The sequence below is a fragment of the Coprococcus sp. OM04-5BH genome (assembly GCF_003482105.1).
Taxonomy (GTDB): domain Bacteria; phylum Bacillota; class Clostridia; order Lachnospirales; family Lachnospiraceae; genus Coprococcus.
Genome location: NZ_QULM01000001.1, coordinates 403,700 through 865,072, shown reverse-complemented (window position 1 = coordinate 865,072; position 461,373 = coordinate 403,700). Strand labels below are relative to the sequence as shown.

The 461,373-nt window shown below is 41.7% G+C and carries 368 protein-coding genes, 1 tRNA gene, 9 pseudogenes, 1 riboswitch and 1 other annotated feature (1 of these 380 running past the window's edge); of the genes and pseudogenes, 64 read left to right on the top strand and 314 right to left on the bottom strand.

Translation table 11 applies throughout. The annotated features are described in order from the left end of the window. Nucleotides 1-106: 106 nt before the first annotated feature. The 3 genes from DXB54_RS03660 to DXB54_RS03650 form a co-directional block, all read right to left on the bottom strand. Nucleotides 107-1,840: an ABC transporter ATP-binding protein gene (locus tag DXB54_RS03660; protein WP_118694282.1), complete on the bottom strand. Its 1,734-nt coding sequence runs from the start codon at nucleotides 1,838-1,840 to the stop codon at nucleotides 107-109. Then, nucleotides 1,841-3,592, bottom strand: coding sequence for an ABC transporter ATP-binding protein (locus DXB54_RS03655; protein ID WP_118694502.1), 1,752 nt, complete (start codon nucleotides 3,590-3,592; stop codon nucleotides 1,841-1,843). It lies immediately after the preceding gene. A 269-nt stretch (nucleotides 3,593-3,861) separates the two neighbouring features. After that, a complete protein-coding gene (locus DXB54_RS03650; RefSeq protein WP_118694281.1) occupies nucleotides 3,862-4,467 on the bottom strand; it encodes a TetR/AcrR family transcriptional regulator in 606 nt (201 codons plus the stop codon). A gap of 492 nt (nucleotides 4,468-4,959) precedes the next feature. Here DXB54_RS03650 and DXB54_RS03645 point away from each other — a divergent pair, with 492 nt between their 5' ends. Next, a complete protein-coding gene (locus tag DXB54_RS03645; RefSeq protein ID WP_442872130.1) occupies nucleotides 4,960-6,309 on the top strand; it encodes an MATE family efflux transporter in 1,350 nt (449 codons plus the stop codon). A gap of 123 nt (nucleotides 6,310-6,432) precedes the next feature. Here DXB54_RS03645 and DXB54_RS03640 read toward each other — a convergent pair whose 3' ends face one another. The 40 genes and pseudogenes from DXB54_RS03640 to DXB54_RS03435 all read right to left on the bottom strand — a co-directional run bounded on the left by DXB54_RS03640 (nucleotide 6,433) and on the right by DXB54_RS03435 (nucleotide 58,233). Then, complete coding sequence (locus DXB54_RS03640; protein ID WP_118694280.1) at nucleotides 6,433-7,056, bottom strand: sugar O-acetyltransferase; 624 nt, start codon at nucleotides 7,054-7,056, stop codon at nucleotides 6,433-6,435. Between the two features lie 36 nt (nucleotides 7,057-7,092). After that, nucleotides 7,093-7,671, bottom strand: coding sequence for a zinc dependent phospholipase C family protein (locus DXB54_RS03635; protein WP_021938842.1), 579 nt, complete (start codon nucleotides 7,669-7,671; stop codon nucleotides 7,093-7,095). A gap of 176 nt (nucleotides 7,672-7,847) precedes the next feature. Then, nucleotides 7,848-8,507 carry a TatD family nuclease-associated radical SAM protein gene (locus DXB54_RS03630; protein WP_118694279.1) on the bottom strand — a complete coding sequence of 220 codons (660 nt, stop codon included), beginning with the start codon at nucleotides 8,505-8,507 and terminating at the stop codon, nucleotides 7,848-7,850. A 141-nt stretch (nucleotides 8,508-8,648) separates the two neighbouring features. Next, nucleotides 8,649-9,479, bottom strand: a complete 831-nt coding sequence (locus DXB54_RS03625) for a pyridoxamine kinase (RefSeq protein WP_118694278.1) — start codon at nucleotides 9,477-9,479, stop codon at nucleotides 8,649-8,651. Nucleotides 9,480-9,695: 216 nt separating this feature from the next. After that, nucleotides 9,696-11,453: a leucine-rich repeat domain-containing protein gene (locus DXB54_RS03620; RefSeq protein ID WP_118694277.1), complete on the bottom strand. Its 1,758-nt coding sequence runs from the start codon at nucleotides 11,451-11,453 to the stop codon at nucleotides 9,696-9,698. 134 nt (nucleotides 11,454-11,587) lie between these two features. After that, nucleotides 11,588-13,435, bottom strand: coding sequence for a hypothetical protein (locus DXB54_RS03615; RefSeq protein WP_118694276.1), 1,848 nt, complete (start codon nucleotides 13,433-13,435; stop codon nucleotides 11,588-11,590). A 28-nt stretch (nucleotides 13,436-13,463) separates the two neighbouring features. Beyond that, the gene (locus DXB54_RS03610) at nucleotides 13,464-15,809 is read right to left on the bottom strand and encodes a leucine-rich repeat domain-containing protein (RefSeq protein WP_118694275.1); all 2,346 of its coding nucleotides are present in this window, start codon (nucleotides 15,807-15,809) and stop codon (nucleotides 13,464-13,466) included. 449 nt (nucleotides 15,810-16,258) lie between these two features. Continuing rightward, complete coding sequence (locus DXB54_RS03605) at nucleotides 16,259-18,010, bottom strand: hypothetical protein (protein WP_118694274.1); 1,752 nt, start codon at nucleotides 18,008-18,010, stop codon at nucleotides 16,259-16,261. Nucleotides 18,011-18,130: 120 nt separating this feature from the next. Further along, nucleotides 18,131-20,323: a hypothetical protein gene (locus tag DXB54_RS03600; RefSeq protein ID WP_118694273.1), complete on the bottom strand. Its 2,193-nt coding sequence runs from the start codon at nucleotides 20,321-20,323 to the stop codon at nucleotides 18,131-18,133. Between the two features lie 28 nt (nucleotides 20,324-20,351). After that, nucleotides 20,352-20,804 (bottom strand): hypothetical protein, encoded by a 453-nt coding sequence (locus DXB54_RS03595; RefSeq protein ID WP_118694272.1) that lies wholly within the window; start codon nucleotides 20,802-20,804, stop codon nucleotides 20,352-20,354. Between the two features lie 2 nt (nucleotides 20,805-20,806). Beyond that, a complete protein-coding gene (locus DXB54_RS03590) occupies nucleotides 20,807-21,643 on the bottom strand; it encodes a zinc ribbon domain-containing protein (protein WP_118694271.1) in 837 nt (278 codons plus the stop codon). Nucleotides 21,644-21,744: 101 nt separating this feature from the next. Then, nucleotides 21,745-24,171 (bottom strand): hypothetical protein, encoded by a 2,427-nt coding sequence (locus DXB54_RS03585; RefSeq protein ID WP_118694270.1) that lies wholly within the window; start codon nucleotides 24,169-24,171, stop codon nucleotides 21,745-21,747. Nucleotides 24,172-24,292: 121 nt separating this feature from the next. Continuing rightward, on the bottom strand, nucleotides 24,293-27,094 hold the full coding sequence (locus tag DXB54_RS03580; RefSeq protein WP_118694269.1) for a leucine-rich repeat domain-containing protein: 2,802 nt from the start codon (nucleotides 27,092-27,094) through the stop codon (nucleotides 24,293-24,295). Between the two features lie 317 nt (nucleotides 27,095-27,411). Beyond that, nucleotides 27,412-27,885 carry a DUF1294 domain-containing protein gene (locus DXB54_RS03575; RefSeq protein ID WP_118694268.1) on the bottom strand — a complete coding sequence of 158 codons (474 nt, stop codon included), beginning with the start codon at nucleotides 27,883-27,885 and terminating at the stop codon, nucleotides 27,412-27,414. Between the two features lie 116 nt (nucleotides 27,886-28,001). Next, nucleotides 28,002-28,868, bottom strand: coding sequence for an L-serine ammonia-lyase, iron-sulfur-dependent, subunit alpha (gene sdaAA / locus DXB54_RS03570; RefSeq protein ID WP_118694267.1), 867 nt, complete (start codon nucleotides 28,866-28,868; stop codon nucleotides 28,002-28,004). 58 nt (nucleotides 28,869-28,926) lie between these two features. Beyond that, the gene (sdaAB, locus tag DXB54_RS03565; protein WP_118694266.1) at nucleotides 28,927-29,586 is read right to left on the bottom strand and encodes an L-serine ammonia-lyase, iron-sulfur-dependent subunit beta; all 660 of its coding nucleotides are present in this window, start codon (nucleotides 29,584-29,586) and stop codon (nucleotides 28,927-28,929) included. Between the two features lie 351 nt (nucleotides 29,587-29,937). Next, nucleotides 29,938-32,946 carry a diguanylate cyclase domain-containing protein gene (locus DXB54_RS03560; protein WP_118694265.1) on the bottom strand — a complete coding sequence of 1,003 codons (3,009 nt, stop codon included), beginning with the start codon at nucleotides 32,944-32,946 and terminating at the stop codon, nucleotides 29,938-29,940. Between the two features lie 328 nt (nucleotides 32,947-33,274). Further along, entirely contained in the window at nucleotides 33,275-36,085 is a 2,811-nt protein-coding gene (locus tag DXB54_RS03550; RefSeq protein WP_118694264.1) for a glycoside hydrolase family 3 protein, read from the bottom strand. 225 nt (nucleotides 36,086-36,310) lie between these two features. Continuing rightward, nucleotides 36,311-37,126, bottom strand: coding sequence for a hypothetical protein (locus tag DXB54_RS03545; RefSeq protein ID WP_118694263.1), 816 nt, complete (start codon nucleotides 37,124-37,126; stop codon nucleotides 36,311-36,313). Nucleotides 37,127-37,353: 227 nt separating this feature from the next. Beyond that, nucleotides 37,354-38,580, bottom strand: a complete 1,227-nt coding sequence (locus DXB54_RS03540) for a hypothetical protein (RefSeq protein ID WP_118694262.1) — start codon at nucleotides 38,578-38,580, stop codon at nucleotides 37,354-37,356. Beyond that, nucleotides 38,567-39,295: a helix-turn-helix domain-containing protein gene (locus DXB54_RS03535; protein WP_118694261.1), complete on the bottom strand. Its 729-nt coding sequence runs from the start codon at nucleotides 39,293-39,295 to the stop codon at nucleotides 38,567-38,569. The genes DXB54_RS03540 and DXB54_RS03535 overlap by 14 nt, the downstream gene beginning before the upstream one ends. Before the next feature lie 174 nt (nucleotides 39,296-39,469). Next, nucleotides 39,470-40,075 (bottom strand): hypothetical protein, encoded by a 606-nt coding sequence (locus DXB54_RS03530; RefSeq protein WP_118694260.1) that lies wholly within the window; start codon nucleotides 40,073-40,075, stop codon nucleotides 39,470-39,472. A 185-nt stretch (nucleotides 40,076-40,260) separates the two neighbouring features. Next, nucleotides 40,261-40,518, bottom strand: coding sequence for a hypothetical protein (locus tag DXB54_RS03525; RefSeq protein ID WP_118694259.1), 258 nt, complete (start codon nucleotides 40,516-40,518; stop codon nucleotides 40,261-40,263). A 47-nt stretch (nucleotides 40,519-40,565) separates the two neighbouring features. Further along, on the bottom strand, nucleotides 40,566-41,402 hold the full coding sequence (locus tag DXB54_RS03520) for a nucleotidyl transferase AbiEii/AbiGii toxin family protein (RefSeq protein WP_199708722.1): 837 nt from the start codon (nucleotides 41,400-41,402) through the stop codon (nucleotides 40,566-40,568). Next, on the bottom strand, nucleotides 41,399-41,992 hold the full coding sequence (locus DXB54_RS03515; RefSeq protein WP_118694258.1) for a type IV toxin-antitoxin system AbiEi family antitoxin domain-containing protein: 594 nt from the start codon (nucleotides 41,990-41,992) through the stop codon (nucleotides 41,399-41,401). The genes DXB54_RS03520 and DXB54_RS03515 overlap by 4 nt, the downstream gene beginning before the upstream one ends. A 296-nt stretch (nucleotides 41,993-42,288) precedes the next feature. Further along, nucleotides 42,289-42,735 carry a hypothetical protein gene (locus tag DXB54_RS03510; RefSeq protein WP_118694257.1) on the bottom strand — a complete coding sequence of 149 codons (447 nt, stop codon included), beginning with the start codon at nucleotides 42,733-42,735 and terminating at the stop codon, nucleotides 42,289-42,291. A 247-nt stretch (nucleotides 42,736-42,982) separates the two neighbouring features. Beyond that, on the bottom strand, nucleotides 42,983-43,561 hold the full coding sequence (locus DXB54_RS03505; protein ID WP_118694256.1) for a DUF6037 family protein: 579 nt from the start codon (nucleotides 43,559-43,561) through the stop codon (nucleotides 42,983-42,985). 215 nt (nucleotides 43,562-43,776) lie between these two features. After that, entirely contained in the window at nucleotides 43,777-44,061 is a 285-nt protein-coding gene (gene rhuM, locus DXB54_RS03500) for a RhuM family protein (protein ID WP_330426340.1), read from the bottom strand. Beyond that, nucleotides 44,045-46,111 carry a DUF262 and DUF1524 domain-containing protein gene (locus DXB54_RS03495; RefSeq protein WP_118694255.1) on the bottom strand — a complete coding sequence of 689 codons (2,067 nt, stop codon included), beginning with the start codon at nucleotides 46,109-46,111 and terminating at the stop codon, nucleotides 44,045-44,047. The genes rhuM and DXB54_RS03495 overlap by 17 nt, the downstream gene beginning before the upstream one ends. A gap of 215 nt (nucleotides 46,112-46,326) precedes the next feature. After that, nucleotides 46,327-47,262 (bottom strand): hypothetical protein, encoded by a 936-nt coding sequence (locus tag DXB54_RS03490; protein WP_118694254.1) that lies wholly within the window; start codon nucleotides 47,260-47,262, stop codon nucleotides 46,327-46,329. Between the two features lie 333 nt (nucleotides 47,263-47,595). After that, on the bottom strand, nucleotides 47,596-47,955 hold the full coding sequence (locus DXB54_RS03480) for a transglutaminase-like domain-containing protein (protein ID WP_330426339.1): 360 nt from the start codon (nucleotides 47,953-47,955) through the stop codon (nucleotides 47,596-47,598). Between the two features lie 108 nt (nucleotides 47,956-48,063). Further along, nucleotides 48,064-48,913: pseudogene (locus tag DXB54_RS03475) on the bottom strand (PDDEXK nuclease domain-containing protein). A 325-nt stretch (nucleotides 48,914-49,238) separates the two neighbouring features. Next, entirely contained in the window at nucleotides 49,239-49,919 is a 681-nt protein-coding gene (locus DXB54_RS03470) for a hypothetical protein (RefSeq protein WP_118694253.1), read from the bottom strand. Continuing rightward, a complete protein-coding gene (locus tag DXB54_RS03465) occupies nucleotides 49,900-50,358 on the bottom strand; it encodes a MarR family winged helix-turn-helix transcriptional regulator (protein WP_118694252.1) in 459 nt (152 codons plus the stop codon). Before DXB54_RS03465 ends, DXB54_RS03470 begins: the two co-directional genes overlap by 20 nt. 821 nt (nucleotides 50,359-51,179) lie before the next feature. Next, nucleotides 51,180-52,316, bottom strand: a complete 1,137-nt coding sequence (locus DXB54_RS03460) for a hypothetical protein (protein ID WP_118694251.1) — start codon at nucleotides 52,314-52,316, stop codon at nucleotides 51,180-51,182. 433 nt (nucleotides 52,317-52,749) lie between these two features. Continuing rightward, nucleotides 52,750-55,269, bottom strand: a complete 2,520-nt coding sequence (locus tag DXB54_RS03455) for an ABC transporter permease (RefSeq protein WP_158578169.1) — start codon at nucleotides 55,267-55,269, stop codon at nucleotides 52,750-52,752. Next, the gene (locus DXB54_RS03450; RefSeq protein ID WP_118694249.1) at nucleotides 55,262-55,948 is read right to left on the bottom strand and encodes an ABC transporter ATP-binding protein; all 687 of its coding nucleotides are present in this window, start codon (nucleotides 55,946-55,948) and stop codon (nucleotides 55,262-55,264) included. Before DXB54_RS03450 ends, DXB54_RS03455 begins: the two co-directional genes overlap by 8 nt. Before the next feature lie 126 nt (nucleotides 55,949-56,074). Continuing rightward, nucleotides 56,075-56,932, bottom strand: a complete 858-nt coding sequence (locus DXB54_RS03445) for a sensor histidine kinase (RefSeq protein WP_118694248.1) — start codon at nucleotides 56,930-56,932, stop codon at nucleotides 56,075-56,077. Further along, nucleotides 56,920-57,606, bottom strand: coding sequence for a response regulator transcription factor (locus DXB54_RS03440; RefSeq protein WP_118694500.1), 687 nt, complete (start codon nucleotides 57,604-57,606; stop codon nucleotides 56,920-56,922). Before DXB54_RS03440 ends, DXB54_RS03445 begins: the two co-directional genes overlap by 13 nt. 378 nt (nucleotides 57,607-57,984) lie before the next feature. Then, nucleotides 57,985-58,233: a hypothetical protein gene (locus DXB54_RS03435; protein WP_243104731.1), complete on the bottom strand. Its 249-nt coding sequence runs from the start codon at nucleotides 58,231-58,233 to the stop codon at nucleotides 57,985-57,987. A gap of 188 nt (nucleotides 58,234-58,421) precedes the next feature. Here DXB54_RS03435 and DXB54_RS03430 point away from each other — a divergent pair, with 188 nt between their 5' ends. Continuing rightward, entirely contained in the window at nucleotides 58,422-59,135 is a 714-nt protein-coding gene (locus DXB54_RS03430; RefSeq protein ID WP_021938875.1) for a TraX family protein, read from the top strand. A gap of 261 nt (nucleotides 59,136-59,396) precedes the next feature. Here the strand turns inward: DXB54_RS03430 and DXB54_RS03425 are convergent, their stop codons facing one another. The 12 genes from DXB54_RS03425 to DXB54_RS03370 all read right to left on the bottom strand — a co-directional run bounded on the left by DXB54_RS03425 (nucleotide 59,397) and on the right by DXB54_RS03370 (nucleotide 76,345). Further along, the gene (locus tag DXB54_RS03425) at nucleotides 59,397-59,558 is read right to left on the bottom strand and encodes a cysteine-rich KTR domain-containing protein (RefSeq protein ID WP_118694247.1); all 162 of its coding nucleotides are present in this window, start codon (nucleotides 59,556-59,558) and stop codon (nucleotides 59,397-59,399) included. 121 nt (nucleotides 59,559-59,679) lie between these two features. Beyond that, on the bottom strand, nucleotides 59,680-60,690 hold the full coding sequence (locus DXB54_RS03420) for a hypothetical protein (protein WP_147361008.1): 1,011 nt from the start codon (nucleotides 60,688-60,690) through the stop codon (nucleotides 59,680-59,682). Nucleotides 60,691-61,202: 512 nt separating this feature from the next. After that, the gene (locus tag DXB54_RS03415) at nucleotides 61,203-62,468 is read right to left on the bottom strand and encodes an RES domain-containing protein (RefSeq protein WP_118694245.1); all 1,266 of its coding nucleotides are present in this window, start codon (nucleotides 62,466-62,468) and stop codon (nucleotides 61,203-61,205) included. Between the two features lie 473 nt (nucleotides 62,469-62,941). Further along, nucleotides 62,942-64,333 (bottom strand): 23S rRNA (uracil(1939)-C(5))-methyltransferase RlmD, encoded by a 1,392-nt coding sequence (gene rlmD / locus DXB54_RS03410; RefSeq protein ID WP_118694499.1) that lies wholly within the window; start codon nucleotides 64,331-64,333, stop codon nucleotides 62,942-62,944. A gap of 220 nt (nucleotides 64,334-64,553) precedes the next feature. Then, nucleotides 64,554-65,066, bottom strand: a complete 513-nt coding sequence (locus DXB54_RS03405; RefSeq protein WP_118694244.1) for a metallophosphoesterase family protein — start codon at nucleotides 65,064-65,066, stop codon at nucleotides 64,554-64,556. Further along, nucleotides 65,047-65,646, bottom strand: coding sequence for an XTP/dITP diphosphatase (locus DXB54_RS03400; protein WP_021938880.1), 600 nt, complete (start codon nucleotides 65,644-65,646; stop codon nucleotides 65,047-65,049). Before DXB54_RS03400 ends, DXB54_RS03405 begins: the two co-directional genes overlap by 20 nt. Before the next feature lie 218 nt (nucleotides 65,647-65,864). After that, nucleotides 65,865-67,022, bottom strand: coding sequence for a THUMP domain-containing class I SAM-dependent RNA methyltransferase (locus DXB54_RS03395; RefSeq protein ID WP_021938881.1), 1,158 nt, complete (start codon nucleotides 67,020-67,022; stop codon nucleotides 65,865-65,867). 309 nt (nucleotides 67,023-67,331) lie between these two features. Further along, entirely contained in the window at nucleotides 67,332-67,637 is a 306-nt protein-coding gene (locus DXB54_RS03390; protein WP_021938882.1) for a rhodanese-like domain-containing protein, read from the bottom strand. Nucleotides 67,638-67,816: 179 nt separating this feature from the next. Continuing rightward, on the bottom strand, nucleotides 67,817-70,456 hold the full coding sequence (locus tag DXB54_RS03385) for a valine--tRNA ligase (protein ID WP_118694243.1): 2,640 nt from the start codon (nucleotides 70,454-70,456) through the stop codon (nucleotides 67,817-67,819). 130 nt (nucleotides 70,457-70,586) lie between these two features. Further along, on the bottom strand, nucleotides 70,587-71,423 hold the full coding sequence (locus tag DXB54_RS03380; RefSeq protein WP_021938884.1) for a hypothetical protein: 837 nt from the start codon (nucleotides 71,421-71,423) through the stop codon (nucleotides 70,587-70,589). Continuing rightward, a complete protein-coding gene (locus DXB54_RS03375; RefSeq protein ID WP_021938885.1) occupies nucleotides 71,395-72,705 on the bottom strand; it encodes a DUF5716 family protein in 1,311 nt (436 codons plus the stop codon). The genes DXB54_RS03380 and DXB54_RS03375 overlap by 29 nt, the downstream gene beginning before the upstream one ends. A gap of 73 nt (nucleotides 72,706-72,778) precedes the next feature. Then, on the bottom strand, nucleotides 72,779-76,345 hold the full coding sequence (locus DXB54_RS03370) for a DUF5717 family protein (RefSeq protein ID WP_118694242.1): 3,567 nt from the start codon (nucleotides 76,343-76,345) through the stop codon (nucleotides 72,779-72,781). A 266-nt stretch (nucleotides 76,346-76,611) separates the two neighbouring features. Here DXB54_RS03370 and DXB54_RS03365 point away from each other — a divergent pair, with 266 nt between their 5' ends. Next, nucleotides 76,612-77,682, top strand: coding sequence for a pyridoxal phosphate-dependent aminotransferase (locus DXB54_RS03365; protein ID WP_118694241.1), 1,071 nt, complete (start codon nucleotides 76,612-76,614; stop codon nucleotides 77,680-77,682). A gap of 143 nt (nucleotides 77,683-77,825) precedes the next feature. Continuing rightward, nucleotides 77,826-78,467, top strand: coding sequence for a hypothetical protein (locus DXB54_RS03360; RefSeq protein ID WP_021938888.1), 642 nt, complete (start codon nucleotides 77,826-77,828; stop codon nucleotides 78,465-78,467). A gap of 136 nt (nucleotides 78,468-78,603) precedes the next feature. Here the strand turns inward: DXB54_RS03360 and DXB54_RS03355 are convergent, their stop codons facing one another. The 21 genes from DXB54_RS03355 to DXB54_RS03260 all read right to left on the bottom strand — a co-directional run bounded on the left by DXB54_RS03355 (nucleotide 78,604) and on the right by DXB54_RS03260 (nucleotide 101,679). Further along, on the bottom strand, nucleotides 78,604-79,356 hold the full coding sequence (locus DXB54_RS03355) for a hypothetical protein (RefSeq protein ID WP_118694240.1): 753 nt from the start codon (nucleotides 79,354-79,356) through the stop codon (nucleotides 78,604-78,606). Between the two features lie 328 nt (nucleotides 79,357-79,684). Beyond that, the gene (locus tag DXB54_RS03350) at nucleotides 79,685-81,427 is read right to left on the bottom strand and encodes an extracellular solute-binding protein (protein ID WP_243104730.1); all 1,743 of its coding nucleotides are present in this window, start codon (nucleotides 81,425-81,427) and stop codon (nucleotides 79,685-79,687) included. After that, a complete protein-coding gene (locus DXB54_RS03345) occupies nucleotides 81,427-82,275 on the bottom strand; it encodes an ABC transporter permease (RefSeq protein ID WP_118694239.1) in 849 nt (282 codons plus the stop codon). The genes DXB54_RS03350 and DXB54_RS03345 overlap by 1 nt, the downstream gene beginning before the upstream one ends. Then, the gene (locus DXB54_RS03340) at nucleotides 82,275-83,075 is read right to left on the bottom strand and encodes an ABC transporter permease (RefSeq protein ID WP_118694238.1); all 801 of its coding nucleotides are present in this window, start codon (nucleotides 83,073-83,075) and stop codon (nucleotides 82,275-82,277) included. The genes DXB54_RS03345 and DXB54_RS03340 overlap by 1 nt, the downstream gene beginning before the upstream one ends. Before the next feature lie 13 nt (nucleotides 83,076-83,088). Next, on the bottom strand, nucleotides 83,089-84,531 hold the full coding sequence (gene potA, locus DXB54_RS03335; RefSeq protein ID WP_118694237.1) for a polyamine ABC transporter ATP-binding protein: 1,443 nt from the start codon (nucleotides 84,529-84,531) through the stop codon (nucleotides 83,089-83,091). A gap of 316 nt (nucleotides 84,532-84,847) precedes the next feature. Next, a complete protein-coding gene (locus DXB54_RS12165; RefSeq protein WP_279220699.1) occupies nucleotides 84,848-84,976 on the bottom strand; it encodes a hypothetical protein in 129 nt (42 codons plus the stop codon). A gap of 90 nt (nucleotides 84,977-85,066) precedes the next feature. Beyond that, on the bottom strand, nucleotides 85,067-85,945 hold the full coding sequence (locus DXB54_RS03330) for a hypothetical protein (RefSeq protein WP_021938894.1): 879 nt from the start codon (nucleotides 85,943-85,945) through the stop codon (nucleotides 85,067-85,069). Between the two features lie 293 nt (nucleotides 85,946-86,238). Next, the gene (locus DXB54_RS03325; RefSeq protein ID WP_021938895.1) at nucleotides 86,239-86,916 is read right to left on the bottom strand and encodes a V-type ATP synthase subunit D; all 678 of its coding nucleotides are present in this window, start codon (nucleotides 86,914-86,916) and stop codon (nucleotides 86,239-86,241) included. A 79-nt stretch (nucleotides 86,917-86,995) separates the two neighbouring features. Continuing rightward, a complete protein-coding gene (locus tag DXB54_RS03320) occupies nucleotides 86,996-88,369 on the bottom strand; it encodes a V-type ATP synthase subunit B (RefSeq protein WP_021938896.1) in 1,374 nt (457 codons plus the stop codon). Nucleotides 88,370-88,372: 3 nt separating this feature from the next. Then, nucleotides 88,373-90,136 (bottom strand): V-type ATP synthase subunit A, encoded by a 1,764-nt coding sequence (locus tag DXB54_RS03315; protein WP_021938897.1) that lies wholly within the window; start codon nucleotides 90,134-90,136, stop codon nucleotides 88,373-88,375. Between the two features lie 23 nt (nucleotides 90,137-90,159). Beyond that, entirely contained in the window at nucleotides 90,160-90,480 is a 321-nt protein-coding gene (locus tag DXB54_RS03310; RefSeq protein ID WP_021938898.1) for a V-type ATP synthase subunit F, read from the bottom strand. After that, nucleotides 90,473-91,444: a V0D/AC39 family V-type ATPase subunit gene (locus tag DXB54_RS03305; protein ID WP_118694236.1), complete on the bottom strand. Its 972-nt coding sequence runs from the start codon at nucleotides 91,442-91,444 to the stop codon at nucleotides 90,473-90,475. Before DXB54_RS03305 ends, DXB54_RS03310 begins: the two co-directional genes overlap by 8 nt. 193 nt (nucleotides 91,445-91,637) lie before the next feature. Continuing rightward, entirely contained in the window at nucleotides 91,638-92,231 is a 594-nt protein-coding gene (locus DXB54_RS03300) for a V-type ATP synthase subunit E (protein ID WP_021938900.1), read from the bottom strand. A gap of 32 nt (nucleotides 92,232-92,263) precedes the next feature. Beyond that, on the bottom strand, nucleotides 92,264-92,740 hold the full coding sequence (locus DXB54_RS03295) for a V-type ATP synthase subunit K (protein ID WP_118694235.1): 477 nt from the start codon (nucleotides 92,738-92,740) through the stop codon (nucleotides 92,264-92,266). A 50-nt stretch (nucleotides 92,741-92,790) separates the two neighbouring features. Continuing rightward, the gene (locus DXB54_RS03290) at nucleotides 92,791-94,806 is read right to left on the bottom strand and encodes a V-type ATP synthase subunit I (protein ID WP_021938902.1); all 2,016 of its coding nucleotides are present in this window, start codon (nucleotides 94,804-94,806) and stop codon (nucleotides 92,791-92,793) included. Between the two features lie 39 nt (nucleotides 94,807-94,845). Next, nucleotides 94,846-95,154: a hypothetical protein gene (locus tag DXB54_RS03285; protein ID WP_021938903.1), complete on the bottom strand. Its 309-nt coding sequence runs from the start codon at nucleotides 95,152-95,154 to the stop codon at nucleotides 94,846-94,848. Between the two features lie 262 nt (nucleotides 95,155-95,416). Beyond that, nucleotides 95,417-96,886, bottom strand: coding sequence for a glycosyltransferase family 2 protein (locus tag DXB54_RS03280; RefSeq protein ID WP_118694234.1), 1,470 nt, complete (start codon nucleotides 96,884-96,886; stop codon nucleotides 95,417-95,419). 125 nt (nucleotides 96,887-97,011) lie between these two features. After that, entirely contained in the window at nucleotides 97,012-98,874 is a 1,863-nt protein-coding gene (locus tag DXB54_RS03275; RefSeq protein WP_118694233.1) for an LTA synthase family protein, read from the bottom strand. 1 nt (nucleotide 98,875) lies between these two features. Next, nucleotides 98,876-99,301: a ribose 5-phosphate isomerase B gene (rpiB, locus tag DXB54_RS03270; protein ID WP_021938906.1), complete on the bottom strand. Its 426-nt coding sequence runs from the start codon at nucleotides 99,299-99,301 to the stop codon at nucleotides 98,876-98,878. A gap of 42 nt (nucleotides 99,302-99,343) precedes the next feature. After that, nucleotides 99,344-100,390, bottom strand: a complete 1,047-nt coding sequence (locus DXB54_RS03265) for an L-threonylcarbamoyladenylate synthase (protein WP_118694232.1) — start codon at nucleotides 100,388-100,390, stop codon at nucleotides 99,344-99,346. Between the two features lie 26 nt (nucleotides 100,391-100,416). Beyond that, a complete protein-coding gene (locus tag DXB54_RS03260) occupies nucleotides 100,417-101,679 on the bottom strand; it encodes a hypothetical protein (protein ID WP_118694231.1) in 1,263 nt (420 codons plus the stop codon). A 200-nt stretch (nucleotides 101,680-101,879) separates the two neighbouring features. Here DXB54_RS03260 and DXB54_RS03255 point away from each other — a divergent pair, with 200 nt between their 5' ends. Together DXB54_RS03255 and DXB54_RS03250 are read left to right on the top strand one after the other, a co-directional pair. After that, nucleotides 101,880-102,737 (top strand): N-acetylmuramoyl-L-alanine amidase, encoded by an 858-nt coding sequence (locus DXB54_RS03255; protein ID WP_118694230.1) that lies wholly within the window; start codon nucleotides 101,880-101,882, stop codon nucleotides 102,735-102,737. A 714-nt stretch (nucleotides 102,738-103,451) separates the two neighbouring features. Next, on the top strand, nucleotides 103,452-104,333 hold the full coding sequence (locus tag DXB54_RS03250; protein WP_118694229.1) for an adaptor protein MecA: 882 nt from the start codon (nucleotides 103,452-103,454) through the stop codon (nucleotides 104,331-104,333). A 149-nt stretch (nucleotides 104,334-104,482) separates the two neighbouring features. Here DXB54_RS03250 and DXB54_RS03245 read toward each other — a convergent pair whose 3' ends face one another. The 5 genes from DXB54_RS03245 to DXB54_RS03225 all read right to left on the bottom strand — a co-directional run bounded on the left by DXB54_RS03245 (nucleotide 104,483) and on the right by DXB54_RS03225 (nucleotide 110,987). Beyond that, complete coding sequence (locus DXB54_RS03245) at nucleotides 104,483-105,250, bottom strand: CpsB/CapC family capsule biosynthesis tyrosine phosphatase (protein WP_021938911.1); 768 nt, start codon at nucleotides 105,248-105,250, stop codon at nucleotides 104,483-104,485. A gap of 50 nt (nucleotides 105,251-105,300) precedes the next feature. Next, complete coding sequence (locus DXB54_RS03240; protein WP_021938912.1) at nucleotides 105,301-105,513, bottom strand: DUF1858 domain-containing protein; 213 nt, start codon at nucleotides 105,511-105,513, stop codon at nucleotides 105,301-105,303. Between the two features lie 204 nt (nucleotides 105,514-105,717). Beyond that, a complete protein-coding gene (locus DXB54_RS03235; protein WP_118694227.1) occupies nucleotides 105,718-107,682 on the bottom strand; it encodes an oleate hydratase in 1,965 nt (654 codons plus the stop codon). Nucleotides 107,683-107,892: 210 nt separating this feature from the next. Next, entirely contained in the window at nucleotides 107,893-108,450 is a 558-nt protein-coding gene (locus tag DXB54_RS03230) for a TetR/AcrR family transcriptional regulator (protein WP_021938914.1), read from the bottom strand. 101 nt (nucleotides 108,451-108,551) lie between these two features. Then, nucleotides 108,552-110,987 (bottom strand): cation-translocating P-type ATPase, encoded by a 2,436-nt coding sequence (locus tag DXB54_RS03225; RefSeq protein WP_021938915.1) that lies wholly within the window; start codon nucleotides 110,985-110,987, stop codon nucleotides 108,552-108,554. A gap of 374 nt (nucleotides 110,988-111,361) precedes the next feature. On the opposite strand from DXB54_RS03225, the gene DXB54_RS03220 reads away from it, so the two are divergent. After that, the gene (locus DXB54_RS03220) at nucleotides 111,362-111,532 is read left to right on the top strand and encodes a DUF362 domain-containing protein (protein ID WP_021938916.1); all 171 of its coding nucleotides are present in this window, start codon (nucleotides 111,362-111,364) and stop codon (nucleotides 111,530-111,532) included. Nucleotides 111,533-111,610: 78 nt separating this feature from the next. Here the strand turns inward: DXB54_RS03220 and DXB54_RS03215 are convergent, their stop codons facing one another. The 6 genes from DXB54_RS03215 to dnaX form a co-directional block, all read right to left on the bottom strand. Next, nucleotides 111,611-114,199 (bottom strand): hypothetical protein, encoded by a 2,589-nt coding sequence (locus DXB54_RS03215; RefSeq protein ID WP_243104728.1) that lies wholly within the window; start codon nucleotides 114,197-114,199, stop codon nucleotides 111,611-111,613. Next, nucleotides 114,200-114,841, bottom strand: a complete 642-nt coding sequence (locus DXB54_RS03210; protein WP_021938918.1) for a hypothetical protein — start codon at nucleotides 114,839-114,841, stop codon at nucleotides 114,200-114,202. A 71-nt stretch (nucleotides 114,842-114,912) separates the two neighbouring features. Then, entirely contained in the window at nucleotides 114,913-115,989 is a 1,077-nt protein-coding gene (locus DXB54_RS03205) for a 6-phosphofructokinase (RefSeq protein WP_021938919.1), read from the bottom strand. Nucleotides 115,990-116,017: 28 nt separating this feature from the next. After that, nucleotides 116,018-116,614: a recombination mediator RecR gene (recR, locus tag DXB54_RS03200; protein ID WP_021938920.1), complete on the bottom strand. Its 597-nt coding sequence runs from the start codon at nucleotides 116,612-116,614 to the stop codon at nucleotides 116,018-116,020. Further along, nucleotides 116,614-116,964, bottom strand: a complete 351-nt coding sequence (locus DXB54_RS03195; protein WP_021938921.1) for a YbaB/EbfC family nucleoid-associated protein — start codon at nucleotides 116,962-116,964, stop codon at nucleotides 116,614-116,616. The genes recR and DXB54_RS03195 overlap by 1 nt, the downstream gene beginning before the upstream one ends. 145 nt (nucleotides 116,965-117,109) lie before the next feature. Then, a complete protein-coding gene (gene dnaX, locus DXB54_RS03190; RefSeq protein WP_021938922.1) occupies nucleotides 117,110-118,771 on the bottom strand; it encodes a DNA polymerase III subunit gamma/tau in 1,662 nt (553 codons plus the stop codon). Nucleotides 118,772-119,031: 260 nt separating this feature from the next. Here dnaX and DXB54_RS03185 point away from each other — a divergent pair, with 260 nt between their 5' ends. Then, a complete protein-coding gene (locus tag DXB54_RS03185) occupies nucleotides 119,032-120,459 on the top strand; it encodes an alanine/glycine:cation symporter family protein (RefSeq protein WP_021938923.1) in 1,428 nt (475 codons plus the stop codon). A gap of 463 nt (nucleotides 120,460-120,922) precedes the next feature. On the opposite strand, the gene DXB54_RS03180 is transcribed toward DXB54_RS03185, so the two are convergent. The 9 genes and pseudogenes from DXB54_RS03180 to DXB54_RS03140 form a co-directional block, all read right to left on the bottom strand. Continuing rightward, nucleotides 120,923-121,609 (bottom strand): HAD family hydrolase, encoded by a 687-nt coding sequence (locus tag DXB54_RS03180; protein ID WP_021938924.1) that lies wholly within the window; start codon nucleotides 121,607-121,609, stop codon nucleotides 120,923-120,925. A gap of 31 nt (nucleotides 121,610-121,640) precedes the next feature. Further along, nucleotides 121,641-122,351, bottom strand: coding sequence for a DUF3592 domain-containing protein (locus DXB54_RS03175; protein ID WP_021938925.1), 711 nt, complete (start codon nucleotides 122,349-122,351; stop codon nucleotides 121,641-121,643). A gap of 16 nt (nucleotides 122,352-122,367) precedes the next feature. After that, complete coding sequence (locus DXB54_RS03170; RefSeq protein ID WP_021938926.1) at nucleotides 122,368-122,967, bottom strand: cob(I)yrinic acid a,c-diamide adenosyltransferase; 600 nt, start codon at nucleotides 122,965-122,967, stop codon at nucleotides 122,368-122,370. Nucleotides 122,968-123,059: 92 nt separating this feature from the next. Beyond that, on the bottom strand, nucleotides 123,060-123,299 hold the full coding sequence (locus DXB54_RS03165; protein WP_021938927.1) for a hypothetical protein: 240 nt from the start codon (nucleotides 123,297-123,299) through the stop codon (nucleotides 123,060-123,062). A 29-nt stretch (nucleotides 123,300-123,328) separates the two neighbouring features. Continuing rightward, nucleotides 123,329-124,042 carry a hypothetical protein gene (locus DXB54_RS03160; RefSeq protein ID WP_021938928.1) on the bottom strand — a complete coding sequence of 238 codons (714 nt, stop codon included), beginning with the start codon at nucleotides 124,040-124,042 and terminating at the stop codon, nucleotides 123,329-123,331. 52 nt (nucleotides 124,043-124,094) lie between these two features. Further along, nucleotides 124,095-124,763, bottom strand: coding sequence for an alpha/beta hydrolase-fold protein (locus tag DXB54_RS03155; protein ID WP_158578167.1), 669 nt, complete (start codon nucleotides 124,761-124,763; stop codon nucleotides 124,095-124,097). A gap of 74 nt (nucleotides 124,764-124,837) precedes the next feature. Further along, a pseudogene (locus DXB54_RS03150) lies at nucleotides 124,838-124,978 on the bottom strand (PPC domain-containing DNA-binding protein); the annotation flags it as partial. A 312-nt stretch (nucleotides 124,979-125,290) separates the two neighbouring features. Beyond that, nucleotides 125,291-128,959 (bottom strand): carbohydrate binding domain-containing protein, encoded by a 3,669-nt coding sequence (locus DXB54_RS03145; RefSeq protein WP_118694224.1) that lies wholly within the window; start codon nucleotides 128,957-128,959, stop codon nucleotides 125,291-125,293. A gap of 214 nt (nucleotides 128,960-129,173) precedes the next feature. Then, nucleotides 129,174-129,929 (bottom strand): helix-turn-helix domain-containing protein, encoded by a 756-nt coding sequence (locus DXB54_RS03140; protein WP_021938931.1) that lies wholly within the window; start codon nucleotides 129,927-129,929, stop codon nucleotides 129,174-129,176. 282 nt (nucleotides 129,930-130,211) lie between these two features. Between DXB54_RS03140 and DXB54_RS03135 the strand changes: the two genes are divergently transcribed. Next, nucleotides 130,212-130,931 (top strand): tRNA lysidine(34) synthetase, encoded by a 720-nt coding sequence (locus DXB54_RS03135; protein WP_118694496.1) that lies wholly within the window; start codon nucleotides 130,212-130,214, stop codon nucleotides 130,929-130,931. 218 nt (nucleotides 130,932-131,149) lie between these two features. On the opposite strand, the gene DXB54_RS03130 is transcribed toward DXB54_RS03135, so the two are convergent. The 35 genes from DXB54_RS03130 to DXB54_RS02965 form a co-directional block, all read right to left on the bottom strand. Beyond that, complete coding sequence (locus tag DXB54_RS03130; RefSeq protein WP_118694223.1) at nucleotides 131,150-132,631, bottom strand: sodium-dependent transporter; 1,482 nt, start codon at nucleotides 132,629-132,631, stop codon at nucleotides 131,150-131,152. 26 nt (nucleotides 132,632-132,657) lie between these two features. Then, nucleotides 132,658-133,233, bottom strand: coding sequence for a TIGR01440 family protein (locus DXB54_RS03125; protein WP_118694222.1), 576 nt, complete (start codon nucleotides 133,231-133,233; stop codon nucleotides 132,658-132,660). 64 nt (nucleotides 133,234-133,297) lie between these two features. Next, nucleotides 133,298-133,834, bottom strand: coding sequence for a transcription repressor NadR (locus DXB54_RS03120; protein ID WP_118694221.1), 537 nt, complete (start codon nucleotides 133,832-133,834; stop codon nucleotides 133,298-133,300). Nucleotides 133,835-133,905: 71 nt separating this feature from the next. Further along, complete coding sequence (gene nadC, locus DXB54_RS03115) at nucleotides 133,906-134,778, bottom strand: carboxylating nicotinate-nucleotide diphosphorylase (protein ID WP_118694220.1); 873 nt, start codon at nucleotides 134,776-134,778, stop codon at nucleotides 133,906-133,908. A 159-nt stretch (nucleotides 134,779-134,937) separates the two neighbouring features. Beyond that, nucleotides 134,938-136,143, bottom strand: coding sequence for an L-aspartate oxidase (locus tag DXB54_RS03110; RefSeq protein WP_243104751.1), 1,206 nt, complete (start codon nucleotides 136,141-136,143; stop codon nucleotides 134,938-134,940). Nucleotides 136,144-136,315: 172 nt separating this feature from the next. Next, nucleotides 136,316-137,221, bottom strand: coding sequence for a quinolinate synthase NadA (nadA, locus tag DXB54_RS03105; protein WP_118694218.1), 906 nt, complete (start codon nucleotides 137,219-137,221; stop codon nucleotides 136,316-136,318). A 297-nt stretch (nucleotides 137,222-137,518) separates the two neighbouring features. Next, nucleotides 137,519-138,760, bottom strand: coding sequence for a phenylacetate--CoA ligase family protein (locus DXB54_RS03100; protein WP_021938939.1), 1,242 nt, complete (start codon nucleotides 138,758-138,760; stop codon nucleotides 137,519-137,521). 53 nt (nucleotides 138,761-138,813) lie between these two features. Next, nucleotides 138,814-139,410 carry an indolepyruvate oxidoreductase subunit beta gene (locus DXB54_RS03095; protein ID WP_118694217.1) on the bottom strand — a complete coding sequence of 199 codons (597 nt, stop codon included), beginning with the start codon at nucleotides 139,408-139,410 and terminating at the stop codon, nucleotides 138,814-138,816. Continuing rightward, nucleotides 139,403-141,235 carry an indolepyruvate ferredoxin oxidoreductase subunit alpha gene (iorA, locus tag DXB54_RS03090; protein ID WP_199708720.1) on the bottom strand — a complete coding sequence of 611 codons (1,833 nt, stop codon included), beginning with the start codon at nucleotides 141,233-141,235 and terminating at the stop codon, nucleotides 139,403-139,405. The genes DXB54_RS03095 and iorA overlap by 8 nt, the downstream gene beginning before the upstream one ends. A 26-nt stretch (nucleotides 141,236-141,261) precedes the next feature. Continuing rightward, entirely contained in the window at nucleotides 141,262-141,978 is a 717-nt protein-coding gene (locus tag DXB54_RS03085; protein ID WP_118694216.1) for a YczE/YyaS/YitT family protein, read from the bottom strand. A gap of 39 nt (nucleotides 141,979-142,017) precedes the next feature. Next, the gene (locus tag DXB54_RS03080) at nucleotides 142,018-142,320 is read right to left on the bottom strand and encodes a Dabb family protein (RefSeq protein WP_118694215.1); all 303 of its coding nucleotides are present in this window, start codon (nucleotides 142,318-142,320) and stop codon (nucleotides 142,018-142,020) included. Nucleotides 142,321-142,510: 190 nt separating this feature from the next. After that, nucleotides 142,511-142,666, bottom strand: coding sequence for a hypothetical protein (locus DXB54_RS11770; protein ID WP_199708719.1), 156 nt, complete (start codon nucleotides 142,664-142,666; stop codon nucleotides 142,511-142,513). A 100-nt stretch (nucleotides 142,667-142,766) separates the two neighbouring features. Beyond that, complete coding sequence (locus DXB54_RS03075; protein ID WP_330426335.1) at nucleotides 142,767-143,165, bottom strand: Rrf2 family transcriptional regulator; 399 nt, start codon at nucleotides 143,163-143,165, stop codon at nucleotides 142,767-142,769. Between the two features lie 182 nt (nucleotides 143,166-143,347). Next, complete coding sequence (locus tag DXB54_RS03070) at nucleotides 143,348-144,628, bottom strand: O-acetylhomoserine aminocarboxypropyltransferase/cysteine synthase family protein (RefSeq protein ID WP_118694213.1); 1,281 nt, start codon at nucleotides 144,626-144,628, stop codon at nucleotides 143,348-143,350. A gap of 377 nt (nucleotides 144,629-145,005) precedes the next feature. Beyond that, complete coding sequence (locus DXB54_RS03065) at nucleotides 145,006-145,629, bottom strand: type II secretion system protein (protein WP_118694212.1); 624 nt, start codon at nucleotides 145,627-145,629, stop codon at nucleotides 145,006-145,008. A 187-nt stretch (nucleotides 145,630-145,816) separates the two neighbouring features. Next, nucleotides 145,817-146,728, bottom strand: a complete 912-nt coding sequence (locus DXB54_RS03060) for a LysR family transcriptional regulator (RefSeq protein WP_021938945.1) — start codon at nucleotides 146,726-146,728, stop codon at nucleotides 145,817-145,819. 151 nt (nucleotides 146,729-146,879) lie between these two features. Further along, nucleotides 146,880-147,680 carry an SDR family NAD(P)-dependent oxidoreductase gene (locus tag DXB54_RS03055; RefSeq protein WP_118694211.1) on the bottom strand — a complete coding sequence of 267 codons (801 nt, stop codon included), beginning with the start codon at nucleotides 147,678-147,680 and terminating at the stop codon, nucleotides 146,880-146,882. 114 nt (nucleotides 147,681-147,794) lie between these two features. Continuing rightward, nucleotides 147,795-148,685 carry a YitT family protein gene (locus DXB54_RS03050; protein WP_243104727.1) on the bottom strand — a complete coding sequence of 297 codons (891 nt, stop codon included), beginning with the start codon at nucleotides 148,683-148,685 and terminating at the stop codon, nucleotides 147,795-147,797. A 30-nt stretch (nucleotides 148,686-148,715) separates the two neighbouring features. Then, nucleotides 148,716-149,318: a hydrolase gene (locus tag DXB54_RS03045; RefSeq protein WP_118694210.1), complete on the bottom strand. Its 603-nt coding sequence runs from the start codon at nucleotides 149,316-149,318 to the stop codon at nucleotides 148,716-148,718. Nucleotides 149,319-149,342: 24 nt separating this feature from the next. Then, nucleotides 149,343-150,524, bottom strand: a complete 1,182-nt coding sequence (locus DXB54_RS03040) for a MalY/PatB family protein (RefSeq protein ID WP_118694209.1) — start codon at nucleotides 150,522-150,524, stop codon at nucleotides 149,343-149,345. An 89-nt stretch (nucleotides 150,525-150,613) separates the two neighbouring features. After that, nucleotides 150,614-151,762 carry a trans-sulfuration enzyme family protein gene (locus DXB54_RS03035; RefSeq protein ID WP_118694208.1) on the bottom strand — a complete coding sequence of 383 codons (1,149 nt, stop codon included), beginning with the start codon at nucleotides 151,760-151,762 and terminating at the stop codon, nucleotides 150,614-150,616. A gap of 109 nt (nucleotides 151,763-151,871) precedes the next feature. Next, nucleotides 151,872-152,111 carry a hypothetical protein gene (locus tag DXB54_RS03030; protein WP_118694207.1) on the bottom strand — a complete coding sequence of 80 codons (240 nt, stop codon included), beginning with the start codon at nucleotides 152,109-152,111 and terminating at the stop codon, nucleotides 151,872-151,874. A 116-nt stretch (nucleotides 152,112-152,227) separates the two neighbouring features. After that, on the bottom strand, nucleotides 152,228-152,653 hold the full coding sequence (locus DXB54_RS03025) for a hypothetical protein (protein ID WP_118694206.1): 426 nt from the start codon (nucleotides 152,651-152,653) through the stop codon (nucleotides 152,228-152,230). 178 nt (nucleotides 152,654-152,831) lie between these two features. Then, complete coding sequence (locus DXB54_RS03020; RefSeq protein WP_021938952.1) at nucleotides 152,832-155,441, bottom strand: cation-translocating P-type ATPase; 2,610 nt, start codon at nucleotides 155,439-155,441, stop codon at nucleotides 152,832-152,834. Between the two features lie 443 nt (nucleotides 155,442-155,884). Continuing rightward, nucleotides 155,885-157,066 (bottom strand): DNA/RNA non-specific endonuclease, encoded by a 1,182-nt coding sequence (locus tag DXB54_RS03015; protein WP_118694205.1) that lies wholly within the window; start codon nucleotides 157,064-157,066, stop codon nucleotides 155,885-155,887. A 277-nt stretch (nucleotides 157,067-157,343) separates the two neighbouring features. Further along, on the bottom strand, nucleotides 157,344-158,465 hold the full coding sequence (locus DXB54_RS03010; RefSeq protein WP_118694204.1) for an iron-containing alcohol dehydrogenase: 1,122 nt from the start codon (nucleotides 158,463-158,465) through the stop codon (nucleotides 157,344-157,346). 6 nt (nucleotides 158,466-158,471) lie between these two features. Continuing rightward, on the bottom strand, nucleotides 158,472-160,571 hold the full coding sequence (locus DXB54_RS03005) for an amino acid permease (RefSeq protein ID WP_158578165.1): 2,100 nt from the start codon (nucleotides 160,569-160,571) through the stop codon (nucleotides 158,472-158,474). Nucleotides 160,572-160,588: 17 nt separating this feature from the next. After that, nucleotides 160,589-161,965 carry an aspartate aminotransferase family protein gene (locus tag DXB54_RS03000; RefSeq protein ID WP_118694203.1) on the bottom strand — a complete coding sequence of 459 codons (1,377 nt, stop codon included), beginning with the start codon at nucleotides 161,963-161,965 and terminating at the stop codon, nucleotides 160,589-160,591. 257 nt (nucleotides 161,966-162,222) lie between these two features. Then, a complete protein-coding gene (locus tag DXB54_RS02995; protein ID WP_118694202.1) occupies nucleotides 162,223-163,425 on the bottom strand; it encodes a PucR family transcriptional regulator in 1,203 nt (400 codons plus the stop codon). Nucleotides 163,426-163,611: 186 nt separating this feature from the next. Further along, the gene (locus tag DXB54_RS02990; protein ID WP_118694201.1) at nucleotides 163,612-164,961 is read right to left on the bottom strand and encodes an MATE family efflux transporter; all 1,350 of its coding nucleotides are present in this window, start codon (nucleotides 164,959-164,961) and stop codon (nucleotides 163,612-163,614) included. 265 nt (nucleotides 164,962-165,226) lie between these two features. Next, nucleotides 165,227-166,123 carry a DUF2971 domain-containing protein gene (locus tag DXB54_RS02985; protein WP_118694200.1) on the bottom strand — a complete coding sequence of 299 codons (897 nt, stop codon included), beginning with the start codon at nucleotides 166,121-166,123 and terminating at the stop codon, nucleotides 165,227-165,229. Nucleotides 166,124-166,246: 123 nt separating this feature from the next. Then, nucleotides 166,247-166,705, bottom strand: coding sequence for a hypothetical protein (locus DXB54_RS02980; protein ID WP_118694199.1), 459 nt, complete (start codon nucleotides 166,703-166,705; stop codon nucleotides 166,247-166,249). Nucleotides 166,706-166,925: 220 nt separating this feature from the next. After that, nucleotides 166,926-167,195: a hypothetical protein gene (locus DXB54_RS11820; protein WP_118694198.1), complete on the bottom strand. Its 270-nt coding sequence runs from the start codon at nucleotides 167,193-167,195 to the stop codon at nucleotides 166,926-166,928. 491 nt (nucleotides 167,196-167,686) lie between these two features. Next, nucleotides 167,687-168,097: a peptide deformylase gene (locus DXB54_RS02970; RefSeq protein ID WP_021938961.1), complete on the bottom strand. Its 411-nt coding sequence runs from the start codon at nucleotides 168,095-168,097 to the stop codon at nucleotides 167,687-167,689. Between the two features lie 188 nt (nucleotides 168,098-168,285). After that, nucleotides 168,286-169,392, bottom strand: coding sequence for a hypothetical protein (locus tag DXB54_RS02965; protein ID WP_118694197.1), 1,107 nt, complete (start codon nucleotides 169,390-169,392; stop codon nucleotides 168,286-168,288). A gap of 313 nt (nucleotides 169,393-169,705) precedes the next feature. Between DXB54_RS02965 and DXB54_RS12385 the strand changes: the two are divergent. Further along, nucleotides 169,706-170,964, top strand: a pseudogene (locus tag DXB54_RS12385) (IS110 family transposase). A gap of 181 nt (nucleotides 170,965-171,145) precedes the next feature. On the opposite strand, the gene DXB54_RS12280 reads toward DXB54_RS12385, so the two are convergent. Beyond that, nucleotides 171,146-171,397 (bottom strand): restriction endonuclease, encoded by a 252-nt coding sequence (locus DXB54_RS12280; RefSeq protein ID WP_243104750.1) that lies wholly within the window; start codon nucleotides 171,395-171,397, stop codon nucleotides 171,146-171,148. A gap of 244 nt (nucleotides 171,398-171,641) precedes the next feature. Next, nucleotides 171,642-172,052, bottom strand: coding sequence for a hypothetical protein (locus DXB54_RS02950; protein WP_118694196.1), 411 nt, complete (start codon nucleotides 172,050-172,052; stop codon nucleotides 171,642-171,644). An 867-nt stretch (nucleotides 172,053-172,919) separates the two neighbouring features. On the opposite strand from DXB54_RS02950, the gene DXB54_RS02945 reads away from it, so the two are divergent. Continuing rightward, the gene (locus DXB54_RS02945; RefSeq protein ID WP_118694195.1) at nucleotides 172,920-173,303 is read left to right on the top strand and encodes a plasmid mobilization protein; all 384 of its coding nucleotides are present in this window, start codon (nucleotides 172,920-172,922) and stop codon (nucleotides 173,301-173,303) included. Then, nucleotides 173,290-173,556 carry a hypothetical protein gene (locus tag DXB54_RS02940; RefSeq protein ID WP_118694194.1) on the top strand — a complete coding sequence of 89 codons (267 nt, stop codon included), beginning with the start codon at nucleotides 173,290-173,292 and terminating at the stop codon, nucleotides 173,554-173,556. The genes DXB54_RS02945 and DXB54_RS02940 overlap by 14 nt, the downstream gene beginning before the upstream one ends. Before the next feature lie 77 nt (nucleotides 173,557-173,633). Here DXB54_RS02940 and DXB54_RS02935 read toward each other — a convergent pair whose 3' ends face one another. The 22 genes and pseudogenes from DXB54_RS02935 to DXB54_RS02825 form a co-directional block, all read right to left on the bottom strand. Further along, nucleotides 173,634-176,525, bottom strand: a complete 2,892-nt coding sequence (locus DXB54_RS02935; protein ID WP_118694193.1) for a DEAD/DEAH box helicase — start codon at nucleotides 176,523-176,525, stop codon at nucleotides 173,634-173,636. A 255-nt stretch (nucleotides 176,526-176,780) separates the two neighbouring features. After that, entirely contained in the window at nucleotides 176,781-177,788 is a 1,008-nt protein-coding gene (locus DXB54_RS02930; RefSeq protein ID WP_118694192.1) for a hypothetical protein, read from the bottom strand. Nucleotides 177,789-177,818: 30 nt separating this feature from the next. Then, a complete protein-coding gene (locus DXB54_RS02925; RefSeq protein WP_118694191.1) occupies nucleotides 177,819-179,162 on the bottom strand; it encodes a UvrD-helicase domain-containing protein in 1,344 nt (447 codons plus the stop codon). A gap of 1 nt (nucleotide 179,163) precedes the next feature. Further along, a complete protein-coding gene (locus DXB54_RS02920) occupies nucleotides 179,164-181,002 on the bottom strand; it encodes an ATP-dependent nuclease (RefSeq protein WP_243104726.1) in 1,839 nt (612 codons plus the stop codon). After that, nucleotides 180,983-181,660 carry a hypothetical protein gene (locus DXB54_RS02915; RefSeq protein ID WP_118694190.1) on the bottom strand — a complete coding sequence of 226 codons (678 nt, stop codon included), beginning with the start codon at nucleotides 181,658-181,660 and terminating at the stop codon, nucleotides 180,983-180,985. Before DXB54_RS02915 ends, DXB54_RS02920 begins: the two co-directional genes overlap by 20 nt. A 1-nt stretch (nucleotide 181,661) precedes the next feature. Continuing rightward, nucleotides 181,662-182,063: an ATPase gene (locus tag DXB54_RS02910; RefSeq protein WP_118694189.1), complete on the bottom strand. Its 402-nt coding sequence runs from the start codon at nucleotides 182,061-182,063 to the stop codon at nucleotides 181,662-181,664. Then, the gene (locus tag DXB54_RS02905; protein ID WP_118694188.1) at nucleotides 182,053-182,505 is read right to left on the bottom strand and encodes a DUF4869 domain-containing protein; all 453 of its coding nucleotides are present in this window, start codon (nucleotides 182,503-182,505) and stop codon (nucleotides 182,053-182,055) included. The genes DXB54_RS02910 and DXB54_RS02905 overlap by 11 nt, the downstream gene beginning before the upstream one ends. An 18-nt stretch (nucleotides 182,506-182,523) precedes the next feature. After that, entirely contained in the window at nucleotides 182,524-183,165 is a 642-nt protein-coding gene (locus DXB54_RS02900; RefSeq protein ID WP_118694187.1) for a hypothetical protein, read from the bottom strand. A 53-nt stretch (nucleotides 183,166-183,218) separates the two neighbouring features. Continuing rightward, on the bottom strand, nucleotides 183,219-184,715 hold the full coding sequence (locus DXB54_RS02895; RefSeq protein WP_118694186.1) for a DUF3800 domain-containing protein: 1,497 nt from the start codon (nucleotides 184,713-184,715) through the stop codon (nucleotides 183,219-183,221). A 14-nt stretch (nucleotides 184,716-184,729) separates the two neighbouring features. Then, nucleotides 184,730-188,176, bottom strand: coding sequence for a type I restriction endonuclease subunit R (locus DXB54_RS02890; protein ID WP_118694185.1), 3,447 nt, complete (start codon nucleotides 188,174-188,176; stop codon nucleotides 184,730-184,732). 3 nt (nucleotides 188,177-188,179) lie between these two features. After that, a complete protein-coding gene (locus DXB54_RS02885; protein WP_118694184.1) occupies nucleotides 188,180-189,319 on the bottom strand; it encodes a restriction endonuclease subunit S in 1,140 nt (379 codons plus the stop codon). Next, complete coding sequence (locus DXB54_RS02880) at nucleotides 189,306-190,913, bottom strand: N-6 DNA methylase (protein WP_118694183.1); 1,608 nt, start codon at nucleotides 190,911-190,913, stop codon at nucleotides 189,306-189,308. Before DXB54_RS02880 ends, DXB54_RS02885 begins: the two co-directional genes overlap by 14 nt. A 1-nt stretch (nucleotide 190,914) precedes the next feature. Then, on the bottom strand, nucleotides 190,915-191,136 hold the full coding sequence (locus tag DXB54_RS02875) for a helix-turn-helix domain-containing protein (protein WP_118694182.1): 222 nt from the start codon (nucleotides 191,134-191,136) through the stop codon (nucleotides 190,915-190,917). A gap of 167 nt (nucleotides 191,137-191,303) precedes the next feature. Then, a complete protein-coding gene (locus DXB54_RS12160) occupies nucleotides 191,304-191,432 on the bottom strand; it encodes a hypothetical protein (RefSeq protein WP_279220694.1) in 129 nt (42 codons plus the stop codon). An 890-nt stretch (nucleotides 191,433-192,322) separates the two neighbouring features. Beyond that, nucleotides 192,323-192,865 (bottom strand): Pycsar system effector family protein, encoded by a 543-nt coding sequence (locus DXB54_RS02860; protein WP_118694180.1) that lies wholly within the window; start codon nucleotides 192,863-192,865, stop codon nucleotides 192,323-192,325. Further along, nucleotides 192,825-193,361, bottom strand: coding sequence for a hypothetical protein (locus DXB54_RS02855; RefSeq protein WP_118694179.1), 537 nt, complete (start codon nucleotides 193,359-193,361; stop codon nucleotides 192,825-192,827). Before DXB54_RS02855 ends, DXB54_RS02860 begins: the two co-directional genes overlap by 41 nt. Nucleotide 193,362: 1 nt before the next feature. Continuing rightward, nucleotides 193,363-194,682, bottom strand: a complete 1,320-nt coding sequence (locus DXB54_RS02850) for an adenylate/guanylate cyclase domain-containing protein (protein WP_118694178.1) — start codon at nucleotides 194,680-194,682, stop codon at nucleotides 193,363-193,365. Nucleotides 194,683-194,700: 18 nt separating this feature from the next. Continuing rightward, nucleotides 194,701-195,330 (bottom strand): hypothetical protein, encoded by a 630-nt coding sequence (locus tag DXB54_RS02845; protein WP_118694177.1) that lies wholly within the window; start codon nucleotides 195,328-195,330, stop codon nucleotides 194,701-194,703. Further along, nucleotides 195,320-196,597, bottom strand: coding sequence for an AAA family ATPase (locus DXB54_RS02840; protein ID WP_118694176.1), 1,278 nt, complete (start codon nucleotides 196,595-196,597; stop codon nucleotides 195,320-195,322). Before DXB54_RS02840 ends, DXB54_RS02845 begins: the two co-directional genes overlap by 11 nt. Nucleotides 196,598-196,747: 150 nt before the next feature. Beyond that, the gene (locus DXB54_RS02835; RefSeq protein ID WP_118694175.1) at nucleotides 196,748-196,963 is read right to left on the bottom strand and encodes a TnpV protein; all 216 of its coding nucleotides are present in this window, start codon (nucleotides 196,961-196,963) and stop codon (nucleotides 196,748-196,750) included. Beyond that, nucleotides 196,960-197,925, bottom strand: a pseudogene (locus DXB54_RS12275) (Arm DNA-binding domain-containing protein). Before DXB54_RS12275 ends, DXB54_RS02835 begins: the two are co-directional and overlap by 4 nt. Then, the gene (locus tag DXB54_RS02825) at nucleotides 197,926-198,123 is read right to left on the bottom strand and encodes a DNA-binding protein (protein WP_118694174.1); all 198 of its coding nucleotides are present in this window, start codon (nucleotides 198,121-198,123) and stop codon (nucleotides 197,926-197,928) included. A gap of 219 nt (nucleotides 198,124-198,342) precedes the next feature. Here DXB54_RS02825 and DXB54_RS02820 point away from each other — a divergent pair, with 219 nt between their 5' ends. The 5 genes from DXB54_RS02820 (at nucleotide 198,343) to DXB54_RS02800 (ending at nucleotide 201,938) form a co-directional block, all read left to right on the top strand. Further along, a complete protein-coding gene (locus tag DXB54_RS02820; RefSeq protein WP_118694173.1) occupies nucleotides 198,343-198,984 on the top strand; it encodes a helix-turn-helix domain-containing protein in 642 nt (213 codons plus the stop codon). A 15-nt stretch (nucleotides 198,985-198,999) separates the two neighbouring features. Continuing rightward, nucleotides 199,000-199,455, top strand: a complete 456-nt coding sequence (locus DXB54_RS02815) for a WapI family immunity protein (protein ID WP_147361005.1) — start codon at nucleotides 199,000-199,002, stop codon at nucleotides 199,453-199,455. 12 nt (nucleotides 199,456-199,467) lie between these two features. Beyond that, nucleotides 199,468-200,499, top strand: coding sequence for a phosphoribosyltransferase-like protein (locus tag DXB54_RS02810; RefSeq protein WP_118694171.1), 1,032 nt, complete (start codon nucleotides 199,468-199,470; stop codon nucleotides 200,497-200,499). Beyond that, nucleotides 200,486-200,788 (top strand): hypothetical protein, encoded by a 303-nt coding sequence (locus DXB54_RS02805; protein ID WP_118694170.1) that lies wholly within the window; start codon nucleotides 200,486-200,488, stop codon nucleotides 200,786-200,788. Before DXB54_RS02810 ends, DXB54_RS02805 begins: the two co-directional genes overlap by 14 nt. Before the next feature lie 163 nt (nucleotides 200,789-200,951). Continuing rightward, entirely contained in the window at nucleotides 200,952-201,938 is a 987-nt protein-coding gene (locus DXB54_RS02800) for a reverse transcriptase family protein (protein WP_118694169.1), read from the top strand. Nucleotides 201,939-202,029: 91 nt separating this feature from the next. Here DXB54_RS02800 and guaA read toward each other — a convergent pair whose 3' ends face one another. The 8 genes from guaA to DXB54_RS02760 all read right to left on the bottom strand — a co-directional run bounded on the left by guaA (nucleotide 202,030) and on the right by DXB54_RS02760 (nucleotide 212,062). Then, on the bottom strand, nucleotides 202,030-203,571 hold the full coding sequence (guaA, locus tag DXB54_RS02795) for a glutamine-hydrolyzing GMP synthase (RefSeq protein WP_021938547.1): 1,542 nt from the start codon (nucleotides 203,569-203,571) through the stop codon (nucleotides 202,030-202,032). A gap of 193 nt (nucleotides 203,572-203,764) precedes the next feature. Then, the gene (locus tag DXB54_RS02790) at nucleotides 203,765-204,991 is read right to left on the bottom strand and encodes a S41 family peptidase (RefSeq protein WP_118694168.1); all 1,227 of its coding nucleotides are present in this window, start codon (nucleotides 204,989-204,991) and stop codon (nucleotides 203,765-203,767) included. Between the two features lie 239 nt (nucleotides 204,992-205,230). After that, on the bottom strand, nucleotides 205,231-206,466 hold the full coding sequence (locus tag DXB54_RS02785; RefSeq protein ID WP_158578164.1) for a murein hydrolase activator EnvC family protein: 1,236 nt from the start codon (nucleotides 206,464-206,466) through the stop codon (nucleotides 205,231-205,233). Between the two features lie 43 nt (nucleotides 206,467-206,509). After that, nucleotides 206,510-207,418, bottom strand: coding sequence for a permease-like cell division protein FtsX (gene ftsX / locus DXB54_RS02780; RefSeq protein WP_021938544.1), 909 nt, complete (start codon nucleotides 207,416-207,418; stop codon nucleotides 206,510-206,512). Then, nucleotides 207,408-208,094, bottom strand: a complete 687-nt coding sequence (gene ftsE, locus DXB54_RS02775) for a cell division ATP-binding protein FtsE (RefSeq protein WP_021938543.1) — start codon at nucleotides 208,092-208,094, stop codon at nucleotides 207,408-207,410. Before ftsE ends, ftsX begins: the two co-directional genes overlap by 11 nt. A gap of 428 nt (nucleotides 208,095-208,522) precedes the next feature. Next, complete coding sequence (locus tag DXB54_RS02770; RefSeq protein ID WP_118694166.1) at nucleotides 208,523-209,611, bottom strand: PucR family transcriptional regulator; 1,089 nt, start codon at nucleotides 209,609-209,611, stop codon at nucleotides 208,523-208,525. 277 nt (nucleotides 209,612-209,888) lie between these two features. After that, the gene (locus DXB54_RS02765; protein ID WP_021938542.1) at nucleotides 209,889-211,001 is read right to left on the bottom strand and encodes an ABC transporter ATP-binding protein; all 1,113 of its coding nucleotides are present in this window, start codon (nucleotides 210,999-211,001) and stop codon (nucleotides 209,889-209,891) included. 506 nt (nucleotides 211,002-211,507) lie between these two features. Then, nucleotides 211,508-212,062 carry a LytR C-terminal domain-containing protein gene (locus tag DXB54_RS02760; RefSeq protein WP_021938541.1) on the bottom strand — a complete coding sequence of 185 codons (555 nt, stop codon included), beginning with the start codon at nucleotides 212,060-212,062 and terminating at the stop codon, nucleotides 211,508-211,510. A gap of 195 nt (nucleotides 212,063-212,257) precedes the next feature. On the opposite strand from DXB54_RS02760, the gene DXB54_RS02755 reads away from it, so the two are divergent. Beyond that, nucleotides 212,258-212,986, top strand: coding sequence for an SDR family NAD(P)-dependent oxidoreductase (locus DXB54_RS02755; protein ID WP_118694164.1), 729 nt, complete (start codon nucleotides 212,258-212,260; stop codon nucleotides 212,984-212,986). A 125-nt stretch (nucleotides 212,987-213,111) separates the two neighbouring features. After that, complete coding sequence (locus tag DXB54_RS02750) at nucleotides 213,112-213,354, top strand: hypothetical protein (RefSeq protein ID WP_021938539.1); 243 nt, start codon at nucleotides 213,112-213,114, stop codon at nucleotides 213,352-213,354. A 221-nt stretch (nucleotides 213,355-213,575) separates the two neighbouring features. Here the strand turns inward: DXB54_RS02750 and DXB54_RS02745 are convergent, their stop codons facing one another. From DXB54_RS02745 to gltX, 16 genes are all read right to left on the bottom strand, one after another. Then, complete coding sequence (locus DXB54_RS02745; RefSeq protein WP_118694163.1) at nucleotides 213,576-214,343, bottom strand: TIGR03915 family putative DNA repair protein; 768 nt, start codon at nucleotides 214,341-214,343, stop codon at nucleotides 213,576-213,578. Nucleotides 214,344-214,380: 37 nt separating this feature from the next. Continuing rightward, nucleotides 214,381-215,997, bottom strand: a complete 1,617-nt coding sequence (locus DXB54_RS02740; protein ID WP_118694162.1) for a putative DNA modification/repair radical SAM protein — start codon at nucleotides 215,995-215,997, stop codon at nucleotides 214,381-214,383. 61 nt (nucleotides 215,998-216,058) lie between these two features. After that, on the bottom strand, nucleotides 216,059-216,838 hold the full coding sequence (gene proC, locus DXB54_RS02735) for a pyrroline-5-carboxylate reductase (RefSeq protein WP_118694161.1): 780 nt from the start codon (nucleotides 216,836-216,838) through the stop codon (nucleotides 216,059-216,061). Between the two features lie 298 nt (nucleotides 216,839-217,136). Continuing rightward, nucleotides 217,137-218,498 carry an NADP-specific glutamate dehydrogenase gene (gene gdhA, locus DXB54_RS02730; RefSeq protein WP_118694160.1) on the bottom strand — a complete coding sequence of 454 codons (1,362 nt, stop codon included), beginning with the start codon at nucleotides 218,496-218,498 and terminating at the stop codon, nucleotides 217,137-217,139. A gap of 199 nt (nucleotides 218,499-218,697) precedes the next feature. Then, nucleotides 218,698-219,204 (bottom strand): Lrp/AsnC family transcriptional regulator, encoded by a 507-nt coding sequence (locus tag DXB54_RS02725; protein ID WP_021938534.1) that lies wholly within the window; start codon nucleotides 219,202-219,204, stop codon nucleotides 218,698-218,700. Between the two features lie 163 nt (nucleotides 219,205-219,367). Then, a complete protein-coding gene (gltA, locus tag DXB54_RS02720) occupies nucleotides 219,368-220,768 on the bottom strand; it encodes an NADPH-dependent glutamate synthase (protein WP_118694159.1) in 1,401 nt (466 codons plus the stop codon). Continuing rightward, entirely contained in the window at nucleotides 220,768-221,655 is an 888-nt protein-coding gene (locus DXB54_RS02715; protein ID WP_118694492.1) for a sulfide/dihydroorotate dehydrogenase-like FAD/NAD-binding protein, read from the bottom strand. The genes gltA and DXB54_RS02715 overlap by 1 nt, the downstream gene beginning before the upstream one ends. Nucleotides 221,656-221,891: 236 nt before the next feature. Next, nucleotides 221,892-222,197: a hypothetical protein gene (locus tag DXB54_RS02710; protein WP_021938531.1), complete on the bottom strand. Its 306-nt coding sequence runs from the start codon at nucleotides 222,195-222,197 to the stop codon at nucleotides 221,892-221,894. A gap of 294 nt (nucleotides 222,198-222,491) precedes the next feature. Next, on the bottom strand, nucleotides 222,492-224,195 hold the full coding sequence (ptsP, locus tag DXB54_RS02705) for a phosphoenolpyruvate--protein phosphotransferase (RefSeq protein ID WP_118694158.1): 1,704 nt from the start codon (nucleotides 224,193-224,195) through the stop codon (nucleotides 222,492-222,494). Nucleotides 224,196-224,342: 147 nt separating this feature from the next. After that, nucleotides 224,343-224,606 (bottom strand): HPr family phosphocarrier protein, encoded by a 264-nt coding sequence (locus DXB54_RS02700; protein ID WP_021938529.1) that lies wholly within the window; start codon nucleotides 224,604-224,606, stop codon nucleotides 224,343-224,345. A gap of 118 nt (nucleotides 224,607-224,724) precedes the next feature. Then, nucleotides 224,725-226,794, bottom strand: coding sequence for a PTS fructose transporter subunit IIABC (locus DXB54_RS02695; protein WP_118694157.1), 2,070 nt, complete (start codon nucleotides 226,792-226,794; stop codon nucleotides 224,725-224,727). Nucleotides 226,795-226,922: 128 nt separating this feature from the next. Beyond that, nucleotides 226,923-227,825 carry a 1-phosphofructokinase gene (gene pfkB / locus DXB54_RS02690; protein WP_118694156.1) on the bottom strand — a complete coding sequence of 301 codons (903 nt, stop codon included), beginning with the start codon at nucleotides 227,823-227,825 and terminating at the stop codon, nucleotides 226,923-226,925. Beyond that, nucleotides 227,822-228,571 carry a DeoR/GlpR family DNA-binding transcription regulator gene (locus DXB54_RS02685; protein WP_021938526.1) on the bottom strand — a complete coding sequence of 250 codons (750 nt, stop codon included), beginning with the start codon at nucleotides 228,569-228,571 and terminating at the stop codon, nucleotides 227,822-227,824. Before DXB54_RS02685 ends, pfkB begins: the two co-directional genes overlap by 4 nt. A 541-nt stretch (nucleotides 228,572-229,112) precedes the next feature. Then, nucleotides 229,113-229,625: a hypothetical protein gene (locus tag DXB54_RS02680; protein ID WP_118694155.1), complete on the bottom strand. Its 513-nt coding sequence runs from the start codon at nucleotides 229,623-229,625 to the stop codon at nucleotides 229,113-229,115. Between the two features lie 57 nt (nucleotides 229,626-229,682). Further along, nucleotides 229,683-230,927, bottom strand: coding sequence for a bifunctional glutamate N-acetyltransferase/amino-acid acetyltransferase ArgJ (argJ, locus tag DXB54_RS02675; RefSeq protein WP_118694154.1), 1,245 nt, complete (start codon nucleotides 230,925-230,927; stop codon nucleotides 229,683-229,685). 73 nt (nucleotides 230,928-231,000) lie between these two features. Further along, nucleotides 231,001-232,650, bottom strand: a complete 1,650-nt coding sequence (gene gltX / locus DXB54_RS02670; RefSeq protein WP_118694153.1) for a glutamate--tRNA ligase — start codon at nucleotides 232,648-232,650, stop codon at nucleotides 231,001-231,003. Nucleotides 232,651-232,928: 278 nt separating this feature from the next. Between gltX and DXB54_RS02665 the strand changes: the two genes are divergently transcribed. Beyond that, nucleotides 232,929-233,903 (top strand): aldolase catalytic domain-containing protein, encoded by a 975-nt coding sequence (locus tag DXB54_RS02665; protein WP_021938521.1) that lies wholly within the window; start codon nucleotides 232,929-232,931, stop codon nucleotides 233,901-233,903. Nucleotides 233,904-234,072: 169 nt separating this feature from the next. Here the strand turns inward: DXB54_RS02665 and DXB54_RS02660 are convergent, their stop codons facing one another. The 13 genes from DXB54_RS02660 to DXB54_RS02600 all read right to left on the bottom strand — a co-directional run bounded on the left by DXB54_RS02660 (nucleotide 234,073) and on the right by DXB54_RS02600 (nucleotide 252,326). After that, nucleotides 234,073-236,616 carry a glycoside hydrolase family 3 N-terminal domain-containing protein gene (locus tag DXB54_RS02660; protein ID WP_118694152.1) on the bottom strand — a complete coding sequence of 848 codons (2,544 nt, stop codon included), beginning with the start codon at nucleotides 236,614-236,616 and terminating at the stop codon, nucleotides 234,073-234,075. A gap of 130 nt (nucleotides 236,617-236,746) precedes the next feature. Beyond that, nucleotides 236,747-238,234, bottom strand: a complete 1,488-nt coding sequence (glpK, locus tag DXB54_RS02655) for a glycerol kinase GlpK (RefSeq protein ID WP_021938519.1) — start codon at nucleotides 238,232-238,234, stop codon at nucleotides 236,747-236,749. Between the two features lie 30 nt (nucleotides 238,235-238,264). After that, nucleotides 238,265-241,003 (bottom strand): translation factor GTPase family protein, encoded by a 2,739-nt coding sequence (locus DXB54_RS02650; protein WP_118694151.1) that lies wholly within the window; start codon nucleotides 241,001-241,003, stop codon nucleotides 238,265-238,267. A gap of 26 nt (nucleotides 241,004-241,029) precedes the next feature. Beyond that, a complete protein-coding gene (locus DXB54_RS02645; protein WP_021938517.1) occupies nucleotides 241,030-242,118 on the bottom strand; it encodes a lysylphosphatidylglycerol synthase transmembrane domain-containing protein in 1,089 nt (362 codons plus the stop codon). A 222-nt stretch (nucleotides 242,119-242,340) separates the two neighbouring features. Continuing rightward, nucleotides 242,341-243,270: a cysteine synthase A gene (cysK, locus tag DXB54_RS02640; protein WP_021938516.1), complete on the bottom strand. Its 930-nt coding sequence runs from the start codon at nucleotides 243,268-243,270 to the stop codon at nucleotides 242,341-242,343. A 169-nt stretch (nucleotides 243,271-243,439) separates the two neighbouring features. Then, on the bottom strand, nucleotides 243,440-243,952 hold the full coding sequence (locus DXB54_RS02635; RefSeq protein ID WP_021938515.1) for an NUDIX hydrolase: 513 nt from the start codon (nucleotides 243,950-243,952) through the stop codon (nucleotides 243,440-243,442). A gap of 192 nt (nucleotides 243,953-244,144) precedes the next feature. After that, nucleotides 244,145-245,083, bottom strand: a complete 939-nt coding sequence (locus DXB54_RS02630) for a transketolase family protein (protein WP_021938514.1) — start codon at nucleotides 245,081-245,083, stop codon at nucleotides 244,145-244,147. Next, the gene (locus tag DXB54_RS02625) at nucleotides 245,080-245,907 is read right to left on the bottom strand and encodes a transketolase (protein WP_021938513.1); all 828 of its coding nucleotides are present in this window, start codon (nucleotides 245,905-245,907) and stop codon (nucleotides 245,080-245,082) included. The genes DXB54_RS02630 and DXB54_RS02625 overlap by 4 nt, the downstream gene beginning before the upstream one ends. 199 nt (nucleotides 245,908-246,106) lie before the next feature. After that, nucleotides 246,107-247,066, bottom strand: coding sequence for a D-2-hydroxyacid dehydrogenase (locus DXB54_RS02620; protein WP_118694150.1), 960 nt, complete (start codon nucleotides 247,064-247,066; stop codon nucleotides 246,107-246,109). A 97-nt stretch (nucleotides 247,067-247,163) separates the two neighbouring features. Beyond that, a complete protein-coding gene (locus DXB54_RS02615) occupies nucleotides 247,164-249,134 on the bottom strand; it encodes an NAD(+) synthase (protein ID WP_118694149.1) in 1,971 nt (656 codons plus the stop codon). Continuing rightward, the gene (locus DXB54_RS02610) at nucleotides 249,131-249,406 is read right to left on the bottom strand and encodes a hypothetical protein (RefSeq protein WP_118694148.1); all 276 of its coding nucleotides are present in this window, start codon (nucleotides 249,404-249,406) and stop codon (nucleotides 249,131-249,133) included. Before DXB54_RS02610 ends, DXB54_RS02615 begins: the two co-directional genes overlap by 4 nt. 2 nt (nucleotides 249,407-249,408) lie before the next feature. Continuing rightward, nucleotides 249,409-250,488 carry an acyltransferase gene (locus DXB54_RS02605; protein WP_118694147.1) on the bottom strand — a complete coding sequence of 360 codons (1,080 nt, stop codon included), beginning with the start codon at nucleotides 250,486-250,488 and terminating at the stop codon, nucleotides 249,409-249,411. Nucleotides 250,489-250,508: 20 nt separating this feature from the next. After that, entirely contained in the window at nucleotides 250,509-252,326 is a 1,818-nt protein-coding gene (locus DXB54_RS02600; RefSeq protein ID WP_118694146.1) for a hypothetical protein, read from the bottom strand. 156 nt (nucleotides 252,327-252,482) lie between these two features. Between DXB54_RS02600 and DXB54_RS02595 the strand changes: the two genes are divergently transcribed. After that, nucleotides 252,483-253,790, top strand: a complete 1,308-nt coding sequence (locus tag DXB54_RS02595; protein ID WP_118694145.1) for a metallophosphoesterase — start codon at nucleotides 252,483-252,485, stop codon at nucleotides 253,788-253,790. A gap of 92 nt (nucleotides 253,791-253,882) precedes the next feature. On the opposite strand, the gene rsmH is transcribed toward DXB54_RS02595, so the two are convergent. From rsmH to hisA, 6 genes are all read right to left on the bottom strand, one after another. Beyond that, nucleotides 253,883-254,926 (bottom strand): 16S rRNA (cytosine(1402)-N(4))-methyltransferase RsmH, encoded by a 1,044-nt coding sequence (rsmH, locus tag DXB54_RS02590; protein WP_118694144.1) that lies wholly within the window; start codon nucleotides 254,924-254,926, stop codon nucleotides 253,883-253,885. Between the two features lie 29 nt (nucleotides 254,927-254,955). Beyond that, nucleotides 254,956-255,597, bottom strand: a complete 642-nt coding sequence (locus tag DXB54_RS02585) for a hypothetical protein (RefSeq protein WP_118694143.1) — start codon at nucleotides 255,595-255,597, stop codon at nucleotides 254,956-254,958. 109 nt (nucleotides 255,598-255,706) lie between these two features. Further along, a complete protein-coding gene (locus DXB54_RS02580) occupies nucleotides 255,707-257,455 on the bottom strand; it encodes an ATP-binding protein (protein ID WP_118694142.1) in 1,749 nt (582 codons plus the stop codon). Nucleotides 257,456-257,559: 104 nt separating this feature from the next. Next, the gene (locus DXB54_RS02575) at nucleotides 257,560-260,544 is read right to left on the bottom strand and encodes a GtrA family protein (protein ID WP_118694141.1); all 2,985 of its coding nucleotides are present in this window, start codon (nucleotides 260,542-260,544) and stop codon (nucleotides 257,560-257,562) included. A 12-nt stretch (nucleotides 260,545-260,556) separates the two neighbouring features. Then, on the bottom strand, nucleotides 260,557-262,818 hold the full coding sequence (locus DXB54_RS02570) for a glycoside hydrolase family 9 protein (RefSeq protein ID WP_021938502.1): 2,262 nt from the start codon (nucleotides 262,816-262,818) through the stop codon (nucleotides 260,557-260,559). A gap of 67 nt (nucleotides 262,819-262,885) precedes the next feature. Then, entirely contained in the window at nucleotides 262,886-263,665 is a 780-nt protein-coding gene (hisA, locus tag DXB54_RS02565; RefSeq protein ID WP_021938501.1) for a phosphoribosylformimino-5-aminoimidazole carboxamide ribotide isomerase, read from the bottom strand. 216 nt (nucleotides 263,666-263,881) lie between these two features. Between hisA and DXB54_RS02560 the strand changes: the two genes are divergently transcribed. Together DXB54_RS02560 and DXB54_RS02555 are read left to right on the top strand one after the other, a co-directional pair. After that, the gene (locus DXB54_RS02560; RefSeq protein ID WP_021938500.1) at nucleotides 263,882-264,733 is read left to right on the top strand and encodes a YesL family protein; all 852 of its coding nucleotides are present in this window, start codon (nucleotides 263,882-263,884) and stop codon (nucleotides 264,731-264,733) included. Between the two features lie 73 nt (nucleotides 264,734-264,806). Beyond that, nucleotides 264,807-266,213 (top strand): AAA family ATPase, encoded by a 1,407-nt coding sequence (locus DXB54_RS02555; RefSeq protein ID WP_118694140.1) that lies wholly within the window; start codon nucleotides 264,807-264,809, stop codon nucleotides 266,211-266,213. A 148-nt stretch (nucleotides 266,214-266,361) separates the two neighbouring features. Here DXB54_RS02555 and DXB54_RS02550 read toward each other — a convergent pair whose 3' ends face one another. The 5 genes from DXB54_RS02550 to DXB54_RS02530 form a co-directional block, all read right to left on the bottom strand. Continuing rightward, nucleotides 266,362-267,084, bottom strand: a complete 723-nt coding sequence (locus tag DXB54_RS02550; protein ID WP_021938498.1) for a ComF family protein — start codon at nucleotides 267,082-267,084, stop codon at nucleotides 266,362-266,364. 124 nt (nucleotides 267,085-267,208) lie between these two features. Then, on the bottom strand, nucleotides 267,209-269,488 hold the full coding sequence (recD2, locus tag DXB54_RS02545; RefSeq protein WP_118694139.1) for an SF1B family DNA helicase RecD2: 2,280 nt from the start codon (nucleotides 269,486-269,488) through the stop codon (nucleotides 267,209-267,211). 13 nt (nucleotides 269,489-269,501) lie between these two features. Next, complete coding sequence (locus DXB54_RS02540; RefSeq protein ID WP_021938496.1) at nucleotides 269,502-270,494, bottom strand: rod shape-determining protein; 993 nt, start codon at nucleotides 270,492-270,494, stop codon at nucleotides 269,502-269,504. A gap of 41 nt (nucleotides 270,495-270,535) precedes the next feature. After that, complete coding sequence (locus tag DXB54_RS02535) at nucleotides 270,536-273,037, bottom strand: PAS domain-containing protein (protein ID WP_118694138.1); 2,502 nt, start codon at nucleotides 273,035-273,037, stop codon at nucleotides 270,536-270,538. Nucleotides 273,038-273,212: 175 nt separating this feature from the next. Further along, nucleotides 273,213-274,112: a hypothetical protein gene (locus DXB54_RS02530; RefSeq protein ID WP_021938494.1), complete on the bottom strand. Its 900-nt coding sequence runs from the start codon at nucleotides 274,110-274,112 to the stop codon at nucleotides 273,213-273,215. A 215-nt stretch (nucleotides 274,113-274,327) separates the two neighbouring features. Between DXB54_RS02530 and DXB54_RS02525 the strand changes: the two genes are divergently transcribed. Continuing rightward, the gene (locus DXB54_RS02525) at nucleotides 274,328-275,074 is read left to right on the top strand and encodes a hypothetical protein (protein ID WP_118694137.1); all 747 of its coding nucleotides are present in this window, start codon (nucleotides 274,328-274,330) and stop codon (nucleotides 275,072-275,074) included. Nucleotides 275,075-275,160: 86 nt separating this feature from the next. Here DXB54_RS02525 and DXB54_RS02520 read toward each other — a convergent pair whose 3' ends face one another. The 3 genes from DXB54_RS02520 to metG all read right to left on the bottom strand — a co-directional run bounded on the left by DXB54_RS02520 (nucleotide 275,161) and on the right by metG (nucleotide 280,272). Continuing rightward, nucleotides 275,161-276,240, bottom strand: a complete 1,080-nt coding sequence (locus tag DXB54_RS02520; RefSeq protein WP_021938492.1) for a DUF6382 domain-containing protein — start codon at nucleotides 276,238-276,240, stop codon at nucleotides 275,161-275,163. 36 nt (nucleotides 276,241-276,276) lie between these two features. Beyond that, nucleotides 276,277-278,094, bottom strand: a complete 1,818-nt coding sequence (glmS, locus tag DXB54_RS02515) for a glutamine--fructose-6-phosphate transaminase (isomerizing) (RefSeq protein WP_021938491.1) — start codon at nucleotides 278,092-278,094, stop codon at nucleotides 276,277-276,279. A 141-nt stretch (nucleotides 278,095-278,235) separates the two neighbouring features. Next, complete coding sequence (gene metG / locus DXB54_RS02510; protein WP_021938490.1) at nucleotides 278,236-280,272, bottom strand: methionine--tRNA ligase; 2,037 nt, start codon at nucleotides 280,270-280,272, stop codon at nucleotides 278,236-278,238. A 267-nt stretch (nucleotides 280,273-280,539) separates the two neighbouring features. Here metG and murC point away from each other — a divergent pair, with 267 nt between their 5' ends. The 4 genes from murC to DXB54_RS02490 all read left to right on the top strand — a co-directional run bounded on the left by murC (nucleotide 280,540) and on the right by DXB54_RS02490 (nucleotide 285,798). Then, nucleotides 280,540-281,922 carry a UDP-N-acetylmuramate--L-alanine ligase gene (gene murC / locus DXB54_RS02505; RefSeq protein WP_021938489.1) on the top strand — a complete coding sequence of 461 codons (1,383 nt, stop codon included), beginning with the start codon at nucleotides 280,540-280,542 and terminating at the stop codon, nucleotides 281,920-281,922. A 311-nt stretch (nucleotides 281,923-282,233) separates the two neighbouring features. Further along, on the top strand, nucleotides 282,234-283,460 hold the full coding sequence (locus DXB54_RS02500; protein WP_118694136.1) for a DnaD domain protein: 1,227 nt from the start codon (nucleotides 282,234-282,236) through the stop codon (nucleotides 283,458-283,460). A 102-nt stretch (nucleotides 283,461-283,562) separates the two neighbouring features. After that, a complete protein-coding gene (locus DXB54_RS02495) occupies nucleotides 283,563-284,558 on the top strand; it encodes an ATP-binding protein (RefSeq protein WP_118694135.1) in 996 nt (331 codons plus the stop codon). 43 nt (nucleotides 284,559-284,601) lie between these two features. Then, nucleotides 284,602-285,798 (top strand): ribose-phosphate pyrophosphokinase, encoded by a 1,197-nt coding sequence (locus tag DXB54_RS02490; RefSeq protein WP_021938486.1) that lies wholly within the window; start codon nucleotides 284,602-284,604, stop codon nucleotides 285,796-285,798. 62 nt (nucleotides 285,799-285,860) lie between these two features. Here the strand turns inward: DXB54_RS02490 and DXB54_RS02485 are convergent, their stop codons facing one another. From DXB54_RS02485 to DXB54_RS02475, 3 genes are read right to left on the bottom strand one after another with little or no spacing between them, the layout of a single operon-like run. Then, entirely contained in the window at nucleotides 285,861-286,496 is a 636-nt protein-coding gene (locus tag DXB54_RS02485) for an endonuclease III domain-containing protein (protein WP_118694134.1), read from the bottom strand. Nucleotides 286,497-286,555: 59 nt separating this feature from the next. Further along, nucleotides 286,556-288,217, bottom strand: coding sequence for a hypothetical protein (locus DXB54_RS02480; RefSeq protein WP_118694133.1), 1,662 nt, complete (start codon nucleotides 288,215-288,217; stop codon nucleotides 286,556-286,558). Beyond that, nucleotides 288,218-289,270 carry a metallophosphoesterase family protein gene (locus DXB54_RS02475; protein WP_021938483.1) on the bottom strand — a complete coding sequence of 351 codons (1,053 nt, stop codon included), beginning with the start codon at nucleotides 289,268-289,270 and terminating at the stop codon, nucleotides 288,218-288,220. Between the two features lie 196 nt (nucleotides 289,271-289,466). On the opposite strand from DXB54_RS02475, the gene DXB54_RS02470 reads away from it, so the two are divergent. Beyond that, nucleotides 289,467-290,729, top strand: coding sequence for a WYL domain-containing protein (locus DXB54_RS02470; protein WP_118694132.1), 1,263 nt, complete (start codon nucleotides 289,467-289,469; stop codon nucleotides 290,727-290,729). Nucleotides 290,730-290,792: 63 nt separating this feature from the next. Next, complete coding sequence (locus DXB54_RS02465) at nucleotides 290,793-291,800, top strand: WYL domain-containing protein (protein ID WP_118694131.1); 1,008 nt, start codon at nucleotides 290,793-290,795, stop codon at nucleotides 291,798-291,800. A gap of 147 nt (nucleotides 291,801-291,947) precedes the next feature. Here the strand turns inward: DXB54_RS02465 and DXB54_RS02460 are convergent, their stop codons facing one another. The 6 genes from DXB54_RS02460 to DXB54_RS02435 form a co-directional block, all read right to left on the bottom strand. Next, nucleotides 291,948-292,784 (bottom strand): PP2C family protein-serine/threonine phosphatase, encoded by an 837-nt coding sequence (locus tag DXB54_RS02460; protein ID WP_118694130.1) that lies wholly within the window; start codon nucleotides 292,782-292,784, stop codon nucleotides 291,948-291,950. A gap of 27 nt (nucleotides 292,785-292,811) precedes the next feature. Next, nucleotides 292,812-293,081: a sporulation transcriptional regulator SpoIIID gene (gene spoIIID / locus DXB54_RS02455; protein WP_021938479.1), complete on the bottom strand. Its 270-nt coding sequence runs from the start codon at nucleotides 293,079-293,081 to the stop codon at nucleotides 292,812-292,814. A gap of 149 nt (nucleotides 293,082-293,230) precedes the next feature. Next, complete coding sequence (locus DXB54_RS02450) at nucleotides 293,231-293,452, bottom strand: hypothetical protein (RefSeq protein ID WP_021938478.1); 222 nt, start codon at nucleotides 293,450-293,452, stop codon at nucleotides 293,231-293,233. Continuing rightward, nucleotides 293,425-295,266 carry a hypothetical protein gene (locus tag DXB54_RS02445; protein WP_118694129.1) on the bottom strand — a complete coding sequence of 614 codons (1,842 nt, stop codon included), beginning with the start codon at nucleotides 295,264-295,266 and terminating at the stop codon, nucleotides 293,425-293,427. The genes DXB54_RS02450 and DXB54_RS02445 overlap by 28 nt, the downstream gene beginning before the upstream one ends. Before the next feature lie 316 nt (nucleotides 295,267-295,582). Beyond that, nucleotides 295,583-296,599, bottom strand: coding sequence for a LacI family DNA-binding transcriptional regulator (locus DXB54_RS02440; RefSeq protein WP_118694128.1), 1,017 nt, complete (start codon nucleotides 296,597-296,599; stop codon nucleotides 295,583-295,585). Nucleotides 296,600-296,739: 140 nt separating this feature from the next. Beyond that, nucleotides 296,740-297,276 carry a transcriptional regulator gene (locus DXB54_RS02435; RefSeq protein WP_021938475.1) on the bottom strand — a complete coding sequence of 179 codons (537 nt, stop codon included), beginning with the start codon at nucleotides 297,274-297,276 and terminating at the stop codon, nucleotides 296,740-296,742. Nucleotides 297,277-297,515: 239 nt separating this feature from the next. Here DXB54_RS02435 and DXB54_RS02430 point away from each other — a divergent pair, with 239 nt between their 5' ends. Further along, a complete protein-coding gene (locus DXB54_RS02430) occupies nucleotides 297,516-298,379 on the top strand; it encodes a hypothetical protein (RefSeq protein ID WP_118694127.1) in 864 nt (287 codons plus the stop codon). 866 nt (nucleotides 298,380-299,245) lie between these two features. Further along, nucleotides 299,246-300,010 (top strand): YlmH family RNA-binding protein, encoded by a 765-nt coding sequence (locus tag DXB54_RS02425; protein WP_021938473.1) that lies wholly within the window; start codon nucleotides 299,246-299,248, stop codon nucleotides 300,008-300,010. A 132-nt stretch (nucleotides 300,011-300,142) separates the two neighbouring features. Here DXB54_RS02425 and DXB54_RS02420 read toward each other — a convergent pair whose 3' ends face one another. Further along, the gene (locus tag DXB54_RS02420; RefSeq protein WP_118694126.1) at nucleotides 300,143-300,721 is read right to left on the bottom strand and encodes a phosphatase PAP2 family protein; all 579 of its coding nucleotides are present in this window, start codon (nucleotides 300,719-300,721) and stop codon (nucleotides 300,143-300,145) included. Between the two features lie 7 nt (nucleotides 300,722-300,728). Then, nucleotides 300,729-301,898, bottom strand: coding sequence for an NAD(P)-dependent malic enzyme (locus DXB54_RS02415; protein ID WP_118694125.1), 1,170 nt, complete (start codon nucleotides 301,896-301,898; stop codon nucleotides 300,729-300,731). A gap of 1,281 nt (nucleotides 301,899-303,179) precedes the next feature. Beyond that, nucleotides 303,180-303,429, top strand: a binding site (T-box leader). 159 nt (nucleotides 303,430-303,588) lie between these two features. On the opposite strand from DXB54_RS02415, the gene DXB54_RS02410 reads away from it, so the two are divergent. Continuing rightward, nucleotides 303,589-304,803: an aminotransferase class I/II-fold pyridoxal phosphate-dependent enzyme gene (locus tag DXB54_RS02410; protein ID WP_118694124.1), complete on the top strand. Its 1,215-nt coding sequence runs from the start codon at nucleotides 303,589-303,591 to the stop codon at nucleotides 304,801-304,803. Nucleotides 304,804-305,019: 216 nt separating this feature from the next. Here the strand turns inward: DXB54_RS02410 and DXB54_RS02405 are convergent, their stop codons facing one another. From DXB54_RS02405 to DXB54_RS02375, 6 genes are all read right to left on the bottom strand, one after another. Then, nucleotides 305,020-306,102, bottom strand: a complete 1,083-nt coding sequence (locus DXB54_RS02405; RefSeq protein ID WP_118694123.1) for an alpha/beta hydrolase — start codon at nucleotides 306,100-306,102, stop codon at nucleotides 305,020-305,022. 20 nt (nucleotides 306,103-306,122) lie between these two features. Beyond that, complete coding sequence (locus tag DXB54_RS02400) at nucleotides 306,123-310,544, bottom strand: hypothetical protein (protein ID WP_021938468.1); 4,422 nt, start codon at nucleotides 310,542-310,544, stop codon at nucleotides 306,123-306,125. After that, entirely contained in the window at nucleotides 310,537-311,253 is a 717-nt protein-coding gene (locus DXB54_RS02395) for a DUF6063 family protein (RefSeq protein ID WP_021938467.1), read from the bottom strand. The genes DXB54_RS02400 and DXB54_RS02395 overlap by 8 nt, the downstream gene beginning before the upstream one ends. Then, on the bottom strand, nucleotides 311,243-312,838 hold the full coding sequence (locus DXB54_RS02390) for a hypothetical protein (RefSeq protein ID WP_021938466.1): 1,596 nt from the start codon (nucleotides 312,836-312,838) through the stop codon (nucleotides 311,243-311,245). Before DXB54_RS02390 ends, DXB54_RS02395 begins: the two co-directional genes overlap by 11 nt. A gap of 128 nt (nucleotides 312,839-312,966) precedes the next feature. Continuing rightward, nucleotides 312,967-313,743: a sulfite exporter TauE/SafE family protein gene (locus tag DXB54_RS02385; RefSeq protein ID WP_021938465.1), complete on the bottom strand. Its 777-nt coding sequence runs from the start codon at nucleotides 313,741-313,743 to the stop codon at nucleotides 312,967-312,969. Nucleotides 313,744-314,383: 640 nt separating this feature from the next. Beyond that, nucleotides 314,384-314,650, bottom strand: a complete 267-nt coding sequence (locus DXB54_RS02375) for a hypothetical protein (protein ID WP_118694121.1) — start codon at nucleotides 314,648-314,650, stop codon at nucleotides 314,384-314,386. Nucleotides 314,651-315,114: 464 nt separating this feature from the next. Between DXB54_RS02375 and DXB54_RS02370 the strand changes: the two genes are divergently transcribed. Beyond that, nucleotides 315,115-316,104 carry a hypothetical protein gene (locus tag DXB54_RS02370; RefSeq protein ID WP_118694120.1) on the top strand — a complete coding sequence of 330 codons (990 nt, stop codon included), beginning with the start codon at nucleotides 315,115-315,117 and terminating at the stop codon, nucleotides 316,102-316,104. A 93-nt stretch (nucleotides 316,105-316,197) separates the two neighbouring features. Here the strand turns inward: DXB54_RS02370 and DXB54_RS02365 are convergent, their stop codons facing one another. The 5 genes from DXB54_RS02365 to DXB54_RS02345 all read right to left on the bottom strand — a co-directional run bounded on the left by DXB54_RS02365 (nucleotide 316,198) and on the right by DXB54_RS02345 (nucleotide 323,579). Further along, nucleotides 316,198-318,615: a hypothetical protein gene (locus DXB54_RS02365; RefSeq protein WP_118694119.1), complete on the bottom strand. Its 2,418-nt coding sequence runs from the start codon at nucleotides 318,613-318,615 to the stop codon at nucleotides 316,198-316,200. A gap of 32 nt (nucleotides 318,616-318,647) precedes the next feature. Further along, on the bottom strand, nucleotides 318,648-321,485 hold the full coding sequence (locus DXB54_RS02360) for a hypothetical protein (RefSeq protein WP_118694118.1): 2,838 nt from the start codon (nucleotides 321,483-321,485) through the stop codon (nucleotides 318,648-318,650). 44 nt (nucleotides 321,486-321,529) lie between these two features. Next, nucleotides 321,530-321,781 (bottom strand): hypothetical protein, encoded by a 252-nt coding sequence (locus DXB54_RS02355; protein WP_118694117.1) that lies wholly within the window; start codon nucleotides 321,779-321,781, stop codon nucleotides 321,530-321,532. Continuing rightward, a complete protein-coding gene (locus tag DXB54_RS02350) occupies nucleotides 321,774-322,361 on the bottom strand; it encodes a zinc ribbon domain-containing protein (protein WP_158578162.1) in 588 nt (195 codons plus the stop codon). The genes DXB54_RS02355 and DXB54_RS02350 overlap by 8 nt, the downstream gene beginning before the upstream one ends. Before the next feature lie 285 nt (nucleotides 322,362-322,646). After that, nucleotides 322,647-323,579 carry an ornithine carbamoyltransferase gene (locus tag DXB54_RS02345; protein ID WP_021938461.1) on the bottom strand — a complete coding sequence of 311 codons (933 nt, stop codon included), beginning with the start codon at nucleotides 323,577-323,579 and terminating at the stop codon, nucleotides 322,647-322,649. Between the two features lie 222 nt (nucleotides 323,580-323,801). On the opposite strand from DXB54_RS02345, the gene pyrB reads away from it, so the two are divergent. The 4 genes from pyrB (at nucleotide 323,802) to DXB54_RS02325 (ending at nucleotide 329,133) form a co-directional block, all read left to right on the top strand. Continuing rightward, nucleotides 323,802-324,734 carry an aspartate carbamoyltransferase gene (pyrB, locus tag DXB54_RS02340; protein ID WP_118694115.1) on the top strand — a complete coding sequence of 311 codons (933 nt, stop codon included), beginning with the start codon at nucleotides 323,802-323,804 and terminating at the stop codon, nucleotides 324,732-324,734. A 94-nt stretch (nucleotides 324,735-324,828) separates the two neighbouring features. Continuing rightward, nucleotides 324,829-325,242, top strand: a complete 414-nt coding sequence (locus tag DXB54_RS02335) for an aspartate carbamoyltransferase regulatory subunit (protein WP_118694114.1) — start codon at nucleotides 324,829-324,831, stop codon at nucleotides 325,240-325,242. 171 nt (nucleotides 325,243-325,413) lie between these two features. After that, nucleotides 325,414-326,715: a UDP-N-acetylglucosamine 1-carboxyvinyltransferase gene (locus tag DXB54_RS02330; protein WP_021938458.1), complete on the top strand. Its 1,302-nt coding sequence runs from the start codon at nucleotides 325,414-325,416 to the stop codon at nucleotides 326,713-326,715. Nucleotides 326,716-326,955: 240 nt separating this feature from the next. Beyond that, complete coding sequence (locus DXB54_RS02325) at nucleotides 326,956-329,133, top strand: cadherin-like beta sandwich domain-containing protein (RefSeq protein WP_158578161.1); 2,178 nt, start codon at nucleotides 326,956-326,958, stop codon at nucleotides 329,131-329,133. A gap of 135 nt (nucleotides 329,134-329,268) precedes the next feature. Here DXB54_RS02325 and metK read toward each other — a convergent pair whose 3' ends face one another. From metK to mltG, 25 genes are all read right to left on the bottom strand, one after another. Continuing rightward, nucleotides 329,269-330,459: a methionine adenosyltransferase gene (gene metK / locus DXB54_RS02320; RefSeq protein ID WP_118694112.1), complete on the bottom strand. Its 1,191-nt coding sequence runs from the start codon at nucleotides 330,457-330,459 to the stop codon at nucleotides 329,269-329,271. A 228-nt stretch (nucleotides 330,460-330,687) separates the two neighbouring features. Further along, nucleotides 330,688-330,807: riboswitch (SAM riboswitch) on the bottom strand. A gap of 257 nt (nucleotides 330,808-331,064) precedes the next feature. Continuing rightward, nucleotides 331,065-331,481 carry an HIT family protein gene (locus tag DXB54_RS02315; RefSeq protein WP_021938455.1) on the bottom strand — a complete coding sequence of 139 codons (417 nt, stop codon included), beginning with the start codon at nucleotides 331,479-331,481 and terminating at the stop codon, nucleotides 331,065-331,067. A gap of 177 nt (nucleotides 331,482-331,658) precedes the next feature. Further along, entirely contained in the window at nucleotides 331,659-332,450 is a 792-nt protein-coding gene (locus DXB54_RS02310; RefSeq protein ID WP_021938454.1) for a nitrilase-related carbon-nitrogen hydrolase, read from the bottom strand. 137 nt (nucleotides 332,451-332,587) lie between these two features. Beyond that, entirely contained in the window at nucleotides 332,588-333,118 is a 531-nt protein-coding gene (locus tag DXB54_RS02305; RefSeq protein ID WP_118694111.1) for a biotin transporter BioY, read from the bottom strand. A gap of 184 nt (nucleotides 333,119-333,302) precedes the next feature. Beyond that, nucleotides 333,303-338,531 (bottom strand): InlB B-repeat-containing protein, encoded by a 5,229-nt coding sequence (locus tag DXB54_RS02300; RefSeq protein WP_118694110.1) that lies wholly within the window; start codon nucleotides 338,529-338,531, stop codon nucleotides 333,303-333,305. A gap of 214 nt (nucleotides 338,532-338,745) precedes the next feature. Further along, nucleotides 338,746-340,497, bottom strand: a complete 1,752-nt coding sequence (locus DXB54_RS02295) for a DUF3794 and LysM peptidoglycan-binding domain-containing protein (RefSeq protein WP_243104725.1) — start codon at nucleotides 340,495-340,497, stop codon at nucleotides 338,746-338,748. Between the two features lie 11 nt (nucleotides 340,498-340,508). Further along, nucleotides 340,509-340,940: a protease complex subunit PrcB family protein gene (locus DXB54_RS02290; RefSeq protein ID WP_118694109.1), complete on the bottom strand. Its 432-nt coding sequence runs from the start codon at nucleotides 340,938-340,940 to the stop codon at nucleotides 340,509-340,511. A 79-nt stretch (nucleotides 340,941-341,019) separates the two neighbouring features. Beyond that, nucleotides 341,020-342,822: an aspartate--tRNA ligase gene (gene aspS / locus DXB54_RS02285; RefSeq protein WP_021938447.1), complete on the bottom strand. Its 1,803-nt coding sequence runs from the start codon at nucleotides 342,820-342,822 to the stop codon at nucleotides 341,020-341,022. Nucleotides 342,823-342,920: 98 nt separating this feature from the next. Beyond that, nucleotides 342,921-345,119: a coproporphyrinogen dehydrogenase HemZ gene (gene hemZ / locus DXB54_RS02280; protein ID WP_158578160.1), complete on the bottom strand. Its 2,199-nt coding sequence runs from the start codon at nucleotides 345,117-345,119 to the stop codon at nucleotides 342,921-342,923. A gap of 80 nt (nucleotides 345,120-345,199) precedes the next feature. Next, the gene (locus tag DXB54_RS02275; protein WP_118694108.1) at nucleotides 345,200-345,829 is read right to left on the bottom strand and encodes an MBL fold metallo-hydrolase; all 630 of its coding nucleotides are present in this window, start codon (nucleotides 345,827-345,829) and stop codon (nucleotides 345,200-345,202) included. A 5-nt stretch (nucleotides 345,830-345,834) separates the two neighbouring features. Continuing rightward, on the bottom strand, nucleotides 345,835-348,126 hold the full coding sequence (locus tag DXB54_RS02270) for a RelA/SpoT family protein (protein ID WP_118694107.1): 2,292 nt from the start codon (nucleotides 348,124-348,126) through the stop codon (nucleotides 345,835-345,837). Nucleotides 348,127-348,233: 107 nt separating this feature from the next. Further along, entirely contained in the window at nucleotides 348,234-348,758 is a 525-nt protein-coding gene (locus DXB54_RS02265) for an adenine phosphoribosyltransferase (protein ID WP_021938443.1), read from the bottom strand. Nucleotides 348,759-348,784: 26 nt separating this feature from the next. Then, nucleotides 348,785-351,211, bottom strand: coding sequence for a single-stranded-DNA-specific exonuclease RecJ (locus DXB54_RS11920; protein ID WP_118694106.1), 2,427 nt, complete (start codon nucleotides 351,209-351,211; stop codon nucleotides 348,785-348,787). Between the two features lie 826 nt (nucleotides 351,212-352,037). Then, nucleotides 352,038-354,230: a protein translocase subunit SecD gene (gene secD, locus DXB54_RS02255; protein ID WP_118694105.1), complete on the bottom strand. Its 2,193-nt coding sequence runs from the start codon at nucleotides 354,228-354,230 to the stop codon at nucleotides 352,038-352,040. 18 nt (nucleotides 354,231-354,248) lie between these two features. Then, nucleotides 354,249-355,622 carry a thioether cross-link-forming SCIFF peptide maturase gene (scfB, locus tag DXB54_RS02250; protein WP_021938042.1) on the bottom strand — a complete coding sequence of 458 codons (1,374 nt, stop codon included), beginning with the start codon at nucleotides 355,620-355,622 and terminating at the stop codon, nucleotides 354,249-354,251. A 97-nt stretch (nucleotides 355,623-355,719) separates the two neighbouring features. Then, entirely contained in the window at nucleotides 355,720-355,869 is a 150-nt protein-coding gene (scfA, locus tag DXB54_RS02245; protein ID WP_021938041.1) for a six-cysteine ranthipeptide SCIFF, read from the bottom strand. Nucleotides 355,870-356,019: 150 nt separating this feature from the next. After that, entirely contained in the window at nucleotides 356,020-356,373 is a 354-nt protein-coding gene (locus DXB54_RS02240; protein ID WP_147361001.1) for a TIGR04086 family membrane protein, read from the bottom strand. Nucleotides 356,374-356,547: 174 nt separating this feature from the next. Then, entirely contained in the window at nucleotides 356,548-357,204 is a 657-nt protein-coding gene (locus tag DXB54_RS02235; RefSeq protein WP_118694489.1) for an HAD family hydrolase, read from the bottom strand. Between the two features lie 244 nt (nucleotides 357,205-357,448). Next, the gene (locus DXB54_RS02230; RefSeq protein WP_158578158.1) at nucleotides 357,449-362,629 is read right to left on the bottom strand and encodes an OmpL47-type beta-barrel domain-containing protein; all 5,181 of its coding nucleotides are present in this window, start codon (nucleotides 362,627-362,629) and stop codon (nucleotides 357,449-357,451) included. 13 nt (nucleotides 362,630-362,642) lie between these two features. Continuing rightward, on the bottom strand, nucleotides 362,643-363,413 hold the full coding sequence (locus DXB54_RS02225) for a DUF4190 domain-containing protein (protein ID WP_118694103.1): 771 nt from the start codon (nucleotides 363,411-363,413) through the stop codon (nucleotides 362,643-362,645). Nucleotides 363,414-363,428: 15 nt separating this feature from the next. Further along, the gene (locus tag DXB54_RS02220; protein ID WP_118694102.1) at nucleotides 363,429-365,483 is read right to left on the bottom strand and encodes a serine/threonine protein kinase; all 2,055 of its coding nucleotides are present in this window, start codon (nucleotides 365,481-365,483) and stop codon (nucleotides 363,429-363,431) included. Nucleotides 365,484-365,511: 28 nt separating this feature from the next. Then, nucleotides 365,512-366,288, bottom strand: coding sequence for a PP2C family protein-serine/threonine phosphatase (locus tag DXB54_RS02215; protein ID WP_021938035.1), 777 nt, complete (start codon nucleotides 366,286-366,288; stop codon nucleotides 365,512-365,514). Nucleotides 366,289-366,435: 147 nt separating this feature from the next. Further along, nucleotides 366,436-368,565 (bottom strand): FHA domain-containing protein, encoded by a 2,130-nt coding sequence (locus DXB54_RS12155; RefSeq protein WP_118694101.1) that lies wholly within the window; start codon nucleotides 368,563-368,565, stop codon nucleotides 366,436-366,438. Nucleotides 368,566-368,797: 232 nt separating this feature from the next. Beyond that, complete coding sequence (locus DXB54_RS02205) at nucleotides 368,798-370,492, bottom strand: FHA domain-containing protein (protein ID WP_118694100.1); 1,695 nt, start codon at nucleotides 370,490-370,492, stop codon at nucleotides 368,798-368,800. 173 nt (nucleotides 370,493-370,665) lie between these two features. Then, nucleotides 370,666-371,730: an endolytic transglycosylase MltG gene (gene mltG / locus DXB54_RS02200; protein WP_021938324.1), complete on the bottom strand. Its 1,065-nt coding sequence runs from the start codon at nucleotides 371,728-371,730 to the stop codon at nucleotides 370,666-370,668. A gap of 108 nt (nucleotides 371,731-371,838) precedes the next feature. Here mltG and DXB54_RS02195 point away from each other — a divergent pair, with 108 nt between their 5' ends. Further along, nucleotides 371,839-372,357: a peptidylprolyl isomerase gene (locus DXB54_RS02195; protein WP_021938325.1), complete on the top strand. Its 519-nt coding sequence runs from the start codon at nucleotides 371,839-371,841 to the stop codon at nucleotides 372,355-372,357. 125 nt (nucleotides 372,358-372,482) lie between these two features. On the opposite strand, the gene DXB54_RS02190 is transcribed toward DXB54_RS02195, so the two are convergent. From DXB54_RS02190 to DXB54_RS02100, 19 genes are all read right to left on the bottom strand, one after another. Continuing rightward, nucleotides 372,483-373,739: a diaminopimelate decarboxylase gene (locus DXB54_RS02190; RefSeq protein WP_021938326.1), complete on the bottom strand. Its 1,257-nt coding sequence runs from the start codon at nucleotides 373,737-373,739 to the stop codon at nucleotides 372,483-372,485. 123 nt (nucleotides 373,740-373,862) lie between these two features. Next, complete coding sequence (locus DXB54_RS02185; RefSeq protein WP_021938327.1) at nucleotides 373,863-375,497, bottom strand: class I adenylate-forming enzyme family protein; 1,635 nt, start codon at nucleotides 375,495-375,497, stop codon at nucleotides 373,863-373,865. Between the two features lie 367 nt (nucleotides 375,498-375,864). Beyond that, nucleotides 375,865-377,340: a DUF1846 domain-containing protein gene (locus DXB54_RS02180; protein ID WP_021938328.1), complete on the bottom strand. Its 1,476-nt coding sequence runs from the start codon at nucleotides 377,338-377,340 to the stop codon at nucleotides 375,865-375,867. Between the two features lie 376 nt (nucleotides 377,341-377,716). Further along, complete coding sequence (locus DXB54_RS02175) at nucleotides 377,717-378,163, bottom strand: prepilin-type N-terminal cleavage/methylation domain-containing protein (RefSeq protein WP_021938329.1); 447 nt, start codon at nucleotides 378,161-378,163, stop codon at nucleotides 377,717-377,719. A gap of 492 nt (nucleotides 378,164-378,655) precedes the next feature. Further along, nucleotides 378,656-379,702: a type IV pilus twitching motility protein PilT gene (locus DXB54_RS02170; RefSeq protein WP_021938330.1), complete on the bottom strand. Its 1,047-nt coding sequence runs from the start codon at nucleotides 379,700-379,702 to the stop codon at nucleotides 378,656-378,658. Between the two features lie 112 nt (nucleotides 379,703-379,814). Next, the gene (locus DXB54_RS02165; protein WP_021938331.1) at nucleotides 379,815-380,279 is read right to left on the bottom strand and encodes a DUF523 domain-containing protein; all 465 of its coding nucleotides are present in this window, start codon (nucleotides 380,277-380,279) and stop codon (nucleotides 379,815-379,817) included. Between the two features lie 85 nt (nucleotides 380,280-380,364). After that, a complete protein-coding gene (locus DXB54_RS02160) occupies nucleotides 380,365-382,101 on the bottom strand; it encodes a GspE/PulE family protein (RefSeq protein ID WP_330426333.1) in 1,737 nt (578 codons plus the stop codon). 60 nt (nucleotides 382,102-382,161) lie between these two features. Next, nucleotides 382,162-382,971, bottom strand: a complete 810-nt coding sequence (locus DXB54_RS02155) for a hypothetical protein (protein WP_021938333.1) — start codon at nucleotides 382,969-382,971, stop codon at nucleotides 382,162-382,164. Further along, nucleotides 382,961-384,457: a type IV pilus biogenesis protein PilM gene (gene pilM / locus DXB54_RS02150; RefSeq protein ID WP_118694099.1), complete on the bottom strand. Its 1,497-nt coding sequence runs from the start codon at nucleotides 384,455-384,457 to the stop codon at nucleotides 382,961-382,963. The genes DXB54_RS02155 and pilM overlap by 11 nt, the downstream gene beginning before the upstream one ends. Nucleotides 384,458-384,472: 15 nt before the next feature. Beyond that, the gene (locus DXB54_RS02145) at nucleotides 384,473-385,675 is read right to left on the bottom strand and encodes a type II secretion system F family protein (protein WP_118694098.1); all 1,203 of its coding nucleotides are present in this window, start codon (nucleotides 385,673-385,675) and stop codon (nucleotides 384,473-384,475) included. A gap of 97 nt (nucleotides 385,676-385,772) precedes the next feature. Then, the gene (locus DXB54_RS02140; RefSeq protein WP_118694097.1) at nucleotides 385,773-386,573 is read right to left on the bottom strand and encodes a prepilin peptidase; all 801 of its coding nucleotides are present in this window, start codon (nucleotides 386,571-386,573) and stop codon (nucleotides 385,773-385,775) included. Between the two features lie 235 nt (nucleotides 386,574-386,808). Continuing rightward, nucleotides 386,809-387,054 (bottom strand): hypothetical protein, encoded by a 246-nt coding sequence (locus tag DXB54_RS02135; RefSeq protein ID WP_118694096.1) that lies wholly within the window; start codon nucleotides 387,052-387,054, stop codon nucleotides 386,809-386,811. Nucleotides 387,055-387,167: 113 nt separating this feature from the next. Continuing rightward, the gene (locus DXB54_RS02130) at nucleotides 387,168-387,821 is read right to left on the bottom strand and encodes a type II secretion system protein (protein ID WP_118694095.1); all 654 of its coding nucleotides are present in this window, start codon (nucleotides 387,819-387,821) and stop codon (nucleotides 387,168-387,170) included. A 41-nt stretch (nucleotides 387,822-387,862) separates the two neighbouring features. Beyond that, nucleotides 387,863-388,180 (bottom strand): hypothetical protein, encoded by a 318-nt coding sequence (locus tag DXB54_RS02125; protein WP_147361000.1) that lies wholly within the window; start codon nucleotides 388,178-388,180, stop codon nucleotides 387,863-387,865. A gap of 157 nt (nucleotides 388,181-388,337) precedes the next feature. After that, nucleotides 388,338-389,045, bottom strand: a complete 708-nt coding sequence (locus tag DXB54_RS02120) for a hypothetical protein (protein ID WP_118694093.1) — start codon at nucleotides 389,043-389,045, stop codon at nucleotides 388,338-388,340. Further along, nucleotides 389,042-394,798, bottom strand: a complete 5,757-nt coding sequence (locus DXB54_RS02115) for a prepilin-type N-terminal cleavage/methylation domain-containing protein (protein WP_118694092.1) — start codon at nucleotides 394,796-394,798, stop codon at nucleotides 389,042-389,044. Before DXB54_RS02115 ends, DXB54_RS02120 begins: the two co-directional genes overlap by 4 nt. 140 nt (nucleotides 394,799-394,938) lie before the next feature. Then, complete coding sequence (locus DXB54_RS02110) at nucleotides 394,939-396,219, bottom strand: ABC transporter permease (RefSeq protein ID WP_118694487.1); 1,281 nt, start codon at nucleotides 396,217-396,219, stop codon at nucleotides 394,939-394,941. Nucleotides 396,220-396,549: 330 nt separating this feature from the next. Further along, nucleotides 396,550-397,539, bottom strand: coding sequence for a COG1361 S-layer family protein (locus DXB54_RS02105; protein WP_118694091.1), 990 nt, complete (start codon nucleotides 397,537-397,539; stop codon nucleotides 396,550-396,552). 50 nt (nucleotides 397,540-397,589) lie between these two features. After that, nucleotides 397,590-398,255, bottom strand: a complete 666-nt coding sequence (locus tag DXB54_RS02100) for an ABC transporter ATP-binding protein (protein ID WP_118694090.1) — start codon at nucleotides 398,253-398,255, stop codon at nucleotides 397,590-397,592. 363 nt (nucleotides 398,256-398,618) lie between these two features. On the opposite strand from DXB54_RS02100, the gene DXB54_RS02095 reads away from it, so the two are divergent. The 13 genes and pseudogenes from DXB54_RS02095 to DXB54_RS02030 all read left to right on the top strand — a co-directional run bounded on the left by DXB54_RS02095 (nucleotide 398,619) and on the right by DXB54_RS02030 (nucleotide 408,457). Further along, a tRNA-Arg gene (locus DXB54_RS02095) sits at nucleotides 398,619-398,692 on the top strand. A gap of 326 nt (nucleotides 398,693-399,018) precedes the next feature. After that, on the top strand, nucleotides 399,019-399,984 hold the full coding sequence (locus DXB54_RS02085) for a ParB/RepB/Spo0J family partition protein (RefSeq protein ID WP_055163277.1): 966 nt from the start codon (nucleotides 399,019-399,021) through the stop codon (nucleotides 399,982-399,984). A 14-nt stretch (nucleotides 399,985-399,998) separates the two neighbouring features. After that, entirely contained in the window at nucleotides 399,999-400,784 is a 786-nt protein-coding gene (locus tag DXB54_RS02080; protein WP_055163322.1) for a ParA family protein, read from the top strand. Further along, nucleotides 400,774-401,676, top strand: coding sequence for a ParB/RepB/Spo0J family partition protein (locus DXB54_RS02075; protein ID WP_055163278.1), 903 nt, complete (start codon nucleotides 400,774-400,776; stop codon nucleotides 401,674-401,676). Before DXB54_RS02080 ends, DXB54_RS02075 begins: the two co-directional genes overlap by 11 nt. Nucleotides 401,677-401,754: 78 nt before the next feature. Next, nucleotides 401,755-402,750 carry a DUF6017 domain-containing protein gene (locus DXB54_RS02070; RefSeq protein ID WP_118694089.1) on the top strand — a complete coding sequence of 332 codons (996 nt, stop codon included), beginning with the start codon at nucleotides 401,755-401,757 and terminating at the stop codon, nucleotides 402,748-402,750. A 9-nt stretch (nucleotides 402,751-402,759) separates the two neighbouring features. After that, a complete protein-coding gene (locus DXB54_RS02065; protein ID WP_005349852.1) occupies nucleotides 402,760-403,056 on the top strand; it encodes a hypothetical protein in 297 nt (98 codons plus the stop codon). 7 nt (nucleotides 403,057-403,063) lie between these two features. Then, nucleotides 403,064-403,318 (top strand): annotated as a pseudogene (locus DXB54_RS02060) (hypothetical protein); the annotation flags it as partial. A gap of 323 nt (nucleotides 403,319-403,641) precedes the next feature. Continuing rightward, a pseudogene (locus tag DXB54_RS02055) lies at nucleotides 403,642-403,749 on the top strand (TnpV protein); the annotation flags it as partial. Between the two features lie 176 nt (nucleotides 403,750-403,925). Beyond that, nucleotides 403,926-404,600 (top strand): response regulator transcription factor, encoded by a 675-nt coding sequence (locus DXB54_RS02050; RefSeq protein WP_025580965.1) that lies wholly within the window; start codon nucleotides 403,926-403,928, stop codon nucleotides 404,598-404,600. Further along, nucleotides 404,588-405,769, top strand: coding sequence for a HAMP domain-containing sensor histidine kinase (locus tag DXB54_RS02045; RefSeq protein WP_025580964.1), 1,182 nt, complete (start codon nucleotides 404,588-404,590; stop codon nucleotides 405,767-405,769). The genes DXB54_RS02050 and DXB54_RS02045 overlap by 13 nt, the downstream gene beginning before the upstream one ends. An 83-nt stretch (nucleotides 405,770-405,852) precedes the next feature. After that, nucleotides 405,853-406,917: an ABC transporter permease gene (locus DXB54_RS02040; protein ID WP_022037030.1), complete on the top strand. Its 1,065-nt coding sequence runs from the start codon at nucleotides 405,853-405,855 to the stop codon at nucleotides 406,915-406,917. After that, nucleotides 406,918-407,577 carry a hypothetical protein gene (locus DXB54_RS02035; RefSeq protein WP_015521696.1) on the top strand — a complete coding sequence of 220 codons (660 nt, stop codon included), beginning with the start codon at nucleotides 406,918-406,920 and terminating at the stop codon, nucleotides 407,575-407,577. It abuts the gene before it with no gap. Nucleotides 407,578-407,581: 4 nt separating this feature from the next. Next, the gene (locus DXB54_RS02030; protein ID WP_118177929.1) at nucleotides 407,582-408,457 is read left to right on the top strand and encodes an ABC transporter ATP-binding protein; all 876 of its coding nucleotides are present in this window, start codon (nucleotides 407,582-407,584) and stop codon (nucleotides 408,455-408,457) included. Nucleotides 408,458-408,530: 73 nt separating this feature from the next. On the opposite strand, the pseudogene DXB54_RS12380 reads toward DXB54_RS02030, so the two are convergent. Both DXB54_RS12380 and DXB54_RS12375 read right to left on the bottom strand, forming a co-directional pair. After that, nucleotides 408,531-408,587 (bottom strand): annotated as a pseudogene (locus DXB54_RS12380) (hypothetical protein); the annotation flags it as partial. Further along, nucleotides 408,584-408,823 carry a penicillin-binding transpeptidase domain-containing protein gene (locus DXB54_RS12375; RefSeq protein WP_333491578.1) on the bottom strand — a complete coding sequence of 80 codons (240 nt, stop codon included), beginning with the start codon at nucleotides 408,821-408,823 and terminating at the stop codon, nucleotides 408,584-408,586. The pseudogene DXB54_RS12380 and the gene DXB54_RS12375, both read right to left, overlap by 4 nt. Nucleotides 408,824-408,922: 99 nt before the next feature. Between DXB54_RS12375 and DXB54_RS02020 the strand changes: the two genes are divergently transcribed. After that, nucleotides 408,923-409,132, top strand: a complete 210-nt coding sequence (locus DXB54_RS02020; RefSeq protein ID WP_008392833.1) for a DUF6219 family protein — start codon at nucleotides 408,923-408,925, stop codon at nucleotides 409,130-409,132. A 100-nt stretch (nucleotides 409,133-409,232) separates the two neighbouring features. Here the strand turns inward: DXB54_RS02020 and DXB54_RS02015 are convergent, their stop codons facing one another. The 3 genes from DXB54_RS02015 to DXB54_RS02005 form a co-directional block, all read right to left on the bottom strand. Beyond that, a complete protein-coding gene (locus DXB54_RS02015) occupies nucleotides 409,233-409,886 on the bottom strand; it encodes a CpXC domain-containing protein (RefSeq protein WP_029471597.1) in 654 nt (217 codons plus the stop codon). Between the two features lie 65 nt (nucleotides 409,887-409,951). Then, the gene (locus tag DXB54_RS02010) at nucleotides 409,952-410,383 is read right to left on the bottom strand and encodes an ImmA/IrrE family metallo-endopeptidase (RefSeq protein ID WP_227061086.1); all 432 of its coding nucleotides are present in this window, start codon (nucleotides 410,381-410,383) and stop codon (nucleotides 409,952-409,954) included. A gap of 175 nt (nucleotides 410,384-410,558) precedes the next feature. Next, nucleotides 410,559-411,017, bottom strand: coding sequence for a helix-turn-helix domain-containing protein (locus DXB54_RS02005; RefSeq protein WP_005423558.1), 459 nt, complete (start codon nucleotides 411,015-411,017; stop codon nucleotides 410,559-410,561). Nucleotides 411,018-411,264: 247 nt separating this feature from the next. Here DXB54_RS02005 and DXB54_RS02000 point away from each other — a divergent pair. Further along, nucleotides 411,265-411,771 (top strand): annotated as a pseudogene (locus DXB54_RS02000) (Y-family DNA polymerase); the annotation flags it as partial. A 472-nt stretch (nucleotides 411,772-412,243) separates the two neighbouring features. Further along, on the top strand, nucleotides 412,244-412,402 hold the full coding sequence (locus tag DXB54_RS11800; protein ID WP_158578156.1) for a hypothetical protein: 159 nt from the start codon (nucleotides 412,244-412,246) through the stop codon (nucleotides 412,400-412,402). A 52-nt stretch (nucleotides 412,403-412,454) separates the two neighbouring features. On the opposite strand, the gene DXB54_RS01995 is transcribed toward DXB54_RS11800, so the two are convergent. The 18 genes from DXB54_RS01995 to hflX form a co-directional block, all read right to left on the bottom strand. Continuing rightward, on the bottom strand, nucleotides 412,455-413,390 hold the full coding sequence (locus DXB54_RS01995) for a DMT family transporter (protein WP_021938346.1): 936 nt from the start codon (nucleotides 413,388-413,390) through the stop codon (nucleotides 412,455-412,457). Between the two features lie 133 nt (nucleotides 413,391-413,523). Beyond that, a complete protein-coding gene (locus DXB54_RS01990) occupies nucleotides 413,524-414,555 on the bottom strand; it encodes a sensor histidine kinase (RefSeq protein WP_118694087.1) in 1,032 nt (343 codons plus the stop codon). A 4-nt stretch (nucleotides 414,556-414,559) separates the two neighbouring features. Beyond that, entirely contained in the window at nucleotides 414,560-414,970 is a 411-nt protein-coding gene (locus DXB54_RS01985; protein ID WP_118694086.1) for an HI0074 family nucleotidyltransferase substrate-binding subunit, read from the bottom strand. Beyond that, entirely contained in the window at nucleotides 414,957-415,247 is a 291-nt protein-coding gene (locus DXB54_RS01980; RefSeq protein ID WP_118694085.1) for a nucleotidyltransferase domain-containing protein, read from the bottom strand. Before DXB54_RS01980 ends, DXB54_RS01985 begins: the two co-directional genes overlap by 14 nt. 6 nt (nucleotides 415,248-415,253) lie before the next feature. Next, nucleotides 415,254-415,937 (bottom strand): response regulator transcription factor, encoded by a 684-nt coding sequence (locus DXB54_RS01975; protein ID WP_118694084.1) that lies wholly within the window; start codon nucleotides 415,935-415,937, stop codon nucleotides 415,254-415,256. Nucleotides 415,938-416,242: 305 nt separating this feature from the next. Next, nucleotides 416,243-417,085 carry a 16S rRNA (cytidine(1402)-2'-O)-methyltransferase gene (gene rsmI / locus DXB54_RS01970; RefSeq protein WP_021938350.1) on the bottom strand — a complete coding sequence of 281 codons (843 nt, stop codon included), beginning with the start codon at nucleotides 417,083-417,085 and terminating at the stop codon, nucleotides 416,243-416,245. 76 nt (nucleotides 417,086-417,161) lie between these two features. Next, on the bottom strand, nucleotides 417,162-417,941 hold the full coding sequence (locus DXB54_RS01965) for a tRNA1(Val) (adenine(37)-N6)-methyltransferase (protein WP_021938351.1): 780 nt from the start codon (nucleotides 417,939-417,941) through the stop codon (nucleotides 417,162-417,164). Next, nucleotides 417,934-418,842, bottom strand: coding sequence for a PSP1 domain-containing protein (locus tag DXB54_RS01960; protein ID WP_118694083.1), 909 nt, complete (start codon nucleotides 418,840-418,842; stop codon nucleotides 417,934-417,936). Before DXB54_RS01960 ends, DXB54_RS01965 begins: the two co-directional genes overlap by 8 nt. Then, on the bottom strand, nucleotides 418,842-419,834 hold the full coding sequence (locus DXB54_RS01955; RefSeq protein WP_021938353.1) for a DNA polymerase III subunit: 993 nt from the start codon (nucleotides 419,832-419,834) through the stop codon (nucleotides 418,842-418,844). The genes DXB54_RS01960 and DXB54_RS01955 overlap by 1 nt, the downstream gene beginning before the upstream one ends. Nucleotides 419,835-419,869: 35 nt before the next feature. After that, on the bottom strand, nucleotides 419,870-420,505 hold the full coding sequence (tmk, locus tag DXB54_RS01950) for a dTMP kinase (protein WP_021938354.1): 636 nt from the start codon (nucleotides 420,503-420,505) through the stop codon (nucleotides 419,870-419,872). A 117-nt stretch (nucleotides 420,506-420,622) separates the two neighbouring features. Beyond that, nucleotides 420,623-421,882, bottom strand: a complete 1,260-nt coding sequence (locus DXB54_RS01945; protein ID WP_118694082.1) for a type II toxin-antitoxin system HipA family toxin — start codon at nucleotides 421,880-421,882, stop codon at nucleotides 420,623-420,625. Next, on the bottom strand, nucleotides 421,882-422,202 hold the full coding sequence (locus DXB54_RS01940) for a helix-turn-helix domain-containing protein (protein WP_021938356.1): 321 nt from the start codon (nucleotides 422,200-422,202) through the stop codon (nucleotides 421,882-421,884). The genes DXB54_RS01945 and DXB54_RS01940 overlap by 1 nt, the downstream gene beginning before the upstream one ends. Before the next feature lie 152 nt (nucleotides 422,203-422,354). Then, complete coding sequence (locus DXB54_RS01935) at nucleotides 422,355-423,911, bottom strand: aminotransferase class I/II-fold pyridoxal phosphate-dependent enzyme (RefSeq protein ID WP_158578154.1); 1,557 nt, start codon at nucleotides 423,909-423,911, stop codon at nucleotides 422,355-422,357. A gap of 123 nt (nucleotides 423,912-424,034) precedes the next feature. Next, on the bottom strand, nucleotides 424,035-425,009 hold the full coding sequence (locus DXB54_RS01930; protein WP_021938358.1) for a Gfo/Idh/MocA family protein: 975 nt from the start codon (nucleotides 425,007-425,009) through the stop codon (nucleotides 424,035-424,037). A gap of 152 nt (nucleotides 425,010-425,161) precedes the next feature. Next, nucleotides 425,162-426,073 (bottom strand): DMT family transporter, encoded by a 912-nt coding sequence (locus tag DXB54_RS01925; RefSeq protein ID WP_021938359.1) that lies wholly within the window; start codon nucleotides 426,071-426,073, stop codon nucleotides 425,162-425,164. A gap of 409 nt (nucleotides 426,074-426,482) precedes the next feature. Next, the gene (gene aroD, locus DXB54_RS01920) at nucleotides 426,483-427,253 is read right to left on the bottom strand and encodes a type I 3-dehydroquinate dehydratase (RefSeq protein ID WP_021938360.1); all 771 of its coding nucleotides are present in this window, start codon (nucleotides 427,251-427,253) and stop codon (nucleotides 426,483-426,485) included. Nucleotides 427,254-427,377: 124 nt separating this feature from the next. Next, nucleotides 427,378-429,687 (bottom strand): hypothetical protein, encoded by a 2,310-nt coding sequence (locus tag DXB54_RS01915; RefSeq protein ID WP_021938361.1) that lies wholly within the window; start codon nucleotides 429,685-429,687, stop codon nucleotides 427,378-427,380. 29 nt (nucleotides 429,688-429,716) lie between these two features. Then, nucleotides 429,717-430,991: a GTPase HflX gene (hflX, locus tag DXB54_RS01910; RefSeq protein ID WP_021938362.1), complete on the bottom strand. Its 1,275-nt coding sequence runs from the start codon at nucleotides 430,989-430,991 to the stop codon at nucleotides 429,717-429,719. A 434-nt stretch (nucleotides 430,992-431,425) separates the two neighbouring features. On the opposite strand from hflX, the gene DXB54_RS01905 reads away from it, so the two are divergent. Next, on the top strand, nucleotides 431,426-432,778 hold the full coding sequence (locus DXB54_RS01905) for an MATE family efflux transporter (protein ID WP_021938363.1): 1,353 nt from the start codon (nucleotides 431,426-431,428) through the stop codon (nucleotides 432,776-432,778). Between the two features lie 82 nt (nucleotides 432,779-432,860). Here the strand turns inward: DXB54_RS01905 and DXB54_RS01900 are convergent, their stop codons facing one another. The 3 genes from DXB54_RS01900 to glgB form a co-directional block, all read right to left on the bottom strand. After that, nucleotides 432,861-434,648, bottom strand: a complete 1,788-nt coding sequence (locus DXB54_RS01900; RefSeq protein WP_118694079.1) for a bifunctional homocysteine S-methyltransferase/methylenetetrahydrofolate reductase — start codon at nucleotides 434,646-434,648, stop codon at nucleotides 432,861-432,863. A gap of 112 nt (nucleotides 434,649-434,760) precedes the next feature. Further along, nucleotides 434,761-436,317 (bottom strand): ABC-F family ATP-binding cassette domain-containing protein, encoded by a 1,557-nt coding sequence (locus DXB54_RS01895; RefSeq protein WP_118694078.1) that lies wholly within the window; start codon nucleotides 436,315-436,317, stop codon nucleotides 434,761-434,763. 2 nt (nucleotides 436,318-436,319) lie between these two features. Beyond that, complete coding sequence (gene glgB / locus DXB54_RS01890) at nucleotides 436,320-438,233, bottom strand: 1,4-alpha-glucan branching protein GlgB (RefSeq protein ID WP_118694077.1); 1,914 nt, start codon at nucleotides 438,231-438,233, stop codon at nucleotides 436,320-436,322. A gap of 240 nt (nucleotides 438,234-438,473) precedes the next feature. On the opposite strand from glgB, the gene DXB54_RS01885 reads away from it, so the two are divergent. Further along, entirely contained in the window at nucleotides 438,474-439,004 is a 531-nt protein-coding gene (locus DXB54_RS01885) for a TetR/AcrR family transcriptional regulator (RefSeq protein ID WP_021938367.1), read from the top strand. Nucleotides 439,005-439,102: 98 nt separating this feature from the next. Here the strand turns inward: DXB54_RS01885 and DXB54_RS12150 are convergent, their stop codons facing one another. The 3 genes from DXB54_RS12150 to DXB54_RS01875 all read right to left on the bottom strand — a co-directional run bounded on the left by DXB54_RS12150 (nucleotide 439,103) and on the right by DXB54_RS01875 (nucleotide 440,829). Further along, nucleotides 439,103-439,237 carry a hypothetical protein gene (locus DXB54_RS12150; RefSeq protein ID WP_021938368.1) on the bottom strand — a complete coding sequence of 45 codons (135 nt, stop codon included), beginning with the start codon at nucleotides 439,235-439,237 and terminating at the stop codon, nucleotides 439,103-439,105. Between the two features lie 169 nt (nucleotides 439,238-439,406). Further along, entirely contained in the window at nucleotides 439,407-440,132 is a 726-nt protein-coding gene (locus DXB54_RS01880) for a DNA alkylation repair protein (RefSeq protein ID WP_243104724.1), read from the bottom strand. Between the two features lie 130 nt (nucleotides 440,133-440,262). Continuing rightward, nucleotides 440,263-440,829 (bottom strand): TIGR00730 family Rossman fold protein, encoded by a 567-nt coding sequence (locus DXB54_RS01875; RefSeq protein WP_118694076.1) that lies wholly within the window; start codon nucleotides 440,827-440,829, stop codon nucleotides 440,263-440,265. A 375-nt stretch (nucleotides 440,830-441,204) separates the two neighbouring features. Between DXB54_RS01875 and DXB54_RS01870 the strand changes: the two genes are divergently transcribed. Continuing rightward, entirely contained in the window at nucleotides 441,205-442,578 is a 1,374-nt protein-coding gene (locus DXB54_RS01870; RefSeq protein ID WP_118694075.1) for an SLC13 family permease, read from the top strand. A 116-nt stretch (nucleotides 442,579-442,694) separates the two neighbouring features. Next, nucleotides 442,695-443,297: a cytidylate kinase-like family protein gene (locus DXB54_RS01865; RefSeq protein WP_021938372.1), complete on the top strand. Its 603-nt coding sequence runs from the start codon at nucleotides 442,695-442,697 to the stop codon at nucleotides 443,295-443,297. Nucleotides 443,298-443,420: 123 nt separating this feature from the next. Here DXB54_RS01865 and DXB54_RS01860 read toward each other — a convergent pair whose 3' ends face one another. The 9 genes and pseudogenes from DXB54_RS01860 to DXB54_RS01820 all read right to left on the bottom strand — a co-directional run. Then, nucleotides 443,421-444,467 carry a hypothetical protein gene (locus DXB54_RS01860; protein ID WP_021938373.1) on the bottom strand — a complete coding sequence of 349 codons (1,047 nt, stop codon included), beginning with the start codon at nucleotides 444,465-444,467 and terminating at the stop codon, nucleotides 443,421-443,423. A gap of 15 nt (nucleotides 444,468-444,482) precedes the next feature. Continuing rightward, complete coding sequence (locus DXB54_RS01855) at nucleotides 444,483-444,734, bottom strand: acyl carrier protein (protein ID WP_021938374.1); 252 nt, start codon at nucleotides 444,732-444,734, stop codon at nucleotides 444,483-444,485. 140 nt (nucleotides 444,735-444,874) lie between these two features. Next, the gene (udp, locus tag DXB54_RS01850; RefSeq protein WP_118694073.1) at nucleotides 444,875-445,651 is read right to left on the bottom strand and encodes a uridine phosphorylase; all 777 of its coding nucleotides are present in this window, start codon (nucleotides 445,649-445,651) and stop codon (nucleotides 444,875-444,877) included. Between the two features lie 157 nt (nucleotides 445,652-445,808). Next, nucleotides 445,809-446,042 (bottom strand): HPr family phosphocarrier protein, encoded by a 234-nt coding sequence (locus DXB54_RS01845; protein WP_118694072.1) that lies wholly within the window; start codon nucleotides 446,040-446,042, stop codon nucleotides 445,809-445,811. Nucleotides 446,043-446,259: 217 nt separating this feature from the next. Beyond that, nucleotides 446,260-447,186, bottom strand: coding sequence for an NAD(P)/FAD-dependent oxidoreductase (locus DXB54_RS01840; RefSeq protein ID WP_118694071.1), 927 nt, complete (start codon nucleotides 447,184-447,186; stop codon nucleotides 446,260-446,262). A gap of 186 nt (nucleotides 447,187-447,372) precedes the next feature. Then, nucleotides 447,373-448,023, bottom strand: coding sequence for a potassium channel family protein (locus DXB54_RS01835; protein ID WP_158578152.1), 651 nt, complete (start codon nucleotides 448,021-448,023; stop codon nucleotides 447,373-447,375). A 23-nt stretch (nucleotides 448,024-448,046) separates the two neighbouring features. Next, complete coding sequence (locus DXB54_RS01830; RefSeq protein ID WP_243104723.1) at nucleotides 448,047-449,408, bottom strand: TrkH family potassium uptake protein; 1,362 nt, start codon at nucleotides 449,406-449,408, stop codon at nucleotides 448,047-448,049. Between the two features lie 247 nt (nucleotides 449,409-449,655). Beyond that, the gene (locus DXB54_RS01825; RefSeq protein ID WP_118694069.1) at nucleotides 449,656-449,901 is read right to left on the bottom strand and encodes a DUF3784 domain-containing protein; all 246 of its coding nucleotides are present in this window, start codon (nucleotides 449,899-449,901) and stop codon (nucleotides 449,656-449,658) included. A 258-nt stretch (nucleotides 449,902-450,159) separates the two neighbouring features. After that, nucleotides 450,160-450,321: pseudogene (locus DXB54_RS01820) on the bottom strand (pyridoxal-phosphate dependent enzyme); the annotation flags it as partial. A 326-nt stretch (nucleotides 450,322-450,647) separates the two neighbouring features. On the opposite strand from DXB54_RS01820, the gene DXB54_RS01815 reads away from it, so the two are divergent. From DXB54_RS01815 to DXB54_RS01805, 4 genes are all read left to right on the top strand, one after another. After that, nucleotides 450,648-450,896 carry an HPr family phosphocarrier protein gene (locus DXB54_RS01815; protein WP_021938381.1) on the top strand — a complete coding sequence of 83 codons (249 nt, stop codon included), beginning with the start codon at nucleotides 450,648-450,650 and terminating at the stop codon, nucleotides 450,894-450,896. A gap of 292 nt (nucleotides 450,897-451,188) precedes the next feature. Further along, nucleotides 451,189-453,000, top strand: coding sequence for an ABC-F family ATP-binding cassette domain-containing protein (locus DXB54_RS01810; protein ID WP_118694068.1), 1,812 nt, complete (start codon nucleotides 451,189-451,191; stop codon nucleotides 452,998-453,000). 59 nt (nucleotides 453,001-453,059) lie between these two features. Next, complete coding sequence (locus DXB54_RS11915) at nucleotides 453,060-453,236, top strand: DUF6472 family protein (protein WP_021938383.1); 177 nt, start codon at nucleotides 453,060-453,062, stop codon at nucleotides 453,234-453,236. A gap of 191 nt (nucleotides 453,237-453,427) precedes the next feature. Continuing rightward, on the top strand, nucleotides 453,428-454,696 hold the full coding sequence (locus DXB54_RS01805) for a transglutaminase domain-containing protein (RefSeq protein WP_021938384.1): 1,269 nt from the start codon (nucleotides 453,428-453,430) through the stop codon (nucleotides 454,694-454,696). Nucleotides 454,697-454,867: 171 nt separating this feature from the next. Here DXB54_RS01805 and DXB54_RS01800 read toward each other — a convergent pair whose 3' ends face one another. The 3 genes from DXB54_RS01800 to DXB54_RS01790 all read right to left on the bottom strand — a co-directional run bounded on the left by DXB54_RS01800 (nucleotide 454,868) and on the right by DXB54_RS01790 (nucleotide 459,351). Next, complete coding sequence (locus DXB54_RS01800; RefSeq protein ID WP_021938385.1) at nucleotides 454,868-455,563, bottom strand: hypothetical protein; 696 nt, start codon at nucleotides 455,561-455,563, stop codon at nucleotides 454,868-454,870. 86 nt (nucleotides 455,564-455,649) lie between these two features. Beyond that, nucleotides 455,650-458,316, bottom strand: a complete 2,667-nt coding sequence (locus DXB54_RS01795) for a clostripain-related cysteine peptidase (RefSeq protein WP_118694067.1) — start codon at nucleotides 458,314-458,316, stop codon at nucleotides 455,650-455,652. 45 nt (nucleotides 458,317-458,361) lie between these two features. Next, nucleotides 458,362-459,351, bottom strand: a complete 990-nt coding sequence (locus DXB54_RS01790; protein WP_021938387.1) for a hypothetical protein — start codon at nucleotides 459,349-459,351, stop codon at nucleotides 458,362-458,364. A 218-nt stretch (nucleotides 459,352-459,569) separates the two neighbouring features. Between DXB54_RS01790 and DXB54_RS01785 the strand changes: the two genes are divergently transcribed. Next, on the top strand, nucleotides 459,570-460,934 hold the full coding sequence (locus DXB54_RS01785) for a citrate synthase (RefSeq protein ID WP_021938388.1): 1,365 nt from the start codon (nucleotides 459,570-459,572) through the stop codon (nucleotides 460,932-460,934). A gap of 148 nt (nucleotides 460,935-461,082) precedes the next feature. Here the strand turns inward: DXB54_RS01785 and DXB54_RS01780 are convergent, their stop codons facing one another. After that, nucleotides 461,083-461,373: the 3' portion of a glycogen/starch/alpha-glucan phosphorylase gene (locus tag DXB54_RS01780; RefSeq protein WP_118694066.1), read on the bottom strand. Its footprint extends 2,154 nt past the window's final position; the window shows 291 of its 2,445 coding nt (coding positions 2,155-2,445); the start codon falls outside the window, past its right edge; its stop codon occupies nucleotides 461,083-461,085.

The window sequence follows — 461,373 nt, the reverse complement described above, 5'->3', positions numbered from 1 at the left end:
TCACGGAAGTTAGACTAGACTAACTTACATCTTTTGTCAATATTATGTATTGATAAGTATTATCACATATGAGTTATTGAGAATCTTATCTCATTCGTCTGATACTTTATGCATATTTCCACTGCTCGGACTGTAACTGTGTATCCACCATATGACGATAGATACCATTTGCAGTCTTAAGTTCTGCAGGAGTTCCTGACTCTGCCACTGTTCCGTCCTTTAATACCACTATCTTATCTACGCCGTCTACCGTTCTCATTCTGTGGGCAATGATAAGAACTGTCTTATCCTTGATCAGCTTGGACAATGACTCCTGTATAAGGGACTCATTGTCAACATCAAGAGAAGCTGTAGCCTCATCCATGAGAATTATCGGAGCGTCCTTTAAGAAGGCTCTTGCTATTGATATCCTCTGTCTCTCACCACCTGACAACTCCGAGCCGTTCTCACCTATCATACTGTTCCATTTGTCCGGCATACGCTCAATGAAATCCTCGCAGTTGGCAAGCCTTGCAGCTGCCATAACCTCTTCGTCAGTTGCGTCCTTTCTACCGATTCTTATGTTCTCCATGATGGTGTTATTAAACAGCGTAACGTCCTGGAACACAATGGAGAATAATGTAAGCAATTTCTCAGGATCAATATCTGAAACGTTCATCCCACCTACTGTAATTGCTCCCTTGTCATTGTCCCAGAACCTTGCAGCAAGTCTTGAAACTGTAGTCTTACCGCCACCCGAAGGACCTATAAGAGCTGTAACCTCCCCCTGCTTTGCTGTGAAGCTTACATCTGAAAGCACCTGCTCTCCATTGTCATAGGCAAATGCAACATGGTCAAATGTAATGTCATATCCATTATTTGTAAGTTCATCTTTACCTGTCTGCTCAGGATGTGAAATGATCTCATCCATTCTCTTACAATTAACATCAAGGCTGATAACCGCCGCCAGATTCTGGAGTGATATCTGGAGTGGCTCATACATTCTTGTTACCACAAGAAGAAACATGAAGAATGTAAGCAATGTTATATCTCCCTTTATGAGAAGAGCACTTCCAACAACTGCTGTTGTGGCTATACCAAGCTTAAGTATCATCTGTGCTGTACATACAAAAGCAGCATTTGCAAATTCCGACACAATGGCATGCTTCTCCACAGCCTTGATCTTCTTTGTCAGACCTTCCATATAGTTTTCTGTCATGTTGTATGACTTAAGGTCTCTCATGGTCTCAAGGCCTTCCTGTATACCATCAAGGCATGCCACCTTGTATTCTGACGCCTTTCCCTGGAGCCTGCCCATGACACTTCTTGAGCTTAATACTATTATGAAAGCAATTGGCATTACCCATACTGCTGCCAGTGCCATCCTCCAGTCAAAGAAGAACAGACTTATTACAATGATAGTAGTTGAGATAATGGCACCAACCAGCTCAGGTATCCAATGAGATGAGCCTGTCTCTATCATGGCACAGTCCCCCATGATAGTATTTGTCAGGTCTGCCAGATCCTTCTTGCTGAAGAAGGAAATCGGGATCTTTCTGAGCTTCTCAGCCAGTGCCCTACGCCTTACACCACTTTCAATATAAGTTGAAAGGAAGGTGGATCTGTACTGGAACACCGTTGCTGCCGCAATCAGGGCAAGGACTGCCACTATTCCGATTATGAAGAAGGAAAGCTTCTCCCTTGGCACCTCTCCCTCCAGGAGATATGAAGCAAGCTCATACAAAAGCCCTACAGGAAGCATAAGTACAAGGTTTGAAACAGTAACGGCAATAAAAGCTCTTACCATTCCATTTGCACCCTTTTCAGATAATGCGTATTTGTGTTTTAACTTCTCTATCATTTATACTGCACCTGCCTTTCCCACCTTCCATTTAACGGATTTATTATATTCACTCCACATGTGGGTATATATTCCATTTGCACTGTTAAGCTCATCATGAGTTCCGTTCTCGGCAATCCTGCCATCAGCAAGAACATATATCCTGTCAGCATTTGTAACTGTAGATAACCTATGGGCGATCATGATAACTGTCTTATCCTTGGACAACGCCTCAAATGCCTTCTGAACCTGTCTCTCATTATCAGGATCTGCAAATGCAGTTGCCTCATCAAGGATAAGTATCGGTGCATTCTTTAAAAACGCTCTGGCGATGGATAATCTCTGTGCCTCACCGCCTGATACATATACACCCTTTGATCCGATCACTGTGTTCACTCCGTCAGGGAACTTCTCTATTATGTCCATACACTGGGCATTCTTAAGGGCTTCCATAACCTCCGCATCGGTGGCGTCAGGTCTGCCCATCCTGATGTTCTCAAGTATGCTCATCTTAAGAAGACGGCTGTCCTGGAATACATAGGAAACCTCATTCATCAGGGTCTCACTGTTTATGTCCTTTACATTTACCCCGCCGATCTTAACGGCTCCGCTGTTCACATCCCAGAATCTTGCGATCAGCGACGCAAGAGTGGTCTTACCACCACCGGATGGTCCAACGAACGCCACATGCTCGCCGGAAGCTATCTTAAGGCTGATACCATCAACCGCATTTTTGTCAGCGCCCGCATATGAGAATACAACCTTGTCAAGCTCAACGGATGTATCCTTTGGTGTCTGACCATCTGCCGGTTCAGGCAGTAGCTCCATATTAAGTATCCCGTCCATTCTGTTGATGGCGTCCCTTACCATAAGCTGTGATTCTCCTGCAAATGCTATCTTCATCAGGGTTACTGTAAGCACTGATGTTATGAGTATGTAGAATATAAGGTTAAGAATGAACTTGTCTGTCACTCCATGACCTGTGAATACATAGGCAGCTATAATGAGTGCTGCAAATATACCATTTGCAGAAGTGGTAAATGCCACCATGGGAACCATCATGTTCTTGGTGTATCCCAGAGTCCACTTCTCGTACTCGTCAATGGCATTCTTAAATCTCTTGAAGCTGAACACTGTCTGTCCGAAGGTCTTAACCACCGGAACACCTCTCACATACTCAACCGCTTCGGCTGACATGGTTTCAAGAGCGTTCTGGTACTGCTTCATATCCTCTGCCATCTTGGGGCCCATCATAAGGGTTCCCATAAGAGCAAATGCTATAACCGCAGGTATGAGGCTTATAAGTCCCAGCCTGTAGTCGAATACCATCATCATGGCAAGAAGTCCTACAGGTGTTGCAAATGACACCACCTTATCCGGAAGGTTATGAGCAAGGTATGTCTCTGTTGCTGCTGATGAATCTGCAACGATCTTTCGGATCTTACCTGTTCCCTCTGACTCCACATAGCCAAGGGGAAGCTTCATTATATGGTTCATCATGGCTGTACGCATGTTGACCTGAACCCTGAAGGCTGCCTTGTGGGAGCACATGAGTGCCGCAATATATATGACCATGGCGATCAATGCAAATGCCACCGCCATCCAGCCATATTCTTTTATATGGACAGCCTCACTGTAATTTGGTCTTACCTCAAGAACCTCTTTCATGATCTTCCATATGTAATAAAATGGAACCAGTGCGATCAACGCACTTAATGCTGCCAGCACCAGGGATGCATAGGTAAAATACTTATGGTCTCCAGCATAGTACATGAGCCTGCTAAGGTCTCCCTGTTTTTTCTCTTTCACTTTTATTCCTCCTTACTTCATAGCACGGCTCACAAGGTGATGGCGTGCTTTATTTTTTCATGTAACATCTGACACATTTGTTTTACACTTTTTTTGTCTATCCTTCATGGTTACATTATTCTTACTATAATTAGTTTCATCTAACTGTATTGTGATTTTTTAGGCAGTATTGCTACTGCCCTGTATTAATTGTTTATTCATGTTACGCATACATTATATGCATGTATGCTACGTTATCTGACTCCTTCGATCACTGATCGCCAGCCTGCCTGATTGAAGGTCTGAATGTATGCCATAAGCTCAACTGCGTCCTTATACTCCAGTTTATGAGTTACTATCTCATAAATATAACGCCAGCCTGTACTGCACATTACATGGATAAAGAAATCATTCACCCTGTTATCCACAGTTGAATACTGATCTACAAACAACCTGTAGTACTTCTCTTCGATTGCCACCAGACTGTCAAAATAATTCTCGTATTCTGTACCTGCAGAACAACAGAATATCAGCCGGAACACATCAAAGTTGGCATATATATATTTCAATACCAGATCTGTCCCCTGTTCGCCGAAAGACTCTGCCTTATCTGCGTCACCGCTGTCAGCTGCCGCACTTATACTTCCAAGATACATATCCATAAGTCCGTCTGCTGCCGGCTTGACCACCGCAGAAAACAGACCTGCCTTGTCCTTAAATCTTGTGTATATGGAATTGGTGCTGACACCACTATCTGCAGAAATCCTTCTAAGACTGGCATCATGAAAACCATATTTCAGAAATTCTTTTTTAGCACTGTCTAAAAGGGATTCCGTAACCCCTGCTGTCTCCTGTCTCATTCCCACCTCCGTATTTTATTTAATAACATTGTTACTGTAACGCTGTTATTCTAACAATCACCCTAGGTATTGTCAAGGATATTTTTTTATTATTAAATACAAACCACGGTCAACTCAATTTTCCCAATCATTCTATATTGAATTCTCAACCTGTATCTAAAATTTTTCTTACATAAAAATGTTTTTTGTGTTATCATAGCGGAGAAAAATTTAGTGTAATCACAAGATGTAAATCCAGCATTTTTGAATTTTGTTTTTTGATGTTACAGGGTATGTCATATGATACCTGCTATTAATGCGTGTAATCTGGTGCAGTATATCTGCAGGATTACACGCATTTTTTGTTATAGCAGGAAGGTAAATGCAATATCATGATGGCATCTTACCACCGCCTATACATTTTCAGGAGGATATCACAACATGAAAGAACAAAACCAAAACGAAATCTTACTAGCTGACCCCAAAAACAAAACAGTCCCGGCAAAAAACAAAATGGAAACCATGCCGGTGAACAGGCTTATGTTAAACATGGGTATACCTATGATAATATCCATGATGCTGCAGGCCGTCTACAATATAGTGGACAGTGCTTTTGTGGCAAATATAAAGGGAACCGGTGAACAGGCACTAAACGCCCTTACTCTGGCATTCCCTGTACAGATGCTTATGGTAGCTGTAGGAATAGGTACCGGCGTCGGTGTAAATGTACTTCTGGCAAGAAGTCTTGGTGAAAAAAATCATGACCGAGCCAACAGGACAGTAGGCAACGGAATATTTCTTATGGCTGTAATATACATTATATTCCTGGTCTTTGGATTATGTGGCACAGATATCTACATATCCTCCCAGACCACCAATCCTGTGATCAAGGACATGGCAAATGACTATCTGCGTATATGCTGCTGCTATTCATTTGGCGTTCTGGGATTTTCTCTGTACGAAAAGGTTCTCCAGGCAACAGGCAGAAGCATGTACTCAACCATAGCCCAGATAGCCGGTGCAGTGTCAAACATCATACTGGATCCTATACTTATATATGGACTTCTTGGATTTCCCAAGCTCGGAGTTGCCGGTGCCGCCTACGCAACAGTTATCGGTCAGGTAATATCCCTGTTATGTGGAATAGTATTTCATGTGACAAAGGATAAGGAGATAAAGAATAGTTCAAGATTCATTCTGCCATCGGGAAACATAATAAAAAATATCTATGCAACAGGTCTTCCTGCCATCATCGCACAGGCACTGATGTCCGTGATGACCTACCTGCTCAATGTTATATTTGTAAAGATAAACGAAAATGTAGTCACTGCCTATGGTCTGTATTACAAGATCCAGCAGTTTATATTATTTGCCGCATTCGGAATGAGAGATGCTATAACCCCTATAGTATCCTATAGCTACGGCATGAAAAATAACGAACGTGTGAAGGACGGCATAAGATATGGTCTGCTCTATACCACCATAATAATGGCATCCGGGCTGTTGCTTGTAGAAGCACTGGCAGCTCCATTCTCCAGCTTCTTCGGGCTCTCGGGAGATACAAGAAATCTGTGCATGTCTGCCATGCGTATCATCTCATTAAGTTATATCTTTGCCGGTGCAAATATCGCTTGTCAGGGTATATTCCAGTCCCTTAACCGAGGAATGGAATCTCTTGTGATCTCAGTATGCAGACAGTTCCTGTTTGTCATTCCTGTAGCTTATCTCCTGACTATCGCTGTCACAGCTGATCACGCGGCACCATGGATCGTATGGCTTACATTTCCATTTGCAGAGATAGTTTCTGCAATTATTTCTGCCGTACTAATGAAGTGTGTAAAGAAAAAAATACTTGCTTACTAACAGCGATAAAATATACACATAAAAAAAGCTGCCTTTGGCAGCTTTTTTTACAAGCCTATAGGTCTTCCAATTTATAACATCAATAATAACCTATAACTCCAACAATTATCTATGCTCTATAACTTATAATGTCCACAAATCCTTGCGTTGTCTTATGGAATCCTGCTCTGTGATCTTTCTGATCACGCGGCAGGGATTACCTACTGCAAGACTATTTGGAGGGATATCTCTCGTAACTACACTTCCGGCTCCGATCACACAACCATCACCAATAGTAACTCCACCTGTTATGACCACGTTACTGGCGAACCAGCAATTATCGCCTATTGTTACAGGCTTGCCATATTCCTCATCATAATCATGTCCGTCCCGGGCAGTCTTAATATTCCTCTCCTGCCACATAAACGAATGCATTGGTGTTGCTATAGTGCAGTTTGGTCCAAAGAATACATTATCTCCTATCTTAACAGGGCATATATCCAATACCGTGAAATTAAAATTAGCATAAAAATTCTCTCCAACCGAAGTGAATCCCCCATAGTCAAAATATACCGGTCCCTGGAGAAATGCGCCCCTGCCTCTGTGGGGAATCAGCTCATCAAGTATCTGCTTTCGCTTTTCTTCTTCATCTTCAAATGTATTATTGTATCTCTGGGACAGCTTATGTGCTTTTAATCTCAAACCAGCCAGTTCTTCATCTGTAGGATCATATACCTTACCAGCCAGCATCTTCTCCTTCTCTGTCATATATGTTTTCTTCCTTCCACATTAAAAGTATTTACATTAAATATTTCCCATTGATACATTTACCAGCTTATTGCAGGACTCAGAGTATACATGGTCAAATACTGCACTTACTGCATACAGGATATAATTCATGTCGCATTCCACTGTGCCATTTTCCTGCATGTACTGTTCATGCAGCTCCTCAATGTCACAAAAGCTCTTTATGTCAGTACATATCTCTGCGGTTTTTCCAAACAGCATCTGGGAGAATCTTCTGTGAAGGGTGACCTCGTAAGCGCAGTGGTCAGCTAAGCTTCCTGCGAAATTTCCATTGTGGGGATAGGTAAATGAATCTGCCACATAATGTGTGAGCTTCCCCAGGCGATAGTAATCCCACAGTCCCATTGTGGCTTTATCCTGCAGTGATTCATACAATCTCCTCATGGCAGGCAGGACATTCTCATAATTGTGTCCCCGCAGCTTCGCCCCCGGCTTCCAGCCATGAAAATATGTGATCAGATTCCAGTCAGGCTCAACAGCCCCTAATATAAAAGCCCGTCTTAATATATCAGGAACATTATCTTCAAATCTGTTCTCAAGAAATTCCCCGAGAATCCTATGATCTATTGTCTGCATATTGGTCTCCTTTCAAAAAAATACAATATAGCCTGTGTTGCTTACCAAGCCACTTATCAGGATCATCTACATCCTGATCTCATATCTGATTGTTAAAGATTATAACCAATAAAAATAAAGTTCCTAATAAATATGTATAAATATTTGCTAAATAATTCTTAAAATTCTAATTTCCCCTAATTCTCAAATGGCCGTACCCTCAAGGTTACTCCCAGCCCTTCACATATGCTGCGGCACTTCTCGATCTTGTCCTCCGGCATAACCTGTTCAACTACGGTCATAACTACGTTGGGCACATACTTCTTCGCCAGAACTGCGAATTCCTTCATGGCTTCATAGGACTTTATGCCAAACCGTGATCTGGTAAGTTCAAGAAACTCCTTCTCCTCAGGTGCATTTAATGATATGGATACTGTATCTATCCTTCCTGCAAGCTCCGGGGTCACATCCCTGCCATATATGAGATTTGCAAGGCCTATGGTATTAAGTCTTACCTTAAGCTCCGGATATTTTTTCTTCAAGGCGTCTATGACCGCACATACATCATCAAGTCTTTCAAGAGGCTCGCCAAAGCCGCAGAACACCAGCTCATTTATGACACTGAGATCGAATTTATCACAGAGAGCCAGCACCTCTTCCACAGAAGGCTCCCCCTCCTTAAGCCACAGGGTATTGTTTTCCTGCTGCTTCTTAGTCTGTCTCAGGCAGAACACACAACTGCAAGGACATTTATTTGTCATGTTCACATAGACATTTTTTCCTGTAAGGTCACCGCTCTTTTCTATATCAAGGTAGCCTTCCTGGCCAACCTTTCCGGTCACTGTATAAAGAAACATTCTCACGCCTCCGATTTTCACATTTTATTTCTATAATAATTAATATTCTATTCTATACACAATTTATCATAAACAAAAATTTCAAATCTAATTTTCTCATGTTCTGAAATTATGCTGTCCAATCAATTTATCACGACTTCTTCAGCACTCGTCCACAAGGTCTTTCAGATACATCTCAAAACACAGCCCCCAGTATTCGGGCACTTTATTCTCCTCGCAATAGCTTATGCACTTTGACACATATGCGGCGGCCTTTTTTACCGACTCGTAAAAGCTGTGTCCGTTCATATACATGCCTGCTATTACAGACGCGATCACGTCACCTGTGCCGCTTCTGTCTCCGCCGATCCTGTCAGCCATGACCATCTGGAAGTCCTCATCCTTGTTGTAGATGAAATTTGCAATCTGGGTTTTATTAAAACGTATCCCTGTCACCACTATATGCTTCGGTCCCTGGGCAGCCAGGGCAATGCACATCTTCTTAAGCTCTTCTATTGTAACAGTGTGATCAGGATATGGCAGATCCAGCAGGGTGGTAAGCTCTGTAAGATTAGGAGTGATTATGTCTGCATACTTCACCAGCTCCTTCATCCTGTTGCACATGGCTTTATTATAGGTCTGATACAGCCTGCCATAGTCTCCCATTACCGGGTCCACTATTACAAAGTTCCTGTCATTCTTAAAGTACTTTATAAAATCCGTAACTATCTCAACCTGACGTTCCGAACCTAAGAAGCCTGTGGATATTGCGTCAAATTCCAGATTAAGTTCCTTGTAGGTCTGTATATAGTCTTCCATCTTATCTGTATAATCATCAAAGTAAAATGTAGGGAACTGGGTATGGGCTGAAAGTATGGCTGTAGGCACCGTAACAGCCTGTATCTTCATGGCTGAAACTATGGGAGCCATAACTGCTATGGAGCACCTTCCAAAACCGGTAACATCATTTATTAAAGCTATCTTCTTCTGCATTGTTTTTAACCTCTGTCAAAAATTTTAAGTGTACTGTTTTTACCATTTGCTAAAGCTTTTATGTCCATGAAATTTTACCATCAAATGAGAGCTTATTCAACCGGATATAGAAAAAGCAGGCATAACATCTGCTAAACTTTAACACTGCAAATGCTATGCCCGCACCATTATGAAACTATATTATTTAATAAATGTCTGCCAACAACCAACATCCTCTTACTTTACCTTTTTCTGCATAATTCCGTTCTTTACATAGTAAACGGAACCATTGTAGGTAACATTACCGGTATACTTGAAATCAACCTTACCGTTGTTCACGTAGTACCATTTGCCGTTGTACTTGCAGAGGGTCCTTGACTTATCAATCTTACCATTCTTTATGTAATACCAGCTGCTACCGTACTTGCAGAGAGTCACTGACTTGGTGTCCATCTTACCGTTCTGCACGAAGTAGTAGGTATTATTGTACTTACAGAGGGTTCTTGACTTGTCGATCTTGCCGTTCTTGATACAATACCAGCTATTGCCATATTTGCATAAGGTTCTTGCTTTGAAATCAATCTTACCGTTCTTAACGTAGTACCAGGTGCTGCCATGCTTCACGAGAGTTGTGGCTGTATAATCGACCTCACCATTTCTTATATAGTACCATTCTCCCTTATACTTGAACAACAATGTGGCATTTCTGTCAACTTCTCCATATTTTGTATAGTATGTCGGCTTTCCGTATATTTCCAGGATATCCTCTATTTCAAACTGAGTGCCAATATTCAGCCCTCTCATATTATCCTTATCAAGATATGAGAACTCTTCATTAACAAGATAATTCTGATAGCATATAAGATATTCAAGCTTCGTGCTTTTTCTCAGATCAAGCTTGTCAAGCTTGTTACGGCTACAGTTCACATATGTAAGTTCTGCATTATTACTTAAATTCAATATCCTAAGCTTGTTGTCAGAGCAATCAATTGATTGGAGCTTAGGATTGCAGCTCATATCCAATGCTTCCAGTTTGTTCTCAGAACAATACAGCTTTGTCAGCTCCGGATTATTGCTCAGGTCAAGTGTTTCAATGTTATTCTTATCACATGAAAGAGTTTTAATCAGGGCATTATTTTCAACGTCTAATTCCGTCAATTGGTTATTAATGCATGAAAGAGATGCCAGTTTTTTGTTACTGCTCACATCAAGTTCCTGCAGTTTATTATCGTAACAAAACAACGTGGTAAGCTCTGGGTTGTTATCAGTCTTAAGCTCTGCAATATTGTTTTTTTCACAATATAAGATAGAAAGCTTTGGATTATTTCTTATGTCTAATTCTGTCAGCTTATTACTGCTGCATTGTAATTCCTCCAATGCTGTGTTGGCGGAGACAACCAGTTCTGAAATACTATTGCCCCCCAGTCTCAGTTCTATCAGCTTGGTATTGTTCCTTACATCTAATTCTGTCAGCTGGTTATTATCGCAGCTGAAATGCTTCAGTCCCGGGCAGCCACTCACATCCAATTCCGTCAGCTGATTCTTGACACAATACAACGTCAGAAGACTTGGATTATCACCTACATTCAATGAAGTAAGCTTGTTACTGCTACATATCAGGCAGTCCAGCTTAGTATTCTTACTGACATCAAGAGATGTCAGCCTGTTTCTGTAACAATTTAGGTACTCCAGATTTTTGAACAGCTCTATTCCCTTCAAGGAATATATCTGCATCTCCTCTACATTAATCTGCTCAACTAAATCCGGATTAATATATCCGTCACCATCACCATCAAACTGCCAACTTAAATACTCTCTGAATTTATTATCCGGGAAATTCTCTTCGTTTAATTCAACACGGGTTGTGGTACTGTCTGATGCCGTTGCTGTTATCACCACGTCCTCACTTGCCTCTACATACATGCTATTACCTATGCAGATGCTATTCAGTATCAGCATCAGACTAAGAAGCATGCTCATAAGCCTTTTTCTCATCCTAATCTCGTCCTCCTCATTGGTTTTTTGAGACCCTACTCTTGCTTCTATTATCCACCATCATTTGCTGAACATCAACCATATTTTCTTTAATTCATACGTCTTCCGATCTGCAAATGATCAGCCGTCAGTATTTATTTTACCTTCTTCTGCATAATTCCGTTCTTTACATAGTAAACGGAACCATTGTAGGTAACATTACCGGTATACTTGAAATCAACCTTACCGTTGTTCACGTAGTACCATTTGCCGTTGTACTTGCAGAGGGTCCTCGACTTGTCAATCTTACCATTCTTTATGTAATACCAGCTGCTGCCGTACTTGCAGATAGTCACTGACTTGGTGTCCATCTTACCGTTCTGCACGAAGTAGTAGGTATTATTGTACTTACAGAGGGTTCTTGTTTTGTCAATCTTACCATTCTTGATATAATACCAGCTACTGCCGTACTTGCAGAGAGTCACTGACTTGGTGTCCATCTTGCCGTTCTGCACGAAATAGTAGGTATTGCCGTATTTGCATAAGGTTCTTGCTTTGAAATCAATCTTACCGTTCTTAACGTAGTACCATGTGCCGCCGTTCTTAACAAGAGTTGTTGCGCTGAAATCAACTACACCATTCTTTACGTAATACCATTCTCCATTGTACTTAAAGAGCTTGGTCACCGTTAAATCCTTGTCACCATATTTTGTGTAATACCACTTGCCATCTACCTGCTCAAGGGTCTCAGCGTCCTTCTGAGGGGAAATATTAAATATATCCATATTGTCCTCGTCCAGATATGAGAAGTCTTCATCCTTAAGGTAGTTGTCGGAGCAATCAAGCTGAACCAGTTGGGTATTATTCTTGAGATCCAACTTGGTAAGTTTATTTTTTGAGCATGACAATGTTAAAAGTCCCGGACACATACTTACATCCAATGACTTAATATTTGTATCGTCACACATAAGGGTCTCCATCTCAGGGCAGTTGCTTATATCAAGCTCTCCAAGGTCATTGTTCTGGCACAGGAAATATGCCAAATGTGTATTCTTGCTGACGTCAAGCTCTGTGATATTATTATCATAGCAGGAGAAATCCCATATTTCGGGACAGTTGCTTATGTCTATCTTGCTTATGTTGTTTCTGTCCACCTCAAGTATCTCCATACCGGTATGCTTTGTCACGTCAATTGAAGATATATTGTTATCCCCTGCCCATATATACTGAAGGTCAGGATTTTTGGATATGTCCAGTTTATCCAGCCCGCAGCCTGTACAATCCAGTATATTAAGCTGTGGATTTTTGCTGATATCCAGCTCCTTGATAGAGTTGTCACCGCAATATAAAGAAAGCAGATCCGGATTGTTAGTTACATCAACTTCACTTATGTTATTACCACTTACACCTAAGTCCTGCAACGCTTTGTTTTCGCTTACGTCTATCTCTGTAAGCTGATTGTCAGCACACTGAAGCCACAAAAGCTTAGCATTCTTGCTGACATCTATGCTGCTGATCTTATTTGAATTAAAGCCTAAAAGTTCAAGCTTCGGATTATTGCTGACATCAAGGGTTGTAAGCTGGTTATCTTCTAAATTGAGGGATTTAAGATTTTTATTTTTGCTTACATCCACACTGGTAAGGTTGTTGCGCTTACATTCAAGCAAAGTCAGGTTAGGGAACAGTTCTATTCCTTCAAGGGAACTGATGTCCATCTCGTCCATAAAGAGTGAGATCACATTGTCGGGATTTACCCATCCTTCACCTTCCATATCCCAGCTATCAAGAATCCCCTTCCTTAATCCTGCATCAGGGAAATTCTCCTCCGTGATATATAGCTTGTTTGACTCCTGAACGGCACTGCTGCCCGTCCTCTCTGCACTGGTAGCAGTGGCTACTCCCACCTCATTTGATCCTTCTTCTGCATTTACTGTCACAACAGGTGCAAGGCTGCTGAGTCCCAGTGACAACGCTAATGCAATGGCCATACATGATTTTTTCATATACATCTTCCTTCCTATGTTGTTTATTTTAAGCTCTGCCTATCTTCCTCTGCATAACTCCGTTCTTAACGTAATAAACAGAACCGTTGTATGTGACATTTCCTGTATAGTGGAAATCAGCCTTACCCTTGTTCACGTAATACCATTTGTCATTGTACTTCGCCAAGGTTGTCGCATTATTCAGTTTTCCGTTTCTTACGTAATACCAAATGTTGTTATACTTAACGATAGTGGCAGCTTTAAAATCTATCTTTCCATGATTAACGTAGTACCAGATGTTATTGTGCTTCACCAATGTTACGGCTGTGGAAGCCACCTTGCCGTTCTGCACATAGTACCAGGTTCTTCCATAGGCAAATAATCCAGTCTTGGTGAAGTCTACCTTTCCTTTGTTCACGTAATACCAGCTATTTCCCCTCTTAGCCAAGGTAGTTGCTGTGAAATCCACAACTCCGTTATGAACGTAATACCATGCACTTCCGTACTTCACTACTGTAGTCGAGCTTGTATCGTATCTGCCGTTCTTTATGTAGTACCAGCTTCCGCCTATCTTCTCTAAGGTTTCGCCTTCTGCCTCAACGGTCTCAAGCTTCTGCTCACCACAGACTGAGCAGGTATACAGCTTGCTTCCGGCCTCCTTAGCTGTAGGCTTCTTCACGTAGACGCCCTCATCCCATGCATGACCATTTGCAGGGATCTCTTCCTGGGCTACAAGAACCTCACCGCACACGTCACAGTGCTTTCCTTCTGTAAGTCCACTCTCGGTACAGGTTGGCTCTACCGCTTCATCTATTACTTCTTCGTGTCCTTTTGCAGGAATCTCTTCCTGTGCCACAAGAACCTCACCGCACACGTCACAGTGCTTTCCCTCTGTAAGTCCACTCTCGGTACAGGTTGGCTCTACCGCCTCATCTATTACTTCTTCGTGTCCTTTTGCAGGAATCTCTTCCTGTGCCACAAGAACCTCACCGCACACGTCACAGTGCTTTCCCTCTGTAAGTCCACTCTCGGTACAGGTTGGCTCTACCGCCTCATCTATTACTTCTTCGTGTCCTTTTGCAGGAATCTCTTCCTGTGCCACAAGAACCTCACCGCACACGTCACAGTGCTTTCCCTCTGTAAGTCCACTCTCGGTACAGGTTGGCTCTACCGCCTCATCTATTACTTCTTCGTGTCCTTTTGCAGGAATCTCTTTCTGTGTCACAAGAACCTCACCGCACACATCGCAATGCTTTCCCTCTGTAAGACCATTCTCGGTACAGGTTGGCTCTACTGCCTCATCTACTACCTCCTCGTGTCCCTTCGCCGGAATAACCTTACGCGGTATAACGGTCACGCCACATTCGGTACAATATTCCCCCTCAGTGAGACCTGAGGTCGTGCAGCTTGCTGCCTTGCCTTTATACACCCCCTTTGCGTAACCATGCTTCTGTCCGCTGACATCATATGTCTCAAATGAAGTCTGATCCAGGTATGAAAAATCCTCATTCTCCAGGCAATTATTTGAACAGTTTAATTTGTTTAATTTGGTATTATTGCTAAGATCAAGCCTATGTATGTTATTGTCCTCACACTTCAGCATTTCCAATAACGGGCTTGCACTGACATCCAGATAAGTGAGTTTATTCTGGCTGCACCATATACGTGTCAGCTTTGTATTGTTACTGACATCTAAAACATCAAGATTATTGTCCAGACAATACAGCATTTTCAACTCTTTATTATTACTTATATCAAGATTACTAAGATTACATTGATGGCACATTAAAATGTCCAACTTGATATTCTTACTTACATCCAATGAAACCAGATTGTTTCTATATATGCATAGCTGTTCCAATTTGGTATTTTCACTTAAGTCTATATTGGTGATCTCATTGTCTCCGCAAAGCAGCACCTGTAACCTTGTGTTATTACTCACATCAAGACTTTTGATACTATTCCACTGACATGACAGGCTCCACAATGCTTTGTTCTTGCTTACGTCTAAGCTGGTTAGATTATTTTCGTCGCAGTGAAGACGCATTAATTTTGGAAATAATTCTATTCCCTTAAGGGAACTTATCTGCTTTTTAGAGCACTCTATGCTAATTACATCATCAACATTTACCCAGCCGTCCCCATCTTTATCAAATTCATCCGTCAGAAACTGTCTGAAATTATCATCAGGGAAATTCTCGGAACTTAACTGAACCCTGTTATCCTCTTCCCCCGCAGTCCCAACGGAATCTGATCCTGTAGCAGTCAAAGTCTCTGCCTGAACCACCTCACCTGCTCCCGGCTGTTCCATTGCTGCATTTACAGACACTACAGGTGCAAAACTGCTGAGCCCCAACGCCAATGATAACGCCGTTGCAATAAAAGTCCTTTTCATCTCTCATCCTCCCATTTTTGAACTTAAGTCCATTAAATCAAGTTTTCACACAAAACTTGACACAGTAATTTTTACTGTCAAAAGGTTTACCTTTTGACAGTGGTGTTTTGAGAACTGATTTTTTATAAAATGAATATGGCTTTTATACACATTTTTGCATTGTGTCTATTAATTTTTCCTGTTTGTGGGTTTATGTGGTTGAAATCTGCCAGAATATGGCATATAATTTAGGCATGAAAAAACTGTCAAAAGGTAAACCTTTTGACAGTTTTTTTCGTTTAAAAGGACCCGGCATTTTAGGCTTCTAAAATGCCGGGTTTCATTTCTTTACCCATCATACCCTTATGATATTCCATTCAATTTCCTAACACTTGTTATTTGCTTTTTGGAGTATCATGTATGATATTGTGACTCAAGACACTATGGTAGAATTTATATTTTGTTTATTTCTACGCCCTTCCGAGCTTCTTCTGCATAACGCCCTTTTCTACATAGTACAATGAACCTCTGTACTTTACATTTCCGGTGTAAGTGAAATCAGACTTGCCCTTATTGACATAGTACCACTTGCCGTTATATTTGCATAAAGTCTCAGAATTATTGATAACTCCGTCCTTTATATAATACCAGGTCCTATTGTACTTAACCAAGGTAACAGCTCTGAAATCAACTCTTCCGCCATGGACATAATAATACTTACCGTTGTATTTCACCAGCGTAACTACATTGAAGTCCACCACACCGGCATTTATATAGTACCAGCTATTTCCCCAGTTGAAGAGACCGGTCTTCTTGAAATTAACCTTACCATGCTCAACGTAGTACCATTTATTTCCTCTTTTCGCCAGCGTATTCGCATTGAAATCAGCCACGCCATTTTTCACGTAATACCAGGAACTGCCGTACTTCACCACTGTGGTTGCCGATGTATCATGAACACCATCCTTTATATAACACCATTTGCCATCTCTCTTCACAAGAGTCTCACCCTTTGGTGCAATAGTCTCGGTTCTCTGTTCGTTACAATTTTCACAGGTGTATACAATACTTCCTGCCTCAAGAGCAGTAGGTGCCTTAATGACAACACCCTGATTCCATTTGTGTCCCAGTGCCGGTATCTCCTCCTGCCTTGCAAATATCTCTCCGCAGTCCTTACAATGGCTTCCTTCTGTAAATCCCGGTGCAGTACAGGTTGCAGCCACGGCTTCGTCAACCACCACTGTGTGTCCCTTGGCAGGAACCGGCTTACTGTCCTCAACCTTTATACCACAGACTTCGCAATATACATCACCGGTAACACCGGGCTCCGTACATGTGGCAGGAACAGCATTCTTGAACAGCTTCGTGTATTCGTGTTTCTGTTCATCCAGACCATCAATAAGTTTCTTGTCCGGATATGTAATATCACTCTCCGAAAGACAGTTACCCTGGCAAGCTAAATATTCATATTTAACATTATCGTTCAGGATCAATTTATGGATATTATTTTTATAGCACGCAATACCGGTAAGCTTCGGACAGTTGCTCACGTCCAATGTGACAATATTATTGAACGTACACTGTAACCGTGTTAATTCTGTATTATTGCTTACATCAAGAACCTCAAGCTTATTATTAAAACAATCAAGCTCTTCAAGCTTTGTATTTCTGCTGAGATCAATGGATGTAAGCTTATTCCAACTGCAATTAAGTTTCTTTAAATTCACGTTATTGCTCAGATCAAGCTCTGTCAGTCCATTCTGACAGATTTCAAGTTCTGTCAGCATTACATTTTTGCTGAGATCTACCTCCTTGATCCCCTCAAGTGTTGGCTCATCCTTATCCAACTCTTTGACAATTCCTACACAGCTAAGCTTCTCCAAACTTGTTAATAACTCTATGCCCTTCAAGGATTTAACTTTATCCCCCAAAACATAAATATAAGTAACCTTTGCCACATCTATCCAGCCATCTCCGTCCTTATCATAGGTATTAGAAAGATATTGCCTGAAGTTGTCATCAGGGAAATTATCTGAATTGATCTCTACCTGTCCGGTCTCGTCATCCTTTCCTGCGTCTGTATCTGTAGCTGCAAATACTGTGCTTTCACTCACAATGCCTGTATCTTCTATATTTCCTGACGCGTTTACAGTTATAGCCGGTACCAGCCCGGTGAACTCCAACGTCACCGCCATGGCCATTGCAATTAACTTCTTTCTCATTACGTATCCCATCCTTTCCATCAAAATGTGTTTTCATTCAATATTATCTGTAACTAATAAAACTCATCTGCTTCTGCAAATATCAGGCTTGGCAGACTTTATATTGTGTCAAAGCCCATATTACTGTAATTCAGGTGGCTGAAGCATTAGCCAGTTGTACATCTGATTTTCAGTTACTATTCCGTCCAATAAATTGTCATCTATATCAGTTGCCATGTCTGCATTATATGCCTGTGACATTTTTTCATTATACTCAGCTTCTGATATCTCATTGTCTTCCCATTCATAGGCAACATAATCAGGGCCAAAACCATATCCTTCACCCTTAAATCCTTTTTCATAAATCTTTTCATCATTAATGTAGTAAAGCACTTGTGCCACTCCTAAATCTGACGGATCTCCTTCATAGTCAATAAATTTTCCGCCTTTTTCTATGTATGAATTTACTCTACCATATAACAATTCCCCTACTACTTTTCCATTATAATTTGTCAAAATTAATGAGTCACCCATTCCACGCCAATCTAAATTTTGGAATACTATCTCTGGAATATCATCATTGGTAATATAAGCGACTTGAAATTTATTTTGTCCTTCGGACTTTAAGTCAAAGCTAATTCCATAATCTTCCTCAGCCGTCATTAATGCCTCCGCATATGCCACAGCCCAGTCCGCATGAAGGCTCTTGCACTCATATATTGACCAGAATTTTTTTCCATCCATTTCCTTTAATTCCAGTTTCCACTGGGTTCTGCTTATTACCGGAGTGCCTTCGTCATCTGTCTTCTCGATTTTGTTATAGTCCTCAGGACGATATCCATCAACTGTAAGATAATAGTAGGTTCCATCATATTTAGCCTCTAATATTTTGTTGGCATAATTATTAGGGTTCATCCCTCCATTTATAGGATCATATAACATACAATATTCATTTTCGTCATAATAAATACTTCCACAAACCAGTTTTCCATCTTCTGTTTCCGGTTCGCTTGGTAATGCTTTCTTAAGCTTGTCTATGGAACTATCTGACATATTTAAAATATTCTTTTCAATCCATTCAATGCCCTCAGACGAATACCTCCCACATTCCAAATCTTTACTTGTTGTGCCCTCTGACCTATAGTTATACTTAGGTGATAATGTAAAATCCACGATATCATATTGAGTAAATGCATCACTGTCTCCACCATTAAGCAACTCATATAACATATTATCCGGTGGATTTTCACAGGAATAATCCTTATCTGTAGCTGTTCCATAATTTTCAAATTTATTCAGGAACACATACAGACTATCCTTTTCCGGGATTTCAGACACTGCTATCTCATAAGGTTCCGGTGGGGGTGCCTCTGTGGTCACTTCCGTTGTAGCTTCTGTAGTGATCTCAGTAGTCCCCTCAGTTGTGGTCTCTTCTGACACTGCCACCTCACTTGTAGCCTCGGTTGTTGGTTCTGCGATCACCTCTTTATCCTTATCATGCAAGTGCAATATAACGCCTGTGGCAGTTCCTCCAAGTACAGCTACACACGCCACAGCACATGCGATCTTCGCCCCAACAGAGGCAAATACTCCTGTCTTGGCTACCCCTGCCACTGCACCTTTTGCCACTGCTCCGGCGGTTTCTCTGGCAACTGCTCCCACAGTCTCCTTGGCTACGGCACCTACCGTTTCCTTAGCTATAGTTCCGGAAGCCTTAACTGACGCAGTTACAACGCCTTTTCCTGCTTCCACGGCTGACGCTGCCTTACCTGCCAAAGCTTTATTTCCAACAGACACTGCCCTGCCTGCAGAAGCTGATCTTCCAACTGCTGCCGCCTTGCCTCCTATTGAAGAAGCTCCAACCATGGAGCCTGCTGACTCAACATTTGCAGCCCCATAAGCCCCATTAAACATTGCAGCCCCTATACCTGTTGCTGCTCCAACTGCTGCCCCTGTAGCCATGCCGGCACCGGGGCCTTTCTCTTCGCCGTCTTCATATGTTTCAGCTCCCAAAACTCCATACGTCTGTCCTGCTCCGGAGCCTAAAAATTCATATATTTTTCTCTTTGCAATATCATCTATCACCTTTGGCAGCCAGTCCATAAACTGCTCCTCGGATTGCACCGCATTGATATTTGCAAATACAAAATTGTAGCTCTCCGCAAGAATATCCTGTGTGAACCTTGTCTTCTCCTCATCAGACAGAGCAAGGTTCGCCACCATGGGATATATTCTCCTGTACTGATCCTGATATGTATTGTAGTAAAGGAAATCCACGCCCTCCTGCTTTCCTTCCTTTGCACTTATCAGGCCCGCTCTAATGTTATTTACCATTTCTTCTCTCCACTTTACTCAGTCATCATTAGTACTGATTGTTTCCGTATCTCATGTAATTCCAGCAGGATATCATGTATTCCAACTGGTTTATTGGATAATATTTCGTTTCTAATGCCACCGTACATCCGGCAGACGAAACTCTAATAAATTTGTATTGTTTTAATATGTACCACAGGAAAATCCCGAGACAGCCTACCACCAACACTGCAAATGCTGCCTCCGACTGTTTGTAGATCTTCTTCCCGAAGCTGATCATAACAAATGCATATGCAATAAAAATCATCAACAGCATTTTCGAACGCATTTTGATGAAATCAATGCTAAGTATGTCCTGGGAACGTATGGACACATCCCCTGCCTCACGACGGATATACCAGTCACGGAGATTGTAGTGATTTCCCTGTATCATCAGATATCCGTTTGCAAATGTAATATTTCCTGATCTTGGCGATAATGATCCGATATATATACCTCCCAATATTACTGCACCGTCCTTTTCAGATTGTTATGCTTTCCGCCATTTATGGCTGCGGATATTTTTTTCGCCATATCATATTCATAATTCTCTACAGCCTTATCCTTTGCAAGGCGAAGCTGCTGATGAAAATTATTGATCTCCTGTCCTGAAAACCATCGTATGTCAAATGCTATTTCGCCACCTGCATATTGGATAGATATCAGAGAAAGTTTATTATCATAATATTGGTATATTAAGAACAATAGAGCAGACAACGCAGCGAGTCCCCCAATAACAGCTAACCCCTCTTCTATATCATACAACAGCATAATCAAAAATATTGAAATAATCACTAGAGCCCAGGCGAGAATGGCATAACCTATATTGACCATTCTTATAAATCCACTTCCTGTAACATCCTTCAGATCCACTACCTGACTACGTGACATCTTATTTGCATTGGGATTTCCTCTGCCGTTGTAGGAAATAGTATATGACGTACCATAAAAGTATGCACGTTTGTCACTAACCACAGCAAAGCCATTCCTCACTGAGCCGTTGTGCAAATAGTTCTGAATGTAATTATTTCCCAATGTTGCCACAAGCTTTTCATTAGGGCTCATGAACAACCGGGTAAATCTTGCGTCATTTCTATTTTGTGCCGCCATCATCTGTGCATTTGTACATCTTGGACAGACCCCATTTATCAGTTGCGTTCCACATGCAGGACATACACCGCCCTGACTGTACTGCTGCCCACCATTATTTTGTTGTTGATACGCAGCCTGCCCATAACCTGCCTGCTGATAGTTACCATTCTGCTGGTAATTCATATTCTGTTGATACTGCTGTTCTCCCATCGTCTTTCCTCCTAAATTTGAACATCAGCCCATTTAAAATTTGCGTTAGGCAAAGGGCTGACGCTGCATGTCAAGTTTTAATATAAAACTTGACACAATAATTAATTACCCATCAAAGCCTTTTTAGCCTCTTCAACTGTGTCGTAGAAAATCACCTTTTCTCCTGTCAAATTGTCCTCCGCAAGAAAGCTTATCCCATGCTGGTAATCATTCGGGTCTTTGCCTTCAGTCATAGTCCGCCCATTATAAGCTTCCAATTTTTCACCATTGAGTTCATGGCCCTCCAAATCACTGCCTTGGGTAATCACAAACTTATTGCTCCGTGGTGCATATACAAGTGTGTTGGGTTGGATACAACATACAGACCTATCTCCATTGCTTTTTACATTCTCATATATGTGAACACTGCCATCTTCATATGTACCTACATACCCGGTGTCATAAAAATATATTTCCGGTATATCATCGTCATTAAGATAGAACAATGCACACTTACTATCCTCAATGTACTCCATGTAATTACGATAGGCCGTCTCCCAAGGCTCCTCACCTTCAGGAACCCTTTCATATCCGTATCCATTTTCATCAATACGGACTGTGTTGTCTGTCCTATCATCATAGTAACCTTCAACCTCATAAGATAACTCACTATCATTCAAGGTCAATGTAGTAGTTGCATATTGTGGAAAACTACCATACTCAGAGTCATAAGCCTGGGTAACATCCGATGCGAGACACACCAGAACTCCATCGCTACTATACAAATATGTATTCTCTGCTTTTTCAGGCGAGTCATTAGTCTTTTCGCCATTTATATTAATATCTCCATGTTCAGCGTCAAATGAAATATCAATACAACCCTTTTCGCCAAAAACGTCAATCCATTTTCCTGCATACTCGTCAAGAATTGTCTGTGACACTTCTCCCTTTGTAAGGCTTTCACTGTATTCCACTGCTTCGTTCCAGTCACCGTTCCTTAGTTTATATGACAGTGTGATATGTGTATCATCTTCCAGCTTTAAGTCCATGTGATTATTCAGCCTGATCTTTTCTGCATTTCCTTCATATATTTTGGTGTAACCCATCCTGCCATCTTCCAGTGTATTCAGAATATAAAAATATAATCCGCCATATTTAATATCGGTATAATTTATAACCGCCATGCCAATATGTTCTCCCTGCCAGTATCCTATCAGCGGTGAAGACGCACCAGTCAGATCATTCCATGCAGCCAGCTTGGAATGTCTTTCCTCTGAATAGAACCACTGGACAAATGAACTGAGCATTTCTTTCTTCTCATCAACTGTAAGAACGATCTCGTCATCGTTTGTTTCCGTATCTGTGTCATCCTGGTCAGCTTCACCTGTTTTATCGCCCATTCCCAGTTTATTTCCTATCCAGGCATTATCCTCCATATCCGAGAATATTTTATATGTATCATCGTTTATATACTCATTATCAAGATAATCACTTGCCCAATCAGATAACCATTCGCAAAAAAAACCGCCATCCGCTTCTTCCACAAATTTGGTATCCTTTATCCAGTTCAAGTCTCTTCTGAGAAGCCCCTTACAGTCAAATTCATAGAATCTATCAGGCTTTACCATGCGATATCTGTCATCCACCAGATAACTGTAAAGTCCATCCTGGGTATGTATCCACTGCTCTTTCATATCAGATATAATTGTCTGAAATTGCATTTTGCTATATACTATCGCCGCTTCATTATAGTCATCAAATGCGTCTTTTTTTTCTGCATAAAGAACAGGTGATACGGCAACCGTATCATCCGCCAGAAGCTCGTACAGCGTCATGTTCTGTATCACTTCGGTATAATATTCGTTTTTACCATATATGGTCCGGAATAGCTTCTTTATTTCCTTCTCATAGTCATTTGCAGTTGTGAGATTACCATCTTCATCCTGGAATTTGACAGTCTGCTTGCCATCCTTACTGTTGATATATGCCAGGGCAACTCCCTGACTTCCGTCTATGGCATAAGAATAAAGCTCCTGCCATTTGCCCTTCTTTAAAAGGTAAATCTGCCCCTCTGAGCTGTCCTTGCGTTTGGCAACTATTCCATCGCAATTAATTATTACCCTTTCATCCTCTGAGGCTGTCAGTTCTTCAATCCTTTCAACTTCACCATTCTTGTACCCCAGGAAATCCCAGTACATATACGGAGAGCCTGCCTCCGACCGTTCATCAGAATAATCACTGTCATATTCATCATAGTAATCATCATCAGAAGAGTTCTGATCCGCTTTCAGATATATCATCACAAGAACCGGATAATCGGCTGCGTCAAGCGTCATGGCATAGCCACAATCATATCCTGCATGGTCATTTTCATGAGCATTGGCATAATCCAGATACGCATCCATATATTTGCCATAATCGGATTTTGATAAAGAATTTGCACCTTCCTTTTTTTCTGTGGTGGTACCTGCCTTGTCGCCGCAGCCCCACAGACAGATGGTCAGGATCAGAAGTCCCAGAACTGCCCATATCCTACTGTGTTTTCTCATTTTTCCCTCCTAATTCAGCCTAAAAATCTATCATTTTAACATCAGCTCATCTGCAATCACTAATGCAACTACAAATGAGCCGATATTCTCCACTGATCTGCAAATGATCAGCCGTCAGTATTTATTTTACCTTTTTCTGCATAATTCCCTTCTTAACATAGTAAACAGAGCCATTGTAGGTAACATTTCCTGTGTAATTGAAATCAACCTTGCCGTTATTCACGTAGTACCATTTGCCGTTGTATTTGCACAGGGTCTTTGACTTGTCGATCTTACCATTCTTTATGTAGTACCAGCTGCTGCCGTACTTGCAGAGAGTCACTGACTTGGTGTCCATCTTGCCGTTCTGCACGAAGTAGTAGGTATTATTGTACTTACAGAGGGTTCTTGTTTTGTCAATCCTACCATTCTTGATATAATACCAGCTGCTGCCGTACTTGCAGAGAGTCACTGACTTGGTATCCATCTTGCCATTCTGTACAAAGTAGTAGACACCATTGTATTTGCACAGGGTTCTTGCATTGAAATCAACCTTGCCCTTGTTCACGTAATACCAGCTATTGCCGTGCTTTACGAGGGTTGTGGCGTTGAAATCAACAATACCCTTATTCACGTAATACCATGTGCCCTCATACTTGAACAACTTAGTCGCATTCTTATCATTCTCACCGTATTTCATGTAATACCAGGTTCCGTTATCGTCAATGTAGATATCTTCAACCTTGTGCTGATTGCCTGTATTGCATTTCTCCATGTTATCTTTATCAAGATATGAAAAATCCTCGTCAGGCATATAGTTTTCCTCGCAATCAAACCAGTTAAGCTTTGTATTCTTTCTGAGATCAAGCTTCTCAAGCCTGTTATAACTGCAATCCAGACAGGTAAGTTCAGTATTTGTGCTCAGATCAAGGTTGGTTATTTTATTTTCATAGCAATCCAGGGTCTCAAGCTTTGTATTGCCGGACACATCAAGGCTCGTGAGCTTATTGCCACCACAGTAAAGCTTCTGAAGATTGCTGCACCAGCTCACATCCAGCTTAGTAAGCTCTGCAGAATAAATATTAAGCTCTGTAAGCATTTCACAACTACTCAGATCGATGTCACTGATCTCGTTGTCACCACACCAGAGTCGCTTCAGAAAACTGTTATAAGTCAGATCAAGACTGGTTATTTTATTTTTCTCGCAATACAGTGTCTCAAGGTTCGTGTTATTTGTAACATCAAGCTCTTTAATCTTATTCTCTGCACAATCCAGGGTCTCAAGGTTAAAGTTATTTGTAACATCAAGCTCTTTAATCTTATTCTTTACACACTCCAGGTAGACAAGCTTATCATTATTTGACAGGTCTATGTTCTCAATATTGTTCTGACATATGCTGAGGTTCTCAAGGTTCGTGTTTTTTGAAACATCAAGGCTTGTCAGCTTATTTGTATCACAGTCCAGAGTTGCAAGCTTTTCATTCTTGCTGACGTCAAGCTCTGTCAGTTCATTTCCATTACACTCGATAACATACACATTAGTAAGCAGCTCGATGCCCTTAAGAGACTTTATTCCCATGTCATTTGCATGGAGGTATTTAACGTTGTCCCTCACTATGCTGCCGGTACCATCCGGATCAAACTCTTCCGCAAGATAATTTCTAAAGGCCTCATCAGGGAAATTCTCCTCAGTCAGGGCTACTTTTACTTTCTGAGGTGTCAATCGTAAATTATCTTCGGAAATGTTCAAATATGAGAAATCTTCATCTGCCAGATAGTTATCTCTGCAATCAAAATACGTAAGTGCCGTATTATTCCTCAGGTCAAGGTGTTCAAGATTGTTTTCATAACACCAGAGACTTTTCAACGCTTTGTTATTGCTGAGATCAAGTTCTCTTAGCTGATTTTCGCCACACTGGAGCACTGTAATAGCAGGAAAAAGTTCTATTCCCTTAAGTGAACTGATTTCCTTGTTCGATACACGCAACTCCTTTACATCGTGGTTTAAGATAACTCCATCCTTATCCAGATCAAATGTTTCTGACAAATATGTTCTGAAGTTGTCATCCGGGAAATTTGTTTCATTTAACAGCACCTGTTCCTTAAAAGGTGTAATCTCACAGGTTCTAAGTTTGTCTGTATCAAGATATGAGAAGTCCACCCCTTCAAAATAATTGTATGCACAGGAAAGTGTTTTCAGTGCAGTATTATTCCTAAGGTTTAAAGTGTGAAGTTCATTATTGCCGCAATAAAGATACGCCAACTTTTCACATTTGCTCAGATCCAACTCACTAATCTTATTATCCCTGCAATCCAGAAATTCAAGTTCTCCCTGATTTGTAAGATTTAAGGATGTCAATTTATTACCTCTACATGTAATGCTTGTCAGATCAGCATTGTTGTCTATATCAAGTGATGTGAGATTATTATTGGCAAAATCAAATATCTTCAGTTTTGTATTATGGCTCAGATCAATGGAAGTAAGAGCATTGTCAAACATGCTTATCTGCAGCAGTTCGGTATTCTTACTTACATCTATGCTTGAAATCTTGTTTCCGCCTAACATCAGATATTGCAGATTTGGGAATAATTCTATTCCCTTAACTGAGGCAACTCCCGATCTGGTCGCCTTCACTATTGTAATTGCATTGGCGTCTATGTAGCCATCGCCATCTGTATCATAGGTTTCTTTGAGGGATTTTCTGAATGCCTCATCAGGGAAATTAGTCTCATTTACAGCCACAAGATTCTCCGCCTGGACAGCATTGTCTGCCTGGACTGCCTCCTGTTCCTGATAATCTGCGTCTGTATCTGTTGCAACACTCACCTCATTAACAACGCCTGTGTCCCCCGGCAGCTCTGCTGCATTTGAAGGTATGGCAGGTGCCACACCGCTTAAGCCCAGTGACAATGATAACGCCACCGCTATGGTTTTCTTTGTCATTTGTTTCTCCTCCTCTTACTGACACGGCTCCCAAAGTGATGGCGTGCCATTTTTTGTATAGAACTATTTGAATCCAATTTACTATCAAAAGGTGTACCTTTTGACAGTCCCAAAATCAAAGGGGGCTTTTGGGCATTTTGAACAAAAAACGAGCCTATTACTGTTGAACATTTCCAACATTTGTAGTAGACTTGTACATGAAAAAAGACTGTCAAAAGGTACACCTTTTGACAGTCTTTTTCGTTTTATTGGTTCGCTATGTTTTCCAACCTGTTGTGACTATTTTATCAGCAAGGTGGATAAATAATTTGCACTTTTTATCCCCAATTAAGTCCACACACCATAAGCAGTATCTGCATTACAATTATCATTGGGACCCCCACAACAAAGTAGTTCTTTCTTATTTTATGTCTGAACAGCACCATTCCCACCGCAGTTCCTGCAGAACCACCTGCAAATGCAAGGTAAATGAGCACAGCCACCGGGATACGATATCGTCCCTTCACCGCCTTATATTTGTCCACTCCAAAGACTACGAAAGAAACAGCGTTTATGATAAGGGTATACCATATCAATATACTGTTATCTGCGTATGCCCGCCAGAACCTTAAATCCCATCCGGCGATCTCACCTGTGCTACCAAACTTTAATGTCACCGTAACGGCAAGGATGGCAGTAAATACACTTACCAACGTTACCCTTGCCATCATATTATCTTTATCTGCCCTGCCTTTTATGAAGAAAAGGCAGCCTATGAGGTTTATCATTATAAGTCCTGTTATTGTTTCCATGTTGCTCCTGAAAATATAATTGATAAATTTAGTTTTCCTAATATTTTTAGTTAATATTTTATTAAAATCAGTTTTGTTAAAATCAATTTTAACAAAATCATTTTTTACAAAGTTAATCACATCCGCTTCCCGATCTCCACCGCAGTAGGTGTCGTTGCCAATCCCCCAAGCCCGGTTTCCTTGATGGTCGGAGACATGTCATTTCCAATCCGCCTCATTGCGTCGATCACTTCATCAACAGGTATGGCACTCCTTATGCCTGCCAGTGCCATCTGGGCTGAGGTCACTGCATTTACTGCACCTGCCACATTTCTCTTCACACAGGGAACTTCAACCAAGCCGCACACCGGATCACAGGCAAGTCCCAGCATGTTCTTCAGGGCAAATGCTGCCGCGTCCCCGATTGCCTCATGATCGCCGCCCATAACACTTACAAGTCCTGCTGCCGCCATGGCACTGGCAGAACCGATTTCTGCCTGACATCCGCCGGAAGCCCCGGCTATGGATGCATTCTTCGCTATAACTGCACCTACTCCCGCAGCCACATACATGGCCTTAGTCATCTGCTCATAGTCTATTCCAAGCTCTTCACCTGCCGTAAGAAACACGGCCGGAATAACACCACATGAGCCAGCAGTCGGGGCCGCAACTATTCTTCTCATGCAGGCATTTGACTCGCCCATCTTTATCGCCTTCTCCATAACCTTGGAGATAAACGGGCCGCATATATTCTTCCCTTCTTCATTGTATCTATGGAGCTTCTCACCGTCTCCGCCTGCAAGTCCTGACGCTGACCGGAGACTGCCGTCATAGGAGGTGTCCGCTAGTTCCATTGCCTTGTACATCTCACTCATCATGTCAAATGACTCTTCTTCGGGCACGCCCCTTTCTTCTGCGTCCGCCAGTTCTACGACCTTCCAAAATTCAAGCTTTTCTTCCCTGCACAGCTTCTGTATATCCTTAATATTCTGATATGTTATCATACACCCAATCTCCTTAATCTAAAACCTGACATGATCATTATTTGCCCGGCTCACAAACCTATAATTTTGACAGATATGTGACCTTTTTCACGCCCTCTACCTTCTCAAGCCATTCAATTCCCTCTCTCGGTATTTCCTGGTCACATTCAACAACCATTACTGCTTCGCCGCCACGGTTTGAACGGTAAAGCTGCATATAAGCTATATTTACCCCCTTGTGGGCAAGCATGGATGTGACCTCCGAGACATGTCCCGGCTGATCCAGATTGTGAACAACCAGCGTAGGATACTCCCCGGAGAAATTGGTCTCTATTCCATCTATCTCAGCAATATTTATCCTGGAACCGCCAAGTGACTGTCCTATTATCTCAAGGGTTCTTCCCGATACACCGGTAAGGAACAGCTGGGCAGTATTGGGATGTGCCTCCTTCAGATGTGCCTCGCCGAATTCTATCTTCATGCCTGCTTTCTCTGCCAGCTCTATGGCGTCCGGTATCCTTATATCATCGGTCTTCATGCCTAACAGTCCTGCAACCAGTGCCTTTCTGGTTCCGTGACCTGTACCTGTTGTGAGAAATGAGCCATAAAGCAGTATCCGTGCTTCTTTTACTTCCTCCCCCAACAGCTTTCTGCTCACATATCCTATCTTTACCGCACCTGCGGTGTGGGAGCTTGAAGGTCCTACCATTACAGGTCCCACTATATCAAAAATATTCATAATATCCTCCTGATTGACATGCCATGCTTTCATAGGAAATCCAACTCGTCAGCCTGGTTATCTCATCAGATTCCCAAAGAAAGATCTACATGCTTATATTTGCATATCACCATTAATTATAACCACTGCCGGGGTAATTACTATCCCTTTGAGCTTTCTTTTATTTGATTTTATGCGGGGATTTTTTAAGAAAATAAAAGGTGCATCTTCTTATGTTTGTTTCGTATAACACTGAAAATGCACCTTTACATTGTGAATTCCATATTCACTTATTTGATGTTTATGGATTATATATTTTTTCTTCTCCTGACCAATTTTCTGAATTTTATAACCTTTCTGCCATTTTATGATTTATGCTTTCTGTCCATGCCCCACAACCACAATTCTGCCTCTTCCCTTTTCCTTTGCACTGTAGAGTGCATTATCTGACTCTTCATACAACTGATTAAAGGTCACCTCTGTTTTAGCTATTACTGCGCCCATGGATATACCGGAACTTCCCTCTGCAGATTTCACAGTGAGATTAACTTTGTCGAATATCTGCTGTGCTCTCTCCCTTATTGCTTTGTCAGGAATATTTTTTCCGAAGAACAACATCGCTGCGAATTCATCGCCGCCCATCCTGCATGCATAATCTTCATCTCTTAATGACATAAGCAGTGCCTGTGCCACAAGAACCAGATACTTATCTCCGTTGTGATGACCGTAAGTGTCATTGTACTGTTTGAACCTGTCCACATCCATCATTATCATCATAACTATTGAATCCCCTGCAAGCAGCTTCATCTCCATGTCATTTCTGAAGGCTGCATGATTCAACAGGCCTGTAAGTGAATCTGAACGATATGTGCTCTCCCAGTTTCTGAGTCTCGCTTCAGCCTTATTCTGCTCCACATCTGTAAGAACCTTCATTGAATACGTCTTTGAAATATCTGTAATAATAATCTCCATCCTGTCTTCTTTTATAGCTGAATCATAAAACTTCCTTCCGTAACACAACACACATATGTTGCTTCCATTTTTCCGGCGTATTCTGTGCTCCTGGAATACAAATGTACTTTTTGCAAGATTTGCAGCGGTCTGACACAGATACTCCGTACGTTCTTCCTCCGGAATAAGATCCTGCTGGTTCATTCCTTTTTCTACATCTTCTCTGGTGTAACCGGTAAGCGCCTCAAAATTATCGTCCACAGAAATTATATTGTTGAACATATCAAGAAGATATCTGCTGTACTGCACATTATGGACATTTGAGGTATTGGGAATATTTTCACCATCGGTACTATCCCCCATAAGCTGCCTCCGCTCAGTATTTTCAACTTTTTCTGTAGCTTCCTCTGTGTCCTCTGCTGTATAATTCTCGGAAACCAGCTTGATAAATTCTGCCACTATATATGGATCAAACTGGGTGCCGGCATTTTTCTTTAATTCTTCCAGAGCCTTTGGAATTGACATGGCTTTTCTGTAAGACCGATCATTTGTCATGGCATCAAAGGCATCAACAACTGCAATAACTCTTGAAAGTATCGGAATACTTTCTCGGCTGAGTCCATCAGGATAACCATTTCCGTCCCATCTTTCATGATGGTGACGCACTTCCTCTGCAATCTGCTTAAGCTCAGTATTGCTATTTGCAATTTCATATCCCTTCTCAACATGGGAACGCATTATCTTCCACTCTTCATCCGTAAGCTTACCAGGCTTGTTAAGGATCTCCATGGGAACACCTATCTTACCAATGTCATGTAACAGACAAAGCAGTGCCAGCTTACTCTGCTGAATATCCGTAAGCTCGATCCTCTTGCCAAGTTCTGCTCCCAACCTCTGTGTTCTGCGAACGTGATGTTCCGTATCACTGTCACACTCCTCAAGAGCCCTGATCAGTGATGCGAGCATATCTGAATGTATGGACTTGTAATCCACCAGCTTCTTGGCACGCATAGCACGAGCTGCGTCCTGAATGACATCGGTTATGTTTTGGCTTGCAGTCCCTGCCACACTTACCGCATACTGGATACTTCCAGCATAAAGCTTCCTTACCTTGGAGAGGCAATTAAACATTTCCTCTTCACTGCTCTTACTGCACAGTGCAATGAGATTGGCATCAGTTCCACGAACATAATATGTCCTCTCGGGGAAGCATCTGCGTATAATATCCGAAAGTGTCCTGATCTCCTTGTCTCCCGCCTGATTACCAAGGGTACTGTTAATTGTTGAAAGACTATTTATATCACATATGGCAACTCCTACAGGGAAGGTAAAGTGATCTTTCTCTTCTATGGCAAGACGTTTAAAGCTCTCCCATTTCTGGAATCCGGTAAGCATATCTGTCTCCAGAGCAATATCGGAGAATACAAACATTTGCCCAAGTTTTCTTCCCTTTTCATTGTCAAGCCTCCTAACATCACATCTGAGGGGACGCTCCTCATTGTCTGCTCTTATATAACATTGGAGTGAAAAACTGTCATCCTCAGTGGCGAGATTTGCCGACAGGTTGTATGCTGCAAGGAAATCCCCGAGATTTTCGCATTTGCCTAAGAGCTTTTCTCCCAGGAAATAATCGGCTCTCTCGTTGTGAAGGATAAGATGTTCCTCGTAATCAAACAGAACTATGCCCTGACCAACGTTTTCAAATACATAGGTTTTAAGCTTATTTAACATTCCATGAGTGGAGTAATTGAAACAGCTCCAATAAATCAGAAATGAGATCAGACTGTATCCGCAGATGGAGTAATCAAGCAGGTTATACACATTGTTTCCCGGAAGGAACAGGAACACGCCATTCACCAGTACGATCATGGCGATTCCGATGATAACACAGCTATACTGGGAACGGTATTCTCTTGGTATCCTGCACATCTTCCTTACAAGAAGGAACAGCACTATCACAACAAGTGAATAGGAAAATACCAAATGCATGTAATAAAGAGGCTTCATCCGATATATATATCCGGCTATGAATGTATCACGCTCCACATAGCCTATGGCAATCTCTTTGAATGGATTTATTGCAAATATCACCAGCTCATAAAATGAATATAAATAACAGAATCCTACAGCCAGTCTGCCGTACTTTGAAAATCTTCCTTTTGTGAAATATACTGTGAACATCAAGAGGCACACCAACATAAAGTCTATGCCCACAAAATATACACTTGACATTATAGACATGTTCAGATAAGACTTGCTTATGATACTGATGAGATAGCTGATATCTACTAAGGCTGCAGCGGCACAAGCCAATCCCAGAAACCTTCCTGTGGTCTTATTCTTCTTCACAGACTGGATCGCCAGCAAAATATCTGTGATAGCGATCATGACTGAAATCACTATATATCCTTCCAACACAATCCTATTCATAAAATTTCCTCCCAAAATTGAACATCAAGCCATTTAAAATTCGACACTCGCATTATTTTATCACGATATCTCCATTGAAACAACGTCGGGATTGTGGAATCCGATCATTTTCTCCATCCATATCATATAAAACCACTGGTGGAACTTGTAGCCGCTGTAATGGAAACAGCCCCGGCTCATAAAGTGAATCGTGCTATCCTTTTTATGCGTAATTTGGCTCTTTAGTATTTTGTATAACAAAAGGCAGACAATTCTTGATGACATATCCCTTAACCCCTGGCACATGTCATGAGCAACTGCCTGCCTATTACTGATGAACATTTTTCTATTAAATGTCACTATTTGCCCTTATATTATCTATTCCCACTTCATCCAGACTCTTAGTAAACTTAATTTCTATATCTTTCAAAACAAGTCCATTAGATTTTACATAAAGACGGAATACATTAAATCTACTATAGAAAGGAACTTCTTTCTCAATTACTACATCCTTTCCGTCAGTTCCGTTAAATGTAAAATTACAAATCGGAAAACCATTATAAAATAGTGTACATGGCAACTGCGCAAGCTTAGACAAATTTGAACTTCCCCGAAGACTTACTTTGTAGAAACCAGATTTGGAAGCGTCAAGTGCAATAACATAATTTGTATCCTGTACACTTTCTTTTTCCGTCAAATCAATAATAAGATCCTCATCTATTTTTGAATACTCAACATCGCTCATGTCAAAATCATCAGCCTGTTTTGGGCGATTAATAATTTTAATATTTACCGGTTCACCAACCAAACGTAAAAATGCGTTTGTATTCATGGCAAAATCACAAACATTTTTTGCAATTCTCTGCAATTCAGCTCTCTTAATACGTCCATCATTCAAAGCTTCTATTATGTTGTCATTTCCAGCATTTCTTGATCCATCAGGGCAACACATATACATATCATTCTGTGCCTGAATCATACTTGCAAGATCAGTCTCGCTAGGTTTTTCCCCACGACGATTCATACTTGCCCACCAATCAGTCATAACTACTCCAGTATAACCCCATTCATTCCTTAATATGGTGGTGTTAAGATCATAATTTCCGGCTGTAAATAATCCGTTCACGGAACCGTATGTTGTCATTACTGAATCCGCATATCCAGACTTAACTGCAATTTCAAACCCTTTCAGATAAATTTCACGTAAGGCTCTCTGTGAAATCACGGAATCTGTAAGTCTACGATTATATTCCTGGTTATTTCCACAGAAATGTTTTATTGTTCCCGAAACACCGCTGAACTTTAATCCTTTAAGCTGCGCAGAAGCAATCATTCCTGTCACATACGGATCTTCTGAAAAATATTCAAAATTACGTCCATTTAAAGGATGTCTATGAATGTTCATGCCTGGTCCAAGCAGCACCTCAACCTTATTTGCCGTCATCTCAAGTCCTAAAAGTGCATACAATTCCGTATTCAATTTCCTGTTAAATGAACATCCACACAGAGTTCCATTTGGCAAGGAGAAGGCCTTCATACCGGAGTCAAATCTCATGCCAGACGGACCATCATCACAACATACCGATGGTATCTTATGATCAATAAGTTTTTTTGAAACTCCTGCAAATGCAGACGCGGTTCCAGCGGTCACAAGGGAACTACCCATTCCCTCTCCACGAGCAAAACAGGCCAAATCTTCATCATCAAACTGTGCAATAAATTCACTCATTGTTGCCTTCTGATTTTTTACATCCAAAAGACTTATTCCAAGATCCTGAGTCTGAGGAATTTCTTCAGGAATTTCCTGCTCCCTTCTTTTATACATATCAACTGTAAAAAGTGGCACCGGCTCATAAGAAACACTTAAATTTTCATTTTCATCCACAACTGGGTGCATACGTTCAAATGCTTCATACGGTGCCATAACCTCACGTAAATGCTGCACCTCTAACGTATCATTTAATTCGAAGTTCAAACATTCCTGAGTGTTACGAATGCTATTTCCAATATAAACAGCATACTTACCTGCTTCCAACACATAACTATTCAGATATCCTGTCGCTCCGGAATCATCATACGAAGCAATTCGCGATACAGGAATTGAGAATTCAATCATATCCTTTTCTGTTGGAAGCAACGCCTTGGTCTTGTCAAACTCTACCAAAACTTTGGTTGCTTTTCCCAAGCTTCCCTGAGGTGCCTCCACATATACCTGCACTACCTCTTTACCGGTACAATTTCCAACATTGGTTACAGTTGCACTAATATTTATGTTCCCATTTTCAGAGTCATAGACTGCATTTTCTACAGCAATTTCAAATTCTGTGTAAGAAAGTCCATAACCAAACGGATATCTTACCCTATCCTTCGCAAAAGTTTCAAAATACCTATACCCTACATAAATATCTTCTTTATAAAAATTCCTTTCCCCATTGCCAAAATTATCATATGCTGGATAATCTTTAATATCATATGCTATAGTGTCCGTCATCTTGCCAGATGGGCTGACATCCCCAGTAAGAACATCTACAACACCATAACCTCCAATCATCCCCCCCTGCCATACATACATACAAGCATTAGGTGATATAATATCCATAAACGACATATCAATAATTCCACCAACATTAAGAAGGACTATCATTTTTTTAAAATGCTTTCTTACTAATTTCATCATCTCATATTCTGTTTTTGTCAAAGAATATGCGCCCTCTTCAAGTGTAATATCCTTCTCCTCACCAGCAGTACGTCCAATAATTACTATTGCTGCCTCTGATTTATCAGCCGCTTCATGTACTAACTCCTCTGTCACCGGCATTTCCGCCTGTGACCATGGTTCCTGGCCCCATCCAAGTCCAAGATCAACCGGATGTTCCTTACCCCATTGTACATACACATCAGCCAAATCTTTATTAATCTTAATATCTTCTCTCTCCAAAAGGGCGTCCATAATTCCAACCACCCTTGAAACATTTACCATGCCACCAGAACCAGTTCCACTTTTGTAATAGTAATTCTGCATACGTCCAAATACTGAAACTGTTTCATCTTTCTTCAACGGAAGAGTATTATTATCATTTTTCAACAATACCATTCCTTCAGTAACCATTTTTCTTGCTGTATCTTCGTAAACCTGCCAATCTAGTACTCTGTCTTCCATTTGTTAATCCTCCTTATCATATGCACCAGTATATACAATTCCGTTCATTCCAAACGTATGTCGAAGTAATTTTTATATTATTGCCTTATTTCACTTATCAACTCAGCACACTTATTCTACCATAGCAAACATCTTTTTTGTATCTGCAAATAAATAAAACCGACCAGGATTGCTAACTCCTGACCGGTTTTGTTATACATAAACAATGTAAAATTTTAATGCACTTTATGGAAGCCATGTAATACTGAACTCTACTAACTGTCCTGTCACATCATTGAACTCAAATGAATATCCGCTGCTTCCCATATAAACCTCAGAATCCTTCTGATAGCTGACTCTCTCGCCTTTCTCTTCAGCATTTTCACTGCTATTGGCAAGAAGCTCATCCCTGGTGATGGTTGTTGGGAATGAGAAGCTCACCTGTCCTGCTGCGTCAAGCATTGCCTCTGAAATCTCTTTATTCATGTCAGCGTCATAATCCGGCTGTGGTACAAAATGGTGTATAAATCTTACATAAGAAAGAACACAATCCTCAGCCTTCTGCTCGCTGTCAGTGAAATTGGCGAACTTAAACTGCATCGTCACATAATCGTTGATATCTGCTGTGTAGGTGTCAGTCTCATAATTCTTATTTACATTGTTTCCACTGTTATTGATGTCATTCTGTCCAAATGGTATTCCTGCGTCTATGAGTTCCTTCAAGGTTGACTCACCCAGTGTGAACTTTGTTCCATTATATACAAATGCCCTGTTGTCAAAATCTACATAGCTCTCACTAAGCCCCGGTGCCAGTGTGAAATCCTCATCTACAGGAATTGAAAATTCTGTTGAAGCCTCGGTTGAGTCCTCCTCGGTATCATCTGCAAATGAATCGTCATCATCGTCCTCTATATCTTCTGTCTCAGTTTCTGTCTGAGTTTCAGTCACCTGCTCTGTTGTGGCAGCCTCCTTTGTAGAATTATTGTCACTTCCACATCCTACAAGAGAAATTGCCATTCCAACGGTGATAAGTCCTGCAAGTAACATTTTCCTGTTTCTCATAAAATCTGATCCTCCTTAAAATATAAACATAGTGGTTTAATTATTAATGATTAACCCGGATCATATCAAGTCATAATCGGTTGCAACCGGGCAACTGTTGGTGTCAGAAGCTGCGAAATGGTATTTATCAGGAGTTTTGTCGTTGTTTTATCACCTTTTCAAAGTCAAAATATTGTATTTTGATGTTATAGCATATTTAAGGTTCCAAGCCAACCAGTCAACCCAACTCATTCCATATGGATCTTCATAAAATCTGCGTAAGTACCCGGTTCTATTGCCGCCGGATTATCATCTGCGAATCCATATACAGAATATATATCCCCATTTTTCAAATCAGCATACCCATTAAAATGATATGTAATGCTTCTTTTTCCGCCCCTGATATACAGAATCGAATAGGTATAATAGTAAAAGGTCACTCCATTTACTTCATATTGTCCTGATCTTATAACCTTTGAAATTCCGGCTCCGCGCTCTCTTTCTGCCATGTCAGCCGCTGTCATCCATGTGTATGGCACTACAGATATCGTCACATTAACCCTATCAATATCCGAATAATATTTCTTGCCCGACAGGTCATCATCTGTGAGGATATAGCCTTCCGGGAGTTCGTATGATACTATGGTATCTTCATTTGTAATGGAGTCTTTTATTAAGATGTCATTTTCACTTGAATTATCATCACTGTTCTTATTTACTTTGCTATCCGCACCTGTAATATTGTCCGCACCTATATTGTTATCATTATCAGTTGCAAAATTTTCTATAGGCTGTGTTTCCTGCCAATATGAGCCTGCCATGTCATTTGTCTCGTCAGTAGGCACTGCACCGGCAACAATAGATGTGACTTCATCAACAGCCTTTTCGTAGATTTCGTCCTTTTCCTTCACATTTAAAGAAGCAATATTAATCTCATCAAACTTTATAACCGTGAAGAAACGCTGATCATCACCGGCGTCAGAGACAAGCACATAGAAATATGTATTATCAACATCCGCACCTCGCTCATTTGCAAGGCTGATTATATATCTAATGTACTCCCTTCCCTGGAGTTCAACCTTCTCCGGAGCAAGTTCTATCACATAACCAGAATCCTCCATGTTCTTCACACGATCATCTCTGCCATTCCATAACTCTTCAGCAGTGCCATCCTCCACATCAATCTGTATGAGATATTCATCACAGCTTCTTATGTTAATGCAGCCGCTTTCATGTATGATTGCCAGTCCAACAGGCTCCACAGAAAAAGCATAGCCCTTGAACACTATATGCCAGGGTTCGGGATTGTTGGTATTAGCACCATTTTCATTCTCCGTTGCTGACACATCTTCACCGAATTTTTTATTTCTGAAGTTCAGATCAACGACCCCCATGAAATCAAGTGCGGCAAATACAGAGCCCGCCAGTATGCAGATCATCAAAATCACATAAATTATTTTCTTATATCTTTTCATCGGCAGTTTTATCCTCAAGTACGATATGAAGCGTATCTTCCTTTTTCATTCTCCTAATTTCAAGCATTGTGAGAACCAGCAAAATTATAAATACTACCATGACTATTGACGTAGCAATAATAGTCGATGGTCTGTAATTAAGGAACATGCTATCATTGTCAGCTCCGGTATAAAGTTCAAGATAATCTCCATCCCTTATCCCCGGAACATCAAGCCAAACTGTATCCACAACCCGACGTCCATTGTCATCAATATATCCCAGATCAGCCTTTGTATACTGGCGATACACCTTTTCCACTCGAACGTTTCCATTTTTATCATGATGAGTGCCCCACTCATTTCTCACAATAAGCACCGTCAACACCACCATACAGAAAACACAGCAGGCAACTAAAATGGCAAACACCGTCCTCAATCTTGCCAGTCTGCCTTTCCCCCGGAAGTTTCTCATATGTACTGTGTTATTTGCAATTTCTCTTTCCCGTGACACCTGCCCGGGTCCGTCTGCCTGCCCGCTCTTCCCATATACGAGCTCGCCAACCTGGACATCCAGAATCTCACATATGCACACAAGCCTGTCCAGATCAGGATAGGCCTTATCCCTCTCCCACTTGGACACCGCCTGTCTGCTGACGCCGATCTTCTCTGCAAATTCCTCCTGGCTCAATCCCGCTTTCTTCCTATATTCCTGAATCCTCGCTCCTATAAGCAGCATTTGTCTTCCTCCTGCTATCACTGTACTGACCTTTCATACAGTATAACATAAATATCTATGTATTGTTGGGATTTTCTGACTAAAACAAGCATGTCACACTTGACTCGTTGCCATAACAAAATCAAGCCGCCAATTTCTTAAAATCTGGCGGCTTAATAAGTTTATCAAACTAATTTATAATTTTTCTACTTGTACTCCCAGTATTTCTAGCGTAGGTCTCCCATTTTCCCTTATCTTTTCTTCAAGTTCATACTCATGATCTTGAATATATCTTACCTGTCGGGCATTAACTTTCTTTACTGCTTTAATTCTATATCTCCACACTGGAGGCACCCTATCTTTAATGGTTATAGGTCTATACACATCCACAGGCTCCCAATATTTCCTCCCCATTATGGTACGCACATTATATGTATTCTTGTTCTCGTCATATAGATCACACAGTACAAGATATTTATCACCATGATAACCCTTCTGCCGTTGTTCTTCAATATCCCTACTTGCAGTAACCCAAGTCAAGTATCTATTGTTTGCCGGATCAAGCTTATCATATTTAGGATTTATTTTTCTTGGAAACAATTCAACAATTATCCAATTAAATGCTTTTCTGTCTCCTGCTCCTCTTTTCTCATATGTATTCAAAGATATCACATCTATCCATTTTCCCTTTGTATCAATTGAGCTTACTATATCTCTAACTACAAATACCGCTGCCGACTCCCCGCTTGCAATGTAACTTATATATTCATCGTCATATTTCCAGGCTTTTAGTTTTGACATATAAATCCCCCTTCCGACATTAATCTTAAAACGACACCAATCACCATAAAAGCTTCTTCCCATTCAGCTCCTATAAACGCTGCCTTTCTAACTCCCCAAAATACCTTTCGGCAATTTGTTCTATTATTGCCGAAACATACACCCAGCAGCAAGAGGCTTTTGCAAGTTTTACTAACTCCTCATCCTTACCGCTTTCCTCTATCTTCCCAATGTCTTCGGCAGATTTCACACATCCCCATATCATCCAACCTTAACGGAGGGAAATAGCTCCTTATATTCCTTGAAAACACAGTACGATATTCTCCATTTCCGTCCCTGGAAGTAATTACCTCCGGCATATCTGGATCATACCCCATTGAACCGCAGCAAATGCAGGTATTTACCCATTTGCTCATCTTGGGATATTGCTTCAAATAATTCAATCCTTCATTTTTCCTGTCCATTATGTTGTGCCTCTCCATTTTTAAATTGTCACCATTTAGGTCACATATCAAATACACAAATCCATCATCCGCACTACCGCATCACAGACCTCATCGAAACTAATATCAGTGACATATTCAAAATCTCTTTGGTAAGTCCTCCACTGCTTAATCATTACATCACTATTTCTGACAATATCAATGATATTTTTATACTCCTTCAATATCTCCGAAGAACCTCGTTTTTTCGATGTTGCATCCAGTGCTGCTCTCAAATACTCTGTTTCAATATTCTTATACTGCATTTTAGCAAGAATATAAATATCATAGTAATCTCTTGGTCTTGTATTCTGATCACCTCTTGAAACTACAGTTTCCAACTTTTCTGCCATAACTGTTTCCAAATTATATGCAAGTACGGGGATTTCTCTATCTTCCAATAACAATTTAAAACGATATTCTATCTCTCTTGGCGTAATTTTGTCGCCTGTAGTAATATCCAGTTTTAAAGGCACAGCCATCGGAGGATAATTTGCCGACAACGAAACACGGTACCCTGTGTAATCATCCCCTTCTCGAATCTCACCAATTTTCTTAAATTCGAAAGTCACATCATCTTGCAGATCAATTTTGCAAATATCAAGAAACATATTTTTGATACTCTCTTCATTAACCGGCCAGCCCTTGATCGTTGCATCCATATCCATAGTGGCACGAGTATCTAATCCCACCATTGCCGCTATCAGAAAACCACCTTTTAATATAAAATTCTGACGATACTTTGAAACAGAAATCCGTTCCAGCAGACGTTCCAACATAAAGTTCTGCATCACGAGCTGTGCCGAGATATGTTTGTCTTTTGATATATTTTTAATGACAGCTTTTAACTGCATTGCATTTCTCATATAAGTACCTCCAGATAACTCCTCACCTTTTCCTCAACACGAAATCTCTTTGCATACTCTGACAAAAGTGGAATATTCTTGTCATTTCTAGCTGTATATCGCTTGAACGCCTCTGTAATAATACCCGTATTTGTTCCCCCTCGTTTACGAAGAATATCACACAGGGTTCGTTCCATATTGTATACCGTTATTTTATTTCCCCCCGGAGATTCTAATTGAGTTTTTCCTTCAGTATACCACTCCTGCTTTACCCTTGAGCAATTTACTCCTTCACTCTTTACATTTGTCAAATTATAATTATGCGGGAAGGTCATATCATATTTATTCGGTGTTCGATCTGTTAAGTCCCATAAAAATAAGGCCGTCTCATTAGAAAAGATACCTTTTTTGAATCTCGCCTGCAGATTAACAAATTCATCTTCCCATATTTCAGGAAGGATATATACTCCTCTCGCAGTCTTTTCAAGTTTTCCTTCATCGACTAGCTTTTTTAAGTTTCCTCGCAATATCCCTTTACCAGAAAGAACCGCAGTCGTAACAACACCATTATTTTCTTTCGCAAGCTGTATTATTTTATCTGAAATATTCATTCAATCACCTACTCCAATCAAAAATTGACTTTTATGCCCTTAATCATAAGGTTTGAGGGCGTAAAAGTCAATCACATTTATATAAACAAATGAGTTTTTTCTATATAATCTACGCACAATAATTTAGTGAATATCAAAAAGAAATTTATTGTCCAGTGCAAAACTGCACACACAAAACAAATCTATATCTACCAGGGGAACGCAGTTTTATATTTAAGAATTTCAGTATTACCTAGGTGAACGTAATTATAATTTAAAATAACAGTTATTCATCACTAAACGAACAACTGCTATCACTAATTATTCTTGCCATCCCCTAATAATTGCTCCCCCAGCCACTGGGATAGCAATATTACAAACATAATAATCTGACAGGCATTATAATTCGACAAAACATCGCATTTTATAGAAAAGCCACTAAAAAACAACGTCCCTACCAACACTACTGCAAATATGCAGCTTCCTACTATCAAATATATCAGCAAAAGTGTTTTTTTCATTATATTGCTTTGGGATATTACATTCCTGTACAAAATCACATACCGTATCACAATGCATATTGCACTTCCCCAAAAGCCACAAATAAAAGCCAGCAGCTTTTCTCCACTAAGATTTACATCATTGTTTTGAGCAGAAGAAAGAATGAAACTTACGACAATGGTCATGATAAAAACATACAAAGTAGTAATATTGTCAATAATTCTGTATACCTTTTTCATAACCGTTTCCCCATCTCTGTCCATATTTATGCTCCCCATAACATTGCTCTATCTATACAATTCACGCCGCTTTGTAGCTCCATACTCGTGTACAATAATATTTTTTACGAATTTGTCCGCTAATGTTTTACAATACTTTCACAATGCGGTAAAGGTCACTTCTTATACCCAATGGCAAAAGTATCATATTTTGCAAAAAATGTCATATCTATAATAACTCTGTAGTCATTTTATTTGCTCGAAAAAAAGCAAATAGAATATCTTTTCTAAATTACATGTTAATTATATCATTCAATTTTTTCAATTGTTCTTCAAGGGCACAATCTGTCCAACACGAACTAATATTTTTTCTTTTACACAATTCTTCCTTTGCATCTCCAAATGCACTTCTCGTTTTTTCAAGATTTTCCTTTCGTACATTCTGTCCCACTGCGTTCCTTCTCCAACCACAAAAATAGACCTTAGTGCTTTCTTCAATTACCCTTTTTTTAGAAGCAATTTTTAATGTTTCTTTATAATCTGGCCGCATCGTAAATTTTTTAGGGATTTTCTTATTTAACGCTTCAAAAAAATCCAATGGCACAAATTTATGTGTTGGATCATATTTCACTTCGAGATAACTCACCAATTTTTTATAATCATCAATAAAACATTTGGCCTTATACCCTTTCTCTATTTCTAACTCAAACACCTCAGGATATAAGCCTAAAGTCGTCAAATACAAACGATATGGAATTACATCCGTCAAAAAAATACAACTAAAAGGCTTCCCATTAAACTCAAATGAAAATGTTGCTCTCTCTTCCATCATATCCTTATGCAGAGTTCTTAATCCTGTAAACTCAAACATTCTCATCCAATCACCTTCGTTCTTATATCAATATTAATCCAATTATATTACTTTTACAAAAATACCCCCAAAATGCATGCCTTCTATCCCCTCAAAAAACTATCCCCCCTGTTAAAATACTGGTTATATCCTCACTCTATGGAAACAGAAATGCACATACATTTGCAGAAATCTATGATTTATTGGTCTTTCCTTAACAGAAGACACACAGTCTCCTAACACCCTAAGGCCACGCTATTGATATCATATGCTAATGAAAACCAAATATTTTTATTAGCAAAATTACGAAATTGTACAGTTCGCTCATTATTCACCTTGAAGTCGACTGCAATGATCATTTGAAGATTATAATGCTTTGTATCACGAGTCACCTGACGTGAACCTTCGGTTTGAACTATTCGAAAATTCCGAATAGTTGTATCATCCTCAAGTTCTGAGTCGAAATAAATCTTCTTAATATTTTTATTTAACGTCCCAAAATCATTATTCTGCCTGTGCATCAAAGGATTGTTTCACAATTTCCATGATTTGATCTAGTTCATCCTGATGCTCCATAAACAATTCTACATCGCCATTTCCCCAACGTCCTAATCCGGTAATATCTTTGCAAATACCTTTAGGATCATTAATCTCTGAGAACTTCATATTAATCGAGATACGCAATCTTTGTTTCTGAAAAACAATATCAACAAAATTAGTATCCAATTTATAGGCAACATACAACTTTTTATATTCCTTCTTCACCGCTGGAGATAGGTTCATGATGCGCTTATCTAAAGCTTCAAACAGTATTCTTGTAAAAGCATTTACATCATATGTTTCCAAGGAATATTTCTGCACTGTTTTTTCTTCTACTTGATATGGTGCAAGTTCCTCGGCTGTTAAAGTTGGATATGGCCAAATAGCTTCTGCTTTCTTTGCTAATTCGTTTGCTCTCTCTCGGATGTGTTTTTCATTCCACTTATTTTGCAAAACCACATATCTATTAAGCCTAAGTGCACTTTCTTTGAATCCCCCCGGCATATCCATCTTTTTCAAGAAAGACCTGTCACTCATCTCGGAATTATATGCAGTCAAAGTAAGATTGCCAATTGTATGTAAATACTTTTTCTGAACCTCCTGCCACTCGGCACCAAGATCAGCTTGCCACTCTAAAGAAATATTTTTGTTCTGCGGCATAATATGCTCAATGGTGTAATTCTCTATTATAATTGGAGCTTTGTTTTCATAGTTTTCCAAACGACTAAGAATATAATTCCTTGCACGCATATTATAAATATCACGGCTTACAAATGCGCCTTCAAACTTATCGTTATCTGGGAATTCTTTATAAGCATCCTGCATCACGAAAAATGCCTTAACAGAATTTAGATAATCATCTGCTCTAATATAATTCTTCAATGTTGCAAATGTTTTGTTCATTGAATTGGTCGGAATTTCACAAATTGCACGTCTCAGAACATAGCTGATACAAAGCTTCAGAATTTCCTTGAGTTCATCTGATGTAAGTAGTCCTTCCACGCAGTCATGATGAATTTTCAGCAAGAATGGGTAAGATACTTCCATTCTTAAATCAATAATATCCTCATATAACTTCTTTAAATCAGTGTCAGAATTCCGCTTAAATACAATGTTTGTATAATATTTTGCATATTTAAGCAAATCTTGGCATAATTCTCTGATAGTTCCAAATTCACAATTCAAATGATACAATTTGAATTCTTCATATACACGTCCCTGCTTTGGGATACGAGAAAGTTTCATGGTCAAGTAATGGCGAAAGAAAGCATCCATTACTGTTCCTTGAGTTTCATAAATAAACAGCTGTTCCATAGGCCGCCAAAGATGTTCATATACATAAGTTTGTTCCGATGGCTCTAATCCCATCAAAACATAGTTACGAATCAAATCAGATTCAGAAAGTTCCTTACCGGTAGAATTCAAGCTTTCAAAAATTGCCTGTGCATCGTCAACAGCGCGATCTAATGTGATATTAACAATTTGTAATTTTCCAATTGACTCATATACCTCTGCAGGTTGAATTTCTCTATCAGCCAGCTTGTTAGTAAAAAAATTGTAATTTTCAATCAGTCTCGATCTAGTGCCTTGTGCAATTGGCTTTTTCTCGACAAGGCTTATGAGAATATCTCTATCTGTTTCAGTCAGTAATAGCTTATATCGTTCATCGCCACTTTCGTACTCGTTTTTTAGAAGCATATTATCTATACGACGAGCATTGATTGTTGTGTCATCAGAATTCATTATTGCATAATCGCGCAAAGCCAGAAGAAGCAGTGTTAAGGTAGTCATTCGCTGTTGACCATCAATAATCATATACTTCTGAACACCTGTCGGCATTGCCTGCTCAGCAATATTAACAATAGATCCTACAAAATGACCAGCTTTGCCTTTTCTCTGCATCTCTACAATATCATTCCAAAGTCGTTTACACTGATCTATATCCCAACTGTAATATCTCTGATATACCGGAATCAGAAACTGCTTATTTCCGTTTAATATCTCATAGATATTGCCTTTACGTGCATCCATATCACACCTCCATTACTTCTTTTCCCCATAAGAAACCATATGGTTAATAATAACCTTCTTTACATTGTCATCTACATATGTATAATCATACTATCATGACTTTTATTTTACCAAACAAATTATCCTATTTACACCCGTTAAATTTTCAAGTGTGGCAGTTTCCCTTCCACTTGTTCGAATATCGCATGGTCTCTTTCTTATGTATTTTTTCCGTTTCAAACCTCTTCGTCTTCATCGTTTTCTTCTTCCGGTTGAATCTCACAAACAAATTCAATATTCCTTTCGACAAATACATCTGTCAGATAAGTAATCTCTTCTTCATTCATTGTAAAAAATGACCATTCATTTTCGCTGACAGTTATTTTCTCCTGTTCTGTTGTCGTCACCTCCAAAGTGATAACCTGCGAACTTCCCTTCACTGTTTCAAACAGTCTTGTCTTTTGTACCTTTGCCAGATCCAGTGCAGTCAACTTTCCACCATATACAGAGACAAGAAAGCTCTTTGTCAAATAAATTCTAAAATCATTAAACCAGAGAGCTTCCGGCTGATTACATTCTTCGTCAATCTGCTCTGCCAATGGATGCCTGTATTTTTTAATCGCACGCACCTGTGTTAATATCATCGAAATTCCAATCAATATTAAGATGCCTCCGATATCTAGATTCGCAAAATATCCTTCCTTGAGTATTTTTCCATAGGTAAGCTTCGTCATACGTATAGCAATGAATTTGTGATTGATATACTCACTTACTAGCTTTTTTACGTTCTCGTCAGTCACAACCTTCGTCATGCCTTCCACTCTTGCCGTACCGTTCTCTTCCACTCTCTGCTTCAAATCTGCAAACTGTTCCGGTTGCATCGCTACAATATAACTTCCCTCTGCGGTTGTTACAAGGTAATAGCCTTCATGTTTATTTTCCACCAGCTTCTCCGGCCCCCCGATAATCTCAATATAAGTTGTCTGATTCGCAGGATTGGATTCTTCCTGTAATACCTGTTCAAATGGTCGTACATGATCCATCTTTCTCTTTGTCTGGATCAATCCAAATCCCACCAAAAATAATCCCACCAATAAGAGAATCATTCCGATCGTTCGCCATATTTTATTGAATTTGTATTGTTCTTTTATATGCTTATTCGTATATTTCATGTCATGTATCCTCCTGCACTTTTTTCTCTGCCCAACTATGTGCCCCCAAAATTTGTCTATCCAAAATGGAACGGAACAATAATATTAAGCAATACTGCAAAAACTATGCTAATTATTCCCATTATAGCAGAACTCCTCAATGTGTCTCAATAGTAACTTGCAACCATACCAACAAAGAATACAAAAGCATTAATGCCTGCTCTTATTGCAGAATTGCTATAAATAGAAATACACAATGCAATCACTGTTTTTTCTTTGCACTTTTCTCAAATATCGCACATCAAGAATATATGCCTCCAGCTCGTACCATGTATCTTCAAAATACACTTCAACTCAACTATGCAGCACATTTCCAGGTGCATTTTTATACACAATTCCTGTCATTGCTCCCTTTTGCAATTCTTTATCAATGGTAAATCCATGTACCCTGCAAGGAATATTACAAGTTCTTAGCAGTGCCATGAACAATGTTCCCTTTGTATTGCACTGCCCATAACCATCCACTAAAGCCTTTGATGCACAAACAGTATCATCATTATTATATACGAACAAAATCTCATCTCTTACAAACGTGTAAATTGATTTTAATCGTTCAAATTCTTCTATATCATTCCAGCTTCTTTCCCGTATTAATTGCTGTATGTTTTCACTTGAATAATCCAGCATTTTTGTTTCTCTTAAATATTTTTCCATGCTATTTCTCCAAAATATTTTAAGGGGCAGATTTATATTACGCCATTTGTTCACAGTCAGTCGGCTTTTATTTTCTAAGGTTCACCTTTTATCCGCATGCACTGGAAGTTATTCATTTAATTCAGCCTCAATCTCTTCAATGGTAGGCATACTACCTCTGAACTCTTCTGGTATAAGTTTTGATAATTCATAACTAGAAATACCAAGTGGCTGGCAAGTAGATTCTAATGCGTACTGAGCTTCTACCTTATCCATATCTTTACAAATCAAAAGTCCCAAAGTAGGATTATCAGCTTCTGTTTTCATCTGATGATTAACAGCCACAACATAAGTTCCCAATTGACCCGCATACGAAGAATCAAATTTTCCCGTCTTTATTTCTACAACAACATAGCAATGCCTTTGAGTATTGTAAAATAACATGTCTATAAATTTTTCAGTATCTCCTACCTCAATTCTCACTTTCCTGCCCATATAAGCAAATCCAGTCCCCAACTCAATAAGGAAATTATTAACTTTCTCTACAAGTGCATCTTTTAGTTCCTTTTCATCATACCTTTCACGCAAAGTTAAAAAATCAAAATTATATGGATCCTTCGTAATTGCCTGCGCTAAATCGCTCTGTTCCAGCGGAAGTGTATTAGAAAAGTTAGTTATTGCTTTGCCCTGGCGTTCATACAAATCCGTCCTCAACCTGAGGACAAATCACTGCGTCAGGATACATCTCATAAAAGTATCTCATATATTTCAAATTAGTCGGAGAAAATAATTTCACATCTGGCAAAATAGATTTCAAATCATCACTCACCGTTTTATAGAATCCCGTTCCATATCCGAACTGTTCACTCATTGATGAAATGCCCTTACCAAGTTTCCAGTAAAATCTTAGCATCTCATCATTTATCTTCATAGAAGCCCTGATTTGGCTTTTTCTAAAATCAGTGGATATTCCGGCAATCCACTATTTATATTCATTATCCGCTTTAATCAATTCGCTCATATATGATCCTTCCTGTAGTTTCAAGCTCTAAATCATTGATTTTGAGACTTTTCCTTTAAACAATTACTACATTCTTCCTATTGTTACATCTGCTTCCTTAGGATAAACAATTCCATGTAACCACTCATGAATTATTAACAATAGAAAACCGAAAGCAAATCCAACCATTACAGTCAGCAGGGCAAATAAATAATTTAAAAACAGGGGCAGTTCGAAAAACAATTATTTTCCGTTCTGTCCCTGTTTTACTTTATATCTCTTATCTATTTGGTCTATTTCCGCTTTAAAATAAAAGCTGGAGTCCCATCGCTATAACCCACATATAAGCGCACGTCTTTGGAATCATCAAAAGTCCAACCTTCGGCTTTGTTTTGCTGAATAACGTTACCGGAAGATAACAGCCAAACGAAATAATAATCGCTGCAACCATCCTTGTCATATGATATCCATTTGCATTTCCGGAAATCGCATACAGAATAATGACTCCGATACCTGTCACTGCAAAGACTGCATTTCTGATGATGGACAATTTCATGTTTCCTTCATCTGTACACCAGTTATTCTGCGGGAATAGACATATCGCAATTCTGACAACCGCCGATATCCAGACGATGGCTTCGATTGCTGCCGGCATCGTAATTTCCGGGAACGTAAGCTTCCAGATATACATCAGAATAATATAAAATACGGTCATCGTAATCGAAGATACCTGTAATCCTATGCCAAGTTGTCTTTTTATCTTATCGCTGGTTCCACCTACTGCTCTGATAATTCTTGGCACCAGATGGAACGCATCCCCTCCGCAAAGCGTCAATGTCAATATTCCATAAAGTACAAATAATGTGTTTCCATTTGCATATACAAAAAATAAAATTGCGGCTACCAGATCAAACGTCAGATACGCTGCATCAAATATTGCTTCCATCACATCCTGAATCTGTGGTTTATACGTATTCTCTTTCATTTGCGTTCTCCTTATGCTCTTTCAAACATTTTTCTGCATTACCGCAGATTTTATTAAATACATGGATGCACATATGTTTTTCTTCTTCTGTCAACCCGCTCAAGACATTTTTGGCAAATTGCTTCTGCATATTTAATCCTGCCTCCACAATTATCTCCGCCTTGTCCAACAAAACAATCTCAATATGCTTTTTATTATCTTCACTTTGTATTCTTCTGATTAGTCCATTGTTTTCCAGACTTTTCAGAGAAGTAGAGACATGTGATTTGGTCGATTTCCTAACTTTTACGATTTCCGCGGCGGTATTGAACTGCGGATTGTTGTGCAGGAACATAAGTATATCGTATTCCATCTGTGTTAATCCGTACTGGTCACATATCCCGCTCGAAAGCAATTCATAATAGTTTGTAATTGTCTTATGCTGATCCCAGAAATACATTGCCGCCCTCCTTAATCGTTCTTTTTAGAACGATTATAAGACTATTGTTCTGCTATGTCAATCTTTATCTCAATCTTTCTATATTCTGGAACCGACCCAGCTGGCAACGTGAAAGCAGGCAAAGAAAAATCCACAGATAAAATCCATGGTGCTGTCGCTACCATCATGGGACTCGACCATGCTATCCGCTTTGGTAGTACGCCTTAAAAAAAGCATCGCTTCCTTCAGATTCCACCTCACGATGGACACCCTTGTCTTTGGCTGTATCCTTCCCACTACTAGGGCGGATTATGGACTTTCACCCATTAAAAACGTGCGCCGCAAGGCGCACAATAAAAGCAGAGATATTCAATAATCTGTAATTAAATATCCCTGCCAAATTGGCTATTTTATTCACTTTTATTCATCAAAGAATATTGTATCCCTCGTGTCGACTCTATAGCCAACAACGACATGATTTTTGTTCACTATCTGCTTTTTGTTCCTTTTCACATCAGTTCTACCGAAATTGAAAAAGCTGCAAAAGTGCGTAAATTCAAGGATTTTCACGAATCTGTCCGATGTAGTGCAACTATTGTCTCAACATGGCTCGATATCTATAATAGAATAGGGCAGTCTCCATACAGAGCACTGCATCGGGAAACAATCGATTGATAATGACAACTTCTCTTTCTCTGCTGTCGGATGCTTCCTCGGCTATTTCAATTATTCTACCGCATTAGGAGCATAGTACATTGGCAAGCCTAAATCTCTCTTTACCTACTTTCATCATGACAATCTTATCTTACCACAGCAAAAAAGGACACCCCTCATCTGTTGTTCTACTCATTTTCTTCAAATAAAGCATTCCAGGCACTCACTGTATCATAACGATAGATGTCGTTCACATCATGTTCCCGCCAAAAATCTTCATCGCTATAATGTTCTTCATTATAATACGGATTCGGCACCATCACATAATTATCATTCTGATTATCATCTTCCAGGCAAATAGCTATCCAAAAACATTGATACCAGTCTAAGTCATTTCCCATCAGGCTGTCACTATATCCTGCATAACGGTTATACATATCAAATTCCACTTGAATACTGTCATCATCCTTCGTAATACTTTTCTGTTGCACAGTATATCCAAGGGGTTCTCCAACGCCCTTCATAAATGTCAAAGCCTCTCCTAACGCTTCATAACAATTATGTGAGTTAAAGGGGCTTGCCATATCGTAATCACAGCCAACCCATAAATTCTCCGTTTCCACCGGATTATCCGAATCATTCCGGATGGTTACACTCACTGTATAATGCTGGGGATTTCCCGATTCTTCTCCAATATATGTTTTTTCCACTTTTACGCTGTCTTCATCAACATGCACATTTCCATCTATTTGCTGTGGTATTATATCCCTTACTTCATCAACGGCCCTCTGTTCACCATGAAAGTATAAATATTTTTCTTTGTCAAAGAATGGATTATAAATTCCTGCATAATTATCTGAGATAAAGCCATCATCATATCGAAATGCCACCCATGCCTGTTCGTATGATGTACTGTCAGAATCCATCAAGGCATCGTCTGTTTCCCCCTCGTAATATACCACACCTGTAGTACCCCTCTCAATTTTCAATTTTCCCTTAAATACCTCTTTAAACTGTCCTTCCGTTGCCCAGGCAGATGCCTCTTTATCAAGTTCTGATACATTTTTCTCCATATCAAAATAGTAATACACAGGTATGGTACAGTCGTGCTGAAAAGTCCCTGTAATCTCAATCGGAATCGTAAATTTATAAATCTGCTTACCGTCAATTCCTAAATCCTCGTCAAAGCGGACTTCTTCTATTTTTACTCCGGACTTCACAATTTTTAAGCTGACGTTTTCCTCATATTCCTGCTCTGAAGGGAAGCTGCAACCCGACATCACCCCTATCAAAAGCAAGAACAAGGCAAATACTTTACCTATCATTTTTACAATACCTCCACCAATTCTGTAGCCCCTTCAAATACTCTGTTCACCAAACGTCTTGCATCCTTTTCCATTCCGACATAAGCTTCGGAAAATTCCTCTGCCAGACTTTTTGATATTTCTTCATATAAGTCATCCGTAAACGAATCGAAAGTCTTACTATTTATCAAAGCAATTAACACAATTTTCTTACCGGTTTATGGTGTATCCGTTCCGGTAAACCCATCACTTTATCGTAACTTAATTCCTTTATTTTTATCTTCATGTAAACCCCCGGCATTCATACTTTTCCCAATACATGTTCCGGTATCAATACGCCTTTATCATTATTTTGTCCCCATTCCAATAAAAAAATTATACCATAAGTTTCTACTGCAATAAAGTGAGGGTTCCGTTTTGATTACTGTCAAGTAATCGTTGGCACAATTTACAATTAAACTATTTTACCTGTCATCAATCTTGGAACACTTGCCGCAATCAACAGGAATACCGGTATGCAGGCAAACATCGGCCATACAACATAATGATAGGTGAACATTATGGTACCTCCTGCAATGGCATATACAATCAAATAATTTAAAAGCTGTCCCACGGAAAGCACAAATACAAATGCCAGACACATTCTCAATATTCCTTCAAAGGAAAGCATGGATGCTATCTGATTTTTTGTCATTCCAACAGACCATAACACCTTAAGCTCCTGATTTCGTTCATGAATGGATGTATAAGTAAGATTTATAAAATTCATAATACCAATCAAAGCAAGAATTGCACTAAGAGCACTTCCTACAATTAAAAACATCCGCACGGTATCCTTAAATTCCTTCAAATACATATCTCTGGATTGATAATCCAAATCTTCATTTACTGTCTCACAATATTGTTCCACATAGCTTTCTGCCTCCTGCAGATGTTCCTTATCCAGATTCATCAACAGCTGCATTGCCCCTTTTGAGTCCGGAACAACCTTCCGGTATTCCTCTGAAGGAATCGTTACATAGACATCCATTCCGTGACTGTGCTTTGGCCCCATAGCGTATGGTACATCCCCAATAGCAATTACTTCATACTCTTTTACCTTACCACTTGGCAATTCTACCGGTATTTTTTCTCCCACCTGATAAAGTGCAAACTCAGAATCATTACTCCTTCCCTCTGACATGGAAGAAACAATTGCATAATCACCGGAACAAAATGTATCCCAGTCCACTACCTCTGTATCCAATTCCATAGCATCAAAAATCATCTTATCCACACCATACAGATGAGCATCAATTTGTTTTTGGTCATAGACGAGGGAATCAAACCAGTTTTTTTGATCCTGCTCACTCACAAACCAGTCATTATGTTCCTCATAAACCTTTTTCAACCGCTCCCATGAAGTACCATCCACATTCTGCTGTATCTCAGACATATAAATGGCTCCACATTCCGTAATACCATCCATTTTCTCCAGTGCTTCCATATCCTGAAAAGTCACGCCATCCAATACCGTTTCCAAAGAATGGGAATTATACAAGGTTGCATCAGCCACTGAAATATCACTGCCTGCAAAAGTAGAAATATATTTATCCTCATCAAAACAGGACACAATGGATACCGTTACATTTATCATTAAAATACTAAGAACCATGGAAAGAATTACCGCCGTAGATCTCTTCTTATTTCTTTTCAGGTTCTCCCATGCCATAGAAAACGGAGTTACCTTCTTTGCCTTTTTCCTTTGAGACAATTTTTCTACCTGACAGTCATTAAACTCCACCGCTTCTACCGGAGATATTTTTTTGATAATCCTGCATGGTTTTGCACAACTGATTCGGACTGTAACCCATGCAAAAACAGCACATGCCAGGAATACAAAAGAATTGGAATAAACCTTACATGCCTCAGATGTTATGTTCTCGGCAATCAACGGCAGGACAATATGAGAAAGCACATATCCCAAAATCATACCAACGGGAATCGCAATCACACTTAAAAGCATTGCCTGCTTCAGCACCATTTTTTTTAACTGTGTATTCGTCATACCGATTGTCTTAAGCAAACCATAGTAATGAATATCCGCCGTTACTGCAATCAGAAAAATATTATAAATGATCAAATATCCCGATAATATGATCAAGGCAAGCAAAATCAAAACAATCAGCACGGAAGTCGCATCAATGGAGCTTGTTGTATATGCCCAGTTAATACCATCATTTATCTCATCACCGAACCCATGTCTTTCCTTTAAGGCATCCATCTGTGCGGATATATTAAAAGTCGAAGGAAAATCAAAGTCCGGATTCATGGCACCGGCATAAGAATTTTGTTTCAAAAACTTGTTATAATCCTCTCTGTCTTTCCAGACCGGAGCAAAGCTTTCCTGAAATTTCTTTGACACAAAAATCTGATTTGTTATGGTTTCTGCCGGTTTTTCCCAGATACCGCACACCGTAAAATCTCCTTCATAGGTGTCAAAACCATTGGAAATCTTAAGATGAAGAATCTGTCCTAATTCATGAGGAATACCAAAATCATCCAAAACATTTGTACAGACTGCCACCTCATTGTACTTCTCAGGAAGGCTTCCCATTTCCGGATAAGCAAAGCTTTGTTTGGCATTCAATTCCTGGGTATATCGAATCTCTGTATAATCTTTTTTTAATTCTTCATTTAACAGATTACCAATAATAACATTATAAGATAAGTTGTGTATTTTTTTATCTGTTGCCAGTTCATCATATTCTTCCTGTGTCATAAATTTAAATCCTGCATGGGAACTGGTTCCGACCTGATAACAAGTAGAAGTCTCATATGACTTTATCAGACTGTTTACAACCGTAAACAATGTTGTAAGCATTACCGTTGTTAATATAATGGCAGCCAGCAGGATTCCATTTCTCTTTTTATTTGCCAGCATACTTTTTTTACTGATATTGCTGATACAGCGGTGATTATCAACCTTACGCATTGGTATCTCCCCTTCCCGATATAATCCGTCCATCTTCAATCCGGATAATCCGATCAGCCATCTGGGCAATTTCCTCATTATGGGTAATCATAACGATGGTCTGGTTGAATTTCTGACCTGTCACCTTCAAAAGCCCCAGCACATCCTGACTTGTTTTTGAATCCAGATTTCCCGTAGGTTCATCTGCCAAAATGATGGATGGTTTTGTTGCCAGTGCTCTTGCGATGGCAACTCTTTGCTGCTGCCCGCCGGAAAGCTGGTTTGGAAGGCTGTTGATTTTTTCGGAAAGACCTAATATATCAATTATCTGTTCCACAAAATCCGTATCCACAACTCCTCCGTCAAGCTGTATGGGAAGTACAATATTTTCATATACATTCAATACCGGCACAAGATTATATGCCTGAAAAACAAAGCCGATTTTTCTTCTTCTGAAAATCGTAAGCTCCCCATCTTCCAGGTCGAATATCCTTTTTCCGTCCACCAGCACGGTTCCGGAGGTAGGACGATCTAAGCCTCCAAGCATATGCAAAAGGGTCGACTTTCCACTTCCGGAGGTTCCCACAATTGCCACAAATTCCCCTTGCTCCACAGAAAGACTCACCCCATCCAGTGCCTTTACACAGACCATGTTCTGGTCGTAATATTTTTTTAAATTCTCTGTTCTTAAAATTTCCATTTTCCCTTTTCCTTTCTGATTCCCACAAATTATGAGAAATACGCTTCTCATAAAATAAACAATGCCGGGTATCTGTTTTTCATACCCAGCATAGCTTATCCTTCTTTCCAGATTCTTTCTCAAATCTTACAATGTTGAAATATTTGGAAAACAGACATCAAATCTCGAACCCGTTCCCACTTGTGAAGTGACCTTGATATAGCCTCCGTTGTTTTCTACAATCTCCCGTGCCAGAAACAATCCAACACCAATTCCTTCTTTGTCATGTGCGGATCTTCCTCTGTAAAATCTTCCAAACAACAAAGGAATTTCTTCCTCTGATATACCGATACCTTGATCTGTAATCCGGATACCCGAAAAAAACTCATAAGAGAATTCTTCAATATAAACGGTAGTACCCTCTCCGGAATATTTAATCCCATTATCCAGAATATTATAGACTGCTTCAATTACCCATTTTTCATCTACATAGGAGCGGTACCTTCCCACGTCCCTTACAAGAATGGAAATATTCTTCTCCGATGCTTTTGGAAGTGCCTGTTCCACTGCCTTATGGATAATTTCCCGATATGCAGTTTCCTTTTTCTGATATTGAAAAATACCGGTTTCTAGGCGGGACATTTTTACCAATGCTTCAATCAGGCTTTCTAACTTCTTTCCCTGAGCAAAAACCTCACCGGCATATTCCTTCTCCTGCTCGGTAGCTGCCACCTCTGTTAAAAGCTCCGAATACATCAGTATATTGGTAAGAGGTGTTTTGGTCTGATGGGAAATATTCGTAATCAGTTCCTTTAAATTGTCTTTTTCTTCCTGAATCTTCTTCTCGGACATGGATGCAGTAGACAGATACCGCATAAGCTTTGTCTGCAATTTTGAAAGCTCGCTTTCATCAAAGCAATTTTCCTCAAAGGTACCTGCAATTGCATCATCCAACATTTGATTCAAAATCTCGTATTCATTTCTTCTAATTTTCATTCTTCCCATTTAAAGACATAACCAATACCATATACCGTATGGATTATCTTTTCTCCAGAACCTTCTATTTTATCTCTTAATCTTTTCACGCTGACAGATAGGGCATTTTCATCCACATACTGTTGATTCTGCCATACATAATCAATCAGCTTTTCCCGGGAAAGGGTAATTCCCTCATTCTCCGTAAAATACTTTAACAGTCGTATTTCCGTCTTGCTTAATTCAATCTCCATATCATTTTTCTTGAATATCAGATTGTCAAAATCAAACAATAACCCATGCTTTTCATATCGGTTCGGAACATCACAAGGCTTCCCGGCTAACGCCCTTGATAAAAGATTATTCACCCGAAGCCTGAGTGCCATCAGGGAAAATGGCTTTGTCACATAATCATCCGCTCCAAGGGTAAGACCTGTCACCTCATCCAATTCCGTATCGTTTGCGGTCACAACCAAAACCGGTACGTCAGAAGTCTTCCTTAACTGTTTTAGAAAGTCAAATCCATTCCCATCCGGTAAATTAATATCCAAAATGATAAGATCTGCCTGCTCTGTGTCTTCAACCTCACCTAAGGAATAAAACTGCCGATATTCATATTTTTCATTTCCCAGAGTAAGCTCTATACCATGATTGATGGTTGCATCATCTTCAATAATATAGATGCACTTTTTTTCATTCGTCATAGGTGGCTCTCCTAAATTCTGTCTTTCCATTACATCTTCCTATAAATATCGTTAAACCCTCAACAACTGTAATTTATTGATTATATCTTCTTTTAGTACCAACTGTTTTTTCATCTGTAATCCCTTTTTAATCCGTACCTATATTTTTTTATGTTTTTTTCTACATCCAAAATGGTTCATCCTCATTGCTACTCCATCCCCAATTTTAACAGTTGAAAACATATATTTCAATGGATATTCACACCACTAAAAAAACCCCACAGCCACCAAATCAGCCATGAGGTGTAAATCATTCTATCAATCCCATCCGATCAGCTACATCATCAGAAGCATACTGAGATACTGATACTCTGCAGGAGCGTTTTCATCTTTGGTCGTTCAAATGGTATCTGAAACTCCGCTTTTCTGCTTCTTGCCATGAACAATACGTTCTCCCCGGTCAGGATCATACTCTTCCACATTATCTATAGTTTCTTCAAATGGATTGACTTCATCAAATGGAATATTTTCTTTTTTCAATTTTTCTTTTAGCAATCTGTTCTCATATTCTAAAAGTCTGACAAGCTTCCTCAAAGACTCCGCATGCTCCACCAATAGCAGTTGCTTTTTTTGTCTTAATTCTTCCATCTCATCAGCACATTTCGAATAAACTCTTCTTTTATATGGTTTTTTCAAAACAACTATAGTAATATAGAGTTATCACAATCTTAGCTTCCTACTATTCAACGGTTCCTTTTCGCCATATCCAGTGGGGTGGGTAAAGATGACCCAATAAGTGAATGTAATTGAAGAAATTAAAAAAAGGACTATTTTTTATGAACAATATAAAAGAAAGAATAAAAATATTTTCAGGGGCGCAGCTTAAATACATTGCTTTTCTATCTATGCTTATCGATCACACAAACAAAGCGTTAATCTATCCGAATTTGGATGGAGGAGCATTGAATCGGTTGAGTGACTTTTTTGATATTTTAGGAAGAATCGCATTTCCAATATTCATCTTCCTTCTCGTGGAAGGCTATTTCCACACAAAAAATAAATGGAAGTATTTAATTACACTTCTTGTATTTGGAGTAATATCAGAAATTCCTTTTGATATGTGTACAACAGCTACATTTTTTGAAGCCAACTGGAACAATATTATGTTTACGTTAGCCTTGGTGCTTGCCATGATCTGGCTGATTGATGTACTCAAGGAAAAGATGGCAGCATTGCCGAAAGCTTTATGGTATTTCGTATCATTTCTCATTGTGGCAGTATTGTGCTTTGCTGCAATGAATCTGGGATTAGATTATGAACACCATGCGGTGCTGATTGGATATTTCTGTTATATTTTTCATGACCGACAGGCACTTGCGATTCCATTTTCCTATCTTTCCATGTTCAAAGAACCATGGGCTTTGCTTGGATTTGGCCTGACACTTACTTATAATGGAGAACGTGGAAAACAGAATAAGTGGTTTAATTATCTTTTTTATCCAGTACATTTGCTGATTTTAGGAATTATAAGAATGTGTCTTAAGATTTGAATATGAAATTTTAAAAAGGACTTTTCTTTTAAAATGAACGAAAAGTCCTCTTTTTGCGTAGATGACTGTTATTTCACAGCCCCTTCTACTTTAATAAGTTTATTCATTTTCGATTCTTTTTCTTATTTCATTAGCAATAACATTGTAATCATGCTCACTTAATTTTCTAAAACTGCCTTGTACTTGTGATCCCCACTTTGTTTTATTTTTGATGAATTCCAAGTCATCCCATACCGGTTCTTCTGAATAAAAATAAACACCTTACACTTCTACACTAGCCATAAATTTTGAGTGCTTTGTAACATAGTAAATTATCTTATCACTTGTTTCCATAGCTTTAGACTTAATACTTCTATCTTCTCTGATTTGATTACGAGTTTTATTGCCACAAACAGGACAGAGTATCCATTCTATTTTTTCCATTTCAACACCTCGCTATTGTCCAAAAGCTGCTTTCTTGTTCTTTGTCCTTGAAGAGACAAAAAAAGAGCATTTATGCTTTTACACATAAATGCTCTAACGCTGTTCTATTATAAATTTTTTCCTACACTACAGTAAAATAATCGTTCATACTAATACTGTCCTCACTTGATTTGATATTAGGCTTTCCATTCTCTCCAACAAGTGTCGGAAGCAAACTAATCTGTGGATGAATTTGGTTATATACTTCTTCAAACAAATCAACAAGTGCATCAAAATACTCGCAACACTCTTTATAAACATCATGAATCTTAAAGCGATATTTTTCATCAGTACAATCCTCGTATCTGAAAATTTCCCCTTGCGCATATTCATAATCTATAGAGAAATCATCTGTATAATCATATTTAATTTCCCCTACCTCAATATCAGTATTATCTTTTTCATAAATTTTCTGTTTGAATCCTACCTCTATATGTTCATCCCGTAAATTGATTTTTTTTCCATTTATATTTAACCAAAAATCATATGGTTCATATAATTCTTCAAAACTTAAGGCGTGATTATGTTTTAACGCATTACACAGTGAACGTACTGTAAACAACTTACTAGTGCCTTCAATATAGACAGAAAAGAATGAATTTATTTTTGCTTCAAGTGGATTAGATGTGGTCTGTAAGTACGCCATAACTTTCCTATACTCACAATCTCGTTCAGCCAACAGCACCCAATCCTGCGTATTTCTTATTATCTCATTTTTATTTTTTAACTGTCTCGTTTGAAGCGATGCCCCTCGATTAAACTCTACCCATATCCTATAATAAAACCATGGAATTTGTAGCAACAAGTCAAAAGAATTATTTAAGTCTTCAATCGCATGACGAATATGTAATGTCTTTGCAAAGTTTTTCCCTGATTCATCACTTGGTATATCTTCGATATAAGACAATGAAAAATGAGCCATTGCCATCGTATCTCTTGCATCGTTAAACTTCTTTATTGCGATTCTCCCATCGTTTCCAGGAACATCCATATAGTATTCTGGAGAATATAAATCATCAAATCTCAAATCCTTCATTTTTGTATCCTTTCTGTAAAAATCTATTACCAAACGCAACATCTCATATTCTGTCATATCCCCACAAGTCCAGATGTGTTATTATGTATCATTAATTATAATATCAAACCTAAATTTATACAACAACACTTCAATCATCATGAGACTGAAAAATCCGCCATTTCTGCCCAAATGCACACTATCGTTTTTTGAGTAGGGGTAATCGTTAAATTTGAACCCTCAACGCTCAAAGGGTGCATTGTATCAATTTATGGTACGCAAGCCAGTGAGATGGTACGCCAATAACTATCTATATATTCTTGCCTCCTCTAACTCGCAAGCCATATTGGGTGTCCAGATTGGTACAATTTTTGAATGGATGCTATCGTTTTTACGTTTACCGCAAACGCCATGAACGACTTTCTGAGATTTCCGCTTTGATATCCACCAAGAACTAAGACAACTTTGAGTGCTAGAGTTATCGCTCCATCCACAAGGCTATATTTTGACCGTTATTTCAATTCATAATATTTAGATTGGAACATCTTTTTTGTTACATTTCAATTTCATAAGCAAACCATAAATTATTCTTATAACATTCTCTTTTCTATCACGTTGCCAGCTTTTCCATCATTTAAAACATCAATCACCTCAATATAGTTTAAATCAAAGCATTTTGTAAACGACTGTAAAATAGGAAGCATATCAGATAAATATGGATCACCAAATGGATACGGGTACGCATCGTGAATATGTTCTGTATCTGGTCCGCAAAAGAATACATAACTTTTTCCTTCACTAACACTACTTTTAAAACATATTCCATCATAATGTTTGCTTCTCAAATATTCTGCGATTACTTGTGTCGCAACATAATCGTAAGAGTGATCTTCCACTTTATCATCAACTGGCATTGTGATTTCATTCACAAAACTTTTCAAAAATGAAGATATCCACCGCCCATCATGATTATAATCATCTTCAAAAATACTTCCTGCCCAATAAAAAGAACTTCTTGAAAAGTCAATAATCTGTAACGAATCCTTTAATTTAAACTCAGCTACAACTGCCCTTTTCCCATTAAGACGACACTCAGCAAACGCAGTGTCCTTGTCTCCTGCAACATATAAATATGATATTCCTGCAGGGCTCATTCTATTTGTCTTTGCTTTATTATATGGTGCGGGACCCATCTCTTTATATGGATCTATTCCAGTGATATCCTTAATAGAATCATCCTGCTCTCTCGCACGATAGAATATCGTACCTATATCGATATCCGTAATAAAATCATAAAGATATGTGTTTATTTTTTCCAAGCATTTGTTGCGAATTTCAAGACCATCTACATCGAAAAATCTATTGTAATGTTTAATTGTATGCTTAAATAACTCCCAGTTATAATATATTTGTGTTGCCTCTAAACCATATAAATCATCTTTAACTACAAAACATTCTATATCAATATCATAAAAAGGATTATAAGCCCCATCCTTTTGCTCTTCATATGATAATAACCCTAAAAATAATTCATCAAGCAGCGCATCACTGTCTGTAATATCTGCAAATACCTCCTCTTCCATCAATATTTCTCTAACTGAATATACTGTTGCCTCTTTTCCATCTGGTCCTAAATACATTTCGTCTTCACTATCGTACATAGCCCCGGTGCCTTCATCTATATATTCATATGCTTTTTCTAAACATGAACAAATATACTCCCCTAATGTTCTTGGTGATATTAGTGATACATTATGCGAACCACAATATTCGCACTCTCCCACAATACTACTATTTTCCTGAATAAATTTTTTAATCGCTTCGTTTGAAAAACATTCCTCACAACAATATGACATATCTAAATCTCCCCTCTTTTACAGTCAACAATAGCAACCTTCTTGATGGCCTTTATTCCATTCTTCCTAACTTATCACACTCTTTCTATCCTTTTTATTTTACCTCTAAAAGCGTATCATCTCAACTCTCTCACCATCACCGATATCTTTTGCGAATAATACATCTGCAAAATTTCTTCATATTCCCGTTCTTGCTCCCACATAACTATCAAAAACGGCACCTCATATCGCTACAAGGTGCCAAATCTCCCATTTTTTGCTTCAAATTATCATTCCTGTCAACTCGACCTGCAAATATCCAACCTATCCACTCAACCTACCCATTTTACAAGCTGTCAACTCAACCCTCCGCCATTTTTTCATGTAGATATGTTCCCTCTAACAGCAAACTTCTCATTTTCCGGTCGTGTTGCCCAATGTCCAAAATCTGCTTCACCTCGGAAATCCCTTGTTTTCAAGCCTTTTTCTTACATTTACTTCTCGTCTTTTGACATCAACACGACACTCTCCACATGCACCGTATTCACAAACTGATCCACAGCACAAGCTTTTACTACCCTATAACCTCTCTCCTGCAGAGTCACAAGGTCTCTTGCAAGGGAGGTTGGCTTACAGCTTATATACACAAGCTCGTCAACGCCGTAGGCAATGATCTTCTCCAGTGCCTTGGGATTTATTCCGTCACGAGGCGGATCAAGTACTATTATGTCCGGCTTGTCTGTTATGGAATCAATAACCTTGAGCACATCGCCTGCTATGAACTGGCAATTGTCCAGTCCATTCAGTTCGGCATTTGCCCTGGCAGCATCCACAGCCTCAGAGACTATTTCAACTCCTACTACCTTCCTGGCAACGGCAGACAGCATCTGGGCAATAGTACCGGTTCCACTGTACAGATCAAAGATGACCTTATCCTTTGTGTCTCCCACATACTCTCTGGCTTTGCTGTAGAGTCTGGCAGCACTGGCAGTATTTGTCTGGAAGAATGAGAATGGGGAAATCTTAAACTTAAGTCCCAGCAATTCTTCGTAAATAAACTCTGTTCCATACAGCACGTCTAACTTTTCACATATTACTGCATCTGCCATTGAGTCATTTGTGGTATGGAGTATGCCGGCAATCTTTCCTGAAAGGCTGCCGGATTTCTCAAGTCGAAGAAGTCCTGCCACATATTCGTCAAGATCCATTGCTTCTATATTCTGTGAACTTGTCACAAGATTAATGAGCAGTTCCTTTGAAGTGTATGACTGCCTTATGACAAGATGCCTGAGCAGCCCTGTGTGCTGTATCTTCCTGTAATATGGGAGTTCATTATCCTTACAGAACTTCACAGTGTAATCTACGATTGCATTGTAATCCGGACTGACGATATCACAGTCTTCCATCTGGACGATATCGTACATGCTATTCTTCTTATGAAGTCCAAGGGCAAGGGGTCCATCCTTATATTCATCTCCAAATGAATATTCCATCTTATTTCTATATCCGGATGTAACAGGAGAACCAATTATCCCTTCCCATTTGTATGGATTTTCTTCTGTATTTATCACCCCATCTAAAAGCTTCTTCACCATATCGGCTTTCAACTTCAACTGGTTCTCATAGCTCATGGTCTGATAGCTGCAGCCTCCACACTGACCGAAATGTGAGCACACCGGTTTACTATCTTCAAGAGGTGACGGCTTGAGGACTTCCAAGGTTCTTGCTTCTGCCCGGCCGCTCTTTAATTTTATTACCTGTGCACTTACCTCCTGTCCGGGAAGTGCCCCTTTTATTGTAACCTTTCTATCGCCACACATGAAGCTTCCCTTGTTTGGGAAATCATATTCCGCAATAGTTCCTGTTATTATGTCACGCTTCTTCAATCCTGTATCCTCCATATACTGTAATCCTGACTTGTTTTCCCATTACATTAATTTAAGTCATAATCCAAGTCACAACCTGTATCTATCTCCAACAAAGGGGCAGCTTACTGGGCTGCCCCTTACTTTCCACTAAATAGTCTCTCCTTAAGAGAATCCATCGGTGTAGGATCTGTACTCTCTCTTTAAAAGAACCAACCAGTGTAGGATCTGTACTCTCTCTTTAAAAGAACCAATCAGTGTAGGATCTGTACTCTCTCTTTAATGAGTTTTCTGCGAAGAATGGTGTTCCGTTCTGGTCGAATTCCAGAAGGATGAATTTACCCTCTGCACCGTCCCGCGGAAGTGCCAGCGAGCCGGGATTTGCAATGTATATTCCATTGCGGTTCTCCACCTTCTGGACATGGGTATGTCCGTACAGTACGATGTCATAGCCGTTCCTCACCGCAAGCTCATAGAGATCGTCAGTTCCAAAGCCCACCTTATGCAAATGTCCGTGGGTTATGAATACCTTCTTTCCCTCGATCTCAAGCTCTTCCTCCCGTGGAAGTCCACACATAAAATCATTATTTCCTGCGATCATGTGGATCTCGCAATCGAACATTTCCTCCACATAATCAAGATCTCCGGCAATGTCTCCAAGATGGATCACCATGTCCACCTCACCCACCTTCTCAGCAACCTTTACAATGCTGCTTCGTCTTCCATGAGTATCACTAATTATCAGAATTTTCATCGATTACTTCCTTTATCAATCTAAGTGCATTTCCTCTGTGGCTTATCTCGTTCTTCTCCTCAGGTGACAGCTCTGCTGTTGACACACCTCTGTCCGGCAGGAAGAAGATAGGATCATATCCAAATCCATTCTCGCCACGCTCTTCATATCCTATTATTCCCTCTATGGTTCCGCGTCTTGTTATTGTCCTGCCATCCGGAAATGCTGCCGCAATGGCACATACGAACCTGGCTGTCCTCTCGCTGTCAGGAACTCCCTCAAGCTTGTCTATGATAGCCTTGTTCTTAATTCTATAGGATGTATCCTCCCCCATAAATCTTGCTGAATATATTCCCGGTGCCTTGTCCAGATAGTCAACCTCAAGGCCGGAATCGTCTGCCAGTACAAGGCAATTTGCCACATTTCTGATAGCCTCAGCCTTGATTATGGCATTCTCTTCAAATGTCTTTCCATCCTCAACTATATCTATGTCTATTCCCGCTTCCTTCATAGACTGTATCTCATAGCCACAGTCCGCAAGGATCATGCGGATCTCTTTCATCTTATTTTCATTCCCTGTTGCAAATATTAGCTTCTTCATACGCTTCTCCTTCTTACGCCAACACAAATCTCATCCATTATGTGATTCATCACACGATATCATAAATTCCGACTGCAACGCCTTTTTTACACCTATCACACATTCTCATAAATGTCACCTGCAACGCCATTTTTCACACCCATCACAGGTGCTGTCTACAATGTCAATTTATGACATGTCGTCTTCACCTATATAGCCATTGCCAAAGTCTCTTCATGTCATGATCTTCTCGGTGGCTTCGGTCCCATAAACTGATAGAAATAGGACTTTATCATTCCGTTGTATATCTTCCTGTTCTTGTCGGCTTTTCTGCCTATATATTTCTCAGCATCCTTGTAAGAGGTGATCAGGAACATTGACCAGCTATCCAGATTTCTGTAGGCTTCACCAATGGTTCTGTACAACTCCGGAAGGGCTTCCTTCTCCTCAAGTCTCTCACCGTAAGGTGGATTGGTCATTACAAAGCCATACTTCTTAGGATTGCTGAGATCCTTAACATCCCTCTGCTGAAAATGAATATGCTTGTCCACGCCTGCACATCTGGCATTCTCCATGGCACACTTCACTATGTCGCCGTCCAGATCGTAGCCCTGGATATTCATCTTCACGTCATTATCTATCATGTCATGAGCCTCGTCTATGGTCTCATACCACATCTTTTTATTTCCGATCTTCACCCACTCCGCTGCGGTGAAGTCCCTGTCCATTCCCGGTGCGATATTTGCCCCGATCATGGCAGCCTCTATTGGAAATGTTCCGCTTCCGCAGAAAGGATCCACCAGCACTCTGTCCTTGTGCCACGGTGTCAGCATAATAAGAGCAGCCGCCAGAGTCTCTGAGATCGGTGCCTTACCTACCAGCCTTCTGTAGCCTCTCTTGTGCAGAGATATTCCCGAGGTGTCGATTGCCAGGGTAACTATGTCCTTGAAGATAAATACGCGGACAGGATATGACGCCCCCTCCTCTGTGAACCAGTTCACATGGTAGGTCTGCTTCATCCTCTCAACCATTGCTTTCTTCACAATGGACTGGATATCTGATGGTGAAAATAATGCACTCTTGTTGGAGGTTGCCTTTGAAACCCAGAACTTCGCATCCCTGGTAAGTATATTCTCCCAAGGTATCGCCTTCGTCCCCTCAAAGAGCTCGTCAAATGTGGTTGCCTTGAAGCTTCCGCACTTAAGCATGATCCTCTCTGCGGTCCTTATGAATACATTTGCCCGGGCTATTGCTTCCACATCTCCTGCAAATGTAATACGCCCGTCCTCCACAGACACGATCTCGTATCCAAGCTCCAATATTTCCTTCTTCAGTACTGACTCCAGACCAAAATGGCAGGGAGCAATAAGCTCCACTCTGTCTAAATTATCTATCATCCCGTATTTACTCCTGATCAAGTTCTAAAATAAAACCTTAAATCCAGGCTCCACACCTTCCCTACACCGGAGAATATATTACAGAGCCCGGATTCTTAATTTATCTGTTTATCAATGTCATATCACATGATCTTATACATACCGAACATCTCATATATGACATTTCTATATTTTATACTTCACTCTTTAAACCATTGTCATTACAATTCCGCAATTTATACTTCCCTATTTAAACCATTGTCATTACAGCTCTGCAATTTATACTTTGCATTTTAAGATCATTGCAGCAATAATTTTGGCATAATTACTTTACGATCTGCTGAGTGCTCCCTTGTACTGCTTCAATCCGCCCACGGCATTAACAACATCATAGCCGTCATCAAATAACCGCTTGGCAGCCACAGCACTGCTTCCTCCATGCATACAATACACCAGCAGGGTCTTGCTTTTCGGCAGCCTGTAATTCTTTGACTTTATTGTATCTAAAGGAACATTCAGGGCAAGAGGTATATGCCCCGAATCAAATTCCGCTTTGGTCCGAACATCAATTATGATACCACCTGTATTCATGGCCTCTGATATGATGTTCCTTATGGGAATATTTCTGAATCTCATAACATCAAGAACCTCTCAGTCAACGTGATTTCCTATTATACGGGGTGCATGATATTATAATATTCCCGGAAAAATGTAATGTGCCTGCATCTTAAACCCAAACACTCTGTGTTTCCTGCGATTTTAATGTGTTCACATGGCAAGTCAAAGTGTCCGTGTTTCCTGTGATTTTAATAAACTTAAATAAGCTGTGAGAGTCTCTCCTCTACCTGGCTCTTCATCTCTGTATACTTTGCAAGCTTAGCTCTCTCTTCCTCAACCTTTGCTGCAGGTGCCTTGTCAACAAACTTAGGATTTGCAAGCATGCCTGAAGCTCTCTTTATCTCGCCATCAAGCTTCTTAACCTCGCCCTTGAGTCTCTCGATCTCCTTGTCGATATCAACAAGCTCTGCAAGAGGAATGTAAAGCACTGCATCATGGATAACTGTTGATACAGCATTTGCATCTATTCCTGTCTTATCCTCCTGAACATATACAGCATTAGCATATCCAAGGGTTGCGAAGAAGTTCTTTGAAGCCTCGAACCTGTCTCTTATCTCCGACTTTTCTGACACTACATAAACCGAAGCCTTCTTGCTTGGTGGTACATTCATTCCTGTACGGAGATTTCTGATGGCACGGACTGCTGCCTTGATGGTATCAACAGCTTCCTCGTCTGCCTTGAAGCTCCACTCTTCCTTGTACTCAGGCCACTTGGAGATCATGATAGACTCCTCCTCATCCTGAATGTTACAGAAGATCTCCTCTGTGATAAATGGCATGTATGGGTGCAGAAGCTTCAACGCATTTATAAGGACTGTCTTGAGCGTCCAGAGAGCTGCTGCCTTTGTGGTGTCATCATCATTGTAGAGTCTTGGCTTAACCATCTCTATATACCAGTCACAGAATTCCTCCCAGATGAAGTCGTATACCTTCTGAACAGCAATACCGAGCTCGTACTTGTCAAGGTTTTCTGTTACAGCTACCGCAAGGTCATTTACCTTTGAAAGGATCCATCTGTCTGCAATGGTAAGGTCGCTTAACTTAACCTGTGAGAAGTCTGCCTTCTCCATATTCATCATTATGAAACGAGTTGCGTTCCATATCTTATTTGCAAAGTTTCTTGAGTTCTCAACACGCTCCCAGTAGAAACGCATATCATTTCCGGGTGCATTACCTGTGATAAGTGTGAGACGGAGTGCGTCTGCACCGTACTTGTCGATAACCTCAAGAGGGTCGATACCATTTCCAAGGGATTTACTCATCTTACGTCCCTGATCATCACGGACAAGGCCGTGGATAAGCACATGCTTGAATGGGCTCTTTCCTGTCTGCTCCAGGGCTGAGAATACCATACGGATTACCCAGAAGAAGATGATGTCATATCCTGTTACAAGCACACTTGTAGGATAGAAGTAATCATACTCAGGAGTCTTGTCAGGCCAGCCGAGAGTTGAAAATGGCCATAATGCTGATGAGAACCATGTATCAAGGGTATCCTCATCCTGTGTTATATTTGCACTTCCGCACTTGCTGCACTTGCAAGGTGTCTGTCTGCTTACTGTTGTTGCACCACAGTCTGCACAGTACCATGCAGGTATTCTGTGTCCCCACCAGAGCTGTCTTGATATACACCAGTCTCTGATGTTCTCCAGCCAGTGGATATATGTCTTGTCAAACTGCTCAGGTACAAATGAAAGCTCATCTGTCTTAACTACCTTGAGGGCAGCCTCACCCATTTCCTTCATACGTACGAACCACTGAGGCTTGATCATTGGCTCAACAGTTGTCTTACATCTGTCATGGGTACCTACGTTATGGCTGTGCGGAACAACCTTAACCAGAAGTCCCAGAGCGTCAAGGTCTGCAACCATCTGCTTTCTTGCCTCATAACGATCCATTCCGGCATATCTGCCACCTAGCTCGTTAATGGTGGCATCATCATTCAAGATATTTATCTCTTCAAGATTATGACGCTTTCCTACCTCGAAGTCGTTAGGGTCGTGGGCAGGTGTAATCTTAACACAGCCTGTTCCGAACTCCTTGTCAACATACGGATCCGCAATAACAGGAATCTGTCTGTCGGTAAGAGGAAGCTCCAACATCTTTCCTACTATATCCTTATATCTCTCATCATCAGGATTTACAGCTACGGCTGTATCACCGAGAAGTGTCTCTGGACGGGTTGTAGCAATCTCTACGAATCTTCCCGGCTCTCCAACTACAGGATAGTTGATATGCCAGAAATGTCCTTCCTGCTCCTCATGTATAACCTCAGCGTCTGAGATAGATGTCTTACATACAGGACACCAGTTTATGATCCTTGAACCCTTGTAGATATAGCCCTTCTCATAGAGATTACAGAACACCTCTGTAACGGCCTTTGAGCAGCCCTCATCCATGGTAAATCTCTCACGATCCCAGTCGGCGGATGAACCCATCTTCTTAAGCTGGCTGACGATACGGTTGCCGTACTCTTCCTTCCATGCCCAGGCATGCTTCAAGAATGCCTCACGTCCGATCTCCTTCTTATCTATTCCCTCGGCCTTAAGCTTCTCTGTAACCTTAACCTCTGTTGCTATTGCGGCATGATCGGTTCCCGGCTGCCACAATGCTGAGTATCCCTGCATTCTCTTAAATCTGATGAGGATATCCTGCATTGTATTGTCAAGAGCGTGTCCCATGTGAAGCTGTCCTGTTACATTTGGAGGTGGCATTACTATTGTAAATGGCTTCTTACTCCTGTCTACCTCTGCATGGAAATACTTCTTCTCTTCCCATTTCCTGTACAGTCTGTCTTCAATCTCCGCCGGATTGTAGGTTTTTTCTAGTTCTTTCATAATCTGCATCCTTTCTATCTAATGGCACGGCTCACGAAGTTATGGCGTGCTTTTCTTTATAATAATGTCTGTGACACCTTCTTTAATATTTATGCATATTGCATTATAAATCTATATCTGCAAATTGTCACTATGCCAGCTGTTTTCTGAAATCGTCCTTAAGCTCCGTAAGAACGCTGTCCACTCGTCTGTCATAGTCGGAAATATTTCCATGAAGCTTATTATACACCGCCTTCTGGACTTTATTATATATGGTCATCTCTGCCACATCATCCTTGCAGTCAGCGATCTCCATCATAACATCATCGAAGAAGCTCTCCGGCATACCATGTCTCTTGATCTCCCTCTTTAATGTGGCAGAATCCACAGTAACGGCTGTCACATAAAGATACTCTATCAGTGACTCCTCATTGTGGTTAAGCTTATATGCCTTAAGGAAGCACTGTCTCGCCTCCTCCCTCTGGAGATTTCCGGACAACACCACAGCCTTGTTGTGATATACATTTCCGAGGAACACCTCCGTGCCCTGGGACTCAGGAAAATTCTTTATTATCTCATCATACATAGCTCCAGCCTTTATATAATGCTTATAACGGCAGTAGCCGTCAGCCTTTACCTTTAAAAGCTCGTACTTTGAATATCCCCTTATCTTCTGGCACTCCTTCATGAAGGCACGTATCTCGTCTGTTCCATAATAATTGCCGGCGGTGATTATTTCAATAAGAATATCCTGGGTAAATGCTTCTTTCTCCATGAGACTTTCAAGCCTTCCCGCAAGCTCCGGCATATCCAGTTCCTTCCTTATCCACATGGCAAGCCGTTCCGTTACATCATCCCTGCCGATCAGCACCATGTTGTTGTATATATAGTAACACAGCTCTTCATAGGAATAGACCGACACCTTAGTGTTTAGGAACATATAAGGATCATCTGCAGTTTTAGTCTTGCATACTATTATCTTCCCCATGCAAATCGAATTCCTTCCTGTATATCTTGTTCGTGGTAGGATAGAGCATACCAAAGCCCTCATCCCTTATTATCATGGCTCCGCTTTCGCTGTCATAAAACTCCACCTCAAGTGATATCTTTGTAGTCTTCGGCGGTCTCTTAGGCAGGCCTGCAATCTGCATACTCTGGACCGTCTTATCTCCTGTCAGCATATTTCTGAATACTATATCAAGTCTGTCTGTATCGTCTAAGAAAATGCTGATCTTATTTCTTGTATTGAACCATTCCCTGCCTGCTTCCGAGATGATATACAGGGAATTGGCATTGTCCATAAGGTTGATACCCACGTCATACATCACTACCGTATCTGAACAGATGATGTAATTGTCCAGCACATCTCTCTTCTCATGTACTGCAAATGCTCTGTAGCAGGCGCCCTTCACGTACATGTTCTGTCCGGCAAATACTCTTCTGCCCTGGCACAGGAAATTGGTGGATCTCTCCATCCAGTCACCATCAAAGCCCACACCTGTAAGGTATACAGAAGAAATGTTCTCCAGTGTGACAGTCTCCTTAACCACCTCTAAAAAGAGATCGTCAAGATCCTCCTTGTCAGCAGCCTGACCATCCCCGGACATCTTGTCTGAGAAATCAGCCTCGCTTATCTCTATCCTGTACGGAGATCTGTTTCTCTGCTGGCTTAAGCTATAGTAGAACAGTCCTTTTTTACTGTAGTCAAATAATGCCACGCTGTTGTTTCTAAGTACCTCAGGCTGATGGAATATATAATACACAGCACTTCTCTCGTGTCCCTGTATCTCAAACTGTTCCTCATCAAGCTTAAGTTCTATCCTCAGTTTCCTTAAAGCATCTATTATATAAGGATCTGTGTCTGCAACTGTGACCACCAGCTTCTCAATGGTATATTCATCAAAGCTCTTTAGGAACTCCTCCAGATGGAGCCTTGCCATCTTGACAAATAAATCCCTGGCTCTGTATTTCTTGTCATTTATCCATACATCGTCATTCAACATGACGCGGTTGTATATATCATCCACCAGCATACCTGAGCCGTCTATACCCCGTCTCACCGCCTGGCTTCCCACATACCATTTCCTGTCGGCCTCCCCCTCTGTCTGTTCGGTCTTTGTTGCCACATACAGGGTATTAGGCAGGAGGTAGGAAGCTTCATCTGCAGTATCACTTACAGATTCAGGTTCTCTCTTCTGTATATTGTAATAACTAAGCTGTGTATGATCCGGCTCTATATCCATGCCGAGATACAATGAAAATTCCGCCATTTATCTATCTCCTGCAAATTTCTGTTTGCTAAAATATCTGTACCATGCTACCCTTATGGTCTCGTGACATTGCCTACAATATGATCAGGTTCTCCTCGAAGAAATGTATATTGTTAAGATATGTCTCCATGGCCTCCATAAGGGCCTGGTCATCTCTTGTTTCCTGACTTATGAGCATGTGGTTTATAAGCTCAAATCTGTTGCTGCTTCCCTTGTCGAGTGGCTTATTCTTCAATGCTTCACTCTCCACTATGGAGCTTCTGCCGCTCTCATCACAATCTATTGAATATACGAGATTTTCCCCATGGAATACAACCACTTCCTTAACATACACTCCCGGTATTATCTCGTTCATCCTTTCGGATTTGTACTTCGCCATATTAACGCTTTCATTTCCGAAGCTGTAGCTGATCCATACCGACATGTCCTTCTCACCCTTGAATATTATATAGGTCTTGAAGTCTGTGTCTCCCGGCAGCGTTACGAAGCTTACAAAGGCACGGAAAAACGGGAGTATCTTTCCCGCACTCACAAATGCCTTCACATTCTTTCTGATCCATTCCTTCTGCTCCCTGTTGTAATGTCCTCCGCAATTGCTGAAGAAATACAGCAGTGCCATTCTGGATATCTCGTCTGTAATGTTCATTTTCTCTATCTCACAGTACAGGCACTCCATGACATTCGCAGGAATCTTCTGTTCCTTTATAAGGTACTGGTGGGCACAATATCTGAGGAAGGCCTTTATGACCATGCCTCTGCTCCTGCCCTTGTAGTACACATCAAATATATCATATATGGATTCCGTATATCCATTTGCGAACATACTCTGGGCAAGGATATTCTCTGCCAGCATATCTATATCTCTGTAGGTATTGCTTACGCTCTTGAAGAGATCTGCCATGTCCGTGGTGGAACCGTTGAAGTTGTTTCCAAGGAAAGAAAGAATGTTCTTCGTTGCGTAGCCTCTCTTGTAGAGATATACGCACATGGATATCAGCTCCCTGGTATCCTCGTACTTCTTGCTGCCTATGCCATACTCCGCAAGCTTCACCAACGGCTCCACTGCCACATCCATATAGCCGAACCTCATCACCATGTCAAATGCCATGTCCATAAGGTCAAGCTCTACCATATACTCTGTAAGCTCTGTGGCGTCATAAGGCTTAACATAGTCAAGATCCAGCTTAAGCATGTATTTCGCCAGTATCTCACCATCATAATTCTCATGATAGTAGCTGATCATCTGTCTTACAGCCTGCTGCTTGATCTTGTCTGAAAGCTCAGGACAGGCAATTATGTCTCTGGCAATATTTATATGTTCTGAATCCTTATTATCAAAGCTGTCAATGTTGTTGTATGCACATAACAGATATCTGTAATCCTTGAAATTATATTCCTTGCAGATATCCATATAGCTCTTCTCATCCACGATCCTCTCAAGCCTGTATCCCACAGATCCGGCATACCTGCCTCCCCTGCCGTCAAGGAGTGTGAGCACCACATCCTTTGATACAATCTCCACATAGGCTTCACCGTTTTTAACATTTACCACCTGGGCATCCTTAAGTTCCCCATGGCTTACGATCACTGTCTTTATGTTTTTATTCCTGCATACAAACTTTCTTCTGAATATTATATTTATCAGGGTCGGGGCAAATTCTTCGCTGACGGTCTCAGGCTCTAAGAACTCATCATAGATCACTGTGAGATCATCGCTCACCTCTCCCTTAACTATCATCTTCTCCATGAAGGCAGTCATGGATGGTGTATATTCATTATATACACTGCCATTTGCTTCCTTGTTCATGATTATGTTGGCGTAAAGGTATGCCAGTTCCTTCTCATCAAGGGTGTTCTTGTATAAGAAGTATCTGAGTATCGCCTCAGGTATAAGGTCATATCTGGACTTGTCCATGCTCTTAAGGAAGCACTCGTTAAGCCCGATATACTTAAGATTATCCTCTAAGGCCTTACTGTAATACTCATGATATGCCATGTCATACCTGTGATTTCTTATGAGGATACCACAGATTACATTAAGAGCCTCAGTGAACCTATGAACCTCATAAATCTCCTCAAGGAGCTTAAATGCATGTTCATCAAAAATCTTAAGTCTTCCACATGCCTTGATATACTCCATCAACACATCTTCGGAAATAAAGTCATGCCTCATGCCCCATCTTATGGCCGATATCTCAAGAAGCCCTGCCTGCTTGCACATAAGAGGCTGCTTGTTGAACATGTCACATATCTCAAAATATATAATGGGACTGTTGATTCCCATATCGTACAGAGTCTGTATGTCCTCATATAAAGTCCATTTGTCCTCTGTGTATCTTATATCTATAAAAAGAAGTATCCAGAAGTAAAACAATTTATCCCTGTTGCTTCTGAAACACTCTCTGGTCATAGCTGCAGTCTCTTTAATGACAGTTTCATCCCTGGTAACCAGTGCCTTAAGGTAGCTGTAATAGCACCTCTCCATATCTCCATCTTTTCTCTCGGGATTTTCACTGTCTATCCTCTCAAACTCATGCTTTGCATACTCGATCCTTCCCTCAAGGATGTTCATATGGAGCAGCCCCAGCCTGTATAACTTCATCTCGGGTCTGAACTTGAGAAGTTCAACAAGACATATCTTGGTGGTATCTATGTACTTAGACAAATCTATCCTGTCAGTCCTGAAATCTATATATGCCCTGACTATTGCCTCTTCATCCCTCTTCACAATCAGGTTCATCTCTCTGACCTTCGGAGCAATCTTCTCTGTATCCGGAAGCTTTATTCCTATCTTGATACAGATGGTCTGATACGGATTCTCAACGTAGATATTGCCGGTATTTACTCCGTCCTTGATCCTGTCAGGGTTAATAAGGAATGTGAGCTTACAGTTATTGCCTGTGAAGCTGTCACGATCGATCTCCTTCATCTCCGGCATAAGGAAATCACAGTCGCTCCTTACGGCAGCCTTCACATATCCCCAGGTATTCTTGCTTATATTGATACTGGCTCTCACAAGCTCAGTTGGCATTTCGATAAGGATCTCCTTCTCTGCCGCCTGCAGTGTAAGTGCCCTCTTCTTATGGGTGTACACAAGGAAATCTTCCATAGCCTGTTCCATGTTCACACATTTTCTCAGGCTGTGGTATGCCCTTGCCTCCATGTCCTTGTCCTTTAAGAACACTCTCTTGAAGTCATCATCAAGGAACACCGTAAGGGCTTCGCCCGGTGCCTCCTCTGCAAATGCAGCAAATTGGAACAGATCCTTTATCTTCTTATCTCCCACGGTGATCATCGGTTCAACCACCTCAATGTTATAAGGTATCCTGAACTCACCGCCGTCTGAGACCACATTTATATTACCCACAAATGTCTTTCCCGGTTCAATATTTTCCGCATTAAAAGAAAAGGCAATCTCATTCTTCCTGCCCACAAAGGTATGACTCTTGAAATCTATAAGGTATCTGCTGTCAAATACCATAAGCTTTATATTCATGTCATTTGCAGATTTAATTGTGAATGAACCCCTGTACAGGGTTCCCGTCTCTACCTCAAGAGCCAGTCTTGCCACGGATATCTCTACCTCAGGTCTCTTGACCTCGAACTCGCCCCTGGCATATTCTTCTACAATCGCCTTCATATCAAAATCTCCTGAACCAACATGTCACCCCGTTTTTTAATATCGGCAGTCGCCCAATGCAGACATGCAGACATGTTGCACTTTTTCCGTTGCCATTACATTAAAACAGGTCTTAGACTTGTTTTTAGACCTTATAATCTGTATAATTACATACAGACGTATAAAGTGATTATAACAAAAGAAGGTAATTTTTTAAACATTATAATTAGAAATGTATCAACTTTTCTCACATGAAGATGCGATACATTGCAGAAAGAGGGTTTTTTATGGTTAAGGGTACGCCAAATCTGTCTACAGAAAATCTCATTGCGAGCTATGAGACCGTGAGATACGATCTGAACATGAATCCTTTGGGGATTCCGGATTCTGTGAAGAATGTTGTAAGTGCTCATATTGACGCACTGTCTGAATACCCCGACAACAATTACACGGAGCTTAAGGACAGCATTTCTTCTTATGTGGGTGCTCCTGCCGGAAATATTATCATCGGCAGCAGTTCCTATGAATTTATCAAGCTGCTTATTGAATTCAATTCGCCTAGGAAAGCATTGCTCATCACTCCCGGTTCTCACAATTATGAGAAGCTGCTTAAGCTAAACGGCTGTGAGATAATTTACTACGAAACCAAGGCAGAGGACGACTTCGTCCTTGATATCGCCGACCTTATATCTAACTTAAGCGAAGAGCTTGATATGGTCTTCATCTCCAATCCAAACGGAACCACATCAAAGCTTATTGACAGGGAATCAATGAACTTCATTTGCAAGATCTGCACCGGAAATGATATCTTCCTGGTGGTTGACGAGGAATACATGGACTTCTGTGCCAACTGGCAGAATGAGACAGCCGTCCCACTGACAAATGAATACGACAACATGATCATCCTGAGAAATACTACCAAGTTCTTTGCTGTGCCGGGGCTCCGCCTTGCATATGCCATAACTTCAAATGCGGTATTCAAGAAAACTCTGGAGATCGCAGGATTTCCTTATTCCATCAACAGATTTGCCGAGTTAGCCGGAATTGATATGTTCAAGGACGCTTCCTACATATCCCGTTCTGCAGAAGTAATAACCACTGAGCGTAACCTTGTGTGCTCTGCTCTCTCTGCAAGAAAATCCATCAGGCTCATAAGGCCTGCGGCGAACTTTATGCTTGTGGAGCTGTTGAAGCCGGACATCACTGCCGCAGATGTGGTAAGCCACTGTGCGAACCGGGGATTATACATACGAAGCTGCGCCGACATGGCCGGCCTTGGCAACAAGTACATCCGCTTCTGCTTCATGAATCCTAAGCAGAATGACCTTCTGGTAAATACAATCCTTGAGATTGTGTAAAGTAGAGCAGCAACCATTAGAAATTGCCTACGGCAAGGGTTGCTGCAGCGTAACGATGTCACGGACATCATTACAATAAATAAAAAAAAAAAAAAAAACGAAATCGTTTTACGAGTCGTGCAAATAAGAAAGGGGTAAATAACATGCAATTCGAACCAATCAAAGTTACATCATCTTATAACAATTCATTAGACATCAAGGTTGTAAATGGCCATTTCGCCACCAACCACTCACACATCAATCAGTACATTGATATGACAACCATCAAGGTCAGAAGAAAGATGGCTCTGGCTGCTGCCCGTGCAATGGCAACAGAATATATTTCATCTACAATAGTTGATACTATTGTATGTATGGATGGCACAGAGGTCATCGGTGCTTATCTTGCAGACGCACTTACTGCAAATGGTATCGTGTCAATGAACCAGCACCAGACCATATACATTGTAACTCCTGAGGTTCACAGCTCAGGTCAGCTCATCTTCCGTGACAACCTCCAGCCTATGATCAAGGGCAAGAATGTTCTTCTTCTCCTTGCTTCAGCCACAACAGGTAAAACTATCAAGAAGAGCCTTGAGTGTATTGAGTATTACGGCGGTACTATTTCAGGCATTTCAGCGATATTCTCAGCTACAGCAGAAGTAGACGGTTATCCTGTTCATTCACTGTTCAACTCAAAGGATCTTCCTGATTACAAGACATACCCTCATGAGGAGTGTCCTATGTGTAAGGCAGGCCAGAAGATCGAGGCTATTGTTAACAGTTATGGATATTCTGTGCTGTAAGACTGTCAGGTAATCCAGGTAGTAAACAATCATGACGACAAACAGGGAGATATAGCCCTGGTGACACGTATTCACTATGGTCACTGCGGGTTATATCTCCCTGCTTGTCTGTATACGTTTTACGCATATCTTCTATTTACTTGTGAGCATTCTTAGCCTTGGTCTTGTATATTGCTTTCTGGAATGCAATTACATTATCCACGCCGTAGAGCTTTACCTTTAAAGCTATTTGACCACCTGCATATTCAACAAAGAGGTACTTATTCTTTGTGATGAAAAATCCAATGATATATGCCAGTGGTATCATTATTGCCAATGCCAATACCACACCACTCATACTCTTAGGGACTGCTGATCTGATGATGAGTCCGATTATGAATATCACCACCGCGCTGATCAAAAAACCAACACGGCTTGTATTCGCAATCTTGGTTCCTGTAATATCATCTACATTCACACATTCTCTTGAAGCAGAAGTATCAATAATCCCCTTTTTGTGATTGTAATACAATCTCTTATCCGACAGCACTACCTGATCTTTCTTAACACCCTGACCTGTCACCATATTCTTGACATAGCTGTTATCAAGTGTAGCAACTACGCTCTCTGTCTCCTCAACAAATACATCCTTGAAGACATCCTTTGATGGCTGTGTGCCTGAATATCCGCCATCCTGTGTTGTGCTGTTGTTATACGCCGCTCCGGTATATGATGTGTTCTGATATCCGTAGCCCTGATAATCGCCGGCGGCGTATCCAGTATTTGCATATCCAGTATTCTGATACTGGCTGTTCTGATACATTGTATTCGGTGTCGGTATAGAACCATATGTACCGGATACTCCCTGTCCGTTTGTATTGTTTGAATTGTTAATGTCGTTAGTACTCATTTCTTTCATCCTCCCATAACTTGTTTATCAACTTTTTCTTGATTATACGGTTATGGGGTGGTGGGAAATTTGCACTTTTTAGAGTACTCAAAAAAGGTTCATGCAAAACAATTTATTTCAGTCGCACATAATAAGTATTTTTTCCTGACCCCCCTCAACAATTTTCCCTTAAAAATTATACATAATTAAGGCATAAATTATGCAAGCATATTGCACCTGCCTCGCTGCCATAGCAAAAAATACAGGCAAACCATCAGTCTCACTCACCGATGTTTACCTGTACTTTTTATTCCCTATATTATTGATTATCAGCTACTAATGCTTATTCTTAGTATTTCCTCATCTGCATTTTCCTTCTCACAATGGCAGCGACTATCAACACTACCACTGCCCCTGCAAATATCCATATGCCTACAGGCACATCCTTGATATTGTAGCAACGCACATCGATCCACATCTGGTTGATGTTGGCGGCGGCGTCATCATCGAAGCACAGCATGATGGCACTGTGGGAGATATCCTCCGCCGAAGGATACTGGGCTGTGAGCTGCCTGTTCATCTGCTCCATAGGTGCAGTCACGATGTAATCCTCGGAATTTTCATCACCTGCGAAGAAGTAGCCGAGATTATAGTCAAATGTATCCTCCTCGTCTTCCTCTGCACCGAAATTGTAATCCACATAATCAATTATTGTATCGTCATCCCCACCGGATATTACTGAGGTGTAACCGATGTAGTACATGTTCCTCACTGCATTGTCAGGTCTTGACACATAATTGACAAATGCCTCAGCCGCCTGCTGCTTTCTTGGATCCTCAGAAATTCCTGATTTAAGCATTACCCAGCCATCAAACCAGAGATTTGTACACTCCTCAGGTATTGCGAAGTCAAGGCTTACACCGTCCTCCTCTGCCTGATCCATGGCATATACTGCATCTCCTGACCACTGGTAATTGGCAACGATCTTTCCTGACACAATATCAGCCTTACCGCTGTCCGTCTCAAATGCATACACATTATCCCTTACATCCTGAAGAAGATTTCCCACATCATCAATAGTATCCTCGCTTACATCGTTCATTTCCTCGAGAAGTCTGTTACTATAATCAGATGCATTTACAAATTCATCACTTGTAAGAAGATCATGCTTATAAACACCAAGGGCTGCGAAATATGTGTCTCTTACATTATCCTTAACCGTAACCTGACGGCTGAACTTTGGATTATTTATGATTGCCCATGTGGACGCCTCATCATATGAAACGTATTCAGGATTATAAAGTATTCCTGTAAGTCCCCACATGTAACCGGCAGCATATTTGCTCCAGCTTTCGCCATTTATCTCGTTCTCGTCAAATACATTTCTGATATAAGGAGACACTCCCTTAACATAGTAATTGTCTTCCTTGCTTTCATCAAAGAACTCATCTGAGAAAGGCACTACCGCCTCCTCCTTCATGAGCTTCATTATAAGATAATCAGAAGGACATACAAGATCATACTTGTCACCAAGGGTAAGCATACTGTATAGTTCCTCATTTGTACCGAAGCAGGAGTACTCCACCTTAACCTTCACGCCGTAGTTCTCATAATACCAGTCCTCAAATTCCTGATATATGGGTCTGTCGCCATATATGGTCTGACCATTCTCAAGCTCCATTGCCTCGTCTTCGTCCCAGCCGCCAAGGTCGATATACTCTTCCCAGTTGCAGACCCTGAGGGTTACAACATCATCACCTTTTCCGGCAGCATTACCATCGGAAGCTGTATTTCCAGCCTTATCACCATCTTTATTATCTGCCGAAACAGAACCTTCTGCCGGGTCAGCCTCATCATTTATATTCCGACCTTTCCCATCGGAAACCACATTTGTTACATTACCGGTTTCCGGTGCTTTGGCATATACCGGAAGGCTTGCTCCAAGCATGACTGCGGCAAGAGTAACTGCCGTGGCTCTTCTCACATATGATCCGATACTGCCTCTGTTTTTTTCGGAAATCTGTGAAAGGATCCTGCCACATTTATTTCCGGTTATCAATGTATGTCTGTTATTGATCTCACTTTTTCTCATTATTTTGCCGCCCCCTTTTCCAGTCTCTGCCTACGTACCTTCTGTGGGTGGGCATTTTCTTTATTTTTGTCGCCGTTCCTGCCTGCTATGTTCATGATAACTACCACAATTATAACTATCAGGAAGATCACTGTGGACAGTGCCCAGAGGGCTGTCTTAGTCTCTGTCTGGGATCCCTTGGTGGCATTTACAACATAAGTGCTTATGGTGTCAAATGTGGCAGGCTTAGTGTAGGTTGCTATGAAATAATCATCCAATGACAAAGTTATTGCAAGGGCAAATCCCGACACGATACCAGGCACGATCTGTGGAAGCACAACCTTAAACAATGCGTATGCCGGTGAAGCTCCAAGATCCAGGGCTGCCTCATAGAGGCTGCTGTCCATCTGCTTAAGCTTCGGTACTACTGAGAGATACACAAATGGTGCAGACAGCACTACATGTCCGATAACAAGAGGAACAAAGCTCTCCTTATTCATTCCGCACACAACGATAAGAAGTATGCAGATCGAGAAGCCTGTTACAACGTCCGCATTTACAACAGGAATCTGGTTCATGGCACCGATAGCTCCTGCTGAGATTTTCTTTGAATAATACGCTCCTACGGCACCTATGGTTCCAAGTATTGTGGCAATTACCGCTGATCCCACTGCCAGAAGTACCGTTCCGATTATCATGGATCTAAGCTCTGCCTTTGTGAACAAGGTCACATAGTTATCCATGGAAAATCCATGGATGGTACCAATATTTGCTGAAGTAGTAAAGCTGTACACAGCCAGCACCAGTATAGGTGTGTAGAGTAACAGCAGCATTATGATTATAAATATTGTTCCGCCAAATCTCTTCATTATAACAACGCACCTCCTCTGTTCTTGGCGTCATCATCCTCAAATCTGTTGGTACACAATGTGAAGATAAGTATGATCACCAGAAGTATAAGGGCTATCATTGATCCGCCATGCCAGTTATAAGCTGAGAAATAGCTTCCGATAAGACTACCCATGATGTATGTGCTGTTATAAAGCATGTCAAGAACAACATAGTTGGTCATTGACGGAAGGAATACCATTACAACTCCGCTTATTATGCCCGGTATGGTAAGGGGAAGCGTAACCTTGAAGAAGGTCTGGACTGCATTTGCCCCAAGATCATTGGCCGCCTCCAGGAGGCTGTTATCAAGCTTAAGCATTGTTGTGTACAATGGCAGTATCATGAAGGGAAGGAAATCGTAGGTCATACCGATCACGGAATTTAAAAAAGGATGGTATGCCAGATTGCCCTCTATCATTGTTAATATTTCCTTTAAGGCTGTTATCCTCAAGGTGAAATTTATCCACATAGGAAGGACAAATATCATGACGATAACACCCTTTTTCTTGAGATTACTCTTCGCAAGTATGTATCCGATGGGATACGCCAGAAGCAGACACACGCAGGTGGTGACAACCGCCAGAGCGAAGCTGTAGCAAAGAGTTCCAAGGGTATTGGGATTTGTGAAAAATCCTGTAAAATTGGCAAGAGTAAACTGTCCCTCACCATTTGTAAATGCATAATATATAATTACAAACAGTGGTGCTACCACAAAGCAGATAAGAAATAATGCATAGGGTATTCCAAGCTGTTTTCTTGAAAAACGTAATCCTTTCATGGCTTCCTCCGCTTTATTTCTTTATTGAATATTTAATCTTGTCCTGTGGTATCATAAGGCTGACTCTGTCGTCCATGTTCCAGAGGTCCTCATCATCAACAATGAAGTCCTCCTCGTCATCTGTCCTTACAACATAGCTGTAGTGATCTCCCTTGTAGATAAGGTTGATGATATGTCCGTTTACAATACCGGCATCCTCTTCGTCGCTCATCTCGATATCCTCAGGAAGAACCGAAAGGATTATCTTAAGCTTGTCCGGATCTATTTCGTTTCCGCTGGCATCCACAAGCACATTATCCACAAGCTTTGAGCCTGCTAACACATCTGTTATATTGAAATCCAGCTCGCCGTCAAATATATCAAGCTCATATGACTTGTTAAGCCCTGCCTCAATGTGGTTCATGGCTGTCTCTGATACCATGATATGGATTCCGTCGGGCTCTATATTAAGGCCTACTTCCTCTCCTGTTTTGGCTGACTTGGTTGACTGGATAACTATCTCATTCTTTCCTGACTGGACAGTGATTTCGTAATGTATTCCCTTGAATATCACTGATGTGACAACACCCTTTATGGCACCCTTATCAGGTGTTGTTATCACAACGTCCTCAGGTCTTACAACTGCGTCTATCTTAGTTCCTTCTGCAACATCATCAAGACACTCAAATTCCGCACCGCAGAAACGCACCCTGAGCTTGCCTGTCATTATTCCGTTGAAGATATTGCTATCGCCGATAAAGTCTGCTACAAATGCATTCTTCGGCTCATTATATATATCCTCGGGAGTTCCGATCTGCTGTATCTTACCCTCTGACATAACTACGATCTTGTCGGACATGGTAAGGGCTTCCTCCTGGTCATGGGTTACATAGATAAATGTAATACCTAGCTTCTCGTGCATATTCTTAAGCTCAAGCTGCATCTCTTTTCTCATCTTAAGATCAAGGGCACCAAGAGGCTCGTCAAGAAGAAGTATCTCCGGCTCATTTACCAGGGCACGGGCTATGGCTATACGCTGCTGCTGTCCACCTGACAGAGTTGAAACCTTACGTTTCTCAAATCCCTCAAGGTCAACCATTTCCAGTACTCGCTTAACCTTTTTTACGATTTCCTGGTTAGGAAGCTTCTTAAGCTTCAAACCGAATGCAATGTTGTCGAAAATATTCAGGTGTGGGAAAAGGGCATACCTCTGAAAGACCGTATTTATAGGTCTCTTGTTTGGTGGCAGCTTGCTTATCTCTCTGCCGTCTAATAAAATTTCACCTGATGTTGGGATTTCAAACCCTGCGATCATTCTGAGTGTTGTGGTCTTACCACATCCCGAAGGGCCTAAGAAGGTTACGAATTCACCTTTTTTTACTTCCAGGTTGAATCCGTCAACCGCTGCGAATCCATCTTCAAATACTCGTGAGATGTTCCTCAGCTCAATGATGTTGTTGGAATTGTTTTTTTCCATTTTTTTATTTCCTCCTCTTTAGAACATCAGCCTTTATGGTCTGCAATTAGCCGACTCTGCTGACGCCATATGTCAGGATCTTTTGTAATTCTGACATATATGATATGACTCTTCATCAGCCCGGGGAGCAAATAACGGAGAATTTTATCTGTGCTTCTCCTTGCACCTGTTGCTTTATAATACTCGGCAGACAGGGAAACATGCAATAACCCTGCTCCATCATCCAACAGATACTATGGGGGGGAAATCAAATACTTTACTGATATATTTGAAGAAAAACCCCAGTTTATAGCCAAACTGATGACATGACAGTCGGTTAGTACCTTGCCAGTCCATATCTGGGCAGATCCGCAGTTTTCTCTGCAGATGTGTCGCCATCCCTGTCAAGTAGAGTACGGAAACAGACTTCCGTCTCATCCCTCCTGTCACAAGTTGATCTGCCCATTGGACAAATCTCCTTATTCTAACATAAAATTCCCATTTATTGAAGAATTATTTCAATAAATGGGAATTAAATATGTCTGACTATATGGTTTTAAATATTGGGGTATGTGGTACTCTTACTGAACTCACTGAAATAGTCATCGTACTTGCCCTTAAGCCTGTCCATCTCATCCTGATATTTAAAGGCTTCCACACTGTCAAGCTTATGTTTGAAGCCCTGATATTCAAGAAATCTATAAGCGATCATATAAGTAACCCGATTAAATGAAGCAAAGTACTTCTCATTTATCGTCTTAATCTTCTCATCCAATGACATATCACCGAGTGAATCGCTGTAATTAAAAATCTCCTGGAATGTGGAGGTTACTATCCTGTGCTGTTCCTCAAAATCAGGAGACACATCCTGGATACTCAAGACATACAGATATGCACGAAGCCATCTGGTATCCGACTCCAACCACTCATATACATTCTCGTATTTCTGGTTCATGGCAGTAAGCTCTGTCTTCCAGCCGGCGGACATATAAGAGGCATCAACTATACACAGAACCTGATTGTCTGTAAGATTAAGACCATACTCTTCATTGAACTTATTCACAACCCGCCTTCTCTTACCGGCATTTCTTGACACAGGCTTTAAAGGCTTGCCATCACGACCATACTCTACCCTTTTCTCATATCCACCCATTGTGCCTTCCGGCACTGTATTTCTCCTGGGATCCCACCTGTTGTCATTAGTCTGCCATCCGTAGTCCTTTGCTCTTTTATTATGTGTTCCACCCTTAAGTGCTTTTATGATTATGTATGACATTATTCCAAGTGTAACAAGTACCGAAAATCCATCATTTACAGTAAACGATAATATCATCAATGCAATTATAGGAAATGCCGACACCTTTGCCACATCACTCTTTCTTGTATCCTTCTTCCTGAGCAAATAAATTATTATCGCTATCGCCACAATATTCATATTATCTAATCTCCCTCACCCTGTACTTATTCTCTTGCCATCATATTTTCGTGCTGTCACACAGCCTTCGAATCGCCACTCCGAATATCATCCATTATAACACATTACCAATACCGGACATATATACATTATTCACCTGTTAATCCCTTTAATATGTACCAATCGACGCATTACCATTATACCTGGAACATATACTGGTTTCAATTAAAATCACATTAAAAAAGCAGGCGTGCCGTCTACCTCCACTCTGGTATATGGCACGCCTGCATAAAACTGATCATCTGGATTCATGATCAGCTGTTGGCATGTTCAAACCGATGTTCCTTGTAATGATGAGCATCTTCAAGCATCATATCCTTGACCTTCATAAGTCGTACCTGGGTACTTCTCTCATTTTCATCAAGCTTCATGCTTATATATTTTATACCTTCTTTTGTCTCCGGAATTATAACATGCTCCAGAGCGTTAACTCTACGTCTTGTCTTCTCTATTTCTGCGGCAAGAAGCTGACATGATTTCTCTATCTCAGCAAGCTTAAGCATATCCGGAAGGATATCCGACAAAGACTTCACCGCGTCATCCAGATCACCGGATGTAAATGCAAAACCGTAGGAATAAATATCGCTTTCGTCTGCACTCTTGGTCCTGTAATTAAATACCGGGATGTCAACGCTCATGACATTTCTGTCACTCACCTCAAGCTTAACCTCCTGCTTTGGAGCCATTAACGCAGTATGAAGAGTCTGCTCACTCATGCCTGCCTTGGCAATTACGAAGTTGGTATTCGCTGCTTTTATCCCTGCTTCAACCTTAAGTCTAAGCTCCATATTTTCTCTTGCCAGATCAAGGAACTGACGCATGAGCTCATCTCTTTTATCCTTTAATAGCTTATGTCCCCTTGAAGCTGTCACAAGTTTTTTCTTAAGTCTTGTAAGCTCCATTCGTGTAGGGTTCACAACTACATTTGCCATGCTTCTCCTCCTTTCCTATAATACCATGACCTTATGGTCTGATGATAAGCCTTTGTTAATATATCTACAGCTGTCCGCTTTAGAATTTTCCGTAATACATATCAAGCCACTTATCATCAATACGCTTAAGCTCTGCTCTAGGAAGGATTGAAAGAAGCTTCCATCCTATGTTAAGAGTTTCCTCAATGTCTCTGTCCGTGTCATATCCCTGGGATACATATTCCTTCTCAAAGGCCTCTGCGAACTTGGCATAAAGGATATCAATATCTGAAAGAGCTGATTCACCAAGGATAGTCATAAGCTCCTTGGCGTCCTTTCCTCGTGAGTACGCTGCAAATAACTGGTTCATTGTACTTGCATGATCTCCTCTTGTCTTTCCCTCACCTGTACCCTTGTCCTTAAGACGTGACAGTGACGGAAGAACATCTATAGGTGGTGTAACACCCTTTCTGTATAACTCTCTTGAAAGGATTATCTGTCCCTCTGTAATGTATCCTGTAAGGTCAGGGATTGGATGTGTCTTATCATCCTCAGGCATTGTAAGGATAGGTATCATAGTGATAGATCCGTTCTTGCCCTTCTGTCTTCCTGCTCTTTCGTATAATGTTGCAAGGTCAGTGTACATATATCCAGGATATCCACGACGTCCCGGAACTTCCTTTCTTGCAGCAGATACCTCTCGGAGTGCATCTGCGTAGTTTGTTATATCTGTAAGTATAACCAGCACGTGCATATCCTTCTCAAAGGCAAGATATTCTGCTGCGGTAAGTGCCATACGTGGGGTAGCGATACGCTCAACAGCAGGATCATTTGCAAGGTTGATGAACAGGACTGTTCTGTCTATGGCACCTGTCTCCTTGAAGCTCTCTGTGAAGAAGTTAGCCTCTTCGAAAGTTATACCCATAGCGGCAAATACTACGGCGAACTGCTCGTCTGTTCCACGAACCTTTGCCTGTCTTGCTATCTGGGCTGCCAGATTACTGTGTGGAAGACCTGAAGCTGAGAAAATAGGAAGCTTCTGTCCTCTTACCAGTGTGTTAAGTCCGTCAATGGCAGATATACCTGTCTGAATGAACTCTGAAGGGTAATTTCTTGCTGCCGGATTCATAGGAAGTCCGTTGATATCCCTTCTCTCATCCGGAAGTATCTCCGGTCCGTTATCTATAGGACGTCCGAGGCCGTCGAATACTCGGCCAAGCATATCTTCCGATACGCCAAGCTCCATGCTTCTGCCTAAAAATCTTACCTTACTGTTTGAAAGGTTGATACCTGTTGAGTTCTCGAACAACTGTACCAGGGCGTCCTCGCCGTTGATCTCAAGAACCTTACATCTTCTTACCTCTCCACTTGCAAGCTCGATCTCACCAAGCTCATCATAAGTTACATTCTCTACACCGTGAACAAGCATAAGAGGACCTGCAACTTCCTGTATTGTTTTATATTCCTTTGGCATTTCTTAGTCCTCCTTTCCCTTGATACTCTCAAGTTCCTGTGCCAGTGATTTCTGGATATTTTCAAATTCGGTATCTACATTCTCCGGAAGCACATATTTGAAACGTCCGATCTTCTCACGGACATCCATGCTAAGAATGTGCTTTATTGTAGCCCCCTGCCTGAGAGCCTCTGCTGACTGCTCATAGAAGGCGATAACAAGCTCCATCATAAGGAACTGCTTATGAAGCGGAGTATAGGTATCTACCTCATGGAAGGAGTTCTGATGAAGGAAGTCCTCACGGATAGATCTTGCAGCTTCCATCTTGAGACGGTCACCTGCTGAGAGGGCATCCATACCAACCATCTTTACAATCTCGTCAAGCTCTGCCTCTTCCTGAAGCAGTGTCATCATCTTCTGACGGTCTGTCATGAACTTCTCATCTACATTTTCCTCAAACCATTTGCCCATATTGTCAACATACAATGAGTATGATGTAAGCCAGTTAATAGCTGGGAAATGTCTCTTGTATGCAAGAGCTGAATCAAGTCCCCAGAATACCTTCACGATACGAAGTGTTGCCTGGGATACCGGCTCTGAAATATCACCACCTGGAGGTGATACGGCACCGATAACTGAAAGTGCACCGGTCCTTCCCTCTGATCCAAGGGCCTTTACCATACCTGCACGCTCGTAGAACTGTGCAAGTCTTGAACCAAGATATGCAGGATAACCTTCCTCACCCGGCATTTCCTGAAGACGTCCTGACATCTCTCTTAATGCCTCTGCCCATCTTGATGTGGAGTCAGCCATAAGGGCTACTGAATATCCCATATCTCTGAAGTACTCTGCTATTGTTATACCTGTATATATAGAAGCCTCTCTGGCAGCAACCGGCATATCTGATGTATTGGCAATAAGAACTGTTCTCTGCATGAGGGAATGTCCTGTCTTAGGATCCTTAAGCTCCGGGAACTCGTTCAGAACGTCTGTCATCTCGTTTCCACGCTCTCCACATCCGATATATACAACTATGTCTGCCTCTGCCCACTTGGCAAGCTGGTGCTGGATAACTGTCTTACCGCTTCCGAAAGGTCCCGGAACTGCGGCAACACCACCCTTTGCAATAGGGAAGAAGGTATCTACTACTCTCTGTCCTGTAATAAGAGGCATTACAGGTGGGATCTTCTCTACATATGGACGTCCTCTACGAACCGGCCATTTCTGCATAAGGGTAAGCTCTCTGTCACCCTTATCTGTGGCAACTATACATACAACCTCGTCAACGGTGAAGTCTCCTGCCTTGATCTCCTTGACAGTTCCTTCTACACCGTAAGGAACCATGATCTTCTGGGTAACAACCACAGTCTCCTGAACCGTACCTATTACGTCTCCGGCTGTAACCTTATCGCCGACCTTGGCAACAGGGACAAACGTCCACTTGATGTCTCTCTTTAATGATGGAACCTCAACACCTCTCGCGAGGTTATTTCCACAGATCTTCATAATGTCATCCAGAGGTCTCTGGATACCATCATAGATACTGCTTATAAGTCCGGGTCCAAGTTCTACCGAAAGAGGCATTCCTGTTGATTCAACAGGTTCACCGGGACCCAGTCCTGATGTCTCCTCATATACCTGAACAGAAGCCTCATCACCATGCATTTCTATAATCTCACCGATCAATCGGCTGTCACTAACTCTTACAACGTCGAACATGTTTGCATCTCTCATGCCCTCTGCTATAACAAGAGGTCCTGCGACCTTCTTTATCTTTCCTATAGCCACGGAAAACTCACTCTCCTTTACTATTAATTTCCACTGAACAGTATGTCTGAACCTACTGCCTGCTCTACTGATTTCTTCACTCCGCTTACGCCTGCTCCTGTGTTTCCCGAAACACCCGGAATAACAATTATAGCCGGAGTTATACCGGTTTTATACCTGGAAATCTCCTTCTCAAGTCCTGCCGCCAGTGCCTCTGTTATATATATAACTCCGTAAGCACCCTCTGCCAGTCTCCTGAGCATTGCTGCACCATCCTCGGGATCTGATACCGGGAATGTCTCAAGGCCTAATGTTGCAAATCCATATATGCTGTCATAATCGCCTAAAACTGCTATTCTATACATACATTTCCCTTACCCTTTCCCGGATGGCACTATCAGGAAGTCCGTTAAGTTTTCCTGAAAGTATTATCCTTACTGTCTTTATTTCATTTAACCTGCCCAGAACATATGCCACCAGTGGTCCCACTGTAAATGCATTGAACTTCTGTGGTCTTATGGTTTCTATTATCCTGTTGTCACACCAGCACTCAAATACTGATGAGCTGTCATTAAGTGCCTCGGCTCCACCTGAATACGGGGTTTCCGAAAGATACCTAACTATATCCTCCATCCCCGAAAGGGCTGCCTTAGCCAGTCTGTCCGTATTGATGGTCTCACAGGGAACCATTGCTCTCTTCATGAAATCCATATTCTTAGCGGTTTTACATGATCTTACTGCAATCTTAATGTCCGCCACTGCCACCTGGGTCTCAGCGTATTCCCTCAGGATATCGCATTTGCTGTCTCCTGCTGCCATAAGTATTGCCTTAAGGGTTCCGTTATCTATTATAACGTCACACATCTGTCCGTCTCCTGTATGAGCCATACACTCATATGCCTCCTCGGCACACTGCTGCATATACTCAGGAAGAGCATTGAAGTTGCGGTCCTTTATTATCTTCACCATTTCATCGCCCTTTATAGGCACGTTGTCGTAGAAGATATCCGCCTCTACCTCACCGGCAATAACCGTCTTGATAGCCGCCTTGAGATTATGGAAGAAATCCGGAAGGATAAGCACATCAAATACCGACATGTCATCCACCATTTCCCTTATAACCTCCCAGGTCTTCTCGGTTTCTCTGTTTAAGATCACATCACTGTCATTTAAGCCTGTATCTCCGTCTCCCCAGCCATGCTCCACAAGGAATGAAACTGCTTCCTTATAGGTCTTTGCAGCCAGAAGCTGTTCTATTGTAGCCTGAGAGAAAAGAGACATTTCCAATGCACGGATACGGGCAACCGCATATATATATTTGTCTGCCATTTTTTACCTCCTGTCATCGAACTCCAGCCATGCAAAATTTGCCTTTTTAAGTATTGCCCCCTCATTTCATTGGGCGGCATATCGTCGGTACCATTTTATATGCATCTACGATGCATGGGTACCTCCTCTGGCAAATGGCCGGAGCTACATATCAAGTTTTCATAGAAAACTTGACACATCCGGTAAGAACATACTATACAAACAAAAATGAATTTACCTTGTCTGCAAGCTGCTCCTTTTCCGCATTAAACATTGCTTTAAATGAACAATTTTCTTCTATTCCGCCATATATAAGTACAAATCCGCCCTCTATACCGCAAGTGTCATCTGAAACCTTAAGGCTTCCGCCATGGGCTTCTGCGATCTTGGCCACAGTATCTGCATATCCCTGTGGCAGTCTTGCCTTATCCTTATCTGAAAATACTATGCTTCCAGCCTTAGGCAGTGCGTACTTCTCAAGCATTTTTGTGACCATTGCGAAATACTCATCATCCGGCAGTGCAAGAATATCTGCATAAGCCTTGTCCATCATCTCTCCTATGATCTCCTGCTTTGCCTTAAGTATTGCCTGTCTCTTCTTAAGCTCTGAAGAAGACTTTGCACGGGACTTTCCGCCGGTCTTCTCATGCTGGATCCGGCTGTCTGAAGAAGCCTTGACCTTTTCTGCTTCCTTTTGGGCTTGGGCTATTATGTCCTCAGACTGTCTCTTTGCTTTATTTAAGATTTCAGCAGACTGGTCACGAGCTTCGTTAAGAATCTGTTCTACGATTGTATCTAATCCTGTCATACTTAAAATCTCTCCTTGATATATTCTCTATATTAGTTCACAGGTACACCGTTTACTGCAAGGATTGATACAAGAAGAGCAAGAATAGCGTAAGTCTCAACCATTGCAGGGAAAAGCATTGCCTTACCGAACTGATCAGGCTTCTTTACGATGATACCGATAGCTGAAACTGCCGTCTTACCCTGGTGCATACCTGAAACAAGACCTACAATACCGATAGGAAGACATGCAGCAAGGATCATAAGACCTGTGTTCAGGCTTAACTCTGCAGGTGAACCTGAAAGAAGTCCGATCTTTGAAAGTGCAATGAATCCTACCAGAAGTCCATAGATACCCTGTGTACCGGGAAGAAGCTGCATAATAAGAACCTTCGCGAATTTGCTTGGATCCTCACTTACTACTCCTGAGGCTGCCTGACCTGCAACACCTACACCGTAAGCAGAACCCATACCTGCTAATATTACTGCTAAAGCAGCACCTGTTAATGCTAATACTGTACCCATTGTCATGATAATTTTCCTCCTTAATATTAAACTTATCATCTTTTTTGTTTTATTCTTTATTTCTGATCTACAATGTCAACGTATTTTGTCTTCTCTCTGAAAGGATTAAAGGCAATGCCTCCTCCTTCATAGAATTTGCCGAAGAACTCTACATACTGGAGACGGCAGGTATGCACATAGGCACCCAGCATATTGATAGCCAGGTTAAATGTATGTCCTATGATGAATACCAGTATAAACACGATAACACCGAACACTGAATCTCCTACCATGCTTCCCATCTGGTTTACAACCTGGGCGATAACTCCCGTTGCAAGTCCAAGAGCAAGAAGTCTTGAGTAGGACAGTAAATCTGACAGCCATCCTGTCAGGTTATATATGTCATAGAGACCAAGGGCAAGCCTTAATGCAGGATTCTTGTGTGACCTTCCGGACATGACAACTATCACTGCGGCTCCCACTATAGCCATGGCATAGCTTGTAGTCTTAAGCCATCCCGGGAAGTTAAAGCTTGTCTGTGCTATAGAGGCAAATAACTCTGTAGGCATGAGCATGAGCACCAGGCCGCCTATAAGCAGGAACCATGGTATAACGTCCGCGAAAAAACCTACAAAATCTTTCTTCTTAAGGCACATATATCCCTTAAGGGCAAGACCACCGAACAAATGAATAAGACCAAACAACAATGAGAACACTAACAGTCTCATCGGGTCATCAAGTGGTGCAAACCACAATGGCTTTATTGTTACTTCGTGATGGAAGAACACTCTGGACACTACCGTTATAAGATCTCCGAAATAGCCTCCAAACAATACTCCCCATACAAGTGTGGATATACCACAATACATGAACAGCCTGATGGACTTCGCCAGTGCCTCATCCATCTTAGGGAATTTCTTAAGTATAATGGCACATGCCAGGAATATTATAAGTCCGTATGCTGCGTCTGACAGCATGAGACCGAACAGGAAGATGTAGAACAGACTCATCGGAGCTGTAGGATCCATCTCTCCCTTTCCCGGCAGACCAAAGGAATTAAGTACGCCCTCTGCCGATGCAAATACCTTCTTGTTGTGGAGCTTCACCGGAGCCGTCTCCTCCTGGGGCACGTCTGTGATCTCCACCATGAGAGAAAATCTCTCGTTTAAAATCTTTTCAACCTTAGCAGAATCCTGCTCAAGTATATATCCGGTTATGACAAATGTACTCTTTGACTGGAGCAATTCGCCTAATACCTGATATTTATCTGCTCTGATCCTATAATAATCTGACAGCAGCTTTATATCCTCTCTGTTGTCAGCATATGAAGAGATCTCGTCGCTTAATGACTGGATATTCTGCTTATATTCGCTTATTTCCCTACGATATTTTTCTATCTTATCCTTTGGGGTACGTTTTGAAAAAAACGACATCCTGGTAAAGCCCTCTGAACGTAATGCTTCTTCAACCTTACCGGATATGTTTTTAAGTGCAATGACAAATATACATGTCTGATCCTTATCTGTTGATATGACCTTCACGTCGTAGCCCTGTATATCAGGCTGCCTTGAACTTATCATTTCACGTATCATATCTTCTGTAAGTCCCGGTGCCATGGAACCAAGTATCACGTCGGTATGCTTTGTCCCCGATGTGTTTATAGGTATATCCATATCAACCCATGGTCTGAGACTCTCTATAGAAAGTTCACTCTTGGAGATAGCTGAATTGAGATTAGATATTTCTTTGTCCTTATCTATGATATTTTTTACTATTCCGTTATATCTGCGTCTGTCTTCCACAAGCTGGACATAGTTGATGTTCTTTACTTCTCTTCTGCCCTTTAGGGAATCAAGCATTGAAGTACTCTCCGGTGCATACTGCTGAAGTATCTCTAAGGCTCTGTCAGCATTTGCCACACGCTTCTCATACTTTCCACGCTGGGTTGCCGTATTCATCTTCTTAAACACATCATCCTCAACGCCGTCAGTCTGTATCTCCACTGCTCCCAGTGACTGAAGCTCTTCAAGAACTGCTTTCCTGTCCTTCTTCATGGCACAGATATTTATCTTTTTCATAGATAAAACTGCCATACTATTACCTCCTTTCCACTCATTTATTCTTAATGTTATTTAGACTAATTCCCTGATGATAAGATCGGCAGCCTCCTGCTGTTTCTTCCGGGCATTCTCCCTTAACCCGGCTATCTCATCGTCGGCAGACTTAAGTGCTTCCTCAGTCATTGTATCTTCTTCCGCCTTTATGCTTTCCCTGGCAGTCTTCATGTCCGCCCTGGTCTTAGCACCTGCGTCTGCAATGATCTTCTCTGCGTCCTGCTTAGCCTTCGCAACAATAGCGTCTGCTTCTACTCTGGCTTTTTTGAGCATATCTTCTGCCTGAGTCTCCGCAGCCTCTACAGTTTTCATTGTTTCCTGTAGCATTAACACTTCCTCCTCCATTATTTGTAATTTTTTAACAAATTACCACTAACATTTTATCTAAATTTATAACATTTTTCAAGCAACTAAAAAGCCTTATTTGTGTATTTTATGTTTTTTTTATATCTTTATGCTGACATGTTTGTGATATTTGTTTATTAACATTCAAAAAAAGCGGGTATGTACATTATACGATACCCGCTTTTTCTGATTTTACAGGGATTTTGACGTGTTTTCCCTTAAGCTTATAGCAGACTGGATATTTCTAGTTTTCAATATCCTCGATGGTGATCTTACTGTTGTGAGGGATCGGCTTCCACTCTACCTTGACGAATAGTGCTATGTACTTCACCCAGCGTTCTATGACGTCGTAAAGTGGCCAGGTTATACAGTAAAGTATCTTCTTGCCAAGGCTTATCTTCTGGATACGCTTCCGCTCAATAATGAACACATATACGGCGTAAAGTATGGTCTTGAGATAGACCCCCAGGTGATAGAAGAACCTGACGCAGATCACTATGCCCACGCATTTGAAGTAGGATTCCCAGCCCGGCTCAAGGTGTATGAGCCAGTCCCAGTGCATGAAATGCATGAACTTTCCTATTATGCTGCTGCCGAAGAACTGCATGTCACCGCCGCACTCGTATATGGTGAACGGGAACAGGAACAGGTTCCAGAACAGCCACTTAAAGCCTGTTACGATCTGTCTCGGAAGGAGCTGTGAGAAGGTATCCAGGGACATAAATCTGTGTCTTATGGTCCGCAGCGTATAGCTGTACCATTTGTCTCCCGGCTCATGCTTCGTATTCCTGTCTACGAATATATTCTTGAACAATCCCCATCCGGACTCGGCAAATGCCTGCAGATGACCCTTTGCCCATCTTAATCTCTGCCTCAGGGCAACCTTAAGGTTTGTTGGCTGTTCATCGTAGAATATGGCGTCATTGTTGTAGGATATCTCATATCCGTTTACCACACAGTCGGCAGTAAGTGCTCTGTCCTCGGTAAGGCTTGTGTACTTCCAGCCGTCCTTCACTATCTCATTTGCGAATAAAAATCCGGTTCCCTGAATATTGGTTGCAAGATGAAGAAAGGATCTCGGTCTGTGCTTGAACCTGATGGATCCCAGCCAGTGCACGGCATAAAGGGACGCCACCCAGCCTTCAGTAAGGTTCTTGGTGCTTCGGTAGGATGTGATTATCTTCTCTCCCGCGTCAAAGGAATCGTTCATCCTTGATATGTAATCCTTCTTTAACAGATTATCTGCGTCGAAGATAAAATATCCCTCAAAGCTTTCTATTCCATAGTCCTTTTCTATCTGCTCAAACAGGTACTTAAGGGCAAAGCCCTTTGTCCTCTCGTCAGGATTAAAGTGCTCATAGCAGATGGCACCATTATCCCTGGCAACCTTTGCGGTATTGTCTGTACAGTTATCCGCACACACGAATATGGTAAGGTATTCCTGAGGATAATCCTGCTTTTTTATACTATTTATGAGATTTGCAATAACCGGTTCCTCATTACGTCCCGGTATCAATATGGCATACTTATGATAATTCTTCGCCGGCTTGTATTTTCTGGTAAAGAACAGACCAAGTATCATATATGGGGTATTGTAGAATGAAAGGCAGCTCAAAAGCACACCTATAACCACAAATACCAGCATACTTGGCATGTAAATATGACTTAAAAACAAGCCTATCCTGTCAAATAATGACGTGGCTAACACTGTCATTTTTATTCTCCTTTTTATTGGCACAGCCCACAAAATAATGGCGTGTTTTCATCTCTTATGTGTCATTTGACACTCTCTGCATATTCAGAACATGAGAACTGCATATCAACGTACACTGTCCGGTCTTAATGTCTGAAATAATCGTATTTTAATATAAGGTCATTCTTTCTTATGAGGTCATTCACCTTCTGCTGTGTAGCCTCTACCTCTGCGTCGGAGATATTTCCGCTTCCTGAAGTGACCTTTCCGTTCTCCACATACACCTGTCCGTTGTACCATGAATAATCCGAGAAATATGCCAGTCCTTCATAGTCCGGAGCAAGGATATCCCTACCCAGATACTCTGTAGGGTTGTAGGTTATGCCAAACAGATTAAGCACTGTGGGCAGAATATTCATCTGCATATTTACCGCATTTACCTCTTCATAAGAGCCATCGCTGCTCCATATGAAGAATGGTGTATGATTTATGAGATTATTATCGGTTTCCTTGTATTTGTCAAGTATGGATTTGTCTCTTATGGTGTAGAGATAATGATCCGCATAGGCAACGATCACCGTATTGTCATAGAGATCATTGTCCTTTAATGCCTGTATGAGGAGCCCCACCATATAGTCGGTCTCCGCAGCCTCAAGCTTCACAACATCCTCTTCTGTAAGACCGGACGGAATGTTACCCTTGCCATACTTCATCTCTGCCACCAGTCTGCCTACCCCATCCTCAGTCTCAAATGGGGTGTGTGGTGTGTAGGTGATTATATAATCCACAAACGGTCCATCCTGCTTAAACATGAGATCATAGAAATCCTTATTAAGTATAAGCTCCCTATCAAGCTCCTCTTCGTCATTCTTATAATCTGCAATATCCACAAGACCGTAGTAATTGTCAAAGCCCCAGCTTCTGTAATTTATGCCTCTGCTGTAGAAATCCGAACTGTTCATGTGGAAGGCATTTACCGAGTAACCCTGTTCCTTAAAGAGCTTCGCCATTGTGTGATCAAAGGTGTGGTCATTTAAGGTGTATACATTCTGGGTATAGCTTACAGGGGTGGTAAATCCTGTATTCACGGCAAATTCCGAGTTAAATGTTGAACCACCGCCGGTGTACAGGGAATAATGCTCGGTGAAATCCATGGACTCGTTTTTCAACTTATAAAGATTAGGAGTTGTCTCCTCACTTAACAGCCAGCTGTCCATTCCCTCAAGCTGGAGGAATATAACATTCTTTCCTGTGAATTTTCCGGTGTACTGATTTTCTTCATTTGCAGCTTCAGGATCATACTGGGTCTTAAGGAACGCCTCGTCCTCTCCACTGAGCTTCTCCTCAGGTTTTAAAAAGGTCATGTACAGATTTCTCACGGTGTACTCATAAAGTCCCGAAAGCTTCATGCTCTTATTCACATCGCTATAGTTCTCATATATGTTCCTTGCCTTCTTGAAGCTGTTCCACTTAAGATCTGAGTTGCCACCCATGAAAAGCGGCATGGCAGTATGCACCACAACAAATGCCACTACAGCCACTATCAGCCTCTTTCCTCTGAACTTCTCGCCCTTGGGGAATTTCACTATGGCATATATACCCATGGCAAGGATCACCACCATAAGTATATAATACCATACCGGTGTTCCTGTAATTGTCTCCCATATATACGAACTTCCCTCGTCCATCATCTGGGTAAGGTGAAAATCAAAATAAAATCCCGTCAGATTGTAATATATAATATTGGTAGCAAACATAACAAAATACGGTATAAAGAATATACCGTATATTATCTTCCCTGCATTTCCCTTAACTGAGGACGCAATGCCCATAAAAAGCATTACATATATCAGGGTAAAAAGGTTAGGGATAGGCATGTATGCCTGATAGTAATCTATCTTATATCCCAGTATCCTTATTACAAGATCCATCGTCCAGAAGGGAATGGTAAGAAGCATTAGTTTTCTGTTTGCATATAAAAAATCCTTTACATGTTTAAATACTGACATCTTACTCAATCATTCCTATTCTTCTTATATGTCTCTCATCATTTGAAAATGGTGTATCCAGGAAAATGTCGACTATCTTTAATGCAAGTCCCGGACCTATAACTCTGGCACCCATGGCGAGCATATTGGCGTCGTTGTGCTGTCTGGTTGCCTCTGCCGAGAAACAGTCGTGGCATAATGCAGCTCTTATTCCCGGAACCTTGTTTGCAGCTATTGAGATACCGATACCTGTTCCGCAGATCAGTATTCCCTTCTCACACTCTCCTGATGCAACTGCATTTGCAGCAGCCTTGGCATATACAGGATAGTCCACTGACTCCTCGCTGTAGCAGCCGTAATTCTTGTACTCAAGCCCTCTGTCCTCAAGGTGCCTGATAACCTCCTGCATTAAACCATATCCGCCGTGATCACAACCTAAAGCTATCATAATCAATTCTCCTTTTTAATCATATTCTTTATTACTTATATTTTACACTTCTATTATCCTGTGTCCTGCTGCCTTGATAAGCCTGTTCATTATGGCATATCCCATATCTCCCTCTGCAAATGATTCTGTGTAGATATAATCTGCACCTATATCATCGCAGGTTCTGAGCAGGCTGTAGAGTGCCGCCGACACTGTTATCTCATTCTTCCTGCTGCCAGCGTCAAGAACATGCTGACAGTTATATCTGGCCACATTTTCCGTGTCACAGATTACTGCTGTCTTAAAGCCCTGTTCCTTCTTCTCCTGTACCAGTTCATTTATCTTATTGATGACCTTTTCTATATCATCACTCTCAACTATGGACAGCTCACCCTTAGGTGCATAATGGGTGTATTTCATACCCGGAGCCTTTGGTCTTATGCCTGCTCCCACGCTCTCAAGAGCCGGATCCATGATACAATCACCCACCACGTCCTTTATCATTTTCCCTGATATATAACCGGGTCTTAAGATGGTAGGTCTCTCCCCTGTCATATCAACAATAGTAGACTCTATGCCTATACCTACCGGACCGCCGTCAAGAACCATATCTATCCTGCCGTTCATATCCTCCATAACATGTGCCGCTGTAGTAGGTGAAGGTCTTCCTGACAGGTTGGCACTCGGAGCTGCGATAAATACCCCCGAATCCTTTATAAGCTTCAATGCTCCCGGATGGGATGGCATACGGATTGCCACCGTGTTAAGTCCGCCGGTGGTGGTATCCGGCACAACTGATTTCTTCTTAAATATTATGGTAAGAGGTCCCGGCCAGAAGGCCTCCATCAACAGCTTCGCTCCCTCAGGCACATACTCCGCCAGCTCATATACACTGTTTGTATCTGCTATATGCACGATCAATGGATTGTCCGAGGGTCTGCCCTTGGCACTATATATCTTGCCCGCTGCCTCGCTGTTTAATGCGTCTCCTCCAAGACCATATACTGTCTCTGTAGGAAATGCCACGAGTCCGCCTGCCTTAAGGATATCTCCCGCCATGGCAAATGTTTCCTCGTCATTTATATCTGCTTTTCTAAGAATGGTTTCCATTCTATGTCACCTCTTTTGGTATTTATTTACTGCAATACTGTTCCTATCATGTACCAGGCTCCATTTATGTAGGCTACATATATAGACTCGTCAAACGAGTGGGTTGTAAGAGAGCCTGAACATGTCTCATGGAGATTTGCTATGATGGCTCTGTCTATGGTAACCTTCTCGCCATAGGTAGTCTGTATGTGACTCTCAAGTCCCAGAACTGTAGATGCATCACATTCCTCTGTGGATGCAATATCCGCAGTTATCTGGAAGTCACTGCCATAGCCGTTTTCCATTACCTGCCAGTAATCGTCCATGGAATTTGCCCCGGAAACCGAGCTGTACATGTCCTTCTCCATAGAGTCTCTGATACAATCCAGGTAACAGAGCTTCATTCCCTCTGCGTCCTCATTTGAATAATAATAGAAGTAATCTTCTATAACTATCTCATAGCCTGTATCGCTGGCAATATTATTATCTGATGTTTCTGTATCATTGTATGAAGTATCCTCTGTATCATCCTGATATGAGTAATCTTCTGTGCTGTTTCCTGTATTATCATCAATACCCGACACTACCTTTTTTGAAGAATTGTCCTTGAAAAAAACATTATACAATACAATTCCGATTATGATGATTGCAGGTATTCCTGCACCGATCAAGGCGTATTTAATAAAATTCTTCTTATTTTTGTTGGTCTTTGGAGCAGTATTTGAAGGTGTCTGTGGTCTGGCAGCGTTGTTTATATTGTTCTGCTGTCCATAGCCTGAACCATTGTTTATATTGCTCCGCTGTCCGTATCCTGCACCATTGTTTATATTGCTCTGCTGTCCGTATCCTGCATTGTTGTTGCCACTGAAATTATTTGCTTGATTATAATTGTTAGTCCTGTCGTTGTAGATGTTCTGCTGACCATAACCATTGTTCCGGTATCCTGCGGGACCTGCATAGCCACCCTGAGGGTTATTATTCATGCTGTATGTACCGCTTCTGGAAAATGTAACTGTGTCGTCACCATAATTATTTCCCTGATTATAGTCTCTTCTTACCTGGGAAGCCCTTGTAAGGTTCCACTCAAGGTTTCTTCTTACGGACTCGCCTATTCCGTCAGGATTTGAAGTCGGAGTAATATTCGCCATGGCACTTGCTATGGCACTTCTTAATAGTCCTTCTGCCTGAGCCAGGTCATTGACATTTGCGACCATGTACTGGTAATCCTGCTTAAGCTGATTCTCCAGCATATTTCTTGCTTCCTGGTTTCCCCTCTGTATTTCTTTTACAATCTCTGTATATTTATCCATTTATTCCTCCCACGTGCCAAACACCAGCCCATTAAAGGCAAAGGGCTGACTTGACACATACATCGGCCATCATATTTATACGCATACTTGTCTGTATTTTATATCTAATATAGTTGCTGTGTCAAATATAAAAGGTGTGCATATTTTCAATTTCTACCTAATATAATTTCTACAAATATTTCCTGCCATGGTGATCCTCTATGAAGAAAAAGCTTTCTATCATTGCCGCATGTGCCGCCATGCTGATAACTCTTGGTATATCGGTTTTCACATGGACTGAAAACAAGTCAACTTTCTTAACCGATAATTCAGATGGTATAGATTCGCAGAATTTTACAGGTTCCGATGGCAAATGTGAAAAAAATTCAAATACCGGCAACAATAATTGCAAGTCAGGCAGCAATGGTGCAAAAAGTAAAACCCCCGGTACCGCCGCCAAAAAAGATTTCGTAATAACAATAGATCCGGGTCATGGCGGATACGATCCCGGCAAGGTGGGTGTGAACAACGTACAGGAAAAGGATGTCAATCTAGCCATATCCCTTATACTCCGGGATATCCTTACGGACTCCGGCTTCACAGTTTATCTTACCCGTGACAGTGATGTATCCCTGGACACTCCCGGGGCTACATCAAAGAAAAACTCAGACCTTCACAACCGTATCGAAATGATACGCACCAATCAGTCTGACATATCCGTCAGCATACACCAAAACAGCTTCTCCGACAGCAGTGTCCACGGTGCCCAGGTGTTCTACTATTTTTCTTCTGACAAAAGCAGTTCCCTGGCAGATTGCATTGAAGAAGGTATCAGCACCACCATTTCACCTGATACTGCCAGAAAATCCAAGGCAAATGATAACTATATCCTCCTTAAAAACAATCCCTGTCCCGCGGTTATTGTTGAGTGCGGCTTCCTGACAAATGAAAATGAAGGAACAAGCCTTTCAGGAACCGAATACCAGACAACCATTGCAACGGCTATCGCTCATGGAATTAATTCTTACTACGAAAATTATTTCTTAAATTCCGGCACTCAACCAATACCGGCAAACTAGGTAATATTGAAGAACCGCCACTTATATGGTGGCGGTTCCCCGGCGTGCATTTGATCGTCCTGCTGCAATAAGCTTACAGGCTCATTAATTTTCATTATTTACAGTATTTTTCACTTGTCCCATATCACCTCCCTATAACTTTGTACAACCCCGACGGACAAAATATATGATGTGTTAATTCATTTTCCTGAAAGACCTTAAAATATCTTTATGTTTACGCTTATTTTTTATTATTAAATTTACCGCAACCTTTAAATAATTATCTGTATCTTACATTCAGGATATTTTCATCCGGCAGAATTGCCCTTAAGAACCTCCGCATTTGACATGGTGTCTTTTATGTCCACAGCTTTAATCCTTGTTAATGCCTAATATATACTATTCTGTTTCATTTACAATAGGTTTTACCCTAACTTAAGAGAGTTTAGAAAAAGCTTATAAAATGACTATGATACTGTACAAAACAAGGCATAACTATACATCTAAGGTAACCGTCACTCCCACCACATAAAACATGCCAAATCAATCACAAAGTTGGTTATCGTCACCGAAAATTACGCATACTGTATATTATAGGATTTTGAAAACAGGAGTATTTACAGGATAATAGATTTCACAAAAAAGTTATATTTTGCCGGTCAATAAAGTATTTACATGTAAAATAATTGTGGTAAACTATAGTAACAAAAAGTTAAGCAAAAGGGGATGATTTTATTGAAGATTGAACGCTTAAGTGAAAACCAAATACGATGCATACTTTCAAAGGCTGACCTTGCCGAGAAACAGTTGAAGCTATCCGAGCTGGCTTATGGTTCCCCGAAAGCAAAGGCCCTGTTCAGAGAAATGATGCTCCAGGCATCTGACGAACTTGGGTTTGAGATTGACAATGTCCCTTTAATGATCGAAGCGGTGCCAATGACCCCCGACTCATTAGTCCTGATCGTTACCAAGGTGGAGGATCCTGAAGAGCTTGATACCAGGTTCTCAAGATTTTCAAAGAATGACGACATAGAGGATGACGATGATACGGAGGAAGATATAGATTTCTCTGACGAGGATGACGATGATGATTACTACAATGATGGATTTACAGCGTCTGTCGAGACCAACATCCCATTGTCCGGCAAAGCTCCCGAGGTTCTTGAGACCCTTGGCAACATCATCAGCAGTCTGGCGAACCTTCCAAACACAATGGACGGCATAAGCTTTGACACTCCTGAGGCAGGAAGTACCCAGAAATCAGACGTAGCTACAGATGATACCGGGGCAAACGACGGTGAAACACCTGCTCCTTCAAAGAGCAAAGCATACACTATCTTCGTCTTCGACTCATTAAATACAGTAATAAAGGTATCCAAGCAGCTTAAGGGCTTCTACAACAGTACCAATACACTTTATAAAAATCCTTCTGACAACAGATTTTATCTTATAGCTCAGAGTGATGAGAACAGTGACGGAGAATTTAAGAGAGCCTGTGGTATATTTGCAGAGTTTGGTTCATATTATAAGTCAAATTACGCTTTCAGATATCATATGGCAGAACACTTCAAGGTCATAGTAAAGGAAAATGCAGTGCAGACACTTGCTACACTGTGATAATAAACGTCATATTTATAGCCTTTCAAATCAAAACAATTAAGCTAAAAAAGCTGGTATCATTTGATACCAGCTTTTTTATATAAAGTTGCAATGCACTGATCACAGATCCGTGTTCAGAAAGATCTGCATCTGAAAATATATTATCTCTATATTATCTCTACATCGTCATTCTCAATTATGGCCATAGGATTAATATACAGAACCTCATTCATATAGTCGAAGCCGCATTTGCGTTCAATGTATTCCGCACACTCCTTCATAAGAGGTGCCTTGTCGTCACAATCGTGGGCATCTGTGGCAATGAAATGAACCATCTCGTTCTTTACCAGCTTTCTGGCAAAGTTTCGGATGTCATGTCCATTTTCCCCCATTACCGAACCGGAATCCACCTGAATATAAGCGCCAAGCTTTATAAGATCCTCAACCATGTCCTCATCCTCGTCAAGGCAACTGTAGGTCTCAACATGGGACACTATAGGAATGTAACCATCCATAGAAATGTCTCTTATAGCTTCTGCTATTGTTTCGTAATCTATATCAACCGGAAATTCAAGCATTACATATCTGCTCTTGGCAAGTGAGGATATCTCGCCTGACACGATCTTCTCGTGGGCGTCGTTATCATAAAAGATCTCCCTGCCGAAATAAAGCCTGAGATCAGGACTTATCTTGGCAGCCTCGTTCTTCACCCTCTCAAACACAGCCTTAAGCTTATCCATATCGGTTTCCTTATACTGGCGTCTGTAATCAGGTGTTGCGATTATTGTTCTTATGCCTTCCTCATATGCAATCTTTAACATTCCTATTGAAGTTCTTAAATCTGTAGCTCCATCATCCAAACCAGGAAGAATGTGGCAATTAATATCTACATAACCACTACTTCGCCCGGGAGGATTAGCTCCTTCGTTAATCATATGTTCCTCCATATTTATTTTAATTGTATTTATGATAATCCTGTTACAGATTACTCACCCTTCTTCTCAAGGTAATCATTTATCTCGTCCTCAAGCTCCTTAGGGTCAAGTCCGTGAACTGCTGCTGCCTCCTCAAGAGTCTCTCCTGCTGCTGCCATGCAGTTGACACAGTGCATACCTGCTGCCATAAGGATCGCTGCATTGCCCGGATCGATGGAAATAATATCATTTATAAGCATATCGCTGCTTATCTTCTTAGCCATTTTTATTCCTCCTATAATGTGTATTGTCATTTAATACATATCTATTATGTGTACCATCTGCAGGTCTATGCGTAAGACCTCACACAAACCGGGAAATCTCACCATAAACACCCCAATATTATATTATAGAAATGCCCCAATGTCCAGCCATTAATGTGACATTGGGGCTTATTATGCCTTTTGATCATATTGTCTCAGTTTGCCTTAGAGCATACCCTCTTTTATAATGTCATGATCCCTCAGCACTTTCTCTATAACCGTTCCCTGAATTTTCTTCAGTATCGGCTTCTTAAGCTTATTTAATGGTCCAAGGTTTATCTCAAGAGGTGACTTGCCGTCCATAAGCTTCACGCTGCTGTCAAGCAGCTCCCTTATATCATAAACGCTGCCCCATACCTCAGGCACACCTCTGTCTACTCCTAAGAGTCCATATACGGCCTCCATGGCAGTTCTTACGGAATATTCTGTGGTAAATACTGTATCACGAGGTGTATCTGCAAATTGTCCGAGGAATGCGAAGTTAGTACATCCATCAGGTATTACATCCGGCCTGTCCCCCTTGGCTCTTGGCATGAAGAATGCTGTGATATAAGGCATCATTGTAGGGACACATACTGCACTGTTCGTTGCAAGCTCCTCGATCTGCTCCTCCGGTACTCCAAGATGGTACAACCACTCCTCTGTGATCTCCTTACCTGTACAATCCTTCATAGGCTTCTTGATATAATCTCCCGGAACATCTGTGAAGAGACCATAAACCCATACACAGACCTTATCCTTGTCCTGCTTCTTGAACTGTCCCTGTCTGTTTATCGTCCAGCTAAGAAGCCAGCTTGAATCCTGACAGCTTACTATACCACCGGTAACAACCTTGCCTGTTCTCGGATCACGCTTACAGATGTCTATTATATATGGAATGATCTTGTCATCCAGTGTTGTAACTGTTGCCGACTCCCAGTTGGTCTTTGAAACGTCTGAACAGAACTTCTCAGGGTGTCCAAATGAAGGATCCTGGGCGGCAATATTCTTCCACAGACTCCAACATCCACTGGTTCTTACCTCTGCGTCACCATTTGGTGCATGGTTCTGATCTCCGTAGATAGTACCCTCTGTACAGCTTCCGTTGGTAACAAATACCAGATCATTCTCTGTAAGGGATATACCCTTCTCAACGCCATTCACCTTACACTCTATGGTCTTGGCGATCTTCTTGCCATCTTTAATATCAAAGATAACATTTGTCACCTCTGTATTATACTGGAAGGTCACCCCGGCAGCCTCAAGATACTTCACCATAGGAAGGATCAGTGACTCGTATTGATTATACTTGGTGAACTTAAGAGCCGAGAAATCAGGAAGTCCTGCAATATGATGTATGAACCTTTGGAAATAAAGCTTCATCTCAAGGGCACTGTGCCAGTTCTCAAATGCGAACATTGTCCTCCAGTACAGCCAGAAGGTAGAATTGAACACCTCTTCGTCAAATACATCCTCTATGGTCTTGTCGTAAAGATCCTCATCCTTTGTCATGAACAGCTTCATGATCTCCATACAGCCCTTCTGGCTCAGGTTAAACTTTCCGTCTGTGTGGGCGTCCTCACCACGATTGACCGTTGCCCTGCACAGTGAGTAGTTAGGATCTTCCTTGTTCAGCCAGTAGTATTCATCAAGCACTGAAACTCCCGGAGTCTCTATTGATGGTATGCTTCTGAAGAGATCCCACAGACATTCGAAATGGTTCTCCATCTCACGTCCGCCTCTCATGATATATCCTCTTGTAGGATCAAATATTCCATCACATGCACCACCGGCTATATCCATTGCCTCAAGGATATGGATATGTGATCCCGGCATTTGACCATCACGGACAAGGAAACAAGCTGCTGCAAGGGAAGCAAGTCCGCTTCCTACGATATATGCATGTTTGTCATCCACGCCCTCAGGCTTTCTCGGTCTTGCAAACGCCTCGTAGTTACCGTTGGTGTAATATATTCCTTTGCTGTTCTTCTCATGCTTTCCAAATTCTGTATTTCTGTATTCCTTCTTTTGGGCTGCCTGCTTTTCCTTCTGTTCCTTAACCTTCTTCTGGTTCTTTGCCGCAAGTGCTGTTACACCTACTCCTGCTGCAGCAACTGCTGCTATCTTTAATCCTAAATTTTTCTTTGCCATAATGATCTGCCCCTTTCGTTTATTTTTATCATACTCATATATTATCTTGCCCAATTTTATTTGTATATTTACAGAAAAAGCGGAATGATAAAATTTTTATCATTCCGCCTGTTTTGTAAAGTTTCTATATGCAATCTTTTCTTGTAAAGATATTATATTATGATCTTTCTGCAGATCCTGACCCGTTAAATATTTCTGTAAGATCTTCTTTTACTGTTCCTCAAAGTTCCTTATGGAATTTGCTATATTTCCACGGAGAGTCTTGCTAAGCTGTTCAACAATACGCTGATAATCCTCCTTCATACCCCTGTCTATCCAGTTTAGCATGATCCCAACAAAGCCGTATTTATAGAAGTCCGCAATAAACTGTTTGCCCTCCTCAGGAATATTATCGCCCACACACTTCTCCTCAACTACATCGGCAATAAGCTGATATGACAGCTTATACAGATAATTCTCAATCTTCTCCTTGCTGACAGAATGGTAGATGTTCATGATAAATGGCTTATTCTCAATAACTGCCTCAAATACCTGGCTCATGCCCTCCTGCCATGTATCATAGGTCTTCTTGTCCTTTAATGCCTGCTTGCCATCCTCTATGCACACCCACTCAGCCAGATCATATATATCCTGAAAATGGTAATAAAATGCCATTCTGCTTATACCGCAATCCTCTGTGATATCCGCTATGGTTATCTTGTCAAAGGGCTTTTCCTTAAGGAGCTTTTTAAGAGAATTCTCAAGAGCCTTCTTGGTCATATTGGCCATTTTATCACCTCCATTTATTGGCACAGCTCACAAAGTAATGACCTGCGTTCTCTTTTTTATGTGTCGTTTGACACGATCAATGTCTCTGCCTACACTTTATTTTATCTTAAAAAGCTGTATTTACGCAACCTTCTTCTAAGTCTCTTTCTCTTTTTGCCATCCCCGAAATAGCCGCTAAGCTTCTCAACCATAAGCGTAAGATATCTGAACAATGACTCCGCTGCGAATGCAAATACCACCATAAGCAGGAAACAGATATTGGACAATGACTCTATGGCAAATAACTTTCCCAGGAATATTCCGCAGAACAGAAGTCCCACCACATTTATCGCCAATATGCCGTACCTGAACTTGTTAAACGGATGGCTCAGCTTGATTATGATCATAAATCCCACAACCGCAAGAAGCATGGTACAGGCTGTGGCAATATCTTCGCCCGGCAGTGAGAATACCTTACCGCATATAACCAGTGCCCCCACCGAAAGAACATCCGTAAGTCCCGCCGGAAGTGCCCGGAGCATGACATTCACCATGAAATTGCCCTCGATACGGTTTTTGTTAGGCTCAAGAGCCAGCAGAAAACCAGGGAAACCTATGGTAAACATGCTTATCAGAGATATCTGTGCCGGTTCAAGTGGATATGTAATTGCAAATATTGCTGAGAATATAGCCATACACAATGAGAAGATGTTCTTCACAAGGAAAAGGCTGGCAGACCTCTGGATATTATTTACCACCTGTCTTCCCTCAAATACCACATAAGGCATACGTCCAAAATCCGAATCAAGAAGCACCGTCTGGGCTGCCTGAGTTGCCGCCTCACTGCCCGACGCCATGGCGATACTGCAATCTGCATCCTTCATGGCAAGGATATCATTTACACCGTCTCCTGTCATGGCAACCGTATGCTTCTTTCTCTGAAGTGCCCTGACTATAAGCTGCTTCTGTTTCGGAGTAACTCGTCCGAACACTGTGTACTTGTCCACAGCCTCACTTATGTCGTCCTGAGACTCCAGGGTGGAAGCGTCCACATAGGTCTCCGCTCCGTCTATGCCGGCTCTTCTTGCCACCTCAGAAACAGTGGCAGGATTATCTCCCGATATAACCTTAATGGCAACACCCTGCTCCTTGAAATACCTGAAGGTGCTCACTGCATTTTCCCTGATAGGGTTTGAAAGCACAATATAACCCACAGGCGTAACAGCTTTATCGAAATTTTTATTGACAACTTTATCAGTGTTTTTCTTTTCTTGTTTTGCAGAATTTCTCTCTGCCAGAAGGAGGACTCTGTAGCCCTTTTTCTGGTATGTCTCGATCTCCTCCGATATGCTGTCATATTCATCCTTCATGACAAATTCCGGTGCACCCAGCATGTAGTCTCCCTCAAGGAAGGAAACCTTGCTGTATTTATTTGCCGAGGTGAATGGCTCTGTGGCAACCACAGTCCTGCCGCTCTTATCTATCTTATTTTCCTTTATATAATCCCTGATGGCCTCCATGGTGGCGTTATTGTCTGCAATAACCGCAGAATAATCCGCAAGCAGCCTTCCAAAGGTATCCACGTTCATCTTGTCATCTGAGCATCTTCCGCTGATCACCAGCTCCGTCACCTGCATACCTGACTCTGTTATGGTTCCGGTCTTATCAACGCACAGTACATCAACTCTCGCAAGAGTCTCAATACTCTTCATGTCGTGGAGGAGCACCTGCTTCTTGGCAAGCCTTATGGTACTCAGTGCTAATGCAACAGTAGTGAGAAGGTATAATCCCTCCGGTATCATTCCAAGTACTGCCGCAACCATTGACACCACGCTCTTGGCAAATGTCTCGTGGTTCACCCAATACGCCTGCCAGAACAATATGACACCCACTGGGATTATGATTATTCCTACCCATTTTACCAGCTTGTTGATGTACCTTATCATCTCCGACTGCTCACCGTCTCCCATTGCCTTCGCCTGGGCAGTAAGCTTTGATATGTAGGATTCATTTCCAACCTTGTCAAGTCTGGCATAGCACTGTCCCGAAACCACAAAGCTTCCTGACATGAGCTTGTCTCCCTGCTCCTTTTTTATCTCATCAGACTCACCGGTAAGAAGTGATTCATTTACAGATATGCTGCCGCCTATAACTGTAGCGTCGGCACAGATCTGGTTTCCGGCACTTAGTATCACCACATCATCTTTAACCAGTGCTTCGGAATCTATACGGCTCTGCTTACCCGCTCTCACCACAACCGAATGCGGGGCGTTAAGCATGTTCATCTTATCAAGAGTCTTCTTCGCCCGAAGCTCCTGATATATTCCGATAACCGTATTTCCTATGATTATTGGCAGAAACGTCAGATTTCTGTAAGAGCTCACTATACAAAGAAGCACCGCCAGTATGAGGAATATCAGGTTGAAATATGTAAATACATTTGACTTGATGATCTGCCCCACTGTTTTCTCTGTTGTTATATCTGTATGATTGGTAAGCCCTGCCTCCGTCCGTTCACGAACCTCCGCTATGGTAAGCCCCGCGGGGGCAGACTGCATATCTATATTATCCAAATTAAACACCTCTTCTTTCGTAATCCACATGCAGACTTTATATGGAATATTACCACACACCCTGCAAATTTTTTATGCGAATAACATTAATTTTTTTATCCGAACATCATACCTGCCTTTCATTATAGATGCATTTGGCTGACATATTCAAGGCAATAAAAAGACATTTCACAATTCTTTTATAAAGCTTTAGGTTTTCTTAAGGTATTTGCCGCAATATGTTTACATTTTTCGTTTATGGCAAATATTGGCACAAATATAATATTTTAATGAAAAATATTATTATTACTTGAATAGTGTCCGGTTTTGTTTTAAAATACACATATGATTAATAATTACTTTACAAGGAGGACACTAGTATGGCATTCGTTATTGGCGATTCATGTATCGGCTGCGGTTCATGCGCAGGTTCATGTCCGGTAGGCGCTATCTCAGAGAATGGTGGAGTATTCGTTATAGATGGTTCACAGTGCATCTCATGTGGTGCTTGTGCAGGTTCATGCCCAGTAGGCACAATCTCAGAGGAGTAATATTGGCATATCAAGTTAATATACTTACAGACAAAAAAAGAAGTGCATTCGCACTTCTTTTTTGTTCCTCTATCTTCATCAATACTGCACATATGTGTACAATATATTATTTCCAAGGCTCATCTTAGACTCATAAGCCTTTCTGCTTACCTTAACCTCATCATTTATGACAGGATCATAATATCTTATGGATTCTTCATTGTAGCTTACCACAAGAACATATCTTCCGTCATCGATCCTACTGATTACCGGTATGCCGTCACTGACGTATCCTACAAGAAGCTTAAGGCTGAGTCCTGTAATATCTACGCCTGAGGATTTGCCCAGGCTTGTAAGAGCCTCCACCGGATCGGTATAATCAGCCAGTTCATCATAGGTAATGTCAACTCCCTGATAATTAAGTACCATGTACAGGCAATCCTGAAGGGACGCTGCAACGGAACCTGAGCTATAATGGAATATTGCCGACGCAATGGTATTGTATTCCTTGGCATCAGACTGTCTGTATATGATGGACCCGTCATTTTCGACTACTATTCCACTGTTATCTATAGCATAATTGATGGCGTCTCCAGCCACATCAAATTCTCCTGATACACCTGAACCTGTGAATACCGTGTACAAGGATTTATTCTCAAACTGGGTATTCATATAGATTCCATCGTCATTCTTCTTGTTCTTGGTAATAAGAAGCTTCGGTACATACGACAGGTAAATATTTGCCGGTGGTGTGAAATACATCTTGTCAATGCCCTCTGTGGAAGTCTTTAGTACCGTTGAAACAAACTGCTTAAGTTCATCATTCTTATAGGTAATGAAATCGTCATCATACTGCACGAACTCGCTGCCGATCTTCTGGGCACGGATAAGGTATATAAGATCTGTCTCGATCAGGACATTTGCAATGTAATAGCCCTTGTTGTAATCCTTAAGTTGCCTGCCGTCCCTGTCCACAATGGTTATGGACTTTGATGGTATGCTCTTTCTTGCGGCATAGTCAAGAGCGGCACTGTCAAATGAGGAGACCTTGACGGTATATGAGCTGTCAGATGCATCGCAGGTTCCGTAGATGAAATCCGTGTCCTTAAAACCATAGCCTATGAGACACTCACCGCTTCCCGCATTCTCGGTAACAGTTGTCTCCGTGTCCAGTCTTGCAACATTTATCATGTCGTTGTCCACCTGGTTATCGGAACCGCAGTATGCAATAACGCTCATATCATCCGACACATACACCTTGTCCATGGAAATCCCCGACACATATGTTGACGCCTTCTTGTCATTTACATCTATACAGTTCACCTGGTCACCCAGCATATAGTAAAATCTCTGTCCATTAAAATAAGTGAGCCTTGAGGTCTGAAGCTTCATGGAGCTATATGGAACATTTGTCTCTACAAATATCAGCTCACTGAGTTCCTGCTCTGCTGCCATATATTTGTAAAGAGCAACTCCCAGCTTACCCTCATGCTTTCCACGGTTCATATATCCGTACACTGAGAAATACATATTGCCGTCATCATCAAGGGATATGATATTTATATCATGGTTATCATAGGTATTTCTGTTGTTCTCCACATCATCAAGCCAGAAGCCGAATACATGGGTGATCTGGTTCTCCCTGTAATTGTAGTACCACAGCTGCTGATTTCTGACAAATGCTACCTTCCTGCTCTTGTCACTGGACTTGTATTTCACCTTACCTGAAGACACAACTCCGATCTCATAGAGATTGTTCTTGGCATCCACGTCCGCCCTGTCGAATATCTCATCCACATATCTGTCGAAATTAAGCATGGTGATCTCGCCGTCAGCATAGCTTAAGGTGTAATCCTCCTCAACAGAATAATAGTTGTGGCTGTCACCTACTACATCCGCTATGGTGTACTTAAACTGCACCACTGCGTAATTATTTGAAATTTCCTTGATAGTCGGATAAATGGTGGATACCTTTGTAGGATCCAGGCCATACCAGGTGAGCTGTGAGTATGATGAAGCAAGGGTGGAATGGGCAAACGATCCCTCATCCAGCTTCTTGTTCTTGTTCCTTGACTTGTAATATGCCGAGTAGGTATTTATCACCGAGTCATCCTCGTAAGCTGTGAAGTCAAAGCTTGCGTCGTTGAAATCTCTGGCTGCATGGAGCATGGCATCCACATGGTAATCTGTGCCAAGGACTATTCTCGTATAGTATCTGGCGTAATTCTCATCATCAGCCATTGCCTTGACAATGAGCATATACTCCACATCTGCCTTAAGGTCCATCCTGATATCTATCTGAATATCATTGAAGCCTCTCTCGTCAGTCTGATACTCCAGATCTCCATTCTCCACAAGGGAGCTTCCGTCAAGGGTTCTTACCTCATAGGAGTACTTCTTCGCATATCCTGTATCATCCTGGACTACAAGTTTTATCTGCTTATTCTCATCTATAGGAGTGATGGAATCCCTGAGAAGTGTTGTATCCACATCACAGGTATATCCATGCATGACATTTATGTTCTGATCTCCGTAATTTATATATATTAATGGCAGTGTTGAATCTTCCATCTCAATGGCAAGATTGCTGTATGCCCTGTTTTCGTATTTATTTACAAAGAACATAGTTATAACCACCACCACGATCATAACTATTGCCTTAATAATTATATTCTTAATCGTATTCAATTAGTAAAACCTTCTTCTCCTGTTTCTATATCTTTCACGTCTGCAATAAAATTCGTTACACAAAAGTGCCTCTATTATCTGTCTTAAAGGACAGTCAACACAGCCTCTGCGTCTTCTTACATACGGGGGATCATTGTGCTCCGGATATCTTGGATAACCACCCGGATACCCCGGATTTCTGCCATGGTGCCATGAGGCAGATGCCTCCATATCGTAATCGGGACCGGACGCCATATCGACAGAAACATCTGTACCGGAATCCGCCATGCTCTCAGACTGTGACATTTCTCCATCTGAGTATGCCCAATCGTCATCATCTACATCAAGCTTATTGTAGATGTCCCTGGCTATGCCCCGCACCACTTCCCTGTCAGGATACTCAGCGAACATCGGACTTCCCTCATACTCCAGCTTGTCACATTCGTCCTCGATATATCCGTTTATCTCACTTATCCTCTGGGGATACAGCTCCTTAAGGTACTTTCTGTCCCTTTCATTTTCAAGGAGTCCGTCATCAATCCCCGCCGGAAGCAGAAGTCCCGACAGCCCCTGTCTCATCTTATATATATTTCCACTATTTATCAAGTCCTTAATCTCACTGTTTTGGGATTCAAAGGACAAATACTTAAATTCTTCGCTCATACAAATCTCCCTATCTGCACCTTTATTATCTATATATGCAAATAGGGAGATCCATGTGAAATATTCTTATACTACTTATCTCCAAATGAAATGCCTAAGGTTCTTGCCTCTGCAATTATATCATCATCCGGTGAAACGTACTTTAACTTGCCTGCTGATTCTGAAAGAGGAATGGCTGTAACCTGATTGCCCTTGTATACAACAAGCTTGCCATAATCCTTCTCCTTGATGAGCTGTGCAGCCTTTGCACCAAATCTTGAAGAGATGACTCTGTCGTAAGCGTCCGGGCTTCCACCTCTCTGGGTATGTCCCGGGATTGCTATTCTGATATCCTGATCTGTAAATGCCTTGAGCTTGTCCGCCAACTCGTAAGCAACAGATGGATAAGGTGAATTAGCTACAGCTTCCTTACGCTTCTTCTTAGGCAGTTCTGCAACCTCCTTGGATATTGCTCCCTCTGCCACTGCAAGGATAGTGAAGCCCTTCTTATTCTTTGTTCTCTTGTCTATGGCCTCATATACCTTCTCGATATCGTAAGGTATCTCAGGAATAAGGATAACATCAGCACCACCTGCAATACCTGCGTGAAGAGTGATCCAGCCTACCTTATGTCCCATAACCTCTACTATGAATATTCTGTTATGAGATGCTGCGGTTGTGTGGATACAGTCAATGGTCTGGGTTGCCACATCTACTGCACTCTGGAAACCAAATGTCATATCTGTTCCCCACAGATCATTGTCTATGGTCTTCGGAAGACCGATGACATTAAGACCTTCCTCGCTTAAAAGATTAGCTGTCTTCTGGGAACCATTTCCACCAAGGACACAGAGACAGTCAAGCTTAAGCTTCTTGTAGGTAGCCTTCATTGCCTTTACCTTATCAATACCGTCCTCTGTAGGCTCCCCCATTAATTTGAATGGCTGTCTTGAGCTTCCAAGGATAGTGCCACCCTTTGTGATGATACCTGAGAAATCCACCGGCTTCATCTTGATGTAGTTCTCTCTCATGAGACCCTTGTAGCCCTCAAGGAAACCATAGATCTCTACCTCGTCAAATAACTCATAAAGTCCTTTGGCAACACCCCTCATAGTTGCATTAAGTGCCTGACAATCTCCGCCACTTGTTAAAAATCCAACTCTTAACATTCAAAACACCTCTTTCTCTCTTTTTATTCTATAGATATACTCTTCCTTCAAGTGCCCGGAGTAAAGTAACCTCATCTATACATTCCAGATCTCCACCTACAGGAACACCGCTGGCTATACGACTTACCTTAATGCCTGCCGGCTTCACCAATTTGGATATGTACATGGCGGTTGCCTCCCCTTCCGGACCTGAACCCGTAGCTATGATCAGCTCATCAACATCCCCCTGCAGTCTCTTCATGAGTTCTGCAATCTTTATGTCTCCTGGGCCGATACCAAGGGCAGGGTTGATAACTCCGTGAAGCACATGATATATACCATCATACTGTCCTGTCCTTTCATATGCCGCCATATCCCTCGGCGTCTCCACCACCATTATTATCCTGTGGTTTCTTCCCGGTGCTCTGCATATAGGACACAGGTCGCTGTCTGTTATGGTATAACAGCAGGAACAGTATTTTATCTTCTTCTTGGCATTGACTATGGCTGACGCCAGAGCCTCCGCCCTCTCCTCCGGCATACTTATAATATGAAATGCCAGTCTCTGGGCAGTCTTGGATCCAACTCCCGGCAGATGTGAAAGCTCTGATATAAGCTTATTTACTTCTCCACCATATATATTCATTAGAAAGGTAATCCTCCCAGTCCTACGCCGCCTGAAATCTTAGCCATGCTGTCATTGTAATCCTTATCCTGCTGTCTCAGTGCTTCATTTACCGCTGAGATAACCAGATCCTCAAGAGTCTCAACATCATCAGGATCAACAGCCTCAGGATCGATCTTGATCTCAAGAAGCTCCTTTCTTCCTGAAACCTTAGCTGTTACAACTCCGCCACCTACCGATGACTCATAAACCTTATCCTCAAGCTCCTTTGTGGTCTCCTCCATCTGCTTCTGCATTCTCTGGGCCTGCTTCATAAGATTGTTCATATTTCCAGGCATCATACCTGCGCCAAATCCGCCTCTCTTAGCCATTTGTTCTAATTCCTCCTTGAAAATTCCTTAATATTTATTTTATTGGTATCAGGCATAGATCACCATAAATGTATCTGTGCATGAGCTGACACCATATCAAGCCATGTCAGACCATATCCATACTCCGGATATGTCTATATCTGTATTAAATTATGTCTATATCAAAATTGATCTTGCCAAGATCGTTCTCCTCGGTCTCTCTTCTTGTCTCCGGATTATCATCCACCACCACAAACTCCACCGGAAATGTACGACCTGTGATCTCCGCTATCCTCTCCTTAAACGCCTTCACCTTATCCTTGTCTGTGAAGTATCTGATAGCCGATCTGTATTCATCCTTCTTGAAAAATGTGATCCTTAAGCCCTTATTGTCCGAGGTAAGTCCCACAGTTCCCTGTCTCAGGAAATCCGCAGTGAGTCTTCCCTGCTTATCAAGGACCATATCCCACAGATCTATTATCTGCTTAAGATCATATCTGTCAGCCTCTGGCAGGTTGTTTATCCTGTCCACAAGCTTTTCCTTTCCCGAAGTCCCGGTTCCGGTACCTGATGTTCCGGCTGTGCCATGGGCATCCACTCCATTTCCTCCTGCCGGAGCAACTGCTACGCTACCGCTCTTCAATGCCTCTGCCAGATCTGCCGGAAGCACCGCTCCTGATTCCACCTTCTTCTCAAGGATCCTCAGTCTGTCTATAAGAGCGTCGTAATTTGTCTCCATCTCAGGCTTACACAGCTTTATGACAGCAAGCTCTAAAACAACCCTTTTCTGGGTGGCATTCTTAATATTTGCCGATGCCCCCGCAAATATATTGATATACCTTATAAGTGTCTGCTCATCTATCTGCTCTGCCAGCTCTTCTACTCTTGCAATGTTCTCTGCGGTCATGTCTAACTTCTTATCGCCATCCACAGAAACCTTTATGAGCAGTACATTTCTCAAAAACCATGTAAAATCACTGACAAATCTTGACAGCTCCCTGCCCTGCCATACAGTCTCATCAACTATATCAAGGGCTGCCGATACGTCAAGATCGATTATGGATCGGAGCAGCTTGGCAAATATATCTATATCCACTGCACCTACAGTCTCAAGCACCTTGTCATAAGTAAGTTTCTGTCCCAGATTAAAGGATATACACTGATCCAGGATACTGAGACCATCTCGCATGGAGCCGTCCGCTGCCTTAGCAATGTAATCCACGGCTTTTCTGTCAGCCTCTATGTTCTCCCTTGACAGCAGATCCATGAGTCTGTCTGAAATGGTATCAACGGAAATCCTTCTGAAATCATATTTCTGACAACGGGATGAAATAGTTATAGGTATCTTGTGGGCTTCTGTTGTAGCAAGAATGAATATTACATATGATGGCGGCTCCTCAAGAGTCTTAAGCAATGCATTGAAGGCTCCTATAGAAAGCATATGCACCTCATCGATAATATAAACCTTGTACTTTCCCTCTGTCGGAGGATACTGCACCTCTTCCTTTATCTGTCTGATATTATCAACGCCGTTGTTGGACGCTGCATCTATCTCTATGACATTCATAGCTGTTCCTGCGGCTATTGCCTTACAGCTTGCACACTCATTACAAGGACTTCCGTCCACAGGGTGCTCACAGTTCACTGCCTTGGCATACAGCTTGGCTATGGTAGTCTTACCTGTACCTCTGGTTCCGCAAAACAAATATGCATGGCCTATCCTGTCATTGACTATCTGGTTCTTGAGAGTCCTTACAATATGATCCTGACCCTTTACCTCGTCAAATTCTCCAGGTCTCCATTTTCTGTACAATGCCATGTACGACATATCTATCTTCCTCCAAACATTACATAAATGTCATTGCCCCTCACTGTATAATCTGCAACGGCACTACTCCAATTATACTTTAAATGTCGGTTCTAATCAATGAAATCCCATTAATTTCCTTGTATTATTGTGCTTTTTACTTTATAATCCAACATGGGAATTTATTTATCACAAAAATGTTAGGTTCGTTGACATTAGAGACTAATATTTTTCCTGTTTTAAGACATTTTCCAACAAAAAAATACAGGAGGAGAGAAAAAATGTTAGAAAATATCAACACAGTTCTCGGAAAGATCAATGATTTTGTCTGGGGTGTACCGCTTATAGTATTGATCCTTGCAGCCGGTATCTTCCTTACAATCCGTCTTAAGGGAATTCAGGTTACAAAGCTTGGCAAGGGCTTCAAGCTCATGTTCGCCAAGGTGGAGCAGGATGGTCACGGAGAGATCAGCAGCTTTGGTGCTTTATGTACAGCCCTTTCTGCAACCATCGGAACAGGTAATATCGTAGGTGTTGCCACCGCTATTGTTACAGGTGGGCCGGGAGCCCTTTTCTGGATGTGGATCGCAGCACTCTTCGGAACAGCAACAAAGTTCTCAGAGTGTATGCTGGCTGTAAAGTACAGAACTATTGCTGAAGACGGTCATGTTGTAGGTGGTCCTTTCTACTATATTGAAAATGGTATGGGTAAGAACTGGAAATGGCTTGCGAAGATATTTGCCTTCTTCGGAGTATGTGTAGGTCTCTTCAGTATCGGTACATTCACCCAGGTAAATGGTATCTCAAGTGCCGTTAAGAACTTCTTTGATCCGGACACAAAACATGTGGCTTTCAAATTATTTGGCATTGAGTATTCATGGACTATCGTTATCTCAGGTATCATCCTTACCATATGTGTAGGTCTTGTTATCATCGGTGGACTTAAGAGAATTACAAATGTTGCCCAGGTTGTAGTTCCTTTCATGGCTATCCTCTATGTTATAACTGCATTACTTGTAATAATATTCAATATCGATAAGGTACCGGGAGCTTTCAAAGAAATCATCGAAGGTGCATTCGGTCTTAAGGCTGCTGCCGGCGGTACTCTTGGTGCCATCATAGTTGCCATGCAGAAGGGTATTGCCCGTGGTATCTTCTCAAATGAGGCTGGTCTCGGTAGTGCTCCTATAGCTGCTGCCGCAGCAAAGTCAAATGAACCTGTTGAGCAGGGTCTTGTATCAATGCTCGGTACATTCATCGACACTATCGTTATATGTACTCTTACGGGTCTTACTATTGTTATCGCCGGATCATGGAATATAGGTCTTGAGGGTGTTGCCGTTACTACACATGCATTCCAGACATGTCTTCCATTCCCATCAGTTGTTGCTTCATTATTACTTATGGTATGTCTTGTATTCTTCGCATTCACAACTATGCTTGGTTGGGATTATTACAGTGAGAAGTGTCTTGAGTACCTTACAAATGGTAAGATGAAGGTTGTTAAGTTTTATCGTTGGTTATACATTGCATGTATCTTCATCGGACCTTACATGACTGTTAAGGCTGTATGGACTATCGCTGATATCTTCAATGGTCTTATGGCTCTGCCAAATATCATTGCACTGTTTGCGTTAAATGGTGTTGTTGTGGCTGAGGTTAAGAGCTATGTTGACAGGAAGAAGCAGGGACAGTTTTTGAAGAATTAAGCAATCCGGATATTGGAACTTTATTGGTTTCCCGGAAGTTCATTGGATAAATTTACGGATGATTAAGTAGGCACATGATATACATATAAAACCTGTTTGCGCCTTCTACTCGGTTTACTCGTCTATTAGTCAGCAGTCGCCCAAACTCGCGTATTTACATACGCTCAGACATGGGCTTTGTGCTGACAACCAGAGTAAACCTCGTAACGAAGTGCTCACAATGGTTTTAATGTATATCATTGTGTCTTATTTTTTCCAAGAAATTTTTGATCATAGTAATTTAGATAACTATAGTTTGAAAATCAATTTAATTGTCAGATATATAATACTATTCAGAATTAACAGCCATATTTTGTCTGCCTTTAAAATTCTTTCAAAAAAGATTAAACCGTCTTCAGTCCTTTATTTATAATGGGTGAAGGCGGTTTTTATCAACTCGTTCTGTCCTATAGCTCAGTTAGATTTATTTTTTTGAAAATATGGTTCTTAGCTTTGGTTGATCTACGTAGTCGTGGATAAGCAGGTCGCAGAGGCAGGTATTTTTTAAGAGGTTCTCGTCAGAGTCTCCGTATATGCCTACTATGAAGGCTGCTCCTGCGGCGGCAGCGGCTTTTACTCCGGATGGTCCGTCTTCTATTACCATTGTTTCTTCCGGTGCTGCACCAATTCTTTCCATGGCTCTTATATACATATCCGGTGCCGGTTTTGCTGCCATGGTTCCATCGTCATAGGCTGCCTTTAACTTATCAAACCAGCGGTCAAGCTTAAACTGTTCAAAGTAAAAGTCAAGATTTGTAAGGTTGGAGCCTGTAGCGATATTTATGTTTATGCCTTTTTCTTTTATATAGTCCAGATATTCTTCAAGTCCGTCCACCAGCTTGAAATTCTCGGTATCCTTTACATACAGGTCACGATATGCTGCTTCCTTTTCCTCTGTCAGCTCAAGTATACGCTCATCGGAAAGCGTACCCTTACCCATGAGATATTCCAGGATATCCCTGTTGGTATGCCCCAGTACATGGTGCTGAAACTCTTCTGTTGTAAGTATCCTGCCTGCCAGCTTATCTGAGTATTCCTTCCATGCTATTTCGTGATATTTTCCGTCAAATATCATAGTTCCATTCAAGTCAAATATAATGTTCTTTATCATCTGTGCATTTCCTTTTTGTGTTATTTTCCTGTTACATGTATACGATGATCGGTATTAACACCGCAACAAATATAATCCCAAGAACCAGAGTAACTATGTTGCCCTTTCTGTTATTTGCATCAAGAAATTCCTCCGGATTTAATGGATTGATCATTATGGGATAATAATTTCCCACCTGATAATCGTTCATGTTTGTATACACATTATTCCGGACAGTGTATTCCCTTCCATTATAGTAGACGCTGTAGACAGGCATATGCACCCGCTTTGTCCTCCGTCCTTTTCCGCCCTGAGTCCAACGGGTCTCCACGCTGATACATTTAGCCTGGACTTCCACTGTGCACACACGCTTAAGATGTCTTATTTCTGAGGTAGCACTGATTATCATTAAAACTCCTGTCACCGGGAATATTCCTGCCAACAGGTAAGGAGCCGCCTCGTAGATCATTTGTGCAGCATTTTGCATATCTATGTACATGATCACGCCACATATGATAAGTGCAATGCCCACCAATGGAAACAGCAGGATGATCGCCGGAAATGGGCGTTTCTTTATACTGCCCACAACTCCCATAATTCCAAACACAAGGAAATATTGTCCTATCAGTGCCAGCATAAGTCCTGTTCCGCCATCAAGCTTTGAACATACCATCATGCCAAAGAGCGAACCCATAAACCATACAATGAACACAATGCTTATTATTATTTTCGCTACAGTTGTCCCATTTTCATTCTTCCCCATAATGTCACCCCTATTTCTAATACTCTATCCCTTTTCTTGCCTGTATCCCCCGGTCAAATGGATGTCGCAGCTTCTTCATTTCTGTTATGTAGTCTGCATTTTCAAGAATAAACCTGTCAGGTTCCCTGCCTGTAAGTACAAGCTCTATCCGGGACAGGCTTTCTTCTCCGCTATCACCGCTTCTTCCGTTATATAACGCCTTCATTTTCCCAACCAGATCCTTAAACAGACTTACATCAATAAGCCCCCAGTTTAATGGATAGGTTATCTCATCAAGAACCACCATCAGCCCGGCAGCCCCACTGCCGTTCGTTGATATGTTTCCTGTATTATTTAAGCCGTCAAGTCTACGGATTATATTCCTGATAATTTCATTATGTATCTCCGTGATCTCTTCCTTGTCCCGGTCGGTCATGGCGTTGAAAAAAGGAAATTCTCTTTCACATCTGTAGATCTCCACCTGAGGAAGTTCTTTCAATATCGCAAGCTCCCCTGACTCCCCACCTTTCATAAACTGGCAGAATATAACCCTGTAGCCGGAACCGGCAGCCCGAACCGCCTGTCCCACAGCCGCTGTGGTCTTTCCCTTACCGTCACCTGTGTATAACTGTATCATCGTCACTAACTCTCCTTACAAAATGCAATTCACACCAATCTTCTCCACCAAAATTTTGCTACATATTACTTAAAGGCTCACACACCACAAAATTATTTGCGTTTCAGAAATGCTCCTATACCTGCTGCAAATGACAGCACAGCAATTATTATACATGCGATCTTAGTAAACATATGACTTTCTGACCATCCGTCTATTACGATCAGTATCCACAATATTCCCTGAACTATCTGCACTGTTCCTGCGATGACCTTATTGTCTTTGTTCCTTCTCCTCAGGATCAGCAGGATCACATAGGCAACTAAAGCAGCCGCCAATAAAATCATTATCATTGCAATCTTCCTCCGTATTATTTATAGATTTATTTGACACTTTCATTTTTAAATATCTGCCTGATACCATAGGAGCCACCCGGCATACCATTATTTTTTGGCAAACTGCTTATCCTCGATATACCGCTGAGCTTTGATATATCATGCTGCCTGTTCGAACCGGAAGCCTCCCGGAACATACAGTTGACATTCCCACAATTTGTACATATACGGCACGCGTCTGCCTTCTGTTCCTGATCTGACACCGGAAGCAGGAACAGCACGCTCTTAAGTGGCTTTAACATCATTTCATCATTTATCAAAACGCCTGTACCGGTGAAGTTCTCCATAAGCCTTGCCATCATATCTACAGGATAGGTGTCTCCAAGGAAGTCAAGCTTTGTGCCCCATTTGCAGTATTTTGTCTGGATATGTTTAACCAGTTGTTCATAGCTCCGGGTCATAAATTCAAGCCCTATGCAGTCCAGCATGTATGCCTCCAGGAGGCAGTTGTTCTCTGCATAGAGGTCAACCAGTTTGTCAAAGGCTGTCCCCAATGTCACAAGACATACAGCGTATTCATCATATGTGATTTCGGTGTCTGCCTTTTTCCATACATAATAACAGGCCGAGGAAACCAGGGGCAGGGATATATCACATAAGCTTGCAACCTTACCTGTATTTTCCCCTCCAAAATGATATTTCCTGATTATTTTATTTGTAAATTCCTTGTCTGTCTTTAACTGAGGTATGAACTTCTCCATAGTAAGCTCCTTTCACCTGTATGTGATACGGGCATTTTCCTTCGTGATCCGGTCAGGAAATGATCCATCGTATTCCCATCGCCATACGCTCCACCACATTTGCAAAATGTCCTCCGTCATTCCATTCAAATATAACATTGCCCACATTTATATCACTCCGCAGCTTCTCGTACTCTGCCTCCGTGATCTCCCCAACTCTCTTCATAAGGTGATTGGCAGTTTTCGGCTCCTTCTTCCCAAGGCTTAAATACACATCTACCTTCTGGTTCAATTCTGTCTGCTGCAGATATTCCTCAACCCCCGGATACCACAGGGAACCGGAACAGCTCACTGCTCCGTCAAACAATCCGCTTTCATATAGTGCCCAAAGGGAAAATAATCCTGCCAGGGAATACCCGGCAATATATAGCTGCCTGTGATTTGGAAAGTGATGCTTTATCTCCGGAAGTATCTTCTCCCGGATATCGTCCAGTAATTCTCTCCCTTTTCCTGCAAATTTCCTGTCCTTCATACCCGCGTCAGCACTCCATGGAGTGAGCCAGCTATCCCAATCCTTCACAAGAAGCTCGCAGAAATCAAACTTCACATCTGACATGCGGCACACCTGCCTGTAAACATTCTGTGCTTCATCCGACAGACAGGTGTTTGAAATATACAACACAACCTGGGCTGCGTCTTCATTTGTCAATATATTCAATCTATAGTCTGCTTCACAAAACATATGCTCCCCCTGCATTATATCAACGACTTGTCTTTTCAAATTCTACTTTCAGATTATATTTTTAGTATACAATCCTATGAAAAACTGAATACATTCAAGCCGATTTCCTCGTCATAAATCCTGTCGACGGTTCCTTCTATCACGTCTATTACCATCTCACAAACTGCACTTACAATGGCTTTGTTCAGGTGACCGCCAAACACCTCCCCCTTGTCAATCCTCGCCACTATTTTATTTGCAAATCTTCTGTATTCCATTCCATGTTCCTCCTGATCATCTTTTTATAGCCATTGTCAGCTTTGGTATTACTTGCTTTGCTCTTGGTTATATCATCCTGTGTCGTCCTCAATTATGTTTATTTTCCCCTAAAATCCCACCTGCGTCAACAGGTCTTGATCTTATTTTTTATAATTGTCATCTAGACTGCCAGCTCGATGAACAAAAAAGAGAAGCGACCTCTTCAAGAGACCGCTTCCCTTTCATTTATATTATTGCTTTAATGTAACTTCATCAGCTTATTTAAGGTATTACTTCACAACACCATTAACTATCTTATAGTTCTTTTTGCCAATCTTAATTGTACCTGTGAATTTATTTGCCCATGAACCGGTCTTCACATAATACTGAGTTTTACTTGAACCATCTGCCTTCTTGGCAATACATGTATCCTTGGTATACGCTCCGTTCTTCACATAATACCAGGTTGCACCTGAACCATCTGCCTTCTTGGCAATACCTGTAGCCTTTGTGAACACTCCATTCTTTACATAGAACCAGGTTGCACTTGAACCGTCTGCCTTCTTAGTAATACCGTTAGTTCTGGTGAGCACGCCATTCTTCACATAGTACCAGTTTCCTGTGCCATCTACCTTCTTGGCAATACCACTTGCCTTGGTGTATACTCCATTCTTCACATAGTACCAGTTTCCTTTACCATCCACCCTCTTGGTAATACCACTTGCCTTGGTGTATACTCCATTCTTTACATAGTACCAGTTTGACTTACCATCAATAACTCCCTTAACTACACCTGTGTAATTTGAAACTATCTTCTGATCCTTATAGAAGCCCCACTTGCCATTTACCTTGGCAAATCCATCAGCAATGTCTCCACATACACATACGCCATCCTTGTAATCATGTTCTACTGTAATTGTTATTTCTATTCCTGTAACAATTTCATACTTATCTGTATCTGCCGGTGTGTACTTAAGTGTCACCTTGCTTATACCAGGTGCAAGCTCAAGTCCTGGCTCCTCAAAGCTAAAGCCCTCCGGAAGAGTAATATCAGCAAGGGTCTGTCCGCAATGTATAGTCTGGTTTTCCGGAACCTCATACTCCGGAATTTCCTTTTCAGCCTTTACTTCCTCAAGAGAAATATCATCAATGCATACTACATGCTGATCTGTGATCTCTCTGTCAACCTTACCTAAACAGATACTTAAAAATGCGGCAGGATCTGTATCTTCATTCATTGTAAATACATCTTCAATCTCTGTATACTCACTTGTAAGTGATATTACATTGTCATTTGAGTATACTGGCCATCCAAGCTTTTCTCCGCCCTGCATTACTACACGGATATCACGGTCAACAGATGACTTGGCCTTTAACTTAAGTCTGTATGTCTTACCTGCTTCAAGTTTAACATCTTCCTGCTTAACCTGAATCTTCCAATCTGCATCACCGGTCTTATCGATTGTAAGACTCAGTGCATTATCTTCCTTTATGCTATCTACAACATGGCTTGCCTTGGCTGATGAATCAATATAGATTGTATATCCTGTTTCGCCATCGTTAAATGAGCCATTCTTGATCATGGCATTCTCTACCATCTTTACATTGTCAAGATAATATGTACCTGCAGCATCGAATGTGAATGACACAGACTTGTCACTGAATTCTGTTGTTGGTGGTATCTCAAATCTATAAGTCTTCTTATCACCCTTAACAACCTCTGCTTCACACTCTACACCGGCAATAACGGCCTTTACTGTAGTATCTGTATCCGCCTCAAGGTCAAAGCTGAAGAGATATGGAGTTCCTTCATTAAATGTCATGTCGTCCTGTGAAAGGAACACATACTCAGAAGCCGCCTCAGGAATTACCGCCTTAAATCTTCTGCCATCCTTATAATCTGTTACACTTACACTTGAACCTTCTGACTTGGCTATATCCCAATATCCTAAATGTCCTGTTCCTTCCTGGAAACCACCATTATAGACATAGTTACCATTTGCAAGGACTGTCTTCTCTTCCTTCTCATTAGGATCAGGATCAGCAATCTTCTCAATACGCACGTTCTTAAGCTTGATCTGTGCATTTGAACCTGCCGCTCCAATATTATACTCAAGACGTCCATTTGCATCTGAATCAGACTTCATCTTAAATTCATACTCATAATGATTATACTCTGTATCAAGAGCAACCTCTGCACCGGTTCCGTTCATGTAATTAATATATCCGTGATCAGGTGCCTTTATATCAACATGCATTGTTCTGGCTTCTGCTGCGCATGCATCAAATGAAACTTTGTATGTTGCGCCCTTAAGTAATGGCACACCAGCCTGCACAAGCTGTACACTGTAATCAACAGTTCCCTCATTTGTTGTATCAATGTTAATCTCATTGCCAGAAATTGTTGCTGCTGCCTCACCACCAAGCGCAGTAAGGAACTTCCAGTCTGTATCATCTGTAAGATCTTCTTCCACTGAAAAATCCCCATTATTAACATAGTTTCCTGTCACATCCGGATCACGAAGTTCCACATTATTCTCCGGCTTCTGCACATTCTCATCATAGCTGTCCTTCTGATAAACCTTCACATAATCAATCACATATGGATTATTATCAAAGTTTGTTGTGTCATCAGGATTTCCAACCCAGCTTCCACCTACTGCAAGATTTAAGATAATATAAAAAGGCTGATCAAATGGTGCAGGATATGTAAGTGTTCCCTGGCCAACTGTTGTTGAATGCCAGTTGCTTTCTGTATGGTATAATTTGCCATCCACATACCAGTTTATCTTTCCCGGAAGCCATTCACATGCAAATGTATGGAACTCGTCTGCAAATGAAGCACCATCTGTTATCTCATACGTTCCCTGGCTTTCAGCATGAGGATTACCATAGTGGATAGTTCCGTATAATTTATCAGGATCCTGTCCCATGACCTCCATACAGTCAATCTCGCCACATCTTGGCCACTGACCATACACATTCTCATCATTTGCCATAAGCCAGAATGCAGGAAGATATCCCTTACCTGCAGGAACCTTTGCCCTGCACTCAAAGAGACCATAAGTAAATGTCTGCTTATTCTGGGTGCTTATACGACCTGATGTATAATTCACCACATCTTCGCCTTCACCATCATCTGACAGATCTGTAAATGTAATATCTGTAATTGTAATATCAGAAGCAGGTGTTTCAACATCAGCAATCTTTCCTAATGAAAAGTAAACAGTTGCTGTATCATCGTCTGCCTCCATTGTAAATTCATACTCAACCGGAGTTACTACATTTGCCTCAAGTACAGGATCCGCTCCGCCATACCATGTATAGGCTGCGCTCTGTACTCCTGACTTTATCTGCCTTGCTGCTGTGGATGTCACATTATATGCAACCTTGTATGTATGTCCTTCTTTAAGATTTAAATTATCCTGCTTTAACTGCACATGCCAATCTTCATCACCCGGATCTGTGATTGTATACTTTATTCCATTGTCAACAACTGTGCTCGATGCAACCGTATGATAAGGATCACCCCAGTCTGCTATTGTCTCCACCCAGTCATCTTTTCCTGACGAGAAATCAGCATTCTTAACGATTGCAGCCGCCTCGCTGCTATGTTCTACCGTCTTAACCGGATTAATGTTAAGGTAGCCATCCTTTACCTGTAATACCTCATCATTATCCACATATGCCTGAAGTTCTGAATTAACCCATCCCTTCTCATGTGTTTCAACATTCCACACATCTCTGTTTAATTCTGTTCCATCAAATTCGTCACCCCAGACTTCCTTATAGCCCTCATAACTAAGGTCTGTTGACGGATCTACCACGTCTTCGCTGTTAACTGTTGTTACAGGATCATTGTCGATGATTCCTGTTGCATGGGTAGTTCCTAATGGCATTGCAGTTATAACCAGACCCGCAGCCAGGAATAATGCAAGATACTTTTTTCCTTTTACCATACTTTTTCTCCTCTCTTATAATACATAATTCCGCCCATTAATAAATTGTTATTTATGAGCATGTTCTTAACCCTATGTATCATTTATATCAGATAAAAAATTAATATTATGGCAAAAGATTGATTTTTTTATGGCATTTTTTACCTATTTGTGCTAATTTACTTTATATCGTCTTTTCTTCTTTATGTTTTGTGCACTTTGCACACAAAAGAAGTCACTTTTTCCCTTCTTTGCCCATCTCAATTTCTCTCAAGTGCATCGACTGATACTTTTTGGGCGTAACTCCCATGTACTTATGGAACATCTCTGTGAAATAACTCTGATCAGAAAACGCCAGTATTGAAGCTATCTCTGTCGAAGTGTATTCCGAATATATCAGCATGTTCCCAGCCGTTTCAATCTTTGTCCTCATTATATACTCACTGATAGTACTGCCTGTTTCCTTTTTAAACAATCGTGAAAGGTATGATGGATTTAAATCTACATAATCTGCTAATTCACCAAGGGATATCTTACAATGAAGGTGATCTGCAATATAATCTACGCATCTGGCAACCGGTCGGGATGTTATCTTCTTATTTCTGAGCTTCTTCATTCTCTGGGCATAATCAATACAGGCACTGGTATGAAGAGTGTCTATTTCAGCTATATTTTTCGCTTTGTCTGCCTTCATGATATAAAAATCACTCACGGAAAATGCCGTTGATATATCAAGTCCCCCATCTATGCAATATCTTGCCAGCATAGCAACGGTTATAACAAAATGATATTTGAGATTTTGGAGGGGATTTTCAGATAGCTTTCCAAGTCCTTTCTTGTCTGCAAATGAGACACCACATAGTTCTTTTGTTTTTTCTATGTTGCCGGACTTTATCACCGAATAAAATTCCAATTCCGGATTATATGGTGCCCTTAAGATATTTTCTTCTCTTCTCGTGTATTCCTGATATACGAACTCTTTTTTCAGCATATTTCTCCTCCCATACAATCACTGAATAAAATTCCGGTTTCCCAAATAATGACATGCTTTCCTTTTTAATGTTTCATTTTTAATCCTATATCTATTTTTGCTTAAAATCCCACCCACGTCAACAGGTCTTGGTCTTATTTCTGCAAATAATTGACACCTGTCACATTGTGAAATATTATTTATACATGATGGATACTGCAGCACAGGCAAGGTGCCATGGAATACGCTGTAACCCATGCGTATAAAGATCATATGGAACTTATAAAAAGGAATGGACAGCACATGAAATCACAGAAATTATTATCATATACAAGAAGAGCTATTGATGATTACAACATGATAGAAGAAGGAGACACCATCGCCGTGGGAATCTCCGGCGGAAAGGACAGCCTTACCCTGCTGTACGCGTTGGCGAAGCTTCAGAAATTCTATCCGAAGAGTTTCTCTCTTTATGCTATAACCGTAGACCTTGGTTTCAAGGATTTTGATACTTCAGGGCTTGAAAGATACTGCAACAGGCTTGAGGTTCCGTATTTTGTGGAGCATACTCAGATCGGTGAGATCGTATTCGACCACCGGAAGGAACCTAATCCATGCTCACTGTGTTCAAGAATGAGAAAGGGTGCCTTTAACCAGGCTGCTATTAGACTCGGTTGCAATAAAATAGCCTACGCACACCATAAGGATGATGTGGTAGACAGCTTCTTAATGTCACTGTTATATGAAGGGCGAGTACATACATTTTCCCCCGTGACCTTCCTTGAGAAATCACAGATCACGCTGATACGTCCTCTCATCTACGCTTACGAAGGGGAAGTCAGATCATTTGCACTGAAAAATGAATTACCTGTATGTAAAAATCCATGTCCTGCCGACGGAGTGACCAAGCGTCAGGAAAGCAAGGACATAATAGACCAGCTCCGGGCAACAGTGCCGGAGATCAAGGAACGTATCTTCTCCGCCATAGAAGGTGCGGATATTGATGGATGGACCAGACATTAGTCCACAGCAGCAGAAAAACCAGCCCGGAAACACCGCAGGCTGCCACAGTTTTGAGCTTCCCATGTAACCATATATACCGGTTTTAAGCAAAAAAATAGCGGAAAACTCATAAATTTTCCACTATTTTCTTTTTTATTTTATTTTTTGTTATATATAAGCCGTTTCAAATAAATCTACGCCTATATCAGACCAGTCTTTATTGGGGAAGCTTCACATGTTTACATTTCTTTCACACCATTATTCTTCTTATTCCCCACAAATATTACGGCGAACACTCCCATCAGGAACAGAGCAGCCACACCCATCCAGAATGCCAGCACTTTTGTACCCTTAGGGGCAAACAAATCATAGTAACCCTTAATATATACAACCACAATAAGGAGCGGCACTATATACGTCATATACCACTTAAGTCCCCGCGGAAATCTAACACCTTCCCCGGTATTGACCTCGTTCATGAAGTTATCATATCCCCATCCATTCTTCCTTACACAGAACAGAATGGCAATAAGCGATCCCAGCGGAAGCAGATTATATGAAACAAGGAAATCCTCAAGATCCATTATGGTACTTCCGTCACCCAAAGGCTTTATTCCTGAAAGCACATTGTATCCAAGGATCGCCGGCATTGAAAGGACTGCCACGCCTATCATGTTCACGGCAACAGCTTTCTTTCTCTCCCAGTCCCTTGCATCAATAGTCATCTTAACTATATTCTCAAATACCGCAATAACCGTTGATATAGCGGCAAATGTCATGAATACGAAGAAACATGTACCCCAGATTCTCCCTCCTGCCATATGGTTGAATACACTTGGCAGAGTTATGAAAAGAAGTGGTGGGCCTGCGTCCGGCTCGACATTATAAGCAAAACATGACGGAACAATAATAAGTCCCGCTGTTATGGCTACAAATGTATCTAACAGCGTTACACTTATGGCCTCTCCGGTAAGCCTTCTCTCCTTCAAAAGGTAGCTTCCGAATATCTCCATGGAACCGATGCCGACACTCAACGTGAAGAATGCATGGGTAAGTGCTGCAAATATAACATTTCCCATTCCTCTCTCGTGAAGCTTATTAAAGTCAGGAACCAGATAAAATTCAAGTCCCTTTGAGGCTCCGGGAAGTGTTACCGAACGGACTGCCATTACTATCATAAGAACTATCAGCAGAAGCATTATAACTTTGGTGATCTTCTCCACACCATTTTCAAGACCCAGTGCACATACACCAAATGCCAACACTATAACTAACAAGGTCCAGAATATCATAGTTCCCGGATTCCCCAGCATATGGTTAAATATTCCCTTAACTGTGTCCGTATCCGCACCTACAAACTCGCCCACGGCAGTCTTGTAGGCATAATACATCATCCAGCCTGCCACCATTGTGTAGAACATCATGAGAACATAATTGCCCACGAAGCTGGCTACACCGGATCTGTGCCAGTGAGTTCCCTCCGGTTCAAGATTTTTGTAAGCCTTCATAAGACTGTATCCGCTTCCACGTCCTACAGAATACTCACATATCAGTATGGGAAGTCCTATCAAAAAAAGACATATGAGGTATATAATGATAAATACCGCGCCACCGTTTTCACCACATATGTATGGGAACTTCCATACATTTCCAAGCCCTATGGCACATCCTGCAGAAACCAGGATAAAACCAAGTCTTGAACTAAACTGTTCATTTTTCATAAAATAAATACTCCCTTAAGGTATTTTCAGCTTTTATTGTATATGGTCCTTTCGCCGCCGATATATTTTGCCCTGGTCCTTGCACATATTACATTTGCATTCCCGATGTGCTTCTGCTTCAGGCGCACAGGAACTGCCACCCTCTTAAGATGCATGCCTATAAGTGTCTCTCCTATATCCATGCCTGCGTCCGCCTTGATCTCCTCAAGCACCACAGGATCCTTTAAAGACTTGTAGCACGCAGTTGCAAATGATCCACCTGCCTTAGGCTGTGGAACTGCATTTACATATTCTGCAAATGGTACTGCTTCACGGGCAACAACTATAGCTCTGTTCAGATGTTCACAGCACTGGGCTGCAAGGTATATGCCGAGAGGCTCAAGGACACTGTTGATACCATCGTAGATAGCCTGTCCCACCTCAGGAACCGACCAGCTTCCGATCTGTTCCCCCAGAGTCTCACTGGTACTGCAGCCAACAACCAATATCTGACCCTTTTTAAGACCCGCTGCCTCCACAAGCTCCTTAGTTGCGGCTACAGCGTCACTTTTAATCGCCATAACAATATTCTTGTCATCAATCTCATGTGTTATTCCTGCCATAATAAAATCATCCTTCTTTCATTAACTATCAGCCAACACATTCCTCAATACAATCCTGTGTATTCTACCACATTCCTTCCTCATATGGAAGTATTTCAGTGAGAAATCCCTCTTCCTTTAGAGCCTCCTCTATCTCATCAAGGGTCTTCTCATCATCTGCACTTATCTGGTGAAAATGATATCCTGATGTGATATTCATAAGGGGACTGGATTTTCCTGTCTCAATATCCTTAATAAAATTCTTTATGTCTTTTCTGTTCTTTATATTAAGGGGAGCTGTCATCTTACCGTAAACCCTGTGATTTACCCTGACATCCACAATCGCACCACCATTGTCAACTATTATTTCCAGCTCTTTAGCAGTATCCTCAAGGCTATGGTAGGTCTTTATAATCCTGGTAACGCCGCTGTGATCTGACAGCATATATCCCCTAGGCGTGGAGATTATATTGTAGCCTGCAGTTCTAAGCAGTGCTATATCCTGTACCACCACCTGTCTTGAAACCCCTGCAAGCTTTCCCATGGCGGTTCCCGATATTGGCACATCACTGTTTCTGAACTGTTCTATTTCAAATTGTCTTCTTGAGACACCGTCTGTCATTCATTTACCTCTTTCCATCGAATGCCAGATTTTCATATAAAACCTGACACCATCCATTAACCTGTTAAAAACTACTGGATAACCTTAAGATGTTTCAAACTGAGATCCATAATAGGTGCTGAATGTGTAAGAGCACCGCTTGACACATAATCAATACCTATATTCTTTATCTTCTCGATATTTTCCTTTGTGATATTTCCGGAGCATTCTGTCTCAGCTCTGCCATCTATGTACTTTACCGCCTCTTCCATCTCCTCAGGGCTCATATTGTCTAACATGATTATGTCGGCACCGGCCTCCACAGCTTCCTTCACCATGTCAAGGTTCTCAGTCTCCACCTCGATCTTTCTGACAAACGGTGCATATTCTTTGGCAGCCATTATCGCTTCCTTTACACCGCCCGCTGCGTCAATGTGGTTATCCTTAAGAAGTACTCCGTCTGAAAGGTTGTATCTGTGGTTATTTCCACCGCCTACCTTTACTGCATACTTCTCAAATATCCTCATGCAAGGTCCTGTCTTTCTTGTATCAAGAAGCTTGATGCCTGTTCCCTCAAGAAGTGCGGCAACCTTATTTGTATATGTGGCAATTCCACTCATTCTCTGAAGGTAGTTAAGGGCTGTTCTCTCACCGGAGAGGAGAACCCTGATGTCTCCTGTAACAACTGCAAGAAGTTCGCCCTTTGTCACCTTATCACCATCCTTAACAGGTCTGCCGTTGTACTCTGCGTACTTCACTTCCGTGGCAGGATCAAGCATTGTAAATACTCTCTCAAATACTGAAAGTCCGGCAATTATTCCGTCTTCCTTACATATAAGCTGCACTTCGCCCTTCTTGTAATCAGGCATTACAGAATTTGTTGTAACATCCTCAGAACTGATATCCTCCTCAAGGGCAAGTTTTATGAATTTATCCGCATTTAAAAGCATTGTTATTCTGTCCATTTTTTTCTCCTTTTCCGCAAATTGTTTGTATTTCAGATCATCTCCGCCTTTATTTTGTATTAGGCTTTTTATAAAATCTATGTGTTCATGCCAATGGCTTGACTATTTTTTACATTCTCATATTTACATGCTTGCTTCACCGTTTTTTAATTCTCGTATTTACACGACCTCTTCGCTGTTTATCTTCTTTGCTGCCCTTGCTGCAAATACAAGACTTTCAAGCAGACTGTTGCTGGCAAGTCTGTTCTTTCCGTGAACTCCGTTGCAGCTCGTCTCTCCCACTGCGTAAAGATGTGGAAGTGTTGTCTCTGAGTTGCTGTCCACATGTATTCCTCCCATGAAATAATGCTGGGCAGGAACTATAGGAACAGGCTCCCGGAATATATCATAGCCGTCCTCAAGGCAGGTCTCACATATGTGAGGGAAATGATTTCTTATTACCTCATCAGGCACATTTTCAAATGAAAGGAACTCGTACTCAACTCCCTCTTTCTCCATTTCCTTCCTGATAGCTTCTGTGACAACATCTCTTGGAAGCAGCTCATCAACAAACCTTTCGCCCTTATGATTTAATATTATAGCTCCTTCTCCCCTTGCTGACTCAGAAATAAGGAAATTACGTCCTTTCTTCTTCCTGTACAGACAGGTAGGATGTATCTGGACATAATCCATATGCTCAAGCTCTGCCCCATGGTCACTGGCGATCCGGCAGCCATCTCCGGTTAATATCCTGTAGTTTGTGGAATATGCATACTGACCGCCTATTCCTCCTGTAGCAAATATCACGTCACCTGCATATATCTCTATACTGCTGTTATCTTTTTCTGCCAGCACTCCACATATTCTTCCAGTCTCATCCTCCAGAAGGTCTGTCATGCAGGTGTATTCCATAATAGATACATTATCAAGTTTTCTGACATTTGCAAGTAGTTTTGTAGTGATCTCCTTGCCGGTTATATCTTCGTGGAAGCATATTCTTGGGATTGAGTGGGCGCCTTCTTTGGTATAGGTAAGCTCGCCTTTCTCATCACGCTCAAATTCTACTCCCTTTGAGATAAGGTCGTTAATAACGTCACGGCTTGAGCGGATCATTATATCAACACTCTCCTTGCGGTTCTCATAGTGACCGGCTCTTAAGGTATCCTCAAAGAAAGCGTCATAATCCCCCTCATCATGAAGGACGCATATACCACCCTGGGCAAGCATTGAATCACATATATCCACTGCATCCTTTGAAAGCATGAGGATTTTTTTACTATGGTCAAGATTGAGTGCAGAATACAGACCGCCAACGCCGCAGCCCACTATGACCACATCACAGTCAAGCCTGCTATCAGGTTTATTTGCATTTTTTTTATTGTTCATGTTTTTCTCTTTATCCATAAAATGTCTCTTTTCCCAAAACGTGCATTGAAACCTGAAACAATATCTTATCCATATAAGTTTGCATTCAATGTCATCATTTTGTTTTTTTGTAATCTCTGCCGGATCTAAATTTATTATATCTATAGCTTCTTCCTGAGATTTTCTTCATTATTTACTTCGCATATTCAAGCATGCGTTCCAATGTAAGCTTTGCTTTTTCATTTATGTCCTCAGGCGGAAGCATGACTTCTTTGTCTTCACTTAGCAGCACATCCCTTAATTTCTCAAGGGTGATCTTCGCCATATTCACACATATAGGCTCTGTCTTAGGGAAGTAAAATTCGGCGTCCGGCCGTCTGTCAAGAAGCTCATATATAACGCCTTTAACTGTGCCTATGATGAATTTCTTATTCTTGCTTTCGGCAGCATAATTTATTATGCCGCTGGTGGAACCCACATAATCTGCCTGCTTGATTATATCTGCGTTACACTCAGGATGAACCAGCACCTCAGCGTCCGGATGTTCCGCCTTAAGCTCTGCAATCTCCTTAGCATCCATAAATTCATGTCTTGGGCAATAGCCATCATTGTATATGAAGTTTTTCTCCGGAGCATTTGCCGCTACGAAATGGGCAAGGTTCTTGTCCGGGATAAATAATATATTTTTCTGAGGAAGCTTTTTCACGATCTTAACTGCATTTGCAGAGGTTACGCACACATCTGACCAGGACTTTATCTCGGCGGTGGAATTTACATAGCACACAACTGCCAGGTCATCGTATTTCGCTCTTGCCTCATCAACTGTCTCCTTTGTGACCATATGTGCCATAGGGCAGTCCGCAGTCAGATCCGGCATAAGGACTTTCTTGTCAGGATTCAACATCTTGGCACTCTCTCCCATGAACTCTACGCCACAGAACACAATGATCTTCTCCTTAAGCTCTACGGCTTTCTTACTTAAAAAAAAGGAATCACCGATGTAATCTGCCATTTCCTGCACCTCCGGTGCAACATAATAGTGGGCGAGGATCACTGCGTCCTTCTCCTTCTTTAACCTGAGTATTTCTTCCTGAATCATTTTATCCTCCGTTTTCACTCCATGTATTTTTTTTGCATAAATAAGTTCTTTTACGCTGTACACTCTTTAATTGTTTTAATGTCCCTGCACTACCTCTGTCTGAGCATTACAGGCATTATAGCACCTGAGTTTACAGGTGACAAGACACATTTTGGGAAAACTTTTACAGAAAATACAATCATACAGGAATGCTGCACCTGGTTCGTTACCTTAAATAGAGCAGCACCGGCAGATACCAGACAGGATCCTGTCTGACATCTGCCGGTGCATGATATCCATTCAAACCGATAATATATTTTACTGCTGGCGATGGTCAAAGACTCTTTTAGCCTTCTTCTCGCTTCTTGGAAGAGTTCCCACCGGAACAACAGTGATCTTAGGGGTAACTCCGATTCTTGACTTGAATGCCTCCTTTATGGTTACCGCAGTCTTGTCAAAGTTCACTCTTCCCTCTGCCTCTGCTGTAACAAGGATGACATCCTTGTTCTTCTCATCATCATGGGCAAGATTGATATTGTACTCGCTAGACACACCATCTATGCTTCCAAGGATCTCCTCAACCTGGCTTGGGAACATATTTACCCCATGGATCTTGAACATATCATCACTTCTGCCCTGGATGATATCAAGTCTTGGGTACTTTCTTCCGCATGGACACTCACCCGGGATTATTCTTGACATATCATGGGTACGGAAACGGATAAGGGGTGCTCCTTCCTTTACAAGAGTTGTTATGACGATCTCGCCCTCTTCTCCGTCAGGAACAGGCTCGCCTGTAACAGGATTTATTATCTCTATATATATATAATCATCCCAGTAATGCATACCATGCTGACTTTCACAATTTATTCCGATACCCGGGCCATAGATTTCGGTAAGTCCGTAGATATCATAAAGCTCGATACCAAGATTTTCCTTTATGGTTTTACGCATTTTATCGCTCCAACGCTCTGAACCTATAACACCCTTCTTAAGCTTTATCTTGTCCTTTATTCCACGCTTATTGATCTCCTCTGAAAGAAGCAACGCATATGAAGATGTAGCACAGATTACTGTTGACTCAAGATCCATCATCATCTGAAGCTGCTTATCTGTGTTGCCGGGACCCATTGGTATTGCCATAGCCCCAAGCTTCTCACACCCTGCCTGGAAACCAATACCCGCAGTCCAGAGACCATAGCCCGGAGTTATATGGATACGATCCTTCTTTGTTATACCTGCTGTCTCGTAACACCTTGCAAACATAGTTGCCCAGTCATCCACATCCTTTGCTGTATAAGGTATGATAACCGGCTTTCCTGTGGTTCCTGAGGATGAATGTATCCTTACAACCTCCTCGTCAGGAACTGCCTGTATTCCAAGCGGATAAGCATTTCTTAAATCTGCCTTACTTGAAAATGGTATCTTCTGAAAATCCTCATTACTTGAGACTCCTGTAATTCCCATCTCCCTATACATTTTTCCATAGTAACTGTCTGTCTTTATGAGTCGTTTGATCTGAGCGTCAACCTGCCCAAGCTGTGTACTATTTAATTGCATTTCCCCTGTCCTTTCAAATAATATAATATTTTCTTGATACAATTATATATCTCTTAATCTATATACTTCCTTCCGGTCTGAACTCCTATCAGGAAGGCTTTTTCATTTGTCTCTACGAACTTCTGCGGCACTCTCTTCTTTATCTCTGCAAGTACCGTATCTTCCGGAAGTCCCAGACCTTCGCAGCCAACTGCCACACCCAGGATTGCCACATTAAAATACCTTGATGAGCCAAGAGAACTGCACAGTTCTTCAGCATCTACAACTACGCATTTCTTACATCTGCTCTTAAGATATGCTATCATTTCTGTTCCGTCATAGCCTGTATCATTTAATGATTCTGTAGTAGGTTTGACCGGCACACTGTTTACTATCACAACTCCGTCCTGCTTCAGGTATGAGAGATTTCTCACTGCCTCAGATGGTTCAAATGCCATTATCATGTCGGCACCCCCTGAAGGTATAAGGGGAGAATATGCCCGGTCTCCTATCCTTACATGACTTGTTACCGAACCGCCACGCTGAGCCATTCCTATGGTCTCTGCCGAATGGACTTTATTTCCTTCCTCCATAGCCGCTGCCGCAAGAAGCTTTGACGCCAGGACAGTTCCCTGTCCGCCTACGCCGCATATTAAGACATCCTTATTCATTTGCCGCACCTCCTGACACCTTATCTTTTCCGTCTCCGCAGGAAATAGCCGATACCGGACAGATATGACTGCAGAGTCCACATCCTGTACACAGTGACTTGTCTATAGCCACCTTGCCATCATTTATAATAAGTGCCGGACACCCTATCTCCCTGATACACTTCTTACACTGGATACATTTGTCACTTATAACTGCTCTGCCCTGTGGCTTGGTTATGGCAACACACGGTGACTTGAATATAATTGCCTTGACGCCCTTCATGTCCGCACACTCCTTAACGGCTGCCACAGCCTTAGGAAGATCAAGAGGATCAACTGTAACGATCTTCTTAACACCTACGCCCTCAAGAACCTTCTGTATGCTTACCTTGTCCACGAAGCTGCCCATAAGATTTATTCCTGTACCCGGATGAGGCTGGTGTCCTGTCATAGCTGTTGTAGAATTATCAAGAACACACAATATCATATCCGCATCGTTGTAGACTGCATTTACAACACCGGTTATACCTGAGGCGAAGAATGTCGAGTCACCGATAAATGCAAAGCAGGTTCCCTCTCCGTCTACCCAGTGGAATCCCTGTGCCATTGTAACTCCGGCTCCCATACACAGACAGGTGTCAACCATATCAAGAGGCATTGCATTGCCCAGGGTATAGCAGCCTATATCTCCACAGAAATAACTCTTTCTACCCTTCATGGCAGCCTTAACTGCATAGAATGAAGCCCTATGTGGACATCCGGCACAGAGCACAGGTGGTCTCACAGGAAGAGCAGGAGCACCCGTTTTGTCCATTCCTGCTTTCATTCCATCAAGTCCAAGGAAGCCCGCAAGAACTGCTGCCACACTGTTTGAATTGTTCTCTCCGCTGGCAGCCACATGACCTGTAAGCTTTCCGTATACATTCACGTTAAGCTTGTGCTTTCCTATAAGCTTAAGAAGTGCTTCCTCCACATATGGGCTAAGCTCTTCTATACACATTACCTCTTCAACTCCCTCAAGAGCCTTTAATGCGAAGCTTTCAGGGAATGGATGCGGAGTTCCTATCTTAACCAGTCTCACCTCAGGGTGATCCTTCAGGTATTCCATAGCATATGCATAGCTTACTCCCGACGCAAATACCGCCTTTTTACCGGCATCTCCTCCCTGCAGTATGTTAAATCTGTATGTGGAGAAGTCCTCTCCCATCTCAGGGTTACGCTTTTCTATCATTGCATGATTTGCAAATGACAGCCTTGGGAATATTACCCACTTCTTTGAATCCTTCACGAAGCCATCGTATTTCTTAGGCTGCATTTTCTCCGGCACCTGAATGGATGCATACGCATGGCAGACTCTGGTAGTTGGTCTGAACAGCACCGGTGTGTGGTATTTCTCTGAATAGTCAAATGCGTCCTGTATCATCTCATATGCTTCCTCCGGTGATGAAGGGTCAAATACAGGTATCCTGCAGAACTCAGCAAATTTTCTTGTATCCTGCTCAGTCTGCGATGAGATAGGACCCGGATCGTCTGCGGATACAACCACCATTCCTCCTTTAACACCTACATATGCCAAGGACATGATAGGATCCGCTGCTACATTAAGTCCCACCTGCTTCATGGTAACAAGTGTTCTCGCTCCTGAATATGATGCACTGGCAGCCACCTCCATGGCAGCCTTCTCATTTACCGACCACTCCACATGAATATCTTCATGCGGGTACTTTGTTATTGTCTCAATAATCTCCGATGACGGAGTTCCCGGATAACCGGCAACCACATTTACCCCTGCCGCAAGGGCTCCCAGGGCTATGGCGCCATTTCCCATTATGTATTCCTGCTTCATCTATAAATTACTCCTTACTAATCCTTTTATATATCGCTCCGTATTATGCTATCTTCTATGAGCTGTATCTGTCTCTTCAGAGTGAAGTGGTTAAATACTGCTATAACTCTTCCCACTCCTATCATTGCTATTATGGTTCCTATTCCTATGCCTACAAGCTTTCCCTTAAGCACAAGACCTATGATCACCGAGAATACAACACACGTTATATCCACGCAGTTCTTGACGAATCCGGTTCCCTTGCCGGCACAATCTGATATGGTCTGCACTATGCCATCTCCCGGATTCGGTATCAGCCTCATATTTAATGAAAGTGCAGCCCCTATTCCTGTAAGCACTACTGCCAGGATAAGAAACAGTATCCTTACCACCATCAAATTAAGAGGGCTTCCCTCTGGCTGTTCACCCATTACAGGTATCACAGCATTAAACAGATTTAAAAACCTTGTAAATATCAGACTTAAGATAACCTGGGCAAGGTCCTTGGGAATCCTTCCCGTCTCGCGCCTCACAAAATGTATTATAACCTCGATCAGAACAAAGAAACCATACAGGGCAAATGTAACATTTCCAAAATTCAGACTGAATATATCTGCCACACTATATGCCACTGATATTATGGGAGACACTCCCAGGCAGGTTCTGGTATTAAGACTTATTCCAAGTGCCAGAATCACGAGGCCGCCTATGTACAACAGCCATCTTATAAGCATGCTCTGTGTATTCTTTTTTGTCTTTGACATCTTTCAAGCCTTTCTGCAGCACCAGCCATCAGTGTTTCTCTAAATGGTATAGTCAAGACAACTCCTTATGGCTGTGTAAGGTCTCACCTTGCCATCTGCTACCGCAACATGCTCCGGGTGAACTGCATATCCCTTAAGACTTGCCTCATCTTCAAATGTAGAATCAAGCATAAGATCAGCATTTGAACTGGCAAGGCCATCTATATTCACCTGAATGTCCACAAGCCCCGGTATCCTGCCCTTAAGACCTTCAAGCCCTGCCTTGATATCTTTCTTTATCTCTTTCTTCTGCTCATCGCTATATTCTTCTTTTAACGTCCATAAAATCACATGCTTTACCATGATCTGCCTCCTGAATTGTTTATTTTATGGGAAATTGTGATAACCTTTCTCAGCTTATGATTTTATCACATTAAAGCGTCACTAACAACCACATGAGACAAAAGTGGGACAAAAAAAGAATCGAGTAGGCTGACGCCTACTCGACATGTATCTGTATTATTTATTTATGACTCAAGCTTTGCTATATTATCTAATCATTATGTCCAAGGGCACTCTTTAAATCCCCGAAGCTTTTATCTTCTGCAAATTTAAGTGAGAACTTAAGAATCAGTCCCTCGTTCATCATCCTGTCCTTGGCTTCGTTGTAGTTACCTTCTATCGCCTTATAAAATTCCTTAACTGTCATTTTCTTCTCCCTTTTATCCTGCTGGATAAAATTATAGTTTAGGGAGTTGTTTTTAACAGTTCTGTTATTCTTCATATATATTGTATAATATTTACAATAATCATTTAACAAAATCTGCAAGAGTATGCTCATCAAGATACTGATTCACCACATTATCAAGCCCTTTCCAGAAATCCAGGGTAATGCATGTATCCGCCCTGTCACATGAAGATGCCCCATCTGCAAGACACGCAACGGAAGTAAGACTGTTCTCGGTAAGTCTAAGTATCTCACCCACGGTATACTCCTCAGGTTTTCTAACCAGTCTATAACCACCACCTTTTCCATGCACTGCCTCAATCAGTTTGTTCTTAGTAAGAACCGGCAGTATCTGTTCAAGATACTTGGTGGATATCCCCTGTCTTGCCGCAACATCTTTCATAGGAATATATCCCCTGCCCTGGTTCTGTGCCAGATCTATCATAAATCTCAGACCATACCTGCCTCTTGTCGATATCATTTTCATGCCTCCACACAATCCTTTTTGTTGATATATCCGTGAAGATATACTATTTACATGCTATCATTAATTGGCAGGGAATTCAACCTTCCGGCTGCAACTTAGTCCTTATAAGGAAACCGCCGGCCTTATGACAGGCTGGCGGCAGCCTAAATCCCCTTATGTTCTTTTGTTTTCTGTTTTTATACTGCCTTGAACGCCTGATCAAGATCTTCGATTATATCATCAATATGCTCTGTACCGATTGAAAGTCTTATTGTACTCTGTGATATACCCTGATCTGCAAGCTCCTCATCATTAAGCTGTGAATGAGTTGTTGAAGCCGGATGTATAACAAGGCTCTTAACATCTGCAACATTTGCAAGGATTGAGAAGATCTTGAGGCTGTCGATGAACTTGTATGCTGCTTCCTTGCCACCCTTAATCTCGAATGTGAAGATACTTCCACCGCCATTATGGAAATACTTCTTGTAAAGCTCATGATCAGGATGATCCTCAAGTGATGGATGATTAACCTTCTCTACAAGTGGGTTGCTCTTAAGGTACTCGATAACCTTCTTTGTGTTCTCTGCGTGTCTGTCAAGTCTCAGCGGCAGAGTCTCAATTCCCTGAAGTAATAAGAATGCGTTAAATGGTGAAATTGTTGCACCTGTATCTCTTAAGAGGATTGCTCTGATGAATGTTACGAACGCTGCAGGAGCAGTTGCATCTGCAAATGAAATTCCGTGGTAGCTTGGGTTTGGATCAGCTATTGCAGGATATTTGCCGCTTGCCTTCCAGTCATATGTACCTGCCTCAACGATAATACCACCAAGTGTTGTACCATGTCCTCCGAAGAACTTTGTTGCTGAATGTACTACGATATCTGCGCCATGCTCGATAGGTCTTACCCAGTAAGCTGCACCGAATGTGTTATCTACTACAAGTGGAAGTCCATGCTTGTGAGCGATCTCTGCGATTGCGTCAATGTTTGGAATATCACTGTTTGGATTACCAAGAGTCTCAAGGTAGATAGCTCTTGTATTGTCCTTGATAGCACCTTCAACCTCCGCAAGGTTATGAGCGTCAACGAATGTTGTCTCTACTCCATACTGTGGAAGTGTGTGCTCAAGAAGATTGTAGCTTCCACCATAAATTGTCTTCTGTGCTACAATATGTCCACCATTTGCAGCTAATGCCTGTATTGTATATGTAATTGCTGCCGCACCTGACGCTACTGCAAGGGCTGCTGAACCTCCTTCAAGGGCTGCAACTCTCTTCTCAAGAACATCCTGGGTTGAGTTTGTAAGTCTTCCATAGATGTTACCTGCGTCAGCAAGTCCAAATCTGTCTGCTGCATGCTGTGAATTTCTGAATACGTAACTTGTTGTCTGATAAATTGGTACCGCTCTTGAATCTGTTGCCGGATCCGGCTGTTCCTGTCCTACGTGAAGTGCTAATGTCTCAAATCTATAATTGCTCATAATCTTAATCTCCTTTTATTCCTTAATATTTTAATTAAAAATTTTTTTCTTATTTCATTTTTAAATCATCATTTTTGAATATTCCCTCTAATAAGCTGAATGCTTGTCAGAAACATCACATTCGACCCAATTTAATGTTATGTCTTACGAAAAATACTAATTTCTTTGCCATATTTATTACCTACCCTTTTAGTATGTTAGTATGCTACCATTAAAAGCATACTGAGTCAATAGGTTTAGCCATTCAGATTTTCTATTGGCTGTTATAGGCAGAGGCTATAACGCATAAAAATACCCTCTTTACTGGTTTATCCAGTAAAGAGGGTACATATCACATTACGATCTGTGTTTTCAATGTTTTCTCTACAACTATGTTACTACCTGGATGGCAGGCATTTTCCATCATACACTATTTCCGGGGTTTTTCCGGCAATCATAGTTACCATATATCCGTTTTTTGCAAAATTCAATGCAACCATTCTGCCCTTACTGTCATGAAATATCTGAATTATTACATCAGTGTCTTTCGGATTATCTCCCAAATAACTACTTGGTGTACTGTTTCCATCCGGAATCTTTCCACTTCCAAATGTATATCTGGGATTCCCGTTTTTATCTGCACTGTCCAGATATTTCAGAACCTGTCCGGAAATTATCCTGCTGGACGTTCTGGCTTCCGTAGTATCCTTTGGATTTTTCTGCAATGCTCCCAAAGCTCCGTTTGATATTCTGCCCAACTTTTTTATTGTTTTACCATCTACTGTGGATGTGAATTTACAAGATGCCTCAAAGCTGTCCGGATACAGTCCATAGCACTCTGCCAATGCCGCCTGGGAAGCAGTCCATACATCCTTTGCCTCTAATAATATTTTTTCCTTCTTTGCCTTATCAATATATCCTAATAAAGCCGGCACAAGTATTGCGGCGAGAATTGCCAGAATAACCAGTACTACTATAAGTTCCACTAGAGTAAATCCACGATTTTTTCTTGATGCACTCATTTTTTCTTTCCTTTTCCTAAACGTCATCTCGTTTAAATCGCTTTCATACCGTCATCACTATATTGCCATCTAATACATATAGGCAAAGTCAGCCATCCGCATCTGCCATACATACGATAACATCATATCACACGCCGCCATTTTTGTCACCATTTTAATAGCTTTCTCGTTTTTTCGGCTATTTTTATTAATCTAACACCTTTTCCTTATACCTGGATAATTCTTCTATATACTTCTGTCCCAGCTCACTGATTATGGAGTTCTTTCTTGAGATGTAACCTATGGTCATCTTCTCATCCGTCTTTAACCTTATGGCACAGTAATCGGTTCCGTTTAAGTCCTCGCAGATGATTCCGGAACACAGGGTGTATCCGTTTATTCCCACCATAAGATTTAAGAGGGTAGCTCTGTCATTTGCCCGGATACGTCTCTTGTACTCATAGGTGCTTAAAACCTCCTCGGCGAAATACATGGAATTGTGATCTCCCTGGGCAAATGCAAGACATGGATACTCGTCAAGCTCCTCTATGGCAATCTCCTTCTTCCCAGCCAGGGGATTGCTCTTGCTCATGTAAACATATATTCCACATTCGAATAACGGAGTGAACACCAGCCCCGCCTCTGTAAGGATCCTGGTAAGGACATCCTGATTGTAATCATTCATGTAGAGAACGCCGATCTCACTCTTCTGGTTCTTTACATTCTCTATGACCTCATAGGTCTTAGTCTCATGAACCTCAAATTCGTACTCGTCCATTCCGTACTGCTTGATCAGCTCCACAAATGCATTTACCGCAAATGTATAATGCTGCATGGAAACCTGGAAGCTTCTCTTGACATTTGTCTTTGAAATATATCTGGCGTCTAATATGTCGTATTGCTCCACCACGGACCTGGCATAACCCAGAAATTCAATTCCTTTTGTGGTAAGGGAAATTCCGCTCTTGGATCTGATAAAGATATCAAACCCCAGCTCCTCTTCAAGGGAATGAACTGCTGCAGAAAGACTTGGCTGTGAGATAAACAGCTTCTTCGCCGCGTCATTTAATGAATTTTCCTTTGATATTGCAATAATATATTTCAACTGATTTAAAGTCATCCCCTATGTCCTCCAGATCCCTTTTATGTTTTATTTCTTGTATGGATCATCAATAAAGCTTGTCACTCCGCCCTTTCCTGTCTCATGCCTTGAGCTATCTCCTGCCAATGTATTCTATCCCCCGGAAGATTTATTGTATAATCAATGTTTCCTATGGTCTCTGGCCAAGAGCTCCCTCAAGAGTAATGGTCTCACCGGACATGTACTTGAAATCCGGAGAAGCAAGCTGTACGCATACTCTTCCGATCTCTTTCTCTGCGTCACCAAAATGTCCCATTGGCGGTGTATGTACATTTGCCTTGAAGGCATCCGGATATGCCTGCTCAAACTGTTCCAACTGTGAGGTCCATGCAAGGGGACATACAACATTTACATTAATACCATCCTTTGCCCACTCAGTTGCGGCAACTCGGCTTAAGCCTCTGATACCTTCCTTGGCTGCCGCATAAGCACATTGACCATAATTTCCAAATAATCCTGCGCCGGAAGCGAAGTTTATTACCGATCCCTTAGCCTCCTTAAGATATGGATAGCACTCCTTCATATAATAGAAGGCTGCATATAATCCTGAATACATGGCAAGGTTGAACTGGTCTGTTGTATGATCTGCCAGAGTAACGCCTGAAGCTGACGCCTGAGCGTTGTTTATGAGCACATCAATACTTCCGAATGTATCAATGGCCTGCTTTACAACATTTGCAACTACTGCCTCATTGTCTGAGCCTGCCGATACATCTGCCTGAACTGCCAGAACCTTGATCCCGTATAATCTTTCAAGCTCCTCTTTGGCGTCCTCGAGCTTCTTAACATTTCTTCCTGTAATAACAAGATTTGCCCCCTCTTTGGCATACGCAGTTGCAATTCCGTACCCAATGGAGCCACATCTGCCATCCTTAAGAACCGCTCTTCCGCCACCTGTTATGATTGCTGTTTTTCCTGTTAAAAATCCCATTCCAAATACCTCCTTTTAAAGCAAAACATTATATCAGATATTATAACACCTACGCCTTTTCTACGGTACTGTTAAATTGAAAAAACTCCCAGATCAAGGGAGTCTGCCTGACCTCTACCTGAGCTTTTCCTGATTTGCCCTGTAGATATCAGCCACCTCATTTACAGTAATATATGCCATAGGGTCAATCTCATGAACTATGGTCTTCATCTTGCCCACCTGAAATCTGTTGATAACAAAATATACCACATATGAAGGTGTGTGGGAATATCCCCCCACAGCGTCTATAATTGTGGAACCGCTCTCGAAGGTCTCCGAGAGTGCCTTGCTTATCTCCTTAGGCTTATGAGTAACTATCATCGCTGCCTTGGCTCTGTCAAGACCATCAACGATAAAGTCCACCGTCTTAAGTGCCGCCATGTATGTAACTATAGAGTACAAAGGAAGCACCCAGCTATTGATGATAAAGCCGCACACTACATAGAGCAGCACGTTGTATGCCATGACAAATGTTCCAACGGTAAGTCCCAGCTTTTTGGCAAATATCACCGCCATAACTTCTATGCCATCCATGGCTCCCCCAAACCTTATGGCAAGACCGCTTCCTATACCGGAGATGATTCCTCCAAACAGTGCACATAAAAACAGATCATTTCCCGCAAGGGGTGACGCAATACTCACGTCAATAGGGATTACATCCGTAATAAGCCACGCGGATATGGAGTAAACAGCAACCGCATATATAGCGTAGAAGGTGAACAGCCATCCCTGTTTCTTCGTTCCGTAGAGGAACAGAGGAATGTTAAGTACAATAAGCGCAATAGAAAGGGAAATGCTCTTTGGCGTACATTGAGATATCAGCATTGAGGTTCCCGATATACCACTGTCAAATAACTTCACCGGACTTAAGAACAACACAACACCAATGGCATTTATTACCCCCGCCAGTGTAAGCATTAACAAGTTAAAAAACCTTATCTGTCTGATCCTCATACCAAAACTCATACGCACTTCCTCCTGAACTCAATAATATTTTTATTCTACGTGTTCCATTTCTGCAACAATTTCGTCCTCGGACTCAGCCATAGCCTTAAGTGTAAGAGTTAATAATTTCTCCAGCTCCCAGCCAAGCTGTTCGGCTCCACGCTCGATAACCTCCCGGGAACATCCTGCGGCGAATCCCTTACTCTTGTATTTTTTCTTAAGTGACTTTAGCTCCATGTCCTTCGTACTCTTTGAAGGCCTCATAAGTGCCGCTGCCCAGATAAGTCCTGTAAGCTCATCCGCGGCGAATAACACCTTCTCCATCTCATGCTCCGATGCCACATCAAGTGTCACTCCGCAACCGATGGTTATACCATATCCGTGGGCCACAACTCCGTGTATAATGTCCTCGCCCACACCGGCTTCCCTTAACAGCTCCGGTGCCTTAAGGCAGTGCTCCTCAGGATACAGTTCAAAATCAATATCATGCAGAAGACCGACTATTCCCCAGTATTCTGCCTCATCACCATAACCCAGTTCATTTGCATACCACTTCATAACAGCCTCAACTGTAAGAGCATGCTGTATATGAAAATGATCCTTATTATACTTCTTTAAAAGCTCAAAGGCTTCTTCTCTTGAAATGTGACTCATTACTTCTTCCTCCTGCTTAAAGCCTTAACCTTCAAGGCTTATTTTAATACGATCAAGGGCTTCTTTCAATGTGGTTCTTGGGCATGCCACATTTATTCTCTGGAATCCCTCGCCCACCTTGCCGAATATCCTGCCGCTGTCTAACCATAATTTCGCCTTATTTATGATGAGGTCATCCAGCTCCTTAGCCGTAAGCCCGGTCTCTCTGAAATCCAGCCAGATAAGGTATGTTCCCTCAATATCCATAAGCTTGACATTCTTAAGGTTATCCCTGATATATTCCCGGGCAAATTCTACATTTGCCTTCACATAGGAAAGCATTGCCTGATACCACTCCTCGCCGTGCTCATAGGCAGCCCTGGTTGCCTCAAGTCCCAGGATACCAAGCTGGCTTACGCCTGCCGCATCAAGCTGTCTTCTGAACTTTCTTCTTAGAGCTTCGCTTGGTATGAATATATTGGATATCATCATGCTGGCAATATTGAAGGTCTTGCTGGCTGATGTACATGTTACGGATATATCAGCAAATCTCTCATCAATCCCTGCAAACACATGATGTTCACCCTTCAATATGAAATCGTTATGGATTTCATCACTGACAACAGTTACGCCATGCTCCAGACATATATTGCCTATACGCTTAAGCTCCTCAAGAGTCCACACTCTTCCCACAGGATTGTGGGGATTACACAGAAAGAAAAGCTTTATATTATTTTCAACTATCTTCTTCTCAAAATCATCAAAATCAATATGATATCTGCCATCCTCCGAAAGTACCAGGTCATTGCTGACTACCTTTCTTCCGTTGTCCCTGATAACCTCTGAAAATGGATAATAAACCGGAAGCTGGATAAGCACGCTGTCCCCCGGTTCTGTATATGCCTTAACCGACATTGCCAGGGCAAACACCACACCCGGCGTCTTCACCAGCCATTTCTCATCCACATCCCAGTTGTGATGTTTCTTCATCCAGTTCTTAACTGCATTGAAATAATCCTCGCCTACCTCGCTGTAGCCGAATATTCCATGTTTTGTTCTCTCTATCACCGCGTCCTCTATATAGGATGAGGTCTTAAAATCCATGTCAGCAACCCACAACGGAAGTACATCCGCAGGCATGCCGCGTTTCACTGCAAAGTCATACTTAAGGCAGTCTGTATTTTTTCTGTTTATAACTTTATCAAAATCAAGATTTCTCTCAGCCATTATTTTCTCCTCCTCGGTGCCGGACATTTGATATCAGTGGCAAATGACAACCAATCACCTGCACAATCCTTAGACCTTTTATGCCTAGCTTAAATGCACTTAAACACTACTTCAAGCTCTGCTATAAGATCCTTGCTGTCTTCGATTCCCACTGAAAGTCTGAGGGTGCTGTCTGTAATACCGTTTTTTTCTCTGATCTCCACAGGCACATCTGCGTGGGTCTGGGTGGTAGGATATGTGATAAGGGTCTCCACTCCTCCAAGACTCTCGGCGAATTTTATCATACGCACCTTCTCAAGTAAAGCAATGGCATGCTCCTTTGTATCAAGATCAAAGGTTATCATTGCACCGAAGCCTCTCGCCTGCTTCTTCATGATCTCATGCCCCGGATGCTCCGGAAGTCCCGGATATATGACCTTGGTTACAACATCCTGCTTCTTCAGCCATTCTGCCAGGGCAAATGCATTCTCCTGGGCTCTTTCCATTCTTATTCCTAAGGTCTTTATGCCCCTTTCAAGTAAGAAGCTGTCAAATGGTGACAGCCCCGCTCCCGTGGTCTTAATGAGAAATCTCAGCTTCTCGCTTATTTCCTCATTATTTGTCACTATAAAGCCCGCAAGGGTATCATTGTGCCCTCCCAGATATTTCGTACCGCTATGGATAACGATATCTGCTCCCAGCTTAAGAGGATTTTGAAAATAAGGAGAGAGGAATGTGTTATCTACTATAAGTAACAATCCATGCTTCTTAGCTATACCGGCAAGTGCTCCTATATCCGTAACATTCATCATAGGATTTGTAGGAGTTTCAATGTATATAGCCTTTGTATTGTCCTTGACATGGGACTCCACATCTTCATTAGAACAGGCTACCCTTGAAAATTCTATACCATTTTTCTCTGAAACATTGTTAAATAATCTTATACTGCCGCCATACAGATCCGACTCAACAATAAGATGGTCTCCCGGCTTGAAAAGCTCCATCATAAGAGTGATGGCAGCTATTCCGGTGGAAAGTGCCAGTGCGTCTATACCGCCTTCAAGGCTTGCAACCACCTTCTCCAGATGTTCCCTGGTAGGGTTCTGAAGTCTGCTGTAATCATATCCTGTGCTCTGTCCCACTGCAGGATGAGCATATGTAGCTGTCTGATATATAGGGAAAGTCAGTGCTCCGTAATTATCTGTCTTTCCTTCAGTTTCTTCTAAGTGTAAACATCGGGTGTTAATTCCTCTCTCCATAGTAATCTACCTCCAAAGCTGTCTTTTTACCCAGTATATCAGTAGGTTACTGTTTTGAATAATTCAGTTTTTCTTTAACATGTTATAGGTTTTCCCTATATAATTTATTTTATAACGAATGACTTTTTTCTTCTGAAATCATGACGGTTGCCGCCTTTTTTGCCGAGTCCATTATTGTGGGATTTTTCCTATCATCAGCTGCTGTTGCTGCTTTTTTGTCCGTATCTTCGGTGTCCGGCTTCGCTTCATCGTCATCCTTTAAAGATCTGCCACTTTCAAACCACCAACCAAGGAAACCTGCCACTAAAGCTGCCACTGCCATTAAACCCACAAAAATATTCTGTCCCATATAAACCTCCATATTAAGCATACAGAATTTTTCGTATACGAAACACACATACAGGTTCTGTATGCCTCCATAATCAATTACTATTCAATTTACTGCTCTTGTTATAATCGGAAATTTTATGAGATTCGTTTCTTCCCGTCCGAATTGTGAATATAATCAGAAATCTTTTCACTATGACAATCATATGTGGTCTGATCCACATAATCATAGTCTGATATAGATACAGGCTCCATAGAAATGCCGACAAAGCACAGTATATCTGCAAGCTCATCGTTCCTGCCGGTTCTGGCATACTTTACCGTAAGCTCAGACAGATCAAGTCTGATTCCAAGCATTTCGGAGGTACATGCCTCAGTGTCTGTAAGCACGCTCTCTACTCCATGTATAGACGGAACTGAAGCTACAGGGGACTCTTTTAAAGACATGTTGTCTACTCTTGCATTACCGAAATATATGCCTGAAATGATTATAAGCATTGAAAGCATTGCGCACAAAAATCGCTTACTCTTTATCACTGCATTTCTTTTTAACCTTTCTGCCATAGAGTCCACCTCCTTTGAACATCAATTCTCCTTCGGCAAAGGGCTGACGCTGCAGGTCAGGTTTTCATATAAAACCTGACACAATCCTTTATCAATGTCAGCTCATCACGGCCTGCTTCTAGATTTTATCATAAACTTTATACTTTGTAACTTTTTTATTTCCATTTTCAGGAATATTTTACCGGGCTTCCCTGATAACCCGTATCATCTGAATAACCAATGTAGGGGCAAATGCAAGTCCAACGATCCACATTAACTGAGTCCCCGTAAGTCCCGTCACCATAAAAAGCCCACGCATTGCAGGTATTAATATAACCGCCGCCAGCAGTACCACTCCTGCGGCAAATGCCCTGTTGCTCCACTTGTTGCTCCTTAATCCGAGCTTGAATATTGACTTCTCCCCTCTGCATGTAAAGCCATGGAACAGCCTTGCAAGAGTCAGAGTTGCAAAAGCCATTGTACTTGCTGCTTCCCCACGTCCTATATAAAACGCAGTCTGTGTAGCAATAGCAATAAGAATGCCATACAAAGCCAGCCTTCCGCAAAATCTTCCGTTTAAAATTCCCTTTTTAGGATCCCTTGGCTTGTTCTTAAGCAGATTTCTGTCTGATGGTTCCATGCCTATGGCAAGTGCCGGAAGTGAGTCCGTAAGCAGATTTATAAACAGCAGATGCACCGGTTCAAAAGGTGTCGGTAACGCCATAACTGAACAGAACAGCACCACAAATATAGCTGCAAGATTACCCGATAACAGGAAAAGTATTGCATTCATAATATTCCTGTAGACATTACGCCCATTTAACACTGCCTTTATAATAGTTGCGAAATTATCATCCGAAAGTATCATGGCAGAAGCGTCCTTGGATACCTCGGTTCCTGTAATTCCCATGGCAACCCCAATATCAGCTTTCTTTAGAGCCGGAGCGTCATTAACACCGTCACCGGTCATGGCCACAACCTTGCCCTTCCGCTGCCATGCATCAACTATCCTGATCTTATCTGACGGAGACACCCTGGCATATACAGATATGTGGGCAAGCTTACTATCCAGCTCATCATCCGACATATTGCTAAGCTCCTGTCCGGTAACTGCCACATCTCCATCTCTATATATACCTATCTGCCTGGCTATGGCAGTAGCTGTAACCTTGTGGTCTCCGGTTATCATCACCGGCTTTATTCCTGCACCGATAGCAGTTGCCACAGCCTCTACCGCTTCATCCCTTGGAGGATCTATCATTGCCACAAGCCCTGTAAATGTGTATCCATATTCGCTGTCCATGCACAGCTTCTCATCTTCGTTACATTCCTTATATGCAAATGCAAGAACCCTCATGCCATTTTCAGAAAAAGCTCTGTTCTGTTTCTTTATTGCTTCTCTGTCATCATCTGTCATCGGTCTCACTTCCTGACCGTCCATGATATTCTCCACTCTGCCAATGAGCACATCAACCGCTCCCTTGGTAAATACCGTAGGTGTTCCCTCTATGACATACTTGCTGCTCATAAGCTTCCTGTCAGAATCAAAGGGCAGCTCCTCAAGTCTGGGGATCATTTTTCTGATGTCTTCCTCCGGATTTTCTCCAGGATTTCCACAAGAAATATCTGTTTTTCTTGCCATATGGAGCAGGCAGGTCTCCGTTGGATCTCCCACATCCTCACCACTGCATATACCGGAATCATTGTTAAGTATGGCATTATACAACAGATATCTGTGTGCCCTTGTTCCCTCATTTATCTCCTCCGGCTTAATACACTGTCCGGCAATATACACATCCTTCACAGTCATCCTGTTCTGGGTCAGGGTTCCTGTCTTATCCGAGCAGATAACGGACACGCAGCCAAGACTTTCCACCGCCTTAAGTTCCTTGATTATGGCATTGTCCTCAGCCATCTTCCTTGTGCCCATAGCCTGAACAATGGTCACTATTGAACCCAGTGCCTCAGGGATTGCCGCCACAGCCAGTGCTACAGCAAACATAAGGGAAGAAAGAATGGTCTCTCCCTGCCATATCCTCAGTGCAAATACTACTCCACTGATCACCATTATAAGTATGGCAAGCTTCTTGCTGAAATTATCAAGGCTCACCTGAAGGGGAGTCTTTCTGTCCTCTGTATCATTCATTAGAGATGCTATGCGTCCCATCTCCGTTGCCATTCCCGTAGCAGTCACCAGCACCTCAGCTCTTCCGTAGGTGACAAGGCTTCCTGAAAACACCATATTTACCCGGTCTCCAAGGGGAACTTCTTCTGATATAATCCCTTCAAGCTTATCAACATTTGTGGATTCTCCCGTCAGTGAGCTCTCATTTACCTGGAGAGAATGATTGCTTATTATCCTGCCGTCTGCCGCCACCATGTCTCCTGCTTCCAGAAGCAATATGTCCCCCGGCACCACCTCAGAAGCCGGGATCTCCTGCTTCATTCCGTCTCGTATGACTCTGGCGTGGGGTGCCGACAGGTTCTTAAGTGCCGCTAACGACTTCTCCGCCTTAACATACTGGATGGTTCCAAGCACTGCATTCATTATAAGAACTGCAAATATTACTATAGTACTCTCCACATTTCCCGAAAACATGGACACCACTGCTGCCGCCACAAGAATAACCACCAAAAGGTCGGCAAATTGTCCCAGAAATATGCTGAATATACTTTTCTTTTTCTTCTCCCTTAACAGGTTCTCACCATATTTCTCAAGCAGCTCCTGTGCCCTACTTGTGGTCAATCCTCCCGGATCCCCATATTCCTTAAATAATTCCCCTTTTGTCTGCTGATAAATTTCTTTCATAGACTTCTCCTTTCCGTCTTGTTTTTATGTTAAGAAAGCAGTTGCTATAAATCGAGTAGGCTCCTCCTACTCGATCTGTGCAATATATGTCATCTCGCCTGACGGCTTATTGCCCAGCGATAAAACACGCTTTGCGAGTTTTATCCGCTGATTAGCAGTCGTCAAATGCAATCATGCAAGCATGTTGCACTTGACGACTGCTATAACAAAAAAACAAGACCTTTTGTGCACAATAAATGTACACAAAAAGTCTTGTTTAACAGATCTATTGCTATCTGATCCCCGGTCTGAATAACAGCTATAGGCACTGTCCAATCAGACGTCCTGACGAAAACCAGAACACACACCATAGGTGTATGCAACTACTCCCTTTTTTGATAATCTACTAATATCATACTGCATATTATATGTCAACGCTTTTTTAATTATTACTGCAAAAGAAATTACATGCATTTCTTGCACGGCTCATAGCCCTGATTTAACAGGTCATCAAGAGAACCTGTGTAACTCCTTTTATTTGACTCCTTCATCTGCTTCACGCTGGAACATGATGGTCTGTGTATCTTCTTAGTGTTGGTATTCAAGATATACTCCTGCTCGTTACCACTATTATTCTCCGTGATTGCCTCAGTGTTTTCTGAAGTCCTTCCATCTGCATTTTCCCGGGATGAACCACTGGCATCCCCACTGTCTGAACCGGAATTATCCCCGCTGTTGTCCACTTCTCCTGTGTAATCAGGTGATATCTCGCTGTCGCCGGTGGCATAATCAATGTATATCCCCGGCTGCACATTATAACAGAACACATTGAAGCATATACCTGAGCCTTCATCCTCAACCGACCATGCCTCGATCTGAACGCCATTTGCCACAAGATTATCCCCCTCAAAATAAGGTGTAACCCTGTAAAGCACATGGTTTCCGGTGTCCTTCACATACTGGACAACCTGATCCTCAAATGGCACCATGCCCTGCACATTAAGATATCTGGTTCCGGTTATGAGGTTTTTCTCATTTGCATTCTCACCTGCCAACTGGTATGCGATCAAATGACATCTGTTGTAGAGGTAATTCCCATCCACAATGCCATTGTATTTAACCGTATGCCATCCGCTGGGCTTGATCTGTCCTATCTCTCCACGCTCTTTTGCAGGCATCAGCTCCTTGCAGATATCTGCATATGCCACACCACATCTTCCAAGTTCATCAAGCTCACTGTACTCTTCAAATGGTTCCGTGGACTTCTTGTCCTCATCGGAAAATCCCGGCATATTGTCATTGATAATGGCATAGGCCTCACTGTCATCAGCCGGAACAGCAACAAAGGCCGGTCTGTCACTTTCGGTGGTTGGGGCCACAACATCACTGCCCGATCCATCACCGGAAATATCCGAACTATCATCCTTGCCACTTAATGTATCCGCCGGCCGCCCTGCCACATCCCGGTCATTCCCTGCAAATGCCTCTGTGGTGATCTCGCTTGTAGCTACAGCCTCTGTGGTTCCTGTGGTATTATCCTTATTCTTATCTGAGGAAACTCCACCTGCCGCTGCTAATATCAGCAACAGAAAAATACTCACAAAAGCAAGTCCACGTTTATTCTTTCTCTTTGTGTTACCTGCCATACTCTTATCCTCCTCCGACGGTGCATGTCAAGTTTTCATATAAAACATGACACCCTCTTATTATCCTAACAGATATTATAACACATCGATAAAACACGCTTTGCGAGTTTTATCCGCTGATTAGCAGTCGTCAAATGCAATCATGCAAGCATGTTGCACTTGACTCGTTGCCATAACAAAAGATAACGCAGTGACATATGATCAGTCACTGCGTCATGCTACAAAATCCGGCTATTAACACCGAAGTTTTATTCATTTTGTCACATATCAGAATATACTAGAAAGCCGCTTTATATATATCAAGCACCTGCTCTTCTGTAAGCGGCAGATAATTGTTCTTAAGAAGTCTCTGCTGAGTTCCGATCACATCATGTGCGAATACCGGAAGGTCACTTTCCTTAACTCCGAAATTCTTTAAAGGCTCACACTTTAACACCTTATCCATAAGAGAGTATAAAGCCTCCAATGCCTCCTCCGGCTTTACCTGAAGAGTATCTCCTATGACCTTCTCCAGGTCATTTATCCTTCCTACCGGTTTCAGCTCCTTGTACTTCTTCATAACAGAAGCGAACATCAGCTGATTGCTCTGTCCATGTGGAATATGATATACAGAGCCAAGAGGATATGCACAGGCATGTACCGCAGCACAGCCCGCATAACCAAATCCAAGTCCTGCCCAGTTTGAAGCCTTTAAGAAATCAGCAGCATAGGTCTTCCATGCGTCCCCGCCGCCGGCAGCTACTGCCTTGCTCCAGCAGGTGATTATGGTCTTTAATGCCTCTGTGGAGAATATCCTTGATATGCTGCAGCCATTTGGACTTAAGAAGGACTCAACACTGTGCACCATTGCGTCTATTGAAGATGTGGCAAATACCTTGTATGGCATGGATTCCAGCATATTTGTGATCATTATTGCCTTGTCCGCATACATTGCGTCCGCCGCAAGTCCCATCTTCACGCCCTTGCTCACACGGTTTATAACTGAAATATTTGTAACTTCACTTCCTGTACCACAAGTGGTAGGAACAATGATAAGTGGATGATACTTCTTAAGGGAAGCTACATTGTCATACAGATCATCAACCTTATCCTCAGGTCCTGCCACAGCCACAGCCTTGGCTATATCTATAACAGTTCCACCGCCTACAGCGATTATCCTGTTGAATTTCTTAGCCCTTAAGGCGTCTATTATGGCGTCAACCGCAGCGTCTGTAGGCTCGCCGGTACCGTATTTCTCCCTGAATAAGGTCTGTACACCGGTACCAAGCGGTGCTATATATCTGTCGTAGGTATGCTCTCCGCATAACACCAGATCCTCTGCCGAAAGACCGGCTACATTTGCAAATTCTGCAAATGTATCATACTCTTCTATCTCTGTCTTTATTGAAAATCCCTTCATTACAGGTTATGCCTCCTTCTTAAGAGCCTCTTCATCTATATCGTATCTGCGTTCTACAAGGTCGATTATCACATCGGCTGTCTTGTCCCAGCCAAGGAGACTGCTGTTAAGCAGGATATCTCTTGTATGTCTGTCGCCACGCTTCTTTCCTGTAATGTATGCATGTCTTGCATGCTGTGACTTCTCTACATACTCCCACTCTTCTCTTGCCTTGTGCTCGCTCATGCCCTTTTCCTTCATTACCGCTGCAATCTCATCCTCCTCAGGTGCATAGATGAATACGTTTAACACATCATCTCTGTCCTTCAGGATATAATCACTGCTTCGTCCTACGATAACACACGAGGACTTGTCTGCGAAATCATGTATCGCCTGGAACTGGGCGTCTATAACTCGGTTTGAAAGATTTGCATATCTTACACCATATGAAGTGTCAAATGCATATCTTACACCGATCTTGGTATCGGCCTCCTCTACAAGACCCTTATCTACACCGATCTGTTCAACAACCTTATCTACCAGATCTCTATTATAATACGCAACTCCGAAATGGTCAGCAACCATTTTCGCGATCTCCGGACCGCCGCTTCCGTACTCACAGCCAACTGTAACCACGAAGTGTCTTCCTATATGCTTCTCGTCGTATACTGAGCTGTCGCCTGTGTATGCGTCCTCAGCCTTTGTCTCATCCACAATAAATATGTCACGTCCAAATTCATCACCATATTTGCGCTTTGAGTACAAGAAGAAGAATACACCAAGCACAAGCCATATACCTACAACTACCCACTCCTGCCATATAAGAGCTGCTGAAAATGACGCCGGCACGATATAGAGAAGTGTCATGAAACCAGCCATGATAACCGCCATTACACCTACGAACTTACCTGCCTTTACCTTGTAAGGTCTGTCCATATCAGGTCTCTTCTTACGAAGGATACAGAATGAAATTGACACGAACATGTAAGCGATAACACAGCCAAATGACGCTGCGTCAACCAGCCATACCAGTACTCCTCTTCCAAAGAATGGAGCCGCACAGCAGGCTATACCACATAATATGATAGCTGCAACAGGTGTCTTATTCTTTCCAAGCTTACCGAAGAACTTAGGTATCATAAGGGACTCACCCATTGAGTAAAGTGCACGGCTGCCACCCATAAGGAATGAATTCCAGGATGTGATTATTCCGCACAGACCGCCGATTATAAGCACCTTGCCCATAAGCGGAGAGTTAAATGCTATCTCGATCGCCTTAACTGATACAAGTCCGTTCTGGGACGCCATCTCTTCTGCTATGGCACTCTGTGGCATTATATAACAAACTGCAAATATTATAAGGAGATACCATGCAACTGCCAGAATAATTGACAGTAACATGATTCTACCGACCTTCTTATATGGCACATTTATCTCTTCTGCTGCCTGTGGAATTACATCAAATCCTATGAACAGGAACGGTGTCATACATGCAACCTTGAATACACTTCCTAAAGTATTTCCTGTGCCTGCCTCCCAGATCTGTCCGCTGATATTGCTGCCATCGCCATTTACAGCCGAGCCTACAACAAGTAATATACCTGCAAGGGCGATTATTGCCGTAAGTATTGTCTGGAGCATGGCTGCCGTCTTGGCACCCTTGATATTTACCCATGTGATAAGTACCGCAACACCTACACCTAAGATGATAGTTGTAAGGTAGATATCCTTTCCTGCAATGGTATAAAGATATACCTGATTGAAATCAGGAAACAGATATGTGATAACTGTCGGAAGGGCTGTTGCTTCAAATGCTGAAGTAGCCACATATCCAAGCACGATCATCCATGTACATATAAATGAACCTGTAGGACCCATTGCCCTGTAGCTGAATACATGCTCACCACCGCACTGTGGCATCGCTGATGTAAGCTCTGCGTATGTAAGGCCTACAAAGAATACCATTAAACCACCTATCAACATTGCAATTATGGATCCCATGAATCCCGCTGTGGTGATCCAGTCGCCGGAGTTTATTACCCAGCCCCATCCGATCATGGCACCGAAGGCGATGACCAGGATGTCCCAGGCTCCCATTACCTTGTCAAATTTTGATTTCTGCTCCATAGTCGTTCCTCCTGTCCTTACGCTTCAAGTGCTTCCCTGATAGACTCCTCGAATATCTCAAGACCTCTCTCCATCTGCTCATCTGTCATGGTAAGCGGTGCAAGGAATCTTATGGTGTTGCTTGCTGTACCGCAGCTCTCAAGAAGAAGTCCCTTCTGCATAGCATTATGAATGATATCTGCCACAAGCTTTGTAGCAGGCTCCTTTGTCTCTCTGTCTGTAACGAACTCTATTCCGATCATTGCTCCAAGACCTCTTACATCACCGATAACAGGATATTTCTCCTGAAGCTCTTTGTAACGCTTTGTAACAACCTCACCGATATGTCTTGCTTTGCCTGCATAGTCATCTCTCTTCATAACCTTCATAACTGCAAGGGCTGACGCACATGCAAGTGGGTTTCCACAGAATGTACCACCGATAGTACCTGCGGGAGCAGCGTCCATGACTTCTGCTCTTGCTGTTATAGCTGAGATCGGAAGACCACCGCCAACTGACTTGGCTGTTGTGATGATATCAGGAGCACATCCCGCATCCTTCCAGTATTCTGAAGCGTAGTACTTTCCCGTTCTGCAGTTACCGCACTGAACCTCATCAGCGATCATCAATATTCCGTTGTCATCACAGATCTTACGGACTGCCTTTACCCATTCGATAGGTGCAGGGATAAATCCTCCCTCGCCCTGTAATGGTTCAAGGATCATACATGCTATCTCGCTTGCAGGAGCACCCTCGTCGAATACTCTGTTTAATTCATCAAGATAATACTTGATCGCCTCTTCCTCTGTATATCCCTTCGGTGCTCTGTAGAGATATGGATATGGTGCTCTGTATATTCCTGCAGGGAATGGACCCATGCCCACTGCATATACCTTCTTGGCTGTAAGTGCCATTGTAAGATTTGTTCTGCCGTGGAATGCACCGGTGAAGCAGATGACACCGCTTCTCTTGGTGTATGCCTTGGCGATCTTGATGGCATTCTCATCACACTCTGCACCGGAATTTGCAAAGTATGTTTTCTTCACATCTCCCTTACAAGGGATCAATTCATTGAGCTTTTCTGCCAGCTCAACATAGCCCTCATGAACATATACATTAAATATTGTATGGAAATATTTCTCTGCCTGCTCCTTTACCGCTTCTACTACCTCTGGATGTGAATAACCGATATTTAAAACACCTACACCTCCAACCCAGTCAAGGATCTTATTTCCATCAAGATCCTCAAACATTGCACCTGCGCCCTGCTTGATACATATTGGATAGGTCTTGCCGCACAATGCCTGTGGGATTGCTGCGTCTCTTCTGTCAAGAAGTTCCTTTGACTTTGGTCCCGGAACCTGCTCTGTGATTATCTCTGGTAATGCTGTTGCTAATTCTGCTGCTGTACTCATATCTTTCGTCCTCCTTACTAAACAATCAACTCGAGCAGCAACCATTTGAAATTGCCTGTTTGGCAAGGGTTGCTGCGGCGTAACGATGTCAAAGACATCATTACAGTAAAAAAAGACGCCGGATAGTATTAACTATATCCAACGCCTTTGTCGTTTGCTTTTCTTTAATTTGTGTCTATTATACCAACTGTGATGGCAAAATCAATGTTTTTCGGGTACTATATTTTTTGTGCACGGTGCACAATATTATTTTTCTATCAGGTTTCCGTAAGCTTTCTGTAATTTCTTATCATGAATGCCATCTTAAGCTTCATGCAGGTATCCAGATCATCAAGGTCTGTCTCCAGTATCTCCCTGATCTTATTAAGCCTATAATTAAGGGTATTCCTGTGAAGGTACATGTACTCTGCGGTGCTCTTGGCATTACAGTTGCAATTAAGGTATTTCTCCAGTGTCTCGCAGAGATTTCCGCTATTTACCCGGTCTGCATTTATGAGACTTCCCAAGTTATCCTCCACGAATTTATCCAGAAATCTGCTGTCAGGAATATGTGAGATAAGTGTATAAAGTCCCAATTCATCATAAAATACCACATGCTCCGGTGAATCTGACGCCCGGGCGATCTTAATGGCTGCCGCCGCCTCGTTTCTGCTTAACTTCACGTCCTCAAGATATCCTGTGGCATTGCCAACGCCGGCTATCAGCTCGGTTCCGCACTCCCGCTCAGCCCTGTCAACAATACGGTTAAGTATCTCCTTCATCCGGCTGTCATCCACATGCTCAACAGGTATAAGAGCGATCATGGAACCGGTCTGTAACATTACCATTACATTTGTCCCGGTATGGCTTGCAAATTCCCCGGTGGTTATACTTCTAAGTCTCTGTCCCGCTGCCAGGTAGTCACGATCTGCTTCATCTGCCTGGAGAAATGCAAATTCTACCACAGTGAAGCTTCCGGCAAGGTCAATATTAAGCACTCTTGCCTGGGCAAATACCTTGTCCCTATCCAGATATTCCGCATCCAATATAGAGGACAAAAGCTGCTCGGCTGAGTTCCTGTCATTTTCCTCAAGAACCAGTCTCTGGCACATTATCTGGCTCAGATCAATAAGAGGAAAAAGCTCCGGAAGCTCAAATAAAGGAAGATCATGCTCCGTGCAATAGCTCATGAGCTTGTCCGATATCTGTCCTTCATTTATCCCCAATGCCGCTATGTCATGTTCCCTCATACGGTCGATAAGGTTCATGAGACTCTTGCTGTCGTCTGTAAGACTTCTGTTGGTCAGTACAACAAATTCTCCACCATGTATATAATTCTCGATCCGATATTCGTTCTTCACGCACTGAAGACAGTCGGCAAAATATATCCATCTTATAGAATGCTCAAGTCCGGCTTCCCCTGCTTTAAGATTGAGCACATTATTCAGTTCAGGTATCTCCATCATGTCTTCACAGGTCATATGTTATTTGTTCTCCCTTTGGTTGCTTGAAATTTGTTAGCTTCTGACATATTATACCATAACTTCTACATACAGCGTATCTTTATCGGGTACTTATCGTAATTACATTTGTTTTCCGGGCATTTGATCATTTACAGTAATACTTTTATCGGTCACCTATAATGATCACATTCGCTTTCCATATATTTAGTCAGTTACTGTGATAGCCTTGGCTTTGGCAACATGCTTCATAATGAAAGCTGATATGGCAGCCGTCAAGGCCTCTGCAACCGGAAATGCATAGAAAACTCCTTCTGCTCCCCATATACGGGACAATATCCACGCTGCCGGAATGATGATCACCACATATCTGGACAAGGATATCATGAGCGAAGCCATGCCCTGTTCCAGTGCTTCAAGAGCTCCCGAACAGGTAACTGACACGGCAGATACCACGAAACCGAAGCTTATTATATGAAGTGCCTTTATTCCTATATTGATGGTGCTTATGTTCTCGGTGAACAAACCGATCATTTGTCCCGGTATCAGCAGTGACAGTATCCATCCCACAGCCATAACCCCCGCAGCCAGGCAAAGTGATACCTTGAAAGTCTGTCGAACTCTCTTCTTCTCACCGGCTCCGTAGTTGAAGCTGATGATAGGACGTATGCCCTGAATGATACCATTTGCAGATAGATAGATAAATGTCTGAAGCTTGTAGTAGGCTCCAAGCACCAGCACATAGCTCTCGGAAAATGCTGCCAATATGCCGTTCAATGCTGATATGAGCAATGACGGAAGTGCCATGTTAAGGGAAGCAGGTATTCCCACCGCATAAAGTCTCTTGAGCAGATTGCCTCCGAAATATATGTTCTTCCTGTTGAACTTAACCGGCAACGGTCTGAATATGCAGAAGGCAATATATACAAGCAAGGTTATGGTCTGCCCTATACCAGTCGCGTAGGCTGCACCTGCCATGCCCATCTTCGGAAATGGACCTATTCCGAAGATCATAAGGGGATCCAGGACGATATTTGCAATGAAACCGCACATCATACTTATCATGGATACCTTCATACGGCCTACCGACTGGAATATCTTCTCCAATGATATTCCAAGCATTATGATGATGGAGAATGCAAATGCCCTGTTGGCATATGTAAGTCCCATGCTTAGGATCTCCTGATTGTCGGTGTACAGTGACAGGAACCAGGGCATACCAAGGGTACATACCGCCATAAGTATCACGCCGTGAATGAAGCTTAAGAGCATGCCCGTTGTGGCTGCCTGATCTGCCTGCTTCTCATCCCCGGCGCCAAGACAGAATGCGATCCTGGCATTCATTCCTATGCCAAATCCTACCGCAATGGAGGTTATAAGGTTCTGCACCGGATACACCAGCGACAATGCCGTCATTGCCTCCTCACTTATCTTCGCGACAAAATAACTATCTACTATGTTATACAGGGAATTTACCGCCATGGAGATCACCATGGGCAGCGACATGGAAATAACCAGTTGCAGTATATTTTTCTCCTTCATGAAATTCTGATTCATAAATCTTCTCGCTCCTTATCTTATTGTACTTAAAACTGTATTTCTATAACTATGTGCCTAAAACTATATGTCTATGGCAAATGTCATTTTCTGCCCTGACACAACTTCCGGTCAGTATTTTTTTGCATTAAAAATGCCACACAGTAAAAACACTGTGTGGCGAAAAAAGATCTCTCTTGAAAAATCCACTCCCATATGGGTTTTATGCAGTTAATTTAACACAACTTTAATGGACTGTCAAACGGCAGTTGGGGGAAGTTTACATCTACCGACCCTTATTATCAATCTTCCTAAAATCCAGTCTGTAAAACGGTGTTGCAGGATCCACATATACCTCATACACATGAAGCTTCTTTTTCTTTGCAATACGGCACAGCTCAAGTTTCACGTCATGGTCAATATCTTCCCCTACAAATACCGCCTCAGGCTTCACGGACATATATGCAGCCTCATCAGGAGTATTGATATCTTCCGGAAAACTGCACAGCCTCCACTCCTTCTCCGAAGCCCGGCTCTTATTTCTGATTGTAAGCATCTGCAGTAATACCGGCTTAAGTCCGTTCTTTATATCATTGTGGCTTTTCTGGGACAAAAGCTTAAAAAGCTCAGCACCCAAATCATGCCGTGCCTCCCTGTAGTTCACCTTACCAAAGCTTGCTTTCTTAAGCAGCTCCCGATCTTCCAGATCATAAAGTACGCCCTTTTCAAGTTTTGCCTTATCATACATAAGTGCAAATCCTCTATAATGATCACCATGCTCCATCCATACATTGTCCGACAGGTAATCCTCGTAGAAGTCTGCCATCCTGCCATTTGCCCCGAGCTTTCCTGTAATATCTCCGATGGCAAGACAAATCTTGTCCTCAAAGGCTTTCCTACTTTCGGGAGTCTCGGAAGTCTTCGTGAAAAATTCCCTGTTAAAAGGCGTTATTATCCGAAAGCTGTCCTTATTCTTACCACCCAGATAATCTCTCTCATAATGCTCCAGCTCATAGGACACCAACTCCCATGCCCTGTAAAAGTCCACATACATACTCTTCTCAAATGGCCCATTAAATACATCAGGGGCAGCAAAATAAAGTCTGTCATCTGCAAATGCCTGAATATTTTCTTCATTGGCACTTTCATATCTAAAAACTTTACTTCCTACCCCTTGTAACATTATTCTATATTCACCTTTCGTTGTTCCATCGTACATATGTTGTGTTATATGTTGTGTTATATGTTGTCATGATAACACAGCTTGAAATATCCCGCAATGTACCGGAGCAAATTTGCAGCCTTTTCAATCGTCGTAATCATCACCGAATTCATCCAATGCATCGTCTACACCATCTGCATAATCACTATCGTGATCATACCTGTCATAATCATAATCCCCATCCATATAAATATCATCATAGCCATCATCATAACCATCATCATATGAGTCACTTGAAGTATTATATTTATGACCGGTCGTTGTAGTATTTTTCTCCGTAGGCTGGGAGGTACTTCCTGTTGTGGTCTCTCTTAGTTCTGTGGTTATATATTCCGTAGTTGACCTTACCTTTTCCTGAGTCGTAACCTCACTGGTTCTTTCTACCCATGTATGTACCTTAGTTGCATACCCGGGGTCTTTATCGGCATTTGCCGCACCTATAATTGTCAAAATAATAACAGCAATGATTACCAGTGCTATTCCCCATCCGGAACCATCTGATCCGGAACCATTTTCATCATGTAATGCCGTAAGCCTTCCCACACCCTTCTGTAAAACAATGTTTTATGTTGTTTCTGCTGCAAATATCTTTCTGCAACAATATACACTTCTATTTTCCTGCATTTCTTAATATAAATCAATATAATTTTATTATATTTGAGGATTTATTTTTCGTGCAGCCAGCAAATAAACAAGGGGCAGCCAGATAAAGGCCACCCCTATGACACTATTATGTATTCACTTTAAATCCGTCAAGATATGTTTAACTCAACAGCGTTATATATATACACGTCAATATGGCGGTGGTTATTACACCACAGATATTGGCCCCTAAGGAATAATCCAGGATCCTTGCCCCGTCCAGTTGTCTGTCCGCGCCATCAACTGCTGACGCTGTGGAATGTACGCCCGCCTGGTCTTCATTTACCAGCCAGTCAGCATAGTAACTGTGGGAGCAGATACAGATAAATGCCAGTGCCATTATCAGGATAACAGCTATGAACTTGTGATCACTTGTCTTTATCCTCTGCACCGTCTGTTTATCCTGAGATCTTCCCTTGTTATCCTAAACACCTTATTTCTATTAAGCAGAATGACCAGGGCATACACTACACTTACCGCCTGGGCAAATACTGTTGCAATGGCAGCTCCGGCAGCATAAACTGTATTAATTTTCCCAGTATATTTCCCTGGGTAAAATCTGTCTTTTTCTTATCCAATGTGTATCATCCTTTCATGTTTTGTGTTTATTGTGTGAGCGAAGATTTATTTGCCTTTCCGCTCATCTGAAATTGTGGGTACAAGCTATAGCAACTATATTTTTGTAGTAGTCTCGTATTCCTGATAATCATACTTGCAATTATTTATGATAAATATTCTTTCAAATTGATTATTGGTACAAATCATTGTCTTTGACAATTATCTGTCAAATTAATAATATATTGCAATTATCATTTGCAATGATTGCCCGTGGTAATTATCTGTGGTAACTATTATGCTGTAATAAACCTTAATTGTCACCCATCAAATAATTATTCCATTACAATGATCTATCTCATGTTGTATTATCTGCGCCACATATCCACTGTAAGCACTGTGCTGGGGTTTAAAATTGCTATCAAGGTAGTCTACCTCTATTTCCTTATATCGTGTGCACTGTCTGACTCCATTAAGGGAAAGGCAGCCTTCTTCAGTCCGATATTCACCGCTCTTCTTCGTGATCACCGGATTGATCATTGCAAATTGAAATGGTCCCGCAGCCACAACAATCACCGCCTTGTTCACTCCGATCATGTTCGCCGCCATGCCAACGCACCGCTCCCTATTCGCCCGCAAGGTGTCAAGCATATCCGTAACAACCTGCTTGTCAGCCTCCGTCGCTTGCTTTGCTTTTCTTGAAAAAATTTGTTGTCCTGTTTTTATTTGTTTGATCATGGTTTGGGTCTCCTTTTCCTGCAACTACTGGTATCAGTTGTTTTTATTCCACATCACATTATCTGCCGTCCAAGTTTTATATAATATTTTTAAATGCATATGACACTATTCCCTTACATAGTAGTCCATTTTAATAGGTTTTTGCAGTTTATTAATTTAGTCGCAAAAGTTTTCACCAGTAGCATCTTTTAATAGTCTTTTTCCATACTTTCTTTCGCAAAATTATACTCTTCATTGTCTACTGAAAATTCGTTAAGTAAAAGTACACTTTTGCCACCTTGTTTTACTTTTATTAATGCTTTATATTTACCCGATTTCCTTACTATTATTTTTAAATCTAATATATATTTCCAATGCAAATGCCCGCTGTTTAATAATACTCCTTCCGCAACATTTTCATTATCAACCCAATTTTTAACATGTACATCATCTTGCGCAAACAAGATATTTTCTTTACCAACAGCCTCTCTGTAAATCATTTCCCCATTTGTATCAAATATTTCTATATATAATCCATCATAATTTTTTGTTGATGTATTACATATTTCAACAGAACCATCAGAATTATATCTTACACTAATTGTGGCTTCGTCCTTTAATATGAATATAGGAATTATACTCAGACAAAATATCAATGCAACTGTCAATTTCCCAATTTCTTTCCCCACATTCAAAAGCTTGTCATTAAACCCTGCTGTAGCTTTATGTTCTAGTCTTTTTAGAAAAATAACAATTGCTGCAATTGCAACCAAACAAGCCATCAAAATTCCACGCCATTTTTGACCATCCCTTCCATAAATTTCACTTAATATGGTGAACAAAAATACAACCACTAAGAGCACTGATATATATAATTTAAAATCATTGATCAAACATTTGTATCTTTTGTCTGATTCCCAATCCAACTGTTTATAATTCTGATCCAGCACATTATACCTTTTCAAGTCATATATCACATAAGTCACTATATCTAAGAATATAATAAGTGCCATTGATAAAGCTAATGATAAAAGTATTTTTAAGCACCAAAAGATTATACCCTGCTCTGACCACACATTCAGTAAACTAGTCGTCATTTTGAGTAAAAAAGTACATACCGTTCCCATTACAGCAACAATAGCAATAATTGCTCCCAATCTGGTTGATCTTCTTTGCTCTTTCTCCTCTACCTCTTCAAGTATCACTTGCTGATTTTTCGTCTGTCCTTTATCGGCATTACCCCTTAAATTCTCCTGATGATTTTCTATCCGTTTTTCTCTTTTTTTTTGATTTTTCTTATGTTTCTTTTTTGTCATACATATTACCCGTCTTTCTGTGAAAGACACCAATGCGTCATGAAACATGTGCATTGGCTTTCACTATCTAATTTATATTCCTTCTGATATTATTATGTTATAAGACTGGCATACTACAGAACACGTGGAGGTGAGTGGCGGGGCTGTATAGCGGCGACCTCGTATATGTATATGTTGTGGGTCATCCGTTAAGGCATCAATGAGTGGCGCATAACAGTAACCCGTAAACTTATCTCTTACGAAGTCGACCCAATCTCGTCGGATGACCAGTCACTGTCAGTTTTATAGCTATAGATTTCAGGAGGTTATTTCATTGTTATTTAAAATCTTAAAATTTAACTGCTGTGGGCTCGACGTCCACAAAACATGGATTTATGCATGTATCGGTATCACTGACTCCAACAATCGTACTGAATATAAGCAGGCTCGCTTTTCTTCCTTTACTAAAGGATTGAATGAGCTGTGTGATTGGCTTGCCAAATATAACTGTAAAGATGTTTGTATGGAATCAACCGGAAAGTACTGGATCCCTGTTTTCAATATCTTAGAGCAACACAATTTATGGGTTACTCTTTCTCATCCCAAATACACAAAGCCAATGAAAGGAAACAAGACCGACCGCAAAGATGCGAAATGAATCTGTGACCCCTACATGTGCGGAATGATAAAGCCTTCTTTTATCCCACCCGCTGACATCAGAGAGCTTAGAGATCTTATAAGATACCGATATAAACTCACCTGTATGATCTCTGGCGAAAAGAATCGTGCCCAAAATTGTCTTACCGTATCTAATCTTAAGCTTGATGATGTATTTTCTGATGTATTTGGTAAATAATCTCGTTCTATTACAGAACAGATTTTACAACACCCAAGAGAAAAATTTGATGTAACACCTTTTGTTCACGGACGCTGTAAAACTCCTATTGAAGAAATACAAGTTGCTGTTGATGGTGCCATTTCAAAAGAACAAGTGGTTAAACTCAGACAGTGCCTTGATCACATCGATGAACTGAACAGACACATTTCAGAAGTAAAACAGGAAATCCTTCATCTCAGTGATAAATATGAGGCTACTTTAAACTTAATAAGGACTGTTCCCGGATTCGATAAAAATCCGATGACCGTTGTTCAAGTGCTTTCAGAGATTGGTGGTGATATGTCTGTCTTCCCCACAGCGAAACACCTCATCTCCCGGACCGGATGCTGTCCCCGTAATGATCAAAGCAATCAAAAAATCAAATCTACTAGATTTTCCCATGCTGTTTCTTATTTTAAACCAGTTCTGGTACAAGTTGCAAATGCTTTAATCAAATCGAAGAAGTATTCTGAATTTACCAACCGCTACAAGCGTATCAAAGCACGCCGTGGTTCAAGAAAGCCATCATTGCCATCTGCTGTATGATCCTGACCGCTATCTGGCACATACTTACAGATTTAAAACCATATACACCAGAAGGTTTTCTTGAATCTCGTCCGGTGAAGAAAGAAAAAGTTCTTTCCACTTCACAAGCACTTAATCTTTTGAAACAGCGAAGCTACGTCATAAAGGATGAACCTTTAGCAATTTCCTGATTAGGTGTTGCGTTAATATTTAATTTTTTATGCCACCCCTAGGATGGTTTATTTGTTATGCTCTATTTTTTCGAATAAACTCTACTTCTTTGTTTCAAACTTTACTTTTACTAATTATTTTCATTCCTATACCCAATAGCTTTTTCATGTCGCTAATAAATAATATAAATAGTTCTCCAAATTAATTTAAGTTCTTCTTATCAATCGACGACATGATATTGAGTAAGACCTTATAGCCATCAACGTCTAGATAAACCACCTTACTATTAACCATTTCATTAAACACTTTTTTAGCACAAGAAATCTTTGCCTGCTCTATTGGGCTGAGATTAAGCGTTTCCGCTGTTCCTTGGGTTTCAGCAACAAAGAATATATGCTTGACCATCACCTCATAAAATGCTATTGCCCAGTCAAGAGAACAATTTCCTACCAGCGTAGGAATTTGGAAAGTTTTTGGAAGTTTTGCATATACGCATACTTCTTCTGTCGTCTACAAATCTTCTCTCAATACTCATTTCTGCCAAGGGGCTAAGTTCACCTATTCCCTTGCAAAAGGTTCCACTCTTAATTTCCTACCGGTATTTATCTGTCGCTTTATGCTTCATATCTACATAGCCTTTCTGATAATATAAAATTTAACAGCACACCTTCAAGCCCAATTAATCAAAATATGTCTATTAAATTTCTTCTACAAGTTTTTCAATCATTACAAGGCAATCATTAATTTTTTGCATTTTTTTCAAATCACTCTGTCCCATGTTCATGACATAGAAAGGATCCGATGTAATATTTCCACACTTTTTTAAAGCATCCTGCAATATTTCTATATAGGCACCAATTAAAGAACTCTTTTTTTTCATATTTTCTTCTGTGTCCACTTTTTTATACCAGCCACGTCGGATACAAGAGTACTCCTTTGTATCTATAACTAAAGTTCGTAATGCCCCTGTTAACATGCCATCTGTATAACAATATCCCGAATTCTTCTGGGCATAGTCAAACAATTCAATCCTTGAGTGCTCCTTATGGTCATTTAGAAGTTCTTTATAATAGACTTTTATCTTTTGAGCGTTTGATATATTTTCCATACTGTTCACCTCATTTTTTCTTTATCATACACCCCTGCACTATAGTTAGTCAATTATAATTTTTTCTTTTTAATTAATTGTTTTTATTTGAATGCAAATCATTATAATGTTTTATAACTTTATCCTTTTGAATATTCCGGTCATGATGTCCATGCTGTCCGGTGGTTAGAAAACCAATTGGCAATTATCCAGAGTACAAGAAATTCCCCCCAATATAAAGCCGGCTAACGCCCCGCAAAGCGGCTCTGGGCTTGACATCGGCTCCAATTTCTTATGAATGATAGTTAAGCCGATTAAAGGCGGTTTCCGTATCCGGAATGCAGGTTTCCAATGAACCGGAATCATGGTTTCTTGATGCAAGAATATTCACCTTTTTCACTCCTAAAAAAGTTTGTGAGGGTACGAACAAACATCCTGGACCAAAAGGAGGCGTCCCACTATGTATACTCTTGAACAAAAAACAATCGATGTATACTTACAAGTGAATAGTTGTGCAGAAACTATTCCTGCACAGCTCACTTTAGTACCATTTTAGTACCACAAGGCAAAAAACAAGCTCGCAAATGCCCATTTTACTAGGCTTTGCGAGCTTTTAAAAATTATTCAAACTCTTCCCAAAGGAAGTATCATCAAATCGAAAATGCTGATTTTATGCGGCATTCCACCGCATCCATTTCATCTAATGTTACTCTTTTCATGTCGTTTTCAAAAACTTTAGTAGCAAATTAGTTACAATGACTCAATATTGCTTCCACGAAATCCATGGCAGATACAATCTACTTTTACTACTAAAAACGAATAATCAAATGTGGCTTGCGGGTGCTTAACTGTGCCTGCTACCACACCCACTATGAAAGGAGCTTTTCTATGAGCAATCAACACAAACATCCAACTATAAGTTTTAGAATAAGCGATGCCGAACGCAAGCAAATCGAAGCCCGTATCCTTGCCAGCGGCATGATGAAGAAAGATTACTTTGTTCGTTCCTGTATCTATAACCGCATCTGCGTTGTCGGCAAGAAAGAAAACACATATCCTCTTGTACAGACTGTTAATGCTCTGTATCTGCAATTACTTAAAATGCAGAAAACATTTACCGAATGCTGTGAACATCAAGCTTTAAACAATCTCCCTACAAGCGATGAAATCAAGGAACTGCAAACCGACTATAACAATATGCTTACAGCCATCATTGATCTGCTTGATGGTGCCAGGTATCTGTGGGAAGGAGAACACCATGAAACAAAATAACCCTTGTTACTTGTTTGGTATGTATGAACCTGATACAGATTCTGTTATTGTTAATGCCATCAATGATACATATACCGGCACGCCTCTTACTATCAGTTGTGAAAAATGCAATTCAGCCGTCTTGCTCGATACACCTGATGATATCGCGTATCTATATCGGCTAGCACAGGAAAGTCCTCTGCTATATGCTGAATTGGCTTGTAAATCTAATGGATTACAGGAATATGTGGATGCTATGAATGAATTCAATTAACAACATAATTCTTATCTCACCAGTTGCAGACTTCTTTTACGACTGGCGAGATATATCCTATCCCCGTTATCATTATTTTAAATGCTCCCCATTATTCTAAGCCGATTAACTTTGCCAGCTTTTTTAACATATGAATCTGTTGCTGCCAGCACTTCTTGAATTCTATCTGGTATAGCTTTACTCTTCTTTATCCCCGGTTGCACTATACAAATACATCCTCGTAATACTTTTCCAGATGTTTTTATCTCTTTTATCATGGTCTTAAAATTTCCACCTTTTTTCACTATACAATGCCCAGAATTATGACGACTCGTAAACTTTTCAAGTAACTTTCCCTTTGTCGTAAACCATGTTACAGACTTTATTGCTTGACCAGATACTTCATATACATCACCAACACTATTGTTATAAGAAGATGAACCCATTTTTTTAACATGATACAATTCGACAACCAACTCATTATCTGTCTCATAAATTGTAATATAATCCGCCATTTCACCTGAACCATGGTCGTATATAATATATTTAAATTTTTCATCTGCTTCTAGAATTTTATATAATGCATCCTGAATTGACACCCTCGTATCGCTGTCATTTTTTCTAAATTCCAATTTTAAATTTGTATCATAATGCTTCCAATCAACACCTTCTATTATATTACTGTCAAATAACTCGCTCTCAAAATCACCTTCAATTACATCAATACCTGTTATCGTCATGTCCTTTACAGTTTTATATATTAGTGGTTGTTCCGTGAGAAATTTGTCCATTGGCATTTCTTCTTTTCCTGAACATACAATAAATCTATTTTCCAAACTTCTATATCTGGCTTTTATATCACATTCCAAGTTTTCTGAAATTTCTCCGACCGAGACCTCAACTGACACTTTTGTCTTCTCACAATTTTTCACCACAACCATCGCATCCGTTAATCTGCAACACTCGTAATCCGACTCTTTTCTACGATACTTAATAACAGGATCACAACTATATGTTTCCGCAGTAAAATCTGCATAAAAGATATCTTCCGGATATTCTACAAGAGCTTGGGGCTGAGGTAAAAAATCAAAATTTGTATTTGTTTTTACTTTTATATCTTTATTTGCTATTTTCTTTCCCAACCCATCACACCACTGTATATAATCTTTTAAGTCTTTGTAAGCACTGCTCCAAACTTTCGAAGCACTACTATATCCAATTGTAACATCTCCTTCTGCATCATCTACTGCTTTACAAAATGCATGCCCCGCAGAATACATTCTTCCCGAATCTTTGTCAATTGCATCACTCACATCTGAACCTGCCATTATTCTATATGATTCTCCTGATTGCGATTGCTTACTTAGCATTCCTGAATTAAAAATCTCGAAGTTTTTGAGTTTGCCCAATACTTTATATATTTCTGATTTTGGTATCGGATCATAAGAATCACAAAATGATGATACCAATTCATCATACATTGCTTCAGAATGTTTCTGTGAATATATATGTACCATATGAGTTTGTGTTTGATAATGTATTATATATAAAATATATTCAAGATTGACCTTATCACCACTTCCCATCCAAAGTGGTGAAACATATTCCAAGCCAATTCCTACTACCGTATTTTCTTGTTTATTTCTTAATATTCTTCCTGCCACGTTACACACCTCTGGAAATTCGGCATTTATATCAAAACTCATAGAACGATAGATTTTTACATGACAATTAGGTCTGATTGCATGAACAGGGACATTTTCAAGAATACGCTCATCTTCCACAACATATTCTTTATAATAATTTCTATTTTGCTGTTCACTTTTATTCTTTCCGTCACTCATTCCAATGATCATATCCTGCCATACAGCATCTTTAGAATAAAGTAAATTGTTTTCAATTTCTAATTCTTCATTATTTACCGCAATAAATTTTGCCTTTCCTATATTCTTTGCATTTGTCCGAGCAAATCTACCAATAAACTGTAATGTACTCGCAAGCGATTTATGAGGAACATGTATTGCTGCAATTTTAAGATTAGGAAAATCATAGCCTTCTCCTAGCATATCTACACACACAATTCCATCCAGTTCTCCAGAATGCAACAATTTCAAAATATGCTTAACCTTTGAATTACTCATTGAACTATCCACTTTTGAAAGTTTCAATGAAGTATTATCCTTATATAACTCCTCCAGTTTTTCAGCACTTACTTTAGTATCCGTACGTACCATCAGATAATGTTCATACCCAGCTTTTCTATCATTCAGCAATACCTCCTCAGCTCTTTTAGCAATGCACAAATCATTATCCATTCCACTTTCCACAGGAACATATTGTATTTCGCCAAAAATACCATCTTCGTATGCCTTTGAAAGTGGATAATCATATATTATTTCACCAGACAGCTCTTTTCGATCTAACCTAAACGGAGTTGCTGTAAACAGCACATGCGTTGCCACAGACAAATTTACTAAGATCTGTTGCCATGTTTTAGCTGGGGTATGATGAGCCTCATCAACTTCCACCAAATCAATATTCTCTTTCGCCCAATCAGATTCACTTAGACTGAGTGCACAACTAGGTGTAGCAACAATAACATCTGCTTGCTCCAAGTCTTTTTGATACTCCTTGGTATACAAATGCTCCAATTCAAAAACTTTAGGTTTTTTTATTGAAGTATTAAATACGTTAGCTACACACAATGTCCTAAGTTCAGAAAAATCCTCTGCAATTTGTCCACGAACCATTTTACTCGGCGTAACAACTAATACTCGTTGTTTTCGTATTAAATATGGTGTCAACATAAGCACAGCTGTTTTTCCTGATCCTGTCGGCATAATAACAATAGCCGCCTCTTTTTTATTAAGCGTAAAAAAGGATGATATTGCGTGAATTGCACCTAATTGAGCATTTCGTAATCCTCTGCTCTTTTCCGAATCTATGGGATATTTTACTGCATTGTAATGAATCTCAAAATAATTCCCCATATAATTTCCTTCCTGAACTAATATTATTTTCTCATATTAGTTCATTGTACCTCCCGAAACACTATCATTCTCTCTCTTTATGACCCAAGCATCAGTTAACTTATTTTATTTAAGTTTCGGTCGAGTATGGGGCATATTTATATATCAATTACACTATTTATTTTGACATACTGAATGGTTGTTGCCAAACTGTTGCCATGGGAATATTATAACTTGATGATACCTGAATGACAAGTTAATTTTCATTTTTTGCAACTACAAATTCTCTCCTCCCTCAATATCGTCGCTTTCAAACATATTCTTGTGGTATGATTCATTTTCATCATCTTCAAAATCATCAAAGTCAAACAAAACCGATCTATTTCCAATCAATGCCAATAATTCCTTACGCTCTTTTCTTTTCTTTATGTCTTCCATTTCTTCATACAACTCGTCTACATAATCTATCAACCAATTATTGACTTTTCCCTCACATAAATCAGCTAAATAATCATTTACTAGTGCATCATCCATTTCCAAAGATTCCATATCATTCAGTAATCTAAAAACACCAGACTCTCGCTTATTCTTATACATATAGAGCAGTAGCTCTTTTATTGAATTTTGTTCAATAACCATCTGCTCATAAAGAGATCTTCTTTGAGTTGATAAAAAGACTCTTGCAGCATTTGAATACGAGTCAATCTCATATGTATACGTATTAATATCTCTTGCCTTATGTTCTATTAATTCAAAATAATATCTAGCCAATTTTCCCAATTCATTTATGTAAAAACGTTTGAATGCATCAAACTGGATCAAAGCACATGGCTCATCAAAATTAAATTTTCCATTTTGTTTTTTCAAAAAACTAATAAATAACTTTCTCAACTCACTGCTATTTTTTCCCGGTATATAATTTGCATATCGGTAATTATTATAATAATTAGAAAAAACTCCCAAAAGACTTCTTCCATTTTTTGAAAGTTGTTCTGTAGTATATTTCTCAATTTCTTTTTCTAATTCATGATGGTTATGTTCTATAAGGCACTTTGGAACAGATTCCTTATCAGTTGGATTTTGTAGAACAAGACACAAATAAATTTTTTGTAACCGTTCTATGCCAACTGCTCCAGTATACAATATGATATTAATCTCATATTGATTATTTAATCCAGTTATCGACATTGTTTTCTTTGCTGATTCATATATAAATTCTCCAGAAATCTCTAACTCGCGTCCCATGTTAATACTTTTGAAATCCCATATTTCATCTACCAACATCTCATCACCACCTTTATTATCATCTTATATTCAAAGATATCTTTCAAAAAAATCCTGTATTCTCTTCTTTGTGTATTTATTCTCAACCTCTTTTAATATGTATATCGACAATTCATTTAACGAACGAGTAAGGGCTACATAAAGCTTATTCTTCGTCTTATTCGCCTCGGTATTGTTATCGTTAAATAAATATGCTGCCAAGTCATTTGTGAGAATGAATAAACACTTCTCCCCCTCCATTCCCTTTATGTAGTCTATTGATTTTACAAAAATCTTATCTTCTTGTTTTATTGGACTTTCGTCTTCAAAAATATTTATGATAATGCCATATCTTCTTGAATCTATTTTTTCGCACTTGCTCAGTAATGCCATTGCATCTTTTTTCTTTCCCGTATTCCTGTACTTTTCAATCATCTTCCCAGCATAATAATACGCTACTTTTTTAACTGTCTGAGCATCTTTGGTTGGATGATTCTCAAACAGCAATGGTTCAAGCTCTTCCGCTAAATTCTCTCTTATGTTATTCTTCTTGTAGTCGTGTGTTTCATACACCCCTTGCTTCTGGGATATATACATCAAATCATATTTTTGTCTTTCAATTAATGTGTGGCAATCAATTTCACTTTCATAATATACTGATAATTGACCGGAGTCCTTTTCAGATTTCTGCTTTTCATTTTTATCTACCAAACGATTTGACAGTTCTAAATGTAATTGCGGACATCTATGACATTCTGATATATATCTAACATTTTGTTCGTATATAGACATAAGGTTTCTTAAGCATTTAAATCCTTTTAAATCCTGCTTCGGATCTCCCATCAGTATCATTGGGATTTCCATTCCACTTAATTCTTCTATAATTTCTTGCATATGCTTATCTATGTCCTGTACTTCATCTATACAGATTGCACCACAATATTTTACAATTGCATTTTTAATTATTTGTCTCCCATCTTTTATATTTTTTGTATCCTTTGATTTTTTACACAATACCCATTTAGCATGTTCAGGAATTACTGTTTGATGAAGTACATTCATATCATCAAGTCTTTTAATCTTTGCATTTTTATACTTTGCGTCTTGTGGTAATTCTGCAATAGAAATTTTTTCATATTTCTTTCCATAAAGTAAATGATAATATGGCTTTATTATTTCCCTATACAAAAACGAATGAATCGTACTCACTATTATGTTTTCCGGAATTTGTACATAATGTTCGCACAGCTTTCTACGAATACAATCTACGGCACTATTAGTAAATGCAACGCAAAATATTTTCTTTTCCGCATCAATTTGATTACGAAGAAGTATTATTTTATCAGACATCTTTGTAGTCTTTCCTGCTCCTGCACCTGCTATATTTATTTCCACTTTATAACACCTCTTCTGACTCTTGTGAAAGAAAATCTATAACATCTTGGATATGTTTTGGCATTTGAAAACCTTCTAATTCTCCACTAGCTAAATCTTTACAAATCGTAAACATATCAGTTGCTTTTGCATTTTTCCACGCTTCTGTAAGCTGATCATCTGTCATATCATTCCAACCAAAAACATCTCCATATTTGTTCTTCAATATCTTATAGTTGTCACCCGTATTTACAATTTCCGGTTCTAAAGTATAATACTCGGTCGTTCTAACACATATTTCCTTATCATCATTATATTTATCATGTTGCTTCTTAGCGTTAGATTGATTATCATAATCACGAATAATGCCCAATTTATTGCCAGAACCTTCATTGACTTTTTTCCAAATATTCATTATTTTTTTAAACCCTTTATGAAATGACAGCACTTCAATGTCACTTAATGTTTCTTTTGAGTCAATATAAGAACGAATTAATAATTCTTCCGATATTCCCTCAAACAAAATACATTTCTTAGAGAAAAATAGTTTAAAGAGATCCAAATTAGGGTTCTTTGCTAAATATGCAAAATCTTCATCCTCTAATTCATCTGCAAATGAGTAAGCTTTTCCATTATGTAAAACCACCACATTTTTTAAATTCATCTTGTTAATGAATTCAGTACTATGTGTGGAATAAAACAACTGCACAGTTTTATTCTTATCCGTAAATGCTTTTAAAAAACTTACCATCAATCTTGTATTATTAATACACAAATGGGCTTCTGGTTCTTCTATCGTTAAAACATTCAGAGCAATATCTGTTTCCTTTCCAAGCAGTGAATTAATCAGCACAAACAGCAATACTAAGTTACGATGTCCCAATCCTTGCATTGACAATTCTTCTTCTGAATATCCCAACCTTACACTACTTAAAATAGATTGCATTGGTGGCATATTAGGCAGAATGTTAATGTGCGAAAAAAACTTCTTTGCACCCTTTAGCTCAGATGTTTCTTGCCAGTTAATTATATCATTAATATCACTAATTTCTTTTAGTGCCTCAAAGAAATGACTATATTCTTTTTCTATTTTCAATTTATCCTGATCAGAAAGTCTATCTTTCAATAAATCAACCAAAAATTTTGAGCCCAACTGATTCTTAGTTTTTGAAAAATCATCTCTTTCTGCCTCAAGAGCCTCGTACTTGAACATTCTCAATGTATCATATGACACATTGCTACCATCCGAAACTTTTATTGAATAATTATAATATTCTACTGGTAAGAGATTCATTTTAACCTCTTTTAAATTTGCATCGTTAATTTCAGTCTGAGATACAACTTCTTTTACCACTCTGAATATGTCTGCGAAATTCTTAGGAGTGAACTCATATTTTATTCCATATTGAATTTCTCCGTCTTCAATTGCATACGACATATCCTTAACATAATATTCCTCTGCACCACTTGCCTGAATATTCACTTCAACACTTACTGTCGGTAAAAATTCTGCAAATTGCTCAACAGTAATCTCATCATTCCTAATTTTATTTTGATTCAGAATAATTTTCTTATAATAGCATTTCTTAGTTTCATTGTTTATATCAATCCATGATAATTTCTTACTGATATGTGTATTATCATCAGTCAAAAAAGGAAGCGTGATTGCTTTTAAAAAGTTGCTTTTACCACTATTATTTTCCCCTATAATTGCTACTGTTTCTGCTAAACCTATATCTATATCCCTTAAATTTCTATAATTGCGTATTTTAACATGTGTAATCTTCAAATCTTCACTTCCTTTTTTTACAATACAGCTGTCAATTGTTAGTAAATATAATTTAAATAATGACTTCTCCAATTATTTTCTGCACTTTTTCCGACTGTATCAACATCCTCATCTTCTCATTCCCATCCTCAATCTCCGGCTTACCACACCTCAGATTATCCGGATGTTCCGACACACAGCAATCCTTATACCAACACTCGCCCATAAGTCCCCCCTTAACGGACCACTTCTCGTTTTGTGTAAATTCACCCACCAATGATTTCATCACACGCTCTGTAGAGTATCTCTTAAAACCTGTCAAGTACTGTAATGTCTTCTCATCATCAATTTTTGACAAGTTGATTCTATGATCCTCAATTGCTGATAACGCCTCTTCACGAATCTTGATTTTATCTGTCTTTCCAGTGCCTGTCCATGTCACTAGCTTATCAAAAGCAAGAATCAGGTATTCAAAACAAATCATATCCAAAATTATAATCTTCCCTTCTGCCTTATCTGCTATTGATTTCAACATACGATACTTGTTACGAATATCCTGATTATCAACCACATAATCAAATGCAATATAATACTTATCGTCCTCTTTCATGTCAATATCTGACAACGTATCCAATAAGCCCTGATTGCTTTCTTTACTTTCGACAACAAGTGCATCATTAAAGAAAAGTTGGTTAACCAATTTCCAGAAGTGAAGTCCTGCGCCGGTATCTTCTGTCCATAAATACTTCATATCACAACTCCTCTTCCAGTGTTATCCTATTATTGTCAAACTTCAACACCTTAAAGCTCTTATCAGATACATTTAGTCCGTCGCAATTTCGTAGGAAAAGCATATATTGATTCGACGGCTCAAAATTAATAAAACGTCTGACCTCATCATTAATCAAATTATCTGCATTATCGACTACAATAAAACTATCTCTGCACTGTTCAATCGCTTCTGAGAAATTATCTGATTTGTAATTAAACAATTTTATAGCTTTGTATTCATTAGTTAATCGTAAATCTTCTAACATTTCATAAAGCACTGTTTTACCGGTACCGCTATTTCCGCCAACAAGAGTTATTCTATCGTCAAATTCCAGATTGTATGAAAATGGATCTGCTTTAAATGTAATATTCTTATAAATCATCTGCTTCTCTCCTTTCATACTCCTTGCCCCACCAGGCATTATATCCTCTCCCTCCGGTCACTATATCAGAATCATTGAATCTGATTTGCACATCATCCGGGATATCAAAAAGCGATGGTCTGGACATATAAATCTTTATATTATCCATAGTAAAAATTATTTTAAGCACATTCGGACCACATTCTTCTACATTCACCACCTTATCAGGATGCTTTACAATATTAAGTAATGTCTTGCAGCCAGATGACAAATTACGGATTGTACCTAAACCATATTTTGTTTCAATATGCTTATCTGGTGTCAACTTCGCCTCATCTACTTGCTGAATGAGATTTATTTCATTTGAGGACATTTCTTCATTACTTGTATTTAAATTGAAATACAAGTCGTTTTGAAGAATCCAGTCTTTAGAATCTTTTTTTTCTGTATATATATCTATCATTCGGTGTCACTCCTTCTCTCAATCATAATCAGGAACAAACGTTGCCATTTCTTCATAATATCCAGCAATACAATTTAAGTTATCACCTATTTTTTTGAATACCTTCACAAACATTTCCAAATCTACAACCTCATTTCCATAGTTCTCAATATAAAAATGATATTCGTCATCTGTATTAAACGGATACCGTGAAAAATCCATATTTTTCATCTTTGCATTAGCATTATGGTCTTTATCTATTTTGTCATATAATTCTAAAATATAGTCGTCGAGTTCTTTTGTCATTTCCTTAAATTGTTTTCTCTGGTCTTTATCGGATTCAAAACTTATCATACGTTTTTTTACTGTATTCCATATCTGCCTGATATCGTGCCCTCCGCAAAAGGACTCTTTCTCATTAAGCAACATATTCAAAGACCAGTTTATAGATTTTAGATACAACTCTATTGCATGGTTTGCCGAAAACAATATTGGGAAAACCACAATATCAGCCTTCTTATCCATATTGCCCTGCAAACAGTCATGTGCGAGCATTATCGCTGCCTTCATATATCCGTCAGCAATAATCATCATATCATGAATCGGTTGATGCGGTCTGGTTCTCCAATTCATATATGCTGTTTTATCTATATCTACATTATACGAAAAAATTTTTTCCATCTATTCACCCACTTTTTAATACTATAAATATAAATTACTGAACTCCCTAAATGTTATAAAATATCAACCAAATACCTTCCATCAATTAACGAAAACACTACTTTAGATGGAAATAATCTTTCACCCATATTAGCCATTCCAACTACATTCATTGCCCATTCTCCATAATCCTCCGGCAACCTATAACATATCGGCTTATCATTTTCAGAGATTGTTACTAATGGGGTCCTATTCTGTGAAAATCCAACTGAAAGAACATAAAACTCATTCTGTCCACTATGTAATGGCAACATAGGTTGCTTGTTAATATCCTTATAAACTATTGCACCTCTTTGGTTGTAAAAATAATCTTTGCCATCTTCTACTATAGGATCAATCGGTAATTTGTTTCTCATTATTTTATAACGTTCGTTCAAGTTCCCGCAGACAAAAGCATTGTAATATTCCGGTTGCATTTCTATATTACTGTTACGAATTTCATCTGCATCTGAAAAATGATTCATAAATTGAAGAAGTGCTACAAAAGACACTAAATCATCCGAATATATTCCAGAAAAAATTTTATACCAATATTTATTGTTCTCACAAATTAACCGATATAATTTCTTATACAAATCAAGTTGCCTTTGATTCAATGCAAACCAGCCAGGATCCAAAAGAGTCTTCTTAATTTTCCCTTCTTTATAATTTCCAGTTAATGATATCTTCAATGATTGCATCAATCGAGATATTAATCCAACAAGCATATCAGCCATTCTGATTCCAACATAATCCTTAGAATCTTCTTCGATGACATTTTTAAGTCCTATATTCTTTGCAGAATTCAATGTATGCGATTCTTTTCCTTCTCGGTCAATCATCAACTGATATTCATTAACGTTCATCTCTGTCAACAATTTCTTAAATCCATCAAAAGGTGCAAAATAGACCCAATCTAATGTTTCGGGTACCTCTGTGTCCTCAAGCAGTAAAAGTATTTCCTGAAATGCTTGATTCTCATGCTCTTTCAAAGTAGTATTCGCTTGATTTTTAATAATCCTATCTTCTAAAAAAGACCGTAGTTCTTTAACAAATATTTGTGGTTCTTTATAAATTGCTTCTATCACATTTTGTGGTCGATATACATTGATAGCCTTAATTATTGAGTATTTCATGTAATCAACATCAACAAACATAGAACTATGATAATTTACAAACAACTGGCTAATAACATACTCTATTTTGCTAAACACAGAGAAATAAATAATTATTTTCTCATCAAATAATGATACAAGGTCTTCATAAAACTCAATCGTATGATTATTAAGAGAAGCAAACCCAAGCCTAAAATCTTTTGCTTTCATGGTCTGGCTCTTTAATTCTCCGTCTTTTTTTCTATAAGCATACTTCGATTCAAAAGCAAGGTATCTGTCAGAAATACATTCATCTTCTTCTGCTTTCCACCCTACAATTCCAGTTATGAAATTATCATAGTAATTATTCGCAGTAACAGTTTCATAATTAATCTTTCTACTATGCTCTGTTTCATCATAAAAAAAAATGTACTTCATCTTCAGTGCCTCCCCTACTGATTATTTTTTGAATCACCATAATGTGCCGAATCTTCCGCCACCTTCATCACATTATACTCTGGCTCATATTGATAAATCTTTGCAGACTTAGCTGCTTCATTTCCTATATCTTCTGTTACGGAATACTCTTCAAAATTCTCCACCTGTTCCATAACTTTGTTGAATACTTCCGGACTATACTGAGGCGGATAACCATTCTTAACCAGACATATCTTTATTTCAAATTTTAAATCATTCCGAACATTCTGATTATTGAGCCAATCTGCAAATGAGGATTTTGTATCAATAATATCTTTTATCTTCTTAGCTAATGCTTTACATTTATCATTTACTACAACACCATCAACTTCTTTATCTGTTCCATATTCAAAGTTATATTGTTCTCGAAGTGAAATCAAAATATCATAGAATGCTTTTTCTTCGAAGGTTAAACCGATTTTACGAAAACTTTCTCTGTTTTCGTTCATTTGACGAAGAATTGCTAAAGCCTGTTCCGTGGCAATCCTAATAATATCCTCTGATGCCTTTTCCTGTGTTTCTCCAGCTTCTTCCGCTGTAAGATGTTTACGCCTTTCATGATACTCCGCAATAGTCTTTTCCAACATTTCTTGGAACGATTTTGCAGCTAACTGATTGACTTTTCCGTATTCCTTAATCTGCTTACGAAGCATTTTTATAAGAAGTTCTAACTTGGTTGCTGGCATTTTGACATCAGATAATTTTTCAAAGTATTCTGGTGAAAAGATATCTTCTTCCTCGCCACTTTCAAGAACACTTTCCACCTGATTGTATTTCAATGCTTCTTCAACCATTTTGGAAACTGCACGATTCATGGTATCTGTATCCACTTCACTTGTTCCACTCATTTTACGAACAAAACCAGCTATAGCCATAAAGCATTGTGCAAGTGCAGATTCTTCTTCTCCAAGATAACCGGAAGGCTGACAAATATCAAAAGCTGCCCTCATTCGTTTTACTGTCTTTAAAAAATAGGTTTTGAAGGAAACTTTCTGAACACCATTATTTCCTTCCGACTGTAATTCTTCTGTTGATACAAATACATATTCTGCTGCTTTTGCAAGAAGTCTATATCGTTCTATAGGATCACATTCCGGATTTAAAAATGGTGATAAATCATAACCTGTGAACATGTTTTTCAACACTTCTAGTTCTTCTCTAAACACTGATGTAGCCTGCTCAACATCATCGGATGTCGGTGCAACAGATGTATCTCTTCCATATACCTTCATGGCTTCACGCATATTGTCGCGAATACCAATATAGTCGATAACCATACCATATTCTTTCCTCGGATATTTTCTGTTTACACGGCTTATTGTCTGTATCAGCAAATGCTTTTTGAGAGGTTTATCATTATATAAATATGTAAGGCAAGGAACATCAAAGCCCGTAATCCACATATCTACAACAATGACAATACTGAAATTTGATTTTTCCTGTTTAAAAGCAGCATCCAATTCTTCTGAACGCTTATCATTTTTAACTCCGCCAAGATAATCATACATATCTTTTTCATCATTACTGCCGACACTAGATACCATTGCCATAAATGGCATCGGTTTCAATTCTTTCAGTTCCTCTTCTGTTACAGAAACCCCATCCGGTGATTTCTTTTCCTCAAACCATTCCGGGTATTTATCCTTAAACTTCTGTAATAATGCATAAGCAATCTTTCTATTAGAACATACAACCATTGCTTTTTGTATTCTATCCGGATCACCTGCACAAGACGCAACATAATGGTTGTGGATATCTGTAGCAAGACGCTCAAGTCTGGAAGGCTCACCAAGAATTATTTCCATAGAGCTCATTGCTTTCTTACTTGCTTCGATATCCTCATATGTTGCACCATCATCAGCACATTTTTTATAATAATTCTCAATTTCTTTTACTTTTTTATTATCAAGCAATACCTTTGCAATACGCGGATGATACTTAATGGAAACAGTAAGTCCATCTGCAACTGCCTGATCCATTGTATATCGGTCAATTTCATCACCAAAGGTCTGATAAGTTTCCGCAATAGGCGTTCCGGTAAAACCAACGAAAGTAGCATGTGGAAATGCTTCCTTCAATACTTTTGCATATGGTTTTGAAACCATAGCTTTCATATTTTCATCGGCATCCTTACTAAACTGAATTTTCTTAGAATGTTCAAGCTGAGTTCTGTGAGCCTCGTCTGAAAAACATATAATATTCTGCCTATCATTGATAAGTCCGATTTTGTCATCTTTCCTATCGCAGAATTTCTGAATGGTGCAAATATAAAAACCACCACTTTGTCTTGCACCAAGTTCCTGCCTTAATTGTGTTCTGTTTTTTACAACAGATACTTCTCCCAGATTAAGAAACTCTTTACTCTTTGTAAAAAGCTTTGAACCTTGTTTTTGCAGTTCATCTCTGTCAACAATTAATATAATTGTTGGTGAACCGATTTCCGGAATATCAGTACAACGAAGTGCAAGCTGACGTGCAAGAAAAGCCATCGTATATGTTTTTCCACATCCGGTTGCTCCAAAATATGTACCCCCTTTACCACTCCTAGTAACAACAGAATTTACAATGCTTTGTTTTAAAAGTTTTGCTGCAAAGAACTGAGGATATCGGCATACGATTTCTACTTCATCACTGTCGTAAATACTATCTTGGAAATAGATATAGTCCCTAAAAATCTCCACGAACCGCTCTGGTGTATATACACCCTTTATCATAGTTTCTGTTTCTGCAAAAGGAAGAGTGGATACAACATCTCCTTCGTTTACTCTACGCCAAGCATAAAAATGCTCGTAAGGTGTACGTACTGTACCTAATCTTGTTTTCACACCATCTGAAATGCAAGCCAAAGGGCAATAATGTAAAAGGTGTGGAATATCTCTCCAGTATCGAATATTAATTTGTTCCCAAGCATCATAAATAGTCGCATTGGCATCAGCGGGATTTTTCAACTCGATGACACACAGAGGTATACCATTTACAAACAAAAGCACATCCGGTCTACGATTTTCTTTTTGACCATTGTTTGTATATTCCACTGTAAACTGATTCACTACACGGAAGATATTCTTATCCCAATTATCAAAATCAATAAGTGGTATCATTCTTGGCAATCCATCTTGCGGCGTAAACTGAACACCATTTACCATCCAGCCATATACTTTGTGCAAAGTAGCAAAATCACTTTCCGCACCTACAAGACGGACATTATCATATATCTGTATCACCTCGTCTTCTGTCAAATCCAGGTTGGTGTCTGCTATAAACTTCTTGAAATCATCAGCAATCAGTACATCTCTTTTTGTGACACGATGGATATTATTGCCAGAAGAATACTTCCAACCTTCCGCCTCTAAAAAGCCAATAAAGGCATATTCATATTCTGATTCACAATAATGGCCATTGTATTCTTTTAATCTTGCCATAGGCTATGCCTCCTTTGCTTTTCTTGCCTCTTCTATAGACCCTTTGATAAGAATAGGACAGATGTCTTTTATCTGTGCTTTGAGTTTTTCGTTAATCTCTTTTCGTATTTTGTATGCTTCATAAATACCAACTATGGCTTTCTGAACGTCAATAGATGGAAGTGGCATTCGTACTTCTTTCATATCATCAAGGCTAAATGTTTCTCTTGCACTCCCCCACGAATGAAAACGGGCATATCGATCAAATTCTGTTCTGCAAAAAAATAAATATAAATATTTAGGAAGTAGTTTAGTATTATCAGTTTGTATTACAGTTGATATTGACGATACTAAATAGTTCTCACACGACTGATTCAAAGCTAACGACATTTTATCTGCTCTTCGTGAAGTGTCAGAAATAAAAGCAATCATTCCAGGCTCTACTACCTTGTAATTTTCTAAAGAAACCCCCTCCATATTAGCTTTAGTATTGATGAATTCTTTACTTGTTGCTATACCTCGTACAGAATCCAACTTGAGATTACCAATATTTTTTTTATTGACCTCTTCTATATAGGTAGCAATTGCCTCACAAGGCATTTGTCTCCTCAAATCTTCAATATACGCATCACAAACAAGTTTTAAATCCTCTAAACCACACTCATAACTTTTTTGATTTTCAAGCATAGCATTATAGACATCTACATACTTTTGTTGTATTGAAAAAACAGGTAAGTCAACACTCATATCACACAGAGTATCCCACGAAAAGACTTCTGTTGAACTTCCCCAAGATTGATAACAAGCTTCTCTGTCCCATTCATCACGTTTAAAGTGCAAAAATAAGTAATCTGCCAAAACAATCTTTTTCATAGATGGTTTTACCTTAAAAGCAATATTATTCCAACTAATGATAAAGTTATCATTAGTATTATTATATCCAAAACCAATTCTTTTTCCATGTGTCCGCGGATTATAAATAAATTCTCCTGGGTGAACCACAAGAAATTTTGATAAATCAGTTTCTGAGACATTTGCTTTTGTAGGTATAACCTCCTTTGTAATTGTCATTCCTTTAACATCATCGGGACCATATTGCAATTCAGAATTTGTGTCTTGTACTAATTCAATCAATTCACCAAGTTTATATTTAGTCAATTCCATATCCAATCCCCCTAAATGCTTCCTCCAGCATCTGCTGGGATTTCTTTTCTTGTTTCATAACCTCTTTCATTTCAGATTGAATACGAGCCATTTCTTTTTCATAATCAATTTCCAAATCATGGTCAATAAACCCAATGTATTTGCTTGGTGTAAGAGCCCAGCCTTTATTTTCAATTTCATCAATACCCACACTGCGATAAAGTTCTGGCATCTCATAATCTGCTCCATCAGCGCCCTCACATTGCCATGTGTGATAAATATCTGCTGCCTTCTCAATTTGTTCTGTATTCAAACGAACTTTCTTTTTGCTCTCGCCCTTAACAGCATTTTCTGTCCATTGGCGTAAATCCATAAAGAGTATCTCCTGCTCGCGATTTCGGAGATTTCTTCCATGGTATTTTCCACCTTTTTTATTTTGATTCAGTATCCAAAGAGTAACACTGATATCTGTAGTAATAAACAATTCTCTTGGCAGAACAACGATAGCCTCAATTTTATCATTCTGAATCAGTTCCTTACGTATTTCCAATGTATCGCTATCATTCAATGCACCATTCGCAAGAAGGAATCCTGCTACTCCATCAGTTTTCTTCAAATGTGAAAGTATATGCAAAATCCATGCATAATTTGCGTTGCTTTCAGGTGGCGTTTGATAGTCAGACCAACGAGGGTCATTTTTCAAATTGTCATTATACCAGCCTTTCAGATTAAAAGGTGGATTTGCCATAATATAGTTAAAGTGCAACCCCTTGTGTAAATCATGTGTAAATGATGAATCTGCTTCTTCTCCTAGATTATGGCTAATTCCACGCAAAGCCAAATTCATTTTCGCAAGGCGATATGTAGCCGGTTCTTTTTCCTGACCATATACATTGATACCATTTAAGTTTCCCTGCTTTGACTTTACAAGTTCAGCACTCTGAATAAACATTCCTCCCGAACCACAGCAAGGATCATATAAGGTGCCATCATAAGGCTCAATCATCGTTGCAATAAGTTGAACTACGTCATGAGGTGTATAAAATTCTCCTTCCTCCTTTGTAGCATTTACCGCAAACTCCTTAAGAAAGTATTCGTATACACGACCAATAAGGTCTTTTTCCTCTCCAAATGTCTTATGACTGATTTTATTCACTTCATCAACAATTTTCTTTATATCATTAGCTGCTAAATTGCGTGCTGTAAATGTTCCTTTAACAAAACAGCCTTTCAACTGTGGATCTTCTTCCTCAAGCCTTTGCAAAGCTGTATCAAGTGCAACATTAAGCTGTGGTGCCGGTGTACTGATAATAGTCGACCATCTTGCTTCTGGTGGTAAATTATATGTACCATCTGCAAAAGTAGCATCATCAAAGAATGCCGCTCTAATATTCTCATCTTCTGGATCTAATCCCTGCTCTTTAAGTGTCTGTTTTAGATTTACAATTCCATCCTCATACTTTTCGCCGATAAACCTCAAGAACACTAGCGTAAGCATCATATCTCTTTTTTCAAAGAATGAGCCGGAATTACGTGCTGCACGCAAATAATCTCTACAATTAAATAAAATATTATCTATGTTCAATGCCTTTTCAGTTGTTTTCTTCTTAGCCATATTACTGTTCTTCCCTTTCCTCATCTGAAACAAATTCCATGATGTCCTGTATCTCACAATGCAATACTTTACATACTTTTTCCAAAACTTGCGTACTTACATGTTCATTCTTTCCTAGTTTTGCCAATGCATTTGTTGTAATTCCAGCCTGATCTCTAAGGTCAACTTTCATCATATTTTCATCTATTAATTTCTTCCATAATTTGTTGTATCTGATTGCCATTATTAATCCCTTTCGTATCATTACAACTATTTATCATTTCTTTTTCATTATATCATCAAGCCTGGTTTATTTCAATCTGAAATTGATTTTTTCAATCTCTCAAATATATGTAAAGGACAGATATTATTAGTCAATAAAATACCTGTCCATCTTGTCAATAATTCTGCTTACCTACTCCTATTCCAACGCTTTTCATTGTTGTAATAATTCACATTCTGCTCCTCAACCGGCTTCTTATCTATCGCATTCACAACGCTCATATAGTCATCATACAGTTCCGAACTATACATTTTCACATTAATCTCTTTTAACACCAATGAATGCAGTTTCATATCTGCTTCAAAATCATCAATGAGATACCGATACATCATGCATCTCAGCGACCTCTTTTGCTGTGTAATATAACTTCTCCATGGTGCATTCACCTCCTCTCCCCGGCAATTGCCAGTATGTATGTCAAATTTGCTTTTACAAATATGATATCTCTGCTTCTGTCTCATAAAAACCGAGTATACTTATGAATTGCACATAATTATTCGTAAAATTTTACGCTTGCTTCATCCTGTATCCTGATTACACCAATAATTCTAAATCAAAGGCTAAATTTGCAGAATATTCCCTCATGGACTTTTTTCGTCAAAACATATTCTCTGGCGGACTTTTTATCTTTAAGTACACATTAAGTCTAATTTTAGCCAATAAAGGGACTACACTCTTGAATTTGCTAGATAACATTGTGGCAGTATTGGCACATTGTATGGTAAAAACCTCCTGTAAGATAAATTCTATAGCCAATACATAAATCGCGGAAGTGACACCACTGGTGTATTTTCACTAATTTGCACCAGTTTTTGGTGTTTCATATAATTGGGATAATTTTTGAAAATAAAAAGAAATGTGATAATAGAGAATACCTATGATACTTCTGTTTAGTACTCATTAATATCTGTGGTACTATCAAAACAGGTATCATATAGGTATCACGACAAAAGAAAAAGCCCCATAAATGGCTTATTTACGCCATTTATGAAGCTCTGTTTACTACTCAAACTCGATATTAGAAACTATATATTGTATCTAGCCGAATTATAGATTGACATATTTTGTATAATTATTCTTAAAATTCTAAATATTCTTTGTCATTCAAAGAGTTTTTGCAAGCATTTTGCAATCAATCCGCCTAACACTACGCTACACATAAAAATATAATTGTCAAAACCAGTGCCATAAAATCAACCTTTACTGCATTTTTAAACCAATTATATTTTTTTATAGTAATCCGGCTATTTATAAGTACTTCACTTGCAAGATCATATACTAACTTATTTACAAGTGTCATCCCCTTACCAAAAAAATACCTATTTATACTTAATTCAATATATCTTTCAGTTGTTTCTATGGATGCAACATCACCATAGAATAATAGGTTTAATTCTTCACCACTTGCCATTGTATTAACATCAGGTCTACTTTTTGTGTTTGGAATAAATGAAATCAAACCCAGTGTACATGATGCTAAAAAACAACTTATTGCAATCACACAAAATATAGGTGCTTTATCAAAAATTGTAATTAATACCGCTATAAGTGCAACATTAATTGCAATAATCGCTCCATTCTTTGCTTCCGCAAAAGACAGCCAAAAATTAGTTCTCTCAAGTTGATTCTCAAAGTATGTCTCTATTTTATCATATAGTTCTGTATCTTTTTCTGTTTCTGCTGTATTCATTTTTTCCCTCCTCACCATGAGAATACGCAATCAAATCAACTTTATTTGTCATTCCACGCTGATAACTTTCATATGCAATCATCATACTTTCTGCTGTTCGAACATTTTCAAGTATAACATTTTTTAGATGTATAAACGATTGCGGTACCCCTACACAAAATAAATATTTGCCATTCTCCTTACCATTAAAATGATGATCCTTTTGTGGTATTTTCTCCAAATCAATCCACGACGCCCCATATATTTTACAACCATTTCTCGTATAATCATATGGAATAATTATTTTTAACTCTTTAGAATACTCTCCCTTAAAGTCATTCTCTTGAGCATTACATTCATGAATTAATCCATTGTTCACAGCCACAACATTTAATATAATTGGTTCCGGAATAACAGATGGAATTATCACCCTTTTTGTAAACGGATACTCTTGTATTAACTCCATAATATCTTCTTGGGCATTTTTATAATACTCATTATAATCAAATTCAGTCAACTTATTCTCTCCATGCACCATTATAGTTATTATTTCTATTGTTAATATTCAACTGTTCTTGTGATATTATGTTCATCAACTTATTATATCCTGTCATTGTATAATAATACCCATTTTGCTTTATAAATATATCTGCCCATTTAGGCTTATCTTTCTTAAGCATTAAATAGACATCATTTGAAATAACCAATTGATTAGCCTTCGCATTTTCATCTTCATTCCTATCCGCTTCAATAACAGTAGTCCCAATTAAAAGATAATCCTTTTCACCACGTGCACCAATCCTTGTGGCAAACATTTTACCAAATGATTCTCCTACTCCTATGCTCACACCATAAGTTTGCACTGCGTCAATCATTTTTAATCCCGCTTTTACTGCATCTGAAAGGCACTCATATCCTGCATAATTATGAAATAATGCAAACTCTCTATCACCCTGAAATTGAACATGTATACCGTGATTTACTGTCACTAGGTCATACATTGTTGTTAAAATATTCTGCGTCTTAATAGCCATCTCTTCTAGATTTGTATCATCATTATCAAATTGTGAAGTAAATCCTCTTACATCTGCAAATAAAGGAATTCCTTCTATTTCTTTGCATTCCTTCTTAGACAGTTCTTCAAAAGCAACCGACTTTATTGGCTTTCTAAACGTCATATCTGTCAAATTCACTTTATTTGCATATTCTTTACTTGCTCTTAAACTTTCTGAATAATCAATGCTTCCAGTAAGTTTAGATATGGGCATCTCATAATAACAATCTTCGCCATATTTTTGTACTTTTACACTACTATGCTTTACATATTTATTCTTTTTTTCTTCATTAAGTGTATCAAATATATTTGATGAAATAGCAATATTTCCAATATTACACAATCCTTGAAGCTTTGCGGCATAATTTGCAGCATAACCAATTGTAGTTTCTTCATCCGCATTTTGTCTTTTAAACTCATAGTTATAAAAATTTCCGAAACATGCACCCACTTGAATTTTAAAGTCTAGTAACGTCTTATATTTTGCGATATCACTATTTAAATATCTAGAAAGATCCCCTGCGAATTTAACAACTTCTTCTACAATCTCATATGCCTCATTAACATCATCCACAACATACATATGCAATCTTGCCCCAGTAATTTTTTCAATCACATATTTTTCTGGGAAATTTTTCTTTCCAAACGATTCAATGCCTGAAAAGAAAGTATCGAGTGCATGAATGGAATGATTTACTTTTCCATTCTTAGATTCTTCATCAATAACCACTTCATTAAAATTTACAACATTTACATAAAAATGAATACCTTCAAACTTCTGCATATACTATCCTCCTCCTAATTATTCTATACTATCATTAATCTTCTCAATCCAACTACTGTTATCACTCTCAAACAGCTTTATGAACTTTCCAAAATTACTGCTACCAGTAACAGAATCATCCAAATCCAAATCTTTCACTCGGCGACTCATATCTTTGTAATTCTCCGCAGTAACATGTTCCATAACCTCATGAACCTGGTCTACTCTTCCTTTGTAATTCTCCACCCCGGTATATTCCTTTATCAAGGGAGCGTTCACCGGTTTTGCTGGAGATTTCAAATTTTTACCAGTCCAGTGCTTAGATATAATCTGCATCGTACAAGGATTCCCAAACATAATCACTTCATCTGCAGCATTATCCACACCATGAAACTCATTAATCTTACGTTTAATGTCTTCATACTGCTCATGCGGTTTCTTTTCTGTATCGCAGAATACAAGTACAAGTTCGTCTGCTCCATTTTGATAGCGGTCCTGATATCTCGCTGGAATATTCCCATTTCCACCGGCATTAACCAATGAGATATCATATTGCTCATTCCACACTTTTAAATTTTTTAACCGATTTAGATATTCATATTCCTCATTGCCTTCGCAGATAATACAAATTTTGTGATTGTCAAAAAACTTAGGGAGCTTATTTGGCATTAGCATCATCCCCCTTTACACCACCTTTAATACTGAGCAAAGAATTAATCAATTCTGGATCAGGTAAAGCTCCAAGTGCACCTTTCCTATATTTTTCCATAACATCTGTTGTATCTCGTACGCCCTGCTGTGCTGTAAAATCTGCAAGTGAATACACATATACGCCGTCTTCATCCTTATGAACAAACCAAATCTGCTCCTTCCGGAACATTCTTTTGCAATCCATAAGATTTATATCATGTACTGTAAATATCATCTGTGCACTTGTATTCAATTCATTATTGAACATAGCAACAATCGCCCTAGTAAGCTTAAAATGAATACTGCTATCCAACTCATCCACGACTAAAATCCTGCCTTGTTCAAGTGCTTCAATTACATAGCTGGCAATAGCCGCAATCTTCTTTGTTCCTGTGGAGTCAAACATCATGCTTGGCACATGGACTCCCTTATAAGTGGATACCAATCTGATTTGATCCATAATGTTCTCTGGAATATCAAGCACTTTCTCATCTGGCTTTTCGTCACCTTCACCAGTTTTCAGCTGTATCTTATCCATATCCACATATTCAAAATTATCCATATATAAGTCAGCATTTTTTATGAACTCAACAACCTTTTGCTGTAACTGATTCTTATTCTTCATAAGTTCAATCGTGTGCTGCATAGGTATGTTATTCATATTGATGATATCAATTTTTTCTGCAATTCCGACAAGAATCTGCTTCATCTCATTGATATGTTCGAATTTACTTGTATCTACCACATAGCATAGCAAATTATTCTTCGATACAACTGAAATCATATTCTGAACGGATTCATCAATACACTCATATATTTCACTAACAGTATCTTTTTTTAACCAACAAACTTCCTTTTCGTTGTTGTACTGATCTTTAAATATCTCCGAAAATGACTCATATATATATTCTTCTTTTTCTGCATCATACTTAAAATCATAAGAAAACTTTCTTCCAGATGCCATAAATGTAACACCTAACTCGCATACATCACTATCAGTAAATATATTTGGCATCAGTCCATTCTTCTTATTTAAAAGTACATTTCTTATTGCTCTAATGCACTTGATTAGACATGTTTTACCAGCATTGTTTGGTCCATATATTCCTACCGTTTTAAGGACATTAAAATTATTCTCTTTGTGAACATTTGCTCCAAATTTTTTATTTCGCATATCTGCTTTCATCGAAAATGTAATGTCATCCTTAAATGCATAACAGTTTTTTGCTCTTATCTCTATAATCATGGCTCATTCCTCCAAGTCACTTTTCTTCTTTACTTATCATTATTATATCATTAACCATTTTTTATGCAACTTTTTTTCACAAAAAATGCAGTTCAGGGATTAATTAAATTTAAAATAGCAAAAAGGACAGCCTCCTAGCCGCCCTCTACATCACACATACGCCACCTCCCTCGCCACAATCTCCTCCGCACAAGCAATAATGTTATTCATCCTCACCACCCACAGCATCTGATTCTCAGCTTTTAACTGCTCTGTCACGCCTTGTTTCTCCTTCATCTTTTCCACAATCCTATCCAGCATCTCATGGCATTCCTCATCAATATCATGCAGGTATTCACTTAGCCTTCCATCAAGCAACGGCTTCATATTGCCAATGCAGAAAATCCTAAATTGATTAACAGAGAAATGTGTGAATGTCGTAATCCATGAATCCGGATTCTTTTCACTCTTGCAAGCTTTGCTCCCCTATCCATTTCGTGATGAAGATAACTTTTTGAAATGGTAAAAATTCTGTCGTTCATCTTTATTCCGTATATGCTTTTTATAAAATCCTCCATTTCTATAGCAAGGAAATCCGGCATAACGATTGTCCTGTTACTCTTTTGTGTCTTCGGATCCGTTATCACATCTTCGCCCTCCAGCCTCTGATATGACTTGTTTATCCGAAGCGTTTTCTTTTCAAAATTGAAATCTGCCGGTGTCAGGGCAAGTAATTCTCCCTCTCGTATTCCCGTCCAGTAAAGCATTTCAAATGCATAATACGAAATCGGCTTATCAGCTACACACTCCAAAAATCTCTGAAATTCCTCCTGTGTCCAGAACTCCATTTCCTTATTTTCTTCCTTCCCCATGGTTCCGGCTTTTCGTGCCACATTATCCTTTAGACCATACATATTGACTGCATGGTTTAATATGGCACTGAGCTGATTGTGAATCGTTTTCAGATAAGTTGGGGAGAACAACTCCCCATTATCTTTTTTCAGTTTCATAATCTCATTTTGCCACTGGATGACATCCGAAGTACGAATATCATCCAGTTTCCTTTTCCCGAAATATGGCAGAATCTTGGTCTCAATAATGTGCTTCTTTGTCAGGAACGTATTGCGTTTTATTCTCGACTCCAAATCCGTCAAATAAATATCCACAAAGCTTTGAAAGCTCATACTGATACTCTAATTCTCTTTCAGCTTGAAGTTCCGCTCCCATTCAAGGGCTTCGCTTTTCTTCGCAAAGCCCCTCTTGGTCTTCTGCTTCCTTTCTCCGGTCAAATCCTTATAATAAGTCCTCACCTCCCACATTCCGGTCTTTTTGTTCTTGATAACCGCCATCTATCCCACCTCCTTGTCTGTGGACAGTCCGTAGATTCGTTCCATAAAATACTGCGTGCTGACACGCCCTTTTATTGTCACAAATCCTTCAGCCTCAAGTTCTGCATTCAGCCGCCGTATCAGCTTATAAGCATAGGATAGTGATACGTCCAGTATTTCCATGACATCCTGTGCTGTTAAAAATCGTTTGTTCTCCATAAGCAAATGCCTCCTCTCTTTCGTTTTATTATGCAGTTCATTTTTGAACTGTTTTGATGTGTTTTATATTAACAGTTCGTTTTTGTACTGTCAATACTTTTTAACAAAAAACATTTCATTTTTGTACTGTTGATGTTATAATCTCTGTATATGTATGATTTGTGCCTCGTGTTTTCATACAAGCTACAACACTCATTACACTTATAAGGAGCAGTTAAAATGGGCGAAAAATTCACCAGCCGGGTAGGCTTTTTAATTAGAAATTTCAGAATTGCAGTGGAAATGACACAAAAGGAATTAGCCGATAAGTGTGGACTAAACGAATCTACAATCCGAAATTACGAGCTTGGGAACCGATATCCGGACGAAGTGACTTTACTCAATATCGCCAACAATCTAGGTGTCAGTTTCTATGCATTATCAGACCCTGATGTTGCCAATATCTTCCGTGCGCTCCATGTGCTGTTTGATATCGAATGGGCATACGGACTACGCCCCACAATCAAAGATGGCGAAGTATGCTTCAAATTTGAAGAACGACTTCCAAGTGCCGGTCCCCGCCCACAGAAGGATCTTGATAACTTCAAGAAGATGGTTGAGTATTGGGCACGCCTACGAGACAAGCTGGAAGATGACGAAATAACCGAAACGGAATATTATCTCAAAGAGATAAAGTACCCAATGAACCCAACAGACCCGAATAAAGAGTACACTGTCTCATTGAATCTTGATGATGACGACCAACTACTGATTCAGAATATGAATGAGGATAACGATGCAGAAGAAACTGCTGAATTGTTAAAAGACCTGTTTCCGGATTTCTCTTATGTGAAGAGGAAAAGGAAACTGAAGAAGAAGTAAATGGAGTGTTGCATTATGATCCTGTTTTGTTTAAATGGATATAATGGAGAAAAAATTCGTCTAGATCTTAATGAAGTTATTGGTTTTCCCAATAACACAAGCATTGAAGGTGGCTATGACATCATATGCACATTAGTTATTGACTCTGGATGCTATCACATTGAACATGACCGATTATACTCTGCCACTGGTACTCTTTATCGCTTTTCAAAAGGACTTGACGCTTGTTATACAGATCTTTTTGGCTCCGCAGAATATCATTGTTTGTATGAAAATGATTTAACTTTCAAAGTTGAAATGACAAATGGTGGACACGCCATTGTAACCGGAGTCTTCAAAGAACGCCCTGATAAACAAAATGTACTGCAATTCGAATTTGATACTGATCAATCTCGCTTATTAAGTGTTATTCAAGATATTGAAAGTTTAAAAGTAAAATATGGTGGTATGGAAGGATTACGCAACAAATAGAAGGAGAGAGAGATGAAACATTACAAAAGCATAGACGAAGCCATTGAAGATTTTTATCATAACAATTGTATAAATCCAGACAAATACTTATCTGTAGAAAAAGACGCATATTCTAACGATAAAGAACATGATTCCTACATTGGCACAGATATTTTTTCTTCACAAGTAAATGAATGGTTACAAATTTTCCCTTATGAGGACATAAACATATTTTTAAATTTATTGGGCCACTACACATATCTAACACGTCGTGAATACTCACATAGAATATCGATCTTATCAGAAGAAATTTCCAAAAAACTTCAAGATATGAACGTTGCCTTTAATGATGCTGTTTTTATAACCATCCCATCCCCTCAAGGAATAAAAAGTGGCGGAGATGAAATTCGTTCTTACTTAAATACCATAAATATATGCAGAGGAATTAACAACAATCAAATCATATGTTCTGAAGAACTTATATCTCCTAAGATTTTTGAAAACAAACGCGCACTAATATTTGTAGATGATTTGATAGGTAGTGGAAAGACTATTCTTGCTTCCATTAATAGTTTTCTTACCTATTTTAAAAAAAATAGTATTGACCCTTCTCAGTTCCAGTTATTTTTTGCAGGAATTTATGTAAACCAAAGGGCTAGTTCCAATATCATTAAATACTTTAAAAAAATGAATATTCAGGTTGAGCCTATCTATATGGAATTACCCAAAAAACTACTAAAGGGAGATGTTATTTTTGATTCTAAAGAATATAAACATGTAATTGAAGTCATCAAAAAATATGAAAAAATAATTGATTCCTATCAAGCAAAAACCTCTTCAAAAACATATGATATGGGCTTTGACAAATGCAAATTAACAATAAGTTTTTATTACAATACTCCTAATAATACACTATGTAACTTTTGGGAATATTCCGATATTCATACTCCTTTGTTCGAGCGGCGTTCACAAACCAGACCCTCCGTTAACAATCTTAAAACAAGAAAAAGTAATAACGAAATAAATGCATATTTGCAGAAAGCGATTAAAAATGAAACCATATGAAGAAATAATATTAAGCTATATACATAAATATCACGAAATCAATTTGGAACAGTTGCAATATGAAATCGGATTAAATATTTCGCTAATTTCAGACATATTACGAAATCTATATGAGAGAGAATATTATAAAATAGACAATGATAAATTGTATTTAACCGAAAAGGCAATCACTAGTGTAACTGAACTGTGGAATGATTGGAGTTTTTCATGCAAGGATTTCTCTGCTCCAAAAACAAAGACATTTGATTGGGATTTCTTGTATATTCCAAAAAAATTTGATAATATGTAAAAAGGGATAACTAGATTGGGGTGCATTCGCCTCCTTGCAAAACGTAACTAACTCTTTAATTTACAAAGCCACTTTGCGTGAAAAGCATACGCAAAGTGGCTTGCAAATCAAAGATTTGCAAGTTCCAATTTCAAGTAGTTGTCCCTTTTATTGTGAGGTTAACATGGAAAATAATTATATCTATAGATTAAAAATTAATATGTTTGAACAAGGGTTCAGTACTTCATACATTGATAAATGCTGTTCTTATGCTACTTTACTAATCTCCCAAAGTTTGCCTGTGATTTTTGACAAGAACCACCTTGACCAAATATTAATGCTTGATACACTAAAACTTGATTGCTACCATGAATTCGAAATCTATACCAAGGGGAAATCGAGAATAATTTTGGCTCCTAGCAAACCATTAAAATCACGTCAACGTTGGATTTTAGATGAAATACTAAATAAACTCCCCACTAATCAATGTTGTCACGGTTTTGTTCAACAACATTCTATAAAAACAAATGCTGAAATGCACGTTAACAAAGCTCAAGTACTATGTATGGATATCCATAATTTTTTTCCTTCAATTAATATTGACCAAGTATTTGAAGTCTTTCATCGAGTAGGATACACATCTGACGTTGCCCAGGCATTAGCACAATTATGCACACATAATGGTATTCTTCCGCAAGGAGCTCCTAGCAGTCCCGATCTTGCAAATATCATTTTCAACCCAATTGATCAGCAAATTTTAAACTCAATATCAACCAAAGATATTACATACACTCGATATGCTGATGACTTGATTTTTTCTTCTTCACATGAAATTGACTTCCTTATTCCATTGATATCCGAAATTATTAGTACCAATGGATTTAAAATAAACAATGATAAAACGCATTTGATGAAAAATCCGTACCGCAAAATGATTACTGGACTGATTGTAACTGATACTGTTAAAGTCCCCAAATATTACAAGCGAAAATTTAATCAAGAATTGTTTTACTGTGAAAAATATGGTGTTGCATCTCACCTTAAAAATTGCAGAACTCATAAAAAAGTGAACTTCAAGGAATATATGTATGGTAAAGCATACTACATAAAAATGATTGAACCCGATTTGGGTGAAGAATACCTCCGACGCTTAGATGCAATCCGTTGGTAACTAATAGATTAAATTATTGTCATTTGATTGTCACTCAACCAAAAATGAGCCAAGAAACGCCTTAAATTCAGCATTTCTTGGCTCTTGTACCTTACTCAAACTCAATCGTTCCAGGTGGTTTACTGGTCAGGTCATACATTACCCTGTTGACACCCTTCACTTCGTTTATAATTCTTGTCATTACCTTCTGGAGAACTTCAAAAGGTATGTCGGAGCAGTCGGCGGTCATGAAGTCGCTGGTGTTTACTGCTCTTAAGGCTACTGCGTAATCGTAGGTTCTGAAATCACCCATAACACCTACGGAACGCATGTTGGTAAGAGCTGCGAAGTACTGGCCGAGCTTTCTGTCAAGGCCTGCCTTTGCGATCTCCTCACGGTAGATGAAGTCAGCGTCCTGGACGATCTTGACCTTCTCCTCTGTAACCTCACCGATTATTCTTATTCCAAGTCCCGGACCAGGGAATGGCTGACGGAATACAAGGTAATCAGGAATACCAAGTTCAAGACCTGCACGTCTTACTTCGTCCTTGAAGAGCAGACGGAGAGGCTCAACGATCTCCTTGAAATCAACATGATCAGGAAGTCCGCCTACGTTGTGGTGGCTCTTGATGACCGCTGATTTGCCAAGGCCTGATTCGATAACATCCGGATAAATGGTTCCCTGTACCAGGAAGTCTACGGCTCCTATCTTCTTCGCCTCTTCCTCGAATACACGGATGAACTCCTCGCCGATGATCTTTCTCTTTGCCTCAGGCTCTGTAACGCCCTTTAACTTGTCATAATATCTCTGCTGTGCATTTACTCGGATGAAGTTGAGCTCGTAAGGGCCGTCCGGACCGAATACCGCCTCAACTTCGTCTCCCTCGTTCTTACGGAGAAGTCCGTGGTCTACGAATACACAGGTAAGCTGCTTTCCTACTGCCTTTGAAAGAAGTACCGCGGCTACTGATGAATCAACACCGCCTGACAGGGCGCATAATACCTTTCCATCGCCGATCTTCTCTCTGAGGCTATTTATTGTATCCTGAACAAATGTGTCCATCTTCCAGTCTGCCTTGCAGCCGCACACATCAATGACAAATGCATGTAACATCTTCATTCCTTCTTCTGTGTGCATAACCTCAGGATGGAACTGGGTTGCGTACAGCTTCTTCTCAACATTTTCCATTGCTGCAACAGGACATACCGGTGTATGGGCTGTAACCTTGAAGCCCTCAGGCGCCTCTGCGATGTAGTCCGTATGGCTCATCCAGCATATGGAAGTCTCCTTCACATCTGCAAATAATACAGAGTTCTTGTCTACACTGACCTCTGTTCTGCCGTACTCGCTGACAGGAGCGGTCTCAACCTTTCCGCCCATCATGTGTGCAATAAGCTGTGAACCATAGCAGATACCCAGTATAGGGATACCAAGCTGGAATATCTCAGGATCGCACAGAATAGCTTCGTCACCATACACGCTGTTAGGTCCGCCTGTGAAAATAATTCCCTTAGGATTCATTTCCTTTATCTTCTCAACAGGAAGGGTATAAGGATGTACCTCCGCATACACGTTGCACTCTCTTACGCGCCTTGCAATGAGCTGATTATACTGACCACCAAAATCAAGCACTATAACCAATTCTTTGTTCATTGTTGTCTCCTTAACACATAGTTTTCTTTAATGTAAATATAAAAATAATATAAACCATTATCAATCCGTAGTCCACACAATTATTTCATTTGTATTAATTTGCAGATAATCATCCTGCCACATAATCACTTTTCTTATATCAATCTACAAATAATTATTTTGCTGGTCACAGATCTATCAATGCCTATACTAATTATTTTATTTCTTCCTTTATTACTTCCACAGCCTTGTTAAACTGTGTATCCTTCTCACCCATGTAATCGTCTGCGGTGTAGTCATCCGGAAGGCTTACCTCCACATCAGGAGCAATGCCCTTCTTGTGGATGTCATTTCCATTTGGAGTGAAATACTTGGCTGTTGTGATCTTCACTGCAGAACCGTCCTGAAGAGGGATCACACTCTGTACAATGCCCTTGCCAAATGTATTCTCGCCTACGATAGTAGCCACGCCATGATCCTTCATTGCACCTGTGAATACCTCTGAAGCACTGGCACTCTCGCCATTTACAATGACAACCATAGGCTTATCAAGGAATTTGTCATCAGTTGCCTCATATGATGAGATAACCTTTCCGTTCTTGTCCTCTTCGTATACGATCTTGCCGCTGGCAAGTATGTCGTCACACATGCTTACAACCACATTGAGCAGTCCCCCCGGATTAGACCTTAGATCAACGATAAGTCCCTTCATGCCCTGGGAATCAAGATCATTAAGAGCCTCCTCGAACATATCTCCTGTATTTCCCACAAACTGTGTAACACGTATGTAGCCGATGTTGTCATCAAGCATTTGATATTCTACTGTTCTGTTCTCCACCTGACGTCTTGTGATGGTAACATCATGAGTCTTCATGTCTGAAGATCTGTACACTGTAAGTGTTACATCTGTTCCAACCTCGCCGCGGATCATCGTCACAAGATAATCAAGATCGTCCTCTGTAGTGATCTCGTAATCGCCGATCTTGGTAATGTAGTCACCGGGCTTTATATCAACATCCTCTGCAGGAGCCCCCGGAAGGATATTTACAACTACAACCGCACCGGAATCCGTATCCTGACGCACTGTAACGCCTATTCCTGCATACTCACCTGAGGTGTCCTCCTGGAGCTTTGCATACTCTTCCTTGGTATAGTACTTTGAATAAGGATCATCAAGGGCTTCAACCATACCCTTATATATTCCCTCTTCAAGGGCTTCATCCTCGGCTCCGAAGTAGAATGATGAGTCGATAACCGCCTCGATCTTGGCAGCCTTTCCCAAAGTATTGTTGTCAATGACTGAACCGCTGTACTCAAGATTAGTGCTTCCGCCATCAGCTACAGTACCGCGTTTCACATTGCCGGATTCACAGGCTGTGAGTCCTGTCAGCCCTATTATGCACACTCCTGCTAACAGTATGCCTTTCTTTAATTTATGCATGTCATATCTCCTTTTTATTTCATATGAAAATATCTTAAAACAGCCAACTACTATTATACCGCTGCCTCTTACGCATTTCAACCAATTTAATATATGCCCGGCACTACTCAATCATATATCATACCTCATTAACAATAAAAGAACAGTCCCACAGCCATGCCACAGGCATGTAACCGCAAACTGTTCTTTTATTTATCATCCTGCCGGATCTGTTTCAATTCATCCGGATGTATTCTGATTTATAAGAAGTTGACAGGATTTACATATTCGCCGTTAAGCTTAACACCGAAGTGGCAGTGTGGACCTGTTGAGTATCCTGTACTACCTGCCTTGGCAATTACCTGTCCCTTTGATACCTGCTGCCCTACGCTCACACAAAGCTGTGAGTTGTGCATGTATACTGTCATGATACCATTTCCATGGTTGATCATTACGTAGTTACCTGCTGATGAGCTGTATGTAGCAATAAGTACTGTTCCAGACTCAGCAGCAACAATATCTGAACCTGATGGGCAAGGGATGTCTATTCCCTTGTGGAATGTACTTGCTCCTGCTACAGGTGCGCTTCTCCGTCCAAATGGAGATGAAATACGTGTTCCCTGTGTTGCAGGCCACATAAGACGTCCTGCGTAACCTGATGGATCATACTGGCCGCCTGAACCGCCGCCGCTATATCCGCCGTCTGAACCGCCGCCGTTATTTGCATCAGCTCGTCTTGCAGCCTCCTCATACTTGGCGATGAGGGCCTCTGCGTCTTCCATTTCCTTGGCATACTTGGCAACTATAGCCTCCTGGGTGCCGGCGTCGTCCTTGTATTTGTTCATCTCTGTCTGCTTCTGGTCTATAAGATCGTTAAGTGTTGTCTCCTGAACCTCAAGCTCAGTCTGGGCAACCTCAACCTCCTTAAGATCCTTCTCGAGAGTAGCCTCGTAAGTCTCTATATTCTTTCTTGTATTGATCAGATCATCAAGCTGTATCTGGTCGTAATTTGAAAGCTGCTCAACATATTCTGACTTGTTAAGCATATCTGAGAATGATGATGATGACATAAGAGTATCCAGATACTCTACATCGCCATTTTCATAGAGGAACTGTATTCTGACCTTCATGGCCTCGTACTGCTTCTCCTCATTCGCCTTTGCCTCATCGAGCTTGACATTTGTCTCGTCAATCTCTGTATTTAAGGCGTCACATTCCTTCTGCTTCTCTGTTATCTTTGTCTGTACATCAGTAACCTGTGCGTCTAATTCCTCAATGGCTGAATTAACTTCATTTATCTTGTCGTTGATGGAATCCAGCACATCCTGTGCGTTGTCCTTATTGTTCTCTGCCTCTTCCTTCTGCTTCTTGGCATCATCGATGTTATCGGCTCTGCTGACAAATGAAGATGTATAAACCGTCGAACATGATAATACTGCAACCAATGCCATGCCTAAAGCAACCCTTGGCATTTTTTTGATAAATCTGAGTTTCATTGTATCCCTCCTAATAATGTTGAACATTAACCGTGTAACCCTGTTATACCTTTAAATGCTTTCTTGTGGTAAGCAAACTACCTATGAGACCTACTCCCACACCGAGAACAAGTCCTACAGGAAGGAGATACTTGAATAATTCCTGTCTGCTTACAAAAGCAAATATACTGGTTATAACACCAAATCTTCCTGCCACATACTCAAGGACTCTTCCATATATTTCATAGAAAAGTACCAGAGGTACCGCAGAACCTACAAGTCCTACGATAATACCTTCTATAACGAATGGTGCCCTTACGAAAAAGTTTGTCGCACCAATAAGTTTCATTATTGAAATCTCTTCTTTTCTTACGGTTATACCGATAGTGATGGTATTGCTGATAAGGAATATGGATACCAACATCAGGATGACGATTATTCCCACAGAAGCGTATCCCAACAGTGATGAAAGAGTTGTAATGCTATCCGCTGTAACATCTGAGCTCTTAACCTTTCTTACACCGTCTAACCCCTTTGCAAATGCTACAAATTCTGCCTGCTTTGATACATCCTTAAGTGTAACCTCATAGGAAGCTGCATTCTTAAGAGGGTTGTCATCACCGTAGGCTGCCTTGGCAGCTTCAGGATTGTCGTAATTCTGCTTACAGAATGTATCCCATGCCTCATCTGCAGATATGTAATCCATAGTCTCCACATAATCAACTACTCGTATCTGTTCACCTATCAGATCTATTGTCTCCTGAGACGCATCTTCATTAAAGAAAACCGAAATAGTAACCTTGCTTTCAATCTCCTTCATACCTGACTGGAAGTTCATAACTACAGCAAATACTATAGAAAACAGGAACAGACATGAAACGATAGTACCGATAGATGCAAGTGAAAACAAAATATTTCTCTTAATATTTGAAAATCCCTGTTTCAGGATGTAAAAGAACGTACTAATCTTCATCTATGTAGCCACCTACTTTTTCGTCGCTTATTACAACGCCCTTCTTAAGTGTTATTACTCGTTTCTTCATCTCATTAACAATCTCTTTATTATGTGTAACAACCACAACGGTTGTTCCTCTCTTGTTGATATCATTCAAAAGGTTCATGATATCCATAGAGTTCTTAGGATCAAGATTTCCTGTAGGCTCATCTGCCAGAATTATGTCAGGATTATTCACCAGGGCTCTTGCCATGGCAACTCTCTGCTGCTCACCACCTGAAAGCTCTCTAGGGTATGACTTGAACTTATCTGCAAGACCTACAAGTGTAAGCATTGCAGGAACTCTTCTTCTGATGTATCGTCCCGGAGTCTGGATTACTCTCTGGGCAAATGCAACATTCTCATATATTGTCCTGTCCTTAAGCAGTCTGAAGTTCTGGAATACAACTCCGATTCTTCTGCGGACCTTAGGGATATCTCTCCTCTTTATCTTATTATAATTATATCCCGCCACGCTGATACTTCCCTTTGTAGCATCAAGTTCCTTTAAGAGCAGCTTGATAAGCGTAGTCTTACCTGAGCCACTGCTTCCAACTATGAAGACGAACTCGCCCTTCTCGATGTTGATATTAACATCCTTGAGAGCCGTCATGCCACCGGGATATGTCATAGTGACGTTTTCTAACTCTATCATAATCTGATGGTTCCTTTCAAATGTGTATCGTACACTCTCTCGTGGTAGTATACCTCATACTACAGATACAATATAATTCAAATTTGTGTAATATTTGTGAAAAACTGAACAAATTACCACAGTCAAGTGCATTGTAACATTTATGTAACATCTCGTCAACCTATTCTTGTTTACAACTATTTTACATCTCTGCCGATAAAACAATAACACAACCGCTGCAAATTTTATCTGCCTATCGGCAATCAGCAAATATTCGCATGCAGGCATGCGGCTTTTTCTTCGTTGCCATAAAAAAATCCCGGATCTGCACTACAGTCCTCCAATGAACAACATCACAAGAGAAAAGCTACGGCAAAATCCGGAATTTATCCTTCGTGTGATCTTTTGCGTGATCTTTTCTATATCTTCATCTTCTATATTTTCTATCTTTAGTAATCTAATGACTCCATATACTTCATATACTTAACTACCATGAGGGCGATCTTAAATGTAATGGCATCCTCGAACACTCTCAGATCAAGACCTGTGCTCTTCTGGAGCTTATCAAGACGATACACAAGAGTATTTCTGTGAATGTAAAGTTGTCTTGAAGTTTCTGATACATTAAGGCTGTTCTCGAAGAACTTATTGATGGTCGTAAGCGTCTCCTCATCAAACTCGTCCGGCGACTTACCATCAAATATTTCCTTAATAAACATCTTGCACAGCGGCAGTGGAAGCTGGTAAATAAGTCTTCCTATACCAAGATTGCTGTAAGCAATAATGTCTGTGTTCTCATAGAAAATCTTTCCTACATCCAGAGCCATCTTTGCTTCCTTGTATGAACGGGATACTTCCTTTATCTCATTTACTATTGTACCAAATGAAACTCTAACAGATGACATAGCTTCTGTGTTAAGCATATCAACGATAACTCTTGATATCTTGATCATGTCATCATAGGTCTCACCCTGCTTTACTTCCTTAACCAGGATTATATTCTTCTCATCTACTGCTGTAATGAAATCCTTTGTCTTTGTTGAGAAGATATTTCTCACTGTCTCAAGGGCATTTGTATCCTTCTCTGTCTTTGTCTCAATAATAAATACTATACGTCTTACATCTGTATCAATATGGAGCTTCTTTGCCCTGTTATAGATATCCACCAAAAGAAGGTTGTCCAGAAGGAGATTTTTAATAAAGTTATCCTTATCAAATCTTTCCTTATAAGCCACAAGAAGATTTTGTATCTGGAAAGCCGCAATCTTTCCTACCATATAATTATCGTCTGTCTCGCCCTTGACCATAAGAATATGCTCCAACTGATTATCATCGAATACTTTAAAGAACTGATAGCCCCTTACAACCTGGCTGTCGGCAGGCGAATCCACAAATGCAAATACTGCGTCCTCACAATCCTCTATATCATTAAATGTTGACGCCAACAGCTTGCCCTCTGTATCCATAACGCAGAGATCTGTTCGTGTTATATTTTTTAATCCGTCTATTGTATCCTGAAGAATCTGGTTAGATATCATACTTTTCTCTCCTTTTTTAACATTGGCACAACCACCAAAGTTATGGCATGTTTCTTTCCCGATGTTGTACCGTCACAATATACATCTTCCATGTATAGGCCAATCTCTTGAATATAAATTCACCTACCTGTTTATTTTATAGCAAATTGTGCAAAAAAAAAAGAGAAAATGTATAAATTTATACATTTTCTCTCATTTTTACCTATAGAAATTTTTCTACGTTGTATATCTTGCCCTTTTCCCTTGAAAAAAGAACAATCTTTACGTTACGAAGATATTAGCTGACTAAGATCTCCTCTGTCTCCTTATCGAAGATATGAATCTTGCTTAAGTCAAATGCGAACTGTACTGTATCGCCAGGTCTGGCTGTTGTACGAGCATTAACTCTAGCTGTGATATCAAACTGATCGATTGTGAAGTATAAGTAAACCTCAGCACCAAGCATTTCATAAATATTGATTCTAGCGTCGATAACGCTTTCTGGTGATGACTCGATGAAGAGCTGCTCATCATGGATATCCTCTGGACGGATACCAAGAACAACTTCCTTATCAATAGCGTCAAGAGCGATAAGTCTCTCAGCCTTGCTATCCGGAACCTTAATTGAGTGTGAACCGAACATTAATAATACATCAGCGCCTGACTTAACAACCTTACAATCAATGAAGTTCATAGGTGGCATACCCATGAATCCTGCAACGAATAAGTTACATGGCTTGTCATATAAGTTCTGTGGTGTATCTACCTGCTGTATGATACCATCCTTCATAACTACGATTCTTGTACCAAGTGTCATAGCCTCTGTCTGGTCATGTGTAACGTAGATAATAGTTGTCTGAAGTCTCTGATGAAGCTTTGAAATCTCAACTCGCATCTGCACACGAAGCTTAGCATCAAGGTTTGAAAGAGGCTCATCCATAAGGAATACCTTAGGCTCACGGACAATAGCACGTCCCATAGCAACTCTCTGTCTCTGACCACCTGATAAAGCCTTTGGCTTACGATCAAGAAGGTGCTCAATGTCAAGAATCTTAGCTGCTTCATGAACAGCCTTATCAATCTTCTCTGCTGATACCTTTCTTAACTTAAGACCGAATGCCATATTGTCATATACTGACATATGTGGATAAAGAGCATAGTTCTGGAATACCATCGCGATATCTCTGTCCTTAGGCTCTACATCGTTTACAAGTCTGTCTCCGATCCATAACTCGCCTGAGCTGATATCCTCAAGTCCAGCGATCATTCTAAGTGTTGTTGACTTACCACATCCTGAAGGTCCAACGAAAATGATGAACTCCTTGTCCTCAATCTCAAGGTTGAAGTCCTTAACAGCATTAAATCCGTTAGGATATACCTTATAAATGTTCTTAAGTGATAAACTTGCCATTAGTAATTACCTCCGTAATTTATATACTTTGTTTTGTTTCTGTCTTTTAAACATAATGTCATTTTACATCAATAAATATTTTCTAGCCATATTACTTATGCTCAAAAAATTTTTGAAACTTTTGGTGAATTTGTATATAGATGCAAAAAAATGAACAATATGACGATTTTGCCCCCTGTTTATCCCTGTGTCATGTTGCTTTTTTGTGAAACCTTCACCAAAATAATAAAATTAATCGACCCTTATACCTCGAAAAGCCGCACTATTTGTCATTTTGCACATAGTCATTTTTCTCCTTTTGACCACTTGACAAACGCAATTTTCTTATTTTAAAACGCTTTTATTGTTTATGGTTTGTGACTATGAGCAATATTGCATAAGTTCAATATACAATATGTACAAAGAGCCAGATTTTAAAGATAAGAAACAAAAAAAGAAGCCGCAATGGCATTATGCAGCTTCTTTTCTTTGTGATAACATATCACTTTTCTGTATATTATGCATTTTTACTTTACATTATCTGTTCCTATAAGGATGATAATGTCGTAGCTGCTGATATCTGACGCATCTGTCATTGTATCAGATACCTGATCTGTCGTTGACATATCCGCCTCAGAAAACATACCTGCCAGATCTGCTCCGTCATAGCTTCCCGAAACACATATGGTTGTCTTTGTAAGATTTCTTGCATTGTATGTAGCTGTATCAACCGATGAATAGCCCTCTGACTCAAGGCTGGTCTTCCAGTTTCCTGCCACTCCGTTTACACCTGTGGCATTTACAACTAATATCTTAGCGTCTTTAGAGCTTACTGTCTGCTCTGTATCCTCTGAGCTTGCTTCCTCTGTATTCTCATAGAATGTAGGGTCAGTGGTGTCTGTCTCTTCTGTTGACACATCTGTCTTGATCTCTGTATTGGCTTCCTTCTTAGCCTTATTGTCATTATTCTTCTTTATTGTAATTCCCAGCAATATGCTCATGGCAACAATGCCGATACCAAGTATGATAACTGCTGCTCTGAGGAGCGTCTCCCAAAATAATTTTGCAACTGAATTCTTCATCTTTTTCTCCAATTCCTGTACCCCCGGACGGGCATACCCAGGCATACACAATTCGTATCATTTAAAACAAATATGAGTATAGCAAAGGAATTTATTATTTTCAACATATTTTTATATGATATAATCAGTAATATGCTGGTTGTGGCTGTATTTTCAGTCCATACCGTATAATAATGCAAAAAGGAGTCTGCAAATATGTCTATTGCCATAGTAACAGGTGCATCAAGAGGTATCGGAAAAGAATGTGCTGTAAAGCTGGCTTCACATTACGATAAGCTTGCCATTACCTGCCTTAAAAATAAAGAACTGCTTGAAGAGACCAGAAATATCATCCTGTCAAAAGGATGTGACTGCTATGCGGAAGCCGGTGATATCAGTGATCATGATTTTGCGGGAAGCTTCATTAATAATGTAATATCACGGTTCGGAAATGATATTTCCCTGTTAGTGAACAACAGTGGGATCTCTTATATAGGTCTCCTTACTGATATGGATATAGATGACTGGAACACCATCATGAACACCAATGTGACCTCCGTGTTCAATACCTGCAGTGCAGTAGTACCGCATATGGTACACAATAAATCCGGACGGATAATCAACATTTCATCAGTATGGGGTATTACCGGAGCTTCCATGGAAGTGGCCTATTCCGCCTCAAAAGGCGCAGTAAACGCATTTTCCAAAGCACTGGCAAAGGAACTGGCGCCAAGTAATATATCTGTAAATGCCATTGCTTTCGGTGCTATAGACACCACCATGAACGATCACCTAAGCCCTGAGGAGAAGCAGCTTCTCTGTGACGAGATCCCCTATGGACGCATGGCAACCCCTGCCGAGGCCGGAGATTTTATATGTAAGATTGCTGCCGCTCCGGAATATCTCACAGGTCAGATTATAACTTTTGACGGTGGCTGGATATAATATTTACAGCATATTTAATAAATTTAAAGTTATTTTTTATAAACATTACCTACTTAATTATTGAAAATTATCAAAATATGAATTAAAATAGAGGGGTAGTTTTATCGGAGGGCAGGTAATTATCAATGGGGAAGTTTTTTGGGAATAAAAAGAAAAATACCGGCAATTCTGTAGGCAATGTAAAGACTGAAACCATTATAGACCAAAATGGTGATATATCTATTGTCTCCAAGAATTTCACAATTACAACTAATCAGGCTAAAAAGGAGACATCTTCCACTGTAAGCCCATCATGGACTTGTTGGGGTTGCGGACGGGTAACAACCGAAGATCCTTGTCCTGTATGTGGAAAGAAAAGGATAAGATAGCCCAGGCTATCTTATCCTTTTTTCTTTCCATGTAATATATATCCTGTCCCTATTAATATTCAATTTCTTTTCACGTAACGGATATCCCCTCTCATCCCAACAGCATATGTACTTATTAACGCATATACATTTTAATGCATATACGTTTTAATCTTTAACGATCATATAGCTCCCTTTCGGCACCATCATATACTTGTATTGTCTCCCTGTCTGCATTTCTGTTATACATCCATAAATTCTGTAGCATGTTTTCTCATCCATATAGGGAAATGGCTTCTCTGGCACTCGGGATTTTTCCTTTGTTCTATTGCTACAGCCTTAAAGAAGGTACGCCACATATCCGTGTATTCATCCTCCTTCGCCTCAGTATTCTTAAGAGTTTCAAATTCTTCATCGGTAAGCCTCCGAAGGTATGTGTCCTCATCCATGGGATGCACCACTGCCAGGTGCCTCTTATCATCTATTATCATCCAGTATTCCGAAGGCATTCTGTCCGCGAAATGCTGCCCCACCATGTACGCCACATTATTCTTTGGCTCTATATGGCACACATAAAGCTTACTGTCCATGGATGTGAACCTGGCAAATTCCCTGAAATAATGGATCTCATTTCCAACATTCCTTCTAAGCTCCATCATATTCATTACATCCGGATCGTTAAGTCTTTTAATTATTGACGCTCCCACCTTAAAGCCCTTCCGTAAGAACCGGAACACCTTATTAAGAGCGTCCGGATCTGCGGACAGACACGCGTAATACACATACATATATGCAATGTCCGATATGCTGTTCCTTATGGATCTTACTACTTTTATATAGTGATCCTCATCATATTCCACATGTATATATTCATCAAACAGAGTAGGCTCTGTGACCGGCTCAACCATCATGCCCACCTTGTCATAGCCCACCTTAAGAGCACATTCCCATGCCGTATATATGCAGCACAGTTTTGTCTCCACCCGGTCATTACACATAAATATCTTCACTATGGCTCTCCTATTCTTACATGTCATCTGATACTTTTCAGGTAAGATTAAAGTCATCAAACAGCGACATCTGATGATACTTCTCATTCTGATGCTCTATCTTCCAGTTATCCTTGTAATTGTCCTCTACCAGATGTCTTGTTATATATTCCTCTTCTATAGGTGTATTAAACATCATCCTGCCGTTACATGTAATGAAGTAATGGGCGCGCTTCAGGACTACTCCCATCTTTTTAAGACTCTCATAGGTAAGTGAGCCGTATCTCCTGGCGGACATAATCCTTCTGGCGGATTTCGGTCCTATACCAGGAACCCTTAATAGCTTGTCATAGGTTGACGTCTGAACCTCCACTGGAAAATCCCCCAGATTGCGGAGTGCCCAGTCACACTTAGGATCCACCTTTTCATTAAAGTTAGGACGAGCCTCTGAAAGAAGCTCATTCGCCTGGAAACCGTAATACCTGAGAAGCCAGTCCGCCTGATACAGTCTGTGCTCTCTTAACAGAGGGGGTGCCGTATCCAGTGCAGGCAATACTGCATCTTCATTTAAAGGAACATATGCTGAATAGAACACCCTCTTCAGATCATAGTTCTGATACAGGGTCTGACTGGTCCTTATAAGGATATAATCTGTCTCCTCCGTTGCCCCAACGATCATCTGGGTGCTCTGACCTGCCGGAGCAAAGGCTCTCTTTAAGCTGTTATCTCCGTATCTCATAGGAAGGAAGTCTTTATCGTATCTCAGAACTTTTCCAGTCTGTTTATCAAGTCCTGCAAAGATTTTATCCGTCTCATTTCCTCCACCGGCAGCACCGTAATTTCCTGATACGTTCATTGTCTTGTCTGATACATTTCCTGTCTTTCCTGATACATTATCATTTTCCGGCACAATCTTTGCTCTGTCTGACACATCATACGGCTTCCGATGGTCTTCCACATAATTACTGCTGTTGAATATGCTGCCGGCCAGATATCTGTTGATGGTGCTCCTTTCCATCCTTGAGTCCTTGCCTATGGCTATCCTATGGGCTGCAATGGTATCTGTAACCTTCCCCATAGGGTCAAGTATGGTCTTAAAACTTTTATTCGGTGCCAGCTTCTCAAGGCTCTCTGCTGTAGGAAGCTCCAGATTAACGCTTATCCTGTCTGCAAGATACCCTGCAGCAGCCAGCAGTTCATCCGGTGCTCCGGGAATGGTCTTCACATGTATATACCCGTTAAAATGATATTTGTTTCTGAGGAGTGACAGTATAATGCACATACGCTCCATGGTATATGCAGGAGTTTTAAAAACTCCTGAGCTCAAGAACAATCCCTCAATGTAATTTCTCTTGTAAAATTCCATAACCAGCCTGCACAGCTCTTCCGGTTCAAACTCTGCCCTCGGAACGTCATTTGACACTCTGTTGGCACAATACTTACAGTCGTATATGCAGTGATTGGTCATAAGCACCTTAAGGAGGGAGATACATCTTCCGTCAGCACCAAAGCTATGACATATTCCACATGCTGCGCTGTTGCCAAGGAATCCTTTCTTTCCCCTTCTGTCTACACCGCTTGACGTACATGCCACGTCATACTTGGCTGCGTCAGCCAATATCTTAAGCTTTTCATTTGTAGTTATACCTGCTTCGGTGTTGCTTATTTCGAACATACGTTCATTATACTATTTACTGTGTCATTTGCCAAGTTTTTTTATTTCCAATTTATTCCTATCAATTCATTATAGAATCAATGGACTCTATACATGCATTTCTGAAGCCTGCCTTTTCAAGGGCCGTGACGCCCTTTATGGTGGAGCCTCCCGGTGAGCATACATTGTCCTTAAGTACTGCCGGATGCTCTCCTGTCTCAAGCATGAGCTTCGCTGAGCCAAGCACCAACTGCCCTACCAGCTTATATGCCACGTCTCTTTTAACACCGTATTTTACCGCAGCGTCAGCATATGCTTCCATCATAAGATCTACAAATGCAGGTCCGCAGCCGGTCACTGCTCCGCCTATACCCATAAGCTCAGAGGCCATTTCCTCCACCAGTCCCACAGAACCAAACAGCTTCATTATTTCTTCTCTTTCCTCCGGAAGAAGTGAGTTTTTATCTTCAAATAAAAGTACTCCCTCTCCCACCATGGCAGGTGTATTTGGCATTACGAACTGCAATCTCACATCTGCATCTATAAGGTTGTCAAGCTTGTCATAATTCCAGCCCAGTGCAATGGATATTATTGCTTTATTCTCAATAGCATCACCCAGCTCCTTTAAGACTTCTTCAATCTGATATGGTTTGCAGGCAAGTATTATTGTGTCACATTCCTTTACCATATCCACAAGGCTTTCCTTTGGAACAAAACCATATTTCTCTGCATTTTTCTTTAATTTATCAAAATGAGGTGCATAGCCATACACATCTTCTCCGGATATCAATCCGCTTTTTATAAAACCGGAACAAAGTGCCGTTGCCATGTTGCCCATTCCCACAAAACCTAATTTATTCATGCTTCTCCTCCTTTTTATTGAACTCCAGCCATGCAAAATTTGCCTTCGGCAAATGGCTGGAGCTGCATATCAAGTTTTCATAGAAAACTTGACACAATCATTGAACATCAGCCCATTAAAATTCACTTTATAATAGAGGGCTGACGCCACATATCAAGCTTCCATGTAAAGCTTACGTAATTTATAATATTATAAAAAATCGGCGGCTATAATTCAACAACATATATTACGCAAAAAACCCGACCGTGAAATCCACGACCGGGTCTTTTTTATGTTAAAAGGATATGTCTGTTGTTAATTAGCAAACACCCTGTGCAAGCATAGCGTCAACAACCTTCTCAAAGCCGGCGATGTTAGCACCTGCAACGTAGTCTGGGTTTCCGCCAACTGTCATGTTGTATCTTGCTGCTGCGTCTGAAATGTTAGCGTAGATTGTCTCCATGATTCCCTTGAGCTTGCCATCAACCTCTTCGAATGTCCATGAAAGTCTCTCGCTGTTCTGGCTCATCTCAAGAGCTGATGTAGCAACACCACCTGCATTTGCAGCCTTACCACCAACGAAGAGTACGCCCTGCTCCTGAAGATACTTAGTAGCCTCAAGTGTTGTAGGCATGTTAGCACCTTCTGTTACTGAAATAACGCCATTTGCAACAAGCATCTTAGCATCCTCAAGGTTAAGCTCGTTCTGTGTAGCACATGGAAGAGCAAGATCACACTTGATTGACCATACACCGTGATCGTTAGCGTCCTTCTTTACATGATACTCAGCTGATGGTCTTGCAGCAGCATAAGCGTCAAGACGCGCTCTCTTAACTTCCTTAACATCCTTAAGAAGCTCAACATCGATTCCTTCTGGATCGTAGATCCAACCTGTTGAATCTGAACATGTTACACACTTAGCACCTAACTGCTGTGCCTTCTCGATAGCATAGATTGCAACATTACCGGCACCTGATACTGCACATACCTTGCCTGCAATATCCATATTGTGATCCTTAAGAAGAGCACTTGTAAGGTAAAGTAATCCATAACCTGTAGCCTGTGTACGAGCAAGTGATCCACCATATGTAAGTCCCTTACCTGTAAGAACTCCCTCGAATAATCCACGGATTCTCTTGTACTGACCGAACATGAAGCCGATCTCTCTTGCGCCTGTTCCGATATCACCTGCCGGAACATCAACGTCTGCACCGATATATTTTGAAAGCTCTGTCATGAAGCTCTGGCAGAATGCCATGATCTCTCTGTCTGACTTACCCTTAGGGTCGAAGTCTGAACCACCCTTACCACCACCGATAGGAAGTGTTGTAAGTGAGTTCTTAAAGATCTGCTCGAAACCAAGGAACTTGATGATACCAAGGTTTACTGAAGGATGAAGTCTAAGACCTCCCTTGTATGGTCCAATGGCATTGTTGAACTGTACACGGAAACCTCTGTTTACCTGTACCTGTCCGTTGTCATCAACCCATGGTACCCTGAACATTATCTGTCTATCCGGCTCTGTGATTCTCTCAAGGATTGCGTTCTTTCTGTAAACTTCCTCGTTTGCATCGATGCAAGGTCTGAGTGATTCAAGAACCTCTGTAACTGCCTGTAAGAACTCAGGCTGATCTGCATTCTTTTTCTTTACTACTTCAAGTACTTCATCAACATATGACATTTTTATATCCTCCTAAAGCTTTATTTTATTGATTGTTTTCCAACCACTAGGCACATTATATTACAGTGCATTAATAATGTAAAGTAAAAACTTAAAAAATCCAAGTAAAAAGTTGTTTTTACTTGGATTTTATCATATCGCATATGTGATTTTGTGGATTTTTTAGGTTTTTCCACAGTAAAACCTTATTTTTTAAATTTTACTGCTTGTCATTTGCAGTGGTACTCCTTATCTCATTATCTGCTCTCCAGTATCTGCACCTGTGCTTTACGCAGGTTGAGAACACAATCTGCGTCTTGGTCTTCCCAAACCTCTGGAGTTCTCCTACGAAATGATCCAGATCAGCAGTAGTCTTAAATCTCACCTCAATAAGCATTGAGTAATCCCCGGTAACACAATTACACTCAACTACATTCAACACGCTGTCTATATACGGATAGAATTCTTCCTTCTGGTCAGGTGACACCTCAAGGTTGATAAATGCCTTTATATAGTGGCCCATTGACTCCGGATTAAGCTTGGTGGTAAAACCCTCAAGGACTCCCTCCTCCAACATTCTGTCTATACGGGTTCCCACTGCTGTAGGTGACATTGATACTGCCGCAGCCATATCCTTAAGAGAAGCTCTCGCATTCTCCTGGAGCATTGCCAATATCTTGCAATCCACCTCATCAAGTTTATAATATACCAGCTCACGCTTTTCCATTTTCCTTCTCCTTATTATCCCAAATATCAGCCCATTAAAAATTTGGCATGATCTCAGATTTCTTATAGTCGATTATACACCCTGTACTTAATAAACTAAAGAAAAGAAACTCTGAAAATAATCCACTCTCAGAGTTTCTCTCACTTAATAATTTATCTTTCTATTAGTTCTTGCTCTTAATGTACTCGTCAATACCCTTGGCTGCTGCCTTTCCTGCACCCATGGCAAGGATAACTGTGGCTGCACCTGTAACTGCGTCACCACCGGCATATACACCTTCCTTGGTTGTCTTTCCATCAGCCTCGTCAGCTACAAGGCACTTCCACTTATTTGTATCAAGTCCCTTTGTTGTTGATGAGATAAGTGGGTTTGGTGAAGTACCAAGTGACATGATAACTGCATCCACATCCATAACGAACTCTGAACCAGGGATCACAACAGGTCTTCTTCTTCCTGAAGCATCAGGCTCGCCAAGCTCCATCTTTACACACCTGATTCCGCATACCCAGCCTTTCTCGTCTGCAAGGATCTCTGTAGGATTTGTAAGAAGATCAAATATAATCCCCTCTTCCTTAGCGTGATGTACTTCCTCGACTCTTGCAGGAAGCTCCTCCTCTGAACGTCTGTATACGATATGTGTCTCTGCACCGAGACGTAATGCTGTTCTTGCCGCGTCCATAGCAACATTACCACCACCTACAACTGCTACCTTCTTGGCATGCATGATAGGTGTATTTGAATTCTCGTCAAACGCCTTCATAAGGTTACTTCTTGTAAGATACTCATTCGCTGAGAATACTCCGTTTGAGTTCTCACCAGGAATACCCATGAACTTAGGAAGGCCGGCACCTGAACCTACGAATACTGCGTCAAAGCCCTCGTCCTCAAGAAGTGAGTCGATGGTAACCGACTTGCCTACCACTACATTTGTCTCAATCTTAACGCCAAGACTCTTTATGTTCTCTATCTCTTTCTTAACTACCTTTTCCTTAGGGAGACGGAATTCAGGAATACCATATACAAGAACTCCTCCCGGCTCATGAAGTGCCTCAAATATTGTAACATCATAGCCCATCTTCGCAAGGTCTCCGGCACATGTAACACCTGAAGGACCCGAACCGATAACAGCGACCCTCTTGCCGTTCTTTTCCTTAGCAGGCTCAGGCTTGATGCCATTCTCTCTTGCCCAGTCTGCAACAAATCTCTCAAGCTTACCGATTGATACGGCTTCGCCCTTTATTCCTCTGATACATCTGTGCTCACACTGTGTCTCCTGTGGACATACACGACCGCATACAGCAGGGAGTGCAGATGACTCACTGATGATCTGGAACGCTTCAGCGAAGTTTCCTTCCTTAACCTTAGCAATGAATCCTGGAATATTTATTGATACAGGACATCCACCCATACATGGTGCGTTCTTGCATCCTATACATCTTGACGCCTCAGCCATTGCCTCCTCAGCATTGTATCCGTAACAAACCTCTTCAAAATTATGAGCACGCTCACTGGCGTCCTGCTCGCGAACAGGAACTCTCTTAAATACATCTACATCTATAGCCATTATTTGTCACCTCCGCAATTTCCACAGCCACCATGGTGTGTATCTCCTTCTTTAGCTGCAAGATACGCTCTTCCTTCTGCTGTCTTATATATCTGCTGACGCTTCATAGCCTCATCGAAGTCTACAAGATGTCCATCAAACTCAGGTCCGTCTACGCAGGCAAACTTAACTTCACCGCCGACTGTAACTCTGCACGCACCGCACATACCTGTTCCATCTACCATGATAGGGTTCAGGCTGACAACAGTATGGATACCAAGCTCCTTTGTGAGCTTACATACGAACTTCATCATTATCATTGGTCCAATCGCGATACATACGTCATATTTATTTCCTGCATCAACAAGCTTCTGGATCTCATTTGTAACAACACCCTTGCTTCCGTAAGAGCCATCATCCGTTGTTATATACAGGTTGCCTGCAACAGTTCTCATCTGATCCTCAAGGATGATAAGTGACTTGTTTCTTCCACCGATGATAACATCTGCGTCAACACCATTCTCGTGGAGCCACTTAACCTGTGGGTATACAGGAGCAGTACCGACACCTCCTGCAACAAACAATATCTTCTTATTCTTAAGATCATCTATGTTCTCATCGCATAACTCTGAATGGCAGCCAAGTGGTCCAACAAAATCTGCAAATGCATCTCCAGCCTTATAATTTCTCATCATCTCCGTAGCAGCGCCTACTACCTGGAATACTATGGTAACTGTGCCTTCTTCTCTATTGTAATCACAGATGGTAAGAGGTATCCTCTCCCCGTCATCTGATCCTCTGACTATAATAAACTGTCCCGGGAGACAATTCTTTGCTACTCTCGGAGCTTTTACTTCCATGAGATAAATTGTGTCTGTTAACTGTTCTGTTTTAACAATACTATACACGCGATCTTCTTCCTTTCTCTGTCCGGCAGATATTATTTTCTCAACCAAAATACTCTTCTACCTGTTTTTCTTAACTGACAAGCATAATAGACTAAATAATTTTTATCAATAAAGCAATCCGATTGTACCACACTGATATGCAAATAACAAGTAATATACATAAAAAACCGGTCATCACACCGGGAATTCCGATCCGCAGTGCAACAACCGGTATATCAGCTTAGTAATAATAAATCTCAGGCTTTTTTCTTCTTTGCCTTCGCCAGCAGCTCTTCTTTGTGTCTCTTCTCATTCTCCAGATACATGAGCCGCTTCATGTTATCGAACTTCTTCTGTTCCGTACGGATATCCGCCAGCTTCCTGTCTGTCTCCTCCTGCAATCCATTGCTCTCAAAAACAAGAAACTTGTCAAATACTCCCGGATAGGCAAATGTCTTCTCAAGATTCTGAAGCTCAAATATAACCTTAATGTGAACTCCGTCACACTCTATGACATTCCCCTGACCAAATTTTACGTGTCTCACCTTTTCATTTTCAAACATTCAAATCTTCCTTCCAAATACTAAAACACCTTCATGAGATATTACCGTGAAACTATTTCATAACTCAATCCAACTCATTTTCTGCCTATACCTATAATATCAAATTTTCACGTTCAAAATCCATAGTAAATCGACACGAAAAACCAAATTCGTTACTTTATCCACTTAGGCTGGCAATATTTGTAGATTATCACAACTTGACTTTTTTTTAATTGTGCAAATACTTTCCGAATACCGGAGCTCCATTGTGTTTTTTTCTGAAACGTTTCAGTTTTCACCAACCGGATCATGGGATCATCTCACGCTCGACTTAAGAAGTTCCATAACCTCTTTCTCTGTAGCAAGGGATAATGCCTTCTCTGCCAGAAGATCTGCTTCTTCCTTTGTCCACTTATTTATGACCGCCCTGGTTGCCAGTACGGAAGTGGCACTTACAGAAAACTCGTTAAGTCCAAAGGAGATAAGCAGTGGTATCAGCAGCGGATCTGCTGCTGCTTCGCCGCACATTCCAACCATTATGCCTGCTTTATTTGCAGATTCGATAATATACTTCATTGAACGGAGCACTGCCGGGTTATATGCAGAGTACAGATATGCAACCTTGGCATTTCCTCTGTCTACAGCCATTGTGTACTGTGTAAGGTCATTTGTACCTATACTGAAGAAGTCTGCTTCCTTGGCAAGAAGGTCTGCAATAAGTGCAGCTGCAGGGGTCTCTATCATAACACCAACCTGGATATCCTTGTCATAAGGGATACCGGCAGCGTCAAATTCCTTCTTTATAACCTCGACCATCGCCTTAACGGCTCTGATCTCATCCACACAGGTTACAAGCGGTACCATTATCTTAATGTGTCCGTAGGCACTGGCACGGAGCAGCGCACGGAGCTGTACTCTGTATGAAGCCTCATTTGCCAGGCAGTATCTTACAGCCCTGAAACCTAAGAAAGGATTATCCTCCTTAGCAAGTCCAAGATATGGGATATCCTTATCACCGCCAACGTCCAGTGTTCTGATTATAACCTCCTTGCCCTCCATGATCTCGGCAGCCTTCCTGTATGCCTCAAACTGCTGATCCTCACTTGGAAGCTGCGATGCTCCCATGAACAGAAACTCTGTACGGAACAGACCTATGCCTTCTCCGTCACAGCTCTTAACCTGCTCTGCGTCCTCAGGCTTGCCGATATTGCCATAGAGACTTACAGCCTTACCATCTGCGGTAACTGTCTCCTTGCCCATGAACACCTTAAGGGTCTCCTTCTGGACAAGCCATTCCCTCTTCTTTCCTACATACTCGGCTATCTCCTCAACTGTAGGATCAATTATACATATTCCATTATTGCCGTCAACGGCTATGTTCATTCCGTCTGTCACCTTATCAACTATTCCGTCTATGCTCAGTACTGCAGGGATCTCCAGTGCCCTGGCAAGGATTGCTGAGTGGGAGGTCTTTCCGCCGACCTCTGTTATGATGCCCTCAACATTTTCCTTTATAATGCCGGCAGTCATGGATGGTGTAAGGTCTCTCGCCACAAGTATTGTACCTGCCGGTACATCAGCAACATTTGTATCGGGAACTCCTGTAAGTATCTTAAGCATGCGGAGCTTGATATCTGCCACGTCTGTTGCTCTCTGCTTTGTAAGCTCATCATCCGCCATCATGAACATTGATGAGAACATATCACAGGCTGACTCAAGAGCCGACTCTGCACATGTGCCTCCTGATATTGTTCCCTTGATTATTTCTTCCATTCCCGGATCGTTTAACAATAATATATGCCCCTCAAGGATCTCTGCATTATGCTCTCCGACCCTTTCCTTCATTGCATCTGCCATCCTCCGGGTCTTCTCAGTGAATACCGCAACCGCATCTTCATATCTCTTTATCTCTGCATCTGTATCTGTTATTGTCCTTACCACATATTCAGGCTTGACATCAGATATAACAACAGCCTTGCCCACACCATATCCGGCAGAACCGCCTATTCCTCTATACATATTGGCCTCCTTATACTTCCCCTTCGTTTACCGGGTACCTTAATACTTCATCATTTGCATTAGATAAAATCTTTCTGTCAGATAATACACAGCCGGTGTCTGACGCCTGTCATGACATCAGACACCGGCTGTTAAAAACGCTTGATATTACTCGCCAAATCCTGACTCGATAAGTTCTACTGCCTTTGCAAGAGCTTCCTTCTCGTCTTCGCCCTCACACTCTACTGTTACCTCCGCACCGCACTTGATACATGCTGCGATAATGAGCATTACGCTCTTGGCATTTATCTTTTTACCTGCGGTCTCAAGAGTTATTGCTGACTTGAACTTTGTCATTTCCTTTGCCAGCACTCCTGCCGGTCTCATATGAAGTCCCTGTGCATTAATTACTTTTACTGTCTGTGATACCATAATCTTAATCTCCCTTTTCCGTTATACTCTGTTGATTTTATTTCCGAGCCCATGGCCATCAGCCTGAGCATTTAATCCTTAGTTTTGTCTGTTATTTATTTTTTACTTGTTTCTTATCCTACTCTTCAACAGGCTTCTTGATAATTCCAAGCATCACTGCTGTTATCACTGAACCTACAAGCCATGAAACAATGTAGAGTAATGGATTTCCAACTGTTGCGAATACGAACACTCCTCCGTGAGGTGCCATCAGCGTACACTTGAATGCTGCTGCCATGGCTCCCGCTACTGCTGCGCCAACGAAGGTACATGGGATTACACGAAGTGGATCTGCTGCTGCAAATGGGATAGCTCCCTCTGTAATGAAACCACAGCCCATTACAATGTTTGAAACTGTTGAGCCTCTCTCTGCCTTTGTAAACTTCTTAGGGAAGAAGATACATGCAAGAGCGATTCCAAGTGGCGGAACCATACCACCTACCATAACTGCTGCCATTGCTATATAGCATGCCTGAACTCCCGGATCTGTTATGGCCATTCCGTTTGATGTCATCTCTGCGGCTGTTGCCAACATCATTGAACCATATACATAAGCCGCCTTGTTAATAGGACCTCCCATATCTATTGCCATCATTCCGCCAAGGATAAGTCCAAGGACTACAAGAAGGTTCTTATTTGCAAGGGATGTGAGCATGTTGCTGAGGCCTGTATTTACAACACCGATAAGTGGGTTGAAGATGAATATCATCAGCACTGCCACAAGGAACATTCCCACTACAGGGTAGATAAGTGTAGGCTTGATACCCTCAAGTGACTGTGGGAACTTGGAGCAAAGCTTTCTGAGGAGCAATACCAGATATCCTGCCAGGAAACCTGCCACTATACCGCCAAGGAATCCCGATACCGTGTTACCTGATGAAGGACCTGCAAATCCGAACTTTGCAACGAAGTTCTGGAAGCCTGAGAGACCTTCCATATTGGAGAACAGGTAATTTGCATTTTCACCTGCAAACAATGCTGCATTTCCCGATGATGCAAGTAAACCGCCAAGGAAACCAACCGCAAGACCCGGCCGGTCTGCTATGGATTCTGCTATGAAGCCTGCAAGTACCGGAACCATAAGTCCCATGGCAAGTCCGCCTGCGTATTTAAAGAATGCAGAAAGTGGTGTACATGAACCGAAGTTTGATCCACCGGTTGAACCGTATCCGCATATTGTATCAATAAGGAAAGCCAGTGCTGTAAGTATACCGCCACCGATTACAAATGGGAGCATGTGAGATACACCGTTCATAAGGTGCTTGTATATTCTGTTTCCCACACTGCCTGAAGCCTTTTCCTCTTTCTTTGCTCCTGCCTCATGATGTACAGGAACCTCACCGGAAACAACCTTCTCTATAAGCTCCTCCGGCTTATGGATACCATCGGCCACCTTGGTAAATAATACCGGCTTGCCGTCAAATCTTGCCGTCTCAACATTCTTATCTGCCGCAACTATTATTCCGTCACAGGCTGCGATCTCTTCATCTGTAAGTCTGTTCTTGACACCGCCTGAACCATTTGTCTCAGCCTTAAGGGGATATCCAAGCTTCTCGCCTGCCTTCTCCAGTGCCTCGGCTGCCATGTATGTGTGGGCGATACCTGTAGGACACGCTGTAACCGCAAGAACCCTGTAGCCTGTCTTTACCTCCTCAGGTGTCTTCTCCTCTTCTGCCGTTTCCTCAGGGAACTTCTCTGCCTCGTACTTGTCACACACTGCAAGAAAATCCTCTGTAGTCTTTGCTGCAAGAAGCTCTGCCCTGAAATTCTCATCCATAAGAAGCATCGAAAGTCTTGAGAGAACCTCAAGATGTACGTCTGCTCCGTTCTCAGGAGCTGCTATCATAAAGAAAAGATTTGAAGGAGCACCGTCAAGGGAATCGTAATCAACGCCCTCAGGTACTGTCATTGCTGCAAGTCCCGGTTTCTTAACGGCGCTGTTCTTGGAATGAGGTATTGCTATTCCTTCGCCTATGGCTGTGGAACCGTCTGCCTCTCTCTTAAGTATTCCTTTCTTAAATTCTTCCTTGTCAGAAATATTTCCCGACTCATAATGCAGATTAACCAGATAATCAATAGCTGCATCTTTGGAATCGACCTTTACCCCTAAGGCCACGCTCTGTTTTGATAATAACTCCGTAATCTTCATATGCGCTTCTCCTTTTCTCTTATTTTATTTTTTGGCTTTTTGTGCCTGTTTTTATTTTTTAGCCATCAGTCACATTTTGTTTCTACCGGCTATATTCTATAGCCATCAGCTATAGTTTCATGTTTTTGTTACAGTCTTGAGTACAGCTCATGTACCAGATCAGCTTCTGCCAAGCCCTCTGAAAATGCTGTTGCACTTCCGGTTGCTGTACCGAACTTCAATGCTTCAAGGTAATCATGGTCCTTGAAGTAGCTTGCTATGAAGCCTGCCACCATGGAATCTCCGGCACCTACGGAATTAACAACTTTGCCCTTAGGAACTCCCATTCTGAATACTTCTCTGCTCTCCGTAACAAGGATTGCTCCGTCTCCTGCCATGGATATAAGTACATTTTTGGCACCCATATCAAGAAGCTTCATTGCATATTCTGTTATCTCTTCATCTGTCTTAAGCTCAACTCCGAACATCTCCCCAAGCTCATGATTATTTGGCTTTATGAGAAACGGATGATACTTAAGTACATTTAGCAGAAGATCCCTTGTGGCGTCCACCACGATCTCAATATCCTTATCCATCAGTCGTGACATTATTGTTTCATATATATCTGACGGAAGTGATGACGGAATGGTTCCTGCCAGTACCAGACAGTCACCGGCTGTGAGCTTATCAAGCTGCGCAAACAACTTTTCAATGTCAGCCTCCGGGATATCCGGTCCCTGACCGTTTATCTCTGTTTCTTCCTCAGCCTTAAGCTTCACGTTTATTCTGCTCATTCCCTTATCAAGAGTAATGAAATCTGTGTCAACTCCGAGTGCCTTTACTCCGTTCTCAATCTCTCTTCCTGTAAATCCTGCCACAAATCCGAGAGCCACCGAATCAACGCCTATATTCTTCAATACAGTGGAAACATTTATTCCCTTGCCGCCGTAGAAAACCGCTTCGGCATTGCTCCTGTTTACTTCTCCAAGTTTAAGGTTCTCAACTCTTACTACATAATCCAGTGCAGGATTGAATGTAACTGTGTATATCATTTCAAAACCTCCTTTATTATCGTTAAATCTACATATCTATCATTTGCAAGTCTGTCAGTTATAATGCAGGCTCTTTTGATATCTGCAAATGTAACTGCCGTAACCTTGTCAAATTTACTGTGATCTGCCAGAACCACTGCCGCGTATGATCTGTTCACCGCCTCCTGCTTAACCAGCGCCTCTTCCACATCCACCGTGGAAAATCCATATTCAGGATGGATACCATTGGTTCCCAGGAAGCATTTTGTGAAATTAAATTTCTTCATTCCGTTTACTGCTTCTCCGCCTATGACTGCCTCTGTCCCTGCCTTGACCAGTCCCCCAAGGATATATGTCTTTATGCCCTTGGCGATAAGCTTCTTGGCATGGGCAATACCATTTGTAACTATTGTTGCCTTAGTATTTTCAATGTATTCAATCAGCCACCCTGTAGATGTGCCGGCGTCTACAAATATAAAATCATCATCATTTATCATGTTGACTGCGTACTTTCCGATGGCACGCTTCTCGTCAACGCTCTGCTGTTCTCTCTCAGACACGGAAGCTTCGTCTGATACATATTCGTGATCCAGAACTGTCGCACCGCCGTGCACCCTCTTAAGCTTGCCCATCTCGTCAAGAGTTATGATGTCCCTTCTGGCTGTGGACTCCGAGGTTCCTGTAATCTCTGCACATTCCTGTATGGTTATGATCTTCTTTGCTTTAAGCTCGTCCAATATTATCCTGTATCTTTCCTCTGTGATCATTCATCTCTCCTGTTCTGTATGTCAGGTTCTCATATAAAACCTGATACATTATCTGCATCCTGCCTGTCTACTCTGTTTATATCTGACTCTTACTTTTTATTTCTTCTATACATTCTCCCTCATTTTTAAACATTGGGAGTGCCCGCCGTTTTTTTGACGAACACTCCCATAATTAGGGAGGGGGGAAGTTATCAATTTTATACAGATTTAAGAGTATTGTTGTTTTTCTTTCACATTCTGTCAATTTCTCTCATCTGTGACTATATATTACCATTTGATTTCACATATGTCAACAGCTTTTTGAAATATTTTGAATTTTTTTGAATTTATTTTTTGGTGAATATGTTTGTTTTGAATTTTTTTGGAAGTTTTTATGACATTTATAATAGAGCACATGGCATTTGAAAGTTTTTGGAAGGAATTTCATATAGATATCATTACAGCAAAAAAAACCGGCCTCCGGCAGCCAGCTCCTACGTCTGACTTTCGAGGTCGGTTCATATCTTACAAACATCGCTGATACTTTTCCTGCAGATGTTTCTTATACACCCTTTTTATTATTATTTTGTTTTCTTATGCAATTCTGTTCCCATAGCTTAAGCTTCTTTACAAGACCTGACACCTGATATGATCTTCCAAGCCTTAAGACTAAAGTACTTGGTTCCTTCTTCTCATCCAGAAATTTAAACTCCACGATGCCCTCTTCATCCTTAAGGGTCATTTGTCCGAAGCTGTTCTCATCTATGGAAATATCCACTTCTTTTATCTCCCCGGTCTGTCCTTCCCGTATGCGAAAGTTCATCTCAAGTCTCGTATCCCCCACGAATCTCATGGACAGTCTGCTGTCTGTAAACGCGTGACGCAGATAAATTCTTGCTCCGATAAAGAGAGCAAGTATCCCGCACACAGCAAGTAAGGCATACAGATCATCCACACGGCTTCTCTTCACCAGTGCATACATCATTCCAAGAAGTATGATGGTGGTCAGTGAAACCAGTATGTTTAACAAATTGTAGGGTTCTGATTTCTTTGATATCTTAATTTTATTTTTCACATTAACCTCTCATGAGCAGAATTTAATCGTTCCCCAATCTGCCCGGGTATTAGGGTATTACGAACGGTAATCTCCGTTGATCTTGACATAATCATATGTCAGGTCACAGCCCCATGCCTTTGCTGTTACATCTCCAATGCCGAGATCTATGTTAATGAATATCTCATCACCGGAAAGGATTTTTGCTGCGATCTCCTCTGAGAAAGGAACTCCCGCGCCCTTGCGGCATACAGGAATTGTTCCGTATTCGGAGCTTAAGTCTACGGCAACCTTGTCTATGTCAAAATCTGCCTCAGCATAACCTATAGCGCAGAGTATTCTGCCCCAATTGGCGTCCTCACCGAACATCGCACACTTTGTAAGTGGGGAACGGATAACACTCTTGGCAACGATAATGGCTGTATCAAGATCAGGTGCTCCCGCAACTGTGCACTCAAGCATTTTTGTTGCGCCCTCACCGTCAGAAGCCAGCATCATCGTAAGGCACTCCATGACAATATAAAGTGCTTTCTTGAAGATCTCATAATCCTTACCTTCTTCTGTTACAGGTGTATTGCCTGCAAGACCGTTTGCCATAACAGTAAGAGTGTCATTTGTGGAGGTATCACCGTCTATTGAAAGGCAGTTATAAGTTACCTTTACTATTTCGTTTAAAGCCTTCTGCATAAGCTCTGATGTGATATCCACATCTGTCGTAAGGAAGTTGAGGGTTGTTGCCATGTTTGGATGGATCATTCCGCTTCCCTTTGCCATACCGCCGAGACGGCAGGTCTTTCCGCCCAGTTCAAACTCAACAGCCACCTGCTTGTCAACAGTATCTGTGGTCATGATGGCGTTTGCAGCTTTGTCGTTTCCATCTGCCGAAAGCCCCTCTGCCAGCTCCTTCATGTGCTCCTCAAATGGTTCTATAGGGATTATCTGCCCTATAACTCCTGTGGAAGCATTGATGACCAGGTTTGTGTCAATGCCCAGGGCGTCTGCACAGAGGCTGCTGATCTTCTCAGCCTTTTCTATTCCATCCGCATTACAGGTATTTGCATTTTTTGAATTAACTATTATTGCCTGCGCCCTGTTACCTGTAGCCTTAAGATGTTCCTTTGTAACAGTTATAGGAGCACCCTTTACTTTATTTGTGGTGTATACTGCTGCCGCATTGCAGACCTTCTCTGAATATACCATACCCAGATCATTCTTGGTCTTCTCAGGGTTCAGACCGCAATTGATGCCATTTGCCAGGTATCCCTTAGCTGCACACACACCGCCGTCAACATATTTATATCCTTCGTATACTTTCTTATTCATTGCTATCATCCTTTCCGTGAAATCCCCGTCATGACAGCCGGAGATCCGCATGAATATAAGTCATCTTCAAGTCCTAGTTAAGAGACTCAAGAAATCTGTCAAGTCTTGCCACTGTTCTGTCGGCACCGATAACATTCATGATGGTAAAGAGATCCGGTGAGTTCTTCTTTCCTGTTACCGCTACCCTGACCATTGTGCACACATCTGTGATAGAGCCCTTGTATCCCTCAGGGTCAGCTTTGTATTCCTTCACATTAGGGCAGTAGCCAAGTCCTGCTCCCATAGTCTTCATATCCTCAAACCAGTTCTCGGAGTCAAGGAACATATCCTTCTTGTACTCAGTGATAACCTCACGAAGCTGCTCCTTTGTATATTTCTCATCAATCTCATAGTTGAATACCAGCTCGTCATCAGGCACATATATATATGAGAACAATGCCTTAAGATCTGACCATTTGCCCACATCCTTACGAGCCTTCTTGCCTGCTGCCTTCCAGAGGTTGATGGTCTTCATGAAACCTTCCTTATCCGATGTGGCGAAGTCATATATCTGGCTGTCGTATTCCTTTGACCATGTAACAATCTTGTCGTAGCACTTCTCAGGAGTAAATGTTGAGATCATCTCCTTACTTACATCATTTAACTTGACCATGTCAAATAATGCTCCGGATACCGGCATTTTCTTAAGTGAGAGGGTGAAGTCATCTATGGTCTTGTCTGTGTGCTTTGCATGCCACTCCTCGTAATTGGAGTTTGCTATGGTCATAAGGTACTCAAGAACGCTCTCTGATGGGTAGCCCTGCTCCTGATAGAAGCCTACTGCCGCCTCAGGATCCTTACGCTTTGAAAGCTTTCTCTTACCTGTTCCCTCTGCCTTCATGATAGGTGAGATATGAACATATGCAGGCTGCTCAAAGCCGCAGAGATCAAAGAGCTGTTTATGTAAAGGCCATGAAGCCAGCCACTCGTCACCTCTTATTACGGTTGTGGTTCTCATGAAATGATCATCTACCACATGGGCAAAATGATATGTCGGGATACCGTCAGACTTTAAAAGTACCACATCCATAATGTTCTCAGGCATTTGGATGGCTCCTCTTATAGGGTCTGTATATCTTACGTGGTTTCCCAAAACTCCAGGGGACTTAAGTCTTACAACATAAGGCATTCCCGCATTTATCTTCTCTTCTATTTCTTCATAAGTGTAGTTTCTTGCCACTGCATACTCGCCATAGTAGCCTATATCTACCTTAAGCTCCTCCTGCTTCGCCCTGATGGCATCAAGTTCCTCGGCAGTTGCGAAGCATGGATATGCAAGTCCCTTCTTCATAAGCTCCTTAACGCAGATCTGATAGATTTCCTTTCTCTCACTCTGCTTGTATGGTCCGTATATATTCTCTCCGCCCTCAAATGGTCCCTCATCAAAGGTAAGATCAAACTTCTTGAGGGAATTAATGATCTCATTTACACCATCCTCAAGCTCTCTCTTCTTATCTGTATCCTCTATTCTAAGGTAGAATACACCATCCGACTGCTTTGCGATCTTTCTTGAGATCATTGCCGCATAAAGTCCGCCGATGTGCATGTAACCTGTAGGGCTAGGAGCAAATCTTGTTACCTTTGCGCCCTCCGGAAGATCTCTCCTTGGAAATCTCTCCTCAAGCTCCTCTACTGTTCCTGTAATATCTTTAAAAATCAACTCTGCAAGCTTATTGTAATCCATCTCTATTCCTCCGATCTGTCTGCTACATGACCGATTATAGTTGTATAACTCCCTCTCGTCAAATGATTTTATGGACATAGAACTTGTTTTTATTAAATTAATTTAAAAAAATGCTTGCATTATGATGTTTTTATGTGTATACTTTGAAAGTACTAACACGCTTCACCGCGTTGAAGTGTCAAAGATTCATTTTATAAGACCGGCTTATGTAGTTACGAATATCAACACAGAACAGGAATAAGACATTAACCGGCAGATCAAAAAAGGAGGAAACGAATATGATAGGCGGAGATATGATCACCTACAGACCTGATATTCAGGTGCTTGACGCAACAATAAGAGACGGAGGACTGGTAAATGACTTTTATTTCAGTGACGAATTTGTAAAAGCACTTTATGAAAGCAACATCAGAGCCGGTGTGGATTATATGGAATTCGGCTACAAGGCCTCCAAGGAAATGTTTGACGTGAATAAATTCGGCAAATGGAAGTTCTGCAACGAGGAAGATATAAGAGCCATCGTCGGAGAAAACAACACAGATCTCAAAATCTCTGTTATGGCTGATGTTGGAAGATGTGACTTCAAGAAGGATATCATCCCTAAGTCTGAGAGTGTTATCGACCTGATAAGAGTTGCAACATACATCAACACCATGCCTGCTGCCATTGAGATGATAGAGGATGCCCACGCAAAGGGTTACGAAACCACCTGTAACATCATGGCGATCTCAAAGGACCAGGAATGTGACATCGACCTGGCGCTTGATCTTCTCGGTCAGTCAAATGTTGACGCCATCTATATTGTAGACAGCTACGGCTCTTTGTACCCTGAGCAGATCAAAAAGCTTACGGAGAAATATGTAGCTGTCGGTGAGAAGTACAACAAGAAGATCGGTATCCATGCCCATGACAATCTCAAGCTTGCATATGCCAACACCGTAGAATCCATGAGAAGCGGGGCAAGCATGCTTGACGCAACCGTAAGCTGCATGGGAAGAGGTGCAGGAAACTGTGCACTGGAGTTACTTCTGGGCTTCTTAAGAAATCCAAAATACAACCTGTACCATACACTTAAATTCATAGAGAAGTATATGGTTCCTTTAAAGGAAAAGGGAGACGCCGTATGGGGCTTTGATGTTCCATATCTGCTTACAGGAATGTTAAACCAGCACCCAAGAGAGGCTATAGATTTCATCAAGAATAAGCGGCACGATTACGCTGAGATGTACAGCTTCCTTCAGTACAGAGATTAACCTCCGTGTAATTTTAAAAAAGCTTTCACATTTTAACGGGTGACATCATTTTGAAGTGGTGTCACCCGTTCTTATATCATATCTTCTATATCATATTATAATTATTTTATACATTTAAATTTTGGGGGCAGGCTTAAAATATTAACATGCCCTGTCCTATGAGCACATTCTACAGAACCTTCAGCGCCCCGGTATTTGCCAGGAACACATCCAGTGCCCTTTTAAGCTCTTCGTCAGAAGCCTTTAAGCTTCCGGCTACAGAGCTGTTGCCCATGCTTCCGAACCTGCCCACAAAGGTTTTGAATTTCGTTGACGGCTCATATTCGTAGCAGTCATACAATGAACCTCTGTCCATTCCTATGGTATCGCAGAACTTAAGAAGGTGGCTTCTGGTTATCTTATTCTCAAAGAAGGTCTTGATGTTAGTGTCCATGCCAAAGTGTCTTACGGAAACCGTGTCCAGATAAACATCCATGGTACAAAGGATATTTCTCGAGCTGTTTCCTATCATTATGGTGTATACACCCTCTTCGCTGACAAAGCTCTTATAATCCTCATCAAAGTAGGCGAAATCCGAAAGGCTCAGCCCAAACTCCACCCTCTTCGTCTCACCATACTCAAGTCTCACCTTCTTAAAGGCCTTAAGCTCCTTTGCCGGCTTGTGGATGGTACTGTTTTTGTCACTTATATAGAGCTGCACCACCTCTGAGGCTGTTCCACGGTCTGCAGGTCCGCAGTTCTTCACATCCACAGAGATCCTTATTTCATCGGTGAATACAGGGAGCTTCATATTGCTGATATTTCCCTTTCTGTCCACAACATCCACTGATGATACAGGCATGTCACACTTCATATTGCTTATATCGAAATCACAATAGGACAGTCCATATCCAAATGGATATAACGGCTCAACCTCACGCTTGTCATAATACCTGTAGCCCACATATATTCCCTCGCCGTAGCAGGTTCTGTAACCGTCTCCCGGGAAGTTAAGGTATGCAGGAGTGTCCTTATATCTTTTAGGAAATGTAAGAGGCAGCTTACCGGAAGGTGACACCCTGCCGCAGAGTATATCTGCCATGGCATCCCCCCCTTCCATACCCGGAAGGAACATCATGAACAGACCATCAAGTTCATCTATCCAGCCCATAAGGTTCACAGGTCCGCAGGTATTCAATATAAGTCCTATCTTAAGTCCCGGATTACGTTTCTTAAGTATCACCATGCGGTCAAGGAGCACCTCATCCTCAGGACGGAGCCTCATATTCTCCCTGTCATTTCCCTCCATACCGGGAACTCCTGCCACACAGAGTATGGTGGAACAGTCCTTAACATTATCCGGTGTAGGAAACTGCAAGGTGACATTCACTCCGTTTTCCCTTAAAGAGTCATACACGTCACTGGTCCTGTCTGTGGTTATACCGGCACTTCCCGTACCACAGTCTATGGTGTGCTCTGCACTGCTTCCACACAGAGATATGAACTTCTCTCTTCCTGCCGTCTGGACAAATACTGAATCTCCGCAGCCCCCATTTACATCCAAGGGGAATATCCCATTATCATTCTTTAACATTACTATGCCTTCACAGGCTGCGTCGTATGCCGCCTTGTCAGACTTCTTGGCTATCCACCCGGTTGTCTCCTCGTAGGCGTCAGGCTTTGCATAATTAACCAGCACCGATACAACCCTGGCAGCATTTTTTGTAAGCTCCTCTTCCGTAAGCTCTCCGGAATTAATGGCATTCATAACTTCATCAATGGCTACAGGTCCCGGCATGTTCACATCATTTCCGGCCTTAAGTGCAGGTATCTGGTTATAGACAGCTCCCCAGTCGGAAACAACCATGCCGTCAAAGCCCCATTCCTTTCTCAGCACATTATCAAGAAGCCACTTGTTCTCTGTACATGCCACGCCGTTTATCTTGTTATAGGCCGACATGAAGGTAGCAGGTTTTGCTTTCTTAACACAAGCCTCAAAGCCCTTAAAATATATCTCCCTTAAGGCTCGCTCCGATATCATCTCATCTATTCCCTGACGGTTGGTCTCCTGATTATTTGCAGCGAAATGCTTTATGTTGGAAGCCACACCCTCAGCCTCAACACCCATGGAAAGCTCCGGCGCCAGTTCTGCTATGAGGCACGGATCCTCGGAAAATCCCTCAAAGAGTCTTCCGTTTAACACGTCCCTGTGGATGTTGATGTTAGGTGTTCCAAGGAGCATATTGATACCGTGGGCTCTCGCCTCTCTTCCAAGGGCATGTCCCACCTCTGATACAACCTTAGGATTCCAGGTTGCTCCAAGGAGCATGCCTGTAGGAAAGCATCCGGGAGCCATGGTCTCACCATGTTTATTTGCCGTGTTTTCTGCAAATCTTCTGTCCAGCTCCTTCTTTGCTATCTCCCTGAACTTCATCTCCCGGACATTAAGCCTCTCCGGATGGAAATAATTATTTATTACTTTCTTAAGCTCTGTGGGGGTCATGGTATTCACCATGTCAAGGGTCTCCGGATCGGCACCCATGTTCTTTATCATAGAGAAAATATCACCTATAAGCTGCTCGTAATTCATTCCTGTTCCCCCATCAAGAACATTAAGATGGGGAATATCATATCTTGGTATCCCGGCTATCCCGAAAAAGGTCTCGCCGCATACCAGTCTTGCCTTTTCTTCTATCGAAAGCGAATCAACAATATTTTTTACGATCGGTTCCATACATCGTCCTCCTTTTCTAATATTTATTACACATTACTTTTTCATTTTTATCTATATTATTTTAATCCGTCACAGACATTTTACCGGCATCATTTTCGGCACTGTTCCACCTGCTTTTTTACAATGGATCTTATACCTGCGTGAGAACTCTCTTAACCGAGCTTCTCCAGCCGGCAAGTAATGTCTCTCTGTCCTTGTCACCGACCTTTGGGTCAAATTCCCTGGCGATGCTCTGATTGTCCACAAGCTCTGCCCTGTCCTTGTAAAATCCTACTGCAAGCCCTGCAAGATAGGCGGCACCAAGGGCTGTGGTCTCGGTTACGGCAGGTCTCTTGATGGTCGCATTTAATATATCTGCCTGAAACTGCATAAGGAAGTTGTTGTTGCTGGCTCCTCCGTCCACCTTAAGGGTTACAAGCTTCATATCTGCATCCTCTTCCATGGCCTTTATGACATCATGGGACTGGTACGCCAGAGATTCGACCGTGGCCCTTATAAAATGGGCTGCCGTAGTTCCTCTGGTAAGCCCGAACACCGCGCCTCTTGCATAGGCATCCCAATATGGGGCACCAAGACCTGTAAATGCAGGAACTACATACACACCATTGCTGTCAGGAACCGACATGGCGATTCTCTCTGTGTCCTCAGCCTTTTCTATAAGCTTCATCTCATCCCTAAGCCACTTTATGGCTGCACCTGCCACGAATACACTCCCCTCCAGGGCATACTGCACCTTGCCGTTAATTCCTATGGCTATGGTGGTTAAAAGTCCGTTCTTCGACACAACTCGCTTGCTTCCTGTATTCATAAGAAGAAAGCAGCCCGTACCGTATGTATTCTTGGCGTCTCCCTCGTTAAAGCAGCACTGACCAAACAATGCAGCCTGCTGGTCTCCGGCAACTCCCGCTATGGGAACCTCCGCACCGAATATCTTCTCATCGGTATAACCATATATCTCACTGGAATTCTTCACCTCCGGAAGCATGGAGGCAGGTATGTTAAAGAGCTTTAACAGCTCTTCATCCCACTTTAAGGTATTTATATTAAAGAGCATTGTCCTTGAGGCATTGGTGTAATCCGTTGCATGAACCCTGCCTCCTGTAAGCTTATATATAAGCCATGTATCCACAGTTCCGAATAACAGTTCTCCTGACTCCGCCCTTTTTCTGGCTCCCGGCACATTATTCAGTATCCACTCTATCTTGGTAGCTGAGAAATAAGGATCCGCAATAAGTCCTGTCTTCTCAAGGATCATGTCTCCGTATCCTGCCGCCTTTAATTCCTCTATCCTGTCGGCTGTCCTTCTGCATTGCCACACAATAGCCCTGTACACCGGCTCTCCCGTGTTCTTGTCCCACACAATGGTAGTCTCACGCTGGTTCGTTATCCCTATTGCCGCTATGTTTTCTCCGGATATCTGGCTCATGGCCTTCACCTCAGACATGACCGCTACCTCTGACGCCCATATCTCCAAAGGATCCTGCTCCACCATGCCATTTGCAGGAAAATACTGTGTAAATTCCTTCTGTGCCACTGACACTATATCCCCTTTTCTGTCAAATATTATCGCTCTGGAACTGGTGGTTCCCTGATCCAGTGCCATTAAATACTCCGCCATTACTTACCCTTCTCCTTCACATGTTCTTTCTCACTCCGTGATCCAGCCTTCCCGGATCTCCTTCTGTGCCCGCTCTATCTCTTCCTTCAAGCCCCTTGCGGACATCCTTAGGGCTCCCTGCCCCATTATTATAAGCTGCTCAAGCCCGTCGGAGGTAGCCACCGTTACCTTGTTCTTCCGTCCCAGCCTGTGGGTGGTCTTCTCAATATACATATCGGCAGTCTCCGCCTCCTTGGTATACACCACATGGATATTGTGGTACATGGACACCTCTCTCTGCTGTCCCTTAACCTTGTATGCGTCAAATACCAGTATCAGCTCACAGCCCTTGTAGCCCTGATAATTACAAAGGGTATCCATGAGAGAACTTCTTGCAGCGTCAAGGTTTATCTTAGATAACTCCTTAAGCTCGTCCCATGCAAATATTATATTATATCCGTCCACCAAAAGATATTCTTTTCCGTCAGTATTCTTCTTAAAGGCTCCGGATTTTCCTATTCCTGTATCCGCAGGTCTTCTTCCGGCACTTCCGTTCTTTTTACCGGTAAATGCCTTATCTCCGCCTTCGTTTTCTGCGGTCCCTGTTTCCTGTCCACCGGATTCCTCCGTCAGCCTGCTGTGCCAGTCATAGCCTGAGTCGGTGCGGTTTCTCACCTTTGCCCCGGTCCTTATATCCGTTGTCTGATACGACCTGGCGAATATCTCCATGATCTCATCCTCTGTTATGGTGGCGTCATAGGACTTTCTCTTTGCCTCCGGAATATATTTCTCAGGGTTTTTAAGGGCTTCCGGATTGTTAAATATATCCTCGCCGCTCTCATCATACTCAGAAAGTCCCACAAGGACAAATCCCTTGTCCTCCTTAACATGCATATTCTCATATACCTGCTGCCATGGAACTATATATCCGCTGCCGTGGGCACAGAATACAGAGGATGAAGGATCTCTGGTGTCAAGCTCCGGATCGTATCCGATCTTAGCCACCACCTCGTCCTGGTTGTGACAGGGCATATAACCCCCAAGGCTTACACTAAGCCTCCCCAGTCCATGGGTGTAAGCAATAACATCCTTGTGATATTCCCGCATGGTTTCTACAGGGCATTTGCCCGTTATAAGGCTCACGCCGTCCCTTACCATCTCCGGCTGGCAAAACTCCCCGCTCATTCTGGTTATGTCTGCCATGGCACGTCCTATCTGTGCGTCCGGTACCTCTAACTTAAAATCATAGTAAGGCTCAAGAAGTATGCTGTCCGCCATCATAAGTCCCTGTCTTACTGCTCTGTACACAGCCTGTCTGAAATCACCGCCCTCGGTGTGCTTATTGTGGGCTCTTCCGGCAGTAAGAGTGAATCTTATTCCTGTAACCTCAGATCCGGTAAGAACTCCCCGGTATTTTCTCTCCTTAAGGTGAGTGAGAATCAGTCTCTGCCAGTTCTTGTCAAGGACATCCTCACTGCACACGCTGTCAAATTCATTTTCCATTCCGGGAATAGGCTCCATAAGGATATGAGCCTCCGCATAATGCCTTAAAGGCTCAAAATGTCCAACTCCCATAACCGGAGCGGCTATAGTCTCCTTGTAGGTTATCCTGCCCTGACCGAAGCTTACATATATGCCGTATCTCTTCTTTATTATATCCTTCAACACCTCAAGCTGGATGTCACCCATGACCTTAATGTGTATTTCCTTCCCCGCCTCATTCCATAGCACCGCAAGGGTAGGATCCTCCTCCTCAAGCTTCCTTATGTTGTCAAGAAGCACATAGGGATCAGTGTCCTCAGGATATATCATCTTATAGGAAAGCACAGGAACCAGCTTCTTATCCTCGTGCCCCGGCTCATGCCCAAGTCCCTCGCCGGCATAGGTTCCGGCAAAGCCTGTAACGGCACACACCATTCCGGCATCTGCCTGTTCCACGGTTCTGAATTTCTCTCCGGAATATATTCTTATCTGGTTCACCTTCTCGTCACTGTCAGGATAAAGGGTATCCCTGATGGCAAGGCTTCCCCCTGTGATCTTCATATGGGTAAGCCTGTTGCCCTTCTCATCTCTGGTTATCTTATATACCCGGGCACCGAACTCCTCCGGATATTCTTCGGGAAGCATATATCTGTCAAGAAGCTCTATGAGATAGTCCACTCCCGTAACCTTAAGTGCGGAACCGAAGCAACATGGAAACACCTTCCTGTCTGCAATAAGTTTTCTTATCACATCGTCCCCAACCGTCCCTACGTCCAGATAGGTGTTTAATACATCCTCATCGGTCATGGCGATCTCTTCATCCCTGTCAGAATCCTCCTCAGAGAAATCAATGCAGCCTCCGGACAGTCTTTTTCTTATGTCCTTCATAAGCTCTTCTCTTGTAAGCCCTGACATATCCATTTTATTGACAAATAAAAACACAGGAACATTATAGTCCTGAAGCAGACTCCATAATGTCTCTGTGTGGCTCTGAACCCCCTCCATACCATTAACCACCAAAACTGCATAGTCAAGGATGGAAAGTACTCTTTCCATTTCTGCAGAAAAATCTATATGCCCCGGAGTATCAAGAAGCGTAACCTCATTTTCCCCGATAACACATTCAGCCTGCTTGGAGAAAATAGTTATTCCCCTTTCCCGCTCCCTGTCATCGGTGTCAAGGTAAGCATCCTGATGATCAACTCTTCCTAATTTCTTTATCCGTCCTGTTTTATAAAGCATTGCCTCAAGTAATGTTGTCTTTCCCGAATCAACATGGGCAACCACTCCCAATACCTGTCTGTTCATGTATATATTTTGCCTTTCCGTAGTAACTACTCTTCTGTATCAAAGCCAAGCTCCATATCCAGCTCATCCTTTTCCCTGCTCATCTCTACGAACATTTCAGGGTACAATCTCTGCTTACGTCTCCTGATCTCCCTAAAGAATATGGCAACTATGGTTCCCAAAAGGAATGGGAATACAAAGGTCGCGAATCTGTAAAGTAATGACATTGCCGCAGCATCTGTGCCACCTACTATTCCCGAGAAAATAGCAATAAGCACAAATTCGCTGGACGCGATACCTCCCGGTATGGGGATAACACCTGCCAGCATTATACAGATGGCTGTTATGCCGATGGTCCTGAAGAGATATATACCCGGCTCTCCCCTCAATATAATATAAGGGATTGCGAACCACAAGGCAGACTTGACTACATTGAGCACCAACGCTCCGACTATAACTCCAGGCTTCTTAAGCACAACCTTGGCCCCGTCCTCCATAACCTGGCACTGGGTCTTAAGCTTATCAACGGCTCTGGTGAATTTACCGTGAAAATTTATCTTATCCAATACGAAGTATAGACCCTTGTGAAATTTTGTTGACCCTGCAAATAATACCAGCACCACTGTGATCACCACTGTGGCTGCAACGCCCAGCAGCAGATAATTCTTGTATTCTCCGCACACGCCCATAACATAAGCAAAGTCAAGGCATATGGCAACAACTCCTATGACCGCTATGGATATCTTGTGTATGGCATATTGCACAACATACATGCCAAAGCCCTCGGAGCTCTTAAGTCCGCAGGTTCTAAGGTAGAGAAAAGCCGCAACAATAACGCCACTGCCAAGGGTGGTAACTCTGTAGAAGGAAATAAAATATGTCATGAAATTAGCATCAAGAAATGTTAATTTCGAGTTACTGTACTGGCTCACAAGTATATAGGAAATAATACTTTCTACAAATTCATAAGCCATTGAAGCAAGAAGGATCATAACAAGTATCTTAGGGCTTGTCTCTTTTATCTCCCTGTATATCGGTCCAGCAGAATCCCTGAATGCATATACGACAACACACACAAGGAGCATCACAAATGCCCATTTCAATATATTCTTCTGTTTCTTTGTCATCTTACTCATAAACTATGTACCATACCCTTTGTTTCTAATACAACAATAGTACTATATAATCCCGCCAGAAAATTTGCAATAAATTTAATTACTTTTTTAGATAATAAGCCAAAAACAAAGGCCCTGTACAGATCCGTCAGAGGTAGGGAACCACCTATACAGAAATGTAAGGGCCAATGCAAAGGGCTATTTTTATTTAATTTTCACAATGATCTTTTATTAAGCATAAGTTTAGCCGAAGAGAGGTGTTGAGTAGTATCTGTCTCCGCTGTCCGGAAGAAGAACTACGATAGTCTTACCCTTGTTCTCAGGGCGCTTAGCTAATTCCTTAGCTGCAAGGTATGCTGCACCTGATGAGATACCTACTAAGATACCCTCTGCTGCTGCGATTTCCTTGGCACCTGCAAATGCGTCTTCGTTTCCAATAGTGATGATCTCATCATAAACCTTTGTATTTAATGTGTCAGGAACAAAGCCTGCACCGATACCCTGAATCTTATGTGGTCCTGCAGCACCCTTTGAAAGAACAGGTGATGTTGTAGGCTCAACTGCAACAACCTTAACATCAGGGTTCTTGCTCTTAAGGTACTCGCCTACACCTGTAACGGTTCCGCCTGTACCTACACCAGCTACGAAGTAGTCAACCTTTCCTTCTGTATCCTCCCAGATCTCAGGACCTGTAGTCTTTCTGTGCGCCTCAGGATTTGCAGGGTTTACGAACTGTCCTGCCACAAAGCTTCCCTCTATTGTCTTTGAAAGCTCCTCAGCCTTGGCAATGGCACCCGACATACCCTTGCTACCCTCTGTAAGAACAATCTCTGCGCCGTAAGCCTTGATGATGTTCCTTCTCTCAACACTCATGGTCTCGGGCATAACGATTATCGCCTTGTATCCCTTAGCTGTTGCGATTGAAGCAAGACCTATACCTGTGTTACCGCTTGTAGGCTCGATAATGGTTGCACCCGGCTTAAGAACTCCTCTGTTCTCTGCGTCCTCGATCATTTCCTTGGCAATTCTGTCCTTTACGCTTCCTGCCGGATTGAAGTACTCAACCTTTGCAAGGATTGTTGCCTCCAGATTTTCCTTCTTCTCAATATTTGAAAGTTCAAGTAAAGGTGTGTTACCGATAAGTTCTGCTGCGCTCTTGTAAATCTTTCCCATAGTTTTCATCCATCCTTTCATAAATTATTTTGAAATAATCTTTTGTTAAATTTTAGTATTCCTATCTGTTTACTATGAATTAGTATATACATATAATATATGTATTAACCTACTTTGTCAATAGGTAAATACATATATTTTTTATTTTTATATTCTAATGCTATATTCTCTACTCAAATACCTCTTTTACACTTGAATAGTGAAGAAATTCTCCAGCCTTGCCAAGCTCGGCTATCTCATCTGCAGACGCCAGCTTAAATCCGTCAGTCTCTGCCTCCTGAGGCTTCACATCAGCCTCGGTAAACTGTCCTTTAAATCTGTACACATCAACGAAATAGTTGTCCTTCTCCTCAGGATTTACTCTCTTATATGTGAACTTATATCCACCCTCAAAGTCTGACACATCTATTCCTGTCTCCTCAAGGATCTCTCTCTTTACTGCCTCAAGGGACTCCTCTCCTGCCTGGGCAGCACCGCCGGATATCTCCCAGGCTCCCGGTGCCCATGCCTTTGTCATAACTCTCTTGGTAATGAGAAATCTGCCCTGCATATCCTCTACCACACCGAGAACTGTAAGGTGAAAGTCTCCCGGCTTCATATTCCAGTCATTTCTCTTCATAGTCCTTCCGGTTCTCTCTTTATTGTCATCGTAGATATCCCATATTTCTGTTTTTTCTGCCATTATTACTTTTCTCCTTCATAAAGCTGTAGATAATTATACAGTGCACCGATGAGATTTGAATCATTTTCTCCTTGTCTATACATCATTACAACAAAACCCGGCAGTCATCACCGGGTTTTATTAAAATATATATTTTGCCTGTATCACCGGAAAAATCCGGCTCACATTATGGTTTTGTATTATCTTATTATCTTAGAGGTTTTCCTTTATCTTGGCTGCAATGCCCTCTGCGTCAAGTCCGAATACATGGAGGAGTTCCTTTGCAGGGCCTGAACATCCGTAGGTATCATTTACACCTATTCTTGTTACCTTTGTAGGGTACTTCTCTGAGAGTACTTCCATAACCGCACTTCCGAGACCACCGATTATAGAATGTTCCTCTACTGTGAAGATACGTCCGGTCTTCTTTGCTGCATTTATTATAATGTCCTCATCAATAGGCTTGATGGTATGGATGTTGATAACCTGGGCATCTACGCCTGCTTCCTTCAACATCTCTGCTGCCTTAAGGGACTCTGATACGCATAAGCCTGTGGCAACGATGGTTATGTCCTTTCCACTTTTTAGCTCAACACCCTTTCCAAGCTCGAACTTGTATGTGTCAGGATCATTTATAACCGGCAGAGCAAGACGTCCGAATCTCATATATACAGGGCCTACATGCTCGTATGCGGCCTTTACTGCTGCCTTTGCCTCTGTGTCGTCACATGGATTGATAACAACCATTCCCGGGATCTCTCTCATAAGAGCGATATCCTCGTTACATTGATGGGTTGCACCGTCCTCACCTACCGATATACCTGCGTGGGTTGCACCGATCTTAACATTTAAGTGTGGATATCCGATACTGTTTCTGATCTGTTCAAAGGCTCTTCCTGCTGCGAACATTGCAAACGAACTCATGAACGGAACATATCCGCAGGTTGAAAGACCTGCTGCAATGCCTGCCATATTGGCCTCAGCGATACCGCAGTCAATATGCCTCTCAGGAAATACCTTCTTAAAGGTTGCTGTCTTGGTTGCCGCAGCAAGATCTGCGTCTAAAACAACCAGATTGTCATGTTCTTTTCCTAATTCAACCAGAGCATTTCCATAGCTGTCTCTGGTTGCTACACTCTTATTCTCTATCACAGTGCTGCACCCTCCTTCTCAAGCTCTTCAATAGCTATAGCATGCTCTTCCTCACCGGGAGCCTTTCCATGCCATCCCACATTGTTCTCCATGAAGGATACACCCTTACCCTTAACGGTATGGGCAATTATTGCTGTAGGCATGCCCTTTGTTGCCTTTGCCTCCTTGAAGGCTGCGTCTATCTCATCGAAATCATTTCCATTTATGTTGATAACATGGAAATTAAATGCCTCAAACTTCTTATCTATAGGATATGGTGAGCATACTTCCTCAACAGTTCCGTCGATCTGGAGATTATTGTTGTCAACGATCACCAAAAGGTTGTCAAGCTTTCTTGCCCCTGCGAACATGGCAGCCTCCCAGATCTGTCCCTCCTGTATCTCTCCGTCACCGCAGAGACAATAGGTACGATAGTCCTTTCCTGAAAGCTTTGCTGCAAGAGCCATTCCAACGGCTGTTGAAAGTCCCTGTCCCAGTGAACCTGATGACATATCCACCCCCGGAATGTGCTTCATATCAGGATGTCCCTGAAGGTATGAACCCACATGTCTTAAAGTCTTAAGGTCTTCCACAGGGAAGTAACCACGATTTGCCAGTGCCGCATAGTAACCTGGTGCCGTATGTCCCTTTGAAAGTACGAAACGATCTCTGTTCTCGTTCTTTGGATCTTTCGGATCAATATTTAACTCCTCAAAATAAAGATAGGTAAATAAATCCGCTGCTGATAATGATCCACCCGGATGTCCTGACTTGGCACTAAATACCGCATCAACAATGTCCTTACGAATCTTCACAGCCTTTTTCTGAAGCTCTAGCTTGTTCATGGTGCATCTCCTTTACATTTTTCAGTATATATCATTTCCGTAGGCGTCTATATGAACCCACACACAGCCATTATAACATTTTTTTCCTTGCTGTCATCATTTTTCGGCAAATATATATATCTATTTTTTTTGTGATTTTATGTTGAGAATTTAGCAACAAATATATTGCAAAGCGCAGGCCGGTCCATATATCCCATTTCTACATATTTACCACATTTCTGTTCTCACCCTTTATAAAGGACTTTATATTCTCGGCAACCTCAGCTATGAGACGTATCCTTGCCTCTGTGCTTGCCCATGCCATGTGAGGTGTGATCACAAGTCTGTTGCTGTCCTTTATCTTCGAAAGAGGATTTTCCTCCTTCAAAGGCTCAATCTCCAGCACATCAAGTCCTGCCGCTGCGATCTCACCATCCATCAGTGCCCGGTACAGGTGGGAATTATTCACAACCGGTCCCCTTGCCACATTTAACAGCACCGCAGAGTTCTTCATCTTCTTCATGGCGTCAAGGTCTATAAGGTCTTTTGTAAGGTCTGAAAGCGGGCAGTGGACAGATATAAAGTCCGACTCCCTTAACAGGGTATCAAAGTCCACCCTCTCATAATCCTCACAGCTATTCTTTCCTGTTACGGAATAATATATGACCTTACATCCGAAGCTCTCGGCTATCCTTGCAGTTTTCTTTCCGATATTTCCAAGACCTATTATTCCCCAGGTCTTACCATCAAGCTCTGCAAACGGCTTATCAAAATAAGAGAAGGCTCCACTGGCGGTATACTCGCCGCTCTTCACGTACTCATCGTAGTCCCTCATATGCTCCACCAGATAAAGTGCCATGGCAAAAGTATGCTGTGCAACTGCATTTGTAGAGTAATTGGTTACATTGCACACCTTTATACCCCGGCTTCTGCAATATTCAATATCCACATTGTCAAAGCCTGTGGCAAATTCACAAACCAGCTTTACATTCTTACAGCCGCCTATGGTGTCTTCATTTATCTTAGCCTTATTTAATATGATGACATCTGCATCCCCTACCTGGGCTGTGATCTCATCATACCGGGTTATGGGATAGTACTTCACTTCTCCAAGTTCTTCAAAACAGCTTACGTCCACGTCTGTTCCCACACTGTTTCTCTCTAAAACTGCGATCTTCATCTTTACTGTCCTCTCACAAATATATTGCTTTCACTTAATATACTGGTCTCACTTAAATACCGCCAGATTCATAATATATACAAGCCCATGTATCAGATCATACAAAATCTTCGAACTCGATCTCCGACGGAAGTCTCAGATCGCCTCGTGGGCTTACGGATACACTACCCACCTTCACTCCGTCAGGCATACAGTTTCTCTTGAACTGTTGGCGGAAGAACCTTGTGTAGAACACCTTAAGCCACTTGTCTATTTCCTCATCGCTGAACTTGTATTCGTCGCTCTGCCTTACTGCCTCTCTGGTAAGCTCCCTTATCTCATCCGGCTCCATTCCGTATCTTAAGGTGTAATACAGGAAGAAGTCGTGGAGCACATAGGAGCCTACGGTGTCCTCCGTCTTCTGGGCAATGGTTCCGTCCGGATTCGGAGGAAGCAGCTCAGGGCTTACTGGTGTGTCGATTATATCCTCTATAACCGGTGCAAGACCTGCAAATCCATTCTCATCCATATCGTGGCCTATCATATCCACAAGGGTTCTTACAAGGGTCTTAGGTATGCTGGTATTTACCGCATACATGCTCATGTGGTCTCCGTTGTAGGTACACCAGCCCATTGCCAGCTCTGACAGGTCTCCGGTTCCTATTACGAAGCCCCCTGATTTATTTGCCACGTCCATAAGAATCTGGGTACGTTCCCTGGCCTGACAGTTCTCATAGGTTACGTCCTTTATCTCCTCATCATGACCTATGTCGGCAAAATGCTGTCTCACAGAATCCACAATGCTTATCTCTCTTATATCGCATCCAAGGAGCTCCATGAGCTTGTGGGAATTTCCCTTTGTCCTGCCTGTGGTTCCAAAGCCCGGCATGGTTATTCCTATAAGGGTCTTTGACGGCAGCCCCAGGTTCTTCACTGCCTGGGCAGATACCAGAAGTGCCAGGGTAGAATCAAGTCCTCCTGACACCCCTACAACTATGCAGGCTGCATGGGTTGCCTCAAGTCTTCTCTCAAGACCTGCCACCTGCATTCTGAATATGGATTTTGCCCTTTCAAGTCTGCTATGTCCCGGTACAAACGGTGTTATGGACACCCTTGCAAGGATATCCTCCCTTTCCGGGAAGTCCCGTTCACACTTCACGGTTATATATTTGTCATCTTCCACCCACTGTTTTTTGCTGGCGGCAAAGCTTTTATTTGCAATCCTGTCGTGTCTTATCTTAGCAAGGTTAATGTCCTTTAAAAGACTGCCATCCTCAAAAGGCTTCACCTCTCCAAGAAGCTTGCCGTTCTCATAGATAAGGCTGTGTCCCGAAAATACTATATCCGAGGTGGACTCATACTTTCCTGCGGATACATACACATAGCCGCAGATACATGAAGCAGACACGCTGCTTATAAGATTTCTTCTGTACTGTTCCTTTCCAATGACCTCATTTGAGGCAGAAAGATTAAGGATAACCTCTGCCCCGTTCATGGCAAGAAGTCTTGATGGCGAAAGTGGTGTCCACACATCCTCGCACACCTCTATGCCAAGCTTTACATTCTTGCCGGAATTTCCGTAATCGATCACAATATCATTTCCGAATACCGCGCTGCTGCCGTCAGGAAGTGTCAGCTCCCTGTTCTTCACAAATCCCTCCGAGAACCATCTCTTCTCATAGAACTCTCCATAGTTAGGGAGAAATACCTTTGGAACCAGGGCAATCACCTGTCCATTTGCAAGGAAGGCTGCACAATTATACAGGTCTCCGTCGATCTCATAGGGAATTCCCACCACCAAAGCTGCCGGCTCTATGTCGCTCTGTCTGTACACTCCATCACCTATAAGCTCCTGCCCTGTGGTAAGGGCTGCCAGCTCAAGAAGTCCTTCCTTTGCTCTGTTAAGAAGTCTTCTGTTGCAGAACAGATCGCCGCAGGTATATCCCGTAAGTGAAAGCTCAGGAGTCACCACCACATCAGCCTTATATCTGTATTCTTTATATAATTTTCTGATCTCATCCACATTAGCTGTCACATCCCCTATATGTACCCGGGGTACAACTGTGGCAGTTCTGAATAAATTTTTCATTCCTGTCCTCCTAAATTGTCATCAGCCTCAGTATCACTGCTTATTTCCTCAGTTGTTGTTACCTGGGTAGTCGTCACCTGTGTGGTTGCCTCGGTGGTGCCCTTATCGCCACCCTTGTTGCCCACGAAGCCCCTTATTATGAAGCATGCAATAACAAATACCAGAAATGCTGTTCCCACTATGGTATTGGTCCTGCTGCTCCAGCCCTTTAAGGGCTTTGTGTATAAACCGCCCCTGTTCTCTGTTTTTGCTTTTTTCTCATTCTTTTTCATACCTATCCAAACACCCTTCTGAACACCGGAATTTTTCTTACAATAAATACTATCAGTACAGCAGAGAAATAAATTGCAAATGGCATACCATATCTCCAGGTTCTTGACATTATATCTATGTCCAGATTTTTCTCTGCGTAGTACATAAGTATCTTATGTATAAGATATACGCCAAAGCTGCAGCCTGAAATAGCTGATACTATCTTCACACCGGTTCCCTTTATGAACCTATCCCATGGTATGGACTTTATCAATACAAATACGCCTACTGCCAAAAATACATTATAGAACATGGAGCACCCTTTTATAGATGTATCATATTTTCCTATCTCCGCAGACTTCTTTAAGGTATATATATATCTGAAGGAAACTCCGGCAATTCCAAGAACATAGCAGATAAGTCTCTGCCATACCTTAAGGTCAGCCGTGGCAAGAAGATATCCCAGAAGTACGAATATCATAAGTCCTCCGGATATTGGCACTGCCATGCTTATATTTAAACCAAACAATGTCTTAAGTGCCGGTGCAACAGACACGAAGAAGAAGTTCACGCCTGTAGCATACCATAACAGCCTTCTGTTGTCTGCAGCCAGTGAGAATATAGGCATTGCCAGATAACAGCCGAACAGTGGTATGAAGTACCAGAATATTGCCTGTTCCCTGTAATTAATTATTATGTTGAATATATCCACAGGATCATGGGAGTCTAACACCATCTGCTCTGTCTGTACCTTCCACACCAGATACACAACACTCCATATAAGAAACGGAACAACCGTCCTTAAAAATCTTTTTTTCATGAACTCGGCTGTGGTATATTTTTTTCTGTAATTTAAGAGATTTGCACCACTTATCATGACAAATACAGGAACCACCCAATACATTCCGCACTCGACAACCAGGCTTTCCCTCCAAAGCGGAGTATCCGAATACCTGGCCACAAGAGTGTTGCTATGGTGTATAAAAACAACGCAGAAGCACGCCATGATATTTAATATATCCATATACAGATATCTGCCTTTTTTTCTCTTTGCCACTGCATTCCCGGTTATTTTATTATCAGTTTCCTTGCTCTCAGCCACTTCACTTTCCTCCTAGACCTCTAATGAACATAATTGTGTATATTTACGCTGCCGATGACTTTTCCCGCACTCTTAACAATAAGTCTTGTGTTCCCTTCTTTAACGGGCTTCACCGTCATGGAAAGCAGATCAAAGCTGCATATACTTTCATCCTCCACCAGTATCTCTACATCCTTGCTGCAGTAAAATGGTGTGATATAAGGAACCACAACTTTACCCTTTTCCTCACCTATGTAAATATCTTCCACAGTGTTTCCCGTACAGTCCTTAAATACCGCAGTCTCCGCAGAACCGGTATCCCCTTCAATGATCCTGTACATGCTCTTTACCGCATTTATTCCATTTTCGTTATGTCCAAGCTGGGTATAATGCTTGTCTGCCCTGACATCCTCTATACAATCCGGTATGCCTGTAACTGTATTATCCGGTCTCAGGTTATATGTAAGCTCACCTTCAGGATATGCATTTGCAAAATATTCCTTTACCTTGTCATCCCTGATCCAGTCAATGTTCTCATCGGATACAATATATACATTATCGTAATCATTGCTGTAAGCGAGATAATACTGGGCGATCCTTGGACCTGTCATATATATGTCTATAGGGGAAAGGGCACTTGCAATGCCTGCCCTCTCAGGTATTACGCCCCAGTATTCTATTCCGTAATTCTCATCAAAGGCTTCCCGCACATCCTTATAAAAGCCAATGTACGCCTCACTGTCACGCTTCCTGTCGGCAGAGCCCTGCTGCCACAGCATTATGATATGGCCTCTGGTATAGTGGCCGGCCTCTATCTCTGCATTGTAGACCTTATAACACTGCTCCATTATCTTTGAAGCCCTGTTATACTCCCACTGACCCACAGACCAGGTAAACATTGAGGTTCCGCTGCAGGCAATATTTGCAAGCCACACCTTGTCACCTGTAAGCCTGTTCCACTCATATGCTGCAGCTCCGTCCATTCCGTGCTTACCGGCACCATCTTCATTAAGGGTGTTTACCGGATACTTAAGCTCCGTACCTGCTATAGATGTATTCTCCATAAGATTTCCCGGGACAAATGTCTCCACATTATCCTCGGTACATTCTGTCATCTCGATGCCTGTAAGACGCTTCGCCACACCTATATCCTTTGGGAAATAAGAAGCGTAGCTCTGTCCCTCAGGGACTGCCACGGTATTGTTTAGGTTATAGTCACTGCCTGCACTGCATATACCCTCAGCATTACTCTGACCACCAATATATATCTGGGTAAGAACCGCCGGCTCCACATCTACATACACAAGAACTGCCCGACATCCCTTAACACTCTCCTTAAGACTCCTGTCAGCACTGTCCCTTGTCAGACCTGCAAAATAATCCCTTATCTTATCCACATCCTCCGATGGAGAAAGGACTACCACTGCCTTTCCGGTTCCCACAGCCTTTATCTTTTCAGAGTCAACAGTCACATTTTCCTCATCATAAACGTCCTGTACTACGCCTGCCTTAACCTGCTTTGATGTGGAAGCCCCATTTATTACAAATGCCGCTTCATACGCTAAAGAAGTGCCCTCTCCTGTTGCCTTATCATACATAAGGTCATCTGTACTTACTATATCTCCATATTTTAGAACCACATGCCTGGTTTCCGATATATCAATATCATCTTTTACCCACTTTGGAAGGATCTTCTCAAATTCCTTTTCGTAATACTCGTCCCCACTGTTCCTGTAACACAGGAAATACCAGCCTGCGCCTGCCACGCAGAAGGCACAAAATAACAATATGACGATCAACAGGATCACCTTTGCTCTGCCATGGTCATCACTATATTCCTTCTTTAAATCTCTTAACATCCCATTGCCTTTCTTTATGTATGCTCTACTCTGAATTATACATATTTAAGAATATATTGCAACTTTTAAGAAATCTCTGTAGTAATAGACTACCAAATTTGCTATACTTTGTGTGGTGACATTTGTCACACGCTTATACAAAAGGATATTATTACTATGTATTTTGGATTTCTGATATTTTGCTATTATCTTATATGCTACTATTTTCTGTTCAGAATTATCACCTGGATCAACAAGGTACTTCCCCATACGACCAAAGAGCTTGTCCGAGAAAAGCACATGCGTCTCATTGAACGACGCAAGCGTACTCTGTCTGTAAAGAAGCTGATCATCCTTATAATAGTATGGTTTATCATAGTTTCAATCAACATGATTGCCTTTTTCATGCCGGTTGGCAACAAGGCCGAGATCTACTTCCATAACTTTGCAAATACTCTCTTTGGTGCAACCCTCATAATGCTGTTTGTGATTGTTATCATCGACCTGTTAAGACTTGTGATAAGAATTGCCCTGAGAAAGGAAAAGCGATATAAAGCCATACTTAATAACCAACGCTTTATATGGGGATGTGCCATAGTGACATTTGCCCTTGGAGTTATAGGCTCTGTGTATGGGCTTATCCATGCCCACTATATCAAGGACACCTATTATGATGTGACCATCTACAAGAATGTGGAGCTTAAGGAAACTGTGTCGGGGAAGACTGATGAGCTTAAGATCGTACTGGTTGCCGACCAGCACCTTGGCACTATAATGGGTGCTGATGATATTGAAAATATGGTTGAACATATCAATGCCATGGAGCCTGATCTGGTGTGCTTCGCCGGAGATTTCTTCGATAACCATTTTGAAGATATTGACGATCCCGACAGGATAATCGCCGCCCTAAATACCATCACAGCCCCTTATGGCTGCTACGCATGTATGGGCAATCACGATGTAGATGAGCGTCTGCTGTCAGGCTTTTCTGCTTACTCCTATACCCACGCTCTGCAGGATCCGAGATTTGTCAAGTTTCTTGAGGATTGTGGTGTGACTGTGCTCCAGGATGAAACATATCTTATTGATGATTCCTTCTATCTGATAGGACAGAAGGATTACGAGAAGCCGGGAGATGGTACCAGAAACCGTGCCTCCATAGAGGATCTGACGGAATACCTGGATCAATCCCTTCCTATAATCGACCTGAATCACGAGCCAAGAGAGCTTATGAGAACTGCAAATGCAGGTGTGGATCTTCACTTAAGCGGTCACACCCACAACGGCCAGTTTCTCCCCCTTTCCCTTGGCATAAATCTTGTATGGGAAAATCCCTTCGGCGTAAAGGAAGTCACCCCCGGCAGATACAGTATCGTAACCTCCGGAGTAGGTGTATATGGTCCTGCCTTCAGAATCGGCACCGACGCAGAGGTTGTGTGCATAACCGTACACTTTAAGTCAGCCGGAACGGAAATAAACAATTAAGCATTCAATAATATATACATTATGCCATAACATCAAAAGACCGGCTTTTCAGCCGGTCTTTTAATATAATGATTATAGGTCAAATATTCTTTTTATGCTTTGACCGCCCAACGAAGCTTGGTGGATCTGGCTCTTCCGTTGTTCCTGCACTCTTCAGCACCGGGTCTTATCACATCCGTTGCGATATCGCTGAACAGGCCAAGCTGCTTGTATGCCTTGAAGGCCTTCTTCACCAGTCTGTCCTCCCCGGAATGAAATGTGAGTATTGCAATCCTTCCGCCGGGATTCATAATATCCGGAAGACTGTTAAGAAATGACTCAAGCACCTCAAATTCACTGTTCACATCTATACGAAGTGCCTGAAATACTCTCTGGCAGGTCTTCTTAAGTATATCCTTCTTCTCCCTATTATCAGGAAGAAACTCCAGAGCCTTTTCTATGGTTTCCCTGAGTTCTGTTGTGGTTGATATCCTTTTATCCTTTCTTATCTTCTTTACGATCTCTGCAGCTATCTCAGAAGCATATGGCTCGTCAGAATTTTCCACCAGCATGCCCTCGATCTCCTCCTGGCTTAACTCAAGCAGTCTGTCCGCTGCGGAGATACCCGCCTGAGGGTTAAGTCTAAGATCCAGCGGACCGTCAAGCTTATATGAAAATCCCCTCTCCGGATTATCTATCTGCATTGATGAAACACCCAGGTCTGCCAGGCAGAAATCAAAGCAGCCATACTTCTCTGCTATCTTTGCCACATTTGCAAAGTTTTCTGATACAGGGGTAAATATATCCTCTCCGTAACCTGCCTTCCTTAACCTTTCGGTGGTCTTAACGATCTCTATGGGATCCACGTCAAGGCCGTATATGTGTCCCCTGCCTTTAAGCTCATCCAGCATCTTTCTGGTGTGTCCGCCATAGCCTAAGGTTGCGTCCACCCCCTGCTCGCCCGGCTGTATCTTAAGGATATCCAGGATCTCCTTTACCATTATAGATATATGCATACCGGCAGGAGTACTGCCCTTGCTTATAACCTTCGCCACGGTATCCGCATACTTTTCAGGATTAAGCTCCTTGTATTTTTCTTCAAATTTTCTTGGATGAGTGCCCTTATATCTGACTCTCCGCTTATGCTGTTCTTCCAATTCTAAGAATCTCCTGTTTCCTGTATTTCTTACTGCTCAGAGTTGTTATCAGCCTGCGAAGCTGCCGGGGCAATATTCTGAGGCTCTGCAGGTGTTACACCGCCCTGTATATTCTGATTAAAGCCCTGTGGGTTTGGCTGCATACCTCCCACGTTGTTTTGGTTGAAGCCCTGCATGCCTCCCATATTGTTCTGATTGAAGCCCTGCGGGTTTGGCTGCATGCCTCCCATATTGCTCTGATTGAAGCCCTGCGGGTTTGGCTGCATGCCTCCCATATTGTTCTGGTTGAAGCCCTGCGGGTTTGGCTGCATGCCTCCCATATTGTTCTGGTTGAAGCCCTGCTGCATATTCGGCTGCATGTTTTGCTGGCCATACTGATGATTTCCGCCCTGGTTCATGGCAGCTTCCATTGACTCAATCCTTGCAATCTCCTGGTTATGTCTGTATATGGCGTCCATGGATCTCTTGGCATTGTCGTAGAACTGTACCACCTCAGGATCAGGATTATTTACATATTTATTGAAATAATATCTACCGATCTCTGTATACTGTCTCTCGATATTATTCTCCTCTGACTTGATATTACTCTTAAGCTTAGTCTTCTGGGCAGCATATCTTGTACTGTCTACTGCCTGATTTGCGAACATCTTTGCGCTTTCAAAAAATCCCATTTTATTTTCCTCCTTATAAAATCAATAGCATTTAATATAACAATATCCATGGTGGTCTTTTCACCGATCCACCATGGATATTGTGATTTTTTTCTATGTATGGTCTGTATTAATCCTCTATATACTTGTTGAGGGTCTCTACAACATCATTTAAGTTATATGGCTTCGCGATGTAGTCATCAAGCTTGTTCTCAAGGATCCTCTCCTTATCACCGAACATTGCCCTTGCTGTGACTGCAATGATAGGAAGTCTCTTTCTCTTCTCCTTAAGCTCGATCTCACGAATCTCCTGAGTAGCTGCGATACCATCCATTACAGGCATCTGAACGTCAAACAATGCTGCATCGTATACCTTCTGCTTGAAGAGCTCAACAGCCTTCTTACCGTTATCTGCTATATCATATGAGAAGCCTGCCATTCCAAGGAGCTTACCTATAACCTGCTGATTAACAGGCTCATCCTCTGCCACAAGAATCCTTGCCTTGCTGTGGGCATTTATTGAGAATACCGCCGGTGACTCTTCCTTCTTCAGGAACTCATCAACTGCATCATCTGCCGGCTTAACTATCTTCATAGGAACTTCTACTATGAATGTTGAACCTATATCTTCCTTACTCTGTACCTGGATCTCACCACCCATAAGCTCTACGATCTGCTTTGTAATGACAAGTCCGAGACCTGATCCGCCGTATCTTCTTGTATCCGATGAATCCACCTGGCTGAATCTTATGAAGAGCTTACTCATGTTAGCCTCTGATATACCGATACCTGTGTCTGCAACAGCCATACGGATCTTAACCTTATCTGTATCACCCATGTCCATGGATGTGATTTTTACTCTTACACTTCCGTCGGCAGTGAACTTGATAGCATTTGAAATAAGACAATTAAGCACCTGCTGTATTCTCTGTCCATCACCCTTAACAAGCTTAGGAATGTTGTTGGAGAATGAACAATCAAGCTGAAGTCCCTTGTTTGTTGCAATAGGAACCTGTGCTGCAACGGTTTCCTCAACAGCCTGCTTAATGTCAAATATCTCCTCCTTGATCTTGTACTTTCCTGCTTCAAGCTTACTTATATCAAGGATATCGTTAATAAGTCTCAGCAATGTGTCTGCACAGTTCTTGGCTGTAATAAGGTTATCCCTGTAATCAGCCTGAAGATCCTCAGCCATAAGTGTAAGCTGGAGCATACCAAGTATTCCGTTTATAGGAGTTCTTATCTCATGGCTCATATTCGCAAGGAATTCAGCCTGGGTCTTGTATGCGGCGTTAGCGTCCACAATAGCCTTGCTGAGCTTGTTCTCTGTCTCCTTCTGCTCTGTCACATCTATTACAACCATATTGATGTAATCTGCCTCAGACTTATACATAACGGTATTAAATACCTTCTGGAGAGATTCCATTGTAATCTCAACATCCATGAGATCTCCCTCTTTTGTACCTGAAGTGTTGTATGCATTAAACCATGCATTTATATCCTGAAGCACCTCTATCTTACTTTCACTTAAGTTCTTGTCTGCGTAATCCGACACATCAAGCTTGAAGTACTCGCCGAAGATTTCATTTGCATCAACGATCTGAAAGCTTGTTCCCGATGAACTCTCGATTATCTTAGCCTGTGCAAATCCTATAGGAAGATTCATGAACAGCTTCTTATACTTGTCACCACTGGTTCTTGTTCCCTTAGGCTCACCGCATAACACGAAAAATCCACCAAACACTGCCACAGCAGCCAGCACACCAAAGATGATGGCAGGAACACCCTTTCCTGCAACGCCTAAAATTCCTGCAAGTAACGCAAGAACCGCGGAAACACCGGCTACCGGTTTCCATCCCAATTCCTTAATCTTATCCATTGCTACACCTCTGTCATAATATATTTTAGCCCCCGTCGTGAAACCACGACACATACTGCTTTTATTATAATATAATCCATCATCAAGGTCAATGACAGCATATTTTAATTATCGCCTTTTTCGGGCATTTTCTTTCTGCCCGGAAGCCACAATAATACGCCAAGGATCACAAGTGCCAGCGCACTTATCATAAGGCCTGTCTTAAGCCCCGGCGGGAAATACTTAAATTCCACCGTATGGGTTCCCTCCGGAACATCTATTGCAATAAATGCTCCACGGACAGTCTGTACAGCATACTCTTCTCCGTCTACATATGCCTTCCAGCCTGCGTCATATGGTATTGAAGTGAACATAAGTCCGTCCTCATCCGTTGTGATGGTTCCCTTCACATAATCCTCTTCAAATACCGACACATCAAGCATTTCTGATGAGAGTATGCCATATGCCTTCTGCCATGCCTCCCGGTCGAACTGTCTTAAGATCAGCTTTACCGTGCCGCCAGAGGCTGCGTCATCCCTGAAGCAGTACTGGATGGTGACCTTGGTTCCACGGTTCAGATGTCCCAGATGGTATATCTGGTACTGGAGCCTGTCGTAATTCACCTCCTGGTCATCAATGAATATCCTGATCTTTGATATTCCGTTGGCATTTGCCATCATATAGAGATCTACGGTCTCCTCCTTAACCTCAAAGGACAGTCTTACATCATTTGTTGTTCCCTCAAGCCTTGTATAGTTGTAATTTATATCGTTCTTTGAACGTCTTGTAACCTCGCAGTTTCCTCCATCAGAGTATACATCTGAGTCGTAATACTCGAATACATTGTCCACACCTGTTGCCTTTGTAACGAAGTCGTTAAGGCTGTAGAACATATTTGCCCCGCTGCCGTCCCAGCTGTGAAGCCCCCTGTTCACCATAAAGCCGGTGCTTAACCTGTATGGATTTTCATATATCTCTATTCCCGACACGGTGGTCACAGGTTTCACGTCAAATGAATTATAGTCATCCGGTCTCTTAATAAGATAACGCAGGTTAAGTATAGCACTGTTCACAGGATTTGATCCATCAAAGAGGTATTCATTTGCCCCGGTATAATATCCGAGACTATGCATAGCATCCACAAGGTCAGCCGATACCGTAGAACCGAACAATGTCATATTTTTTATGCTGTAGTATGTCGGCTCATCCACCACGGTCCTTCCCATCAGTTCAACTCTATAGCCTTCATCATCAGGATCTATTAAATCTATGGCATCCTGCATGGCTGCCTCGTCTGAGAAATAATGGCTTATATCCACATATCCGTTGTTATCGTATCCGTATGCAGCATTCAAAATGGTCTCACTTAAGCATACCACTAACACCACCCAGACAAGAATCTTCCGTACTTTTTCATTTGTGAGCTTCACGGCAAATATGATCATGATGTAGATCACAAGAAACATGGAAGTTACAAATACCGTCTTCCTATCAAGCATAGCGTTGGAATTCGCCAGATAAAAGAAGCCATATCCCATGACAGAACCGGCAATGACCCATGGCATCTTCATCCTGTCAAGCTTTTTCAAAGCCTCGTATCCCATGTCAAGGAGCACGAATATGAACAGGAATGAAAATCTGTTAGGTATTCCGTACTGGTTATGGAAGCCGTGCCATATGTAATTAAGGAGCTCGTTATTGAAGCTCACCATGAGAAATACCAGCAACAGAACATTCCTTATCTTGTCATATAGCTTTACATTGCCATTTAATATGTACAGAAATACCAGCACGAAGCAGATGGTTCCGCAATACAGATTGACACCGCCGTCAAAGGGCTGACTCTTTATAGGCTTGGTAAATACGAACATCTGCTTTATCATTTCCCATATACTTCCGTACCATGAGAATTTCGGAAATACCCTAGCGGCAGACGCCGTAGTGTTTATGCTCACATATGCAGGGACCAGTATAAAAGCACTGAGCCCCGCTCCGAAAAGGGAGCATCCGGCAAATTTTAATCCATCCAGGAAGAATTTCTTTACATTCTTATGACCTGTCAGGAAGAAGTACATCACAAGAAAGATACATATCATAAAAGCAATGTAATAGTTACACAGGAGTGCATAGAAAAGCGAGAAGGTATAGAGCTTATAATCTCCCTCCTCCATAAGTCTGTGATATCCTGCCATAACCAGCGGAAGTATCATGATACAATCCATCCACATTACATTCCAGGAGTATCCTATCACATAATTCGAAAGAGCATATGCCGTTGAGAATACGAGTATGAGGCAGTTCTTCTTATCCTTAAACCGGTCACCTAAATAATATGCAAATGTGAATCCTGACATTGCAATCTTAAAGCTGATAAGAAGGGACATTGCCGCATAAAGATTTTCCCTTTTGAATAAAACGATTATAAAATTAAGCGGACATGACAGATAATAAGATATTATAGCCAGAAAGTTGCTTCCCAGGCCAACATTCCAGCTATAGAATATACTCTTTTCTCCGGCAAGCTTATCATGATAATCCGCAAAAAACGGAAGATACTGATGAAGACTGTCAACCATGGTAAGGCTGTTTCCTCCGAATATTCCTATCTTCTCAGCAATCCACACGCCAAGCATAAACAACGCCGGAATCACAAAGCTCAATATTAGTATATAGTCATCGCGCCAGATCTCGGCAAATGGCTTCTTATCTTTCTTGAATACAAAACACTTGCCCAGTATATAGTTCACCACCACTACCGCAAACTGAACCAGAATCTTTGAAAACAATTCATTGAGGTTGAAGGAATCGCACAAAAGGTTAGTTCCTATAACCTCGATTATCATAGCTAAAAGTCTGGTTCCTACATGGGATACAAACTCCCTGAGCATAAGTAACGGTGCATGGCTTCCTCCGGTAAACACGCAAAATTTATTTGCAAAGAAGGCAAAGATCATAGCACAGATGATGGCTATGACATTTGCCATGCTTCTTGACATGTCTGTAAGAAGTCTCAGCAGTGAAAATGTCACCAGATTCACTGCTGTAGTACAACCTCCCACTATCACATATCTTACTATTTCTTTTTTTAGCAATCCTTTAATAGTGTCCATATTTACTTCCTGTTATTTAAGGGAACCCATAAGATAAACAAGCGGTGAGTTCCAATATATTGTAACTTCATTTAATGAATATGCCTGCGAGTTATCTACATAGCACCTGGCAGGAGCATATCCTGTAAGAACGGCCTTTGAGTAGGACTCGTCAAGTCCGCTGTTCGGTCCACCTACCAGCATACCAGGCATTGTCTCCTCAAGTACCTGTGAAGGTCTGTGGTGTGTCTGGGTTGGTGATACTGCACCATAGCCTGTCACAAAACAGTAGCTTACGGCATTTCTACCTAAAAGGTAGTCAAGCTGATACTGGGCGTATGTTGTGTACTTCTCATCCGGTGAAAGTTTATTTGCCATGAGAAGGAGCATACCTGCATCGGCAACATTCATGTTACTTCCCCAAGGGAAATCTTTAATGGCAACGCCTACGCCACTCTTATTTATTATGCTTTCAAGTGCGTCCGCCTTTGAGATAAGCTTCTCCTTGGCCTCCTCTGAAGGATCATCACATCTTGCATAGTCATAAAGTGCATATACGCCAACTGATGCCCATCCCAGATCATAGCCTACAGGAGATGACCCTGTGATGATCTCGTCCGCAACTGTCTTATACTGTGTATCCCCTGTTGCGGCATACAGCTCAACTGCTGCCCAGAGATACTCGTCTATGTCGCTTGAATCATCATACTCACCTGTAACGATGTCCTCAGGATTCTTAAATCCCGGATCGCCCTGGTGAGCACTTAAATACTCCCATGCCTTTTCTGCTGCCGCAAGACACCTATCTGCAAATTCCTTATCTGTATCTCCGTAGATAATTGATGCCTTAGCCATAACAGCTGCAAAATCACCGGTTGCCGTATTTGAAATCGGTGAAAGGATAAGCTGGTCTGTCTCATCAACTGCATTTACTGTTTCAGGGAAGTTAGCACATGTAACCTTGTGGTATACACCCCCTGTTGATGCATCCTGCATTTTGAGCATCCACTCAAGCTCATATCTTGCCTCGTCTAACAGATCCGGCACTCCGTTTCCGCTTTCAGGTATTCCCAGATCATCAAGGGCAGCTCCGTCTGTATCCTCATATGAAAGAATAAGATCCGCAACTGTCTTGGCACCTGGTACCACATATCTTCCATAGTCACCGGCATCATGCCAGCCGCCGCTTACATCAACCTTTGTATCTGTTCCGTATACCACAGCCTCACCTGTATGACATGCCACATGGGCAAAATCTCCGGCAATGCTCTCATCAAGATCGCTTCCGCATCTCTGCTTATAAAGCATCAGGACAATATCCTTGTAAATGTCATCATATACGCCATCTTCTATCTTGAACTCGTAGGACTCTTCTCCGTCATCAGCTACTACCTTATATGTGCCCGGTGTCTTAAGCTCTGTGAAATCTCCGATCCTTGCCATCTCAGATGCAGAGGAATCAAAGATAACATCCCCCAGCTTTCCTGAGTATACAGTCTCTCCGTTTGCAGCATCTACCACGTCAAAGCTCTCTGCCTCCTTGCTGTTTACCGTAACTGTCTTAACTGAATCAGGCCTATAGCCTATCTGGTTTACCTTTACCTCAAGAGGTGTAGGAACAGCCTCTATCTTCTGGGCATTTGAAGCGTCTGTTGCCTCAAGAAGAATATTGTCGAAATATATGTTGTGCTCTCCGGCAGCCTCATCTATATCGTCGAATTTACCCATGTTGAATACCAGTCTCGGTGCAGGATCTGACGCCTCATTCATTGTGAACTCTGCCTCTATGGTCTTCTTCTCAGGTCCTATAACGTCCGTTCCCGATATATACGGATGATAGTCTCCGCCATTTATCTGGAGTCTCCACTCAATAGTTCTCTCCACATCACAGCTCACTTCAAAGGAATACTTATATACGCAGCCCTCGTAAAGTCTGAAGCCGTCATAGTAGATCTGATTTGCATAATCAAGCTTTCCTAACTTCTGAATAGTTACACATAACTGTCCGTCTACATTTGATATCTCTTCCTGTCCACCATTTGTATAGGTCAGGAAATTTCCTGTATCACTGTCAAACTGAATATCCACTGCCTTGTCTCCCGTTGCAACTCCGAGACCCTCTTCTGTGTCTTCCTCTGTTGCTGCTTCCGTTGTCTCCTGCTCCTCTGTTGCCACCTCAGCTGCCTCTGTGGACGCCGATGTTGTGGCAGCTGTCTTACTTCCGCATCCTGCCATAAGACCTGTTGCCATGGTGGCTGCCAGGGCAACCGCCACTACCTTCTTAAACCTTCTCATCTTTCTCCTCCTTAATAACTTCTGGCACGCCCTTAAAAATTATGTCGTGCTTTTTTTGATACCACTCCTATAAACTCTTCACATAATTTACTACATCCCTGTAACTCATACTGCCCCCGAATATATCAAGAGCACTTCCTATGGTCACATCTATCCTGCCTCTGCCCAGGGTGTTAAGCCTCTCTATATCCTCAAAGCCTGCAACGCCGCCTGCATAGGTCATGGGAAGCCTGCCCCAGTCCCCTAACAATGCTGCCACATCCTCCTCGATACCGGAAGCATGTCCCTCAACATCTACAGCATGGATAAGGTATTCGTCACAATACTCCGAAAGGAAATCCATTGTTTCCCTGTTCACCGGTACATTGGTGAACTTCTGCCAGCGGTCGGTCACAATATAATATCCGTCAGCCCTGCGCCTGCAGCTCAGATCCAACACCAGGTGTTCCTTTGACACCGCAGACACCAATGCCTTAAGATTGTCCATATTTATCTCCCCGTTCTTAAACACACAGGAGGTAACTATCACATGGGAAGCCCCCATGTCTATGAACCTCTCAGCATTGTCCTGAGTAACTCCGCCGCCGATCTGCAGCCCACCTTTATAGGCTGTAAGTGCCAGCTCTGCCTGTTTCAGGTCTGCCTTATAATATTCACTTTCCTTAGGATTTAAGATAATGATATGTCCACCCTTAAGACCGTCAGTTCTATACATATCGGCATAATAGTCTCCGTCATAGCCCGACACGAAATTCTCTCTTGCGGAATTGCCCTCATCCTTAAGGCTTCCTCCAACTATCTGCTTCACTCTTCCGTTGTGGATATCTATACATGGTCGAAAGTGCATTTTCCGGCTCCTTTCATAAGCTGTTGCATCTCCTTCGATGATTATGCTTTTTGCCATATTTTATCACAACAAGACATAAAGTTCTATATAAAAAAAGTTTATAAAACAATTATAAAGATATACTTTGTTTATTTGACAATAAATGCTTCTATATATAGAATAATGAAATAGGAGAAAATTACGAAAAAATACAAAAACAGAATCGAGGATGTAACATTGAGCGAAATATTTACCACTGACAACATGGCCATCAGAATACTTAACCGAATAGGTGATATTCTTATACTTCATTTTCTGTGGCTTTTATGCTCCCTGCCTATAATCACCATAGGAGCATCAACAACAGCCTTATACTACACAGCAATGAAAGCAGTCAAATACGAAGACGGCTACGTTGCAAGGCGATTTTTCAAAAGCTTTAAGGAGAACTTCAGACAGTCCACAATAATCTGGCTTATCATGTTATTTGCAGGCTTCTTATGTGGCTGGTACCTAAGCTACTCCATTGAGACACACAATAGTGTGCTTACAATGTTTTCGACAATTTTGACATGTGTGTATACGTTCATACTGATCTATGTGTTTCCTCTCCAGTCAAAATTCGACAACAAGATAACCGTAACCATAAGAAATGCGTTTTTACTGTCCGTCAAGAACTTTCCATGGACACTGCTTATGATCGTTGCCCTGGGACTTATAGGGCTCTTCTCATACTTCTACACCATTGTACTCTTTATAGTTGTAATATGTGGTGCAGGTGTATACGGATATCTGACAGCCTTTATCTTCAACCGGGTCTTCCTTCCTTATCTGCCTGATGAACCGGGCTTTGAGAAGCTGAAATTCAACACAACCGCAAGCGATGCGGGCCAAGAAGCCGAAGATGGGAATATTGATGAGGATACTGATGAGGCTGCTGACGAGGACGTTCAAGACAATGCCGCCGTGGACACTTCCGAAAAAAACAAAACAGCAGCAAAGGTAGCTTCCGGCAGAAAGCTCAGCCTTTCAGAAAGAGCCAACAGTGTTGCCTCTTACACCAAGCAGGAAGATAACACAGAGGATTGATTAAAGACCTGCCGTGCAAGTCAAACGTAAAATGATATAAATGAGCCTGAGCTCTATGGGGATGGAGGAGAAAATGAATTATTCACTAAAAGCTGAAATAGATAATTGTTTTATGTATGCAGACGCCGTAGATAATGAGGGCTATGGTGCAGGAACCGCAAAAGGTATAAGAATGAGGGAAATGTTCCGATTTGACCTTATCCAGTTTCTGGCATACCTGTCCTCATCCGACAACGATGAGGTTACTATGGAGATAAAGTTCATACGGGAATATGCCAATTACCAGTTCACATCAGACAAGCTTCGGGACTTCAAATACGAGCGTACAGAAAACAAGGACTTTCCTCTGACTCCGCCACGCTCCCTTACATATTTCGTAGCAGCGGATCTGGGACGACAGAAGGGCAATCCGAACCTGCCAAAACGTTCAAGAGACTATCTCAGGTGCTTCAAGCTTACAGGTCTTGAATTTATCGCCCTCAACAGCGACAAATCCGAAGAGGAGGTAGGACGTCTTACCGGCTACTGCATAATGCTTGACAATTACCTCAAGTCTCTTAATCTGTATGCGAATGATCCAAGTCCTCTTTTAGAGAAATACAACGCATTAAAACCTGTGGCATCAACATCAAATGCCGTAACGGAGACCGACACCGTAAAGGATGTAGATGAACTCCTTGAGGAATTAAATTCCATGACAGGCTTAAGATCTGTCAAACAGGACATTGCCAACCTGGTAAATCTCCTTAAGATAAGAAAGCTCCGTGAGGAAAATGGCATGAAACAGCCGTCAGTATCCCTTCACCTGGTATTCTCGGGCAATCCCGGAACAGGTAAGACCACAGTGGCAAGACTTCTGGCGTCCATCTACAGACAGCTAGGCGTTCTTAAGAAGGGACAACTTGTGGAGGTAGACCGTGGCACTCTTGTGGTGGGCTACATAGGTCAGACCGCCATCAAGACCACAGAGGTGATAAATTCGGCACTGGGCGGAATATTATTTATAGATGAGGCCTACACCCTTACTGCAGGAAAAGGCGACAATGACTTCGGTCAGGAAGCGGTCGACACCCTTCTTAAAGCAATGGAGGATCATAGAGATGATCTGGTGGTTATCGTAGCCGGCTACCCTGATCTTATGGAGGAGTTCCTAAGCTCCAATCCGGGACTTCGTTCAAGATTTAACAAGTTCATCACCTTCGAGGATTACACCGGCGACGAACTTATGGATATATTTAAGAGCATGTGTAAGAAGCAGGATTATGTGCTTTCAACTGACGCTGAGGAATATGCCAGAGAATATTTCAAGCTTCGCTCCGAAAGTCACGACGAGAACTTTGCAAATGCCCGTGAGGTAAGAAACTTCATGGAGACAGCTATATCAAGGCAGGCAACAAGAGTTGTAACCTGCAATCATGAGATCACCAAGGAGCTTCTTGAGACCCTTACGAAGGATGATCTTGTCCCGGCAGAAAAATAGTGTATAAACTGATCAGCAGTGGTCAAATGAAATCATGCAAGCATGTTGCACCTGACTCGCTGCCATAACAAAAAGAGCCGACATTTCAAACTGTCGGCTCTTTTTTAGATCATAAATCACAGTTCCCCCTGTTCACAGGTCTGTCATATCACGCAACCCCGATACATACAACCGCCCCATACACTGCCTCAGCCCCCATTTCCATAAGTATCCTTGCACAGGTATCCATGGTAGCACCTGTTGTATATATGTCATCAATTATCATTATCCGTCTGTAATTTCTGTGGGAATTTCCTGCCCCAAAGGCATTCTTCATATTATTTGCCCTCTGAAGATTATCAAGTTCCTTCTGAGGTCTGGTATCTTCAAGTCTCAACAGCATATCCGTACACACAGGTATCGCCAGATGTCTTCCTACGACCTCTGCCAGAATCTGTGCCTGATTGTAGCCTCTGTTTTTCAGTTTATGCCTGTGTACCGGTACCGGCACCAGAACATCTATCCCGTTCCTTCTTACGGTATCGCAAAGCATTTCTGCCATTGCGCTTCCGTAGTAGTCACAGTATTCCCTGCGGTTTCTGTATTTAACTGCCAATATGCTGCCCTTCACCGGCTCTATATAATTAAACAGTGGATAACATCTTTTATAAATCTTAGGATATCGCTCACAGTCACTGCAATACTCTGCGGTATCTGTCTCTATCTCCTTGCCGCACTTCATACACCTGACTCTCCCTACAAAGGGAAGATCATCATGCTCACTGCACACCAGACAACGACTTCCGCCGCAGCCATTAATATTTCCCAGAACCCTGTCACATATAGGACATCGCCTTGGAAATATCATATCAAGCAACATATCCTTTATCAAACACTGACCACCTCTTCCTTAACACTATGTAATTTTGTCTATATATTCACGTTTTTGCATATCCTTGTGTGTATGCCCATGCATCTGTCACATTCGACATTCTCAGCAGCATGCAGCAGATCTGTTATTCAATACCGCCGTCTCTGATCTCCTTAAGCCTAAGTGCCAGTGTGGTATATCTCTTCTGCTCCTGATTGTTCTTTATCATGGTGTCTACCATTCCCAGATTCCCCACCAGTACAACTCCCTGCTTGGCACGGCTTACGGCAGTGTACAAAAGGTTTCTGCTTAAAAGTTTCGGCGGTCCGTAGAACAATGGGATTATTACCACAGGGTACTCACTGCCCTGGGATTTGTGGATTGTGATGGCATAGGCATGTTCCAGCTCGTCAAGCTGTCCGTAGGTATACTGCACCTCCCTGCAGTCATCAAACTCCACTGTAACTATCTGGTCGAAATCATTTATGCCAGTAATGAAGCCCACGTCACCGTTAAACACTCCAACTCCCTCTTCCTTCACATAGGAGCCATTCTTTATCTTCCATTCAAGCTTATAGTTATTTTTTATCTGCATAACCTTGTCACCCTGTCTGAAGATAACTCCGTCCCTCTCCTTTTCCGGAAGACTCACACGTTTCGGATTAAGGATATCCTGCAGCTTCTTGTTAAGGTTTTCCACACCAAGTTCCGACTTCCTCATAGGAGTCAGTATCTGTATGTTCATGGGATCAAGCTTGAAGAACTTAGGCAGATTCTTGGTAATAAGCACCTCCAGCTCGTCTGTTATACTCCTTGTGTTACTTCTCGGAATATAGAAGAAATCCTTGCTGGTATTCTTTATCTCAAGACTTATTCCCTTATTTATCTTGTGGGCATTGGTAATGATGTCACTGCCCTCTCCCTGACGGAATATCTTATCAAGCTCTGTCACTGCAAATGTTCCGGAGGCGATAATATCCCTCAGGACATTTCCCGGTCCCACAGATGGAAGCTGATTGGCATCTCCCACCAGAACCAGCCTTGTTCCCGGCATGATAGCCTTAAGTAAATTGTAGAATATCATGTTGTCAACCATGGACATCTCATCAATTATTATCACATCAGTCTCAAGAGGATTTGATGCATTTCTGCCAAACTGATAAGCAGAAAATCCCTCCTCATCCGTACTGCCACCTGTGAGCTCTAGCATACGGTGTATGGTCTGGGCTGTATAGCCCGACGCCTCAGTTATACGCTTCGCCGCACGTCCTGTAGGTGCTCCCAGCATTATATTTACCTGCGACATTTCAAATACCTTTATCAGAGCATTTATAGTGGTGGTCTTACCGGTTCCGGGACCACCTGTCACAATAGAAACGCCGTGGGTAACTGCGCTCTCAATGGCCTCTACCTGTTTTCCATCAAGACTGATGTGTTCCTGCTCCTGTATAAGCTTCAGATTATCCATAACATCGGAACCCATAAACGAGAAATCCACATCCAGATCTGTAAGCATTCTGGCAGTATTAAGCTCCATGTAGTAATTTGCCGAGCTGTACACAGCAGAAATCACAGTATCCTCACCATCTGTCTCCTGCAGATGTATCTGCTTCACAACTATCTTCCCATCAATCTGGAGAAATACTATCTGACGGTTGATGTGCTCCACCAAGTCCTCACTGTATGGTGTCATCTCGTCCGTTAACAGGCTGTAGGTTCTCTTCACCAACATTTCCTGAGGCAGATACATATGCCCAAGTCCTGTGACTGCTGTAAGTGTATATAGCACCGCAGCTCTTATCCTAAAATCCGAGTCCTCCTGTATGCCCATCCTCATAGCTATCTCGTCGGCAGTCTTAAAGCCTACTCCGGTGATATCCTCCGCTATCTTGTAGGGATTTGTCCTTACAACATCATACAGGTCTGAGCCGTATTCATTGTAGATCTTCACCGCAAGATTTACGGATATGGCATATCCTGTAAGGAAGATGATAGCGTCCTGCATCTCCTTTTTCTCACTGTATGACACAGCAATATTCCTTGCCATTCTGGCAGAGATACCCTTGATCTCCGCAAGTCTCTCCGGCTCTTCTTCAATTATCCTCAGGGAATCCATCTTGAATTTCTTGACTATCCTTTTTGCAAGGGCAGGTCCTACGCCCTTTATTATTCCAGAACCCAGATACTTTTCTACGCTTAAAGCATCATCGGGCATTTTGATCTTATAAGATGTAAATTTAAACTGAAGGTCATACTGGGGATGTTCCACATACTCCCCCTCTGCCTCTATATACATGCCTTCATTTATATCATGAAGGGTTCCTACAAAAACATCTTCGCCGTCTTCACCCGACACAGTGAAAACGGCGTAGCCATTATCATCATTTTTATATATGACCTTCTCTATATAGCCTTCCTTAACCACTATATATCTCCTATCAGTCTTTCCTGCTGCTTAACAGTTCTATGTACTTTCCTGTACCTATGGCAACTGCACGCAACGGATCCTCTGCTGTCATTGTAGTAATCCCTGTCTTCTCCTCAAGAAGTTCCTCAAGTCCGTGAAGCAGGGCACCACCGCCGGTAAGGACTATACCTCTGTCGGCAATATCCGCTGCCAGCTCAGGCGGCGTTCTCTCAAGTACCGAATGTACAGCCTCACAAATCTGTGAAGCAGGCTCTCTTAAAGCTTCCTCTGTCTCATCCGAAGTTACGGTTACAGTCTTCGGAAGACCTGTAACAAGATTTCTTCCTCTGATATCCAGAGTAATATTCTCCGGTCGCCTATAGCATGTGCCTATCTTTATCTTGATTTCCTCAGCAGTTCTCTCACCGATAAGAAGGTTATGTTTCTTTCTCATGAACCTTACGATAGCCTCATCGAAATCATCACCTGCCACCTTTATGGAAGCACTGACAACAGGACCGCCAAGGGAAATAACTGCTATATCAGCTGTTCCTCCACCTATATCAACTATCATATTGCCACATGGTCTGTAAATGTCTATGCCTGCACCTATTGCAGCAGCCACCGGTTCCTCAATAATAGAAACCTCCCTTGCACCGGCTGCATAGGTGGCATCCTCAACAGCCTTCTTCTCAACCTCTGTCACCTGAGACGGCACACACACACTGATCCTTGGTCTTCTTCCAAAATAGCTTCTTCCTATAGCCTTCTGGATAAAATACTTAAGCATTTTCTCAGTAATGGTATAGTCAGAGATAACTCCCTGTCTAAGAGGCCTTACGGCAACGATGTTACCGGGCGTCCTTCCGAGCATAAGTCTCGCTTCCTCACCTATCGCCACTATTTTATCCGTATCTCTGTCATATGCCACAACCGACGGCTCCTTGAGTACAACCCCCTTTCCCTTTACATACACAAGTATGCTGGCTGTTCCCAAATCTATTCCTATGTCTGAACTTGCCATTATGTTTTCCTTTCTAGATATCTATATCAAAAATATTTTTCTTATTTTATATGTTCCTGAGCATCTTTTAATATTACTAGAGAAGCCTTCCTTCCGTCAACCCATTTCATGTCAACTTCTGTCAAATCCATAATCCGGTCCAGAGCCTTAATATAACTCCTCCAGGTCACCTTATCCCTCTTGCTGAGAAACGATCCTGTTCCCATATTCATTCCACGGAATTTATCCTTTAAATCCTCCACAAGGGTTCTGCTGTTTTTTCCTGTAAAATTATATCCCAGCCTCTTGTTTAACGGCTCGTTGGAGAAAAGAACCTCTCCTGTCTCAGCATCCTTTATGAATATTCCAACTTTGATAAAGTTGTATGTGTCAATAAGTATGCTGTTTATATTCCTGATATTTCCATCTCCCTCAATCCGGAATAATACTCCCTGGATAACGTTTCTTATGTCCTTGGCAAACTCAATATCATCCTCGGTCCATACCTTCTTTGTATCAGAGGTTGCAAATACTATGCATCCGTTATGGACATTATTCACCTCCGTAAGCAGCGCAACAAAGCTGTTTATATCCGCTACCTCAACATCATTCTGTATGGAGCTTATCTTATTATTCTCGTCATACAGGATATAGTCATATCCATCATTCCTTGAAAACGGAACAATCCTGTTTCCTTTATGCCACATATCTATATATTCATCTGCAGACATGTACTCATCTCTTGTCCAGAAATTGGTACAAAAGTAATCTTCATTCTCATCAACCTTGTAAAGGGTGATAACATCAACTCCCAAATACTCTCCCGCCTGCTTCATTATGGTATTGATAGTGGCATTGCTGTCGTCATCCATGGCATTCAACGCATCCGTTATGATTCTCTGACGCTTCATCTTTTCTTCAAACTGAAGTTCAATGGACTTGCTTCTCTTAGCCTCTCTTGCCACAACCTTTGAATTATATACATAATCAGAGAATACAGCGCAAAGATCCCAATGGTATCTGTATATATCTCTCATCCTTGCCACATCTTCCGCATCATAAGCACAGACAATCCAGGTTCCCAGATGCCTGTCTCCCACCATAATAGGTGCTCCACAGATACGACTCTCATTGTAGCCGTCGTCCATCTCCATAATGCAAGGAACATTATTTTTGAAGATAGCCTCATTAAGCTTGGCATATATATCCTTATACTGGGGCTTCTCAAACATATCATAGAACTTGCCGAAATTCTCCTGCGGTCCTGCCGGCTCCACGAGCTGTACCCCCTCCGGATCAATAATTGTAGAATACAGCCGGCTTATCTCCGAAAATGCTTTTACCAGTCTGTTCCATCTATCTCTATCCAGATATCTGTCATTTTCCTCTTCACTTGGAAGCTGCTCGTTCATAATATACGAAAGCTTGTCTTCATAATCCTTCTTAGCCTTATCAACGCTGCTTTCAAGATTCTTAGTCTCTGTTATGTCTGTGATAAGATGCTCCACTGTATATGATTTCTTATTTGCTTCTGTAATACTGTTCTGAGCCTTGACCCATTTCACCTTACCCAGATCATCAACGACTCTGTACTCCTCTGTATAATCTTTCCTGTCAGTGGCAAGAGCTCTCTTTGCATTTCTGATAACTCTGTCTCTGTCTCCCGGATGGACATAATCAATCATAAGCTTGTTGCCTGCTGAAATGGCTTCAACATTTATGCCAAGCATCCTGGCATTAGGAGTTATGTACTTCACATGATTCGTTCCGTTATGATCATACTGGATCACCACAGCAATCGTCTTTATCTTATTGAGAACCGACATGATAAATCCATTATTTTCTTCGGAAATATGATTCTCTTTATCGTCTATGAACAGAAACTCAATTCCATCCAGGACATCATCTACCGTCCTTACCAGGTGACACTTGAGGGTGGTCTTCATAATAGAGCTGTCAGCAAGAATAAGGCGGGCCTTCATCTCAAAATCCGTTGCACGGGAATTCTCTGCCTTATAGATATTACCGATAAGTATATCATAATCATCCTTAACGAACAATTCCTGAAGTCCCACTGTTCCCTTGTAGAAATCCCCCTCTTTATATCCAAGACCTGTAATGTTCTTTGATACATATCTTGTCTGCCATACCCCATCGGGTCTGTACAGATATAGTGCCACAACACCTATGTGATTTATGATTCTCTCAAGGCTTACACTTCCTATGGCAACGTCTGAACGAAGTTCAAACAAAACGATGTATGCTGTCCTGTCATCATACTCTGTTTTATTGACAAATCCACTTACTACATATTTATCTTTTTTATTCACCCTGAGCATAAGCCTGTGCCATATTATAGTGCCTGTCTTCTCCAGAGTAGGCCAGAACTCATCGCTGGACATAAATTTATCCGGTTCCATGGAAATACTTGTAATGTTATCTCCTATAATATTCACTGCTGCTTTGTTAATACTGAGCACCTCTCCATCGGCACAGAACACAACTGCCGGATACTGCACATTGCTCAGGAAATCAATATAATTCTTTGCCTTACTTATCTCCATATGTACATCTCCCTTTTATCCTTGACCCCAAACCAATTACAACGAATAATCTGTTTATTGTAACGATGTCGCTGACATCGTTACAATAAATAGATAAAACTTTTCTATGCCTTAGCGAAATAGAAAAGTTTTATACTATAACGGAAAATATAATCTATATTACATCTTCCCCTTATTAATTTTCCTCTGATGCACCGACAGCATCGCCAACCATGTCGGCAGCCTCACTCCTAAGACCTGTGAAAGCTTTGTCTGCAACATCCTTTGTTGAACAGCAGGCATCAACAACCCCATCAAGCGATGAAAGAAGTTGCTGCATGTACTTGCTTACGCTCTCACACTCCTTCTTAACATTTGAACGGAGCATATATACTTCTGTCTGTGCCTGAGTCTTGATGCTCTCTGCTTCCTTCTCGGCATTTTCTACCTGAACCTTACACTCATAATCTGTCTTGGCCTTGAGAGCCTGTGCATCTTCATGAGCACTGTTTCTAAGTCTTTCGCTCTCTGAATATGCCTGTTCCTTCATGGCATTACAACTGCTTTCTGTCTTGGCATACATTGCCTTGCACTTACTGTCTGTATCTGCCTCGATACCTCTGCACTTCTCTGTAGTTTCACGATCTAGTGCCTCACACTTTGCTGTTGTCTCTGCTTCCATATCCTCACACTTTTTCTTGGTATGGGCAACAAGTGCATCCGCACTCTCTCTTGCCTCAAGAAGTGTTCTTGAAATGGATTCATATCTCTTAGCCGAATCAAACTCTCTCTGCTTGTAAGCATCAACCTGTTCCTTGAGAGATTCCATCTCTGCCTCAAGTTCTGCGTTTTTCTCCTTAAGAGTATCTATTGTCTTTCCTGACTCTGATATGTTCAACTCTCTCATATTCTTAAGACTAAGAACTGCCTCCGAGAGCTTGTTGACATTTGCCTTAAGCTCTTCAACCTCTTTCTCGTGAGAAGCCTTAAGATCTTCTATATAATAATCAACGGAAGCCTTATCATAGCCTCCAAACTTCACTGTCTTGAATGTCTCCACAGCTCCTGCGTTCTCTTCATCGTAATTCTTTGCCATCTCTAAATTACCTCCGTGTATAGACTGATTATTTACACTCCACTGTAATGCACATTATATCACAACATATATGCTTTTGCACTTCATTTTTGTTTTTTAGTTGCAAAAAAAAGAATTTATGCTATATTGTAACTTGATTGCATTTTTTAATAAACTATACAGATGATTTTTCACAGATTGTGCGCCCTGACGCACAGCCCTGGAGGTACAGATATATGAAGATAATTTTTAAAAGATCACTTATACTTGCGCTTACGCTGACCATGGTTCTATCCATGTGCGGCTGCAGAAGTCTCAGAAAAAAAGTAGCATATAAAGAGTATGTAGAAAACATAATGGATGTAAACTTCAAGGGAAATTTCAACAAATACATAAAGGACGATAACGGGAACGAATCTGACGCATTAAGCATGTATGAGGATTGTGCTTCAAATCTGGGCTCACAGCTTTTAAAACACTATTCGGCATCCAATGTTTCCTCGGTAACCGTATCCGAAAGATTCACGGCCCTTGCCAAGGAAATATACAAGCACAGTAAATTCACTGTTTCAGAAGCCTATGCCGATGGGGACAACTATTATGTTGATGTGGAGATAACTCCTATGAACCTCCTTAATCAGGCCCACGGTGATGTCGTTGAATATATAAACAAATTCAATGACGATGTTGAGAATGGCATGTACAGCAATTCAACCACCACTGAATACGAAGAAGCATTTGCTATGGGACTTGCAGATATCCTTGAGTCCCATGCGGCAGAAATGAAATATGGCGATCCTGTAAAATTAAAGGTTCTTATAGACGACAACGGAAAATATTACTCCATATCATCAGACAGTATTGTAGATATAGAAAATTCAATGTTTGTATTGGAGGACGGTTCTGAAGAAACCGACACAGAATCCGACACTTCCTCGGAGGCTGATACAACGGCAGATACAGGCAGCGACGAAGCACAGTAATAACAGTAATAACAGCAATAACTAAAAAAGAGACATGTGATTTCCACATGTCTCTTTCTTGTTATGGCAGCAAGGCTTCCCAGAGCTTACTTCTCCTTAAATGTGAACTCCTCGTTTGCAAGTTTAAATCTGCTTCCGTCAATAAGCATCATATCTGTACCACTGTTTATAATCTTACCGCCAAGGTATGTATGGTTGGTAGACTTGTTATCTCTCAGGTAGTACACACCATTTACATTTATTATGTATGCATGTCTTCTACTTACTGAATTGTTGTCAGTAACCTGATAATCAACGCCCTGCGCAGACTTTCCTATACAGAATATAGGCTTGTCAATCCTTATCCTCTCACCTGTTCTCGTTCTGATGATGACCGGTCCCGACTTCTTGCCGGAAGCACTCGTAAGAACTGTAGTTGATGTTACATCTGAATCATCATCTACTCCAAATCCAATATCATTCATTGAATAATCCTTAACCTCCTTGGCAAGCTTGAAGGATGGCTGTGAAGCCTGTTGTTCTGCTGCTGCCTTAAGGTCAGCCTCATATTGTTCTACCGATAATGGACTCTTGCCTTCCTGTAAGAATGTATCCTCAATAACGGAATGTGCAGCTGCGTTATTTCTGATTCCAACAACATACTTGTAGAAATCAGACAAATAAAATATCTTATTATGATCAAAATATTTTATAATCTCATAAGCGCAGTCTGATGCCTCTTTATTGGCAAATGTAAGTCTGCCAATAAAGTCTCTTACAAATTTGCCCATGTTACACTTATCCATTTCCTTATCAATAGGCAGATAAATAAGCTGTACGCTCATGTCATCAAGATTAATGTACATGTAACCAATACTCAGAATAACCTTACCTATAGGAAGGTCGTTTGCCTTAATATACATAAGCTGGTCAACAATACTGAAGAATATTGCCACAAGCTCATCTCTGTGAATTTTTTTTGTAATAAACTGTTCCATGGTAAGCATGGCAGGTATAGAATATTTAAGTGTCTTTTGACCATCTATATATTCCTGATGACAGAAACAATTATTACCCACAAATGACGAATTATAAATCTCCATTTCATTTCTGAGAATATCAATATCATCCTCAATCTTGAAATAAAGCTTATATTCATCACACAAATATGCCTTTTCCGCGCTCATAAGTATCCTCCCAATTTGCTCTATCACCGCAGAAATCTATTCTACGGTTACGGATTTTGCAAGGTTACGCGGCTTATCCACGTCAAGCCCCTTTGCATCCGAAGTGTAATACGCAATAAGCTGAAGTATCACCGCAGTGGCAAACACCGAGAACAGATTATCCTGCTTTGGTATCCTTATGTGCTTATCACATACTGTCTTGTCATCAACCTTATCATCCATACTGATAAGGATGACATATGCCCCTCTGGCCTTAACCTCTCTGATATTGGAAATCATCTTTCCATATACAGCCTCCTGTGTAGCCAAGGCTATAACCGGAACATTCTCTGTAATAAGAGCTATAGTTCCGTGTTTAAGCTCACCTGCGGCATAAGCCTCAGCATGAACATATGAAATCTCTTTAAGCTTCAGTGCCCCTTCAAGTGAAAGTGTATAATCAATTCCCCTTCCGATAAAGAAAGCGTCCGGTGCCATTTTTATGTAATTGGCGACTTCCTTAACTCTGTCGGCCTGCTTAAGTGTCTCTTCAATAACCGGAATCACACTCAGAAGAGATGCAATGAACTGTCTTGCTTTCTCTTCAGTGTATATCCCCTTAACAAGACCAATCCTGCAGCCTATGAGATACATGGCAGCCATCTGTACCGAATACGCCTTTGTACTCGCAACCGCAATCTCCGGGCCTGCGTGTGTATAAAGAACATAATCACTCTCTCTTGCAATGGTAGAGCCCTTTACATTGACCACTGACAAGACCTTCGAACCACATCTCTTGGCAAGTCTTAATGCCTCAAGAGTATCAATGGTCTCACCTGACTGTGATGTCACAATGACCAGAGTCTTATCATCAATCAATGGTTCCTTATACCTGAATTCTGATGCAATCTCTACATTTACCGGTATTTTAAGTTCCGCCTCTATCATTGCCTTGCCCACGATGCCGGCATGCATTGCTGTGCCACACGCCACTACTGTAATATTGGTACAGTTCTTAAACACCTCATCGTCTATTCCATCCTCAGTAAAATCAGGAAGTCCATCCACAACTCTAGGGGTAATGGTATTTCTGAGTGAATCAGGCTGTTCGTAGATCTCCTTTAGCATGTAATGAGGAAAGCCACCCTTCTGGGCAGCCTCTATATCCCATGTGATCTCCAACATCTGTGGCTTCACTACATTGCCCTTCATATCTTCAACCTTAATGCCTTCTTCTGTCATAGTGAGTATGTGATACTCAGGCACAACAAAGTATTCCTTCGAAAAAGAAATTATAGCTGTGAGATCGGATGCTATTATAGATCCCTTCTCACTTGATGCAGCCACCATAGGACTTACATTTCTCACTGCATATATCTTTCCCGGATGATCCGCGAACATTATGCACAATGCAAACGATCCCGATATGATATTTACAGCTTTTTTTATGGTCTTCACCGGATCACCGTCATACAGCTTATCAAGAAGTGCTGCCACGACCTCCGTATCCGTCTCGGATACAAGCATGTCTGCGAGGCCATATTCTCTTATTATATCGTAGTAATTCTCAATTATTCCGTTATGGATGATTGCTACCTTTCCACACTTATGTGGGTGGGCATTAATATCGGTAACTCCTCCGTGAGTAGCCCATCTTGTATGTCCGATACCACAGGTAGAGGTATATTCCCTATCACTGCACATTGCTCTGAGTTCGTCAACTCTTCCTGCTTTTTTTCTTATGGTAAGAGTATCATCATCATTTAAGAGTGCTATACCCGCACTGTCATAGCCCCTGTACTCAAGTCTTGCCAGACCATCAATAAGGATATCTTTAGCCGGAAGACTTCCTGTAAAGCCTATGATTCCACACATATATTATTCTCCCTTCGGAAACCTGGATTTTAGTATTAAGTCATGATAAGTACCTGCCGGAGCACTGTCCTACAGCTACTTATAGATACTTGTATATTATCATATCCCCGGTTTTAAATCAATTAATATAAACAACAAACCTTAGCTGATAAATGATCCGCCCGGAAGATTTTTCTCTGTAGTCAGAAGTGAAAGGTTACCCTCTGTATCCTCTGCACACAGTAACATTCCCTCTGAGATAACCCCTGCAAGCTTGCAAGGCTTAAGGTTCACAACAGCAACAACTCTCTTGCCCACCATCTCATCAGGACTGTAAAATCCCTTTATTCCTGAAACGATCTGCTTGTAATTGTTCTCACCGAACTTAACTCTTGAGCAGAGAAGCTTTCTTGAGTTGGGAACCTCGTCACACTCAACGATCTCACCGATCATAAGCTGCATCTTCTGGAATTCTTCTATAGATATCTCTGTCTTATCCATAACAGAAGGATCGTTCTTAAGGGCTGCAACCTTAGCCTCAGCCATCTGTACCTTCTTATGCTCGGCAGAGTTCTTCTTCTCTTCCTTCTTCTCTCTTGCTTCCTCGTAGAAGTTCTTCTCAACCTTTGGTGCAAACTTCTCCACCTCAGCCATAAGCTCCTTAACATCTATTCTTGCGAATAAGATCTCAGGCTTTTCTGTAACCTTATTTCCCGATGGATAGAGACCAAACTCACCAAGCTCTGTAACCTTACGCTTTACGGCATTTAACTGGTTAAGGATCTTCACTGATGTATCAGGCATAAACGGCTCAAGGAGTGAAGCACCGATAACGATGCTCTCCACAAGATTGTATAAAACTGTGTTAAGTCTGTCTGCCTTGTCCTCTTCCTTTGCAAGGGCCCATGGCATTGTCTCATCTATATATTTGTTACATCTCTTGAAAAGGGTAAATATCTCTGAGATAGCATCGGCAACCTTAAGCTTGTCCATGCACTCGGCAACCTTAAGCCTGCAGTCAAGGACAACCTTCTTAAGATCATCATCAACAGACTCATTTACCTTTTTATTTGTCACAACTCCGTCAAAATACTTATTTGACATGGAGATAGTTCTGTTTACAAGGTTTCCGAGAGTATTTGCAAGCTCTGAATTAACACGCTCTGCAACAAGCTCCCATGAGATAACCCCATCATTGTCAAATGGCATTTCGTGGAGCACGAAAAATCTTACAGCATCAACTCCGAAGAATCTTACCATGTCATCTGCGTACATAACATTTCCCTTTGACTTACTCATCTTACCATCACTCTGGATAAGCCATGGATGTCCGAATATCTGCTTTGGAAGCGGAAGATCCAGTGCCATAAGCATGATAGGCCAGTAAATGGTATGGAATCTTAATATATCCTTACCTATGAGATGAAGGTCTGCAGGCCAGTATCTGTCAAACTTGGCGTCATTGTGTCCGTCAACGTCATAACCAAGACCTGTTATATAATTCGAAAGAGCGTCTATCCATACATACACAACATGCTTAGGATCGAAGTCAACCGGTATTCCCCACTTGAATGATGTTCTTGAAACGCAGAGGTCCTGAAGGCCCGGCTTTAAGAAGTTATTTACCATCTCATTCTTTCTTGACTCAGGCTGGATGAATTCAGGATGCTGCTCTATATGCTTAAGGAGCTTATCCTGATACTTGCTCATCTTGAAGAAATATGCTTCCTCCTTCGCCTTCTCAACGGGTCTGCCACAGTCAGGGCACTTACCGTCAACAAGCTGGCTCTCCGTGAAAAATGACTCACATGGGGTACAGTAAAGTCCTTCGTACTCACTCTTGTATATATCCCCCTTATCGTAAAGCTTCTTGAATATCTTCTGAACCTGAAGCTCATGGTCAGGATCAGTTGTTCTGATGAACTTATCGTAAGAAGTGTTCATAAGATCCCAGATATCCTTAATCTGTCCCGACACATCATCTACGAACTGTTTTGGTGTCTGCATGTTCTCAAATGCCTTGTTCTCGATCTTCTGACCATGCTCATCAGTACCTGTCTGAAATCTTACATCATATCCTGTAAATCTTTTGTATCTTGCGATGCTGTCTGCCAACACGATCTCGTATGTGTTTCCTATATGAGGCTTACCTGATGCATAAGCAATCGCAGTAGTAATATAATACGGTTTTTTTGCCATTACAAAAACCCTCCTTCAATAAACTACAAACACTAATGAAATGTTTGCGTACATACAAGATAGTATATTACTTTCCCCAATAACCGTCAATGAAAAACAACCATCCAGATCACGCCAATACTTATAATACTTATTGTGAAATATGCTGTATACCCGTACAATTATGACGGTTTATCAAAAAAATCGTGCCACACTTATTGATATATGCTATAATAAGATTAACTATGGCATTCACATCACTATTTTTTTAAAGGAAGGCGAACTACAATGTACACGATCGATTTTAACAATCCAATAAGAGTACATTTTATTGGAATAGGCGGAATCAGCATGAGCGGTCTCGCAGAAATATTAATCAAGGAGGGCTTCAAGGTCACAGGTTCAGACATGAAAGCATCCGAAATAACAAATGAATTATCCGAAATGGGGGCACTGATCAACATAGGTCAGTACGCCAGCAACATCAATGACAATATAGATCTTGTTATATATACAGCAGCTATCAGACAGGACAACGAGGAATTCCAGGCAGCAAAGAACGCCGGTATTCCGATGCTCACCAGAGCACAGCTCCTTGGTCAGATCATGGCAAATTACAAATATTCCGTCGCCGTAAGCGGAACCCACGGCAAGACAACAACCACCTCAATGCTCTCTCTCATAATGATGGAGGGAGATACAGACCCTACTATATCAGTTGGTGGTATGATAGATGCTATCGGCGGAAACATCCGCGTAGGCTCATCAGAATATTTTGTCACCGAAGCATGTGAATACACCAACAGCTTCCATGCCTTCAAGCCGTACATCAGCCTAATACTTAATGTAGATGCCGACCATCTGGATTTCTTCAGCGGAATAGAGGAGATTGCCGAATCATTCCACACCTTTGCAACCAAGACTCCGAAGGAAGGTCTTGTTATAGTAAACGGTGACATGAAGTACTACGATACTGTTGTCCGCGATCTTTCCTGCCGTGTACTGACCTTCGGCGAAAGTGAAGATAACAACTACACAGCAAAGAATATAACCTTCGACAGCTTTGGGCATCCTACATATACTCTTGTTAAGGACGGCGTTGAGATCACAGAGATCAAGCTCAAGGTATTCGGCAGGCACAACGTATACAATTCACTGGCTGCAATTGCCGCAGCAGAGGAGCTGGGAATTTCCATGGACGCCATCAAAGCAGGACTTCTTGCATGTGTTGGTGCCAAGAGAAGATTCCAGTATAAAGGAACCATCCTTGATAATGTAAAGGTAATGGACGATTATGCTCATCACCCAACAGAGATAGCCGCTACTATCTCCGCTGCCAAAATGACCGACTATAATGAGCTTTGGGTTGTATTTCAGCCACACACCTACACCAGAACCTATGCCCTGTTAAATGACTTCGCTGCTGCCCTTAAGGAGTGCGACCATGTTATAGTGGCTGACATATATGCCGCCCGTGAGAAGGATACAGGTCTTGTGTCATCATCAGAGCTGGCAGACAAGATTGCAGCATACGGAACCGACGCTTTCTATCTGCCTACATTTGTGGACATAGAAAACTACCTTTTAAAAAATCTGAAAAAAAATGACTTGTTGATAACCATGGGTGCCGGAAACGTTGATTCTATCGGCAATGATCTCATAAAAAAATAATTATCAACACTTTCCACATAGCCGGGTTAGAGAAATATCTTTCCCGGCTTTTTTATTTGTGTTGACATAACATTTTACCTAAAATTTACAAAATCCCACAGAATCAATGTTATCAGGACATTTATTTTCTCAATGTTTATTATGTTGACGCCTTACCCACATTATCAACATTTTCCACACGCTATCCTCTTTTCCCAACCAATCAGTTGTTCGGCTTGCATTTTAAAAAACTCGTGCTATAATTCATTTGCACTTGAGATAAGTGCTCTCAAAATCATGTATTTGAGGAGTATTTTTAAGGAGTTTTTAAAATGGGATATATAACAATTTCAGCAAAAAATAGAGAAACATATTCCTCAATATCCAATTTTTTTATTGACTATTACATGACAGACGCCAATGGGGATTTCGTAAAGATATACCTGTATCTTGTGAGGCTCATGTCCTCATCGGGGCCAGTGGCGGTTTCAGATATAGCAGATCATTTTAATTTTACCGAAAAGGATATATGCCGTGCCATAAAGTACTGGATATCAAAGGGTGTTATGGAGCTTATTTACGCCCCATCGGGAGAACCTACAGGTATAAACCTGCTGCCTTTAAGTGAACCGGATACCGGTCTTTCTTCTGAATTTGACGGCGATGTGGATTTCCTTGTATCCATTCCTAAGCCGGACAAAACAGCGGCAGTCTCAGTAAACGACCTGACAGTTTCAGCAAGCACCGGAACAACTTCCGGTCATGATCAGACAGCCCCATCAAATAATATGGCGGTTTCGCGAAATCCTGTCCAGGTATCATCAAATCCGCCTGATGGCAACGGCACGACAGCTTCAAGGGAGCTTCCTGCAAAGGCAGCTTTTTCACCTGAACTTGCTGCCAAGGCAGAGGAGGATTCTGCCTTCAGTGACATTCTTTTCTTCACAGAGACATACCTTGGGAAGACCCTCTCATCGAGAGATATAGAATCATTGATATACATACATGACCAATTAGGCTTTTCAGCAGAGATCATACAATTTTTAGAAGAGCACCTGGTCAGCAGTGGTATAAAGAGCATACAATACTTTGAAGACGTTGCTGTTACCTGGTATAATGAGAATGTCAAAACCCTTGACGATGCCAAAAGAGCTGCCACAAAACACAATCCTCTTTACAAGGCAGTCTTTAATGAACTGGGCATAAGGAACCGATATCCGGGCTCTGCCGAGATAGCATTTATGGATTCATGGCAATCAGAGCTTCATTTTGACGTCACTATAATAAAGGAAGCCTGCAAGCGCGGAGTTCTTAATAATCCTACCTCGGTGAATTTCGCATACATAGACGGAATACTCCGAAACTGGTACAAGAATGGTGTACAGGGACTGAAGGATATAGAGGAGTTAGACAGAAAGCACAAAGCAAGAACCGTTAATAACGGTACGAACAGCTACAAGGTCAAGGCAAATTCCTTCAATACATTCTCCAAGCGGGATTCTTCAAAGGATGATATTGATGAGCTTGAAGAGCTTTTCCTTAAGGAAGTAAATTCGTAAAGTATATTAAACAGGCATAGAACATATATGATGTGCATACGAAAATATGTTTAGCAGGCATAGATGAGATAAACTCACATTTTACAGGATCGGGGATTTATTTTGAAGAACGTAAATTATGACAATATTCTCTCCTACTACCAGAGGAAGAGGATCGACAATATGAACGAAACAGACCGCCGTAGGTCAGAGGTATATGCCGCCATCCCAAGAATCAGGGAGATAGATGAAGAGATTGCTTCATCAAGCCTTTCCCTTGCCAGGAAGCGTATACTCTCAAAGAGCAGCTCCGACTCGGATAAAGACGATGTACATCGTCACAACAAGGAGCTGTTGGCGGAAAAGAAGGTCCTTTTAAAAAATTCGGCTTTTGCAGAGGACTATCTTGATCCTATATATGAATGCAAGCTGTGTCGTGATACAGGCTATGTTGACAACCATCCATGTTCCTGTATGAGACAAAAAATCATCAACGAACAGTACGAACAATCCACTATCGGTAAAATTTTATCTAAAGAAAACTTTGACACATTCTCTCTGGGATATTATAGTAATGAGGGTGATGGCATTCATTCCAACACCCCATACGAAAATGCAGCCAATATTCTTAAAAAATGTAAGAGTATTGTGGATAACTTTGACACGCGTAAGAACGGCATCCTGATATACGGCAATACAGGTACGGGAAAAACCTTCCTGTCAAACTGCATGGCGAAGGCTCTCTTGGATAAAGGCTATACGGTTCTTTACCTGTCATCAATAGAATTATTTGACAATACCCTCTCAGAAGTGATTATAAATAATAACCGGAGTTCTGAGAACAGAGACAGATATAATTATATTTTCAACTGCGATTTCTTAATAATTGACGACCTGGGCACTGAATGCACCAACTCATTTGTCCAGTCCCAGTTATTTGAAATAATAAAAAACAGATACAACAAAGGTCTGTCAACAATGATATCTACCAATCTGACCATACGGCAGATGCAGGAAAGATACACTGACAGGATCCTGTCCAGGATTGTAGACAGCTTTTCAGTATTCAATCTCTATGGAGATGATATCAGACACATCAAGAGAAAAAAGCTTGTGTAGTCTTATATCAAACCAGTAAATTCATAATACGGAGGATTATATCATGCCAGACGACAGCAAATTAGAAACCATACCTGTGGGAAGTCTTGGAATTGTAGCACACAAGAGCTGCACAAAGCTTGGTGAAAAAGTTGACCATTATCTGGTCAAGTGGAGAGCAAACAGAAAGAACGAAAACAAATCCACTATAGTATTTCATGGCTACGAGAAAGATACCTATCTTATTGACACTGCATGTCCAAGATTTGGTTCAGGCGAAGCCAAGGGTGTTATAAATGAATCTGTCAGAGGAAAAGATATCTACGTTATGGTAGATGTAGGTAATTATAGCTGCACATACCAGATGGCAGGTCAGCCCCAGAGAATGTCTCCTGATGATCACTATGCCGACCTCAAGAGAATACTTTCTGCCATGACTGACAAGCCTAGAAAGATCACAGTTATCATGCCATTCCTTTACGAGAGCCGCCAGCACAAAAGGTCTTCAAGAGAATCCCTCGACTGTGCAGTAATGCTTCAGGAGCTTAAGCAGTACGGTGTTGACAACATCATCACCTTTGATGCCCACGATCCACGAGTAGTCAATGCCATTCCTAGATCAGGCTTTGAGAACGTAAAGCCAACCTACCAGTTTATCAAGACCCTCTTAAGAACAACTCCTGATCTGGAGATAGACAACGATCATATGATGGTTATTTCACCTGATGAGGGAGCTATGCACAGAGCTATCTACTTTGCAAACCTCTTAGGTGTTGACGTAGGTATGTTCTACAAGAGAAGAGACTACACTAAGGTCGTAGATGGCAGAAACCCTATTGTTGCCCATGAGTTCCTGGGTGACTCTGTTGAAGGTAAGGACGTAGTTATTATAGATGACATGATCGCTTCAGGCGAAAGCATGATTGATGTTGCAAGACAGCTTAAGGAGAGAAAGGCAAGACGTGTATTTGCCGTTGCCACCTTTGGTCTGTTTACCAAGGGACTTGAGGTATTTGACAAGTGCTATGAGGAGGGTCTCATTGACAAGGTTATCACAACTAACCTTACTTACCAGCTTCCTGAGCTTTTCGAGAAGAAATGGTATGAGTCAGCAGATATGAGCAAGTACATTGCTCTTATTATTGACCACCTTAACCATGACGCTTCTCTTTCAGATCTTCTTGATCCGTCTGAGAGAATAAATGCACGTATTGCGGAGTACAAAACCCGCCATACTATTTCAGATAATTACGAGTATTAAATCTTATTTTTATGTAAAAATCAAAAACGCCCTCATTCCGTTAAAAGGATTGAAGGCGTTTTTTAAATTCCGTTTTTCTTGCATACATCCGAAAGGCAGCATCTGTCACAATAAGGTTTTGTCCGGGCAGTGCACACGGCTCTGCCGTGGTATACCAGACGGTGGCAGAGATCACTGCCCTCCTCCGGCGGTATTATCTTCCAGAGTGCCATCTCAACCTTCTTAGGCTCTTTGATATTATCCACCAGTCCCATCCGGTTGCACAGCCTTATGCAATGAGTATCTGTCACTATGGCAGGCTTACCATATACATCCCCCATTATAAGGTTGGCACTCTTTCTTCCGACCCCCGGAAGCTTAAGAAGCTCCTCCATTGTATCCGGCACATGACAGTCATACCGGTCACGCAGCATCTTCATACATGCACTTATATCCCTTGCCTTGCTGGCACCAAGCCCACAGGGCTTAACTATCTTCTCGATTTCTTCCACAGGTGCCTCCGCCAGGGAACTGACATCAGGATACTTCTCATAGAGTGCAGGCACGATCTTATTTACCCTTTCGTCTGTGCACTGGGCTGCAAGCCTTACGCTCACCAGCAGTTTCCAGGCGTCCTCGTAATCAAGGGTACAGCCTGCATCAGGATATTCCGCTTTTAACCTCTTTATTATCTCCAAAGCCCTCTGCTTTTTTGTCATTTCTCAACCTCTTAAAGGATTGCACCATTTAATATGCATCTACGATGCATGGGTGCCTCCTAATAACCATAGTATATAACCTGTTCTTCTTTCTCAAGGAGCAGCTCCAGCAAGGAGTCTACAAATGGTGTTCCGAATCTGTCTCCCCTGTCTGCAATGACAACCGGCATTTTCTCCTTTATCACTGCACCGGAGCAGGCAATCTTTACTGCCATGCACACCATAAGCTTGTCCTTGTTGTTAAGCCTGTCGTAATCCTTAACAACGCCGCCTCCGTCAACCACAAGAGCCCCGTCTGCCATAGCACAGGCATTTCCTACAGTTCCTGTGGAATCTTCTTTAGCGTATCTTCCTGTAAAATATATATCTCTCAGGCTGCCACCGGAAAGTCTGCTTAATATTGTCGACATGTCGGCATGTATCTTAGCCGATACCTCCCTCTCAATAGAAGAAGAAATTGCTGTTATCTTCTCTATAGCCTGGTCTATCGCCTTCTTTTCTGTATCATATTCCTGATACTTCTTTAAAAGCTCATCCCTTCTGGTCTTAAGCTCGTTATATTCGTCTCTCTTCTTAACAAGCACCGCCTCTGCCTCTTTAAGCTCTGCAATCTTGTCATCGTGATCATCCTGGAATTTCTTGTCTATTTCTATCCTCACAGTACGGGACTCAGTGGTTCTTCCAAGCTCGTAAACCACCTTCTCAAAGTCTTCCTCATCGGGAGTATCCGCTCCCTCAAAGAAGCCCTTTCTCACCATGCCGTCGATGATCGTAACCGCCACAAACACGATACTGCATATAACGAACAATTGTCTTATGCTGTTCTGGAAGCCCAGTATTATTGAAAACAATGTTACTATAGCAACAACCGCAACACCTGCACCGATTATTACAAAGGGATTATTCTGAAGCTTTTCCTTTTCGGAAGTCTCATCAGGTATAGCTTCAACTTCCAGGAATATTCTTTCTCTCTCCCTGTCATCATCCTCATCAGGTATGACCGCATTCTTCTCATTCACCAGATTTCTTGCTTCTCTCTTTAATCTGGCAATCTCCATGTTGTATGACTGAAGCTCATTTATCCTATCGTTTCTCACAGATTCAAGATCATACTCCACATCTCCATAACTGTTCATCTCCGCCTGGAGCTTTTTAATTTCAACAGCCATACTGCTGTTATCAAAATCCTGTCTCTGTTCCTTAAGGCTGTCCACCGCCTTGTCCGCACGTATGCAGGCACCTGCACTCTTTGAGATCCTGTCTGCATAGTCTGCCAATCCGGCACCACTTTCCGGGGCAGCATCCAGATCTATATTCTTGAGCTCTCTGAAACTGTTTCTGTCTGTATCAAATAATATTCCCTTAAAGGAATTAGGATACTTAAGAGCTGTTTCTATACCATTCTTGGCAGATACAACACTTGCGCTCTTGTTATTCCTTGCAAATTCTCTTTCGATCAGATACTTTTCTCCGTCTGTAGTTACATACGCCTTTCCTGCCGGCTCGGCATATCCGTCCCTGCTGTATCTTCTGTATGCTTCCGGACTTTCTGCAAATCCACGTTTCTTACCTATGCCGTATAGTATGCCGGTAGTGAAATCCATAAGTGTATCCACTTCTTCTTCATCCGCACACTTTACAAGGTTGATTCCTGTCTCAAGTTGAATGTCCTTATTATTAAATTTGCCAAATTGTTTAAGCGATAATTTATTTATATACATTTATTTTTCTCCAGTTGAAATCAATGCTTCTACACCATACACCAATGCTTTTCCCGCAATGCTGTCCTTGTTCTTGTTAAAGCTCTCTATATATCTGCCCAATAGATTGCTACTGTTATCCGTATAAAGCTTAGTCAGGTCATACTCCGGCATTGTCCTGTCAACGATCTCACTGATGTGATACTTCGCCTTCAACTGTGAATAATCCGGTGAAGGATTCTCCATTGTCTCCCCCTGAAGCTCTATCCTGTAGATGCCTTCTGTTCCAAACTCCGAAAGACGCTCGTCAAGGAACTCCACGACAGCCTCACCGCCGTAATTTGCCTTAACCGGCACAACAACATTTACAAAATCCACAGAGTGTACAGTCTGAAAACCTATCCTGACTCCCGTCTCATCCGCTTCGCCGTATATATATCCATGCTTATGATTTTCTGTGTGATCCCAAGGCACGAGGGCACCTGAATATGCCATCTTATTCTTTATCATGTGACGGCTCTTGTGCATATAGCCAAGGGCAACGTAATCAAATCCAGCCCCCGCCAGCTTCTTGTAGTCTATAGGCATATGGTTGGAATCCCCCCCGTGTGCAAGAAGTATGTTGATAACTCCCTGATGTTGCGGTTTCATGGACGAAAGTATATCTGAAACACAGCTTTCACTGCTGTAGCTCATACCCGTAACACAGGTATTTATATCCTCAAGATATGCATTACTCATCTCTCCTGCCGGAAGAATTGCTGTATTTGACCGGAACATATATGTGGCAGCCGGGGAATTCTCATCCATGTAATCCTTAGAGCCTGCTACCATTATGGTTCTTGTATTCTTAAGTGCCATAAGCTGTGTGTCAAGCCAGTCAAGCTCCTTCTTGGATGGCACATGCCCGAACAGGTTTCCTGCCACAAGCAAAAGGTCAACCTGACGTTCATTTATAACATCAAGCAATGACCTGAATGCTGCATTTGCCCTGTCCTGATAATACTTCTCAGTCTCAGTCGCCCTCTCATCGTATAATCCTATATTCGAATCTGATATGTGTACAAATCTCATAACCTATCCTCATCTATTGGCACGGCTCACGAGGTGATGACGTGCTCTCCTTTTTCATGTGTCATTTGACACTATCATAACTTGTGTTTTCCTAAACATCTTTATATTATACCTCACCCTCTACATTGTTGCAATTGCCATTATTTCACATCAATGCTATACTATTTCATAGCAACAAATATAGGGGGCAGTATCAATGGGCACAGTAGAGACCAGACGTCAGAATATCCTTGAAGATCTTCACAAAATGGATTTCTGTACATACGAATTTCTCCAGGGCAAATATCATATAAAGGAACGATCAATGCAGGCAGACATAAAGGCATTGATAAATCAGGGCTATAAGATCAAAGGAAAGAAAGCACTTAAGGGATATTTTCTTGACAAGGAATCCGCACCGGGCAGCTACTACGTTGCCTCAGGAAAGGAAACCATCCGCAGGCTGTATATAACGCTGATACTGCAGAAAAGCAGCGGCATGACAAAAAGACAGCTTGCCAAAGAGCTGTCCATGTACTACAGCACCGACAAGCTTATAGATCTTAGATCTAAAGCCGGTCAGAATGAGTCCGGCACACCTGCGGTTACAGGCGACAGCAAGACCCTTGCAACAGACCTTGAGGTACTTATGAAGGAACACCTTATAACTGAGTCAGCACCGGGAGTCTACTGTGTTTCAGAATTCTCACCTATACAGCTTACCCTTACAAATGATGACGCCATAGATATCTTAAACAGCATCGACCTGTACGGACCGGGACATCATTTTCAGTCCATACTTGCAGATATAAGAAGCAAGCTGGTCCTTGCACTGTTTAATGATGTGGAAAATGATTTCCGGGCAAATGACAACTATGTGGTATACAACAAAAGCTTCCTCACCTCAGCAAAGCTTGACGAATTACTGAAAAGGCTCGAGTCGTATCCGTATGAGACAAAAGCTCTCCACATTACATATAAAATCAAAAACAACAATACAAAAACCGTTGATTTCAATGTGGGAAATGTCATGTACTCCGTAGATAAGGATATTCTTTATCTCCTGGGTGAGACTCTTGACGGAACGAAAACCATAATAAACTGCAGCTCTATTATGGAGATATCCGTGCTGGATCAAGCCAACAGCATCTACCACAATGAATTTTTTACAAGGATCATAAGCACCATGTTCTCCATATCACTGGATAAGCCGGAGCATGTTCTGGTTCGATTTGACAATATAAACCAGATAAGAAGCAAGCTTGAGCGAGTTATCTCAAACCGCCCTAAAACCGCCTCCTTAAAAGCAGAGGGCGATCATCTGATCTATGAGGATACCATAAGCGGCATAGCGGACTTCGCCAATTATCTGAGGAGATACGGCAGATCATGCATTGCCATAGAACCCGAAAGTCTGGTTGAACTTATGAGAAATTCAGCAAAACGTACCCTTGAAAATTATTCAAAGTACTGCGGCTGACGCCTAAACGGACAACCTGTAACAAGCCAGACTAAATAAACAAAATCTACAAGGAAGAAAATTATGGATATTAATAATTTCACAATTCCAATATACAGAATAAATACTATCCTGTCCCTGTTCCAGAACATGGACGCCAGCTATTCTATAAAGGAGCTGGCTGAGCTGATGAATGTTCCCATAAATGTAATAAGGGAGGATATTTATACCATTTGCAACAATAAAGATTACGACACTGTCATATATCCGCCTGATATGGAGGAGGATGAGGACAGCGACAATGACTATTCCAACTTCTCAGAAGAACTAAAGAAGGGACTCCACGACGATGTGCCCCTTGTGGCGGAGACCTCATTCCACAGTGATGTATTTCTGTCCATAACTCCTCTTGAGTTAAACTGTCTGAACGATTTCCTTGACGAAGCTGTTGTCTCAAAGGATCACTCAGTGCACAACTATGTGACAAAAGCAATGTACAATAAGTCAAATTCCAAAATGCAGGTTAAGGGGCAGGAGATTCAGAGGATAATAGATAATGGACAGACCATTAAGGTTATATATAAGCCATTTAAAGGTGATCTCATCTCCTCAGTGATACGCCCTCTTAAGCTGGTACACAATGCCATGGACGATTACTACTATGTTGTAACAATTACAAATGGCAATCTTCTGGCACTGCGGCTTGACAGAATCAAGCACTATTCTGTCACCACTGACTCTGTTTCCATACCAGATCTGTCCCCCCTTGATATTCTTCCAAAGGTATGGGGAATGGAACTTGGCACCTCAGAACACCCTGCATCTCCGGTTCACGTAAAGATCCGCTTCCTTAACGAGGGGAATGTAGTAAGAAAAGCCACCAGAGACCTGACTTCAAGAACCTGTGGCACCATAACAATCCTACCGGAGGATGGCTCACTTATATACGAAGATGACGTAGTCGGCATGGGAAGCTTCAAGAGCTTTCTCTACGGTTACGGCAGTTCCGCCATTGTATTGGAACCTGAAGCCCTAAGAAATGAAATTATAGAAAGTGCCAGAATACGTCTGACATACTACCATGAACAATAAGGCTAATCTGTCACCTCATCATATTTTAAAATATGAAAGACCGCTGTTCCTCACCGTGCCAACATATAAGCACTCTGTGAAACAGTGGTCTTCTTTATTATTTTTCTATTATCATATTTAAGCTATATAACCCTTTTGTCTGTCAGATTATTTCCCGTCTGTATGTTGTATTTCTTCAACTCTTATAACTATGGCTGTATGGTTATCCTGTGTCTCCTTTTCCTCCGCCAGAACTCCACTTCTTATAAGTTCCGCTGCAATATCAGGTCTTTCTGCACCATATTCCAATATCTGTTCTTCATCAAGAGTGTTGAACACCCCATCAGACATGAGTATTATGGAATCACCCTCCTTAAGCTCAACCGGCTCATCCGTACTGTCGATCTCCTTTAATTCCTCTATGCCGATGTAGGATGTAAGAGCCGACTTTCCTGTTGCAGCTTCATAATCCTCATCACTTATCACACCGGCACTCACAAGTCTCTTTAACTTGACATCGTAGGTATGCTCGTGGGTCAGCAGCTTCAACTCACCATCTCTTATCATGTATATACGGCTGTCACCAACAGATATATAATCCATTCTGCCATCCTTTATATACACCCCCACCATGGTGGAGCCTACTCCATCTACATTCTTTTCCTCTGCAAATGTATTTACCGCCTCATTTGCACTTAATGCAATATCCCTTAAGATCCGGTCGCCCTTCTCTTCCTGCTCCATGTCCTCATATGCCATGGCTCCGCAGTCTGCCACCATGCGGGCAGCAACCTCTCCGTATTCCATGCCGCCCATGCCGTCTGCCACGATTCCGAGAAAGCCCTTATTCCCTTCCGTATCTCCAAGGCACAGCAGGCAATCCTCTTGATTTTTTCTGGTTCCAAGCTCCTGATATGAATCAAATGAAAGCAGTGTACGTCCTGCCGGTATGCATCCCTTTTCTCTTCTCTGCTTCTGTTTATTTCTTAATTTATCTAATAACATCCTTCACCTTATCCTTTGATACCTTCTCTATATATCTTCAACATGCTTATTGGACGAACGATATTTCTCCCTTGTGGCCATGCCGCCCCTTATGTGTCTCTCTGCCTTATTAAAATCCAGCACGATCCTTGTCCTGGCTGCCAGAAACGGATTAACCTTCACCAGCCGCTCCGTAATATCCTTATGTACTGTAGATTTTGATATTCCGAATCTTCCTGCGGTCTGTCTGACAGTTGCCCCGCTTTCCACAATATATCTTCCGATCTCTTCTGCACGCTCTTCGATATATTCCCTCAACTATACAAACCCCTATTTGACTGTTTGTACAGTTTATGCCGCAGACTTAAAAAATAAAACAACAAAATCCAGCCGCCATAAGGTTATACTTTAATATAAGATACCCATTTCTCCGGTTACCTGCTGTGTTCTTTCCTGCAGTCTTCCCATTAATCCCCGTAATCCTCAATGGTAATTCTCCTTCCTATCATGCCGTACCTGAACCTTGCCAGCTCATTTTTCTCAAGTACATTCTTCTCATCCCCACGGTACTGGCAGCGGAGACAGTAATACTCATCCTTTTCCTTGTCATAGAACATGTCAATGTCTATATCCCTCATAAAGCATGAAGGGCATCTGTAATTTAATCTGCCTTTTCCAGCCTGAGCCATGTAGACATCACCTCCCCGCATTTAAGTTCCTTAGTAAAGCCTAAGGTAAACATAGGTGAAAATGCATATCCTTCCCTGATATAGCCGGTCGCCTTACCGGTATTCTCACCTACCAGAAGCTTAGTCTCTATGGCAGGTATTACCGCAGAGGCAATTGCCGCACCAGGGAGGCTTTCCTCCCTGCACCTGTATTCATAGTCGATGTCCCGGTGGTCTAAGGTCTTTGCCACCTTAAGCTTTATTCCCGTCATATCCTCCGGATATTCCGTTGTTCCGTAGCATGCCACCAGGTATTCATTTACAGTTATGACTGCGTTCTCCCTGCTCATTTTAAGGATCACCCTGTCATACCTGATGGTTGATGATCCCTCTTCAAAATATATCTTAGTCTGTAATTTCACTGTCAGATCTGCAAATTCTATCTCTACAGGATCCAGAGTCAGCACCACAGTCCTGTCATCCCTTGAGAAATGAGCCTTGGTCCTGCACAGACAGAGATCCACCTCCTCACCCTTGTAGCAGAGCTTGGCACTTTTAATGGTGCCTTCTCCTGCATAATGAGTGAAATATCCAGCCCTGTATTTCTCCTGTATCAGGAATGGATATGAAGCATCCTGAACGTGCTTTGTGCCTATTCCCACAGGCCAGTACAGCTTCGCCGCATATGGTCTTAAGTCCACCAGCGCACCGCCCTGATCCATGTTGATCTGGGCTCTCATATAGGGATCCAGATACCAGAATATCTGCTTGTCCGAGCCGTACAGTATATCCTTCCAAAGGGCACACTCAGGTTCAGAATACGTCTTATGCTCCCTGTAGAAATCTGCAAATTCCGCCATGGTCATATCCACACATCTGCCCTGCTTTTTAAGGTCACCATAATATCTGCAGCCATCTTCATAGCTCTTCTTAAGAAGCTCATAAGGTGCCTCCCAACGTCCCAGCTTGTTGAGCCAGCCGGGCCCCACAAACATCATATTGTAGGAATAGCCCTTATTGTAGGCAGCCAGATGCCTGTACTGATCCACCAGGTTAAAGAAGTATGGGAACTCCCAGGTCTTTGTATCGTATATCATTCCCCTTAGCACGTTCTGTGGATGGGTACCGAAATTACTGCCATTTCCATCGTAGCAGGCAAGAAGATCCCTGGACAGATGAGGTATTGCAACAATTCCGCTGTCCTCGGATTCATCTGCAGCAGGTGCATGACTGTTCTGCTTTGATGGTATCCATGGATTCCACGGACCGCCGTCAAGCAGTGTATACCAGGAATTATTGCAGGTATGATATGCCTTAGGTCCCTCCTCGAAGCAGGTTGCAATCGCACACTTCACCGAAGGATATCTGCTCTTTATGTAATTGATAAGGTCCGCATCCATGTAGTACGAGCCTGTAGACCGGGGATAAAATCCGAAAATATCATGAAACTTGCCAAACACGTCATCTACGATACTCTTCTTGTCTTCCATGGAGAACATCCAGATGCAGAAATCCTTTGTCCTGTATTTATCTCTGAACTCATTGCAAGGAAGCCCTAACAGAGACAGTGCGATCTCGTCTCCGTACACCTCATGATCGTGTTTTGCTATAGATACAGCCTCCTCATTGAAGAGACTGGCATAGGTCATCTGAATAGTGACCCTGAGACCATTCTTATGGGCTGTTTCCTGCTGGAACTTAAATATATCCAGGGACTCTGTAAGCAGGGATTTCCTGCCTATATCCTCTTCCTGTCCCTGACCTGTTATCTTCTCAGCATATTCAGGTACCATCTCAGGTCTGTGAATTATATTTACAACGAAAGTATTATCCATTGAAATCCTCCCCGAAGAAATCATCATTGGTTAAATGGTGAAAATACGGCTTTTGCCGGGCATTTCCCCTACTGAACCCGCTGAGTATAAACTATCATAATAACCGGGAAGCATGCAAGAATATTTTGGAATTGCTGTAGAATATGTAACGATGTCTTCGACATCATTACAAGATAATTTGAGCAGCAGCCATTTTTAGTCACCTTCGGTGAGGGCTGTTTCTTGTAACGATGTCTTCGACATCATTACAAGAAGCACCGTTCGGGGTGGGGAGGGGATGAACGGTGCCGATAAAAAAGGGATTGTGATTAACATATTACTTCGTTGATTCTCTAAGGAGAAGCTCGTAGCCAAGTCTTGTGCAGGCATCGACCTTATTCCCCTCAATAGAATCAATCAAAGTCTTACAAGCCACCATTCCAAGCTGTCTTGGATCAAACTTTAGAGAAGTGATGGATGGCTGGTAATATTTGAACAAGTCGCTATCATAAAATGAAGCAACCCTGATATCTCCCGGGACTTGTATTTTTTTCTTCTTCAGAATATTAATAACATTGCAGCATATTCCATCGTCCATGCAAAGTATACACTCCACATTCTGTTTGAGAGCCTCATCAACAGCTCTCTCACACATTACTGCTCCATCTATATCGAAATAAACCTTATTATTGTCTATAACTTTTCCTGCTTCATTCATGGCGTCAACAAAACCCTTGTAACGATTCTGCGTTACCACATAATTTTTATTTCCACCTATGAGGGCTACATTGCCGGCACCTCTTGACAAAACAATAGATGTAAGTTCCTTGCAGGCGCCCCTATGATCATGGTCTATCTGAACGACATCTGTATCCTCGCTGCTTCCAATGGCAACGAAGGGGATTTTCTTACCTTTAAGATACTCGGTCGTTCTGTCTTTCACCAGAGTTCTTCCTATTATGACGCCATCCACCTTGTGATTTTCAACTATCCTCTCAAGCTGGCTTATATCATCAGGAGATATCATGGATATAAGAACGTCATAATCCATCAGCATCCCCATCTCTATGATGCCCATGAGGCACTTCTGAAAGAATGGAAGATTTCCTACAGAGTAATCACTGGGCATAGCCCAACAGATATTATAGGATTTGGACTGTGCCAAACCTTTGGCAATTACACTCGGCTTATAGTTATGCTTCTCTATATAGTCAAGAACTCTTGCCCTGGTCTCTGCCCCTATTCTGCCTTTTCCTGATATTGCTCTTGAAACCGTTGTCTTGGAAATGCCCAACGCCTCCGCAACATCTGTTATTGTAATTCTGTCCTTCTGTTCCTGTTTACTACTGTCCATGTGGTCTCCTAATATGAATTACCCGAACAAATTTTTACTCTTATCCTCTTGCGCAATCGGTTGTCTAGCCAGTACATCATATATTTTTGCGAATAAAATGTCAACTTCTTTTTAGAATTTTATAATCAGAAAAAGTTTTATTACCACAGCTTTAACAGTGCAGTTCTCATATACTCCATATCAGGCTGGGGGATACGCTTGTCTATCTTCTTTTCTGCAGTGCTCACCGAATACACTCTGGCGCCGAACACTGCCAGGTCCCTCCTTTCTTCTACCGGTAGATTGGCATATAACAGCATAAAGTCTACCAGAGCCCTTGTATCACCCTGCCACACTGCAAATATCCACTTTACTTTATCCAATGTGTCCCGATCCCAGCTGCGTAACTCCTGAAGAAACCATTCATCGTCCACATTACCTTTCTCTTCCTTATAGGTATGCCAGTGTATCAATCTTGTTTCTGACATATTAAAAGCCTTGGCAATAGCTGTAATCTGCATAACAGTAGGTGTACGTTCCTCATTTTCCCACTTATAGTAAAGTCCCTCTGAGATTTCTCTGCCTTCGGGAAGGTAACTATTTATAATGCCAACAATATATTTCACACTGTATATATCAGCCATACGGTTTTTTCGGATTTCCTTCATATTATGTCCTATGCTTTCGTACATCTGCATTATATTTCCTCCTGGTATGTATAATATGTAATGCCCTTTCGGTCCTTCTACTCATAGTCCAATAACGCTATTCCTTTTTCCTACAACAGCTCATTAATTTATGTTATATACTATCTACATCAGTTAATTTAACACTATCCCCATAATATTAATACATGATTTTTTATAATTCCCTCGATGTTTTACCCCACAAAACGATGTTAACCGAATCATTATACTATTATATACAGGAGGAAAAAATGAACCCAGAGGAAAGAAGAGTAACAACAAAGAGAAAGGAAAGCGAAGAACCCGGAATCACAGCCGGGCAACAAAATAAATATACGGACAAGATCAATCAGGAGCTCATCGAAATATTTTCATCTTTGGATGAATTGCTGTCCTATGAGCCTGCAGACTTTGAATTCAGCAAAACCTTTGACAGGGATACTGCTGTGCATATCCTCTCCGAAATCTGCTCTATAGATAATTTTTTCATTGACTCAATGGAATATTACGAACCTTATTACTATAATTATGACGCCCCTGTGATATGCTTTGAAGAAATGGATAACAGAACTCTGTTTACATTACTGTTGTGGCTGAAATGGTATGTAAACAAACGACGTATCGCCACAAGTGAGCTACACTGTTATATACTGCGCATTACTGCCGCAAGTTACCGTAATCTTTCCCACAAAAGTTATATTCTTTCCTCTCCCCTGGCCTGTAATTCCGCCGATGAGATCATCATGACCCCTTACAGACTCCTGGTACAGCGGGACTTCATCCTGCCAGAGACCATCTTCTTCGCCAAAGGGAACAACATACTTACCCTGGGCACGCTCCTTAATCTTATGTCCATGTATTCCAGCAAGACAATTCTGCTTGACCCCCTCATAGATAACGATGTACTGTCTATAGTTCCTAAGCTTAACCGAGTGCTGTCAAACAGATATTTCTCCACCCCCGGCAAGTCCATTGTGATAAAGATCAAACAATCCATAGACAACATAATCTCTTATATTCCGGATCACAAAGATATTTTTGACTACCCTGACCGTTCCCGCTCAGAACTGATCATGACCTCCGCATTTCTTGCGGAGTTCATTTCCATGATGTGACTAAACTGAATATATAACCATTTTCTCGCCTAATGACTCGTTGTCATCTCGCCTATCGGCTCGATGAACATTAGCCTTCATATAGAAATTCATGCAAGCATGATTTCTGCATGAAGGCCTATTGCACAAAAAGCCACTCTGTATAAAATACAGAATGGCTCTTGGGAAATTGGGGGGGGAGAGGAGGATTCCTTATTTTGGGGTTATGGGGTTACATTACATCGTATAAAGGGATTTCTACGAAATTCGTGCGTTGGGAATCCTCCATGTATTCAAAATTTAAAGTAATTGTTTTTTTATATTAATTGAGCAACCGTTTTCACAGCTTGCACTGACCTCAATCACTCAACCAACTTATGGTTAGATATTAACATCCAATGCCCATATTGTAAAGATGTCATATTTTATAAAATTCATTACAGTTTTTGTGCATCTTCGATAAAATGCACAATTTTCACAAATCAAAAGTGTCCAGCACAATTTTACTGACCCTTTTCAGAATCCTCTTCTATCGTGCCGGACACCTTGTACACTATAATATGTATTTTGTATATTGTCAACAATTTTTTTAAATTTTATATTTAACAAACCTAATAGCCTATGTGCACATTTACCATATGGTGAGTTTTACGGTCCTCTTCCGGCTCAATTCAGCTTCGCTTTGTACACCGTTTGCCGCAGTTATTTCCGCCTCTTTCTGCCCGCCTGCCATATGTGCAAAATTACCAACTTATTTCATTTTTCCATGTGGGTATGACATGCAGGCATCCGCCTTTTAAAACTTTTTCCCCTTCACCAATTCACATACAGACTTTATGATTGTATAATGTCTATATTGTCCACAATCTTCCAAAAGGAGAGAAAACATGCTTGAAGCAAGAATAAGGGATCTGGCACAGCGATCCTATAATCAGAATATATATACCTACACCAATTTCCTCAATGCCGCCGACATGGAAGTTTTCTACAACATGAGAAATGAACTTTCAGGTATTCCCTACGAAATCTTCGGCGGGCTGCCTAACTCCGAGAGGGTAATGGTGGGCTTCGGCTCGGAGGAAATGCTCGGCTACCCGGGACACTTTCCCATATCGGTCATAAAAGTACAGCCCTTAATAGACAAATTCTCAGATGAGCTGTCCCACAGGGATTTCCTCGGTGCTCTCATGAATCTGGGCATTGAGAGGGAAATGATAGGTGACATACTGGTGAAGGGCTCCGACAAAAGTGGAAGAAAAAACACAGCCTTTGTATGCGCAGCAGACACCATGGCGGACTATATAGTGGATAATCTAACAAAGATCAAGCACACAAATGTCAAATGTGCCATTGTGGATGCCCGCACCTGCCCGGAGCTTGAGGTAACCCTTATGCCCATGTCGGTCATTACCGCCAGTTCAAGATTTGACGGAATTGTGTCTGGAATAACAAGGCTGTCCCGGAGCAAAACGGCAGAATTGTTTAAGGAAAAGCATATAAGCCTTAACGGACGCCTGTACCAGAACCCCAGCTACAACCTGAAGCCCGGCGACATCATATCCATAAAGGGCTACGGCAAATATATATTTGACTCTGTGGGAAATGAAACAAGAAAAGGCCGTACCTACATAAACCTGAAAAAATATGAATAAAAAACCCTTTCTGCTGATTGAATCGACCCCAAAAAGTTAGACTTTTGAGCCTAACTTCCTGGGGTCGGCATAAAACTCTCAGTAAAGAGGTGTGTATCTGATAATCTAAAGTTCATCAAAGAATATATTTTCTTATTGGTCTTTTAATGTACCTGAGATTTTCTTTTTTTCTTTCAATTTCCTGTATATAAGTGCCGCAATAGCTGCGCCTGCCAATCCAAACAGGTCTCCGAGGATTATGCCGGCGATCACGTCTGTAGGATAGTGTATCCCCACATATAGCCTTGAAAATCCCATAAGGGTGGCATATATCAGTGCACACGCCCCAAGCTTCTTATGTTCGCTCCTAAGTATCGCCATGGAAGACGCAAATGCTGCTGCCGTATGTCCCGATGGGAATGAATAATCCGCAGCCTTTTTTATTATCAGCGAGACCTCATGGCTGTACACATAAGGCCGTATCCTGTGAGCCAGAGGCTTCACACATATATTTACACATAACAAATCGATTATCAATGCTATGGCACTGGCAAGTCCTGCCTTTCTGTACTTTGGTATACAGATAAGGACAATGGAAAGGATTATCCATATGATTCCTGCATTTCCCGTATATGTTATAAACTTCATTATGGGTGTAAGAAATGCCGTCCTTAAATGTTCGGCGATCCACACCAGTACACTGACATCCCAGTCTGAAATCTGTCCTATCATATATTCCTTATTTTGTAATTCCCAGTCTGTGAGCCTCGTCGCATACTGCCTTGGCAACCACCTTGGCAACCCTCTCGTCAAATGCTCCAGGGATTATATACTCCTCGTTCAACTCATCGTCAGATACTATAGAAGCAATAGCCTTGGCTGCTGCGATCTTCATTTCCTCTGTAATAGCTGTTGCCTTGGCGTCAAGGGCACCTCTGAATATACCAGGGAATACAAGCACGTTGTTGATCTGGTTTGGATAATCTGAACGTCCTGTAGCCATTACTCTGACTCCGCCCTTCTTAGCCTCCTCAGGCATGATCTCAGGTGTAGGATTGGCCATGGCAAATACTATAGGATCCTTTGCCATACTTGCAACCATATCTGCCGTAACAATATTCGGTGCTGATACTCCGATAAATACATCCTTCCCCTTCATTATCTCTGCAAGGGCTCCGGTCTGTCTGTCCTTATTTGTAATTTCTGCCATCTCTGTCTGTGCAGGATTCATCCAATCCTGTCCCGGACAAAGGGCACCGTTCTTATCCACAAGAACCACATTTCCTATTCCAAGCTGGAGAAGAAGCCTGCAGATGGATATTCCTGCCGAACCTGCTCCGTTTATAACAACATTCGCCTGGTCAAATGGCTTACCAACCAGCTTAAGGGCATTAATAAGACCTGCTGAAACTACAATTGCTGTACCGTGCTGATCGTCATGGAATACAGGGATGTCAAGCTCCTCTTTAAGCCTTCTTTCTATCTCAAAGCATCTTGGAGCTGAGATATCCTCCAGGTTGATACCGCCAAATACAGGTGCTATACGTTTAACCGTCTCTACTATCTCATCTACATCCTTTGTGTCAAGGCAGATAGGGAATGCGTCAACATTTCCAAATTCCTTAAATAATATGGATTTTCCCTCCATTACAGGAATTGCTGCCTCAGGACCTATATCGCCAAGTCCCAGAACTGCTGTACCGTCAGATACAACTGCCACCATGTTTCCTTTACATGTATATTTGTATACGTCAGCCTTGTTATCACGGATCTTTCTGCAAGGCTCGGCAACTCCCGGTGTATATGCTGTGCTCAGATCGTCTCTGTCCTTGATCTTGACCTTGGAGATAACCTCAACCTTTCCTTTATTCTCTTCGTGCATTTTAAGACTCAGACTATTATAATCCATTTTTACTCTCCTTGTATGATGTATATTACTCTTTTACGGTTATGAACACTGTTATCATAAAGCCCCCGACAACCCGTGACATAATACTTATAATTGTACCTATATAGAATATTTAAATCAAGGGGAAAATCCTAAATAAGCTTAATTAAAAGTCTAAATTTATGCAGGCACAATTTCTATACGAAGGCTTATTGCACAGCGATAAACCTTGCTTTGCGCAGTTTTAGCCGTTGATTGGCAGACGTCAGGTGCAACATGCCTGCATAGTTACACTTGACGTCTGCCATAACAAAAAGGGAACCATCCAAAGACGATTCCCTCGCTGTGTTTAATATTTAATTTTATCGTGTACTATAAGTATACGAAAGTTTCCATACATGCCATTGCTTTAATCACTCTATATAAAATTCTATTATGTGTTGCAGTAAACTGTTAAATATATAAAATACACTACAAAATTCTGCTATAATGAATTCTGAAAGGATGAACCAATGTTCTTTTAACTATCCGATCTAAAACTGTTTAGATATCTCCCAAGGCACTCATAACAGGCACTGCCTGAACAAATGCGATATCTCGTTCCTTTCACAATAGTTGATAAAGTACTTTTTTGATATATCCCAATGCCCTTGAAACACTGTATATATCTCTTTCTTAGAACAATCATAGTGAAACCTGTCCGGCTCGTTATACCTACGTCCATATCTTACGTTATGCAATACACTGCATCTGTGATGGACTTGTTCAAGTTATATCAATAAAGGCATTCCGTATGGAAACTATGCTCCAAACATGTTAAGCCACTATGATAAAACTGTTCTTTAGTTGAATCCAACGGAATCTCCTCCTTTCATGTATCGCACCTGTCTGATCTTATAAATGATAATACATCTGGTCTTACGACTTACCAACAATACATTCAGATCATCTACAGGTACTGTGTACCATTACCTAAATTCTGATCTCTGTGTTTAGAGACCCTCTCTTAAGATATTTTTATTATACAGTTTTGTCTCGAAACTGTCAATATGTTTTTTGACAATTTATATGTTTTATTACATTTATTTTCACTTCTTATACGCAAATTGTATATTTTCTGTTTTATTGTATATATTTTATATATTATTCATTCAATTTTACAATATTACAAACCCGATTTCATTATTACATAATATAGTTAAGCCCCGGCTATGCTCTACAACAAAGCCTTAATTTCATATGACGACAAAAAAATGTTGACTTTTAAATTTGTCAATGCTATCCTAAACGTAGTTTTAAATTTTAAAGGCATTGACAGGAAGGAGTACTTAAGGCACTGTTATTTCAGAGAGCAGATGGCTGGTGTAAGTCTGCATAACATCTTAAGGAAGCAGTCCCCGAGTCGTGGTTGCGAACGTGTTTTGATTATTAGCAGCCAACGGAGTGATTCACGTTACAGAATTTATGACAGTGATGGCTGTCAACAGAGTGCAGGTTTTTCCTGAAATTAGGTGGTACCACGGACACCGGCTTATGAATGTTCGCCCTAAGCATTTATTATGCTTGGGCTTTTTTATTGCCCGAAATGCATTTTTTATAATAAATACAGTAACCTCAGCATTAATTCTAACAAGGCTGCTGTATGGGGGAGAAGGGCACCGGGCATATTTAAGTATTTTGAGAGTGTTAAATAACACAGGAGGTAATTAGAATGAGAAAGTTTGAGAAATCCACAAAGCTTGATAATGTTTGTTATGACATAAGAGGTCCTGTCATGGACGAGGCCAACAGAATGATCGCCGAAGGTGTCAATGTCTTAAAGCTTAACATAGGCAATCCGGCACCTCATGGCTTCCATGCACCGGACGAGGTAATAAAGGATATGGCGTATAACCTGAGAGATACAGAGGGCTACTCTGACTCAAAGGGTCTCTTCTCAGCAAGAAAGGCCATCATGCAGTACTGCCAGTTAAAGCACATTCCAAACGTAGGTATTGATGATATCTATACAGGTAACGGTGTCAGCGAGCTTATTACCATGTCAATGCAGGGACTCCTTAATCCTGGAGATGAAATCCTGGTGCCTATGCCGGACTATCCGCTGTGGACGGCCTCTGTCACTCTGGCAGGCGGTACTGCCGTTCACTATCTCTGTGACGAGCAGGCTGACTGGTATCCGGACATTGACGACATGAGAAGTAAGATCACTCCTAACACCAAAGGTATTGTTGTCATCAATCCTAACAATCCTACAGGCGCCTTATATCCAAGGGCTGTACTTGAAGAGATCGTACAGCTTGCAAGGGAAAATGACCTGATATTATTTGCAGATGAGATATATGACAGGCTAGTGATGGATGGCGAGGAGCATGTTGCTTTAGCTTCACTGGCTCCTGATCTCATGACCATAAGCTTCAACGGCTTAAGTAAGTCCCACAGAGTTGCCGGATATCGTATCGGATGGATGTGCCTGTGTGGTGACAAGTCAAATGCAAAGGGCTACATTGAGGGTCTGAACCTGCTGTCATCAATGCGTCTCTGTTCAAATGTTCCTGCCCAGAGTATCGTACAGACCTCATTAGGTGGCACCCAGTCTTCCGACGAGCTTCTGCTTCCGGGTGGTCGTATCTACGAGCAGAGAGAGTTTATATACAATGCACTTAAAGACATTCCGGGAGTATCAGTTGTGAAGCCTAAGGCTGCCTTCTATATATTCCCTAAGCTTGATTCTGAGAAGTTCCACATTACAGATGACGAGCAGTTTGCCCTTGATCTGTTACGGAGAAAGAAGATTCTTATCACCTGTGGTACAGGATTTAACTGGAAGGATCCGGATCATTTCCGTATTGTTTATCTTCCAAACCTTGAGATCCTTAAAAAAGCAACCACTGAATTAGCTGACTTCTTGAGCACATATCATCAGTGATAACACAGTACCCGGGAATTGCAGTCGTGCAGGCATGCCGCTCTTTCCCCATTGCCATAATAAAATAAATAAAAAAGCCTGAGTCTTTCTTAGCTTATATAAAAACATATAACAAAGAAATGTCTCAGGCTTTTTGTTATGGATGAAGTAACAATTCACGATTTAAACTACAACCATGTTGTCTTCTTTTTTATTTACTGCTACTTTCAATCTACCTTATATAAAACGCTTAAAAAATTCCGCCTCAGCGTCATTACATTCCACTGCCTCCGGGTTAGTCACATCTATATGGAATACATGACCATTCTCAGGATGCTCCACTCCATATTCCCTATACGTAAACCTTACGTTCTTTTCCTTAAATTTTGAGATAAGACTATCCGTTTTTGACTTAAGATCATCATTTACACTGACCATTACATATGCCGGTGGGAAGGTGCCATCCATATAAGTTAATGTATCAAGGAAGATCACCGAATCAGCCTTTTCTGCTGCCAGACTTCCATCGCTGTTAAACAGAGTCCAGAAAAGCATACTCCCCGGATCTTCACGCTGGTCATATACTCCGCAGTTCAATGCTACGGCTCGTGGCATTACAGCCGATGTTGCAAAGCTTACCTTATCACGAAGCTTCTTATCCCCCGCAAGAACACAGTACAGCACACTGAGGTATGCCCCTGCCGAGTCCCCCGTCAGGAAAACCTTATCCATATCAAGGTCAAGCTCATCTGCATTTTCCTTAAGATAATTCATACAGGCACATACATCTTCAATGTTTGCGGGGTATTTGTTCTCAGGTGACAAACGATAGTTAAAATTCACCACATTAAATCCTCGTCTCGCCATATCCGCGCAGTAGAACTTATATATCTCCTTGTCTCCGTAGAAGAATCCGCCTCCATGTATATTCACCAATGTAGGGTATGCTCCGGGCTTTACCGGCTTATATATGTCAAATCTGCTGTTTGAAGCATAATCTGATTTATTCCCTGAGATATTCCCTGATTGCACACTAGCATATTCCTTAACATGACCAAAGCCCTCTCTCTTAAATCCGGGTGTCTTGTAGTCAAGATCTGCATATATCTCCACGTCATCAGAAAGAGTCTTGTCCCCGTCACGCTTTGCATCATTTGCGCCCCACTGGTGTCTCATATCCTTCCACGCTTCACCCCGGTATTCACTTACTATCCGGTCATGAAGCAATGCCTCCATATCCTCCACAGGTACACCGTGAAGATCACTGCACCTTTCTGTGTCTGTCTCTGCTGTCACTACCTTGTCTATCTCAAATCCCATATTATTTCCTTTCACTTTTTTTAAATAAAATCAAAGGTTGCCTGCTCGTAGCTGAGCTCATGGTACTCCAGCTCTTCGCCATCAGTCTTGCTGTTGTAATCAATAACCACAGTCTGCTGCTTACCGCCCACCATCTGCTGTCCAAGAACGTAATTAACGTCAAATCTTCCTGTTATGGCTGGAGTTGCACCCCTGGCAGGAACTATAAGCTGGACGTGATTTGCAGATAACATTGCAAATATAGGCTCCCAGATATAGATATCCTTTGCCGCACCAAATGGGTTATCTATGAATATTGTCTTGGTGGTCACTGTATCCTCTGCCCGGAATGAATACATTCCGGCAATATAGTTTATTATTGCCACAAGGAACTGGATGTAGATACCCTGGGACTGACCTGTACTTCCTACAGCCTCCTCATATCTCAGATACCGGCTCTGCTCTTTTATTCGCTCTCTCTTGTAGAGCTTAAGCTTAATGGCGTTCATATCTGTGACCATCACTCCGAACAATCTCTTAAGACCAAGACTTTCTTTGATGAACTTAACTCGCTTACGCTCATCCTCATAGGTATCCGCACTCTTAACAAGATTATCTATGTACTCTGACATCCTCTGCTTCACAAATTCATCCTTAACGTAAGGTATGGACAGATCAACCATCTTAATGACCTCATTTCCCATGTTGATCTTTGAAAGCTTAGGAAGCTTCTCAAGCTCAGTCTTAACATCCATGCAACGCTGGATACACTGATTTTCAAAGTTCTCCTTTATGGTCTCCATGTCCTCTATACCCTTTGCCACTCTTCCCTTTTCAAGCCTTATAAACTCTATTATCTGGGAAAGATTGTCAAGAAGTGCCCTGGCATCATAATAGTTGTCAGGTATGTTCACATCATTTCTTATAGTTGCAGCCATTTCAAATACACCCATGGCACTTAAGGCTTCCGCCGTCTGCCCCTTATACCTCATCAGATCATTCTTTGCACGGTCAAGGTTCTTCCGGCTCCTGTCGAATTTAAACAGGCTGCCCTCAAATGCATCCCTGAGCTTCTCCTTGTCGTCATAGAGTATCTTACCTGCTGCCACATCAATATCATTTGTATCAACAATACGCTTAACATCCTTGAAGAGGTCTGTCATATAGCCCTGTTCCTTAACATAGCTTTCGTATTCCCTGACACATTCTTTGTACTGACGTTCAAGCTCCCCAAGAGTCTGATCACCATTTTCAATGGCAGTCTTTGCCTCCGTGAGGGTTATGTCCTCCTTCACATAGCTGCCGGCACCATACTCTCTGATGATATTCTCAAGGGCATAATTGGTACTTCCCTCAAGCTTATTGATCTCCTTTGAGGTCTCGTTATGCTTTCTAGTAAGCTCCGAAGATATATGAGTAAGTCTGGCTATCTCTTTATTTATGGTTTCAAGGGTCTCTTCATCAGTTACAACTATGTCGCCTGAGGAAAGGATCTCCTCCTCTGTTATACCCCTCTTTTCTATGGTCCTCATGGTCCTCTCCATGGAGCTCTTAAGGGCATTTATCAGCTTCTTCTTATCCTCTATATCAGGCTTGCTGTAGGAGTGTGCCTTATACATAGCCATAAATTCGGCGTCTATCTCTTCATCGCTTAAGATTATCCTGTCGTAGCTTACCCCCGGCATATCGTCATAGTAGGCAGCGTAGTACTGCTCCCATTTCTCATTTATCTCACCGATATCCTTAGTGTACTTCTCAGCCCTTGCCTGGAGATCACCTACAGTCATGGCAGCCTTAAGCTCATTTCCCTTTAACTCCTCAATCTTTACGGACAGTGTACTCTCATACACATTAAGCTCGTTAAGTCTTACAATTTCCTTCTTGAGCTCCTCTGAAAGGTCAAATATCTGTTTTAAGATATCTGTTGATGTTGTAAGCTCCGCAAGCTCCGAAGTCAGACTATCCATTTCCTTATTGCTACGGTCTATGCGGATGGTAAGCTCTGTTATGGCGTCATAAAGTCCCTTTATCTCGTCCTTTGCGTCTGCAAGCTCTTTCTCTGCTGCCTTTAACTCCTCATCTGCAGTCACCAGATCATTATTTACGATACTTCTTACAAATGTAAGATCCTCGTCATATGTGCTTAAGCTGTCATTTATAATAGAAAGCTCATCCTCTGCTGAGGCAAGTGCTTCATGCGCATCCTTCTTAAGCTTGTTCAATACTTCCTCGTCGGCGAAATATTCTGCACTGCGGGTTACTGCTACTGCATTATTTCCCAGGTAAAGTGCAGGCTCTGCCAGACTATTCATATCGTAGATCATGACATACTGGCTTCCTGTATCTATATCAGGAAGGTTGATATCATCCTTAATGGCGGCAAAATCCTTCACGATCACTCCGTATGGCAATGCCGGATTGGTATTAAGAAGGCTTTTTCGTCTGTCAGGATCAAGGGCAGCCAGATAATTTGCCCCGAATACTGCCATGGTGCCATGTCTTGTCTCAATGTAGTTGATGACCGCCTCGGCACCCTTCATAGGGCCGAATATCTGTCCTGTCCCAAGAAGCTTCTCTTGTCTCTTAAGCTCCTCCACCTCAGTCCTCTTCTTAACTATCTCTTCATAGGCACCCTTTATCCTTGCGGATATGATGTCCTCTATAAGAGACGGCTCAGAAGCTCCGTAGATACCTATGATATTCTTGAACTTCTGCTGAACCTGTCCGTAAAGGGCAGCCTTTTCATTTGCAGATTCATATTTCTTCTCAAGTGCAGGAAGCTCGCCGTTCTTAACGGAAAGGTTGTACTTGTCCTCGTACATCTCTTCCCGTAAGGAATTGCTGTCTATCTGTAATGCAGTGAGCTTCTCTTCTGTATTCTTACGCTTCTTCTCGCTTGCCTCATACATGGCAGAAGCATCACCTACAACCACCACATCCACAGAGGCAGTCAATTCATTTATCTTATCGTTAAGTCCTTCTATACGCTGCTTTACATCAATGATATTGCTGTCGGCAACCGCCTTGGCGATCTGTCCCTCTCTTAAGAGCTTCTCAGCCTCAGCCTGCTCTTCCTTCTTTATGACGAGAGTTCTCTCATTGTCCACCTTAAGGCTGTTTAACTCTGCCAGCCGGAAATCATTGTTCTGCTTCTTGTTCCATGCGTACTGCTTCATTTTGTGGATATCCACATCTGAGCTGTTCATGATATTTTCAAGGAGCTTTTCATTCTCCTTTAAGAGGCTTCTGTCCTTAACATAGCCCACATACTCATTTATGCTTTCCTTAAGGGCGATGAAATGTCTCGCTTCCTTAAGCTTCTCTTCATTTACAGAAATCTCTGCCTCAAGTCTCTCAAGATACTGCTTCAACTGGTCCGCCTCAAGGTATTGCTTTGTAACCTTAAGGTTATCAAGGCGGAGCTTCTGTGCCTCCTTCTTCTCATAGCTGTCCTGCTTCTTCGCCAAGAGTTCCTCTGCATGATCCGAGTCCTGACTGGTAAATTCTTTTCCTGTCACATATATATCTGCCAGGCTTTTTGTTATGCTGTCGTACTCATCATAGAGATCCATACAGGAATTTACCCTGTCCTGAAGCACATTTATAAGCTCTATCTGATGATCGTAATTTGCAATGTCCCTCTTCTTCCTTGCAAGCTGGTTAAGCTTCTCCTTTATATCAAGAAGGGTCTGTGCCATGTCGTCTTCCTCACCGTTCCTGCCTGTCTTGGTAAGAAAAGCCTTCTCGATTATCTCTTCTATTAAGAGATCCTCCACCACCTTTCTGGTGGTCCTGTAATTGGTCTCGAAATATGTACGGACATGTCCTTCGGTTTTATTTATACCTCTGATGATCTCCCAGTGGCTTTCATGGAGTCCATACTGACTTATAAATCTCTGGTACTCTCCCTTTCGCTCAAACACATGGATATCCAGACTCAGATCCTTTCTTGCCAGATCCTTAAGGTAATTCTTAAGACCGCTGAAAGTGATCTTCTCATTGTCCTTTGACAGGGGAAGGTTCACGATATCATTTCTATTGTATTCCCTGTAGAATATACAGTAGTTGAAATATTCAATAGCCGCAGTATCCTTTTCTGTGGCACTGCCTCCGTCCTTATTGCTGCCGTCCTCGTCCTTTGCCTTTCTGGCACAGAATCCGGTGGTCATGTAGCGGTATCCGTTTTCTATATCTGCCTCATCCAGTTTCCACTCAATAAGTGAGTGTATGACTGTATTGCCACAGCCTGCACGGAACAGCTTCTCTATAGGCTGCTTGTCATCAAGGGTACAGTTTGGTATGAGATTTTGCAGCAAAAGCAGCATAAGGATACTCTTGCCGCCGCCATTTGCCAGATCGTAGAGAGTATTCCTGCCGTACATACGCATGGTGAAATCATCATACTGCTGTGTACCAAAGTTATATTTTACGTTATTTACCCTTATCCTGTTTATACTAGGCATTTTCATTTCCTCCGAGAAGCTGGTACAGTCTGCCTCTGTAATCTTCAAAATAATTTTCTGACAGTGCTTTAAATCTGTCTGTAGGGTAATATCTGTCATCATTCTCCACAAATAATCCCTGAGACACCATAAAATTGAATGTAAGTTTCACATAACCTGATTTTGACGCCCTGGAAGCCTTGGCTTTCTCCCCTTCGCCTCCACTTGTGGTTATTGGGAGACTGTCCCACAGCAGTCCTATTGCCTTGAAGCTCTCCTGTTCAATGTCCTCCCTGGCAAATACCGCCAGTTCTCCTGTTATTCCTGACAGAAACCTGTCTGTCTCCTCTATGACCTTCTCGGGCTTTATATAATCCCTGAACTGATAGCTCTCAGAGTCCCTGTAGAAATATATGAGCATCATATACATTATAAAGTAGCACAGGTACAGCTCCTTGTTGAGCCTTAAGCCAAGTATCCTCTTCACGTCATCATTTGTATATCCGAATACCCTGTTACCCTCGCCTGCGGTTACATACAGGCTGTCGTTATACTCGTAAAGGCACAGATTAAGCTTCTTAAATATAGAACCAACAATGTCGTAAACTTCTGCATTGCTGTAATATTCCTCATATAACTGACCATTTTCACTGTCTCTCTTGCTTACCTCATCGCCCGATATAAGCTTGGAATATATAAGCAGAGCCTTATCCAAATTCTTACTTTCCATGTTTGCTGTCACCTTTTCTCACAAATATCATATTCGTAACGTACATATCCTCGCCAATGGCAATCTCCTGTGCCGGATCGCACTCTATATCAAACACAAGTCCTTTAAATCTCTCCATGGACAGCTTCGGAGCATACGCACCGTCAGTCTCGCTTCCCATGCCGGGAGTCTTGCCTGTAAGAGCCTCCACCACCACGCCCTCAAGCATGGTCTCCTGCTTCTTAAGCATGTCATCTATATCGTAATGCTTCTTCTGCACCAGATGGGTAAGGAAGGAATAGTAATCCTTGTTCCCGTAGATCTCCTTGCCAAATCTGATCTCCAGTATTCCGTTAAATTCCTTAAGGGTTAGTCTGTCCCATTTGATGAGCTGATCTGCCAGCTCGAAGAACAGCCTTCCGAAGTTTCTGCTGATCCTGTCATCAAGAAGCTCGTCCTCATACCTGAAGCTGCTGTCTGTCTCCTCCTGCTTCACCTTGACCATCCTTGCGTTATCATCGGATTTCAGCGTGAGGATATTGTCTATGGACGCAAATGAGAACCACTTCTCATTCTTCGGTGCAAATAACGGTGACAGCACGGTGAACATCTTATCCGGTCTGTCCTCCCTTATGATATCCATAAGTCTTGCCTGGAAGTCAAATGACGCCTTAAGCTTCTTAAGCTTCGCCCTGTGGATTATGTTGTCCGATATCTCCTGCAGCTCCATTGTGGAATTAATAAGGCTTCCGTGCTTTAAGATAGTCTTCTTAAGCAGAAGCTCCAGTTCACTGATCTCCTTAAAGGTTTTATTTCCACTGCCGTATGCCTTGTCGTAGCCTGCTCTTGCCACAGCCTTATCCACCAGTGCCTTATTTCTGGCGAACATCTTCTGCTCCTCCATGAACCAGTTGCCTACGGTCTTCATATATTTCTCGTATCGCTCCGCCGCCTTAAATACATCATAACTGAACATATCCACTATCTCGTCCTTCTCACGGACCAGGCGGTTCACCTCGTTATTTATCCTCTTGACAACCTCGATACCACCTTTGAAATTCTCGCCGGTTATCATCTTCTCAAGAAGAAGCTGCTCCACATTTATCTTGCTTTCTTCCTTTATCTCCTTGGTATCCAGATAAAATTCTATGCCCTCTGCGGTGATGAAGTATCGTACCTGTCCGTCCCTTATATGTCCGTCCACCAGTTTCACACGCCCCACCTTGCTCTTCTTGATAGAAGGGTCATAGAAGTTAAATTCAAATGCTTTTCCGTCGTTCCTTATCTTGTCAAATATATATGCGATCAGCTCTTTTCTGTCCTCGGTCTTTATCTCCACGTCAAAATCCCTGTCTAAGAGCTGCCCCATAAATTCTTCGTACTCATCATAGGTAACTTCCCTCTCATTCATACTGTTTTCCTGAATGAGAAAACGCAGCACTCCCATGGTTATATATCCCATGTCGAGTCCTGCATATCGTCCCTCTTTATACTGGGCAAATGTAGTTTCAGACAGCACAAAAAAAGGATAATACTTTCTCAGATTGTACATCCTGGCATTGTGTTCCTTTATTATGTCATTTATCATCACGTATTTCTGCGCCATGCTTCTTTTGTGCTCCTTACCTGCCCCCGGAAGCTCTCATAACAAGAGTTCCTGGAAGCCCTAAAATCCAGTATCAGTATACACTCTATAAGGAGTTATGGCAAATAATTATGTGGGGAATTATCAAATTAAGAAAGCCATGAGAACAGCATTACCACTGCACCCAATAAGACGAGTATTATTCCTGTTACCTGGTTTAAAACCTTTGGCGTTGCTTTATTTGCAAATACTGCTGCGATCCTTGCCCAGATAAGTGTAAACACAATGCAGAGCACCCAGGTGGTTACGTCCGGAAGACCACCTATGGCAAAATGAGACACAGCTCCGGTAAATGCTGTGAATGTCATTATAAATACACTGGTTCCTACTGCGGTCTTTAATTCATAACCAAGAACTGATGTAAGAATAAGAAGCATCATCATTCCGCCGCCGGCACCCACAAAACCGCAGATAAATCCGATCAGGATACCACAGATGATCGACTGTACCACCCTCTTTCCTGCCGGGACTTCATTCATAGCTTCCTTTGTGGTCATTACAGGTTTAATGATGAATTTTATTCCAAGCAGCAATGTCATAAATACCGAAAAGTTCCCCATTGTGGTTGATGGTATAAGACTTGACACATAGCTTCCCACCACAGTAAATACAAGTACACTCACCATCATGATAAGCCCGTTCTTCACATCAAGGTTCTTATTCTTACCATATGTATAAGCCGATACGGCACTGGCAAGCACATCCGATGAAAGTGCTATTCCAACTGCTATATACGGGTCTATTCCAAGAAATGTTATAAGTATGGGACTGATGACTGCCGCCGCACTCATGCCGGCAAAACCGGTTCCAAGACCTGCTCCCATACCTGCAAAAAATGTTATTAATATAGTCCAAAGTATTGTCATGTTGTTTCTCTCCTGTTATTACCTCATGTAGCCTTGCCCGGCTCACCTACGAGTTTAATACGATAATGTCATAATGTAAACTTGCATTAAATTAAATTTTTATAAAACATCGGGACCGTGGTACGATCAGAACAGATCCAAAAGCTTCTGCCATAAGCTGCGGTCAAATAATTATTAAAATATTTGCCTATTTCACAGGCAACTGTATAATAGGCTCAAGTACTTTAAATAATTCTTCAATGTTTACAAAAATGTTGCCATCCGGGCAAAGGGCAACCAGCCGGGTATGAATCCCGGTTCAACATCCGACTCTTCTGTACCTGCAAGTACATATATCACCCTTTCAATCTGCGTTGCAGTATTGATAGCCGGTCTGATATTTGCATTTGTATTCAGGAGAAGAAAGGGTCAAAGATATTAATCAGAAAAGGGCATATACGACCTACAAATGGCTTCCATTAATGGAATGTTATCAAGATCATATATGCCCATAAGGTTAGCCTGCTCTAACCAAGCATAGTATACCATGGATGAATAAAAAAGCATATATAAGTTGCAGATAATCACCTCACATGAAATCTGCAAATTATATATGCCATCTACATTTTGTTTATTATATTTTATTACAAGGCAAGATATTTTAATTAATACTAGCATTGTTTATCTGCTTCATGTATCTTTCCACCTCAGCCTCTGTTATCTCACACTCATCTGCAATCTGAGATACAGTCTTACCTTTTTGAATTTTCTTTGTCACTAGCATTATAAGTGTATTATCCACACCCTGCTGTATAAGCCTGTCGCTTAATGCTACATAATCTTCGTCACCCATCTCAGTCACCTTCTCTCTGATAAGATCATCACTGTTTAACAAATTATCTTCTATGTTGTGCAATGATGTAACCAACAGTTCAACTTCCTTTGCATTAAGTATATCATTCTTATGGGGATTGTCCAATTCCTTTTGTGGGTCATTCTTTAGGGCAGTTGTGTATTCGGGATCTTTTTATACAATTCGTATAATCACCTTTAGGGCGAAGAAGCTTCCTGCCTTTAAATACGACATTTTTCATTATCCTGCATTATACAAATTGTATATACATAAATTTGCAAGGCAAAAAGTCATTATAAAAAATAGGGATTTGCATATTAAAATCTATTATTTTCCAATTAAAAAGACTATAAACTGGTTCAAAAACGCCATTTCTCCCCCACTTTAACAAAATAACTATTTTCTCAATAAAAAAGATAGTCATGACTTTTATAATTAAATCATCTAAATCTTTGACATTTTATAAATGATAATATAATGTGGAAATACGATAATTATCATAATGAATTGCAATCTAAAATCTATTAAAGGAGTAAAATTTGGCTTTCTACGATAAAGAAATAAAAAGGGTATGTGAGTCCTGCCCAAGACTGCTAATACTGATGATCAATTCTGTCTTTTCCAAACATCATGCAGAGAACGCAGAAATAATATTCCTTGACAAGGAGCAAAACATTGAGTCTAATAAAAATACGACCTATATGGATATGCTTCTTGAAATTGAAGCGTGCCGATACCATATTGAGTACCAACTACTCGAAGGAAATATGGCCATCCGAATGGTAGAGTATGGCATGAAAGAAACTATCCGTGGTCTGCGACAAAATGGAGATATCACCAAAGTCTCCGATGGCAGATATGAAATTGAGATTGTTATGCCTTTGCAGGCCGTTGTATTTCTGGCAGGAGCAAACAAAAAGGATAAGATAACTGTCAAGCTTCACCTTCCAAATGGTAAAATTGTCACCTATGAACTCCCATGTATATCCGCCAGCGAAACTGTATCTGAGCTTTCAAGAAAGAAAATGTATTTGCTGATACCTTTCCAGCAAGTGCAATTATACAGCCGGATGTTAAGAGCCAGACACTATACAGAGAAGACCAAGTTAAAGCTTGCGGAAAGCCTGTACAGCTTCCGGCTTGAAGCAAAAAAGGAATTGGATAATCTTCATAAGAATGGTATACTTAATGCAAACGAAGTTGAACTGCTAATTACATCATTACACAATATAGAAGACAATTTGTTAAACAGTGATGATCTTATCAGAGAGAAGGTGACTGAGATGGGTGACGAAGATTATGTAGCATTAAGCGACCGACTTATACAACAGGGTGTTGAGCAAGGAATTAAAGAAGGCATGAAACAAGGCATGAAAGAAGGCGTGGAACAAGGCACCAAAAAAACCTTGCTATCACTTATATCAAAAAAGCTTCAAAAGGGAAAATCTCTTGCCCAGATAGCCGATGAATGTGAACTGACCCAGGATGAGGCTCAGGAATACATTGATGAAATCAAAGGGAATAAATAATAAGCAGATAAAAGGGGGAGCACATGGCAATACATATGCTCCCCTTATTAAGTCTCCTCTTGTTGTTTCAGTCCACTAAGGTATTATCTTGTTTTATTTTACCTTCTTCTGCATTACGCCCTTAACTACATAGTACTTTGAACCATTGTAATTAACATAGCCGGTGTATGTCCTATCCATCTTGCCGTTCTTCACGAAGTACCACTTTGTACCGTATTTGCAGAGGGTTGTGCTCTTGTTGATCTTGCCGTCCTTGATGTAGTACCAGCTGCTGCCGTATTTGCAGAGGGTTACTGACTTCTTATCAAGTCTGCCGTTGTTCACGTAGTACCAGGTGCCGTTATACTTCACAAGAGTAGTTGCTGTAGAATAAAATCTTCCGTTCTTGATGTAATACCAGCCGCCGTTATACTTCACGAGGGTGGTTGCTGAGAAATCTATCTTACCGTCTTTGATGTAATACCAGGTGTTGCCGTACTTATACAATGTGTTGGCTGTGAAGTCCACCTTGCCATCCTTTATCAGATACCAGTTATTCTCATATTTAAAAAGCTTGTTAGCTGTCTCGTCTGCTTCCCCGTACTTTGTGTAATACCAGGTGCCATCATCATCTATAAGGATATCTTCCACATTGTGCTGGTTCTCTGTATCACATTCCTCCATGTTGTCCTTATCAAGGTAAGAGAAATCCTCATCTACCATGTAATTATCGGAGCAGTCAAGGTTATTAAGCTTTTTATTTGCACTGAGATCAAGCTTCTCGAGTCTGTTGCTGTTGCAGTTAAGGTGTGAAAGCTCAGTATTGCTGCCCACATCGAGAGTTGCTATCTTATTGTTAAAACATATAAGCTCTGTAAGCTTGACATTCTTGCTGACATCGAGAGCTGTAAGCTTGTTAAATGCACAGCTAAGAGCCACAAGATCAGTAAGACCTGTGACATCAAGCTGGCTTAAGGAATTGCTGTAGCAATACAGACGCTGGAGCTTTGTGTTATTTGCCAGGTCAAGCTTCTCTAACTTATTGTCGGCACAGCTTAAAATCGTAAGTGCTGTGTTCTTGCTCACATCAAGATCTGTAAGTCCATTTCCATCACATGAGAGATATGTTACATTTGTGAGCAGTTCAACACCCTTAAGTGACTTTATGCCAAGGTTATCCACACTTAATTTCGTGACATCATCTACCATAATCTTTCCTGTATTATTGGTGTCGAAGCTATTTGCCAGATACTTTCTGAATGTCTCATCCGGGAAGTTCTCCTGGTTTAATGTGATCAGGGACTCGGCACTATACTGTGGTGTCAGTGTACAGTACTCCAATTCAAGATCGAGATATGAGAAATCCACATCCTTCAGATAGTTATTGTAGCAGCTAAGTATTGACAGCTCTTTATTATTTTTGAGATCCAGCTCTGTGAGCATGTTATTGTTGCAATAAAGATTCATCAGCTTTGTATTTTTGCTCACATCCAATTCTGTAAGGAGATTATTGGCACATGAAAGAGTTGTGAGTTCCGTGAAGAATTCAATACCCTTTAAGGATCTGATATCATAACCCTCAACATAAAGCTCTTCCACATCGTTGTTTAATATGAAACCATCCTTATCAGCATCAAAATTATCTGAAAGATATTTTCTGAAATTGGCGTCAGGAATGTTTGTTTCATCTAATGCCACCTGTATCTTCTGTGGTGAAGTAACGAACTTACGCATGGCAGAAGCGTCAAGATATGAGAAATCCTCGTCTGCAAGGAAGTTGTATGAACAGTCCAAGGCCTTAAGGGCTGTATTGTTCTTAAGTTTCAGCGACTTTAAATTATTTCCCTGGCACTCAAGATTTATCAGCCTGGTTAAGCCACTGACGTCAAGACTTGAGATCTCGTTATCTCCACAATACAACGAAAACAGACCGGTATTCGCACTGACATCAAGTTCTGTAAGTTTATTTCCGGTGACCATTAAATTCATTAATTTTGTATTCTTGCTTAAATCTATACTTGTAACGTCATTGTTGGAACACATAAGTGCTGTCAGTTCAGTGAACAACTCTATTCCCTTAAATGAAGCAACCTTTGGATCTGTGTATGGATAATACACGGATGTATCGATCCTTTTCACCTGGGTAACATCGATCATGCCGTCTCCATCTGTATCAAATGTGGTGGTCAGATAATTTCTGAACACTTCATCAGGGAAATTGGTTTCATTTATCTCCACCATGTTCTCTTCCTGTACATCAGTTTCATCGCCATCAGCAGCATATTCAGCAACCGCTGTAGCCCCCGGAATTGCCTCTGTAGATGTATCATCCTCTGTAGTCTCTGTAGTCACTTCTGTCTCGGCAGCTTCTTCCTCAGTAGCCACTTCCGCTTCAGTAGCTGCTTCTGTGGTATCCTCAGCCACCACGGCTATACCTTCCTGCTGCTCCTCAGCCTTTACCGATACAGCCGGTGCAGCACCTGTAAGTGCCAATGCTACTGATAAAGCAACTGCAACATTTCTCTTTTTCATTTGTGTCTCCTCCTTCTACCCATAAAAAATATTTATCTAACCTTCTTCTGCATAACTCCATTTTTCACGTAATATACAGAACCATTGTAGGTTACATTTCCTGTGTATTTAAAATCTGCTCTGCCGTTATTGACGTAATACCATTTTCCGTTATATTTGCAGAGGGTTCTTGACTTATCTATTCTTCCGTTCTTTATGTAGTACCAACTGCTGCCATACTTGCAGAGGGTTATGGATGTTGTGTCCATCTTGCCGTTCTGTACAAAGTAATATGTGTTGTTGTATTTGCACAGGGTTCTGGATTTGTTTATCTTGCCATCCTTCACGTAGTACCAGCTGTTGCCGTACTTACATAAGGTCTCTGATTTATCCATTTTTCCGTTTTGCACGAAGTAATATATGCCATTATATTTGCACAGGGTTCTCGCCTTAAAGTCAACCTTGCCGTTATGTATGTAGTACCAGGAATTACTGTACTTAAATAATGTTGTTGCGGAGAAATCAACCTTGCCATCCTTGATGTAGTACCATTCTCCTTCATACTTATACAGTGTGTTGGCAGTTGAAGCCGGCTCGTGATATCTGTAGAAATACCAGGTACCATCATCACCTATAACAAATTCTCCTGCCTCCTGCTGTCCCTCCGTGTTGTACTCTGTCATGCTGTCAGGATCAAGGTATGAGAAGTCCTCATGTATCAGATAGTTATGGCTGCAATCCAGTTTCTTAAGCTTCTTATTATATCTGAGGTTAAGGCTCTCAAGCCTGTTAATAGAACAGCCAAGCTCCACAAGCTCCGTATTCTTTCGCAGATCAAGACTTGTTATCTTATTGTATCCACAGAAAAGGTTCTGTAGCTTAACCGCCTTTGTTACATCAAGAGTCTGAAGCTGATTTCCATAACAGAAGACTGTCTTCAGTTTCACATTCTTACTTAGATCGAGGCTTGTCAGGCTGTTGTTGTCTACATCCAGTTCCTCAAGCAAAGTATTCTTGCTTATATCGATCTTTGCGAATTCATTCTCACCGCAATAGAGACTCTTTAATTTTGTATTTACCCTTACGTCAAGGCTTGTAAGTCCGCAATCGTTACAGCTAAGATCTGCAAGGTCTTTGTTATTTGCCAGGCTAAGACTTGTGAGATTGTTATGCATACAATACAGGGTCTGCAGTAACGTATTGTTACTCAGATCAAGACCGGTGAGCTCATTGTCGCTGCATCTTAAGGTGATAAGCTTCTTGTTATTTGCCAGGTTAAGACTTGTAAGCTTGTTATTGCTGCACTCAAGGTACTCCAGATTGGTATTCTTACTTATATTCAGATCCTGGAGATCATTTCCGTCACAATAAAGTCCATGCAGCTCCCATAAAAGTTCAACGCCCTTGAGGGAAGTTATTCCCATGTCGTTCACATATACATATTCGATCTTTGCTATGGCTGCCTGTCCGTCCTTATCCTTGTCAAATGTATCTGTAAGATAATTCCTGAAGGTTTCATCAGGGAAATTCTTCTCTGTGAACTGAACCTTTCCACGAGGCATCTTCTGATGATCATTGGTGAAGCTTGCTATATCAAGATATGAGAAGTTTTCCTTTCCCAGATAGTTGTAGCAGCAGTCAACGCACCACAATTTTTTATTGTTTCTCAGATTAAGTGACTCCAGATAATTGGCACCACACATGAGCACCTCTAACTTGAGGTTCTTACTTACATCCAGCTCTTCGATCTCATTGCTGCCACAGCGAAGCTCTTTCAGATCAGGGAACAATTCAATTCCCTTAAGGGATGTGATGTTCTTTAAATGTACATCTATGGTTGTTACGTCCACGCTGCTTATCTTTCCGTCCTTGTCCTTGTCAAATGTATCTGTAAGATATTTCCTGAATATCTCATCAGAGAAGTTCTCTTCATTTAACTCCACAGCTTCCCGCTGAGGAGATATAGTGAACTCACTCATATCTGTTGTGTCAACATATGAGAAATCCTCATTCTGCAGATAATTGTAGGAGCAATTAAAACTCACAAGTTTGTTGTTGCTGACATCTAAAGATGTAAGATAATTGTAGCTGCAGTACAAATGCTCCAGCTTTGAATTCTTGCTGACATTAAGACTTGTCAGTTTATTTCCATCACAATACAATGTCATAAGCTGGGTGTTACTGCTTACATCAAGCTTTGTGAGCTGATTGTTTTTGCAATTAATGAGCCACAGCTTAGTGTTTTTACTCACATTAAGTGAGGTCAACTGATTATCGAATATGTAAAGCTGTTTTAAATTGGTGTTTTTACTTAGATCCACACTCTTGATCTTATTTCTTCCGCAGGCCAACATCTCCAGATTTGAAAAAAATTCAATTTCCTTAAGGGTTGAGATTTCCTGGTCGTATATCCTAAGCTCCTCAACTTCATTGGCATCAATATAGTTGTCACGGTCTGAATCAAAAGTATAGTAAAGATATGATCTGAAATTGGCGTCAGGGAAATTGGTAGAATTTAATGCCACCTTTTTTACTGCCTGAATGTCAGTATCGTTATCTGCAGTATCTGTGCTTTCTTCTGTACCTGCTTCTTCCTCCGGCTGGACTGTGTCTCCGCTTTCCTCGGTACCTGTTTCCTGTTTAACCTCTGTGGATTCTTCAGTATCGGCAGTTTCTTCGGTACTGACCGCTTCTTCTGTGTCTACATTTTCTCCGTTACCGACGTTTTCCCCGGTGTCCACATTTTCTTCGTTATCAGGTGTGTTAATCTCTGTTGTGGTCTCTGTAACACCTGTCCTATGGTCTGTCTGGGCACTTGCCGGAACAGCCGGTGTCAAAAGACTCATTCCAAGAGACAGTGCCAGTGTTACAGCAATACTTCTTTTTGTCATTTTATTTATCCTCCCCTTTGATCTAGATCTAAATACCAAACTATCTACACTGCTTCGTCAATCTGGTAGACTATACTTGGAATATTCATGGAATAATCTCTTCTAAGTTTCTCTACAACATAGTACTTGTAGTACCACCATTCATAAATCGGATATATCACTGTGAAAAATATAAGTATTATCAAAATGATAATAGCCACCTTAGAATGTGGTTTAGTATTGCAGTATGGGCATCTCTTCGCATTCTTATCAATTTCCATTTTGCATTTTCTGCATAATTTTTTTTCGTTATTCATTTTCTACTCCTCCCAAGAACCATTTGTATCCATCTGGTGTTTTTGCTTTATGCATAAACAGTGTATAGTACCCGCCTTTTCCAAATATCGTATTACCACCAAACAAACCCGTTTCAGCAAAATCAACAATCACAGTTATATTGGTGTATCCGTTTTTCTCATATTCTTCCGACACTTCATATTTCATTCCGGAAAGATTTAAAGGCTTTACATCATTATCTTCAAACTCTTGGATTCCCTGGTTTAATCCATCAATTATTTTACTGTTACCTGCCCTGTCATCAAGATAATTAGATACTAAACCCGCATCTCTTTCGTCCAGTGCTATCATGTATGTCTTTGCAATAACCACCGGGTCATCTGCACCTTTACCTTCATTTGTACGACTGACCTTTATATAATGGCTCACCCCACAAATTATGATCGCAAGTCCCACTAACATTACAACTGCATCCCATATCTTTTTTAATACTGATTTCGCACCTCCTGTTCTGGCAACATTTTTTTGATGACAATAGGGACATATCTTAGCCTTTTCGGGGATCTCCCTTCCACATGATTCACATACTACCTTTTCCATAACGTCTCTCCTCTCATTGAAAATCGTATTGTACTGATGTATTTCATGTACATTTACTGTCAAAAGGTATACCTTTTGACAGTTTTTTCCTTTTAATAGACGGCAATGAAATGTTGCCATAGACATATTACATAACGACAAAAGAGGGGCTGCCCGAAAGGCAGCCCCTCTTTTTAAAGTTAAGTGCTCCAGAATTTAATTACCTAATTTGATTGCTTATAATATATCTGTTGTCCTAAATATATCATTTGCTTCATATTTTACATATCTTACTTCATTATATCTCTATTTCATAAGAAGTGTGTACATTACAGCCTTCTCAACATGTCTTCTGTTCTCGGCCTGATCAAGGATGTGCTCAAGGTTCTTGTCGATAACATCCTGAGAGATCTCGAAGCCAACATGCATTGGCATGTCATGGAATACGATAGCCTTTGAATCCTTTGTGAATTCGCTGTTGATCTGGTATGGCATCATCTTCGCCATAGTTGCTTCCTTCTTCTCCTTGTAAGCAGGATTATTGAAGAACTCCATGTCAACCCATGTATCTGTATAGAGAATATCCATCTTATCTGCATATTCCTTGGCAGCTTCCATAGTCATGGCAGGATCAAGCTCCACATAGTATCCGGTAGCCTTGGCGTCCTCGTAGAACTTCTCGTCGCAGGCAGTGTCATTTACAAGTGGTGTAAGACCATATAACTTACCCTGCTTCATCTTTGAGAAGAACTCAACATGTGAATTGAATACGTTGTTCTTTGCACCGATATACATGAGATTCACATCGAGAGTGCCGAACTTCTCAAGGATAGTAAGAGCGTCTGCAAGGATCTGGCATGGATGATATGAATTATCACAGCCATTGATAAATGGAACTGTAACATTATCTCCAAATAATTCAACTGTCTCATTCTTCACAAGACGTGCCATGATTATATCTACATTTCTGCATACATACTTAATCTCTGATACAGGCTCACCCAAAACGAAATTCGAATCCTTCCAAAGCTGGTTGTAATATGTGCCGCCGAGCTCTGTGATACCTGTTGTAAATGAAAGGAATGTTCTGGTTGAAGTCTTCTCAAAAAGTGTGTACAGCTTCTTTCCCTTTAAGGACTCACTGTACTTCTCAGGATTCTTCTTCATGTCAAGGGCAAGATTGAGAATGTCCATAAGCTCTTCTGCTGTAAAATTCTTGAAATTAAGCATGTTTTTCATAATCGTATTCCTCTTTTCTCATTCTTTTATTATATGTTTTTGTCTTTTCTACACAAACAATTAAAGGATAATTATAACTCTATAACTTTCTATTGTAAACGCTTTTTTATTGTAATTATAAGGACATTGCCTATTGAATTTGCCATATGAAAATAATATAATTACAGAAGCAAAATTGCATTAAACAGGTGTGATAAAACCATACCGGAAGGTGAGGAAATTATGACAAAAAATTTGATTGATCCACAGGACCTGAGCGTAGCGGAAATCGATGGTATTCTTACCCTTGCTCAGAAGATAATCGATGATCCTGACAAATATAGTGAGGTGTGCAAGAGGAAGAAGCTTGCCACATTATTCTTTGAACCAAGTACCCGGACAAGACTCAGCTTTGAAGCAGCAATGTTGGAGCTTGGTGGCAGCATACTTGGTTTTTCTTCTGCCGCTTCATCATCAGCCACCAAAGGCGAGAGCGTTGGCGATACAGTAAAGATAGTAAGCTGCTACGCAGATATCATCGCCATGAGACATCCAAAGGAAGGTGCACCAATGCTTGCCTCAATGAAATCTGATGTGCCGATCATCAATGCGGGAGACGGCGGACACAGCCATCCTACCCAGACTCTCGCAGATCTTCTTACGATCAAGAGAGAAAAAGGACGTCTTGATAATCTCACCATAGGCTTATGCGGTGATCTTATGTTTGGACGTACTGTACATTCCCTTATAAAGGCAATGTCAAGATACGAAGGCATAAAATTCATACTTATATCACCGGATGAGTTAAAAATTCCTGATTATATACGAACAGAAGTCCTCGACAGGAATAATATACCATATAAGGAAGTTTATACCATGGATGAAGTCATGGGCGAACTTGACGTACTCTACATGACAAGAGTCCAGAAGGAAAGATTTTTCAACGAGGCCGACTATATACGTCTGAAGGATACCTACATCCTTGACAACTCCAAGCTTGCCCTTGCCCGTCCGGCCATGTCCATACTCCATCCGCTTCCACGAGTAAACGAGATTGCCGTAGAAGTAGATGACGACCCAAGAGCATGTTATTTCCGTCAGGCATTAAATGGCAAATACGTAAGAATGGCACTGATCATGACTCTGCTTGGGCTTGTACCGGAGGAAGACCGTTAAAGCAGGTTTTATATGAAAACTTGACATGTATCGTCAGCCTATTATCAAAGACAAATATTTAATGAGCTGATGTTCGAATTTAGGAGGAAACATTATGAACATAGACAGCATACAGAACGGCATTGTATTAGACCACATCAAAGCAGGCAAGTCACTTCAGATATATCAGGATCTTCATCTTGATAAGCTGAACTGCTCAGTGGCTATCATAAAGAACGTAAAGAGCCAGAAGATGGGCAGAAAGGACATTGTGAAGATCGATCAGGATATCAACATCAACCTGGATGTTCTGGGCTACATTGACCCTGATGTCTCTGTAAATATCATCAAGGACGGAAAGCTTGTTGAGAAAAAGAAGATCGAGCTTCCCGAGAAGCTTGTAGGGATCAAGAAATGTACCAATCCAAGATGTATTACATCAACAGAACAGGGCATCACACACATTTTCAAGCTCACAGACCGCGAGAATAGAATTTACAGATGTATTTACTGTGATGCTTCCAAGTAAAATGCAACCAAAAATATTATAAAAAAATAGCAAAAAATATTTGTGAAAAATTTAAGAAACTGCCGAGATTATTACAAGCCTGTTAAAAAAATATTTACTTTTATGGTATTTATGCTATAATCTATTAAGTTGCGGTCTGGTTATAGACAACAAATATATTTGAGGTGCGATATGGAGCAGTATGTAATCAAGGGCGGTATACCTCTTGAGGGAGAGGTAGTTATTGCCGGTGCCAAGAATGCCGCATTGGGTATCCTTGCTGCCGCTGTAATGACCGACCAGGAAGTAAAAATAGAAAATGTGCCGAATGTCAGAGACACCAGAGTTCTTCTTCAGGCTATAGAGGGTATCGGAGCCAGAGTCAGATATGAGGATGAGCATACGGTAATAATCTGCGGCGGCACCATAAGGCCAAACTCAGATTTATGCGTGGATGATGAATTTATCCGTAAGATCCGCGCGTCATATTATCTGCTTGGTGCATTATTAGGCAAATACAAACATTCACAGGTAGCCTTACCAGGTGGCTGTGATATAGGTGCAAGACCCATTGACCTACATATAAAGGGATTTGAGGCACTTGGAGCAAAGGTAGATATCTTAAACGGAATGATATCCACCCACGCAGATGAACTTATCGGAAATCACATATACATGGATGTAACCTCAGTAGGTGCCACCATCAATGTTATGATGGCCGCTGTCCTGGCAGAGGGCAAGACCACTATTGAGAATGCAGCTAAGGAGCCACACATCGTTGATGTTGCCAACTTCTTGAATTCCATGGGTGCGAATATAAAGGGTGCAGGTACAGACGTTATCAGGATCCGTGGTGTAAGAGAGCTTCACGGAACAACCTACTCCATCATTCCTGACCAGATCGAGGCAGGAACATTTATGATGGCTGCCGCAGCCACCAAGGGTAATATCCTTATTAAGAACGTAATCCCAAAACATCTTGAGGCTATCACATCAAAGCTCCTCGAGATCGGCGCAAGGGTTATCGAATATGACGATTCAGTAAGAGTTATGTGTGACAAGCGTCTTAAGTCAACAAATGTTAAGACTCTTCCATATCCTGGATTCCCAACGGATATGCAGCCACAGATCTCTGTTACACTTGCTCTCTCAAAGGGAACAAGTATTGTTACGGAGAGCATCTTCGAGAACAGATTCAAATACGTTGCTGAGCTTTCCCGTATGGGAGCCAAGATACGTGTTGAGGGTAATACAGCAATAATAGACGGCGTTGAAACATTTGCAGGTGCTGCTATTGCTGCTCCCGATCTGAGAGCCGGTGCCGCACTTGTTATTGCAGCACTTGTTGCAGACGATTACTCAACAATCTCCGATATCAAGTATATCCAGAGAGGATACGAGAAATTCGAGGAGAAGCTCCAGGCACTTGGGGCACACATTGAAAAGGTAGAAACAGAAAAAGACATACAGAAATTCAAGTTAAAGATCGGCTAGAACAGCCGGTCTTTTCTTATCAATTCCTTTTTACATTTGCCCACTGCCACATAAATTCATCCCATATCACATCATTTATCCCACAAAATGTCATTATAAATTATTTAAATCGACAGAATTCACATAATTTTTTGTACATTTTAGAAATATTTAGACAATTCAGAAAAAATGTTTGTCAAATCTATTACAATTGTGTTAAAATACCCATGACAAAACCTAATTAAAGAAAGGATGTTTATTATGAGAAGGCTTTACAATAAAGCGGGCAGGAGAATAACCGGAATGTTAGTTGCCGGAAGTTTGATTGCGTCTTTATTTGCAGGTGTTACTCTTAACACCAACACTGCCTCCGCCGAGGGAAATTACGCAGACACCACCGAAGAGATCAGTGAGGATGTCTCCGAGGAATCCACAGAAGTTACTTCTGAGGATATAACCACTGAAGAAACCACTGAGATAACCACCGAAGATACACAGTATGATTCATCCGAGGAAACATCAGAGGAAACATCTGAAGCTACAACCGAAGAAAGCACCGAAGAAGCTAAGCCTGTTGATACCATTGATGAGGGCATTGCCACATACAAGGATGATTCAGCAGAGGTTGCCGAGGCCACAGGACTTTCAGCAGCGGAATTCGAAGTATACATGGACGAGCAGGGCTTCCCGGAAACTTATAAGCCAAAGCTCCGTACTCTCCACGCACAACACCCAAACTGGATATTCCAAGCGGTGCAGACAGGTGTTGACTGGGACGACGCCGTATCCCATGAGGTCAACACTCCATCTAATGTTGTAAGTGTGTTCTACGACACTTCATCAAACCCACATTACAACTGGCGTTCCACCAATGTAGGTTATGATTATCTCACCGATACATGGCAGCATTTTCACGGTTCAACCTTCTACGCTGCGTCGGATGAGCTTGTAATGTATTACATGGATCCAAGAACATATTTCGATGAGGAGAGCATCTTCTCATTCGAATCACTTAAATACTCATCAACCCAGACAGAAGCCGGAGTGAGAGCTGTATTAAGCGGTTCATTCCTGGCAAACGGCAAGCCTGCAAATGCAAGCTATACATATGCCCGTGCCATCTATCTTGCGGCACAGCACTCAGGCGTAAGTGCATATCACATAGCTTCAAGAATAAAGCTGGAGGTTGGCGGCACACCTAACAGCCAGTTGGTAAACGGAACTCACCCTTCCTATCCGGGAATATATAACTTCTATAATATAGGTGCCTATGGTGGTTCAGATTCAAGCATTATACTTAATGCCTTAAAGTATGCTTCATCATCAGGAAGCTACGGCAGACCATGGAACAGCCCTTACAAGGCAATCCTTGGCGGTGCTCTTTTCCTGGGAAATGATTACATATTACAGAATCAGGATACCATATATACCCAGAAGTTCAATGTATGTAATTCATCAAACAGATACTGGCACCAGTACATGTCAAATGTCCAGGTGTGTCCTTCTGAGTCCTACAGAATGTATCAGGCATACAGGGAATGTGGACTGTTGAACAGCCAGCATATATTTAAGATACCTATATACAATAATCTTCCTCAGGAGCCGGCGGTACTTCCACCTGCTAAAGGGAATCCTAACAATTACTTAAAGAACCTTACTATTGCAGGATTTTCACTTTCACCTGCATTTAAATGCAGCACAACTACAGACTACTCTCTCACCGTTGGTGCTTCAAAGGATTGCATTTCAATCGTGGGAACACCTGTGAATAAATACGCAAGGATTGCGGGAAGCGGAATAGTCAATCTGGACATGGGAGTGAACAAGGTTCCGATCACGGTATATGCCCAGAGCGGAGCCACCAGAGTATATACAATAACAGTCACCAGAGGCAGGGGCACTGAAACAGGCTTCTTCCTAGAAAATGAACTGTGGTACTATTACAAGAACGGTAAGGTAGATACCAGTGTAAACGGCTTCTACAGAACCTACACCGGTGCCTGGGTATTACTTAAGAATGGCAAGCAGAACACCAACTTTACAGGTCTATATAAGCACTACACCGGATCCTGGTTCTATCTGAAGGATGGCAGACTTCACTCAACATTTACAGGACTTGTAAAACACACTTCCGGTTCATGGTATTATGTGGAGAACGGTAAGCTTATGAACACCGTCACCGGCATGGTAAAGCACAATACCGGCATTTACTACTATGTTAAGAATGGTCGTATGGATACCGGTGTAAATGGTCTCACAAAGTGCAGCAACGGCTGGTATTACTTCGTAAGCGGTCGTATGATGAGTAATTACACAGGACTTGTTACATACAATGGGGCACAGTGGTATGTGAAAGACGGAAAGATGCAGAATAAATACTCAGGAAAAGTAACAATAAGTGGTAAGACCTACAAAATATTAAAAGGCAAAGTACAGTAATCCAAAATGAGCAGATGGCATATCACCATCTGCTCATTTTTTGATCACAACTTTTATTTAATTATATAATAATGATCATTCCATAAAGCCAGTCTTTTATGATCCGCTTTATATTTGTCTTTTTTCTTATTTTCCCTAGGCAAGATATGCCTTAAGCACATTAACCTTATCTAACTTCTCCCATGGAAGATCAATATCTGTTCTTCCGAAGTGACCATATGCAGCAGTCTGCTTGTAGATAGGTCTGCGAAGATCTAACATTCTGATTATTCCTGCCGGACGGAGATCAAAGTTCTCTCTGATGATCTCTATAAGCCGGTCATCAGAAACCTTGCCTGTGCCGAATGTATCAACTCTTACTGATGTAGGTCTTGCTACACCTATGGCATATGAAAGCTGGATCTCACACTTATCTGCCAGACCTGCTGCCACGATGTTCTTGGCAACATAACGTGCCGCATATGCTGCTGAACGGTCAACCTTGGTGCAATCCTTTCCTGAGAAAGCTCCGCCGCCGTGTCTTGCATATCCACCGTAGGTATCAACGATTATCTTTCTGCCTGTAAGACCACTGTCTCCGTTTGGTCCGCCGATAACGAATCTTCCCGTTGGGTTTACGAAGAATTTAGTCTCATCATCCACAAGCTCTGCAGGAAGTACAGTATCAAATACATACTTCTTGATATCCTCATGGATCTGCTCCTGAGTTACATCCTCACCATGCTGGGTTGAAAGAACAACTGCGTCAAGTCTCTTTGGCTTGTCATTCTCATCATATTCTACTGTAACCTGTGTCTTTCCATCCGGTCTTAAGTATGGAAGTGTTCCGTTTTTTCTTACCTCTGTAAGCTTTCTTGCAAGCTTGTGGGCAAGAGCTATTGGATAAGGCATGTACTCCGGTGTTTCATTTGTGGCAAATCCGAACATCATACCCTGATCGCCTGCACCTATGGCCTCGATATCCTCCTCGCTCATGATATGCTCCTTAGCTTCTAATGCCTTATTTACACCCATGGCAATATCTGATGACTGCTCATCTATAGCTGTGATAACACCACATGTATCGCAGTCAAAGCCGTATTTAGCTCTGTCATAACCAATCTCTCTGATTGTCTCACGAACGATCTTCTGAATATCAACATAAGCATTTGTTGTTATCTCTCCCATAACCAGAACCAGACCTGTTGTAATAGATGTCTCACAGGCAACACGGCTCATTGGATCCTTCTCTAAAAGTGCGTCAAGCACTGCGTCTGAAATCTGATCGCAGATTTTGTCAGGATGTCCTTCTGTAACTGACTCTGAAGTAAATAATTTCTTTTCCATTTTTTCCTCCATAAAAACTATAATACGTAAAGCAGCAACCATTAGAAATTGCCTGTTTGGTATCGCCCCCTCATATACATTCGGCGGCATTTCGTCAGCACCATTCTAAATGTGTCTTCGACACTTGGTGCTTCCTACGGCAAGGGTTGCTGCAGCGTAACGATGTCACGGACATCATTACAATAATAAAAAAAATCCGCTCTGAGCGGATTGAAATATCATTCAAGCCTCTCATTGTTCGACATGCACTTGCCGTGCAGATCGCTCAGGAAGGCACCTTCCGTACAAATAGCGACGGGGTTGCCATGGCTTCACAGTCCCTTATGACTCCACCATTCTGAATAAGAGCGTCTATTTATTTTACATGCATACTCTATACTACTTATCTGCATAAGTCAAGCATTTATTTTTATAATGAGAATTTTCCTGCAGTTCATTCAGGCATGTTGCATTTTTTCATTACAATAGCAAAGGCGAAATTAATTTATTGTCCCATTGCCATAACAAAAGAGAGACCGATTTTGGCTGTGTATCAAGATCGATCTCCCTCTTGTCCTACCATCGTCTGTGCCTTGCATATCATGCAGACCATTCACGATAATAAATTATATTCTCTTTCTTAATGCCTTAGATAATGCCTCAAGCTCAGTCTTGTCAGACTCACCCGGCTTCCATGTAACATTAACTGTATCATTTATATATCTCGGAACAAGATGCATGTGGAAGTGAAATACAGTCTGTCCGGCAGCTTCACCATTGTTCTGGATTATGTTCAGACCATCAGGATTAAGCTCTGCCTTCTGTGCCTTTGCAACCTCTGTTGCAATAGTGAAAATCTTTGAAGCAGTGTCTGCATCCATGCTATATACATTATCAAAATGTTCTTTCGGTATTATTAAAGCATGACCCTTACTTGCCGGATTAATATCGAGAATTACTCTGCAGATGCTATCCTCATAAACAGTAGCTGAAGGTATAACACCATTTGCAATTTTGCAGAAAATACAATCTTCCTTACTCATAAAAGCGCCCTCCTTAATCTATTCCTACATTTTACCCTAATTAACCAAATTTTACAAGTTTTTAGGGCAAAAGCCATCTATTTTCACTGTTTTTCCCTGTAAAGTGGGGATTTTTCTGTGTTTTGGTCACTTTTTTCAAGACTATGTTTAAAATATTCGTCAGTTTTGCTAACCCTGTTATTTATACATTTTAACATACAGATTGTTTTTTCGATCCCGTGACTGTGGAAAACTTTTTCTATAGCTTCTCACCTGCCGTACATCAATATCTGCAATCTTGAGTCCCGGACTCACCTGCTTTGATACGTCATTTCCATAACAATCAAATACATATGAGCTTGGGGCGTAATTCTTACCGTCGCCATATCCTGTCCTGTTGACACCCATGACATAGCACTGGTTCTCCACAGCCCTGGCTCTAAGCAATGTCTCCCACTGGCTCACACGCTCCTCAGGCCAGTTGGCAATCACTATGACGGCTTCATTCTCATCCCTGGCTGCTGAGAATATCTCAGGAAATCTCAGATCATAGCATATATATCCTCCTATGCCCACACCTTCTATGTCTGTATGGCACAGCTGCTCACCGGCAGCATAATACTTATTCTCGCCACTGTATGAAAATGGATGTATCTTAGAATACTCCATGACAAGATTTCCTCCATCTACAAGGATAAGCTTATTCTCATAGCCACGCTTTGTCTCCTCTATAAATCCGAAGGCTATCCTCATTCTATATTCCACGCTTTTCTTCATAAAAAAGGAAACAGTATCGGGAATCCTTCCCCCGGCATAGTTCTCTGCCCATTTTTCAGGCTCCATGGTAAATCCCGTAAGCGTCATCTCGGGAAATATCAGAAGCTTAACCCCATGGTCATGAGCCTCTTTTATTAGCTCCTCACACCTTCTCTTATTTTCTTCCTTCTCTGTCCACGCAATATCCAGCTGTGTGACACCCACCTTAAGCATATCCTGTTCCTCCTGTAATTAAACGTCAGCCCATTTTAATCTGCCTTTGTGTATCGCCCACTCTTACATCAGTCGACATTTTTCACAGATATATTTTACCATAACCTGCGCCGGAAGTATTGATAAGATGTTTTTTCTTAATCCTGTGGCAGTAATCTTGTAAATACCGGACAGATCTGTGCTGCCACCACAGACTTCACCATATCGAGCGGTATAAACGGAACAAATCCCATAAGAAATGCACTCTTTAATGTAAGCTTTCCGAGGACCATCCACCATATCATACCAACGAGATCAACGAGTATAGAAGCAATGATGGCATGTATAGTGTATTTTAGTCTGCTGTATTGCTTGCCCTTCACAAGGCCAAGATAGATAGTTACCACAAGAAATGCCCATGTGTATCCACCTGTTACACCGAGAAGATAGCCTACTCCACTATGTCCCATAATGAATACCGGTATACCACAGGCTCCCATTATCATCCACAGAATAACTATGATCAGCGAGTCTCTAAGTGGAAAAACAAACGCAATAAGCAGAATTATAAAGTTAAGCAGTGTAATACTTGCTATACCTATAGGTATGCTTATGTACGCAGATACACACAATATGGCTGTAAATAACGCCATTATAACCAGCTCTGAGGTTTTAAATGTCTTTTTCATCATAATCTCCATTCCGCTGCCCATTATAAATGCTAATGGAAAAATCCACAGGCAGCACACATAATATGTTTTGTATTATATGTGCTTAAAAAGCAAATGTCAACCTATGTATTAAACATTGGGTTGACATTTGCTTTTAAATATAATCTGAGGATATGATCTAAGATCATTAATCATAAATTTATTACTTTATCTTTACGGTCTTTGCACTGTAGGCTCCAGGATATCCAGTTGAACCATACTGTCTGTAAGCTCTCACAGTGAAGTAATATGTACTGCCAGACTTAAATCCTGTCTTGCTGTATTTCAGACTCTTGGTAACTGTAAGTCTCTGCCATTTGCCATTTGCAGAGGTCTTGTAATACACTGCATAGCTTGTAGCACCTGTAACTGTGGACCAGGTTATATCTACCTGACCCTTGCTTGCAGATGAAAGCTTAAAGTTTACAGCTCCAGGAAGTGTAGTTGTCTTGACAGGTGCTGATGTATCGCATGGTCCCATATAGGTCTTGCCGTCAGCTATCACATATCCTCTCACCACATACCACTGGGTAGTGCCTGAAGGAAGGTTCCTGTCATAGTAGAAGAGATTCTTTGTACTTCCGAGACGCTCCCACTTATGGCTTGCCGTACTGTATCTGTAGACGATGTAGCCCTGGGCGTCAGCCAGCCTGCTCCACTCAAGCTTCATGGTATTTGCAGCCGGGGTAGCCTTTATTCCGCTTACCTTGCCAAGCTGAGGCACATTGTTTACTATAGTAAACTCAACGCTTATATCACCTGTGTAGTTACCGGTTCCCTTTACCGTAACAGTGGCTGTTCCTGCCTCCTTGTTGTCGCTGTAGATCAATATGTAATCCTTATCCTTAACAAGGGCAATTCCGTTATATATAACCTCCGGAACAGGACATATGTCACTGCCTGTGTATTCGTACCTGGTCTTTTCCAACTTAACCTCCGCATTCTGAAGGTCTACAGGAGTAATAGCGAATGTTCCTCTAAGTGTTCCTGAGTATCCGTTTCTTCCGTATACAACCACAGTAGCTGTTCCTGCATTTTTGTTATTCTCATAGGTCACCTCATAGTATGTAGTATTCAAAGGTGCTCCATTTAACAGAACTGTTACGTCCTGAGTAATGCTTTCACCGGTGTACTCCTTGTCAACAATTCCTGTAAGTTCACCGGACTGTATATCCTTTGTTCCTGTTTCTATTACATACTTTGCATCTGTCACATTGTAATTGTCCGTCTCTATGCTGACCAAACCTGTTACAATATCTCCATCCGCAAGCTCCGAATCTGTGAAGATGCTTAACCTGCCATCCTCATAACTTAAACCGGTTATGTGATCAGGCATTTTCCTGCCTGACACATCTACGCTGATGTTGCCGTATTCAAGACCATCGTTTAATGCAGGAAGGAATTCCTGTACAGGTATCCCAATCTCTGTCTCTTCTCCTGCCTTTACTGCCCTGTATACGGTCATGCCGTTTATGTCACCTTTCTCTACAGTTACATTTATTACAGTGCTTGTCTGTCTGTAATTCTCTGTCTCTTTAGCTGTTATTGTAAGTTTTGTGCTGCCAATTGCTACCGGTATTATATCTCCGGATTCATCAACTGTTGCAACCGTTCTGTCATCAATTGCAAATACTGTCTCAGCTCCCTCAAGCACATTTACCGGCACAGGCTTTGACACACCGCCATAGCTTAAGACAACATCCTCACTGCTTATGATATTTGCCGCCTTATTAATAACAAATTTCTTATCTACAGTATCAACGTAAAGTCCCATACCGGTGATTGTAACTGTTCCGGCACCTGCATATACATTGTCCTTATATGAAATACTATAGTCAGTGCCACAGGCAAGAAGCCTGTCCCCATCGTATACCTTTACATCCCCCGGTATCACTTCGCTTCCTGTATATTCCGGATCTCCTGTTATGACTACTTCACAGTCACCGATCTTCTTCCTTATCTTAAACTCTGCAAATGTCCTGAAACCGTAAGCGCCCATTCCCCGGATCTCTGCTGTGGCAGTTCCTGCATTCACATTGTCCTTGTAGACCACCTCATAGTCTTTACCTGGGGCAAGAACTGTGGTACCGTTTTTAACCTCTACCTGTGGCTTAAGCTCTGAGCCATTATAAAGCTGTGTCTCTATGGCACCCACTGTGAGGCTCTTGATATTCGTCCTGTTCTGCCGGCCTGCAGATACTATCCTCATGGTATAAGGAGACTTAAAGCCGTTCATGGCAATATAATATGTCTTACCCTCTGTTGCCTGGAAGGTTATCTCTACGGTACGCATACCACTTCCATAACTGTAATATCTCCGGTCATTTGATACAATATTACCTTCACTGTCCACCAGCTTGTTAAGGGTCAGCCCTGTTTTAGCTTCAAATTCCACATTAACGTAGCCTGTTTTTGTTGCGGTGTATCCATATACCACCATTTTATCTGTTACATCATTATCATAATATCTGTCAGCCTCGTACAAGTCGTTATCTGATATCGGTGTTACTGTAAATGGCGCTGAATACTTAAGCTCGCCTCCAATAAGCAGACATTTCTCATAGCTTCCTGCCACAAGATTAGATACGCTGCTTACCTTCTGACCGTCCTTTCTGATCTCATAGGAAACAGAAGCATTACCTATCTTGGTATTTTTTATACTTCCGTTTTCTATATTCTCCGTCTCACCGGTCTCATAGTGTACGACAAATTTCATATCCGCCATATAATATGGCGCCGAACTGTAATTTCCGGTTTCCACATACTCCATATATGTTGTCTGACCATCATTTTCCAGAATCACCTCAGTGATCTGTGGAATAAAACGGATGGCAAGGGTTGTATCAGTAACCTTGCCTGCAGTTGTATTGTATGGTCTTACTTTCAGATAATAAGCCTTTCCTGCCTCAAGCGTATATGAAATCATAAAATTATGATTTTCTCCGCTGTCATCATCCTTTATAAGTTCAGTGCCTTCCACTTCCTCATAAAGTATTCCATATGTATCACATTTTCCCTCTGTATACATCTGGTACTTTCCGGTATGCTCAGGAACAAATTTGTAATACTGATAATCCGCATCGAGCTCTACCTTTACAGAAGAATTATTCTGTACCTCTATTGGCGTATTACCTGCATATGCCTCTATGGTTATATCATAGTCGTATAGACATCCCTCATACTCTACGGTAATGGTATACTGTCCGGCCTTATAGTAACCATTGTTGTATGCAGCTGCAGAGATACTGTATGTCATTACATGACCGGTCTTGCTTCCTGCCTGACCGTAGGTTACAGTCTCAACATCTCCGTCAGAATATGTAAATCTCATTACAAGTCCCTCAGGATTGATATTCTTTGAGTGCTCGTTGAACACTGTATTCGTTGCAGGCGTTATCACCTCCATAAGTTCAATTTCATATGTCCACTTTGCATATAATGTCACTACAGTGCTATAGCTTATATTTGCTGAGTCCTTCTCAAAATCCCACTTCTGGGTGAATGCAGAATCCCTGAACCAGCCGCCGAACACATAGCCCTTCTTTACAGGATCTGCCGGGGCTTTTACAGGCTGATATACAAATGCTGTTATATCATCTATGGCACTTCCGCCATCTGTATTAAATTTATAAGTGACCTTGTTACTTGTGAATGCCGGTATTGCCGCCTCACCGCCACTTATCTCTGCTACAATACTGCCAACTGATCCGGTGGAGCTGTTGTAAGATCTCCAGTACATGAGATACTTGTTGGTATTTCCAAGGGATGAAGGCAGCGTATATTTCACCGACGAGTTATTCTTGATAGTCGTAAGTGATGTACAGCCATCGAATATATTGTTGCCAAAATGGGTTATACCTGCCCCAAACTCTGCATAATACATGCTTCCAAGTCCCGAAAGAGCCTTGTCACCTATACCGTCTACGGTATACTCACTGCCATTTACAGCAACAGTGTCAGGAATCTGTAATCTTGTAATGCTTACTTCTCCCGGCTCATTGCCTGTAACCCAGGCGCTCAGACTTCCGTCATCATGCTTTGTCAGTGTGTACACAAGACCGTTTACCTTAGCTGTATCCCCGGCTTCCCCGGCAGGTATATCGGCTCCGGGTGTTGCAGGCAGCATATAGAAAACAGGACTGCTCTGTCTCGTTACATACCATATTATACTGCCGCCCTTTACTATAGGCTTCATGTCTGACAATGTTCCGGACACAACACGCTCTGATGCAAGGATATTGCCACGGGCATCAACAAATGCATAGTGAACCTGCCTCTTGCTTATATCTGTCTCCCATAACACGGCAAATACGTCATCACTCACCCTTACGAGCCAAGGTCTTAATGCGTTATCTGTACCGTTCTCTGCGTAAGCCGAAAGATTCACGATCTTATCCAGCTTATAACCTGACTTATCCACAACTGCCACATATACGTTTCTCTTAGTACTGCTGCTGTAATTACTCTGGTCTATGCTGCAGCCGGCAGAAAGAATAGTTGATCCTGTAACCTCAAGCCCACTTACATATGATCCGGTATAGTTATCTCCGGTCTCACCTCCGTAGCTCATAATGGTCACATTGGCGGTTTTTGAACTGAAATATTCGCTTCCAAGTTTTGTATACTTCATAAGCACATGGCTTCTTGGATATGCGTCACCTCTGTCTGTGGCATATACTGTACCTGTGCTGTCATCATAGAATATGTCCTGTGAAAACGAATGACTGACATATCCATGATCAACATTTGCAACTGTGTAGTTGTTATATATAACCTCCATATCAGATATGGAAATCTTCATCATGATACTTGCCTGATGATTGTAGCCGTCGTCAGCCTTGTACATGGTATGGCATGTCCTCAGATACAGGTTGGTGCCATCATCAGCCATTGAAACATTTCCCGCTGCAAATGGCTTCTGGGTATTTGCCCCAAAAATCTGTGCTGCCCCAAGCTTGTTCCAGCTCTTGTCATACTTCACAACACGGATAACCTCCACTGTATCAGACTCGTCCATGTTGTTCTGTCCAAATACAAGAAAATAATAACCATTGCTTTCATAAAAACCTGCAAATAGCGGAAGCTCCATCTCTATACTCTTCTTAGAATCAGCAATATAGCTGAAATCTGCGGTATAGTTTTCCACAAAAAGTCCATCACCGGATCTGTATTCCAGTCTCTGAAAGCCTCCGTCTTTCCCCTCAATAAGATACGACCTGGACAGACCGCTATATCTTCCTGTATGGTCGTTATTGGTGGAAGTCCCACCCTCTGAGTAATTCTCAAACTTCGCATGTGCTGCCACAGACGGCACGAGAGCCATAACACATGCAAGAAGTGCGACGATCATCGTATTCCTGAACGCACTTCTTATACCTCTCTTCTCCTTCATTTACATCCTCCTTCTCCTTTGATCACCTACACATTTCAGTGTTAAAAATTATATATATTGCACAAAAAGCAGATATAATAATTGTAATATATTGTCAAGGAAAAGGCTATATATTTTTTCAGCATTTTGGAGATTTGGGGTACCGCACTGTTATGGTTCTCGTTAAATCATGATTCTCGTTAAATCATGGATTCCGGCTATTATGTTTTTTAGATCATGGGCACTTTACAATTATGATCCTGTCGCCTGTCTTTATGTCTCCCTCCCCAAGATTGTTCATCTTAATTATGGAGTCCACGCTGGAGTAATAGGTTCTGGCAAGATTATAAACCGTATCCCCCTCCTTCACCACGTAACCTGTGATTCCCGGAACGGCAGCCTTCTTATCCATATCCACCGGCAGGATCTTCGTATCGGTAATAAGACTGCAGCTATTCCTTGCAAATGCTGTAACGTCCATTGCCACCACGCATTTGATCTCAACCTCGTCATTATTTATAAGGTCAGCAGTAATGGCATCCACCCCGGGAGTGATTCTTACGGAGTCATCATCCTTAAGCTGCACCGTTTCCACATTGTAGGTGTAAGGAAGCACCGCCTCTATCTGGAAGATCGGCCTTGTGTCATCATTTGACACATAGACTATATATGCCCTGACGGCTCCCGATATCTCAATGTGGTCATCCATAAGCTTAACACTGTCTATATCGCAATCCCCACACACAAAAAGTATCTGGAGTATGCCCGGTGCACTGCTCTTAAGCCGTTCCTTTCTGGTGATCTTGGTTCTGGCATTGTTCTTGACCCTCAGGGTCTCATACCGGAACTCCTCCCTTACAGGCTCTATATTTGCCGTACCGGAGAACATATCCTCAAGGATATTTATATCCCTGTCCTCATAAACCCTGGCTTCCGCCGCAAGGTTATATTCAACATATATTATCCTGTCCTCGCCGTCGGAATCCTGCTTCACGGTCACATTGCCCTTTCCCGGCGTTACAAAGCCGTCAAGGATCATGTCCTCATACACACCCGGACACTCTATGCTGCTGTTTATCTCCTTTGTGACATTGACAAATGACAGCGGGGTTCCCTCTTCTTCTCCCTTATAAATTGCAAACAGCTCCATCTCGAAGCTTACACTGATACTGCCGTTCATTGGCTTCATGTCAAATTTCCTGAAGGATACCTCATCCCAGATAAGCCGGTTTATATTAGGCTTTGAAGCAGGAAGCTGTATCTCTTCCTTGACCTTGATCATATCCTTGCAGCTTGTGACCATATTGGTACAAGAAAACTTCTTATAACAGCAGGATATACCGGAGGCATTTGCCACGTCCACTGCCGCCTCTATTGACGCCCTGTCATATACTGCAAGCTTCATACCCACCAGTCCCCGGACCTCAATCTTCCTGCTATTGATGACGGTTATGTACAGATCCTCAAGGGTGTATGTTCCATCCACCCGGTCTCCCGGCTTTATCTCTTCATGAGGATCCTCAACAACCACACTTTCCTCAAAGGGGATCTCGCTCTCAAAGCACACCACAGGAACATCACCCTTATCACTGTCACTGTCCTCTTCCCCGGAGGCACTCTGGTATAAGATCTTGAACACCACGATTCCGCTTACAACTATACGGCCTTCTAACACATCTGTGTTCTCCACTATAACATTTCCCCGGCTCATTATGACCTTATCCACATCTTCCCTTGAATCAGGTATATTGAAATCATCATCTATAGTGAACTGAATATATTTTGACGCCTTAAGTATACTGGTAGTAAGCCTGTTCTTCGTTAATTCCACTTGATCCCACTCCTTATTTATTATTTGCCTGTACGGCTGTCTGCTGCATGAAAATATTCGTCTGATAAAATTATATGTGCCGCCTGCCGGTTCTATGACACAAAAGCCTACGGCATTACCTGTTTCATATATTCCATTTTCCGAAGCTTTCTCCATCGGAACACCATCTATCGGAACACCACCGGAAGCATGGTGCGTTCTATCCTCACAACCACTACGGGACAGGTCATGGTCCCGGAATCCGTGGCAGTGGCAATGGAACGGAGTACACTCTTTATATAGATTGCATTTTCATCCTTATATACCTTATCCACGTCTATCCTTATGTTATCATGATCTCTTCTTCCTGCCCCTATGACGATATAGGTGTAATCGTTGTTGGTATAAGTAATCTTAAACTCCTGCTCCCGCTTGTCATCAACTATATTCTTAAGCTCATCAGGCATAAGCCCCTCCTCGCAGATATCGTAGCTCACATCATTTCCCTTGTCTGACATGGTATAGACATTACATCCACATAAAAGAAAACAGCAGGATATAAACAATCCTGCTGTCATTATCTTAAGGTAAAAATATACTGCTCTTAATTTTTTCTGCATATTACCTCTTAATTATTTTAAAAATTTTCCGGCTTTAAACATTTCCTGCTGCAAAGCCTCATTTACAAGCTGCTCCCTATTACTGTTCTTCCTCTTTCTGATCCTTCTCTACAAGGATTCCAAGCTCCTTAAGCTGAATATCATCCACAGGGCTAGGTGCGTCTGTAAGAAGACATGAAGCGTCTTTAATCTTAGGGAATGCAATAACGTCACGAATAGAATCCTGCTTAGCCATAAGCATTGCAAGTCTGTCCAGACCGTATGCAAGTCCTGCGTGAGGTGGTACTCCGTACTTGAATGCATCAAGAAGGAAACCAAATCTCTCATATGCCTGCTCCTTTGTGAATCCAAGGCACTCGAACATCTTCTCCTGTATATCATCCTGGTGTATTCTCACTGAACCGCCACCGATCTCATTTCCGTTTAATACGATATCGTATGCCTTTGCACGTACTCTGCCCGGATCAGAATCAATATACTGGAGATCCTCCTCCATAGGCATTGTAAATGGATGGTGCATAGCCTGATATCTTCCAAGCTCATCTGACCACTCAAGAAGTGGGAACTCTGTGATCCATACAAACTTGAACACGTTCTTGTCAAGAAGTCCCATCTGTTCTGCAAGGTGACATCTCAGTGCTCCAAGAGTATCCCATACAACCTTATTCTTGTCAGACACGAAGAGAAGCAGGTCTCCCGGCTTACCCTCCATAGCTGCAACTATGTTGCTCATCTCATCCTCTGTCATAAACTTGGCAAATGATGACTTAAGACTTCCGTCTTCTCCTATAGCAATATATGCAAGACCCTTTGCTCCGTATGTCTTGGCATACTCAACCAGAGCATCAATCTTCTTTCTTGGAAGCGAGCCCTGTCCCTCTGCATTGATACCGCGGACTGAACCGCCTGCTGCAATGGCATTTGTAAATACTCCGAAGCCGCAATCCTTAACTACATCGCTGATATCATGAAGCTCCATGCCAAATCTCAAGTCAGGCTTATCCGAACCGAATCTGTCCATGCCCTCCTGCCATGTCATACGCTTGATAGGAAGCTCAACATCCACGTCAAGAACCTCCTTGAAGAGCTTGGCAAGAAGTCGCTCATTTACATCAATAACATCATCAATATCCACAAAAGAAAGCTCCATATCCATCTGTGTGAATTCAGGCTGTCTGTCGGCACGAAGATCCTCATCTCTGAAACATCTTGCGATCTGGAAATATCTGTCGTAGCCTGAGCACATAAGAAGCTGCTTGAAGAGCTGTGGCGACTGTGGAAGTGCATAGAACTCTCCCGGATGCACACGGCTTGGTACAAGGTAATCTCTTGCACCCTCAGGTGTTGACTTACATAACATAGGTGTCTCTATCTCAAGGAAGCCCTCATCAGCCATGAACTGTCTGGCAATGGTTGCCACTTTACTTCTGAGCATAAGGTTTCTCTGGAGGTCAGGACGTCTTAAGTCAAGGTATCTGTACTTAAGTCTGATCTCTTCCTTTGTCTTGCTGTTCTCCTCGATTGGGAATGGAGGTGTCTCTGCCTCAGAAAGTATTCTGAGACTTGAAGCTATAACCTCAATATCACCTGTTGCCAGATTCTTGTTGACAGCACCTGCACGGAGCTCAACTGTTCCCTCTATTGCCACAACAAACTCTGAACGAAGCTTTGACGCCTTCTCGAAGCATTCACTTCCGCACTTTGTCTCTTCAAATATTATCTGAAGGATACCACTTCTGTCTCTGAGGTCCACGAAGATGATGCCACCCTTATTTCTGCTTTTCTGTACCCAGCCCATTACAGTAACCTTCTGACCTGCAAGAGAGCTGCTTACCTCTGTACATCTGTGACTTCTCTTAAGTCCCTTCATTGTCTCTGCCATTTTTATATTTCCTCCTTGGCAATATATTTTATATATTAACCTATTTATTATCTCTATATATTTTTATAACTTTTTCTGAAAATAATCAATAGAAAAGCTTACATTATTTCACTCCATGCCTTGTCATAGTTGTTCTTGCTATGGATTATGTCCTGTATCTCCCGGACAACATCCGTAGTATTCACAAGCTCCATGAACACCAGGAATATCTTCATGTCAAAATGTCTCACCTCATCAATGACCATTCTCATAGCTGTCTCCGCGTCAAATGCCTTTCTGTAGGATCTGTCGCTGACAAGAGCCGTGAACACGTCACATATCCTTATTATCCTTGAGCCTATAGGTATGGATTCACCGCTCATCCTGAAAGGATATCCGGAGCCGTCATAATTCTCATGATGATAGAGGACCATATCCGTGATCTCCTTATCATATCCCTGCTTCACAAGGATATCGCTTCCAAGTCTTGCATGAAGTCTCACATACCTCATTTCCTCGATCCTCATGGAATCCTCTTTTCTTCCGTTTATATAAGGGGTAATCTTCATCTTACCTATATCGTGGAGCATGCCTGCCATGGCGATCTTATTCACCGTCTCATCATCAAGCCCCACAGCCCTTGCAAGTCTTGAGGCCAGTATACTTACACATACTCCATGCTTTATGGCGTCCTCCAGATCATCCCTGTAGTAATCCTTATTCTCGTTATTTCCGTAACTGTCACGTTTTCTGTCTATCATTTCATCAATCCTTGAGATGTACTCATCAACATTCTTAACATTCTCTGTACGTTCTATTCTGAATGGCTTCTCAGAACCCTCAGGATTTTTCTTTATGAGCTTACAGGAGCTTCCTGCACCTATTCCAACTATGTCCGTTATCTCTTCCATTATGAGGATATTGTACAGACACTCAAGTCCCTCTGCGGCATAGCCTACATTTTCAAGGTTTCCTGCCATATTCTTCTGCCTGTACAGGTAATATGGATTAAGTCCCATTCTTGCGGCACATTCATTTACCAGCTTAAGCTGTGTGTCCACATCTGTCTTGAGACTGTCCTTGTATTCGTCCATCCTTGCCTTAAGATTTGCAGCCCTCTTTATGGCGAGAGTGTGTACCGTAAGGCTCTCCGGAGCCAGCTCCTCCACCTGCTTAAGTGTGTTCTCCACAAGACCGGCGTCCTCCCCGGGAAGTCCCACTATAAGATCCATGTTTATATTGTCAAAACCCTCAATCCTTGCCTGGCGGAACGCCTCCACTGTCTGATCTGCAGTATGTGCCCTTCCTATGGTCTTAAGGGTTTCATCATTCATGGTCTGCGGATTTATGCTTATCCTTGTGACGCCGTGGCTTTTAAGAACCTTAAGCTTATCTGCCGTTGTGCTGTCAGGTCTTCCTGCCTCAACCGTATATTCCATGACCGACGCTGTATCGAAGTGCTTCTCTATCATGGTACATAATCTGTCCATATCACCTGCACTTATGGAGGATGGGGTTCCACCGCCTACATATATGGATACCAGCTTTCTGTCCCTGTAATGTTCAGCCGTAACCGCCATTTCCTTATCCATGGCATCAAGATATTCACCCACCTTATCCTTATACACTCCTATAGGATACGAGGTAAATGAACAATACAGACACCTTGTAGGGCAAAACGGTATTCCTACATACAGACAATATGGTCTGTCCCCACGGGACATTACCTGATCTATAAGTCTCCTCTCACGTCTGGCAATATCAACACACATCTGCGCCTTATGGCTGTCTGCGCTGTATTCATCCCTGTAACGGGCTACTATCTCTTCGTCAGTCATGCCCTGCTCCACCATCGCCATGGCGATCTTGGTAGGTCTGACGCCTGTAAGAGTTCCCCACGGAAGCTCTCTTCCCGCAAGCTCTGTGAGCATTCCATACATCTTAAGCTTCATAGGATTTCTTACCGCTTCCCTGTCTGTATAATCACATGCCATGAAAGCCGAAGATCTGATATTTTGATTCTGTTCGTTCCCGGCTTCCGATACAGCTCCTGATACAGTCTCCGGAATATCCCTCCGGTCAATCGTATCTCCCGGAATTTCCTCCGGCACAAATCCATCGTAGACCTTCATGTCTATGCCCGTCTCATCACATCTAAAGGCAAACGTCATGAACACCTCCTGCTTCGCCGTATCCAAAAGATCGGGCGTCCTCGCAAGGCTGTCATGATTGATTATCTTGTGGGAGGGATAAAATGCCTGCAGCATGACCCTTATATCATTGTTGTAAATTTCTGTATTCTGTATTAGATAAATCATAATTTATTCAAAATCCATCTTTAAACTATTTATATTGCACCTCTCATTAACACCAAATATCCAATGCCCGATATGATGTACTAAAAGAATGGATTATACTTCTTCTCTCTTCCGATCTTAGTTGACTCTCCGTGTCCCGGATAAACCACTGTGTCCTCAGGAAGCACAAGGATCTTCTCTGACACGTTATCAATAAGTGCCTGGGCATTACCTGTAGGGAAATCTGACCTTCCAACGCTGCCTTTAAATAAAGTATCTCCTGTAAATACTATATTGCTTTCAGGGAAATAATAGCACATGCCTCCGGCTGTATGTCCCGGAACGCTCAAACATTTTACTGTAGTGCCAAGTATCTTAACCTCGTCTCCATCCTTAAGGTATATGTCTGCATCCACTGTAATAGGTTTTCCGAACATGGCGGAGAGATTGCCCTTTACACTGTTAAGTACAGGCTTCTCTTCTTCAGAGGCATAACACTTCACACCGGTTGCCTTTCTCACATCCTCAAGGGCACCTATATGATCCATGTGTCCATGGGTAAGGAATATTGCCACGCAGTTAAAGTTCTCCTGCTTAAGGGTATCTAATATATACTGGGGATCGTAGGCAGGATCTATGACTACTGCCTCCCTGGTCTCAGGATTTACCACCATATAGCAATTTGTCTGAAAGCCACCCAGTTCACTGGTTACTACTATTAATTTTACCATTTATATTAACCTGCTGTCCTTTCGATATCTATAATACTGTCCACATTTCTAATCTTTGAGATTATGGAGTTAAGCTGCTCCTTTGACTTGATCTCAAAAGAAATAGTGATAGTCGCCTTACCCTGCTTACTGGTCCGGCTGTTTACGCTGTTCACGTTAATATTTGCCTCGCTTAAGATCTTGGTAATATCAAAGAGTATTCCGTTCCTGTCATCGGCATATATGTTTATCTCAGTCATATATGTGTTGGCCTCAACGGCATTTTCCTGCCATTCTGCATCTATTATCCTGGCTCTGTCCGCCTCGCTCATACACAGCACATTTATACAATCAGTCCTGTGAATGGAAATTCCTCGGCCTCTGGTGATGAATCCCACGATCTCGTCTCCCGGAACAGGAGAACAGCACTTGGAGAAACGCACTGCCACATCATCCACGCCCTTGACCACGATACCACCCTGGCCATGGGTACGGTTCATCTTCTTCTGGCTGTACTCTTCGATTATGTCCTCATTTGCAAGGGCTTCCTTCTGATCCTTATTGTACTCCTCAATAAGCTTGTTTATTACCTGGCCTTCCTTTATTCCACCGTGACCTATGGCAGCCATAACAGAATCCCAGTCCTGGAAATTGTACTTCTTTAATATCTTCTCTATATACTCAGGCTTATTGTACTTGGCGAAATCAATGCCCTTGGACTTGCAGTAGCCAAGTATAAGCTCACGTCCGCGACTGATATTCTCATCCTTGAACTGGTGCTTGAACCACTGATTTATCTTGGTCTTTGCCTGGGTTGACTTCACTATGTTAAGCCAGTCTCTTGATGGTCCCGCAGAGTTCTGGGAAGTAATGATCTCAACTCTGTCACCATTTGAAAGCTTGGTGTCAATAGGCACCTGTCTTCCGTTTATCCTCGCTCCCACCATCTTGTTACCTACAGCAGTATGGATGGCGTAAGCGAAATCAATAGGAGTGGAACCGCTAGGCAGGTTCTTAACATCGCCGGCAGGGGTGAAACAATACACATGCTCAGCGAACAGGTCAAGGTCTGTCTTAACGAAGTTCATGAACTCCTTATTATCATCTGTATCTCTCTGCCACTCAAGGATCTGGCGGAGCCATGACAGCTTCTCCTCTTCTTTCTGCATTACTGTACCGGAGATGTTCTCCTTGTATTTCCAATGGGCAGCAATACCATATTCGGCAGTTCTGTGCATTTCATAGGTACGGATCTGGATCTCAAATGGCTGACCCTCAGGTCCGATAAGGGTTGTATGGAGAGACTGGTACATATTCGGCTTAGGCATGGCAATATAATCCTTGAATCTGCCAGGTATAGGCTTGTACATTTCATGAATTATTCCGAGAGCCGAGTAACAGTCTCTCACTGTCTCTACCTTGATACGCACTGCAAATATATCATAGATCTGGTCAAGAGTCTTATTCTGGTTCTTCATCTTCTTGTAGATGCTGAAGAAGTGCTTTACCCTTCCGTCGATCTCAGCCTCAAGCCCTGCGTTATCTATATGCTTCTTAACATCCGCAACGATCCTCTTGATATATGCTTCTCTCTCCACAAGTCTGTCATCGATCTGCTTCTTAAGGTCTGCATATACCTCAGGCATAAGGTAACTCATGGAAAGGTCATCCAGCTCAACCTTGATCTTACTGATACCTAATCTGTGGGCGATAGGTGCATATATATCCATAGTCTCCCTTGCCTTCTCGATCTGCTTGGCAGGGGTCTGGTACTGCAATGTACGAAGATTGTGAAGTCTGTCTGCAAGCTTTATAAGGATTACTCTTATATCCTTTGCCATGGACAGGAACATCTTACGAAGATTTTCAGCCTGTACCTCTATCTTATCTGTTGTCATCTTCAACCGTGTCAGCTTTGTTACACCTTCCACAAGAAAAGCAACCTCTTCCGAGAATTCCTTTGCAATCTCCTCAGAGGTCATGACAGTATCCTCCACCACATCATGAAGTATACCTGCAACAATTGTCTCCTTATCAAGCTCCAGCTCAGCAAGGATTATAGCCACACACAGCGGGTGCATGATGTAAGGCTCTCCGGACTTCCTTAGCTGACCCTCATGGGCCTTACTGGCAACCTTATAGGCCTTCTCGATCATAGAGATATCCGTAGAAGGATGATAGGTGCGGATCTTGTCAATAAGATCCTTATATAACTCCTCCGGTGGGGTGAAATCCGCCGGTGTCGAAAGCTCTATATCCCTCTTTTTCTGCTTTGAATCACTATTCTTTTCTCCAAGTATTTCTGCTATGTTATCCATACAATCACCACTTTTCGCTATTTCGTCAGTAAATGTCTTATTATCTGATCATCTTCAGATCCGGTCAACAGACTGCTCTGTCATTCATTGCCAGATATGTCCGGAGCTTACTCACCGTCAAATTTAACCAGTGAGTCAATGTCATATTTTGAAAGTCTCTCACGACCCTTAAGGTCTGTAAGCTCAATAAGGAAGATCATCTTAACAACCACGCCCCCAAGCTTCTCAACCAGCTTGGCTGCTGCCTCGATAGTCCCTCCTGTTGCAATAAGGTCATCCACCAGAACTACCTTCTGTCCCGGCTTAATGGAATCCTTATGCATTTCTATGGTAGCACTGCCATACTCAAGATCATAACTCATCTCAACTGTCTCTCTGGGCAGCTTACCCTTCTTTCTTACAAGGACAAATCCCTTGCCGTTCTTGTATGCGATAGGTGCACCAAATATAAATCCTCTTGACTCTGCTCCTGCGATAACGTCATAATCAACACCATCAAGCATTGCTGACATATCATCAATAGCAATCTGAAGTCCCTTAGGATCTTCAATAACGCTGGTCACATCTCTGAAAATAATTCCGGGCTGTGGAAAATCAGGAATACTCTTAATATACTTTTCTACATCACTCATTGATATATACCTCGCTCTCAATTTTTCTATGAAGTATGCTTTCTGTAGGCAAGAGGCATTATCTGGATACTGGCTCTTCCTGCAAATTCATTTATATTTGGGTAATACGCAATATCCAATACCACATTATTGGACAATCCCTTAAACATTTTATCACATTCACTCTGTCCAAACCACTCTTTTATGTTAGAAATGATAACATCCGGGGTAAAATCTACGGCTTCTATGGTACCTCCGTTGTCCATTGCCAGTGAAAACCTAAGCACATTCTTATTTCTTCCCATTATCACCGCCTTTTTCACCCTTACCCCGCTCTGGGCGAATACCGGTTTCTCATTTCCCTTTCCAAATGGCTCAAGCACCGACAGCTCATTTACCAGCTTCTGGGTAATATATGAAAACGGCATAGGCACGTCTATCCTAAGCTTCGGAGTGAGCACCTCCTCTCCCATGGTGCTGTTTCGGTTGAGATTTCTCTTTAGGCTGTTGAAATTCTCTGCCTTTATAGAAAATCCCGCTGCCATCTCATGGCCTCCGAACTTGACGAACAGGTCTGACTCCTTATTTATCTCGTCGTACATATTGTAGCCTTCTATGGAACGCCCGGAGCCCTTCATGATACCCGGTTCCTCACTGTCAGTAAAGAGCAGCACCGGTCTGTAATATTTCTCCTTTATACGTCCCGCCACAATACCCACAAGACTTTCATGGAGACCCGGTATGTATATGACGAATACATCATCCTCAAGGGACGGCACCTCTATATTATATCTATTACCCTCTGTCTCCGGGGACAGAGCTTCTATGTTGTTTCTATTATCATCTGCCCCATTGGACAAAACTTCTATGTTGTTTCTATTATCATCTGCCCCATTGGACGGAGCTTCTATGTTGTTTCTATTATCATCTGCCCCATTGGACAGAGCTTCTATATTGTTTCTATTGCCCTCTGTCTCTGGGAATATATTCTGTGTGTCGGCATTTTGTGTCCATACATCAAAGCAGGTTCCTGCATATATGGAGGTATCACCCTGGTCAATAAGCTTCATGGCGATCTCCGTTCCCTTTACGGTCATATCCTTACGCTCGTTATTTATGTTTATAAGCTCCACCGCTCTGGTCTCAGCTACAAATGAATCCTCCTCCAAAAGAAATTCAAGGCTTGTTCTGGCGTCATCCAGTCTTCCCGCCGCATTGATACACGGACCTATGATAAAGCCCAGATGAAATGAGCTTATCCTGTCTGCAATACCGCTGTTCCTTATAAGAGCCGCCAGTCCCTTATTGCTGCTGTGTCTCAGCCGCTTAAGAGCAAGCTTCACAAACACCCTGTTCTCGTCCACTAAATTCATAACATCACACACCGTGGCTATACCAAGGTACTCTATATATTCCATGACTTCTTTTTCGGGAATACCGGACATTCTGAACAGCAGCTGAATAAACTTAAATGCCACTCCCGCCCCACACAATTCCTTACATGGGTACTGGCAGTCCGGCTGTTTGTGGTCAATGACCGCGTCCGCAGGAACTATTTTGTATTTTCTTGTTGTGCCACCTGAATTTGTTGTGTTATATGATTTTGTTGTATCATCCGAATTTGCTGTATTACCCGAATTTGCTGTATCACCCGAATTTGCTGTATTACCCGGCTCAACATCCGTGTCCGGCACAATATCATATGGAACATCATGATGGTCTGTGACAATAATTGTCATGCCCAGCTCCTTGGCACGTTCCACTGCCGGAAATGCCGCAATGCCATTATCGCAGGTTATTATGGTATCTATACCCTCTGCGTATGCCTTGTCCACCATTCTCACATTTATTCCATATCCATCCGTAATCCTGTGAGGGATATCATAGTCTATGTAAGGGACTATCCTGTTCTTCCGGTTTTCATGATCTTGGTGGCTTTCAAGGTCTTCTGAATTTTCCTGACTTCTCCGGTCTTCACAGCTTTCTGAATTTTCCTGATTTCTCCGGTCTTCACAGCTTTCTGAATTTTCCTGATTTCTCCAGTCTTCACAGCTTTCTGAATTTTCCTGATTTCTCCGGTCTTCACAGCTTTTTGAATTTTCCTGATTTCTCCGGTCTTCCTGGATTTCCCGGCTTACCTTCTTATATACCTTAAGAAGACCCTTGTAGAGGATATAATTTGAAGTCACTCCGTCCACATCATAGTCCGATATGATCCTGATCTTCTTTCCTTTTCTCATCTTATCCAGCATGATCCGGCAGCCCTTTGTCATATCCTTCATAAGGGATGGTTCATGTGCCATGCTCATATCTTCATTCAGATACATTTCTATAGCCTCATCGCCTATTATGTCCCTGTTTCTGATGACTCTTGCCGTAACCGGATCTATATTAAATCTCTTTGCATTGGCGAAGAAGTCTGCTCTCTTGCCATACACTGTCCATTTCGTATCATATTTTGTATATCTGGCCATTCTTCCTCCTGCTGTAGTATCTTTTTTTTATCTTGAACATCCAGGTCATATTTTTTTGCTTTTCTTGACCCGCTTTCAAAATTTGCATTTTTAAGTCACTTTTTTCTTTGACTTTTCTTGACCTGTTTTCAAGATTTGCATTTTTAAGTCACTTTTTTCTTTGACTTTTCTTGACCTGTTTTCAAGATTTGCATTTTCAGGTCAATTTTTTCTTTGACTTTTCTTGACCTGTTTTCAAGATTTGCATTTTCAGGTCAATTTTCAACCCAGTTTTCCTTGACCTACATCATCAATATTGATTTTCAGGTCATTTTTCAACCAGGTTTTCCTTGACCTACATCATCAATATTGATTTTCAGGTCAATTTTCAACCCGGTTTTCCTTGACCTACATCATCAATATTGATTTTCAGGTCATTTTTTAACCCGGTTTTCCTTGACCTACATCATAAATATTGATTTTCAGGTCACTTTTCAACCCGGTTTTCCTTGACCTACATCATCAATATTGATTTTCAAGTCATTTTTCAACCCAGTTTTCCTTGACCTACATCATCAATATTGATTTTCAGGTCAATTTTCAACCCAGTTTTCCTTGACCTATTTTCAAAATTTGCATTTTCAGGTCATTTTTCAACCCGGTTTCCCTTGACCCACATCATCAATATCGATTTTCAGGTCACATTCCCAATACAAGCGTGCCGATTCTCATCCTTCTTCAGAAAAAGGCTCAGGAAGAATATTCCCAAGCCTTTTCCGGTATCAACAAGTCAGTGACTGCCGGAATGTTTTATCTCCAGGCTCCGGTCACATCCAAGTGATGATCTTTATTCATTTGCAGCCTTCTTCTTACCAAGCTTTGTCTTCATGAAATACCACAGTGGACCTGTGATACATACTGATGAATAAGCACCTATTACGATACCAGCCATAAGAGTAAGGGCAAATTCTTTAATTGAAGCAACACCCATGATATAAAGCACGAATACCATTACAAACGTTGTAAGGGATGTGTATATGGATCTTGTAAATGTCTGGTTTATTGAAGCATTTACAATTTCCTTATAGTTGTACTGCTTTGTACCCATAAGTGAGACATTCTCTCTTATACGGTCGAATATGATGATGGTTGCATTTATTGAGTAACCTACTATTGTAAGCATACATGCGATACATGTGTTACCAACTGAAAGTCTCAGAAGGATATATACCACGAATACCATTGCAACATCGTGGACAAGTGCCATAACCGCACTGGCACCGAACTTAACATCCTTAAATCTTATAGCAATGTAGATGAGCATAAGGATTGTTGCAAGAACAACTGACATGATAGCGTTCTTGGTCATGGCACCACTGACAGAACCACTGATGTTATCTGCCTGCTTGATAGTACCATTTACACCGGCAAGGGCTTTCTCAACCTTAGGCATCTGTGAATCATCGCCATTGTCTGTAAGCTCAACCGTCTTGAACACGATCTCATTTGTACCTGCTACAGTCTGTACTGAAATATCAGCCTCGCTTATTCCTGCTGCCTCTGCAATTACAGGAACGATGGTGTGCTCTGCCTCTGAAAGAGTATAGTTCTTGTCAAACTCTGCTGTGATACTTGTACCACCTGCGAAGTCTGTGCTAAGGTTAAGGGCACTTCCCTTAGTCTTTGCAAATACAGGCATCATGCAGAAGCCTGCAATAATAATAACCAAAGATATAATTCCGCAGAACTTGCCAGCCTTAACATAATTGGTCTTTCCTGCCTGCTTTGCCTTACCGAACAGCTTAGGATTGTCTAAGCCGAGAGCAATAAGGGCATTAAGAAGATACTGTGTAACCACAAGGGCTGTGATTACCGAAAGTATGATACCTATTGCAAGAGTCTTGGCAAATCCCTTGATAGTACCTGTACCAAATATAAGAAGTACAACTGCTGCAATAAGTGTTGTTACGTTACCATCTATAATAGCTGAAAGAGCCTTATGGAAGCCCTTGTCTACTGCCTGCTTAACTGTTGCACCTGCCCCAAGCTCCTCCTTTATTCGGGTGAAGATTACGACATTCGCGTCAACCGCCATACCTATTGAAAGTATGATACCTGCAATACCCGGAAGGGTAAGAGTTATATTAAAGTAGTTAAGTGTAAGCATTACAAGTAATGTATAAAGTACAAGTGCCAGTGAAGCAACCACACCAGGAAGTCTGTATATTACTATCATAATGATGAATACAAGGAATATACCGATTATACCTGCCTTGACAGATGTTGCTATAGCATCTGTACCAAGTGTAGCACCTACTATATTTGAACGAACCTGCTTAAGTGTAAGCGGAAGTGCACCGATACGGATAGTTGTGGCAAGGCTCTCAGCCTCATCATAAGATCCAATCTTGTTGATAACCGCATTTCCGTCAGTGATTGCTGACTGAACTGTAGGAGCACTTACAACCTCGTTATCATAAACAATGTATACGACCTTTCCTACATTCGCACTTGTAACGTCGCCGAACTTCTTGGCTCCCTCTGTTGTAAATGTAAGAGCAACCTCATTGTCACTACCTGTCTCTGTATCAACAATCTTTGCCTCAGCACCCTTGATATCATTTCCGTCAAGAGCAGCCTCATAATCCTTGCCCTGTGACCACAGTGTGTAGTTGTCAGGATCAAGGAACTCAAGCTTACCTTCTACGCTTAACTTCTCAAGGATCTCCTCAGCATTTGTAACACCAGGGATCTCACAGGTGATATTACCGTTTCCCTCTTGATAAACTGAGTACTCATTTGAGTATGCGTCAATACGCTTCTCAAGCTTGAACTTGGTATCATCAACATCTGCATCAGAATATTTTTCATCCTGAATTTCGTAGGTAACACTCAGACCACCCTTAAGGTCAAGTCCAAGATTAATGTACTTGATAAGTCCCCTGTCACCTATACCGAAGAATCCGGTGAATACCGCCAGACCCAGCAACAGTATAAATGCAATTATCACAAGTACCGCATTACGCTTTGCTTTCTTCATCTTTGTTCTCCTTTATTCTTAATTATCTTCCTTCTCAGCCTCGTAGTCCGCCATGGCAGCCTTGATCATAATAGCACATTCGATACGCTTCTTCTGAAGCTCACATCCGATATCGTATGCGTCAAGGATATTTCCATGGAATTTGTATGAGTTGGCCGCACATCCGCCACTGCAGTAAAATCTTGCAAAGCAGTCCTTACACTTGTCCTTTGCATAGACATTACACAGCTTGAACTCATCAACGATCTCCTGCTTCTTAATGCCCTCAAATACATTTCCAATGCAGAAATCGTCTTCACCTACGAACTGATGACACGGATAGAGATCCCCCCATGGCGTAACAGCCATATATTCCGTTCCCGAACCGCATCCTGAAAGCCTCTTGGCAACACAAGGGCCGCCGGTAAGATCGATCATAAAGTGGAAGAAGTTGAATCCCCTGCCCTCTTTATTTCTCTTGATCATTTCCTTTGCAAGCAAGTCATACTGCTCCTTAAGGAATGGGATATCCTCTTCCTTTATCGCATACGGCTCATCCGGAAGTGATACCACCGGCTCAATGGATATCTGATCAAATCCAAGATCTGCCATATGAAGCACATCCTTAGCGAAGTCCAGATTATTATGAGTGTATGTACCTCTCACATAATAACTTCTGTTTCCACGCTTCTTGGCAAATTCCTGAAACTTAGGAAGCAGTATATCATAGCTTCCCTTACCGTTTCTGGTAGGTCTCATGTAATCATGTACCTCTTTTCTTCCATCGATACTTAAGACTACATTTGCCATTTCTTTATTTGCAAATTCCATTATCTCGTCATTTAAAAGTATTCCGTTGGTAGTAAGTGTGAAACGGAACTTCTTGTCGTATTTCTCTTCAAGGCTTCTGCCGTACTCAACGGTCTTCTTCACCACGTCCCAGTTCATGAGAGGCTCACCTCCGAAGAAGTCCACCTCGAGATTTCTTCTGAAACCTGAATTGGCAACCAGGAAATCAAGAGATTTCTTTGCTACCTCAAGGGACATGAGTGCCCTGTCTCCATGATATTCGCCCTCACCTGCGAAGCAATATCTGCAGGCAAGATTACAGTCATGGGCTATATGAAGGCACAATGCCTTTACAACTGTCTTTCTCTTCTTAAAATCTATAATATAATCTTTGTATTCATCAGGGGCAAATAATGTGCCGTCTTCCACAAGACCTGTAACCTCATCATAAGCCTCACTTACCTCAGCTCTGTCGTAGCTGCTTAACTTGTCAAGGACCTCTTCCTTTGTATGTCCCTCGTACTCTGCGATGATATCATACACAAGGTCGTCCACTACATGTACAGAACCACTGCATACATCAAGTACTATATTATAACCATTATTTTTGTACTGATGAACCAATATTGTTCTCCTTAATCGTTTTTTTCCCATACACGCCAAAAAGGACTGTCATCAGACGGTCCCCTTTAGCTGTACCTGGTCAGTCTTATTAGTATAATTACTTGTTCTCAACATTCTCACAGCTCTGGTTTCCAACTGTGCATGATGTCTTACAAGCTGACTGGCATGATGTCTGGCATTCGCCACATCCGCCCTTAACCATTGTATTCTTCATTGTCTTATTTGTGAGTGTCTTTATTCTCTGCATGAGTATACCTCTCCTTTTTAATTCATATTGTTTGTATTCTAACACATACTTTATGAAAGTAAAAGTATTTTTTTATCATGTATCAAATATTATAGCCGTCTTCCCTGATATTCAGCTTTCTTCAGCCCAGCATGTGTCATTCGGTTTTCTTCAGCCCAGCATGCCACCCAGAGTTCCTCCCGCCATGCAAAGCAGCAGGGATGTAATGCCGTTTACCGAAAACAGACTCACTCCTCCGTGATTTGCAATTGATACGATAATTATAATGCAGGCATATATCGTACCTATTATCAGCCCCCACAGGAACTTCCTCTCCTTTATGAGCTTTCCTCCGGTGATGCCCCCTGCAAATGCTGACAGCACATATATAAGTATGACAAACAGATCAATGATCCCGGATGAGCAGTTAAACTTATACACGACAAATGCCGATATCAGCAACAGCAGCAGGCTGGCGGCCAGTGCCACACCACAGGATATCATTATGTACGAGACCTTCTTCACGATCACCAATTCCTTTCTATTCCATATATCCGGAAGGGAACATTGTTAATTAAGTATATGCGGCATCCCCGGTGTTCATGATATGTCAGATCTTTTTTATTATATATCTGTACTCTGTTGTGTCTTTCTGTTGTGTTTTTCTGTTATCTGTATATATTTCCGGGAAGTCCCGTCTTAAAACAGTTCCAGAATCTCTTTAATGTTGTAACAGGTCTTGTCGGTTCTCTCATTTGTGGTATCGTTTGGCTTTATAAGGTCAACCACCATAACTGTGCAGAGTCCGGCGTCGCTGGCAGAGATAACACCATTTACAGAGTCCTCCACTGCCACTGCCCTGTCAGGAGACACCTTAAGCTTCTCACATGCCTTAAGGTAAATGTCCGGGTGAGGCTTACCCTTCTCTATCTCGTCACCACACACAGTCTCGTCAAAGAAGTCGATGAGTCCTGTTCTGGTAAGCCTGTCCACCGCCTTCTGTCTGTCGGTAGATGTGGCAAGTGCCATTTTCACTCCACGCCTCTTAAGCTCAGTGAGGGTTGATACCACATTCGACTTAAGGTCTATGCCATGCTCATCTATATATTCCTGGAACATATCCATGGTCTTCTTCCTGAATGGGATATAGTCGAAATCCTCTCCAAGATATTCCTTCACCACCAGGGCATTTGTGGCTCTTGTTCCACCTGCAAGCCTGTCGCATACTGCCTTCATCTGCTGGGCGGTAAGTCCCTCGCTCATTCCATTCATGGTCCAGCACTGTCTGTACACCTTCTCTGTATCGGTCAGTACACCATCCATATCAAAAACCACCGCATTATATGGGGGATTCATATTGTTCACTGTCTTTTTCCTCCTTTACTTAACATCAGCCCATTTGAAATTTCCCGAAGGCAAAGGGCTGACACTGCGTGTCAGGTTTATATGAAAACTTGCCACGATCATCATATATTAAAACGGGCATACAAAGAATAAATCTTATCCCCCATATGCCCGTTTCATCATTTTATATTATATCCGAAAATCCATCAATCATTATCTGTGGATTTCCTCATTTTGTAAGTTCCGCATTTCTTATCTATGCAGCCTGCTTGTTGTTCTTTCTTCTCATTATAAGGAAGATTATTATTCCAAGGAGAAGTAGAACTGCAACTCCGATGATCACCCATACCACTACAGATACCTTCTTTGCAAGAGTAAATGTAAATACGCTGGTGATATTTCCCTCTTCATCTGCTGCAAATGTTGCACTTACATTTCCTGCTGCGTCCTCTGCTGTAACATATAATTTGTATGTATCGTATTTGTCAACCTTGTACTCATATACATTATCTGCATAATCCGCTGCCGGGATCTCTGTATCGTTTATCTTAATGGATGTGATCTTATCACTTGGATCCTTAAGGCTTATCTTAAGTGTGAACGGATCGTTTAACTTCTGGTTATCCTCCACTGAAGTAATTATCTCAGGAAGAGTACCATCATAAACGAACTCAAATTCATCTGTTGTAACATTGCCAAGGGCATCTGTTACTGTAAGTGTGATCTTATGCTTTCCATCCTTAAGATCTGTGAAGTCTATAAGATCAACACCATCAAGCTTGGCCTCAGGTGTAAATGGCGATGTATCGTCAACACCCCATAAACCATCATAGCCCTTATCTCTTATTGCATCAAAGTCTGCCTTGTTAAGAACAATCTCTCCGTTGTTTTCCTTCTTCTTGAAGCCTGCCAGAGCGTCTGTATCCTTTATAACAGGTGCAGTATTATCAACTGTAAATGTAATGGTCTGCTCCTCTGATACATTTCCTGCTGCATCCTTTGCTCCGATAGTTACAACATATACTCCATCCTCGGCAAAGTCGATAACCTGACCTGTAATTCCCTTATAGGTCTTAGCCGGCTCATTTGCACCATTCTTCTTAACAGAAACTGTAACCTCGTCGCCTGTATAGAAGGTTTCTTTTACTCCGATAGTAAGCTTAACCTTTTCAGGATTCTGAACATTACCTACTGAACCGTAATTTGCAACAGGCTCTGTAGTATCGTTCTTTGTTGCCTTAATGGTAAGCTCAGGAGCAACCTTATCTATCTTGAAATTTCTTGTAACTGTATTTGCAACATTTCCTGAAGCGTCCTTGCCTGAGAAGGTAATGCTGTAATCGCCGTCCTCGGTAAATCTGTATCCTGCCGTGTGAGGATTACCGCTGGTGAAGCTTCCGTAATTAAGTGTTGCTACTGTTGTTGCGGCACTGCCGTCAACCTTTTTCGTAATAGTAACTGTTGCCTCAGGGCTCTTGCCATTCACAACACCAAATGCCTCATTCATTGTAAATGTTGCATTTACGTCTGTATTCTGCATATCGTTCATTCCTGAGATTGAAAGCACAGGAGCAGTCTTATCAATTACAAATGTAACAGGCTCTGACTGTGACTTGTTTCCTGCCTTATCGTATGCAACAAGATATACAGTGTAATTTCCTTCTGCGTCAAACGGTATTGAACCTGTTGCGCCTGTGCCTGACCATGCTGTCTCTGACATATCCTGGTCATATTCAACATTTCCCGAAGGGCCTCTTCTTGTTACATGAGCCACAATCTTGTCACCCATGATGTTATCTGAAAGAGTATATCCTATTGATGTTCCTCTTGTATTTGTCTCGGCAGGTGCTGTAAGTCTTATAACAGGAGCTGTAACATCATATACATACTTTGTATATCTGCTTGTATTATTGCCAAATGCGTCAGTGATCTTTATCTGAAGGTTATACACACCCTCTCTGTTGATTCTGTAATTCTTTGTTCCGCTGGCAGCACTTAAATCAGTGTCCTTATTGAGATAGCTCACATCTGCAGCATGCTCTGTTGCATTGTTGATTATCTCGATCTTATGATATGCACCGATCTCATTTTTGCTGTACTGATCCTTATATGTTACCTGGAAAGGTATCTCCTTGTTGGAATATACATAATCATTGTTCTGCGGCTTAACAGCCACTGCAGGAGCAATATTATCAACATAGAACCAGTCAGTCTTCTTATATGCTTTGTTTCCTGCCTCGTCTGTCACACTTACTTCATAGTAATACTTGGTAGCATTCTTGTTTATAACATTATTTGTTGTTGAAGCAACTCCCTGGATACTTTCCTTGAAGCCTGCACCTGATCCGCTGTCCTCAAAGTATTTTCTTGATCCACTGCTTGCCAGGCTTAATTGTACAGTCTTCTCTGAACCACCCTGGACAACATAATGCTTGATGACCTTAACCTTGTTCTTATCATTTAAGTTCACACCATATGTATCATCTACGGTGATATCTGTCTTGCCTGATGTGATAAGCTTCTGTGAAGGTGTTCTTGTTATTGTGATATCAGGCTTTGAGTAATCGATCACAAAGCAGAATTCCTTGCTTGAGAAATTACCTGCCTTATCAGAAGCATATACCGTAAGAATGTACTCGCCCTCGCCATTTGTTCTCTGTACATGAAGATCTCTTGCCATATTGTATCTTCCATTTCCATCTACAGCGCCCTTTGATACATTCCAGTAACCAACCTTCTCTGAATTCTTCTTTAACTGGTAGTTAAAATGATCTATATCACAATTATCTTTTGCTGTTACATCTGTCTTCCTGATTGTTACATCTGAATTAAACCATGTACCTATATCGTTGGCAGTCATCTCCGGAAGTACAGTATCCCAGTAAACCCTTAAAATGTCATTAAGGGTTGTGGTATTGTTACCACTCTTGCCGTCACTCTTACCTGAAAGGTTATCGTTCAAATTGACATTTACAGAATACTCTACATTCTTAAGCACATCATCTGTAAGATCTATTGTTGCAACAGCCTGCTTACCGCCCTCTGTTGTTGTTGACTGGTTCTTAAAAGCCTGAGTCTTGGTACCGAGTATTTCATTTGTCTCAGCATTTACCAGTATTACATCTATATTGCCAAGCTCCAGATTATCGAAGGCTTCAACCACAAGCTTAGGTGTTGCCTTCTGTCTGTAATATGAAACTCCGCTTATTGTTGTAGGATCACCCGTTCCTACACCGCCCTCAAGAGCATATCTTACTGTATTAGGTGCCTCTGTATCAAAGTAGATCTTAAGGCTCTTATTTGTACCTTCCACAACAGTATCCTTGTTGGTGTACTTTGTTCCTGAGAAGTTGAAGCTGTATGTTCCGTCTGTTGAAGCGTCAGCCTTCTTCTCAATAACATATTTAACGGTAACCTTACGAAGTCCTGTAGACGGATCCTCAGGTCCCACAGTAACACTGCAATCTTTATACTCAGCCGGTGTTCCCGGTGCGCCAAATGCTCCTGCAAGGTATGTTGAGTTGTTCTTTATATTATCCTCACTGACCTTGAATGCCTCGTATGTATATACAACCTCTACTCTGTCTGCTCCTGTATATATGAAGCTTGAGCTGCTGTCTGAAGCTAGTGTTGTTCCGTCTGCCACAACAGAGATAGCAGCATTACTGTAGTTGGTAGCAACTGTAACCTTTATGGTCTTCTCTGTAATATTGCCTGCCTTATCAAGAGCTGTAGCCTTTACATTATATACACCCGGTGTATCAAACATATAAGCATTATCTGTAAGAGTTACCGGTGTGCCGTCAAGTGTCATCTCAACGCTTTCGATTCCACTGGCATCATCACTGGCAGACACTGTGATAGTCTCATTGTCACTTACATATACTGTATAGCTCTCGTCTGTATCAGTGATCTCTCTTCCAACAGTTGAGCTCCACCATCTGAGCACAGGCTTCTTAGAATCAATATTGAAATCCGCTGAAGCTTCGCCTGTAAGACCGACATCATTCTTAGCTTTGATCTTTATGTTGTATGCCCCATCCCCGCTTACAGGAAATGTGGCACTACCCTTTCCTGAGAGAGTGTTGTCTGTTGCGCTGTAGCTTACTCCGTTGACATTCGGAATACTGGTCACAACATTATTTCCCTGGGCGTCTGTTATCTCTATTGTTATATCTGCAAGATCGGAGTTAACCTCTGTTACATCATAGTCAAATGTAACTTCATTTCCGTATACAACACCTGCCGCCTGATAATCATCAAGGGTTCCGTAGGTCTTTCCGTTTATGCGGATATTCTTGATAGAAACATCCGGAGCAGTTCTGTCTACGAATATAAGATATCCGGCTGCGTCAAATGCATATGACTTGCCGCCCACCTCATCTTCAACGTACATTGTGAGATTACCTCTGCAGTCCTCTCCGTTCACAAGACTTGAAGGAACAGTGATCCTGGCTGTGCCATTCTCGAAATCAACCTGGTTGTTCTCGCTAAGCCTTCCGTTCAGATTAAATGTATAAACCAGCTTAAGAGGAACATCAACTCCATCAGCCTTCTCACTTGCCTTTACTGTTATCTGGAAGAACTCTGTATCTGCAAATCTATTGCCATAATTACTTGGAAGATCTGTGCGTCCTGCTGCCTCTATTGAAGTAACCTTTATCCCCTCGGCGTACTTAAGTGTTACGCTTGATGGATCTGACTCATTTCCGGCTTTATCAACTGATACAAATGAATATGTTCCGGTTGATGTGATAGCCGCCTCATAATAACCGCCCTCGCTGTTATAAGAAAGCTCTTCCGAAGCATCTCCGTTCTTCATATAGACCTTATCAACACCGGAATCGGCATCTCCGGCATATATGTGATATTTCACGGTCTTTCCCTCCTGCACAAGAAGGTAACCGCCCTTATCCTTTATGCCGTCGGTTGATACAAGCTCTTTCCTGTCAATAGATGGTTTAACATCATCATAGAGGAGTCTTATCATTCCCTTGAACACATACTTTTCGAGATCTGTACCCTTGTCTTCAAGAGTATAAACCTCTACAAATTCCTGCTTATTATCCTTATCAACCTTAACTGCAGGTAATGATGATGCAGCAACAGGTCTCTTGGCCGCGTCTGTATCTGTAGCAAGATTAACATATGTTGCACCGTCATTAACTCTTATGTAATAATTGCCATAGAACTCAAAGTCTGTAGCCTTACCGGTTGCCACCATAGCCTTCTTAAGCTGATCTGTGATAACCGTACCGCCTGTTTCGCTCACCTGGATATTAGTATCAAATTCTGATTCAAGCTTGGAAATATCAATATTTTCCTGTGCATTTGCCGCATTTGTCCTGAATCTGTTATCGAACACTGCCAGGGTAATAATCATAACTACCGCCATTGTCAGTGCTATCAGGCGATGTAGATTTGAAATTCTCTTCATATTCTCACCCCTCCTATACCACTTCATCTGTATGTACTACAATCACATCTACTATCATCTTTAACTTCGTATCTTTTCTTACATCAGTCCGCTCTCCATCCTCAAGCCCTGCTGTAAGTACATTGGTTTCGCCCTCATTCTCTTCATAATCCTCTGTAAGGATATCTGTGGCTCCTTCTTCGTAGCTTTCTGTAAGGACGTCAGTTGCTCCCTCTTCGTAGCTTTCTGTAAGGACGTCAGTTGCTCCCTCTTCATAGCTCTCTGTAAGAACATCTGTGGCTCCCTCTTCATAGCTCTCTGTAAGGACATCGGTGGCTCCCTCTTCGTAACCTTCTGTAAGGACGTCGGTAGCTTCCTCATTGTAGTTCTCACCAAGCACATCAGTTGCCTCATCTTCTTCATATCTTACAGTGTTCACATTCTCTCTGACAGCATTTCTTACAGCCGCCTGATGCTTTGCGCTTGCACTGACGTGATCGCCTATGCTCTCCTGCTTACCGCTGTTGTCGGCCTGCTTCCCCGCAGAAGCGCTTACGGAACGAACCTCAATATGTTCCTTTTTGTCCTTGGATTTAATAGCCTCTTTCTTTGATGCTCCTCCACCCTGGACACTTTCATATCCTTTCTCACGAATCTCCTCGATCTGTTTTCTGGCTGTGGAACCTGTAACTATACCGATTGCCTTAGGTATATCAAGCTTCACAAATAATATAACCGCGACCACTGCACATATTACCGCAAGAGCAATGCCGCCATATAACATTATAGTGTATAAAGTTTCCATGACATCACTCCCTTTTTAATTTGCTATGATCTCTGCTATAACAGAATCATTTATCAACGAGTTCCACTGTGTATTACTCTTACTTCTGAGAGACTCTATCTTATTTCCTGCTTCGTATACTGCCTTGACAGCCTTCTCACCATCCCTGCCCTTCCATGTAGCAGGATTTGTACCATACTCCGACTTATACTTTGTACAGAGGAAATTAAGATGTGCCACATATACTGAAGCTGCATATCCGTCGCTTCCAAGGGTCTGTTCTGCCTTTGAATATACATCAGCCGCCTTGGAATCATTTCCTACCTTGGTATAAGCAGAAGCCTCCTTGTTGCTGTAGCTTGCATAGGCCTTCTTGTCAGAATCCTTTGCACTTCCGTCAATAATGGAGTCCTCTATAGCATAAATGTAATTCTCACACATTATAGCTTCATTTGTATAATCCTCAAGGACCTCATATGCATCTGCAAGAAATCTGTAATACTGACACAGGTAATATTTCTTATTAACCTCATCAAACGCCTTTGGATTATCATTCAGCTCACTTATTGCTCCGTCAATGTTCTCGCCGGTGTTACCTGCAAGCATCTGGATAACTTTATTCGCCAGTTCGGTGTTATCTGTCATGTTATCTACATATATAGAAGCTATATTATAGTAGTTAATATACCTGTTCTTGTTGCCTCTGTCCACCTGATTATAATTGTATTTCTCGAATGCAGCTATGCTGTCTGCCTCGTCATCATAGCTGGCATTGGTCTTAAGCTTGTTATCACAGATAGCCGCATAATAGCCTGCAACCTCCGCATCATCACCATCGGAGTTCTTAACCTCCTTGAAGTATGTTGATGCCGTCTTGTAATCCTCCAGATAATTATAATAGGTAAGAGCAAGCTCATATTTAACCTCATCATCAACGGCATCAATGTGGCTAAGCACATACTTAGCTCCAAGCTCTGATCCTGCATTCTCATTCTCATCCTCAGCCGGCTTATAATAAATATTGTATTCATCCAGAAGACCAATATATGCTTCAGACTTGGAATCATCAATATCAACCGCCTGCTTGTAGTAATCTATGGCCTCATTTACATCTGTTGTATTCGCAGCCTGTTTAATAAGATTGTCGTAATTCTTATATTTAAGTGCTCTCTTCTGGAGTCCACCCGTTACGGCAACACCTACAGAAACAAGGGATAATCCTGCGGTCACTGCAAATGCAATGATCTTCCTTTTCGCCTTTGCCTTATATGTATTGTCAAGCTCATTGTAATGGTCAAGGGCATATAAAAGCTCTGAACAGGACTGATATCTGTCATTAGGATTTGGCTGACAACATTTTATTATGATCTGCTCAAGTCCTGATGATAAAGCCGGATTCCACTGTCTTATAGGCTTGATCTCATAAGGTGGCTCACATGGGTTCTTACCTGTAACCAGATGGTACAGTGTAGCACCCAGATTATATATATCCGTTCTTGCGTCTGTGTTGTAGATACCATGTCCCTGGGCATCACCGAACTGCTCCGGTGCAGCGTAACCTCTTGTTCCAAGAGCTGTTGTATCTGCGTTATTCTCTATTATATATTCCTTTGCAGTACCGAAATCTATGAGCTTTACCGAGCCATCCGGCTTAAGCATTACATTGGAAGGCTTCATATCTCTGTAGATTATAGGCGGGTTCATGGAATGAAGGTAATCAAGGGCACTGGCAAGAGCACGCCCCCACTCAATAACATCTCTCTGGCTCTGGGCTCCCTCTGTCTTTAATACATCACTGAGAGGCTTTCCTTCTACAAAATCCATTATTACGTAGATGGTACCATTCTCATTAATAATATCCACTATTCGTGGAAGTACCGGATGATCTACGTTCTTTAATATATTTGCCTCTCTCTCAAGACCTTTAAGCAATGTCTCAGTGCTCTTGGAGCCGTCATTCTTTATCTCCTTTACCGCCCACTGTTTATTCAGACGGTTATCCATAGCAAGATAAACTATAGACATTCCGCCTTTACCAACCTGCTTCAGGATCTCGTATTTTCCGTCTAATACTGTTCCTAATTCTGTCATATTATCTCCCCGCTACACCCGTTTATATCTATGGTGTAGTTCTAATGCATAACACTGTAATATTATCAGTCTCTTTCCTGTACTTATCAAGCTCTGTAAGAAACTGGCAGCCCGTAGTCAGCGCATCATCATCCACATCTGCTGCAGGACCGATCCTCTCTATCATTTCCTCATTGCTTATCTTATGTCTGAAGCCGTCTGAGCACAACATATATACTGCATCTCCCACAACTTCCCCTTTTATAAAGTCAGGCTCAACAACCGGTGAAGCACCGATACACTGGAGAAGGACGCTTCTACGACTGTCCACCTCTGCCTGCTCAGGAGTCATTCTTCCGGCAGCGACCTCCCTGGCAACGAAGGTCTGATCATTTGTCAGCTGCCTGGCTTCCGTGCCGGTTATCTCATACGCCCGGCTGTCTCCTACATGTATGATATAGTAGCTATCCCTGAACATCAGCATCGCTGTAAGGGTTGTACCTATCATTATGCCGTTGTCCTCTCCGTAGGCTTTCAGGATCTCGTTTTCATTCACTGCAATACTATGCCACTGTTTCCTCATCAACTCTTCATCAAACGAATCATTGTCTATCATCTCAGCGAAGCTCTCCTGAAACCAGTCCGAGAAAGCACATATCACTTCCTTACTTGCCACCTCACCCTTGGCAAGTCCGCCCATGCCGTCACATATAACTGCAAATGCAGCCATACCATAAGGTGTATCCGCTATTTTTATTGCAAGGGAATCCTGATTAGTCTTTTTCCTTATGCCCACATCTGTATGGTAGGCAGCCTTATATCTCATATTTTCTCCTCCCGCATTCTTGAACATCAGCCTATTAAAATTTGTCTTTTGGGGATTGCTCCCCCCCTATTCATCCGGCATCACAATTACAATATGCATCTGCGATGCACGGGTACCTCCTATGACAAAGGCCCGACTCCAAAAAATCTATCTGATAAAGAATACAAATTCTTCATCTCCAAGTTTCACCGTTACATTATTTGTAAGGAATCTCTCACCGCCACGGTCAAGCTCCTGATCATTTATAAATGTACCATTTGTGGAGTTATTATCCCTTATATAACATACTCCGTTTCTTCTGGATATTATGCAGTGAGCACGGCTTACTGCTGTATTGTCTCTTATTGTATAATCCGCATGGTTAGCAGACTTGCCAATCACAAATTCATCCTTATCAATATATATCTTCTCACCTGTTTTCTTTCTTACAAGATATGGAACAGGTCTCTCCGGCATTGATGGAATATCACTTACGGAGATCTCTTCTTCATTCATCTGAGGTCTCTTAGGAAGTCCCTCTGCATGAGGCATCTGTGGTTCCTGTGGCATTTCCGTAACCTGTGGTGGCTCCGGCATAGCCGGCATGGCCGGTGTCTGTGGTGCAGCCGGCATCGATGGCATAGGTGGCATCGGTGGCACCGGTGCTTCTGATACAGGCGGCATATTTGATGCCATACCAGATGCAAATCCGTTGTTTCCCTGCATAAATCCGCCAAATGGTGGGAAGCCGTTATTCTGCATAGGTGGCACATCAGGTGCCTTTGGTGCTTCCGGCATCGGTGGTACTTCAGGTGCCTTTGGTGCTTCCGGCATCGGCGGTACTTCAGGTGCCTTTGGTGCTTCCGGCATCGGCGGTACTTCAGGTGCCTTTGGTACGGCCGGCATCGGTGGTACTTCAGGTGCCTTTGGTGCTTCCGGCACTGGTGGCACTTCAGGGCTCTTTGGTGTCGGTATATTTATCAGATCTTCAATATCATCTGCTGATATTGTCTTCTGGTCATCATCAAATTCCGGCATTGATGATATTTCCGGTGTCTGAGGTGCTTCAGGTATCGGCGGTACTTCAGGTATCGGCGGTACTTCAGGTATCGGCGGTACCTCAGGTGCTTTTGGTGCGGCCGGCATTGATGGTTCTTCCGGTGCCTGGCCGAAGTTATTAAATCCCGGAGCCGGCTGTCCAAAATGACTGAAATCCGGCATTGGTGCCTGACCGAACTGTCCGAAGCCCGGCATTGGTGCCTGGCCAAAGCCCGGCTGTCCCTGTGGCCTCGGTGCCGGCTGTCCAAAGTTTGCCGGTCTGTTCTGGTTCTGTGGCATTGGTGCCGGCTGACTGAACTGGCCGAAGCCCGGCATTGGTGCCTGGCCGAAGCCCGGCTGTCCCTGTGGCATCGGGGCCGGCCGTCCCTGCGGCATCGGTGCCGACTGTCCAAAATTCGCCTGTCCATTCTGTACCGGTCTGTTCTGGTTCTGTGGCATTGGTGCCGGCTGACCGAACTGGCCGAAGCCCGGCATTGGTGCCTGACCGAAGCCCGGCTGTCCCTGCGGCATCGGTGCCGGCTGTCCCTGTGGCATCGGTGCCTGAACATTTTCATTCATCCTCGCATTGTTCATCATTACGCCAAGCCTGCTTACTTTGCCTGCATCTGCATTTGCCTTTTCTGCAGCCTTGATCTGTTCCTGCTTATTTTTATTTATAGCAGCTATATCTATTCCTATCTCAAGAAGCATCTGTTCAACATACTTCTTCATGTCTCCAAGAGAAAATGTTCCCGGTCTGTTTAAAAAGCTTATGAGCTTTGCAACATAGTTGTCCCTGTCCATCTCGAAGTATCTTGCACCTGCAATAATGTCCTTTATCAGTTGTCTGACTTCATTGAGATCCGTAGTTTCCTTATTTACAGGCACCACCACGAACGAAACCTCCTGATTTTCAGGTGTGACATATATGTATTGTACATCCTTGGCCACATAACTGAGAGATACCATGTTCAGTCCGAAATCTTCCAGTCCCGCCAGAAGGTTATAGAGAAGTGTCAGCATCTGTGGCTTATTCACCTCTTTTTTCAAGAACTCCTGAACAGGCACCTTATCACCTATCTTATATGTGAATATTCTTGCTCCCCCGTCCTCTTCCATGTGGCATGGGAACATATGAGGCAGCTTTCCTGTTGTACTCATATCGTATACTCTGGTATCAACCGCATCCTCCACATCAAGATTATACTTAAGGCTATGCTTTCCGTCTTCAACTCTTGAAACAAGTCTGTCTTTTTTCATTCCGTAATCCTCCCCTTATTGATCATCAGCCGATTTATGTTAAAAAAGAACATCAAATCAGCGTGCAGTATAATAACACCATCGAGCAGCAACCATTACAAATATGTCTTCGACACTTGACGCTTCCTACGACAAGGATTGCTGCAGCGTAACGATGTCACGGACATCACTACATAACCAAAAGCAGGTATTGCTACCTGCTCCTTCCCTCCATATCAGAGGGTCTTGGTTATTAACTTAATTTAAAAATAAAATCTTCATCTCCAAGAACTATTTCTGAGTCGTTCTTAAGAAGTACCTCCTGGTTCTCCGCAAGCTTCTGTCCATTTACATATGTTGAGTTGGTGGTCTTGTTGTCTTTCAGATAACATCCATCCTCTCTCTGATATATTATGGCATGCACTCTGCTTACCGCACCATTACCGCTGATGGTAAAATCAACCCCTCGATTTGCCTTGCCAATCTTAAATACCGCCTTATTGATCATAACTCTTTCTCCGGTATTAACCCTCACTATATACGGCATAGCCTTTGGTGCATTTGACGCCTTATTATCCTCCTCTGTATCCGGCACAACGTTCATTCCCGCTGTAAGCTCAACAGTAGAACCTGTCTCATCATCATTTCCTGCTTCCGGAATTGTTGCAGGATCCATATTAGTCTCAGGCTCGGCATCCGCATCAAGTCCTGAAGCAATAATGTTCTCTGTAGGATTTTCTATCTTATCATCCTCAATCTCGTTTACTGCTCTCTGAATGATCTTAGCTCTGTTTATCTTGATACTCTTCATAACAGGAGGATGATCTATAAGATCATCTATCTCTGTTGTATCAATGAGAACCGGTTTGTCCTCCGTTTCCGCTACAGGTGCAACCTCTGTAACACCCTCTGCTGTATGGGCAATCTCCTCAACCTTAGGCTGTATCTTAACCGGTTTAATCTCAGGTATTATATCCTCAAGATCAAGCTCAGGCTCTGCTGCCGCCTCTTCCTCCGATGCCACTTCATCATCCGGATATTCCTCAAGGGTATCATCTATCTTAAGCTCCTCAAGGGCACTGTCGTCAAAGGCATCCATGTTGACCGAACCCACACCGGCTGCCACAGACTCCCCTGATGTAAGGGTCTCTGTCTCGCCGTCGTAAGGCTCCTCAGCGTCAAGATCAAGATCCTTGAATATGGTATTCGCCTCCGTCGGCTCTTCCTCATACATATCGAGCCCATCATCATCTTCCTCATCAAATGCAACGTCCTTAAATTCCGGAAGATCGTCGATTCCGTTTCCCTCATCGACAACCGCATTCGCTGACTGTGAAACTTCTATTCCGCCGTCAAGATCCACAAACGCTTCCTCAACATCCATTCCTGCGGATTCCATAAGCTCTGTAAGTTCACCGGCGAATGCTCTTATGGTGAACTTCTCCACATTTAACAGATTAAGAACCTTCGCAATGTAATTACAGTCCTCTGTTGTATCATACTGGGCATTCACTATAAGATTCTTGGCAAAATGTCTGAACTCTGCATTCATGCTGGCACCCGACTCAATCGGCAGACATATGAGCTTAACGTCATATGTAACAGGGTTTACATATGTAAAGCCTCTGTGAAGTATAATGTATGATATTGGTATACCCAGATCTCTGAGGTTCACAATACTGGTTGCAATACCTCTTATAACTCCTAATAATTTCTCTGCATTAACCTTATCCTTAAAAAGGGTATCTACAGTGACTCTATCAGTAATGTTATATGTGAAGTAATCGTTCTCATCGTCCTCCTCATATATAATATCTATAAGTTCCCCAATCTTATTGTCTTCGAGGTAATCCAAAAGCTCTTCATCGAAATCGCAATCGTCATCCAATACATATGATAAGTACTTCTCAGAGCCAATATTTCTTACCTTGAAATTCACTTTCCTCATCAAATATTCCTCCTATCGCACTGCGAACATGCAAGGCGCGGTACACAATCCCGCATTTTGCATACATACTCTATAATTATATATAATTTTATCATTTACCGCAAGCATTTTATATAAAAGAATAAAGAATATACGGCATATTTTCAGCAATTTGTTATATCTTGTCCATACAACTACTGTGTATTTATATGCCCATCATAATCTTCGGAGAAAATGTGGCTTCCGTCATCGGCTTCTTCATTCACATGATAATACAGGTAATTGTTATCATCAGGATAGAGAACCGCCTCAATGGATGCCTCACCGGGATTACATATAGGTCCTATAGGAAGACCATAGTTATTGTATGTATTATATGGTGATACAAGTTCAAGATCATCATATGTAACTTCCGACTTGTCATATATACCCTTCGTCAGCGGATATAATACTGTAGGACACATCTGAAGCATCATTTCTGCATTTAAACGATTGTATATAACTCCCGCGATTATAGAACGCTCTTCGCTGAGCTTTGCCTCACGCTCAACTATGGATGCCATTGTTATAATCTCATAATCTGAATATCCGAGTTCTGCAATCCTTGACTTATCAAGACCTGCGTAAACCTCCTCGAACTTGGCAAGCATCTTGTCAATGAGATCTCCAGGTGTTGTATCTTCGTAGATATCATAAGTAGCCGGGAACAGGAAGCCCTGAAGCTCATAGTCTCCGGTCTCATGATCTTTGGTATATGAAATGCCATGCTTTCCGCTTGCCACCTCATCCAGGAACTCCTGGGCTGTGAATATGCCCTCTTCCTCACACTTGGCAGCTATCATTTCTATTGTATACCCCTCCGGAACAGTAAGCTTGGCAATAGGCTCCGGTGTTGGTTCAACGTAGCAGAGCTGCTCTATCATCTCCAGAGTACTCATACCGGTATTAAGAGTAAATGTGCCCGGCTGAAGCTTGTCTTTATACTCCGTTCCCTTTATTCTCAGAACAAATGCATACTCATACTTTATAAGTCCTGCTTTGTGAAGTATAGAAGCTACCTTGGCTGAGCTTGCTCCCTTAGGGATCTCAACCTGTACATCCGTACCTGCCACATGCTCGGTTCCTTTATATTCCTTCATGAATTCACTGTAGTTGTTCTTCACAGTGCCTCCGAGAACTGAAATCAAAAGAAGCACTGCCACAAGGGCAATTATCAGCTTCACTCCTTTGTATATTTTCTTTTTATCTTTTCTCGTCATGTCATCTGCTCCTTATAAGATATTTGTTTAATATATTTTTTATTTGCCTGTTCTTAAAAGTAATGATATGATTAGTCACAACAATCAATTATAGAAAGGGTGATTAATTTGGCAAATCCAATCGTTACTATCACAATGGAAAATGGAGATGTTATGAAGGCTGAGCTTTATCCTGAGATAGCTCCAAACACAGTAAACAACTTCATCTCTCTGGTTAAAAAAGGTTACTACAACGGGCTTACATTCCACAGGATCATCAATGGTTTCATGATCCAGGGCGGATGTCCTGAAGGCACAGGAACAGGTGGTCCGGGCTATCAGATAAAGGGTGAATTCGCACAGAATGGTTTTGAAAACAATCTTGCGCACACACCGGGCGTCCTTTCAATGGCTCGTGCCATGATGCCTGATTCTGCAGGTTCACAGTTCTTCATCATGCACAAGGCAGCTCCACACTTAGATGGTGCATATGCCGCATTCGGCAAGGTCATCGAAGGTATGGATATTGTAGATAAGATCGCTACCGTTGAAACATCATGGGGTGACCGTCCGGTTAAACCTCAGATAATGAAAACAGTAACTGTTGATACTATGGGTGTAGATTATCCGGAACCTGTCCACGCATAATCAGGTTAATTATAACCTATAAATCATTATTTGAAAATAACTATATAAAAAAATAGGGAGTTCATGAATTTTCATCTCATGAACTCCCTTTATTAATTCTGATCAATAAACTCTGATCACAGGTCTTACACTTCTACATTCCAGAAGCCTTCAAGTGTTGCAAAGTAATCCTCCGGTGTCTCTGCACGACGGATGAGCTTCACGCTTCCGTCCTCTCTGAGCAGAATTTCTGCCGACTTAAGCTTACCGTTGTAATTGTATCCCATGGCAAATCCATGAGCACCTGTATCATGTATTACAAGAATGTCTCCCATATCGATCTTCGGTAACATTCTGTCTATGGCAAATTTGTCGTTGTTCTCGCAAAGGGAACCTGTCACATCATACATATGGTCACAAGGATCATTTTCCTTTCCAAGTACAGTTATATGATGATATGCACCATACATGGCAGGTCTCATAAGGTTGACCGCACATGCGTCAACACCGATATACTCCTTGTGTGTATGCTTCTCATGTATTGCTGTTGTCACAAGATGTCCGTAAGGTGCAAGCATGTATCTTCCAAGCTCTGTGAATATTGCTACATTTCCAAGACCTGCAGGTACAAGCACTTCATCATAAACCTTCTTAACGCCCTCGCCGATGACAAATATATCATTTGGCTCCTTATCAGGTGTGTAAGGTATTCCGATTCCGCCTGAAAGGTTGATAAACGAAAGCTCAACCCCGGTCTTCTCCTTGATCTCAACTGCCACCTCAAAAAGAATCTTGGCAAGTGTAGGATAATATTCATTTGTCACGGTATTGCTGGCAAGGAATGCATGCATACCGAATCTCTTAACTCCCTTGCTCTTTAATACCCTGTATGCCTCTATGATCTGATCCTTGGTCATACCATACTTGGCATCCCCAGGATTGTCCATTATGGTTGTGGCAATGGCGAACTTGCCGCCCGGATTAAATCTGCATGAGATCTTCTCAGGTATACCGCAGGTCTTCTCCAGGAAATCTATATGTGTAAAATCATCGAGATTTATTGTAGCATTAAGCTTTCTGGCATACTTAAACTCCTCTGCAGGTGTATCGTTTGATGAGAACATGATCTCGTCGCCTGAGAAGCCCATCTTCTCTGACATCATAAGCTCTGTCAGTGATGAACAGTCTGTACCGCAGCCCTCTTCCTTAAGGATCTTAAGGATAGTTGGATTTGGAGTTGCCTTAACTGCGAAATATTCCTTGAAGCCCTTGTTCCATGAAAATGCCTTGTAAAGATTTCTCGCATTTTCTCTTATTCCCTTTTCATCATAAATGTGAAATGGTGTAGGATATTGGGCAATTATCTCTTCTGCTTTTTCTTTTGTTAAAAATGGTGTCTTCATTTATAATCTACCTCGTCTTTATCTTTACTTGTCTCTTTCAAGTTATCATTTAAACACACAGATTCCCATTTGTAAACAATCCAGAAACTGGTTTTTGAATATTTTTGTTGATTTACTGGATATTTATGCATTATTTTCCGCTGCCACAAGATTTTCACTCTTATAAATCTTACGAAGCTTTGGTTTCTCAATTTTTCCTGTTGCGTTTCTTGGCACCTTAGCAAATATTATCTTCTTAGGTCTCTTGTATCTCGGAAGCTCCTTACAGAAGTCATTTATCTCCTCCTCGGTGCACTCCATACCTTCCTTCACCTCGATAATAGCTGCTGTTATCTCACCAAGTCTTGAATCAGCAAGACCGATAACAGCCACATCCATGATCTTAGGATATTTGCTTAAGAAATTCTCGATCTGTACAGGGTAGATATTCTCGCCACCGCTTATGATGACGTCCTTCTTCCTGTCTACAAGGTAGATGAATCCGTCCTCATCCTCCATAGCCATATCTCCTGTGTACAGCCAGCCGTCCTTGAGACATTCTGCTGTTGCCTCAGGATTTTTGTAGTAGCAGGTCATAACACCCGGTCCCTTAAGGATAAGCTCACCAACATCGCCTCGCTTAACGGATTTACCGTTTTCATCAACAATATCAGCCTGCCATCCATATCCCGGAACACCTATTGCACCTACTTTATGTATATTTTCCACACCAAGATGTACTGCACCAGGTCCTATGGATTCTGAAAGTCCGTAGTTGGTATCGTACTGGTGATGAGGGAATATTTCCTTCCATTTCTTTATAAGACTCTGAGGAACAGGCTGCGCACCTATGTGCATAAGTCTCCACTGATCAAGCTTGTAATCGGCGAGATTAACCTCTCCTCTCTCGATAGCCACCAGAATGTCCTGAGCCCATGGCACCAGAAGCCATACGATGGTACACTGCTCGTCGCTTACAGTCTGGAGGATGGTCTTGGCATTTACGCCCTTAAGGAGTACTGCCTTGCCGCCTGTTATAAGGCTTCCGAACCAGTGCATTTTGGCACCTGTATGGTAAAGTGGCGGTATGCACAGGAACACGTCATCCTTTGTCTGACCGTGGTGCTTGCTCTCAACCAGTGCCGCATGCATAAGGCTCTCATGATTGTGGAGTATGGCCTTAGGGAATCCTGTTGTACCTGATGAGAAGTATATGGCCGCGTCATCTGTATCCTTTATTCCCCTGTCTGCGAATATACTTGAACAGTTTGACGCCAGCTTATCATAATCCTCTGCAAATGTAGGACAGTTTCCACCCACATAGAACAATATCCTCTTCTCTGCGATCTCATCCACAACTGTCTCTATACGACCTATAAATTCCGGTCCGAATACCAGAACATCAACGTCAGCAAGTTCTACGCAATACTTTATCTCCTCTGCGTCATATCTGAAGTTAAACGGCACTGCCAGTGCTCCTGTCTTAAGTATACCGAAGTATATCGGAAGCCACTCAAGGGAGTTCATCATAAGTATTCCTACCTTGTCCCCCTTCTGTATGCCCCTTGCAACCAGTAAATTTGCAAATCTGTTGGCCTTCTCATTAAAGACGCTCCATGTGATCTCTCTTCTGTAACAGCAAGTTGGGTTTGACTCAATAAGCTCATACTCTCTCCATGTTACCCTTCTTGTTTCCTGAACATCAGGATTTATCTCTACCAGAGCAACATCATCCCCATACTCCCTGGCATTTCTCTCTAAATATTGTGTGATTGGCATTTCTAAAACTCCTTCTCTTTATTTCTTTATTGACCGGTTAATCCCGCATAGTATCAATTATCCAATTTCTTTGAAAGATCATCCCAGACATCTGAGCATATTTTTATCATGTCAGGTGTTTATCCTCTTCATTCTGCAAATGATTTTCTGCTTTGTAGTTACGTCACTTCAACGCTTTAAATTGCACTAAATTATAGTATAAACTTTTATTGGGATTTTAACAAGAGAAAATTTAAAAGACCATGAAACAGATTTCTTCCCGATATGTATACAAAATTCCCGATACATATTGCAGATACTATCCACTCCATGGTCTTTTTTATATTCTGATATATCTCTTTTTTATGATGATCATTCCAAGTCTGATCTACTCGTCACGCTTCTCGTACACGGCTTCATTTGTGAACTGTATACCCAGCTTGTTGAAGGTGTTCATATCAACAGATGAAAGCATTGCTGTCGTATGAAGCTGGCAGCCTGCAAGCTTCGGAAGCTGTTCAAGGGCAAGCTTTGCATTTGGATCTGATACAGCACACATTGAAAGGGCAATAAGCACCTCATCTGTATGAAGTCTTGGATTTTTGCTTCCAAGATAGTTTGTCTTAAGACGCTGTATCGGTTCAATATAATTTCTGGAAATAAGATGTATACTCTTGTCTATATCTCCGAGAACCTTTATGGCGTTAAGCAGTACGGCTGACGCAGGTCCAAGCAGGTCACTTGTTGAGCCAGTGATTATCCTGCCGTCCTCAAGCTCAAGAGCCGCTGCCGCCGCACCGGTCTCCTCAGCCAGAGCCATGGCAACAGGCACAACCTTTCTGTCATTCACAGTGATCTTAGCCTGCTTCATAAGAAGCTCCTGCTTATATACCTCATCCTTTGTTGCCTCATCAAGGACCATTCTGTTCAATGACTGATAGTATCTTCTGATGATCTCCTGTCTTGAAGCCTCCTGGCACGCCTCGTCATCAACGATACAGTTTCCTGCCATATTTACACCCATATCTGTAGGCGACGCATATGGGCACGAACCGTATATAGCCTCAAACATTGCAGCAAGTACAGGATATATCTCCACATCTCTGTTGTAATTAACTGTTGTCTCTCCATACGCCTCAAGATGGAAGGGATCGATCATATTCACATCATTAAGGTCTGCTGTAGCTGCCTCATAGGCGAGATTTACAGGGTGCTTAAGGGGAATATTCCATATTGGGAAGGTCTCGAACTTGGCATATCCTGCCTTAACTCCACGCTTGTTCTCATGGTAGAGCTGTGACAGACAGGTTGCCATCTTACCGCTTCCGGGTCCCGGTGCAGTAACGATAACCAGTGGTCTTGTGGTCTCCACATAATCATTCTTGCCATAGCCCTCATCACTGACTATTGTGGCTACGTTGTTAGGATAGCCTTCTATTGAATAGTGGTGGTACACCTTTATACCGATATTTTCCAGCTTCTTCTGGAATGCGTCTGCGGACTTCTGGCCTGCGTATCTTGTAATAACAACGCTGCTCACGTAAAGCCCCTTCTCCCGGTACACACCTATAAGTCTTATTACGTCCTGATCGTAGGTTATACCCAGATCGTGTCTTATCTTATTCTTATCTATATCTGCGGCATTAATGGAAATGATCATCTCTGCCTGATCTGCAAGCTGGAGAAGCATCTGAAGCTTACTGTCAGGGGCGAATCCCGGAAGTACTCTTGACGCATGATAATCATCAAATAGCTTTCCGCCAAACTCAAGATACAGCTTGTCGCCGAACTGTCCTATCCTCTCCCTGATATGCTCAGACTGCATAGACAGATATTTTTCATTGTCAAATCCTATTTTCCTCATATTTGTCTCCTCGTTCCTATTGAACATCATGGTATCGCCCAATGCTACCTCTCACTTAATGATTCTCCGCTCAATAATTTCTATCCGGTACCAATATAAATTTAATAATATTAATCAAAAGCCCAATCAGACTAAATTATATATTAGCTTTTGCCAGATTACAATAAGAAAGTTAATATTAGCCGCACTGATGATAAAGCAACGATAAAACATCGAGCAGCAACCATTGAAATTGCCTACGGCAAGGGTTGCTGCAACGTAACGATGTCATAGACATCATTACATAACAAAAGACAGCCACCGGACGAAATAATCCATCCCGGTGACTGTCCATATGATTTAAGAGAAAAATGAGACTAATTAAAAATCAAAAACCTTATTTACTCTTTGTAATTGCCTGTACGTTAGCTGGCTTTGTTGTCGGCTCTGTTGTCGTCCATGAACCATCTGATAACCAGATCTCTCCATCCTTATCCTTGTAATGTATGTAGCTTACTGTGTATGAGTCATGATCCTTTGATGCAAATGCTTTTGCTGTTCCTACTTCAAGTGTATCAAGATCCTTAACATCTGCCATTGCCCAGATCTCGTCCATATCCGTCTGAGAAACTGTTGTAGCATCCTTAGCATAAAGCTCTGAATACTTGGCCTGCGCAGCTGTGTAGCAGCTCTTTGCATTTAATACGATCTGCTTTTCTTTTGCCTTGTCGATGTAACCAAGTAATGCAGGTACAAGAATTGCTGCAAGAATTGCTAAAATTACAAGTACAACTATCAACTCAACAAGTGTAAAACCTTTGTTATCCTTCCTCATTCTCTTCATAATAATTTCCTCCTAGATGTGTGTGATTATTTTTTCTCTTATTGTGCCGCTATAACCGTAGCAGCCACGGTCTCCGGTCTCATTCCGGATCGTTCCTGCCCTTCCGGGATAGTATCTTTCGTTCATCAAGTACACTGTAATTCTACCAATTTCGACGTGCAAAATCAAGAAATTTTTCCTTTGTCGTGAAATGTTTCACAATTTCATTTGTGAATATTGCACAACAAGCATCATTGACATATTTTAATATATATGTTCACTTTGTGCTGGCTTTAAAAGCTGAAAATGACATTTTTTCAGCAGAAAACGACGTGAAATTAAATTTTTTCTTCATTTTCTGTCTTGTGACCGGCTCTTCATGAAAAAAACATTTTGATTTCTTGAAATTTTCGCCGGATATTTATTGTGTTTTCGCTATTTGGGGCTCTGAAAAATCGTCATTTTTACCATATACTCATACAGTGTACAGAGTATGGATCTTCAGTCCTTTTATTAGAAAAACTGCTCCAGATCCTTAAGATCATTTGTATACTTCCTTGCGGAATCCATGGTGATCTTTCCTGCACTTACAAGACGACACAGATCTGTATTCAGGGTATGCATACCCACTCTGGCACCTGCCTGCATTGCGGTTGAAAGCTGGTGACATTTGTTCTCTCTTATAAGGTTTGACACAGCGTCTGTTCCCACAAGGATCTCGGTTCCCGGAACTCTGCCGGTACCTGTTGCATTTGGCATAAGGCACTGGGTAACCACACCATTTAACACGCTGGCAAGCTGGGTTCTGATCTGGTTCTGTATATATCCGGGACAGGCGTCGATAATTCTGTCTATGGTCTGGGCTGCACCTGTGGTATGGAGGGTAGACATTACAAGATGTCCGGTTTCTGCCGCCGTGAGGGCTGCCGATATGGTCTCGTAGTCACGCATTTCTCCCACCAGGATTATGTCGGGATCCTCACGAAGTGCACTCCTTAATGCAGCAGCGAAGCTCTCCACATCCCTGCCCACTTCTCTCTGGTGGATAAGTGCCATTTTCTTCTCATAGGTATACTCGATAGGATCCTCAATGGTGATGATGTGATCCGGTCTTGTGGAATTGATATGATCTATCATTGAAGCCAGGGTTGTTGACTTACCTGATCCTGTAGGCCCTGTAACCAGTATCAGTCCTCTCGGCTTCTCAGCCAGAGTATTCAGAACCGGCGGAAGTCCCAGCATGGACAATTCAGGTATAGTGCTGTTTAACAATCTTATAGTTGCCGCAAGCCTGCCCTGCTGCCTGAATATATTTACCCTCTGCCTGTTGCCGTCTGACGTGCGGACAGCAAAATCCACATCCTTGCCGGCTTTAATGTCAGCAAGCTGCTTATCATCCATCATATCCACCAGCATGTCCTCAATGTCTTCGTCCGAATAAGGAACAGGAATTTCCATAAGCCGTCCATTTACCCTGTACATAAGAGGCATACCCACAGATATATGTATGTCCGAGCATTTATTTGCCCTGGCGTCTAAAATAAGTCCATCAATCTTCATATAATCCCTCCATGATAATTATTGGTATTTCTTAAATTTTATAGAACCAGAAGACCCTGCCTCCGTATGGTTTTTCTTGCAGACATACCCTCCAGCCTGTACAATTCCTGCTTCAAATGTGATCTGCTTCCAGGATAATAGTAATGGAAGAAAATTGTTCTCCCAAGTCCTCTACATCGACAGTCCGGATACCCTCTTCTCTCAACATCCTGGCAAATATCCCCTGTCCGGAAATCTTCGTCCCGGAGAATGTACCATCGTAAATCTCTTTCACCCCACAACTGGGACTACGGGATTGCAATATTGCAAGATCAACCTGATTTTCCTTCGCAATGGCAAGAGCTTTTTCTGCACCGGAGTGAAATTCTCTGTCCACGTTTATACCTTCTTTGTTCATCACAACTCCATTTACGATTTCCGATGGACAACGGGGTGTAGACAGACCACCTAAGACTTCCGGGCACACCGGGAACATTTGGTGTTCCTTCGCCAGCTCACAAACTATTTTATTGTAATTGTTACCGCCATTGTACTTGCAATTTTCGCCCAATAAGCAGGCACTTACCAGAATTTTCATTCTTGCTCCTTATGATTTCTTGCCGTTTTCGTCACCGCTAAAATCGAAAAGCTTCAGCCCATAAATCTTATAACCCACAAACCTTCTAATCATAATATGCTGCCTTCGCCATTTCCTCCACAGTAGTAACACCCTGCTCTACCAGCTCAAGGGCACTCTGCTTCAAGGTCTTCATGCCAAGGTTATCTATGGCATAAGTCTTTATTTCCTCAACACTGGCACCATTTGTTACCATTTTCTTTATCTGCTTGTCTATAGGAAGGATCTCATGAATTGATATTCGTCCCTTGTATCCGGACTCATTGCACTGCCTGCAGCCCTTGGCGTGCATAACATGCGGGAGCTTCCTTCCTGCTATGTATTCTTCTTTTGACGTCATTTCCTCAGATACCGCGCAGAAAGGACATACCTTTCTTACCAGTCGCTGTGCCACGATACCCACCAGCGAGCTTGCGATCATGTACGGCTCAACGCCCATATCCTCAAGACGGGCGATGGATGAAGCTGCATCATTTGTGTGAAGGGTTGACAGAACCAGATGTCCGGTGATAGCGGCTCTTACGGAGATAGCCGCTGTTTCGGCATCTCTCGTCTCACCAACCATTATTATGTCCGGATCCTGCCTGAGCAATGCCCTAAGCCCTACTTCAAATGTAAGTCCTGCGGTATTATTTACCTGTATCTGGCTGAGCTTCGGAAGGTTTTTCTCCACAGGATCCTCGATGGTTGATATGTTCACCTGCCTCTTTGACAGGGACTCAAGCATCATATAAAGAGTTGTGGATTTTCCTGAGCCTGTGGGGCCTGTTATGTAGATAATTCCACTTGGAGAATTTAACATTTCGCTTACCAGTGCAAATGATTTCTCGTTCATGCCAAAGGACGCCGGATAATCAATCTTTCCTGTTCCCGCAAGAAGTCGCAGAACTGCCTTCTCGCCAAATACCGTAGGCACCACCGAAACTCTTATATTAAGATTATTTCCGTCTACACTTGTTCTGAAATGTCCATCCTGGGGTATCCTTCGCTCGGCAATATCCAGATCCGCAAGGATCTTAACTCTGGCAATAAGGGAATTGTGGATATTCTTCTGTATGGTCATGAACTCCATAATGACGCCATCAACTCTCATTCGCACAGTGGTCTGGTGCTCAAAGGGTTCAATGTGTATATCTGAAACCCCTGAATTATAGGCTCTCAGAATAATACTGTTAAGAAGGTTTATGATAGGTGTATCATCGTCGCCATCCTCAACATTTATATCTACTATGTTTTCCTCTTCGATACTGTTCTGGGACGCCTTAACCGCTGCCTTTCTCGCCGACACCTCAGAATAATAATACTGGATCGCCGAGGCAAGAGGCGCCTCCTCGCAAAGGGATATCTGAAGATCCATTCCCACGATCTGCCTGATATCTTCAATTCCATAGAAGTTCATTGGATCATTTACCAATATAAGATATCTTCCATCCTTTACCCCATATCCAAGCATGCAATATTTCTCTGCCAGCGCCTCAGGAACCATTTCCACAGCGTCAACATCTATGGACAGATCTGAGACATTTGCCACGCCATATCCAAGTCTCTTGGCAAGAGCCTCAAGCATTTGTTTTTCTGTAATATATCCAAGCTGTATGAGTGCATCGCCGAGACGAACGCCCTTGTTCGCCTGCTTGTACTCCATCGCCTGGGCTATCTGATAATCATTTACATAGCCGAATTCCACAAGAACTTCGCCTATTCGTATATTCCGGTTCATCTCCATATCAAAATCTTCGCCCTTCTCACACAATTTCTGCAAATGCGTGATCTTACAATCCACATTCCGCCACAAGCCATTTTATTTCTTGACTTATCAACCTATTTTCTGCAAATATCTTCCCTACTCAGTTCCCTCTACCTCATCCCCGGGATCGCTCATATACAGCTCTAGGCTGATATCAAGTACCTTCTCGGTAACAAGATTGTAGGTTCCGTCATTGTTATAATCAAGCTGTCTTCCCTCTGTCCAGGAATATGATACAACTCGTACCTTCTCTCCGCTGGCTACCATATCATCAAGAAATTTCTCAAGATCTGCCCTGTTTCCTCCGAGACGCATATTCACATATGCCACATATATTCCAACCGCTGACATATCCGTAGTTGTACCATCCGAGTCTGACGAAGCATCTCCCGTATCCGTTGATCCGCCTGAGCTTGATCCGCTTGAATTTGAACCGCTTGAATATGTATTGTCCAAATAATCTACCGCATCCACTGCATCTTCCTGGTCATCTTCAGACGCATCGGTGTCATCATCTTCACCCCTATCAGAATACTGGTAAGGCACCAGACTCACCACCGTGTCATTTACATCTATATCAAGATCATAGGAATAAAGATTGTAGGAAAGAGCCTTTCCTGTCAGCAGCTTGTCTATGTCAGACGCTGCCATCACCGGATAGAAATCCTTACGCTTCTCGATTATGTCCTCTTCCATCTTTTCATTATCCACCTGAATAATAGTCAGATTAGTAAGCTTAATCTCATTTTCAGACTGAAGAGCCTCCTGTTCCTCTATTTCCTTGTTTATTTCCCTGACACTTTTGACCAGCGGATATATGCCGAGATATCCGATAACAAACACTATCACTATGATTACCAGGGCAAATAGCAGTTTCTTGTCTCTTTCTGTCATCTTAGTCTGCATCTGCTTCACCTCCCTGCTTTCCTGCGGATTCCGAAAGTATGCACATAACATGTATGTTCCAGAGTTCCGTGTCCTCTTCAAAAGCATATCCGGTATAATCTATGTTGTTAAATATATCTTCATCCGTAAGACGCTTAATGAACTGGTTTATAAGGTCAACATTTTCAGCCTTTGCAACCATGGTTACAACTCCTGTATCGGAATTAAAGGACTCAATATCAACATCGGCATATCCCTTTGCACATGTGCCTATGATGTTCCTTACCTCTGCACTACAGTATGGATAAGTATCCAGATTGTCCGAGATCTCGTTGATGGCATAATACTGTCCGGAGATATATGTATTTCTGGCAAGGAGTGCATCGTACATGCTGGCCTGACTTATGACCGCCGGTGACTCATTATAATCCTTAAGCTCCGTGAGCTTGTTATTTCTCATCACCTTATATGCAAATGTCCCTCCAAAGCCAAGCAGCATAACTGCCGTAACCGCAGCAACTGCACCAATCTTCTTCATGGTTCCTGCGTCAGTTTCTTTCCTTGCCTTGTGCATGCCTGAATAATATACAAGGAAGTTCTGTCTCTTCTGGACACAGCCCAATCCCGACACTGCCTGTATGGTCCTCTGGATGTCATAATTTCCGTTGCATTTTATCCTCTTTGTATCTGCAAATACCGACACCGGCGTATTTATTCCATGACTCTCAATGGCATTTCTGTATAATGGAACATTTCCAGAGCTTATACCTGCAAGAACTATCTCCTCCAGCTCATACTCGATCTGATTTGCCTGCATGAACTGGATGATCTGGCTGACGGATTTGCCCACATCAAGGGCATAGCTCTCGGTTCCCGGAACGCTGAAGCATCTGGTACTGTTATAGTAATAGAACCTGCCATTTACCCAGAGTATGGTGGTAAGGTTCATGTTGTCGGCGACCTCCATGACAAACGTCTTTCTTGTGGTGGCTATAGTTGATGCCGTCAGGGATATCAGTGCACCCTCGCCGGAATACATTCCCTTAAGGCCTATACCTGCCAGCTTGAACAGTTCAATATATGTCTCCACGAATTCCTTGGTGGCACTCTCCACATACAGCTTGTTCATTGGAACAATGGTCATCTTGCTGTCCGGCTTGAAGCTTATGCTTCCGTACACTCGCTCTGTTCCTGCTTCTATATCGGCGAATTCCCTTCTGATGAAATCCCGCTCCTTTCTCTCTGACATTGCAGGAACATCAAGGTTCTTACTTATTATCTTGTTACTGTTTACTACCAGATACACATCATTTGCATTTAAAGAATTGGCCTGCCAGAATTCCTTAAGGCAGTCAGCGAGAGAATTAATATCCGTCACCGTACCGTTTATGATACTGCCCTCCGGTGCGTCCAGGATGCAGCAGTCATTTATTGTTATCTTCTTGCTTCCCCTTGTACCGGTTATAATCTGTATACTCTGATTTGATAAATATACTACTGTACTCATTTGTCTCTCACCGCCTTACTGATAACTATTGGCTATTGCCTGGTATGAACCGTAGATCGGCTGGATAATAGCTATCATGATAAATCCAACTGTAACTGCCATAACTACTATCATGGCAGGCTCCACCATTGCAACCAGCTTGTTCATAGCTATCTCAGAATCATAGGACATCTGGTCCGCCGTTGACTTAAGCATGGTATCTAAGGAACCGGTCTCCTCACCCACAAGTATTGATGAAGTAAGCTTCTTCACGAAACCGTCAACACTGTTTATGGCGTCACTCAGGTTGGCACCTGCCCTTACCATAGCGATAACATTGTCGAACTGCTTCTCTATATACCTGTTGCCGATGGTCTCCCTGGCTATTCCCAGTGCCGTAACTATAGGGATACCTGCAGAATACAGAGACGACAGGGTTCTGGCAAATCTCGCCGTATATATGACCTTGTTTAATTTGCCGAACACGGGCAGCTTAAGCTTTAGCTTATGAAGCACATAGGCCACCGCCGGTATGACTACGATAAGCCTTATTGCCATAACACCGACTATCACTGCAAATATAAGTATGTACCACTTCTTTGACACAAAACCGCTTATTGCCAGCAATATCCTGGTGGCTGCCGGGAGTGTCTCCATCTGTGCAAATAATGACTCAAACTGAGGTATAACAAAACCCATTATGATTATGAGCACCAGAACTATCAACACGCACAGTATCTTAGGGTAGGTAAACGCACTGGACAGCTTCTGGCTGAGCTTATAATCCTTCTCGTAATAATCAGCCATCTGCAGTGCCACCCGATCCAGATTACCACTGGATTCCGAGCTTTTTATCATGTTGACAAATAAGGTTGGGAACACGCCCCCCTGCTCAATAAGCGCATCGGACAACGGTATACCTGAACGCACCAGCCTTAAAACATTTGCATATATAGTCCTTTCCTTAGGTGATATGGATTCATCCTCTGATATGATCTTAAGAGCTCTCACCAATGACACGCCGGAGGCAACCAGCTCACCTATATTCCTTGCGAATTCCGCAACCTTGTCGGATTTCAGCTTTCTCGAGGAAGTCTTTCCCTTTATCAGCTCCGCACTTACAAGGAACAGCTCATCCTTTTTCAGTTTTTCGTGAAGATCGTTCTCATCAACGGCCTGCATGACACCCTTAAAGGCTCGTCCGCCGGCGTTTCTTGCCTTATATCTGTAGCTGTCCAATATATTTCTCCTTTGTTATATTATACCTGATCATTGTTATCCTTTACTGTTATTACCTCTGACCATTTTACAGATCACCATTCCGCCCATGTATACTTTACTGGTAGAATGCCGCCTTGATAAAATCTATGTATTTGTCCAGTAACTGTGTTCCCACAAATATAGATATGGCCATGCCGGCACACAGGAAAGGACCGAATGCGAAATGATCCTTCTTGCCCTTCTTTCTTCTTGCCATAAGGATCACTCCGTATATTCCACCGGCAACCAGACCTATGAAGAAGCCCATAACTGTCATCTTCCAGCCAAGGAAGAAGCCTGCCGCGAACATAAGCTTGATGTCTCCACCGCCGAAGCCCTCAGGGATAATGAGCACTATCAGGAACAACGGAAGGCTTATACAGAACATTCCTATTATACGATCAAGGATACTGACGCCCCCTACGGTCCATATTGATATGATGCCAAGGATCAATACTGCAACATTCAGCACCGGTGGTATCTCCATGGTATCGTAATCTATGAGAGTTATAATGGTAAATACCGTAAATAACAGGAATATGGTCAGCGCCTTTAATGTTATTCCGTAATATGCTGTAAGTCCCACTGCACATATACCGCCGAATAACTCAACCAACGGATATCTTACGGATATCTTCTCCCCGCAATATCTGCATTTACCTTTAAGTCTGATCCACGAGAATATCGGTATAAGATCCTTCACTGCCAGCTTGTGTCCGCAGGAACGGCACATTGATGAGCCCTTCGTGAAACCCTTCTTCTCCGGAAGACGATATATCACAACATTTGCAAATGAAAATACAGTGATACCTATCAGGAAAAACACCAGATATATAAGTCCCTTTGATAAATAAATTGAAATTGTAAGCCAGTTCATATAACTCTCCTTATCTTGTCATTTTATGGTTTTCTGTTTACTCCCCAAAATCAAACAGCTTGAATATATAATTTACCCGGTAACTTCCGCCGGTGTTCTTATCATAGGTATATATTACCTGGAATGATCCTGTTGTGTATATAAACCCTGTTACCACCCTGTTACCGATGTCATACGACGTGATCTTTATGCTTCCCTTAAGTTCCAGGATTTCATCAATCCTCTCCCGGACTCCTTAACCCATGCCACTCGCCCTGGTATTATCATAGATACTGTCTCCCATGGCATAATATTCAATGGATATCATCTGAAAGGAAAGCTTGATGTTCTTGGCTTCCCTCAGGGCAATCCTCCCATCTGCAGATATCCTGAAATATATGATGACAGGCGTACCAAATACCAGCAGCACCAGCAATACAATGAGTACCACCTTAAGCCGTCCCCGTCTTCGGTTTTTTAGTGTTGTCTCTGCAACTCCCATATTTCATCTCCAATGTAATCCTTGATCCTGCTTATTGTATCATTTGTATTCCTCAGATCCAATAACCCCTCCTGCTCAAATCTGATTAGGGTCTCATATACTTATAATATATTTTACTTCCGGACAATTCCCGAAACATCAGCGTCCGTGAAATTATAACACTCTATGTACTGGGTGCCGGTGTAATCACCGTACTTGTCACTATGAATAACAAGCTCAAGCCTGATGATATTGCCGCCCACATGGGTGAATGTCATGCTGCTTACCTTGTAGCCCTGATAGGTCTTAGGGTCAAAGGTCCAGTCAACACCTCTGCCGGGCTTCGTCCCGGTGCCCCCATCAACCACCACAGGATAGTAGTAAATATCAAGATAATCGTCCACAACACTTATCTTCACATGGCTTCCTGTCCTGTCATAGAAATCAATATATGAGCCATCATCTCCTATTGCCATATATTCCATGGCGCCTCCGGTGATACGGCTATCCACAGTACTTCCAATACCACTCACCTCGGTATCATTCACATCTGCACCGGTAACGGCTCCCTCAATCTCGCCAACCACCTTGGTAGCCACCATGTCTGCCACCTGCCTTCCGGTGTCAACGCCCTTGGCATGGTAGTATATGCCCATGACCGACGAAATGATAAGCATGGCACACACCATAAATATACCAAGAAGTGCAAAACACACAATCAATTCCACCAAAGTAAAGCCGGTGTCCTTATTCAGTTGTCTTTGCTTTCTGCCAATTCTATATCCCATAAATTTCTCCGCAAATACTAACTAAATTTCACAACCTATGATCAGTCACCAACTGTAGCCGACGGTACCTGATCCGTAAACCTGATGACATTTATATCCATTTCATCGTTGTGGAATATCCTTGTATCTGCCCGTCCAAGCCCTATCCTGGTACTATTGTCATCATCCGCAGTCATGGTGTAGTTTATATCATCTCTGTTCGCTGCAGTGATCTGTCCGGTATAAAACTGTTCACTAAAGACTTCCTGTGCCTCTACCATCTGCTCTGACTTCGCAAGGAAATTATAAGACAACATTATCACTCCGGTAAACGCCGTCATTACAATTCCCACCATTGTAAATGCAATTATAATCTCCACTATAGTGGTTCCCCTGTTATCAAATGGTCTGCCGGGAGCTCTCAAATTTATTTTTTTATTTTTCGACAATCTCATCACAACCTTTTTTCTCTGCAAATTCACGATCATGCTTCCTGTATACCTTAATATGTCTTATATTAAATTTCCCCGGCAGCTCTTATTCTCTTTCGGAAAATACCCACTGCCACTTTTCGAATTTATATATGCTGTTATTGTAGGGATTTACTCCATTATTTAACATGATGTCCTCTTCTGTTTTGTCTGTAATGTCTGCATATTCTCCTGCCATAAGAGCATACTCCGTCTCTATGGAATAGGACTGTTTGTTCTTGCTGCAGGTAACTATAACATGAAGAATAGTGTCTATCCTCTGACCCGGGATATTAATACCATCATTCTCCTGTCCGGAGACATCAGGATCTCCATCACCTTTCTCCCAGTAAATGCACACCTTTATGTCCTCAACCATTCCTGCCACATCCTCCGACGGGGCAATGGTGAAATATCTGTAAGCCTTATCCTTTCCATGCCCCTTCTCGGTACTGCTGTAGTAAGGCCACGAGTCCTGCCATATGTTGTAACGTATGTAGAACCAGAGGGAATCCCCACCTGTATCTGTTACACCTTCTTTGGCAGCACGCTGACTTTCATAATCCGCATATTCCGGCTCCGTAAGCTCCGATTGAAGCTCAAAGCTCATGGTCTTACAGGCCTCCTTACATTGGAGTGCCGAATTTTTCTTCAAGGTGGAGGTATATAGTGAATACACCACCAGAAGCAGCGAGAGACAGAACACCATAAGCACCGTCATCACCACCAGTGCAACTATCATGGCTGCGCCCTTATTGTCCTTCTTTAATCTCATGAGCCGGCCCTCCAGACATTATATACAACCCTATATGTTCCATCATCATTTACAATAACCATGTATCCCGGAACCATACTTTCGGAAGCTGCCGAATACACTTCCCTGGTCTGCTTCTTTATGTTTCCGCCCACAGCTCTGTAACAGTTGGCATCCTTAAGCCGCTTCACCTCATCTGCCGTCAGCTCATCTGCAACCACATACTCATAAGAGGTATAGCCTCCAGCACCTGATGAAAGATATGAGGCTATTGTAATACCGGCATCTTCGTCTATATCTTCAGAAAGATTTCTTATGTAGGAATATGCGGCACTATGTCCTGCAATCCCTACAGCACCAGCACTGTATCCAACCTCAAATCCAAGCTCCTCGTCATAAACTGACAGAATTGAAGTCACATACATTCCGCTGTCACTGTTATTTGTATTTCTGACTTTGTAGCAGAAGTCCTTATTACCTCCTTCAAAGCCTATATTCTCTGATGTAAATACCTTGTCCATATCACCTGCTGCCACAAGCAGAGCTTCCCTGGTAACTGTATCAGACTGTGAGTATCCGTCGGCATAGGCATATGAACTTATGGTGACATTTCCTGTGGTGCCGCACTTCACAAGAGCTGTACTGTACCCCGTCTTGCCATCTATTATAAGTTCCTCACCTGTACCAAGCTTCACATTTATACTACAGCTTTCTATATCGGCATAGTCATAAGCATTCTCAAGTACAGCCACCAGATATCCACCTTCTATCATACGAAGTGTTACCTCCGGTGCAGGAAGTGTCATATCCTCCGGCTCCGATCTCAGATAAGTTACTATACCCTTATCCCATTCCAGGTAGGTGTTCATACGGTACTCATTCATAGTAGCAGACCTGGTATTAAGTATCGCCTTAGGTATATCTGTTTTGCTGTCATACCACCTGAATTCATCTGATATGGCGTTAAACTTAAGATTCACCATATTGGTTTTATTTGTTCCGTTATATAAATTGTATCTCCGGGCTGAGGCAGAATCATAAAACTGCTCCACACGGAGAAGCCTTGCTCCGTTAGTCTCAACTGCCGAGGTATCCAATGCGGTCACAAAAAAGTTGTTGCCTGAGTAAGAAGACGCCTTACCCGTAGGCACTCCCGAGCTGCCGGCGTCAAAGCATGACCTGATACCTGTAACTTCTTTCCCTGCAATTCCTGCCTTACAGGACACACCATAGTTTCTGCACAGCTCTACATATACCTTTCCATAAGCATTATCTATTATTCCCGCTCCGTTTACTATACCTGTGTTCACACAGTCATTTATATTTGTCTCTATATTAGAGGAGCAATCCTTATAGGAAGCTATCATACCTCCTGAATAGCTGCTGCCGTATATCCTTCCATGATTTATACAGCCCTCAAAGTCCATGGAGCCTGACACTGCACTGTCACACAGAGCAACCATACCGCCGCTGACACTGCCCTTCACATAACCGAAGTTGATTGAATTTTTTAAAGCTATCAGCTTATCGCTTACAACCGCCACAATTCCGGCAGCTGCACCGGCAGAGGTGATCTGCCCGTTGTTGATACAATCTGATATGGCAGATGTTGAGGTTTTGTTATTGTTATATGTACCTGTTATTCCGCCGGCATTAGTGTTTTCCGCCGTGATTTCCGCCGAATTGGTAAATCCGCTTATACCACCGGTAAGCTCCATATAGCCTGTAACTCCGCCTACATTCTTTCTTCCCTTTATAGTTCCCTTTATCTCAACATTACCTGAGCTTGCGGTGTTTTTGATACTTCCTGCATTGTATCCGGCTATGCCTCCAACAAGATCCCCTGAAGCTTCAACAGTAATGCTGCCTACATTCTTATCAAATTCCAGGCTGCCGAAGTTCTCCGATACGATACCACCTACATAGGATGTTCCCTTAATAGTTGCATCTGACACAATTGTACCCTTTATGGTTCCCGAAGCCTTATTGAGACCACATATACCGCCTATGTAGCTTGACGCTCCTCCATCTACAGAAGGAACTGTACAGTTAAGTATCCCGCCTTCATTTATCTCAGCAAGTCCACCTGTATAGGTTCCCTTTGAAAGGATCTCCACATCATCTGCATTACTGCAGGCTTCAAGAGTCACATTCCTGCTTACCTTTCCTATGATGCCCCCGGCGTAGGAATAAGTATATTCCCTGCCATCCTTATCCTTTCTCACTGTTCCCTTTACTGTCTGTTCGCTGTTGTTCACAACTGCGGCTTCCGCTTCCACAGACGCCCTATTGGTTACATTTGCAATATGTATCTCTGTGTTTGCTGTGACATATCCCAGCACACCGCCGAGATATACACCACCCTTAAGCTTCAATCCCTCTGAGGCTGTTACTGTAGTACCTGAAACTCCACTTACGGTAAATTCTGCTGCCCCCGGATATGAAACGGTGTCAAGCTTTCTTACGGTAGCCGCAAGATCATCTGCATCCACGGCACTCTCTACCTTCCACTGGACAGTTTCTGTCTTCTCTGTCTCACTCATGTTCTCCCTTATGCCAAGAGAGTTGCCATATGTACCGTCTGTAATAAGTATGTATCCTGCAATGCCCCCGGCAAATGCATCAGCCACCACATTCCCTGACATATTGCCATAATTTATAGCTGTACTGATATCCGTATCTGCACTTAATATATTGCCTCCCATAATGGCACCGACAAAATATCGTCCGGTGATGTCTCCATCCGTAACCTTCCAGGTTCCCGATACAGTTCCGTCATTTCCTGTGGTAATAAACTCCGTGGAAAGATTAAGTCCCACATATCCACCGGCGAAATCTCCTGCTGCATACACATAGCCGCCATCAAGGGCATAGTCCTCTATTATGGCATCTTTATCGTTAAAGCCTGTGATACCGCCCACATAACTGCCGCCGGTCACATAAGCCGTCACTGTGATCACACCATGGGCTGCACCTGTACCTGTCTTTCTGCTGCTGTTACTGCCTGAGGTATTCACTGTCCTGTCAGTGTTTCCAATTACGCCATTGTTATATCCCGCTATACCACCCACATGATGGATATCTGTCAGGACATCATTTTCCTTTATCTGCTCAGTCTCATCCATATGGAGACCGCAGCCGAATATCCAGCCTGTATTAAATCCTGCTATGCCACCTGTATATCCGTCAGACGCCATTACAATACCGCTGTTAGTCCATCTCGACAGCTTATTATTAAGATCCACCGCTGAGATCGGCACTCTTAATCCATTCTCTATAGTTGTACTTCCGCTCTTTGTTTCTGAGTTACTGCCTGCGATACCGCCCACATAACTATAGCCTGCTACATTCGCCTCATTTACACCTGATCTCACAATAAATTCATCTGCATCCTCGTCATCATGCGGCAGATTAATCTTTATATCCGCATCTGTGCCGTTTTCACCTGCACCGCCTGCCACACCATGGTTCAGACCAATGATACCGCCTACATATTTGTATCCAAATACAAAGCCCGGCTTATCCTCCTCAGCCTCGGTACTACAGCCCACAACAGCACCGTAATAATTGTATCCCACGATGCCACCCACATAACAGCCGTACAGCTTACCCTTAATACCTGTCCCTGCGGCAAATCCGGCAGTGGTGATATCTTTGTATTGTGGTGAGCTTATGCAGTTGTAGATGATAAGATTATCCGGTGTCTCAGTCTCATTATATGCACATCCCGTTATACCGCCTATGTATGAAGCATCGTAAGGTCTGCTTACATTTCTCACATTTGTATCTGAATATACTGCACCATAATTTCTGCAGTACTTAATAACCGTTCTGCTGTAATCATCCTTCTCAAGGAATATCTGTCCCACGATACCGCCCACATAAGTCTTTCCACGGACGGATGCCCTGTTTGTGAGATCCTTTATGACCACTATATGGTCCCGGTCTTCTCCCGCCTTTGTTCTCTGGCTTCCGGTTATACCTGCCACATTAGTCTCACCGGATATGAGACTCTCATCATCTGTATTAACCGTCTCAAGCTTCTTAAGAGTTCCTGCGTTTATACCGCAGAAGGCACCTACGCTGTCAGTTCCTTCAACCTTTATCTTATCAAGCTTAAGGCTTTCTATCGTGCCGTTATTGGTCACAAATAATCCTGCAGGCTTAACATCCTGTCCCTCGTATATTCCGTATAAAGCATTGGAGCTTTCTTTGATGGTAAGACCTGTTATCACATGGTCATTTCCATCTATCACATCATCAGTAAAGAGATTTCTGAAGGATGGGAATTCACTGTCCGCCACCTCTCCGGAGCCTCCGGAATTCTTCAGATATCCTGCCGCAGCAAATGCCTCCCAGTCAATATCCTTCTTAATATTGAATGTATAGGCACCTGTGTACTCAAGATCTCTGTAATCCTCTATATATCTTATGTTATAGAGATGCCTGCCGTTGCTTACATCTATGGCGGTATCTCCGCTTTCTTCATCCCTTGTAACAGCAGCAAACATCGGACATTCTGTGTTGCTCTGTCTTATGGCTGTGGTCTTATAGCCTGCTCCCGAACCCCGGACGGTACAATATATGCTGTCAGCATCCAGACCGAACCTCATAAAGCTCATTGTTCCTGCAAATTCCGTATCACCTGCAGACACTGTGCCGAGCTTCGCCATATCTTTCTTATAAAGCAGAGTCGTAGCCTGTATATCTGCCCCATCAAGGACTATGTTCACAGTCCTGTCACTGTTCACCCATGCAAGAATGTCGAAGGTTCCTAGTAATGTCTCATTTCCATCCTCATCATACTTTGCTATTTTGCATGATACCACATCAGCATGTTCATGATTCTTTAATTTGGAGCCATCAAGGACAAATGCCAACCGCTTCCTGCCGCTTTCTGCGTCATAAAGACCCACGTCATAATTCAGTCTCTGAATGGCTGTATCCGATTTTTTTAGTTTAAATGAAAGATTGAGGGTCTCCCCGTTATTGAGTTTCAGATCTGTTATAGACGGCTTCTCCCCTCTGCCATTTGCAGCCTTTGACATGGTATCCACACCATAGAAGCCGATCATCCTTTCCTTTCTCGCCTTCTGTGTCCTGTCGCATATGCTTACGGCGCCTCCAGAGTCGCTGATGTCATAAGTAAACTTATTATTCCTGTTGCTGTATGAAACTGCAAATATCTGTCCGTCATCAACAGAAAATTCCACACTTATAGCCGCATTCAATATAGAAGTATCATATACATAATTCTCAAGCATTTCAAAGAGGAGCTGTGTGTGCTCAGGAAGTCTTCTGTCAATGGCAGCTTTGTCCTTATCTGCCATGTATATCTTATAATCCCCTTTATTGCACGACAAATAACAGATGGTGCCTTTGTATTCCTCACCGTCTGTTGCCACTGTCTTCCAGATTGTATCGGGATTGTAGTTACTGCCCTCTTCATCCTTCATGGATCTCAGCTTATCTGCCGTAAGCTCTGTGCTGAGACTTCCGTCGCTGCTGCTTAAAGCATCCTTTATGACCGGAAGCTTTCCTCCCACACTGTATTCCGTCATCTGATTTTGTGCATTCACGAATATGGTCTGGGCATACTCATTCTGCTTCTTAAACTCTGTCCATTCTGTCCATGCCATTATTCCTACAACAGACACTGAAAGAAGTATCATGAGCACCACGAGGGTAACTATGAGCTCCACAAGAGTGAAACCCCTGTTATCTTTGGTTTTTTTATGCTGTTTTTCCTTTTTTATATTGCTTTTACCTGCCATATCATCACCATGATAATGTATTGTTTTCCTGGAAAAAGGCGCACTTATCCATGTTCTTACAATTATGACAAGTATACTTCAAAACATTTTTTTCGTCAATTTTCTCCGACAAATTGCATATTTCTTTTTGTAAATTTTTTCTAAATTCTTCCCACTGCGTCAATAGGCTTAAGTCTTGACGCCCACCTGGCAGGAAAATACCCGGCAAGTATACCGAGAACTGCCGATCCGGCAATGGCACCAAGCCACAGCCACCATGGCATAACAGCAATATCCACACCGGCAGATACGGAGAACGCCCACACCGCCACCTTATTTATGAGAGTCTTGACGAAGACGGATACCAACACTCCTGCCACTCCTCCAAGAAGTCCTAAAAGCCCCGCTTCAAAAAGGAATACCTGTCTCAGTTCATCAGGATCACAGCCAAGGACCTTCAATATACCGATCTCATTTACCCTGTCGAATACTGATGTAGTCATGGTATTACTTATACCGATGACTGCAACCACAAGAGCAATCATCCCAACCACACCCAGCAATATCTGTGTCATCTTCACATTCTTCTTTATCATGTCCAGATATTCCTTGGAGTTCTGTGTCTGGAAGCCCATATCCTGAAGCCGCTTCACCACAGCGTCCACGTTATCAATACTGTCAACTGTGACCACTGCACTGCTGTATATGAAATCCTTGTAAGCATTGCCGTCGGCGTCCACAGGCTGTCCGGCAATCTTGCCATCGCTGCTGTTCCTCTTTAACATCCTTATTAAAGTATCGATATTACAGTATATCTGCTGAGAACTTTCATCATAATCTCCGCCATCTGTAACTGCCGCCACTTTAAGCCTTGCACTCACATTCTCCTCAGAATCCACTAATACAGTCTTCAACCTCTCCCCGATAAATGCATCTGCCTTCTTTCCCTCTATATCGGCAAATGTCTCTCCTGTATTCTGATCAAAAAACATTGAAGCCATATTGCCGCCGAATATCAGATCCGGCTTAACGCCTGAGGCACTGCCAGCAATATCCCCACTCTTAAGCTTAAGGGCATCTAGCTTCTCCTCCGGTATTCCTGTTACATAACCCCAGTACACATACCTGCCGTACTCCATATTGACAAATGCCTCGTAACAGCCATAGCAATCCGCCACATTGCTGAATTCCGATATCCTTTCTATGGTGGAATCCGTAAGCATTTTCTCTTTATTCCTGCCGTAATTCTCACCGGTTATGGTTATCTTATTGACAGACTCGCTGGCAAGCATTGAACCTATCAGCTCCTTCTTGACACCAATTCCTATGGCAAGAAGGGATACAAGAGATACAACGCCTATGGCAGCTCCAAGTACCGTAAGAACTGTCCTTACCTTACGCCTCTTCATATTCATAAAACAAAGATGTATCTTCCAGTTCATGAAATCTCCCTTCCTTATCCCCATCATACCGGTATTGGTATCGCCCCCTCACATTAAGGGTGTCGCCCCCTCGTTTACACTCGGCGGCAAGTCGATTGTGCCATTCAAATATGCGTTTTCAACGCAGGGGCACAATCTCTCGGCGGCATTTCGTCGGAACCATGCTAAATTATGCCTTCGTCATAATGGTTCCTCCTCTTGGTATCGCCCCCTCACATTCGTTCGGCGGCATTTCGTCGGAACCATGCTAAATTATGCCTTCGTCATAATGGTTCCTCCTCTTGGTATCGCCCCCTCACATTCGTTCGGCGGCATTTCGTCGGAACCATGCTAAATTATGCCTTCGTCATAATGGTTCCTCCTCTTCCTCAAACGTTTCCGAACTCCCATAACTATAAAGATTACAACCACAACAGCTCCCAAAGCTGCACATGTCACTACCCTGCTGTCAACCTTAGGCTGCTCCTCCTTTATCTTCTCCACATTGCTGTACACCGGCTCCTGTACCTGTATGGATATCTGGTGTTCCTCATACTTCACCTTGCCCTGCTGATCCTCATAGGACACCTTCATCTTAATATTTCCGTCTGCGTTGCCGGGAGTTGATCTTACCGCCTTTGAGATCAGATCAACGGAACCGCTCTTACCCGGTTCAATATTCCCCACGTAGCTGGTCTGCGGCTCCACATAATCACTCTCTATCTCAACAGACACATTGTAGAGCTTGCCTGTGCCCTGGTTGTTTATGCTTCCTGTAATCTCTATAGCTTCTCCAAGAACCGCACCGCCACTTACATACATGTCGGTAACTGACACTCTCTGAGTCAGCACCACCGGAATATACAGAGTATCAGTAACTGTGTACGCCTGGCTGTATCTGTCCTCATACTCGTTCTTCACCATAAGCTTGTAGGTCTTCTCCTCCAGCCCTGTTATGGTCTTCATGGCAAATGTCAGTGTCTCCTCACTGTCAGCCTTAAGCTCCTTGATATACACTGTTCCGGCACCCTCCTCTGGTATAAACTCACCATTTTCAGCGTATACAGATACCTTCATATTGCTTACTGCCTTTGTGGCTGTATTCTTGATGGTCACACTCAATTCAAAGTTCTCTCTGGCAGTTACACTGTCACCGCTTATACTATAGTCTGTCACCATGACCTTAGGCTCTGCCGCATAGGTCTTAAAGGTTGTTCCGCCCACAGCTCCTGCCACAGCATATATTGCACATGCAAATAACGCGATAATGCTCCACAGCCTTCTCTTATGTACTCTTCCTATATACATATCCAGCTTACGAAATCCGAATAAGCCTTTCATGGTCAATCTCCTCTCCCTTTGAACATCAGACAAATGCTCTGATTGTTTCTCTATTCCACTATCTTGCCGTCAACGATCTTAATTATCCTGTCTGCCTCTCTTGCCAGGTCAATGTTGTGAGTTATGATCACAAGAGTCTGATCAAGCTTTCTTACAGAATCCTGAAGCAAGGTCATAACCTCATTTCCATTCTTGGAGTCGAGAGCTCCGGTAGGCTCATCGGCAAGTATAAGTGCAGGTCTGTTGGCAAGTGCCCTGGCTATGGCAACTCTCTGCTGCTGTCCACCGGACAACTGGCTTGGCAGATGTTTCTTCCTGTCCTTTATTCCCAACATCTCTATAACATGATCTATGTACTCCCTGTCCGGTTTTCTGTGATCTAAGAGTATCGGCATGTTGATATTCTCCTCCACGGTAAGAACCGGTATCAGGTGATAGGACTGGAATACAAAGCCTATCTTGCGTCTTCTGAACACCGACATCTCCTCATCTGAAAGAGTTGTTATGTCTCTGCCGTCAACTATGACATTTCCACTGTTAGGTGTGTCCACACCTCCCATCACATGCAGAAGTGTTGACTTTCCTGAACCTGAGGCTCCCACGATGGATACGATCTCACCCTTGTCTATGGTAAGGCTCACATCATCCAGTCCCCATACTCTTGTGTCGCCCTCTCCGTATATTTTTGTTACATGCTCAAGCTTTACTATTTCCATGATTATTTCCACCTTTCTTAATGGTCCTTATATAACCCGTCTGTATTTTATATCTGCAATTTATAGCTATTCCTTTATATCTCGCTCTCCACCATAAGATCCTCTGCCATACCCTTAGGCAGTCTCCTAAGAGAAAGCCGAGGCATTCCCCAAAGGGAAAAAATGAAAAACAACTTTCAGTTCGAATCTATTCTGAAAAATGCTAAGGGTGACAACAAAGCATTCCCCAAATTGGGGAGCGTTCTAATGTTACCAAATCGAAAAAATCTGTAGATTGACAACTCGAAAAAGAGTTGATAATCTTATATATGGCCGAAGGGAAAAATCCCAGAAACCCAGTAAAATCAAGGGGTTGCGGCATGTGTCCATATAGCTCAGCTGGATAGAGCACTCGCCTCCTAAGCGAGGGGTCGGAGGTTCAAATCCTCTTATGGACGGGCTTCAAAGCGTTCGAAAATGTTAGCTGGATTAGCTGACAACGAACGCTTTTGTTATTTTCTAATCACGTTCGTGACATAAAATTCCATTCAAAATGATCAATTTCCAGCTAACGCAATCCGATTTTTGTTAGCTGACAGCTAATCAAAATTACCGGTTTGCAAACATGGGTTTTAGAAAGTCCAGCTAACATTTGGGTTCCGCTCTGTTGTCACCCCTTATTTGGGGATGTAAATCAGAGAAAATGCGGGAAAAGGAACAATCTCTCCCAAACCTGCAAACATAAATTAGCTGAAACAGTATTCAATTCTATTAGCTACAGCTAATGGTCAAACAGCAATGTCTGTTTGGAACTTTACTATCTATAAAAGTTCCAGGCAGGCATTTTTTAGTTCCTGAATCCTGGAGGAAAGGAGTCAAGATGACTGAGCCAAACAGACAATCAGGAGAAAAAGAAGAAAGAATCATAGAAATTGAGATTGAGCGTCTTCGCCCTTTTAAGGAACATCCATTTCAAGTAAAAGATGATAAGGAAATGTTTCTTCTGCAGGAAAGCATTGAGAAGTATGGCATTTTAAATCCGCTGATCGTCAGACCAGTACCGGATGGTTACTATGAGATCATATCCGGCCACAGAAGAAAACATGCTGCGGAGAAACTGGGATATCGTAAAGTACCAGTGATTATCCGGGTATTAAGTGAAGATGATTCCATTTTAAGTATGGTGGATTCTAATCTTCACAGAGAACGGATCAGCTACAGCGAAAAAGCTTTTGCTTACAAACTGAAGAATGACGTACTAAAAAGAAAAAGTGGTCGAAAAAAGAGCCAAGTTGACCACAAAACACCAAGAAAACGATCGATAGATATTATCAGTGAGGATTGTGGTGATAGCCCAAAACAAGTGCAGCGTTATATATCACTGACAAAGCTTATACCGGAAATGTTGCAGAAACTGGATGATGAGATTATTTCTTTTTGTCCGGCAGTAGAGATTGCTGCATTGAAAGAAAATGAACAAAGAGAACTGCTTAAAGCAATGGATTATGCACAGGCGATTCCGTCACTCTCACAGGCTCAGCGGATAAAGCAGCTGAGTAAAGAAAAACAGTTATCGCTGGAAAAGATGGAAGAAATCATGTGTGAAGTTAAAAAAGGTGAGATCACCAGAGTAGCATTTACCAATGAGCAGCTACACAAGTATTTTCCAAATTCTTATACACCGGCAATGATGAAACGGGAAATACTGGCACTGCTAAAATTATGGAAAAAAGAATCATGGGAAAGTTAAAGGAGGAAGAAATCATGTGTAAAGTTATATCCGTAGTAAACCAGAAAGGTGGAGTCGGCAAGACCACCACAACCGTAAATGTAGGTATTGGACTGGCAAGAGAAGGAAAGAAAGTGTTGCTGATCGACGCGGATCCACAGGGAAGTTTAACAGCAAGTCTTGGGTATGAGGAACCGGATGATCTTCGCATCACACTGGCAACGATCATGATGGATGTCATCAACGAAGAAGAAATCTCTTTAGAAGATGGGATCTTACATCACCAGGAAAATGTAGATCTTCTTCCGGCAAATATTGAGCTTTCCGCATTGGAAGTAACGATGGGAAATGTTATGAGCAGAGAAATGATCATGAAGGAATATATCGATGCGATAAGATGCCGATACGATTATATCCTGATCGACTGTATGCCGAGCCTTGGTATGATGACGATCAATGCACTGGTCTCTTCTGATTCTGTTCTGATACCTGTGCAGGCTGCATATCTGCCTGTTAAAGGACTTCAGCAGCTGATCAAGACCATTCTTACAGTAAAGAAAAGACTGAACCGGAAACTGGCGATAGAGGGCATTCTGTTGACTATGGTAGATTTCAGAACCAATTACGCAAGGGACATTGCATCGAGAGTACATACAACATACGGAAGCCAGATAGAAGTATTTGAAAATGTGATTCCGATGTCCGTAAAAGCAGCTGAGACCAGTGCAGAGGGAAAAAGTATCTACATGCACTGTCCGAAAGGAAAAGTTGCTGAGGCATATATGAAATTGACACAGGAGGTTTTGAATAATGAAAAATAGAAGTGGCGAAAAGATTAAACTGGCTAGTATTGATGAATTGCTTGGTGTGGTAAATGAAGAATCTGCAATGGAGATAGAGATCAGTAAGATCCATCCATTTAAAAATCATCCGTTCAAGGTGCTGGATGATGAAAAGATGCAGGACTTGGTAGAAAGCGTAAAGATTAATGGAGTGCTGACTCCGGTACTGCTTCGCATGGATGAAAATGAAGAATATGAAATGGTATCCGGTCACAGAAGAATGCATGCAGCACAGCTTGCAGGACTCACAACTATTCCGGCAATCGTAAGAGAATTATCAGATGATGATGCCATTGTGGCGATGGTGGATGCTAACATTCAGCGAGAGGAACTGTTGCCCAGTGAGAAAGCCTTTGCTTATAAGATGAAACTTGATGCAATGAAAAGACAGGGGAGTCGGACAGATTTAACTTTGTGCCAAAGTGGCACGAAGTCGAGAACAGATCAGTTATTAGGAGAACAGGTTGGAGAAAGTGCACGAAGTGTTCAGCGGTATATCCGACTGACAGAATTAATTCCGGAACTTCTTGATCTGGTAGATAACAAAAAGCTTCAATTCACGGTTGCTGTCGATATCTCCTATATCGACAAGGAAGTACAGGAATGGATTTACGAATATATCAGCGACACCGGATTTATCAAGCCAAAACAGATTGCAGCACTCAGAAATCAGCTGAATGATGGACCAATCAATCAGATCCAGATGTTATCAATTTTCAATAACTGTGTGATGGCAAAGAAAGTATCCCGGTCTCTTACTTTCTCAGAAAAGAAACTGACAAAGTACTTTCCGGATGATTATACAGCCAAAGATATGGAGCAGGTGATTGAATCATTATTAGAAAAATGGATGCAGGAACAGTCCTGTTAAGGATAGAAAAAGCTAAGAAAACAAAGTCAAAGAAGTTTAAAAAGAGGACTTCTTAGCAGAAAATGAAAGGAGGAAATTATGGAGAAAAAAATGACATTTAATTATTTTTACGGTACTGAAGCTGATCAGTTCAGCTTCTACCGCATACCAAAAGCATTATTTACAGACAGTTACTTTAAAGATTTATCAAGCGATGCTAAAATTTTATATGGACTGATGTTGGATCGAATGTCTCTTTCCATCAAGAATCAGTGGTTTGACGACAAAAATAGAGCATATATCTACTTTTCCATCGAAGATATTATGGAATTACTGAACTGTGGCAGAAATAAAGCCATCAAATCCATGAGAGAACTGGATGACGAAACAGGGATTGGCCTGATTGAGAAACGCAGACAGGGATTTGGAAAGGTGAACGTCATCTACGTGAAAACCTTTATGCCTGAGAAAACAGATGAGAAAAAATTTGAAGAGGAATTAAAGAAGTTTAAAAAACAAACTTCTGTGGAAAATGAGGAACCCGCAGAAGTTTACAATTCAAACTTCATGAAGTCCCAAAATCAAACTTCTAGAAGTCCCGAAAACAAACTTCAAGAAGTTTACATTTCAAACCCTAATAATACTAATCTTAGTGATACTGAAATGAATGATAATAAATCTAATCCTATCATATCTGTGGATGAGAAAAGATTTGATAGCGATAATCGCTCTGAGGATTATCAGGCTTATGAAAACCTTGTCAAAGAGACCATTGATTATGAATCACTGGAAGTAACCCATCATGACGATATGCGGCAGGTAGATGAAATCGTGAACCTGATCGTAGAGACTGTGATGTGTAAAAATGACAAGATCTTGATTGCCAGCAACTGGTATCCGGCATCACTGGTGAAGAAAAAATTTCTGATGCTGACCTATTCACATATCGAGTATGTATTACACTGTATGAGTGGTAACACCACAAAGGTGAAGAACATCAAGAAATATTTATTAGCAGCTTTGTTTAATGCACCAACGATGAACGGGTATTATCAGGCAGAGGTGAACCATGATATGCCAGGACTGGTAAGATAGGAGGTGCACATGTTTATTTTAAAACTTGTTGGGAAGATATTATTACTGCCGGTATGGCTGATCCTTTTTGTGATCGGCTTGGCAGTAAAAATGACAGTACAGACTTATGCGGTTGTCAGAGGAATCCTTGGGTTTATATTCACTTTATTGATCATAGCGACTGCATACTGTTACCATGATTGGGTACAGGTTGCATTCCTGTTTTCGCTGAGTGTTATTCTGTATCTGATCCTTTTTGCAGGAGTGTTCGTAGATACTGTACTGGACATGACAAGAGAACGTATTATTGATTTTATTATATCGTGAGGAGAATATGAAAATGAGTGAAAACAATGATTATATTCAGTTACCACCACTAAAAAAAGACACACCATCTGATGTGGTAGCATTTATGTGGAAGTACATGAAAGTACCGGAGAATTCAAGAGAAAAAGTTAAGAATCTGCTTAAAGATGCAAATGAAAATGGAGTAAAATTAAGTCATCAGGCACCAACCCTGTATGATGTTGTTCCAAAAGAAGAAATTACTGAATTTGAAGAGCTTATACGCAAAACCATAGCTGACATATGTGTATTATAAAAATATAAAAAGTACAGATGGATCATGGAGTATGATGGATGCTGAAATTTTAGATATGTACCAGTATGATTACGAATCAAAAGAGGTAAAGGATTTACAAAAGACTTCCTGGTAAATTTAAAAAGAGATCCATTGAATATGAATAGTTACTACATCTCTGGAAAGCCTTGATAAGGTTTTTCAGAGATTTTTCTTTTTATTGGCTACATCTGCCAGTTGGCTACTATCTGGGACTGTTGTTCCGTTGATAAGATTTTCAAGTTGTTGTGCGACTTCGGCTTGTTTGTTTGGATACAGATGACTATAAGTATTTAAGGTTTGAAAGAATTGTAGAGCAGATGAAACAGGCACAGGGGATCACGGAACAGTTAAAGGCAGAAAATCAGATGGAATGGGTAGCGAGAATGAACAATATATAATCGTGTGCAAGGGAGATTGTGGATACAGAGATGGTTTATCAATAATGGAAATAAAATGAAGGAGAAAAGGCGGCAGTTTAGAAAGGCTGTTGCCTTTTAGGAATTGTTGTTTATTTGTTGTTTTTTATAAGCTATACTATAAGGAAAAGATAACATTAGAGCCAGAGGTGAAATTTATGAACTATAAAATTTTAATGGTTGATGATGATAGAGAATTGCTAAAAATGCTGAATCAATACTTTACATTGAAGAATTATACGGTAATGATTGCAGAAAATGGCATAGAAGCAATGGAAAAGATAAGTGCAAATCCCGATATTATTTTATTGGACGTAAATATGCCGGGAATGGACGGAATTGAAGTGTGCAGAAGAATCAGAGATATGGTTTCCTGTCCGATTATTTTTTTGACTGCAAAAGTAGAAGAACAGGATCGAGTAATGGGATTGTTGTCTGGTGGTGATGATTATGTTTTAAAACCATTCAGTTTGAAAGAATTAGATGCTAGAATTATTGCCCATTTGAAACGTGAAGAACGTTTACATAGGAAAAAAGAACAAAGGTTTTATGGAGAATTAGTGATTGACTATGCCAGTAAATGTGTACATATTAAAGGGAATGCTTTAGAGCTTACGAAATTAGAGTATGAGATCATAGAATTTTTGTCTATGAACCCTGAAATGGTATTTGATAAAGAACGAATCTATGAGAAGATTGGCGGATATGATGCAGAAGGGGACAGCCGGGTGGTTACGGAGTTGATTCGCAGAATCCGCAAGAAAATGAAAATGTATTCGGAACACGAATATATTGCAACGGTATGGGGGAGGGGATATAAATGGGCAAAATAAAAAATCTTTCGTTAAGGAAAACCATTGTTTTGTATATGATAATTAGTTTAATAATTAGTTTTTATCTTTCAGCACTAATTATGCGAATAGCAAGCACAGTACAAAACAACATTTGGTGGAATTATGTAGACCAAGAAGAATATTTTGAAATGGCTGAAGGGGATGGTAGAAGGTATTTGCCAGATGTTCCGAGACCACATTCTTATGAAATGAAAGAATTTGATTATCATGTATCGGAAATATGTGATTTTCTTCAGACATTTACAGTGCTTATCGTATCTGTTGCAGGGAGTATTATAGCGGTATTTCTTTTTTATAAGCATAAACTGAAATGCCCTATCGAAGAATTAGAACTGGCTTCCCGACAAGTTGGTCGAAATAATTTAGATTTCCATATCACTTATGAAAATGAAGATGAGATGGGCGGATTGTGCAAAGAGTTTGAACGAATGAGAGGACAGCTGGCAGAGAATAATCAACAGTTATGGAAAATGCTTGAGGAAGAAAAGGCTTTGCGGGCTGCCATTGCACATGATATACGTTCTCCGCTCTCTGTGCTGGAGGGGTATCAGGAAATGCTTTCAGAATATCTTCCGAAGAAAGAGATAAATATGGAGCAAGCCTTAGAAATGGTAAATGAAAGCAAAAAACAGATTGAACGTATGGATATCTTTGTGGAAACTATGCGAAAGATGAGCAGTTTAGATACAAGGGAGTTAGTAGCAGAAGAAATTACCAGTAAACAGGTAGAAATAGACGTACGGGCAGAGATGAACGTGTTTAGGAAAAAATTTGGAAAGCTATATGAATTAGAATGTTCGGAAACAGAAGAAAAATTTTCAGGAGATAAGGAAGTGATTTTAGAGGTTATAGAAAACCTTTTGTCAAATGCCTTTCGTTACGCCAAGACAAAAGTGGAAATGGAAGTGTTTCTTACCTGTTCTGAATTACAGATCAGAATAAAGGATGATGGAGTGGGATTTACAATAGATAAGCAAAAGGCAACAGAGCTTTTTTATCAGCAAAATGTGAAAGACAGTTTGAAACATTCAGGAATGGGCATGTATATCAGCAGATTGTATTGTGAAAAGCATGGTGGTCAGTTACTGATAGAAAATGAAAAACAGAGTGGAGCTGTAATAACAGCAGTATTTCATCGGATTGCATGAGCGGTCCGATTTTTTTATGCTGTTGTCTTTTTGTTGTGATTTATATTTTATGATGTCTATAACGAAGGAAAGGAGGAATACGTATGATTGCTATTTTTAAAAGAGAGATTAGGAATTATCTAAAGCGACCGTTATTTTGGGTAGGTGTTCTGCTTGTGATTTATGGTGTGTTTAATGCGACAAGTCCATATTTAACCACACATTATCTTACAACGGGGGAGGAAATCATCAATGATCAGTCCAACACTTCGGTTGAAGGAGAAGTGTATGAGGGCTATATTCCAGCCACGCCTGAAAAGCACAGAGAGGTATGGCATGAAAAGGTAAAAATAAAATTAACGGATGTGTTTGGATTGACGGATTCAGAAGCACAGAATGTCATTGAAAAGCTGGAAAGCATGAATTTAAAAGAGGCCTATGCGTATTTGGAGCAGGAATATGACTGGTACGGGGCAAGGTATTTATACGAGGACAGTACGTATTATAAGGGAACGGCAGAAGAAATCAACGCATATCTAGATAAAAAATTGGAAGATAAGACATTTTCTTTTTATTACGCAAGAAAATTTGCTGATTTTGCGGGTCTGTATATGGTGTTTTTTGCAATTATTATGTTGGCGGTTTTATTTTTACAAGATACAAAAAAGCATACTTATGAATTGTTGCATACAAAGCCTGTGACTGCCGGGAAGTATGTAATGGGAAAAGTGAGTGCAGGATTTACAATTTGTTTGCTTGTGCTAACTATTTTGAATATACTGTTTTGGGTATTGTGCCGCATCTATACAAAGGATAGTGGATTTGAAGTGCGACTATGGGATTTTGTGGCTTCTACGGTACTTTATATATTGCCTAATATGCTGATGATTGTGAGTATATATACATTGATTTCACTCATATTTAAAAATCCACTTCCGGGTGTACCACTTTTGATTCTTTATATGGTGTATTCCAATTTGGGCGGAACTAATGCAGAGGGAGTTTACGGATATTGGGGCAAACCTTTGGCAATCATGGTACGATTTCCGGGGCAGCTTTTTGATACGACACCGCCCCCGATGGCGCTCTTAAATCAAAGTTTTCTTATTATTGTATCGGTAGTAATTATACTGATTTCGATACAGATTTGGAAGCGGAGGCGAATATAAATGAAGAAGGAAATGAAGATTGTTCTGCCATTTTATAAAATTGCTTATGCAGTATCCTTTGTTGTAATTTTAAGTGTGATTCGTGCAGTTGTTTTCACGTATGAAATAGGACTATCCATAGAGCCGCCTTTTGCGATATTGACTGCTGTTTTTTGTGCAGATACTTATGTGCAGGAAATTACAAGCAACCGTTCCGAAGTTCAGAGACTGTATCAGATAAAAAAGAGAATCTATTCTATTATACAGAGACTGATGATACAGGGAACTTTTTTGCTGCTGCTCGCTGTTCTTGGATATGGATTGTTTTTTGCGTTTCAGAAACCAATTACACATCCAGTAACAGAAAGTGAAATACTTCAGTTTATTACCTGTTTTGGGGCGATTGTAGTAACTATTTTCTTTTGGGGAATATTGGCTAATACATTGTCTATGCTTTTTCGCAATATGTGGATGGGAATTGGAAGCAGTCTTTTGATATGGGTAGCAACAAATTCCACAGGTGGAGATAAACTTTTTGGAGCATGGAATCTGTTTTCTTATTCTTTTAGAGATATAGAAAATACTGCCGATATTACATGGCTGTATGGGAAAGGCTTGTGTATTTGTATCGGACTGATTTTGTTACTGGCATTGCCGAAGATCGTAAGAAAGAGAGGGTAAATTTATGAGTATTCATATTGAGGATTTAACGGTAAGATTTAAGAATAGTGTCACAGCAATCGACCATGCAGATTTAGATATACCAAATGGGATATTTGGACTATTGGGAGAAAATGGAGCGGGAAAGACAACTTTGATGAGAGTTTTGACCACTGTGCTTAAACCTACAAACGGAATGGTTGCATTAGACGGAATTTTGTATAGCGAAGGAAACTATGAAAAAATCCAAAGAAAGATAGGGTATTTACCACAGGAAATTGAACTGTATCCTAATTTGACGGTTCAGGAGTGTTTGGAGTATATGGGAGATCTGGCAGGTGTTCCGAAAGCAGAATGTAGAAAGCGGATAGATTATTATTTGAAAAAGACCAGTCTTATAGAACATCGTAAGAAGAAAATGAAGCAGTTATCAGGCGGTATGAAGCGACGGGTAGGATTGGTGCAGGCGCTTTTAAATGAACCGGAATTTTTAATTGTGGATGAGCCAACTACCGGTTTAGATCCGGAGGAACGTATTCGCATCCGCAATTTGTTAGTAGATTTTTCTGAAAACAGAACGGTTTTGTTTTCAACTCATGTGGTAGAAGACTTAGCTGCCACCTGCAATCAGCTTGCAATTATGCATAAAGGTCGATTTCTGTATGCGGGTTCTATGAAGAATTTGACAGAAGAAGCACAGGGGAAAATCTGGATTTGCAAAGTACCTGATGAGAGAAAAGCAAGAGAAGTGGAACAGAAGTATCGTATTACATCTAAACAGTATGTTGAGGGGGGATTGCAGTTAAGAGTGATTTCTGAAATACAGCCAGAATTGGAGTGTATGTCAATTCCTGCAACGTTGGAAGATGCTTATATTTATGTGACGAATCAATACGAGTAGATAAAGCACCATCTGATGCTTTACTACCAGTTGCACGTTGTTCGCTTTGAATATTTGTGGAGAAAAAGTATGTATTATTTTGGCTTTCTATAAAACCTATAAACCAGCCATTTATATCCTGCCCGTTCACTCGTCCGGTTCCGGTTTTTCCATAAATTCTCCATTTTCAGAGGCGGTAAGATGGATGGAATTTTTGACGGCATGAATATTAGCAGGAGTAAAGTTGAAGTTGTTTCGATATAAATTTTTCAAAAGTTCAACTTGTTCTACTGGTGAAATCTTTAAGGATGACTGCATCCAGTAGGAAGAGAAATCTCCGGATATATTTTTATTGCCATATCCTATTTGCTGAAGGTATGAATTTATAGTGGAAGATCCGAGCTGCTTGTCGATTGATTCAAAATACCAGTTTGTATATATCTTTTAAAAGGTATATGATTAAGAAAAACGGCAGGAGGTATCTGAATGAAATCACATAAATATTGGTCTATCGGTGCACTGATTACAATGCTTGGAACTTTTTATACAGGTTATAAGGGATCAAAAGAAGGCCATAAGTACTTTGCAGCAAGTTCTTTGCTTTGCATGATTATGGCTATTTATACAGGACACAAGATGATTTCTGGTAAAAGTAGGAAGAAAAAAGAAGTTTCAGTAGAGAGTGTTGAAGATTAAAAAACAAAATATTTTAATAAATAACGCCGGTGCGGGATTTGATATCCAGTACTGGCGTTATTTATTCTACAGGGGCTTGGGGGTGTAGCCACCAAATATACTATTCGTTTTCTGCTTCGGCAAGTTTGTTAAGGATCCACTCCCTATTGATAACTATTTCATCATCATCGCGGAGATCCTTGAAATCATTGCAGTGTGAAGAAGCAAATTCATACATATTGTCAATGTCAACTGCACCAGTAATCTCACCCTTATTAATGATTACAAGAATATTTGTTCCGTCGTCGTCGACAGCAAAGCGCAGTTCATCAAATTCTATATCGGGATCATTTTTGAGAATAGAATCTGTCGCAAGTAATTTAACAAGTTCCATTACCCTGTCATCTTTACCTGCATCAAAGATCTGGATCTTTTCAACGAGCTGATTTGCTGATGTCACAATCCGGTATAAGTACTTTTCGGTACGATAATCAGCCAAAGCATTTTTTTCATAAAATATTTCATATGTCTTCTTTACTTCTGATTCAGGAACCAGATAAATCATGACAAGATCTTCCATCTGGTGATAGAGTGTGGAGTAGTTTAAACGAAAGGTCTCTCCACAGCTCGGGCAGGTATAAAGGAAAATAGATTGATTAAGTACCTTCTCTTTCATTTCAGGATCCAGTGCAGTATTAATACTGTCCCAGAGCTCAAAATCTCCCTCATGATGGCAGGAAGGACAAGTTACCTTTTCTATATGATGTCTTGACATAAATGATCCTCCTTTCAGTGAGATAAATCTATAGTTTTTCTATTGTAGAATAATCTTATCCGCTATTATTTCGCCAGAAAATTACTCTGTATCTCCATCGGCATATGATAAGCCTGGCCTCGTTTTGTCAGGCTGTATAGTTTAAAGCTCATGAGTTCCGGAGTCGCATTCAAAGAACTGCAGAGTCCAAAATAATCCAGGTCCTCGTTCTGAACCATATCTTCGATTTCCTCATCATCAATCAGCAGATCGGCTGCAAACAGATTGGCCTGGTATTCTGTATTATCCGTCATATTGTAGAGGGTATCATCTTGCATCGGAGCCATTTTCAGCTGGGAACGATGCAGAATGATATGCCCTAATTCATGGGCGGCAACAATCATCTTTTCTTCTTCTGAAAGGAAACTACTGATCATGACATAGATCGTCTTGCAGCTCATAAAACAATATCCTTTCAGTGTCTTATATCTGGAAGTTTCCCCGACAACAATGTTCATCTGATCCATGATCTCAAATGGATCTCGGGTTCCATATTTCTTGATTAATTTCTTTGTTTCTGTATATATGTAAGTGTTTCTCAAATAAATCACCTCAAAAGTAAAAAATAAAAGGGCAGAAATATCCTTGTAACTATAAGGTAACAGATTAGGTGTACAATAATCCCGCCTTCTATTATTTTTCCTCTTGGTTTTTCAGATATTTTTTCGGTGTAAATTTCTTTGCACGTCTTTTGGAATCCAGATAAAGGCTCTGGATCTCATCCATAAAAGCTATTTTATCTTCGTCTGTCAGTGATCCACCGGCAAACATAGCTGCAGCCTGTTCCAGAATCTGCTGAGCCTGTCTGGCACCACGGTTACCAAACTGTTCGGATGCTTCTGTGATAAAAGCTTCATTCTCACTCATGAGATAAGAAACGTCACACTGTAATGCATCTGCCAGTTTCTGATACAGAACATTTTGTTTTGGAAAACGTCCTTCTACTTCCCAGGATCGAATAGTCCTATATGAAACACCAACCATACTGGCCAGTTCCTGCTGACTCATCTTTTTTTCTTTTCTTAATGATCTTACTTTTTCACCGAATGTCATAAACATACCTCTTTCTAAGCCCTGTCTTATAAGTTTCATTAGCCGCTTCAAGGCAAAACGGGAAATGTGTTTCCTTAAAAATAAAAATTAATCTTGACAAAGGGAAATATCTCTCCTATAATGTGAATCACAGATAAGGGAAACATCTTTCCTATAAGATACACAATATTTCCTCTTTTGTCAATGGATATGTGAAATGAATTTCCTGTAATTCAATGAAAACAGGAAGGATAGACAATCATTGATAGTCAAAATGGGATACATGTTACAAAAAGAGGAAAGACGTATGGGAGGTGGCAATGTGAGTCAGGATCAGACTTCTATTATCTGTATTGATTTGAAGTCCTTTTATGCTTCTGTAGAATGCGTAGAACGTGGGCTGAATCCATTTAAAACAAACCTGGTGGTTGCAGATCCTACCAGATCAAAGTCAACAATCTGCCTGGCAATCACTCCGGCCATGAAGGCGCTTGGCATCAAGAACCGGTGCCGGATCCATGAGATACCGGATTGTGTGAAGTACATTACAGCCATGCCGAGGATGCAGTTGTACATGGATTATTCCGCAAAGATCTATGGAATCTATCTGCGGTATGTCTCAAAAGAAGATATCCATGTGTACAGTGTTGATGAGTGTTTTATTGATGTGACAAACTATCTGCAGCTTTATCATCTCACTGCAAAAGAAATGGCGGTAAAGCTTATGCAGGCAGTCATGGAGGAAACTGGCATCACTGCAACTGCAGGTGTGGGAACCAATCTGTATCTTGCTAAGATTGCAATGGATTGGACACTTTCTTAATCAATATAAGCTACTTGAACTTTATACATTGGAGTTTACCCTCTTAATCTTACGGCTCCGTGACCCGGAAGCAGATTTATTCTTACAAAATTGTAAGATAAGGGGGGCTGCACAGCGACAAAAAGCTGACGTTGCATGTCAAGTTTTCATGCAATACTTGACACATCCAATGGTACGACTCACAAAGTGATGGTGTACTTTCCTTGTCCATGTGTCATTTGTCACTTTCACAAAAGAAAAACAACTATCATTAATCGGTCAGATATATAAACTTGTTATTTCGTTAATCGACCGTTCAAGAATGCCGTTACTATCGCAATAGTAACGGCGCCCTTTTTGTTTTAATATGTTATAGGTTACTGAAGCATTACTTAAATCGTGCAGTGAAACCGGTGAACTTGTAGCTGGTGTCATATAAGATTATTTAAGGAATATTCTGGAGTTCGGAGGTGTATCCTTCTTTGTGATTGTCTATATAGCCCTGACTATGCTGAATATCGTAGAGGCAAATCATGGTGTATTCCAGTTTAGTGAAAAGGATTTATTCGAAGTGGCATTAGTAATTCCTGTACTTGACGCGAAGAAGCGTATGCACCCTCCTGCAAAGCTGAACAAATATTGATATTTATAAAAACCGGGGTTTTAGACTTCCCCGGTTTTTATTTGCCTGATTTTTATTTGTCTGATCTTATTTTCCTTAACTTTTTGCCCGGTGCTTTATTTACTATATATATCCCTGCACATACAAGCACAAGTGCAATGATAGCGTTGATACCGAGGGAGCTGTCTTCCCTTAAAAGAACTGCCGACAGCAGCACCCCGAAGACCGGATTCATAAACCCGAATACCGACACCTTAGATACGGGATTATACTTAAGCAGAATCCCCCACAGAGAATAGGCAACAGCCGATACAAGAGCAAGATAAATAAGCATAGCCACGGAAGCTGCACCAGCAAGCTTAATGTGTCCTCCAAGGATAAGCCCGGCGGCGGTCATTATCACTCCACCTATGATGAACTGATATCCGCTTAACATTACCGGATCATATTTCTTTGAATAGCGTTTTAACAGCACGGATGAAAATGCATATGCTACTGTGGACAGCAATATGAAGCCCTCTCCGTTTAAGTGCATGTTCATATCTATTCCCGAGCCTGTTATATTTACCAGTACTACCCCGGCAAATCCTATGATACATCCAATGATCTTCCCTGCTCCTACATGCTCCATCTTAAGCAGCACTCCCGATACGAATACCACAACAAACACGTTCATTCCCTCTATTATGGATGCTTTTACACCGGTAGTATGGGCAAGACCTATGTAGAAGAACATATACTGTAACACTGTCTGAAACAATGAAAGGCTGAGCACCTTAGGAACAGCCTCTGCCTGAGGGTATATGAACTTTCTCTTCATTATGCTGCCTATGGTTATGGCAGCAACCCCAGCCAGGGTAAATCTCATGCCTGCATATAATATCTGTGACGCGGTGTCACCTGCGGCTATTTCTGAGAATCCATATCCAAGCTTTATACAGGGAAATGCACTTCCCCACAGCAGGCAGCACACCAACGCCCCAAGCCATACGACTACTGTCTTCTGCATTTTCTCTTCTATATTTTGTTTCTGTTGGCTGTTATTTTGTGATAATGTTTTATTTGTCATGATGTGTGTCTTTCTTTGCTATGATTAAGTCAAATGTTCATAATCTATATAATATTTATTCTAATCTATCCTTTTACCGTACAAATGTCAGGGCGAAGCAGGTATACTCTCCTTCCACGCTCCGTACGGATATGCTGCCACCCATACCCTCTACTATAGATTTAGTGAGGGACAGCCCTATTCCTACGCTGTTTGGATTTACTTCTTTATGTACACGATAAAAACGCTTAAAGACATTTGCAAGCTCCTTCTCAGGAATACCCATGCCCTGATCCTTAACATGTATTCTGGTAAAAAGATCGTTGTTTTCCACTTCAATAGTTATACTTGTATTCTCAGGAGAGTAATCCGAGGCGTTTTTAAGAAGATTGATCAATGCTTCTGTAAGCCATTCTCCGTCGCACACCAATTCTGCGTCATCATCACAGATCACATTTACGTTCTGGTTCCGCTTATCTGTAAGATACCTTACACTTTCAGCCGCCTGATCACATATAAGCTTCACATTTCCCGGAGTCCGCTCGAATTGTATCGCCCCTGCCTCTATTCTGGCAAGCTTAAGGAGGGACAGCACCATCCATTCCATTCTGTCGAGCTGGTTCTTGGACTCCTTAAGCATCTGCTTTCTCTTCTCAGGTTCGGCAACCTTGTCATCAAGGAGCAAGTCAACAAATACATTCAGGGAAGCCAGTGGAGTCTTCAACTGGTGGGATATATCCGAGATTATGTCCCTTAAGAATATTTTCTCATCCATTTCCCGCTGCTTGCTCTCTCTGAGATAGGAAACCATCTTATAGAAATTGGTGTAGAGTATTCCGGTAGTGCCCTGACAGTACTCTTCCTCTGCCAGTTCACCATCACCCTCAACCACATCTATCATTTCTCCCGATACTTTCTCCATGTCGTTGTAGGCACGGTCAAGCATTCTGTACCCGAATATCACTATAGCCGCAAGTCCCACCAATATAACGGCCATCACCTCAAGGGTTTCCCCCCATCCATATCCGATCACTATACGCATTACGATCAGGCACACTAAAAGAAGGCTTATGGAAATAAGCCCGCTTCCGATGATGTATTGTTTTCTTTCGTATAAACTCTTCATATGGTTAATCCTGTGGTGTATCTTCTACTGCCACCTTTTCCCTTAGTGTCTCTTCAAGGGCAGTAAATTCCGGAATAAAACTATCCCTTATAAGTATTACCAGTTCGTCAATTTCATCCTCATTGTATATATGAACCGACACGTTACGCTTCTTTAACATAAGCAGCCACGCAGCCTGATCATTTACAAATCCCACCTTATATCCGAGCTGTAGGATTTCCCTTGGTGAACCTGTCTCTGCTTCCTCCACTCCGTGTTGTTTAAGCACTGCCTGGAGAGCCTTCCATGCCAGTTCAAATGTAAGGTTAAATTGACCTATAACACCCATTCTATATATATCGTTTTCATTAGCCTGCTCAAAATCCGCACTTTTTAATACAGCTAGACAATTTGAAAAATTCTCAAGCTTTTTCATAAATAGTCACCCCATCTCTTTTTATTTCATTCTTTAATCCTTCAGTAACATTTGTATCCATCTGAACCATATCAAAGGTCAGAAGAGAATGTGTTTTTTCTTTAATATCCCAATAAAACGAGTCAAAATCTCCCCCATACACCGCTATATCCACATCACTTCTATTTCCATTATCCCCCCTGGCTCTGGAACCAAAAAGTACAACTTTTTTTACAGCATTATCCTCTGCAAATGTTCTGATATCTCTTATAACTCTATTTGGAAGATTGATCTGCATACCTCTTCACCCTTTCACAAACCTATAGCCTACACCCCTGACAGTCTCTATACACGCTGCGTCCTCTCCCAGCTTGGTGCGGAGTCTTTTCATGTATACCGACAGGGTATTATCATCTATAAATGCACCGTCTATATCATACAGTCTGTCCAGAAGTGCCCGTCTGGTGAGGACAATGCCCTCATTTGACACCAGCTCCTTGAGGAGTCTCAGCTCACTCTTGGTGCACTCTATCTGTTCATCCCCAAGATAAAGTCTGAACTCGTCCACTGCAAATCTATGTCTGCCTATATAGTAAACTGCCGGCTTCTTCTCTCTTGTCATGTCGTAGCGTCTGAGGTTTGCCGCGATCCTGGACATAAGCTCCTTAACTCTGTAGGGCTTTGCTATATAATCATCCGCCCCAAGCTCCAGTCCCTGAACTATATTGACCTCCTCCGACATGGCGGTAAGAAATATTATGGGAACTCTCACACCCTGTCCACGAAGAGTCGTGCAGAAGTCGTATCCTGTTCCATCAGGCAGCATTACATCAAGAAGGATAAGGGATACGTCATCAGAGAACATCTCCCCTGCCTTCTTTATAGTATCTGCATGTCTTACCTCATATCCCTCTGCAGACAAAGCATATTCAGTTCCCATAGCCAGTGCGAAATCATCCTCCACCAGCAATATTGTCCTCTTCTCCATACAACTCCCCTTCAATCTGCGTCTTAAACGTACAGCTAAAGTTTCTTATACTTTATCAAAAACTTATAAAAGCTTTCATAACAATATATAAGTCCAGACAATAGTAACATTTTTCGTCATGAGCTTTTGCCTTAGCTACCGGCACCAAGCCAACTGTTTGAGCATGGATACAATTCATTGTATTCATGCGAGTTTTGGCGGCTGCCGGTTAATAAGCGAGGCAAAGCGAATAGAAAAATTTACGTGTCTGACTATATATTCGTTATGTAAGCGATATATCTTTGTAATAGATATAAAAACTTCAGCTACATATCTATGACCTCATTATACACATCCCGCTTTGGCACGCCCCTGTCCACAGCAGCCTGCTTGATGGCCTCCTTCTTGGACATACCCTTATCCATATACATCTTCACATGCTCCACCACAGAGATTTCGTCATACTGCTTCTTTTCTGCTTCGGCAAGTGCCTCCGGATCCATGCCTTCAACTACTATGACATATTCACCCCTTGGATCATTTTCCCTGTAATAGTCTATTGCCTCTGCAAGTGTAGTAGGCTCCACGGTCTCATGCTTCTTTGTAAGCTCCCTGCATAAGGTTATCCGTCTGTCACCCAAAGCGTCATAGAGATCCGCCAGGGTCTTCTTTAATTTGTGGGGTGCCTCATATATTATCATTGTCCTTGTTTCGTCCTGAAGCTCCTTAAGTATCCTCTCCCTCTCCTTCTTGTCATAAGGGAGAAATGCCTCAAAGGCAAATCTTCTCGTCTTCTGCCCGGATATTATAAGTGCTGTGATACACGCACAGGCTCCCGGCACAGAAGTAACCGTGATCCCCGCCTCAAGGCTCTGTCTCACCAGCTCTTCTCCGGGATCCGATATACCCGGTGTTCCGGCGTCTGTTATGACCGCAATATTCTCCCCGGCAAGCAGCTTCTCCACCAGATATGCCGCTTTGTCGTATTTGTTGAACTCATGGTAGCTGGTCATTGGTGTCTTTATCTCAAAATGATTAAGAAGCTTTATGCTGTTTCTGGTATCCTCCGCAGCTATCAGGTCTGCTTCATTAAGTATCCTTACTGCCCGATAGGTCATGTCCTCAAGATTTCCGATTGGCGTAGCAACCAGATAAAGTGTTCCACTCATTCTTCTAATTCTCCATATTTATCAATTTCATGCCTTCATAGTTAAGGCTGCTCTGCAGGCATTTTTACAAAGCCGGTCAATGCTTCGCCTGTCCCTCATATGTGGCCAGCAGCTGCTCTGTGTAACTGCCATCCCTGTTATACACTATCATAGGTGGTGCGATCTTTATCATGGAACCGCCGTTTTTCACCGCCTCTATAAGCACCATATTAGGTTCCTTGTCTATATACGGGTGTACAAGCTGCATTCTCTTGGGCTCCAGCTTCGCCGCCGATAACTCTGCAAATATCTCTGCAAGCCTGAATGGCTTATGCACCATATAAAAGCTTCCACCCGGTTTAAGCAGATGTGCCGCAGCCGCCACAACATCCTTAAGGGTCACCAGTACCTCATGTCTTGCGATATTTTTTGCTTCATAGGGATTGTCAAGTCCATGATCTCCCTTTATATATGGTGGATTTGATGTTACAACGTCAAAGGAGGCCTTGCTGTAATTACAGCCGACCTCCTTTATATCTCCATTATCTATCCGGACAACATGTGCCACGTCATTTAGAAGTACACTTCTTGACGCCATCTCCGCACATTCCTTCTGAATCTCAACACCGATAAAACGAGGATCACCTGTAACTGTACCATCACTGCCCGGAGCATATCCGTCCTTGGCCGCCAGAAGGAGCGGTATAACTCCTGTTCCGGTTCCCAGATCAATATATCTCGCACCAGGCTTATGTCTGACAAAATTTGCAAGTAAAACTGCGTCCATTCCGAAACAGAACATCTTTCCGTTCTGTATTATCCTGTAGCCGTTGCACTGCAGATCATCTATCCGTTCGTCGGTCTTTAGATTAATCATCGAACTTTGATTTTCCTCCCTTGTCCTCAAGAGCCTCAAGAGCCTTATACTCTGCATCGCTCAGTCTCTCTGAGTTCTTCTTTCTCCTAGGCTTGAACTTAAGCTCCTCTATCGGATATGTTACTACTTCCTTGTTGTCATCCTGATCAGTGATTATGACATCAACCTTCTGTCTCAGGACATTTACAGAGCGAACCTCTCCCTTGACTCCATCCATGGTTCTTACGGTATCACCCACATTAGGAAGCTTGCCGTTCAGATACTCGTAGGTATCCTGCTCGTGCTTAAGGCAGCACATGAGTCTTCCGCACACACCTGATATCTTGGTAGGATTTAAGGACAGATTCTGCTCCTTTGCCATCTTGATAGATACCGGCACGAACTCTGACAAATGCTTGTTACAGCAGAGTTCTCTTCCACATATTCCTATTCCGCCCACGATCTTGGTCTCATCTCTGACGCCGATCTGACGAAGCTCTATTCTTGTTTTGAATACTGACGCAAGATCCTTTACCAGCTCTCGGAAGTCAATCCTGCCGTCTGCTGTAAAGTAAAAAAGGACCTTATTATTGTCAAATGTATATTCTGCCTCAATAAGCTTCATGTTAAGCTTATGCTTGGCGATCTTCTCAAGGCAGATGTTAAATGCCTTTTTTCTCTTTTCTTTGTTTTCCTCGTACTTTACCTTATCCTCAGGTGTAGCGATCCTTATTACGGGCTTGATATTTGAAGAGAACTTAGTCTCATCAAGCTCTCTTCTCCCAAGTACAACCTTTCCGTATTCTACACCTCTTGCGGTCTCAACTATAACGAAATCAGACACCTCAACCTTCTTATCCTCAGGGTCAAAGAAATATATCTTGCCGTTAGGTCTGAAACGTACACCTATTATTTCCTTCATTATTTGTTCTCCTTCATTGTAAGAAGCATAAGTTCCATGGCTATATCAAAGTTGACATTTGCCTCAAGTCTGATCTTTGCCTTGTCCATGGCTTTTATTACATTTTCAATGCCCTCATATGAGATATGTGATGACTGCTTCTTGATATCACCCACATATTCCTTAAACATAAGTCTGCCTGGATTTCCTGTTACCTTGAGCATAAGGATATCCCTGTACCACATCATCATCAGATCTATGTAATCTCCAACCTTAAGCTTATTGTGGTTCATATTTTTTATGGCAAATATCACGTCGTCCACAGCCATATCGTTAAGCTTTCTCATTACACGGACAACGTCTTCCTTTATCTCCCTATAATCCTCGCTGCTGGCAAGTCTTATTGCCTTTCCCAGATTGCCCTGGGCAAAATCCATGCAAAATCTTGCTCTTTCGTTGTCCAGGTGTAACACTGTCTCCAGATATTCCATAATGTCATTCTCACGCACAGGCTTTATGTTCAGCACTATACATCTTGATACTATGGTCGGAAGCAGCTTCTCCATATTCTCTGTAAGAAGGATTATTATGGCATATGCCGGCGGTTCCTCTATGGTCTTAAGTAATGCATTCTGTGCCTCAGGTCTCATAAGATGAGCGTCATTTATAACATATATCTTGTATCTGCTGCTGTACGGCTTTATATCAATATCATTGATAAGCTGCTCTCTTATCTCGTCTACGGATATAAAATTAGGCTTATCATGGGTAATCCATACCACATCCGGCTGATTGCCCGTCTCGCTCTGAAGACATGATTTGCAATGGTTGCAAGGCTCTGTGCCACCCTCTTCGCACTGAAGAGTCTTGGCAAGGGCTCTGGTAAGAGTCTTCTTTCCGCTTCCGTTCTCACCATTTATGATATATGTCTGGGAAACCTGCCCCAGCTCTATACTTTTCTTGAAATGTTTGATTATGTCCTCATGCCCTATTATCTCTGTAAAATCTATCATGGCACACACCTCTTTTCTTTCAAATCCGCTGTATGCTATTCTAAGCCCAGCTTCTTCTCGATATTAGCTACTATTATATCATGAATTTCCTGTACCTGCAAAGCTGCGTCCACCTTGAGTATCCTCTCCGGATATCTGTCTGCCAGATCTCTGTATCCGGCCACTACTTTCTTATGAAAATCAACGCTTTCTCTCTCCATTCTGTCAAGCTCTGCCTGATTTTTCTTTCTGGCAAGGCCCACTTCTGCGTCAAGATCCATAAGGATAGTCATATCCGGCATGATCCCCTGAAGTGCAAATTCATTTACCTTGTACACTGTATCTATTCCAAGGCCTCTTCCAATGCCCTGATATACGGCAGATGAATCCACAAAACGGTCTGCGATCACTGCGGTTCCCGCCTCAAGTGCCGGCTTGATATTTTCCTTAACAAGCTGTGCCCTGGCTGACGCATAAAGCAACAGCTCCGTCATATATCCCATTTCTGTGAAGTCCTTGTTTAATATGATCCCTCTTATGGCTTCACTGATATCATTTCCCCCCGGGTCTCTGGTCAGGAGGATGTTGTATCCCTTATCTTCAAGGTATTTCTTAAGTAAATCTATCTGGGTGGATTTGCCTGCTCCGTCAGGTCCCTCCATGGTAATAAATATTCCCTTTTTTGCTGTCATGTCCGTGTATTTCTCCTAATTAGAATGTGCACATGCACTCCATATCTTATCATAATATTGTTTACGTTTCATTGTAACAAATATTGCTGTGTAATACCAGTGGTAAGTGAGAGGGAATTAATGATAGCACTCATCAAATGCCGGTCGCATATATTCTATCTGTCCGCGGGACAATCCATATTCCCTCGCCAGTCTCTCCCAATTATCCCTGACTGTGGTCATGATCTCCGCCGCCAGCTTCTCAGCATTATCTTTTGAAATACCAAAGCGGTCGGCTGTATTAATAGCCAACTGAGCAGAAATACTATTGTCATTATCATCTACCAGAAGCGACAACTCGTCTCCATACGGAACAGGATTTACATCATACAGAGGAGATAGCTTCCACCCATTTTTTGAAAATATAAATGCATGGTTTCTAAGGTGGTCGTCAGTATTGGTAACAGCCATATTAAATACTATCCTTTTCCACAGTTCCAATAAATCCGCCTTAGGGTTTGCTCCATGTGCCTTAATGAATGAAGCAATATCAAGATAACTCGTTCCATCCTCTGCAGACGCACCATCTGTTTTCCCGAGCAATGTCATCGCAGAGGCAAAATGTATTCTCCTATTGCCATCCCTGTCAAAACGCCTTACAAGAAATGTACTTCCTAGTTTTGAGAACTTTTCTAATTTGGCTTCCGGCACATTCAACCCACATAAATCTGCCAGATCATGAACCACTTTTTCCCATGCTCCGGTGTCACTTTCGTCATTCTTCGATGGAAACTTCGCTATCCAAAGTCCACCTTTAACATCTACAACTGTTGCCTTCGGTCTGGCTCCGCCCAAAGAAGATCCCGGCTTTATCAGCTGGTTGATCCACTGGTCTGCAATTCCACTTTCGTCATTTTCATAATTCCTTGAAGCTTCTTCCAATGTTCTAAGCTGTGCCCAGGGTGGTGTTGAATTTTCTTTATCATCAGAGAGAAATGGTCCAGCCGGATCGAGCTTAAAACGAATTCCTCCCATTCTTGTCTCATCATACACACCAAGCAGAAAATCACTGTCATACAGCTTTCTTGGCTTTCTTCCTTCTTTTCCCGCAATAAGACGCTCCCTTTTATTCATAAGCACACGTCCCCACCTATCAGGTGAAGCATCTGCAAACACTCCAAATATCTTCCTGTCCATTGGAAATTGCCGTCCCACAAACGGTTGCAACTGTGGATCAAGACTGGTTCCCATTTTATTTTTAGCAAGCCATTCTGCGTCATATTCAAAAGAATAAGTTTCTCCACCCTTTATGACACCAACGTACAATTTTCCAATCAAAACAGGATCATCTTCTGAAAAATCATCATATACATAAATGATTTTTTCATCTATCGCCATTAATCTTTCCTCCTTGTTGCACGCTTTCTGGTCATAAGCTTAAGATCCTGCATTTGTCTTCCCATTTCGTCATCCTTAGCCACAAGAAGTAATTCTGAGTCCATACCTCCCAGAGCATGTAAAACCGCGGCATAAATTCCGATTGCAACTGCCGGGCTTCCCGACTCAACCTTCCATAATGAAGTTCTGCTGATACCCGCACGCTCTGCCACAAGCTCTGCGGACAGATCCCGTCTCAGCCTCGCCAGTTTTATCTGCTCCCCCATTGTCCTCAATATATCTTCTGTTGCGGGTAATATATTATAAACTGCTTTCTTCATTCATATCATCCTCTATCATTTTAATGTTTACTATTATATACATTATCGTGATTGTAGTCAATAATAGTGAACATTAAAATGCATTGCATTTCACGCAGCACCTGACAACATAAGTATTAACCTATTAAGCGTCCAATATGCCTTTACCGGCTTTACTTTACACATTTAAGGTATATCTCCGGCTCTTTCCCGGCGAAATGTACTCCGGTCATATTTAACCCTGCATCAACCATTTCCTGTATCCGGGATATTACATCTTCACATATCACCTCTCCCGGCACCACCACAGGTATCCCCGGCGGATAAGAGAATACATATTCCATGGCAATCATTCCCGCTGCCTCCGAAAGCCTTACAAGCTCTGCATTATCTGCAGATTTCTCCGCCTCAGAAGGTGACCACTTCATATCAGGAACAGAAAGTTTGTCTCTTACTTTATTTCTCTCAGGTTTTTCCTCTTCCCCTGCTGGCTTTTCTTCATGGTCAATTTCCTTTAACGCAGCAAATAATCTATCGAAATCCTTCTCTTCATCCATAACCGAAGTTATAAGTATCACATATGAGCCTGCTGCCATCTCCACCACAAGTCCATATCTGTCATCAAGTATCTGCTCAAGCTTCCTGCCACCCATGTCTGTGAAGATAACCAGTCTGGTGTCATCATAAATCCCTTCAAATGGTTCAAACAATTTCAGGTTCTTAAGCCCTGACATTTTATTCCGGAACCCTTTGATATTCTCCCTGTACTGTACCCATATCTGCGGATTACAAAGCGCATAGCCCACCGCCTTTTCTATGCTCTGGACAAATAAGTATGACGGTGATGAGCTCTGGAATATCTTAAGATATTTCTCCAGCCTATCCACATATTTTTCATTATTTACGTGGATGAGTCCGGTCTGTGTAAGTGCCGGCAGTGTCTTGTGAGTACTTTCAATATATATATCCGCTTGATTTCTGCCAGCCACATCTAATTTATCTCCAGAAACCACATCAGTACATACATCCTCTTTATCTCTGTCCGACTCATCAATCCTGTTACAGAACCTATTATAGAACGGAAGATGTGCCCCATGGGCTCCATCAACGATCAGAGGAATGTCCGGAACTTCACTATCATTTTCCGAATTTGGCGGAATTGTTTTCATCATCAGTCCACAAGCCGACTTTATGGCTGCTTTTATGGCGGAAATATCTGAAATAATTCCCTCATATGTAGGTGAGGTTATCACCACTGCCTTAGGGACAATACCTGCTTTGAGCAGTCCGGACACCTCCGCCTTAACAGCCTCAGGATCTACAGCCATGCATATGCCATGGCTTTCCACATCAGAAACTATATAATGAGGTATAAGTCCGTTGATGGTAATGGCGTTATATACTGATTTGTGGCAATTCCTTGCTACTATTATATGATCCCCGTAATTCGTACAGGCATATATGGCGGCAAGAACACCTCCGGTGGAACCATTTACCATCATGTATGTTGCCTTCGTGCCATAAAGCTCCGTCAACTCCCTTAGGGTCTCCTTCATGAACAGCTCAGGATCGTGCATGTCATCAAGCCCTCTCGCCTCAGTGAAGTCCCTCCTCATCATGTTGTCGAAGAAATCATCACCTATGGACTTCCTTTTGTGCCCCGGCATATGCCACGGATATTTGCCATTTTCTGTATACTGTTTTAATGCTTCATTTATGTATTCCTTCATAACTATCCCTTCGCAACTAAACAACAGCCTGTTTTCATGGGGCATTTAACACTTTCATTTCATCATTCACATCCAAATACGGCATACCATTACATATGTTCATCCTCTCCAATTTACAGCAGCTTACTCCATGGGATACTTTATTCCCCACGCTGCCCTAAGCTTATCCATGGTAGTCATAAGCTCAAGGGTATCTTTGTGAGGCATTTCAACCGGCTCAATATAGCCATGCTCTATGGCAGCTTGGGCACTCTTAAACTCGTACTCATAGCCGGATATCTGGTTCGGTGCCGCGTCAAAATGCTGCACCAGCTCGTTATCCTTGCTGTACACATCTATCGCCACCGGGCAGGTGAACTCCGTCACCTTTATATATCCCGACTCGCAAAACAGCGTAGCAGTGCGGTCTGTGCCGTACATCGTAGTTGCCGTAGCATAGGCAGACACACCATTCTTAAACATGCAGATCATAGTATCAAATGCGTCCACTCCTGTCGCAAATTTTCCTGCTGCCGAAACTATCTGCGGAACATTTTCACCACATATATACCCGGCAAATGCCAGCGGATATATACCTATATCAAGAAGTGCACCACCTGCAAGCTCAGGCTCCACTATCCTCTCGTTTTTCTTTATGTCGTACCCGATATTTACAGTTATATTTGTTAATTTGCCCAGGAACCTCTGGTCTATAAGCTGCTTTATGAGCAGCCATGAAGGGTTGTATCTTGACCACAGGGCTTCACCGCAGAACACCTTCTTCTCCCGGGCAAGATCAAGAACCTCCTTCGCAGTGGCTCTGTTATATGAAAATGCCTTCTCCACCAGACACGGCTTGCCTCCGTTTATACAGAGCTTAGCGTGCTCCGCATGGTGAGAGTGAGGTGTGGATATGTATATCAGATCCACATCCGGGTCGGAAGCCAATTCCACATAATCGGTATATATCTTCACTGCATGATATTTCTTTGCAAATTCTCCTGCACGCTCTTCACTTCTTGAGGCAACCGCATACACCTGAAAATCCTCAAGCTTCATAATAGTTTCCGCAACCTTTGACGCGATAGTTCCCGCTCCTAAAAAACCTATCTTAAACATATAAATCTCCTCCCGGCAATCATATTTTTCTTTTGAATTATCTTCAATTATCATCTTTAACAATAAAGCCACAAACAATCAAACTGCAAGCAATCAAACTGCAAACAACCAAGCCATGTTTATTTAAACCCCATTCATTTAAACCATACTTGCTATGCAGCACTTTTTTTATCCTGCTCAAGGTTGTAAGCCCACTTCGCCAGGGCACTTCCTATGATGATGACATAACCTATGACGCTGTACACATCCGGTATCTGATCAAGGAATATAAATCCAAGCAACGCTGCAAATATCACCTGGCTGTAGTCAAATACCGAGATCTCCTTAGCCGGTGCCTGCTTGTAGGCCGCAGTTATGCTGAACTGTCCGCCGGCGGCAGCCATACCTGCACAAATCAGATATACAATCTGCATGACCGTCATTGGCTTATGATCAAAAATAATAAAGGGCAGAGTGACAATACATGAAAATACCGAAAAACACATGACTATCACCGGTCCACGTTCTCCCTGCTTTCCAAGCTTCCTTACAAATGTATATGCGATACCTGCTCCAAGACCGCCTGCCACACCTACCATGGCATACAGAAAATCCATGTGAAATGAAGGCTTCACCACAAACAATGCACCGACAAATGCCAATACCACAGTGCCCCACTCGAATTTATTTGCCTTTTCCTTAAGAACAAAATAGGACGCAATGATAGCAAAAAATGGTGACAGCTTGTTTAAAATATTTGCATCGGCAATATTAAGCTTGTCTACTGCATAGAAATTACAGATAAGTCCTATGGTTCCGCATATGCTTCTGGCGGCGATACCCGGCCAGCTGGTCTTCTTTATCTTGAACTTCTCCTCCGTCTGCAAAAGCAGGATAACCGCCACAACCGCAGCCACCGCATTCCTGAAGAATGCCTTCTGCATGGTAGGAAGATCCCCTGACAGCCTTACAAAAAAGGTCATGAGTGAAAAGAAAAATCCCGCCAGTATAATAAACAGTATTCCCTTGTATTTATCTCTAATATGTATCCTTGACGCCACTTCGCCACTTCCTTTAACATTCATAATTCGTATCTGACATCCCGACACACTCACACATATAGAATTTTATTTTCTGTGTTATCTGCAAGATAATATGTCTTTTACATTTTTCTCCACTGAAAATTATATATTAAATGCCCCCGCACTTCAACCTCGGGACACACCTCGATTAATTATAACCAATATCACTTACAAACTTTATCAACCGGGAATTTACAACACTAAATGGCGAATGATCCATACATAACCTTAGTAATTGCAATAACTATGCAATCCTAAGTCTTATATACCATTAAAAACTTTTAACCTGTATCACCGCCAGTAAGATCAAAAGGGCTATATAGTCTGCAGTAATCATAGCGAATGCATGTTACTAAGACTATATAGCCCTGATCTTACGTCCTGTGTATAACAATAATGAAGCCTGTAGCATTTATCTTCCACAGATAATATGATGTATCATCTCAAGCTGGCTCCTTAGTGCCTCCACGTCGATCTGCCCCGGTGCGGAAGGTATTCCCGCTGTGGCGAATGATACCGCATTTCCGTACATTTCCCCGGCAGTTCTTGTTTCAACGCCAAGAGCTCCCATGGATATTACTATGAGGGGAGTTTCATTTCCACACTCCTGAAGCTCCTTGGCAGCCTGCATCATGTCAACAACCTGGCTTCCATCCTCAGGCATCATGGCAATCTTTGCTATGTCAGCTCCGGTATTTATCATATCCTTAAATCTGTCAACTATACGTTCCATAGGGATCGTGGTCTTGAAATCATGATTTGACACAACCACATAAACATTATTTGCGTGGGCATATTCGATTATCTCAGGAACAAATTCCATGTCAGCGAAATATTCCACGTCCAGAAGATCTATGCAGCCTGTATCAATGACATGTTTAAGAAGCTCCTTATACATGGATATGGTAGCCTCCATGCTGCCACCCTCACCCTTTGTTCTGAAGGTGAACACAATAGGTATCTCTGTAAATTCCTTAGCAAGCTTTTCAAGAACCTTATCAAGAGAAGCATAATCAAAACAGTTATCATAACAATCTGCACGGAACTCCATAATATCTGTTTTGGATTTCTTTATTGTACGGATCTGTGTATTTACATCATAATCTGTAGCCGCCACCATAGGAACACATACCTTTGTCATTCCTGAGCCTATGCTTACATTCTTTACATTAACTGTCTTCATCTTCTCTCTCCTTTTCATTGAACATCAGCCCATTAAAATCTTCCTGTTTGGTATCGCCATTCTAAATGTGCCTTCGACACTTGGTGCTTTCTTTTTATATATGGTTTCAAACCCCGGTCACTGCCTATTTGCTTATAACAACCACGTCATCCGACATGAACTTATCAACTATATCCTGAAGAAGATCTGCACTCTTCCAGCTTGTTACAGTTACTGTATAGTACTCATCGCCTTCAAGATTAACATAGAAATCATAATAGTATATCATGCTTCCATACATTGCTATTGATGTGATCTGGTACTGGGCAGTCTTGCCATTTGCAAGCTCGACAGATCCAGTTTCGATTACCTTAACGCTGTCACTGCCATATATATCAACCCTTGAATCCAGATCGGTCTTCATGACGTCCTCAATACTGCTGTATGTGTCCCAGCTATAATAAATATCCGACGGATCTGCATCATAATTATACAGATCTATTGTATATTCGCTGGCATACGATCTTGAATAATCGCCCGGCTCCTTGATATCAATGGTGTAACCGGATGATGTCTTCATGGCTATCCCCTGATATTCTGTATCATCAAAATCTTCATCGCTGATCTCTGCGTCTGCTGTATCTTCCTCATTATCAGAAGACGTCTGATCACTATCCCCCAGGAGTCCGTCCTGAACTACACCTACATCAAGAGCTGAAAGACCAAGCTCCTTATCCCACTTGTCAATTATGTCCTCGAGCTTACCCTTATCCAGTTCATTAGGATCAAATTTCACTGCACTTGGATCAGCTTCAATGGTCTTGCCGAGATCTCCCACCTTGCTGGTTCCTGATACGGATAAAGCAACCTCGCCATCGACATCTGTCATGCTGAATTTGTTCAAGTTGAATGTGTATGACTTTCCCTTATTTATATCGCTGTAATTACCGTCCAGTTCAAATACGATCCCGTCGTCTGTTGAAGTTGAAGTAACCTTACCTGTATAGGTTAAATCATTTGTGCTGCTGTCAAATACCTGCTCAGACTCAAATGACATTGATTCAGCCTCTGTATCCGGGTCATCATCAAGAACCATTGTTGCCTTATCATTTACTGTCCACTTTCCATCCTTTGTTTCTGAGGTTCTGTCATAGATATAGGTAACTGAGTTTTCACTGTCATCCCCACCTGCACTCATGGCAAGCTCTCCATGAACATCATTTGTCACGAACTTATCACCCATGAAATCAACGTCAAGTGTGATCTGGAACTGGGTAAATCCTGATACCTTATATGAGCTTGAAAGCTTTACGATCTTGCCGTCTGCAATATAGTAATCAACAACAATATCCTTTGTTACCAACATTCCGAAGTATGCAGGAACCATATTTGCAATCTGCTCAAAGTTTTCCTTTGTTATGCCAAGCTCATCCCACTGCTCATCTGTTACATTTTCATCTGCATAATCAACTACTGCCGTAACGTACTCATTGACATATTCCTTTATTGAGTTCTTAGGAATTGTCATTGTATATTTCTTGGTCTTTACTGACTTGCCGTTGTTAAGAGTGATACTCTCACTGCCGACTCTTTCATATGTGATCTTGTCATTGAAATTCTTCCCGGCGGTCTCTGAAACCTCTTTGAATTTCTTATAAAGCTCTGAATAATCAATATCTGATCCGGTCACTGCACTTCCGTCATAAGATGAAGCTGCGTCCTGTATGATAGCCACAAGGTCATCTGCTGTAAGCTTGAAGGTCTTATCTGACAATTCAGGTATTGTGTAATAAAGCACTGAATCTACGAACTTTATGTCTGTACTCAGGCTCTCGCCGGCGATCTCAAGGCTTCCGCCCATGGCTGCCTTAACGTCATCCTCATCTGTAGCGTCAACAGATGCATAGCCTGTCATGCCTATACCTTTATACTCAGGTACAATGCATTCATCCACTGTGAAGGTTACCTCTGAGTCTGCCTTTTCTGTGGAGAACTCAGACAATCCAAGAGTATCATTCAACAGGGAATATCCCTTTTCCCGGGTCTCTGCAAATGTATCCTTCATGGCATTCTTAACTATTTCCTCAGGTGTCTTTCTAAGAATAAAATATAAGCCTGTGACAAGTGCTGCGATAACAACCACTGCTGCCACTGAGATCCCGATAATGAGACCCTTTTTGCTCTTCTTTTCCATGATCTCATATCCACCTGAGATATCATCACCATAGATATTGAAATTGTCATTCTGTGGTGCCATACCGCCATCAAATCCAAAATCTGTATTCCGGGCTGCCCCGCCATTAAATCCAAAATCTGTATTCTGGGCTGCTCCGCCGTTAAATCCGGTGTCTGTGTTCTGAACCTGCCCGCTGCCTGTCACATTGTCTGCAGGTGCCACGTCATTTACCGGATCTTGTGAGAAAGAATCAAACTGATTCATATTGTTTTCGTCCATTTTTCTCCTCCTTTAATACATACATATACTTAATCAAGTCCCAGTTGTCCAAGAATTGCCTTTGGAACATAGGCCTCAACAAATATTCCGTCTTCAAGATACTCTTCTGTAATAAGCTCACCGTATTTCCTTATGATCCCCAGCTTTCCCGCCTCGGTATACGGAAATGTGTGTCTTATGTAGGATTTGCTGTTTCTGAGGATCTCCTCGATAACATCAAACAGCTCCTCCACACCCCAGCCTGTCTTAGCCGATATATACACGGTCCTGTCAGAGATAAGGTCCTTTATGCTGTACAGCTCATCCTTATTTTCTATCATATCTGTCTTGTTAAAAACAGTAATGATGGTCTTCTCCGTCTCCTCGTCTATCTTAAGCTGTCTCAGGGTGTCGTACACGGTCTCCATGTTCTTATCCCTGTTCTCATCGGAAGCGTCCACCACATGAAGGATTATATCACTGTATTTCGCTTCCTCAAGGGTTGATTTAAAGGCTTCAACCAGATGATGAGGCAGTTTTCTTATGAAACCTACCGTATCCGTGAGAAGTATCTGCTGTCCGCTCTTAAGACCGTAATTCCTGGTTGTGGGATCAAGAGTTGCAAATAACTTATCCTCCTCAAGAACCCCTGCCCCTGTTACATAATTTAAGAGGGTCGACTTGCCTGCATTGGTGTATCCCACGATGCTCACAACAGGAATGTGTGAACGGCTTCTCTGCTTTCGCTGCTCGTCACGCCTGGATACCACTTCCCTAAGCTCCGCCTTAAGTCTTGATATCCTGTCTCTTATAACTCGTCTGTCTATCTCCAGCTTCTTCTCTCCGGGACCTCTGGTACCTATTCCGCCGCCAAGCCTTGAAAGAGAGCTTCTCATTCCCACAAGTCTTGTGGCTCTGAACTTAAGCTGTGCCAACTCTACCTGTAATTTGCCCTCATAGCTTCCTGCATGAGCTGCAAATATATCAAGGATGACCATTGTTCTGTCCATAACCTTTATGTCCAGTGCATCTGTCAGATTCATAAGCTGCGCCGGCGAAAGCTCATCATCACAGCATACGCCGGTGGCTCCTGTCTCACAGATAAGCTCTCTCAATTCCTCGATCTTACCCTTTCCAAGATACAGCCCGTGATCCGGATACTCTCTCGGCTGGATCAGCCTTCCACAGGTCTCTGCTCCCGCAGTCTTTAACAGCTCCGTCATTTCATCTAAGGACGCTTCCACATCCTGAAGCTCGCTGTCACCCACTGCCACGGCAAACACTATTACTTTTTCTTTCTTTCCGTCTAATTCGTTATCGTACAATATATATGCCTTATATACCTTTCATGATCACTTATAATTGCCTCTGTTTTTTTATTTTCTTATATTATGGGATTTTTTGCAACCCATTTTTATCCATCGCCAATTTTTTAGGCTGTTAACTCTTGTAAGAGGGTATTTTACACACATTATAACTTATAATTTGAACACTTTTTACAAACTTTTTTTATTTGCGTTTTGCCTATTGACTTGTTTTCCCATCCGTTATAGATTGGACTTCGAAACTATTTGTGAAATCGTTTTCACGCTGGAAATTATACTGTTTGTTATTAAACTAATATGCACAATGTATTTTTATTATCCGGTCAGGCATTTTCTTTTTTTTACTGATGTGGATTTTGTATTTATATTTTTTAGAAGCTTTATGGTTATGATTTATTTTATTATGATTTATTTTTAAGAAAGGATGTTTTTATATGAAAGATTTGACCACAGGAAAACCAATGAAGGTTATATGGTTATTCGCTATTCCTATGATCATCGGTCAATTGTCCCAGCAGTTGTACAACTTCGCCGATTCAGCCATTGTGGGAAATTATGTAAGCTCAGACGCACTGGCTGCCGTAGGTGCCACAAGCGTTGTATCCAACATGCTTATGGGTTTCCTGATCAGCGGAACCCTGGGACTTGCAATACCTATCGCCAGGAATTACGGAGCAAAGGATTACGAGAAGCTCAGAAGAACTGTTGCCGTATCCACCATACTTACGGCTCTGGCAACCATTTTCCTCATTGTCTTAGGACTGGTATTCATTTACCCAGTACTAAGGCTCCTTGGCACTCCTGCGGAGATTCTTGGCATGGCTGATGACTATGTAAGGATCATCATTGTGGGACTGGTGTTCATAGCCCTCTATAATCTTTCTGCCAATATATTAAGAGCCGTAGGTGACAGCAAGACTCCCCTTTATTTCCTCGGCGTATCCGTTGTCTTAAACATCGGACTTGACCTGCTGTTCATAAGGGGCTTCAACATGGCAGTGGTAGGTGCCGCTGTTGCCACCGTGATCTCCCAGGCAGTATCCGCCATCGGATGTACGGCATACCTCTTATTCAAGTGCAAATGGTTACTTCCTAAGAAGGGTGAGTATTCCGTATCCCATGTGGATTTCACCGATCTGTGCATGTCCGCCCTGTCCATGGGCTTCATGAGCTGTATTGTAAATATCGGTACCATCGTATTACAGAGTGCCATCAACAAGCTGGGTACAGATATAATCACTGCCCACACTGCTGCCAGAAGGGTATTCGATATCCTGACGGTAATGCTATACATAGTGGGAAATGCCGTAACCACCTTTGTCAGCCAGAATATGGGTGCCGGAAGGATAGACCGTGTGAAAGAGGGTATAAAGGCCGGCATAATGATAAATATGATAATAACCACCGTTCTGGTGATACTGGATATGCTGCTGGCTTCTCCACTTATCAGACTGGTTACGGGAACCACCAAGGCTGCCATTGTAGATCCTGCCATCATGTACCTGAAGATCAGTGTTCCTTGCTTCTACGTCCTTGGACCTCTCTTCGTTCTCAGATGTTCAATGCAGGGAATGGGAAGAAAGATCGTTCCTATAGCTTCAAGTACTCTTGAGATGATATTCAAGATCCTGTCAGTTATATTCCTGGCACCTCATCTTGGTTATCTTGGAATTACCATTACAGAGCCTATCATCTGGGCATCCTGTACACTTATGCTCTCCATAATGTACTTCACCTGCCCACCTGAGAAGGTTTTTGAGGCTTACAAAGCCAAAGAAACTAACTAACGTGTATTAAATACCACATATCACATGTCCATAATTACCATAATAAAAACCGGGTGATCACTCTGCCCGGTTTTTATTAATTTTACTCCATGATTTTCTTTAACATACCGACTCTGTTGAATGGGAAGGAGAAATAGTATCCATCAGCGAAGTCTTCCGTTGCAGCCATTATGTCCTTTGCAAGGGCTACGCCCACAGCTTCTCCCTCTTCCCTGCTGCCATCTTCAGGATATCTGTTGATAACCTCATCAGGAATGTTGATACCACTCATCTCACTCTTCATGAACATGGCATTTCTTCTGCTCACCAAAGGCATGATACCCACCAGTATCACCGCACCGGTCTGCTCCTTTATCCCCTTTAATATCTCAGCCTGCCTGGCTGAGAACACCGGCTGGCTTAAGAAGAATGTAGCACCTGCCTTCATTTTCTTTTTAACGCGTTCTATCTCTATGTTAAGATTTACCCTGTTATGATTTATGGCTCCCCCATAGCTTACCCTGTGGGATTTAAGAATCTCCTCATTCATGTCAGAGATTATGTTCATCATTCCTATGGAATCGAAGTTGAACACACTCTTTGTGGTCTGTCTTATCATAACCGGCACAGGATCCCCGGTTATGACCAGGAAATCCTCTATTCCGTTAAGCCTTGCCCCGAGTATGGTCGCTCTTATGGCTATGGCATTCTTATCACGACAGCAGATATGAGGCATGACCCTGAGTCCTGTCTCATTCTTAACCTTTTCCGCCATGAGCACTGCATCTGCCCTGGTTCTTCCTGATGGAGAATCCGGAAATGTAACCACATCAGCTCCGGCATTCTTTAAGATATTTGCAGCGTCAAGAAGCTTCTCATCATCCGCATTGACAGGAGGTACCAGCTCCACTGCAATTATCTTGTGAGTCGGATCATTCTTTCTTACGGAGAGAAGCCCGGTGTCACAAGGGTCGAAAGCCTCATGGGTCTGACCTGCCACGGTCTTAATCTTATCATTATGCTGTAAAGAAACTGTTCTCCGTATATCTTCAATATTGGCAGGGTCGGTTCCACAGCAGCCGCCTATAATGTCCGCTCCCATCCGGGCAAATACTCCCGCCTTCTCGGAGAAATATCCTATATTGTTTGAAAATGTAAGTCTGTTCATGAACAGCTTCGGATAGCCGGCATTTGGAAGCACTGATACGAATTTGCCGCAGTCAAGGTTCACGGTCTTAAGTATCTTCTCCATGTGGGCAGGACCTATTCCACAGTTTAAGCCTATTCCGTCTATATCATCATCTGCTGCCGCCAGCTCCCACAGCTTCCTTGCCGAAAGTCCTGCATTACTGTATCCGAACTGGTTCACGGAGAACTGTACCCACACCGGCATGTCACTTACTTCCTTTATGTGATGTATAACCGGAAGTATGTCCGAAAGCTCCGCCTGGGTCTCAAAAAGTATCATGTCCAGCTTCTCTTCTATAAAAATATCAGCTATGGTCATGTATTCATTTACGATCTGGCTGTGATCCGCACCGGAATCCTTCGGTATGGGGCCTATGTCTCCGGCTATGAACACTTTATCTCTTACAAAGCTTTCCCTTACCGCCGTCCTGGCTGCTGCCACCGCATTTCTTACATTTGCCAGAACCTCCATGAAATTCATCCCCAGGGATATTGTGTTACTTGCAAACGTATTCGTCCTTATGAGTCTCGCCCCTGCTGCAATATAATCCTTATGTATGGCAACAACCTTGGAGCGGTCCGTAAGGTTCGCCCGCTCCGGAGCAACATTGTCATTATCACCATATTTGCTCTGAAAATAAGTTCCAAATGCGCCGTCAGCTATTATCTTATGCTCTCTTAATATGTTAAGTAATTCAGACATCTATGTATTCCATTCCCTATTATGTTTTTTTACTCAAGTCCACAGATACCACCGGGTTCAATCTGCCCTTGTATACTCACGTTCCACATACTATCACAGATTTCAACTATCTTTATGACAGTAATGAATACTGCTCAAGATTCCATATGTCCTTCACCAGTCCTTCGTAGAACTCAGGCTCATGACATACCACAAGTATGGAACCCTTGTATGCCTTTAAGGCACGCTTAAGCTCATCCTTCGCATCCACATCAAGATGATTGGTAGGCTCGTCTAAAAGAAGGACATTTGTTTCGGTATTGATAAGCTTGCATAATCTTACCTTGGCCTGTTCTCCACCGGACAGCACCTTCACCTTGCTCTCTATGTGCTTTGTGGTGAGACCGCACTTGGCAAGGGCACTTCTTACCTCATACTGGGTATATCCCGGAAACTCCTGCCAGATCTCTTCAAGACAGGTATTCTCGCCCATGCTGCACTCCTGCTCGAAATACCCCTTGTACAGATAATCTCCCAGATTTGCCTTTCCCGATATAACCGGGATAAGCCCCAGAACGCTCTTTAGGAAGGTTGTCTTTCCAATACCGTTTGTTCCCACAATAGCAATCTTGTCTCCCCTCTCCATTCTCAGGTTCATAGGTCTGGACAACGGCTTATCCTTGTCATAGCCTATAACAAGATCTGTGGTTTCAAATATAACCTTACCTGAGGTTCTCGCCTCCTTGAAGTTAAATTCCGGCTTCGGTCTCTCTCTCTCAAGCTCTATGATCTCCATTTTGTCAAGCTTCTTCTGCCTTGACATTGCCATGTTCCTGGTAGCAACCCTTGCCTTGTTTCTGGCAACGAAATCCTTAAGCTCAGATATCTCCTGCTGCTGCTTCCTGTAAGCCGCCTCAAGCTGGTTCTTTCTCACCTCGTACACCTCAAGGAACTTATCATAATCTCCCACATATCTTGTGAGCTTACAGTTCTCCATGTGGTAGATGATGTTAATAACCGAATTTAAAAATGGTATGTCATGGGAGATGAGTATAAATGCATTCTCATAATCCCTGAGATACCTTTTAAGCCACTCTATATGATTGGCGTCCAGATAGTTGGTCGGCTCGTCAAGTAAGAGTATCTCTGGCTTTGAAAGCAGAAGCTTCGCCAGCAGTACCTTAGTCCTCTGTCCTCCGGACAGGTCCGTTACATCCTTATCAAGTCCCAGAGGCAACAGATCAAATGCTCTTGCTACCTCCTCTACCTTTGAATCTATATTATAAAAATCATGGCTGTCTAAAAGATCCTGAAGGCTTCCCATCTCATCAAGAAGGGCGTTCATCTCGTCCTCATCAGTGACCTCTCCCAGCTTGTCACATATTTCATTTATACGTGCTTCCATTTCAAACAATCTTGAGAAAGCACTCTTTAACACCTCACCGATGGTCATGCCCTTAGTAAGGACTGTATGCTGGTCAAGGTATCCTACTGTTACGTTCTTCGCCCATGTTACCTTTCCTGCGTCAGGCATGAGACTCCCTGTAACTATGTTCATGAAGGTAGACTTACCCTCACCATTTGCCCCTACAAGCCCTATATGCTCGCCCTTCAACAGTCTGAAGGACACATCTTCAAATATTGCTCTGTCGCCAAATCCGTGGCTTAAATTACTTACATCTAAAATCATTCTTAATCCTCCGGTCTTAAATATAATGCAGACAAGGGCTTCAGGTCAAATCCAAAATCACCTTTATCACCATATATTGTCTTCTCACTGTCCGGTGTGGAGCCGCCGTACTTATTCCAGTCACTGTTTATGATCACCTTCATGGAATTGCCGAAGCCATATCTGAAATGATAATTGTAGTAGGTCATTCCCGAAAGGTTAAGAACGACTATGATCTTCTCCTCCTCAACTACTCTCTGGAAGATATATACCACATCCTGCTCCTTGCCGCAGAGTATCCAGTCGAAGCCATGAGGATCATCATCCCATGCCCACAGGGCCTTCTCCTTCATATATATCTTGTTGAGATCCTTGATATAGGTATTGAAGGCTGAATGAAGCGGATACTTTAATATGTCGTAATCCTGTTGTCTCTTCTCATCCCACTCTCTTAACTGGCCAAGCTCATTTCCCATGAAATTAAGCTTCTTGCCGGGATGGGCATACATGTAAGCATAGAGTGCTCTGGCCTGTGGGAACTTCTCCTCATACGGTCCCGCCATCTTCTGAAGGATGGTCGCCTTGCCGTGTACCACCTCATCGTGGGACAGTGGCAGCATATATCTTTCATTATAGTAATACATCATTGAGAATGTCAGCTTGTGGTAGTGCTCTGCCCTGCAGAACGGAAGGGTTCTGAAGAAATCAAGGGTGTCATTCATCCAGCCCATATCCCATTTGTAATCAAAGCCCAGTCCTCCGTACTGAACCTCCTTGGTGGTTCCCTTGTAATCTGTGGAGTCCTCAGCACAGAGCATGGCACTTGGGTGTCTCTCCTTAAGTCCCTTGTTCATGGTACGGATAAATTCTACCGCACGCTCATTCACCCCTCTGTCAGGATCTCCCATCCAGTAGATGATACGGCTTATGGCGTCCATTCTGAGACCATCAAAATGATACTTCTCAAGCCAGTAGTTAGCTGCACTCTGTAAGAAGCTTGACACCTCACCTTTTGAATGGATGAAGTTCATGCTTCCCCACTCGCTGTAGCCAACATCATTTGTAGGGTGCTCGTAGAGAGGCGTTCCGTCATACCTTGCAAGTCCGTAACCATCAAGAGCAAAATGCACCGGAACAAAATCCATGATAACTCCGATATTGTTCTGATGGAGCACATCCACAAGCTCCATCAGCTCTGCCGCTGTTCCGTATCTTGAGGTAGGACTGAAAAAGCCTGTATTCTGGTATCCCCAGGACTGGTCACTTGGGTGCTCTGACAATGGCATAAATTCCACATAGTTGTAATTGTGTGCCTTCACATATTCCACAAGAAGCGGAGCAATCTCTGTGTATGTATACCAGCTCTCATGGACTCTGCCTTCCTCTGCCACCTGCTCCGTTGTCAACTCATTTCCGTTTTCATCATATACAGGCTTGGTCTTAAAGGAACCGAGATGAACCTCGAATATATTCAAAGGCGAACCCTGTCTTACACTTCTGGTCTTCATCCACCTGCTGTCTTTAAACTTATACTCATCCAGGTCTCTTATGATAGAGGCATATGCCGGGCGAAGCTCCATGCCGAAGCCGTAAGGATCACAGTGCTCCATGCTGCTGCCATCCCTGTGATATATCTTATACTTGTACATCATTCCCGGGCGGGCACCAGCCACTGTCACCTCATAGAAGCCTCCGCCATAGCACCTTGTCATCTCTGTTTCGCCCCAGCTGTTGAAATCTCCCATAAGGCTTACTCCTGCTGCGTTGGGTGCATAGGTTACAAATCTAACACCCTTTACCTCTGTATCCTTTGCCTTTACTGTCCCTGTCTTTTTATTTGCCCCGGTCTTGCCGGCTTTTTTTTCTCTTATAAGATGTGCTCCTAATTCCTCATATGCCTCGAAACATTTGCCTGAATAAAATTCATATATATCCATAACCTTCTCCCTTGTTCCCTGATGTATTTTCTGCAATCCCGTGAAACGTCTAATATCACGCCACAGAATTATATTCTTGACTGTAGTCATATTTTCCATTATTATAAGGCACAGGAAAGTCCATTGCCATAAGCAATAATTTATCTTAGTCAATTATTTGACTGTAGTCTAAAAGTGTAAATAATATTAGAAATTTGAAGTTATATTCACATAGAATTGATATAAGGAAAGATAAGCCATATGGATTTAAGAATAACAAGAACAAGAAATAGTATATTCAGTGCATTTCTGGAGCTTCGCTCTAAGAAAGCTCTAGAGAGGATAACCGTGAAGGAGCTTACTGAGAAAGCCGGCATAAGCAAGCAGACCTTCTACCTGCACTTCAAGGATATATATGACCTTGCAGATTATCTGGAGAACGATGCCATAGAAAAGCTCATATCGGACATCCCAAATCCGGAGCTGTTCATAAGCAACCCGGCTGAGGCTACTGCCCAGCTTTGCTACGCTTTCATAAACCAGGGACACATGTTTAACATCCTTTTCCCTGCAAATGACAAAAACTACGGGTTGCTCACTTCCAAGCTTGAAGCAAAGATCAAGGAGACAATATTCAAGGGTCATCCTGAGTTAAATGAACTGTCATACAATGTAAAGGTTACCATGCTGATACAGGGCTGCTCCAACGCCCTTCTCCAGTACAAGAATGAAAATCCCGACCTGGTAATTCAGGTTATCGCAGACACCATGTCAAGCCTTTCGGGAAAGTAATGTCTATAAAACAGTATTTCAGGGAAGCAATTGCTCCGAAGCAGGAATTTCAAGAAGACTGTCATATGTGACCGGATTTTCTTTCTTCATGTGATGTGTTATGACTCGGTTTTTGAAAGGGTCTTGCGTTCTGCCTCAAGGCATAACCGGCAACACTTCATCATAGCATAGGCAATGCCAACCAAAACAGTACCCTTGATAAGTCTGAGACAACTTTTTAAAAATAATTTCATAATAAAAACCTCCATGCTGTTCAGTAATATTTGTATCCATTTATTACTTATTAGTATGGAGGTTTTATTTTTTATTATTCAATTTATCTATAATATTAGTATTTTTAAATTTTTTACGATTTTTTACAATCTATGATCATATATGCTGTTTTTTTATCTTGAATTTTATTCATTCACGGATTTCTTTTATAGCCTGTTTTTCTTCGTCACTTAACTTCCCTGAATTAAGCAGCTTCTTAAATGTCATGGAAAGGGTCTCATCATCCAGGTCATTATCCTTCAAAAATGCCAGCACCTTATCCGGATAGCTGTAATATGCAGTCTCAAGACCCCAGGCAACACCCATCTTGAAGTAATATCCCGGATGCTTCATGGTATTGTAAGCGAAGAGCACATTGTCTATATACCTGTCATTTATAAAATAATCCAGCATCATGACCGTAACAAAACGCATTATATACTCGGGATGCCCCGGCTTCTTAAGCCTGCCGTCCCGGCTCACCCATTTTGTTATAAATTCCCAAAACTCTTCCTGATACTCCCTTGCCATGCCAAGACCTGCACACAGGTGATCGCACACCGCCCAGTTGTCTATAAGCGGAATAAACTCTTCTATATACAGTAGTATATCGTCAACCTTGCCTCTGGCATACCCAAGGACAAGAGCCTGTAGCAGTATCTCCTCGTATGTGTCGCTCCTTGCACCCTGCAGATATTCCTTCCAGTTTACACTGGCGATTTCCCTTGCCATCTTGTTGAGCACAGGCATTCTCACACCTATGATATTGCCACATTCCGGGATCAGCTTCGCCTGCTGCCTGCCGTACTCCTCATCCATATTCTTGTATAACTCGTCTCTTATGAGATCATTTACACCATAGTTTGTATCTGCCACGCTTTATCACTCCCATGTATATATAACCCTTGAAACCATACTTTTTCCCCGGCTTTTGTCTCAAAATCTCTGTTCTGAAGCCTTTGTTCTGAAGCCTTTAAATTAAATATCGATCATGTCCTGTTTGCTCTTAGAACTTGAATACCCTACCTACCTCGGTCTTGTAACCCTCAAGATACTTTAAGATCTCTTCCTCATCATCAAGGACTGTGTAAATCTCACGGATGGCAGGCACCATGAACTTCTTCTCCACAGATTCATCAAGCATCTGGATCAGCTTATCATAGTAGCCGTCTATGTTGAATATGACTATTGCCTTGCCGTGACGTCCCAGCTCCTTAAGGGTAAGTATCTCAAAGAACTCTTCAAATGTACCCATGCCTCCGGGCGTTACGATAAAGGCGTCTGCCCTGTCCTCCATGACAGCCTTTCTCTCCCTCATGGTATCTGTGGTGATGAACTCCGTGCATTTGTCAAAGAGCACTCCGTCCACATTGAAAAACCCCGGTGCAACACCGATTATACTGCCGTTCTTTCCGGCAACGCCTCTTGCAACCGCTCCCATAAGACCTCTGGCCCCGCCGCCGAACACCAGCCCGTGTCCATGCTCCGCCATAAGCTCTCCAAGCCGCTCTGTGGCTTCTATGTATTTCTTATCTATATCATCGCTTGATGATCCGTATACGCAAATATTCATTCCATATCTCCTTAATAATATTAATATCTCAACCTATGAAACGCTGTAATGCTTTACTGTAATGATATCCCTTTTCATGCTTTCATTTTCCTGAGAATAAGGTCATTTATTATATCTATGCAGAAATCTCCGGCAAATAAACCAATAAAACCCCTGAAATATTATTTTTATTATGCTTTTTCGCACTTAAACGACCTACAGACATATATTTTAACATAAAAAAAGAAATTTACAAAAAAAATAAAATAATATTAGTATTCCCCGGTGCAATGTGCTATTATTGCATATGGTTCAAAACCATGTTGCCAAAGGATCTAAGTATATAACATCCCAGCCCATGGTTAAGTATATTATTTTATATAGGAGGAATTGCAAATGACAGCAGCTCAGATTATTGCTGTGTCAATCTTTCTTGTAATGTTCGCCCTGATGGTTCTTGATAAGATCGAGAAGCAGTACGTAACACTTACAGCAGGTGCATTGACCCTTATCTTCGTATTTGGCGTTGCAATGCGCAGTATCGACGCAGTAGTAAAAACCCTTAATTACAAAGCAATCTTTACATTAAACTTCTGGTACTCCACCCAGAGTGAGGAAAGCTCAGGTATCAACTGGGCAACCATCATCTTCTTGTGTGGAATGATGATCATGGTTGAAGGCATGGCTCATGCCGGCTTCTTCCGTTGGTTATGCTTAAGACTGGCTAAGCTTGTTAATTACAAGCCTATCCCTCTCTTCATAACATTCATGGTCATGGCATCAGTGCTTTCAATGTTCATAGACAGTATCACAGTTATCCTGTTCCTTGCAGCAGTAACTGTAGAGCTTTCAAAGCTTCTTAAGCTTAATCCGGTTCCTATGATCCTGTCGGAGATATTCTGTGCGAACCTGGGCGGTTCCGCTACAATGTGCGGTGACCCACCAAACATCATCATCGGTACAGGCCTTGGCTACTCATTCTTCGACTTCTTAAAGAACACAGGTGTCATTGCAGGAATATGTCTTATTGTGGTAGTTATCTACTTCTACCTGGTATACCACAAGCAGCTTGCTCCAAAGGACGGCGAGACAGTAGATCTTTCTGCTATCCCTGATCCTAAGTCTGCTATATCAAGCACAAGAGAATTTGTTATATCAAGCGTTATCTTCGGTATTGCGGTTATCCTTCTTGTGTCACACTCAGCAACACATCTTACAGTTGCCTTTATCGGAACGTTTATAGCAATAATAACCCTTGCCACATCAGGCAAGAATATCGGCAAGGTATTAAAGGGTGTTGACTGGAAGACCCTTGCCTTCTTCATCGGTCTCTTCATTGTTGTAGGCGGTCTTGAACAGACAGGCGTTTTAACAGCTATCGCAGGCGTTATCGAGAAGATCTGCGGTGGAAATGTATACCTTATGGTAGCCATCATCATCTGGCTCTCAGCATTTGCCAGTGCATTTGTTGATAACATTCCATTTGCCGCAACAATGCTTCCTGTAATCAAGGGACTTGCAGGTGCATCAGGTAGTCCGGCTCTTGTTCACTGCCTTGCATGGACATTATCAATGGGTACTGATATAGGTGGCAGTGCAACTCCTATCGGTGCTTCTGCAAACGTTGTAGGTACAGCCGTTGCAGCTAAGAACGGTCATCCTATCGGATGGGGCAAGTACTGTAAGACAGCAGCACCTGCTACGATCATCGTAGTTGCAATATCAATGCTTATTATTTTCCTTCGCTACTGCGGTGGAATTACTATATAATTTGTGATAAGATAATAGTATGAGATTAACTGTGTTGCCCCTGAAATACCAGGGGCAATATACTATATTGTGTCAGCCATTTAAATGGGCTGATGTTCAAGTCGGGAGGTACGTATATGGACAAACAGATACTTATTGCTCTTGGTCGTACATGCGGAAGCGGTGGACATGTGATTGCCGAGAGGATTGCAGAACATTTTGGAATTTCTCTGTATGATAAGAACATCTTAAAGCATATTGCAGACGAGAATAATTCCGATTATGAGGAGCTTGTAAAATACGATGAGAAAAAGCGCAATATCTTTCTTTCAAGAAAATATAATGAGCACAATGCTTCAATGGAGGATGTGCTTGCACAGATGCAGGCTGATTTCATTAAAGAAAAGGCCGCTTCCGGTGAATCATTTGTAGTAGTCGGACGTTGTGCTGACGTGGCACTCCACGGAAACGAGAACCTCATCACAATATTTGTAAATGCTGAGGATGACGCGAGAATTAAACGTATCATGACTGCAGACAAGCTTTCAGAAAAGGAAGCAAAGGTCTTCATTGAGAAGAAGGATAAACAGCGTCGTAACTACCACGACAGCCACGGTGTTGAGGGCTGGGGGGACGCAACAACTTATGATATATGCATAAGCTCATCATACTTCGGAATTGAAGAGACAGCCGATTTCCTCTGCGCATACATTGAGAAGAGAATGGCTAAGTTAAAATAAAACAGACAGGACCTTGTAACAACTACGGTCCCATAAATTAAAACATCTACAACAAAAGCTTCACATCAATGATATTCATCACCGGTGTGAAGCTTTTTTATGGTAATATATGCTTTCCCGTTATTACAGAAGCTCTGCTACCTTACTTAAAATAGCGATCTCCTTCTCCTTTGCTCCCATTATATACTTCTCAAATCTGTCAAGGCAGTCGACCTTGCCTGTGATAGAACATTTAATAAGAAGATTCCTTGCTGTGAGCATGAGGTTTACAACCTCCATGTATGAGTCGAGGATCTCACTATTGTACTCCAATATGCCCTTCTCCATGAGGTACTTTATTCTCTCATTCATGAGAACCTTATGATCGTATACAAGATGAAGTGCTCTGATATCGAAATCCGGATCGTCACCTGATAACTGGATACCGATCTGCTTAAGCACCGCGTCATATACATTCACGCCAAATACAGTATCTGTGAACCTGTTTCTCATCATACGGTAATGGTTCTTGCTGTCCTTTGCCTCAAGGTATTCCACAAGAGTATCTTTAATGAACTTTGTATCAATCTTGTAGTATTCCTCTTCAAGGTTCTTCTGGATAACATATAAACCTCTGCGCCCTTTATAATCATCCTTAAACATATGATCATCTGCGGCTGTAATTATATCATAGCCCTTCTTAACATCCTCAAATGATACGGTTGTGTATGAGTAGTGGTCTCCGAATGTAAAGTCACCTACGTTAAATTCCTGCTTGTCCTTGTCATATCCGAATATGAACAGCTCGTGTGGGAACTTGTAATCAGCTCCTGTGTCGCAGAGGATCTTAGCCTCGTCAAATACTCCGTATACATAGCCGCCCAGGTCTATTGTCTTAATGATAAATGTTATGATATCTCCACAATAACTCTCAACCTGCTCCTTGGTCATAAGGGAGAACAACAGATACGGACATTCCTTAATGGAGCTGCTACCCGGCATCATATCAGCCAAAAGCATCTCATCACCTGTGAATATCTCTTCTATGTTGTAACATCTAAGCTGGATATAATTGCTGTATATCCATTCCTTTGCTCTCTCATCATCGCCTATTATTGAAAATAATGTGGCATGCCACTGCCATGAAGTTATCATCGGATAACTCACCGGCAATATTTTCTTATTACTCATGTCTGTGTACCTCCCCTATTTAACCTTTGCTGCAACTGAGTCTACCAAATCATTCATGTCATAATATAATCCTAATGCAAGCTCTGAATCCTCATACAGGATACCAAATTCCTGCTCTAATGCTACTATGATCTGAATGACCGACACTGAATTAATGCCGTACTTCTTCGTCAGCTCTGCAGACATATCAATATTGTCAACATCGATCTCCGGTAACACATCTGAAACTACTTTTAAAACTTTGCTCTTTAATGTTTCCTTGTCCATTTCTAACCTCCCAATAATTATAGTGTAACTACCCTCCGACTTGCGTCAGACTACTGTTGTCAAATCTCCGGCACCTTCCGTCCCCCAACAGAAGTTACGAACAAATGACTGAAAAGTTATTAAATCATGCTATCTCTATTTTATATGTTTTGAGGACTTTTTTCAAGCTTTCTTATAGCTCCTATGGCGGTCTTTATTGCCGACTCTGTATCATACACCTGAGTCTCCTCATAACCTGCCGCTCTACGCTCCTGATTGCCCACTACAAGGAAGCAGGCACCCACCCTTACTCTAAGGGAAGCTCCCGCTATCATAAGGGCTGCCCCCTCCATCTCCGAGGCAAGACATCCCAGCTTGCAGTAGGCGTCCCATCTGGCAAGAAGCTCATATCCCACAGGCTTCTTCTCCGGCTCATGCTGTCCGTAGAAGGAATCCTTGGACTGCACAACTCCCGCATGAGCTGTCACTCCCATCTCCTTGGCTGCCGCAATAAGGGCATTTGTCACTGCAAGATCAGTAACCGCAGGGTACTCAATAGGCGCGTACTCCCTTGATGTGCCCTCCATCCTGACTGCTCCTGTAGCTATGACCAGTTCTCCTGCCAGTACATCCATCTGCATACCGCCGCAGGTTCCCACTCTTATGAACGTATCTGCTCCTACATGAACCAGCTCCTCAAGGGCTATAGCCGCCGATGGTCCTCCTATTCCTGTGGAACACACGGACACCTTAACGTCATCCAGATATCCTGTATATGTGACAAATTCCCTGTTGTCTGCCACCAGCTTTGCGTCATCAAGATATGCCGCTATCTTGCTGCACCTCTTGGGATCTCCAGGCAGTATCACATACCTGCCTACGTCTCCCTTTTTTACCTTAACGTGGTACTCTAAACCTGTATCTCCCTGATATATCATGTAACCGCCTCCTTTAAGTAGAATAAAAAGAAAAACCACAGCATACGAGTTGGTCGGATGTTATGGTTTTTCTGTTACTGCAGTATAATCCTTACTATATTAACTGTTAACTGCCAAATATTAATTTATGTATAATATCTGTCCTGCCCCCGGAAAATCAACACTTGTACTGTGCTAACTTGCTGTCGATGTCATCTGGGATCTCACCGTGGAACTTAATAGTAAGCGGCTTCTCAAGGTCAAGACTGAATACTCCGAGAATAGACTTTCCATCTACTACATACTGTGCTGATGAAACATCAACATCACCCGGAAACTGATTAAGAATCGCAACGAGACTCTTTATATCCTCCATTGTATTGACCTTTGCCTTCATTTCTGTTATCTGCATCTCTAATCCTCCCTGAGCATATCTTATGTGACTTTTTTGTCACCAATCTGTAAATTCATATTACAAATTCATATTAACACCCTTATCCCCTAACGTCAAGAATTGAACATATATAGAACAACTTCTTTGCAGTACATTTTAAATAGAGTACATATATCTGACGCTGTCACTATACTCCTTAGATCGTGCTTTACTTTTTCATGTGTCATTTGACACTTTACTTTAATAGTCTGTTAAGATACTCCTCAACATAATGAATAACCGCGGCTCCATCTCCCACTGCCGTTGCAACCTGACGCACATTCTTTGTTCTGACATCTCCTGCTGCAAATATGCCGGGAACACTTGTCTGTCCTGTCTCTCCCGCTTTCACATAACCAGCTTCATCAAGCTCCACTATTCCCTCAATAAAATCTGTCAACGGAACAGTTCCCACAGCTATAAACATTCCTGACACTAAAAGCATATGTTCCTCCGGAGTTCCATTTACCTGTTCTGCTATCTTCAACTCCAGGCTGCCCGGCTTTCCGCCTATCTCAGTCACCTTGGCAAATGGATGAAATTCTATGTTTGGAGTCTCAAGCACCTGCGCGCCCAGTATTTTTTCTCCTCTGAACTCATCCCGCCTATGAATAAGATGTACCTTGCTGCACATCTTTGACAGGTATAAGGCATCCTCAAGAGCTATGTTTCCCCCACCTACCACAGCAACCTCCTTGTTCCTGAAAAAGGCACCATCGCATGTAGCACAATATGAAACTCCTGCTCCGGCGAATTCTTCCTCCCCCGGAACACCTAAATTCCTGTGTCTTGCTCCTGTAGTCACCAGCACTGCCCTTGTATCCAGGTCTGTGCCATCCTCAAGACTGATTGTCTTATGGTCTCCGTGATCCTCAAGGCTCATTACCTCCCTGTCATCAAACTCTATTTCAAACAGATCTGCATGCTCCCTGAACTTCATAGCCATATCAAATCCGCTTATACCGGGCATTCCCAGATAATTGTCCACCTTCTCAGTATTCACGATCTGTCCACCGGAAAAAGCAGCCTTTTCCATAACCACTACATCCATCATTGCTCTTTTGGCGTAAATTGCGGCAGACAAGCCTGCAGGACCGCTGCCTATAATAACCAAATCTCTCATATCTTCCTCTCCTAATTATCTTTATATTTCTTTATGATCTCACATGTTCTGTCTATATCCTCCTGGCTGTGTGCATAGGATACAAACATGGCTTCAAACTATGATGGTGCAAGTGCGAAAATCACCCCCAACAAAAGAAAGGCAAATCCAATATTCTGTTTTTTCATCAACCACCAAAAATAGTCATTACTTCAACTTACCCAGTCTTGCTGTATTTGCAATCACTATAAGCCTCATTGTCTTTTTCAAAGGCTTCTCCGGATCAATATTAACACAGATATTCTTGTCCTGAATAATAGCTACAACATTGATAGAATATTTTCTTCTTAGATTTAATTCTGATAAATTTTTTCCTTCCCATTCCGGCTTCACTTCAAGCTCTACCATGGAAACATCTTTTGAAAGTTCTATAATATCAATAAAACCAGAACTTAGAAGATTTTTGGCTAATCTGATTCCTGATTCACTTTCCGGAAATACAATGCGGTCTGCTCCCACTTTACTTAATATCTTACAATTCATTTCACTTGCACATTTTGCAATAACAGTTTTAACGCCTATTTCCTTGCATAACAGGGTTGCCATGACACTTGCTTCTAAATTTGTTGCTATGGCAATTATTACTACATCAACATTTGCAATACCAAGCTGTTTAATTACTTCAGCATCTGTAACATCGGCACATTTACAATATGGAATTTCGGATATTGCCGCATTCACAATATCTTCATCAATATCAACTGCAAGTACCTCCGCTCCGTTTTCCACAAGTTCTTTTGCAACAGACCTGCCATATCTGCCAAGTCCAAGTATGGCATATGATTTATTTATGCTCATTTTCTTCATCCTTTCACAATAGATTATCCAATACTGATTTCCTCGGTAGGCTCTTTAATAATATTTTTTTTCTCTTTCGTTGTATTAAACGCAATCACAAGTGATATAGGTCCAACTCGTCCAAGATACATGGTTACAATAATAATCAGTTTTCCCCATATATTCAGTATTGGGGTCAAGTTTCTTGTAAGACCTACTGTTGCAGTTGCACTTACTGTTTCATAAGCAATGTCAAGTGCATTCGCATTTGTAACTGCTGATAAAAGAAGTGTTGATATAAACATAATCATAAACGACATACATACCACTGCAACAGCTTTACTAACTGCCTGTTTTGGGATTGTTCGCTGGAAAAGTACTACATCTTCTTTGTTATTTATCGTACTAAATGCGGCAAAGATTAGCACAGCAATTGTAACAGTTTTGATTCCACCTGCTGTTCCTACCGGGGAACCGCCAATAAACATCAACAATAACGAAACAGTAGCAGAGGCATTCGTCAGATTCTGTTGTGGTATTGTTGCAAATCCGGCAGTTCTCGTAGTTACAGATTGAAATAACGAAGCCTGTATTTTGTCAAATAAAGAATAATCCTTCATAGTAAGTGGATTATTATATTCAAAGATAAAGAAAAACACCGCTCCAACAACTATAAGTACTCCTGTTGCAGAAAGAGCTATCTTGCTGTGTAATGTCAAATTTGAAAAGAATTTTAACTTTTTATTTCGTATATCTTTCAATGCTCTTATTACATCCCACCAGACGATGTATCCAATTCCACCAATAATAATTAATGCACTCGTTACAATATTAATCATCGGATTTAATGCATAATCACATAAACTATTTTCGGATATGATATCAATTCCTGCATTACAAAATGCTGATATGGAATTAAATATAGATATCCATATTCCTTTTGCACCGTACTTAGGCACAAATACTGTCATATACAGAATTGCTCCAGTACCTTCCACAACAAATGTACCAACAAGAACTTTTTTTATAAACTTTACAATCCCTGATAATGTATTCAGATTAAATGCATCCTGAATTAGCATTCTGTCTTTGATACCTATTTTCCGATGCAGACTAATCATAAGCCCTGACATGATAGTAATAACACCCAGCCCGCCAATTTGTATTAAAATCAATATAACAACCTGTCCAAAAAGACTCCATGTTGAAACAGTTGGAAGTGTAACAAGTCCTGTTACGCATATTGCGGTTGTTGCTGTGAATAGTGCATCTATATATGGAACTGCTTCGCCATTAGCTGAACTAATTGGCAATGCAAGTAATACGCTCCCCACAAGTATTGCCAAGAAAAAACTGAGCATGGTTGTCTGCGTAGTAGACAATTTAAAATGAAACTTTTTCTTCATATCCAAACCCCTCTATTCCATCGGTTTACCCAAGAATTTTTCAAGTAAATTCGCATATCCTTTACTTTATTTTCCGTATTCAATATATTGCATTTTTATTTCCTCAACTGCATAATACCTTTTCCTCAAGAAATTCTTTCATTATTTTAATGATTACATTAGTCGTATCCTCCAAATCAAACTTTTCGTAGGGTCTGGATTTTCCATGACATGGAACATCCCAAGCAATCAGATTATACTTCTCCACTTATTTCTTATGCATTTCAATCATCACGCTAGAAACAACCACATAAATTATAGCGATAATAGCAACCGCAATGGCTATATAACGAATCCAACGATTTATACAGAATACAGAAATTGCAATTAACAAAAACTCAATCCCTATCATCAGAAATACTATGGCACTTTGACGATAATGTGGTTTCTTATCCATCGTAGCCCGTTCTTCTTTTGAAGCATACAGATACGCATTATTGAATAAAAATCCTATTTATTCGTGACAGCATCTCTATATTGAACACTCCGAATTATTATATCATAACAGAAGTTATTCTGCATTAATATTTCCGTTATCAAACCACAATAATGGAGAATAAAAAGTTCTATTTGTTATCAGCAAAGTAAGCATAATGAACACCTACAGAAAAGTTAGTATTTATAAGGGGTTGCCGAGAATTTAACAATAAATTATAACAGATAATGCAATCCTTAAATTATGTGCTTGGACAATTAAAATTTGCTTTCTGCAAAGGGCTGGTGCTGCACGATCCTTTACTGATCCCCATGGATTAAAATACTCAAGCTTCGCCACAATATGTGCCTTAAGTCCAAGCTCCTTCTCATAATTAGTAAGTTCCAGAAGTGGTGTATTTACTATAAGTTCTGTCAAACGTGCTGCTATCTTTGCCATAATTTCTGTTTTCTTTCTTTAATATATATTTTTCGGTTCCGGGAAGACTCCCCCTGAAATAAACTACATGATAATTCTTTTCACCTTCCACACGGAAGTATAATTTTCATTTCCCTACCATATCAATAAGAATTATCTTATTCGTTTTAGTTTATAAAAATTTTAGAATTTGGGAGACTTGTTTATATTTTTTTATTTGACCTTCCCCAAAAAAGATGATATAACATGCTGAAAGAAAAAATAATCTTTACAATTTTCTTTGGGGTAAGAAAAAAAGGGGTATTTAGGCGCCCAAAATAATTTTTATTCAAAAGGAGGACATAGTTATGATGAATGCAAATACTATTAAGGTTAGGTTTTATTCATTTGATGATGTGAAAAATTTTGTTGAGGTTATGATAAAATATCCGGGAGATGCAGATATCTCCGGCAACAACAGAAATCTCATGGTAGACGCTAAGTCTATCCTTGGTGTTGCAAGCCTCGGACTCAACACAGATCTCGCAGTAATTTTCTATGACGAGATCACAGATGAGATAAGGGATTTCCTTGCACCATACACGATTGCCGCTTAAAAGCGACGCGGGGCCGGCACCTATTCTAATATATGCCGGTCCTCTCATTTTCAATTTCGGAATTACTCAAGTCATTTTTATTTTTCCCAGAATTATGATTATCCGTAAGTTTTTTCCCCGGTTCTACAGACCACCCGGTATAATTTCATTTTGCTGATATTTGCCCATATCGCATATTACTTCTAATGTCCGCTTGTTATCGGGCTGCTTTTGCGCTAAAATGTCCAGTGAACAAGACCGGGGGATACTGAAGTGGGTAATCCCCTGCCAAATATAAAGGATATGGATATTTATGAATTTACTTACTATTAAAGATTTCAGCAAAGCATATACAGACAAGGTGCTGTTCGATCATGCGGACTTCTCCGTCAATTCCGGAGAGAAGATCGGCATCATCGGAATAAACGGCACCGGCAAGTCAACACTGCTCAAGCTTATATCCGGACTTGACACCTGCGATTCAGGGCAGGTCATAAAGGGCAACAACGTAGTCATCAACTACCTGCCCCAGACTCCTGAATTTCCTGAGGGTCGCAGCATATATGACTGTGTTGTAACTGCAAATGAAAATGAATCAAATCAATGGACCATCGAGGGAGACGCTAAAGCTCTCCTTGGAGAACTGGGCTTTAAGGACATTAATATAGAAGCAAATAAGCTGTCCGGGGGGCAGAAAAAGAAGGTTGCACTGGCTGCTGCCCTGCTGTCCGACTGTGAAATACTGGTTCTTGACGAGCCTACCAACCACCTGGACAATGACATGACGGAATACCTTGAGGAATATCTGAATAATTATAAGGGTGCTCTCGTTATGGTCACCCACGACAGATATTTCCTTGATAAGGTATGTAACAGGATCGTAGAGATAGATAAGGGAAAGACCTACAGTTATAACGCCAACTACGAGGGATATCTGGAACTTAAGGCAGAACGTGAGAATATGGCACTTGCAACAGAGAAGAAACACCAGAACATCCTCAGAAAGGAGCTGGCATGGATAAGGCGCGGTGCCAGAGCCAGAAGCACCAAGCAGAAGGCTCATATAGCCAGATACGAGAAACTGGCGTCTGAGGAACTGATCAAGGAGACCCAGACCGTCACCATGAACTCCATCGGCAGCCGGCTCGGTAATAAGACCATAGAGATATATGATCTGTATAAGAGCTACGACCACCCGGTAATATCGGATTTCTCTTACAACTTCCTAAGAACTGACAGGATCGGCATAACAGGTCCCAACGGCTGCGGCAAATCAACCCTTATGAAGCTTATCTGCGGTCTTATAAAACCGGATTCAGGCCATATAGAGATCGGCGACACCGTGCGTATAGGATATTTCTCCCAGGAAAATGAGGCTCTGCCTCTTGATATGGGGGTCCTTGAATATGTAAAGGAAACTGCCGAATATATCAAGACCACCGAGGGGACCATGTCCGCCTCCGTACTGTGTGAGCGTTTCCTTTTTGACTCCACACTTCAGTACCAGAAGATTGCCAAGCTGTCAGGTGGTGAGAAGAGGCGTCTCTATCTGCTTAAGATACTGGCTACGGCTCCTAATGTACTGATCCTTGATGAGCCTACAAATGATCTTGATATATCCACCCTCTGTATCCTTGAGGACTATCTGGACAGTTTCCGGGGCATTCTTATCGTAGTATCCCATGACAGATATTTTCTGGACAGAGTTGTAAGGAAGCTCCTGGTATTTGACGGGGAAGGCCACATATCCCAGTTTGAGGGCGGATATACAGACTACTATGTGCAGTACGGAACTTTTGCCAATTCTGCGGCGAACTTTAATAAGGTCTCTAAAGAAGCTTGTCCTGCTCCTGTGGTCACGGAAGCATCAAAACACGAGAAGCCAAAAAGAGCCAAGACCAAGCTTTCCTTTAACGAGCAGCGTGAGTATGACACCATTCAGGACGATATCACTGCCTGCGAGGATCGTATCGCAGAACTTGATAAGGAGATAGCCGGTGTGACTACGGATTTCGTGAAGCTCAACAAGCTTATGGCAGAAAAGGAAGAAACCGACGCAAGGCTCACAAAGCTTATGGATCGTTACTTCTATCTTGAAGAGCTTGTGGAGAGCTTAGGCAAATAAATATTGAATAACCGGTAAAAATCCCGGGTAAATAAATTTTTGATTTTGGAGGATTTATCATGGCAGCAAGTTGTGATCTGTGTGCTCATTATGTATATGATGAGGAAGATGATTTTTCAGAATGTATGGTCAACATGGACGAGGATGACTTCGGAAGATTTATTTCAAATTCATATGAATCCTGTCCATACTTCCAGTTGGATGATGAGTATAAGATAGTAAGAAAACAAATGTAATAATGTCAAAATACACTACATTCAGGGCAAAATTTGTAGTGGATTAAATCACACCTACATGCTATAATATAGTTTAATTACGAATTTCAGCAGTGACATATAATTATGGACTATGCTCCATAACAAGATAGTGTCAAGCTTTATATAAAAGCAAATTAATAGTCTGATGTTCAAAATAGGGGGATGACTGCATGAAAAAAAGGTTTCTTGTACTGCTGATGTCAGTTGCAATGACAGTCAGTACTTTTGCCGGAGGAAATACTTTAACCGTCAGGGCAGAGTCTGACAGTTCCAAATCCGAGACTCCATCCATAGACGGCAAAACATATTACTACGATCAATTTGAAAACGATGCGTATAAGTCCGTGTACGATTCCATAGCTGAGGCTGCCTACAAGTTTCATAATTCTACAGCCAATGCTTCACAGTATGTAGACATCAATGAAAAAAAGACCTACACAGCCTTTACAGTCAATGTAAGCAAACAGGACTGGGATGTCATCAATTCAGGTGGACTGGACAGAGTTATCCACGCGTTCTATGCAGACCATCCTGAATACTTCTGGCTCATACCTGATTGTACATATCAGGCTGTCTCAAATGGTGAGAAGGGCTCAGTATTCTACCAGGTAAGCGTTTACTGTTACGAGGATTATGCAAATGGTAATTCCCGTCAGGTTATCAAGAACAACATGGATATCGAGATTGCCAACTATGTTGCCAAGGTTTCCGCAGACGCTCATGATTACGAGAAGGAGTACACCATCCACAACGAAATAATCGACAACATATATTACAACACTGAGGCCGATGCATATAATTCCAAAGATTACTGGGCAGGCACCATAGACGGTGTGTTCAACACCAGTCACAAGAGTGCAACCTCCTTCGGATATGCCAAAGCATTCAAGGCTGTAATGGATCAGCTTGATGTGCCTTGTGTCTACATACAGGGTAATCCAAAGCAGTCTGACGAGACAAAGGACGCCGTAACCTACGACTCCCACGCATGGAACGCTGTATATATAGGCGGTGAGTGGTATCTGGTTGACCTTGCGAATGACGATCCTATAACAACTACCGGCAAGGATGTCCTCAAATATGATTACTTCAACGTTACAACCGAGCATGCTCCTGACCTTGTTCCAAACAAGGATTTCTTAAGCAACATACCTGATTGTACAGGAACAACGTATTCTGTAGACAAGATCCGTGAAGATCTGGAGGACAGTGGTATATGGACTAAGGCCAATTACAATTTCTTCGACAAGATCCTGGACAAATACGGAGTTTCGGTTGTCTTAATCAGTATCGGTATTATAATCATACTTCTTGTAATACTTATTAAGAAGATACATGCCCGCAGGATAAAATCAAAGCAGACTAAGATCAAAAACACAAAGGTTACAGTAATCGAAAGCAAGGAGCTTGATGAGCAGTTGAGACGTCCACCTCTCTGATAACATATAACAGTGATTGCCGGATGTTTAAATATAAAACATATTCTACGATAGCAAAAAAGACATGCAAGAAAATCAATCTTACATGTCTTTTTTATTTACAGTCATACAGTTCATGCCTGCATGAATTCCGGACAGCTGTTCCGAAATTAAATATTTATCTGCTATATGTTACTGTCCGATTATCAACCAGGCTGTAAGGATACCAAGTATCCTCTCATCACTTCTTCCATTTGCAGTGAGAAATACAAGCCCTATCCTTTCATGTCTGTTCCTGGCTTCCTCGTAGAGCTTCTCTGCGTAAGACAGCTTTGAGTCCGCCGGAATAAACTTAAAAACCTCTGATGGGTGTGCTTCCAGATCAAGATACTGCTTAAGATCCTTAAACCGGGTATTCTCGTCTATGTGGCAGTTATCATCCCCCAGCAAAAACGGAAATACGCAGTTATCACTGAAATCTCCCACAACTCTCCTGTCCTTAAGAATAGGTATATGGGATATGTTCTTCTCATTCATGAGCTTTATGGTAGGCAGAACCCTGTCTTCATAGGAACGCCATATAAGGTTTCTGTCAAGGATCGCCACATCTATGCACCTTACCGGATTTTTTATCCTGTCTATCACTGTGTCAAGAAGCTCTATCATCTTATTGCTTGGCTCCACAGGGAACTCATCATCAAGCTTCTGATTATGCTGAAGAAGATTCCTTACCTCCCTGCAATAGTTAAGCTCATATTTTATGTCCTTGAACTCGCTTCTTTTCTCAAGCTTGGCAACCGCTGACCCATCCGGCGGAAGCTTAAATTCATTTATTGCACAGTTCTCAAGCTGCTTGTATTTGTCAAGAAATATGTCTGTGTTGCCCATTTACCCCTCCATTACTGAACATCAACACCTTTTTAATATCATACTGCAATCATCCCTGTACCGGTATACACTGCTTTATCACACGTCTACTGTGGTATAAGGTCTGTCACATATTCTCTGTTAAAGTGATCCACAACCCTTACATAGGAGTAACCCTTTGCTGTATCTGCAAAGGTTCCAAGGTATGTCTTAAATTCATCTATGTCTTTATAGCCTACAGAGAACGTGCCCACCTTGTAGTTGTGGACATTTCCCAGCGTAACAAACTCTACAGAGCTTTCATCAAGGGCGTTGCCCTTGTGCTCCACCGTCGGATACACAAATGTTATGTCCATGCCGTCATACATTTCATATATATAGTCTTCCTTGAAAGAAAGTGTATCCACATCTATCTCTGTATAACCCGGGAATGATCGGTCTCCTGAAAGGGAACTGTTCATGACTATTCCATACAGATGCTCCATGTCACCATTCAATACAAATGGTATAACTCCCTGCATTTCCACATCACCATTTCCCATAGTATTATGATAGGTGGTTATGTAGCTGACTATCTGTCCGTCTATGCTGAGCCACTGGGATGGGAATGTAACGTCTACCTTACCTGATGAATCCCAGGTTATGGCATTTATGTCTGAACCAAGGACTACCGCTCTGTCTCCACTGTAGTCATAACCTACACGGGCCTCCATGTAACTTACGTTGCTAAAGGAATCTCCAAGCTCCAGATAGTAGCTGTTGCCCTCCTTGGTATACTGAAGGTCGAACTGTGACGCTGTATCGTAGCCGTCATAGGTGTCCTTATATGCCTCTACAAGTTTCGAATTGTAATAGCTGTCCATGCCCAGTGCAGATATATCTCCGTCACAGGCATAGCCTGCATAGGCACTTAACATATCATCACAGAATGTAACTACGTTGGTCTGTTCTCCCAGAGTCTCCAGATTTTCTCTTCCATAGTAGGAATATATCTGGCAGCTTGTGCTCTCACCATAAGGAAGATATACAGACAAGCCATTGGAATAGGTAATATTGGACTGCTTATATACAACGGAGTCCTGCACAGCTGCTGTCACTGTGTCTCCTCCGTCCAGGTTATAGTTACTGCAGAAGTCCACAATATCAGCAGACTGGGTATCACTGAAATTACCACAGTTATTTCTTGCTGTAAGATAATCCTGAAGCTTCTTGTCATATATGGCTTCATCTGCAGTCTTAAAATAGTCATTAAGCTTAGTCTGCAGCTCTGATGCTTTTTCCGTATCTATCATTGCCAGTCCGTACATGTACTCGCCATTTACGGAACTGTACATACTGTTAAACTCATCATAATTTGCCTTGAAGCCGTCTATTACTGTCTTGCCCAGTTCTTCACTTGATATGGCAGGATCCTGACACAGGGCGTCAAGCCATACCTGATGATCATAGCCAAATGAATATATGACCTCCTCGGAAGCGATCATATAATCACTGTAAGGGCTGAGTGCATTTGCAGTCTCAACAGTAGCCATGAGACACGCATTGAAAATAGTCATATCAAACTTTATGTCTGCTGCTTCCATTGCCTGTGCCATATCAGCTATCTCAAGCGTATCACCGTGATTTACCGAGGTATCAGAGCCAAATGCAGTGGTACTCATACCACCGCCGTGATCCCACATGACCAGTATATAACGGTCTGATGGATAGTTGGTCTTAACCCACTTAAGGTAATCCTCAAGAGTGCTTTCCTCACACATACACACATCTCCCAGATCCTCCTTCTCAACAAATTCTGTATCTGTCACCTGAAAGCGCTGTACATGATCACCTTCCATGCCGTAGTCATTTGCCCAGTAGCCGGTTCCACCGGTCTGTATGACCACATTTACATCATCGGTAATATCTGCGTCAATGAGCATATCCAGATTGTCCGTGGCACAACCACCCTCCATAGAATTATATACGCCATAGTTCACATAGCTGTCGCCACTCTCAAGGTTGGAGCCTATCATATAGAAGAGAACCGTACAACTTGAGCCTGCCACCGTCTCTGTCTGCTCTTCAGTATCCTCTGTAACCTCAACTGCCTGAGTGTCCGTGGTTGAAGCACTGTTGTTGTCCTTCTTTCTCCTGCTTCCGGTGCCATCCCCCGGTCCTAATATAAGATACAAGGCGGTTCCCACCAGCGCCAGAAGAATCAACACCATTATTATTATTATCACCGTAGTGGTCTTATTTTTTTTCTGTGGAGGCATATTCTTTCCGTTATTATTATTATTCGACACACCGGACTGCGGACGGTTCGAATTACCGAAATTATTCGGATTACCCTGCCTGTTCATGTTGTTATTCTGCATACCCGGCTGTCTGTTCATGTTGTTATTCTGCATGCCCGGCTGTCTGTTCATGTTGTTATTATTCTGTATGTTCTGCCGGTTATCATTCCCTGAAAATGAATTAAATCCACCACTATTCTTACCATATGGCTGATTCATATTATTGTTCTGCATACCCGGCTGGAGCTGATCAACGTTCTTCCGTCCCTGAGGTGTCTGCTTTGAGCTGTTGTACTGTGCCATCTGTTGCTGGTATTCCTGCATCTGGCGATTGTACTCCCGCATTTTTCTCTCATACTCTGCCTGGGCCTGCTGATATTCTGCCTGAGCCTTCTGGTATTCAGCCTGAGCTCTCGCCATATCATACACATGACCACAATATCTACATGAAGCAGCGTCATCATTTATGTCTTTTCCGCAATTTACACACCTCATCTGTTACACTCCTTTGCCGATACCCATTCTAAATGCGTGAATATCCTAATAGAATCCATACAATCTATCATACTTGTTCACGGCAGATCCTTTTGCCATGATTTCATCTGCCTTATCTGTTACATCACTACCTTCATCTCCATATCTGCTGCAGGTTCCGTCATCAGCCACTGTATATATCACATCACTATCCACAAGAACGTAAGCAGCAATTCCCGCCTCTTCCGTCACATCCATTACATATATATTCGCAGCACCTGTACTGCTTCCCTCTTTGAGCTTATAGTTTCTCACTGCCTTTGCCGCAATGGCATCGTCTCCCTGAAGGTCTATTACATGCATCTTAACTTCCTTAGAATTATTATTTCCGCTCCAATCCACAACAGAAAGTGAAACTGTCCTGGTGCCTGCTTCACTGGTATCTGCCTTATTGCCGCAAGTGATCTTCTCCTCAAGATCCGGCTGTGAATCTTTTATTGTATAATAATCGGACCACTTTATCTCCTCGCCTGTAACGACATATATATCGTCAGGTCCTACGAACATGGGGCTGTCTTTGTCTACAACCTCTACCGTCAATGTCTTCTTTGTTGAAAGCTTTCCACGCTTTAATGTATACTCCACGTCATAGGAGCCTACATGATCGGCGTCTATGTAATCTATGTCGCAGTATACCTCAGTGCCTTCGCTCTCAGGAGTTATGTAGTTTGTTATGTCAAACCTTGTTCCCATAACATACTCAGCATTAGTCTTCGCCACCCTGAAATATCTGGCTCTCATGATCATTGTTATGATCCCTGCAAATGCAATTCCGACCACCACTGCCATCACTATAGTGATACGGGCACGCTTCTTGTTCCTGCGTCTTATAGCTTCCTGTCTTGCCTTTTTTGCTGCGTTACTCTTTGAACTGCTCTTTGTACCTGCAGTTCCTTTATTACCGCTCTTTGCTGTGTTGGCACTCTGTGTTGAGACCTTCTTATCTGCAGTATTCTTATCTGTTTTTCCTGAATTGTTCTTACCCGGTACTGCCATGTTCCACCTCTGACCCTAATTATTATTAATACTATTCACATTCTGTGACATATAGTATGTTTTGATTTTAGCTTAATTCAGAATGATTGTAAAGTGAACAAAAGCTATTACATTCACCTGAAAAAAGTTGCAGACTGTGACAAAAAGTGCCATAATGATTTAAGTCTTAACAGCGTTGGTTTAATGGTCCACGCCAATAATTATACGGAGGAACAAATATGTCTATTAATAATATCGGCAACTATACTTCCACACATCTTGATATTTGTATTGAACACGATCTGGTTGATGAAAGTCTGTACCAGTACTATGGAGTAAATCGTGCCTTAAGAGACGTGACCGGAAAGGGAATAAATGCCGGAATTACAAATATATCCTTAAGCAAGGCCTACGATATAGTAGGTGACGAGAGAATACCATGTAAGGGTGAATTGTACTACAGAGGCTATGAGATACATGATCTTATAAAGGGCTTCATTGAAGATCACCGTTTCGGGTATGAGGAGTGTGCCTATCTTTTATTATATGGTGAACTTCCCAACAAAAAGGAGCTGGCAGAGTTCAAGAAGGTCCTCAACATAAGCTATGACCTTCCTCATAACTTCATTCAGGACGTTATAATGAAAAATCCTACCAAGGATATCATTTCAAATATGGCAAGATCTGTCCTTGCCCTTGGAACCTATGACAAGCGTGAGACAGATAACTCCCTTGATAATGTTATGCAGCAGTGTCTTAATCTTATATCTACATTTCCAAGACTTGCGGTTTATTCATATCAGGGATACCGCCACTACAAGCTGGGCAAAAGCTGCTATATACACAAACCCGACCCGGAGCTTTCATTTGCAGAGAATATATTAAGCACATTGAGATCCGACAGAAAATACACCTCTCTCGAAGCAAAGGTTCTTGACCTTGCACTGGTTCTGCATATGGAACACGGCGGCGGAAGCAACTCAACATTTACCACAAGAGTTGTAACCTCTTCAGGTTCTGATACATACGCCACAATGACCGCTGCATTATGTTCCCTTAAGGGGCCTCTTAATGGTGCAGGAGATTATATGGTAATGGAGATGATGTCAGACATCCAGTCTCACGTTAAGGATTTAAACAATGCACAGGAAGTATCTGACTACTTAAGAAAAATCATCCGTGGTGAGGCATTTGATAAGAACGGAATCATATATGGTATCGGACATCCTGTTTACTCTCTTTCCGATCCTCGTGCCCTTGTATTCAAAAAATATGTTAAGCACCTGGCTTCAGAAAAGAATATGACAGAGGAATTTGCCCTTTATGAGATGATTGAAGAGCTTGCTCCCAAGCTTCTGATAGAAGAGGGCAAGACAGATCGTCTGGTAAGTATTAATGTTGATTTCTACAGCGGATTGTTATACAAGATGCTCAAGCTTCCTCACGAACTGTTCACACCGCTTTTCGCCTGTGCAAGAGTTGTAGGCTGGAGTGCCCACCGTATGGAAGAGCTGGTCAACCGTTACAAAATTGTAAGACCTACCTATACAAGCCTTGCAAGGCCAACCACTTACATACCTTTAAGTGAACGTGACGAGAAATAATAATGCAGCGATATTGCACTTGACTCGTTGCCGTAAAAAAAAGCCCCTCAGCTATTAACTAACTGAGGGGCTTATTCTTTTATGACTAATTGTCAACCGACAAAATCTGCAAAGCATATCCTATCATTGTTCAATCAGTCTTCATTTATTAATCTAAAGTAACCTTAACTTTCTTTAAGTGCCAGATTTCCTTAGCATACTCTTCGATGGTTCTGTCTGATGAGAACTTGCCTGCCATTGCAGTGTTGAGCATTGCCATCTTAGCCCACTTCTTCTCATCTCTGTAAGCTGCGTCTACTCTCTGCTGAGCCTCTGCATATGAATCGAAGTCCTTAAGGATGAAGTAAACATCTTCCTTAGTAAGTGAGTCGTAAAGATCTCTGAATCTGTCAGGATCATCTTTAGCGTATGTGCCGTCGATGAGCTGTGTAAGCACTCT

Bases quoted from the DNA above. Each gene is read 5' to 3' on its own strand.
- DXB54_RS03660 (WP_118694282.1), bottom strand. From the start codon at position 1,840: ATGATAGAGAAGTTAAAACACAAATACGCATTATCTGAAAAGGGTGCA.
- DXB54_RS03655 (WP_118694502.1), bottom strand. From the start codon at position 3,592: ATGTACTATGCTGGAGACCATAAGTATTTTACCTATGCATCCCTGGTG.
- DXB54_RS03650 (WP_118694281.1), bottom strand. From the start codon at position 4,467: ATGAGACAGGAGACAGCAGGGGTTACGGAATCCCTTTTAGACAGTGCT.
- DXB54_RS03645 (WP_442872130.1), top strand. From the start codon at position 4,960: ATGGAAACCATGCCGGTGAACAGGCTTATGTTAAACATGGGTATACCT.
- DXB54_RS03640 (WP_118694280.1), bottom strand. From the start codon at position 7,056: ATGACAGAGAAGGAGAAGATGCTGGCTGGTAAGGTATATGATCCTACA.
- DXB54_RS03635 (WP_021938842.1), bottom strand. From the start codon at position 7,671: ATGCAGACAATAGATCATAGGATTCTCGGGGAATTTCTTGAGAACAGA.
- DXB54_RS03630 (WP_118694279.1), bottom strand. From the start codon at position 8,507: ATGTTTCTTTATACAGTGACCGGAAAGGTTGGCCAGGAAGGCTACCTT.
- DXB54_RS03625 (WP_118694278.1), bottom strand. From the start codon at position 9,479: ATGCAGAAGAAGATAGCTTTAATAAATGATGTTACCGGTTTTGGAAGG.
- DXB54_RS03620 (WP_118694277.1), bottom strand. From the start codon at position 11,453: ATGAGAAAAAGGCTTATGAGCATGCTTCTTAGTCTGATGCTGATACTG.
- DXB54_RS03615 (WP_118694276.1), bottom strand. From the start codon at position 13,435: ATGAAAAAATCATGTATGGCCATTGCATTAGCGTTGTCACTGGGACTC.
- DXB54_RS03610 (WP_118694275.1), bottom strand. From the start codon at position 15,809: ATGAAAAGGACTTTTATTGCAACGGCGTTATCATTGGCGTTGGGGCTC.
- DXB54_RS03605 (WP_118694274.1), bottom strand. From the start codon at position 18,010: ATGAGAAAGAAGTTAATTGCAATGGCCATGGCGGTGACGTTGGAGTTC.
- DXB54_RS03600 (WP_118694273.1), bottom strand. From the start codon at position 20,323: ATGGTAAATAACATTAGAGCGGGCCTGATAAGTGCAAAGGAAGGAAAG.
- DXB54_RS03590 (WP_118694271.1), bottom strand. From the start codon at position 21,643: ATGGGAGAACAGCAGTATCAACAGAATATGAATTACCAGCAGAATGGT.
- DXB54_RS03585 (WP_118694270.1), bottom strand. From the start codon at position 24,171: ATGAGAAAACACAGTAGGATATGGGCAGTTCTGGGACTTCTGATCCTG.
- DXB54_RS03580 (WP_118694269.1), bottom strand. From the start codon at position 27,094: ATGACAAAGAAAACCATAGCGGTGGCGTTATCATTGTCACTGGGCTTA.
- DXB54_RS03575 (WP_118694268.1), bottom strand. From the start codon at position 27,885: ATGGAAACAATAACAGGACTTATAATGATAAACCTCATAGGCTGCCTT.
- sdaAA (WP_118694267.1), bottom strand. From the start codon at position 28,868: ATGATAACATATCAGAATATTAAGGATATACAGAAGCTGTGCAGGGAA.
- sdaAB (WP_118694266.1), bottom strand. From the start codon at position 29,586: ATGAATATTTTTGATATAGTGGGACCTGTAATGGTAGGACCTTCAAGC.
- DXB54_RS03560 (WP_118694265.1), bottom strand. From the start codon at position 32,946: ATGAATAGGATTGTGTTGGAAGGATATATAGTGATTTCAGTCATGATC.
- DXB54_RS03550 (WP_118694264.1), bottom strand. From the start codon at position 36,085: ATGGAAGACAGAGTACTAGATTGGCAGGTTTACGAAGATACAGCAAGA.
- DXB54_RS03545 (WP_118694263.1), bottom strand. From the start codon at position 37,126: ATGAGAAACAGGAAAATGTTACTTGCAGGACTTATCACCGTTGGAATG.
- DXB54_RS03540 (WP_118694262.1), bottom strand. From the start codon at position 38,580: ATGAAAAGATATAAGAAAATAATTTATGTGATTTTGATGATCTGCATA.
- DXB54_RS03535 (WP_118694261.1), bottom strand. From the start codon at position 39,295: ATGCTGCTTATAGGAGCGAGGATTCAGGAATATAGGAAGAAAGCGGGA.
- DXB54_RS03530 (WP_118694260.1), bottom strand. From the start codon at position 40,075: ATGTCAAAACTAAAAGCCTGGAAATATGACGATGAATATATAAGTTAC.
- DXB54_RS03525 (WP_118694259.1), bottom strand. From the start codon at position 40,518: ATGGACAGGAAAAATGAAGGATTGAATTATTTGAAGCAATATCCCAAG.
- DXB54_RS03520 (WP_199708722.1), bottom strand. From the start codon at position 41,402: ATGAGAAATGCAATGCAGTTAAAAGCTGTCATTAAAAATATATCAAAA.
- DXB54_RS03515 (WP_118694258.1), bottom strand. From the start codon at position 41,992: ATGAATATTTCAGATAAAATAATACAGCTTGCGAAAGAAAATAATGGT.
- DXB54_RS03510 (WP_118694257.1), bottom strand. From the start codon at position 42,735: ATGGACAGAGATGGGGAAACGGTTATGAAAAAGGTATACAGAATTATT.
- DXB54_RS03505 (WP_118694256.1), bottom strand. From the start codon at position 43,561: ATGTTTGAGTTTACAGGATTAAGAACTCTGCATAAGGATATGATGGAA.
- rhuM (WP_330426340.1), bottom strand. From the start codon at position 44,061: ATGCACAGGCAGAATAATGATTTTGGGACGTTAAATAAAAATATTAAG.
- DXB54_RS03495 (WP_118694255.1), bottom strand. From the start codon at position 46,111: ATGGATGCACGTAAAGGCAATATCTATGAGATATTAAACGGAAATAAG.
- DXB54_RS03490 (WP_118694254.1), bottom strand. From the start codon at position 47,262: ATGAAATATACGAATAAGCATATAAAAGAACAATACAAATTCAATAAA.
- DXB54_RS03480 (WP_330426339.1), bottom strand. From the start codon at position 47,955: ATGGAAAAATATTTAAGAGAAACAAAAATGCTGGATTATTCAAGTGAA.
- DXB54_RS03470 (WP_118694253.1), bottom strand. From the start codon at position 49,919: ATGAAAGAGAATACGTATAAACCACAGATTCAGGATGTGATGGAAGCA.
- DXB54_RS03465 (WP_118694252.1), bottom strand. From the start codon at position 50,358: ATGTATTTCTGGGATCAGCATAAGACAATTACAAACTATTATGAATTG.
- DXB54_RS03460 (WP_118694251.1), bottom strand. From the start codon at position 52,316: ATGATAGGTAAAGTATTTGCCTTGTTCTTGCTTTTGATAGGGGTGATG.
- DXB54_RS03455 (WP_158578169.1), bottom strand. From the start codon at position 55,269: ATGCGTAAGGTTGATAATCACCGCTGTATCAGCAATATCAGTAAAAAA.
- DXB54_RS03450 (WP_118694249.1), bottom strand. From the start codon at position 55,948: ATGGAAATTTTAAGAACAGAGAATTTAAAAAAATATTACGACCAGAAC.
- DXB54_RS03445 (WP_118694248.1), bottom strand. From the start codon at position 56,932: ATGGGAAGAATGAAAATTAGAAGAAATGAATACGAGATTTTGAATCAA.
- DXB54_RS03440 (WP_118694500.1), bottom strand. From the start codon at position 57,606: ATGACGAATGAAAAAAAGTGCATCTATATTATTGAAGATGATGCAACC.
- DXB54_RS03435 (WP_243104731.1), bottom strand. From the start codon at position 58,233: ATGGAAGAATTAAGACAAAAAAAGCAACTGCTATTGGTGGAGCATGCG.
- DXB54_RS03430 (WP_021938875.1), top strand. From the start codon at position 58,422: ATGAACAATATAAAAGAAAGAATAAAAATATTTTCAGGGGCGCAGCTT.
- DXB54_RS03425 (WP_118694247.1), bottom strand. From the start codon at position 59,558: ATGGAAAAAATAGAATGGATACTCTGTCCTGTTTGTGGCAATAAAACT.
- DXB54_RS03420 (WP_147361008.1), bottom strand. From the start codon at position 60,690: ATGACAGAATATGAGATGTTGCGTTTGGTAATAGATTTTTACAGAAAG.
- DXB54_RS03415 (WP_118694245.1), bottom strand. From the start codon at position 62,468: ATGTCATATTGTTGTGAGGAATGTTTTTCAAACGAAGCGATTAAAAAA.
- DXB54_RS03405 (WP_118694244.1), bottom strand. From the start codon at position 65,066: ATGAAAATTCTGATAATTAGTGATACTCATGGAAGACGAAGCAGCATT.
- DXB54_RS03400 (WP_021938880.1), bottom strand. From the start codon at position 65,646: ATGAAGAAGCTAATATTTGCAACAGGGAATGAAAATAAGATGAAAGAG.
- DXB54_RS03395 (WP_021938881.1), bottom strand. From the start codon at position 67,022: ATGATAGATAATTTAGACAGAGTGGAGCTTATTGCTCCCTGCCATTTT.
- DXB54_RS03390 (WP_021938882.1), bottom strand. From the start codon at position 67,637: ATGAGATTCAGAAATATTCCCATAAGGAACATCATATCAGAGGCCATG.
- DXB54_RS03385 (WP_118694243.1), bottom strand. From the start codon at position 70,456: ATGAAAGAACTAGAAAAAACCTACAATCCGGCGGAGATTGAAGACAGA.
- DXB54_RS03380 (WP_021938884.1), bottom strand. From the start codon at position 71,423: ATGGGGAAGATAATAGTATGCAAGACTAAAACTGCAGATGATCCTTAT.
- DXB54_RS03375 (WP_021938885.1), bottom strand. From the start codon at position 72,705: ATGGCGGAATTTTCATTGTATCTCGGCATGGATATAGAGCCGGATCAT.
- DXB54_RS03370 (WP_118694242.1), bottom strand. From the start codon at position 76,345: ATGAAGGCGATTGTAGAAGAATATGCCAGGGGCGAGTTCGAGGTCAAG.
- DXB54_RS03365 (WP_118694241.1), top strand. From the start codon at position 76,612: ATGGTTAAGGGTACGCCAAATCTGTCTACAGAAAATCTCATTGCGAGC.
- DXB54_RS03360 (WP_021938888.1), top strand. From the start codon at position 77,826: ATGCAATTCGAACCAATCAAAGTTACATCATCTTATAACAATTCATTA.
- DXB54_RS03355 (WP_118694240.1), bottom strand. From the start codon at position 79,356: ATGAGTACTAACGACATTAACAATTCAAACAATACAAACGGACAGGGA.
- DXB54_RS03350 (WP_243104730.1), bottom strand. From the start codon at position 81,427: ATGAGAAAAAGTGAGATCAATAACAGACATACATTGATAACCGGAAAT.
- DXB54_RS03345 (WP_118694239.1), bottom strand. From the start codon at position 82,275: ATGAAGAGATTTGGCGGAACAATATTTATAATCATAATGCTGCTGTTA.
- DXB54_RS03340 (WP_118694238.1), bottom strand. From the start codon at position 83,075: ATGAAAGGATTACGTTTTTCAAGAAAACAGCTTGGAATACCCTATGCA.
- potA (WP_118694237.1), bottom strand. From the start codon at position 84,531: ATGGAAAAAAACAATTCCAACAACATCATTGAGCTGAGGAACATCTCA.
- DXB54_RS12165 (WP_279220699.1), bottom strand. From the start codon at position 84,976: ATGGGCAGATCAACTTGTGACAGGAGGGATGAGACGGAAGTCTGTTTC.
- DXB54_RS03330 (WP_021938894.1), bottom strand. From the start codon at position 85,945: ATGAATATTGTGGCGATAGCGATAATAATTTATTTGCTCAGGAAGAAG.
- DXB54_RS03325 (WP_021938895.1), bottom strand. From the start codon at position 86,916: ATGGCAAATGTAGTTGTGAACCCTACACGAATGGAGCTTACAAGACTT.
- DXB54_RS03320 (WP_021938896.1), bottom strand. From the start codon at position 88,369: ATGCCAAAGGAATATAAAACAATACAGGAAGTTGCAGGTCCTCTTATG.
- DXB54_RS03310 (WP_021938898.1), bottom strand. From the start codon at position 90,480: ATGTATAGAATAGCAGTTTTAGGCGATTATGACAGCATATATGGATTT.
- DXB54_RS03305 (WP_118694236.1), bottom strand. From the start codon at position 91,444: ATGGCAGACAAATATATATATGCGGTTGCCCGTATCCGTGCATTGGAA.
- DXB54_RS03300 (WP_021938900.1), bottom strand. From the start codon at position 92,231: ATGACAGGATTAGATACAATCGTAGAACAGATTCTTAACGAAGCTCGT.
- DXB54_RS03295 (WP_118694235.1), bottom strand. From the start codon at position 92,740: ATGACAATGGGTACAGTATTAGCATTAACAGGTGCTGCTTTAGCAGTA.
- DXB54_RS03290 (WP_021938902.1), bottom strand. From the start codon at position 94,806: ATGGCAGTTTTATCTATGAAAAAGATAAATATCTGTGCCATGAAGAAG.
- DXB54_RS03285 (WP_021938903.1), bottom strand. From the start codon at position 95,154: ATGCTACAGGAAACAATGAAAACTGTAGAGGCTGCGGAGACTCAGGCA.
- DXB54_RS03280 (WP_118694234.1), bottom strand. From the start codon at position 96,886: ATGACAGTGTTAGCCACGTCATTATTTGACAGGATAGGCTTGTTTTTA.
- DXB54_RS03275 (WP_118694233.1), bottom strand. From the start codon at position 98,874: ATGTCAGTATTTAAACATGTAAAGGATTTTTTATATGCAAACAGAAAA.
- rpiB (WP_021938906.1), bottom strand. From the start codon at position 99,301: ATGATAGCTTTAGGTTGTGATCACGGCGGATATGGTTTAATGCAGGAG.
- DXB54_RS03265 (WP_118694232.1), bottom strand. From the start codon at position 100,390: ATGGAAACCATTCTTAGAAAAGCAGATATAAATGACGAGGAAACATTT.
- DXB54_RS03260 (WP_118694231.1), bottom strand. From the start codon at position 101,679: ATGGATAAATATACAGAGATTGTAAAAGAAATACAGAGGGGAAACCAG.
- DXB54_RS03255 (WP_118694230.1), top strand. From the start codon at position 101,880: ATGAAGAAAAAGCTTTCTATCATTGCCGCATGTGCCGCCATGCTGATA.
- DXB54_RS03245 (WP_021938911.1), bottom strand. From the start codon at position 105,250: ATGATTAACGAAGGAGCTAATCCTCCCGGGCGAAGTAGTGGTTATGTA.
- DXB54_RS03240 (WP_021938912.1), bottom strand. From the start codon at position 105,513: ATGGCTAAGAAGATAAGCAGCGATATGCTTATAAATGATATTATTTCC.
- DXB54_RS03235 (WP_118694227.1), bottom strand. From the start codon at position 107,682: ATGGCAAAGAAAAATTTAGGATTAAAGATAGCAGCAGTTGCTGCAGCA.
- DXB54_RS03230 (WP_021938914.1), bottom strand. From the start codon at position 108,450: ATGGCCAATATGACCAAGAAGGCTCTTGAGAATTCTCTTAAAAAGCTC.
- DXB54_RS03225 (WP_021938915.1), bottom strand. From the start codon at position 110,987: ATGCAGTCTGCCCCCGCGGGGCTTACCATAGCGGAGGTTCGTGAACGG.
- DXB54_RS03220 (WP_021938916.1), top strand. From the start codon at position 111,362: ATGGCATTCGTTATTGGCGATTCATGTATCGGCTGCGGTTCATGCGCA.
- DXB54_RS03210 (WP_021938918.1), bottom strand. From the start codon at position 114,841: ATGAGCGAAGAATTTAAGTATTTGTCCTTTGAATCCCAAAACAGTGAG.
- DXB54_RS03205 (WP_021938919.1), bottom strand. From the start codon at position 115,989: ATGTTAAGAGTTGGATTTTTAACAAGTGGCGGAGATTGTCAGGCACTT.
- recR (WP_021938920.1), bottom strand. From the start codon at position 116,614: ATGAATATATATGGTGGAGAAGTAAATAAGCTTATATCAGAGCTTTCA.
- DXB54_RS03195 (WP_021938921.1), bottom strand. From the start codon at position 116,964: ATGGCTAAGAGAGGCGGATTTGGCGCAGGTATGATGCCTGGAAATATG.
- dnaX (WP_021938922.1), bottom strand. From the start codon at position 118,771: ATGTCGTACATGGCATTGTACAGAAAATGGAGACCTGGAGAATTTGAC.
- DXB54_RS03185 (WP_021938923.1), top strand. From the start codon at position 119,032: ATGTTAGAAAATATCAACACAGTTCTCGGAAAGATCAATGATTTTGTC.
- DXB54_RS03180 (WP_021938924.1), bottom strand. From the start codon at position 121,609: ATGATAAAGAACATTATATTTGACTTGAATGGAACTATGATATTTGAC.
- DXB54_RS03175 (WP_021938925.1), bottom strand. From the start codon at position 122,351: ATGGGGAAGAATGAAAATGGGACAACTGTAGCGAAAATAATAATAAGC.
- DXB54_RS03170 (WP_021938926.1), bottom strand. From the start codon at position 122,967: ATGATACAGTTATACACAGGTGACGGTAAGGGAAAGACCACAGCGGCT.
- DXB54_RS03165 (WP_021938927.1), bottom strand. From the start codon at position 123,299: ATGATAATGATTTTATTGGCGGCTGCTTTAGTTGCCTATGTGATCCTG.
- DXB54_RS03160 (WP_021938928.1), bottom strand. From the start codon at position 124,042: ATGGAGAAGTTCATACCTCAGTTAAAGACAGACAAGGAATTTACAAAT.
- DXB54_RS03155 (WP_158578167.1), bottom strand. From the start codon at position 124,763: ATGTTTTGTGAAGCAGACTATAGATTGAATATATTGACAAATGAAGAC.
- DXB54_RS03145 (WP_118694224.1), bottom strand. From the start codon at position 128,959: ATGGTAAAAGGAAAAAAGTATCTTGCATTATTCCTGGCTGCGGGTCTG.
- DXB54_RS03140 (WP_021938931.1), bottom strand. From the start codon at position 129,929: ATGCTGAAAAAAGAGTTCGTATATCAGGAATACACGAGAAGAGAAGAA.
- DXB54_RS03135 (WP_118694496.1), top strand. From the start codon at position 130,212: ATGAAATCACAGAAATTATTATCATATACAAGAAGAGCTATTGATGAT.
- DXB54_RS03130 (WP_118694223.1), bottom strand. From the start codon at position 132,631: ATGAAAAATGAACAGTTTAGTTCAAGACTTGGTTTTATCCTGGTTTCT.
- DXB54_RS03125 (WP_118694222.1), bottom strand. From the start codon at position 133,233: ATGGCAGGAATAACACATGAGATTGATGACAAGAATATTGTTATGGCG.
- DXB54_RS03120 (WP_118694221.1), bottom strand. From the start codon at position 133,834: ATGACAGACGGTGTCTCAAGAAGACAATTTGAAATAGAACAGTTCAGA.
- nadC (WP_118694220.1), bottom strand. From the start codon at position 134,778: ATGGACAGAATAACAATGCTTTTAAATGCGGATAAATTCATAAAACTT.
- DXB54_RS03110 (WP_243104751.1), bottom strand. From the start codon at position 136,143: ATGAACAATAAAAAAAATGCAAATAAACCTGATAGCAGGCTTGACTGT.
- nadA (WP_118694218.1), bottom strand. From the start codon at position 137,221: ATGATTCAGGAAGAAATACTCAGGTTAAAGAAGGAGAAGGACGCAGTG.
- DXB54_RS03100 (WP_021938939.1), bottom strand. From the start codon at position 138,760: ATGCAATTAAATAGTACACAGCTTGGGCAGGTTGACGCTCAGATCAAA.
- DXB54_RS03095 (WP_118694217.1), bottom strand. From the start codon at position 139,410: ATGAATAAGGATGTCTTAATATGCGGCGTAGGCGGACAGGGAACTGTC.
- iorA (WP_199708720.1), bottom strand. From the start codon at position 141,235: ATGAAGCAGGAATACATAATGGGAAATGGCGCCATAGCCCTGGGAGCC.
- DXB54_RS03085 (WP_118694216.1), bottom strand. From the start codon at position 141,978: ATGTCAAAGACAAAAAAGAATACACAGAGCATGCTTATAAGATGGCTG.
- DXB54_RS03080 (WP_118694215.1), bottom strand. From the start codon at position 142,320: ATGGTAAAGCATGTGATTTTATGGACGTTAAAAGAAGAATATAGCGAT.
- DXB54_RS11770 (WP_199708719.1), bottom strand. From the start codon at position 142,666: ATGACAGTTAAGGAATTTTATAAGGCGATAGAAGGTAACTACAACGAA.
- DXB54_RS03075 (WP_330426335.1), bottom strand. From the start codon at position 143,165: ATGATATCGACAAGAGGCAGGTATGGTCTGAGATTTATGATAGATCTG.
- DXB54_RS03070 (WP_118694213.1), bottom strand. From the start codon at position 144,628: ATGAGCAATTATAGATTTGAGACATTAGCACTTCACGTAGGACAGGAA.
- DXB54_RS03065 (WP_118694212.1), bottom strand. From the start codon at position 145,629: ATGAGTGCATCAAGAAAAAATCGTGGATTTACTCTAGTGGAACTTATA.
- DXB54_RS03060 (WP_021938945.1), bottom strand. From the start codon at position 146,728: ATGACTTTAAATCAGTTGAAATATATTATTGCAATATCAAAGGAAAAT.
- DXB54_RS03055 (WP_118694211.1), bottom strand. From the start codon at position 147,680: ATGGGATTTTTAACAGGAAAAACAGCAATCATAACAGGTGGCGGAAGA.
- DXB54_RS03050 (WP_243104727.1), bottom strand. From the start codon at position 148,685: ATGAGTTTTGGTATGAGGATCAGACAGATAAGGTTTTTTAACTTGTTA.
- DXB54_RS03045 (WP_118694210.1), bottom strand. From the start codon at position 149,318: ATGAGTCACATTTCAAGAGAAGAAGCCTTTGAGCTTTTAAAGAAGTAT.
- DXB54_RS03040 (WP_118694209.1), bottom strand. From the start codon at position 150,524: ATGGCTGAGAGAAATCTTGATTTTGATAAAGTTATAAACAGAAAAAAT.
- DXB54_RS03035 (WP_118694208.1), bottom strand. From the start codon at position 151,762: ATGGAGAGAGGAATTAACACCCGATGTTTACACTTAGAAGAAACTGAA.
- DXB54_RS03030 (WP_118694207.1), bottom strand. From the start codon at position 152,111: ATGGGACAGAATATTTTTGTGGGTTTAATGGCAGTGGCAGCTTTAGTG.
- DXB54_RS03025 (WP_118694206.1), bottom strand. From the start codon at position 152,653: ATGGCAGAAAGGTTAAAAAGAAATGCAGTGATAAAGAGTAAGCGATTT.
- DXB54_RS03020 (WP_021938952.1), bottom strand. From the start codon at position 155,441: ATGAAAGAAATTTATCAGCAGACAAAAGGGGAATTATTTAAGGAATAT.
- DXB54_RS03015 (WP_118694205.1), bottom strand. From the start codon at position 157,066: ATGGCAGGTAACACAAAGAGAAAGAATAAACGTGGACTTGCTTTTGTG.
- DXB54_RS03010 (WP_118694204.1), bottom strand. From the start codon at position 158,465: ATGAAGGGATTTTCAATAAAGACAGAGATAGAAGAGTATGATACATTT.
- DXB54_RS03005 (WP_158578165.1), bottom strand. From the start codon at position 160,571: ATGGAGCAGAAATCAAAATTTGACAAGGTAATGGGAGCCTGGGACATC.
- DXB54_RS03000 (WP_118694203.1), bottom strand. From the start codon at position 161,965: ATGAGTACAGCAGCAGAATTAGCAACAGCATTACCAGAGATAATCACA.
- DXB54_RS02995 (WP_118694202.1), bottom strand. From the start codon at position 163,425: ATGACCTGTGAAGACATGATGGAGATACCTGAACTGAATAATGTGCTC.
- DXB54_RS02990 (WP_118694201.1), bottom strand. From the start codon at position 164,961: ATGAATCAGAATTTCATGAAGGAGAAAAATATACTGCAACTGGTTATT.
- DXB54_RS02985 (WP_118694200.1), bottom strand. From the start codon at position 166,123: ATGTTACAAGGGGTAGGAAGTAAAGTTTTTAGATATGAAAGTGCCAAT.
- DXB54_RS02970 (WP_021938961.1), bottom strand. From the start codon at position 168,097: ATGATCAAACAAATAAAAACAGGACAACAAATTTTTTCAAGAAAAGCA.
- DXB54_RS02965 (WP_118694197.1), bottom strand. From the start codon at position 169,392: ATGACAAAAAAGAAACATAAGAAAAATCAAAAAAAAAGAGAAAAACGG.
- DXB54_RS02950 (WP_118694196.1), bottom strand. From the start codon at position 172,052: ATGGAAAATATATCAAACGCTCAAAAGATAAAAGTCTATTATAAAGAA.
- DXB54_RS02945 (WP_118694195.1), top strand. From the start codon at position 172,920: ATGAGCAATCAACACAAACATCCAACTATAAGTTTTAGAATAAGCGAT.
- DXB54_RS02940 (WP_118694194.1), top strand. From the start codon at position 173,290: ATGAAACAAAATAACCCTTGTTACTTGTTTGGTATGTATGAACCTGAT.
- DXB54_RS02935 (WP_118694193.1), bottom strand. From the start codon at position 176,525: ATGGGGAATTATTTTGAGATTCATTACAATGCAGTAAAATATCCCATA.
- DXB54_RS02930 (WP_118694192.1), bottom strand. From the start codon at position 177,788: ATGTTGGTAGATGAAATATGGGATTTCAAAAGTATTAACATGGGACGC.
- DXB54_RS02915 (WP_118694190.1), bottom strand. From the start codon at position 181,660: ATGAAGTATTTATGGACAGAAGATACCGGCGCAGGACTTCACTTCTGG.
- DXB54_RS02910 (WP_118694189.1), bottom strand. From the start codon at position 182,063: ATGATTTATAAGAATATTACATTTAAAGCAGATCCATTTTCATACAAT.
- DXB54_RS02905 (WP_118694188.1), bottom strand. From the start codon at position 182,505: ATGATAGATATATATACAGAAAAAAAAGATTCTAAAGACTGGATTCTT.
- DXB54_RS02900 (WP_118694187.1), bottom strand. From the start codon at position 183,165: ATGGAAAAAATTTTTTCGTATAATGTAGATATAGATAAAACAGCATAT.
- DXB54_RS02895 (WP_118694186.1), bottom strand. From the start codon at position 184,715: ATGAAGTACATTTTTTTTTATGATGAAACAGAGCATAGTAGAAAGATT.
- DXB54_RS02890 (WP_118694185.1), bottom strand. From the start codon at position 188,176: ATGGCAAGATTAAAAGAATACAATGGCCATTATTGTGAATCAGAATAT.
- DXB54_RS02885 (WP_118694184.1), bottom strand. From the start codon at position 189,319: ATGGAATTGACTAAATATAAACTTGGTGAATTGATTGAATTAGTACAA.
- DXB54_RS02880 (WP_118694183.1), bottom strand. From the start codon at position 190,913: ATGGCTAAGAAGAAAACAACTGAAAAGGCATTGAACATAGATAATATT.
- DXB54_RS02875 (WP_118694182.1), bottom strand. From the start codon at position 191,136: ATGGCAATCAGATACAACAAATTATGGAAGAAATTAATAGATGAAAAT.
- DXB54_RS02860 (WP_118694180.1), bottom strand. From the start codon at position 192,865: ATGAATACAGCAGAAACAGAAAAAGATACAGAACTATATGATAAAATA.
- DXB54_RS02850 (WP_118694178.1), bottom strand. From the start codon at position 194,682: ATGCAGAAGTTTGAAGGTATTCATTTTTATGTAAATGTTGTAAATTTT.
- DXB54_RS02845 (WP_118694177.1), bottom strand. From the start codon at position 195,330: ATGCCAAATAAGCTCCCTAAGTTTTTTGACAATCACAAAATTTGTATT.
- DXB54_RS02840 (WP_118694176.1), bottom strand. From the start codon at position 196,597: ATGATTATAGAGATAAGAGCAAAAAACTGTTATGCATTTAAGGATGAC.
- DXB54_RS02835 (WP_118694175.1), bottom strand. From the start codon at position 196,963: ATGAAGCCGTTGCTTGATGGAAGGCTAAGTGAATACCTGCATGATATT.
- DXB54_RS02825 (WP_118694174.1), bottom strand. From the start codon at position 198,123: ATGGAGAACAAACGATTTTTAACAGCACAGGATGTCATGGAAATACTG.
- DXB54_RS02820 (WP_118694173.1), top strand. From the start codon at position 198,343: ATGGGCGAAAAATTCACCAGCCGGGTAGGCTTTTTAATTAGAAATTTC.
- DXB54_RS02815 (WP_147361005.1), top strand. From the start codon at position 199,000: ATGATCCTGTTTTGTTTAAATGGATATAATGGAGAAAAAATTCGTCTA.
- DXB54_RS02810 (WP_118694171.1), top strand. From the start codon at position 199,468: ATGAAACATTACAAAAGCATAGACGAAGCCATTGAAGATTTTTATCAT.
- DXB54_RS02805 (WP_118694170.1), top strand. From the start codon at position 200,486: ATGAAACCATATGAAGAAATAATATTAAGCTATATACATAAATATCAC.
- DXB54_RS02800 (WP_118694169.1), top strand. From the start codon at position 200,952: ATGGAAAATAATTATATCTATAGATTAAAAATTAATATGTTTGAACAA.
- guaA (WP_021938547.1), bottom strand. From the start codon at position 203,571: ATGAACAAAGAATTGGTTATAGTGCTTGATTTTGGTGGTCAGTATAAT.
- DXB54_RS02790 (WP_118694168.1), bottom strand. From the start codon at position 204,991: ATGCATAAATTAAAGAAAGGCATACTGTTAGCAGGAGTGTGCATAATA.
- DXB54_RS02785 (WP_158578164.1), bottom strand. From the start codon at position 206,466: ATGAAACTCAGATTTATCAAAAAAATGCCAAGGGTTGCTTTAGGCATG.
- ftsX (WP_021938544.1), bottom strand. From the start codon at position 207,418: ATGAAGATTAGTACGTTCTTTTACATCCTGAAACAGGGATTTTCAAAT.
- ftsE (WP_021938543.1), bottom strand. From the start codon at position 208,094: ATGATAGAGTTAGAAAACGTCACTATGACATATCCCGGTGGCATGACG.
- DXB54_RS02770 (WP_118694166.1), bottom strand. From the start codon at position 209,611: ATGATATCTAACCAGATTCTTCAGGATACAATAGACGGATTAAAAAAT.
- DXB54_RS02765 (WP_021938542.1), bottom strand. From the start codon at position 211,001: ATGGCAAGTTTATCACTTAAGAACATTTATAAGGTATATCCTAACGGA.
- DXB54_RS02760 (WP_021938541.1), bottom strand. From the start codon at position 212,062: ATGAAGAATTCAGTTGCAAAATTATTTTGGGAGACGCTCCTCAGAGCA.
- DXB54_RS02755 (WP_118694164.1), top strand. From the start codon at position 212,258: ATGTCTATTGCCATAGTAACAGGTGCATCAAGAGGTATCGGAAAAGAA.
- DXB54_RS02750 (WP_021938539.1), top strand. From the start codon at position 213,112: ATGGGGAAGTTTTTTGGGAATAAAAAGAAAAATACCGGCAATTCTGTA.
- DXB54_RS02740 (WP_118694162.1), bottom strand. From the start codon at position 215,997: ATGTTCGAAATAAGCAACACCGAAGCAGGTATAACTACAAATGAAAAG.
- proC (WP_118694161.1), bottom strand. From the start codon at position 216,838: ATGAATAAATTAGGTTTTGTGGGAATGGGCAACATGGCAACGGCACTT.
- gdhA (WP_118694160.1), bottom strand. From the start codon at position 218,498: ATGTCATATGTTGATGAAGTACTTGAAGTAGTAAAGAAAAAGAATGCA.
- DXB54_RS02725 (WP_021938534.1), bottom strand. From the start codon at position 219,204: ATGGAAAAGCGTGAGCTGGTATATTATAAACTTGATGAGGTGGATTGC.
- gltA (WP_118694159.1), bottom strand. From the start codon at position 220,768: ATGGCTATAGATGTAGATGTATTTAAGAGAGTTCCTGTTCGCGAGCAG.
- DXB54_RS02710 (WP_021938531.1), bottom strand. From the start codon at position 222,197: ATGTTTGAAAATGAAAAGGTGAGACACGTAAAATTTGGTCAGGGGAAT.
- ptsP (WP_118694158.1), bottom strand. From the start codon at position 224,195: ATGTATAGAGGAATAGGCGGTTCTGCCGGATATGGTGTGGGCAAGGCT.
- DXB54_RS02700 (WP_021938529.1), bottom strand. From the start codon at position 224,606: ATGGTATCACAGACAGTAAAAGTAATTAATGCACAGGGACTTCATATG.
- DXB54_RS02695 (WP_118694157.1), bottom strand. From the start codon at position 226,794: ATGAAGATTACGGAGTTATTATCAAAACAGAGCGTGGCCTTAGGGGTA.
- pfkB (WP_118694156.1), bottom strand. From the start codon at position 227,825: ATGATATACACAGTTACATTCAATCCTGCACTGGATTATGTAGTAAGA.
- DXB54_RS02685 (WP_021938526.1), bottom strand. From the start codon at position 228,571: ATGATCACAGAGGAAAGATACAGGATAATATTGGACGAGCTTAAAGCA.
- argJ (WP_118694154.1), bottom strand. From the start codon at position 230,927: ATGAATAAGAAAGTATACGAAGGATATAAATATGTTGACGGCGGTGTG.
- gltX (WP_118694153.1), bottom strand. From the start codon at position 232,650: ATGGATTACAATAAGCTTGCAGAGTTGATTTTTAAAGATATTACAGGA.
- DXB54_RS02665 (WP_021938521.1), top strand. From the start codon at position 232,929: ATGATAGGCGGAGATATGATCACCTACAGACCTGATATTCAGGTGCTT.
- DXB54_RS02660 (WP_118694152.1), bottom strand. From the start codon at position 236,616: ATGGAACCGATCGTAAAAAATATTGTTGATTCGCTTTCGATAGAAGAA.
- glpK (WP_021938519.1), bottom strand. From the start codon at position 238,234: ATGGCGGAGTATTTAATGGCACTGGATCAGGGAACCACCAGTTCCAGA.
- DXB54_RS02650 (WP_118694151.1), bottom strand. From the start codon at position 241,003: ATGAACAGACAGGTATTGGGAGTGGTTGCCCATGTTGATTCGGGAAAG.
- DXB54_RS02645 (WP_021938517.1), bottom strand. From the start codon at position 242,118: ATGAGTAAGATGACAAAGAAACAGAAGAATATATTGAAATGGGCATTT.
- cysK (WP_021938516.1), bottom strand. From the start codon at position 243,270: ATGGGAAAGATTTACAAGAGCGCAGCAGAACTTATCGGTAACACACCT.
- DXB54_RS02635 (WP_021938515.1), bottom strand. From the start codon at position 243,952: ATGGCAGAAAAAACAGAAATATGGGATATCTACGATGACAATAAAGAG.
- DXB54_RS02625 (WP_021938513.1), bottom strand. From the start codon at position 245,907: ATGAACAAGCTAGAGCTTCAGAAAAAGGCTGTGAAGATTCGTAAGGAC.
- DXB54_RS02620 (WP_118694150.1), bottom strand. From the start codon at position 247,066: ATGAAGATCGCAGTTTTAGAGAGAAACAGTGTGGGAACAGACGTGGAC.
- DXB54_RS02615 (WP_118694149.1), bottom strand. From the start codon at position 249,134: ATGAAAAATTTATTCAGAACTGCCACAGTTGTACCCCGGGTACATATA.
- DXB54_RS02610 (WP_118694148.1), bottom strand. From the start codon at position 249,406: ATGAAAAAGAATGAGAAAAAAGCAAAAACAGAGAACAGGGGCGGTTTA.
- DXB54_RS02600 (WP_118694146.1), bottom strand. From the start codon at position 252,326: ATGTTAAGAGATTTAAAGAAGGAATATAGTGATGACCATGGCAGAGCA.
- DXB54_RS02595 (WP_118694145.1), top strand. From the start codon at position 252,483: ATGTATTTTGGATTTCTGATATTTTGCTATTATCTTATATGCTACTAT.
- DXB54_RS02585 (WP_118694143.1), bottom strand. From the start codon at position 255,597: ATGGGATTTTTTGAAAGCGCAAAGATGTTCGCAAATCAGGCAGTAGAC.
- DXB54_RS02580 (WP_118694142.1), bottom strand. From the start codon at position 257,455: ATGGATAAGATTAAGGAATTGGGATGGAAACCGGTAGCCGGTGTTTCC.
- DXB54_RS02575 (WP_118694141.1), bottom strand. From the start codon at position 260,544: ATGGACACTATTAAAGGATTGCTAAAAAAAGAAATAGTAAGATATGTG.
- DXB54_RS02570 (WP_021938502.1), bottom strand. From the start codon at position 262,818: ATGAGAAGGTTTAAGAAGGTAGTGGCGGTTGCCCTGGCAGCCACCATG.
- hisA (WP_021938501.1), bottom strand. From the start codon at position 263,665: ATGCACTTTCGACCATGTATAGATATCCACAACGGAAGAGTGAAGCAG.
- DXB54_RS02555 (WP_118694140.1), top strand. From the start codon at position 264,807: ATGAATTATTCACTAAAAGCTGAAATAGATAATTGTTTTATGTATGCA.
- DXB54_RS02540 (WP_021938496.1), bottom strand. From the start codon at position 270,494: ATGGCAAGTTCAGACATAGGAATAGATTTGGGAACAGCCAGCATACTT.
- DXB54_RS02535 (WP_118694138.1), bottom strand. From the start codon at position 273,037: ATGGAGATAAGTAAGGCAAAGAATTATATTGATTTCCTGAGCAATGTG.
- DXB54_RS02530 (WP_021938494.1), bottom strand. From the start codon at position 274,112: ATGGCAAAGAATTACGATGAAGAGAACGCAGGAGCTGTGGAGACATTC.
- DXB54_RS02525 (WP_118694137.1), top strand. From the start codon at position 274,328: ATGAAGATAATTTTTAAAAGATCACTTATACTTGCGCTTACGCTGACC.
- DXB54_RS02520 (WP_021938492.1), bottom strand. From the start codon at position 276,240: ATGAGCGCGGAAAAGGCATATTTGTGTGATGAATATAAGCTTTATTTC.
- glmS (WP_021938491.1), bottom strand. From the start codon at position 278,094: ATGTGTGGAATCATAGGCTTTACAGGAAGTCTTCCGGCTAAAGATATC.
- metG (WP_021938490.1), bottom strand. From the start codon at position 280,272: ATGGCAAAAAAACCGTATTATATTACTACTGCGATTGCTTATGCATCA.
- murC (WP_021938489.1), top strand. From the start codon at position 280,540: ATGTACACGATCGATTTTAACAATCCAATAAGAGTACATTTTATTGGA.
- DXB54_RS02500 (WP_118694136.1), top strand. From the start codon at position 282,234: ATGGGATATATAACAATTTCAGCAAAAAATAGAGAAACATATTCCTCA.
- DXB54_RS02490 (WP_021938486.1), top strand. From the start codon at position 284,602: ATGCCAGACGACAGCAAATTAGAAACCATACCTGTGGGAAGTCTTGGA.
- DXB54_RS02485 (WP_118694134.1), bottom strand. From the start codon at position 286,496: ATGACAAAAAAGCAGAGGGCTTTGGAGATAATAAAGAGGTTAAAAGCG.
- DXB54_RS02480 (WP_118694133.1), bottom strand. From the start codon at position 288,217: ATGTATATAAATAAATTATCGCTTAAACAATTTGGCAAATTTAATAAT.
- DXB54_RS02475 (WP_021938483.1), bottom strand. From the start codon at position 289,270: ATGAGATTTGTACACATATCAGATTCGAATATAGGATTATACGATGAG.
- DXB54_RS02470 (WP_118694132.1), top strand. From the start codon at position 289,467: ATGGGCACAGTAGAGACCAGACGTCAGAATATCCTTGAAGATCTTCAC.
- DXB54_RS02465 (WP_118694131.1), top strand. From the start codon at position 290,793: ATGGATATTAATAATTTCACAATTCCAATATACAGAATAAATACTATC.
- DXB54_RS02460 (WP_118694130.1), bottom strand. From the start codon at position 292,784: ATGTTATTAGATAAATTAAGAAATAAACAGAAGCAGAGAAGAGAAAAG.
- DXB54_RS02450 (WP_021938478.1), bottom strand. From the start codon at position 293,452: ATGGCTCAGGCTGGAAAAGGCAGATTAAATTACAGATGCCCTTCATGC.
- DXB54_RS02445 (WP_118694129.1), bottom strand. From the start codon at position 295,266: ATGGATAATACTTTCGTTGTAAATATAATTCACAGACCTGAGATGGTA.
- DXB54_RS02440 (WP_118694128.1), bottom strand. From the start codon at position 296,599: ATGGACAGTAGTAAACAGGAACAGAAGGACAGAATTACAATAACAGAT.
- DXB54_RS02435 (WP_021938475.1), bottom strand. From the start codon at position 297,276: ATGCAGATGTACGAAAGCATAGGACATAATATGAAGGAAATCCGAAAA.
- DXB54_RS02430 (WP_118694127.1), top strand. From the start codon at position 297,516: ATGAACCCAGAGGAAAGAAGAGTAACAACAAAGAGAAAGGAAAGCGAA.
- DXB54_RS02425 (WP_021938473.1), top strand. From the start codon at position 299,246: ATGCTTGAAGCAAGAATAAGGGATCTGGCACAGCGATCCTATAATCAG.
- DXB54_RS02420 (WP_118694126.1), bottom strand. From the start codon at position 300,721: ATGATAGGACAGATTTCAGACTGGGATGTCAGTGTACTGGTGTGGATC.
- DXB54_RS02415 (WP_118694125.1), bottom strand. From the start codon at position 301,898: ATGGATTATAATAGTCTGAGTCTTAAAATGCACGAAGAGAATAAAGGA.
- DXB54_RS02410 (WP_118694124.1), top strand. From the start codon at position 303,589: ATGAGAAAGTTTGAGAAATCCACAAAGCTTGATAATGTTTGTTATGAC.
- DXB54_RS02405 (WP_118694123.1), bottom strand. From the start codon at position 306,102: ATGGGATTTGAGATAGACAAGGTAGTGACAGCAGAGACAGACACAGAA.
- DXB54_RS02400 (WP_021938468.1), bottom strand. From the start codon at position 310,544: ATGCCTAGTATAAACAGGATAAGGGTAAATAACGTAAAATATAACTTT.
- DXB54_RS02395 (WP_021938467.1), bottom strand. From the start codon at position 311,253: ATGGAAAGTAAGAATTTGGATAAGGCTCTGCTTATATATTCCAAGCTT.
- DXB54_RS02390 (WP_021938466.1), bottom strand. From the start codon at position 312,838: ATGGCGCAGAAATACGTGATGATAAATGACATAATAAAGGAACACAAT.
- DXB54_RS02385 (WP_021938465.1), bottom strand. From the start codon at position 313,743: ATGACAATACTTTGGACTATATTAATAACATTTTTTGCAGGTATGGGA.
- DXB54_RS02365 (WP_118694119.1), bottom strand. From the start codon at position 318,615: ATGAAAAAGAGAAATGTTGCAGTTGCTTTATCAGTAGCATTGGCACTT.
- DXB54_RS02360 (WP_118694118.1), bottom strand. From the start codon at position 321,485: ATGACAAAAAGAAGTATTGCTGTAACACTGGCACTGTCTCTTGGAATG.
- DXB54_RS02355 (WP_118694117.1), bottom strand. From the start codon at position 321,781: ATGAATAACGAAAAAAAATTATGCAGAAAATGCAAAATGGAAATTGAT.
- DXB54_RS02350 (WP_158578162.1), bottom strand. From the start codon at position 322,361: ATGGAAAAGGTAGTATGTGAATCATGTGGAAGGGAGATCCCCGAAAAG.
- DXB54_RS02345 (WP_021938461.1), bottom strand. From the start codon at position 323,579: ATGAAAAACATGCTTAATTTCAAGAATTTTACAGCAGAAGAGCTTATG.
- pyrB (WP_118694115.1), top strand. From the start codon at position 323,802: ATGACAAAAAATTTGATTGATCCACAGGACCTGAGCGTAGCGGAAATC.
- DXB54_RS02335 (WP_118694114.1), top strand. From the start codon at position 324,829: ATGAACATAGACAGCATACAGAACGGCATTGTATTAGACCACATCAAA.
- DXB54_RS02330 (WP_021938458.1), top strand. From the start codon at position 325,414: ATGGAGCAGTATGTAATCAAGGGCGGTATACCTCTTGAGGGAGAGGTA.
- DXB54_RS02325 (WP_158578161.1), top strand. From the start codon at position 326,956: ATGAGAAGGCTTTACAATAAAGCGGGCAGGAGAATAACCGGAATGTTA.
- metK (WP_118694112.1), bottom strand. From the start codon at position 330,459: ATGGAAAAGAAATTATTTACTTCAGAGTCAGTTACAGAAGGACATCCT.
- DXB54_RS02315 (WP_021938455.1), bottom strand. From the start codon at position 331,481: ATGAGTAAGGAAGATTGTATTTTCTGCAAAATTGCAAATGGTGTTATA.
- DXB54_RS02310 (WP_021938454.1), bottom strand. From the start codon at position 332,450: ATGCTTAAGGTGGGTGTCACACAGCTGGATATTGCGTGGACAGAGAAG.
- DXB54_RS02305 (WP_118694111.1), bottom strand. From the start codon at position 333,118: ATGAAAAAGACATTTAAAACCTCAGAGCTGGTTATAATGGCGTTATTT.
- DXB54_RS02300 (WP_118694110.1), bottom strand. From the start codon at position 338,531: ATGAAGGAGAAGAGAGGTATAAGAAGTGCGTTCAGGAATACGATGATC.
- DXB54_RS02295 (WP_243104725.1), bottom strand. From the start codon at position 340,497: ATGGAGAAAGCTTCGGAAAATGGAATATATGAAACAGGTAATGCCGTA.
- DXB54_RS02290 (WP_118694109.1), bottom strand. From the start codon at position 340,940: ATGCAGAAAAAATTAAGAGCAGTATATTTTTACCTTAAGATAATGACA.
- aspS (WP_021938447.1), bottom strand. From the start codon at position 342,822: ATGGCAGAGACAATGAAGGGACTTAAGAGAAGTCACAGATGTACAGAG.
- hemZ (WP_158578160.1), bottom strand. From the start codon at position 345,119: ATGATTTATCTAATACAGAATACAGAAATTTACAACAATGATATAAGG.
- DXB54_RS02275 (WP_118694108.1), bottom strand. From the start codon at position 345,829: ATGGTAAAATTAATAGTAGTAACCAGTGAACTGGGTGGCTTTCAGACA.
- DXB54_RS02270 (WP_118694107.1), bottom strand. From the start codon at position 348,126: ATGGATAACATAGCAGAAATACTTGGAGAAAAGAATAGTGATTCAAAG.
- DXB54_RS02265 (WP_021938443.1), bottom strand. From the start codon at position 348,758: ATGAGTGATGTAGAAAAGTATATTAAGAGTATTCCTGATTTTCCACAG.
- DXB54_RS11920 (WP_118694106.1), bottom strand. From the start codon at position 351,211: ATGGCCAGATATACAAAATATGATACGAAATGGACAGTGTATGGCAAG.
- secD (WP_118694105.1), bottom strand. From the start codon at position 354,230: ATGAAGAAAGCAAAGCGTAATGCGGTACTTGTGATAATTGCATTTATA.
- scfA (WP_021938041.1), bottom strand. From the start codon at position 355,869: ATGCAGAGAATAAAGACACTCACAAATAAGACAATGAAGAATACAATG.
- DXB54_RS02235 (WP_118694489.1), bottom strand. From the start codon at position 357,204: ATGAATCCCCCATATAATGCGGTGGTTTTTGATATGGATGGTGTACTG.
- DXB54_RS02230 (WP_158578158.1), bottom strand. From the start codon at position 362,629: ATGAAGAGAATTTCAAATCTACATCGCCTGATAGCACTGACAATGGCG.
- DXB54_RS02225 (WP_118694103.1), bottom strand. From the start codon at position 363,413: ATGGAAACTTTATACACTATAATGTTATATGGCGGCATTGCTCTTGCG.
- DXB54_RS02220 (WP_118694102.1), bottom strand. From the start codon at position 365,483: ATGACAGAATTAGGAACAGTATTAGACGGAAAATACGAGATCCTGAAG.
- DXB54_RS02215 (WP_021938035.1), bottom strand. From the start codon at position 366,288: ATGAGATATAAGGCTGCCTACCATACAGATGTGGGCATAAGGAAAAAG.
- DXB54_RS12155 (WP_118694101.1), bottom strand. From the start codon at position 368,565: ATGAAAAAAGACAGACTTGTTTCAAGAGTTGAAGACGGAAAGCATAGC.
- DXB54_RS02205 (WP_118694100.1), bottom strand. From the start codon at position 370,492: ATGAGGAAAGTGAATTTCAAGGTAAGAAATATTGGCTCTGAGAAGTAC.
- mltG (WP_021938324.1), bottom strand. From the start codon at position 371,730: ATGACGAGAAAAGATAAAAAGAAAATATACAAAGGAGTGAAGCTGATA.
- DXB54_RS02190 (WP_021938326.1), bottom strand. From the start codon at position 373,739: ATGAAGACACCATTTTTAACAAAAGAAAAAGCAGAAGAGATAATTGCC.
- DXB54_RS02185 (WP_021938327.1), bottom strand. From the start codon at position 375,497: ATGCCAATCACACAATATTTAGAGAGAAATGCCAGGGAGTATGGGGAT.
- DXB54_RS02180 (WP_021938328.1), bottom strand. From the start codon at position 377,340: ATGAGGAAAATAGGATTTGACAATGAAAAATATCTGTCTATGCAGTCT.
- DXB54_RS02175 (WP_021938329.1), bottom strand. From the start codon at position 378,163: ATGAAGAGAATGAGGAAGGATAACAAAGGTTTTACACTTGTTGAGTTG.
- DXB54_RS02170 (WP_021938330.1), bottom strand. From the start codon at position 379,702: ATGAAGATTGATGGACTTATTTTAGACGCCAGGGCAAATAAATGCTCG.
- DXB54_RS02165 (WP_021938331.1), bottom strand. From the start codon at position 380,279: ATGAAAATTCTGGTAAGTGCCTGCTTATTGGGCGAAAATTGCAAGTAC.
- DXB54_RS02155 (WP_021938333.1), bottom strand. From the start codon at position 382,971: ATGCAGACTAAGATGACAGAAAGAGACAAGAAACTGCTATTTGCCCTG.
- pilM (WP_118694099.1), bottom strand. From the start codon at position 384,457: ATGAGTACAGTAGTATATTTATCAAATCAGAGTATACAGATTATAACC.
- DXB54_RS02140 (WP_118694097.1), bottom strand. From the start codon at position 386,573: ATGAACTGGCTTACAATTTCAATTTATTTATCAAAGGGACTTATATAT.
- DXB54_RS02135 (WP_118694096.1), bottom strand. From the start codon at position 387,054: ATGGGAGTTGCAGAGACAACACTAAAAAACCGAAGACGGGGACGGCTT.
- DXB54_RS02130 (WP_118694095.1), bottom strand. From the start codon at position 387,821: ATGGGATATAGAATTGGCAGAAAGCAAAGACAACTGAATAAGGACACC.
- DXB54_RS02120 (WP_118694093.1), bottom strand. From the start codon at position 389,045: ATGAGATTAAAGAAGGACAATAAGGGCGCAGCCATGATAGTTGCACTG.
- DXB54_RS02115 (WP_118694092.1), bottom strand. From the start codon at position 394,798: ATGGCAGGTAAAAGCAATATAAAAAAGGAAAAACAGCATAAAAAAACC.
- DXB54_RS02110 (WP_118694487.1), bottom strand. From the start codon at position 396,219: ATGAACTGGAAGATACATCTTTGTTTTATGAATATGAAGAGGCGTAAG.
- DXB54_RS02105 (WP_118694091.1), bottom strand. From the start codon at position 397,539: ATGAAAGGCTTATTCGGATTTCGTAAGCTGGATATGTATATAGGAAGA.
- DXB54_RS02100 (WP_118694090.1), bottom strand. From the start codon at position 398,255: ATGGAAATAGTAAAGCTTGAGCATGTAACAAAAATATACGGAGAGGGC.
- DXB54_RS02085 (WP_055163277.1), top strand. From the start codon at position 399,019: ATGGTCAAACAGCAATGTCTGTTTGGAACTTTACTATCTATAAAAGTT.
- DXB54_RS02080 (WP_055163322.1), top strand. From the start codon at position 399,999: ATGTGTAAAGTTATATCCGTAGTAAACCAGAAAGGTGGAGTCGGCAAG.
- DXB54_RS02075 (WP_055163278.1), top strand. From the start codon at position 400,774: ATGAAAAATAGAAGTGGCGAAAAGATTAAACTGGCTAGTATTGATGAA.
- DXB54_RS02070 (WP_118694089.1), top strand. From the start codon at position 401,755: ATGGAGAAAAAAATGACATTTAATTATTTTTACGGTACTGAAGCTGAT.
- DXB54_RS02065 (WP_005349852.1), top strand. From the start codon at position 402,760: ATGTTTATTTTAAAACTTGTTGGGAAGATATTATTACTGCCGGTATGG.
- DXB54_RS02050 (WP_025580965.1), top strand. From the start codon at position 403,926: ATGAACTATAAAATTTTAATGGTTGATGATGATAGAGAATTGCTAAAA.
- DXB54_RS02045 (WP_025580964.1), top strand. From the start codon at position 404,588: ATGGGCAAAATAAAAAATCTTTCGTTAAGGAAAACCATTGTTTTGTAT.
- DXB54_RS02040 (WP_022037030.1), top strand. From the start codon at position 405,853: ATGATTGCTATTTTTAAAAGAGAGATTAGGAATTATCTAAAGCGACCG.
- DXB54_RS02035 (WP_015521696.1), top strand. From the start codon at position 406,918: ATGAAGAAGGAAATGAAGATTGTTCTGCCATTTTATAAAATTGCTTAT.
- DXB54_RS02030 (WP_118177929.1), top strand. From the start codon at position 407,582: ATGAGTATTCATATTGAGGATTTAACGGTAAGATTTAAGAATAGTGTC.
- DXB54_RS02020 (WP_008392833.1), top strand. From the start codon at position 408,923: ATGAAATCACATAAATATTGGTCTATCGGTGCACTGATTACAATGCTT.
- DXB54_RS02015 (WP_029471597.1), bottom strand. From the start codon at position 409,886: ATGTCAAGACATCATATAGAAAAGGTAACTTGTCCTTCCTGCCATCAT.
- DXB54_RS02010 (WP_227061086.1), bottom strand. From the start codon at position 410,383: ATGAACATTGTTGTCGGGGAAACTTCCAGATATAAGACACTGAAAGGA.
- DXB54_RS02005 (WP_005423558.1), bottom strand. From the start codon at position 411,017: ATGAAACTTATAAGACAGGGCTTAGAAAGAGGTATGTTTATGACATTC.
- DXB54_RS01995 (WP_021938346.1), bottom strand. From the start codon at position 413,390: ATGCAGAAGACAGTAGTCGTATGGCTTGGGGCGTTGGTGTGCTGCCTG.
- DXB54_RS01990 (WP_118694087.1), bottom strand. From the start codon at position 414,555: ATGAAGAGTTTATACGAAAGAAAACAATACATCATCGGAAGCGGGCTT.
- DXB54_RS01985 (WP_118694086.1), bottom strand. From the start codon at position 414,970: ATGAAAAAGCTTGAGAATTTTTCAAATTGTCTAGCTGTATTAAAAAGT.
- DXB54_RS01980 (WP_118694085.1), bottom strand. From the start codon at position 415,247: ATGCAGATCAATCTTCCAAATAGAGTTATAAGAGATATCAGAACATTT.
- DXB54_RS01975 (WP_118694084.1), bottom strand. From the start codon at position 415,937: ATGGAGAAGAGGACAATATTGCTGGTGGAGGATGATTTCGCACTGGCT.
- rsmI (WP_021938350.1), bottom strand. From the start codon at position 417,085: ATGAGTGGAACACTTTATCTGGTTGCTACGCCAATCGGAAATCTTGAG.
- DXB54_RS01965 (WP_021938351.1), bottom strand. From the start codon at position 417,941: ATGATTAATCTAAAGACCGACGAACGGATAGATGATCTGCAGTGCAAC.
- DXB54_RS01960 (WP_118694083.1), bottom strand. From the start codon at position 418,842: ATGAAGGAAATAATAGGTGTACGTTTCAGACCTAACGGCAAGATATAT.
- DXB54_RS01955 (WP_021938353.1), bottom strand. From the start codon at position 419,834: ATGATAGATTTTACAGAGATAATAGGGCATGAGGACATAATCAAACAT.
- tmk (WP_021938354.1), bottom strand. From the start codon at position 420,505: ATGACAGCAAAAAAGGGAATATTTATTACCATGGAGGGACCTGACGGA.
- DXB54_RS01945 (WP_118694082.1), bottom strand. From the start codon at position 421,882: ATGGCGATAGATGAAAAAATCATTTATGTATATGATGATTTTTCAGAA.
- DXB54_RS01940 (WP_021938356.1), bottom strand. From the start codon at position 422,202: ATGAAGAAAGCAGTTTATAATATATTACCCGCAACAGAAGATATATTG.
- DXB54_RS01935 (WP_158578154.1), bottom strand. From the start codon at position 423,911: ATGAAGGAATACATAAATGAAGCATTAAAACAGTATACAGAAAATGGC.
- DXB54_RS01930 (WP_021938358.1), bottom strand. From the start codon at position 425,009: ATGTTTAAGATAGGTTTTTTAGGAGCGGGAACTATCGCGTCAAAGGTT.
- DXB54_RS01925 (WP_021938359.1), bottom strand. From the start codon at position 426,073: ATGAATGTTAAAGGAAGTGGCGAAGTGGCGTCAAGGATACATATTAGA.
- aroD (WP_021938360.1), bottom strand. From the start codon at position 427,253: ATGAAGACAGTTAATGTAAAGAATGTAAGCATAGGCTCAGGAATGACA.
- DXB54_RS01915 (WP_021938361.1), bottom strand. From the start codon at position 429,687: ATGGACGAAAACAATATGAATCAGTTTGATTCTTTCTCACAAGATCCG.
- DXB54_RS01905 (WP_021938363.1), top strand. From the start codon at position 431,426: ATGAAAGATTTGACCACAGGAAAACCAATGAAGGTTATATGGTTATTC.
- DXB54_RS01900 (WP_118694079.1), bottom strand. From the start codon at position 434,648: ATGTCTGAATTACTTAACATATTAAGAGAGCATAAGATAATAGCTGAC.
- DXB54_RS01895 (WP_118694078.1), bottom strand. From the start codon at position 436,317: ATGATTTTAGATGTAAGTAATTTAAGCCACGGATTTGGCGACAGAGCA.
- glgB (WP_118694077.1), bottom strand. From the start codon at position 438,233: ATGGATATATATGAATTTTATTCAGGCAAATGTTTCGAGGCATATGAG.
- DXB54_RS01885 (WP_021938367.1), top strand. From the start codon at position 438,474: ATGGATTTAAGAATAACAAGAACAAGAAATAGTATATTCAGTGCATTT.
- DXB54_RS12150 (WP_021938368.1), bottom strand. From the start codon at position 439,237: ATGAAATTATTTTTAAAAAGTTGTCTCAGACTTATCAAGGGTACTGTT.
- DXB54_RS01875 (WP_118694076.1), bottom strand. From the start codon at position 440,829: ATGAATATTTGCGTATACGGATCATCAAGCGATGATATAGATAAGAAA.
- DXB54_RS01870 (WP_118694075.1), top strand. From the start codon at position 441,205: ATGACAGCAGCTCAGATTATTGCTGTGTCAATCTTTCTTGTAATGTTC.
- DXB54_RS01865 (WP_021938372.1), top strand. From the start codon at position 442,695: ATGGACAAACAGATACTTATTGCTCTTGGTCGTACATGCGGAAGCGGT.
- DXB54_RS01860 (WP_021938373.1), bottom strand. From the start codon at position 444,467: ATGAGTAATAAGAAAATATTGCCGGTGAGTTATCCGATGATAACTTCA.
- DXB54_RS01855 (WP_021938374.1), bottom strand. From the start codon at position 444,734: ATGGACAAGGAAACATTAAAGAGCAAAGTTTTAAAAGTAGTTTCAGAT.
- udp (WP_118694073.1), bottom strand. From the start codon at position 445,651: ATGATATATCAGGGAGATACAGGTTTAGAGTACCACGTTAAGGTAAAA.
- DXB54_RS01845 (WP_118694072.1), bottom strand. From the start codon at position 446,042: ATGCAGATAACAGAAATGAAGGCAAAGGTCAATACAATGGAGGATATA.
- DXB54_RS01840 (WP_118694071.1), bottom strand. From the start codon at position 447,186: ATGAGAGATTTGGTTATTATAGGCAGCGGTCCTGCAGGCTTGTCTGCC.
- DXB54_RS01835 (WP_158578152.1), bottom strand. From the start codon at position 448,023: ATGAGCATAAATAAATCATATGCCATACTTGGACTTGGCAGATATGGC.
- DXB54_RS01830 (WP_243104723.1), bottom strand. From the start codon at position 449,408: ATGAAGAAAAAGTTTCATTTTAAATTGTCTACTACGCAGACAACCATG.
- DXB54_RS01815 (WP_021938381.1), top strand. From the start codon at position 450,648: ATGATGAATGCAAATACTATTAAGGTTAGGTTTTATTCATTTGATGAT.
- DXB54_RS01810 (WP_118694068.1), top strand. From the start codon at position 451,189: ATGAATTTACTTACTATTAAAGATTTCAGCAAAGCATATACAGACAAG.
- DXB54_RS11915 (WP_021938383.1), top strand. From the start codon at position 453,060: ATGGCAGCAAGTTGTGATCTGTGTGCTCATTATGTATATGATGAGGAA.
- DXB54_RS01805 (WP_021938384.1), top strand. From the start codon at position 453,428: ATGAAAAAAAGGTTTCTTGTACTGCTGATGTCAGTTGCAATGACAGTC.
- DXB54_RS01800 (WP_021938385.1), bottom strand. From the start codon at position 455,563: ATGGGCAACACAGACATATTTCTTGACAAATACAAGCAGCTTGAGAAC.
- DXB54_RS01795 (WP_118694067.1), bottom strand. From the start codon at position 458,316: ATGAGGTGTGTAAATTGCGGAAAAGACATAAATGATGACGCTGCTTCA.
- DXB54_RS01790 (WP_021938387.1), bottom strand. From the start codon at position 459,351: ATGGCAGTACCGGGTAAGAACAATTCAGGAAAAACAGATAAGAATACT.
- DXB54_RS01785 (WP_021938388.1), top strand. From the start codon at position 459,570: ATGTCTATTAATAATATCGGCAACTATACTTCCACACATCTTGATATT.